General features: G+C 65.7%; 434 protein-coding genes, 1 tRNA gene, 3 rRNA genes and 11 pseudogenes (2 of these 449 running past the window's edge). 253 read left to right on the top strand and 196 right to left on the bottom strand.

The window, feature by feature from the left end; translation table 11 throughout:
* From ACQP2D_RS30155 to ppc, 6 genes are all read left to right on the top strand, one after another.
* On the top strand, positions 1-49 hold the final stretch of the coding sequence (locus tag ACQP2D_RS30155; RefSeq protein WP_433679312.1) for a roadblock/LC7 domain-containing protein. 380 nt of this gene lie to the left of the window's left edge; only the last 49 of its 429 coding nucleotides appear in the window; the start codon falls outside the window, past its left edge; the stop codon is at positions 47-49.
* Positions 50-84: 35 nt separating this feature from the next.
* Positions 85-483 carry a DUF742 domain-containing protein gene (locus ACQP2D_RS30150; protein ID WP_433685803.1) on the top strand — a complete coding sequence of 133 codons (399 nt, stop codon included), beginning with the start codon at positions 85-87 and terminating at the stop codon, positions 481-483.
* Between the two features lie 28 nt (positions 484-511).
* Positions 512-1087 (top strand): GTP-binding protein, encoded by a 576-nt coding sequence (locus tag ACQP2D_RS30145; protein WP_433679311.1) that lies wholly within the window; start codon positions 512-514, stop codon positions 1085-1087.
* Between the two features lie 17 nt (positions 1088-1104).
* Positions 1105-1662 (top strand): sugar O-acetyltransferase, encoded by a 558-nt coding sequence (locus tag ACQP2D_RS30140; protein WP_433679310.1) that lies wholly within the window; start codon positions 1105-1107, stop codon positions 1660-1662.
* A gap of 284 nt (positions 1663-1946) precedes the next feature.
* Positions 1947-2366, top strand: coding sequence for a VOC family protein (locus tag ACQP2D_RS30135; RefSeq protein WP_433679309.1), 420 nt, complete (start codon positions 1947-1949; stop codon positions 2364-2366).
* Between the two features lie 277 nt (positions 2367-2643).
* Positions 2644-5475, top strand: coding sequence for a phosphoenolpyruvate carboxylase (gene ppc, locus ACQP2D_RS30130; RefSeq protein WP_433679308.1), 2832 nt, complete (start codon positions 2644-2646; stop codon positions 5473-5475).
* 66 nt (positions 5476-5541) lie between these two features.
* Here the strand turns inward: ppc and ACQP2D_RS30125 are convergent, their stop codons facing one another.
* The 5 genes from ACQP2D_RS30125 to ACQP2D_RS30105 all read right to left on the bottom strand — a co-directional run bounded on the left by ACQP2D_RS30125 (position 5542) and on the right by ACQP2D_RS30105 (position 9473).
* Positions 5542-6330 (bottom strand): SDR family oxidoreductase, encoded by a 789-nt coding sequence (locus ACQP2D_RS30125; protein ID WP_433679307.1) that lies wholly within the window; start codon positions 6328-6330, stop codon positions 5542-5544.
* A 71-nt stretch (positions 6331-6401) separates the two neighbouring features.
* On the bottom strand, positions 6402-6977 hold the full coding sequence (locus ACQP2D_RS30120) for a TetR/AcrR family transcriptional regulator (protein WP_433679306.1): 576 nt from the start codon (positions 6975-6977) through the stop codon (positions 6402-6404).
* Between the two features lie 76 nt (positions 6978-7053).
* On the bottom strand, positions 7054-7461 hold the full coding sequence (locus ACQP2D_RS30115; protein WP_433679305.1) for a RidA family protein: 408 nt from the start codon (positions 7459-7461) through the stop codon (positions 7054-7056).
* On the bottom strand, positions 7458-8240 hold the full coding sequence (locus ACQP2D_RS30110) for an IclR family transcriptional regulator (RefSeq protein WP_433679304.1): 783 nt from the start codon (positions 8238-8240) through the stop codon (positions 7458-7460). The genes ACQP2D_RS30115 and ACQP2D_RS30110 overlap by 4 nt, the downstream gene beginning before the upstream one ends.
* A gap of 147 nt (positions 8241-8387) precedes the next feature.
* Positions 8388-9473 (bottom strand): sugar kinase, encoded by a 1086-nt coding sequence (locus tag ACQP2D_RS30105; protein WP_433679303.1) that lies wholly within the window; start codon positions 9471-9473, stop codon positions 8388-8390.
* A gap of 106 nt (positions 9474-9579) precedes the next feature.
* On the opposite strand from ACQP2D_RS30105, the gene ACQP2D_RS30100 reads away from it, so the two are divergent.
* The 4 genes from ACQP2D_RS30100 to ACQP2D_RS30085 all read left to right on the top strand — a co-directional run bounded on the left by ACQP2D_RS30100 (position 9580) and on the right by ACQP2D_RS30085 (position 14671).
* Positions 9580-10872: an amino acid deaminase gene (locus ACQP2D_RS30100; protein ID WP_433679302.1), complete on the top strand. Its 1293-nt coding sequence runs from the start codon at positions 9580-9582 to the stop codon at positions 10870-10872.
* 9 nt (positions 10873-10881) lie between these two features.
* On the top strand, positions 10882-12495 hold the full coding sequence (locus ACQP2D_RS30095) for an N-acyl-D-amino-acid deacylase family protein (RefSeq protein WP_433679301.1): 1614 nt from the start codon (positions 10882-10884) through the stop codon (positions 12493-12495).
* A 23-nt stretch (positions 12496-12518) separates the two neighbouring features.
* Positions 12519-13127 carry a bifunctional 4-hydroxy-2-oxoglutarate aldolase/2-dehydro-3-deoxy-phosphogluconate aldolase gene (locus tag ACQP2D_RS30090; protein WP_433685802.1) on the top strand — a complete coding sequence of 203 codons (609 nt, stop codon included), beginning with the start codon at positions 12519-12521 and terminating at the stop codon, positions 13125-13127.
* Positions 13128-13219: 92 nt separating this feature from the next.
* Positions 13220-14671, top strand: coding sequence for a GntP family permease (locus ACQP2D_RS30085; protein WP_433679300.1), 1452 nt, complete (start codon positions 13220-13222; stop codon positions 14669-14671).
* A 243-nt stretch (positions 14672-14914) separates the two neighbouring features.
* Here the strand turns inward: ACQP2D_RS30085 and ACQP2D_RS30080 are convergent, their stop codons facing one another.
* Positions 14915-15877, bottom strand: a complete 963-nt coding sequence (locus ACQP2D_RS30080; protein ID WP_433679298.1) for a helix-turn-helix transcriptional regulator — start codon at positions 15875-15877, stop codon at positions 14915-14917.
* A 63-nt stretch (positions 15878-15940) separates the two neighbouring features.
* Here ACQP2D_RS30080 and ACQP2D_RS30075 point away from each other — a divergent pair, with 63 nt between their 5' ends.
* Positions 15941-17104: an epoxide hydrolase family protein gene (locus ACQP2D_RS30075; protein ID WP_433679297.1), complete on the top strand. Its 1164-nt coding sequence runs from the start codon at positions 15941-15943 to the stop codon at positions 17102-17104.
* 1 nt (position 17105) lies between these two features.
* On the opposite strand, the gene ACQP2D_RS30070 is transcribed toward ACQP2D_RS30075, so the two are convergent.
* On the bottom strand, positions 17106-18089 hold the full coding sequence (locus ACQP2D_RS30070; protein ID WP_433679296.1) for a helix-turn-helix transcriptional regulator: 984 nt from the start codon (positions 18087-18089) through the stop codon (positions 17106-17108).
* A gap of 64 nt (positions 18090-18153) precedes the next feature.
* On the opposite strand from ACQP2D_RS30070, the gene ACQP2D_RS30065 reads away from it, so the two are divergent.
* Entirely contained in the window at positions 18154-18645 is a 492-nt protein-coding gene (locus ACQP2D_RS30065) for a pyridoxamine 5'-phosphate oxidase family protein (RefSeq protein WP_433679295.1), read from the top strand.
* 323 nt (positions 18646-18968) lie between these two features.
* Here the strand turns inward: ACQP2D_RS30065 and ACQP2D_RS30060 are convergent, their stop codons facing one another.
* Positions 18969-19871: a LysR family transcriptional regulator gene (locus ACQP2D_RS30060; RefSeq protein WP_433679294.1), complete on the bottom strand. Its 903-nt coding sequence runs from the start codon at positions 19869-19871 to the stop codon at positions 18969-18971.
* A 111-nt stretch (positions 19872-19982) separates the two neighbouring features.
* On the opposite strand from ACQP2D_RS30060, the gene ACQP2D_RS30055 reads away from it, so the two are divergent.
* Both ACQP2D_RS30055 and ACQP2D_RS30050 read left to right on the top strand, forming a co-directional pair.
* A complete protein-coding gene (locus ACQP2D_RS30055) occupies positions 19983-20753 on the top strand; it encodes an SDR family oxidoreductase (RefSeq protein WP_433679293.1) in 771 nt (256 codons plus the stop codon).
* 244 nt (positions 20754-20997) lie between these two features.
* Positions 20998-24396 (top strand): phosphotransferase, encoded by a 3399-nt coding sequence (locus ACQP2D_RS30050; RefSeq protein WP_433679292.1) that lies wholly within the window; start codon positions 20998-21000, stop codon positions 24394-24396.
* 36 nt (positions 24397-24432) lie between these two features.
* Here ACQP2D_RS30050 and ACQP2D_RS30045 read toward each other — a convergent pair whose 3' ends face one another.
* The 5 genes from ACQP2D_RS30045 to ACQP2D_RS30025 all read right to left on the bottom strand — a co-directional run bounded on the left by ACQP2D_RS30045 (position 24433) and on the right by ACQP2D_RS30025 (position 28117).
* The gene (locus tag ACQP2D_RS30045) at positions 24433-25653 is read right to left on the bottom strand and encodes an RNA polymerase sigma factor (RefSeq protein WP_433679291.1); all 1221 of its coding nucleotides are present in this window, start codon (positions 25651-25653) and stop codon (positions 24433-24435) included.
* Position 25654: 1 nt separating this feature from the next.
* Positions 25655-25996 (bottom strand): YciI family protein, encoded by a 342-nt coding sequence (locus ACQP2D_RS30040; RefSeq protein ID WP_433679290.1) that lies wholly within the window; start codon positions 25994-25996, stop codon positions 25655-25657.
* A 9-nt stretch (positions 25997-26005) separates the two neighbouring features.
* A complete protein-coding gene (locus tag ACQP2D_RS30035; RefSeq protein WP_433679289.1) occupies positions 26006-26575 on the bottom strand; it encodes a dihydrofolate reductase family protein in 570 nt (189 codons plus the stop codon).
* Between the two features lie 100 nt (positions 26576-26675).
* Positions 26676-27455, bottom strand: coding sequence for an isocitrate lyase/PEP mutase family protein (locus tag ACQP2D_RS30030; RefSeq protein WP_433679288.1), 780 nt, complete (start codon positions 27453-27455; stop codon positions 26676-26678).
* Positions 27455-28117, bottom strand: a complete 663-nt coding sequence (locus ACQP2D_RS30025; protein WP_433679287.1) for a hypothetical protein — start codon at positions 28115-28117, stop codon at positions 27455-27457. Before ACQP2D_RS30025 ends, ACQP2D_RS30030 begins: the two co-directional genes overlap by 1 nt.
* Here ACQP2D_RS30025 and ACQP2D_RS30020 point away from each other — a divergent pair.
* The 8 genes from ACQP2D_RS30020 to ACQP2D_RS29985 all read left to right on the top strand — a co-directional run bounded on the left by ACQP2D_RS30020 (position 28116) and on the right by ACQP2D_RS29985 (position 35542).
* The gene (locus ACQP2D_RS30020) at positions 28116-28889 is read left to right on the top strand and encodes an ArsR/SmtB family transcription factor (RefSeq protein WP_433679286.1); all 774 of its coding nucleotides are present in this window, start codon (positions 28116-28118) and stop codon (positions 28887-28889) included. The genes ACQP2D_RS30025 and ACQP2D_RS30020 overlap by 2 nt on opposite strands.
* A gap of 333 nt (positions 28890-29222) precedes the next feature.
* The gene (gene argC / locus ACQP2D_RS30015; protein ID WP_433679285.1) at positions 29223-30281 is read left to right on the top strand and encodes an N-acetyl-gamma-glutamyl-phosphate reductase; all 1059 of its coding nucleotides are present in this window, start codon (positions 29223-29225) and stop codon (positions 30279-30281) included.
* Positions 30278-31495 (top strand): bifunctional glutamate N-acetyltransferase/amino-acid acetyltransferase ArgJ, encoded by a 1218-nt coding sequence (gene argJ, locus ACQP2D_RS30010; RefSeq protein WP_433679284.1) that lies wholly within the window; start codon positions 30278-30280, stop codon positions 31493-31495. The genes argC and argJ overlap by 4 nt, the downstream gene beginning before the upstream one ends.
* Complete coding sequence (gene argB, locus ACQP2D_RS30005; RefSeq protein WP_433679283.1) at positions 31492-32424, top strand: acetylglutamate kinase; 933 nt, start codon at positions 31492-31494, stop codon at positions 32422-32424. The genes argJ and argB overlap by 4 nt, the downstream gene beginning before the upstream one ends.
* Positions 32424-33638 (top strand): acetylornithine transaminase, encoded by a 1215-nt coding sequence (locus tag ACQP2D_RS30000; RefSeq protein ID WP_433679282.1) that lies wholly within the window; start codon positions 32424-32426, stop codon positions 33636-33638. Before argB ends, ACQP2D_RS30000 begins: the two co-directional genes overlap by 1 nt.
* Positions 33635-34627, top strand: a complete 993-nt coding sequence (gene argF / locus ACQP2D_RS29995) for an ornithine carbamoyltransferase (protein ID WP_433679281.1) — start codon at positions 33635-33637, stop codon at positions 34625-34627. Before ACQP2D_RS30000 ends, argF begins: the two co-directional genes overlap by 4 nt.
* 28 nt (positions 34628-34655) lie before the next feature.
* Positions 34656-35168, top strand: coding sequence for an arginine repressor (locus ACQP2D_RS29990; RefSeq protein WP_354953026.1), 513 nt, complete (start codon positions 34656-34658; stop codon positions 35166-35168).
* Positions 35169-35194: 26 nt separating this feature from the next.
* On the top strand, positions 35195-35542 hold the full coding sequence (locus tag ACQP2D_RS29985; RefSeq protein WP_433679280.1) for a hypothetical protein: 348 nt from the start codon (positions 35195-35197) through the stop codon (positions 35540-35542).
* A gap of 82 nt (positions 35543-35624) precedes the next feature.
* On the opposite strand, the gene ACQP2D_RS29980 is transcribed toward ACQP2D_RS29985, so the two are convergent.
* Complete coding sequence (locus tag ACQP2D_RS29980) at positions 35625-35777, bottom strand: hypothetical protein (protein ID WP_433679279.1); 153 nt, start codon at positions 35775-35777, stop codon at positions 35625-35627.
* A gap of 221 nt (positions 35778-35998) precedes the next feature.
* On the opposite strand from ACQP2D_RS29980, the gene ACQP2D_RS29975 reads away from it, so the two are divergent.
* From ACQP2D_RS29975 to argH, 3 genes are all read left to right on the top strand, one after another.
* A complete protein-coding gene (locus tag ACQP2D_RS29975; protein WP_433679278.1) occupies positions 35999-37201 on the top strand; it encodes an argininosuccinate synthase in 1203 nt (400 codons plus the stop codon).
* Between the two features lie 88 nt (positions 37202-37289).
* Positions 37290-38195, top strand: a complete 906-nt coding sequence (locus ACQP2D_RS29970; RefSeq protein WP_433679277.1) for a class I SAM-dependent methyltransferase — start codon at positions 37290-37292, stop codon at positions 38193-38195.
* A complete protein-coding gene (argH, locus tag ACQP2D_RS29965; RefSeq protein ID WP_433679276.1) occupies positions 38192-39613 on the top strand; it encodes an argininosuccinate lyase in 1422 nt (473 codons plus the stop codon). Before ACQP2D_RS29970 ends, argH begins: the two co-directional genes overlap by 4 nt.
* Before the next feature lie 133 nt (positions 39614-39746).
* Here the strand turns inward: argH and ACQP2D_RS29960 are convergent, their stop codons facing one another.
* Positions 39747-40406 (bottom strand): hypothetical protein, encoded by a 660-nt coding sequence (locus ACQP2D_RS29960; protein WP_433679275.1) that lies wholly within the window; start codon positions 40404-40406, stop codon positions 39747-39749.
* Between ACQP2D_RS29960 and ACQP2D_RS29955 the strand changes: the two genes are divergently transcribed.
* The 6 genes from ACQP2D_RS29955 to ACQP2D_RS29930 all read left to right on the top strand — a co-directional run bounded on the left by ACQP2D_RS29955 (position 40405) and on the right by ACQP2D_RS29930 (position 44841).
* The gene (locus tag ACQP2D_RS29955; protein ID WP_433679274.1) at positions 40405-40578 is read left to right on the top strand and encodes a hypothetical protein; all 174 of its coding nucleotides are present in this window, start codon (positions 40405-40407) and stop codon (positions 40576-40578) included. The genes ACQP2D_RS29960 and ACQP2D_RS29955 overlap by 2 nt on opposite strands.
* A complete protein-coding gene (locus ACQP2D_RS29950) occupies positions 40575-40898 on the top strand; it encodes a DMT family transporter (protein ID WP_433679273.1) in 324 nt (107 codons plus the stop codon). The genes ACQP2D_RS29955 and ACQP2D_RS29950 overlap by 4 nt, the downstream gene beginning before the upstream one ends.
* Positions 40899-40943: 45 nt before the next feature.
* A complete protein-coding gene (locus ACQP2D_RS29945) occupies positions 40944-41789 on the top strand; it encodes a DUF4253 domain-containing protein (RefSeq protein ID WP_433679272.1) in 846 nt (281 codons plus the stop codon).
* Positions 41790-41905: 116 nt separating this feature from the next.
* A complete protein-coding gene (locus ACQP2D_RS29940; protein ID WP_433679271.1) occupies positions 41906-42682 on the top strand; it encodes an ATP-binding cassette domain-containing protein in 777 nt (258 codons plus the stop codon).
* Positions 42679-43812, top strand: coding sequence for an ABC transporter permease (locus ACQP2D_RS29935; RefSeq protein WP_433679270.1), 1134 nt, complete (start codon positions 42679-42681; stop codon positions 43810-43812). Before ACQP2D_RS29940 ends, ACQP2D_RS29935 begins: the two co-directional genes overlap by 4 nt.
* Positions 43813-43866: 54 nt before the next feature.
* Positions 43867-44841 (top strand): ABC transporter substrate-binding protein, encoded by a 975-nt coding sequence (locus tag ACQP2D_RS29930; RefSeq protein ID WP_433679269.1) that lies wholly within the window; start codon positions 43867-43869, stop codon positions 44839-44841.
* A gap of 103 nt (positions 44842-44944) precedes the next feature.
* Here ACQP2D_RS29930 and ilvA read toward each other — a convergent pair whose 3' ends face one another.
* Together ilvA and ACQP2D_RS29920 are read right to left on the bottom strand one after the other, a co-directional pair.
* Positions 44945-46165 (bottom strand): threonine ammonia-lyase, encoded by a 1221-nt coding sequence (gene ilvA / locus ACQP2D_RS29925; RefSeq protein ID WP_433679268.1) that lies wholly within the window; start codon positions 46163-46165, stop codon positions 44945-44947.
* Positions 46166-46384: 219 nt separating this feature from the next.
* Positions 46385-47554, bottom strand: coding sequence for a serine hydrolase domain-containing protein (locus ACQP2D_RS29920; RefSeq protein WP_433679267.1), 1170 nt, complete (start codon positions 47552-47554; stop codon positions 46385-46387).
* A gap of 161 nt (positions 47555-47715) precedes the next feature.
* On the opposite strand from ACQP2D_RS29920, the gene ACQP2D_RS29915 reads away from it, so the two are divergent.
* The 3 genes from ACQP2D_RS29915 to ACQP2D_RS29905 all read left to right on the top strand — a co-directional run bounded on the left by ACQP2D_RS29915 (position 47716) and on the right by ACQP2D_RS29905 (position 50745).
* Positions 47716-48438, top strand: a complete 723-nt coding sequence (locus ACQP2D_RS29915; protein WP_433679266.1) for a GntR family transcriptional regulator — start codon at positions 47716-47718, stop codon at positions 48436-48438.
* A gap of 85 nt (positions 48439-48523) precedes the next feature.
* A complete protein-coding gene (locus ACQP2D_RS29910) occupies positions 48524-50011 on the top strand; it encodes an NCS1 family nucleobase:cation symporter-1 (RefSeq protein ID WP_433679265.1) in 1488 nt (495 codons plus the stop codon).
* Positions 50011-50745, top strand: a complete 735-nt coding sequence (locus tag ACQP2D_RS29905) for an aspartate/glutamate racemase family protein (RefSeq protein ID WP_433679264.1) — start codon at positions 50011-50013, stop codon at positions 50743-50745. The genes ACQP2D_RS29910 and ACQP2D_RS29905 overlap by 1 nt, the downstream gene beginning before the upstream one ends.
* A gap of 18 nt (positions 50746-50763) precedes the next feature.
* On the opposite strand, the gene ACQP2D_RS29900 is transcribed toward ACQP2D_RS29905, so the two are convergent.
* The 5 genes from ACQP2D_RS29900 to ACQP2D_RS29880 all read right to left on the bottom strand — a co-directional run bounded on the left by ACQP2D_RS29900 (position 50764) and on the right by ACQP2D_RS29880 (position 56163).
* Positions 50764-51111: a hypothetical protein gene (locus tag ACQP2D_RS29900; RefSeq protein ID WP_433679263.1), complete on the bottom strand. Its 348-nt coding sequence runs from the start codon at positions 51109-51111 to the stop codon at positions 50764-50766.
* A gap of 574 nt (positions 51112-51685) precedes the next feature.
* Positions 51686-52264, bottom strand: coding sequence for an isopentenyl-diphosphate Delta-isomerase (idi, locus tag ACQP2D_RS29895; RefSeq protein ID WP_433679262.1), 579 nt, complete (start codon positions 52262-52264; stop codon positions 51686-51688).
* Positions 52261-53133: a geranyl diphosphate 2-C-methyltransferase gene (locus tag ACQP2D_RS29890; RefSeq protein ID WP_433679261.1), complete on the bottom strand. Its 873-nt coding sequence runs from the start codon at positions 53131-53133 to the stop codon at positions 52261-52263. The genes idi and ACQP2D_RS29890 overlap by 4 nt, the downstream gene beginning before the upstream one ends.
* Before the next feature lie 27 nt (positions 53134-53160).
* Positions 53161-54741: a family 2 encapsulin nanocompartment cargo protein terpene cyclase gene (locus ACQP2D_RS29885; RefSeq protein ID WP_433679260.1), complete on the bottom strand. Its 1581-nt coding sequence runs from the start codon at positions 54739-54741 to the stop codon at positions 53161-53163.
* A 15-nt stretch (positions 54742-54756) separates the two neighbouring features.
* Positions 54757-56163, bottom strand: a complete 1407-nt coding sequence (locus ACQP2D_RS29880) for a family 2B encapsulin nanocompartment shell protein (protein WP_433679259.1) — start codon at positions 56161-56163, stop codon at positions 54757-54759.
* A gap of 562 nt (positions 56164-56725) precedes the next feature.
* On the opposite strand from ACQP2D_RS29880, the gene ACQP2D_RS29875 reads away from it, so the two are divergent.
* Together ACQP2D_RS29875 and ACQP2D_RS29870 are read left to right on the top strand one after the other, a co-directional pair.
* On the top strand, positions 56726-59719 hold the full coding sequence (locus ACQP2D_RS29875) for an acyl-CoA synthetase (protein ID WP_433679258.1): 2994 nt from the start codon (positions 56726-56728) through the stop codon (positions 59717-59719).
* Between the two features lie 147 nt (positions 59720-59866).
* The gene (locus ACQP2D_RS29870; RefSeq protein WP_433679257.1) at positions 59867-60157 is read left to right on the top strand and encodes a hypothetical protein; all 291 of its coding nucleotides are present in this window, start codon (positions 59867-59869) and stop codon (positions 60155-60157) included.
* 6 nt (positions 60158-60163) lie between these two features.
* Here the strand turns inward: ACQP2D_RS29870 and rffA are convergent, their stop codons facing one another.
* Together rffA and ACQP2D_RS29860 are read right to left on the bottom strand one after the other, a co-directional pair.
* Positions 60164-61300: a dTDP-4-amino-4,6-dideoxygalactose transaminase gene (rffA, locus tag ACQP2D_RS29865; protein ID WP_433679256.1), complete on the bottom strand. Its 1137-nt coding sequence runs from the start codon at positions 61298-61300 to the stop codon at positions 60164-60166.
* Entirely contained in the window at positions 61297-62421 is a 1125-nt protein-coding gene (locus tag ACQP2D_RS29860; protein WP_433679255.1) for a glycosyltransferase, read from the bottom strand. The genes rffA and ACQP2D_RS29860 overlap by 4 nt, the downstream gene beginning before the upstream one ends.
* Positions 62422-62614: 193 nt before the next feature.
* Between ACQP2D_RS29860 and ACQP2D_RS29855 the strand changes: the two genes are divergently transcribed.
* From ACQP2D_RS29855 to ACQP2D_RS29845, 3 genes are read left to right on the top strand one after another with little or no spacing between them, the layout of a single operon-like run.
* Entirely contained in the window at positions 62615-64870 is a 2256-nt protein-coding gene (locus ACQP2D_RS29855) for a hypothetical protein (protein WP_433679254.1), read from the top strand.
* The gene (locus ACQP2D_RS29850; RefSeq protein WP_433679253.1) at positions 64867-65412 is read left to right on the top strand and encodes a GtrA family protein; all 546 of its coding nucleotides are present in this window, start codon (positions 64867-64869) and stop codon (positions 65410-65412) included. Before ACQP2D_RS29855 ends, ACQP2D_RS29850 begins: the two co-directional genes overlap by 4 nt.
* A 21-nt stretch (positions 65413-65433) precedes the next feature.
* Entirely contained in the window at positions 65434-65667 is a 234-nt protein-coding gene (locus tag ACQP2D_RS29845) for a Trm112 family protein (RefSeq protein WP_433679252.1), read from the top strand.
* Between the two features lie 134 nt (positions 65668-65801).
* On the opposite strand, the gene ACQP2D_RS29840 is transcribed toward ACQP2D_RS29845, so the two are convergent.
* The 5 genes from ACQP2D_RS29840 to ACQP2D_RS29820 form a co-directional block, all read right to left on the bottom strand.
* Positions 65802-66428 (bottom strand): TetR family transcriptional regulator, encoded by a 627-nt coding sequence (locus tag ACQP2D_RS29840; protein WP_433679251.1) that lies wholly within the window; start codon positions 66426-66428, stop codon positions 65802-65804.
* Positions 66425-67216, bottom strand: a complete 792-nt coding sequence (locus ACQP2D_RS29835; protein ID WP_433679250.1) for an ABC transporter permease — start codon at positions 67214-67216, stop codon at positions 66425-66427. Before ACQP2D_RS29835 ends, ACQP2D_RS29840 begins: the two co-directional genes overlap by 4 nt.
* On the bottom strand, positions 67213-67944 hold the full coding sequence (locus tag ACQP2D_RS29830; protein ID WP_433679249.1) for an ABC transporter ATP-binding protein: 732 nt from the start codon (positions 67942-67944) through the stop codon (positions 67213-67215). The genes ACQP2D_RS29835 and ACQP2D_RS29830 overlap by 4 nt, the downstream gene beginning before the upstream one ends.
* 68 nt (positions 67945-68012) lie before the next feature.
* Complete coding sequence (locus tag ACQP2D_RS29825; protein ID WP_433679248.1) at positions 68013-69536, bottom strand: multicopper oxidase family protein; 1524 nt, start codon at positions 69534-69536, stop codon at positions 68013-68015.
* 72 nt (positions 69537-69608) lie between these two features.
* Complete coding sequence (locus ACQP2D_RS29820) at positions 69609-70097, bottom strand: MarR family winged helix-turn-helix transcriptional regulator (RefSeq protein WP_433679247.1); 489 nt, start codon at positions 70095-70097, stop codon at positions 69609-69611.
* 95 nt (positions 70098-70192) lie between these two features.
* Here ACQP2D_RS29820 and ACQP2D_RS29815 point away from each other — a divergent pair, with 95 nt between their 5' ends.
* The 16 genes and pseudogenes from ACQP2D_RS29815 to recN all read left to right on the top strand — a co-directional run bounded on the left by ACQP2D_RS29815 (position 70193) and on the right by recN (position 90270).
* On the top strand, positions 70193-70888 hold the full coding sequence (locus ACQP2D_RS29815; RefSeq protein WP_433679246.1) for an NAD(P)-dependent oxidoreductase: 696 nt from the start codon (positions 70193-70195) through the stop codon (positions 70886-70888).
* A 157-nt stretch (positions 70889-71045) separates the two neighbouring features.
* Positions 71046-72275 (top strand): NAD(P)/FAD-dependent oxidoreductase, encoded by a 1230-nt coding sequence (locus ACQP2D_RS29810; protein ID WP_433679245.1) that lies wholly within the window; start codon positions 71046-71048, stop codon positions 72273-72275.
* A gap of 114 nt (positions 72276-72389) precedes the next feature.
* Positions 72390-73280 carry an RNA polymerase sigma-70 factor gene (locus ACQP2D_RS29805; protein ID WP_433679243.1) on the top strand — a complete coding sequence of 297 codons (891 nt, stop codon included), beginning with the start codon at positions 72390-72392 and terminating at the stop codon, positions 73278-73280.
* Positions 73281-73366: 86 nt separating this feature from the next.
* Complete coding sequence (locus ACQP2D_RS29800) at positions 73367-74515, top strand: low temperature requirement protein A (protein WP_433679242.1); 1149 nt, start codon at positions 73367-73369, stop codon at positions 74513-74515.
* Positions 74516-74536: 21 nt separating this feature from the next.
* The gene (locus tag ACQP2D_RS29795) at positions 74537-75148 is read left to right on the top strand and encodes a DNA-3-methyladenine glycosylase (protein ID WP_433679241.1); all 612 of its coding nucleotides are present in this window, start codon (positions 74537-74539) and stop codon (positions 75146-75148) included.
* Between the two features lie 108 nt (positions 75149-75256).
* Entirely contained in the window at positions 75257-75688 is a 432-nt protein-coding gene (locus ACQP2D_RS29790; protein ID WP_433679240.1) for a DoxX family protein, read from the top strand.
* Between the two features lie 349 nt (positions 75689-76037).
* A complete protein-coding gene (gene tyrS, locus ACQP2D_RS29785; RefSeq protein ID WP_433679239.1) occupies positions 76038-77327 on the top strand; it encodes a tyrosine--tRNA ligase in 1290 nt (429 codons plus the stop codon).
* 515 nt (positions 77328-77842) lie between these two features.
* Positions 77843-79359 (top strand): 16S ribosomal RNA (locus tag ACQP2D_RS29780).
* Positions 79360-79688: 329 nt separating this feature from the next.
* A 23S ribosomal RNA gene (locus ACQP2D_RS29775) occupies positions 79689-82821 on the top strand.
* Positions 82822-82940: 119 nt separating this feature from the next.
* Positions 82941-83057 (top strand): 5S ribosomal RNA (rrf, locus tag ACQP2D_RS29770).
* The 16S, 23S and 5S rRNA genes sit together here, the layout of an rRNA operon.
* A gap of 769 nt (positions 83058-83826) precedes the next feature.
* Positions 83827-84891, top strand: a pseudogene (locus ACQP2D_RS29765) (hypothetical protein); the annotation flags it as partial.
* Between the two features lie 559 nt (positions 84892-85450).
* Positions 85451-86347, top strand: coding sequence for an HAD-IIA family hydrolase (locus ACQP2D_RS29760; RefSeq protein WP_433679238.1), 897 nt, complete (start codon positions 85451-85453; stop codon positions 86345-86347).
* 13 nt (positions 86348-86360) lie between these two features.
* Positions 86361-86705 (top strand): hypothetical protein, encoded by a 345-nt coding sequence (locus tag ACQP2D_RS29755; RefSeq protein WP_433679237.1) that lies wholly within the window; start codon positions 86361-86363, stop codon positions 86703-86705.
* A gap of 1 nt (position 86706) precedes the next feature.
* Entirely contained in the window at positions 86707-87528 is an 822-nt protein-coding gene (locus ACQP2D_RS29750; protein ID WP_433679236.1) for a TlyA family RNA methyltransferase, read from the top strand.
* Positions 87525-88523 carry an NAD kinase gene (locus tag ACQP2D_RS29745; RefSeq protein ID WP_433679235.1) on the top strand — a complete coding sequence of 333 codons (999 nt, stop codon included), beginning with the start codon at positions 87525-87527 and terminating at the stop codon, positions 88521-88523. The genes ACQP2D_RS29750 and ACQP2D_RS29745 overlap by 4 nt, the downstream gene beginning before the upstream one ends.
* Positions 88501-90270 carry a DNA repair protein RecN gene (recN, locus tag ACQP2D_RS29740; protein ID WP_433679234.1) on the top strand — a complete coding sequence of 590 codons (1770 nt, stop codon included), beginning with the start codon at positions 88501-88503 and terminating at the stop codon, positions 90268-90270. Before ACQP2D_RS29745 ends, recN begins: the two co-directional genes overlap by 23 nt.
* Positions 90271-90277: 7 nt before the next feature.
* Here recN and ACQP2D_RS29735 read toward each other — a convergent pair whose 3' ends face one another.
* A complete protein-coding gene (locus tag ACQP2D_RS29735; RefSeq protein ID WP_433679233.1) occupies positions 90278-90697 on the bottom strand; it encodes an SRPBCC family protein in 420 nt (139 codons plus the stop codon).
* A gap of 321 nt (positions 90698-91018) precedes the next feature.
* Between ACQP2D_RS29735 and steA the strand changes: the two genes are divergently transcribed.
* The 13 genes and pseudogenes from steA to ACQP2D_RS29670 all read left to right on the top strand — a co-directional run bounded on the left by steA (position 91019) and on the right by ACQP2D_RS29670 (position 105652).
* Complete coding sequence (gene steA / locus ACQP2D_RS29730; protein WP_433679232.1) at positions 91019-92233, top strand: putative cytokinetic ring protein SteA; 1215 nt, start codon at positions 91019-91021, stop codon at positions 92231-92233.
* Positions 92230-93177, top strand: a complete 948-nt coding sequence (locus ACQP2D_RS29725) for a copper transporter (RefSeq protein ID WP_433679231.1) — start codon at positions 92230-92232, stop codon at positions 93175-93177. The genes steA and ACQP2D_RS29725 overlap by 4 nt, the downstream gene beginning before the upstream one ends.
* Positions 93178-93445: 268 nt before the next feature.
* Positions 93446-95167 (top strand): CTP synthase, encoded by a 1722-nt coding sequence (locus ACQP2D_RS29720; protein WP_433679230.1) that lies wholly within the window; start codon positions 93446-93448, stop codon positions 95165-95167.
* Complete coding sequence (locus ACQP2D_RS29715) at positions 95168-95830, top strand: NUDIX domain-containing protein (RefSeq protein ID WP_433679228.1); 663 nt, start codon at positions 95168-95170, stop codon at positions 95828-95830.
* A 6-nt stretch (positions 95831-95836) separates the two neighbouring features.
* Positions 95837-96793: a site-specific tyrosine recombinase XerD gene (gene xerD / locus ACQP2D_RS29710; protein WP_433679227.1), complete on the top strand. Its 957-nt coding sequence runs from the start codon at positions 95837-95839 to the stop codon at positions 96791-96793.
* A 384-nt stretch (positions 96794-97177) separates the two neighbouring features.
* A complete protein-coding gene (locus tag ACQP2D_RS29705; protein WP_354958099.1) occupies positions 97178-98086 on the top strand; it encodes a ParA family protein in 909 nt (302 codons plus the stop codon).
* Positions 98087-98262: 176 nt separating this feature from the next.
* The gene (locus ACQP2D_RS29700; protein ID WP_433685801.1) at positions 98263-99117 is read left to right on the top strand and encodes a segregation and condensation protein A; all 855 of its coding nucleotides are present in this window, start codon (positions 98263-98265) and stop codon (positions 99115-99117) included.
* Between the two features lie 367 nt (positions 99118-99484).
* Positions 99485-100237 carry an SMC-Scp complex subunit ScpB gene (gene scpB, locus ACQP2D_RS29695; RefSeq protein WP_433685800.1) on the top strand — a complete coding sequence of 251 codons (753 nt, stop codon included), beginning with the start codon at positions 99485-99487 and terminating at the stop codon, positions 100235-100237.
* A gap of 525 nt (positions 100238-100762) precedes the next feature.
* Positions 100763-101791 (top strand): annotated as a pseudogene (locus tag ACQP2D_RS29690) (pseudouridine synthase); the annotation flags it as partial.
* A 32-nt stretch (positions 101792-101823) separates the two neighbouring features.
* Positions 101824-102534, top strand: a complete 711-nt coding sequence (gene cmk, locus ACQP2D_RS29685; RefSeq protein WP_433679226.1) for a (d)CMP kinase — start codon at positions 101824-101826, stop codon at positions 102532-102534.
* A complete protein-coding gene (der, locus tag ACQP2D_RS29680) occupies positions 102531-103946 on the top strand; it encodes a ribosome biogenesis GTPase Der (RefSeq protein ID WP_433679225.1) in 1416 nt (471 codons plus the stop codon). The genes cmk and der overlap by 4 nt, the downstream gene beginning before the upstream one ends.
* 321 nt (positions 103947-104267) lie before the next feature.
* Positions 104268-104927 carry an ECF RNA polymerase sigma factor SigK gene (sigK, locus tag ACQP2D_RS29675; RefSeq protein WP_433679224.1) on the top strand — a complete coding sequence of 220 codons (660 nt, stop codon included), beginning with the start codon at positions 104268-104270 and terminating at the stop codon, positions 104925-104927.
* Positions 104927-105652 carry an anti-sigma factor gene (locus ACQP2D_RS29670; RefSeq protein WP_433679223.1) on the top strand — a complete coding sequence of 242 codons (726 nt, stop codon included), beginning with the start codon at positions 104927-104929 and terminating at the stop codon, positions 105650-105652. The genes sigK and ACQP2D_RS29670 overlap by 1 nt, the downstream gene beginning before the upstream one ends.
* 31 nt (positions 105653-105683) lie before the next feature.
* On the opposite strand, the gene ACQP2D_RS29665 is transcribed toward ACQP2D_RS29670, so the two are convergent.
* A complete protein-coding gene (locus tag ACQP2D_RS29665; RefSeq protein WP_433679222.1) occupies positions 105684-106514 on the bottom strand; it encodes an NAD(P)H-binding protein in 831 nt (276 codons plus the stop codon).
* A gap of 81 nt (positions 106515-106595) precedes the next feature.
* Between ACQP2D_RS29665 and ACQP2D_RS29660 the strand changes: the two genes are divergently transcribed.
* The 3 genes from ACQP2D_RS29660 (at position 106596) to ACQP2D_RS29650 (ending at position 108954) form a co-directional block, all read left to right on the top strand.
* On the top strand, positions 106596-107549 hold the full coding sequence (locus ACQP2D_RS29660) for an Lrp/AsnC family transcriptional regulator (RefSeq protein ID WP_433679221.1): 954 nt from the start codon (positions 106596-106598) through the stop codon (positions 107547-107549).
* Positions 107550-107634: 85 nt separating this feature from the next.
* A complete protein-coding gene (locus tag ACQP2D_RS29655; RefSeq protein ID WP_433679220.1) occupies positions 107635-107925 on the top strand; it encodes an ArsR/SmtB family transcription factor in 291 nt (96 codons plus the stop codon).
* 21 nt (positions 107926-107946) lie between these two features.
* Complete coding sequence (locus ACQP2D_RS29650) at positions 107947-108954, top strand: LLM class flavin-dependent oxidoreductase (protein ID WP_433679219.1); 1008 nt, start codon at positions 107947-107949, stop codon at positions 108952-108954.
* Positions 108955-108961: 7 nt separating this feature from the next.
* Here ACQP2D_RS29650 and ACQP2D_RS29645 read toward each other — a convergent pair whose 3' ends face one another.
* Complete coding sequence (locus ACQP2D_RS29645) at positions 108962-109480, bottom strand: hypothetical protein (RefSeq protein ID WP_433679218.1); 519 nt, start codon at positions 109478-109480, stop codon at positions 108962-108964.
* A 137-nt stretch (positions 109481-109617) separates the two neighbouring features.
* Here ACQP2D_RS29645 and ACQP2D_RS29640 point away from each other — a divergent pair, with 137 nt between their 5' ends.
* Together ACQP2D_RS29640 and ACQP2D_RS29635 are read left to right on the top strand one after the other, a co-directional pair.
* Complete coding sequence (locus ACQP2D_RS29640; RefSeq protein ID WP_433679217.1) at positions 109618-110370, top strand: acyl-[acyl-carrier-protein] thioesterase; 753 nt, start codon at positions 109618-109620, stop codon at positions 110368-110370.
* Positions 110371-110464: 94 nt separating this feature from the next.
* A tRNA-Pro gene (locus ACQP2D_RS29635) sits at positions 110465-110538 on the top strand.
* Positions 110539-110624: 86 nt separating this feature from the next.
* Here ACQP2D_RS29635 and ACQP2D_RS29630 read toward each other — a convergent pair.
* Together ACQP2D_RS29630 and ACQP2D_RS29625 are read right to left on the bottom strand one after the other, a co-directional pair.
* A complete protein-coding gene (locus tag ACQP2D_RS29630) occupies positions 110625-111890 on the bottom strand; it encodes a hypothetical protein (RefSeq protein WP_433679216.1) in 1266 nt (421 codons plus the stop codon).
* Between the two features lie 228 nt (positions 111891-112118).
* Complete coding sequence (locus ACQP2D_RS29625) at positions 112119-112337, bottom strand: helix-turn-helix domain-containing protein (protein ID WP_433679215.1); 219 nt, start codon at positions 112335-112337, stop codon at positions 112119-112121.
* A 1713-nt stretch (positions 112338-114050) separates the two neighbouring features.
* Here ACQP2D_RS29625 and ACQP2D_RS29620 point away from each other — a divergent pair.
* A complete protein-coding gene (locus ACQP2D_RS29620; RefSeq protein ID WP_433679214.1) occupies positions 114051-114500 on the top strand; it encodes a hypothetical protein in 450 nt (149 codons plus the stop codon).
* 11 nt (positions 114501-114511) lie between these two features.
* Here the strand turns inward: ACQP2D_RS29620 and ACQP2D_RS29615 are convergent, their stop codons facing one another.
* The 3 genes from ACQP2D_RS29615 to ACQP2D_RS29605 form a co-directional block, all read right to left on the bottom strand.
* Complete coding sequence (locus ACQP2D_RS29615; RefSeq protein ID WP_433679213.1) at positions 114512-114976, bottom strand: NUDIX hydrolase; 465 nt, start codon at positions 114974-114976, stop codon at positions 114512-114514.
* Between the two features lie 21 nt (positions 114977-114997).
* Positions 114998-116626 carry a hypothetical protein gene (locus ACQP2D_RS29610; RefSeq protein ID WP_433679212.1) on the bottom strand — a complete coding sequence of 543 codons (1629 nt, stop codon included), beginning with the start codon at positions 116624-116626 and terminating at the stop codon, positions 114998-115000.
* 205 nt (positions 116627-116831) lie between these two features.
* A complete protein-coding gene (locus ACQP2D_RS29605; protein ID WP_433679211.1) occupies positions 116832-117113 on the bottom strand; it encodes a hypothetical protein in 282 nt (93 codons plus the stop codon).
* Between the two features lie 366 nt (positions 117114-117479).
* Between ACQP2D_RS29605 and ACQP2D_RS29600 the strand changes: the two genes are divergently transcribed.
* The 3 genes from ACQP2D_RS29600 to ACQP2D_RS29590 are packed head-to-tail and all read left to right on the top strand — an operon-like array spanning position 117480 to position 119064.
* Positions 117480-117680, top strand: coding sequence for a hypothetical protein (locus ACQP2D_RS29600; protein WP_433679210.1), 201 nt, complete (start codon positions 117480-117482; stop codon positions 117678-117680).
* The gene (locus tag ACQP2D_RS29595) at positions 117677-118216 is read left to right on the top strand and encodes a DUF6879 family protein (protein ID WP_433679209.1); all 540 of its coding nucleotides are present in this window, start codon (positions 117677-117679) and stop codon (positions 118214-118216) included. Before ACQP2D_RS29600 ends, ACQP2D_RS29595 begins: the two co-directional genes overlap by 4 nt.
* A complete protein-coding gene (locus ACQP2D_RS29590; protein ID WP_433679208.1) occupies positions 118213-119064 on the top strand; it encodes a helix-turn-helix domain-containing protein in 852 nt (283 codons plus the stop codon). Before ACQP2D_RS29595 ends, ACQP2D_RS29590 begins: the two co-directional genes overlap by 4 nt.
* 24 nt (positions 119065-119088) lie before the next feature.
* Here the strand turns inward: ACQP2D_RS29590 and ACQP2D_RS29585 are convergent, their stop codons facing one another.
* Positions 119089-120324, bottom strand: coding sequence for a helix-turn-helix domain-containing protein (locus ACQP2D_RS29585; RefSeq protein WP_433679207.1), 1236 nt, complete (start codon positions 120322-120324; stop codon positions 119089-119091).
* Positions 120325-120640: 316 nt separating this feature from the next.
* Between ACQP2D_RS29585 and ACQP2D_RS29580 the strand changes: the two genes are divergently transcribed.
* The 4 genes from ACQP2D_RS29580 to ACQP2D_RS29565 all read left to right on the top strand — a co-directional run bounded on the left by ACQP2D_RS29580 (position 120641) and on the right by ACQP2D_RS29565 (position 122158).
* Complete coding sequence (locus ACQP2D_RS29580) at positions 120641-120850, top strand: hypothetical protein (protein ID WP_433679206.1); 210 nt, start codon at positions 120641-120643, stop codon at positions 120848-120850.
* Between the two features lie 5 nt (positions 120851-120855).
* Positions 120856-121458, top strand: a complete 603-nt coding sequence (locus ACQP2D_RS29575; RefSeq protein WP_433679205.1) for a hypothetical protein — start codon at positions 120856-120858, stop codon at positions 121456-121458.
* A gap of 60 nt (positions 121459-121518) precedes the next feature.
* The gene (locus tag ACQP2D_RS29570) at positions 121519-121677 is read left to right on the top strand and encodes a hypothetical protein (protein WP_433679204.1); all 159 of its coding nucleotides are present in this window, start codon (positions 121519-121521) and stop codon (positions 121675-121677) included.
* Between the two features lie 205 nt (positions 121678-121882).
* Complete coding sequence (locus ACQP2D_RS29565; RefSeq protein WP_433679203.1) at positions 121883-122158, top strand: hypothetical protein; 276 nt, start codon at positions 121883-121885, stop codon at positions 122156-122158.
* A gap of 779 nt (positions 122159-122937) precedes the next feature.
* On the opposite strand, the gene ACQP2D_RS29560 is transcribed toward ACQP2D_RS29565, so the two are convergent.
* From ACQP2D_RS29560 to ACQP2D_RS29545, 4 genes are read right to left on the bottom strand one after another with little or no spacing between them, the layout of a single operon-like run.
* A complete protein-coding gene (locus tag ACQP2D_RS29560) occupies positions 122938-123390 on the bottom strand; it encodes a hypothetical protein (protein WP_433679202.1) in 453 nt (150 codons plus the stop codon).
* A 35-nt stretch (positions 123391-123425) separates the two neighbouring features.
* Entirely contained in the window at positions 123426-124748 is a 1323-nt protein-coding gene (locus ACQP2D_RS29555) for a hypothetical protein (RefSeq protein ID WP_433679201.1), read from the bottom strand.
* Positions 124749-124751: 3 nt separating this feature from the next.
* Positions 124752-125054 carry a WXG100 family type VII secretion target gene (locus ACQP2D_RS29550; RefSeq protein ID WP_433679199.1) on the bottom strand — a complete coding sequence of 101 codons (303 nt, stop codon included), beginning with the start codon at positions 125052-125054 and terminating at the stop codon, positions 124752-124754.
* Positions 125051-125395: an ESX-1 secretion-associated protein gene (locus ACQP2D_RS29545; RefSeq protein ID WP_433679198.1), complete on the bottom strand. Its 345-nt coding sequence runs from the start codon at positions 125393-125395 to the stop codon at positions 125051-125053. Before ACQP2D_RS29545 ends, ACQP2D_RS29550 begins: the two co-directional genes overlap by 4 nt.
* 820 nt (positions 125396-126215) lie before the next feature.
* On the opposite strand from ACQP2D_RS29545, the gene ACQP2D_RS29540 reads away from it, so the two are divergent.
* Together ACQP2D_RS29540 and ACQP2D_RS29535 are read left to right on the top strand one after the other, a co-directional pair.
* A complete protein-coding gene (locus ACQP2D_RS29540; RefSeq protein ID WP_433679197.1) occupies positions 126216-127451 on the top strand; it encodes an IS256 family transposase in 1236 nt (411 codons plus the stop codon).
* Positions 127452-127573: 122 nt separating this feature from the next.
* Positions 127574-128119 carry a DegT/DnrJ/EryC1/StrS family aminotransferase gene (locus ACQP2D_RS29535; RefSeq protein ID WP_433679196.1) on the top strand — a complete coding sequence of 182 codons (546 nt, stop codon included), beginning with the start codon at positions 127574-127576 and terminating at the stop codon, positions 128117-128119.
* Here the strand turns inward: ACQP2D_RS29535 and ACQP2D_RS29530 are convergent.
* Entirely contained in the window at positions 128116-129297 is a 1182-nt protein-coding gene (locus ACQP2D_RS29530) for a UDP-N-acetylglucosamine--N-acetylmuramyl-(pentapeptide) pyrophosphoryl-undecaprenol N-acetylglucosamine transferase (protein ID WP_433679195.1), read from the bottom strand. The genes ACQP2D_RS29535 and ACQP2D_RS29530 overlap by 4 nt on opposite strands.
* A 263-nt stretch (positions 129298-129560) precedes the next feature.
* On the opposite strand from ACQP2D_RS29530, the gene ACQP2D_RS29525 reads away from it, so the two are divergent.
* Positions 129561-129812, top strand: coding sequence for a hypothetical protein (locus ACQP2D_RS29525; protein ID WP_433679194.1), 252 nt, complete (start codon positions 129561-129563; stop codon positions 129810-129812).
* A gap of 509 nt (positions 129813-130321) precedes the next feature.
* Positions 130322-130816 carry an SMI1/KNR4 family protein gene (locus ACQP2D_RS29520; protein ID WP_433679193.1) on the top strand — a complete coding sequence of 165 codons (495 nt, stop codon included), beginning with the start codon at positions 130322-130324 and terminating at the stop codon, positions 130814-130816.
* 137 nt (positions 130817-130953) lie between these two features.
* Here ACQP2D_RS29520 and ACQP2D_RS29515 read toward each other — a convergent pair whose 3' ends face one another.
* From ACQP2D_RS29515 to ACQP2D_RS29505, 3 genes are all read right to left on the bottom strand, one after another.
* Positions 130954-131775, bottom strand: a complete 822-nt coding sequence (locus ACQP2D_RS29515) for a GNAT family N-acetyltransferase (RefSeq protein WP_433679192.1) — start codon at positions 131773-131775, stop codon at positions 130954-130956.
* 82 nt (positions 131776-131857) lie between these two features.
* Positions 131858-132292, bottom strand: coding sequence for a hypothetical protein (locus ACQP2D_RS29510; protein ID WP_433679191.1), 435 nt, complete (start codon positions 132290-132292; stop codon positions 131858-131860).
* 152 nt (positions 132293-132444) lie between these two features.
* Positions 132445-133407: a helix-turn-helix domain-containing protein gene (locus ACQP2D_RS29505; RefSeq protein WP_433679190.1), complete on the bottom strand. Its 963-nt coding sequence runs from the start codon at positions 133405-133407 to the stop codon at positions 132445-132447.
* Positions 133408-133601: 194 nt separating this feature from the next.
* On the opposite strand from ACQP2D_RS29505, the gene ACQP2D_RS29500 reads away from it, so the two are divergent.
* From ACQP2D_RS29500 to ACQP2D_RS29480, 5 genes and pseudogenes are all read left to right on the top strand, one after another.
* Entirely contained in the window at positions 133602-134501 is a 900-nt protein-coding gene (locus ACQP2D_RS29500) for an MBL fold metallo-hydrolase (protein WP_433679189.1), read from the top strand.
* 73 nt (positions 134502-134574) lie between these two features.
* Positions 134575-136113, top strand: coding sequence for a carboxylesterase/lipase family protein (locus ACQP2D_RS29495; RefSeq protein ID WP_433679188.1), 1539 nt, complete (start codon positions 134575-134577; stop codon positions 136111-136113).
* Positions 136029-136460 (top strand): NIPSNAP family protein, encoded by a 432-nt coding sequence (locus ACQP2D_RS29490; RefSeq protein WP_433679187.1) that lies wholly within the window; start codon positions 136029-136031, stop codon positions 136458-136460. The genes ACQP2D_RS29495 and ACQP2D_RS29490 overlap by 85 nt, the downstream gene beginning before the upstream one ends.
* Positions 136461-136962: 502 nt before the next feature.
* Positions 136963-137703: pseudogene (locus tag ACQP2D_RS29485) on the top strand (class I SAM-dependent methyltransferase); the annotation flags it as partial.
* Between the two features lie 143 nt (positions 137704-137846).
* A complete protein-coding gene (locus tag ACQP2D_RS29480; protein ID WP_433679186.1) occupies positions 137847-139373 on the top strand; it encodes a carboxylesterase/lipase family protein in 1527 nt (508 codons plus the stop codon).
* Between the two features lie 318 nt (positions 139374-139691).
* On the opposite strand, the gene ACQP2D_RS29475 is transcribed toward ACQP2D_RS29480, so the two are convergent.
* Positions 139692-140177 carry a hypothetical protein gene (locus tag ACQP2D_RS29475; protein ID WP_433679185.1) on the bottom strand — a complete coding sequence of 162 codons (486 nt, stop codon included), beginning with the start codon at positions 140175-140177 and terminating at the stop codon, positions 139692-139694.
* A gap of 232 nt (positions 140178-140409) precedes the next feature.
* Here ACQP2D_RS29475 and ACQP2D_RS29470 point away from each other — a divergent pair, with 232 nt between their 5' ends.
* On the top strand, positions 140410-141600 hold the full coding sequence (locus ACQP2D_RS29470; RefSeq protein WP_433679184.1) for a pentapeptide repeat-containing protein: 1191 nt from the start codon (positions 140410-140412) through the stop codon (positions 141598-141600).
* A 195-nt stretch (positions 141601-141795) separates the two neighbouring features.
* Positions 141796-141945 carry a hypothetical protein gene (locus ACQP2D_RS29465; protein ID WP_433679183.1) on the top strand — a complete coding sequence of 50 codons (150 nt, stop codon included), beginning with the start codon at positions 141796-141798 and terminating at the stop codon, positions 141943-141945.
* Positions 141946-141955: 10 nt separating this feature from the next.
* Here ACQP2D_RS29465 and ACQP2D_RS29460 read toward each other — a convergent pair whose 3' ends face one another.
* Positions 141956-142582, bottom strand: a complete 627-nt coding sequence (locus ACQP2D_RS29460) for an HD domain-containing protein (RefSeq protein WP_433679182.1) — start codon at positions 142580-142582, stop codon at positions 141956-141958.
* A 174-nt stretch (positions 142583-142756) separates the two neighbouring features.
* On the opposite strand from ACQP2D_RS29460, the gene ACQP2D_RS29455 reads away from it, so the two are divergent.
* Positions 142757-143677, top strand: coding sequence for an NADP-dependent oxidoreductase (locus ACQP2D_RS29455; RefSeq protein ID WP_433679181.1), 921 nt, complete (start codon positions 142757-142759; stop codon positions 143675-143677).
* 536 nt (positions 143678-144213) lie between these two features.
* On the opposite strand, the gene ACQP2D_RS29450 is transcribed toward ACQP2D_RS29455, so the two are convergent.
* Positions 144214-144738, bottom strand: a complete 525-nt coding sequence (locus ACQP2D_RS29450; protein WP_433679180.1) for a TetR family transcriptional regulator — start codon at positions 144736-144738, stop codon at positions 144214-144216.
* On the opposite strand from ACQP2D_RS29450, the gene ACQP2D_RS29445 reads away from it, so the two are divergent.
* Complete coding sequence (locus ACQP2D_RS29445; protein ID WP_433679179.1) at positions 144655-145851, top strand: DUF1295 domain-containing protein; 1197 nt, start codon at positions 144655-144657, stop codon at positions 145849-145851. The two genes, ACQP2D_RS29450 and ACQP2D_RS29445, sit on opposite strands and share 84 nt — an antisense overlap.
* 82 nt (positions 145852-145933) lie before the next feature.
* On the opposite strand, the gene ACQP2D_RS29440 is transcribed toward ACQP2D_RS29445, so the two are convergent.
* Complete coding sequence (locus ACQP2D_RS29440; protein WP_433679178.1) at positions 145934-147382, bottom strand: amidase; 1449 nt, start codon at positions 147380-147382, stop codon at positions 145934-145936.
* 448 nt (positions 147383-147830) lie between these two features.
* On the opposite strand from ACQP2D_RS29440, the gene ACQP2D_RS29435 reads away from it, so the two are divergent.
* From ACQP2D_RS29435 to ACQP2D_RS29425, 3 genes are all read left to right on the top strand, one after another.
* A complete protein-coding gene (locus ACQP2D_RS29435) occupies positions 147831-148298 on the top strand; it encodes a hypothetical protein (RefSeq protein WP_433679177.1) in 468 nt (155 codons plus the stop codon).
* A 27-nt stretch (positions 148299-148325) separates the two neighbouring features.
* A complete protein-coding gene (locus ACQP2D_RS29430) occupies positions 148326-149198 on the top strand; it encodes an alpha/beta fold hydrolase (RefSeq protein WP_433679176.1) in 873 nt (290 codons plus the stop codon).
* A gap of 90 nt (positions 149199-149288) precedes the next feature.
* Positions 149289-150167 (top strand): DUF427 domain-containing protein, encoded by an 879-nt coding sequence (locus ACQP2D_RS29425; protein ID WP_433679175.1) that lies wholly within the window; start codon positions 149289-149291, stop codon positions 150165-150167.
* A gap of 5 nt (positions 150168-150172) precedes the next feature.
* Here ACQP2D_RS29425 and ACQP2D_RS29420 read toward each other — a convergent pair whose 3' ends face one another.
* Positions 150173-150850, bottom strand: coding sequence for a TMEM175 family protein (locus ACQP2D_RS29420; RefSeq protein ID WP_433679174.1), 678 nt, complete (start codon positions 150848-150850; stop codon positions 150173-150175).
* 89 nt (positions 150851-150939) lie between these two features.
* On the opposite strand from ACQP2D_RS29420, the gene ACQP2D_RS29415 reads away from it, so the two are divergent.
* Positions 150940-152688, top strand: a complete 1749-nt coding sequence (locus ACQP2D_RS29415) for an MOSC domain-containing protein (protein ID WP_433679173.1) — start codon at positions 150940-150942, stop codon at positions 152686-152688.
* A gap of 479 nt (positions 152689-153167) precedes the next feature.
* On the opposite strand, the gene ACQP2D_RS29410 is transcribed toward ACQP2D_RS29415, so the two are convergent.
* Together ACQP2D_RS29410 and ACQP2D_RS29405 are read right to left on the bottom strand one after the other, a co-directional pair.
* Entirely contained in the window at positions 153168-154781 is a 1614-nt protein-coding gene (locus ACQP2D_RS29410) for a long-chain fatty acid--CoA ligase (protein ID WP_433679172.1), read from the bottom strand.
* 89 nt (positions 154782-154870) lie between these two features.
* On the bottom strand, positions 154871-155461 hold the full coding sequence (locus ACQP2D_RS29405) for a hypothetical protein (RefSeq protein ID WP_433679171.1): 591 nt from the start codon (positions 155459-155461) through the stop codon (positions 154871-154873).
* A gap of 305 nt (positions 155462-155766) precedes the next feature.
* Between ACQP2D_RS29405 and ACQP2D_RS29400 the strand changes: the two genes are divergently transcribed.
* The 6 genes from ACQP2D_RS29400 (at position 155767) to ACQP2D_RS29375 (ending at position 161987) form a co-directional block, all read left to right on the top strand.
* The gene (locus tag ACQP2D_RS29400; protein ID WP_433679170.1) at positions 155767-156612 is read left to right on the top strand and encodes an SDR family NAD(P)-dependent oxidoreductase; all 846 of its coding nucleotides are present in this window, start codon (positions 155767-155769) and stop codon (positions 156610-156612) included.
* Positions 156613-156820: 208 nt separating this feature from the next.
* A complete protein-coding gene (locus ACQP2D_RS29395) occupies positions 156821-157732 on the top strand; it encodes a haloalkane dehalogenase (RefSeq protein ID WP_433679169.1) in 912 nt (303 codons plus the stop codon).
* A gap of 60 nt (positions 157733-157792) precedes the next feature.
* Complete coding sequence (locus ACQP2D_RS29390; RefSeq protein ID WP_433679168.1) at positions 157793-158419, top strand: hypothetical protein; 627 nt, start codon at positions 157793-157795, stop codon at positions 158417-158419.
* 626 nt (positions 158420-159045) lie between these two features.
* Positions 159046-160347 (top strand): PucR family transcriptional regulator, encoded by a 1302-nt coding sequence (locus ACQP2D_RS29385; protein WP_433679167.1) that lies wholly within the window; start codon positions 159046-159048, stop codon positions 160345-160347.
* 187 nt (positions 160348-160534) lie between these two features.
* Positions 160535-160954, top strand: a complete 420-nt coding sequence (locus ACQP2D_RS29380; protein WP_433679166.1) for a DUF1330 domain-containing protein — start codon at positions 160535-160537, stop codon at positions 160952-160954.
* Between the two features lie 16 nt (positions 160955-160970).
* On the top strand, positions 160971-161987 hold the full coding sequence (locus ACQP2D_RS29375; RefSeq protein ID WP_433679165.1) for an MCE family protein: 1017 nt from the start codon (positions 160971-160973) through the stop codon (positions 161985-161987).
* On the opposite strand, the gene ACQP2D_RS29370 is transcribed toward ACQP2D_RS29375, so the two are convergent.
* Positions 161942-162337 carry a hypothetical protein gene (locus ACQP2D_RS29370; protein ID WP_433679164.1) on the bottom strand — a complete coding sequence of 132 codons (396 nt, stop codon included), beginning with the start codon at positions 162335-162337 and terminating at the stop codon, positions 161942-161944. The two genes, ACQP2D_RS29375 and ACQP2D_RS29370, sit on opposite strands and share 46 nt — an antisense overlap.
* A 133-nt stretch (positions 162338-162470) precedes the next feature.
* Here ACQP2D_RS29370 and ACQP2D_RS29365 point away from each other — a divergent pair, with 133 nt between their 5' ends.
* Complete coding sequence (locus ACQP2D_RS29365) at positions 162471-162854, top strand: hypothetical protein (protein WP_433679163.1); 384 nt, start codon at positions 162471-162473, stop codon at positions 162852-162854.
* Here the strand turns inward: ACQP2D_RS29365 and ACQP2D_RS29360 are convergent.
* The 5 genes and pseudogenes from ACQP2D_RS29360 to ACQP2D_RS29340 form a co-directional block, all read right to left on the bottom strand.
* Entirely contained in the window at positions 162843-163634 is a 792-nt protein-coding gene (locus tag ACQP2D_RS29360; protein ID WP_433679162.1) for a hypothetical protein, read from the bottom strand. The two genes, ACQP2D_RS29365 and ACQP2D_RS29360, sit on opposite strands and share 12 nt — an antisense overlap.
* Positions 163631-164308, bottom strand: a complete 678-nt coding sequence (locus tag ACQP2D_RS29355) for a hypothetical protein (RefSeq protein WP_433679161.1) — start codon at positions 164306-164308, stop codon at positions 163631-163633. The genes ACQP2D_RS29360 and ACQP2D_RS29355 overlap by 4 nt, the downstream gene beginning before the upstream one ends.
* A gap of 184 nt (positions 164309-164492) precedes the next feature.
* Positions 164493-166844 (bottom strand): arylsulfatase, encoded by a 2352-nt coding sequence (locus ACQP2D_RS29350; RefSeq protein WP_433679160.1) that lies wholly within the window; start codon positions 166842-166844, stop codon positions 164493-164495.
* A gap of 173 nt (positions 166845-167017) precedes the next feature.
* Entirely contained in the window at positions 167018-168325 is a 1308-nt protein-coding gene (locus ACQP2D_RS29345; protein WP_433685799.1) for an MFS transporter, read from the bottom strand.
* Between the two features lie 225 nt (positions 168326-168550).
* Positions 168551-168658, bottom strand: a pseudogene (locus ACQP2D_RS29340) (SDR family NAD(P)-dependent oxidoreductase); the annotation flags it as partial.
* 291 nt (positions 168659-168949) lie between these two features.
* Between ACQP2D_RS29340 and ACQP2D_RS29335 the strand changes: the two are divergent.
* The 3 genes from ACQP2D_RS29335 (at position 168950) to ACQP2D_RS29325 (ending at position 170225) form a co-directional block, all read left to right on the top strand.
* The gene (locus ACQP2D_RS29335; RefSeq protein WP_433679159.1) at positions 168950-169219 is read left to right on the top strand and encodes a helix-turn-helix domain-containing protein; all 270 of its coding nucleotides are present in this window, start codon (positions 168950-168952) and stop codon (positions 169217-169219) included.
* Positions 169220-169321: 102 nt separating this feature from the next.
* Complete coding sequence (locus ACQP2D_RS29330; protein WP_433679158.1) at positions 169322-169684, top strand: YidH family protein; 363 nt, start codon at positions 169322-169324, stop codon at positions 169682-169684.
* 382 nt (positions 169685-170066) lie between these two features.
* A complete protein-coding gene (locus tag ACQP2D_RS29325; RefSeq protein WP_433679157.1) occupies positions 170067-170225 on the top strand; it encodes a hypothetical protein in 159 nt (52 codons plus the stop codon).
* 35 nt (positions 170226-170260) lie between these two features.
* Here ACQP2D_RS29325 and ACQP2D_RS29320 read toward each other — a convergent pair whose 3' ends face one another.
* From ACQP2D_RS29320 to ACQP2D_RS29310, 3 genes and pseudogenes are all read right to left on the bottom strand, one after another.
* Positions 170261-170410, bottom strand: a complete 150-nt coding sequence (locus ACQP2D_RS29320; protein WP_433679156.1) for a hypothetical protein — start codon at positions 170408-170410, stop codon at positions 170261-170263.
* Positions 170411-170698: 288 nt separating this feature from the next.
* A pseudogene (locus ACQP2D_RS29315) lies at positions 170699-171079 on the bottom strand (serine hydrolase); the annotation flags it as partial.
* A gap of 480 nt (positions 171080-171559) precedes the next feature.
* Positions 171560-172300 (bottom strand): SDR family oxidoreductase, encoded by a 741-nt coding sequence (locus ACQP2D_RS29310; RefSeq protein WP_433679155.1) that lies wholly within the window; start codon positions 172298-172300, stop codon positions 171560-171562.
* Between the two features lie 26 nt (positions 172301-172326).
* Here ACQP2D_RS29310 and ACQP2D_RS29305 point away from each other — a divergent pair, with 26 nt between their 5' ends.
* Complete coding sequence (locus tag ACQP2D_RS29305) at positions 172327-172929, top strand: TetR/AcrR family transcriptional regulator (protein ID WP_433679153.1); 603 nt, start codon at positions 172327-172329, stop codon at positions 172927-172929.
* Positions 172930-173221: 292 nt separating this feature from the next.
* Here the strand turns inward: ACQP2D_RS29305 and ACQP2D_RS29300 are convergent, their stop codons facing one another.
* The 4 genes from ACQP2D_RS29300 to ACQP2D_RS29285 form a co-directional block, all read right to left on the bottom strand.
* Positions 173222-174499 (bottom strand): ATP-binding protein, encoded by a 1278-nt coding sequence (locus ACQP2D_RS29300; protein WP_433679152.1) that lies wholly within the window; start codon positions 174497-174499, stop codon positions 173222-173224.
* Positions 174500-174800: 301 nt separating this feature from the next.
* Positions 174801-175139 carry a VOC family protein gene (locus ACQP2D_RS29295; RefSeq protein WP_433679151.1) on the bottom strand — a complete coding sequence of 113 codons (339 nt, stop codon included), beginning with the start codon at positions 175137-175139 and terminating at the stop codon, positions 174801-174803.
* A 25-nt stretch (positions 175140-175164) separates the two neighbouring features.
* A complete protein-coding gene (locus ACQP2D_RS29290) occupies positions 175165-176112 on the bottom strand; it encodes a TIGR03621 family F420-dependent LLM class oxidoreductase (protein WP_433679150.1) in 948 nt (315 codons plus the stop codon).
* Positions 176109-177824: a CocE/NonD family hydrolase gene (locus tag ACQP2D_RS29285; protein ID WP_433679149.1), complete on the bottom strand. Its 1716-nt coding sequence runs from the start codon at positions 177822-177824 to the stop codon at positions 176109-176111. Before ACQP2D_RS29285 ends, ACQP2D_RS29290 begins: the two co-directional genes overlap by 4 nt.
* A gap of 250 nt (positions 177825-178074) precedes the next feature.
* On the opposite strand from ACQP2D_RS29285, the gene ACQP2D_RS29280 reads away from it, so the two are divergent.
* The 4 genes from ACQP2D_RS29280 (at position 178075) to ACQP2D_RS29265 (ending at position 184044) form a co-directional block, all read left to right on the top strand.
* Positions 178075-178746 (top strand): TetR/AcrR family transcriptional regulator, encoded by a 672-nt coding sequence (locus ACQP2D_RS29280; RefSeq protein ID WP_433679148.1) that lies wholly within the window; start codon positions 178075-178077, stop codon positions 178744-178746.
* Between the two features lie 158 nt (positions 178747-178904).
* Positions 178905-181709 carry an aminotransferase class I/II-fold pyridoxal phosphate-dependent enzyme gene (locus tag ACQP2D_RS29275; RefSeq protein ID WP_433679147.1) on the top strand — a complete coding sequence of 935 codons (2805 nt, stop codon included), beginning with the start codon at positions 178905-178907 and terminating at the stop codon, positions 181707-181709.
* A gap of 188 nt (positions 181710-181897) precedes the next feature.
* Positions 181898-182827, top strand: a complete 930-nt coding sequence (locus tag ACQP2D_RS29270; protein ID WP_433679146.1) for a LysR family transcriptional regulator — start codon at positions 181898-181900, stop codon at positions 182825-182827.
* Positions 182828-182967: 140 nt separating this feature from the next.
* Positions 182968-184044 (top strand): CHAP domain-containing protein, encoded by a 1077-nt coding sequence (locus ACQP2D_RS29265; RefSeq protein ID WP_433679145.1) that lies wholly within the window; start codon positions 182968-182970, stop codon positions 184042-184044.
* A gap of 352 nt (positions 184045-184396) precedes the next feature.
* On the opposite strand, the gene ACQP2D_RS29260 is transcribed toward ACQP2D_RS29265, so the two are convergent.
* Complete coding sequence (locus ACQP2D_RS29260) at positions 184397-185752, bottom strand: IS110 family transposase (RefSeq protein ID WP_433679144.1); 1356 nt, start codon at positions 185750-185752, stop codon at positions 184397-184399.
* Positions 185753-185844: 92 nt separating this feature from the next.
* Here ACQP2D_RS29260 and ACQP2D_RS29255 point away from each other — a divergent pair, with 92 nt between their 5' ends.
* The 3 genes from ACQP2D_RS29255 to ACQP2D_RS29245 all read left to right on the top strand — a co-directional run bounded on the left by ACQP2D_RS29255 (position 185845) and on the right by ACQP2D_RS29245 (position 189720).
* A complete protein-coding gene (locus ACQP2D_RS29255; RefSeq protein ID WP_433679143.1) occupies positions 185845-186168 on the top strand; it encodes a GYD domain-containing protein in 324 nt (107 codons plus the stop codon).
* 640 nt (positions 186169-186808) lie between these two features.
* The gene (locus ACQP2D_RS29250) at positions 186809-188263 is read left to right on the top strand and encodes an amino acid permease (RefSeq protein ID WP_433679142.1); all 1455 of its coding nucleotides are present in this window, start codon (positions 186809-186811) and stop codon (positions 188261-188263) included.
* A 32-nt stretch (positions 188264-188295) separates the two neighbouring features.
* Positions 188296-189720, top strand: coding sequence for an FAD-binding oxidoreductase (locus tag ACQP2D_RS29245; RefSeq protein WP_433679141.1), 1425 nt, complete (start codon positions 188296-188298; stop codon positions 189718-189720).
* Positions 189721-189764: 44 nt separating this feature from the next.
* On the opposite strand, the gene mgrA is transcribed toward ACQP2D_RS29245, so the two are convergent.
* Complete coding sequence (gene mgrA, locus ACQP2D_RS29240) at positions 189765-190808, bottom strand: L-glyceraldehyde 3-phosphate reductase (protein WP_433679140.1); 1044 nt, start codon at positions 190806-190808, stop codon at positions 189765-189767.
* Positions 190809-191072: 264 nt separating this feature from the next.
* Here mgrA and ACQP2D_RS29235 point away from each other — a divergent pair, with 264 nt between their 5' ends.
* The 3 genes from ACQP2D_RS29235 (at position 191073) to ACQP2D_RS29225 (ending at position 193961) form a co-directional block, all read left to right on the top strand.
* Positions 191073-192563, top strand: coding sequence for a glyceraldehyde-3-phosphate dehydrogenase (locus ACQP2D_RS29235; protein WP_433679139.1), 1491 nt, complete (start codon positions 191073-191075; stop codon positions 192561-192563).
* Positions 192564-192648: 85 nt separating this feature from the next.
* Entirely contained in the window at positions 192649-193311 is a 663-nt protein-coding gene (locus ACQP2D_RS29230; RefSeq protein ID WP_433679138.1) for a hypothetical protein, read from the top strand.
* A 326-nt stretch (positions 193312-193637) separates the two neighbouring features.
* On the top strand, positions 193638-193961 hold the full coding sequence (locus ACQP2D_RS29225; RefSeq protein WP_433679137.1) for a putative quinol monooxygenase: 324 nt from the start codon (positions 193638-193640) through the stop codon (positions 193959-193961).
* A 24-nt stretch (positions 193962-193985) separates the two neighbouring features.
* Here the strand turns inward: ACQP2D_RS29225 and ACQP2D_RS29220 are convergent, their stop codons facing one another.
* The gene (locus ACQP2D_RS29220; protein ID WP_433685798.1) at positions 193986-194702 is read right to left on the bottom strand and encodes a Zn-ribbon domain-containing OB-fold protein; all 717 of its coding nucleotides are present in this window, start codon (positions 194700-194702) and stop codon (positions 193986-193988) included.
* A 203-nt stretch (positions 194703-194905) separates the two neighbouring features.
* On the bottom strand, positions 194906-195097 hold the full coding sequence (locus ACQP2D_RS29215; protein ID WP_433685797.1) for a response regulator transcription factor: 192 nt from the start codon (positions 195095-195097) through the stop codon (positions 194906-194908).
* Between the two features lie 2500 nt (positions 195098-197597).
* On the opposite strand from ACQP2D_RS29215, the gene ACQP2D_RS29210 reads away from it, so the two are divergent.
* Complete coding sequence (locus tag ACQP2D_RS29210) at positions 197598-197825, top strand: hypothetical protein (RefSeq protein ID WP_433679136.1); 228 nt, start codon at positions 197598-197600, stop codon at positions 197823-197825.
* A gap of 29 nt (positions 197826-197854) precedes the next feature.
* On the opposite strand, the gene ACQP2D_RS29205 is transcribed toward ACQP2D_RS29210, so the two are convergent.
* On the bottom strand, positions 197855-198463 hold the full coding sequence (locus ACQP2D_RS29205) for a TetR/AcrR family transcriptional regulator (protein ID WP_433679135.1): 609 nt from the start codon (positions 198461-198463) through the stop codon (positions 197855-197857).
* A gap of 61 nt (positions 198464-198524) precedes the next feature.
* On the opposite strand from ACQP2D_RS29205, the gene ACQP2D_RS29200 reads away from it, so the two are divergent.
* Positions 198525-199901, top strand: a complete 1377-nt coding sequence (locus ACQP2D_RS29200) for a flavin monoamine oxidase family protein (RefSeq protein WP_433679134.1) — start codon at positions 198525-198527, stop codon at positions 199899-199901.
* Positions 199902-199967: 66 nt separating this feature from the next.
* On the opposite strand, the gene ACQP2D_RS29195 is transcribed toward ACQP2D_RS29200, so the two are convergent.
* From ACQP2D_RS29195 to ACQP2D_RS29185, 3 genes are all read right to left on the bottom strand, one after another.
* Positions 199968-200789: an LLM class F420-dependent oxidoreductase gene (locus ACQP2D_RS29195; RefSeq protein WP_433679133.1), complete on the bottom strand. Its 822-nt coding sequence runs from the start codon at positions 200787-200789 to the stop codon at positions 199968-199970.
* Positions 200790-201006: 217 nt separating this feature from the next.
* A complete protein-coding gene (locus ACQP2D_RS29190) occupies positions 201007-201645 on the bottom strand; it encodes a hemerythrin domain-containing protein (protein WP_433679131.1) in 639 nt (212 codons plus the stop codon).
* 135 nt (positions 201646-201780) lie between these two features.
* Positions 201781-203016, bottom strand: coding sequence for an LLM class flavin-dependent oxidoreductase (locus ACQP2D_RS29185; protein ID WP_433679130.1), 1236 nt, complete (start codon positions 203014-203016; stop codon positions 201781-201783).
* A gap of 214 nt (positions 203017-203230) precedes the next feature.
* Between ACQP2D_RS29185 and ACQP2D_RS29180 the strand changes: the two genes are divergently transcribed.
* The 3 genes from ACQP2D_RS29180 (at position 203231) to ACQP2D_RS29170 (ending at position 208852) form a co-directional block, all read left to right on the top strand.
* Positions 203231-203821 (top strand): TetR/AcrR family transcriptional regulator C-terminal ligand-binding domain-containing protein, encoded by a 591-nt coding sequence (locus tag ACQP2D_RS29180; RefSeq protein WP_433679129.1) that lies wholly within the window; start codon positions 203231-203233, stop codon positions 203819-203821.
* Positions 203822-203931: 110 nt separating this feature from the next.
* Complete coding sequence (locus ACQP2D_RS29175) at positions 203932-206970, top strand: alpha-mannosidase (RefSeq protein WP_433679128.1); 3039 nt, start codon at positions 203932-203934, stop codon at positions 206968-206970.
* A 991-nt stretch (positions 206971-207961) separates the two neighbouring features.
* Positions 207962-208852, top strand: a complete 891-nt coding sequence (locus tag ACQP2D_RS29170) for an alpha/beta hydrolase (RefSeq protein ID WP_433679127.1) — start codon at positions 207962-207964, stop codon at positions 208850-208852.
* 325 nt (positions 208853-209177) lie between these two features.
* Here ACQP2D_RS29170 and ACQP2D_RS29165 read toward each other — a convergent pair whose 3' ends face one another.
* Complete coding sequence (locus ACQP2D_RS29165) at positions 209178-209849, bottom strand: LLM class flavin-dependent oxidoreductase (RefSeq protein ID WP_433679126.1); 672 nt, start codon at positions 209847-209849, stop codon at positions 209178-209180.
* Positions 209850-210070: 221 nt separating this feature from the next.
* Between ACQP2D_RS29165 and sfnG the strand changes: the two genes are divergently transcribed.
* From sfnG to ACQP2D_RS29145, 4 genes are read left to right on the top strand one after another with little or no spacing between them, the layout of a single operon-like run.
* Positions 210071-211189 (top strand): dimethylsulfone monooxygenase SfnG, encoded by a 1119-nt coding sequence (sfnG, locus tag ACQP2D_RS29160; protein ID WP_433679125.1) that lies wholly within the window; start codon positions 210071-210073, stop codon positions 211187-211189.
* Complete coding sequence (locus ACQP2D_RS29155) at positions 211186-212394, top strand: SfnB family sulfur acquisition oxidoreductase (RefSeq protein WP_433679124.1); 1209 nt, start codon at positions 211186-211188, stop codon at positions 212392-212394. The genes sfnG and ACQP2D_RS29155 overlap by 4 nt, the downstream gene beginning before the upstream one ends.
* 24 nt (positions 212395-212418) lie before the next feature.
* Complete coding sequence (locus tag ACQP2D_RS29150; RefSeq protein ID WP_433679123.1) at positions 212419-212928, top strand: NADPH-dependent FMN reductase; 510 nt, start codon at positions 212419-212421, stop codon at positions 212926-212928.
* Positions 212921-213442 (top strand): flavin reductase family protein, encoded by a 522-nt coding sequence (locus tag ACQP2D_RS29145; protein WP_355180412.1) that lies wholly within the window; start codon positions 212921-212923, stop codon positions 213440-213442. The genes ACQP2D_RS29150 and ACQP2D_RS29145 overlap by 8 nt, the downstream gene beginning before the upstream one ends.
* Positions 213443-213718: 276 nt before the next feature.
* Here the strand turns inward: ACQP2D_RS29145 and ACQP2D_RS29140 are convergent, their stop codons facing one another.
* Positions 213719-214615, bottom strand: a complete 897-nt coding sequence (locus ACQP2D_RS29140; protein WP_433679122.1) for an aromatic prenyltransferase — start codon at positions 214613-214615, stop codon at positions 213719-213721.
* Between the two features lie 77 nt (positions 214616-214692).
* Between ACQP2D_RS29140 and ACQP2D_RS29135 the strand changes: the two genes are divergently transcribed.
* The 4 genes from ACQP2D_RS29135 (at position 214693) to ACQP2D_RS29120 (ending at position 217302) form a co-directional block, all read left to right on the top strand.
* On the top strand, positions 214693-215199 hold the full coding sequence (locus ACQP2D_RS29135; protein WP_433679121.1) for a VOC family protein: 507 nt from the start codon (positions 214693-214695) through the stop codon (positions 215197-215199).
* Positions 215200-215240: 41 nt separating this feature from the next.
* Complete coding sequence (locus tag ACQP2D_RS29130) at positions 215241-216041, top strand: MerR family transcriptional regulator (RefSeq protein ID WP_433679120.1); 801 nt, start codon at positions 215241-215243, stop codon at positions 216039-216041.
* 238 nt (positions 216042-216279) lie between these two features.
* Complete coding sequence (locus tag ACQP2D_RS29125; protein ID WP_433679119.1) at positions 216280-216939, top strand: class I SAM-dependent methyltransferase; 660 nt, start codon at positions 216280-216282, stop codon at positions 216937-216939.
* A 159-nt stretch (positions 216940-217098) separates the two neighbouring features.
* Complete coding sequence (locus ACQP2D_RS29120) at positions 217099-217302, top strand: hypothetical protein (RefSeq protein ID WP_433679118.1); 204 nt, start codon at positions 217099-217101, stop codon at positions 217300-217302.
* Positions 217303-217439: 137 nt separating this feature from the next.
* On the opposite strand, the gene ACQP2D_RS29115 is transcribed toward ACQP2D_RS29120, so the two are convergent.
* The 3 genes from ACQP2D_RS29115 to ACQP2D_RS29105 form a co-directional block, all read right to left on the bottom strand.
* Positions 217440-217970: a DUF779 domain-containing protein gene (locus ACQP2D_RS29115; protein WP_433679117.1), complete on the bottom strand. Its 531-nt coding sequence runs from the start codon at positions 217968-217970 to the stop codon at positions 217440-217442.
* The gene (gene adh / locus ACQP2D_RS29110; protein ID WP_433679116.1) at positions 217970-219493 is read right to left on the bottom strand and encodes an aldehyde dehydrogenase; all 1524 of its coding nucleotides are present in this window, start codon (positions 219491-219493) and stop codon (positions 217970-217972) included. Before adh ends, ACQP2D_RS29115 begins: the two co-directional genes overlap by 1 nt.
* Positions 219494-219574: 81 nt before the next feature.
* On the bottom strand, positions 219575-220807 hold the full coding sequence (locus ACQP2D_RS29105; protein WP_433685796.1) for a transcriptional regulator: 1233 nt from the start codon (positions 220805-220807) through the stop codon (positions 219575-219577).
* Positions 220808-221062: 255 nt separating this feature from the next.
* On the opposite strand from ACQP2D_RS29105, the gene ACQP2D_RS29100 reads away from it, so the two are divergent.
* Positions 221063-222319, top strand: a complete 1257-nt coding sequence (locus tag ACQP2D_RS29100) for a cytochrome P450 (RefSeq protein ID WP_433679115.1) — start codon at positions 221063-221065, stop codon at positions 222317-222319.
* Positions 222320-222530: 211 nt separating this feature from the next.
* Complete coding sequence (locus ACQP2D_RS29095) at positions 222531-222986, top strand: SRPBCC family protein (RefSeq protein WP_433679114.1); 456 nt, start codon at positions 222531-222533, stop codon at positions 222984-222986.
* A 136-nt stretch (positions 222987-223122) separates the two neighbouring features.
* Here ACQP2D_RS29095 and ACQP2D_RS29090 read toward each other — a convergent pair whose 3' ends face one another.
* Positions 223123-224628 (bottom strand): mannitol dehydrogenase family protein, encoded by a 1506-nt coding sequence (locus tag ACQP2D_RS29090; RefSeq protein ID WP_433679113.1) that lies wholly within the window; start codon positions 224626-224628, stop codon positions 223123-223125.
* A 100-nt stretch (positions 224629-224728) separates the two neighbouring features.
* Between ACQP2D_RS29090 and ACQP2D_RS29085 the strand changes: the two genes are divergently transcribed.
* The 6 genes from ACQP2D_RS29085 to ACQP2D_RS29060 all read left to right on the top strand — a co-directional run bounded on the left by ACQP2D_RS29085 (position 224729) and on the right by ACQP2D_RS29060 (position 233647).
* On the top strand, positions 224729-225724 hold the full coding sequence (locus tag ACQP2D_RS29085) for a sugar-binding transcriptional regulator (protein WP_433679112.1): 996 nt from the start codon (positions 224729-224731) through the stop codon (positions 225722-225724).
* Positions 225717-227090 (top strand): ABC transporter substrate-binding protein, encoded by a 1374-nt coding sequence (locus ACQP2D_RS29080; protein WP_433679110.1) that lies wholly within the window; start codon positions 225717-225719, stop codon positions 227088-227090. Before ACQP2D_RS29085 ends, ACQP2D_RS29080 begins: the two co-directional genes overlap by 8 nt.
* A gap of 14 nt (positions 227091-227104) precedes the next feature.
* Positions 227105-228052 carry a carbohydrate ABC transporter permease gene (locus ACQP2D_RS29075; RefSeq protein WP_433685795.1) on the top strand — a complete coding sequence of 316 codons (948 nt, stop codon included), beginning with the start codon at positions 227105-227107 and terminating at the stop codon, positions 228050-228052.
* Complete coding sequence (locus tag ACQP2D_RS29070) at positions 228049-228867, top strand: carbohydrate ABC transporter permease (RefSeq protein WP_433679109.1); 819 nt, start codon at positions 228049-228051, stop codon at positions 228865-228867. The genes ACQP2D_RS29075 and ACQP2D_RS29070 overlap by 4 nt, the downstream gene beginning before the upstream one ends.
* Before the next feature lie 10 nt (positions 228868-228877).
* A complete protein-coding gene (locus ACQP2D_RS29065) occupies positions 228878-229990 on the top strand; it encodes an ABC transporter ATP-binding protein (protein WP_433679108.1) in 1113 nt (370 codons plus the stop codon).
* Positions 229991-230173: 183 nt separating this feature from the next.
* Positions 230174-233647 carry a protein kinase domain-containing protein gene (locus ACQP2D_RS29060; protein WP_433679107.1) on the top strand — a complete coding sequence of 1158 codons (3474 nt, stop codon included), beginning with the start codon at positions 230174-230176 and terminating at the stop codon, positions 233645-233647.
* A gap of 20 nt (positions 233648-233667) precedes the next feature.
* Here ACQP2D_RS29060 and ACQP2D_RS29055 read toward each other — a convergent pair whose 3' ends face one another.
* Positions 233668-235800, bottom strand: a complete 2133-nt coding sequence (locus tag ACQP2D_RS29055) for a putative bifunctional diguanylate cyclase/phosphodiesterase (RefSeq protein ID WP_433679106.1) — start codon at positions 235798-235800, stop codon at positions 233668-233670.
* Positions 235801-235925: 125 nt separating this feature from the next.
* On the opposite strand from ACQP2D_RS29055, the gene ACQP2D_RS29050 reads away from it, so the two are divergent.
* Entirely contained in the window at positions 235926-236750 is an 825-nt protein-coding gene (locus ACQP2D_RS29050; RefSeq protein ID WP_433679105.1) for an SAM-dependent methyltransferase, read from the top strand.
* Here the strand turns inward: ACQP2D_RS29050 and ACQP2D_RS29045 are convergent.
* Complete coding sequence (locus tag ACQP2D_RS29045; protein WP_433679104.1) at positions 236730-237497, bottom strand: alpha/beta hydrolase family protein; 768 nt, start codon at positions 237495-237497, stop codon at positions 236730-236732. The genes ACQP2D_RS29050 and ACQP2D_RS29045 overlap by 21 nt on opposite strands.
* A gap of 37 nt (positions 237498-237534) precedes the next feature.
* A complete protein-coding gene (locus tag ACQP2D_RS29040) occupies positions 237535-237816 on the bottom strand; it encodes a YggT family protein (protein WP_433679103.1) in 282 nt (93 codons plus the stop codon).
* 112 nt (positions 237817-237928) lie between these two features.
* On the opposite strand from ACQP2D_RS29040, the gene ACQP2D_RS29035 reads away from it, so the two are divergent.
* Positions 237929-238720, top strand: a complete 792-nt coding sequence (locus tag ACQP2D_RS29035) for a transporter substrate-binding domain-containing protein (RefSeq protein WP_433679102.1) — start codon at positions 237929-237931, stop codon at positions 238718-238720.
* A gap of 7 nt (positions 238721-238727) precedes the next feature.
* Here ACQP2D_RS29035 and ACQP2D_RS29030 read toward each other — a convergent pair whose 3' ends face one another.
* A complete protein-coding gene (locus ACQP2D_RS29030) occupies positions 238728-239246 on the bottom strand; it encodes a helix-turn-helix domain-containing protein (RefSeq protein ID WP_433685794.1) in 519 nt (172 codons plus the stop codon).
* A gap of 169 nt (positions 239247-239415) precedes the next feature.
* Here ACQP2D_RS29030 and ACQP2D_RS29025 point away from each other — a divergent pair, with 169 nt between their 5' ends.
* The 4 genes from ACQP2D_RS29025 to ACQP2D_RS29010 all read left to right on the top strand — a co-directional run bounded on the left by ACQP2D_RS29025 (position 239416) and on the right by ACQP2D_RS29010 (position 244207).
* Positions 239416-240840 (top strand): MFS transporter, encoded by a 1425-nt coding sequence (locus ACQP2D_RS29025; protein WP_433679101.1) that lies wholly within the window; start codon positions 239416-239418, stop codon positions 240838-240840.
* A gap of 89 nt (positions 240841-240929) precedes the next feature.
* The gene (locus tag ACQP2D_RS29020) at positions 240930-242660 is read left to right on the top strand and encodes a DUF3556 domain-containing protein (RefSeq protein ID WP_433679100.1); all 1731 of its coding nucleotides are present in this window, start codon (positions 240930-240932) and stop codon (positions 242658-242660) included.
* Positions 242632-243435 (top strand): alpha/beta fold hydrolase, encoded by an 804-nt coding sequence (locus ACQP2D_RS29015; protein ID WP_433679099.1) that lies wholly within the window; start codon positions 242632-242634, stop codon positions 243433-243435. Before ACQP2D_RS29020 ends, ACQP2D_RS29015 begins: the two co-directional genes overlap by 29 nt.
* 226 nt (positions 243436-243661) lie before the next feature.
* Positions 243662-244207: a hypothetical protein gene (locus ACQP2D_RS29010; protein WP_433679098.1), complete on the top strand. Its 546-nt coding sequence runs from the start codon at positions 243662-243664 to the stop codon at positions 244205-244207.
* Between the two features lie 3 nt (positions 244208-244210).
* Here ACQP2D_RS29010 and ACQP2D_RS29005 read toward each other — a convergent pair whose 3' ends face one another.
* Positions 244211-244741: a CGNR zinc finger domain-containing protein gene (locus ACQP2D_RS29005; protein WP_433679097.1), complete on the bottom strand. Its 531-nt coding sequence runs from the start codon at positions 244739-244741 to the stop codon at positions 244211-244213.
* A gap of 38 nt (positions 244742-244779) precedes the next feature.
* On the opposite strand from ACQP2D_RS29005, the gene ACQP2D_RS29000 reads away from it, so the two are divergent.
* Positions 244780-245733, top strand: a complete 954-nt coding sequence (locus ACQP2D_RS29000) for an EamA family transporter (protein ID WP_433679096.1) — start codon at positions 244780-244782, stop codon at positions 245731-245733.
* 37 nt (positions 245734-245770) lie between these two features.
* Here the strand turns inward: ACQP2D_RS29000 and msrA are convergent, their stop codons facing one another.
* Both msrA and msrB read right to left on the bottom strand, forming a co-directional pair.
* Positions 245771-246286: a peptide-methionine (S)-S-oxide reductase MsrA gene (msrA, locus tag ACQP2D_RS28995; RefSeq protein WP_433679095.1), complete on the bottom strand. Its 516-nt coding sequence runs from the start codon at positions 246284-246286 to the stop codon at positions 245771-245773.
* On the bottom strand, positions 246283-246738 hold the full coding sequence (gene msrB, locus ACQP2D_RS28990) for a peptide-methionine (R)-S-oxide reductase MsrB (RefSeq protein WP_433679094.1): 456 nt from the start codon (positions 246736-246738) through the stop codon (positions 246283-246285). The genes msrA and msrB overlap by 4 nt, the downstream gene beginning before the upstream one ends.
* Before the next feature lie 414 nt (positions 246739-247152).
* Between msrB and ACQP2D_RS28985 the strand changes: the two genes are divergently transcribed.
* Positions 247153-249189 carry a M3 family metallopeptidase gene (locus ACQP2D_RS28985; RefSeq protein WP_433679093.1) on the top strand — a complete coding sequence of 679 codons (2037 nt, stop codon included), beginning with the start codon at positions 247153-247155 and terminating at the stop codon, positions 249187-249189.
* Positions 249190-249288: 99 nt separating this feature from the next.
* On the opposite strand, the gene ACQP2D_RS28980 is transcribed toward ACQP2D_RS28985, so the two are convergent.
* Together ACQP2D_RS28980 and ACQP2D_RS28975 are read right to left on the bottom strand one after the other, a co-directional pair.
* Complete coding sequence (locus tag ACQP2D_RS28980) at positions 249289-250620, bottom strand: AIM24 family protein (RefSeq protein ID WP_433679092.1); 1332 nt, start codon at positions 250618-250620, stop codon at positions 249289-249291.
* A 162-nt stretch (positions 250621-250782) separates the two neighbouring features.
* A complete protein-coding gene (locus tag ACQP2D_RS28975; RefSeq protein WP_433679091.1) occupies positions 250783-251097 on the bottom strand; it encodes a hypothetical protein in 315 nt (104 codons plus the stop codon).
* Positions 251098-251270: 173 nt separating this feature from the next.
* Between ACQP2D_RS28975 and ACQP2D_RS28970 the strand changes: the two genes are divergently transcribed.
* Complete coding sequence (locus ACQP2D_RS28970) at positions 251271-252761, top strand: alpha/beta fold hydrolase (RefSeq protein WP_433679090.1); 1491 nt, start codon at positions 251271-251273, stop codon at positions 252759-252761.
* 3 nt (positions 252762-252764) lie between these two features.
* Here the strand turns inward: ACQP2D_RS28970 and ACQP2D_RS28965 are convergent, their stop codons facing one another.
* The gene (locus ACQP2D_RS28965; protein ID WP_433679088.1) at positions 252765-254279 is read right to left on the bottom strand and encodes a putative glycoside hydrolase; all 1515 of its coding nucleotides are present in this window, start codon (positions 254277-254279) and stop codon (positions 252765-252767) included.
* Positions 254280-254493: 214 nt separating this feature from the next.
* On the opposite strand from ACQP2D_RS28965, the gene ACQP2D_RS28960 reads away from it, so the two are divergent.
* The 3 genes from ACQP2D_RS28960 (at position 254494) to ACQP2D_RS28950 (ending at position 258595) form a co-directional block, all read left to right on the top strand.
* On the top strand, positions 254494-255489 hold the full coding sequence (locus tag ACQP2D_RS28960) for a polysaccharide deacetylase family protein (RefSeq protein ID WP_433679087.1): 996 nt from the start codon (positions 254494-254496) through the stop codon (positions 255487-255489).
* Between the two features lie 17 nt (positions 255490-255506).
* Positions 255507-255731, top strand: coding sequence for a hypothetical protein (locus ACQP2D_RS28955; RefSeq protein WP_433679085.1), 225 nt, complete (start codon positions 255507-255509; stop codon positions 255729-255731).
* A gap of 311 nt (positions 255732-256042) precedes the next feature.
* Positions 256043-258595, top strand: a complete 2553-nt coding sequence (locus ACQP2D_RS28950; protein WP_433679083.1) for an MFS transporter — start codon at positions 256043-256045, stop codon at positions 258593-258595.
* A gap of 132 nt (positions 258596-258727) precedes the next feature.
* On the opposite strand, the gene ACQP2D_RS28945 is transcribed toward ACQP2D_RS28950, so the two are convergent.
* Together ACQP2D_RS28945 and ACQP2D_RS28940 are read right to left on the bottom strand one after the other, a co-directional pair.
* Complete coding sequence (locus ACQP2D_RS28945; protein WP_433679081.1) at positions 258728-258850, bottom strand: hypothetical protein; 123 nt, start codon at positions 258848-258850, stop codon at positions 258728-258730.
* Between the two features lie 52 nt (positions 258851-258902).
* A complete protein-coding gene (locus ACQP2D_RS28940; protein ID WP_433679080.1) occupies positions 258903-259826 on the bottom strand; it encodes an LLM class flavin-dependent oxidoreductase in 924 nt (307 codons plus the stop codon).
* Between the two features lie 156 nt (positions 259827-259982).
* Between ACQP2D_RS28940 and ACQP2D_RS28935 the strand changes: the two genes are divergently transcribed.
* Positions 259983-260483, top strand: coding sequence for a hypothetical protein (locus ACQP2D_RS28935; RefSeq protein ID WP_433679078.1), 501 nt, complete (start codon positions 259983-259985; stop codon positions 260481-260483).
* A gap of 107 nt (positions 260484-260590) precedes the next feature.
* Here ACQP2D_RS28935 and ACQP2D_RS28930 read toward each other — a convergent pair.
* The 10 genes and pseudogenes from ACQP2D_RS28930 to ACQP2D_RS28885 all read right to left on the bottom strand — a co-directional run.
* A pseudogene (locus ACQP2D_RS28930) lies at positions 260591-260767 on the bottom strand (aminotransferase class V-fold PLP-dependent enzyme); the annotation flags it as partial.
* A gap of 45 nt (positions 260768-260812) precedes the next feature.
* Positions 260813-262039 carry a cytochrome P450 gene (locus tag ACQP2D_RS28925; RefSeq protein ID WP_433679077.1) on the bottom strand — a complete coding sequence of 409 codons (1227 nt, stop codon included), beginning with the start codon at positions 262037-262039 and terminating at the stop codon, positions 260813-260815.
* A gap of 140 nt (positions 262040-262179) precedes the next feature.
* Positions 262180-262599 carry a MarR family winged helix-turn-helix transcriptional regulator gene (locus tag ACQP2D_RS28920; protein ID WP_433679076.1) on the bottom strand — a complete coding sequence of 140 codons (420 nt, stop codon included), beginning with the start codon at positions 262597-262599 and terminating at the stop codon, positions 262180-262182.
* The gene (locus ACQP2D_RS28915) at positions 262589-263965 is read right to left on the bottom strand and encodes an MFS transporter (RefSeq protein WP_433679074.1); all 1377 of its coding nucleotides are present in this window, start codon (positions 263963-263965) and stop codon (positions 262589-262591) included. The genes ACQP2D_RS28920 and ACQP2D_RS28915 overlap by 11 nt, the downstream gene beginning before the upstream one ends.
* A 283-nt stretch (positions 263966-264248) precedes the next feature.
* Entirely contained in the window at positions 264249-264692 is a 444-nt protein-coding gene (locus ACQP2D_RS28910; RefSeq protein ID WP_433679073.1) for a hypothetical protein, read from the bottom strand.
* Between the two features lie 553 nt (positions 264693-265245).
* Positions 265246-265578 (bottom strand): annotated as a pseudogene (locus ACQP2D_RS28905) (transglycosylase family protein); the annotation flags it as partial.
* 186 nt (positions 265579-265764) lie between these two features.
* Positions 265765-265899 (bottom strand): hypothetical protein, encoded by a 135-nt coding sequence (locus ACQP2D_RS28900; protein WP_433679072.1) that lies wholly within the window; start codon positions 265897-265899, stop codon positions 265765-265767.
* Positions 265900-266064: 165 nt separating this feature from the next.
* On the bottom strand, positions 266065-266895 hold the full coding sequence (locus ACQP2D_RS28895; RefSeq protein ID WP_433679071.1) for a MerR family transcriptional regulator: 831 nt from the start codon (positions 266893-266895) through the stop codon (positions 266065-266067).
* A gap of 40 nt (positions 266896-266935) precedes the next feature.
* Positions 266936-267829 (bottom strand): alpha/beta fold hydrolase, encoded by an 894-nt coding sequence (locus ACQP2D_RS28890; protein WP_433679069.1) that lies wholly within the window; start codon positions 267827-267829, stop codon positions 266936-266938.
* A gap of 211 nt (positions 267830-268040) precedes the next feature.
* Positions 268041-268607 carry a hypothetical protein gene (locus ACQP2D_RS28885; protein ID WP_433679068.1) on the bottom strand — a complete coding sequence of 189 codons (567 nt, stop codon included), beginning with the start codon at positions 268605-268607 and terminating at the stop codon, positions 268041-268043.
* 73 nt (positions 268608-268680) lie between these two features.
* Here ACQP2D_RS28885 and ACQP2D_RS28880 point away from each other — a divergent pair, with 73 nt between their 5' ends.
* From ACQP2D_RS28880 to ACQP2D_RS28870, 3 genes are all read left to right on the top strand, one after another.
* The gene (locus tag ACQP2D_RS28880; RefSeq protein WP_433679067.1) at positions 268681-269526 is read left to right on the top strand and encodes a helix-turn-helix domain-containing protein; all 846 of its coding nucleotides are present in this window, start codon (positions 268681-268683) and stop codon (positions 269524-269526) included.
* Positions 269527-269594: 68 nt separating this feature from the next.
* Positions 269595-269747 carry a hypothetical protein gene (locus ACQP2D_RS28875; protein WP_433679066.1) on the top strand — a complete coding sequence of 51 codons (153 nt, stop codon included), beginning with the start codon at positions 269595-269597 and terminating at the stop codon, positions 269745-269747.
* 190 nt (positions 269748-269937) lie between these two features.
* A complete protein-coding gene (locus ACQP2D_RS28870; RefSeq protein WP_433685793.1) occupies positions 269938-270144 on the top strand; it encodes a hypothetical protein in 207 nt (68 codons plus the stop codon).
* 122 nt (positions 270145-270266) lie between these two features.
* On the opposite strand, the gene ACQP2D_RS28865 is transcribed toward ACQP2D_RS28870, so the two are convergent.
* A complete protein-coding gene (locus tag ACQP2D_RS28865; RefSeq protein WP_433679065.1) occupies positions 270267-270620 on the bottom strand; it encodes a YybH family protein in 354 nt (117 codons plus the stop codon).
* 62 nt (positions 270621-270682) lie between these two features.
* Here ACQP2D_RS28865 and ACQP2D_RS28860 point away from each other — a divergent pair, with 62 nt between their 5' ends.
* Positions 270683-271657, top strand: coding sequence for a helix-turn-helix transcriptional regulator (locus tag ACQP2D_RS28860; protein WP_433679064.1), 975 nt, complete (start codon positions 270683-270685; stop codon positions 271655-271657).
* An 82-nt stretch (positions 271658-271739) separates the two neighbouring features.
* Here the strand turns inward: ACQP2D_RS28860 and ACQP2D_RS28855 are convergent, their stop codons facing one another.
* Positions 271740-272138: a GtrA family protein gene (locus ACQP2D_RS28855; protein WP_433685792.1), complete on the bottom strand. Its 399-nt coding sequence runs from the start codon at positions 272136-272138 to the stop codon at positions 271740-271742.
* 553 nt (positions 272139-272691) lie between these two features.
* Between ACQP2D_RS28855 and ACQP2D_RS28850 the strand changes: the two genes are divergently transcribed.
* Both ACQP2D_RS28850 and ACQP2D_RS28845 read left to right on the top strand, forming a co-directional pair.
* The gene (locus tag ACQP2D_RS28850; RefSeq protein WP_433679063.1) at positions 272692-272988 is read left to right on the top strand and encodes a hypothetical protein; all 297 of its coding nucleotides are present in this window, start codon (positions 272692-272694) and stop codon (positions 272986-272988) included.
* A gap of 221 nt (positions 272989-273209) precedes the next feature.
* Complete coding sequence (locus ACQP2D_RS28845) at positions 273210-273656, top strand: VOC family protein (RefSeq protein ID WP_433679062.1); 447 nt, start codon at positions 273210-273212, stop codon at positions 273654-273656.
* Here the strand turns inward: ACQP2D_RS28845 and ACQP2D_RS28840 are convergent.
* The 3 genes from ACQP2D_RS28840 to ACQP2D_RS28830 all read right to left on the bottom strand — a co-directional run bounded on the left by ACQP2D_RS28840 (position 273643) and on the right by ACQP2D_RS28830 (position 275781).
* Complete coding sequence (locus ACQP2D_RS28840; RefSeq protein ID WP_433679061.1) at positions 273643-274536, bottom strand: class I SAM-dependent methyltransferase; 894 nt, start codon at positions 274534-274536, stop codon at positions 273643-273645. The two genes, ACQP2D_RS28845 and ACQP2D_RS28840, sit on opposite strands and share 14 nt — an antisense overlap.
* Positions 274537-274809: 273 nt before the next feature.
* Positions 274810-275253 carry a hypothetical protein gene (locus ACQP2D_RS28835; protein ID WP_433679060.1) on the bottom strand — a complete coding sequence of 148 codons (444 nt, stop codon included), beginning with the start codon at positions 275251-275253 and terminating at the stop codon, positions 274810-274812.
* A gap of 111 nt (positions 275254-275364) precedes the next feature.
* A complete protein-coding gene (locus ACQP2D_RS28830) occupies positions 275365-275781 on the bottom strand; it encodes a putative quinol monooxygenase (protein ID WP_433679059.1) in 417 nt (138 codons plus the stop codon).
* A gap of 137 nt (positions 275782-275918) precedes the next feature.
* Here ACQP2D_RS28830 and ACQP2D_RS28825 point away from each other — a divergent pair, with 137 nt between their 5' ends.
* Positions 275919-278333: a protein kinase domain-containing protein gene (locus ACQP2D_RS28825; protein WP_433679058.1), complete on the top strand. Its 2415-nt coding sequence runs from the start codon at positions 275919-275921 to the stop codon at positions 278331-278333.
* A gap of 110 nt (positions 278334-278443) precedes the next feature.
* On the opposite strand, the gene ACQP2D_RS28820 is transcribed toward ACQP2D_RS28825, so the two are convergent.
* From ACQP2D_RS28820 to ACQP2D_RS28810, 3 genes are all read right to left on the bottom strand, one after another.
* Positions 278444-279079, bottom strand: coding sequence for a hypothetical protein (locus ACQP2D_RS28820; protein WP_433679057.1), 636 nt, complete (start codon positions 279077-279079; stop codon positions 278444-278446).
* A gap of 62 nt (positions 279080-279141) precedes the next feature.
* Positions 279142-279459 (bottom strand): hypothetical protein, encoded by a 318-nt coding sequence (locus tag ACQP2D_RS28815; protein ID WP_433679056.1) that lies wholly within the window; start codon positions 279457-279459, stop codon positions 279142-279144.
* A 70-nt stretch (positions 279460-279529) separates the two neighbouring features.
* Positions 279530-280207: a pentapeptide repeat-containing protein gene (locus ACQP2D_RS28810; RefSeq protein WP_433679055.1), complete on the bottom strand. Its 678-nt coding sequence runs from the start codon at positions 280205-280207 to the stop codon at positions 279530-279532.
* On the opposite strand from ACQP2D_RS28810, the gene ACQP2D_RS28805 reads away from it, so the two are divergent.
* The 5 genes from ACQP2D_RS28805 (at position 280156) to ACQP2D_RS28785 (ending at position 283983) form a co-directional block, all read left to right on the top strand.
* Positions 280156-280719 carry a hypothetical protein gene (locus ACQP2D_RS28805; RefSeq protein WP_433685979.1) on the top strand — a complete coding sequence of 188 codons (564 nt, stop codon included), beginning with the start codon at positions 280156-280158 and terminating at the stop codon, positions 280717-280719. The two genes, ACQP2D_RS28810 and ACQP2D_RS28805, sit on opposite strands and share 52 nt — an antisense overlap.
* 30 nt (positions 280720-280749) lie before the next feature.
* Positions 280750-281655 (top strand): ADP-ribosylglycohydrolase family protein, encoded by a 906-nt coding sequence (locus tag ACQP2D_RS28800; protein ID WP_433679054.1) that lies wholly within the window; start codon positions 280750-280752, stop codon positions 281653-281655.
* A gap of 296 nt (positions 281656-281951) precedes the next feature.
* Positions 281952-282602, top strand: coding sequence for a winged helix-turn-helix transcriptional regulator (locus tag ACQP2D_RS28795; protein WP_433679053.1), 651 nt, complete (start codon positions 281952-281954; stop codon positions 282600-282602).
* Positions 282603-282643: 41 nt separating this feature from the next.
* Complete coding sequence (locus ACQP2D_RS28790; protein ID WP_433679052.1) at positions 282644-283453, top strand: class I SAM-dependent methyltransferase; 810 nt, start codon at positions 282644-282646, stop codon at positions 283451-283453.
* A 392-nt stretch (positions 283454-283845) separates the two neighbouring features.
* Positions 283846-283983 carry a hypothetical protein gene (locus ACQP2D_RS28785; protein WP_433679051.1) on the top strand — a complete coding sequence of 46 codons (138 nt, stop codon included), beginning with the start codon at positions 283846-283848 and terminating at the stop codon, positions 283981-283983.
* 46 nt (positions 283984-284029) lie between these two features.
* On the opposite strand, the gene ACQP2D_RS28780 is transcribed toward ACQP2D_RS28785, so the two are convergent.
* The 4 genes from ACQP2D_RS28780 to ACQP2D_RS28765 all read right to left on the bottom strand — a co-directional run bounded on the left by ACQP2D_RS28780 (position 284030) and on the right by ACQP2D_RS28765 (position 286080).
* Complete coding sequence (locus ACQP2D_RS28780; protein ID WP_433685791.1) at positions 284030-284467, bottom strand: DUF4279 domain-containing protein; 438 nt, start codon at positions 284465-284467, stop codon at positions 284030-284032.
* A 71-nt stretch (positions 284468-284538) separates the two neighbouring features.
* Entirely contained in the window at positions 284539-285057 is a 519-nt protein-coding gene (locus ACQP2D_RS28775) for an HAD domain-containing protein (RefSeq protein ID WP_433685790.1), read from the bottom strand.
* 199 nt (positions 285058-285256) lie between these two features.
* Entirely contained in the window at positions 285257-285418 is a 162-nt protein-coding gene (locus tag ACQP2D_RS28770; protein ID WP_433679050.1) for a helix-turn-helix domain-containing protein, read from the bottom strand.
* A gap of 161 nt (positions 285419-285579) precedes the next feature.
* On the bottom strand, positions 285580-286080 hold the full coding sequence (locus ACQP2D_RS28765; RefSeq protein WP_433679049.1) for an N-acetyltransferase family protein: 501 nt from the start codon (positions 286078-286080) through the stop codon (positions 285580-285582).
* A gap of 61 nt (positions 286081-286141) precedes the next feature.
* Between ACQP2D_RS28765 and ACQP2D_RS28760 the strand changes: the two genes are divergently transcribed.
* Together ACQP2D_RS28760 and ACQP2D_RS28755 are read left to right on the top strand one after the other, a co-directional pair.
* Complete coding sequence (locus ACQP2D_RS28760; protein WP_433679048.1) at positions 286142-286786, top strand: class I SAM-dependent methyltransferase; 645 nt, start codon at positions 286142-286144, stop codon at positions 286784-286786.
* An 85-nt stretch (positions 286787-286871) separates the two neighbouring features.
* Entirely contained in the window at positions 286872-287264 is a 393-nt protein-coding gene (locus ACQP2D_RS28755; RefSeq protein WP_433679047.1) for a hemophore-related protein, read from the top strand.
* A gap of 41 nt (positions 287265-287305) precedes the next feature.
* On the opposite strand, the gene ACQP2D_RS28750 is transcribed toward ACQP2D_RS28755, so the two are convergent.
* A complete protein-coding gene (locus tag ACQP2D_RS28750) occupies positions 287306-288472 on the bottom strand; it encodes a sensor histidine kinase (protein ID WP_433679045.1) in 1167 nt (388 codons plus the stop codon).
* Positions 288469-289125 carry a response regulator transcription factor gene (locus tag ACQP2D_RS28745; protein ID WP_433679044.1) on the bottom strand — a complete coding sequence of 219 codons (657 nt, stop codon included), beginning with the start codon at positions 289123-289125 and terminating at the stop codon, positions 288469-288471. The genes ACQP2D_RS28750 and ACQP2D_RS28745 overlap by 4 nt, the downstream gene beginning before the upstream one ends.
* A gap of 150 nt (positions 289126-289275) precedes the next feature.
* Here ACQP2D_RS28745 and cqsA point away from each other — a divergent pair, with 150 nt between their 5' ends.
* Positions 289276-290514 carry an alpha-hydroxyketone-type quorum-sensing autoinducer synthase gene (cqsA, locus tag ACQP2D_RS28740; RefSeq protein ID WP_433679043.1) on the top strand — a complete coding sequence of 413 codons (1239 nt, stop codon included), beginning with the start codon at positions 289276-289278 and terminating at the stop codon, positions 290512-290514.
* A gap of 15 nt (positions 290515-290529) precedes the next feature.
* Here the strand turns inward: cqsA and ACQP2D_RS28735 are convergent, their stop codons facing one another.
* From ACQP2D_RS28735 to ACQP2D_RS28705, 7 genes and pseudogenes are all read right to left on the bottom strand, one after another.
* Positions 290530-292062, bottom strand: coding sequence for a sensor histidine kinase (locus ACQP2D_RS28735; protein WP_433679042.1), 1533 nt, complete (start codon positions 292060-292062; stop codon positions 290530-290532).
* An 89-nt stretch (positions 292063-292151) separates the two neighbouring features.
* Positions 292152-292319, bottom strand: a pseudogene (locus ACQP2D_RS28730) (response regulator); the annotation flags it as partial.
* 107 nt (positions 292320-292426) lie between these two features.
* A complete protein-coding gene (locus ACQP2D_RS28725) occupies positions 292427-294064 on the bottom strand; it encodes an NTF2-like N-terminal transpeptidase domain-containing protein (protein WP_433679041.1) in 1638 nt (545 codons plus the stop codon).
* A 271-nt stretch (positions 294065-294335) separates the two neighbouring features.
* On the bottom strand, positions 294336-294713 hold the full coding sequence (locus ACQP2D_RS28720; RefSeq protein ID WP_433679040.1) for a VOC family protein: 378 nt from the start codon (positions 294711-294713) through the stop codon (positions 294336-294338).
* Positions 294714-294812: 99 nt separating this feature from the next.
* Positions 294813-295517: a helix-turn-helix transcriptional regulator gene (locus tag ACQP2D_RS28715; RefSeq protein WP_433679039.1), complete on the bottom strand. Its 705-nt coding sequence runs from the start codon at positions 295515-295517 to the stop codon at positions 294813-294815.
* A 287-nt stretch (positions 295518-295804) separates the two neighbouring features.
* Positions 295805-296410: a hypothetical protein gene (locus ACQP2D_RS28710; RefSeq protein ID WP_433679038.1), complete on the bottom strand. Its 606-nt coding sequence runs from the start codon at positions 296408-296410 to the stop codon at positions 295805-295807.
* A 177-nt stretch (positions 296411-296587) separates the two neighbouring features.
* On the bottom strand, positions 296588-298069 hold the full coding sequence (locus tag ACQP2D_RS28705; RefSeq protein WP_433679037.1) for a PucR family transcriptional regulator: 1482 nt from the start codon (positions 298067-298069) through the stop codon (positions 296588-296590).
* A 194-nt stretch (positions 298070-298263) separates the two neighbouring features.
* Between ACQP2D_RS28705 and uraD the strand changes: the two genes are divergently transcribed.
* From uraD to ACQP2D_RS28615, 18 genes are all read left to right on the top strand, one after another.
* A complete protein-coding gene (uraD, locus tag ACQP2D_RS28700; RefSeq protein ID WP_433679036.1) occupies positions 298264-298776 on the top strand; it encodes a 2-oxo-4-hydroxy-4-carboxy-5-ureidoimidazoline decarboxylase in 513 nt (170 codons plus the stop codon).
* Complete coding sequence (gene uraH / locus ACQP2D_RS28695; protein WP_433679035.1) at positions 298773-299072, top strand: hydroxyisourate hydrolase; 300 nt, start codon at positions 298773-298775, stop codon at positions 299070-299072. The genes uraD and uraH overlap by 4 nt, the downstream gene beginning before the upstream one ends.
* 3 nt (positions 299073-299075) lie before the next feature.
* A complete protein-coding gene (pucL, locus tag ACQP2D_RS28690) occupies positions 299076-299951 on the top strand; it encodes a factor-independent urate hydroxylase (RefSeq protein WP_433679034.1) in 876 nt (291 codons plus the stop codon).
* A gap of 2 nt (positions 299952-299953) precedes the next feature.
* Positions 299954-300829 carry an FAD binding domain-containing protein gene (locus ACQP2D_RS28685; RefSeq protein ID WP_433679033.1) on the top strand — a complete coding sequence of 292 codons (876 nt, stop codon included), beginning with the start codon at positions 299954-299956 and terminating at the stop codon, positions 300827-300829.
* Positions 300829-301299, top strand: coding sequence for a (2Fe-2S)-binding protein (locus ACQP2D_RS28680; RefSeq protein ID WP_433679032.1), 471 nt, complete (start codon positions 300829-300831; stop codon positions 301297-301299). The genes ACQP2D_RS28685 and ACQP2D_RS28680 overlap by 1 nt, the downstream gene beginning before the upstream one ends.
* Positions 301296-302648 (top strand): 8-oxoguanine deaminase, encoded by a 1353-nt coding sequence (locus ACQP2D_RS28675; protein WP_433679031.1) that lies wholly within the window; start codon positions 301296-301298, stop codon positions 302646-302648. Before ACQP2D_RS28680 ends, ACQP2D_RS28675 begins: the two co-directional genes overlap by 4 nt.
* A complete protein-coding gene (locus ACQP2D_RS28670; RefSeq protein ID WP_433679030.1) occupies positions 302648-304981 on the top strand; it encodes a xanthine dehydrogenase family protein molybdopterin-binding subunit in 2334 nt (777 codons plus the stop codon). The genes ACQP2D_RS28675 and ACQP2D_RS28670 overlap by 1 nt, the downstream gene beginning before the upstream one ends.
* Positions 304982-305110: 129 nt before the next feature.
* Positions 305111-306553, top strand: coding sequence for an NCS2 family permease (locus tag ACQP2D_RS28665; RefSeq protein ID WP_433679029.1), 1443 nt, complete (start codon positions 305111-305113; stop codon positions 306551-306553).
* A gap of 4 nt (positions 306554-306557) precedes the next feature.
* Positions 306558-307625 carry an XdhC family protein gene (locus ACQP2D_RS28660; RefSeq protein ID WP_433679028.1) on the top strand — a complete coding sequence of 356 codons (1068 nt, stop codon included), beginning with the start codon at positions 306558-306560 and terminating at the stop codon, positions 307623-307625.
* Between the two features lie 189 nt (positions 307626-307814).
* Complete coding sequence (locus ACQP2D_RS28655; protein WP_433679027.1) at positions 307815-308195, top strand: allophanate hydrolase-related protein; 381 nt, start codon at positions 307815-307817, stop codon at positions 308193-308195.
* Positions 308192-308995, top strand: coding sequence for a hydroxypyruvate isomerase family protein (locus ACQP2D_RS28650; protein WP_433679026.1), 804 nt, complete (start codon positions 308192-308194; stop codon positions 308993-308995). Before ACQP2D_RS28655 ends, ACQP2D_RS28650 begins: the two co-directional genes overlap by 4 nt.
* Positions 308992-309924, top strand: a complete 933-nt coding sequence (locus ACQP2D_RS28645; protein ID WP_433679025.1) for an NAD(P)-dependent oxidoreductase — start codon at positions 308992-308994, stop codon at positions 309922-309924. The genes ACQP2D_RS28650 and ACQP2D_RS28645 overlap by 4 nt, the downstream gene beginning before the upstream one ends.
* A gap of 2 nt (positions 309925-309926) precedes the next feature.
* Positions 309927-311702 carry a glyoxylate carboligase gene (gene gcl, locus ACQP2D_RS28640; RefSeq protein WP_433679024.1) on the top strand — a complete coding sequence of 592 codons (1776 nt, stop codon included), beginning with the start codon at positions 309927-309929 and terminating at the stop codon, positions 311700-311702.
* Positions 311703-311709: 7 nt separating this feature from the next.
* Positions 311710-313020 carry a glycerate kinase gene (locus tag ACQP2D_RS28635; RefSeq protein ID WP_433679023.1) on the top strand — a complete coding sequence of 437 codons (1311 nt, stop codon included), beginning with the start codon at positions 311710-311712 and terminating at the stop codon, positions 313018-313020.
* Positions 313021-313039: 19 nt separating this feature from the next.
* Positions 313040-314419, top strand: a complete 1380-nt coding sequence (allB, locus tag ACQP2D_RS28630; RefSeq protein WP_433679022.1) for an allantoinase AllB — start codon at positions 313040-313042, stop codon at positions 314417-314419.
* Positions 314416-315582, top strand: a complete 1167-nt coding sequence (alc, locus tag ACQP2D_RS28625) for an allantoicase (protein WP_433679021.1) — start codon at positions 314416-314418, stop codon at positions 315580-315582. Before allB ends, alc begins: the two co-directional genes overlap by 4 nt.
* A 195-nt stretch (positions 315583-315777) precedes the next feature.
* Entirely contained in the window at positions 315778-315957 is a 180-nt protein-coding gene (locus tag ACQP2D_RS28620; RefSeq protein ID WP_433679020.1) for a hypothetical protein, read from the top strand.
* A gap of 90 nt (positions 315958-316047) precedes the next feature.
* Complete coding sequence (locus ACQP2D_RS28615; protein WP_433679019.1) at positions 316048-316650, top strand: TIGR03086 family metal-binding protein; 603 nt, start codon at positions 316048-316050, stop codon at positions 316648-316650.
* A gap of 30 nt (positions 316651-316680) precedes the next feature.
* On the opposite strand, the gene ACQP2D_RS28610 is transcribed toward ACQP2D_RS28615, so the two are convergent.
* On the bottom strand, positions 316681-317952 hold the full coding sequence (locus ACQP2D_RS28610; RefSeq protein WP_433679018.1) for a cytochrome P450: 1272 nt from the start codon (positions 317950-317952) through the stop codon (positions 316681-316683).
* Between the two features lie 28 nt (positions 317953-317980).
* Here ACQP2D_RS28610 and ACQP2D_RS28605 point away from each other — a divergent pair, with 28 nt between their 5' ends.
* Positions 317981-319516, top strand: a complete 1536-nt coding sequence (locus ACQP2D_RS28605; protein WP_433679017.1) for a DHA2 family efflux MFS transporter permease subunit — start codon at positions 317981-317983, stop codon at positions 319514-319516.
* Positions 319517-319558: 42 nt separating this feature from the next.
* Here the strand turns inward: ACQP2D_RS28605 and ACQP2D_RS28600 are convergent, their stop codons facing one another.
* A complete protein-coding gene (locus ACQP2D_RS28600; RefSeq protein ID WP_433679016.1) occupies positions 319559-320344 on the bottom strand; it encodes an alpha/beta fold hydrolase in 786 nt (261 codons plus the stop codon).
* 14 nt (positions 320345-320358) lie between these two features.
* A complete protein-coding gene (locus tag ACQP2D_RS28595; protein ID WP_433679015.1) occupies positions 320359-320790 on the bottom strand; it encodes a type II toxin-antitoxin system Rv0910 family toxin in 432 nt (143 codons plus the stop codon).
* 464 nt (positions 320791-321254) lie between these two features.
* Here ACQP2D_RS28595 and ACQP2D_RS28590 point away from each other — a divergent pair, with 464 nt between their 5' ends.
* From ACQP2D_RS28590 to ACQP2D_RS28565, 6 genes are read left to right on the top strand one after another with little or no spacing between them, the layout of a single operon-like run.
* Positions 321255-322685, top strand: a complete 1431-nt coding sequence (locus tag ACQP2D_RS28590) for a sensor histidine kinase (RefSeq protein WP_433679014.1) — start codon at positions 321255-321257, stop codon at positions 322683-322685.
* Positions 322685-323113, top strand: coding sequence for a roadblock/LC7 domain-containing protein (locus tag ACQP2D_RS28585; RefSeq protein ID WP_354951073.1), 429 nt, complete (start codon positions 322685-322687; stop codon positions 323111-323113). The genes ACQP2D_RS28590 and ACQP2D_RS28585 overlap by 1 nt, the downstream gene beginning before the upstream one ends.
* Positions 323110-323460, top strand: coding sequence for a DUF742 domain-containing protein (locus tag ACQP2D_RS28580; protein WP_354951071.1), 351 nt, complete (start codon positions 323110-323112; stop codon positions 323458-323460). Before ACQP2D_RS28585 ends, ACQP2D_RS28580 begins: the two co-directional genes overlap by 4 nt.
* Complete coding sequence (locus tag ACQP2D_RS28575) at positions 323435-324040, top strand: GTP-binding protein (RefSeq protein WP_433679013.1); 606 nt, start codon at positions 323435-323437, stop codon at positions 324038-324040. The genes ACQP2D_RS28580 and ACQP2D_RS28575 overlap by 26 nt, the downstream gene beginning before the upstream one ends.
* Before the next feature lie 8 nt (positions 324041-324048).
* Positions 324049-325293 carry a cytochrome P450 gene (locus tag ACQP2D_RS28570; protein ID WP_433679012.1) on the top strand — a complete coding sequence of 415 codons (1245 nt, stop codon included), beginning with the start codon at positions 324049-324051 and terminating at the stop codon, positions 325291-325293.
* Positions 325294-325303: 10 nt separating this feature from the next.
* A complete protein-coding gene (locus ACQP2D_RS28565) occupies positions 325304-326524 on the top strand; it encodes a cytochrome P450 family protein (protein ID WP_433679011.1) in 1221 nt (406 codons plus the stop codon).
* Between the two features lie 13 nt (positions 326525-326537).
* On the opposite strand, the gene ACQP2D_RS28560 is transcribed toward ACQP2D_RS28565, so the two are convergent.
* The 3 genes from ACQP2D_RS28560 to ACQP2D_RS28550 all read right to left on the bottom strand — a co-directional run bounded on the left by ACQP2D_RS28560 (position 326538) and on the right by ACQP2D_RS28550 (position 329132).
* Entirely contained in the window at positions 326538-327482 is a 945-nt protein-coding gene (locus tag ACQP2D_RS28560; RefSeq protein ID WP_433679010.1) for a hypothetical protein, read from the bottom strand.
* A gap of 59 nt (positions 327483-327541) precedes the next feature.
* Positions 327542-328168 carry a LysE family translocator gene (locus ACQP2D_RS28555; protein WP_433679009.1) on the bottom strand — a complete coding sequence of 209 codons (627 nt, stop codon included), beginning with the start codon at positions 328166-328168 and terminating at the stop codon, positions 327542-327544.
* A gap of 220 nt (positions 328169-328388) precedes the next feature.
* Positions 328389-329132, bottom strand: coding sequence for a TetR family transcriptional regulator (locus tag ACQP2D_RS28550; RefSeq protein ID WP_433679008.1), 744 nt, complete (start codon positions 329130-329132; stop codon positions 328389-328391).
* 91 nt (positions 329133-329223) lie between these two features.
* Between ACQP2D_RS28550 and ACQP2D_RS28545 the strand changes: the two genes are divergently transcribed.
* Positions 329224-330450, top strand: a complete 1227-nt coding sequence (locus ACQP2D_RS28545) for an FAD-dependent monooxygenase (protein WP_433679007.1) — start codon at positions 329224-329226, stop codon at positions 330448-330450.
* Between the two features lie 22 nt (positions 330451-330472).
* The gene (locus ACQP2D_RS28540) at positions 330473-330883 is read left to right on the top strand and encodes a VOC family protein (RefSeq protein WP_433679006.1); all 411 of its coding nucleotides are present in this window, start codon (positions 330473-330475) and stop codon (positions 330881-330883) included.
* 9 nt (positions 330884-330892) lie between these two features.
* Here ACQP2D_RS28540 and ACQP2D_RS28535 read toward each other — a convergent pair whose 3' ends face one another.
* A complete protein-coding gene (locus ACQP2D_RS28535) occupies positions 330893-331744 on the bottom strand; it encodes an alpha/beta fold hydrolase (RefSeq protein ID WP_433679005.1) in 852 nt (283 codons plus the stop codon).
* 215 nt (positions 331745-331959) lie between these two features.
* Between ACQP2D_RS28535 and ACQP2D_RS28530 the strand changes: the two genes are divergently transcribed.
* On the top strand, positions 331960-332358 hold the full coding sequence (locus ACQP2D_RS28530; RefSeq protein WP_433679004.1) for a hypothetical protein: 399 nt from the start codon (positions 331960-331962) through the stop codon (positions 332356-332358).
* Between the two features lie 2 nt (positions 332359-332360).
* Here the strand turns inward: ACQP2D_RS28530 and ACQP2D_RS28525 are convergent, their stop codons facing one another.
* The 3 genes from ACQP2D_RS28525 to ACQP2D_RS28515 are packed head-to-tail and all read right to left on the bottom strand — an operon-like array spanning position 332361 to position 335382.
* On the bottom strand, positions 332361-333575 hold the full coding sequence (locus ACQP2D_RS28525; RefSeq protein ID WP_433679003.1) for a sugar ABC transporter permease: 1215 nt from the start codon (positions 333573-333575) through the stop codon (positions 332361-332363).
* Positions 333572-334309, bottom strand: coding sequence for an ATP-binding cassette domain-containing protein (locus ACQP2D_RS28520; RefSeq protein WP_433679002.1), 738 nt, complete (start codon positions 334307-334309; stop codon positions 333572-333574). Before ACQP2D_RS28520 ends, ACQP2D_RS28525 begins: the two co-directional genes overlap by 4 nt.
* Entirely contained in the window at positions 334306-335382 is a 1077-nt protein-coding gene (locus tag ACQP2D_RS28515; protein ID WP_433679001.1) for a sugar ABC transporter substrate-binding protein, read from the bottom strand. Before ACQP2D_RS28515 ends, ACQP2D_RS28520 begins: the two co-directional genes overlap by 4 nt.
* 108 nt (positions 335383-335490) lie before the next feature.
* On the opposite strand from ACQP2D_RS28515, the gene ACQP2D_RS28510 reads away from it, so the two are divergent.
* Entirely contained in the window at positions 335491-336666 is a 1176-nt protein-coding gene (locus ACQP2D_RS28510; RefSeq protein ID WP_433679000.1) for an ROK family protein, read from the top strand.
* Between the two features lie 24 nt (positions 336667-336690).
* Here ACQP2D_RS28510 and ACQP2D_RS28505 read toward each other — a convergent pair whose 3' ends face one another.
* Together ACQP2D_RS28505 and ACQP2D_RS28500 are read right to left on the bottom strand one after the other, a co-directional pair.
* Positions 336691-336882 (bottom strand): hypothetical protein, encoded by a 192-nt coding sequence (locus ACQP2D_RS28505; protein ID WP_433678999.1) that lies wholly within the window; start codon positions 336880-336882, stop codon positions 336691-336693.
* A gap of 81 nt (positions 336883-336963) precedes the next feature.
* Positions 336964-337788: a class I SAM-dependent methyltransferase gene (locus ACQP2D_RS28500; RefSeq protein ID WP_433678998.1), complete on the bottom strand. Its 825-nt coding sequence runs from the start codon at positions 337786-337788 to the stop codon at positions 336964-336966.
* 136 nt (positions 337789-337924) lie between these two features.
* Here ACQP2D_RS28500 and ACQP2D_RS28495 point away from each other — a divergent pair, with 136 nt between their 5' ends.
* Both ACQP2D_RS28495 and ACQP2D_RS28490 read left to right on the top strand, forming a co-directional pair.
* Positions 337925-338665, top strand: a complete 741-nt coding sequence (locus tag ACQP2D_RS28495) for a PP2C family protein-serine/threonine phosphatase (protein ID WP_433678997.1) — start codon at positions 337925-337927, stop codon at positions 338663-338665.
* A gap of 40 nt (positions 338666-338705) precedes the next feature.
* Entirely contained in the window at positions 338706-339698 is a 993-nt protein-coding gene (locus tag ACQP2D_RS28490) for a quinone oxidoreductase family protein (RefSeq protein ID WP_433678996.1), read from the top strand.
* Between the two features lie 4 nt (positions 339699-339702).
* Here the strand turns inward: ACQP2D_RS28490 and ACQP2D_RS28485 are convergent, their stop codons facing one another.
* The 3 genes from ACQP2D_RS28485 to ACQP2D_RS28475 all read right to left on the bottom strand — a co-directional run bounded on the left by ACQP2D_RS28485 (position 339703) and on the right by ACQP2D_RS28475 (position 342516).
* Complete coding sequence (locus tag ACQP2D_RS28485; protein ID WP_433678995.1) at positions 339703-340425, bottom strand: alpha/beta fold hydrolase; 723 nt, start codon at positions 340423-340425, stop codon at positions 339703-339705.
* Between the two features lie 29 nt (positions 340426-340454).
* Positions 340455-341420, bottom strand: a complete 966-nt coding sequence (locus ACQP2D_RS28480) for an alpha/beta hydrolase (protein ID WP_433678994.1) — start codon at positions 341418-341420, stop codon at positions 340455-340457.
* An 85-nt stretch (positions 341421-341505) separates the two neighbouring features.
* On the bottom strand, positions 341506-342516 hold the full coding sequence (locus tag ACQP2D_RS28475; protein WP_433678993.1) for a GlxA family transcriptional regulator: 1011 nt from the start codon (positions 342514-342516) through the stop codon (positions 341506-341508).
* A gap of 79 nt (positions 342517-342595) precedes the next feature.
* On the opposite strand from ACQP2D_RS28475, the gene ACQP2D_RS28470 reads away from it, so the two are divergent.
* Positions 342596-343246 carry a TetR/AcrR family transcriptional regulator gene (locus ACQP2D_RS28470; RefSeq protein WP_433678992.1) on the top strand — a complete coding sequence of 217 codons (651 nt, stop codon included), beginning with the start codon at positions 342596-342598 and terminating at the stop codon, positions 343244-343246.
* Here the strand turns inward: ACQP2D_RS28470 and ACQP2D_RS28465 are convergent.
* Together ACQP2D_RS28465 and ACQP2D_RS28460 are read right to left on the bottom strand one after the other, a co-directional pair.
* Entirely contained in the window at positions 343193-344494 is a 1302-nt protein-coding gene (locus tag ACQP2D_RS28465; RefSeq protein ID WP_433678990.1) for a carotenoid oxygenase family protein, read from the bottom strand. The genes ACQP2D_RS28470 and ACQP2D_RS28465 overlap by 54 nt on opposite strands.
* Positions 344495-344520: 26 nt before the next feature.
* Entirely contained in the window at positions 344521-345081 is a 561-nt protein-coding gene (locus tag ACQP2D_RS28460; RefSeq protein ID WP_433678989.1) for a hypothetical protein, read from the bottom strand.
* Positions 345082-345173: 92 nt separating this feature from the next.
* Between ACQP2D_RS28460 and ACQP2D_RS28455 the strand changes: the two genes are divergently transcribed.
* Positions 345174-345692, top strand: coding sequence for a PadR family transcriptional regulator (locus tag ACQP2D_RS28455; RefSeq protein WP_433678988.1), 519 nt, complete (start codon positions 345174-345176; stop codon positions 345690-345692).
* 113 nt (positions 345693-345805) lie between these two features.
* Here the strand turns inward: ACQP2D_RS28455 and ACQP2D_RS28450 are convergent, their stop codons facing one another.
* Positions 345806-346402, bottom strand: a complete 597-nt coding sequence (locus ACQP2D_RS28450) for a TetR/AcrR family transcriptional regulator (RefSeq protein ID WP_433678987.1) — start codon at positions 346400-346402, stop codon at positions 345806-345808.
* Between the two features lie 93 nt (positions 346403-346495).
* Between ACQP2D_RS28450 and ACQP2D_RS28445 the strand changes: the two genes are divergently transcribed.
* Positions 346496-347512: a hypothetical protein gene (locus ACQP2D_RS28445; RefSeq protein ID WP_433678986.1), complete on the top strand. Its 1017-nt coding sequence runs from the start codon at positions 346496-346498 to the stop codon at positions 347510-347512.
* A 286-nt stretch (positions 347513-347798) separates the two neighbouring features.
* Complete coding sequence (ald, locus tag ACQP2D_RS28440; RefSeq protein ID WP_433678985.1) at positions 347799-348905, top strand: alanine dehydrogenase; 1107 nt, start codon at positions 347799-347801, stop codon at positions 348903-348905.
* On the opposite strand, the gene ACQP2D_RS28435 is transcribed toward ald, so the two are convergent.
* Positions 348902-349414: an Lrp/AsnC family transcriptional regulator gene (locus ACQP2D_RS28435; protein WP_433685789.1), complete on the bottom strand. Its 513-nt coding sequence runs from the start codon at positions 349412-349414 to the stop codon at positions 348902-348904. The two genes, ald and ACQP2D_RS28435, sit on opposite strands and share 4 nt — an antisense overlap.
* 278 nt (positions 349415-349692) lie before the next feature.
* Here ACQP2D_RS28435 and ACQP2D_RS28430 point away from each other — a divergent pair.
* Positions 349693-350025 (top strand): annotated as a pseudogene (locus tag ACQP2D_RS28430) (hypothetical protein); the annotation flags it as partial.
* Positions 350026-350080: 55 nt separating this feature from the next.
* Complete coding sequence (locus ACQP2D_RS28425) at positions 350081-350623, top strand: EamA family transporter (RefSeq protein WP_433678984.1); 543 nt, start codon at positions 350081-350083, stop codon at positions 350621-350623.
* Between the two features lie 258 nt (positions 350624-350881).
* On the opposite strand, the gene ACQP2D_RS28420 is transcribed toward ACQP2D_RS28425, so the two are convergent.
* From ACQP2D_RS28420 to ACQP2D_RS28390, 7 genes are all read right to left on the bottom strand, one after another.
* Positions 350882-351451 carry a DJ-1/PfpI family protein gene (locus ACQP2D_RS28420; protein WP_433678983.1) on the bottom strand — a complete coding sequence of 190 codons (570 nt, stop codon included), beginning with the start codon at positions 351449-351451 and terminating at the stop codon, positions 350882-350884.
* A 62-nt stretch (positions 351452-351513) separates the two neighbouring features.
* Positions 351514-352908, bottom strand: a complete 1395-nt coding sequence (locus tag ACQP2D_RS28415; RefSeq protein ID WP_433678982.1) for an amidase — start codon at positions 352906-352908, stop codon at positions 351514-351516.
* 206 nt (positions 352909-353114) lie between these two features.
* Complete coding sequence (gene rbsD / locus ACQP2D_RS28410) at positions 353115-353504, bottom strand: D-ribose pyranase (RefSeq protein ID WP_433678981.1); 390 nt, start codon at positions 353502-353504, stop codon at positions 353115-353117.
* 33 nt (positions 353505-353537) lie between these two features.
* On the bottom strand, positions 353538-354482 hold the full coding sequence (locus ACQP2D_RS28405) for a ribokinase (protein ID WP_433678980.1): 945 nt from the start codon (positions 354480-354482) through the stop codon (positions 353538-353540).
* Positions 354479-355249, bottom strand: a complete 771-nt coding sequence (locus tag ACQP2D_RS28400; protein ID WP_433678979.1) for an ATP-binding cassette domain-containing protein — start codon at positions 355247-355249, stop codon at positions 354479-354481. The genes ACQP2D_RS28405 and ACQP2D_RS28400 overlap by 4 nt, the downstream gene beginning before the upstream one ends.
* A 9-nt stretch (positions 355250-355258) precedes the next feature.
* Positions 355259-356227 (bottom strand): ABC transporter permease, encoded by a 969-nt coding sequence (locus tag ACQP2D_RS28395; protein WP_433678978.1) that lies wholly within the window; start codon positions 356225-356227, stop codon positions 355259-355261.
* Complete coding sequence (locus tag ACQP2D_RS28390; protein WP_433678977.1) at positions 356224-357219, bottom strand: sugar ABC transporter substrate-binding protein; 996 nt, start codon at positions 357217-357219, stop codon at positions 356224-356226. Before ACQP2D_RS28390 ends, ACQP2D_RS28395 begins: the two co-directional genes overlap by 4 nt.
* A 165-nt stretch (positions 357220-357384) precedes the next feature.
* Between ACQP2D_RS28390 and ACQP2D_RS28385 the strand changes: the two genes are divergently transcribed.
* Entirely contained in the window at positions 357385-358389 is a 1005-nt protein-coding gene (locus ACQP2D_RS28385; protein WP_433678976.1) for a LacI family DNA-binding transcriptional regulator, read from the top strand.
* Between the two features lie 632 nt (positions 358390-359021).
* Positions 359022-359177 carry a hypothetical protein gene (locus ACQP2D_RS28380; protein WP_433678975.1) on the top strand — a complete coding sequence of 52 codons (156 nt, stop codon included), beginning with the start codon at positions 359022-359024 and terminating at the stop codon, positions 359175-359177.
* 54 nt (positions 359178-359231) lie between these two features.
* On the opposite strand, the gene ACQP2D_RS28375 is transcribed toward ACQP2D_RS28380, so the two are convergent.
* On the bottom strand, positions 359232-359984 hold the full coding sequence (locus tag ACQP2D_RS28375) for a DUF4145 domain-containing protein (protein WP_433678974.1): 753 nt from the start codon (positions 359982-359984) through the stop codon (positions 359232-359234).
* Between the two features lie 235 nt (positions 359985-360219).
* Here ACQP2D_RS28375 and ACQP2D_RS28370 point away from each other — a divergent pair, with 235 nt between their 5' ends.
* Positions 360220-360672: a hypothetical protein gene (locus tag ACQP2D_RS28370; protein WP_433678973.1), complete on the top strand. Its 453-nt coding sequence runs from the start codon at positions 360220-360222 to the stop codon at positions 360670-360672.
* A complete protein-coding gene (locus ACQP2D_RS28365) occupies positions 360662-361081 on the top strand; it encodes a hypothetical protein (RefSeq protein ID WP_433678972.1) in 420 nt (139 codons plus the stop codon). The genes ACQP2D_RS28370 and ACQP2D_RS28365 overlap by 11 nt, the downstream gene beginning before the upstream one ends.
* Positions 361082-361152: 71 nt before the next feature.
* On the opposite strand, the gene ACQP2D_RS28360 is transcribed toward ACQP2D_RS28365, so the two are convergent.
* The 3 genes from ACQP2D_RS28360 to ACQP2D_RS28350 all read right to left on the bottom strand — a co-directional run bounded on the left by ACQP2D_RS28360 (position 361153) and on the right by ACQP2D_RS28350 (position 363675).
* On the bottom strand, positions 361153-362001 hold the full coding sequence (locus ACQP2D_RS28360; RefSeq protein ID WP_433678971.1) for a helix-turn-helix domain-containing protein: 849 nt from the start codon (positions 361999-362001) through the stop codon (positions 361153-361155).
* Positions 361998-362513 (bottom strand): DUF6879 family protein, encoded by a 516-nt coding sequence (locus ACQP2D_RS28355; RefSeq protein ID WP_433678970.1) that lies wholly within the window; start codon positions 362511-362513, stop codon positions 361998-362000. The genes ACQP2D_RS28360 and ACQP2D_RS28355 overlap by 4 nt, the downstream gene beginning before the upstream one ends.
* A 1033-nt stretch (positions 362514-363546) precedes the next feature.
* Positions 363547-363675: a hypothetical protein gene (locus ACQP2D_RS28350; protein WP_433678969.1), complete on the bottom strand. Its 129-nt coding sequence runs from the start codon at positions 363673-363675 to the stop codon at positions 363547-363549.
* Between the two features lie 502 nt (positions 363676-364177).
* Between ACQP2D_RS28350 and ACQP2D_RS28345 the strand changes: the two genes are divergently transcribed.
* Together ACQP2D_RS28345 and ACQP2D_RS28340 are read left to right on the top strand one after the other, a co-directional pair.
* Entirely contained in the window at positions 364178-364801 is a 624-nt protein-coding gene (locus ACQP2D_RS28345; protein WP_433678968.1) for a hypothetical protein, read from the top strand.
* Positions 364802-366040: 1239 nt separating this feature from the next.
* Positions 366041-366508, top strand: a complete 468-nt coding sequence (locus ACQP2D_RS28340) for an NUDIX hydrolase (RefSeq protein WP_433678967.1) — start codon at positions 366041-366043, stop codon at positions 366506-366508.
* A gap of 161 nt (positions 366509-366669) precedes the next feature.
* Here the strand turns inward: ACQP2D_RS28340 and ACQP2D_RS28335 are convergent, their stop codons facing one another.
* The 12 genes from ACQP2D_RS28335 to pruA all read right to left on the bottom strand — a co-directional run bounded on the left by ACQP2D_RS28335 (position 366670) and on the right by pruA (position 380212).
* The gene (locus ACQP2D_RS28335) at positions 366670-367098 is read right to left on the bottom strand and encodes a hypothetical protein (RefSeq protein WP_433678966.1); all 429 of its coding nucleotides are present in this window, start codon (positions 367096-367098) and stop codon (positions 366670-366672) included.
* A gap of 179 nt (positions 367099-367277) precedes the next feature.
* Entirely contained in the window at positions 367278-367487 is a 210-nt protein-coding gene (locus ACQP2D_RS28330; RefSeq protein WP_433685978.1) for a hypothetical protein, read from the bottom strand.
* Positions 367488-367620: 133 nt separating this feature from the next.
* On the bottom strand, positions 367621-368895 hold the full coding sequence (locus tag ACQP2D_RS28325) for an enolase C-terminal domain-like protein (RefSeq protein ID WP_433678965.1): 1275 nt from the start codon (positions 368893-368895) through the stop codon (positions 367621-367623).
* A gap of 1 nt (position 368896) precedes the next feature.
* Positions 368897-370348: an aldehyde dehydrogenase (NADP(+)) gene (locus ACQP2D_RS28320; RefSeq protein ID WP_433678964.1), complete on the bottom strand. Its 1452-nt coding sequence runs from the start codon at positions 370346-370348 to the stop codon at positions 368897-368899.
* A 118-nt stretch (positions 370349-370466) separates the two neighbouring features.
* Entirely contained in the window at positions 370467-371381 is a 915-nt protein-coding gene (kdgD, locus tag ACQP2D_RS28315; RefSeq protein WP_433678963.1) for a 5-dehydro-4-deoxyglucarate dehydratase, read from the bottom strand.
* A 10-nt stretch (positions 371382-371391) separates the two neighbouring features.
* Positions 371392-372303, bottom strand: a complete 912-nt coding sequence (locus ACQP2D_RS28310) for a LysR family transcriptional regulator (RefSeq protein ID WP_433678962.1) — start codon at positions 372301-372303, stop codon at positions 371392-371394.
* 124 nt (positions 372304-372427) lie between these two features.
* Positions 372428-373432 (bottom strand): lactonase family protein, encoded by a 1005-nt coding sequence (locus tag ACQP2D_RS28305; protein ID WP_433678961.1) that lies wholly within the window; start codon positions 373430-373432, stop codon positions 372428-372430.
* Positions 373433-373434: 2 nt separating this feature from the next.
* Positions 373435-374835, bottom strand: coding sequence for a sugar porter family MFS transporter (locus ACQP2D_RS28300; protein ID WP_433678960.1), 1401 nt, complete (start codon positions 374833-374835; stop codon positions 373435-373437).
* A gap of 117 nt (positions 374836-374952) precedes the next feature.
* Positions 374953-375753 (bottom strand): NAD-dependent epimerase/dehydratase family protein, encoded by an 801-nt coding sequence (locus tag ACQP2D_RS28295; protein ID WP_433678959.1) that lies wholly within the window; start codon positions 375751-375753, stop codon positions 374953-374955.
* Positions 375754-376010: 257 nt separating this feature from the next.
* Positions 376011-377444, bottom strand: coding sequence for an amino acid permease (locus tag ACQP2D_RS28290; RefSeq protein WP_433678958.1), 1434 nt, complete (start codon positions 377442-377444; stop codon positions 376011-376013).
* A gap of 165 nt (positions 377445-377609) precedes the next feature.
* Complete coding sequence (locus ACQP2D_RS28285; RefSeq protein ID WP_433678957.1) at positions 377610-378566, bottom strand: proline dehydrogenase family protein; 957 nt, start codon at positions 378564-378566, stop codon at positions 377610-377612.
* Positions 378566-380212, bottom strand: coding sequence for an L-glutamate gamma-semialdehyde dehydrogenase (gene pruA / locus ACQP2D_RS28280; protein WP_433678956.1), 1647 nt, complete (start codon positions 380210-380212; stop codon positions 378566-378568). The genes ACQP2D_RS28285 and pruA overlap by 1 nt, the downstream gene beginning before the upstream one ends.
* Before the next feature lie 140 nt (positions 380213-380352).
* Between pruA and ACQP2D_RS28275 the strand changes: the two are divergent.
* Positions 380353-381558 (top strand): annotated as a pseudogene (locus ACQP2D_RS28275) (PucR family transcriptional regulator); the annotation flags it as partial.
* A gap of 90 nt (positions 381559-381648) precedes the next feature.
* Positions 381649-382266, top strand: a complete 618-nt coding sequence (locus tag ACQP2D_RS28270; protein ID WP_433678955.1) for a dihydrofolate reductase family protein — start codon at positions 381649-381651, stop codon at positions 382264-382266.
* Positions 382267-382559: 293 nt separating this feature from the next.
* On the opposite strand, the gene ACQP2D_RS28265 is transcribed toward ACQP2D_RS28270, so the two are convergent.
* Positions 382560-384605: an alkyl/aryl-sulfatase gene (locus ACQP2D_RS28265; RefSeq protein ID WP_433678954.1), complete on the bottom strand. Its 2046-nt coding sequence runs from the start codon at positions 384603-384605 to the stop codon at positions 382560-382562.
* Positions 384606-384728: 123 nt separating this feature from the next.
* On the opposite strand from ACQP2D_RS28265, the gene ACQP2D_RS28260 reads away from it, so the two are divergent.
* Positions 384729-385316 (top strand): TetR/AcrR family transcriptional regulator, encoded by a 588-nt coding sequence (locus ACQP2D_RS28260; RefSeq protein WP_433678953.1) that lies wholly within the window; start codon positions 384729-384731, stop codon positions 385314-385316.
* Here the strand turns inward: ACQP2D_RS28260 and ACQP2D_RS28255 are convergent.
* On the bottom strand, positions 385313-386872 hold the full coding sequence (locus tag ACQP2D_RS28255) for an amino acid permease (RefSeq protein WP_433678952.1): 1560 nt from the start codon (positions 386870-386872) through the stop codon (positions 385313-385315). The genes ACQP2D_RS28260 and ACQP2D_RS28255 overlap by 4 nt on opposite strands.
* Positions 386873-387044: 172 nt before the next feature.
* Here ACQP2D_RS28255 and ACQP2D_RS28250 point away from each other — a divergent pair, with 172 nt between their 5' ends.
* Positions 387045-388574 (top strand): phytoene desaturase family protein, encoded by a 1530-nt coding sequence (locus ACQP2D_RS28250; RefSeq protein WP_433685788.1) that lies wholly within the window; start codon positions 387045-387047, stop codon positions 388572-388574.
* Here ACQP2D_RS28250 and ACQP2D_RS28245 read toward each other — a convergent pair whose 3' ends face one another.
* Positions 388575-388838, bottom strand: coding sequence for a glutaredoxin family protein (locus ACQP2D_RS28245; RefSeq protein WP_433678951.1), 264 nt, complete (start codon positions 388836-388838; stop codon positions 388575-388577).
* Positions 388839-389322: 484 nt separating this feature from the next.
* Between ACQP2D_RS28245 and ACQP2D_RS28240 the strand changes: the two genes are divergently transcribed.
* From ACQP2D_RS28240 to ACQP2D_RS28225, 4 genes are all read left to right on the top strand, one after another.
* A complete protein-coding gene (locus ACQP2D_RS28240; RefSeq protein ID WP_433678950.1) occupies positions 389323-390027 on the top strand; it encodes a hypothetical protein in 705 nt (234 codons plus the stop codon).
* A gap of 243 nt (positions 390028-390270) precedes the next feature.
* On the top strand, positions 390271-391176 hold the full coding sequence (locus ACQP2D_RS28235; RefSeq protein ID WP_433678949.1) for a LysR substrate-binding domain-containing protein: 906 nt from the start codon (positions 390271-390273) through the stop codon (positions 391174-391176).
* Between the two features lie 63 nt (positions 391177-391239).
* A complete protein-coding gene (gene dmpI / locus ACQP2D_RS28230) occupies positions 391240-391512 on the top strand; it encodes a 4-oxalocrotonate tautomerase DmpI (RefSeq protein WP_433678947.1) in 273 nt (90 codons plus the stop codon).
* Between the two features lie 42 nt (positions 391513-391554).
* Complete coding sequence (locus ACQP2D_RS28225) at positions 391555-392256, top strand: DUF1275 family protein (protein ID WP_433678946.1); 702 nt, start codon at positions 391555-391557, stop codon at positions 392254-392256.
* Positions 392257-392300: 44 nt separating this feature from the next.
* On the opposite strand, the gene ACQP2D_RS28220 is transcribed toward ACQP2D_RS28225, so the two are convergent.
* The 3 genes from ACQP2D_RS28220 to ACQP2D_RS28210 all read right to left on the bottom strand — a co-directional run bounded on the left by ACQP2D_RS28220 (position 392301) and on the right by ACQP2D_RS28210 (position 397699).
* Positions 392301-395336, bottom strand: a complete 3036-nt coding sequence (locus ACQP2D_RS28220) for a tetratricopeptide repeat protein (protein WP_433678945.1) — start codon at positions 395334-395336, stop codon at positions 392301-392303.
* 47 nt (positions 395337-395383) lie between these two features.
* A complete protein-coding gene (locus tag ACQP2D_RS28215) occupies positions 395384-396706 on the bottom strand; it encodes a family 1 glycosylhydrolase (protein WP_433678944.1) in 1323 nt (440 codons plus the stop codon).
* Between the two features lie 210 nt (positions 396707-396916).
* Positions 396917-397699 carry an IclR family transcriptional regulator gene (locus ACQP2D_RS28210; protein ID WP_433678943.1) on the bottom strand — a complete coding sequence of 261 codons (783 nt, stop codon included), beginning with the start codon at positions 397697-397699 and terminating at the stop codon, positions 396917-396919.
* Between the two features lie 86 nt (positions 397700-397785).
* On the opposite strand from ACQP2D_RS28210, the gene hutH reads away from it, so the two are divergent.
* From hutH to hutI, 5 genes are all read left to right on the top strand, one after another.
* A complete protein-coding gene (gene hutH, locus ACQP2D_RS28205; RefSeq protein ID WP_433678942.1) occupies positions 397786-399333 on the top strand; it encodes a histidine ammonia-lyase in 1548 nt (515 codons plus the stop codon).
* 31 nt (positions 399334-399364) lie between these two features.
* On the top strand, positions 399365-401017 hold the full coding sequence (gene hutU, locus ACQP2D_RS28200; protein ID WP_433678941.1) for a urocanate hydratase: 1653 nt from the start codon (positions 399365-399367) through the stop codon (positions 401015-401017).
* Positions 401014-402228, top strand: coding sequence for an allantoate amidohydrolase (locus ACQP2D_RS28195; RefSeq protein ID WP_433678940.1), 1215 nt, complete (start codon positions 401014-401016; stop codon positions 402226-402228). The genes hutU and ACQP2D_RS28195 overlap by 4 nt, the downstream gene beginning before the upstream one ends.
* A gap of 73 nt (positions 402229-402301) precedes the next feature.
* Positions 402302-403606 (top strand): formimidoylglutamate deiminase, encoded by a 1305-nt coding sequence (locus ACQP2D_RS28190; RefSeq protein WP_433678939.1) that lies wholly within the window; start codon positions 402302-402304, stop codon positions 403604-403606.
* 28 nt (positions 403607-403634) lie between these two features.
* Entirely contained in the window at positions 403635-404810 is a 1176-nt protein-coding gene (hutI, locus tag ACQP2D_RS28185) for an imidazolonepropionase (protein ID WP_433685787.1), read from the top strand.
* Positions 404811-404835: 25 nt separating this feature from the next.
* On the opposite strand, the gene ACQP2D_RS28180 is transcribed toward hutI, so the two are convergent.
* Entirely contained in the window at positions 404836-405525 is a 690-nt protein-coding gene (locus ACQP2D_RS28180; RefSeq protein WP_433678938.1) for a TetR/AcrR family transcriptional regulator, read from the bottom strand.
* A 205-nt stretch (positions 405526-405730) separates the two neighbouring features.
* Between ACQP2D_RS28180 and ACQP2D_RS28175 the strand changes: the two genes are divergently transcribed.
* The gene (locus tag ACQP2D_RS28175) at positions 405731-406420 is read left to right on the top strand and encodes a hemerythrin domain-containing protein (RefSeq protein ID WP_433678937.1); all 690 of its coding nucleotides are present in this window, start codon (positions 405731-405733) and stop codon (positions 406418-406420) included.
* A gap of 6 nt (positions 406421-406426) precedes the next feature.
* Here the strand turns inward: ACQP2D_RS28175 and ACQP2D_RS28170 are convergent, their stop codons facing one another.
* Entirely contained in the window at positions 406427-407539 is a 1113-nt protein-coding gene (locus ACQP2D_RS28170; protein ID WP_433678936.1) for a PQQ-dependent sugar dehydrogenase, read from the bottom strand.
* A gap of 148 nt (positions 407540-407687) precedes the next feature.
* Here ACQP2D_RS28170 and ACQP2D_RS28165 point away from each other — a divergent pair, with 148 nt between their 5' ends.
* Positions 407688-408443 (top strand): DJ-1/PfpI family protein, encoded by a 756-nt coding sequence (locus ACQP2D_RS28165; protein WP_433678935.1) that lies wholly within the window; start codon positions 407688-407690, stop codon positions 408441-408443.
* Here ACQP2D_RS28165 and ACQP2D_RS28160 read toward each other — a convergent pair.
* From ACQP2D_RS28160 to ACQP2D_RS28150, 3 genes are all read right to left on the bottom strand, one after another.
* Entirely contained in the window at positions 408440-408808 is a 369-nt protein-coding gene (locus ACQP2D_RS28160; protein WP_433678934.1) for a DUF1304 domain-containing protein, read from the bottom strand. The two genes, ACQP2D_RS28165 and ACQP2D_RS28160, sit on opposite strands and share 4 nt — an antisense overlap.
* A 93-nt stretch (positions 408809-408901) precedes the next feature.
* Positions 408902-410659, bottom strand: a complete 1758-nt coding sequence (locus ACQP2D_RS28155; RefSeq protein ID WP_433678933.1) for a protein kinase domain-containing protein — start codon at positions 410657-410659, stop codon at positions 408902-408904.
* A 131-nt stretch (positions 410660-410790) separates the two neighbouring features.
* Complete coding sequence (locus ACQP2D_RS28150) at positions 410791-411681, bottom strand: bile acid:sodium symporter family protein (RefSeq protein ID WP_433678932.1); 891 nt, start codon at positions 411679-411681, stop codon at positions 410791-410793.
* A gap of 169 nt (positions 411682-411850) precedes the next feature.
* Here ACQP2D_RS28150 and ACQP2D_RS28145 point away from each other — a divergent pair, with 169 nt between their 5' ends.
* Positions 411851-412396, top strand: coding sequence for an LppP/LprE family lipoprotein (locus ACQP2D_RS28145; RefSeq protein WP_433678931.1), 546 nt, complete (start codon positions 411851-411853; stop codon positions 412394-412396).
* Positions 412397-412412: 16 nt separating this feature from the next.
* Here ACQP2D_RS28145 and ACQP2D_RS28140 read toward each other — a convergent pair whose 3' ends face one another.
* The gene (locus ACQP2D_RS28140; RefSeq protein ID WP_433678930.1) at positions 412413-413933 is read right to left on the bottom strand and encodes an FAD-dependent monooxygenase; all 1521 of its coding nucleotides are present in this window, start codon (positions 413931-413933) and stop codon (positions 412413-412415) included.
* Positions 413934-414050: 117 nt separating this feature from the next.
* Here ACQP2D_RS28140 and ACQP2D_RS28135 point away from each other — a divergent pair, with 117 nt between their 5' ends.
* The 3 genes from ACQP2D_RS28135 to ACQP2D_RS28125 all read left to right on the top strand — a co-directional run bounded on the left by ACQP2D_RS28135 (position 414051) and on the right by ACQP2D_RS28125 (position 419557).
* Positions 414051-414782, top strand: a complete 732-nt coding sequence (locus ACQP2D_RS28135) for a TetR/AcrR family transcriptional regulator (protein ID WP_433678929.1) — start codon at positions 414051-414053, stop codon at positions 414780-414782.
* A gap of 246 nt (positions 414783-415028) precedes the next feature.
* Positions 415029-415658 (top strand): CocE/NonD family hydrolase C-terminal non-catalytic domain-containing protein, encoded by a 630-nt coding sequence (locus ACQP2D_RS28130; protein ID WP_433678928.1) that lies wholly within the window; start codon positions 415029-415031, stop codon positions 415656-415658.
* A 422-nt stretch (positions 415659-416080) separates the two neighbouring features.
* A complete protein-coding gene (locus ACQP2D_RS28125; RefSeq protein ID WP_433678927.1) occupies positions 416081-419557 on the top strand; it encodes a DNA-directed RNA polymerase subunit beta in 3477 nt (1158 codons plus the stop codon).
* Here ACQP2D_RS28125 and ACQP2D_RS28120 read toward each other — a convergent pair.
* Entirely contained in the window at positions 419552-420472 is a 921-nt protein-coding gene (locus tag ACQP2D_RS28120) for an LLM class F420-dependent oxidoreductase (protein WP_433678926.1), read from the bottom strand. The genes ACQP2D_RS28125 and ACQP2D_RS28120 overlap by 6 nt on opposite strands.
* A 66-nt stretch (positions 420473-420538) precedes the next feature.
* Here ACQP2D_RS28120 and ACQP2D_RS28115 point away from each other — a divergent pair, with 66 nt between their 5' ends.
* Positions 420539-424483, top strand: coding sequence for a hypothetical protein (locus tag ACQP2D_RS28115; RefSeq protein WP_433678925.1), 3945 nt, complete (start codon positions 420539-420541; stop codon positions 424481-424483).
* Here ACQP2D_RS28115 and ACQP2D_RS28110 read toward each other — a convergent pair whose 3' ends face one another.
* Positions 424484-425578 carry a serine hydrolase domain-containing protein gene (locus ACQP2D_RS28110; protein ID WP_433678924.1) on the bottom strand — a complete coding sequence of 365 codons (1095 nt, stop codon included), beginning with the start codon at positions 425576-425578 and terminating at the stop codon, positions 424484-424486.
* Positions 425579-425917: 339 nt separating this feature from the next.
* Here ACQP2D_RS28110 and ACQP2D_RS28105 point away from each other — a divergent pair, with 339 nt between their 5' ends.
* Both ACQP2D_RS28105 and ACQP2D_RS28100 read left to right on the top strand, forming a co-directional pair.
* A complete protein-coding gene (locus tag ACQP2D_RS28105) occupies positions 425918-426430 on the top strand; it encodes an RDD family protein (protein ID WP_433678922.1) in 513 nt (170 codons plus the stop codon).
* Between the two features lie 180 nt (positions 426431-426610).
* Positions 426611-427087 carry a gluconokinase gene (locus ACQP2D_RS28100; protein WP_433685786.1) on the top strand — a complete coding sequence of 159 codons (477 nt, stop codon included), beginning with the start codon at positions 426611-426613 and terminating at the stop codon, positions 427085-427087.
* 1 nt (position 427088) lies between these two features.
* Here ACQP2D_RS28100 and ACQP2D_RS28095 read toward each other — a convergent pair whose 3' ends face one another.
* Positions 427089-427322 carry a hypothetical protein gene (locus ACQP2D_RS28095; protein ID WP_433685977.1) on the bottom strand — a complete coding sequence of 78 codons (234 nt, stop codon included), beginning with the start codon at positions 427320-427322 and terminating at the stop codon, positions 427089-427091.
* On the opposite strand from ACQP2D_RS28095, the pseudogene ACQP2D_RS28090 reads away from it, so the two are divergent.
* Positions 427209-428024, top strand: a pseudogene (locus tag ACQP2D_RS28090) (phosphatase PAP2 family protein); the annotation flags it as partial. The gene ACQP2D_RS28095 and the pseudogene ACQP2D_RS28090 overlap by 114 nt on opposite strands.
* 17 nt (positions 428025-428041) lie before the next feature.
* Here the strand turns inward: ACQP2D_RS28090 and ACQP2D_RS28085 are convergent.
* The 3 genes from ACQP2D_RS28085 to ACQP2D_RS28075 are packed head-to-tail and all read right to left on the bottom strand — an operon-like array spanning position 428042 to position 430110.
* Positions 428042-428842, bottom strand: coding sequence for a M50 family metallopeptidase (locus ACQP2D_RS28085; protein WP_433678921.1), 801 nt, complete (start codon positions 428840-428842; stop codon positions 428042-428044).
* Positions 428843-428894: 52 nt separating this feature from the next.
* Positions 428895-429950 carry a Gfo/Idh/MocA family protein gene (locus ACQP2D_RS28080; RefSeq protein WP_433678920.1) on the bottom strand — a complete coding sequence of 352 codons (1056 nt, stop codon included), beginning with the start codon at positions 429948-429950 and terminating at the stop codon, positions 428895-428897.
* Positions 429951-429960: 10 nt separating this feature from the next.
* Entirely contained in the window at positions 429961-430110 is a 150-nt protein-coding gene (locus tag ACQP2D_RS28075) for a hypothetical protein (protein ID WP_433678919.1), read from the bottom strand.
* A 146-nt stretch (positions 430111-430256) separates the two neighbouring features.
* On the opposite strand from ACQP2D_RS28075, the gene ACQP2D_RS28070 reads away from it, so the two are divergent.
* The 3 genes from ACQP2D_RS28070 to ACQP2D_RS28060 all read left to right on the top strand — a co-directional run bounded on the left by ACQP2D_RS28070 (position 430257) and on the right by ACQP2D_RS28060 (position 431946).
* Positions 430257-430706, top strand: a complete 450-nt coding sequence (locus tag ACQP2D_RS28070; protein WP_433678918.1) for an SRPBCC family protein — start codon at positions 430257-430259, stop codon at positions 430704-430706.
* Complete coding sequence (locus ACQP2D_RS28065; protein ID WP_433678917.1) at positions 430699-431136, top strand: MarR family winged helix-turn-helix transcriptional regulator; 438 nt, start codon at positions 430699-430701, stop codon at positions 431134-431136. The genes ACQP2D_RS28070 and ACQP2D_RS28065 overlap by 8 nt, the downstream gene beginning before the upstream one ends.
* Positions 431137-431229: 93 nt before the next feature.
* The gene (locus ACQP2D_RS28060; RefSeq protein WP_433678916.1) at positions 431230-431946 is read left to right on the top strand and encodes a class I SAM-dependent methyltransferase; all 717 of its coding nucleotides are present in this window, start codon (positions 431230-431232) and stop codon (positions 431944-431946) included.
* Between the two features lie 10 nt (positions 431947-431956).
* Here ACQP2D_RS28060 and ACQP2D_RS28055 read toward each other — a convergent pair whose 3' ends face one another.
* The 3 genes from ACQP2D_RS28055 to ACQP2D_RS28045 form a co-directional block, all read right to left on the bottom strand.
* Entirely contained in the window at positions 431957-432898 is a 942-nt protein-coding gene (locus ACQP2D_RS28055; protein ID WP_433678915.1) for a tellurite resistance/C4-dicarboxylate transporter family protein, read from the bottom strand.
* A gap of 555 nt (positions 432899-433453) precedes the next feature.
* The gene (locus tag ACQP2D_RS28050; protein WP_433678914.1) at positions 433454-433654 is read right to left on the bottom strand and encodes a DUF397 domain-containing protein; all 201 of its coding nucleotides are present in this window, start codon (positions 433652-433654) and stop codon (positions 433454-433456) included.
* Positions 433651-434541 carry a helix-turn-helix domain-containing protein gene (locus ACQP2D_RS28045; protein WP_433678913.1) on the bottom strand — a complete coding sequence of 297 codons (891 nt, stop codon included), beginning with the start codon at positions 434539-434541 and terminating at the stop codon, positions 433651-433653. The genes ACQP2D_RS28050 and ACQP2D_RS28045 overlap by 4 nt, the downstream gene beginning before the upstream one ends.
* A gap of 112 nt (positions 434542-434653) precedes the next feature.
* Between ACQP2D_RS28045 and ACQP2D_RS28040 the strand changes: the two genes are divergently transcribed.
* The 4 genes from ACQP2D_RS28040 (at position 434654) to ACQP2D_RS28025 (ending at position 436656) form a co-directional block, all read left to right on the top strand.
* Entirely contained in the window at positions 434654-434926 is a 273-nt protein-coding gene (locus ACQP2D_RS28040) for a hypothetical protein (protein WP_433678912.1), read from the top strand.
* Between the two features lie 2 nt (positions 434927-434928).
* Positions 434929-435225: a hypothetical protein gene (locus ACQP2D_RS28035; protein ID WP_433678911.1), complete on the top strand. Its 297-nt coding sequence runs from the start codon at positions 434929-434931 to the stop codon at positions 435223-435225.
* A gap of 36 nt (positions 435226-435261) precedes the next feature.
* A complete protein-coding gene (locus tag ACQP2D_RS28030; RefSeq protein WP_433678910.1) occupies positions 435262-435897 on the top strand; it encodes a LysE family translocator in 636 nt (211 codons plus the stop codon).
* 189 nt (positions 435898-436086) lie between these two features.
* The gene (locus ACQP2D_RS28025; RefSeq protein WP_433678909.1) at positions 436087-436656 is read left to right on the top strand and encodes a hypothetical protein; all 570 of its coding nucleotides are present in this window, start codon (positions 436087-436089) and stop codon (positions 436654-436656) included.
* Between the two features lie 76 nt (positions 436657-436732).
* Here ACQP2D_RS28025 and ACQP2D_RS28020 read toward each other — a convergent pair whose 3' ends face one another.
* Positions 436733-437392 (bottom strand): TetR/AcrR family transcriptional regulator, encoded by a 660-nt coding sequence (locus tag ACQP2D_RS28020; RefSeq protein WP_433678908.1) that lies wholly within the window; start codon positions 437390-437392, stop codon positions 436733-436735.
* 82 nt (positions 437393-437474) lie between these two features.
* On the opposite strand from ACQP2D_RS28020, the gene ACQP2D_RS28015 reads away from it, so the two are divergent.
* The gene (locus ACQP2D_RS28015; protein ID WP_433678907.1) at positions 437475-438446 is read left to right on the top strand and encodes a zinc-binding dehydrogenase; all 972 of its coding nucleotides are present in this window, start codon (positions 437475-437477) and stop codon (positions 438444-438446) included.
* 240 nt (positions 438447-438686) lie between these two features.
* Here ACQP2D_RS28015 and ACQP2D_RS28010 read toward each other — a convergent pair whose 3' ends face one another.
* The 4 genes from ACQP2D_RS28010 to ACQP2D_RS27995 all read right to left on the bottom strand — a co-directional run bounded on the left by ACQP2D_RS28010 (position 438687) and on the right by ACQP2D_RS27995 (position 442577).
* Positions 438687-439196: a nuclear transport factor 2 family protein gene (locus tag ACQP2D_RS28010; protein ID WP_433678906.1), complete on the bottom strand. Its 510-nt coding sequence runs from the start codon at positions 439194-439196 to the stop codon at positions 438687-438689.
* A gap of 301 nt (positions 439197-439497) precedes the next feature.
* Positions 439498-439983, bottom strand: a complete 486-nt coding sequence (locus tag ACQP2D_RS28005) for a hypothetical protein (RefSeq protein WP_433678905.1) — start codon at positions 439981-439983, stop codon at positions 439498-439500.
* Between the two features lie 144 nt (positions 439984-440127).
* On the bottom strand, positions 440128-440838 hold the full coding sequence (locus ACQP2D_RS28000) for a response regulator (protein ID WP_433678904.1): 711 nt from the start codon (positions 440836-440838) through the stop codon (positions 440128-440130).
* Positions 440820-442577: an ATP-binding protein gene (locus ACQP2D_RS27995; RefSeq protein ID WP_433678903.1), complete on the bottom strand. Its 1758-nt coding sequence runs from the start codon at positions 442575-442577 to the stop codon at positions 440820-440822. The genes ACQP2D_RS28000 and ACQP2D_RS27995 overlap by 19 nt, the downstream gene beginning before the upstream one ends.
* Positions 442578-442723: 146 nt before the next feature.
* Here ACQP2D_RS27995 and ACQP2D_RS27990 point away from each other — a divergent pair, with 146 nt between their 5' ends.
* Genes ACQP2D_RS27990 through ACQP2D_RS27980 form a run of 3 tightly spaced genes read left to right on the top strand, consistent with a single transcriptional unit; the run spans position 442724 to position 445462 of the window.
* Positions 442724-443530 (top strand): ABC transporter ATP-binding protein, encoded by an 807-nt coding sequence (locus ACQP2D_RS27990; RefSeq protein ID WP_354958707.1) that lies wholly within the window; start codon positions 442724-442726, stop codon positions 443528-443530.
* A complete protein-coding gene (locus tag ACQP2D_RS27985) occupies positions 443520-444407 on the top strand; it encodes an ABC transporter permease (protein WP_433678902.1) in 888 nt (295 codons plus the stop codon). The genes ACQP2D_RS27990 and ACQP2D_RS27985 overlap by 11 nt, the downstream gene beginning before the upstream one ends.
* Positions 444368-445462 (top strand): ABC transporter substrate-binding protein, encoded by a 1095-nt coding sequence (locus tag ACQP2D_RS27980; RefSeq protein WP_433678901.1) that lies wholly within the window; start codon positions 444368-444370, stop codon positions 445460-445462. Before ACQP2D_RS27985 ends, ACQP2D_RS27980 begins: the two co-directional genes overlap by 40 nt.
* 60 nt (positions 445463-445522) lie before the next feature.
* Here ACQP2D_RS27980 and ACQP2D_RS27975 read toward each other — a convergent pair whose 3' ends face one another.
* The gene (locus tag ACQP2D_RS27975; RefSeq protein WP_433678900.1) at positions 445523-446281 is read right to left on the bottom strand and encodes a siderophore-interacting protein; all 759 of its coding nucleotides are present in this window, start codon (positions 446279-446281) and stop codon (positions 445523-445525) included.
* A 111-nt stretch (positions 446282-446392) separates the two neighbouring features.
* Here ACQP2D_RS27975 and ACQP2D_RS27970 point away from each other — a divergent pair, with 111 nt between their 5' ends.
* The 3 genes from ACQP2D_RS27970 (at position 446393) to ACQP2D_RS27960 (ending at position 449856) form a co-directional block, all read left to right on the top strand.
* Entirely contained in the window at positions 446393-447220 is an 828-nt protein-coding gene (locus ACQP2D_RS27970) for an NADPH-dependent oxidoreductase (RefSeq protein WP_433678899.1), read from the top strand.
* 153 nt (positions 447221-447373) lie between these two features.
* Complete coding sequence (locus ACQP2D_RS27965) at positions 447374-448804, top strand: amino acid permease (RefSeq protein ID WP_433678898.1); 1431 nt, start codon at positions 447374-447376, stop codon at positions 448802-448804.
* 29 nt (positions 448805-448833) lie between these two features.
* Positions 448834-449856 carry an FAD-dependent oxidoreductase gene (locus ACQP2D_RS27960; RefSeq protein ID WP_433678897.1) on the top strand — a complete coding sequence of 341 codons (1023 nt, stop codon included), beginning with the start codon at positions 448834-448836 and terminating at the stop codon, positions 449854-449856.
* A gap of 171 nt (positions 449857-450027) precedes the next feature.
* Here the strand turns inward: ACQP2D_RS27960 and ACQP2D_RS27955 are convergent, their stop codons facing one another.
* Positions 450028-450720: a helix-turn-helix transcriptional regulator gene (locus tag ACQP2D_RS27955; RefSeq protein ID WP_433678896.1), complete on the bottom strand. Its 693-nt coding sequence runs from the start codon at positions 450718-450720 to the stop codon at positions 450028-450030.
* Between the two features lie 126 nt (positions 450721-450846).
* On the opposite strand from ACQP2D_RS27955, the gene ACQP2D_RS27950 reads away from it, so the two are divergent.
* From ACQP2D_RS27950 to ACQP2D_RS27940, 3 genes are all read left to right on the top strand, one after another.
* The gene (locus tag ACQP2D_RS27950) at positions 450847-451359 is read left to right on the top strand and encodes a DUF2231 domain-containing protein (RefSeq protein ID WP_433678895.1); all 513 of its coding nucleotides are present in this window, start codon (positions 450847-450849) and stop codon (positions 451357-451359) included.
* A gap of 34 nt (positions 451360-451393) precedes the next feature.
* A complete protein-coding gene (locus ACQP2D_RS27945; protein WP_433678894.1) occupies positions 451394-451807 on the top strand; it encodes a hypothetical protein in 414 nt (137 codons plus the stop codon).
* Positions 451808-452105: 298 nt separating this feature from the next.
* Positions 452106-452759 carry a class I SAM-dependent methyltransferase gene (locus tag ACQP2D_RS27940; protein ID WP_433678893.1) on the top strand — a complete coding sequence of 218 codons (654 nt, stop codon included), beginning with the start codon at positions 452106-452108 and terminating at the stop codon, positions 452757-452759.
* Here ACQP2D_RS27940 and ACQP2D_RS27935 read toward each other — a convergent pair.
* Positions 452698-453363 (bottom strand): FAD-dependent oxidoreductase, encoded by a 666-nt coding sequence (locus tag ACQP2D_RS27935; RefSeq protein ID WP_433685785.1) that lies wholly within the window; start codon positions 453361-453363, stop codon positions 452698-452700. The two genes, ACQP2D_RS27940 and ACQP2D_RS27935, sit on opposite strands and share 62 nt — an antisense overlap.
* A 178-nt stretch (positions 453364-453541) precedes the next feature.
* On the opposite strand from ACQP2D_RS27935, the gene ACQP2D_RS27930 reads away from it, so the two are divergent.
* Together ACQP2D_RS27930 and ACQP2D_RS27925 are read left to right on the top strand one after the other, a co-directional pair.
* The gene (locus ACQP2D_RS27930; RefSeq protein WP_433678892.1) at positions 453542-453751 is read left to right on the top strand and encodes a hypothetical protein; all 210 of its coding nucleotides are present in this window, start codon (positions 453542-453544) and stop codon (positions 453749-453751) included.
* The gene (locus ACQP2D_RS27925; RefSeq protein WP_433678891.1) at positions 453748-454506 is read left to right on the top strand and encodes a hypothetical protein; all 759 of its coding nucleotides are present in this window, start codon (positions 453748-453750) and stop codon (positions 454504-454506) included. The genes ACQP2D_RS27930 and ACQP2D_RS27925 overlap by 4 nt, the downstream gene beginning before the upstream one ends.
* A 121-nt stretch (positions 454507-454627) precedes the next feature.
* On the opposite strand, the gene ACQP2D_RS27920 is transcribed toward ACQP2D_RS27925, so the two are convergent.
* Positions 454628-456040 carry an MDR family MFS transporter gene (locus tag ACQP2D_RS27920; protein WP_433678890.1) on the bottom strand — a complete coding sequence of 471 codons (1413 nt, stop codon included), beginning with the start codon at positions 456038-456040 and terminating at the stop codon, positions 454628-454630.
* Positions 456041-456519: 479 nt separating this feature from the next.
* Positions 456520-456849: the 3' portion of an LGFP repeat-containing protein gene (locus ACQP2D_RS27915; protein WP_433678889.1), read on the bottom strand. It continues 432 nt past the right edge of the window; the window shows 330 of its 762 coding nt (coding positions 433-762); the start codon falls outside the window, past its right edge — the gene reads right to left on this strand; its stop codon occupies positions 456520-456522.

Below are 456849 nucleotides of genomic sequence, written 5' to 3'. Positions count from 1 at the left end.
GCTCGACCCGGCGCTCATCTCGGAATTGCGAGAGTCGTTGCGCAGATGAGACATCCAGACCGGCCGCGGCTGCCGGACCCGCGGATGATCCCGGTGAACCAATCCTTGGGCTGGCTCGGACCGAACCGGCCGCCGCAGGATAGTCCGGATGTGCAGATCCCCGGTGATCGATTCGTGCGCCCCTTCGTCGTCACGGCGGGACGCACCATCCCACTGATCGACGGGCTGCGCATCGAAACACTGGTGCGGGCAACGCCGGCCGCGCTGTCCGCGCCGCTGCACTTCGAACAGCGCACCGTCGTTCGGCTGTGCCAGCAGCCGCATTCCATTGCCGAAATCGGGACGGCGCTGCACGTTCCGGTGGGCGTCGCGAAGGTGATCGTCAGCGATCTCGCGACTGCCGGGCATGTTTCGGTCCGGGACGCCCCCGAACTTTCCACCGCAGCCATCGAGAGGATCAGGGACCTTGTACGGGCACTCTGAATATCGGACCCCCGCGGCCGAGCGGCCCATGCCCGCCTCGGTCAAGATCGTGATCAGCGGCGGATTCGGCGTCGGCAAAACAACATTCATCGGCGCGATCTCCGAAATCGAACCGCTGGAGACCGAAGCGGCGATGACCGAGGTCGCCATCGGCGTCGACGACGCGGGTCGGCGCGAAGACAAGAGCCAGACCACCGTCGCCCTCGATTTCGGCCGCATCACCCTCGACAGCTCGCTGATCCTGTACCTGTTCGGAACCCCCGGCCAGGACCGCTTCGTATTCCTCTGGGACGACCTGGTAGACGGTGCGCTCGGCGCGGTGATCGTGGTGGACACCGGCCGGGTCGAGGACTGCTATCCGGTGTTGGACTACTTCGAAGAGCACAACACGCCATTCGTGGTGGTGGTCAACCGTTTCGAACAGGGCGACCGCTTCGAACTCGATGAGGTCCGCGAGGCACTCGAGCTCGACGAGTGGATCCCGATCATGGAATGCGATGCACGAGACCGGGAATCGGTAAAGGAGGTACTCGTCGCACTGCTGGAACAGGTGCTCGTGCAGCGCCTGTCCGCACCGCGGACGCAGGCCCGTGAGGTCGGCTGACCCGTAGCCTGGCGCTCATGGGTGAGCAGAAGGAACGGATGCTGCGTGGCGAGCTGTACCGCGACAGCGATCCGGAGCTGGTGGCCGAGCGGATCCGGGCACAGCGGTTGTGCGATGAGTTCAACCGCACCGGGCCCGAGGAGACCGAGCGGCGGGATGCGGTGCTGCGACAGCTGTTCGGCAAGCTGGGCAATGGGTCGTGGATCGTGCCCCGATTCCAGTGCGACTACGGCTATCTCATCGAAATCGGGGCCAACAGCTTCCTGAACTACGACGCGATCCTGCTGGATTGCGCACCCATTGTGATCGGCGACGACGTGTCGATCGGGCCGCGGTGCCAACTGCTGACGGCGCTGCATCCGATGGCCGATCACGAGGCGCGCAGGCAGCGCTGGGAGTCGGCGGCGCCGATTCGGATCGGGAACAATGTGTGGTTCGGCGGCGGGGTCATCGTGTGTCCCGGTGTCACGATCGGGGACGACACGGTGGTCGGTGCGGGCAGTGTCGTCACCCGGGCACTGCCGTCGCGGGTGTTCGCGGCGGGCAATCCGGCGCGGGTGCTGCGCGAGTTGTGAGCGCACTGCTCGGGTCGATGCGTCGGTCGTGTGGTGCTGCGCGAGTTGTGCGGCGCGCTCGATGCGTCGGTCGTGGTTGTGGTCGTGACGCATTCGCGGCATCGGCGGGGACGATGGACCCGCACACTAGCGAACAGGTCCAGGAATCCAGCCGCTGAGCAGGCGGTATCGGACAAGCCGGCGCGGTGCCGGCCGAAGCGGTCGAAAATCTTGTCGGCAACCCGATGAATTCGGGATGCGCTCGACGTCATTCCTGTGTACCGCTCGAACCAAGGGAGATAGCAATGAGCAACGGCAAGGATTTCGCACTGACCCATGTGTCCATCCTGGTCGGCGACCAAGACAAGGCGCTGGAGTTCTACCGGGATGTCATCGGCTTCGAGGTGCGCCAGGATATGCCGTTTCCGGGCGGTCGCTGGCTGACCGTCGGACCGGCGTCGCAGCCCGGTATCGAGTTCATCCTGGAGAACCCGGAGATGAATCCGAGCGATGCCGCGCGAGATGCCGCCAAGGGTCGGCTGGCCAGCGGTGCGCAGGGCACCCTGATCTTCACCACCGAGGCGGTCGACGACACCTTCGCCCGGCTGCGCGACGCGGGCGTCGCGGTGGACCAGGAGCCGATCACCCAGCCGTACGGCGTACGGGACTGCGGATTCCGCGACCCGTGGGGCAACCACCTGCGGTTCTCCGAGATCCTGGGCTGATCTCACTGTCCTCGCCGGTGCCGATGCGGGGTCGACATCGGCGAGCACACAGGTCAGCACCTTCGCGCGTGGCACATCGGGGCTACTCCCGAGGAGCGTGCGCCAGGCGGCCTGCTTCGGTCGCCGAACATGCGGCTGTGCACTGTGCGGAGGTGAATGTCACCGCGAAGCTCATGGCACCGCGCAGTAGGGTCGAATTCATGAGCGATCGCAGCGAGCGAGTCATGACAGGGCGCGTACGGCGCGCGCTGGAAGCGAGCGCCAGCGAGGCAAGGGCATGAACCAGGTGCGGATCGAAACGGAACAGGAAGCGACCCGGCCGCTCCGGGATGACATCCGCTTCTTGGGCGGCGTCCTCGGCGACACCATCCGTGATCACGAGGGTCCGGAGGTGTTCGATCTCATCGAGCGGGTGCGGATCGAGGCATTCCGGGTGCGGCGCGAGGAGGTCGGGCGCAGCGCGGTGGCGGAGATGCTGGACGGTGTCGATATCGCGGTGGCGCTGCCGCTGATCCGGGCGTTCAGCTATTTCGTGCTGCTGGCGAATCTGGCCGAGGATATCCAGCGCGATCGTCGGCGGGCGGCGCACGAGGCGGCGGGGGAGCCGCCGCAGGAATCCTCGCTCGCGGCGACCTATCGCAAACTCGACGCGGCGGCACTCGACGGGGCGGAGGTCGCGGATCTGCTGACCGATGCCCTGGTGTCGCCGGTGATCACCGCGCATCCGACCGAAACCCGGCGCCGGACCGTGTTCGATGTGCAGACACGGATCACCGAATTGATGCGATTGCGTCAGCGCTTTTCCGAGACCGAGCGGGAGCGGGCCGATTTCGAGCTGCGGATCCGCCGTCAGGTGCTCGCGCTGTGGCGCACGGCATTGATCCGGTTGCAGCGCCTACGGATTCAGGATGAGATCGCGGTCGGCCTGCGCTACTACGAGATCACCCTGTTCGATGTGATTCCCGCGATCAACGCCGAGGTGCGGGCGGCGCTGCGGTCGCGCTGGCCGGGTGTCGAGCTGCTGCCGCGGCCGATGCTGCGACCCGGATCGTGGATCGGCGGTGACCGGGACGGAAATCCTTATGTGACAGCCGATGTCGTGCGCACCGCCGCGCAGCAGGCCGCCGCGGTCGCCTTCGGCCGGTATCTGCACGAGCTGGTGGAGTTGGAGAAGTCGCTGGCGCAGTCGGCGCGACTGGTACCCGTCACGCCCGAAGTGGCGGCGCTCGCCGAGATCGGCTACCCGAATCCGGCGACGCATGCCGATGAGCCGTATCGGCGTGCGCTGCACGGTATCTGGTCACGGCTGGCGGCCACGGCTGAGCGCGCGCTCGGTGCGGTACCCGGCCGACCGGGCGAGCAGGGCGCGCGATCACAGGCCGTGAACGGGGCGGCGCCGGATACGGCGTGGCCGGAGGGCATTGCGGCGCAGCCGTATTCGTCACCGCAGGCGGTGCTCGACGACCTCGATGCCATCGACGCTTCGATGCGGGCGAGCGGTGACGGTCTGCTCGCCGATGACCGGCTGGCGGCTCTGCGATATGCCATCGAAACCTTCGGATTCCATCTCCAGAGTCTGGATATGCGGCAGAACTCGGAGGTGCACGAGCAGGTCGTCGCCGAGCTATTGGCCTGGGCGGGCGTGCATTCGGACTATGCGAGCCTGTCCGAACCCGAACGGGTCGAATTGCTCGCCGCGGAACTGCGGACCCGTCGGCCGTTGCTCGGTCCGCATGCGCGATTGAGCGAACTCGCCGCCAAGGAACTCGATATCGTGCGCGCCGCACGCGATGTCGTGGACACCTTCGGTACCGAAGCGGTGCCGAACTACATCATCAGCATGTGCACGTCGGTGAGCGACATGCTGGAGGCGGCGCTGCTGCTGAAGGAGGGCGGGCTGCTCGATCCGGGTGAGCCCGACGGGCCGCCGAGCTGTTCGGTGAATATCGTGCCGCTCTTCGAGACCATCGAGGATCTGGGCGCAGGGGCCGACACACTGGCCGCCGCGCTGGATGTTCCGGTGTATCGAGAGTTGGTGTCCGCCAAGGGCATGCGGCAGGAGGTCATGCTCGGATACTCCGATTCCAATAAAGACGGCGGGTATCTGGCGGCCAACTGGGCGTTGTACCGGGCGGAGTTGGATCTGATCGAGGTGGCGCGTAAGACCGGAATTCGGTTGCGGCTCTTCCATGGTCGCGGCGGTACCGTCGGCCGTGGTGGCGGGCGCAGTTATGACGCCATCCTCGCACAGCCCGCCGGTGCCGTGCAGGGTTCGTTGCGATTGACCGAGCAGGGTGAGGTCATCGCCGCCAAATACGCGGAATCCCGTGCGGCGCACCGCAATCTGGAGTCATTGATCGCGGGCACGCTGGAGTCGACGCTGCTCGATGTCGAGGGGCTCGGTGCCGACGCCGAACCGTCGTATGACCTCATGGACGATCTGGCGGCGCGGGCGCGGGCGGCGTATGCGCGTCTGGTGCACGAAACACCGGGATTCGTCGAATATTTCCGGCAGTCCACGCCGGTTGCCGAGGTCGGCGATCTCAATATCGGCAGCAGGCCCGCCTCTCGAAAACCGACGAATTCGGTCTACGATCTGCGGGCCATCCCCTGGGTGATGTCATGGAGTCAGGCCCGGGTGATGCTGCCCGGCTGGTACGGGACCGGTGCGGCACTAGAGGAATGGGTCGGCGGTGATCCGCAGCGTCTCGCCACGCTGTCCGACCTCTACCAGCGGTGGCCGTTCTTCCGCACCGTGCTGTCGAACCTGGCCCAGGTCATGGCCAAGAGCGATCTGGATATCGCCGCCCGCTACGCCGAACTCGTCGAGGATGTGGCCCTGCGCGAGCACATCTTCGGCATGATTCGCGACGAGCACGCCCGCACCATCCGCATGCACGCCGCGATCACCGGCAACGATCACCTGCTCGCCGACAACCCGTCCCTGGCGGAGTCGATCCACAACCGCTTCCCCTACCTGGAGCCGTTGAACCAGATGCAGGTGGAATTGCTGCGACGGCTGCGCGCGGGCGACGATTCCGAACTCGTCAAACGCGGCATTCTCCTGACGATGAACGGACTCGCCACCGCACTGCGAAATTCCGGCTAGCTGCGGGAGCGGTCGACCCACTTGCCTTGTGGGTCGCGGAAGATCAATGCGGCCAACGGTGTCGGCTCAGACGGTCTTGATAGTGCCGCCGTCGATCACGATGTCGGCACCGGTCAGGCTCGGCGCCGCCGGGGATGCCAGGAAGGTGACCAACGCGGCGACCTCCTCGGGTTCAGTGATGCGGCCCGACGCGATGCCGAACATTGTGGGCAGGTCGGCGAGGAAGTCTTCGTGCGTGGCGCCGTAGCTGGCGGCGAGCTTGGCGCCGAGTCCGTCCGGATCGCGCCAAATTCCGGTACCCACGGGGCCCGGGGACACGGTGTTGACGCGGACTCCTTGCGGCCCGAACTCCTCGCTGAGGCGCTTGCCGAATGCGACGAGTGCCGCCTTGGCTTCGCTGTAGCCGACCGGGCCGGTCGCGGGCACTCGGGCGTTGATCGATGCGATGTTGATGATTACGCCGCGTCGTTCGATCAGGCTCGGCAACGCCGCTCGTGCTGCCCAGACTGCGCTGAACAGATTCAAGTCGAACAGGTCTCGCCACTGCTGGTCGTCAGCGTCGAGGAACCCGCCCAGTGTCAACCGGTCCACGTCGCCGGCGCCGACGTTGTTGATCAGGATGTCGACTCCACCGGTCTCGGCGATCGCGGTCTCGATCACGGTGCGAGCACCTGTGGGAGTGGACAAGTCGGCCGGAACCGCGGTCACACCGGCTTGTTCCAAGCCATCTGTGATGGTGCGCGCGGCTCCGACAACGCGAACCCCTTCGCGCGTCAGGGCCTGGGTGATGGCAAGGCCGATTCCGCGGCTCGCGCCGGTGACTACCGCGGTCTTTCCAGCGAGTTGAAGCTCCATCTGAACCATCTTTCTTGAACTACTGGTCAAAAATACGGCCGCACCGGGCTGACGCACGGATCATCTGGTCCTCAGAGCGTGGCGAGAGCAGTGTCGATGATTCGGTACAGCACCGGCGCATCGTGGGTCATTGCCATGACCCGTAGACCTGCAAGCGTGTTCGCCAAGTACTCCGCGTAGGCACGTGGATCCAAGTCGCGCGCGACGTCGCCATCGCGCTGCCCGCGTTCGATCCTGGCTGTGAACCAGCCGATCGACTCGTCCTGCATCTTTCGGATCCGCTGCGCGATGTCGGCGTCGTGGCCCGCCAGTTCGACGGCGGTGTTGCCGATCAGGCAGCCACGTCGACGTGGCTGCGCAAGGTCGGAGTCGACCACGAATCGCAGCGAAGCGCCGATGCATTCGCATGTCGTTCCCGGACGCTCCAGCAGGTCCTTCGCGAGCTCGGTGATCTGCTGGTGGTAGAAGTCGAGGACTCGCGTGAACAACTCTCGTTTGCTCGCGAATGCGTTGTAGAGGCTGCCCTTCGCGACTCCGGTCGCTTCCGCGAGTTGAGCTGGTGACGTGCTGGCGTAGCCGTTGGTCCAGAACGTCTCCATGGCACGCGCCAACACAACGTCGTCGTCGAAGGTTCTCGGCCTGCCCACGCTCCGACCGTAGATGTTCTAGACCTGTAGGTCAAGAAAGGGGGTCGGCGACCTCTTGGCCAACAGCAGCTAGCGCCTACTCCGAGACGATCGCGAGCGCGTCGATTTCGACGAGCATTTCCGCGCGCGGGAGGCCGGTGAATACCGTTGTGCGGCTGGGCAGTACGTCGCCAGTGGTGTTGGCGGTGACGAATTCGCCGTAGGCGTCGTTCATGATGGCGAAGTCCTCGCGCTTGGTCAGGTAGACACGCAGCATCACCACATCGTCGAAGGTGGCGCCGCTGGCCTCGACGATGGCCTTGACGTTCTGCAGGGTCCGAATCGTCTGGGCGGCAACGTCATCCGGGAACAGGTAGGCGTTGGTCGCCGGGTCGACCGGGCCCTGACCCGAGACCTGGACGAACGGGCCCTTGCGCACGCCCTGGGAGAAGGTGTGGGCGGGTGCGGGGGCGTCGGTGGTGCGGACGGCGATCTTCTCGCTCATGGCTGACCTTTCGTTGCGGTCGGGTGTGTGGTGCGGACGGGAGTCCAGCCGAGTTCGCTGGAGATGGCGTCGGCCGCCGCGCGCACCCGCGGCAGTTCGGCCAGCACCTGGTCGTGGTCGAGCAGCATGTCCGGTACCGACATGGAGACCGCGGCGACCACCGTCCCTGTGCCATTGCGCACCGGGACCCCGATGCAGTTGACGAAGCTTTCGTGCTCCTCGTGATCCTCCGCATAGCCCTGTGCGGCAACGAGTTCCAGCTCCGCGAGATAGCGTTCGGGGGTGCGGATGGTGCGGTCGGTGAATTCGCGGTAGTCGATGTGCTCCGCGATCGCCCGCCACTCCGCGCGTGGCTGCGCGGCGACCAGCACCTTGCCGACCGCCGTGCAGTGCAGTGGGGCGGGGCGACCGATCCGCGAGTACATGCGCACGCTCTGGATGGCGTCGAATTTATCGATGTAGATCGCCTCGCCGGATTCGTAGGTGGCGAGGTGAATCGTCTGGCCGGTAGCGGAATTCAGCGCACTGAGATGCGGGCGCGCGAGGGTGCGGACGTCACGCTGTTCGAGTGCGCGGTTGGCGAGTTCGAAAAGCCGTGAGCCGAGGACGTATTGGTGCTGGCTGTCGTGGGTGACGAAGCGCTGTGACTCCATGGTCTGCAGCAGCCGCAGCACCGTCGACTTGTGCACGCCGAGTTCGGCCGCGAGCTGATCCAGCGACCGCGCGTCCTCACCGAGTGCGAGCAGGATGGTCAACGCACGCAACAAACTCTGACTCATGACCGTGCCCCGCTCGTCGCCGACGCTGTGTTCTCGCTTCGCTCGGCTGTGTTCATTGTTCGCTCGCTCATGACTGCGCCTCGCTGACGCTCGGCTCCGTCACGAGCGAGTGCTCGGCTGTGTTCATTGTTCGCTCGCTTCGCTCGCTCATGACGTCACATTCTCGGCTAGCACGTCTCTGCGGTAATGCACACGCCCCCAAGCGGACTCGTCCCGGTCGGCCAGGACTTCCAAGGTCCTCGGCGAAGGCAGTTCGGCCACATCGCCGGTGCCGGTGAGTGCGGCGGCGGCGCACAGATGGCCGAAGCGCAGGCGCTGTGCCAGCGGACGACCGTGCAGCAGGGCGGCGAGGTAGCCGCCCGCGAAGGCATCGCCGGCACCGATCCGCTCGGTGACCTCCAGTTCGAGGGCGGGCACTTCGACGCGGTCGGTGCCGGAGAATCCGGTGACCGAATGCTCATTGTTCTTGACCACCAGATGTCGCGGCTGCGGGAACAGTGCGCGCAAGCGGTCGGCGTCGTCCTCGCCGAAGACCGCACCGGCCTCATCGGCGCCGAGAAAGACCACATCGCAGCCGCGCACATGGTGGGCCAGTACCTCGGCGGGCTGCGCCGTGCGTCCGGCCCATAGTGCCGGACGATAGTTCAGGTCGAAGCTGACCAGCCTGCCCCGGCGTGGCAGCGCGACCAGGGCTTCGGTGAGTGACGTCGCGGATTCCGAGAGCGCGGTGGTGATTCCGGTGAAGTGCACGACATCGCAGTGTTCGAGCAGTCCGGCGGCCGCGGTGGCCGCGAGATCGGCGGCGGACAGTGCGCTGGCGGCGGAACCGGTGCGGTAGTACAGCATTCGGCTGGCGCGTTCGGCCAGATCCGTCGCCTTGCCCGAGCCGCTGCCGCGCTCTTTCACATAGACCGCAGTAGGGCGTGCGGGATCGGTGACGACCGCGGATACATCGACGCCGCGTGCCGCGAGATGTCCGGTCAGGTACCGGCCGAATCCGTCGTCGCCGACCCGCGAGATCCATGCGGCGTCCACGTCGAGCTGGGTGAGCACGGTGGCCACATTGGCCTCTGCGCCGCCCGCGGTTCGCTCGAAGTTGTCCGAGTCCTCCAGCGGACCGGGACGCGCCACCAGAACGGCGAGCCCCTCACCGACGGTCACCGCCCGTGGGCGGGGCGACGTAGTAGCCCACGTCACATCGATCTCCCTTCTGCCCTTGCGGCCACCGGCCATGCAGTGCAGAATAACCACACAAAACACGATGTGCAACAAGTGTTGCAAAATATGCAATGCATGCCGGATATGGCTCAGCGGAGGCGATTCCGCGGGAAGGAGCGACATGGCGATCGATGAGAAAGCCGTTGCCGCACTGGCGGATCGGACGCTCGGTCCCGAGCACAAGGGTCTGCCGCCCGCGGCGTGGGGCCGCACGGTCCGGGAATTCCTGGACGCCGCGCCATACCTCGATGAGTTCGAAACGCCGGTGCTGACCGTCGATCGCGCCGCCGTCGCGGCGAATGTCGCGGTCATGGCGGATTGGGCGGCGACCGCGGGGGTGCGCCTGGCACCGCATGGGAAGACCACGATGGCGCCGCAGCTGTGGGCCCAGCAGTTGGCCGCCGGGAGCTGGGGCATCACCTTCGCCACCGTGTGGCAGGTGCAGGTGGCCCGTGCGTTCGGCGTCGGGCGGATCGTGCTGGCCAACTCGCTGGTCGATCCCGTCGGATTGCGCTGGGTCGCCGAGGAATTGGCGCGCGATCCGGAGTTCGAATTCCTCTGCTGGGTCGACAGCGTCGAGACGGTCGCGCTGATGGACGAGCACCTGTCGGGTGATGTGCGCGTTCGGGTGGTCGTCGAACTCGGTGGGCCGCATGGACGTACCGGTGCGCGGACCGTCGAGCAGGGGCATGCCATCGCCGAGGCGGTCGGCAAGTCCGAGCGGCTGGCGCTGGCCGGGGTCGGCGGTTATGAGGGCGCGCTCGCCCATGATCGCACTCCGGACGGTATCGCCGCCGTACGGCATTACCTCGATGAGATCGCCCGCCTGCACCGCGAACTCGCCGCGACCGGACGCTATCCGGATCGGGCGATCGTCACCGCGGGCGGCAGCGCCTACCCGGACCTGGTCGTCGAATGCCTATCCGGACTCGTCGATGAGCAAGGCGCACAGGGCGTTCCGACCACGGTGGTGCTGCGCTCGGGTGCGTACATCATCCACGACGACGGTTTCTACGCGGGCATCTCACCGCTGGCCGCACCGCGCAGCGAACGGCCGCTGCGCTCGGCGATGCACGGGTGGGCGCGCACCGTCTCGCGACCCGAGGCGGAGCTCGCTCTCCTGGACGCGGGGAAGCGTGATCTTCCCTTCGATGAGGGGCTTCCGGTCCCGCAATTCATTGCGGGACCGGAGGGTTCACTGAATCCGGACGCACATGTCAGCGCGCTCAACGACCAGCACACCTTCCTGCGGCTGCCGGGCGGTGCGCCCACCGACCTGCCCATCGGCAGTGTGGTGCGGCTCGGTCTGTCGCATCCGTGCACCGCCTTCGACAAGTGGCGGCTGATCCCGGTCATCGATGACGCCGATGCCGAGCGGCCGCGCATTGTCGACCTCGTCCATACCTTCTTCTGACGAGCGGCCATGACGGACCTAGTGTTTCGCGATATCGACGTCATCGACGGCACGGGAGCGCCGCGCTTCCGCGCCGATGTCGCCATCGACCGGGGACGCGTCACGACGATCACGGAACCGGGCACGATCACCGTGGCGGCGCGGTTCGTCGATGCCGCGCCCGGTGCGGTACTCGCTCCCGGCTTCATCGATATGCACGCACACTCCGATCTGCATCTGCTCACCGATCCCGGCCATTTCCCGAAGATCAGCCAGGGCGTCACCACGGAGGTCATCGGACAGGACGGGCTCTCCTATGCTCCGATCGATGACGCCGCGCTATCGGTGCTGCGGCGTCAGATCGCCGGGTGGAATGGCAATCCCACCGAGCTCGACTTCTCCTGGCGCACGGTCGCGGAGTATCTGGACCGGCTGGATCAAGGCATTACACCCAATGCCGCCTACCTCGTGCCGCAGGGCACGCTGCGGCTGCTGGTCGTCGGCAGTGAACAGCGTCCGGCCAGCCCCGATGAGATACGGCGCATGCGCGAACTGCTCGCTCAGGGACTGTCCGAGGGTGCGGTCGGGATGTCGAGCGGCCTCACCTACACGCCCGGAATGTATGCCGACACCGGGGAATTGGCGGCATTGTGTGAGGTCGTCGCCGATTACGGTGGGTTCTATGCGCCGCACACCCGCTCCTATGGCAAGGGGGCGTTGGAGGCCTATGCCGAGATGATCGGCCTGGCTCGGAATACCGGGTGCGCACTGCATCTCACGCACGCGACCATGAACTTCGGCGTGAACCGCGGGCGGGCACCGGAATTCCTGGCATTGATCGATGCCGCCCGGGACGAAGGGTGCGATATCACCCTCGACACCTATCCGTATCTGCCCGGCTCGACGACCCTGTCGGCACTGCTGCCGAGTTGGGCCATGTCCGGTGGGCCGGACGCGGCGCTGGCTCGCATCGATGATCCGGCGGCGCGCGCGCGAATCGCCTTGGACGTCAATGTGAATGGTTCCGATGGCTGCCACGGTGTCACGGTCGAATGGGAGACCATTCAGATCAGTGGTGTCGCCAACCCGGAGTTGGGGGCGTGCGTCGGCCGGACGGTCGCGCAGATCGCGGCCGACCGTGATAGCGCACCGGTCGAAGTGTTCTTCGAGCTGCTGCGCCGGGATCAGTTGGCCACCACCATTCTCCAGCACGTCGGGCACGAGGAGAACGTGCGCGCGATCATGGTGCATCCGGGACATATGGGCGGCAGTGACGCACTACTCGTCGGCGATCGACCGCATCCGCGCGCGTGGGGCACCTTTCCGCGTTATCTGGGCCATTACGTCCGCGAACTCGGGGTGCTCGGGCTCGAGGACTGTGTGCACCACCTCACCGGGCGGCCCGCCGAGCGGCTGCGGCTGAGCGACCGTGGACATGTATTCACCGGATACGCCGCCGATCTCGTGCTGTTCGATCCGTCGACAATCACCGATACCGCGACGTTCGACAACCCTGAACAGCAGGCGCGCGGGATTCGGCACGTGCTGGTCAATGGGGAGTTCGCCATCGAAAACGGGGCACCCACCGGCAAACTCGCCGGGCGTGCACTGCGGATGGATGCCGCGCGGAAGGAGACATATTGAACACCGATGGCGGTCTCGGCGCCATGGAGGTCATCCGTGCCGACCGGGTGCTGAGTGTGGTTCGCGCGCCGAGGATTCCGGATCCGGCGGCCTTGGCAGATGCCCTGGCGCGCTCCGGGATTCGCACAGTGGAGCTCACCTTCACCACCGGTGATGTGCTCGACTACCTGCGGGTGGCCGCGGCAGTCGACGGTGCGGTCATCGGTGTCGGGACCGTGCTGCAGGCCGATCAGGCCAAGGCCGCGATCGACAACGGGGCGCGGTTCCTCGTCACCCCGGGCGTGCGTGCCGGGGTCGCGGCCGTCGCGGCCGAGCGCGACATCCCGGTCGTCATGGGTGCTTTCACGCCCACCGAGGTGCTCACCGCACTCGACCTCGGCGCAGCCGCGGTGAAGATATTCCCCGCCAGGGCCCTCGGCCCCGGCTACTTGAAAGACCTGCGCGGCCCCTTCCCCGATGTGGCGCTCATTCCCTCCGGGGGCGTCAATGCGGGCAATGTCGCCGAATTCCTCGCCAACGGAGTCGTGGCCGTGACCGCGGGTACCGATGTCGTGGCCCCATCCGACGTCGCCGCGGGCCGATGGTCCGAAATCGCCTCGCGCGCGGCGTCATTCGTTCGATCCATGAATTGAGAGGTACCCACAGTGAGGGAGCGCAGCGAGCGAACAATTCCACACAGCGCCCAGTGGCGTATGCCCGGGCCGGGCGTCAGCGAGGCACGGGCATGAACGCCACTGTCGACTGGCTGCGCACCACCACCCCGGGGTTGCTGGTGCTGTGCGGTCTCGCGATTGCCGTACTGCTGTACGCCATTATCAAGGTCAAGCTGGAGCCGTTCATCGCGCTGCTGCTTACCGGACTCGGTCTGGCACTGGCCGCCGGACTACCGGTGTCGAAGATCGTCGGCACGGCGATCAAGCCCGGTGATTCGCTCTTGGAGACCGGGTTCGGCGGCATCCTCGGGCATATCGCGGTCATTATCGGCCTCGGCACGGTGCTCGGCGCGATCCTCGAACGCTCCGGCGGCGCGGACGTATTGACCGGCAAGCTGTTGGGCATTTTCGGTGCCAAGGGCGCGCCGGTGGCGATGGGTCTGCTCGGGCTCATCTTCGGTATCCCGGTCTTCTTCGATATCGGCATCTTCGTGCTCGCGCCGCTGATCTATGTGGCCGCCAAGCGCGGTGGGCGGTCGCTGGTGCTGTACGCAATGCCGATGCTGGCCGGTCTGTCCATGACCCACGCCTTCCTCCCGCCGCATCCAGGACCGGTGGCACTCGGTGGCCTGCTCGGGGTGAGTCTGGGGTGGCTGATCATTATGGGATTCGTCTGCGGCATACCGGGATTCATCGCGGCCGGCCTGGTGTGGGGTACCTATATCGGAAAGCGGGTGCAGGTGGAGGTGCCCGCCGAATTCCTGATCCGACCCGATCAACCGGCCGAGGCGAAGGGCGAAGGCCCCGGCACCGCAACGGATCCCGGTTCGACGCGGACCGAGACCCGCGCGCCGTCGGTCGTGCTCATCGGTGAGATCATCGCGATTCCGCTGGTGCTCATCCTCGGCGCCACCTTCGGCACCCAATGGCTGGCCAAGGATTCGCAACTGCTGCAAGTGCTCACCTTCCTCGGTACGCCTGCCGTCGCGCTGCTGATCGCGGTACTCGTCGCCTTCTATCTCCTCGGTGTGCGGCGTGGCTCGAGTGTGCAGGAACTCAGCGCGCTCACCGCGGAATCGCTCAAGCCGGTCGGTATGTTGTTGCTGGTGGTGGGCGCGGGCGCCTTCTTCGGAAAGGTCATTTCCGCCACCGGAATCGGAACGGCGCTCGCCGACACCATGTCGGCCGCCGGGCTGCCGGTGATCGTGCTCGCCTACATCATCAGCTGTGGTCTGCGCATCGCGCAGGGCTCGGCCACCGTCGCCATTGTGACCACCGGCGGCATCGTCGCACCGGTGGTCACCGGGCACGGGTACGCACAGATGGCTATCGCGCTGATCGCCATGGCCATCGCGGCGGGCTCGATCATCCTCAGCCACGTGAACGACGGTGGTTTCTGGATCATCTCGAAGTACTTCAACCTGACAGTGAAGCAGACTCTGCAGACCTGGACGGTGCTCGAAACCGTACTTTCCGTAGTCAGTTTCGCGGTCGCGGCAGTGTTGTTCGCGATCGTCGGCTGAGCGACGCTCGGACAACCGGCGCCAGCCCGGTATGCGGACCGAATCCAATTGCCGGGCTTGGTGATTCGTGCAACAGGACGTCGTCTCCGTAGTCGGCGAGTAGCCCTGCCGCCTCGGGATCGCGGCGGTCGGTGCTGTCGCACGACGGGAGCCGGTGGTCGCGGTGCGCAACGGGGTGGTGCGACTCATGCCGACATCGGCGCAGATGAAGGCGCCCGGTGCTCGGCTGGAGCTGAGTGCGGATCATTCGAACTCGCGCAGCGCGGCTGTGCAACGGTCGGCTTGGGCGTGGATCGCGGCGACGAGTTCGGGTGGACCGCCGAGCAGTGTGAAGTCGATATCGGTCGAGGTGATCATCCAGACCAGTGCCTCGGGTGTGTCGGCACCGACGTGGAGTTGGCAGCTCTGGTCGTCCACGGCCTCGATGACGCCCATACCGGGCCAGACATTCGCGGCCGCATCCCCGGCGGACTTGTGCAGCAGGGCGATTGCTTGATACGGCCAGACGCGGGCGGACAGTCGCAGTGAAAGGTGCGCCGCGACATCGCCTTCCGGGAGTTCACGCGGGGTGAAACGCGGGCCGGTCGGGGTGTGCGGCGTCATGCGGTCCGCTCGGAAGGTGCGCCAATCGCCGCGGTCGACATCCCAGGCAACGAGGTACCAGCGCCTGCTGAAGTGCACCAAACTGTGCGGCTCCACCGAGCGGCGGGTGGTGGCGCCGCCGTGCGCGCGATAGTCGAAGCGCAGCCGCTCGTGCCGTTGACAGGCCTCGGCAATGGCCATCAAGGTATCCGGTTCGACTGTCGCATCCGCTTTCCCGACCCGGACCGTCGCGCCACGCAGGGTGCGGACCCGATGGCGCAGGCGCGGCGGCAGTACCTGCTCGAGTTTGGTCAGCGCGCGCAATGATGCCTCTTCGATGCCCGCGACGGTGCCGTCGGACGCGCTGCGCAAGCCGACCGCCACCGCGACGGCCTCCTCGTCATCGAGCAGTAGCGGCGGCAGCGCGGCCCCGGCGCCGAGCCGATAGCCCGCGGTGCCCTGGGTGGCGTGCACCGGATAGCCGAGTTCACGCAAGCGATCCACGTCGCGGCGGACCGTGCGGCTGGTGACGCCGAGCCGTTCGGCGAGTTCGGTGCCGGTCCAGTCGTGGTGGGTCTGCAGCAGGGCGAGCAGTTTGAGCAGGCGCGCCGAGGTCTCCAACACGGAATCCAGAATGCCAGAAGCTTAGGAACGATCCTGTCCTAAGCGGGTCATACCGTCGTTTTCATGAGTACCGAACACGACATCCGCCCATTCCGCATCGATATCCCGCAGGCGCAGATCGATGATCTGCGCGCCCGGCTGGCGAATACCCTGTGGCCGGACGAAATCCCCGGCGCCGATTGGGATAGGGGCGCGTCGATCTCTTATATGCGTGACCTCGCCGAGTACTGGCGCGGCGAATACGACTGGCGGGCAGTCGAAGCGCGGTTGAACCAGCTGCCGCAGTTCGTCACCGATATCGACGGACAGCAGGTGCATTTCCTGCATATCCGCTCGCCCGAACCCGATGCCATGCCGCTGGTACTGAGCCACGGCTGGCCCGGCTCCTTCATCGAATTCCTCGATGTGATCGGACCTTTGAGCGATCCGCGGGCGCACGGTGGTGATCCGGCCGATGCGTTCCATCTGGTCGTTCCGTCGCTGCCCGGATTCGCATTCTCGGCGGCCGGGCCGAAGATCGGGGACGGCTCGACCGAGCGGTTCGCGCAGGTGGTCGCGAAGCTGATGGCGCGACTCGGCTACGAGCGGTATGGCGCGCAGGGCGGCGACGCGGGGTTCTTTGTCTCGACCGAGCTGGGACGGATTGCCGCCGACCAGGTACTCGGCATCCATGTGAACGGGCCGATCACGCTGCCGTCCTGGGACGACGGTAAAGAGGTTGGGGAACCGGAGTACAGCCGGGAGGATCAGGCCAAGCTGGACACGCTCACCGGCAGCGAGAGCCACACCCGCTACGGCTATGCAATGGTGCAGGCGGGACGCCCGCAAACCCTGGCGATCGGCATGCATGATTCGCCCGCGGGGCTGCTGTCCTGGATCGTCGATATCTTCCAGCGCTGGACCAATCCCTCGCTCGAACTGCCCGATGCAGCGGTGGATCGCGATGCGCTGCTGACCAATGTCAGCCTGTATTGGTTCACCCGGACGTTCGTCTCCTCGATCAGGCTGTACGGGGAGGGTGATTCGTGGGGAATGGCATTACGGAATTCCGGTGTGCCGACAGCGGCGGCGGTATTCGCCGGTGACAATTCCATTCGTGTGATCGCCGAGCGGCAGCACAATATCGTGCGCTGGACCGAATTCGACCGGGGCGGTCACTTCGCGGCAATGGAAGCGCCGGATCTGCTGATCGACGATATGCGCGCGTTCTTCCGCTCGCTGTGCTGACTCATTCGGTAGCGGCCGTGCGCCGATAGCGCTCGGCCATGGCGAAAGCCGTTGCGGCGAGCCGGTCGCGCAGTTCGGGCGGGTCGAGGACCTCGCAGAATTCGCCGAGCGGGAGCAGGGCGCCCGCCAGGACCTCGTAGGACTCCGAGGGGATCGTCACTTCGATCCACCCCTGGGTATCGGGCGCGGTCGCGGAGGCCATTGCCTCGGCGACCGCGGCGGGCTCGTTCGTCAATCGCAGCAGCCGCACGTGCGATGCCGCGATCCGGCAGCGCGCCCGCACCCGCAGCATGGACCGGGCGAAATCGTCGGTCGATGCCGACCAATGCGCGGCGAGGTCGAAATCTTCCGGGCGCGTGAATGATTCGCCGGTCTGCTCGGCGGAGGTGATCCGGCCGACGCGATAGGAACGCGCCGCCGACTGGTCGCGGGCGATGAGATACCAGGTCCCGGCCTTCAAGACCAGGCCGAGCGGATCCAGGCGGCGTTCGACGGCGCGGTCCTTGCGCTGGTAGCGGATGTCCAGTCGCCGGTCGTGCCACAGCGCATCGGCAATCGTTGCCAGCGTTGGTGTTTCGTCGGGGCGATGGAACCAGCCTGGCGCGTCCACATGGACGCGTTCCGCGATTCGCGTTGCCCGGCCTCGCAATTCGGGTGGCAGTGCGGCGAGCACCTTGAGCTGTGCGGTGGCCAACACCGTGCCGAGTCCGAGGTCGGCCGCGGCGGTGGGCTGTCCCGCGAGCAATATCGCATCGGCCTCCTCGGTGGTGAGACCGGTCAATCGGGTCCGGTAGCCGTCGACCAACTGCACGCCGCCCGCGCGTCCCGGTTCGCTGTAGATCGGCACGCCAGCAGTCGAGAGCGCCTCGATATCGCGATAGACCGTGCGCACCGATACCTCGAGCTCGCGTGCCAGCTCCGGCCCTGTGGTCCGGCCGCGGGTCTGTAGCAGCAGCAATAGCTGCACCAGTCGACTCGCTCGCACGATTCGAGATTAGCGGTAAAAACTTGACAGAAGATGTCAGGTTTGAGTCGTACCGTCTTGTCTCATGACGACATGGAGCCAGTTCACCGAAGAAGCCCCACGCATCGCGACCGTGTTCACGCGTCGGCACAAGGCCACCGGCAATCTCTGCATGCTCGGGACCCTGCGCTCGGACGGCTTCCCGCGCATCAGCCCGGTCGAACCGCGGATTTTCGAGGGGATGCTGGTGATCGCGGGTATGCCGAATACGACCAAGTTCAAGGACCTCGCCCGCGACCCACGGTTCTGCCTGCACACCGCCACGGTCGACACCCAGGTCGGCGATGGTGACGCGAAGTTGTTCGGCACCGTCGTGGACCTTCCGGACAAGCAGGTGCACGCGCGGTTCGCGCAGCAGCTGTTCGATGAGACCGGGTTCGACATCCGCGACCAGGAGTTCGACCACTTCTATACCGCGGATCTGACCAGCGCCTCCACCGTCGAGGTCATCGATGATCACCTGGACATCACCATCTGGAAGCCGGGGCAGGGGGAGCGGGTGGTGCGCAAGCACTGAGCGGTCGACGGCGTCGGTCGTCGCCGCACTGCGTGCCGAAGCCGATCGCGAGCGCTGTGGTGTTGTCGGCGAAGTCCTGTTCGAATCTGTCTGGTTTCCGGACTCGATGGCGGCTGCCGTGACGATGTCGTCGGTGTTGGCGAACGGCCACAGCCCGGCAACGGTGACGATGCGGGCTCGGCCGATCGCTGCGCTGGCGGATTTGGTCAGGAGGGGGATGAGCTCGGCGAGGCGGTCGTCGAGTCCGAACGTTCCGTCGCGGCGATTCGGTGGCACATCGCGGAGGGCGGCTAGGGGCCTTGGTGTTGGAGGGGTGCGGCGCCTCAGTGCGGGGTGAGCTGGGTTGCGATCGATGTCGGAACCGGAATGCCGCGGCGGGTCAGGTCTGCTGTGAAGCGTTGTGCGAGTGGGTCGTTCGGGGTTGTGGTCAGAGCGACGACGGCGCGGGTGAGTCGTGGTTTCAGGCTGGCTACCGCTCCGGCGAATGTGGCGGTCAGGGCGGTGGTGGGGACCAGGGCGATGCCGAGTCCGGCGGCCGCCAGTTGTGCCGCGGTGGTGGCCTGGCGGGTGCGGGTCGCGGCGGTCAGGGTGACGCCGTGTTGGGCGGCGATCTCGTCGAGCCAGGCGGCGAGGCCGTTGTCGGGGTGGTAGTGCACGATCGGGTGTTCCGCGATCTGCGCGAAAGTCATTGTTGCGCTCGGATGTTCGGTGGCCGGCAGCGCGGCGACGATCTCTTCCTCGCCGATGGTGTCGAGATGTCCGTCCCAGTGCGTCGGTTCGGGACCGATCGCGATATCGACCCGGCCCGATGCCGCCAGTTCGGCGAGGGCGTCGGCGCTCGACAGTTCCGTCAGTGCGAGCTGGATACCCGGGTGCCGCCGATGCCAGGTGCGCAGGACCGGTGCCAACAGCCCAGCGGTCATGGTCTCCGCGCAGCCGATGCGCAGTTGTCCCTCGGTGCCCGCGGCGACGGCGCGGCCGGTCGCGACGACACGCTCGGCGGCGGCCAACGCGGCCCGTGCGTCCGCGACGATCGCGCGACCGGCCGCGGTCGGTCGTACTCCGCGCGGCAGTCGCTGCACCACCGGCGTGCCGATCTCGCGCTCCAAGGCCGCGATCTGATGCGACAGGGCGGGCTGCGACATGTGCAGGCGCGCCGCTGCTTCGGTCACCGAGCCGTAATCCAGCACGGCGACAAGGCATTCCAGGGTGCGCAGCGTTGCCATTCGGCAATTCTATCGAAACCAGAGAAAAGATTCATGTCGCGACGGGATTGTCGCGATACCGGACCACGTTCGATCTCGGTGAAAGGCAAACAACTACCGAGGAGGCAAGGCATGTCAGCTGCAATGGATGGGAAGAAGCTGCTCGTCATCGGGGGACGTTCCGGGATCGCGCAACAGATCGCCGCAGACGCCCTGATCGCGGGTGCGCACGTCGTACTCGCTGGCCGGGATCAGAAGGCCATCGATGCCGCGGTTGCCCGGATTGCGCATGACCACGCGGCCGGAGGCGCACAGGGCTCGGACGCTGCGACCATCGGCGAACGGGTGCGCGGCGCGACGGTCGACCTGACCGACGAAGATTCGATCCGCATGCTCGCCGAGCAGACCGGCGACCTGGACTACCTGGTTTCGGTAGCCGCCGCACACGCCAATGGCCCGGTCGCGCAACTGGATCGAACCGCGATCACCAGGGCATTCGACGCGAAGGTTATCGGCCCGCTCCTGCTCGCCAAACACGTCGCCCCCCAAATCCGCACTGGCGGAGCAATCCTGCTGTTCTCCGGCGTCGCCGCATGGCGCCCCACCCCCGAACGCGCGGTCATGGCCACCACCAACGGCGCCGTCGCCTTCCTCGCCGAAGCCCTAGCAGTAGAACTCGCCCCCATCCGCGTCAACGCCCTCTCCCCAGGCATCGTCGATTCCGGCGCCTGGGACAAAATGGGCCCCACCAAGGACCAGTTCTTCACGAACGTCGCCACCACCATCCCCGCCCGCCGCATAGGCCACCCATCCGACATATCAGCAGCCGCCCTCCTAACCCTGACCAACCCCTTCCTCACCGGCACCACCCTCCACATCGACGGCGGCGGCCACCTCACCTGAGTCGAAGCACCGATCCCTCTCGCTCCATTGGCATTTCGTGGTCGGGCGGCGCGACCCTCGGGCATCGCCACTCTCGTCTCAGCGGCCTGCGACCCGCATAACGCGGCACGTGGTGACGCGCCCACCGGTCACGCCACGAGCCCTGCCACCGTCTGACAGAATCGAGACAGTGCTCAATGCGAGGGGGAACGCAAAGATGGTGTTGGCCGCGCGATTTCAGCCGGGGGCTACTCGGCGTCCGTTCGTGGATCGGGAAACTGTTCTAACGACTTTCGACGAATTGCTCGCCGGCTCCGCGGACCATCCCCGGGTCCTGCTGCTCAGCGGCGTCGGAGGCATCGGCAAATCGCGGCTGGTCGCGGAGTTGCGTTCGCGGGTCGCAAAGCAGTATCCGGCGGCGGTACTGGATCTGCAGGTGCCGAGTCAGCGCCAGGCGGCCGACGGATTGGCGGTGCTGCGGACGCAGTTCGGCGCCCAGAAGGTCAAGTTCCATCGGTTCGATATCGCCTGCGCGGTACTGTGGCAGCGCCTACATCCCCATCTGCGGCTGACGTCGGAGCTGGCACTGGCCGAACACAGTGAGGTACTGACCGAAATCCTCAACGACGCCACCGGAATTCCGGTTTTCGGCACGGCGTCTCGGCTATTGGAATTGGGTGCTCGGCGCGCGATTCGCATCCACCGAATCCGCCACGACCCGATCCTGCAGGAGCTCGATCAACTGAGCCTCGGCAATCTGGAAGCCGCGGTGTCGTATCTCTTCGCGGAGGATCTGAAGGCCGCAACGGCGGGTAAGAAACCGTATGTCGTCTTCCTCGACGCATATGAAGCGCTGATGGGAGGTGTCGATCGCGAGGGCCGGGTCGCGGCCTCGGATGCGTGGCTGCGAGATGTCGTGGCACAGTTGAACACCGGGCTTGTCGTCATCGCGAGTCGGGAGCCGCTCGGGTGGGAGCGATACGATCCCGAATGGGCCACACGAGTGCATTCGTTACGGGTCGACGATCTCCCGATGGCTGCCCGATACGAACTGTTGGACTCCTCCGGTGTCGATGACGCTGAGGAGCGCGAGGCGATCGCGGTGTCGAGCGCAGGGGTCCCGTTCTATCTGCATCTGGCGATCGATGCGCGGAGTCGGATCGAGGGTGCTTCGGTAGCCGCACTGGTCTCGCCCGAAGCGATCTTGGAACGGTTTCTGCAGCACGTGCGGCCGGAGGAAGTTCGGACGCTGGAACTGCTGAGCCTGCCGCGCACATTCGATCTCGAGATATTCACCGACATCACCGGCCAATTCGGGGTTCCTGGCCATCTCACCGAGTGGAAGTCGTTGATCGCGTACTCCTTTGTCTACGCGGCGAACGACGGCGGTGACGGCGAGCGGTATCAACTACACCAGTTGATGGTCACAGCATTGCGGCACCGGCTGGATGCCGATGTGCGGTCGGTGTTGCACGCGACGCTGCACGATCTGTGGCGGACACGCTCGGACAGGCCGGGTGGTCTGGGTACGGCACTGCGCGAGGCGGGCTACCACGGTGTCCGAGCAGGGATTCTCAATGCCGCCGCTCTGCTGGAGTATGTCGACCGGATCGAAGCCGCGGGCGGAAATCAGGGGATCGAGGGGGTACTCAGCGATTTGCACAGCTTCCTACGCCAGCCGCATGACACCCTGGCAGATATGGCGGAGCTTTCCGAACTCACCCGCTGCCTCGAGGCCGAGGCAGCGGTTCTGTTGGGCGATGCGAAGCAGGCCGACCGCTTGACGCGCCACGTCGACCTGGCCCGAACCGGTCCGGTCGCGGAACGGCTCGCGCTCGCGGCGGCGAATGCGCGCCGCATACTCGGTGCGACGGACGACGCATTGTCGATCTATTCGACCGTGTGGGCTCGCGGCTCGGGGCGAACGCGATTGCATGCCGGGCAGTGGGCGGCGGATCTACATATGTGCCAGGGACGTTTTGCTCGAGCGCTGGAATTGTGCGACGAACTGGTCGCATCGGCCGGCGATGATGATCGCGACTTTCTGGGCGATGTGGCCCGGTTGCGGCATCTCACTTATCGCTTGTCATTCGATACCGACACGGCCGCAAGATATTTGGCCGAGGCGGACGCGCACTACCGAGCCGCCGGGAGCGTTGTCGGACAGGCCAATGTCGCAACCAACCTGGCCGAGCTATTGGCTTTGACCGATCCGGCGCGGGCCATTGCCGCCGCCGGTACGGCGATCTCCAAGCAGCGCGAGCTCGGGGCGCTGCACGAACTCGGAAAGGCTTACACCGCACTAGGTTTGGCCGAGCTCTCACTTGGCGATCCGGACGCGGCCGACCACGCACTGACCGATGCCTGTGAGATCTTGGAGCAGGCTGGTTACCGTTCCGGTCGGGCGCGGGCGGAGTTGTTCCGCGCCGGTGTGTTCGCGCGGCGCGGTCTGCGTGCCGAGGCCGTCGAGAGCGTCCGATGGGCAGTGGCCGAACTGGAAGCGGCGAATGTATACCCGGGATTGGTTCTGGTCGCACGGGCGGTGCTCGCCCTGTTCGGTTGGATCGAGCGCGATGTCGCCCTAGCGGCTGCGCAGGCCCGCCTGCGGACGCGACCGCCTCTACCGAGTCGGAATCTGGACTTGGGTGCACAGCAGTTGATCGCGCGGATACTGGGCATCGATGCCGATGTCTATTACCGCGAAGCGAGTGTGCGAACTGATTCGTCGGCGGGGTACTACAACCACAATGTTCGCGTCGATGGCGCCATGGGCGTGGTGAATGTACGGATCCCCGTCGACGGGGCCGATGTGATGGATCTACGGGTATGGCCCGAGGCGGCGGTGTTGCGCACCATCGAGCCGTTCGTGACCGCCGCGCCGCGCCTACGCTGGGAGTCCGCGGAACCCGCATACCAGATCCACGAGTATGTCGAGGGTGAGGTGCTGGATCGGATCGCGCCACGCGGTGCGGCCGTTCCCGTGTACGTGCCCGGCGATGTGGCGACGCTGTTTGCGGATCTGCGCCGAATCCCGCCCGAACTGCTGCCACCGAATCCGACAGGGCGAGTAGAGGATCCGGTTGTGTTCGCGCGGCAACTGTCCGACATCACCGACCGTGTGCACCGTGAGAACAGTGCGGCGTTCGGTGCGCTGTATGCCCGTCTCGGCGTGCCCGCGAGACCGCTCGACGATGTCGTCGATGCGTGGAACACACTCGAGCCGAGGCCGTTTCGGCTATTGCATGCCGATGTGCACCGGAAGAACATGATCATTCGCGACCATTCGGTCGTATTCATCGATTGGGAGCTCGCGCTGTTCGGTGACCCGTTGTACGACGTGGCTACCCATCTGCACAAGATGACCTACCTGCCGGACGAACTCGATACGTTCCTGAGCGCATGGATCGCCGCCGAGCCGGCGGCCGCGCAGGGCTCGTGGCGGCGTGACCTGCAAACCTACTTGAATCATGAGCGGGTCAAATCCGTCATTGTCGACTCGGTTCGCTATGCCAAGGTGTTGGCCGAAGAACAGGTGACAGTGGAGGCGGCGGGGGCGCTTATTGCCAGTCTGGTCGGCAAACTTGAAGCGGCGCGGGTGATCTGGAGGCAAGATGAAGTGGTCGACCCCGGGCTGGTCGAGATGGCGCTGAGGTCTTGGCGATGAGGTGCTCGTTCTTATCGTAATCCGTTGTCCGCCAGGTTAGTTCGCCGACGCGAGGTCGTTGCGTTTCCGTTGGAGGAAGGTCTTTTCGGTGGTGTTGGTGGTGTGGGTGATGGCGGTGTCGTAGGCGTGGATGGCTTCGGGGGTGCGGCCGAGGCGACGGAGGAGGTCGGCGCGGATCGCATGGTAGAGGTGGTGGTTCGGTAGGTCGATCTCGTCGAGTAGGGCGAGTGCGGTGGCTGGGCCTGCGGTCTCGGCGACGGCTACCGCTCGGTTCAGTGCTACTACCGGGCTCGGTGCTACGGCGGTCAATTGGTCGTAGAGTCGTAGGATCTGTTGCCAGTCGGTAGATTTCGTGTCGGGGGCGTCCGCGTGTACCGCGTTGATGGCCGCTTGGATCTGGTAGGGGCCGGGTTGGTTGCGGCGCAGGCACTCACGGACGAGTGCGTGGCCTTCCGCGATGAGGGTGCGATCCCAGCGGTGACGATCCTGTTCCGGCAGTGGTACCAGCGAACCGTCGGGTGCGGTGCGGGCGCGGCGACGCGATTCGGTGAGCAACATCAGTGCGAGCAGCCCGCGCGCCTCCGGCTCATCGGGCATGAGCTCGATGAGTAAGCGCCCCAGGCGGATTGCCTCGGTGCACAGGTCGGTGCGCACGAGCCGATCGCCGGAGCTGGCGGTGTGGCCCTCGGTGAAAATGAGGTAGATGACGGCGAGTACCCCGTGCAGCCGGGCGGGCAGGTCCGCATCGCGGGGGACGCGGTAGGGAATTCGGGCGTCGCGGATCTTGCCCTTGGCTCGGACGAGCCGCTGGGCCATTGTCGATTCGGAAGTGAGGAAGGCGTGGGCGATTTCGGGGGTGGTCAGCCCGCCGAGCAGTCGCAGCGTGAGTGCGACCTGAGCGTTGAGCGATAGGGCGGGGTGGCAGCAGGTGAAGATGAGGCGGAGCCGATCATCCTGCACCGCACCGGAATCGGGCAGTTCGTCATCGGCGTGCAGGAGTGCGGCCTCGGCGTGCCGGTCATCGCGAGATGCCTCGCGCCGCAAGCGATCAATGGCTCGGTTGCGTGCGGTGGTGATGATCCAACCGGGTGGGCTGGGTGGGAGTCCATCCGTCGGCCAGCGGTGCACGGCGGCGGTGAACGCGTCCTGTACCGCGTCTTCGGCGATGGTGATATCGCCGAAGACGCGGATCAGGCTGGCGACCGCGCGGCCGTAGTGTTCGGTGAACACGGCCTCGATCGTGGCGGAGGTGACCATCTCAGTGATCGGCCACCGGCCGGACTTCGACCGGCAGGGTGAGCACGGCGGCCATCTTCTTACCCCAGTACAGCGCCTCGTCCAGATCGGCCGCCTGGATGACGGTGAATCCGCCGATGTACTCCTTACTTTCGATGTAAGGGCCGTCGGTGACGAGTACATCGCTGTCCTTGGCCCGGAGCACCGTGGCGGTGCTCGGCGCATGCAGGCCCGCGGCGAAAACCCAGGCGCCCGCGGCCCGCATCTCGTCGTTGAGCGCCTGTAGATCGCGCATGATCTCGTCGAGATTGTCCGGCGGCGGCCCTTCGTCGGGCTGATAGATGGTGAGCAGGTACTGCTTCATGGCTCCTCCTCATCCCCGCTGATAGGTGGCGATCACCACGCCGGTGGTGGTCGTGACGCTGTCGACGAGCCGCAGGTCGCCGAGGTCGACCCCATCGAACAGGCGCCGCCCGCCGCCGACCACGATCGGGTGGATCAGCAACAGGTACTCGTCGACCAGATCGTGACGCATCAGTGTCTGCATCAGATCGCCACTGCCGAGCACCACGAGATCCTGCTCCACCGCGGACACCGCGGCCACGACATCATCGCCGAGCAGGGTGGAGTTCTGCCAGGGCAACGGCTCGGTCAGCGTCCGGGACGCGACGAACTTCTCGGTCTTGTTCAGCACCTCGGTGAACGGATTGTCGGTCTGCTGCGGCCAGAAGCCGTAGAAGTCCTCGTAGGTCCGTCGCCCGAGCAGCAGCGCACCGTGATGGGTCGCCATATGTTCGGCCATCGCCTTGGCTTGCACGGGATCGTTATAGCGATGCGCCCAGCCGCCGTAGCGGAACCCGTTCCGGGTGTCCTCGTCGGCCCCGCCAGGGGCCTGCATGACACCGTCCAGAGTGATGTTCTCGACCGCGGTGATCTTGCTCATGGGAGATTCCTTTCAGCTGGCCGGTCCGTTACCGGCTTCACCTCCTACACGAACGCCTCCCCGGCGAATCGACATCGCCGACAAAATCTCTTCCAACGAATTATTCCGCGCCCGTGATGGCCTGGATTTCGCGGTAGGTGGGGATGCCGGACGGGACGGCCCCGCCGTCGCGCACCGCCCGCGCGATATCGACGATCCCGGCCAGCGCCGCCCGATACAACAGCGATCCCGTGCTGATCCGCCGCACACCCAATGCCGCGAGGTCCGTGATCGACGGCCCGACCACCGAGTACAGCATGTTGATCGGCAACGGCACCGCCGCGACGATCCGGCCGATCTCCGCCGGATCCGTCACACCGGGCACGAAAACCCCATCGGCACCGGCCTGCACATACGCCTCGGCACGGGCCAGGGTCGAATCCTGTTCCAGCTGTAGCCAATACGTATCGACCCGGGCATTGACGAACAACTCGGGCACACGGGACTTGATCGCGGCGATCAACTCCGCCTGCTGCCCGGGATCGGCCAGCGCCGTATCCGCACGCCCATCCTCGAGATTCACCCCGGCAATGCCCAAAGCGCCGAGTTGCGCGACGTATTCGGCGACCGTCGCGGGATCCTCGCTGAACCCACCCTCGATATCAACGGTGACCGGCACCGGCAAACGCGCGAGTCTCGTTGCCAGCGCCAGTGTTTCATCACGGGTGACACCGGCACCGTCGGCGAGACCCGCCGCCACCGCGACGCCGAGACTGGTGGTGCCGATTGCCGCGAACCCCTCGGCGGCCAGCACCGCCGCCGAACCGAAGTCCCAAGCATTGGGCAGTACCAGCGGTTCGGCACGGTGGTGCAGGTCGTGGAAAGCCTTGGTCTTGTTCATCAGTCCCTCTCGATGATTCCGGCGGCAATGGCAAGGGCATGGTCGCGACCCGGGCACATATGCGGCCCCGTCCCGAATCCCAGGCCCGTGAGATCGACTTCGACCAACTCCCCTTCGACAACCCGCCGGGTCCGGCGCACCGGCGGATGCTCGACCATGGTGCGGGCGATGACCTCGTCCGCGGTGCCTTCGAACCGGCGCGCATTCTCCACGAGCGCTCCCGTCGCCTGACATGCTTGGATCAGCAGACCGATCCGAGCAGCAGCGTGCTCGTCGGCCACTCCGCCGCAGGCGGCCACCATCTCGGCGACGGCCCGATCGGCCTCGGCGCTGTCGGGCTGATGGGGCTGGTAATGCGCGGCGGCAATGGCGACCGCCGAAACCGAGATGTCCGGAATCCCGAGGGCGTCCGCCAGCACCCGGACATGGGGAAGCTCACCCTCGACCGTGCGGGCCCGCTCGCGCAGTACCTCGGGCGACAATCGAGCCAATTCCGCGACGACGAGCGCACGCCGCCGAGCATGGTCGACCCCATCGCAAAATCGAGCGACATCGGCGCGCAGCCAGCCGATGCCGGCAGCCTGCGTGGTCCGCGGTACCCCGGGCATCGGCGCACTGGTCAAAACCTCCCGCACCCGATCGGGCTCGGTGATCAGATTCATGCCGCGACCGTATCCCGCTGACGTTTCGGTGGCCGCCGAAATAACCCGGCGCGATCATGGTGTGGTGCAGACCCGAGGAGCCGAACTGGCCGGACTGGCCACCCTGCTGGCCGATCGCACCCGCGCCGATATGTGCCTGGCCCTGGTCGACGGCCGTGCCTGGACGGCCGGGGAACTGGCCCGACATACCGGAGTCGCGCCGTCCACCGCGACCGAGCATCTGAACCGGCTGCTCGACGGGGGTCTGCTCGTGGAGCGCCGCCAGGGCAGGCACCGGTACGTGCAGTTGGCGAGCCAGCAGGTGGCCGAGCTGTTGGAGACCATGGTCACCCACCTGGAGCCGTCGCGCCCCGAGCCGACGACGCTGCGCGCGTCCACCGCCGCCGCGGCCCTGGCCCGCGGCCGAACCTGCTACGACCACCTCGCGGGCCGACTCGGCGTCGCCATCACCGACGCGATGATCGAACACGATCTGCTCGACGACGAAGGCGGCTTCGCCCTCACCGAGGCCGGGTCGGCGTGGCTCACCGGCCCGATGGGCATCGAGGCGACGACGCTGCACGCAACGCGTCGCCCCATCGCGCGCCCCTGTCTCGACTGGACCGAACGCCGCACCCACCTCGGCGGGGCCGCCGGAGCGCAGCTGTGTCGGCGGTTGCAGGCACTGGATTGGGTACGGCGCGTCGGGACCGGCCGCGCTGTGCGCCTCACAGCACAGGGTGAAACCGGCCTGTTCGAGGCGCTCGGCATCGATCCCGCAACGGTTGCCTGACGGTGGCTGAGCGAGGGGTTCGTCCCCACGCAGCGAACCTCGGGAGCGCGCCAACACACCACCCTTGCCCGATCAGCGTGGCCGTCACCCAGGTTGCGGCGGGTGCCATTCTGATGGGGCAGGAGCCGGCCTCGACTCGGGTCGCCGCGGCGATGGTGGTCCTGCGCTCATCGCCCGCTCGGAGCGCGTGCTGAATCTCATCAATACGATTGAGGCGGGTTCTTCCCGGGTATCACTGCCGGGCGGTAACAGAACTGCCTGGTGACCGGGGCCGGCGGGGTGATGCCGCACCCCGTCCATGAATGGGCTTGCATAATCGTGCATAATCATCACATGGTTGATTCGTCGGGCAACCCGGTCTTGCGGGTTGCGGTGGCCGGTGCGAGTGGATACGCCGGTGGTGAGGTGCTGCGTCTGTTGCTTGGCCATCCGGCCTACCGCGACGGGCGCCTCGTCATCGGGGCGCTGACCGCCGGCTCGAATGCGGGCAGCACGCTGGGGGAGCTCCAGCCGCACCTGCTACCGCTGGCCGATCGGGTGCTCGCGCCGACCACGGTCGACGAGCTGGCCGGTCACGACATCGTCTTTCTGGGCCTACCCCATGGGCAGTCCGCCGCCATCGCGCAGCAGCTACCGGCATCGACGGTGATCATCGACTGCGGTGCCGACTTCCGACTGACCGAGGCGTCGGCATGGGAGAAGTACTACGGCAGCCCCCACGCGGGGAGCTGGCCGTACGGGCTGCCGGAACTGCCGGGTGGACGCGACCGGCTCCGTGGCGCGACCCGGATCGCCGTTCCCGGTTGCTACCCCACGGTCGCCAGCCTCGCGCTGGCACCGGCGATCGCGGCCGGAATCATCGAGCCGAAGGTGAATGTGGTTGCGGTGAGCGGTACTTCGGGCGCGGGCCGCAAACTCGACGTCGGCCTGCTCGGCTCGGAGGTCATGGGCTCGGCGCGGGCCTACGGCATCGCGGGCGCGCACCGGCACACCCCGGAGATCGCGCAGAATCTGAAGGCCGCCGGCGGCACCGACGTCGCCGTATCGTTCACCCCGGTGCTGGCGCCGATGCCGCGGGGCATTCTCGCGACGTGCACCGCCCCGATCAAGGTCGACGCCGAGCAGGCGCGCGCGGTCTATGAAAAGGCTTATGCCGAGGAACCATTCGTGCACCTGCTGCCGGAAGGCACACTGCCGCAGACGGGTTCGGTGCTCGGCTCCAATGCCGTCACCCTGCAGGTCGCGGTGGATGCCGACGCCGGGCTGCTGGTGGTGATCGGCGCGATCGACAACCTGAGCAAGGGCACCGCGGGCGCGGCGGTCCAATCCATGAATCTGGCGGTCGGATTCGACGAGACCGCAGGACTTTCCACCATAGGAGTGGCACCGTGACGACGTTCGACACCGAGGCCGGCAAGCTGGTCCGGACCCAGGGCGTTACCGCACCGCTCGGTTTCCGGGCGGCGGGCATCGCCGCGGGCATCAAGGCCAGCGGAAAACCCGATCTGGCACTGGTATTCAACGAGGGCCCGGAGTACGCGGCCGCTGGCGTCTTCACCCGCAACCAGGTGAAGGCCGCACCGGTGCTGTGGTCGCAGCAGGTGCTCACCAGCGGCCGGTTGCGCGCGGTGATCCTGAATTCCGGTGGGGCCAATGCCTGTACCGGTCCGGGCGGCTTCCAGGACACCCACCAGACCGCCGAGGAATTGGCCACGGCGCTGAGCAATTGGGGCACCGAAACCGGCGCGGGCGAAATCGCGGTCTGCTCAACCGGTTTGATCGGCGACCGACTGCCGATGGACAAGGTGATCCCGGCCGTCACCGAAATCGTGCACGAGATGGGCGGCGGGATGTCCGGCGGGCTCGATGCCGCACACGCCATCATGACCACCGACACCGTGCCCAAGGAAGCGGCGTTCCACCACCGCGACAAATGGAATGTCGGCGGTATGGCCAAGGGCGCTGGCATGCTCGCACCCTCGCTGGCGACCATGCTGGTGGTGCTCACCACCGACGCCGCCGCGAGCGCCGAACAGCTGGATCGCGCACTGCGCAACGCGACTCGGCTCACCTTCGATCGGCTCGACGTCGACGGCTCCTGCTCCACCAATGACACCGTGCTGTTGCTGGCCAATGGCGCCAGCGAGGTCGCGCCTTCGCAGGAGGAACTGGACGCGGCGGTGCTCGCGGTCTGCGACGATCTGGCCGCGCAGCTGATGGCCGATGCCGAGGGTGTGACCAAGCGGGTGCTGATCACCGTCGCCGGTGCGGTCTCCGAGGACGAGGCGCTGATCGCGGCGCGCGCCGTCGCCCGCGACAGTCTGGTCAAGACCGCGCTCTTCGGTTCCGACCCGAACTGGGGCCGGGTGCTCGCCGCTGTCGGCATCGCCCCGATCACCCTGGATCCGAACCGGATCTCGGTGTCGTTCAACGGAAATCCGGTCTGCGTCGATGGTGTCGGCGCGCCCGGTGCGCGCGAGGTCGATCTATCCGGCCCCGATATCGAGGTGCGGATCGAACTGAATGTCGGTGACGGCACGGCGACCGTGCGGACCACCGACCTGTCGCACGGCTATGTCGAAGAGAATTCGGCCTACAGCTCATGACCAGCGATGCGGTGCAGGAACTTTCGGCAGTGGACAAGGCACACGTCCTCGCCGACGCGCTGCCGTGGCTACAGAAGTTCCGCGACAAGATCGTAGTCGTCAAATACGGCGGCAATGCGATGATCGACGCGGACCTCAAACAGGCCTTCGCCGCCGATATGGCGTTCCTGCGCACCGTCGGGGTGCATCCGGTGGTGGTGCACGGCGGCGGACCGCAGATCAGCGCAATGCTGAAAAAGCTGGGGCTACAAGGCGAATTCCGCGGTGGCTTCCGCGTCACCACACCCGATGTGATGGATGTGGTGCGGATGGTGCTGTTCGGTCAGGTCGGCCGGGAGCTGGTCGGGCTGATCAACGCGCACGGACCGTACGCGGTCGGCATCTCCGGTGAGGACGCGCGGCTGTTCACCGCGACCCGGCGCACCGTCGATGTCGACGGCGAGGCGACCGATATCGGTCTGGTCGGCGATGTCACCGAGGTGAACGCCGATGCGGTGCTCGACCTCATCGGCGCGGGGCGCATTCCGGTGGTCTCTACCATCGCGCCGGACGCCGACGGCGTGGTGCACAACATCAATGCCGACACCGCCGCCGCAGCACTCGCCGAGGGCATCGGCGCGGAGAAGCTGGTGATATTGACCGATGTCGAGGGCCTGTATACGAACTGGCCGGACCGTTCGTCGCTCACCTCGTGCATCGATACGGCCGAATTGGCCGAGTTGCTCCCGCGTCTGGATGCGGGCATGGTGCCCAAGATGGAGGCCTGCCTGCGCGCCGTGCAGGGCGGGGTGCCGACCGCGCATGTCATCGACGGTCGGGTCCCGCATTCGGTGCTGTTGGAACTGTTCACCGGAGAAGGAATCGGAACGATGGTGACGCCCGCCCCGCTCGCCACGAGCGCGGCGGACACACTGAACGGAACGAAATGATGAGCGATACAGCAGAATTGCAACAGCGGTGGTCCGCCGCGTTGATGAAGAACTATGCGACGCCCAAGGTCGCGCTGGTACGCGGCGCGGGCGCGGTGGTCTACGACGCGGACGGCAAGCGCTACATCGACTTCCTCGGTGGCATCGCGGTCAATAGCCTCGGCCATGCCCATCCGGCGATTCTGGAAGCGGTGACCCAGCAACTCGGCACACTGGGGCACACCTCGAATATCTACGCCAACGAACCGGTCATCGAACTGGCCGAGCGCCTGCTCGCGCACTTCGGCGACGGCGAATTCGGCGACGGCCACGGCCGCGCGTTCTTCTGCAATTCCGGCACCGAGGCCAATGAGGCGGCGTTCAAGATGGCGCGGCTGACCGGGCGGCGCAAGATCGTCGCGACCGATGAGGCCTTCCACGGCCGGACCATGGGCGCGCTCGCGCTCACCGGGCAGCCCTCCAAGCGCACGCCGTTCGAGCCGATGCCGCCCGGTGTCGTCCATGTGCCCTACGGCGATGCCGCGGCCCTGGAGGCGGTCGTGGACGAGGACACCGCGGCGGTGTTCCTCGAGCCGATCATGGGGGAGAGCGGTGTTGTCGTGCCGCCCATCGACTATTTGGTGAAAGCACGCGAGATCACCGCGCGCCACGGCGCGCTGCTGGTGCTCGACGAGGTGCAGACCGGTATCGGGCGGTGCGGAAAGTTCTACGCGCACCAGGCATTCGGCATCGTGCCGGATGTGATCACCCTGGCCAAGGGGCTCGGTGGCGGGCTGCCGATCGGTGCGGTGCTGGCCACCGGACCGGCCGCCGACCTGCTGACCCCGGGTCTGCACGGCACCACCTTCGGCGGCAATGCGGTCTGTGCCGCAGCGGCTTTGGCCGTCTTGCAGACCATCGATGAGACCGATCTGCTCGCGCATGTCGAATCGGTCGGCAAGCGGCTCAGCGATGGCATCGAACTGCTCGAACATCCGCTGATCGATCATGTGCGCGGCGCCGGTCTGCTGCTCGGCATCGTGCTGACCGACGACATTTCGGCCGAGGTGGAGAATCGGGCCCGGGAGGCGGGCTATCTGGTGAATGCGCCCAAGCCCAATATCATTCGGCTCGCGCCGCCATTGGTGCTCACCGAGACCCAGTCCGACAATTTCGTCGCCGATCTGCCCGATATCCTCGACGGGGCGCACGCCGACGCCAAGGGGGCCAAATGAATACAGCATCGCAGAGCGATTCCGTGAGGGGTGGCGGTCGGGCGACGGGTGGGCCTATCCGCCACTTCCTGCGCGATGACGATGTGACGCCCGCCGAGCAGGCCGAAATCCTCGCTCTCGCAGCGGAACTGAAGAAGGATCCGTTCGCCCACCAGCCGCTGGCCGGGCCGCGCGGAGTCGGCGTGATCTTCGAGAAGAACTCCACCCGCACGCGCTTCTCCTTCGAAATGGGCATCGCTCAGCTCGGCGGGCACGCGGTGGTGGTCGACGGCCGCGACACCCAGCTCGGCCGTGAGGAGACCCTCGGCGATACCGGCAAGGTGCTCTCGCGCTATGTCGACGCGATCGTATGGCGGACCTTCGAACAGGTGCGTCTGGACGAAATGGCCGTCACCGCAACGGTTCCGGTGGTGAACGCGCTGTCCAACGAATTCCACCCGTGCCAGGTGCTCGCCGATCTACAGACCCTCGTCGAGCGCAAGGGCAGTCTGACCGGCCGCAACCTCACCTATTTCGGTGACGGCGCGAACAATATGGCGCATTCGCTGCTGCTCGGCGGCGTGACCGCGGGTTTGAACGTAACCATCGCCGCGCCAGCGGGTTTCGAGCCGCTGCCGTGGATTTTGGAGGCCGCGCGCAAGCGTGCCGCCGAGACCGGCGCCACCATCACGCTCACCGGCGATCCGGTCGCGGCTGCGGACGGCGCGGACGCCCTCGTCACCGACACCTGGACCTCCATGGGGCAGGAAAACGACGGTCTCGACCGTGTCGGCCCCTTCCGTCCCTTCCAGCTCAATGCCGAGCTGCTGGCCAAGGCCCAGCCGGATGTCGTTGTGCTGCACTGTCTTCCGGCGCACCGCGGCGAAGAGATCACCGACGACGTGATCGACGGGCCGCACAGTGTGGTGTGGGACGAGGCGGAGAATCGGCTGCACGCGCAGAAGGCGCTGCTGGTGTGGTTGCTGGCCAAGCGAGGTGAGGCGCAGTGAGCGCGAGACGCATCGGCGAGGCGTGGTCATGACCGTCCAACCCGACGCCGGTAAGTCCGCTCCCGCCATTGCCCGCACCCGAGCCGGTCGGCAGTCCCGAATCATCGAACTGCTGACCGCGCACGCGGTCCGCAGCCAAACCGAACTGGCCGCCCTGCTCGCCGCCGAAGGCATCGAAACCACCCAGGCCACCCTCTCCCGCGACCTCGATGAACTCGGCGCGGTGAAATTGCGCGCCGCCGACGGCGGTGCCGGCGTCTACGTGGTTCCCGAAGACGGCAGCCCCGTCCGCGGCGTCACCGGCGGCACCGACCGCCTCTCCAAACTCCTCGGCGATCTCCTCGTCTCCACCGACGCCAGCGGAAACATCGCCGTGCTGCGCACTCCGCCCGGCGCCGCGCACTACCTGGCCAGCGCCCTGGACCGAGCGGCCCTGCCGTTCATCGTCGGCACCATCGCCGGCGACGACACCATTGCCGTCATCGCCCGCGAACCTCTCACCGGCGCCGAACTAGCCGCCAAAATCGAGGCACTAGCCTGAGCCGCCGATGTTTTCACGGTGCTTCGGTGCGGTCCGCGGCCTGCTCGGACTTGCGATCACGTCGGCACTGCTCCCAGGCCGGAGTCGTCGATGCGGCCGGTGCGGCAGCCGTCGGATCGCATCTGGATGCGTGCGCAACGCCGGAGCTGTCCCGCGCACGGGTGTACATGGCCGTCATCGACTTCCGCACCACCGACGACCGGGTCGACACGAATCGAATCGGCATCCTGGTCGTCAGTTCCGGTGTGTACTGGTCGACACGAATTGCCCCGATCGAGCCCAAGTTGCGTGCCTCGATCGCCAACGGCGCGCCAGCCGACCGCAGCGCGGCACGAGGACCCGCGGAATCACCGAAGTGGAAGCAGCTCAGGTGATTTCGTCGAGCATGGCACAACCCTCGAGACGTGCGCATACGCGAGCCGCCAAGGATGACCGCCCGGCCGAAAGAGCTTCGGCTCAGCCGAAGGGGTATCGGCCGCCACCGCCCGGCGAATTGTGGCCGGGGGCGCCTACGTTGATGATGTCCTGGATCAAGTCGACGAGGGCGCGTCCGACGTTGAGGACCGCGTTGCCGAGAGTGCTGAATTCGCCTGCGATGAGGTGCAGCATGTCGTACATCCTTCTGCCCGCCCAGATGGTGTTGTTCTAAGGGTAGGGCACGGGGCAAGCGGGACCCGGGTGTGAATGGGCTTGCATCGTCATGCATAATCATTTGTATGACGGTGCGGGCCGCCTGACGTGCGATGGGCGCGTTCGGTGCGCGCCGCGCCCACCGCCCGCGGCTGCGGGCACGACCTGCAGACAAGCACGAAACCGAGGAGCACATAGACATGTCCGAGCGCGTCGTACTCGCCTACTCCGGTGGGCTCGATACCTCCGTTGCGATCAGCTGGATCGGCAAGGAGACCGGCGCCGAGGTCGTGGCGGTCGCCATTGATCTGGGCCAGGGCGGCGAGGATATGAACGTGGTGCGCCAGCGTGCGCTGGACTGCGGCGCGGTCGAGGCGATCGTGGTCGACGCTCGCGACGAGTTCGCCAACGAGTACTGCCTGCCGACCATCCAGGCCAACGCGATGTACATGGGCCAGTACCCGCTGGTGTCGGCGATCAGCCGCCCGCTCATCGTCAAGCATCTGGTGGAGGCCGCCAAGTTCCACGGCGCGAGCACGGTCGCGCACGGCTGCACCGGTAAGGGCAACGACCAGGTGCGTTTCGAGGTCGGCATCGGTGCGCTCGCGCCCGATCTGAATGTGATCGCGCCGGTCCGCGACTACGCCTGGACCCGGGAGAAGGCCATCGCCTTCGCCGAGGAGAACCAGCTCCCGATCAATGTCACCAAGAAGTCGCCGTTCTCGATCGACCAGAACGTGTGGGGTCGCGCGGTGGAGACCGGCTTCCTGGAGGACCTCTGGAACGCGCCGACCAAGGACGTCTACGACTACACCTCGGATCCGACGGTCAACTTCGAAGCGCCGGATGAACTCATCGTCACCTTCGACAAGGGTGTGCCGGTCGCCATCGACGGCCGCCCGGTCAGTGTGCTCGAGGCGATTGTCGAGCTGAACCACCGCGCCGGACGTCAGGGCGTCGGCCGCCTCGATATGGTCGAGGACCGCCTCGTCGGCATCAAGAGCCGCGAGATCTACGAGGCCCCCGGCGCCATCGCGCTGATCACCGCGCACCAGGCGCTCGAGAATGTCACCATCGAGCGCGAGCTGGGCCGCTATAAGCGCCAGGTCGAGCAGCGCTGGGGCGAGCTGGCCTACGACGGCCTGTGGTTCTCCCCGCTCAAGCGCGCGCTGGACGCGTTCGTCGCCGAAACCCAGCAGCACGTCACCGGCGAGATCCGGATGGTGCTGCACGGCGGTTCCGTCGTGGTCAACGGCCGCCGCTCCGAGCAGTCGCTCTACGACTTCAACCTGGCCACCTACGACGAGGGCGACACCTTCGACCAGTCGCTGGCGAAGGGCTTCGTGCAGATCCACGGCCTGTCCTCGAAGGTCGCGGCGCGTCGTGACCTGAACCAGAAGTAGCAGCGCGCACTGAGGGCGTACTGCGTCCGCCGGTGACCATTAGGCTCGAACGGGTCGGCGCAGCGGTTGCCGACCCGAAGGGAGCACTATGCGGACCGACGACGACAGCTGGGATATCGAATCGAGCGTGGGCGCCACGGCCCTCGGCGTCGCGGCAATGCGAGCCGCCGAGAGCCGCGGCCCGGACGCACTGTTCCATGACCCGTATGCCGAAGTACTGGTGACTGCCGTCGGTTCGGAATCCTGGACGCGCATCGTGCGCGGCGAGATCCCGGATCTCGAGGAGGCCGCGATAGCGTCGATGGGACCCCTTATCTCGGCCCTGATCGCACGCACCTGCTACCTCGACGACTACTGCAAGGAGGCGGCCGCCGACGGCATCCGGCAGATCGTCGTTCCCGCCGCAGGACTCGACGCCAGGGCCTATCGGCTCGAATGGCCGGTCGGCACAACGGTTTTCGAGCTGGATCTGCCGAAGGTGCTGGAGTTCAAGGAGAGCGCGCTGGCGGATTTCCCGCCCGCGGCGCAGCGCTGCGCGATCGCGGTGGATCTGCGCGAGGATTGGCCAGCGGCGTTGCGGGACAATGGCTTCGATCCGACCGCGCCGACCGCCTGGCTGATCGAAGGACTGTTGCGCTACCTCCCTGCGGACGCCCAGGACCGGCTGTTCGACAGCATCGTAGCGTTGAGCGCGCCGGGCAGTCGGGTCGCGATCTACCGCTCGACCGGTTCCGCGCCGGACGCCAAGGCGTTGCAGGAGGCGCGATCCGCCGGGGTCGACGTCACGGTCGATGTCGGCGAACTGTGGTACTCCGACGAGGGCCGCAGCGATCCGATCGACTGGTTCACCGAACACGGCTGGACGGTGTCGCGCGCCGACCCGGCCGAGGTGCTGCGCAGCCGGGGCCGGGAGGTATCCGACCTGGCCGCGGCCGGCCTGAAGACCCACATTTTGTTCAACGCCCGACGACCCGGAGGAGACAGCACACGATGACGCAGAGCGGCAGCACCAACGAAGGGGCGCTCTGGGGCGGACGTTTCGCGTCCGGACCGGCCGCGGCGATGGCCGCGCTGAGCAAGTCGACCCAGTTCGACTGGGCGCTGGCTCCCTACGATATTCGCGCGTCGAAGGCGCACGCGCGGGTGCTGCACAAGGCCGGGCTGCTGTCGGAGAGCGATCTCGCCGCCATGCTGGCCGGACTGGATCAGCTTGCGGCGGACGTGGAATCGGGCTCTTTCGTCCCGGCGGAGGCGGATGAGGATGTGCACGGCGCACTGGAGCGTGGGCTGATCGATCGGGTCGGCGCCGAACTCGGCGGGCGACTGCGGGCCGGGCGTTCGCGTAATGACCAGGTGGCCACGCTGTTTCGGATGTGGCTGCGTGATGCGGCCCGCCGGATCGCCGCCGGACTGCTCGATATCGTCGACGCGCTGGTCGCCCAGGCCGCCGCGCACCCGGACGCGGTGATGCCGGGTAAGACGCATCTGCAAGCCGCGCAGCCGGTGCTGCTCGCGCACCATCTGCTCGCGCACGCGCATCCGCTGCTGCGCGATATCGATCGGTTGCGCGACTTCGACAAGCGCGCGGCGGTCTCGCCCTACGGATCCGGCGCGCTGGCCGGTTCCTCGCTCGGACTGGATCCGGAAGCCATCGCGGCCGAACTGGATTTCCATGCCGCGGCGGCGAATTCGATCGATGCCACCTCCGCACGCGATTTCGCGGCCGAAGCGGCGTTCGTGCTCGCCATGATCGGTGTCGACCTCAGCCGGATGGCCGAAGAGGTGATCATCTGGAGCACACCGGAATTCGGCTACGTCACCCTCGCCGACGCCTGGTCCACCGGCTCGTCGATCATGCCGCAGAAGAAGAATCCGGATGTCTCCGAGCTCACCCGCGGTAAGGCCGGTCGCCTCATCGGCAACCTGACCGGACTGCTGGCGACGCTGAAAGCCCAACCGCTGGCCTATAACCGGGACCTCCAAGAGGATAAGGAGCCCCTGTTCGATTCGGTCGCCCAGTTGGAGCTGCTGCTCCCGGCGATCGCGGGCCTGGTCTCGACCCTGACCTTCCACACCGACCGCATGGCCGAACTCGCACCCGCCGGGTTCACCCTCGCTACCGATATCGCCGAATGGCTTGTCCGGCAGGGTGTTCCGTTCCGCGTCGCGCACGAGGCGGCCGGTGCGTGCGTGCGCGCCGCCGAGGGGCGGGGCGTCGGCCTCGACGAGCTGACCGATGCGGAGTTCGCCGCCGTCGATCCGGCGCTGACGCCGCAGGTTCGGGAAGTACTCACCGTGCAGGGCTCGATCGCCTCCCGCAATGCCCGTGGCGGCACCGCGGGTGTGCAGGTGGCGGCTCAGCTCGACGAGATCCGGCACACGGTCTCGGAATTGCGCGGCCTGCGCGGGTAGTCGTCGAGCCCTGGGGTCGCATCAGGGCTGGTGCCAGCGGCTCCGCTGTCGTGCGCGATTCTCGCGAGCCGGAATATCCTGCGACACACTGCGATCGGCACCTGCGCGCAGCGCGGCATGCGTCCTGAGAACTTCAACGGCCCAACAAATCCGCCACATGCGCCAGCGGTGCGGCAAGCGCCGGAATCGCATTCGGATCACGCAATTGGCCGGGGGTGTAGGTCAGCAGCTCCCGACCGGCGAGGCTCCAGTCGGGGACGGCTCCGGCGAGGTGTGCGTCGCGCAGTGGTTTGCCGACCAGCCAGCGGGCGTAGTCGGGATCGGCCGCGGCGATTCGGAATCGAGAGTCGAACCAGTCATTGCCGGTCGCGGTCGGCCTATCGCCGAATAGCGATCGGCTGAGCTTGGACATCGCCCCTCGGCGGTGTACCAAAGCCGAGGGCATTGGGCGGTCCAGCAGCACCACCACCGCGATGAAGCGGTGCGTGTGAGTGGTGGTGGAATCCGCGTTCGTTGAGGTCGTCTCGTACGAATAGTCCGCCACAGTTACCCAGCGGCCACCGAATTGCCCGGTCAGGGTCACGCCGAGGCGCTGTCGGCGGTGCCCGGGCAGGCGCGACATCCACGGTGCCCGCGAGCTCTCCGCGAAGGTCCACCCGTGCTGAGTCGCCCACTGCCACAGGCCCGCCCGGCGGGCGCGTTCGGCGCGCATCAACAACGGGATCGCCACGGCCAACAGCGTGACAACCAGCACAATCGGCGCGCCGATCAGTGCGATGACCGCTGCGTCCATGGCTCCTCCTCGTCCGACTACCGTCGCGGTGGGCGAACGCGCCGGTACCGGATCCGCCGCGCATCCGGCTACCGAAGTCTGCGTTGTCGACCTTGTCATCGAGGCACCCGAAACCTTGCGGCCACAACCGCTTGTCAGCAACCTGCCCGCCCGGTTTACGCTGCGCGAATGACCCTGCTGCTGCTCGCGCTGGCCATCGCCTCCGAGATCACCGCGACCGTATCCCTCGAGCTGTCCGAGGGTTTCACCAAACTGGTGCCCTCGATCATCGTGGTCATCGGCTACGGCTCGGCCTTCTTCTTCCTTTCCCAGGCGCTGAAACGTGGCATGCCGATCGGCGTCGCCTACGGCATCTGGTCTGCGGTCGGCGTCGCGGCCATTGCGGTCATCGGTGTGCTGTTCCTCGATGAGCGGCTCTCGTTGATCCAGGTCGGCGGCATCGCACTGGTGATTGTCGGCGTCTTGGCGCTGGAACTCGGTGGTGCGCAATGACATCCGCCCGGAACTTGTCGGGGTGTGGCTGTTGAATGGCGACTCATGAGGAGACATTTCGGGGCAGGGACCTTCACACCGGATAGGCAGGCGCAGCCCCCGGCGGTGCCGTTCGCGGGCAATGACCCGGTGGAGGCGTTGTCGGCGTACGGAATCGAGCTTCCGGCGGCGTCGGTGGTCGAGCGAACGGTGTCCGGAGCTCCGGTGTGGGTGGTATCGACCGAGCCGGGCTACCCGGCGACCGGATTGTGGGAGCAGGTGCGGGATGTGCATCCGAAGACCGGACTGTGGCCGCTGCTGACCAAGACCGATACCTGGTACCGGACCGGCCCCGAGCACGGTTGGGAGCGTTCGCGCGACCTGTCGGTTCCGGAACTCATCGCGAAGACCGACGGTGCGGACTGGCTCCGCGAACAGTATCGCGAGCTGTCGACCGAGGATGGGTCGATTCCCCGGGGCGGACCGGATTGGGCCGATCTGGATCTCGAGCTCTACGACTACGAAGGATTCGATTGGGCGGATGTCTGGAATGTCCGCGACGATTGCGAGGAGTTCGATCAACTGGCGCTGGTGCCCGCCGCGAATTCCTGGCTGGTTCCCTACGAACTGCAATGGTCGGGCGCGCTGAACCACGATATCGACGGTGCCGATCACGCGCTGGTGCTGCGGCGGTGGGCGGCGTCGGAGCGCGGAGGTGAGCTCGTCGCGCTGGAGTCCGACACCCTGTGGCTGCGTGTCGAACACGAGCCGGAGCTGAGTGAAGGCAGTGCGCTCGCACTGGCACTCGAGGGGTATCTGTACTGCGCGGATGCGGCAGAACAGGATCGCGATTCACTCGATGAACTGGCCGAGTCCATGATGCGACAGCTCTGGCGCTTCTGGTGGGACTGATCGGTCTCGTTGCGCCCTGCGCATTTTGCCGAATTCGTCCCATGAGAGGTGGCGGCGAACGTAGCATCGGCCGATGGATTGGACGCTTGCTCACCTGACTCGACGTGGGTGACGATATGGCATCGGATGCGGGCGATGTGGTCCTCGAGGCCCAGGCCCTGGTGAAACGCTACGGCAGCGTCGAGGCGTTGCGGGGAGCCAACTTTCAGGTGCGCGCCGGTGAGGTCGTCGCATTGATCGGCGACAATGGCGCGGGCAAGTCCACCCTGGTGAAATGCCTTTCCGGGGCCGAACAACCGGATTCGGGGGCAATCCTGCTCGACGGCACGGAAACCGTGCTCAGCACGCCGACCTCCGCCCGCAAACTCGGCGTCGAAACGGTGTACCAGGACCTCGCCGTCGCGCCCGATCTGGACCCGGCCGCGAATCTGTTTCTCGGCCGGGAACTGGTCCGCCGCGGAGTGGCGGGCAGACTCGGCATGCTCGACAAGAGCGCGATGCGAACCCAGGCCGTCGAACATTTCCGGCGACTCGGCGTCACCTTGCAGCGCACCGATGTGCCGATCGGCGCGCTCTCGGGCGGTCAGCGCCAGAGCGTGGCGGTGGCGCGCGCGGTGATGTGGGCCAGCAAGGTCGTCTTCATGGACGAGCCGACCGCGGCCCTCGGCGTGGTGCAGCGCGAGCGGGTGCTCGACATGATCCGCAAGGTGCGCGATCAGGGCATTGCCGTCGTGCTGATCAGCCACAATATGCCGGAGGTGCTGGCCGTGGCCGACCGGATCGAAGTGCTGCGCCTCGGTAAGCGCGTCGCTCGGTTCGTCGCTTCCGATGCCACGCTCGAGCAGCTGGTCGGCGCGATGACCGGAGCGCTGTCACATGAGGACGCCAAATGAGCGAGGCATCGCGAAGCGATTCGATGAGGGGCGGCGGTCGGGTGACGGGTGGGCGCGAGCCATCGCACAGCGATTCGACAACTGGTGGGCCCAAAGCCGCGACCGTCGAGGCCAATGGCGGCCCCGACCTGCCGGAACGCACTGTCCTGCAACGACTGCTCGGCGCGAGCACACTGTGGATCGGTGTGGTGCTCGTGGCACTGTGCGTGGTCTTCAGCGTCATCCGTCCCGATGCCTTCCCGACCCGCTTCACCCTCCAGACGCTGCTGATCGAAACCTCGGTGCTGCTGGTTCTTTCGGTCGGGATGACCTTCGTGATCATCACCTCCGGCATCGACCTCTCCGTCGGCATGGTGCTGATCTTCGCCGGAGTGCTCGGCGCGAAGACGATGGAATGGCTGAGCCCCGATGAGAACGCCACCGCGGCGGGCTGGGGGATCATTGGTCTCGGCTTCCTCATGTCCGTTGTCGGCGGCGGCATTTGGGGTCTGCTCAATGGACTTCTGGTGGCCAAGGCCAAGATTCCGCCGCTGATCGTCACACTCGGTTCATTCGGCGCGGCACTCGGTGCGGCGCAACTGATCACCGGCGGCGTCGACACCAGAACCGTCCCCGATAAACTCCGCAATTCCCTGGGTTTCGGTACATCGCTGGGCGGGGTGCCGAATCTGGTGCTGGTCGCCACCGCGGTGACGCTGCTCGCCGCGTGGGTGCTGCACACCACTCGATTCGGCCGCTACACCTACGCGATCGGTTCCAATGAGGAGGCCGCGCGGCGTTCGGGTATCGCGGTCACCCGCCACCTCGTGCTGGTCTATCTGATGACCGGATTACTGGCCGGGCTGGCCGGATTCATGAATCTGGCCTACTTCGGCACCACCACCATCGGTGGGCACGGCACCGACAATCTCGATGCCATCGCCGGTGTCGTCATCGGCGGCACCAGTCTTTTCGGTGGTATCGGCACGATTGTCGGCACGGTCATCGGTGTCTTCATTCCGTCGGTGCTGCGCAAGGGTTTCGTCATCGCGGGGGTGCCGGTGTTCTGGCAGCCGATCGCGGTGAGCGCGGTCCTGGTCGGGGCGGTGTGGTTCGACCAGCTACGCCGCCGGGCCCGGGACCGCAAGTAGAGAGGTAAGCAGTTACAACACTGCGCGATGAGAAAATAAGGCGGAGGTAGCCAGATGAGGGTGGCGAAGCGGACCGCGGTGGTGATCGGCGCGATGGCGGCGGTCGGCGCGCTGGTGGTGGGATGTAGTGGGTCGGTGAGTAATTCCGGCGGAACGGATACCAAGAAATTGGTGTTGATTCCCGGCGTCGCCGACGAACCGTTCTACATCTCCATGCAGTGCGGCGCACAGGACGAGGCGAATAAACTCGGCTACAAACTGGAGACGCAGGCGCCGACGAAATTCGACGCTGGCGCGCAGACTCCGGTGCTGACCGGTGTGGTGGCCAATAAGCCCGGCGGCATTCTGATCGCCCCGACCCATGCGACGGCGATGGCGAATCCGATCAAACAGGCCAAAGACGCCGGGATCAAAATTATCGAGGTAGATACTGCCCTGGACGACACTTCCATCGCATTGTCGTCGATCGCCTCCGATAACAAAAAGGGCGGCGAACTCGCGGCGCAGACCCTGGCCGAGCTGATCGGCGACAAGGGGCCGGTGCTGGTGATCAACACCAAGGCCGGAACCTCCACCACCGATGCGCGTGCGCAGGGGTTCGAAGATGCGGTGAAGGCCTTCCCGGGCATTACCTCGCTCGGGGTGCAGTACAACAATAACGAAGCGGCACAAGCTGCTTCGATCGTCACCGCAACCCTGGCGGCCCATCCCGACCTAGCGGGCATCTTCGCCACCAACCTGAGCTCGGCCGAGGGCGCGGCCACCGGACTGCGCAATGCGAATAAGCTCGGCCAGGTCAAACTGGTCGGCTTCGACGCGAGCCCGAAACAGGTCGAGGATCTGAAAGCCGGTACGGTACAGGCACTTATCGCCCAGGATCCGGGTGGGATCGGCGCCAAGGGCGTCGACCAGGCCGCCGCCGCGCTGGAAGGTAAGCCGGTCACCCGCAATATTCAAACCGATATGGTGGCGATCACGCAGGCCGATATGGATGCGAACTCGAAGTACTTCTACAAGCGGAAGTGCTGACGATCCACCCGGAACTGTACTGAGCGTGTACTTTTCGACGAATCCGGAAATGCCCGTCGGGTTCGCGAAAAGTGCACGTTCAGCGCGGCCGGTCGCCCTGCGCTCAGTCCTCCACGCGCACGGTGTAGCCAGAATTCTCCAATGCGGTGAGCACATCGTCACGATGGGTCGGGCCGCGCGTCTCCAAGGTCAGCGATACCTCGACCTCATCGACGGCGAGCCATCCGCCGGTCCGTGAATGCACCACATCCACGACGCTCGCGCCGGTCTTGCCGACCACCGCGAGCAGCCCGCTCAGCGCACCCGGACGATCCGAAATCGTCACGCGTACAGCGAGATAGCGGCCAGCGGCACCCAGGCCGTGTCCGATGATCCTGGTCAGCATCATGGGGTCGATATTGCCGCCGGACAGAATCGCGCACACTGGCCCCTGCAGTCCGAGTTCGTCGGGTGCACAACTCATCAGGGCTGCCACCGCCGCGGCGCCCGCTGGCTCGACGATCAGCTTCGCCCGTTCCAGGCACAGCAGCAGCGCCTTGGACAGCGCATCCTCTTCCACTGTCACCACCGCGGGCACATGCGCTGCGACATGCGCGAACGGCACCTGACCCGGCAGCCCGACCGCGATACCGTCGGCCATGGTCGACATGCGCGCCACCCGCACCGGCTTACCCGCCGCCAGCGAATCCGGCCACGCCGCCGCCTCCGCCGCCTGCACCCCCACCACTCGCACCTGCGGTGCGACATGGTGCAGTGCGATGGCGACCCCGGCCAGTAGCCCGCCACCGCCGGTCGGCACGAGCACCGTCCCGACATCCGGCATCTGCTCGATGATCTCCAAGGCCACCGTCGCCTGTCCGGCCACGATATCGGCGTGGTCGAACGGATGGATCAGCGTCGCACCGGTCCGCTCGGCGAAATCCAATGCGGCGTCCAGTGAGTCGTCGACGGTCTCACCGACCTGTCGCACCTCGGCCCCATACGCCTTGGTAGCCACCAACTTGGGCAGCGACGCACCAACCGGCATGAATACTGTCGACCGAATCCCCAGGGTGGCGGCGGCCCATGCCACCCCCTGCGCATGATTTCCGGCACTGGCCGCCACCACGCCCCGCGCCCGATCCGCCGCCGGAAGATTCGCGATCCGGAAGTACGCACCCCGCGGCTTGAACGATCCGGTCCGCTGCAAGTTCTCGCACTTCAGCCGCACCTCGGTCGCGGCGCATTCGGATAACACCCGTGACGCAACCACCGGCGTCCGGCGAATCACCGGCGCCAATGCCGCCGCGGCCGCCTCGATCCGCTCCAGTCCCAGCAACTCCATGCGCCCATGCTGCCAGCCCCCACGCCGAATGCGGGGCGACATGTCGAAATCATCCGATGATTGTGCGCAGCGGTGCTGAGGCCAAACTCTGCCTTCGTCGCTGAGCCCGATGGCCCTGTCAACGGGAGGAAGTTGCCGCATACCCCGATGGTCGCCACCTTCGGGTGCTGAGACCGGTGCCTTGCCTCTAGGAGTGGCTGCTGGGCCACGGTCCTCCAGTCACCCCGCCTTTGCAAGGTTGTGCGCAATTGTTCCGAGACGCGCCAACCGAGCATCGCCCAGCGGTGTGAGCTTCCCGCCGAGACGGTTGGTGACGAAAGCCAGCGACATCCCGGTCGCCGGATCGGCGAACGCACCGGAGCCGCCGAGCCCGAAATGGCCGAAGGCCGAGACGGGTTCGGCCTTCGAGGGCTTCATCGGAACGCCGTGGTAGCCCAGTGCCCACGGAATGCGGAAGGCGAGAACGTAATCGGGAGTGAAGACCTGACGCTGGGTGATCTGCTCGACGGTTTCCGGGCGCAACAGCTGGAAGTCCCCGAGGCGACCATCGGTCGCGAGCGCGCTGTACATCCTGGCCAGCGCACGCGCGGAGAACACGCCATTGACGCCCGGCATGACCGAATCGTGCAGGCGCGGATCCGAAACCAAATCGGCGAACCCGCGCGGGGTGGTCTCCGCGGCCGCCGCGAAACGGGTCCGGCCCATGAGTCGGGCACTGTTTTCCCAACTCATTCCGGCGACGGTCAGCCGGGGGAAGTTGGTGGCGATCCGACCGCGCTCGGCTTCCGGCACGCGGAACCAGAGTTCTTCCGCGGCAAGCGGTTCCGCGATTTCGGTGCGCAGAACCTCGGTGAAGTCCGCGCCGGTGACCCGGCGGATGAGCTCGGCGACCAGATGCCCGAAGGAAATTCCGTGATAGCCGCTGGTGTAGGTGTGGCGCGGATCGGGGGAGCAGGCGGCGAGGGCGGCGGTGACCTCGGCGTCGTCGAAGAACCGCTCCACCGGTCCCGGCAGCAGCTCACGCAACCGGTGCAGACCCGCCCGGTGCGTCAGCATTTCCCGGACCGTGATGCGCTGCTTACCCGCCGCCGCGAATTCGGGCCAGTAGGTGGCGACCGGCTCGTCGTAATCGAACAGTCCGCGCTCGGCGAGTCGGTGGGCCAGCGTCGAGACCACACCCTTTCCGGTGGAGTAGGCCATGGCCACGGTATCGGCGGCCCATGGCACGCCGGGATGCGCGAACCCGGCCCACACATCCACCACCGGTTTGCCGTGCTGGTAGACCACGAGTGCGCCGCCGCCGTCGCTGGGGCGTCGGAACAGCGTGTCGAATTCGGCGACCAGACGCACATAGCGACGATCCACCGACTGCGTTGTCGTAAGTGTCATCGGAATACCTCTGTCGTTCGACCGACTAACAGCATGGCACGGCGGTGACGGAGCCTCCTATGGTGTCGATATCCAAACACGCGACCGGTCGGTACGGTGAACGTTTCCTGACCGTCACATCCGGGACCGCGATCGCAACACGGCTCGCATAGCGTGGCCGCATGCCACCGAGACGACGATCGGCGCTGCTCGCGAGGCTAGTTGTCGATGAACCGGGCCGACCGCAAGTGATCCTCGGCGAACTCCGCCGGGTGATTCTCGATGGGGCCGTGCCGCCGTGCACCGTCATCCCGCTGCGCGAGGTCGCCGAATTGTTCGGCGTCAGCCATATCCCGGTGCGGGAGGCGCTCAAGACGCTGATCGGGGAGGGGCTGGTCACGCATCGGCCACACGGCGGGTACGCGGTTGCCCAGCTGACCCCCAATGAGCTGCGCGAAATGTATATCGTGCGCGAGACCCTCGAAACCGCCTCACTGGCGGCGGCCGCGCGCAATGCCACCGTTGCCGACCGCGCCCACCTGCTCGAGGTGAATTCGCTACTGGAACAGGCGATTCGGGACGACGACCCGGTCGCCTATCATCGCCGATCGCGCGATTTCCACGTGGCAATGACCAAACCGTCGCGCATGTTCCGGCTCCTGCACATGCTCGAGTCGGCCTGGAATGTCACCGAGCCGGTGCAGTCGATGGTGCACATCGGCCGTGCCGACCGGGTGCGCCTGCATACCGATCACGCCTTGATGCTCGACGCGTTCATGGCATGCGACGTGGATCGCCTGCTGCTCGCGGCCGAACGGCATCACCGCAGGTTGGAGACGGTCATTACGACGCTGCCCACCGATACCGGTCTGCTCGCACCGGAAGATATATCTGTCGCGCAATAGCCGGGCAATAACTGCGCAATGGCCGGGCAATGCGTGGTTTCTACCGTCGTTTCGATCACAGTTTCGCCCTCGGATGGGACACACCATGACCGAAACGCTCACCACACCGGTCGCACCCGCGGCATCGCCGGCACCCGCCTACGACCCACGACTGACCAATGCGGACCTGGCACCGCTGCGCAAGCAGACCTGGGGTTCCTACAACATCTTCGCCTTCTGGATGTCGGACGTGCACAGCGTCGGCGGCTACGTCACCGCGGGCAGCCTGTTCGCGCTCGGACTGGCCAGTTGGCAGGTGCTCACGGCGCTGCTGATCGGTATCACGATCGTCTATTTCTTCTGCAATCTGGTCGCCAAGCCGAGCCAGGTCACCGGCGTGCCGTATCCGGTCATGTGCCGCAGTGCATTCGGGGTGCTCGGCGCGAATATTCCGGCTATTATCCGCGGCTTGATCGCTGTCGCCTGGTACGGAATTCAGACCTTCCTCGCCTCGGCGGCGCTGGATGTCGTTCTGGTGAAGCTATTTCCGGGATCGGCGCCGTACGCGGTCGCGGATGACTATGGATTCCTGGGACTTTCGCTGCTCGGGTGGGGCAGCTATCTGCTGCTGTGGGGGGTGCAGGCCGGTGTGTTCTGGCGTGGCATGGAATCGATCCGGAAGTTCATCGACTTCTGCGGTCCCGCTGTGTACGTCGTGATGTTCCTGCTCTGCGGGTATTTGATCGCCAAGGCGGGCTGGAGTGCCATCGATCTGAAACTGGGCGAGGTGAAGTACACCGGTTGGGCTTCGGTACCGGTCATGCTCGGCGCGATCGCACTGGTGGTCTCGTACTTCTCCGGCCCGATGCTGAACTTCGGCGACTTCTCCCGCTACGGAAAGAGTTTCGCCGCGGTGCGGCGCGGCAATCTGCTCGGGCTGCCGGTCAACTTTCTGCTGTTCTCGCTGCTGGTCGTGATCACCGCATCGCTGACCGTCCCGGTCTACGGTGAGCTGATCACCGATCCCGTCGCGACGGTGGCGCGCATCGACAGCACCTTCGCGATCGTGCTGGGCGCGTTGACCTTCACCATCGCCACTATCGGGATCAATATCGTCGCCAACTTCATCTCCCCGGCCTTCGACTTCTCCCATGTCAGCCCGCAGCGGATCAGCTGGCGCGCGGGCGGCATGATCGCCGCGGTCGGCTCGATCCTGATCACGCCGTGGAACCTCTACAACAACCCAGAGGTCATCCATTACACCCTCGAGGTGCTCGGAGCGTTCATCGGCCCGCTGTTCGGCGTGCTCATCGCCGACTACTACCTGGTGCGCAAGCAGCGGGTAGTAATCGACGACCTGTTCACCCGGTCGGAGACCGGAACCTATTGGTACAGCAAGGGTTACAACCCCGCGGCGATCATCGCCACGGCCGTCGGCGCGATCGTCGCGGTGATCCCCGTGCTCGCCAAGGACGTCACCGGCATGTACACCGCCGCGCACTACAGCTGGTTCATCGGCTGCGGCCTCGGCTTCGTCGCGTACTACCTACTGGCTACGCGAACCCGATTGGCAGTCGAGGGGGTCGCCGCCTGATGCGCATCCGGGTCGTCAACCCGAACACCACGCGGGCGATGACCGACACGATCGAGCGGTGTGCCGAGGCCGTAGCGGGCCGAGGCACACTGCTCGACGCGGTCACCGCCGAGATGGGGCCCACCTCGATCGAGAGTCACTACGACGAAGCCCTCAGCGTCCCAGGCGTGCTGGCCGCCATTCGGCGCGGAGAGCAGGAGGGGGTCGACGGCTATGTGATCGCCTGCTTCGGCGATCCGGGCCTGGACGCGGCCCGTGAACTGGCCAGCGGCCCGGTAATCGGCATCGCGGAGGCGGCCATGCACACGGCCGGCCATCTCGGCTGCGGCTTCAGCATCGTCACCACACTGAGCCGTACCATCGGCCGCGCCACCGATCTGGTGGACCGCTATGGCATGCGGCGTCACTGCCGCGGCGTGCACGCCTGCGAAATTCCGGTGCTCGCGCTGGAGACCGATCCGGACGCCCGCAAAATCGTCACCGAGGCCTGCCGCGATGCCGTGGACGCCGACGGCTCCAACGCGATCGTGCTCGGGTGCGCGGGAATGGCGGACCTGTGCAACCACATTCGCGACGAGATCGGCGTTCCGGTGATCGACGGCGTCGCCGCCGCCACGCTCACCGTGCAGTCGCTGATCACCCTCGGCCTGCGCAAATCGGGGAGGGGAGAGTTCGCCACTCCGCCGCCCAAGCCGTATACCGGGCCGCTGTGGTCGTTCGGCTCGAACTCCTGAGTGGGGCGTGGATTTCGGTCAGGCGGCGGCTGCGCTGAGGGAGCGCATGGCGGCGTCGGGATCGTCGACGTCGACGACGAGGCGGGTGAAGCCGGGGCCGGCGAGGTCGATGAGAATGGCTTGGCCGTTGAAGGTGGTGTCCCAGAACTCTTTTCGGCCCTTACCCCGGTAGGTGCCCGCCGCGATCACGCCGGGAAAGAAGGTGCCGGGCGCGCGGACCCACGGGGGGCGCAGGTCGACCGGTGCGGTGGTGATATCGGTGATATCGGACAGATCGAAGGTCACCTGCTCGCGTAGCGCCAGCAGACGGTGCCCGCCGAGTACACGAACCGTCACCTTGTCGTCCGCGACTTCGAGTTCGACCATCGTGCACCTCACTAATTCCACAAGCTCGTACCCGATCGAGGATCCAAGTCGGACCTGGCTGCACACTGTGCCGTTCCTGTGAAATCTCGAAGGTTTTGTGCAGTGTGACAACCGCCGCATCGGGTTACGAGCGTTGAATACTTGCTGAAACATAGATATGCGCATTCACACATGAGAGCCCACGAGGGGGCAGCGGCTGCGGGCAGACCCGCACGTGTCGCTCCAAAGAAGCAGCAAAGAGGCGAGGGGACAGCTCATGCTCAGCTCGCTCTACCGCCAGCGGAGGTGACGAAGCTCGGATTGCGACCGTCGTCCGTGCTCGCACGCATGCCACGACGCGGCCGTCGCGCCAAGGCGAGCGCCGGGATCGAGTTCCGTCCTCCGCCCCACACGGCATCGGTCCAGCATCCGCACTGCCACCCGCTGGCAACCACGCGGACGGCGAGTCCCGCTGGACCGGGCAGCCACAAGCGGATCAGCACCGACTACGAGATGACGCCGGAGATGATCTGGCTGCCTCGGCCTCGGCCGCGGCCCGGCGCACCGGCATCGGCCGAGTAGCGGGACTGACTTCTCAGATAACCCGTACCGCCTCGTCCGCGATCTCGAGCACACCCAGCAGCCACGGTGTGTAGCTCTCGGGATGGTCGGCGATCGCGTCGCGTAGTGCATCCGGTTGGATCCACGCGTAGTCGGCGACTTCGGCCGGATCGGGTCGCAGCGCGGCGGTGCGCAAGAACTCCGCACTCAATTGGCCGATGAGCACGTGATCCCATTCGTGTTCTACGCGACCGGTCGCGGAATCCTCGGCGTGATACCGGAAGATGCCGACCTCGGTGAGTGCGGTGGCCAACCCCAACTCCTCGGCCAGCCGGACCGCGGCGGCCGCCGCCACCGGCTCATCCGGCGCCGGATGCCCACAGCAGGTATTGGCCCACAGCAGTGGAAACCGCGTCTTCACCGCGGCACGCTGCTGCAAGAGCACCCGCCCCGCGTCGTCGTAGAGCAGCACCGAGAACGCGCGGTGCAGCAGTCCCGGCGCGGTATGAGCCTGCGCCACCGGGCACGCACCGACCGCGCACCCGGCATCGTCGACGAGTTCGACGGGCAGGGCCTCGCGGTCGGTGATCGGCTTGGTCAGCGTTTCCGTCACCGGCCCACCTTATCGGCGGCAATGAGCAGGTACTGGAAGCTGCCCTCCTTGTAGGCGGTCAGGAACGGCTTCTCCACACCGGTCGCGAGCTCGGATTCGGTGCGCAGCTCCCAGTAGGGGATGGTGGCCGCGGTCAGATCGATCACATTGATCGGCACCAGATTGTGGTCGGCCATGGCCCGGAAATACTCGCTGCGCGGATGGATCATGCAGCCGTAGTGGGCGTCGATCCAGCTGACCGAGGACGAGCGCCCGCCGTTGACATCGTTGGAGCAGCCGGTGACGCAGACGTAGCGGCCACCCGATTCGAGCAGCCGGGAGAATTCGCCGAACAGCTCGGCGAGATCGACGTACATGGTGGTTTCGTTGGTCCAGATGCCGCGCATCGATCCGGTGTCGAAGCCGGTGTCCAGCATGTTCCGGAAGTGGAAACGCACTTTGTCCGCCACACCGCGATGCGCGGCCTGATCATTGGCGAAGCCGACCTGATATTCGGAGATGGTGACGCCGTCGACCTGACAGCCGAACCGCTGATTGGCCATGAAACTGGTACCGCCGCGGCCGGATCCGCCGTCCAGCAGTCGATCGCCCGGCCGGATATCGCCGAGGTGGTCCAGCAGCAGCGCGGCCTGCGCGGTCTCCAGCCGGTGTAGTTCCTCGACGAGCCGCTCTTCGCGGGTGTCCTCGGGCCCGGCCAGCGTCGCCTGATCGGGGTCGCCGATGCCGTAGTGGTGGTGGAAGAGTCCGTCGACCTCACCGAGTTTGACATTGACCCGGTCGTCGTTCGGGTTGTTGTTCCAGTACTCGGCAACGGCCTTCTGGTAGCTGGTGCGCAGGACGGACCCCGTGTCCGGATTGAGCATGGTCATGCCTGATCATCCTCTCGTGTTGCGTTACTACTGATTTCGTTGCGGTACTGGCTGATTCGACTCGTTGTAGCGCTTGCTCGCGGCGTGCCAGGCGCGGTTTCCGCCCATCCAGGCCCAGAGTCCGCCGAGGAATCGGCGCAGTTCGGCCGAGCCGACGGCGGCCAGCGGCCCCGCCTCCTGTTCGAACCGGTGCACCAGTTCGTCGTGGATGGCGGCCGTGCGTACCACCGCCTCGCGCCGGGAGCACCGCTCCTCCGCCGCTAGGACCGTCGGCAGGTTGAATTCCCGACCTTCCGAACGGTCTTCGCGCGCCATCGAGTACAGGTCGTTCACCATCTGACTGGCGAGCGCGGCCGTGGTGACCACCCGCCGCACCCGCGGATCGGTGTACTCGGCGGCCTGGAGTTCATATCCGCCGACCACATCGATCGGCGCCATACACGGCAGGAAACTGTGCGGTTGCCGGTTGGTGAGGTATTCCCACACCGGGGGCATGCGGTGTGAGGCCCGCCAACCGGCCTCCGCGCCGAGCGCGATGAACCATCCGCCGATCTCCGTGCGCAATCGGGCGAGCTGAGCCGGGGTCGCATACCGGGACAGATGCTCGAAGGACGTACGGAACGCGCGCAGGATCGGATCGGCCTGCATGGCCCGTTCCAGCTGTGGCGCGTAGCGCGCTGGCAGATGAACGGGATCTATTGCGGCGGCTGCCAATTCGAGCCGTGGACCGAGTTCGGTCTCGGCACTGGAGGGCGTGCCGTCGGGTGCGGTGTCATCGGCTCCCTCATCACAGTAGTAATCGTCGACCGCCCATTCGGAGACCGCGCATTTGGCGGCGGCGAGCAGCCGGTCGGGATCGTTGCTGTCCGGATGGGCGAGCATGATCAGGCGGCCGAAGTCGGCATCGCGCAGTTCATCCAGTCGTCCGGCGTAGAGGCCGATATCCCGGGCCCAGGCGATGAGTCCGTCATTGACCAGTTCGGCCAATGCCGGATCATCGCGCACCGGCGGTGGACAGTACAGCGGTGGAATCGGTGCCGCGGTGCCGTGCAGGTAGGCCGACGCGGTACCCAATCCGGTGGGGCCGAGGGGAATTCGACCCTGCGCGGATTTCTGCTCGATGGGGGCCGATCCTGTCGGCGCGGCCCCCTGCGCCGCGCCGACAGCGATCGATACGGCATCGAGCGTCACTGGCGGCGGCTGGAAACCAGCCGCCTGGATAGTAGGTGTGCATGCGGGGTCGGGTACCTCAGTAGTAGGTAATCCCGCTTCCGCAGACGTGGACGAGGGGAGTAGGAGCGCAGCCGCGCCGAGTCCGCTGGGTCCGAGGAGGCGGCGCGGAGCAGGTGTCGTAGGTTCGGTGGACCGGTCCGGTTCGGGTGAATCAGCTGCCACCACCTCGGCTTCGGCTGATTCGTTCGATACGGGTATTGCTGTGCATTCGGGTGTATCCGTGCCTTCAGGGGTAACGGCGGTCTCCGGTGGTTCCGGAGCCGCTAGCGGTAACGTCGGCGGAGCGGTGGCATCGAGGTTCGACAACAGCGCGGCAACCGCGGCGGCCACATCACTGGTGGCCGCCGGTGCCGAGACACGCGAGAGCACCGACATCGGTCACCACCCCGGTCATTCCGCCTGCCGGGCGACCAGGACGTTGTCGAGCACGCCCAGCGCGTCCGGCACCAGCACTGCCGCCGAGTAGTAGCAGCTGACCAGGTAGGAGATGATCGACTGATCGTCGATGCCTTTGAAGCGGACGTTCAGGCCGGGCTCGTATTCGTCCGGAATGCCGGTCTGGTGCAGTCCGATGACGCCCTGATCCTTCTCGCCGGTGCGCATGGCCAGGATCGAGGTGGTCTGGGTATCGCTGACCGGAATCTTGCTGCACGGGTAGATCGGGACCCCGCGCCAGGCGAAGACCCGGTGTCCGTCCACCTCGACCGGATCGGGATAGAGCCCGCGCCTACTACATTCACGACCGAAGGCGGCGATCGCCTTCGGATGTGCCAGAAAGAGTTTCGTGCTGCGTCGCATGCCGAGCAGTTCATCCATATCGTCCGGTGTCGGCGCGCCGGATTCGCTGTAGATGCGTTGCTTGAGATCGCAATTGTGCAGCAGCCCGAAATCGGGATTATTGACCAGGTCGCTCTCGCGACGCTCGTAGAGCGCCTCGATGGTGAGCCGCAGTTGCTGCTCGACCTGGTTCATCGGGTCGTTGAACAGGTCGGCGACCCGGGTGTGCACACGCAAGACGCTCTGCGCCAGGCTGAGTTCGTATTCGCGCGGGTCGGCGTCGAGGTCGACGAAGGTGCCCTGCAGCAGCGGTTCGCCCGAGTGGCCCGAGGAGATCTCGATATTCGCCTCGCCCTTGGTATTTTGCGGCCGGGCCGGTGCGGCCGCCACCCGGGATAATTGCTCGCGGAGTGCCGGGGTGGTTTCCAGGATTTCATCGAGCGTTTGCCGGGGGAGTACCAGCATGGTGGTCTGGGTGACGGTCTTGACGGTCACCGGCCAAATAGCCGACTCGTCGACAAGCGTTTCGTCACCGAAGAAATCCCCTCCGGCCAGCATCCCCAACTTGGTTTGCTCGCCGTATTCTCCGGTGCCGATTTTGCTGAGTTTTCCGTGCACGATCAGCATGACCTGATTCATCGGGTTGCCGAATTCGGCGACCACGGTGCCGGGCCCGAGGTCGCGCTGTTCGAATCGCTGGGCGAGTGCGCGCAGCGTCTCCTCGTCGTCGAAGTCCCGCAATTGCGGAAGTTCGGTGAGTTCCATCGGAATCACCCTGGCCTGCGAGCCGTCGATGACGAACTCGACCTCGCCGTTGCCAACGGTATGGGTCAGCCGGCGGTTGACTCGGTAGATACCGCCGCTGACCTGCGTCCAAGGCAGCGTGCGGGTGAGCCAGCGCGAGGTGATGCCCTGCATCTGCGGCTCGGACTTGGTGGTATGCGCGAGCTGGTGGGCGGCACCGGTGCTGAGGCTCTTGCGAACGTTGTTTTCTGTTTGGACTGGCATTTCGATGGTCATGCGTTGTCCTCACCTGAGATGGTCACCGAGACGGGCGATTGTGGTGCACTGGTAGTCGACGGCACTTCAGATTCGGTTGCTGTTCATAACAATTCGACAGGCGGCATGCCTGTCGAGGCTGAGACGACGTGGTTGCCGAGAGATGAGACGGACCGAGACATGAAAAAGGGAACCGACTCTCTCGTGCGAATTGGCTTACGCGACATTGCGTTCCGAACGGCATCGATCCTAGACCGCGAAAGATACTGTGCGCAGGGAAATTTCGAAGAACAAGCCACGAGTGTGCCGGTCTGTTTTCTGGATGGTTACGACACGAACTCGATGCGGACAACCGCAGATAACGTCCTGGGATGAATCGGGACTTCTCGGGCGTGTCTGAACGGTCGGTATTTTTCTGTGCGCCGTCTCCATACCCATCCGGCGGACATCCGGAAGATCGGGCCCCACCTGGCATGGAACCGGTCACAGCGGACACATAATGGATACACGGTGTGGGAAGCTCGTCTGAGCACATCGGGGTGTGTGATGCGGGTCACTTTGCAGGGTAGGGCCAGGAGCGATCGTGAAGTTCAATGCGAAGAGTGTGGTTGGGTCGGTGCAGCGGTTGATGGCGACGGCCCAGAACGGCCTCGAGGTCATCCGCTTCGGCGGGCTGACCCACGATGTCGAGTCGTCGCCGTTCGAGGTGGTGGAACGGCGCAGAATGTATCGGCTGCGCCATTACTTCCCCGACGATACGACGCCGGGGCGCCCGGTCGCGGTCTTGGTGCCGCCGCTGATGGTCAACGCCGATATCTGGGATGTGAACGCCGAGGACGGCGCGGTCGGCATTCTGCACCGCGGCGGAATCGACTGCTGGGTGGTCGATTTCGGTTCGCCCGCCAGTGAGGAGGGCGGCTGGGAACGGGATCTGGCCGATCACGTCCTCGCGGTCGACAGCGCCGTCGATGCGGTCTGCGATGCGACCGGCAGCAGCGTGCATCTGATGGGCTACTCCCAGGGCGGCATGTTCGCCTATCAGACCACCGCATACCGGTTCGGCAAGGGTGTCGAGAGCATCGTGACCTTCGGCAGCCCGGTCGATGTCGTCGCGGGGATGCCGTTCGGACTCCCGTACGGCATGGTCTCCGACGTCGCGGAGTTCCTGGCCGACCATGTGGTGACCCGGCTGCCGATCACCGATTCCATGGTCCGGGTCGGCTTCCAGATGCTCGATCCGGTGAAGACCGCCAAATCGCGCATCGACTTCCTGCGCCAGCTGCACGACCGGGAGGCGTTGCTGCCCAAGGAACGTCAGCGCCGATTCCTCAATAGTGACGGCTGGGTCGGCTACGCGGGTCCGGCGGCGGCCGATCTGCTCAAGCAGTTCGTGGCGCACAACCGAATGATGCTGGGTGGCTTCGTGATCCGGGATCAGCCGATTTCGCTGGCCGAACTGAAGTGCCCGATCCTCGCCTTTGTCGGCGAGGTCGACGATATCGGCCAGCCCGCCGCGGTGCGCGGCATCGTGCGGGCCGCGCCCAATGCCGAGGTCTATGAAGCCAGTTTGGTGGCAGGACATTTCGGCCTCGTCGCGGGCAGCATGGCCACCCGGCACACCTGGCCGCTGGTGCGTCAGTGGGTCGATTGGATGGACGGCGATCAGCCGCTGCCGCCGGAAATCGCGCCGATGACCGAACATGTCGCGACCAACCGGCCGAATTCGGCGGCCACCCGCGTCGTACACACCGCGGCCACCATGGTCGAGGCGGGCGCCGGTGTCGGCAAGGCGCTGGAAGGGATCGCCAACAATACCGTGCGCGGTTCCATCGAACTGGCCGGTGAGGCCGCACGGGCACTGCCGCGGCTGGCCCGGCTCGGCCTGATCCAGCCGCACACCCGAATCTCGTTGGGCCGCTTGGTCGCCGAGCAGGCGCGCCGCGCCCCGCTGCGCGATCTGTTCCTCTTCGACGATCGCGTGCATACCAATGCGGCCGTCAACGCGCGTATCGACAATGTGGTGCGCGGGCTCATTTCCGTCGGCATCCGCCCGGCCATTCGCGTCGGTGTGGTGATGGAGACCCGGCCGAGCGCGCTGGCCACCGTCGCCGCGCTCTCGCGCCTCGGCGCGGTTGCCGTACTGCTCGCCCCCGGTAGCGAACTGGACCGGGCCATCGAGCTCACCGGTATCAAGACCCTGGTCTCGGATCCGGAGAACCTGCGGTCCGCGGCGGCCACCGGCACCCGGGTGCTCGTCCTCGGCGGCGGCGATACGCGCACCCTCGATGTCCCGCTCAGCGACAAGGTGATCGACCTCGAGCAGATAGATCCCACCCAGGTGCAACTGCCCGCCTGGTACCGCCCGGACCCGGGTCTGGCGCGCGAATTGGCCTTCGTGCTCGTCACCGGGACAGGCGACCGGCTCGAGGCCAAATACATCACCAACCACCGCTGGGCGCTGTCCGCCTTCGGCACCGCTACCTCGGCCGATCTGGACCGCAAGGACACCGTCTACTGCCTTGCGCCGCTGCATCATTCGTCCGGTCTGCTGGTGAGCCTCGGTGGTGCGATCGCGGGCGGCAGCCGGATCGCGCTGGCCAGATCGCTGGATCCGACCCGGTTCGACGAGGAGGTGCACCGCTACGGCGTCACGGTGGTCACCTACACCTGGACCATGCTGCGCGACATCCTCGACGCCGAGGTCTTCAAGGCCGGGCTGCGCTCACCCACCCCGTCGGCTCCGTCGGCGGCCACCCCCATGTGGCATCCGATCCGGCTGTTCATCGGCTCGGGCATGCCCGCCGGGCTGTGGCGGCGCACCACCGAACAGTTCGCGCCCGCCCGGGTGCTGGAGTTCTACGCGTCCATCGAGGGCGATGTGGTGCTGGCCAATGTGACCGGTGTGAAGGCGGGCTGCAAGGGCCGCCCGGTACCGGGCACCGCCAGGGTGGAACTGGTCGCCTACGACCCGGTGACCGGCCAGATCCGGACCGACGCGTCCGGCTTCGCGCGCCGCTGCGCCGATAACGAGGTCGGTCTGCTGCTCGGCAAGGCGACCGAGGGTATCGATCTCTCCGACGGCGGACTGCGCGGTGTGTTCACGGCGGGCGATGCCTGGATGCCGACGGAGAACCTGTTCCGTCGCGACGGCGACGGCGACTACTGGCTGGTCGATCGCAGGGATACGGTGATCCACAGCGCCCGCGGAGCGGTATTCACCCAACCCATCGTCGATACCCTCAACGACATCACCGCCGTCGATATGGAGGTCGCCTATGGCCTGTCCGTCGGTGAGCACGCGCTGGCGGTGGCGGCGGTCAGCATCCGCAAGGGCTTCCGGCTGGAACCCAAGGATGTGACCGAGGCGGTGCAGGCCCTCGATCCGGACCAGCGCCCCGACATCGTGTACGTCGTCGGTGAGATCCCGCGCAGCTCGTCCTACCGCCCGTCCACCCGCGCGGTGCAGGCCCAGGGTCGCCCGCGGCCCGGACCCGAGACCTGGTGGTACAACCGGGAATCGGACGCCTACGAGGTGCTCACCGAGGCCGAAGCGACCGCGCTGCTCGGCAACGACTGACCGCGGCCCGGCGTCCCGGCGAAAGCCGGGACCCGGCCCATCGATTCGGCGTTCACCGCGGCGACGAACCCGCCCCGGAAGCCGCCGTCGACGCCCGCAGGTGCGTAGCGTGGATACCAAGTCCTCGACGACGACGGAGGTTTCGAGATGTCGTGGAAGGTTCGGCTGGGCGTCGGCATCCTGGCGCTGCTGGGCGCGCTGATGGTTTTCGGCTTCGTGAAGAGTCTGATCTTCTCGCTGGTGCCCTTGGTGATCCTGCTGCTGCTCGGCTACGGCGCGTTCCGGCTCTACGTCGCCAGCCGAGGTAAAGCCGAAACGACGCCGCAGCTGCCGCAAGCTACACCACCCGCAGTGCAGGCCCGGCCGGCGAAGGATGCGGCGACCAGGCTTCGCGAGATCCGCGAGGAGGCCGCCCGTCAGCAGCGCCAGCAGCAGTAGGGGCGGTTACGAGCTGTAAGCGGTGACGGCCTCGACTACGCGACCGAGCTGAGCCTCGGTCAGCATCGGCCACAGCGGCAGCCGCAGGATCGTCGAGGAGAACCGCGCGCTACGCGTGCACGGCACCGGTGTCCGCCCGTACTTCAGCCCGGCCGGGCTGGAATCCAGCGGGATGTAGTGGAACGGGGCGACGATGCCCTGCGCCGCGAGATGCCGGATGAGCCCGTCACGTGACTCTTCGCTCGGCATCTGCAGGAAGAACATGTGCGCGGTGTGTTCCCGATCCTCGGGCACCGTCATCAGTCGGGCGCCCGTCCGTTCGGCCCAGTCCGGCAGTTGTGCGGCGTAGGTGTCCCACACCCGGTGGCGCTGCGCCTGGATCGCGTCGAATTCATCGAGCTGCGCGTCGAGTACGGCCGCGTTCAGTTCACTGGGCAGATAGCTGGAGCCGATATCCTGCCAGGAGTATTTGTCGACCTGACCGCGCAGGAAGCGGGCCCGGTTGGTGCCCTTCTCCCGCATGATCTCCGCGCGACCCATCAGGATCTCGTCGGAGAGCAGCAGCGCGCCACCCTCACCGCAGTGCACATTCTTGGTGTCGTGGAAGCTCTGGGTGCCCAGCGTGCCGATGGTGCCGAGTTGGCGACCGTGCCAGGTGCCGCCGAGGCCGTGCGCATTGTCCTCGATGAGCGCGATGCCGTGCTGCTCGGTCAGCGCGAGCAGCCGCGCCATATCGGCGGCGACACCGCCGTAGTGCATGACCACGACAGCCTTGGTCCGGTCGGTGATCGCCGCGGCGACCGAATCCGGATCGATATTGCCGCTCGCCTCATCGATATCGACGAAGACGCAGGTCGCACCGCGCAGCGCCATCGAGGTGGCCGCCGAGGTGAATGCGAAGCTCGGCACGATCACTTCGTCATCGGGTCCGAGTTCGAGCAGCAGCGCGGCCAATTCCAGGGCATGCGTGCAGGAGGTGGTCAGCAGCGCGTGCGGTGCCCCGGTGATGTCCTTCAGCTTGGCCGTCGCGGACGCGGTGAACTCGCCGTCGCCGTGGCTGTGGTCCGAGCCGAGTACGGCCTCGATGTTCGCCAGCTCCCGGCTCGCGCGGAACGGCCTGCTGAAGATGATGCGCTCGTTCACTCCCCTGTGCCCTTCTCACCCGCGGCTGCCGGTACCGCGGCGGTGACTCGATGGGTCGTGTCCGGCGCCTCGATGGTAGCCGGGCGCGGAGTGGGGGAGTCCACGGTCAGATAGAGCGGCTTACCGACCAGAATGTGCAGTGCCACACCGAGGTATTCCGCGATGAGCCCGAGCGAGAACAGGATCGCGCCCGAACACAGCAGCGTGACCACGATCATCGAGGCCCAACCCTCGGGATCATTGTTGTGGCCCGCCAGCTTCTGGACGATGATCACCGCCGCCATGATCCCGCCGGCGAGCGCCAGCGTGCCGCCGAGCAGGCTGACCAGCCGCAGGCCGCGGGTCCCGCTGCACAGCACCATCTTCCAGAACAGCGAGAACAGCCGCCGATAGTTGTATCCGGACTCCTCGCGGCCCTCGGCGCGCAGCAGCACCGGCACCGAGACGGCATTGCCGACCACCCAGGTCAGGGCCACATCGAGGTAGGCGCCGTTGGCGGCGACCTCGGCGAGCTGACGACCGATATCGCCGCGGATCAGCCGGAAGCTCTCGAACCGTGTCGAATCCGGGAAGGCGAAGATGGTGGCGAGCACGATCTTCGCGCCGCGCGAGGTGAGGTTGCGCAGGAAGCCGTGCGGGCGGGTATTGGTCGGCTTGGAGTAGACCAGGTCGGCGCGTTCGGCCAGCGCCGCGTCCAGGAAGGCCGCGATGAAGGCGGGATCGTGCTGACCGTCTTCGTCCATCGTGACGATCCACTCGCCGCGCGCGGCCGCCATACCGGCGATGGTCGCGGCGTCCTGGCCGAAGTTGCGGCTCAGCCACACCGCCCTGACCTGCTCGTAGGTCTGCTCGAGCTGCTGCATGACGACATCGGAGCGGTCCGGGCCGTTGTCGTGGACCAGGATGATCTCGTCGACGATGAAGGTGGTGCCGTCGGGTGTCGTGGTCGGCTCGGCGAGCTTGTCGAGTTCGGCGACGAGCGCGGAGATGGTGTCCTCGCCCCGGTATACGGGCACGACGACGGAAACCGAGTGCCGGTGGCCGCTCTGGGACCGGACAAACGGACGCTCGCTCGATGTCCCCGGAACCGGCCGGGGCGTACGTGCGGTGGGAATCGGCATTGGCGAGATCGACTTTCGATGACGGTGCGTGCCGGTACTCGTCGCTGGTGCTGAGCCCGAGCCGTCGTGAACTCTAACATGGTGCCGACCACGCCCCTTCGGCCCGCTGATCATGTTCGGAGCCGATCGGATTCGGGCCACGGGCCAGCGGGCGATGCGAGCCAGCGGTGTTGCACTGTAGGGTCTGGAACTCGTGGTGGAAAGCAGCGTCCCTGCCCCGCGGGACGTGTACAAATGGGGCATCATTACCGCGCTCGGGGTGATCGCGGGATATGTTGCGGTACTGCTGGCCAACGTCCGGCATTTCTACACCGACGACACGGAATCGCAGTACGCCCCGCTATGGGTGATGCTCGGGCGGCAGCTGCGCGACGGACAGCTGCCCGCGCTGGTCCCTGAGCATTGGATGGCGGGCAACTACACGATCGAAGAGGCGGGTCTGCTCAATCCGCCGCAGCTGCTGATCGATCTGATCGCGCCTTCGGTCGACAACCTCGCGCTGTACGCCACCGTGGTCAAGCTGATCTTCGCGGTCATCCTCGGCCTCGGCGTGTACCGGATCTGCCTGGTCTACGGCGCGAAGCCGGCGTGGGCGGCGGTCGCGGGCGTCTCGATTCCGTTCACCGGGTGGCTGCTGTTCTTCGACGAGGCGAGTTGGTTCACCGCGTTCACCGGCACCGCGTGGATGGTGCACGCCTGGGCCTCCGGTGTCAGGTACGCGCGTGGCCGCAGCGGTCCGATTCCGACATTCGTCTTTCTGTATCTGGCCATTTCGGTGCAGTACATCTTCCCGGCCGTCGAGGCCGGGCTGATGATCGGCGCGGTGGCGGTCGGCGAACTGGTTTATCAGAAGAAGTGGCAACCCTCGGTGCGGCTGCTGACGGTGGCCGGTTTCGCGGCGCTGGCCGGGCTCGCGACCTATTTGCCGAGCATGCTCTCGGCCAAGGTGACCTGGCGCGGCACCTCCCAGATCAATAACGACCAGTTCCTGACCGTGCCCTGGTCGGAGTCGCTGAACGCCAGCCTGCCGACCACCATGCCCGCCTACAGTTCCTGGTGGGGCTATATCCAACCACTGCCGGTGGTCTACATCGCGTGGTTCCTGATTCCGGCGCTGGCGTTCGTCGATTGGGGTAAGGCGCGCGCGGGAGCGCGCGAGCTGACCGCGCCCGCGCTGGTCGCGATCATGGCGCTGATGTGGACCGCCGGACCCGGCACCATCGGCCCGCTGCGCTGGCCCGCCCGGGTGCTGCCGATGCTGGCGCTCGGACTGCTGGTGCTGGTGTGTGTGCTGCTCGGGCGCCATGCCACCTTCGCGGACTGGCGTCGGCGCGGCATCGCCGGTGCGCTGCTGCTCGGACTGCTGCTCGCGCGGACCTTCTCCGCGGATCCACACCGCATCGGCTGGCATCTGGTTTCGGTGGCCGCCGTCGCGGCGCTCGGAGCCGCTGTGGTGTGGCTCGGCCGCAACCGGGGGACGGCCGCGGCCTGCGCGCTCGCCATCGTCGCGGTGTTCCCGATCGCCTTCCTCCAGGTGAATATGGTGCAGCCGACACCGATGAGCTGGAACCTGCCGGAGAACCGCGCCGAGATGAAGCGCGCCTTCCCCAAATTCCCCGGCACCACACTGCAACTGGCCGATCGCGGGCTGATCCAGCCCAATGAGCGCACATTGCAGGGCGCGTACGGATCGCTGGTATTCGGTAACTACGCCAAGGATCTCGAGCTGACCTACGTCAGCGGCTACACCCCGAACGGGCACTTCTGGTTCGGCGACATGCTCTGCATGCGCTGGGATACCAGTGTCTGCCCGGATGCCTATCGCCGCGCATTCGCGACCGAACCGACCACCGGCCGGACCATCGTCGATCTGATGAAGGTCGACCGGGTGGTGCTGCAACGCGCGCTGTACCCCGACGCGCGCAACCAACCCGCGCCGCCCGGCTGGAAGTGGGTCGACTACCCGGGCCACGAGCGTTACATCGAGGTGCTCGAGCGCGAGAACGGGCTGCTCTCCACCCAGAACGGCCGGGTCGCCGATGCGACGGGCGTGACCGCCACCTCGGTCTCGGAATCGGATATGACCAGCCGGGTGCGGGTGAATTCGGAGAACGGCGGGCAGATCGTCTTCGCGCGGCTCGGCTGGCCGGGCTACCGGGTGACGCTGGACGGCAAGGACCTTCCGATCAAGGTGGTCGCGAAGATCTTTGTGACCGTGGATGTTCCGGCCGGGACCAAGAACGGCGACCTGGTAGTGAGCTGGCGTCCGCCGGGCTGGAAGATCGGCGGCGCGACCGCGGTGCTCGGCCTGGCCGGACTGAGTGTGCTGCAGTGGCTGTATCTGCGGAGTCGGCGGCCCGATGACGAGCCCGTCGACATGGCGACCGCGGATACGGCGCCGGCGCAACCGCCGACGGCCCAACCCGATCTGGCAGACGCGATCCGGTGACCACGGGTGCGGCGAATTCGGTGAATGCGGGCGCGGGAGATCCGGGGAGCTCGGACGCCGCGAAGGCGGTGGTCCCGCGGCCGACGGAGTCCGAGGACCCGGGACCGCTGCTGCGCATCGTCAAGCGGCAGGAGATCGCGTTCGCGGCTGTCGGCGTCGTGAATACCGCGCTGGGGATGGGGCTGACCGTCATGTGGTTGGCGATCCTCGGCGCGAGCGTGCCACCTGCCGTCGCGGTGGTCCTGGCCTATGCCATCAGCATCGTTATCGCATTCGTCTTGCATCGGACGTTGGTTTTCCGGGTGCGGGGCCACATGATCCGCGATTTCCTTCGGTTCGTCGGCGTGAATTCCGGTGGCCTGCTGATGAATATGGTGTTGCTGTCGCTGGCCGTCTCGGTGCTGCACCTGCCGAGTAAGCCGTCGGCGGTGGTGGTGATGGGACTGGTCGCGATCGCCAGCTACTTCGGTCATCGCTACATCTCGTTCCGGCGAGAGCCGGTGCCGCCGCCACCGGGCGGTTCCGGTGCGGAGCAGTTCTAGGCGCCGGGTAAGTTATCGAACATGCCGGAGGAAACCGCCTTGGACGCCACGCTGTTGAGCCTGCTCGCCTGCCCGCAGGACAAGGGTCCGCTGCTGTTGGTCCGCGATGACAAGGGCGCCACCGCGCTCTACAACCCGCGCCTGCGCCGCGCCTACCCGATCGAGAACGGCATCCCGGTGCTGCTGATCGATGAGGCCCGCGACGTCACCGACGCGGAGCACACCGCCTTCACCGGTCAGCACGCCGACGCCTGATCGGGCATGCGCCCGGTGGCACACCATTGCGGGTGCCACCGGGCATTCGCCGCACCATGTGTCGACGGCGGCGATCCGCCGTGTGGGCTCGAACTTCGCCGGATCCACCCGTCCGGTATCCGCTGAAACGTCGATCATGTTGCGGTGGTGTCGATTTCACCGGTGAGATAGCGCTGGAGCGTAGGCCCCACCGCGGCGACGAGATCGGCCGCCGGCATGGACGCCAGCGGCTCGATTTCGAGAATCTTGCGCGCGACCAGCACCCCGATCATCTGGGTGCCGACCAGAGCGACCCGGGCTCGGCCGTCATCCTCGGGCGTCGCGATTCGCACTCGCACCCGTTCGAGTACGACCTCCAGGACAAATGTCCTGGCCAGCGCTTTGTCACCGCCCGCGAGAATACTGCGTACCGCCGCGACGACCCCGGGACCGGCGGGGGAATCCCACACCGCGACCACCGAGCCGATAATGGTCTCCCCGAGCCGATCCAGCGGTGCGGCCTCGATCCGGCGCAGCGTGGCCTCCGGATCGACCGGCAGTTCCACCACCGCGGCGAACAACTGCTGTTTCGTCCCGAAGTAGTGGTGGACCAGTGCCGGATCGACCCCGGCGTCGGCGGCGACGGCACGGATCGAGGTCTTATCGAAACCGCCCTCGGCGAAGCGGGTGCGGGCGGCGGACAGGATCGCCTCGCGGGCGCCGGATTGTCCTGGCCGACGCCCGGAGCGGGTGCCGCGATCGCCGTTGGTCGCCTCGGTCACGTGGTTCGCCGCCGTAGGGTGGCCGCGCCGAGGCACAGCGCGACAACGGCGAATCCGGCGACGACCAGCAGATCCCAGAACATCTGCCCGGTGACATTCGGATGTGTCGAAACCTGTTGCAGCGCATCGACCGCGTAACTCAACGGCATCACATTGCTGATCGCCTCCAGCCAGCCCGGCAACTGTCCGCGCGGAACGAGCAGGCCACACAGGAAGATCTGCGGTGCGACCACCACCGGCATGAACTGCACGGCCTGGAATTCGGTGCGCGCGAAGGCACTTGCCAAGAGACCGAGCGCCACACCACAGATCGCGTCGACCATCGCGATCACCACCACCCAGACCGGACTGCCCGCCGAATTCAGGCCGAGCAGACCGAAGGAAACCAGACACGCCACCGCCGCCTGCGCGGCCGCGGCCAGGGAGAAAGCAGTGCCGTACCCGGCGAGGAGATCGAGCTTGGACAGTGGCGTCGTCAGCAGCCGCTCCAATGTGCCCGAGGTGCGTTCGCGCTGCATGGCGATCGCGGTGATCAGGAACATCACGATGAACGGCAGGATGCCGAGCATGCTCATGCCGACGCGGTCGAAGATCGGCACCGGGTTGAGCGGATTGGGCGGGGTGTCCTTGTAGATGAAGTACAGCAGCGTCATCAGCACGGCCGGAACCACGAGAATCATTGCGACAGTGCGGTGGTCGTTGCGCAGCTGGCGCAGGATGCGTCCGGTCGTCGCGACGTACGGGCGCAGTGTCAGCGTCCGGCGTGGGGGTACGAGGGTGGTAGTCATGCCGCACGTCCCATCGTGATCAAAGTGAGGAAGGCTTGTTCGAGGTTCTGTTCACCGGTTTCGGTGCGCAGTTCGTCGGGACTGAGTTGGGCGAGGAGTGCGCCCTCGCGCAGCAGCAGCAGTTTGTCGCAGTGCTCGGCCTCGTCCATCACATGGCTGGACACCAGGAGCGTCGTCCCGTTCGCGGCCAATTCGTGGAACTGCTTCCACAGATCGACGCGCAGAACGGGATCCAGACCCACCGTCGGCTCGTCCAGGATCAGCACCTCGGGCTGCGCGACCAGTGCGCAGGCCAGTGAGGCCCGGGTCTGCTGGCCGCCGGAGAGTTCGTCACCGCGCTGACGTGCCTGTTCGAGCAGGCCAACCGCGGCGATGGCTTCGTCGGTGTCGTCGCGGTCGCGGCCGTAGAGCGCCGCGTAGTAGGCGACGTTCTCACGGACGCTGATATCGGGGTAGATGCTCGGCGCCTGGGTCACGTAGCCGATCCGGCGCCGCAGTTCCGCCGCGCCCGCCGGAATCCCGAGCGCCGAGATCTCACCGGACTCCACGATCTGGGTGCCGACAATGCTGCGCATGAGGGTGGTCTTGCCGCATCCGGACGGTCCGAGCAGTCCGGTGATGGAGCCGCGGGGAATGGTCAACGAAATATCGTGCAGAACTTCGCGGCCCCCGCGGCGCACGCAGAGGTTGCGCACCTCTACAGCGGGAGATGAGTGCAGGTCCGTCATGAGACGCCTCAATTCATCGGGTGTTGAATTCACTGTGTGATGAATTTAGCGCGCCGCGGGCGTCGCGTCTAGTGGTGGCTTTCGTGATGCGCCGGAGTTCCGGCCGACTGTCCCGGCTCGACCACGGCAAACTGGCCCATCATGCCCTGGTCCTCATGCCAGAGCAGATGGCAGTGATACATGTACGGCGAGTTCGGATCGGCTGGTCCGTCGAACCGCATGGCGATCTTCGCTCTCGCGTTCGGCGGCAGGAAGATGGTGTCCTTCGGTCCGGTCAGCGCGTCCGGCGGCGGCGCACCGTTCAGTTCGAGGACTCGGAACTGCACATCGTGGATGTGGAAGTTGTGCGGCATCCCGTCGTTGTTGTGCACCGTCCAGGTTTCGGCCGTACCCCTGGTGACGGTGAAATCGATCCGATCCATTGCCATCGGCGTGCCGTTGATTCCGCTCAACTGCAACTCGAAGTCGCGTTCGGTCACCGAGTCGGAACCATCGGGAGTCGACGGATGTGCCAGTGCCACAGGCAATTCGGGCGAGGGTCGCAGTGTCGGTGCCGCGCGCAATTCGAGGAGATCGAAGCTGTCGTCGCCGCCCGCGAAACGCTGCGCCCAGAAGCCCAGCCCCGCATCGAGTTTCGTGCTGCGCAGCACCGTGCGTTCACCAGGTCGCACCCGGACCACGATCTCGGCGCGCTCGCCCGGCGACAACCGCACCCGGTCCAGTGCGACCGGGCGTTCCAGCAGGCCGCCGTCGGTGGCGACCAGGGAGAATCGGCGATCGTCGGCGAACCCGAAGGTGTAGATCCGCGCGGTGGACGCATTGAGCAATCGCAACCGAACGAGTTCGTCGCCGACATTCCGATACGGCGTCAGGGTGCCGTTCACCATGGTCCGGTCGCCGAGGAAGCCGATATCGCGGAACATGCCATGGGACGAATCGAGCTGGTTCCCACGGAATTTCACGTCTTGGACAATGACGGGCAGATCGTCGACACCATAGTTCTTCGGCAGCGAAAGCCCTTCGGACACCTCGTCGTCGAGCAGGAACATGCCCGCGAGCCCACGCCGGACGTGCTGTTCGGTCGCGCCGTGCGGATGTGGGTGGTACCAGAGCGTCGCTGCCGGCTGGTCCACGGTCCAGGCCGGTGTCCACGTGCCACCGGCCTGCACCATCTGATGCGGTCCGCCATCCATCGCCGCCGGAAGGTGCATGCCGTGCCAGTGCACGGTCGATGGCTCCGAAAGTTTGTTCCGGACTTCGACTTCCACCCGTTCACCGCGCCGGGCCCGCAGCGTCGGCCCGAGATAGTCGCCGTTGAACCCCCACGTCTCGGTGGTCTGCCCCGGGCGGAATTCTTTTCGCCCCGAGCGCATATCGAGTTCGAAGACGCGGGTGCCATCTTCTCGGATCCGGGACTGGGCCAACGGCGGAATCGCGAGCTCATTGCTGAAATCGGTACTGCCGACAGTGGATACGACCGCGCTGCGATACACCCACGTGACGCAGCCGCCGACCGAAAGCAGCAATACCGTCGCGAACGCCGCGACAATCAGGAGCAACCGCCGCCAGCGCGGCCGAGAAACCGAAGACACGCGACGACGGTAGGGATCGGCACTATCCGCCCACATCCGGGAGCGTCCCGATTTCGTCCCTGATTTCGGGGGTCAGTCCTCGGCGAGTTCGGCGGCCGAATCGTGCCCGGCCGCGGCGGTGCGGCGCAGGAAATCCGCGATCAGATCCAGTTCGGCCTCGGAGTAGCGATCGCACAGATCGTCCATGCGGCTGTTCATGCCCGAGAGCATGCGGTAGAGCTCCGGGTTGCGGTCCCGGGTGGCACGCACGGTGACGGCGCGGCGGTCGGTGGCTTCGGGATCGCGTTCCCGGGTGACGAAGCCCCCGCGCTGCAGGCGATCGAGCACGCCGGTCATGGTCGCCGGATGCATTCCGGCCAACCGGGCCAGGGCGCCCGGGCTGAGCGGGCCGTGCCGGTTGATCAGGTCCAGGCAGTTCCAGTCGGCGTCCTTGAGCGCCATCTTGGTGCCGAACTGCCTGTTGAGCAGCGATAACTGGATGTTCAGATCGCGCAGCGACGCCTTGACCGCATTAGCCGATTGCCGATGTCGGCGCGCTTCCGCCTTTGTTACGTCTGTCATATTGTATGACTTTCAAATTAGTTGCTATGGTTTCCATATGATACGACGCTCGGATGGCTCGGCGTCGAAGGCATACCGAACCTCAGGAGTAAGTCATGCGCATCATCGTTTTCGGAGCCAATGGCCCCACCGGGCGACTGCTGACCGAGCAGGCCCTCGCCGCAGGTCATGACGTCGTCGCGGTCACCCGTCGTCCGGATGACTTCCCGATCGAGCACGGTCGGCTCACGGTCTTCGGTGGTGATGTCCACCAACCGGATTCGGTCGATACGGCCGTTGCCGGTGCCGATGCGGTGCTGTCCGCATTGGGTGTTCCGTACAGCAAGGAGCCGATCACCACCTACTCCGAGGGGATTCGCCACATCATCGCCGCGATGCGGCGGCACGGCGTGCGCCGGATCGCGGCCGTCTCGTCGAGTGCGGTCGATCCGAAGCGCTACTCCGAGGCCGGGTTCCTGTTCAATCGGGTCCTGCAGCCCTACATCGTGCGCGTCATGGGCAAGACGCTCTATGACGACATGCGGCGGATGGAAGCGCTATTGGCGGCAACCGATCTGGAGTGGACGGTGGTGCGTCCCGGTGGGTTGTACGCGCTGCCCGCGGTCACCGATTACACGATGGTCGAGGGACATGCCGATCATCGGTACACCGCGCGCGTCGACCTGGCCGCGGCGCTGTTGCGACTGGCCGAGGACGACCTGTTCGCGCGCAAGATCGTGAGCGTGGTTACCACGACCGATAACCCGAGCCTGTTCCAGTTGGTCCGAACCGAGGCGCTCGGAAAGCATTGATCCCGGTGTTTTCGCTGGTAGAGGTCAAATCCAGCGACTTCTAAACGACGTGACGCGCATCACATCATGCGACTGTCACGTCCAGCGGAGGTGGTTTGTCCCATGGTCGTCACCAACCGAGAAACCTGTCCCGGTGACACCGACCATGGGAGCAACCATGAACACAGCATCGCGTGGCGATTCGATGAGGGGTGGCGGCAGGGTGGCGGGCGGGCCCACCACGCATCGGATCGTCGTACTCGGCGCGGGCTACACCGGCATGCTGGCCGCCATCCGGCTCGCCCGGCGGACTCGCAAACTCGATGTGCAGATCACCCTCGTCAACCCGTCGTCGCGATTCACCGAGCGGCTGCGCATGCACCAGGTCGCAGCGGGCCAGGAGCTGGCCGACAATCAGATCCCGGAGATCCTGGCGGGCTCGGGCGTCGAATTCGTCCAGGGCTGGGCGAGTTCCATCGATCCCGAGGCCCAGCGCGTCTACCTCGACGGCACCGCCACCCTGCACTACGACGAGCTGATCTACGCCCTCGGCAGCAGCACCGACACCAGCATCGTGCCCGGCGCCGCCGATCACGCCTGGACCCTGAACGATCCGCGCACCGCGCACCGTTTCTCCGAGCATCTCGCCCTGGTCGCGGCCAATGGCGGCACCGTCGCGGTCTGCGGCGGTGGTCTGACCGGTATCGAGGCGGCGGCCGAAATCGCCGAAGGCTTCCCCAGTGCGAAGGTCACGCTGATCAGCAGCACCGAACCGGGCGCGATGATGGGTGATAAGGCCCGCGCCTACCTGAACAAGGCACTCGACCGGCTCGGCGTCGTCCGCGAGATCGGCCAGGCGGTCACCAAGGTGCTGCCCGATGCGGTCGAACTCGCCGACGGCGAACTGGTCTCGGCCGATCTGACCCTGTGGACCACCGGCGTTCGGGTTTCGCCGCTGGCCACGCAGGCGGGCATCGAAACCGACGCACGCGGACAGATCGTGGTCGACTCGACCCTGCGGTCGGTCTCGCACCCCACCATCCACGCCATCGGCGACGCCGCCGCGGTGCGACAGGCTTGGGGCCAGATCCACGGCACCTGCCAGTCCGGCCTGCCGACCGCCGCCTACGCCGCCGATGCCATCGCGCGGCAGTTGAAAGGTAAGTCGGTCGAGCCGTTCCGGTTCGGCTACTTCCACCAGCCGGTCAGCCTGGGCCGCGAGGACGCGGTCATCCAGTTCACCAAGGCCGACGACACACCGGGACGGTTCTACCTGACCGGACGCGCCGCGGTGCTGTACAAGGAAAGTGTGAGCAGCAGCCCGGTACCCAGCTTCAAGCTCAGCAAGAAGATGACGGTCTCGGTCCAACTGTCCAAGGGGGGCAAGGCAACTCGCCAGACCGCATGAGGAACCGGCCCGAATCGGCCGCCCGCCACCCGTGGCGGGCGGCGGTGTCGGGTGTCATGTTCGTCTGGACATCCCGATTGCGGAATCCGGACCTGGACCAGGAGCATGAGCCCAATGGTTGACGCTACGCCCGCGCAGGATCCCTTCATCGAACACCGGCGGCTGCTCTTCTCCACCGCCTACCGGATGCTGGGCACCGTCACCGATGCCGAGGACATCCTCCAGGACGCTTGGCTGAAGTGGAACGAGACCGATCAGTCGACGGTCCAGCATCCCAAGTCCTACCTGGTTCGCACGGTCACCAACCTCTCGTTGAACCGGCTCACCTCCGCCAAGGCCAAACGCGAAACCTATGTCGGCCCATGGCTTCCCGAACCCCTGCTGACGTCACCGAATATCGCCGAGGAGACCGAATTGGCCGACACCGTCTCCACCGCGATGCTGGTGGTGCTGGAAACCCTGAATCCCGTGGAGCGTGCGGTATTCCTGCTGCGCGAGGTCTTCGGCTACAGCCACGCCGAAATCGCCGACACCCTCGACAAGCCCGAGGCCACCGTCCGCCAGATCGCGCACCGTGCCCGCTCACATGTGCAATCGCGCCGCCCGCGTTTCGATACCGATAAGGCCGAGCGCGCGCACATCACCGAGCAGTTCATGTCCGCCTGCAACGGTGGCGATCTCAATGCCCTGATGGATCTGCTCGCCCCCGATGTGACCTCCTGGTCCGATGGCGGCGGTGTGGTCACCGCGGCCCGACGTCCGCTCTACGGTCCGGACCATGTGGCCCGCTGGGTCCTCGGCGTACTCGCCAAGCCGACGGTCGCTGGCGTCGTGCTCGAACCGGCGCATATCAATGGCGAACTCGGTGCGCTCGCGCTCATCGATGGAAATCCGGTGGCGGCGTTCACCTACGACATCATCGATGGCCACATCCACAACTTGCGCTTCCAGGTCAACCCGAACAAGCTCAAGGGGCTGTACATGGGTACGGAGGTGCTGGGCTGAGACCGCCTGAACGGCTGACCGTTCGCCTCGGGCAACCCCAGCGCACTCGGCGCGCCGTACCCAGCTCACCGTTCTACGCTCGTGCCGTGAACAGCCAGACCATGCAAGCCGACGTGGACGGGGGACAGGTCCGGGTTTCCACCCTGGAGCTCTTCTTCGACCTCGTCTTCGTCTTCACCATCACCCAGTTGACCCATGTTTTCACCCACCATCCGGGGTGGGCGTCGTTGGCGCAGGTGGTGGTTCTGTTCGGGGTCATCTGGTGGATGTACAGCGGATACGTCTGGCTCACCAACGAAGTAGCGCCGAATAGTCCGCAGCGCCGCACCCTGCTGCTGATCGGCATGTTCGGATTCTTCGTGCTGGCGCTGGCCATCCCCGACGCGTTCCACGGCACCGGCCTCGCATTCGGGCTCGGCTACGTCCTGGTCAATACCGTGCACACCGTGCTGTTCTGGGTCAGCGGCGGCTTATCGGCGTCGCAGGCGATCAAGCGCATCGCGCCGTTGAACGCGCTTGCCGCAGCGCTCGTGCTCGCGGGCGGTTTCGTGCACGGATGGTCGCAGTACCTGTGCTGGGGCGCGGCATTCGCGGTGCAGGTGCTCAGCCCCTATTTGGTCGACACTCGCGATTTCATGGTGCGGGCCAGCCATTTCTGCGAGCGGAACGGGTTGGTGATCATCGTCGCCATCGGCGAGTCGGTGGTCGCGATCGGCGTCGGTCTGGCGGGGGAGAAGCTCACCGTGCCATTGGTCGCCACGGTCGCGCTCGGCCTCTGCCTGGCCTACGTGCTGTGGTGGGCGTACTTCGGTATAGATGACGACCGCGGCGAACTCGCGCTGGCCGCGGTCCCGGACCGGGAGCGCTCACGTCCCGCGGTCCTCGCCTACGGCTACGCGCTCTATCCGCTGCTCGTCGGCATCACCGTCACCGCCGCGGGCATCAGCATGACCATCGCGCACGGCAACGAACCCGCCTCCGTCGCCGCGGCATCGGCCCTGTCCGGAGGTGTCGCCCTGTATTTCTTCGGGCAATTCTGCTTCCGGCGCGCCCTGGGCCTACCGCGCCCGTGGTCGCGGCTCATCGCCGCCGCCGCGGTGGCCGCGACCATCCCGATCGGAGTCGCGTCGGTGGCATGGGCGCAGCTCGCGGTGTTGGTCGCGGTCGGCTATGCCGCGGTGATCATCGACGACCTGATCACCCTGCGCTCCGGCCAGCACAGCCGCTACGTTTGATGTCGGGAACAATGGTGAGTCGTGCGTAGTGAGGAACTCGCGGTCGAACCGCCCGCCGCGGCCCAGCGATTGCTCGGCTCGACGCTGTGGGCCGGACCGGTGGGAGTGCGGATCGTCGAGGCCGAGGCCTACGGCGGCGATCCGACCGGACCATGGCCGGATCCGGCATCGCATTCCGGTCGCGGGCGGACCAAGCGCAATGCGGTGATGTTCGGGCCCGCCGGGGTGCTGTACGTCTACCTCAGTTATGGCATGCACACGTGCGTGAACGTGACCAGCGGGCCGGACGGCACGGCGAGCGCGGTGCTCATCCGGTCCGGCGAGGTGGTCGCGGGCTTGGAGACGGCCCGGGCGCGCCGTCCCGCGGCCCGCACCGATGCCGATTTGGCAAGGGGCCCAGGCAATCTCGGCAGCGCCCTGGGAATCGCGCTGAGCGACTACGGAATTCCGCTGTTCGATCCGGCGTCGCCGATCCGGCTGGAACTCAACGGTGCGATAGACCCCGCCGAGATCGCCAGCGGCCCGCGCGTCGGCGTCAGCAGTGCGGCGGATGTGCCGTGGCGATTCTGGCTCGCATCACCTGCCGTCTCGGTCTACCGGCGTAGCCCGCGCGCACCGCTCGAGGCGATATAACACCAGGCGGCAGCCTTTTTCGGGGCAAGCGATGAGTTTTCGCCGCGGTGTCCGTCCTATCTGTTGAACGCGCTCCACCTGGCGCGACCGACCCGAAGGAAAGACACCATGACCGCCATCGCCTCCGCCGCCCCGATCACCGCCGCCGCCCACCGCCCCGGCAAGAAGACGAACATCGCGCTGTGGACCGTGCAGATCGTGCTCGCGCTGTTCCTCATCATCGCCTCCGCCGCCCCGAAGCTGTTGGGCGCACACGCGGCGGTCGAATCCTTCGACACCATCGGCTGGGGACAGTGGTTCCGCTACTTCACCGGTGTGGTCGAACTTTCCGGCGGCATCGGCCTGCTGGTGCCCCGCCTGAACGGCCCGGCAGCTGTCGGCCTGACCATCACCATGGTGTGCGCGGCGCTGACCCAGGTGTTCCTGCTCGGCGCGCCCGCCCTGGCCCCCTTCCCGCTGGTGCTGGGCGTGGCATTCGTCTGGATCGCCTGGCAGCGGCGCGACAGCATCACCGCGGTGCGCGACCTGCTGGCTCGCTGAATATCCGAACAACCCACAACGATCGGCAGACCTCGGTCTGCCGATCGTTGTCATGTTCCGATGGACTGACTGATCGTCTTCCGCAGCCACCTGGTACCAGCGTTGCAGGTCGGCACGCCGACCAGGTGCCTGCTGCGTTCGTAGCGCCGCTCCGCGATTCGGGTGCGGCGATTCATCCGCCCCGGGAGGTCGGCCGCCGGACTCGATTTCGACGCTCGCTTCGCCCAGGCGGTGTAGATCATGTTCTGCACCGAGTAGCCCCCGGAAAATCGTTCGACCTGCGCGGCGGTGCGTGGTGAGACTGAGGGGCATGCCGGTCGCGGGGACCAGTGCGGAAAGATGGGACAGCGTGAGCGGCGACATCATCGACGAACTGACCTGGCGCGGACTGATCGCGCAGTCCACCGACCTGGACGCCCTGCGCGCGGCGACGACCGCGGGCCCGCTGACCCTCTATGCCGGTTTCGACCCCACCGCGGCCAGTTTGCACGCCGGACACCTGGTCCCACTGCTCGCGCTGCGGCGCTTCCAGCGCGCCGGCCATCGCCCGATCGTGCTGGCCGGTGGCGCCACCGGCCTGATCGGCGATCCACGCGATGTCGGCGAGCGCACCATGAACTCGACCGACACCGTCGCGGAGTGGGCGGGCCGGATCCGCTCGCAGCTGGAGCGCTTCGTCGACCTCGACGACTCACCCACCGGCGCGGTCATCGCCAACAACATGGACTGGACCGGCCAGCTGTCGACCATCGACTTCCTGCGCGATGTCGGCAAGCACTTCTCGGTCAACGTCATGCTGGCCCGCGACACCGTCAAGCGCCGCCTCGACGGTGAGGGCATCTCCTACACCGAATTCAGCTACATGCTGCTGCAGGCCAACGACTACCTGCAGCTGCGCCGCAAGTACGGCTGCGAGCTGCAGGTCGGCGGCTCGGATCAGTGGGGCAACATCATCGCGGGCGTCGAACTGAACCGCCGGGTCGACGGCGCATCGGTGCATGCGCTGACCGTGCCGCTGGTCACTTCGGCCGACGGCAAGAAGTTCGGCAAGTCGACCGGTGGCGGCAGTCTGTGGCTGGACCCGGAGATGACCAGCCCCTACGCCTGGTACCAGTACTTCGTGAATACCGCCGACGCCGATGTCGTGCGCTACCTGCGTTGGTTCACCTTCCTCTCCCGCGAGGAGTTGGCCGAGCTCGAGGTGGCCACCGCCGAACGCCCGCACGCGCGGGAAGCGCAGCGCAAGTTGGCCGAGGAAATGACGAACCTGGTGCACGGCGAGGCGAATACCCGCGCCGTGCAGTTGGCGAGTCAGGCGTTGTTCGGTCGCGCCGATCTGCGTGACCTGGATGAGCCGACGCTGGGCGCGGCGCTGCGGGAAGCCGCGGTCGAGGGCACGGTCGCCGAGGTCGAGTCGGGAGCACAGCACACCATCGTCGATCTGCTGGTGGCCACCGGTCTGTCGGAAAGCCGCGGTGCGGCCCGTCGCGCGGTGAACGAAGGCGGGGCCTCGGTGAACAACGAGCGGATCTCCGACCTCGAATGGACCCCCGCCGATACCGACTACCTGCACGGACGATGGTTGGTGCTGCGCCGCGGCAAGCGGAACTTCGCCGGCGTACTGCGGGCGGGCGCATAAAGATCACGTGGCTCGGGTCACATTTGCGTGGCCCGAGCCCCTTATTCGGACGTCCGCACCGCCTCTGACCTGCGAAATGACATGCGTGTAGTGCGGATTTGACTCGGCGTTCCCCGCCGCGTAACTTTGTCCAAGTCAGAGCGACACGGACACCGACCCGGAGCCGAAAGGCCTGGGAAACGAGGTAGGACGAGGAGCGCCTGACAGCCAGCAAGACCGGATCGGACGAGTGGCTTGACTCTGCTCGGGCGATTGGCTAGGCTGGAAAAGTTGCCTCAGGAAGCCCCCGGTGAGAATCCAGGGTCAACCTGCGTGCGTCTGTTCTTTGAGAACTCAATAGTGTGTCGATGAATGTCAGTGCCAAATATTATTTTGGTTCCGGCTCCTCATACCCCCGTGTGGTGGGGCTGGACATTTAAGTCAGCAAATACTTTTGCTGGCGTTTGATTTGCTAGGTTTTCGGACTCTAGTTTAGATACTTTTGATTGCATCCTTTGGGGTGTGATTGTGAGTCTTCAACGGAGAGTTTGATCCTGGCTCAGGACGAACGCTGGCGGCGTGCTTAACACATGCAAGTCGAGCGGTAAGGCCCTTCGGGGTACACGAGCGGCGAACGGGTGAGTAACACGTGGGTGATCTGCCCTGTACTTCGGGATAAGCCTGGGAAACTGGGTCTAATACCGGATATGACCATGGGATGCATGTCTTGTGGTGGAAAGATTTATCGGTACAGGATGGGCCCGCGGCCTATCAGCTTGTTGGTGGGGTAATGGCCTACCAAGGCGACGACGGGTAGCCGACCTGAGAGGGTGACCGGCCACACTGGGACTGAGACACGGCCCAGACTCCTACGGGAGGCAGCAGTGGGGAATATTGCACAATGGGCGGAAGCCTGATGCAGCGACGCCGCGTGAGGGATGACGGCCTTCGGGTTGTAAACCTCTTTCGACAGGGACGAAGCGTAAGTGACGGTACCTGTAGAAGAAGCACCGGCCAACTACGTGCCAGCAGCCGCGGTAATACGTAGGGTGCGAGCGTTGTCCGGAATTACTGGGCGTAAAGAGCTTGTAGGCGGTTCGTCGCGTCGATCGTGAAAACCTACCGCTCAACGGTGGGCTTGCGGTCGATACGGGCGGACTAGAGTACTTCAGGGGAGACTGGAATTCCTGGTGTAGCGGTGAAATGCGCAGATATCAGGAGGAACACCGGTGGCGAAGGCGGGTCTCTGGGAAGTAACTGACGCTGAGAAGCGAAAGCGTGGGTAGCGAACAGGATTAGATACCCTGGTAGTCCACGCCGTAAACGGTGGGTACTAGGTGTGGGTTTCCTTCCACGGGATCCGTGCCGTAGCTAACGCATTAAGTACCCCGCCTGGGGAGTACGGCCGCAAGGCTAAAACTCAAAGGAATTGACGGGGGCCCGCACAAGCGGCGGAGCATGTGGATTAATTCGATGCAACGCGAAGAACCTTACCTGGGTTTGACATACACCGGAAACCTGCAGAGATGTAGGCCCCCTTGTGGTCGGTGTACAGGTGGTGCATGGCTGTCGTCAGCTCGTGTCGTGAGATGTTGGGTTAAGTCCCGCAACGAGCGCAACCCTTATCTTATGTTGCCAGCGCGTAATGGCGGGGACTCGTGAGAGACTGCCGGGGTCAACTCGGAGGAAGGTGGGGACGACGTCAAGTCATCATGCCCCTTATGTCCAGGGCTTCACACATGCTACAATGGCCGGTACAGAGGGCTGCGATACCGTGAGGTGGAGCGAATCCCTTAAAGCCGGTCTCAGTTCGGATCGGGGTCTGCAACTCGACCCCGTGAAGTTGGAGTCGCTAGTAATCGCAGATCAGCAACGCTGCGGTGAATACGTTCCCGGGCCTTGTACACACCGCCCGTCACGTCATGAAAGTCGGTAACACCCGAAGCCGGTGGCCTAACCCTTGTGGAGGGAGCCGTCGAAGGTGGGATTGGCGATTGGGACGAAGTCGTAACAAGGTAGCCGTACCGGAAGGTGCGGCTGGATCACCTCCTTTCTAAGGAGCATCTGCACTACTCGGTTCGAAGAGTCGTTCTCGGGAGTGCCAGAGCCGCTTATGTCCTCGAATGTGGGACTGCGGAGCTCATGGGTGGAACGCTGACAGGTTTCATCGCATTGGATCAATCCTCGGTGGTTGGTCGCGGTGGATATATCGACACACTGTTGGGTCCTGAAAGAACAGGCGTTCTTTCCAGGCAAGATAACGATCCGATCGGGTTTCCGGTCATACCGACTCCAGTTTTTTGGGCTGGGGTGCTGGTGTCGGAGTTGGATTCTTTCGGGTGTGTTGTTTGAGAACTGCACAGTGGACGCGAGCATCTTTGTTAGTAAGTGTTTAAGAGCGTACGGTGGATGCCTTGGCACCAGGAGCCGATGAAGGACGTAGGAGGCTGCGATAAGCCTCGGGGAGCTGTCAACCGAGCTGAGATCCGAGGATTTCCGAATGGGGAAACCCAGCACGAGTGATGTCGTGTTACCCGCATCTGAATATATAGGGTGTGTGGAGGGAACGTGGGGAAGTGAAACATCTCAGTACCCACAGGAAGAGAAAACAATTGTGATTCCGTGAGTAGTGGCGAGCGAAAGCGGATGAGGCTAAACCATGCACGTGTGATACCCGGCAGGGGTTGCGTGTGTGGGGTAGTGGGGTCATTCTTCTCAGATCTGCCGGTCTGAGCGACAGTCAGAAACCGTTGGGTTAGTTGAAGTGGTCTGGAACGGCCTGCCGTAGACGGTGATAGCCCGGTAAGTGAAAACTCAACGGCTGTTGTGGATGATGCCCGAGTAGCAGCGGGCCCGTGAAATCTGCTGTGAATCTGCCGGGACCACCCGGTAAGCCTGAATACTCCCTGGTGACCGATAGCGGACTAGTACCGTGAGGGAAAGGTGAAAAGTACCCCGGGAGGGGAGTGAAATAGTACCTGAAACCGTGCGCTTACAATCCGTCAGGGCCTGCGCCTAGTTTACTAGGGTGGGTGATGGCGTGCCTTTTGAAGAATGAGCCTGCGAGTTAGTGGCATGTGGCGAGGTTAACCCGTGTGGGGTAGCCGTAGCGAAAGCGAGTCCGAATAGGGCGTTTTGAGTCGCGTGTTCTAGACCCGAAGCGGAGTGATCTACCCATGGCCAGGGTGAAGCGACGGTAAGACGTCGTGGAGGCCCGAACCCACTTAGGTTGAAAACTGAGGGGATGAGCTGTGGGTAGGGGTGAAAGGCCAATCAAACTCCGTGATAGCTGGTTCTCCCCGAAATGCATTTAGGTGCAGCGTCACGTGTTTCACGCCGGAGGTAGAGCTACTGGATGGTCTAGGGGGCCTACAAGCTTACCGAAATCAGCCAAACTCCGAATGCCGGTGTGTGAGAGCGTGGCAGTGAGACTGCGGGGGATAAGCTTCGTAGTCGAGAGGGAAACAGCCCAGATCGCCGGCTAAGGCCCCTAAGCGTGTACTAAGTGGAAAAGGATGTGGAGTCGCGAAGACAACCAGGAGGTTGGCTTAGAAGCAGCCATCCTTGAAAGAGTGCGTAATAGCTCACTGGTCAAGTGATTCTGCGCCGACAATGTAGCGGGGCTCAAGTACACCGCCGAAGCCGCGGCATTCACACAATACATCCGCACATCTCTACGGGGGTGTGTGCAGTGGTGTGGATGGGTAGGGGAGCGTCCTACAGCCTTGGAAGCAGCAGCGTGAGCTAGTTGTGGAGGCTGTGGGAGTGAGAATGCAGGCATGAGTAGCGAAAGACGAGTGAGAAACTCGTCCGCCGAATGACCAAGGGTTCCTGGGCCAGGTTAATCCGCCCAGGGTGAGTCGGGACCTAAGGCGAGGCCGACAGGCGTAGTCGATGGACAACGGGTTGATATTCCCGTACCCGTGTATCCGCGCCCAATGGCGAATCATCTGTGCTAACCATCCAAATGTGGAGGGATCTCCTTCGGGAGACCTGAAGCGGCTGCATGGGATCCTGGGTGTAGTAGTCAAGCGATGGGGTGACGCAGGAAGGTAGCTGGGCCAGTCAGTGGTTGTACTGGTGTAAGCCTGTAGGGAGAGCGGTAGGCAAATCCGCCGTTCATATATCCTGAGAGGTGATGCGTAGCCGATTGAGGTGAATTCAGTGATCCTATGCTGCCGAGAAAAGCCTCTAGTGAGTTGGTACACGGCCCGTACCCCAAACCGACACAGGTGGTCAGGTAGAGAATACTGAGGCGATCGAGAGAACTGTGGTTAAGGAACTCGGCAAAATGCCCCCGTAACTTCGGGAGAAGGGGGACCCGGTCTGGTGATGAGATTTACTCTCGGAGCTGGGTTGGGTCGCAGAGACCAGAGAGAAGCGACTGTTTACTAAAAACACAGGTCCGTGCGAAGTCGTAAGACGATGTATACGGACTGACGCCTGCCCGGTGCCGGAAGGTTAAGAGGACCGGTTAGCGCTTCGGCGCGAAGCTGAGAATTTAAGCCCCGGTAAACGGCGGTGGTAACTATAACCATCCTAAGGTAGCGAAATTCCTTGTCGGGTAAGTTCCGACCTGCACGAATGGCGTAACGACTTCTCTGCTGTCTCAACCACAGACTCGGCGAAATTGCATTACGAGTAAAGATGCTCGTTACGCGCGGCAGGACGAAAAGACCCCGGGACCTTCACTATAGCTTGGTATTGGTGTTCGGTACGGTTTGTGTAGGATAGGTGGGAGACTGTGAAGCAGGCACGCCAGTGTTTGTGGAGTCGTCGTTGAAATACCACTCTGGTCGTATTGGACTTCTAACCTCGGACCATGATCTGGTTCAGGGACAGTGCCTGGTGGGTAGTTTAACTGGGGCGGTTGCCTCCTAAAATGTAACGGAGGCGCCCAAAGGTTCCCTCAGCCTGGTTGGCAATCAGGTGTCGAGTGCAAGTGCACAAGGGAGCTTGACTGTGAGAGTGACAGCTCGAGCAGGGACGAAAGTCGGGACTAGTGATCCGGCACCGGCAAGTGGAAGCGGTGTCGCTCAACGGATAAAAGGTACCCCGGGGATAACAGGCTGATCTTCCCCAAGAGTCCATATCGACGGGATGGTTTGGCACCTCGATGTCGGCTCGTCGCATCCTGGGGCTGGAGTAGGTCCCAAGGGTTGGGCTGTTCGCCCATTAAAGCGGCACGCGAGCTGGGTTTAGAACGTCGTGAGACAGTTCGGTCTCTATCCGCCGCGCGCGTCAGAAACTTGAGGAAGGCTGTCCCTAGTACGAGAGGACCGGGACGGACGAACCTCTGGTGTGCCAGTTGTCCTGCCAAGGGCACTGCTGGTTAGCTACGTTCGGAAGGGATAACCGCTGAAAGCATCTAAGCGGGAAGCCTGTTCCAAGATGAGGTTTCTCACCACCCTCGAGTGGTTAAGGCCCCCCACAGACCATGGGGTTGATAGGCCAGAACTGGAAGCCCGGTAACGGGTGTAGGTGACTGGTACTAATCGGCCGAGGACTTACCAACAAAGAAGCTACGCGTCCACTGTGCGGTATCTGAAACAACACACAGACACCTGCTGTTCGATGAACAAAGAGATTGTTTCTTTGTTTGTCGTGGTGGGTGTGTGGATAGTTTCATAGAGTTACGGCGGCTATAGCGGTGGGGAAACGCCCGGTCCCATTCCGAACCCGGAAGCTAAGGCCACCAGCGCCGATGGTACTGCACTCGACAGGGTGTGGGAGAGTAGGACACCGCCGGAACATCCTTCACGATAGGGGACCCAAACTTGGGTCCCCTATCGTCGTTTATGCACCTAGATCTAAGCCGTGCTCGGGGTCCGACCGCCGACACATGATTGAATTCAGGGGTTCGACAACCTCTGGCGGAACCTAGAAAGGGGCCACCGTGTCGGAACAGAACGACGGCCGGAAGTCCTTCCGGCGGGGCGGTCCCGAGCGCGGCTCCGGTCAGCGCAACGAGGGTCCCGACCGCGATCGAGGCAGTGCCTCCCGCGACGACTCCACCGACCGAGGTAGCTCCGGCGAACGCGCTGGATTCAAACGCAGCGGCGACTCGAGCCCTCGAAGCAGCTCGGGTGACCGTGGCGGTTTCAACCGCAGCGGTTCCGGCGAGCGCGGTGGCTTCAATCGTGGTGACTCCGGTGAGCGCGGCGGTTTCAACCGTGGTGATTCCAGTGACCGTAGCGGCTTCAAACGTGGCGGCACCGGCGGCTTCAGACGCGGTGACTCCGACCAACGCGGCGATTCTTCCAGTGACCGCAGCGGCTTTGCTCGCGGTGGTTCCGGTGAGCGTGGAGGATTCAAGCGTTCGGGCGACTCTGGTGAGCGCGGTGGCTTCAAGCGAAGTGGCGATTCTGGTGAGCGGGGCGGGTTCAGCCGTGGTGATGCGGGTGCTCGCGCTGGATCCCAGGACCGCGGCGGCTTCAGTCGCCGTGAAGACTCAGCTCCGCGTGGCGGTGGTTCCGGTGATCGTGGAGGCTTCAAACGCGGTGGTGATGCCGGTCCGCGAAGTGACTCCGGTGACCGTGGCTACCGTGGCGGCTCGGGGGATCGCGGTGGTTCAGGCCGTGGTGGCTCGGGCGATCGCGGCGGATTCAGCCGTGGTGATTCAGGTGATCGTGGCGGCTTCACCCGAGGTGGTTCCGGCGAGCGCGGTGGCTTCAAGCGCGGCGGCGACTCGGGACAGCGGGGCGACGCTGGTGAACGCGGCGGGTCCAAGCGGCGTGAGGATGCTGGGCAGCGCGGTGGATTCAGCCGTGGTGGTGACTCTGGTGGCCGGGGCGGTTCTGGGCAGCGTGGCGGCTGGACTCAGCGTGGCGATGACCCGCAGGACCGCCGTCGGGGCGGCGAAGGCGCACGAGCCGGGGGCGGCTCGGCGGATCGGCGTGCACCGCGGCCGGAAGAGCCGGATCTGCCCGATGACGTTCAGGCGACCGATCTCGAAGTCGAGGTGCGCCGCGATCTGCTGAGCCTGGATAAGGGCAATGCCGAAACGGTTGCCCGCCACCTCGTGATGGCGGCTCGACTGATCGATGACGACCCGCGTGTTGCTCTGGCCCACGCACGAGCCGCCCGCCAACGTGCGGGTCGCATTGCCGTGGTCCGCGAAACCGCTGGCGTCACCGCTTACCACGCGGGTGAATGGGCCGAGGCGCTTTCCGAACTACGCACGGCCCGGCGGATGTCGGGTGGTTCCGGTCTACTCGCTGTGATGGCCGACTGTGAACGCGGCCTCGGCCGCCCCGAACGTGCCATCGAATTGGGCCGCAGCGATGAGGCCCGTTCCCTGAGCGGTGATGAGGCCACCGAACTCCGCATCGTGGTCGCGGGCGCTCGCATGGATCTCGGCCAGTACGACCAGGCCGTGGTCACCCTGCAAACCTCGGAACTGGACCCGGCCCGCACGGGCTCGGCCGCCGCGCGCCTCTTCTACGCTTACGCCGACGCACTGGTCGCCGCAGGCCGCACCGCCGAGGGCCTCACCTGGTTCCTCAATGCCGCCTCCGCCGATCTCGACGGCGAAACCGACGCCGAGGAACGTGCCGAAGAACTTACCGGCGACACCGACCAATAGCTGCCCGCGAGGCAACGCCGACCGTGAGGACCAAGCTGGGGCCCGTCGACCCAGAGGTGGTCGCTTCGTAGCGGCCCAGGGCACTGGCCTCCGGGGGAGGTGGCGTGAAGGACGGTGTCGGCTCTTCGCTCGACCGGCGCGGGTTAGGTCGGGTGGGTGGACAGCAGGACCACTTCGAGCGGCACAGGGAAGGGCAGGCCGAGGGCGCAGAACGCGCGGGCGAATATAGGTCGTGCTGGAAGGGGCGGTGCTGGAGCTGACCATGGCAGCCAACGTACGATGGGGAATCGAAAGTTTGTTCGATATCGATCGGTGGGCGAGGTGGCGGCGGCGAGTTGCTCCGACGCGGTTGGCGATGTCGCGCGACGCGCTGGCGATCTGGGCGAGTGTTCGGAAAGTGCTTGGGGTGCACTGTCGGTCGATGCCCTCATTCTTCCTGTCGGCGGGCTGGCGTAGGGTTCGAATGTCTCGGTCACTGCCGAGGAACTGTGGGCCGAGCGATCGGGCGTGCCCGGGAACAATGGCAAGGTGCCGGTCGGTGACATGAAGTGAGAGTGGTGTGAAGCGGCTACGAGATCGGTATGAGGCCCTGCTGCTGGATCTGGATGGCACGCTGTATCGCGGGCCCGAAGTGATCGAGGGCGCGCCGGAGGCATTGGCGGATTCCGTTGTGCCGCAGCGACTTGTGTATGTCACGAATAACGCGAGTCGCGGTCCGGATGTGGTAGCTCGGCATTTGGCCGAATTGGGATTCGTGGCGAATACCGATGACGTCGTGACGAGTGCGCAGGCGGCGGCGCGGTTGTTGGCGGAACGGCTCGATCCCCGCGCGACCGTGTTGATCGTCGGCACCGATGACCTGGCCAAGGAAGTGGACGCGGTCGGGTTGCGCTCGATCCGGCGCTTCAATGGCGCCGCACCCGACGCTGTCGTACAAGGACATTCGCCCGAAACCGCCTGGCCGGATCTGGCCGAAGCGGCCTACGCGCTGAGCGCTGACGCACTGTGGGTTGCCGCCAATACCGATAAGACGCTGCCGAACGAGCGCGGACTCGCGCCGGGCAACGGCGCCATGGTCGCGGCATTGCGCGCCGCTTCCGGCCGTGAGCCGCTGGTGGCGGGCAAACCCTATGCGCCACTGCTCGAGGATGCCCTGGTGCGCGCCGGAACGCGCAGCGCGCTGGTGGTGGGCGACCGCCTGGATACCGATATCGAGGGCGCCAACCGTGTGGGCCTCGAATCCCTGCTGGTCCTGACCGGCGTGAGCACCCTCGACGAATTGCGCGACGCCCCCGCGGACCGGATCCCGACCTACATCTCGGACTCATTGGACGCACTGAATCACCCGCCGGTCGACACCGACCCGAGCGACGGCGCCGCCGACTTGGCAGAACGCTTACGGCGTAACCCGGGAAGAGCCGTGACGGTGCGCGCGTCGGGTTCGGAAATCCGATAGCGTTGACCCCACGATGACTACTCCGATGCCACGCCCGAACGGATCCGGTACGCCCCAGCCCCATGGCCCCGGTACCTACGGCCCCGGCTCGAACGGACCCCGCCCCGGGCCGCCGGTGCCCGGCCAGCATCTGCCGGGCGCTCAGGGACGCCAGGAGCCCGCCGACCCCGCGAAGATTCGCGCCGAGATCGACGGGTTGCTGGCCGAACTCGACGCGCGTCCGGCCTGGACCGCAGTGGCGGCGACGCCGCCGATGACCGACTCCGATTCCGGCGCCGATATCACGCGGCGCGCCCGCATCCTGGAGCAGGCACATGAGGTGCTCGTCCAGGCTCTGGCCACGGTGGACAAGATCTGAGGTGGCCAGGCGCGCGCGGGTGGACGCCGAATTGGTTCGCCGCGGGTTGGCACGATCGCGAGAACACGCGGTCGAGCTGATCGGTGCGGGCCGCGTCCTGATTGCTGGAACGGTCGCCGTGAAACCGGCGACCGCTGTCGAGGCGGGCACGCCGTTGATCGTGCGCGAGGAGCCCGACGAAGTGTCGTGGGCATCGCGCGGTGCGCACAAACTGCTGGGAGCGCTGGCGGCGTTCGAACCGCAGGGATTGACCGTCGCGGGTAAACGCTGTCTGGATGCCGGCGCGTCGACCGGGGGTTTCACCGATGTGCTGCTCTCGAAGCAGGCGCGGGAGGTCGTGGCCGTCGATGTCGGGTACGGCCAACTGATCTGGCGCCTGCAGAACGATGACCGGGTGCGGGTCTTCGACCGCACCAATGTCCGCGCCATCACCCCCGACTCCATCGGCGGCACCGTAGAACTGGTAGTCGGTGACCTGTCGTTCATCTCGCTGGCTCTGGTGCTGCCCGCGCTCGCGGCCTGCAGCGCGCCGGGCGCGGACCTGCTGCCCATGGTGAAGCCGCAGTTCGAGGTGGGTAAGGAGCGGGTAGGCTCCGGCGGTGTGGTGCGCGATCCCGCATTGCGCGCCGAAGTGGTGCGCGATGTCGCGGCGGCCGCCGCCGAGTTGGGGTTGCGCACCGCCGGGGTGGTGGCCAGCCCGCTGCCCGGTCCCTCAGGCAATGTCGAATACTTTCTGTGGCTGCGTAAGGACGGGCAGTTCGAGTACGACGGCGAGCAGGTCGCGGCTCTGGTCGAGCGTGCAGTTGAGGAGGGTCCACAGTGAACGCGCTGACACCGGTCGAATCCAGGGAGATTCTGCTGGTTTCGCATCCGGGCCGGGCGGAGATCATCGAGACCGCCCATCGCGTCGCGAAGATCTTCGCCGACGCGGGCATCGGATTGCGCGTGCTCGCGGACGAGGCGGACAGCACCCGATTCGATATCGACTGTGCGCCCAGCGCACCGGTTGCGACGGCGGTGGCGGAACCGGGCGGATATCCCGCGCGCGTGGTCGAGCACTGCCCGGACGCGGCGGTCGGTTGTGAGATGGTGCTGTCGCTCGGTGGTGACGGTACTTTCCTCCGCGCGGCCGAATTGGCCAGGCCCGCCGGGGTGCCGGTGCTGGGAATCAATCTGGGCCGCATCGGATTTCTCACCGAGGCCGAGGCCGAACATCTCGATGAGGCGTTGGCGAGTGTGGTCCGCGGCGACTATCGCCTCGAACACCGGATGACCATCGATGTCACCGTCCGGGTGGACGACGAGATCATCGAAACCGGGTGGGCGCTCAACGAAGCCAGCATCGAGAACGCCGCACGGATGGGCGTGCTCGAGGTTGTTCTCGAGGTCGACGGGCGTCCGGTCTCGCAGTTCGGCTGCGACGGCATCCTCATTTCCACACCGACCGGCTCGACCGCCTACGCGTTCTCCGCGGGCGGCCCGGTGGTGTGGCCGGAGCTCGAAGCGCTGCTGGTGATTCCGAGCAATGCGCACGCCCTGTTCGCGCGGCCGCTGGTGACCAGTCCGGAGTCCAGGATCGCGGTCGAATCCGTTGCGGCGGGCCATGATGCGATAGTTTTCCTGGACGGCAGGCGGACCCTCGCATTGCCGAAGGGCGGGCGGCTCGAGGCGGTCCGCGGCGCCGAACCGGTGCGCTGGGTGCGTTTGGATTCCGCGCCGTTCGCCGACCGGATGGTGCGCAAGTTCCAATTGCCCGTGACAGGCTGGCGTGGGCGACGGCGAACGGAGAGCACACGTGCTGACAGAGATCAGGATTGACGGCCTTGGCGTCATATCGACGGCCACCGCGCAATTCCATGCGGGTCTGACGGTTCTGACCGGTGAGACCGGCGCCGGTAAGACCATGGTGGTGACCAGCCTGCACCTGCTCAGCGGGGCGCGAGCCGATGCGGGCCGGGTCCGGTTGGGTGCGGCGCGCGCCGTGGTCGAGGGACGGTTCACCGTCGACGAGGTGAATACGACCGCGCAGAAACAAGTGCAGGAAGTACTGGAATCGGCTGCGGCCGAACGCGATGACGACGGCAGCGTCATCGCGATCCGCACCGTCGGCAGTGACGGACGCTCGCGCGCGCATCTGGGCGGGCGCGGCGTACCTGCCTCGGTGCTGGCCGATTTCACCGCTCCGCTGCTGACCGTGCACGGCCAGAACGACCAACTGCGGCTGCAGCGTCCGGATCAGCAGTTGTCCGCGCTGGACCAGTTCGCGGCCGACGCGGTCGGCCCGCTGTTGCGCAAGTACCAGGTGCAGCGGCGATCCTGGCTCGCTGCCCGCACCGAATTGCTCGAACGCACCGCGCGCAGTAGGGAACTCGCCCTGGAGGCCGACCGGCTCAAACATTCGCTGTCCGAAATCGACGCCATCGCACCGGAACCGGGTGAGGATGTGCGCATTGTCGACGAGGTGCGCAGGCTCAGCGATCTGGATTCGCTGCGCGAGGCCGCCGCGGTCGCGCACGACGCATTGGCCGGTCCCGCCGATTCGCCCGAAGATGGTTCGGGCGCACTGGAATTGCTCGGCGCCGCGCGGGCCCGCATCGAATCGGCCGATGATCCGGCGCTGACCGGACTCGGTCCGCGACTCGGTGAGGCGATTGCGGTGATCGTCGATCTGACCACCGAACTCAGCGGCTATCTCGCGGATCTGCCTTCGGACCCCGGCGCCTTGGATTCGCTGCTCACCCGGCAGGCCGAGTTGAAATCGCTGACCCGCAAGTACGCGCCGGATATCGATGGGGTGATCGCGTGGGCCGATGAGGCGCGCACGCGCCTGGGCTCGCTCGATGTCTCCGAAGAGGCCTTGGCCGCATTGGCGGTGGAGGTGGATATCGCCGCGGAACGGGTTCGCGAGGCGGCCCGCAAATTGACTGCCGCGCGCACGAAGTCGGCGGGCAAGCTCGCCTCGGCGGTGAGCGCCGAACTCGGGGGCCTCGCGATGGGCAAGGCGAAACTCGAGGTGGTGGTGCGGCCGATGCCCGCGAGTCCGCAGGACTCGGCGCCGCTGACGGTGGACGGTACGGAACTGCACGCGGGGTCGACCGGTGTCGACGAAGTAGAGTTCCGGCTCTCGGCGCATTCCGGCGCGCAGTCATTGCCATTGAGCAAGAGCGCATCCGGCGGTGAGCTCTCGCGCGTGATGCTGGCACTCGAAGTGGTGCTCGCGAGTTCGGATCACGGCGCGACCATGGTTTTCGACGAGGTCGACGCCGGTGTCGGCGGCCGGGCCGCGGTCGAGATCGGTCGTCGGCTGGCCCGGCTGGCCCGCACCCATCAGGTGATCGTGGTGACCCACCTACCGCAGGTCGCCGCCTTCGCCGACACCCATCTGGTGGTGGACAAATCCGATGACGGCAAGGGCAAGGTGAACAGCGGCGTCCGCGCCCTGACCAAGGACGAGCGCGTCATCGAACTCGCCCGCATGCTGGCCGGTCTCGACGACACCGAAACCGGCCGAGCCCATGCCGAGGAACTGCTGGAAACGGCCCGCGCCGAGCGCGCTCTCGCTTGACGGCTGTTCAGCGCAGGGCTTTTTGCGCGCCCCTGATGAACTGGTTGATGAGGTTCTTGAGGCCCAACTCGACGACCTTCGCGGGGACAGGGAGGCTGGGCTCGGACTCCATCGTGTAGGAGACCAGGGTGCCGCCGTCGGCGTCGGCGAAATTGATGGTGCCGACGTGGCGCTTTACCGGCGCGCCCTTGACGATCTTGTACTCCATCAGCTCGCCCGGGACCAACTTGGTGGTCTCCTCGACGATGCCGATTCCGCCCTTGCCGATCAGGTACTGCGCGCCGACGCCGTTCGGGACCGGGGTGCCGGGCGTCTTCAGTGTGAAGTCCACCGGAATGTACGGGTTGATACCGTCCCGCTCGGTGAAGAATTTGTAGACGACATCGCGCGGTGCCGCGATGACGACGTCAACGGTGCTGCTGGCCATACTGTCTCCTCTTCGAGATATCTGTGACCGGCAGCATACGGGTACTGTCTGAATTCGTCGTGAGCCCTGTCACACGGATCACATTGTGTCGGGCTCCGGTCGACTTCGAATCGCGGTGCCGGCTGATCTGGTGCGCGTCCGGTCTCAGGTCGGCGATGCCGTCTTCGCCGTTATGGATCGCTGATTAGTTGCCGGCTGCTCGTTAGCAGGGCGCGAGTTGGTAGCCGGAGGTGTGCCGGTTTGTTATCACAGTGACGAATGTGGTAGATGGTCGGCGCGCCTCCATCGATGATCGAGAGCTTGCGGCCATGATCTGGGCTCATGAAGATGTTGGCGTTGTTGTCCAAGAACACCGAAGCGCTACCCGGGCTAACTGGGATAGTTCGGGTTGACCGCAACACCAGGCGTTTGCTGAAGCGGGTCGGACCCGGTGATGTCGTAATACTCGATGAGCTGGATCTGGATCGGCTCACCGCCGATCGGCTGGTCGAGGCGGGCGCGGTCGCGGTGGTGAACACCTCGCCGTCGATCTCGGGCCGCTACCCCAATCTGGGGCCGGAAGTGTTGGTCGCCAACGGGATTCTGCTGCTGGACACGGTGAGTTCGGATGCGTTCAAGATCAAGGACGGCACCAAGGTCCGCATCGACGAGGGCGTCGTCTACGCCGACAAATTGGTCAAGAAGGAGCCCGAGGTTCTGGTCACGGGCATCGAACTGACCGAATCCGATATCGCCGAGCGGATGATCGAGGCCCGCAACGGCCTGGCCGATCATCTGGAGGCCTTCGCGGGCAATACGATCGAGTTCATCCGCACCGAGAGCGCGCTGCTCATCGACGGCATCGGGGTGCCGGAACTCGAGCTGGAGATGAAGCATCGCCATGTGGTCGTGGTGGCCGACGGCCCGGACCACGCGGACGATCTCAAGCGACTGAAGCCGTTCATCAAGGAGTACGTGCCGATCATGGTGGGGGTCGGTCGTGGCGCGGATACCTTGATGAAGCAGGGATACCGCCCCGATCTGATCGTCGGCGACCCGGACGAAATCACCAGCGCCACCTTGAAATGCGGCGCCGAGATGATCCTGCCCGCCGATACCGACGGCCACGCCAAGGGGCTGGAACGCATCCAGGATCTCGGCATCGGCGCGACGACATTCCCTTCGTCCGGCGCACCCGCCGATCTGGCCCTGTTGCTGGCCCACCACCATGGTGCGGCGCTGATCGTGACCGCGGGCGCCGCCGCATCGCTGGACGACTTCTTCGACCGCGGCCGCCGCGACAGCAATCCGGCGACTTTCCTGACGCGACTAAAAATCGGCACCAAACTCGTGGATGCAAAGGCCGTCGCAACGCTCTACCGAAACCGGGTATTCGGAACCGCCATCGCGATGGTCGTGCTCGCCGCACTCCTAGCGGTGATCGTGGTCATGCTCGCCTCGAATACCGGTGCCGAGGCATTGGACTGGGCCACCGACACCTGGAATCGGTTCGCGCTATGGGCCCAGGGCCAGATCGGCGCGGGAGGCAACCGATGATTTCGTTTCGGCAGCACGCGGTTTCGATCGTCGCGATCTTCCTGGCCCTCGCCCTCGGCGTGGTCCTCGGCTCGCAGACCGTGGCGGCCGACCTGCTGTCCGGACTGCGCGCGGATAAGTCGGATCTGCGCAAACAACTCGATGTGGCCACCGATCAGAACCGACGGCTCACCGACGAAATGAATGCCGCGGACCGGTTCATCGCCGATTCGGCGGGCCGCATCCTCGGCGGCACCCTCTCCGACCGCAGCGTCATTGTCTTCACGACCCCCGATGCCGAACCCGCCGATGTCGAGGCGGTGGCGAAAGATCTGGAAACCTCCGGCGCCACCGTGACCGGCCGGATCGCACTCACCGACCCGTTCGTCGATGCCGCCGAGGGCGATCGGATGCGCACCGCGATCACCAATGTCATTCCGGCGGGCGCGCAGCTGCGCACCGGACAGGTCGATCAGGGGAGTATGGGGGGCGATCTGCTCGGCTTGGTGCTGCTGCTCGACCCCGTGAACGCGCAACCGCGCAGCACCCCGCAGGAGCTGAGCCTGGCGCTGGAGACATTGCGCGGCGGCGGGTTCCTCGCCTATGGCGACACCCCGGCGCATCCCGCCAACCTCGCGGTGGTCGTCACCGGCACCGGCGCGAAGTCCAGCGAAAACGGCCAGGGCAGCAATATCGCCCGGTTCACCGGCGGGCTGCGCGGCCGCGGCGCGGGTGTGGTGCTCGCTGGTCGATCCGGTGCCGCCGACAGTCCGGGCCCCATCGCGATCATCCGCTCCGACGCCGCGCTGGCCACCGCCGTCACCACCGTCGACAATCTCGACCGCGAGATCGGGCGCGTCACCACCGTCCTCGGCCTGAGCGAACAGCTCAACGGCGGCGCGGGCCGATACGGAACCGGCACCAAGGCGACCTCCCTCACACTCAACGCCGTGCCGCAGAGCTGATCCGCGCCCTGGTTAGCCCCGAAACCGATCCGGATTCGGCCGACTCGAGCACCGCGCGCGAGATCGTCGAGCGCCGTTCACAATCCGGCTCATTTCCGAGTGGCCGCAGCGCATCCGAGGTAATCAGCGAGCCGCGAATGGTCGGAGCGAGGCGCCATCGGACCGCACACGTGGCACCGAATGCTCGGCCCGAGCCAATGCAGCGACTCGGTGGCAAACGTGCGTGGTGGGTGATCAGACCAGCATTTTCGTGTTACCGTGAAGACCCGTGGGTCATACACGGAATCAGGCGCGAACGGCCACGAAGCACATCTTCGTCAGCGGTGGTGTCGCCTCCTCATTGGGTAAGGGTCTTACCGCCTCCAGCCTCGGTCAGCTCCTGACCGCGCGCGGACTGCGGGTGACCATGCAGAAACTCGACCCGTACTTGAACGTCGATCCGGGCACCATGAATCCGTTCCAGCACGGAGAAGTGTTCGTCACCGAAGACGGCGCCGAGACCGATCTCGATGTCGGTCACTACGAGCGGTTCCTCGATCGGGACCTGTCCCGGGACGCGAATGTGACCACCGGGCAAATCTATTCGTCGGTGATCGCCAAGGAGCGGCGCGGCGAATATCTCGGTGACACGGTGCAGGTGATCCCGCATATCACCGACGAGATCAAGAGCCGCATACTCGCCATGCAGGGCCCGGATCTGCAGGGGCAGGTGCCCGATGTGGTGATCACCGAAATCGGTGGCACCGTCGGCGATATCGAATCGCAGCCCTTCCTCGAGGCGGCTCGGCAGATCCGCCACGACGTGGGCCGGGACAATGTGTTCTTCCTGCACGTATCGCTGGTGCCCTACCTCGCGCCCTCGGGTGAGCTGAAGACCAAGCCGACCCAGCACTCGGTGGCCGCGCTGCGCAATATCGGTATCCAGCCCGACGCGCTGATCCTGCGCTGCGATCGCGACGTGCCCCAAGCGCTCAAGAGCAAGATCGCGCTGATGTGCGACGTCGATGTCGACGCCTGCATCTCCACCCCGGACGCGCCGTCGATCTACGACATTCCCAAGGTGCTGCACCGCGAGGGTCTGGATGCCTATGTGGTGCGCAGGCTCGGGCTGCCGTTCCGGGACGTGGACTGGACGGTATGGGGAGATCTGCTCGACCGGGTGCATCAGCCGCGGGAGACGGTCGAGGTCGCATTGGTCGGCAAGTACGTCGATCTGCCCGATGCGTACCTGTCGGTCACCGAGGCATTGCGCGCGGGCGGGTTCGCCTCACGGGCCAAGGTGAATATCCACTGGGTGCAGTCCGACGAGTGCGAGACCCCGGCGGGCGCGCAGGCCGCTTTGCGCGATGTGGACGCGGTGCTCATTCCCGGTGGATTCGGTATTCGCGGCATCGAGGGCAAGGTCGGCGCGATCACCTACGCCCGCACCCGTGGGCTGCCATTGCTCGGGCTCTGCCTCGGCTTGCAGTGTGTGGTCATCGAGGCCGCGCGCTCGGTCGGTCTGGCCGAGGCCAATTCGGCCGAATTCGAACCGGACACACCACATCCGGTGATCTCCACCATGGCCGACCAGAAGGACATCGTGGCCGGTGCGGCCGATCTCGGTGGCACCATGCGCCTCGGCGCCTATCCGGCGACGCTGCTGAAGGGGTCGGTGGTCGCGCAGGCCTACGGCACCGAGCAGGTCTCCGAGCGCCATCGGCATCGCTACGAGGTGAACAACGCCTACCGCGACAAGATCGCCACCAGCGGGCTGAAGTTCAGCGGTACCTCGCCCGACGGGCATCTGGTCGAATTCGTCGAGCTGCCCGCGGACAAGCACCCGTTCTTTGTGGCCACCCAGGCCCATCCCGAGCTCAAGAGCCGCCCGACCCGGCCGCATCCGCTGTTCGCGGCGCTGATCTCGGCGGCGCTGAAATATAAACTGGCCGAGCGGCTTCCGGTCGATATCCCGGACGAAGAGTTCGCGAACGCAGATCAGGCATCGTAGATGAGTGATAACGGGGGAGCCCGGCCGGGCAGTCACGATTTCGAGACAGTGGCGAGCCGGACCGTGTACAGCGGCGCCATTGTCGCATTGCGGCTCGATGAGGTGGCCATGCCGGGCGGGCGGGTGGTCGAACGCGAGGTGATCGAGCACCATGCCGCGGTCGCGGTCGCGGCTATCGATGACGCCGACAATGTGGTGTTGATCAGGCAGTATCGACATCCGATCGGCGAGCGACTGCTCGAGTTGCCCGCAGGTCTGCTCGACGTACCCGATGAGGATCCGCTCGAAGCGGCCAAGCGCGAATTGGCCGAGGAGACCGGATTGGCCGCCAGGGAATGGGCGGTGCTGGTGGATGTCGCGCTCTCGCCCGGCTTCACCGATGAGGCGCTGCGGGTGTACGCCGCGCGCGGCCTGTACGAAACCGACCGGCCCGAACCGGAATTGGAGGAGGCGGATCTCGAACTGGTCCGCATGCCGGTCGACGAGGCCGTGCGGGCCGCGTTGGCCGGTGAGATCGTCAATGCCACGGCGGTTGCCGGTGTGTTCGCCCTCGCCGCCGCCAGGGCGGCCGGGACCGAACTGCGTCCCGCCGACGCACCGTGGCCGGGACAGTCGACCGCATTCCTCCGTCGCAGGGCGGCGCGGCAACAGTCCGAAGACTGACACAGGGTGCTCGCGCGCGAAGTAGACGTCTATCTCGACCATCTCGCGGTCGAGCGCGGCGCCGCGCGCAACACCCTCGGCGCCTATCGCCGCGATCTCGACCGGTATCGGGTCTTCCTGACCGGACGCGGTATTACGGCGCTCGAGCAGGTCGGTGAATCCGATGTCGCGGAATTCACCATGGTGCTGCGGGCGGGTGGGGTCGCCCACCCGCCACTGGCCGCCAGTTCGGTCGCGCGTGCGCTGATCGCGGTGCGCGGGCTGCATCGTTTCGCCGCCGCCGAGGGAATGACGAGCACCGATGTCGCACATGCGGTGAAACCGCCCGCGCCGAGCCGCCGGTTGCCGAAAGCCCTACCGTACGACCAGGTCCTGCGGTTGCTGGAGGCCGCGGGCGGCGGGCCGATCGGCGATGCCGAGGCGAATGGGGGCGGGACCGATGCCGGGCCACGCGGATTGCGCGACCGCGCACTGCTCGAGCTGTTGTACTCGACCGGTGCGCGGATCTCGGAGATGGTCGGACTCGATGTGGACGACCTGGACACCGAGGAGCGTGCGGTGGTGTTGCACGGTAAGGGCGGCAAACAGCGCATGGTCCCGATCGGCAGGCCCGCGCTCGCCGCGGTCGACGCGTACCTGGTGCGCGGCAGGCCGGCGCTCGCCGCCAATGGGAAAGGCACTGCGGGTGCGCTGTTTCTGAACGCACGCGGCGGACGGCTGTCGCGGCAGAGCGCCTGGCAGGTGCTGCAGACCGCCGCGGAGCGTGCTGGCATCGGCGCCACTGTATCCCCGCACACCCTGCGCCATTCCTTCGCAACACATCTGCTCGACGGCGGCGCCGATGTGCGTGTGGTCCAAGAACTTCTGGGACACGCCTCGGTGACCACCACGCAGATCTACACCCTCGTCACCGTGAACACCCTGCGCGAGGTCTGGGCCACCGCCCACCCGCGTGCCCGCTGATCTATGCGGTTTTGCCCGATGAATCCGGGCGCGGCGGACAAGTAAGGTGTGCGGGGCGCATCCGCGCACCGGGTATCGTCCGGGTTGATATCGGTTTCGACGGAGAACCGGATCGGCGTCAGGGGAGTGAACGCTCGCGCAGGTAAACGTGGGTGTCGCGTGTCCGAGCGTGGGTCTTGCGCTATCAAGCGGTAGCGTCTATCGAGAGCTGGACCGTACGAAAGCGAGGTCGGGCCTGATCGGCCTCGCTACGCTCGGGCAGATGATGCCGGAGTCGGGCGAAGGTAACGGGCAGGAACGTATAAGGAGCAGCGGATCGTGACGACAGCCGGTGCGGCAGAGCCGCCGATGGGTGCTGGGGCGCAGCCGCTTACGGGTGCCCGGATGGGTCCGTACTCGGAGGCCGCGGCGGAGACGCTGTGGGGCAACGGTGCCGAACCCGTCCCCGAAGACGCGACGCTCGGTCCCACCGGGCGTCCGCTGCGTATCGTGCCCGAGCCGCCGCCGGTCGAGCGGCACGGCGATGCCCTCATCGTTGCCATGTGCAATCAGAAGGGCGGCGTCGGCAAGACCACCTCGACGATCAACCTGGGCGCCGCGCTCGCGGAGTTCGGCCGCCGGGTGCTGCTGGTCGACCTGGATCCGCAGGGCGCGCTGTCGGCCGGATTGGGTGTTGCCCACCACGATCTCGACCTGACCGTGCACAACCTGCTGATCGGATCCAAGGTTTCCATCGACGAGGTCCTCATGGAGACCCGCGTCGAGAATCTGCATCTGCTGCCGAGCAATATCGATCTGTCGGCCGCGGAGATCCAGCTGGTCAACGAGGTCGGTCGGGAACAGACCCTGGGCCGTGCACTGGAACCGGTGCGCGACCGCTATGACTACATTCTCATCGACTGCCAGCCCTCGCTCGGGCTGCTGACGGTGAATGCGCTGGCCTGTTCCGATGGCGTGATCATTCCGATGGAATGCGAATACTTCTCGCTGCGCGGGCTGGCGCTGCTCAACGACACCGTGGAGAAGGTGCGCGACCGCCTCAACCAGCGGCTGAGCCTGTACGGCATCGTGGTGACCATGTTCGATGCGCGGCTACTACATTCGCGCCAGGTCATGGCGCGCGTCGTCGAGGTATTCGGCGATCTGGTGTACGACACGGCGATCGCGCGGACCGTGCGGTTTCCCGACGCCAGCGTCGCGGGTGAACCGATCACCACATGGGCACCGAAATCCGGTGGGGCCGAAGCATATCGGGCGATGGCGCGGGAAGTCATCCACCGGTCGGGCCGGTGATCGGCGGTACTGAACCGGCGCCAACGACGAATGCGAATACGCTCGGCTCGGAGTCTGGTGAGTTCGCCGATCAGGGCTCCGGCGCCGAGCGGGCCGACCATGCGGGGGTGCGTGATACCGCTGCCGCACAAGATGATCTCCCTGGTAGACCTGGAAATGAGGGGGAGTCGGCGGTAGTGCAGGGGGGTTCCGAGGCGGCATCGGCGCAGCAGTCGGGGTTTCAGCTGCGGCTGAGCAACTTTCAAGGGCCGTTCGATCTGCTGTTGAATCTGATCAGTTCGCGCAAGCTCGATGTCACCGAGGTCGCGCTGCATCAGGTGACCGACGAATTCATCGCCTACACCAAGGCTTTGACCGCGCGCATCGGACAGCAGGACACGCTGCGCGCCGACAAGATCCTGGATCAGACCACCGAATTCCTGGTCGTCGCGGCCACATTGCTCGATCTCAAGGCGGCACGGCTGCTGCCATCGGGTGAGGTGACCGACGCCGAGGATCTCGAACTCCTCGAGGCGCGCGACCTGCTGTTCGCCCGGCTGCTGCAATACCGCGCGTTCAAGCAGGTCGCCGAACTGCTCGGTGAATTGGAAGCGGTCGCGCTGCGCCGCTACCCGCGTGCGGTCGGCCTAGAGGAGCGCTTCGCCGACCTGCTGCCCGAGGTTACGCTGGGGGTGGAGGCACACGAATTCGCCGCGATCGCCGCCGCGGCCTTCCGGCCCCGACCGGCGCCCAAGGTCGGACTCGACCATCTGCACCAGCACGCCTTCTCGGTTGCCGAACAGGCCGCGCTCGTGCTCGAACAGCTCAAGCTGCGCGGACCGGGCGGCTGGACGACATTCGGCGAACTGGTCGCCGACTGTGAAGTGCCGATCCAGATCGTCGCGCGCTTCCTGGCCCTGCTGGAGCTGTACCGCGGCAAGACCATCGAGTTCGACCAACCCGACCCGCTCGGCCCGCTCTCGGTGAGCTGGACCGGCGACCCGAAGGACGAGACCGCCGACACTGTGACCATCGAGGAGGACTACGGGTGAGCGAGCGCACCATGTCACAGCGCACGACGGAACCGGGCGCTAACGAGGTGCGGTCGTGAGCGAGGAGTTCGGCGAGCGCACCCAGGACGCCGCGGCATCGGTCGAGCACAACGGTGTCGTCGCTGGCGCGGATGCGCGATCAAGTGACGTCGAGGACAGCGCGGCGATCGTGCTGGGCGAACGCTCCGAGGACGCGGCTCCCGCTGATGACGAGGCGACGAGTGCGGACGAGCCGTCGCCCCGTGGCCTCGGCGGACGAACCGACAGCACCGCACCGTCGAGTGCGCTGGGCGCAGTGCCCTCAGATGTGGAGGGGACGAGCGCGCCGTCGTCGAGCGGCCGTGGCGGACGCGCCGACGGTGATGCCCTGTCGAGTGCGCCAGGTGATGAGCCGCCCGGTGAGAGCGTCGAAGGCGGGAAATCTGCCGTTGCGGCGCGATCGGGTGAGGATGAGTCGGCTTCGGACGACACAGTGGCGGACCTCACGCCGGAGCCGCTGGACGATGACGAATTCCGATCGGCGCTGGAGGCGATGCTGCTCATCGTGGACGCTCCGGCGCCGGTAGAACTGCTGGCCGACGCGTTGCGGGACAGTCCGGCGCGGGTGGAGCGGGCACTGCTCGCGATGTCGGCGGAACTGTCCGCGCGGGCCAGTGGCATCGACCTGCGTTTCGTGGGTGACGGCTGGCGCTTCTATACTCGCAGCGAGTACGCGCCATATGTGGAACGGATGCTGCTCGACGGTGCGCGCTCGAAATTGACGCGGGCGGCATTGGAAACACTGGCGGTGGTGGCATACCGCCAACCGGTGACCCGGACCAGGGTCAGCGCGGTGCGCGGCGTGAACGTCGACGGGGTGATGCGAACCCTGCTGGCTCGCGGACTGATCGCCGAGGCCGGGGTGGACCCGGAGACGAACGGCACGCAGTACCGCACGACCGAACTGTTCCTGGAACGGATCGGACTCGCATCGCTGACCGACCTGCCACCACTGGCGCCCCTACTGCCGGGCGTCGACCTGATCGACGAGATCAACGAGAGCCTGGAGACGGACCCCCGTTACACCAGGTTGAAGAAACCCGCCGAGACCGATTTGGATCTCGGTACCGAAGAAGACTGACAGGACAACATGAATACGCCCGCTCGCCGAGATGGCACACCGGATCGTAGGAACAGAAGCGACCAGCCCCGACGGGGCGGCGCAGGCCGAAGCACACGCGACGCGCGTTCGGCACAACGGGGAGGTACGCGGCGCGGGGCCGAATGGGAAGGCTCCGCGCACGGGGGCAGTGGCTACCGGGGAGATTCGCACAGCGGCGGCGATCGCGGCTATCGCGGTTCGTCCCAGGACGACGGCTACCGTGGCTCCGCGCGCGGCTCGGACTACCGCGGTTCGTCGCAGGGCGATCAGCGCGGCGGTTACCGCGGTGCCGCGCAGGGCGATCAGCGCGGCGGGTACCGCGGTGCCGCGCAGGGCGGCGGATACGGTTCCGCGCGCGGTGGCGCCGATCGGCGTGGCTCGTCGCAGGGCGGCGGCTACCGCGGCTCGGCGCAAGGAGACAGCGGCTATCGCGGTTCCTCCCAGGACAGCGGTTACCGCGGTTCGTCGCAGGGCGGTTCGGGCTACCGCGGTTCGTCCCACGGCGGCAGCGGCGATCAGCGCGGTTCCCGCGGTGACGCCTATCGCGGTGCCGCGCAAGGCGGTTCGGCCACACGCGCCGCCGGTTCGCGCGGTTACCCATCGGGAAGCGCCGCGCAGCAGGGCACTCCATCGCGTCGTCCGGCTTCGGCCGCGATGTCCGCGCCGGTCGGCAAGAAGGCCAAGGCTCCGAAGCCGCAGAAGAAGGTCGTCGCCGCCCCGCTGCTGAGCAATGCGAAGCCCGCCAAGCGCCAGCACGTCGATCAACCCGCCGAGGGCGGCCACGAGAAGATGCCGTGGGGCGAGGGCGAGCGGCTGCAGAAGGTGCTGGCCAAGGCCGGTGTCGCCTCGCGCCGCGCGGCCGAGGAGATGATCGCCCAGGGCCGGGTCGAGGTCGACGGCGCGATCGTCACCGAACAGGGCCTGCGGATCGATCCGCAGCAAGCGGTGGTTCGCGTCGACGGCACCCGCGTCATGGTGCGCGAGGAGTTGGTGCACCTCGCGCTGAACAAGCCCAAGGGCTGGCAGTCCACCATGTCCGACGATCTGGGCCGCCCGTGTGTCGGCGATATTGTCGCCGAACGCATCGCGGCCGGTCAGCGCCTGTTCCACGTCGGTCGGCTGGACGCCGACACCGAGGGGCTGCTGCTGCTCACCAATGACGGCGATCTCGCGCATCGGCTCATGCACCCGTCGTTCCAGGTGGAGAAGACCTATCTGGCGACGGTCAATGGTGAAGTCCACAAGGGGATCGGCAAGCGCCTCAGGGACGGTGTCGAACTCGAGGATGGTCCGGCCAAGGTGGACAAGTTCCAGGTGCTGGAGATCAATGAGGGACGTTCGCTGGTCAAGATCGTGTTGCACGAAGGGCGCAAGCACATCGTGCGCCGACTGCTGGACGCGGTCGGCCATCCGGTGACCCGGCTGGTGCGCACCAATATCGGTCCGGTCGCGCTCGGCGATCAACGGCCTGGCACGCTGCGCGTGATCGGTCGCGATGAAGTCGGCAAACTCTATGAGGCGGTGTCGTTGTGAACGGTGTAGAGATTCCCGTGGAGGTCCCTGCGATGGTTGATGGCACCACGCCGCTGGTCGTTGCCATGGACGGGCCTTCGGGCACCGGCAAATCCAGCGTCTCGCGGCGACTGGCCACCCGGCTCGGTGCCAGCTACCTGGATACCGGTGCGATGTACCGCGTCGCGACCCTGCGTGTGCTGCGTGCCGGTGTCGAGCTGAGCGACGCGGCCGAGATCTGCGCCGCGGTCAAGGAGCTGCCGCTGACCATCGGCACCGATCCCAGCCGCGAGGTGATCCTGCTCGACGGTGAGGACGTCTCCTCGGAGATCCGCGGCAATGCCGTCACCAAGGCGGTGTCCGCGGTGTCGGCGGTGGCCGAGGTGCGCGATCTGTTGGTCGCGCTGCAGCGTGAAATCGCTTCCGCCGCAGCGCGAATCGTGGTCGAGGGACGCGATATCGGCACCGTTGTGCTGCCGGAGGCGGACGCCAAGATCTACCTCACCGCCTCCGCCGAGGCCCGCGCCCAGCGCCGCAACCAGCAGAACATCGCCGAAGGCCGCGGCGACGACTACGAGGCCGTGCTCGCCGACGTGCAGCGGCGCGACACCCTCGACTCCACCCGCACGGTGTCCCCACTGCGTCCGGCCGACGACGCGGTGCTGGTCGACACCAGCGAGCTGAATATGGATGAGGTCATCGACGAGCTGTATCGCGTTGTGGTGCGGCAGGTTTCGGTTGGCCGGACAGGAAGTGCACAGTGAGTGAGGACGTGCTCGCGGGCGACGGCGTCTGGAGCGACGAATCCGATTGGGAGATGGCCGATCTCGAAGCCGAGTTCGGAGATGAAGAACACCTCGCCATGCCGACCGTCGCGGTTGTCGGACGCCCGAACGTCGGCAAGTCGACCCTGGTGAACCGAATCCTCGGCCGCCGCGAGGCCGTTGTCGAGGACATTCCCGGAGTGACCCGCGACCGCATCTCCTACGAGGCGAGTTGGGCGGGTCGGCGTTTCCTGGTGCAGGACACCGGTGGCTGGGAGCCCGATGCGAAGGGCCTGCAGCAATCGGTGGCCCGCCAGGCCGAACTGGCCATGGAGACCGCCGACGCGATCCTGCTGGTGGTCGACGCCGTCGTTGGAGCGACCGCGACCGACGAGGCCGCGGTGAAGAAGCTGCGCCGCTCCAAGATCCCGGTGCTCCTGGTCGCCAATAAGGTCGACGATGAGCGCGTCGAGGCCGAAGCGGCCGCATTGTGGTCGCTGGGCCTCGGCGAACCGCGCATGGTCAGTGCCTCGCACGGCCGCGGCACCGGCGACCTGCTCGATGACGTCCTGGAAGTCCTTCCGGAGACGCCGCGCGAGGGCACCGGCGGTACCGGCCCGCGCCGGGTCTCGCTCGTCGGTAAGCCGAATGTCGGCAAGTCCAGTTTGCTCAACAAGCTCTCCGGCGACGAACGCTCGGTGGTGCACGATGTCGCGGGTACGACCGTCGACCCGGTCGACTCGCTGGTCGAGTTGGGCGGCAAGATCTGGAAGTTCGTCGACACCGCGGGGCTGCGGCGCAAGGTCTCCCATGCCAGCGGTATGGAGTTCTACGCGTCGCTGCGCACCAAGGCGGCATTGGAGGCCTCCGAGGTCGCGATCATGCTGATCGATGCCTCCGAGCCGATCACCGAACAGGACCTGCGGGTGATCAGCATGGTCGCCGATTCCGGTCGCGCACTGGTGCTCGCCTTCAATAAGTGGGATCTGGTCGACGAGGACCGCCGCCTGCAGTTGGACCGCGAAGTGGACCGTGACCTGGTCCGCGTGCCGTGGGCGCAGCGCGTAAATATTTCCGCCCATACCGGCCGCGCCGTGCAAAAGCTGGTGCCCGCCATGGAGACCGCGCTGGAATCCTGGGACAAGCGCATCCCCACCGGCCGGCTGAACAACTGGCTCAAGGAAGTCATCGCGGCGACACCGCCGCCGATGCGCGGCGGACGCCTGCCTCGTGTCCTGTTCGCCACCCAGGCGACCACCCGTCCGCCGACCTTCGTGCTCTTCACCACGGGCTTCCTGGAGGCCGGATACCGCCGCTTCCTGGAGCGCCGTCTGCGCGAGGAATTCGGCTTCGATGGATCCCCGGTCCGGATCTCGGTGCGCGTCCGCGAGAAGCGCGACCGCAAGAAATAACCGTCACACCCCGTCGACAGAACGGACGCCGCTGCGAAGCAACGGCGTCCGTTTTGGTCTCTCGCTCATGCGAAACACTGGACTTCCGCAAATCTCGAGTGAATTTCCGCACTCGGGTTTAGTTTGGTATTCGAGCAATCTGCTTCGTGAAGCGATGCGAACTCCGTTGAGTTCGAATGCCGAGGCCTGCCCTGGACCGTTCGACCGGCAGGCCATCTCCTATATGGCCCCGACCTGGTCAGGAGTCGAGTTCAGAGTGTTGCCGCAGTCGATCCATCCGATATCCGCAGTGCCCCGCCAACTACAAGGTAGGAGGTGCCCATGACTCGTGATTCGGAGTTCATCGTCATCCCCCTGCGCACCGATCCTGCCGACGGGGATTTGCCCAGCGGATACTGTCAATTACATCGGGGGGCCGAGCATGCCGAGCACAACCGGAAATTGATCGATCTGCTCGGGGCGGTGGCGGCGGGGGACCGCGACGCCTTCACCGAGTTCTACCGCGAGACCAGTCACCGTGTTTTCGGTATGGCGGTGCGCGTCCTGCGCAGCCACGCCGAGGCCGAAGAGATTGTGCAGGAGGTATATCTACAGGTGTGGTCGCAGGCCGATCGCTACGACCACGCCCTGTCCAGCCCGATGGGCTGGCTGATGACGCTGGCCCATCGGCGCGCGGTGGACCGCGTCCGACGCGAGCGCGCCGCGTCGACCCGCGACATCGTCTACGGGCACACGCATTTGGGACGTGATCATGACGTCGTCGCCGAAGCGGTCGATCAGCACCTCGATGCGGAGGCCGTACTCGGCTGCCTGCAGACCTTGACCGAGATGCAGCGGGAGGCACTGGCGTTGGCCTACTACAGCGGACGAACATATCCCGAGGTGGCCGAACAGCTGGCGGTGCCGCTGCCGACTATCAAGAGTCGGATCAGGGATGGGCTCAAACGTCTCGCACACTGTCTTTCCGGAGGTGACAATTGATGAGCGACCACGACCGACCGGCCGCGGACTTGCTCGACCTGGCTTACCCGTATGCACTGGATTCGCTCGATACGATCGAGCGCAGACGTATCGAACGCCGACTGGAGGGTGTGGACGAGGCCATTGCCGCCGAGTTCGCCACCACGGTGTACGACCTGCGAGAAGTGTTGGCCGCACTCACCGTTGTCGACGCCATGGCCCCGCCGCCAGAGCTCGAGACTTCACTGCTGCGGGTGCTCGACGAATCTCTGGGTACCGATCGCCACCCCGTCCGCCACCGCTGGCGCGGGCGGTTGGGCTGGGTGACGGCGGCCGCCGCGGTGATCATCACGCTCGGTGCGGGCGTCGCAATGGTGATGCTGCACTCCGCATCAGCCCCTGCGCGCGGCATGAGCGCTGAGTTGATGCTCGCGCAGCCCGATTTGCGGACGCGGTTGGTCCCGGTGTCCTCCGGCGGCGCACTCACGGTGCGGACCTCTGCCGGGATCTCCACCGCGATGGTGAGTTTCGACGGTGTTCCGGCACCACCGGATGGGCGCATCTATCAGGTCTGGCTGGTGTCCGCGGACGGGATACCGCATTCGGTCGCAGCGGTGGTGTCGGCCGCTGCTCCGTCGGTGCTCACCCGCTTCGATACCGTCGATACCCTGGCCATGACGGTCGAACCCGCAGGTGGTTCGGACACGCCGACCAGCACACCGATCGCGAGCCTCGGACTCGCCTGAACTCGCGTGGGTGGGTTGCCGTGCCGAGCGGTCAGCGGAAGTCGGCGCGGTGGTCGGATACCCATTCGGCCAGGGGCCGCGCCGGGCGGCCGGTGAGGTCGGCGACGGTGGAGGTGGTCCGCGGTCGCGGTGCGGCCATCATCTTGTCGTAGCCGTCGAGCAGGACCTCGACGAAGGAGTCGGGGAAGGATTTATCGGCGAGCAGCCGCTGCCGGGCCTGTTCGCGGGTGAGTTCGACCCAGCGCAGCGGTCGCCCGAGCACTTCGCCGATGACCCGCACCTGCTCGGCCTGGGTGAGCACTTCCGGTCCGGTCAAGGTGTAAGTAGCTCCGGCATGGCCGTTTTCGGTGAGTGCTCGAGCCGCTACGGCGGCCATATCGGCCTCGTGGATCAGGCTCATCGGCAGCGCGCCGTGGCTGCCGTGCACGATATCGCCGGTGCGGATCTGATCGGCCCACCAGAGGGTGTTGACGGCGAAGGTGCTCGGCCGGATCACCACCGATTCGATGCCGCAGCCGTGTACCAGCCCTTCCTGCTCCTCGAAGCTGAGATCCGGAATGCCGCCGGTGCCGAGGAACACCACGCGACGGGCGTACTCGGCGATGATGTCGAGCGCCTTCGGCAGTCGTGCGCCGGTATGCAGTGGCCACAACAGGAAGACCGCGTCGATTTCGTCGAGGCAGCCGATCAGGGTTTCGGGTTCGGACAGTTCGGCGCGTACTACCCGCACGTCGGCCGGGAAATCGGCCGTCGCCGGGTTCCGTACACCCGCGCGCACGTGGTGACCGGCAACCCGGAGTTGGGCGACGAGTTGGCTGCCGACATTTCCGCTGGCGGCGAGGACGAGGATGTTCTTGGCCATGCCACGATCGTGATGACGGGGGAGTGGGGGCTACCAGTGTTGGGGCTAATATCGCTGGAAACCGTCAGAAATGGAGGTCTGATGATGGATACCGTCGATCGTGGCCTCGTTCATGCGCTGCAAATCGACGGCCGGACGTCCTTTCGAAGCATTGCCGAAGTTCTCGGCGTCTCCGAGAACACCATCGCCCGTCGCTACCGTCAGCTCCGAAATACCTACGCGCTCAGGGTGATCGGACTGGTCGACGGCCGTCGTCTCGGCTACGTCCAATGGACGATCCGATTGCGGTGCACCCCGGACGCCGCCGGGTCGGTCGCGAAAGCCCTTGCGGTCCGCGACGATACATCCTTCGTCTATCTGCTCTCTGCGGGGACGGAGGTGTCCTGCACGGTGCAGACCCGCAGTACGCAAGAGCAGGAAACCTTACTGCTGCACAAACTTCCACGCACCAGTCGAATCGTTGCCATGTCCGCCCACCTGCTGTTGCGCGGATTCATGCTGCCCGACGGCTGGCAAGGCCTCTCCGCACTGACCCCCGACCAGGTCGACCACCTGCGTCCCGCCCCGGCAGACTCCGAAGACGGCCCCGTGCACCTCGACGAAGGCGATAAGACCCTCCTGCGCGCCCTCAGCCACGATGGCCGCACCCCCTACTCCGACCTCGCCACCGCCACCCAATGGTCCGAAACCAAGGTCCGCCGCCGCATGGACACCCTGCGTCGCAATGGAATCCTGCGCTACCAACTCGATATCCCCTCCGCCGCACTCGATTTCGGCACCGAAGCCCGGCTCTGGATCGCCACCCAACCGGCCGCCGCGGTCACTGTCGGAGAAGCCGTGGCCCGCCACCCCGAAGTTTCCTTCGCCGCACTCACCACCGGTGCCACCAACTTGGTAGCGGCGGTCAACTGCCGCGACCCGCACGACCTCGGCCGCTATCTCACCGAACGCATCGCCGAGCTATCGGGGATCACCACTGTCGAATCGGCTCCGGTCATACGTGCCGTCAAACGCGCGGGCTCCTTCGTCCTCTGATGCCCGACGTGGTCTGTGTCACGGTGCCGAGCCGTCGTCGGCGGCGTAAATTCGTTAATTAGCGAAATACCGAAGGGAGGTGGATGTGCTCGACGAGTGCAAGGCGCTGGCGAACGAGACTCGGCTGAACATCTTGGCGTGGCTCAAGGATCCCGATGCGAACTTCCCGGAACGCGGGGATACGGCCGAGCTCGGCGTGTGCGTCGGCCTCATCCAGCAGAAGGCCGGGACCTCGGCGTCCACTATTTCGGCACATCTGGCGATCCTGCAGCGCGCCGGATTCCTCCATGCCACCCGGCGCGGCCAGTGGACGTACTACCGCCGCGACGATGCCCGAATCCGGGCCTTCACCGAAGAACTCCACCGCGTTCTCTGACTTTTCGAAAGGCAGCGTCTTATGCCCACCGCACTGTCGATCCTCGACTTGGCGTCGATCGCACCCGGCCGCACCGCGCGCGACAGCTTCGATAACAGCGTCGCGCTGGCGCGGGTCGCCGAACGCAGCGGCTACCGACGCGTCTGGTACGCCGAACACCACAACATGCGCTCGATCGCGTCCAGCGCTACCAGTGTTCTCATCGGTCACGTCGCGGCGCATACCGACACCATTCGGCTCGGGGCGGGCGGCATCATGCTGCCGAACCATTCGCCACTGGTGATCGCAGAGCAGTTCGGCACCCTGGAGACGCTGTATCCCGGACGGATCGACCTCGGACTCGGCCGCGCACCGGGCAGTGACCAGAAGACCATGTTCGCGCTGCGACGGGACCCGGCATCGGCGGACTCCTTCCCCAAGGACGTACTGGAATTGCAGGGGTACCTGACGGGGAACTCACGAGTGCCCGGAGTGCAGGCCGTGCCGCGGGCGGAAGGCGTTGTGCCGCTTTATATTCTGGGTTCGTCACTGTTCGGTGCACAGCTCGCCGCCCAGCTCGGTCTGCCGTACGCCTTCGCATCGCACTTCGCGCCCGACGCGCTGCACCAGGCGGTGGCCGTCTACCGCGACAATTTCCGGCCGTCGGAGCAGTTGGCCGAGCCGTATGTGATGGCCGGCGTCAATGTATTCGCCGCCGAGGACCATGATGCGGCGGCGGAGCAGAAGGCGATCGCCTATCGTGCGCGCGCACGCGCCATGATCAGGCGAGGTGCCGCAGGTGCCGAGTTCACCGACGCGGAGATCGACGCATTCCTCGCCTCGCCCAATGGCAGCCAGCTCAGCGCGATGACCCGCTACACCGCGGTCGGCACGCCCGCCGAAGTTCGGGACTACCTGGCGGACTTCGCGGGATCCATCGGTGCGGACGAACTCATCGTCGCGCACCACGCCACCGAAATCGACGACCGACTCCGGTCCGTCGAACTCACCGGTGCGGCCATCGCCGCGGACGAGCCGGTAGTTCGTTAACCGCTTTTCACAGCTCGGCGCCGACGATCAAATTGGCGGTGATGGAGCCGTCGGCCTCCTTGTCGCCGTGGACGACGACCGCGGTGCCGACCTTCACATCCGACACGCTGGTGCCGCTCAGAATCAGTACCTGGGTTTTGGCGCTGATGTGCACATTGGTTTTCGCCCCGAGTAGCCCCGCCACGGTCACCGTCTTGCCGTCGTTGGCCGTGACCGCGCCGACGGTCAGCCCGCGGTTGACCTGAACCGCGTTCGCTGGCACGGCGGTGCTGGTGGCCACCACCGATACGCTGGGGGCCGTTGCCGAATCTCCGGATCGGCCCGACAGCAGGAAGCCGACCACCAACGTCAACGCGACCGCGAGGGTGGTTCCGGTGAGCATGCCGACATCGGGTCGGCGCGGCCTGTTCGACGGAATCGTGATGGCGGTGAGTACTACCCGGTCGACTGCCAGCTCGTTGCCACTGGACTCCCTGGCAGGCAGGCCCTCGGGCTGGTTCGACCACGGAGTGGCCGGTGGACTCATATCTTCAACGTTAAATAATCGAGAACGCCCGCCTATCACCACTGGCGGGAGCACCTCGACGCGCTGATCGCGACGCGGGCGCTCGCGACGGCGGGTCTGCGCGGACTTCGACGACCAGTACCTGGCATTATCCGTTCATGGTCATTCCCAGCGTGTTGCCGGAACGCCCCAGCACCGGAACCCCGTTCGAAACGGGCTGGCCGGTTCGCCTCGCCGACACCGACCGGGACCAACGCCTGCGTCTCGATGCCATCGCCCGCTACCTGCAGGACATCGGTTTCGAACACCTCGGCGCCGTCGAGGACGGTGACAGCCACCGCGGTTGGGTGGTCCGTCGCACCGTCATCGATATCCTCGAGCCCATCGAATTCGGCGAACACGTCACCCTGCGCCGCTGGTGCTCGGCGCTGTCCAACCGCTGGTGCAATATGCGCGTCCAAATCTGCGGCAGCAAGGGCGGATTGGTCGAAACCGAGGGATTCCTCATCCATTTCGGCACCGAATCCGGCGTCCCCGCCCGCATGAGCGACCGCTTCATGGCGCCCATGCTCGCCAGCACCACCGAACACCGCCTGCGCTGGAAAGCGACGCTCACCGACCCGCTACCCACCGGCCCCGGAATCCAGGAGCTGTCCTTCCCGCTCCGCATCGCCGATATCGACTGGTTCGACCACGTCAACAATGCCGTCTATCTCAGCGCATTGGAAGAAATCCTGGCCGCCCACACCGACCTCGTATCCGGCCCGCACCGCACCGTCATCGAATACGCGAAACCATTGCAGGCGTGGGAGCAGGTCCGCGTCCTCGGCCGCCGCGACGACACCGCCCTCCAGGTCTGGTTCGCCGTAGGCGACGAGTCCCGAGCCGCCGCCCGCGTCACCCCGCGCTGACCCACCAACCCCACCCGCCACACCGATAACCAGGCGATTCGGTGTCTCGCCCACCCCTGAGGTAATCTTTTCGAGCGCCCACCACCGGGCGCAACGGGCTGTGGCGCAGCTTGGTAGCGCACCTGACTGGGGGTCAGGTGGTCGCAGGTTCAAATCCTGTCAGCCCGACAGACGAAACCCCTTCCGACCAGCATCGGAAGGGGTTTCTGATTTCCGTGACACGCCGCGGCATTCGAACCGAGCCAGTCAAAATCTCATACTTTCGGAGCCTGCCCTCGGGCCCACGCCTCAAGCACGGCCCGGTTGTCGGGCACGGTCTCGGGCACGTCGATGTAGTGGGTCTTGGCGACCTCGCGGGTGTTGCCGAGTTGGCGGGCGGCGCGTTCGGGGTCGCCGGAGGCGTTGTCGACCGCGGTGGCCACGCCTTTGCGGAAGGTGCGTGGGGTGACCCAGGCGAAGTCGTCGCCGCGGGCGGCTCGCCAGGTGCGCCCGAAGTTGTTGGGGTTGCGTACCGAGCCGTTGCGGGCCGGGAACAGCAACCGGTCTGGGTTGGGGCGCGCGGTGACCTCGAGGTCCTTGATCGCCTCGCGGACCGCCTCGACGGTGTGTTCGGGCAACAGGATTCGCCGCCATCCGTTCTCGGACTTCGGTGCGGGTTTGCGTACCCAGCCTCCGGCACCGGCGCCTTTGACCTCGACCAGGGTGCCGGTGACATCGAGATAGGGATCGCTGGCATCGAGATCGATATCGTCCAGAAGCAGCGCGAACACCTCGTGCGGACGCATCCCGGTCCCGGTGATCACGTCCACCACCCACACCACCGTCCAATCGCGCGCAGGCCCGCTGGTGTAGGCGGGGGTGCCCGGAATGGCCTCCCCTCGTGCCCATGCCCGTACCTGGGCTCGAAACGCCGGGAGCGCGGTGTGGTCCTGTACCTTGCCGCGGGCCGGGCTCCGGCGCCGGGCGAAGGCGCCGACCCCGTCCACGGGGTTCGTTTCCAGTGCACCGTGGCGGACCGCGATCTGCATCATCGCTCGCAGAATGATCTTGTGCTGCTTGGCTTTCCGCCGCAGCCCGAGCGCGACCAGTCGTTTCAGGTGTCGGTCAATCTCCCCGGAGGTGGCCTGCCAGATCTGCATATTCCCGACCGAGTTCTCGATCTTGATTGTGGCCTTGTTGGCACGTCGGTCGGTGGAGACGAAGATCTCGCGACGATAGTCCTCGACATTGCCCTCGGTGTAGGCGTCGTCGTTGCCCAACTCGAACAGAAGTTCCGCGGCCAGATCGATCAGCTTGGTCGTTCGAGTGATCCGCCCGTAGCCGATCTGCTCGCGATGATCACGCATCGCCTCGGCCAAACGATTGCGCGCTTCGTCCGGACTTGCCCCGACGCGTTCGAGCTGCACCCGACCGGCAGCGCCGTAGTAGTACACCGTGGTGCGCCACCGCCCGTTGCGTTGCTTCTTCGGCTTGGTCGGCACCCCGAAAGTACCGACCGGCTTCGGCAACCTACCGCCCATCACACCCTTCCCGACATTCTGATTGCTACTGATTCACTGGTCCACAGCCAAGTTCTCGAAGGAATTCACATGCGCGTCATGCGTTTCGCCTCGATATCGGTCTGCGCGAGAATCTTGGGCAGAGCGATCCGCTGACAGCAAGAGCCGAAAGATAGCTGATAATTAACTATCGGTGCCAGATCTCTTACCGGAAGCATGGTGAAGCCGCGCTGTGCCGATCGTTTCGGCTCAGCCGTGCGTCCTTCGGGTGGGGCCCGTTCCGCCGCCTCGGTCGAGTTGTTCTTGTTCCCAGGCGAGCAGGTCAGTGAGCCGATACCGGCGGTACCGACCCATCCGGGCGAAGCGCGGGCCGCGACCGGCGCTGGCCCACGACGCCAGCGTCTTCAGCGGGATCTTCAACCGTTGGGAGACTTCGAGTGAACTCAGCCAGACTTCGTCACCGGACATCGCGGGCCCGATCCGTGGACGCGGCCTCAGGGGCGATGACCCCCGACTGCGAAGCGCGGTGCGGTGGGGGTTTTTGCGGCATGGGTAAGCACCTCTCTCGGATCCTTCCCAGCGCAAACGTACCCGCCCTCCATTGAACACCAAGATCGGCGGTCACCGCCAGGTCCCACTGATGTGATGGCGCTGCACGGTCCCTGGATAGCGGCGTGGCAGTCGGTCTGTTGCGTTGCGGCGCACCGACAATGGGCGGGCTGAGCGAGGTGGCGGTGTCGCTGTCATGGCGGGGGGAAGCGAACTGCTCCGACTGGTTCCGGGCGGCTAGACCATTCAACGCGAAGATGAACGCTGCCGGACCGTGCTCCGGACCGGGCGGGTGTCCCGATCCGAAGCGCCACATTCTGCATGTATCCATAGCGGCGATCCAAATGCTTGCACACGCAACTTGGAATGCGGAGGGGCAGTTCACGATCGCGGGCCCATGAAGGACTCGTCGAACGGCTGCTGATGCTGGGCCGTAATCGGGGGCCCGCCTCCACGGAGTTCCCTCCTTCTCAGGTGTCTGCCGCGCGCGTATCTGCGGCAGTGTGTGCTGAAAGACGCTCCGAGAAGCTAATTTCCTTGGTGCCACGCTCGTTCGGGTCGAGCAAGATCGGACAATCGTGGGAACACTCAGTCGTTCGGCAACATCGTCGGCAGCGAGCCGGACCTGGTCACCGTTCGCTATCTTTCCCGAACGAAACACCGTGTCGCAGTTGACTCTCGGCATAGTCGTCAAGGCAGTGGTGGGCTGAACGTGAGAGCGCCTCGGCCTGGGCTGTTCTCCTGAGCCCACTGGAAAGTCGAGCCATCGGCACGAACTGCTACCAACCTGTGTGCGTGGGGCTGCGATGAATGACGGCCGAGGTGCGCAGGACAGACCATTGCGGAACGAATACATGGGTAACTCAATTCTGACCCGATCCGCGATTCATCCCCAACCTCCATGAAACCCCAAATCCCGGATCCACGCCACCAAAAGCGGATTCGCCCGCGATTGCTGCGTGCTCGATGGCGTGGATCAAATGCTGTTCGTGGGGAACCGGGCGACAGCTGACAGGCAGTGCTGTGCGCAAGATGCGATGCGCATGATGCGACAGCGTTGAAGCACTCAGCTTTCAGGCTGCTTCCCCGCCATTCGGCCGTCCACGTCAACTACGCATGGCGAGCTGTGTCGATCCGGATGGCCGGTGTGACTTTCTTGGTCGACGGTTCGGGCATCGCTTCCTCCTCGGTTCGAGTGGCCGGTAAACGCTTGTTGCGCTTACGAGTACGGCCGCAGGACACCAACGAGGCACCGCCCTCGGTCCGCCGCCGCGCAGGGTAGACACACCAGCCGCACCGAGAGCCATTGGTTCCCGGGGAACCGCCTTCAGTTAATGACGGCAGAAGAGCACGCTCAATCGTCTGTCCGGTCGAGGAGTCGGGCGCGCGGACGCTCGACGAGACAGGATCGGCCACGGTCGGACTTCCGCCCCAATGCCCGCTTGTGGCTGCCGTTTTCGGGCATCCACCGAACCGACCGCAGAAAGGCCGCCAGCGGGCCGACTGGCGGCCGAAACGGCCAAACACAAGGGCCTACCCTGCCCGGCGGTCCGCCCAACGGCGAAGGCCACCAACGCGCTGCGATCGTCTTGCCCTCTGTTGCCGTTCCAGCCCCGGTGTTCTCATGGAGTGATGATCTTCGAGGTCACCGTCTGCGACGAGCTGCCGATCTACTGGGGCGCGGAGTATCCGCCCAATCCTGATGTCGGTCACCTCTACGTCGTGCTGTTTGACTCCGGCTGGATCAAGGTTGGCCGGACATGCTTCCCGGACCGAAGAATTCGTGAGCTCCAACGTCAGTATTCCCGATACTACGGCTGGACGTTGGTCCAGAGCTGGGAGTCATGTCTGGTCTCGAACGTCGAAGTACATCCGCGTCGACATTCTGATCTCTACATGGTCGAACGCAAACTCATCCGCTACGCGAAAGCAACGTCTGACGGCCAAGAGTTAAACCCGTTCGTCCGAGGCGTCGGGCGCGATCGCACGCGGCCAGCCGAAACCGAGGCCTTCTATGGCTGCGATTTCGGGACCGTCCGAGCGTACGCGGATGTGCTGGCTCGGTGTGAAGCAGTTCAATGATGTATAGACAGCTACAGCCTCGTGAGCTTCTGCCCCTTCTTCACCAGTTCGCCGATCTGCGTCGCCCACCGGACAGCAGTCGGTATGGTGTCGATCTTCGGTTCGAATGAATCCAGCTCGCCTACGGGCACCCAGGCGTAGTCCGAGTACTCCTCATTCAGTTCGATGTCGCCGCCGTCGTACTCGCCGTAGAAGTGCGGCAGGATCATACTGTTGCCGTCCTTCTTCTTGAAAAGGACGTTGTACGAGAGGTCTTCGGCGATCGCGATGATGGCCGCCTTGCCGATCTCCTCTTCCTTCTCGCGACGGATCGCGTCGAGGATCGTGCCGTCGGTGGTCTCCATCTTCCCGCCGATGAGGGAGTAGACGCCGTCGTAGTCGGCTTCTCCCTTGCGGCGGGCCAGCAGGACGCTGTTGGTTGCGGGGTCGATGACGACGAGCTTCTGACAGTATTGGAAGTGAGTGGTGTCGCTCATGCGGGATATCCAATTCCTTTCTTACCGTAGCTGTTTGGGCTGTGTAGTGCGGCTGCCGTCCACGTATACCGTGATCCCGCTCAAGTTTGCCTGGTAGCCAGCGAGATAGGCATCTCTGACGTCCTCGGCCGTGGAACCGGCCGGGAGGTTGATCGTCTTCGCGATGGCCTCATCGGTGTAGCGCTGCAGCGCGGCGGCCATGGCTACGTGGCCGTCCGTGCCGATGCCCTGCGCTGAGGCGAGGAGCTCCCTGACAGGCGGCGACTGTACCGCGTAGTCGCCATGGATCGACTCGCCGTACTTCGCCCACACGATTTTCTCCAGATGATCCAGGACAGCGTCATTGGCGGCGAAGGTATCGAAGTGCGGCTCCACCCCGGTGGAGGCGTCGATGACCAGGGCGCTGCGGCCAGTGGGCGGAAGCGCGATTGTCGAGACGTTACGCAGCATGCCGGTCGCGGCGATGTGTCGGGATAGGCAGCGCCAGTCGTCGGCCGCCACGGTGCCGGAGGTCAGATGCCCATACAGGTTCTCGATGTGCCCTGGGCGTACGCGGTGACGGTTGCCGACGACCATTGTGCGCATCGCGCCGCATGGCCCGCGGGTCTCGGCCAGGCGGACCGACGCCTGCTTGGAGGCGAAGTTGACGAACGACAGGATATCTGTCATCAGTTCGCGGGCCGCGTCGGAATCGTACGGCAGACCGACGATGCTCAGCGCGTCGGCGACGCCACACAGCCCGATTCCGATCTTGCGCTTCTGGTGCGAGACATACTGTGCCCGAAGCTCGTTCAGGTTCGCTTCGCTGACCGCCAGGCAGTTGTCCAGCGCGCGGGTCATCAGGGCGGTGACCTGTTCGAGCTTCGCGAAGTCAATCACCGGCCGGTCCGCGCTGTCGGTCGAGACGAACTTGCCGACGTTGAGGTAGCCGAATTGGCAGGTCTCACCAGCGATGAGTCCCACCTCCGCGCACGGTGCCGTCGTTGTGTACGCGCCCATCCCGGGAACGGGGTTGCGTCCGTTCATCCGGTCAAGGAACACCACGCCGGGATCAGCGCATACCGCCGCGGACTGGCAGAGATCATCGAACAGGCAACCCGCGTCGATCTTGCTGCCGTCATCGAGTTCGATGCGGTCGCCCCGATGGACCGCCGCCATGAACACGTCGTCCAGGTTGACCGAGATGTTGAACTTCCAGTCGGTTGGGTCGGAGGCGGCGTCGGCCTTGGCGGTGACGAACTCACGGATCTTCGGGTGCCGGACGCTCAGGATCGCCATATTGCCGACCGGGCGATCCTCCCTACCACTGGTGGCACTCTCGACCGCGACGTGATTGAGGAAACGCAACGTGGCGACGGGATCGTCGGTCGCATCGAGGTTGAATCCGGTCCCCATACCCTGCTCGTGCAGCACGAGGACTTCTTCGCGTAACCGCCGTGCTCGAGACGGGCCAACGTCCACGGTTGGCACCGTGCACGCTGTGAGCGGCCTGTCCGTATGGCGGCCCGCATTCGTCATGACCGGCGTACTCATGACGATTTCCTTGTTGTCGAAGGCACATTCGAACTCGGCGGCAAAGGTCTCGGCCTGACGCCAACCGGAGAACGAGGCCTCTTGTTTTGCGAGGCAGCGCGTCACGCGTTCGACCATGGTCGCTGGCGTCTCATCTGGGCCGATGATCCTCCCGGTTCGAAGTACATGCTCGGCCGGTGCGGACGGGTGAAAACGAGACATAACCAGCTCATTTCGATCGCGCGAACGACTTATTCGTTTCTGAGGCAGCACGCGTAGACCCCGACAGTTGTCGGGGTGCGCGCTGTGGATGCGTTATTTCGTGGGCTATTTCGGGGTGCTGCTACGCGGCGTCGGGCGGGCCAGTTGTGACCGCCAGGTCCCACTGCGTGGCCTGCCGGGTAGCGATGGCGAATTCCTCGATGCTGTTCACTACACGGCCCGGGGTCAGGTCAAGGCCAAACGAGGTGGGCTCGGTCCCGGTCACCGCAGCGATCACGGCGCGTGTCGTGGTCTGGATCGCCTTCTTCCGCTCGACCAACGTCCATCGGGCCACGGCCGGCACATGGACCACCCACCCGATATCGCAGCAGTGCACCGTGACGAGATACTGGCGCAACGTCATTCGCTCCCCTCGTTCCCGTGATGAGGGCAGCTCGGCACCAGGGATGAGCAAGCCTGTTGTGCTGTCCCGAGCGGGCTTTCACCTGATGCCGAGCGCCTGATCATCGACGGTAGAAGGCCAGCTCAACGCGCTGCCAGGCTTTTGCTCGGATTTGCTTCGGGCATGCCTGGACCATTGACCGGCCGTCCCGCGACGAGCCACGATGACGATGTTCGAGCAAATTCGCGCATCATGAGATCAAGGACGGTCGCCATGCGTTTACGATGCCTCGGTGTTGGTAGTCAGAACGGAACGTGCCCAACACTTTTCGCGTCTGATCAGGGAACGTACGTCATCCAGGGATGGCGTATCGGGCCAGACGGCTCGGTGATCGAGATCCCGCACATGCTGCTGGGCTTTCTGGAGCCGGGCACGTGCTTGGGCGCTTCGCTCACGGATACCGGGCGCGGCACGTTCACGCTCAGCGGTACCCCCGTGACGGACCTGGAAGCCCTGCAACAGATGCAGTTGCCCGGTCACGAAACGGCCATCGAAGTGCCGATCGGAAAGGAAATCCGGCCCGTATGAAGCTGATCCAGGGTGAGGACTTTGTCGACCTCTTCCGCACTGGTGCGTGGAAGCGGGCCTTCCACCTGGAAACTCAGGACGAGTACCTCGTTGCCGATGAGCACGAGCCGTTCCGCAAGTTCCTGGCCGGGGAGCCCGACGACTACGAATGGTGCCGTTCCTGGGATGACCTGATCCGCGACGTCACTGCGCGGGGCAAGCAGGTGCACCGGGTGCGGCTGGTCAGCGTGCCGCACGTGGACTACACCCGGTTCGGCCTCACCATCGCGCCGCTGAACATCGAAGCGGGCGAAGAGATCAAGTGGCTCCCGCGGCCCCTGATCGATCCGGCCGAGCTGACCAGTGATGACTACTGGTTGTTCGATGACCGCCTGGTCGTGTTTGTCACCTTCAAAGACGATGGTGACTTCGGCGGGTTCGCCGTTACCGAGGATCCGGTGATCGCCGCCCACTGCACCGCTGTTCGAGACACGGTGTGGGGCCTCGGTATCCCGCACGCTGACTACGTGGAGAGCGACTACGGTGCTGCCAAGTGACCAGCTCCAGCGTTCGTGATGCCAGAGAGGCATTAGGCTCCCGCCTTCGAGAGCTACGCAAAGACGCGGGCCTCTCTGGCGTCCAGCTGGCCGAACTGGCCGGGTGGCACTCCTCGAAAGTATCGAAGATCGAAAGCGGCAAGCAGACCCCGGCCGAGGCCGACATTCGTATCTGGTGCCGCCACTGCAAAGCCAGACAGCAGATCCCTGACCTGATCGCCACCCTGCGCAACGTCGAAGCCGCCTACGTCGAGTGGAAACGAATCGCCGGTATCCGGCGCAAGCAGCAACAACTGCACACCCTGGAATCGGACACGCGACTCACCCGCTGGTTCGAGCCGGTCATCATGCCGGGCCTACTCCAGACCCCGGATTACATGCGCGCCATGCTCACCAAAGTCGCTGCGTTCTACGGTCACGACGAACCCGTCGACGACGGCATCGCTGCCCGGCTGGAACGGCAGCACGTCCTTCGACAAGGCAACCATCGCTTCAATTTTGTTCTGGCCGAACAGGTTTTGTACACCACCGTCGGCTCCGACGAGGTGATGATCGGCCAACTCGACCATCTGCTCAGCGTGATGCGTCTGCCGAACGTAGTAGTGAGCATCATCCCGGCTATGTCCGACTACCAGGTGCCGACAACGAACTTCGCCATCTTCGACCGCAAAGTGGCCCACGTCGAAACGATCTCGGCTGAGCTGACTGTCACCCAGCCGCGGGAACTGATCCTCTACGAGCAGGTGTTCCAGACACTCCTCGGGCAAGCCGTGGTGGGTGAAGCGGCGCGGGTCTTGATCGGCAAGGCAATGGGACGGCGACAGCCGCAGTCCACGGGCGGACCGTGACCTGCCCTTGATAGCTCTGAGGGGTCAGCGGCTGGCCACCAGCCCAAGAAACTCACGAACCTCTGGCACCGCTGCGTGCGGACGAATATCCTGCACGACGCTGTCGATGGTCGACTGCAGCCGTGTCGATGTGACGCTGTTGATCTGGTCGAAGTGGTCGATCAGGATCTGGCAGCCGTCCGCGATCCCGCCGCCCTGAATCTGGTTCTCGGCCAACTTGATACGCCAGCCGACATTCTCCCGTGGCCATGACGTCGTGCCGTCGACCGCCTCTTGCAGATAGGCCGTCGCGGTGCGGTGGTCACCGATCCGCATGTACGACCAGCCGGTCATGCCGGCCAGGGCCGCTGGTGGCAGATACACCCAATCCGGATCGTGACCACGACCCGATTCGTAGGCACGGTGCGCCCGGCTGATGGCGTTCGTCATCGCGCTCGCATCGCCTGTCGCACTGTGGGCGCCCGCTTCGTAGATAGCACCCACGGCGCGCAGTCTCGGCCCACCTTCGCGACGCGCGGCGGTTTGCGCGGCATCGGCCAGGTTGACCCCGTCTCGGGGACGTGCCTCCCTAGAAGGCTTCGACGGGCCGAAGCCGCCCTGAAAGCTCTGCATGCTGGCGTTGAGTAGGGCGTGTGCCGCAGCGATGCCGTCGCCTGCGGCAGCCGCGGTCTGTGCCGCTTCCGCGTAGTAGCGCCGTGCATGGTCCAAGCGGCCCGCGTCGTAGTGAACCCATCCCGCAGCTGTCATCATCTCGGCAGCAGCACTGGTGAGCTGGCGACCGATGGCCTCGCTGTAACCGGCGGCACCCAGCAGCTGCTCGACGTACCGGACTTCATTGGCAGCGAGGCGACACAGCCGATCGCCGCCAACGAGCAGGTCGAGCTCATGAATCTGATTCGTACTGGCGTTGATCTCAGCGATATCGGCGGCACCGACATGGACGGTTCCCGTAGATGAAGCTGCTGCCGCGCCTTGTCCTGCGGCACCGACGTTCACGGCGGTTCCGGCTCCGAATGCGCTGGCTCGTAGGAAATTGCGACGATTCACGTCCGCCTCCTCGTCCGACTCCACTACCAGTATGGCAAGCGGAACGTGAAGCGCCTTGGCAATTCGCCGCAGGACCCGTACGTCGTGCACGGCGGCACCATCGTGTTCGAGCTGCGAAATAACGGGCTGGGTGTAGCCGAGGATGGCTCCCAGCTCGGTTTGAGTCATCCCGAGTGATTTCCGAACCCGGCGGATGACCTCGCCGGTTGTCATATGCATCCTGCTGTCTCCGCTCTCGAATGAACGTGCATTTGCAAGATCGGCTAAACGCTCGGGACCAGTTGCCGGTCAAGGGTTTTCGCCCCTAACGGCACCATATACGGTTTTCCGCATATTTTAGAGGTTTCGCCTATTTGCGCCGGTCAACCGCCAAAACCCCACCCTACGGTCGGGACTGCACCCGGCACCGGGACGACGCCTTCCGTCCCTCGGGCAGGCGCACCGGTCGCTGGAGAGGCTGGCAGTCCGGTGGCTACGAGCCCTCGGTGCCGGGTGCATCTCCAATCCCCTTACGAACCGAGGTCCGAACATGCACACCCTGGCCATGCACCAGACAATCGCGATGACCGAGCAGCAAACCCACTCCGCGCCTGAGATTCCGTTCAACGTCGACCAAGCCCACCTCGTCGTGCAGTTCCACATTGCGTGCCGCGCAAAGTGCTGCCCGCGCAAGGCGGCGGCGCTTCAGGTTCTCGCCGAGGCCGCCCGCCTGGTGCTGTCCACGACGCATCCGCGGTGAATGGCATGAACGCACAGCACGACCACAACACGCCAGAGGATCGCCCGTCCGGCACCAGTGACTCGGAGTCCGGTGTCGAAATCCCAGAGTGGGCACCAATTGAGCCGCTTCCGTCGAGCGAGATGGTCCTGGCTGCCATCGCGGGCATGGTGCAGGTAACGGCGACTGCCATCCTCGATCCCGCTGGAGAGTTTGTTGAATGCCAACGCCAGTACCGGTCGGCGCTCGCCGTGCTCAACCAGACGAGTGCATCTGCCGAGCAGATGAAAGAGGCTGCCGCAGTGCTTGCCTCGGCGAAGTCCGATGTCGACATGCTCATCATGGTCATCGACGAATCGGTGGCGGACCGACTGTTGCAGCGTCGAAAGGACCGGCTGCACATGCGGCCGTCGGCCCCTCCTGCCGACAGTGCGCCGAACGTCGTGGTGCACACCGAGTCGGTCGGAATGATTGCCGCCCGAATGGCCGAGTTGTGGGAGAGGTTGGTCGCGAAGGCATCCGACCTGGATGAGCTGCCGGAAGCCCACCAGCTGTGCGAGTTGTGTGCGGCCTACGACGCTTTCGCGGCCGAGATCGAATCTGGCCGGCGCCTGCCGCCAGGGTTGTGATCCACGATGCGACCAACAAACCCACCGCGCTGCATCCGGCACATCCACATCGAATCGGGCGTGTTGAAGATGGATTACAGGGCGTCGGCGAAGCAAGCGCAGGACGTGGCCGATGAACTGACTGGCAGCGGCTACTCAGGACTTGAGCTACGGGTCACGGTCGACGACAACGTGACCGATGATCTGCCCGCGCTTCCCTGCGCCGAACTCTGGGACTGACGATGTTCGCAGACTCATTTCCGCACAGAACATTTGTTCAGGCGGATGGCAAGCTGGCCGAATTCATGTGCCAGGTATCCCTCCTGGAGCTGACTCCCGAACGCGCTCGGGAGCTTCGGCACATCCACCGATTCCACCACCCGGTCGGGTGCATCGTGCATCTGGAGGCGGCTTATCTGCTGTTCGTGAGGATGGCCACTGAGCGATGGTGTCATTCGTCTGGTTCCTGTGGCCGGGTTCGGTGATCTTCACGGCGGTGCTGAGCTACCGCATTGGGGCCTACTGGAGTTCGGACGACAGTCCTGGGCGGCACCGGGCGGGCACGATGCCGAGCCAAGATGATCCGTGGGACGACGATTTCGTTGAGGACGAAGTTGATCGCCCCCTTCGGCCGTTGCCGCCCCTGCCGGTGCGTTGGTGGAGCGATGAGGACGATACGGAGGTGTTGCCGCAAATTGGGGACGAGTGGCCAGAGCCGTAATCCACTCGCATGAGAGGAACGACGGTGAAAAAGACTGATCTGCGCCTGCTGCTCGTAGATTTTGATGAGCGACGGGCGGTTCTACGCGACCGAGGACGCGAGGCAGTCCCAGCTTGCAGCGCTGGCCGTGACTTCTTCAACGCGGATGCCCCGACACTGCTCAATGATTGGATGCGGGGCCGACGCACCTATACGGAGGTACATCGGCTTCTGGAGCCGAGAACAGGCTGTTCGGCTCGGGAGTTGGACGAGCTACTGGTGAGTAGCGGGAAGTGTATGCCCGCTCAATGGGCTCATGCTGGCGTATGTGCGGAAGCTCCGCGCGGTCGGGTGACAGTGAGCTTGCTTACGGACACCATGGTCGCGGGCCGGCCGCTCCGCTAGCAGTGGCGCGGCCGAAAACTGCCTGCGAAATGCCGTGAGGGGTCCGGCCGCCGATATGGTCTATCGCCGAAGGAGTCGGCGCCGACCATTCTCGCCGGTTCGAACGTGCCCGGAAATCATTGAGAGTCTCGGTGACCTCCGGCGATCGCACCACCCTTGAGGTGCCTACGGTGCTGCCTGGAATAGCGGGAATCGTTCCGGCATAGCTGCCACATTTCGGCGCAAGCCGGGGAGCAGATCTCCGGTGAGCTGGATGTCCTCGGTGAGCGAGACGGGATTTGAACCCGTTAGTCCGGCGAATTCGCTGACTATGTGTGTTCGATCACATCGAATTCATGTCATTCGATGTGGGAAACAAGGGATAATCAGTGTGCGGCGGGGATTATTTCATCGATCTAATTTCCGCTGACGCCATCAATTGCATTCAGGGCCTCCACTACTTCGCCTTCGTAAAATCCTGTTCGATAGCGTGTTTCAAGCTCTCCCAGAGCTTGAAAAGCCGCTCTCAACAGCTTCGGATACACGGCCGCGATCGACTTGGGTAAGTATCTTACGATATCGCTCGGTGATTCGGGTTCTTCCTCGGTGACAGAGGAGCGGCCCGGCGAGGTCGGATCGTTGATTTCCTCATCGAGGATAACGAGCTTAACTCGGGTGGGAGCTGTGATCTGAGATGGCACCGATCGGGCGAGTTGTTTCAGATAATCGCCGCTCTTCGGATTCCATCCCAACTCGACCATCGGTTCTCGGGGCACATTAGCCAGCTCTAATGTCAGCTGCCGAATAACTTGGAAATTTTCTGCGCTGACGAGATGCTCTCGATAACGTCCGGGGTCCGGTGCTGACATCTTCTCCGGGTCCTTCCTGTCAATCCAAGTCATTGTCACAGGCCGTCGAAGTACTCGCGTCCGTCCTTTGGCGTGAACACGGTTCCTCCATCTCCATCCTCGATGACTACAGCACCTTTTTCCGGATCCCAATATGCCGTTCGGCCCCTGGGTAGATGCTTTACCTCCGTCGGTACCTCGCCGTCGAGGACTTTGCGAACGTACTCGGGAAGTTCCGCGGCGCCTACGCCGGGTACGTAGTGTGAGCCATCTCCCTGTGCGGCACGTCCATTTGCGTGTTCGGCGATCTTCTTCGCGATCTCTTGTGTAATCGGATCGTTCCCGCCTAGGGTTGGCGTCGCTGTAGGGCTGTTGTCGTCGATGAGGGCCTTCATGGCGATGATGGCGGCCAGTTTGGTGAGTGTGGTGGTGAGGTCGGGGATCTTGCCGAAGGCGTCGATGACGCCGACGGCGACGCTCGCAGCCAGGGTGATCTTGAGGATTTGGAAGAGCCGCTTTGTCGTGTAGAGGCCGCGAATGGTGGCGATCGTGTCCTCAACAGCGAGGGCGACACCGCCGCCGGCGGCCACGAGACTGCCGCCGAAGCTGAAGATCGCTCCGACGATGGCGCCGGTGACCAGCAGCCCGACGGCCCAGGCGAAGGTGGTCATCGCCGTCTTGATGCCTTCGCCGACTTCGACTGTCGAGCTGTGATAGTCCGCAACAGGGGCGGCGACATTGAGGGACGCGGAGGCCAGGAGATCGGCGCTGGACTTCAGTGTCCCGAAGTGTTCCTGGATCTTGGCGCGATTCTCTGCCGCATCCATATCGTCGAACAACGCGGAGATCCCGCCGATCTTGGCCGCAGCTCCGGTGATGGTCGCGTGGTTGGCGAAGGTTTTCCACGTGTCGGCGGCCTTGGAGAGTTTGTCGACGTCACCGTTGGGAAGTTTCCCGAAGGTGCTGACGATCTTCGCAGTAAGTTCGTTGAAGAACTCCTCTACGCCACCGTTGTGTTTGACGCCGTCGCCGTTGTCGTGGACGGAGGTCGGGATGGTTACCTTGTACTCGGAGACTTGGCGGAGAGTCGGTCGCTGGGGTGTGGCGTTGTCTGCGATCGCGTATTTGTAGCCATTCGCATAGAGGACGTTGCCGAAGTTGGTGAGGGCGTCGGCGAGGTGTGTGCAGGTCTGCATAGTGTCGCGTGCGTACTGGTCGTACGCTTCGCCCCATTGCTTGCACCCGGGGGCGTCCCCGGCCATGCCTGCACATTCACCCTTGACGGCGTCGTGTACCGGTTTGTCGGTGCGACGCAGCTCGGCGGCGAGGTCATGGCATTGTTTACCGGCATCGAAGTACGTCTGCCAATTGACGCGCACTAGTTATGCCCCTCGGAGCATCTTCAGGTTTTCCTCGACCGCGCTGGTGTAGCCGGTGTGCGCCTTGCGGGCTGCTTCGCTGAGATCGCGGACACCTTCGGCGAATTCCCGCGCCCCGACCGACCACTCGCGGTGGGCTTCGGAATAGGCTTGGGCGGCAACACCTTCCCAGCCAGTACCGGCCAGCGTGGCAACCTTGTCGTCGATCGTGTCGAGGTGCTCGGCGATGACGCTCGCGAGTGCGGACAGGCGGATCACGACCTCATCGAGGTGGTCCAAGTCGACCTGGAACTCCTCGGAACTCATGGCAGGTCCAAACTCGAGCTGCTCGAGTTGTACAGGACGGCGGCGTTGCTCCCGTCGAGGTTTTCGTAGGTCGAGGCTGTGACGCCGAGCTTTTCGGCCATCTCGGACAGAGCCGTGATGATCTGGCGGCCGCCGTCACGGATATCGGTCCAGCCGTCGGCGAACTCGCTCGCCAGATTGCCCTTCCATGTTCCGTTGACCAGTGATTCGACATCCTTGGCAGCAGAGTCGAGTGCCGTTCGCAATGCCGTCGATAGCTCATAGACTTGCTCCCCGACCTCACGAACCTTCTCCGGGACCACCGAGAGATTCTGGGTCGACGGCGTCCCCCCGTTGCTCATGACCGCAGCGTACTGAACGCCCGCCCGACCTGTCGAGGGACCCATTGTGCCTATCGGAGGGTGCCGACGCCGATCTTCATGGTGGGCTACAGCTTTGCGGGAAGCGTTGGGGCTCATCCAGCGTCGATTCGCCCGACCGTGTCGGCATCGCGAAGTGCACGGTGACGAAGTGGCGACACCTGGGCGACGCGATCGAGCTGGGAGACAAGTGCCGACATTATGGCGACGCTGCTGAGCCGCGCTACACCCGAGCAGCGTGCTCGGTTCATCGCTATGGTCGAGGCTGATCTCGCCGTTGATCCTTCAGTGGATTCCGTTCGCGTCCAATGGGTTCCAAGCATGTGGACAGCCGAGTCAACCTTAGTCACGGATGATTTGATCAGAGAGGGGCTAGTTTGGACCGCCGCCAAGTCGCCGAGCTCTAGTCGGCGTTGTTGTGGGCGCTCATCTTCTTGAGCCCCTGGAACGGTGGCTGCTCTCGCCCGCGTCACTGCCGTCGGAGTTGGGCTTCAGGAGGCGATTTGAGCTGGAGAACGCCGCTCGGGTGTTCCGCGAGTGCGATGACCGGTTCGGTGGAGGGCTGCGGCGCAAGGTTGTAGTTGGGCAGCTCAGTGAAGTGAACGAGCTGCTGCGTGACTCACACCCGCTGGAGATCGAGCGTCGCCTGCGAAGGACCCTGGGTCTGCTCGGTTGAGTCCAGGAAGATGGTGTACCAGCTCCCGGCTCGGCCGATGAGTGCCGAACCCCGGACATGAGGGTGGTCATCGCGTGATCCTTCAACAGACCGACCAAAGTCACTGAAGGAAGAAAACCCCACGCGATGACCGATATTCAGCGTATCGACCCGAACTCCCTGCTGTCCGACCAATTGGCCACGGCCAGCCCCGATCTGCTGCGTGGGCTGCTGTCGAGCTTCATCCAGACCCTGATGAGTGCCGAGGCCGACACGGCCTGCGGCGCCGACTACGGCGAGCGCAGCGAAGGGCGGGTCAACTCCCGCAACGGCTACCGCCACCGCGACTTCGACACCCGTGTCGGCACGATCGATATCGCGATCCCGAAACTGCGTTCGGGTAGTTACTTTCCTGAGTGGCTGCTTGAACGACGCAAGCGGGCCGAACGCGCCCTCACCAGCGTGGTCGCGACCTGTTATCTGCTCGGCGTGTCCACCCGCCGGATGGAGAAGCTCGTCGAATCACTCGGCATCACAACACTTTCCAAGTCACAGGTGTCGATGATGGCCCGCGATCTCGACGCGCAGGTCGAAGCGTTCCGCACCCGGCCGCTGGACCAAGGGCCTTACACGTTCGTCGCCGCGGACGCACTGGTGCTGAAGGTCCGCGAGAACGGGCGTGTGGTCAATGTCCACGCCCTGATCGCCACCGGCGTCAACGCCGACGGCTACCGCGAAATCCTCGGTCTCCAAGTCACCTCCGGCGAGGACGGGGCCGGATGGCTGGCGTTCTTCCGTGACCTGGTCGCCCGCGGCCTGAGCGGGGTCGCCCTCGTCACCTCCGACGCCCACGCCGGGCTGGTGGCCGCCATTGGCGCCACCTTGCCGGGTGCGTCCTGGCAGCGTTGCCGCACTCACTACACCGTGAACCTGATGAGCGTCTGCCCGAAATCGTCATGGCCGTGGGTCCGCACCCTGCTGCATTCGGTATTCGATCAAGCAGACACCGAATCGGTTGCTGCCCAATATGATCGGATGCTCGATGCCCTGGCAGAGAAGCTGCCGAAGGTCGCCGATCACCTCGACACCGCCCGCACGGACCTGCTGGCTTTCACCGCATTTCCGAAACAGATCTGGCGCCAGATCTGGTCGAACAATCCGCAGGAGCGGCTGAACAAGGAGATCCGCCGCCGCACCGACGTCGTCGGCATCTTCCCCGACCGCAGCTCGATTATCCGCCTGGTCGGGGCCGTGCTGGCCGAACAGCACGACGAGTGGATCGAGGGCCGCCGCTACCTCGGCCTCGACGTACTGGCTCGCTCACGCGGGCTCACACCCACCGACGAACAGGAGGACTCGGCACCAGCAGAACCCACCGCCTAACCGAAGCCCGGATCATGCGGTGACCACCCCAGTTACACCACACCCCGGGACTTGACCGTCTGCTCGCGGAAACCGCAGCGACATGGGACTCTGGTCGCCAGGAGAAGGCGCAGCAGTACTACATGCTCGCGATCCGCGCGGTGCGAGCCGCCGATGATCCTGCTCTGTGCGCTAACGCCATGGCTGGCATGGCTCGACAGTTGCTGTCACTGGACCACTACGGACTCGGGTGGCGCTATCACTCGAGCGCCGTGCACGCGGCGATCGGTCGCGTGCAGCTCGCGCACTTCGACGCCATCGAAATCGCACGCCGGAATTTGTGGCGTGCCTATGCACGGGAGTTGGCGCGTTTGGGTCGGGTCACGCTGGTCGATATCGATGTGGAGCGCACTGTTCCGTTCAACTGCGTCGTGCGCGTTCTCGCCGTCCGCGACTGTGTGTTCGAGATCCTGCGGGATCGCGGGGTCGGTATGGGAGTGCATTACCCGCCCAACCATTTACAGTCGGCGTTCGCGCGGTGGTCTCGACCGTTGCCGGTCACTGAATCCACGGCGCGGCAGATCATGAGCCTGCCGTTCCACCCCGCAATGACCGAGCAGGGCGTGACGCATGTCGTGTCGATGCTGGGACTGGCACTTACGGAATCGGCACCAGGCCAACACCTTTAGTCCGCTGTGGACAGGAGGAGTTGCGCGAGCTGGTCGGCTGCCTCGGGGCGGCCACGCAGCCGGGCTTTCTCGGCGATGGCCCTCCGGCGTTCGGGTTCAGCGAGCAGCGGATCCACTACCGCGCGAAGGGTTTCCGCTGACACCTCGCCGAGCAGAGCGACTGCCGCGCCAGCCTCATCGAGAGCGCGCGCGTTGTGGGCCTGCTCATTACCCGCAGCGGAGGCCAACGGCACGAGCACCGCGGCCTTACCCAACGCGGTGAGTTCGGCGATCGTGCCCGCGCCGCTGCGGGAGATCACGATATCGGCCAGCGCCAGCACATCCGGCAGTTCCGGTCCCCCGAACTCTGTGACCAGATGTCGGGGCGACAGTTCAGGGGTGAGAGCGGCGGCGTGCTGCTGTAAGTCTGCGATTGCTGAGCTGCCGCATTGGTGAATCACGTTGGCGCGGAGCAACAACCAGGGCAGAATCTCGCGTACGACATTGTTGATCTGCGCTGAACCTTGCGCGCCGCCGGTGACATAAGCCGTCGGCAGGGAGCGATCGAACCCGTGTAGTCCGAGCGCCTCGATTGCGTTGTCGGCCTTGCCTGCCTCGAGGATTTCCGACCGCACCGGGTTGCCGGTGACGACAGCGGTTGTGCGCGCTGAGCGTGGCAGGTGCGGCAAGCTCGATTCGGAGGATACCGCGACGCGGGTCGCGATACGTGCCAGCAGCCGGTTGGCCAGGCCTAAACGGACAGTCTGCTCGTGGATGACCAGCCGTCGACGGCACAACCACGACCCGACCCCCACCGGCACAGCGACATAGCCACCGGTAGCCAGCACCACATCCGGCCGAAATCTCGCCACGGCCGCGCGCGCCTGTGCGACACCAACCGGAACCCGGCACAGGTCAGTGATGTTGGCCTTGTTGACCATCTTCAGTGGGTTGCGGTCCCGCCGGATCTTGCCGGTGGCCACAGCCGTGAACGGGATTCCCTCGGCCTGTGCGACCCGGGATTCGAGGCCACCGTCCTGCCCGATCCACAACACCTCCAACTCCCGGCCCGAGGCGGATAGTTGAGAACGCAGCGCCCGGATTGTGGTGACTGCAGGGAAAACGTGACCACCGGTGCCACCACCGGCGACGATCAAACGGAGAACCCGCTGCGGACCAAACGGGAGGGCGTCTGCCATACCCAGCAGCCTAATGGCAGTCGATCCGACACTGCGTGTTGGCGAATGCCTCCGCCCGACCACCATCGCCCTGGTCGCCCATACTGCCGATTCACCCAGATAGGGGGTCGTTTTGACAGGCAACCGATGACCTCACGATCGGCGTGTCCATCGATACGGGATCATCGACCGTTCGGCCGCGGTGGGAACCGTATCGTAGTAGGGCGTCGCTTCGGCAAGAATCAGGTTGTGGACAAGGACACGCTTGGTGGACTATCGATGAGGTGCGGCGACGAGCGCAGGACAGCACCGTGGAGTTGTTGGATCCCAGCACCCCGGTATTCCTGGCGCCACTCGAACCTAGCCAAGGAGTGTCCTTGGAGGTCGATCTGATCATCGGCTTCACCGGTCTGTGTCTGGCGCGGTGCGTCGACGACGGCGAGTGGTACATGGGCCATCGGGGCGGACCAGGGGAGCCGATCTTCTGCTGGTCCAGCTACGGCACGGATCTCGGCACCGCGCTTGACGGCCTGTAGTGCAACTCCCAAGCACCAACCGGACCGCGTCAGCCTAGTTGGCAGGCAGAAGAAGTCCCTCGCTTGCGACAGAACGATGGCAATACGTCAGATCAACTGGCAACGGACATCAGCGAGGCCGAACTGCATGTCGTGGTGGTGTACTCCGCGTGCTGTCGGGTCGCGCCGTTCGCCAATCCTGACGCCGGTTGTTCGCGAGTTTCGACGGCACGTATTTGGTGGTGATGGCGAATGATGTCCTCTGTCAGTGAATTTGGACTTTGCCATCGAAGTTGGCCCATCGCGGAGTCTCTGCCGTTACGGTTGGCCCGTTCTGCTCGAGTTCCGTTGATGGGAGCGCGATTTGGTTTCGGTTCCGGTGGATTCCTGGCTCGACGATGGTGCACAAGCCGCGACCTAATCGGAACATCCTGCATCGACCACGCCACCAGATCGGTCACTGGCTGGTCCGCGAGATCTTCCGCGCCCGGACAGCGCGATCTCAATACGTTGATCCGATAGGTCCGGACATGATTGAACTGTCCGGGCTGTTCAGCCCTGACTACCCGCCTTTTGAGGCGCTTCCCGGCGACGACTTGGTCCGGTCGGTCGAGGCCGAACTGGGTCTGCGGCTCCCACCCGCCTACATCGCACTGGCCCGAACGCACAATGGCGGTTATCTGACACGTTCGGTTCATCCCGCCGACAACCCGACGACCTGGGCGGCCGACCACGTTGCAGTGACTTCACTGGCCGCCATCGGCCGCACGGCCGACTTCAGTTTGTGTGGGGAAACCGGAAGTCGATTCTGGCTTCAGGAGTGGGGATATCCCGATATCGGGATCTACTTCGCGGATTGCCCGTCGGCCGGTCACGACATGATCGCCCTCGACTACCGCAGCAGCGGAGAGCCAAGCGTGGTCCATGTCGATTCCGAAGTCGGATATCGAATCACCAAGCTCGCACCCGACTTCGCGACGTTTGTCAACGGCCTCGTCCGCGAAGCGGAGTTTAACGGCCAGTGATCGGCTACTTGACCACCGCTAACTTGGGCCAACTTCAGTGGCGGAAGCCAAATTCGCTCTGCCACTCCCATTGGCCCACCCCAGGCCCAGCTGCGCTGGCATAGGAAGGAAATTTCGACAGCAGTGTTTTGTGTGGGTCAGTGGCGGGTGTAGAGCAGGGTGCGCGGGCCGGGCTGGTAGCCGATGGCTTGGTAAAGGCGCGCTGGAACCGGGTATGCCTGATCACCACGGGGCAGGATCACCGCGTGGGTTGCCCCGAGGGACCGGAATGCGTGCAGCAGGGCGATATTGACTGCTTTGGCCAAGCCCTTGCCGCGGAACGCGGGGGCGCAGGAGACCGGTTCGACCAAACCCACCCGGTTGAGATCGTCGTACCAGCCCAATGCCGAAGCCACCCACCCGCCGTCGGGCGCGACGACGACAAGGTCCGTCGGTGCCCTGTAGGGGTAGGTGGCCATGACATTTCGGTAGCTGTCAGCGGTGACGCGGGAACCGAAGTCGGACCATCCCGCGCGGTGGGCGGCGGCACGCCGCCCGGCATCGTCCTCGGCGACGGGGGTGATCACGAACCCGTCCGGCAGCAGCGACAGTGCCGGCAGCTCGGACAGGTCACGGGTGTGCCGTCGGAAGAACGGTCCGGTGTCCTGCACCGTGTAACCACGTTCGGATAATGCCGCGCGTTCGTGACGGTCGGTCTCCATTACCAAGCAAGACAGTGTGGGGCCCGGGGCCACCGTTTCGAACCAGCCCAACAGTTGCGGCAACAGGCTGGTCGCTGCGGGGTCGACGAGGAGTTCCAAATGACCGGGCAGTTCCACCCACGCCCAGGCCAGCACCACGCCGTTTTCCTGCCAGAGCGCCACGCGAAACGCTGACTCCGCGTCGGGGATCGAGTGCCAGTCCCACGCGATGTCTCCGATGTGGAACCGACGCTCGGGTGACCAGGCACGCTGCGCCAACGATTGCAGGCGAACGAGATACTCAGGCTCTTCGCAATCGCGTCGCGTGGCCATGATGTCCCTTTGCTCGTGCCGGTTTGGTTCATCCTCGAACCAATTTCGATACACGGCAACCCATTTCAGCCGCGGCTGGAGGAAGTGAATGGGAGGTTCGCAGAAGCTGCCTGAACAGCCGGGGGTGAGGCGGAATCTCCATCCATTCAATCTGCAGGCCGGGCCAGAACGGCAAATCCCACACCGCATACCGAGCCTCGCGGTCGCCGTGGTGTTCGCTCCGCTCTGAAGCCGGTGCACCCCAAGCTGTTACGTACTCAGCGATCGACCTGAAGTCGTTCGTCGCATCAGCGAACCACCACCGCTTCTCGGCGACCGCAGCGTCGGCGCGGGTCGCACCGACCCGATCGAGCAGATTCGCGGCCTGAGCAGGAGCGCTCTTGCACATCGCGTGAAGCATCGACAATTGGAAGTCATACAGCGTTGGCGCTCGTGGCGTCGGTGTCGAAGTGTTGTCGGGCACCGGGACAACAATGCTCCCAATGTTGCCGTCCCGCTGATCGGAGACTAAGCCGCCGAGGCTGGCGCAACCAGCACACCGAACCCAAACGCCACTTCGCCGTCAAGTCCGAATCCGGCCCAACCGATTTCCTGCCCTGCGTTGCTTAGTCAGTTCTAGCCCCAGTCCGGTGGTTCCAATTCGGCGTGTGGGTGGAATGTGGCCGCGGTGGGCGCAGAGTGCCGATTGTCGGCAAGGCGTGTGGGCGGCTCGGCCGGTTGAGCCAAATGGGTCAGGATGGCCAGTGCTGATGCCGACGGGGAATCGAGGGGGGCTGTGCAGGTGACGAGGGTCTGGTCGGGGTGTTCGACCGACCTCAGTGTTTGTTGGGTGATAGTGAGGTCCCCGATCAGCGGGTGGTGCAGCCGGTAGTGGGCGGTCGCGCATGCCTGGACCCTGTGGTCGTTCCAGAGGGTGCCGAATTCCGGGCTGGCCATGGTGAGGCTGCCGATCAACGACGCCAGTGCTGGGTCCTCGGGGTGGGCGCCTGCGATAAGCCGCAGGTTGCCGACGACTGCGCGGGCCTTGCGCGGCCAATCGGCATAGAGCGCGCGGGTGTCGGGGTCGAGGAACACCATCCGGGTCATATTCGGTCTGCGACCAGGGACCGCCGGGCAGTCGGGGTCGAGATTCGCGGCGAGCAGGGCGTGGCCCAAAGGATTCCAGGCGAGCACATCGCTGCGGCGACCCAGCACGAGCGCAGGCACCCATGGCATGGCGTTGAGCAGCTCGAGCAGGGCCGGGTCAGCGTGCTCGATGGGTGCCGTGCGCGTGAGGCGGCGGCGGCCTGCGGACTCGGCCAGTGCGTGCAGGTGTCGTCGTTCGGTGGCGGTCAACGCGAGTGCGGCGGCGATAGCGTCGAGGACCTCCGGGGAGGCATTGCGGGATTGGCCTTGTTCGAGCCGGGCGTAGTAGGACGGGCTGACCCCTGCCAGCAGGGTCAACTCCTCGCGGCGCAGTCCCGGAACACGGCGGCGCTCGCCGTAGGGCGTGAGCCCCACCTGCTCGGGTCGCACCCTGGCCCGGCACGCCTTGAGGAACGCCCCAAGCTGTCCGGACTGGTCTTCGCGGTCGCTCATCACGTCATTGTCGCTGCCGGATACAGAGTTGTCCTGACCCTGCCGGGGTGTGTGTACACCGTTGACGCACCCGCGCCAGCGGCACCTTCGCAGGGTGTGGTTACCGCCGTCGGGCACTTGAAAACTCGGTGGCACGGCCCACGGGCCGTCCGGCACCCGCTCACGGCGTCGGGAACACGCAGCGAAGGAACCTGATGAATGAGATTGTGCTCGGTGATGTCACCGTGTTGCGGGTCGAGGAAATGCACGGGCCGGTGGGCATGACGCCCGACCAGTTCTTCCCCGGCTCACCCGACCAGCATTGGGACGAGCAGCGGCCGATGCTGGTTCCAGATCACCTGAACCCGGTCGACAACATCGTTCAGGTCGCGATGCAGACCTGGGCGCTGCGCAGCGAAGGCCGGATCATCTTGGTGGACACCGGCATCGGCAACGACAAGACCCGTCCGGCGGTCGAAGCCTGGGACCACCTCGACCTGAGGTATTTGACCAATCTCGCCGCGGCAGGCATCGCGCCCGAGGACGTGAACCTGGTGATCAACACCCACCTACATGTCGATCACGTCGGCTGGAACACCCGCCTCGTGGACGGGCAGTGGGTGCCGACATTCCCCAACGCCACCTACCTGATGCCCCGTGCGGACTACGAGCACTGGAATCCGGCCAACAACCCGAACATCACGGGCGGTGTCAACGAGAACGTGTTCGAGGACAGCATCGCACCGGTCTACGCCGCAGGCCAGGTGCAGCTATGGGAGGCCGAATACGTCGTGGACGCGAATCTCACGTTGCGGGCGGCACCGGGGCATACTCCCGGTTCGAGCGTGCTGGTATTGGCGTCGGGCAGCGACAAAGCACTGTTCGCGGGAGACCTGGTGCATACGCCCCTGCAGATCGCTCACCCCGAACACAACAGCTGCTTCTGCGAGGACCCCGCCGCCGCGAGGGCGACCCGACTTCGGCTGCTGGGTTGGGCGGCCGACCACACCGCGTTGGTGTTGCCCGCGCACTTCAGCGGACACAGCGCCCTCGAAATCGTCCGCGACTCCAGCGCGTTCGCGATCAAGAACTGGGCTCCGCTGCCCGCCTACTGACCGAAGTCGCGCCGCCCTGCACCCGCGTGGGGCGGCGCTGTACCCCTCACACGCTACCCAGATCGAGGCGCTCATGACGGCTTCACAACCCGCCGATTCACAACCCGTAGATGTCGTGCGCGACGTGGAAAGCGGCCGGCTCCGCGGCACTGCGTACCCGACCCACACCGTGTTCTACTCCATCCCCTACGCCGCTGCGCCGGTCGGGATCGGCCGTTTTCAGGCGCCAGCTCCCGTTCGGCCGTGGCTGGGTGTGCGTGCGGCCACCGCGCCGGGGCCGACCGCTCCGCAGCTACCGCGCGGGCGTTTCGGATCACTGGATATCTCGGCGTATTTCGACCCCGGGTGGCGGGTCGGACCCGACTACCTGACTGTCAACATCTGGTCCCCCCGCGATGTGGCCGGCGGCGCTCCGGTGCTGGTGTTCTTGCACGGCGGTGCGTTCGTCGCTGGGTCGTCGCACTCGCCGATGCTCGACGGCTCCCGATTCGCACAGCAGGGCGTCGTGGTTGTCACGGTGAACTACCGCCTGGGCATTGCCGGGTTCCTCGACATCCCCGGCGCCCGCCCGAATCGGGGCCTCGCCGATGTCGTTGCCGCGTTGGCGTGGGTCAACCGCAACGTCACCGCCTTCGGCGGCGACCCCGCCCGGGTGACCCTGGCCGGTCAGTCCGCCGGGGCGATGCTCACCGCCGCCGCGATCGCCGCACCCGAGGCTGCCGGCCTGTTCGCACGTGCCGTGATGCAAAGCGGAAGCGGCAGAGCAGCATTCAGCCGCGAACAGGCCGCGATCGTGCGTGATGCCGCCGCAGCGACGCTCGGGGTAGCAGCGACACTCGACGGATTCGCCGACCTGACAGATCAGCAGCTCATCGATGCCGTGCCGAAGCTCACCGGTCTCGACCTCGGCACCGCGACGGTCCGTGACCCGCTGCAACGGATTACACCGCTGGGTGTGGTCCTCGACGACCAGCCCGTCACCACCGTGGCCCACGCAGCGGGCCAACCTGTCGACCTGCTGATCGGCCACAACACCGACGAAGGAAATCTGTATCTGTTGCCCAACGGCGTCGCGGCGGCGACAACCCTGCAACAGCTGACCGAGGCCGCCGAGTACGCCGACCCCGACCCGGACCGGCTGCTGTCGGCCTACAGGAGGCTGCATCCCACGGCCACACCGGGCAGGCTGCGCTCGATCATCCTGGGGGACGCGGTGTTCGGGGCCGGTAGCCGAGCCATGGCCGACAGTCACTCGGCGGCGGGCAAACGCACCTACGCCTATGCGTTCGGCTGGCGCTCGCCCGCACTTGCCAGGCAACTCGGCGCCACCCACATCGTCGAGCTGCCCTTCGTCTTCGACAACCTGCTGCCCACCTTCCAGAGCGCGGACGGGCTACTCGGCACGCCCGCGCCTGCCCCGCTGGCCGCCCGAGTACATCGTGCCTGGGTCGACTTCGTCACCTTCGGTACACCCGGCTGGCCCGAATACCGCCCCGACCGGCGCACCACGCAGCTCATCAACGACGAATGGGCCGTTGTCGACGACCCGTTCGCCGCCGAACGCGACGCCTGGACCCACACCCACCACACCCGAACAGGAAACACCCTCTGATGTTCTACGAAATTCGGCGATACCAGGTACAACCGGGCCGCCGTGACGAATGGGTCCGATACATGGCCGAAGCGATCATCCCGTTCCAAGTATCGAAGGGAGTCTCGGTCACCGCCACGTTCATCACCGACGACGACCCCGACGGATACGTGTGGATCCGCCGATTCGACGACGAGGCGCAGCGCATCGCGCTCAATGCCGCCGTGTATGACAGCGAACGCTGGACCAGCCAACTCGGCCTACAATGCGAACAGTTCCTCATCCCCGAGCAAGCGACGCTGACCAGGGTGATCCCGGTCAGCGACGCCGGGCTAGCCGGGATTGAAAAGGCGATGGGCCTGGGCTGACACCACCCTCCTGTTTTCCGTCCGGGATCAGGTGTTTCCAGGCGAGTTTCGACACCATCCCGGCTCTCAGGGGCAAGCGGGTTCGGGCTGAAGATTCAGCGTCGGCTGATCCGCCGCAGCAGGGGCGTGGCGGGTGCTGTGATGCCGTGCTCGCGGCGACGTGCGAGATGCGGTAATTGTCGGTGCCGGTCTCGATGATCTTCCCGCCGAAGGTCAGCAGCAGCACCTCGATCACGGCGCGGATGCCGTGCCCCCGCGGCACTCCGCCCAGGGCCGGAACCCGTTGACTGTCCCTCGAAGAACGCTTACGCACTGACATGCCGCTGGGCCCGTGGTCAGCCGTGCGAGATGCGCTGCGGCACAGGACATCCGCTCGTAGCCGAATTTCGTGCGATTGCGACTCCAGGAGGCTGCACACGCTGTGGACGGTTAGGCTGGTCTTGAACTGGGGGATTCAGGTGAGTGACCTTTTGCGGGTACGGCGTGGCACTATGCGCGGTATCGGCCCGGCTATCCGTCCGAGTTTCTCGACGAGATCGTTCGCAGCTTCCAGCTCGACGGCAGCGGGCGGCTGCTCGACTTAGGCTGCGGCACAGGTCAATTGACCGTCCCACTGTCCAAGCATGTCCGTGAGGCAGTCGGTGTGGATCCCGAGCCTCAGATGCTGATCGAGGCTGCTGCGTACGCTGACTCGGTCGGCGTCACGAACGTGACGTGGGTCAAAGGCAGTTCAGCGGAACTTCCGCAGGGCGCGGATCGATTCGACCTGGTCGCTATGGGCCGCTCATTCCATTGGATGAACCGGGAGTATGTGCTGCGCGCCTTGCACGACTTGGTCGAAGACGACGGTGGTTTGGTGATCGCCAACGACAGCTGTCTCGTGCGCCCGGCCACCGGCTGGCAGCAGGTCATCGAGGAGATCCGAAACCGCGGCGCAGCAATGCGCTCGGCCTACCCGGCATTATCGTGCGATCAATTGTGTTGCCCGGGTCCCTTGGTTCAGTCTCCGCACCGGCGCCTATTCGCGCTCGTCCGCCCACAACGGAGCGATCCCCAGCTCCTCCATGATCTCGAGCCTGTCGCCGAAATCTTCTACATCGGGTGTGATCGCCGCGAACCACTTCGAAACGCCGGACTCCCCTTCCACGCGCTCTCTCGGTCGACGACATCCCAAACCGGCGGATCACCCGTCTTAGAGAGCGTTGACCTCGTCGTAGTAGGGGTTCAGGGTGATGTCGCGTGACAGGGTCGTGTGGCCGGCCAGGCGGAGCCGTAACGGAAGAAAAGCTGTTCGGTGCGGCGAGATGTGAAGTGGCCCTAAATGGTTTGCGCCGGATCTTGCGCGCGGGGATGCTCGGCCGAACAGCCGTAGAGAGGAAAAGCGATATGGCCGCATCCAGCAAGCCGTCGGAGTCCGAGCCGGAGGTCCGCACGGCGGCCGGTGTGCTGCGCGGTGGCAGGGAGGCGGGGCTGGCGGTCTTCCGCGGCATCCCGTTCGCCGAGCCGCCGGTCGGCCACCTGCGTTTCGCCGCGCCACGGCCGGTGCGCGGCTGGGATGGGGTGCGACCCGCCGTCGCCTACGGCCCGCCGCCTCCGCAGTCCGCCGTGCTCGCGGTGTCTCAGGGCACCGCCGCCGGCGACGACTGGCTGACGGTCAATGTCTGGACACCAGAACCGGATCCGGCCTCCGAACTCCCGGTGATGGTGTGGTTTCCCGGCGGTGGTTATGCGATGGGCAACGCTGGCCTGCCGGAATACGACGCCGGGCACCTGGCCGCGATCGGAACCGTGGTCGTGACCCTCAACTACCGTCTCGGCATCGAGGGGTTCGCCCAGATCGAGGGCGCCCCTGCCAACCGTGGACTGCTCGACCAGGTCGCGGCCCTGGAGTGGGTGCGGGACAACATTCGGGTGTTCGGCGGCGACCCTGACCGGGTGACGGTCTTCGGACAGTCGGCGGGTGCCGGATCGGTCGCCGCGCTGCTCGCGATGCCGCGCGCCGCCGGGCTCCTCCGCCGGGCGATCGCACAGAGTGTGCCGGGGACCTTCTTCTCTCCCGAGCTGGCCGCCGACCTCACCGCGGCCTTCGCCGCCGAGCTTGGGGTGGCGCCCACGGTGTCGGGGCTGTCGGCGGTGGCCCCGGACCTACTACCCGCCGCTGGCGACGCGGTCTTCGCCAAGATGGACCAGTGGCGGGAGCGGTGGGGGCAGATCACCCACCGGCCGATTCCGTACGCGCCGGTTGTGGACGGTGACGTGCTGCCCACGACCCCCTGGCGGGCGTTGGCCGATGGCACCGCCCGAGACGTCGAGCTTCTCGTCGGGCACACGCGGGACGAGCACCGGTTGTTCAGCCTGATCGACGGTGTGCTCGGCCAGGTCACGCGCGAGCAGACCGAGACCGCGCTGCACGTTCTCGCCGCCGGGCCGGACGGTGCGCGCCGGTATCGGGAGGCGTTCCCGGCCGCTGTCGATGAGGAGCTGTACGAGCTGGTCAACGCCGACTGGTTGTTCCGCATGCCGAGCGTCCGGCTCGCCGACGCGCAGATCGCCGGTGGCGGCCGGGCCCACCTCTACGAGCTGACCTGGACTGCCCCGGGCATGGGCGGCGCTCTCGGCGCCTGCCACGGGCTGGACGTGCCGCTCGTCTTCGGCAACCTGGGCAGTGGGCAGACCGCCATGCTGATCGGCGACCCGCCCTCGCAAGAGGCGGCGGAGCTGTCGGCGCGAATCCGCGGGGCGTGGACGTCATTCGCCGCGCACGGCGACCCGGGCTGGCCCGCGTACGACGCCGATCACCGCCTTGCCCAGATCTTCGACACGGCGTCGACGGTCATCGCCTACCCGGAGGAGGCCTCGCGGCTGCTGTGGCAAGATTTCACCTTCCCGGCGCTGCCGCTGCTCGCGCGGTGAAAGTAGTTGCGCTCGGCCAAGATCGACGTTGGAGTGAAGGTCGCGGCTCCCGCCAGATGGGCTGCTCCAGCTTTGATGGTCGGTCCTGGGCGCTGATGTCGCTTGCACCTCGAGTGCTACCAATTCGCCCGGCAGGCACGTGGAGGGCTCGGCTCCTGGGGAGCAGTGCCTCGATGTGGGTAGCGCCGCTCGGAGCCTGGCGGAAAATGAGCGCTCATGCCACTGGGCGGGCGATCTGAGCAGTGAGATCCACTGCGGCGCAGACCGTCTGATGATGCCTCGGGACGCAAGTTCCCTGGTAACAGACCTGACCTCATGTCACATGGACGTCAAGATCGCACTCCTGCCGTGGCGGCTTCGTGCTGGTCTTGCCGAAACCATCACGCCAGTCGGACACAAGCTGCTCGTGGTGGCCGGAACAGCACAATGGCCCCCGGGGTGAGCCGGAGGCCAAGGGCGGCAAACGGATTCGGTGTCCGCGGCGTGCCGCCAGCAACTTCGGATGGTGGTGACGGCGCGTCGAACCTGGTGCAGGATCCGGCAGGTGAGGTCTCTGCCGACCGCTTTGAGGGCGATCGAGATCAAGGTGGCGGTGAGCGCCTGCTCGTGGTGGCCGGTCAGAGCCCAGTACAGGGCGATCCAGTCCAGGATGGTGGCCAGGGCGTGGAGCGCGCCGCGCAGGACCCCGCCGTGGCGGGTGATGTAGGCCTGGCTCTGTCGGGCGAGGGCGCGGCGCAGTGCGCCGAGTCCGGTGTGGGCCGCGCGGATTGCGCGCCGCAGGATGGTGGTAGCGGGGTGTGTCACGAGGATTCAATTTCATTCCTGCCGCATTCCGGAAGTCCCGAAATGTATTGCAGGACAAGCGCATCAGTGAAAACGCACTGTTCTGAAGGTGATGAACCGGGGCTAGTTATCCCCGCTGATGAGCCCTGCGCGCGCTCGCGGGTGTTCGAGAGGTTCACCGCAGCGCAGACCGCTTCGGCGGAAATGTTCGGAGTACCGGGCGCGGCGGCGCGGCCTCGATCAGAATCGAGCGATGTTCGGGTGGGTGAGCGCCAGTAGGGTGGCGTTGACCGTTGTCGCTGGGGTTGGCGGCGTCGTCGCACTCGTGATCGCATACCGACGTCAACGCGATCTCGAACAGAGCCGGTTCGTGGAACGCTTCGGTGCCGCGGCCGGTCAGTTGGGCGCGACCGATGTCGCAGTCCGTATCGCCGGGGTATACGCGATGGCTGGCGTCGCCGACGAAGCCGACGATGTACGTCGCCAACAGTGCATTGACGTGCTATGCGGTTACCTGCGCCTGCCGTATGACGCCGAGCACGGCGGCAGCGGAAGGACCAAGGTCGTAATCAAGGTGCCCCGCGTCGACCACGGGCAAGATTGCGGCGAGATCGAAGAACACATCGAGTACCGTCAGAACGACCGTGAAGTCCGTAAGACCATCGTCCGCGTCATCGCTGACCATCTACAGCCAGAAGCCGAACATAGCTGGTCGGCAAGCAATTTCGACTTCCGCACCGCTTACCTCGAAGACGCCGACTTCAGCGGTGTGAACTTCTCCGGCACCGCTCGGTTCGACGGCTCGACGTTCGACAGCGACGCCAGATTCGACGGTGCGACGTTCGGTGGCGACGCCAGATTCGGAAAGGCCAACTTCGGCGGCGACGCCAGATTCGGAAAGGCCGAATTCAGAGGCACCGCCTGGTTCGGTAAGGCTGCGTTCGGCGGCGACGCCGGGTTTAGCGCGGTGATATTCGGGGGCGACGCCGATTTCGGCCAGGCCACGCTCGGAGGCGACGCCCGGTTCGGTGGGGCGGAGTTCAGCGGTGACGCCTGGTTCGGCAGGGCCACGTTCGGTGGCACCGCCTGGTTCGACGAGTCGACGTTCGGCGGCGAAGCTGGGTTCGGCCAGGCCATATTTGGTGGCACTGCTTGGTTCGGTGGGGCGGCGTTCGGCGGCTACGCACGGTTCGGCGAGGCGGCGTTCGGCGGCTACGCACGGTTCGACAGCGCGACGTTCGGCAGCGACGCCGGGTTTGACAATGTTGCATTCGAGGGCCGGACCAGTTTCGTGGCCACCGACTTCGGGTCAGAGCGAATCACATTCACCGAGCCTCGGCAGTGGGGCCCGCCTTCACCGGAATTCGATTGGGGTGAAGACGGAGTTGGGAAGCCGGTGAATGTCGAACCGCAGGATTGGCCACCAGCCCTAGCTGCATCGTGAAGGCGACAGCCATGAGCATCCCGCTACGAACTCGCGATACCTCTATAGCTGTCAAGCTGCGTGGGTGTGGTGGCTGGATTCGGTTGGCCCAGTGCGTCGTTCGTCCCGAGTCATCGTTCGCCAGCACCGGCACCGCACCGGTCGAGATCGCCAGTGCCGACGATTTCCTCAACCACTACAACCACGAACGCCCGTATGTCGGAATCGGCCACCAACCCATCGATCACCCAGGTTCCGCTGCAAACCTATCGCCTGACCGGTACCGGGATCGCAGTCCCTCCCGCCACACCCCTCGGGCCGCAACAACTCGCCTTCGAAATCACCGTCGTGGAACCGACGTCCTGACAGAGCACAGCTAGTTTTCGTCGGGCGTGTGCTCGGAATCGGCGTCGAGGGGGTTCGCGGCCATCCTGGTGGCGAGGCCGGACTGCATTGCTCGTGCGGCGGAGCTGCCGGTCTTCCGGTCGGCCTGAGCCTGGAAGCAGGCAAGGAACTCGTCGGCGAGCCCGAGCCGGGGGTACTGCTGGAGTACTTCAGCACGGAAGGCGGGGCTGAAGTCGTCGATGTTCTTCCCCACGATGTCCAATGTCGCCGCCCGCCACAGCAAGTGAGCTTCAGGATCATCGGCCATGTCCACGTCAGGCCACATATGCTTGACGATGACTTCGCCGAGGCGTTCGCGGCGCTCGCTCGGCCAACCGGCGCCGGCGGCGAACACCCGGGCGACATGGCCGCCGGCCTCTTCGAAGGAGACGGTGTGGCTGTCGAACTCCGGCACCAGGCTGATGTCGTGGAACATCGCAGCCGCGAACAGCAGTTCGGCGTCGTGTCGGATGTGCTGCTGCCTGCCGTAGGCAGCCGCCCAGACGTAGACGCGGCGCGAGTGGTTCAGCAAGGCGGCGGAATGATAAGCGGAGGCGACTTTCAAGGCAGCCGATGAGGCGGCCGTGTCAGGAATCACGAGGTCGTCCGAAGCGACCATGATTCGACAGTACGCCGTGGAAGGCCCGTGCCGCTGGTCCGTTCCGACGCCACGATCGTGGGCCATTCACTGCTGAAGGCGGCACATCGACTACACCTCCAAGTGGCCCACCGACGGCGGGCCCGAGTGCGTACCGTCAGCCCAACCAGTGCATCGACTACCGGAAGGACCTTCATGCGAGCCATCACAGTCCGGGACCGCGAAGCTGGCCTCGGCGGATTGACCCTGACCGATCTGCCCTACCCGCACGCCGCGGAGAACGACGTCATCGTGCAAGTCCACGCCGCCGGCTTCACCCGCGGCGAGCTGGACTGGCCAGGGACGTGGACCGACCGCGCGGGCCGCGACCGCACCCCAAGCGTCCCCGGCCACGAACTATCAGGTGTAATCGTCGATCTCGGCTACGGCACCACTGGTCTCACGGTGGGGCAGCACGTCTTCGGACTGACCGACTGGGCCCGCAACGGTTCGCTCGCGGAGTACACCGCCGTGGAAGCCCGCAACCTGGCCCCGCTCCCCGCCGACGTCGACCACGTCGCCGCAGCCGCTCTACCGATATCCGGTCTGACGGCTTGGCAGGCCCTGTTCGACCACGCTCACCTGAAAACTGGCCAAACCGTCCTCATCCACGGAGTCGGTGGTGCCGTTGGCTCCGTCGCCGCACAACTGGCCCGCGAGGCAGGAGGCCGCATCATCGGCACTGGCCGAGCCTCCGACCGGGACGCGGCTCGCGACCTCGGCGTCCACAAGTTCGTCGACCTGGACGGCGAACTCCTGGAGGACGTCGGCGAGGTCGACGTAGTACTCGATGTGATCGGCGGCGACATCCGCGACCGCTCCACCAGGCTATTACGCCCCGGCGGCACCCTCGTCACCATCGCCGGTCCACCCACCATCCACCCCCACGATGGCCGAGCCATCTTCTTCGTCGTTGAACCCAACGGCGAGCAACTTGCCCATTTGGCGTCCCGCCTCCACGATGGCCGGCTTATCCCCCTCGTCAACACCGTCCGCCCCCTAGCCGACGCCCCCGCTGCCTTCAGCCCTGACGGACACACCCGCGGCAGAACGATCATCAAGGTGACCACGGACTGACGCTCGCCGGTCCCGCTCGACGGGACACGGGTACAGCTACGAGCACACCGAACTCGGCAGCCTGATCCAAGTCGACATCAAGAAACTCGGCGGGATCCCAACTGGCGGCGGCTGGTGGGCACACGGCCGCGGCATCACGAAAGCCCTGGCCTCCAAGCGAACCGGACCCGGCACCAGCCGCGTTGGCCACACCTACCTACACGCCGCGCTCGACGACTATTCACGACTGGCCTACACGAAGTCCTCGACGACGAGAAGGCCGTCACTGGCGCGGACTGGTGGCTACCCGCAGCAGGATTCTTCGCCCGCGACGTCGCAGATCAGCAAAGCTGCACGCGGACAAGGCATATGGTGTCGCCGAACTGCACCTGTGGGTCCGCCGACGCGGATGGCCGTGCGCATCGCCGGCAAGGGCATCCACTTCTGCGCCTTCCTGACACCGGCCGCCACACGGCATGTGTTTTGTGTCAAGATCTCGGCAGGATCTTGCCCCTGAGAATGCTTGCGCTCTTCCACGCGATGCGCGCGGAATCCGCCTACGGTGGCGACGGGAGTGAGGCTGTCAGCCGGTCGCGGAGTGTGGGCCAGTCCAGGTGGGCCTGTTCGGCTCCGGGTACCGCCAGGAGTGCGGTGCCGCGCAGTGTGGCGAGAGTGGTGAGCAACCATTCGTGGAAGCCGTCTCGCGCCGCAACTTCAGGAACAAGCTCACCAGCCAGATCGCTGACGGCGGTAGTCGCGAGGTTCGCCATCATGGCCGCAACGTCGGCGACATCCACATCGTTGTGGGCGACGGCGTACAGCTCGAGCAGCGCACGGCTTATCGGCAGGTTGTGGACCTCCCACAGCAAGTCGAGCAGTGCCTCGAACCGCCCGGCGCCCGGCGGCAACGGGCCGACCTCGGCCTGTACATCGGCCACGTAGCGCTCGACGATGCGCTCGAGAGCGGCCTTCACCAACGCGGCCTTCGTCGGGTAGTAGTGCTGCATCGCGCCCTGGCTGACGCCGGCACGAGCGGCTACCGCTGCAGCGCTCAACGCGACGAACCCCTGCTCGACAAGCATCGATACCGTCGCCCTGAGCAGCCGATCCTGGGTCTCTGCTCGTCGTTCGGCTTGGCTTCGCCGTGGCTTCGTCTGGACTCTGGTCACAATCCGAAGGCTAGTTCACCACTTGCAAGTTACCAACTTATATCTTACCGTTTGCGCATGCCGTACCCATCGAGCAATGCGCGAGGACTAGCGAAGCGCGCGCTCCCATCCCTGGCTTCCCTGGTCGTCCTCGGCGCCATGCTCGCCGAGTCAGCGCTGCGGGATTTCCTGCTGGTGAACCTCGGAGTCCAGTTCGTCATCTTTGTGGGCGCTGCCTGCATCCCGGGGTGGCGCACTCTCCGGATGTCCTATGTCGACATCGCGTGGCCCTGGGGACTTTTTGCCCTGGGCGTCCTGACGCTCGCGATGAGTGACAGATCTCTGCTCGCCATCGCTGTGGCCGTCGTCTTTCTGGTGATGGGCGGACGCATGGGTATCGCTGCGCTCGTCCTTTGGCGCCACGGCGAACTCGACCATGAGCTGCCGCGCTACCGGTTCCAGCGAAAGCGGTGGGCAAAGGCCACCCTGGGCAGCGAGCGGCTCGACCTCGTAGCCGAGATCCTGGTCCAGGCAATCTCGAACGTCACCGTCATGGCCGTACCGGCAGCGCTGGTGATCGCGATCGACGGTGCCGGAATGAGCGCGGTCGCAGCGGCAGGCATCATCGTGTGGGCGGTGTCGTGGGTGCTGGAGTCGGTCGCCGACTTTCAGAAGATCCGTTTCGTCCGGTCGATGTCGACGACGAATAGGCGGGGGCATTGCGATGTCGGACTCTGGAACTACAGCCGACACCCCAACTACTTCTTCCAGTGGATGCAGTGGAACGCGATCATCGTCCTGTGCTTGCCGGTGCTGCGCCGAGCATTCGACGAATTCGCACCCGTCGCGGCGATCGGCGCCGGCCTCGGACTGTTCGCGCTGTCGGCGATCATGTACTGGTGTCTCGTGTTCTACACCGGCGCTGTCCCGGCCGAGTACTACAGCGCGCAGAAGAGGCCGGGCTACCGCGACTACCAGGCACGGACCAACCGATTCATGCCCGGGTTCAGTCGCCACAAGCCATCCGCCAGCCACACCGTGAGCTGAGGCGCCAACTTTCGGCTCGGCAGTGGCGTGACTCGGCGCCCAGATCTGTTTCGGTCCTGGCTCGTGCAAGTCGGTGCGCGCACTACGGTGCCTGGAAGCCGCCGATCTTCTGCTCGAGCAGTTCGGCCAGCCGCAGCGGGGTGCGGTCCTCGAACATAGGACCGATGAGCTGCACTCCCACCGGCAGCCCCTCGGGGGACCGGCCAGCGGGTATGGCGGTGGCCGGCAAGCCGGGCATGGTGGCCATACCGGCCCAGACGAGCTGGTCGAAGTACGGGTACTCGACGCCGTCGATGTCGATGTGCCGGTTCTCCAGACCTCCGTTGTGGTCGTGCGGGAAGGCGGGAGTGGGCGTGATGGGGCAGATCACGGCATCGAACTCGGCGAAGAGCTGTCGCCAGCCGTGGCGGTGGAGTTCGCGACGGTTGTTGGCCTCGACCCAGTCGCGGTGGCTGAGGACCATGCCGCGCAGCCGGGCCGCATCGAGACTCCGGTCGTCCGCGCTCAGGGCGGCGGCGTGGGTTTGCAGCTGTTCGTACACGTCGACGGAAAGACTTGCGGCGGCGTTCGACAGCATCAGCAGCATGTAGAGCGTCGCCGCTTCGGTCGGATCGGGCAGCAGCGGACTGTGCCGTTCGACGCGGGCGCCCTCGTCGACGAGCGCCTCGGCGACCCGGTTCACACCCGCCCGCACCGCCGATCCGGTCGGAATGAGCGGATGGTCCTCGATGATCAGGACACGGAAGTCGGCCAGCCGCTCGTGGCGTGCGGGCGGCAGTGCGACGTCGTAGGCGACGCCGCGGGTCAGCGGGTCCGGTCCGGCCATGACGTCGAGCAGGAGGGTCAGGTCGCGGGCGGTGCGCGCCATCGGGCCGACGACGGCGAGGTCGAGGTCGGTCGGCAGTGCCGGGGCGGGCGGCGCGACCATGCCGCGGGTCGGCGCCAGCCCGAGTGTCGGCTTGTGTGCGTAGATGCCGCAGAAATGTGCGGGGGTGCGCAGCGAACCGGCGAGGTCGGAGCCGATGGACAGCGCGCCGAATCCGCACGCCAGGGCCGCCGCCGAACCGCCGGACGACCCGCCTGACGTGCGGCCGTGATCCCACGGATTGTTGGTGGTGCCGTAGATCTCGTTGAAGCTCTGGATATCTCGCAGCATCAACGGCACATTGGTCTTACCCAGCAGCACCGCGCCGGCCGCCTTCAACCGCGACACCTGTATCGCGTCCTCGGCCGGGACATAGTTCGCGTGCTGCGGCATGCCCCAGGTCGTGGGCAGCCCGGCGATGTTGTAGGACTCTTTGACCGTCACCGGAATACCCAGCAGTGGCCGGTCCTCGCCGCGGCCGCGCGCCTGATCGGCATCGTGCGCGGTGGCCCGCGCATTATCGAAGTTAGGCTCACAGATCGCGTTGATCGCCTTATCGTCGCGCTCGATACGGGCGATCGCCTCGTCGGTCAGTTCCACCGATGTCACCTCACCGGCCCGCAACGCCGCCAACAATTCTTCTGCCGACTTAAGGTTCCATTCCATGAATCCGACGTTATTGGCCTGCCGCAGAGGACATAAAATGCTGGTTCGCGCAACGGGAAGGCCGAACGGGCCGCCTTCACCGGCAATGTCACGCACTCGATCCGTCATCAGAGGTGGCCCGCCCCAGGTCATGGTGTTGGCAGTGGGCTAATGCCATTGGCACAGGCCATGAAATGCCGTTTCGCACAATGGGATAGATATCTCAGTACTCGTCATGTTCCTCTCGGGGCTCAAAGATAGTTGATTCGGTCGATGCTCGGCGGCAGGTACCGATTGGCAGACGGTGGCCCGTATCCGAATAGCTGAATGGCGAAAGGTGTGGTGTCGTCGTCGCGGGGTAGGCAATCGATCGAGAGCCGGCATCTCACCGTCACCTGTCATCGCGGTGACGGTGCCGGGTAAGTGCTTCATGCTCGAAGGAGATTCTCGCCGAAGCAAAGGAGCTGATATGTCCACCATCCATTTCACGGAGACGACGACCTCGACGCCCGAGCAGTTCGTTTCGGCGCTGACCGACTTCGGGCCGGGGCGCTCGAAGGTGTTCGGCAACAGCACCGATGAATATCTCGAGGTCCACGCCCAGGGCCGTACCGAGGCCGATGTCACCGAGGGCTCGCGCGGTATCTGGGAACGCCTGCACTACGACTGGTCGGATCCCGATCACGTCGTGATGACGACCACCGATTCCAATGTGTGGGGCGGCCACTCGGGGCATACGTACAGCTTTGCTCGTCGGCCCGACGGGAAGACCGATATGGATGTTGTGGTGGTGCGTGAGGGCAAGAACCTCAGGGGCCGGGTGCTCGGCGTGGTGGTCGGGACGGTTGGCAAGCGGGTGTTGAGGCAGGCGCTGGAAAAGAGCGTCAAGGCCGTCGAGGCTCGCAACCGCGGCACCGGAACCGCGCAACGCCCGTGACCTCGTAGTGCGTAAAGGGGGTCAGAGGTGACCGCTGTTCATCACCGTTTCGCGACGGTGCAAGGCCAGAGGCTGTTCTATCGGGAGGCCGGCCCCGCCGACGCCCCGGCGATCGTGCTGCTGCACGGCTTCCCGACCAGCTCCTTCATGTTCCGCAACCTTATCCCCGCGCTGGCTGACCAGTACCGTGTGATCGCACCCGATCACCTCGGGTTCGGACTGTCCGCCGCTCCCTCCATCGACGAGTTCGACTACACCTTCGACGCCTTGGCCGGGTTGACCGCCGGGCTGCTCGAACAGCTGCATGTGACGCGCTACGCGATCTACGTGCAGGACTACGGCGCGCCGATCGGTTGGCGCCTTGCGTTGGCTGACCCGCAGGCCATCACCGCGATCATTACGCAGAACGGCAACGGCTACGACGCCGGCTTCGTGGATAGCTTCTGGAGCACCGTCTGGGATTACCAGCGCGCGCAGACGCCGGAGACCGAGGCCAATATCCGCACCGCGCTGACCCTGGAGACCACGAGGTGGCAGTACCTTACCGGCGTCGCCGACCAGAGCCTGGTCAGCCCGGATACCTGGCAGCACGACTTCGCGTTGCTGTCGCGGCCGGGCAACGACGCCATTCAGCTTGCGCTGTTCCGCGACTATGCGACCAACCCGCCGATGTATCCGGCGCTGCACGAGTATCTGCGCCGCTGCCACCCGCCGCTGCTGGCCGTGTGGGGCAAAGGAGACGAGATCTTCGGCCCGGAAGGCGCCCGCGCGTTCGCCGCGGATGTACCGGACGCTGAAATCCACCTGCTCGGCGGCGGGCACTTTCTACTCGAGAGTGCCGGCGACGATGTCGCCGAACTGATCCGCGACTTCATGAGCCGCGTAACCGCCACTCACTGACCTATGCCGACAGAAGACACCTGAGCCCGATAACGCGCGAATTCGCCTCAGCGAGCACATCGTCACCTCGACCGCGGAAGGAGAAAGGCAATGGGTTTGGCATGGCAGCAAGGACCGTTGTCGACCAGGTCGGTAGGGCAGTTCCTGGTGGCCGAGCCGCTGCCGGAACGGCTGTTGTTCGCCGAACCGCTCCGCAGACGGATGCGTGTGCAATTCGACGGGCAGTGGATCGCCGATAGCGAGGACGTCGTCCTGCTGCACGAGCCGGGCCGCTACCCGGTCGCGTTCTTCCCGCGCGCCGATATTCGCGAGGGTGTCCTGGCGCCGGAGACGCACACGACGACACATCGCGACCTGGGAACGACGACGTGGTTCAGCGTGCACACCGCGGACAATCAGGCACAGCGAGCCGCCTGGCAGTACACCGACCTCCCGGCCTACGCCACCGTGCTGCGAGACCGCGTCGCCTTCGCTTGGCGGTTGATGGACGCCTTCTACGAAGAAGACGACCGCATCGTCGGCCACGCGGCCGACCTTTACCACCGCATCGACATGCGCCGGACCTCACGGCACCTGGTCGTCCGCGACGGTGATCGGGTCGTCGCCGAGACCCGACGGCCGGTCGCGCTCTACGAATCGGGCTTCGCGCCCCGCTGGTACGTCCCCCGCGACGATATCGACGACTCTGCCCTGACCCCGGTGCAGGGCCAGACGTTTTGCCCCTACAAGGGCCTGGCCAGCTACTACGACATCGGGGAGCACAAGCGTGCCGCATGGTCGTACCTGGAGGCATGGCCCGAGGTTGCCGCGGTGTCCGGGTGGGTATCGTTCGAACCCGACATCGTCGATGTGTACCTCGACGGTAGGAAGCTCGTCCTCGAACCGGGCCAAGTCGTCATACCGCATGGCATCGACCGAGGTCTCGACCCCGACGAGCTGCGCCAGCGGAGTCGGGTCCAGCCTCGGTAGCCTTGTCACGGCTGCCCGCCCCGGTCGCGCCGTCGCTTCGCTCTGGCGGTCTCGCCCGATATGGGCAGCCAGTAGAACGGAATGAATGCCGCGATCACGGCCAAGCCGAGAACTGGAAGCAGGACACCCAGCAGGATTCCGCTGGCGATCCAGGCGAGGGCGAGCCGGAATCGCCACGCGATGGCTCGCGCGCCAGCGGGACCAATCGTCGCGGCGAGGAGTCGGCGATTTCGACGTGCGTACTCCCAAATGATATTGAACAGAATGGCTGCCAATTCGAAGGTGAGGCCGTGGAACACGACCGCCGTGCGCTGACCGTGCCCATCGTGGAAGGCGTGGGCCAAAACGGAGGCGGCGAATGGCAAGAACGCAATGTCCATCAAGAGCACGGTGTTCAGAAACAGCACCACCCGGTCGACACGACGGATGTGGTCGAACATGACGTGATGATTGACCCATATCTGCCCGATCAACATGAATGTGATGACGTAGGCCAGATAGGACGGCCAGAGGGTGGCGAGGCCGTGGAGCAGGTTCTGGGTATCTTCCGGTACCCGGATCTCCAGGACCAGCAGAGTGACGGCGATGGCAATGACGGCATCGCTGAACGCCACGACTCGCGCGGGATCGCGCTCGGCGCCGAAGGCTGTCGAGCTCGTCTGCTCGCCGACGGGTTCTGCCATTGCCCCAGTGTGCGGTACTGAACGCCGCCGGAAGGGTACGGTCGACAACATCGCCGATGCCGCGCTGTGGCAGGAGGGAGGCGAGCGGGATGCCACAGCTGTTATCACTCAACATCGGGCTACCGAAGGACGTGCCGTGGCATGGCCGGACCGTCCACACCGGCATCTTCAAATACCCCGTCGCTGGGCCGCTGATGGTCCGCAAGCTCAACATCGACGGGGACGGCCAAGGCGATCTCGTAGGTCACGGCGGCGAAATACGCGCCGTACTCGTCTACCAACGTCAGTCCTACGACTTCTGGCGGCATTACCTCGGACGTGACGACCTCGAATACGGCCGGTTCGGTGAGAACTTCACCGTCGACGGCCTACCGGACGACGAAGTCAACATCGGCGACCGCTATCGCATCGGTGACGCCGAATTCGAGGTCACCCAACCTCGCGTCACCTGTTTCCGGGTCGGTATGCGCTTGGGCGAACCCGAGATGCCCGCGCTGCTCGTCGCGCATCACCGGCCCGGCTTCTATTTCCGGGTCATCACCGAAGGCCACGTCCGAGCCGGTGACGAGATCGTGCGTACCCGCCTGGGTCGGCACCGAATGAGTGTCGCCACGATCGACGCGCTGCTCTACCTGCCCGATCGCGACATCGACCAACTCCGCAAAGCGGTCGACATCCCCGCACTCAGCCAGGGCTGGCAGGCATCGTTTCACGACCTGCTCGACGCGGCGACCAGATCACCCGCCACCACACCACTGCCTGGTACCGAACCCGTCGGTTGGCCCGGCTTCCGGCCACTGCGTGTCTCCCGCGTGGTACCTGAGAACGCAGCCGTGACATCGATCTACCTGGAGACCGAGGATCACCGCCCGCTGCCCCGGCCGCAACCCGGCCAGTACCTCACCCTTCGTCTGCCCGACGCAGCCCAACCTGCACCGGTACGCAATTACTCGCTGTCTGCGGCTCCATCCGACCGTGAGTACCGAATCAGCGTCAAACGTGAGGCGCACGGCGTTGTGAGTACCTACCTTCACACGCGCCTCCGGGCCGGCGCAGTGCTCGAAATCGCCTCCCCACGAGGCGACTTCGTCCTGCCGGAGGGCAACGACACCAGCCCCGTGATCCTGCTGTCCGCCGGAATCGGAGTGACCCCGGTCCTGGCGATGCTGCACACACTCGCCGCTGCCCGCAGCACGCGCGATATCTGGTGGGTGCACGCTGCGCGCTCAGCTGCCGAGCACACCTTCGCCGACGAGGCCCATCAACTTCTGGGCTCTCTCATCCACGGCCATGAGCATGTTTTCTATACCCGCGAAAGCTCTGCGGCGAACCTGGCCCCGACGGTCACATCAGGTCGCCTCGACTACGACGCCTTGGCCGCGCTTCACCTGCCCACGGCCGCGACCGTTTACCTGTGCGGCCCCGATGCGTTCATGACTGCCATGCGCGAGGCGCTCACGAAACTCGGCCTGGATGCCACCAGCATCCGCACCGAGTTGTTCGGGTCACGGCCGGCGATCAATCCCGGCCTCACCGGTGTCACTCGCGAAGCCCCGCATCGACCGCCCGGGCCCCTGGGCACCGGGCCTCGAATCGCCTTTACCCGAAGCGGACTCACGGTGCCATGGAGCGACGACTATGGCACTGTCCTCGAATTCGCCGAAGCCTGCGACATACCCACCCAATGGTCCTGCCGCACCGGCGTCTGCCACACCTGCCAGACGCCGATTCTCGCCGGTACGGTCCGATACGAACCCCGGCCGCTGGAACCCCCAGCACTGGGCACCGTGCTCGTCTGCTGCTCACAACCAGAGACGGACCTCATCCTGGATCTCTAGTGGGGAGTGTCCGATCAGGTTTCCGGATCACCGGGCCAGCCCACGGTCACCGGAACATACCGGCGTCCTCGTTTCACGGCGCGGCCCCGGCGCTGAGCGTCGGATTCATCAGTGGACACTAGGCCGCTGCGAGGTCAGCGGCTCGCGATGGGGGTGTCGAGTCGATCTGCGCCGCACTGTCCGAGCTCGGCGTCGAAATCGCCCCGCCAACGTATTACCAATACCGCCAACGTGTTCCGAACCCGCGCGAGGAACGACACGAGAGACTCGAGTTCGAAATCCGCCGGGCGCATGCGGACAACTTCGGCGTCTACGAGGCAGACGACTGATCGGCATTGGCACCGAGCAGGTAGGGCCCTCGAAACTTTCGGTGGCTGCCGGCGATCCTTTTCGACCGTGATGGGGGCGGGAGTGGTGATCTCCCGCCCCAACGCGGTACGGCTGGTCCGACGACTTTCGGCCGCCGGTAGGTTTGCAGGTCACGGCCGATCGGCAGCCGAAAACCTTTCGCGCAAAGCGATTTTCTTGAACTTTCCAGTGGCCGTCCGGGGAATCGCGGGAATGAACTCGAATCGTTCGGGCAGCTGCCAGCGGGCGAATTCTGCCGCCAGATGTTCGCGCAACTGGTCTGGACCCGTCGTCGCACCGTCGCGCAGGGCGACGACCGCCAACGGGCGCTCGCCCCACCGCGAGTCGGGAATGGCGATCACCGCCGCCTCCGCCACCGCCGGGTGCGCCATCAGGTGATTCTCCAGGTCCACTGAGGAGATCCACTCGCCACCGGATTTCACCAGGTCCTTGGCCCGGTCGCAGATCCAGATGCAGCCACGGTGGTCTATGCGGACGATGTCCCCGGTACGGAACCAGCCATCTGGTGTGAAACTGTCCGTTCCCTTGCCGTTGTGATATTCGGCGGCCACCCACGGTCCGCGTACTTCCAGTTCACCCATGGCGCGGTCGTCCCACTCGATGAACTCACCGGTATCGCTACGTGCGCGAATGTCGAAGAACGGCATAGCGACTCCCTGCCGGGCCCGGAACTTGTATTGCTCATCCGTGCTGCTCTCCTGGAGGTCTGCGGGCAGACGGCTGACGGCGCCCAGCGGCGCGGTCTCGGTCATTCCCCACGCCTGGACGACCGTGAGGCCGTGGCGGTCGTATCCCTCGAGCATGCTGCGCGGCACCGCGGCACCGCCGACGATCAGCCGGTCCAGGCGGCTGAGGTCCCAGCGTTGCGGTTCGGCGTCGAGCGCGTCGAGCATCGCCATCCACACGGTCGGGACTCCCGCCGTCATGGTGACCCGTTCGGCGGCGAGCAGATCGAGCACGCTGGCCGAGTCCAGCCGCGATCCGGGCAGTACCAGCCCCGCCCCGAGCAGAGCGGCCGCATAGGGCAGACCCCAGGCGTTGGCGTGGAACATGGGCACGACCGGCAGCAGTGTGTCCCGTGCCGATACGCCCAGCGCATCGGGGAGTGCCGCGGCCAGCGAATGGAGCACCAGCGCCCGATGCGAATACACCACCCCTTTCGGTCGGCCCGTGGTGCCGGACGTGTAACACATTGCGGCGGCGCGTCGCTCGTCGAGAATCGGCCACACCATCGGCTCCGCGGCGCCGATCAAAGTCTCGTAGTCGAGCATTCCGTCGGGCGCCGGATCATCGCGGGTAATGGAGATGATGTGCTCGAACGGATGCGCGTGGCGGAAGCTCTCGAACACCTCGAGTAGGGATTCGTCGACCACGATCACCCGGTCCTGGGCGTCTTCCACGATGAAGGCGAGTTCATCGGAATGCAGCCTGGGGTTGAGGGTGTGTACGACCGCCCCCATTGCGGGAACCGCGAAGTACAGCTCCAAGTGCTCGGCCTGATTCCACAACAGCGTCGCGACCCGGTCGCCGTCGCGGACTCCGAGCTCTGCCAAGGCCGAGGCCAGCTGGCGCGCGCGGACGGCGCACGCGCCGAGCGTGGTCCGCTCAACTCTGCCGTCGGGGCAGCGTGAGACGACCTTCGCTGTGTCGTGGAAGCGCTCGGCGCGTTCCACCACCGCGGTCAGCGACAGCGGATAGTCATCCATGGTCAGTCCATTGATCACGTACAACTCCTGAATGATCTGGGCGCGACAGGCCACCTCGGAACGCCCGCGGACGCGATGACATCTTCGGGTGGCTCGATCGTCTGCGTTCAGAATGTGCGGGCGGGCAGCGGCTTGATCAGCGGGGCCAGCAGGATTGCGGACTGCTCAACCGTGAGCACCTCCGACGGGTCGAGTTCGATGATCTCGCGCACGGATTCGTCGATCTCCCACACGTCCTCCCCGACCAGACGGCCTTGGTCGTCGTAGGGCCAGATCATGTGCTCGACGTTCTTGACGAGATAGGTAGCGGCCGGGTCCACGTCCGCGCCGGCCTCGGCGAGAATGACGCCGGGTGTCTGCTGATAGATCGCCGCGGTCGAGCAGATCGTGTTGTCGCCGACCGCGAGCTTTTCGTCGTCGACGTAGAAGATGCACTGTCCGGTGCCGGCCCATTCGTTGTAGACGGCCTGCACGGCTTCGGCCCCGTCCAAGACGGTATTGATGCCGAACACGTTGAAGTGGTAGACGGGGTGCGCGACGGTCATCGCCGGGTCGAAGATCTCTTGCCAGCGGCCGGCCATCTCCAGGTAGCGGTGCCGGTTGTAGGCGTGCAGCAGGTACAGGTGGCGCGGGTTGTCGGTGATCTCGATCAGCCGCTCCACAGCGAGGTTGGTCTTGGTGATGTCGAACCGGCTCATATCGCGGTTCCTTCCTGCCACCGATTCGCGGCGTAATGCGAAGGTCTGCGGGCCGCAGGACATCTGCGTGCGACCTCCGAATAGAACGTGGCCGATCGGCCACGACACGCCACACTAGGAGACGCAGTTCACAATCTTCTCGTTGCGGGACAACAATCTTCCCGAAATCAATTGTGCTCGCATCACATCTGCAACCGGCTGGCCGGCAATTCCAAAATACGAACTGTGGCCAGCTGACAATGGAAGACGAAAATACTGGAGTGAGCGCACGAGCCACCATTACGACAGCGCTCTAACTTACGACCATGCTCACATCTCGATCCAGAATTTCGACGTCCAACCTCAACGACCACGTCGTAGTCATCACCGGCGCCGGCAGCGGTATCGGTCGCGAACTCGCGCTGCTGTGCGCCGCCCGGGGCGCCGACCTCGCCCTGTGTGACATCAATGAGACCGGTCTGGCCGAAACCGCCGATGTGGCGCGCAGTGCCGGGCGCGACGTCGTGACCGCCCGCGTCGACGTGTCCGACGCCGCGCAGATGACCGCATTCGCCGACGCGACCCTCGGCCATTTCGAGGGCGTCGACGTGATCGTCAACAACGCGGGCGTCGGACTCATCGGCGGGTTCCTCGACACCACTGTCGAGGACTGGGAATGGTTGGTCTCGATCAATCTGATGGGTGTCGTCCACGGCTGCAGTGCGTTCATTCCCGCCATGATCGAGCGAGGCCACGGCGGTCATGTCGTCAACCTCGCGTCGGCGGCCGGCCTGCTCGCAAACCCACAACTGTCCGCGTACAGCGCCACGAAGTTCGCCGTCCTCGGCCTATCCGAGGCATTGCGAACCGAACTCGCGCCGGAAAGGATCGGCGTCACCGCCATCTGTCCCGGTGTTATCAACACCGCGATTACCCAGACCAGTCCAATTCGAGGCGAGAACATCGACGGGCGACGCGAAAACCTCGCGGCGACCTACAAGAAGCGCGGCTACACCCCCGAACGTGTCGCCCGCAATATCCTCCGCGCAGTCGATCGCGACCGGGCGGTCGCCCCGATCGCCGCCGAGGCCCACCTCATGTACGTGCTGTCGCGAGCCACTCCGCCGTTGGCCCGCTGGATTTCCGGCAAACTCGCCGCCGTGGCCAAATGATGCGGAAGGAAATTGAGCTGCCCGGTGATGTCACCCGATCCGCCGGCTTGTCGCGCGGGCACAACCTTGGCACCGAACTTTGGCGTAGAGCGCCGAGACAATCGGTGTGCGGCCACCTAACTTCGGGTCCGCGGCCAACAGCCGCCGTAAAACAGAAGTAAGGAGATTCGATGCATACCGTGGATAAACTCGCCGGTCAGGTTCGGCCGTGCTGACGCTGCGCACTCCCGAGGAGCGGTTCACTGAACTGCCCGACTTTCCCTACGCTCCTCGGTATTGCGAGGTCGACGACACCGAGGGCGGATCGCTGCGGATGGCGTGGGTCGAGGCCGGGCCCGAGGACGCAGACCCGATCCTGATGCTGCACGGCGAGCCGTCGTGGTCGTTTCTGTACCGGCGGATGATCCCGATCCTGGCCGCGGCCGGCCATCGGGTCATCTGCCCCGATCTGGTCGGCTTCGGTCGTTCCGACAAACCGACCCGCCGCGAAGATCACACCTACGCCCGGCATGTCGAATGGGTGCGCGCGCTCGCCTTCGACGCATTGGACCTGAATAACGTCACCCTGGTCGGCCAGGACTGGGGCGGGCTGATCGGGTTGCGGCTGGCCGCCGAACATCCTCAACTGTTTTCGCACATCGTGGTCGCCAACACCGGTCTGCCGGCCGGTGACTTCCCGATGCCCGAGATCTGGTGGCAGTTCCGGGAAGCCATCCAGAGCCAACCGACGATCGATGTCGGCGGATTCATCCAGTGGGGTTGCACTCAGGTGATGAGCGACGCGGTACGCGCCGGATACGACGCACCGTTCCCCGACGACAGCTACTGTGCCGGCCCGCGGGTGATGCCCGGCCTGGTGCCCACCTCGCCCGATGACCCGGCCGCGCCGGCCAACCGGGCGGCCTGGGCGGCGCTGTGTCAGAGCACGACACCGATGTTGGTGGCGTTCAGCGACTCCGATCCGATCACCGGCCCGATGGGGGGCGTCCTGCAAACCGAGATGCGTGGCGCTCAGGGCATCGAACATCCGGTCATCCGCGGTGCGGGCCATTTCCTGCAGGAGGACTCCGGTGAGGAACTCGCCAGGCACATCGTCGACTTCTTGGCGAAATCAGCCTGACCCACGATTTCTTTCATGAGTCGAACAACAAACAATTATCCGGCACAAAGGAATCAATAAATGAGCCGTTTCGATATCACCCAGACCAACATCGCCGTGGAGCGACTGATCGAGACCACCGAGAACCCCCGCCACCTCTATCTTCTACACGCCTATAACCGGCACCGTTATCTGGAGATGGCGGGCCGCTTCGAAGAGATCTTCGCGCCCGATATGACGGTGGCGGAGCCCGTCTACCACTTCAATTTGTTCGGCATGAACACCACGCTCGCTGGGGCCGAGGCCGTCAAGGGGGTTTATCGGGAGTGGACCGGCACGGCGCAGTGCGTCTTCTACACCGGTGGCGACGAGAAATTGGCGGTCAGCGACACCATGATCGTCTCGTCGGCCACGCTGTACCAGCAGACACCGGGAAGCGTCCTCGTGGACGCGGGCGTTCCGGTCGACCCCGACGCCACCTATTTGATGAAAACCCGGGAGCATATGATCTGGCCCTACGACGATGAGGGCCGCTTGGTCGGCGAGGACGTCTGGGAATACGACGAGTCGCTGCGCGAAGTCATCCCGCTCGACCCGAGTGAGGTTCTCACCGTCGAGCAGTCCGGCAGACTGCTCTCCCCGCTCATCAAGCCGCTCCCGGCCTTCAATCCCTTCACCGGCCGAACACAACAACCGGTCGCGTCGTAACCGAGGTCCATCGTCACTGTCGGTCTTGGCGGGTAACGGGTGGCCGAGCTGCCCTACCGGGCATGATCGCGGTCCGACATTGTTGACCACTACGTCCACGCCATGCTCAGCTGTGGTGGCGTTGGGCAGGGGTGGGTTCCCCCGAATGGTGGAGTGGGGGTTGAGCGGCTGGAGCAGCCGCTGAGAGTGACTTCACTGATCATGCCGATCGGGGAAGACGGCGCTTACTGTTGTACCAGAGCATCCATTTGTCAACTGCCGCAACGAGTTCGGCCTTCGTGGCGTAAAGGTGTCGGTAGCTGTGCTCGTGTCCATAAGGTCGACAACAGTGATTCGGCGCCGGCGCTGTCCCAGCAGATCCCGGTGGCGCCCATCGACCGGTGCAAGCCATGCGGGTGGCTGGCCTGGCCCATCGCCGCAGCGGTGTATCGACCGGATCGGTCGGAATGCAGGGTCACCCCCGTGGCCGTGGCCACTGCGAGCGGCCACGGCCACGTCGAGGTTGTCGGTGACCAGCTCGGCGAGCATGTGGGCGGCCGCCGACCATCCAGCGCTCGTTTGGAATGCTCGTCCCGGATCGCGCGCAGATTGTCGTGGCGCGACAAAGGTGACTATATTCGGCCGTCATGGAGGTCGAATGGCCGCCGGCGCGTGAGCCATCTGCGCAACGGGTCTGGCGGGAGGTGTTGCGGCCGATGGGTGCGCAGATGCGCGCCTCCGCCGGTGACCTCGCGCAACGGTCGGTTGCCCGGATGCAGACCGAGTTGCCGGAACTGTTCGCAGATCCGCAGAACGTCCAAGAGAACCTGGTCAGCACGGAGGCGAGCCTGCGGCAGCTGGCTCAGATCATCGAACTCGCCGGCGACCCGCGGGGGGTCGAGTTACCGCCGTCAACCCTGGCCATCGCACGGTCGGCGGTGCATCGACAGGTCGCACTCGCGGATTTGATGCGGCTGTACCGGCTGGCTCAGGAGCGGGTGTGGCAGTGGATGTTCGCACATATTGTCGACAAGGCGTCGGACGCGTCCGATCAGGCGGTAGCCCTGGATCTGGCCACGGGGTGGCTGTTCGCCTACGTCGATGAGGCGATGGTCCGAGCCGAGAGAGCGTATGAGATCGAGCGCGAAGCCTGGCTGCGCAGCGCCGCCGCGGTCCGCGCGGCCGCGGTCGAGGAGATTCTGGCCGACCGCGAGCGCAATGCACAGCGGGCATCGAAACGACTGCGCTACGACGTGAATCGGCGCCACGTCGGCGCCATCGCCTGGGTCGAGCAGGCTTCCGACGGCGGCGAAGCCCAGGCAGCGCTGGGCGAGGCTCTCGCGGGACTCGCCCAGACGCTGGGTGCCGAGAGCACCCTCATCCATTCCCTGGGCTCGCTTGCGGTCGCGAGCTGGATTAGCCGCAGGGACGCCTTCAGCTCCGACGACCTCGATGCCGTCGGTCGTGGCAAACAGGTGCCGGGTGTGGTGCCCGGCGTCAGGATCGCGGTGGGCGAGGCGGGCAAAGGCCTGGAGGGCTTTCGCCGCACGCACCTCGAAGCAGACCACGCGCGGCGGGTCGCGTCGCTGGTGGGGCCGCGCGGGGCAGCGATCACTTGCTACCGCAGCGTCGCCGTTGCGGCGCTCGGCACCGCCGACCGCGATCACGCACTGTCGTTCATCACCCGGGTGCTCGGGCCACTGGCCGCCGACGACGAGGTCACCTATCGGCTGGCGATGACGCTATCGGTGTATCTCGACGAAAACCGCAGCCGCAGTCGTGCTGCCGAGCGGCTCATGGTTCATCCCAACACGGTCAGCTACCGAGTCCACCAGGCCGAGGCCCTGCTCGGACACAGCGTCGCCACCGACTCCTTGGACATTCAGGTCGCGCTGGCGATGCTCCCCGCTCGACCCGGCCTCGCGCGTCCCCGTCCCGACGAACTGTGACGTGAGCACAACGAGCGCGGCGGACGTTGTGGCCTGGCGCCGAGAGAATGTGACCTACCTCTCTTAACGTTGCTCGGCAGCGGGCCGCTCGGCTCCGCAGCGCACCCAATGGAGGGCCATCATGCAGTCCGTGCAACAACTCGACGTGAACTACCCGCGCGATCTGAGCAGCTGGGAGGCCTGAGCGATGAGTGCCATCGAACCGAACCCGGTCCAGAGCGCAGCCCTCATGGCGGCCGCGGCCGACAACAACGACCCGGTCGTGATGATCAACCTGTTGAAGTTCAACGAGAACGACGGTGCGGCTACTTACCAGCAATACGCCGAGGCCGTTCAGCCCCATCTCGACGCCGTCGACGCCACTGTTCTGTATGCGGGGGACGCCAGCCACGTCGTAGCCGGCGACATCGACAAGGCGTGGTGGGACGCGATCGTCGTCGTTCGGTACCCCTCACGGGCCGCGTTCGTCACCATGGTGACCAGCCAGGACTACCAGCAAAAGGCCCACCCCTACCGGGCGGCAGCGCTGGAGAGCACACCGGCACCACAGTTTACGGTCCGGTTCGGGCACCTGAAGACCTGCTCGGCAACCCGTTCGCCGCACTGATCTACGGACTCACCCGATGAACGCCCGCGACTCCGGAATCAAGCTCCTGATCTTCCTGACGATCACCTCGATCATCACCGCCATGCTCGTCGTGGTCGTCGGTGACCTGCGTTTCGTCCCCACACGCAGCTACCGCGCGCTGTTCACCTCGGCCTCGGGCATGAAATCCGGTGACGATGTGAAGCTCGCCGGTGTCCCGGTCGGCAAGGTGAAGTCGATGGCATTCGCGCACGACAAGCTGATCGAGGTCGCGTTCACCGTCTCCCATGACATCGACGTGCTCCAGAGTTCCACCGTCGCAATCAAATACAAGAACCTCATCGGCGACCGCTACCTCGAGGTCACCGTCGAGCCGGACGGTTCCGGGATCCGATCCGAGCACGATCCGATTCCGGCGGCGCAAACCAAACCTGCCCTCGACATCGACAGCCTCGTCAACGGGTTCAAACCCCTGCTGCAAGGCCTCGACCCGGACCAGACCAACAAATTGTCCGGGTCGCTGATCGCCGTGCTCAACGGCCAGGAGCAGAACATCGCCGCACTCGTGGAACAGATAGGCACACTGGGCAATTCGCTGGCGGACCGCGACCAGGTCATCGGCGAGCCCATTGCGAGCCTCGATACCGCGTTGGGTGCGATCCACCAGACCGGTGATCGATTCGACAAACTGGTCGTCAACCTGCAGTCGCTGGTCAGCGGCCTCGACAACGACCGCGCCACCCTGACCGCGGGCCTGGAGCGGATCGACGCGGGTACGGCCGCAGTCGCGCAGCTTCTCACCGACAACCGGCCCGCCATTGCCGGTGACATCACCCAATTGCAGCAGTTGGCCGGCAATCTCAACGCAGATTCGGGCACGCTGTCGCTGCTGCTGTCCAAGCTGCCCACGACGTACCCGCTGATTACTCGCGTCGGTAGTTACGGAAGTTTCGTGAACTGGTTCGTCTGTGGACTCGCGATTCGCTACCCGGCGATCGGCGGCGGCCATCAGGACACGCCGATGTTCACCGCGCCCGCCGAAAGGTGCAGGTGACAGCCATGAAACCGTTCTCGGAACGCAACCCCGTCCGGATGTGTCTCATCGGAACCGGTGCCGTCCTTGCGCTGCTCGTCTTGGCATTTCGACTCGTCGCATCCGGTCAGCGCCGACACCCACGCGGTGAACCAGAACCTCACCGCACTGGTGGTCTCCTGATCGAGGAACAGCAACAGCGTGACCTTGCCGGGATCGGCCGCTACCAAGGACGTGCCGACGACCTTTGCCCGAGTGATGATCGAATCACGGTGTGCCGCAGGCACGATGACTCGCGAGCTGAGCTGAGCGAAATCCGCCCGAAATGCGCCGGTGAGATTGTCTGTGGCGGAGGCGAATTCACTGTCCATCGTGTTGAAGTCATAGGACAGCACCCGAGGGATACGCGACTCCGCGGAATCCTTGGCCGCCCGCCCGGCATCAACCGTGGCATCCGTCCGGGCAAGGGTACGCGGGACAGGCCCGCGCGCAACCGTATCATCGGTGACTGTCTCCTCCCGATGGCTGCTCGGTCAGAGTCCAGGACTGGAGGATGTGACCACCCCGGTGCTGCTGCGGTACTCGGCCGCCTGCCGGGAGGCCCGGTTGCCGGGGCGGCCAGGGCCGACCGTGGTGGATCCGTGGGGTCGGCTGGACGGGTATGTGCCGGCGACGATCAACCGGCGTCTGGTGGCGGTGTCGGGGATGTTCGCTTTCCGGGAGATGCTGGATCCGACACTGCCGAACCCGGTGCCGAAAGGGTGTGAGGTGCATCGGGTTACCGACAACCCACCGGCGTATGCGGTAGCTGCACCGCCTGCGGTCGACCATTCATCGGCATCAGCCCCGGCGATGGTCCGCCGGGGCTGGATGTCGTCAGCGTGCTGAACCGGAGGACGACCCGCTGCGGATGCCGCTTGCCGACCCGCTCGGTAGCCGCAGGTTGGCGTCGGGGACGACGACGCCATCCGGTGTGGTCACCGAGTCACGGTCGGCGTAAGGACTCTGTCCGGGCGCTGACTGAAGTGTCGAGAGGTACTTCCACAGGCCGCCGGCCAGCGCGACGCCGCCGCCGGCCAGCGTGCCGGCCACCCCGCCCGCGGCGGCGAAAGCCAGTGCGGCCGCGGGGATGGTGGCGACGCAGGCGGGCCCGACGACGAGGCACGATGCGGCGCCGATCGCAGCGCCGACCACGGCGCCGACCACGGTCCCCACCACTGTTCCGAGCAGGGGGCCGCGGGTGAGCGAGTCGGCCAGTTCGGTCAGAGCGCGCTGATCCTCCAACGGTGACGCGACGGTTCGCGGCGCAAGCTCGACATGGCTCACATCGGGTTGCAGTGTCAGGGTGCGCCCGTCGTCGGAGATCGACTCCGCGAGGGGATGAACCGCACCGTCGATCGAATAGACCATCGGCAGCGAATCCAGCACTTGACCTGTGGAGTCGCGCAGTTCGACCTGTTGACGACTCTCCGCGACAGCGAAGTGGGCGTTGTCGACCGTGGTCAGCACACGGTCGCCCACGACCTCGATGCGGTAGTGCACCGATGGCGACGCCGGTGCATCGGCGATTGCGGGTGGTGCGGCGATCCCCGAAGCGACGACGGCCGTCAGGACACCCACCCAACACGCGCGCTGCGAGACCAGGCGCCGATCGTTTCGCGCGATCATCGCGTCGCTCCTGGTGTGGCGGAGGGGGATTCCGCATGAGGCTGCAGGTCCGGGGCGTACTTGCTGGTTCCCGGCGGGGCGTTGAGTGTGGTGAGGTACTGGTACAGCGCGATCGCCGCCGTCGGACCGCCGCCGACGACGAGGCCCGCCATCCCGCCGACGCCTCCGGCGAGGGCGACGATGGGCAGGACGGCGACAACACATCCCAGGCTCAACACCAGACAGGACGCGCCTGCGAGCGCGACGCCGACGCCCACGCCGAGAACCGCTCCGACGGCCGTGCCGAGCAGGCTTCCCACCGACGTGCCGATGCTGACGGCATTGATGAGGTCGTTCATCGCGAGCTGGTTCTCGACTGGTGACGCCACAGGTTTCAATTCGTCGCGTCGAATCGCGGCGACATCCGGGGTCAACGTGAGAGTACGACCGTCGGGTGCGATCTGGTGCCGGACCGGTAGCGTTTGATCGTCGATTCGGACCCGCAACGGCAGCGAGTCCAGGACGCGTCCCGCATTATCGAGGACCGAGACCGCGCTGCCATCGTCCGACAGCGCGAAGGTCCCGTTCTCGAGGATGGTGACCACCGATTGGTCGGTTGTCAGTTGTGCCCGGTACGACACCGCGGGGGAGATGTCGGTCGGCGCGGCTGTCGCGGTCGCTCCTGTCAGCACCATGCCGGCGACTGTCGCGGCCCCGAGGGCTGACCATCGAATTCTCATTGTTCTTCCTCACCTTGGATCGAAGTGGTCCACAAAGGCGGGCGCCGCGGCGGTTGTCACCGCGCCGCCCGCTGCCTCTGTGGGGGTGGATCTGATGGACGAGTGCGAACGCGCACCCGTGACGTTCAGCGCACGACGACTACTGCCGGGCCATGGCCGCGCGCATTTCGCTTGCGGCATCGGTGATCGGGGTGCCGGAGATGTCGACGGTCACGCTGTGCAAGGTGCCCGTGAATCGGAACGGCGCGCGGTACTCGGACGTCACCACCGACCCCGGGTTGGCGCCGCAGCGCAGGCCGCCCGGGTTGAAGATGATCGGTGTGGTGACCGGGAAATCGGCTTGGCCGACAAGGCGGTCGTCGAGGTACAACAACGCACGGCCAGGCGCGCCCTTGCCCTGCATGAAGTCCGGGAGTCCGGTGGGTTGGAACTCGAAGCCGAGCTGGTGGCGCCCGGCCGGAATCGCTTCCTCGGAGGACACGGTGAACCAGGACCGGCGCACATAGTTGTGCACGTAGTGCAGTCGGCCGTGCTGCAGGTAGAACGACCAACCACCGGTATAGCCGCCCTCGCACAGCAGCACTCCCTCCGCCCCGTCGGTGGGGATGGTCACCTCGGCGGTGATGCTGTGCGGCCGGTTGAACAGTCGGGGTGCGACCGCTGCGGGCAGCATCTGGGTGTCGGGCCGGAGGGTGTATCGGGTGCGGTTCTCGGTGAGCTGAGGTCGCTCGTCCAACAGCCGGGCCATCGCCCTGCCGTCGATGGGAAGGACCTGGTACTTGTCGGCCTCGGCGTACCACAGCCGGATCAGCTCGGCGAGCTTGTCGGGGTGTTGGGCGGCCACATTGTGGTTCTCGGCGAAGTCCTCGGCCACGTGGTACAGCTCCCAGTGTCCGGCATCGAGGTCCGCGAGGTCCTTGGCCATGATCGGAGTGCCGAATGGTCGCTCGGATTCGGCGAAAGACGGCCCCGGCCAAGGGCATACCGCGCGCCAGCCGTCGTGATCGATCGCGCGGTGGCCGAGCATCTCGAAGTACTGGGTGTGGCGGCCGGTCGGCGCGGCGGGATCATCGAGGGTGTGGGCGAAGCTGACGCCGTGCAGCGGGGTTTGTGCCACACCATTGATCGATTCCGGCGGCTCGATGTCGAGCAGGTCGAGCAGGGTGGGCATGATGTCGATCAAATGTGCGTACTGGGTGCGCACCTCGCCGCGAGACACGATGCCGCGCGGCCAGTGGATCAGGAACGGGTCGCTGGTGCCGCCGCGGTAGGTCTCACGCTTCCACCGCCGGAACGGGGTGTTGCCGGCCCAGGTCCAACCCCAGGGATAGTGGTTGAAGGTGTCAGGGCCGCCGAGTTCGTCGATGTCCCTGAGGCTGTCTTCCAGCGGCTCCTGGGCGTTGTTGAAGAACTGCAGCTCGTTGGTCGTGCCGGTGACACCGCCCTCCGCGCTGGCGCCATTGTCGGAAACCACCGCGACGATTGTGTTGTCGAATTCGCCGATCTCCTTCAGGAAGTCCAGCACGCGGCCGATGTGGTGGTCGGTGTGGGTGAGGAACCCGGCGTACACCTCCATCATTCGGGCTGCCAGTCGGCGCGCGTCGGGACTCAGTGAGTTCCAGTCCGGCACGTCGGGATCCCGTTCGGACAGCTCGGCATCGGCGGGGATGATGCCAAGTTGCTTCTGCCGGTCGAACACCATTTCCCGATAGGCTTCCCAGCCCTCGTCGAATCGGCCCTGGTATCGGTCGGCCCACTCCCTGGGCACATGGTGTGGAGCATGGGCGGCGGCGGGACAGAAGTAGAGGAAGAACGGCTTATCCGGTGCGGCCTGTTTGGCGTCGGCGACGAACTGGATTGCCTTGTCCGCCAAGTCTTCGCTCAGGTGGTAGCCCTCTTCGGGAGTGCGTTCCGGCTCGATCTGGTGGTTGTCGTAGACCAGATCCGGGTACCACTGACTGGTGTCGCCGCCGAGGAAGCCATAGAAGCGTTCGAAGCCGCGTCCCAGCGGCCAGCGGTTGTAGGGGCCGGCGGGCGATTCTTGGTCGGCGGGCGTCAGGTGCCACTTGCCGACCGCGTACGTGTTGTAACCGCGCGCTAGCAGCATCTCCGAGAGAAACCCATTGGAGAACGGGATGTTCCCGTCGTATCCGGGGTAGCCGGTGGAGAACTCGGTGACCGCCGCCATCCCGTTGGCGTGATGATTGCGTCCGGTAATGATGCACGAGCGCGACGGTGAACACAGCGCGGTGGTGTGCATATTGCTGTAGAGCAGGCCATCGGCGGCCAGCGCATCGAGGCGGGGCGTGGCGATCGGGCTGCCGTAACACCCCAATTGTCCGTAGCCGACGTCGTCGAAGACGATCAGCAGCACGTTCGGTGCGCCCGCGGCGGCACGGATCGGCTTCGGCCAGGCGGGACTGGATTGGTCGATGGTGGGTCCGACCGTTCCTGGAAAGGCTGTGCCCGGGGTGTACTCGTTCAATGCCATGCATTGCTCCTCTGCTCAGCGCTGACGAAAGCGCTGTCTATATAGGGTCTTTGCGCGATGAGCGCGTCAGTCGGGAAGGACTGCGGGTGGGGGGTCGCCAATGGGCCAGGGGGCAGACCATGTGTTGTCTTTCGGCCGGACCGGGTGCTGACGATCCGTGCGACTGTCCGGCGTCAGTTCCCGTCGGCTGCGACCGCGCTCTCGGGGTCGGCACGTTCATCGGACCGTTCGAGGGAGCCGCTCGTCGACTCCCCGAGAGACGCCATGACCATGGCGAGGATGAACATGAGGGCAGCGATGAAGTAGAAGACCGCGGGGATTCCCCAATGATCCAGAATCGCTGTGATGGCGAAGGCGCCGAGGATGTTGCCGATCCGGGCCGACGCGCTGGCCCAGCCCGAGCCGATCGATCGGAAGCGGGTGGGGAAGATCTCGGCCGAATACGTTTGGGTGAGCGGTACGACCAGCTGGAACAGGACCTGGAGCACGCAACCGATTCCCAGGACGTAGGCGGTGGAGTTTCCCGCGGTGAACAGCAACGCGACCATGCCCAACACTGCGCCGACGACGGCGAGGGAATACTTGCGCTGCCAGCGATCGGTAACAACGGTGCTCGAGAAGAATCCCAGTACGCCGACGGTGGTGACGACCGCGGTGATCAGTGTCGATTGACCGAGGTCATACCCCTGCAGTTTCAGTAGCGTCGACAGCCACCCAGTGAACCCGAAGTAGGCGACCACACCGAGAATCCATAGCGCGCAGGCGACCACGAATCGTTTGCCGTATCCCTCCCGGAAAAGTGTGCGAATTCCGCTGCCGCGATTTTCTGTCGACGTGGGGGTCGCAATCGGGGCGGGTGCAGATGCAGGCAGGGGCGTGATCGTGTGTCCGGCTGCGCGTACCGCTTCCTCGATGCCGGTCATTGTCGAATCGGCGCGGGCCAGGTTCCCACGGGACTCGAGCCAGCGCGGTGACTCCGGTAGCTGCCGATGGAAGGGACCCACCAGCAACAGCCCTAGCCCACCGACGACGTACAGTGCGCGCCATCCCCATTCGAAGTTGGGTATCAGGGCGAATGCGAGCCACGCGAGCAACGTCGGACCGATTCCGGCGATAGTGATCACCCAAGCGATGGCGCGGCCACGCACCCGGCCGGGGACGAGCTCTGCCAGCAGGACCGCACCGACCACCGTCATCCCTTGATACCCGATTCCGATGAGGAACCTCAGGATCACGAACAACTCGGGTGTCGAGGCTGCGGCGTTGAGCAACGACGGTGCGGAGAACATCACCAGGCAGGCGACGAGTGCCGGTTTGCGGCCGAACCGCCCGGCCGCCCATCCACCGGCAAACGCTCCGACGAACGCACCGATGCCGGTGGCGGCGGTAATGGCGCCGATATCACGCACTGAGAATCCAAGGTGCTCGATCAGTGCCGGCGCGCTGAACGCGAACGAATAGAGGTCGATGAGCTCGAACATGAAAGCGCCGATCATCAGGGCACAGACCATGTGATGCCAGCGAGATATGGGTAGACGTTCGAGCCGATCGGATACTGAAACCCGTAAGGGCGGAGGGGAAACTGATGTCACTGCACGCTCACTCGGCGACGGCGGCGAACTTCGCCGCGACCCACCGGGCCACCAGAGGGGTTGGGCAGGGACAGCGCGTACATGATGTCGGCTTCCGCGGCGACCGGGGCAGATCGTGGTGACCGCGATTCCGTGCGGCTCGAGTTCCACGCCCAGTGCCTGCGAGAGACCGCGGACAGCGAATGTGGTTGCGCGGTAAGCAGAGAGTCGGGGGTTGACCACCGTGTCAACGCCACCGAAATCGTCGTTGGTGGTTCGGCGAACGTGGCCAGGACCTGGGCGGACAGGTCCGAGGCTGTGGTTCGCGGCGGTAACGTGATCATGGTCACAAGCTAGCGTTGGCGTGTTGGGGAGCGCTTGTGAGCGCGCGCCAACGTGTGCGTGACTCGTTGTGATCGCACGACAAACGTGGGTAGATTCACCCGGCACGGGAAGCGAGTGACCGCCGACTCAGGAACCATCAGCAGTACTGGGGCATGGCTCGTCGAGGACGAGACCACCTAGCGGTTGGCGATGACGCTGGCGGTGTATCTCAACGAGAATTTCGGTCGCATCCGCGGCGCTGAACGGCTCACCGTCCATCCCGACACCGTCACCGATCGGGTTCGTCACGCCGAAGTGCTCCTTGGTCGGAGCATCGGCACCGAGACGCTGGAGCTGCGAGTCGCACTGGGGCTGCTGCCCGCGTTGCCCAGCCTGACGCAGTGGAATTGTGACGCGGCGACAATCGGTGCATCGAACATTGGTGCGGAGCGCCGTGAGAATGGGATCTGGGTCTCCTAATGTGGCCCGACGTGGCAGCGGCCGATCGGTCCGCAGCGACCCGCGCAACAAGGAGCCTTCCGTGCAGACCCAGCAACCCAGCCACACTGTGAGGATGTGATCGTGGCAGATACGCCTCCCGTCGAACCTGATTCGCGACCGGATGAGCGCTTCACACTCGCCAGTGAGCGGACCTTTCTGGCCTGGATTCGAACCTCGCTCGGTCTACTCGCCGGTGGGATCGCAATGGTGCACCTGGTCCCCGAATTCAGCACTGGGTCGACACGAACCCTGCTCGGTACCGTGATGATCCTCCTTGCGGTCGCCGCGCCGATAGCCGGCTTGCGCCGGTGGCTGCAGGTGCGGCAAGCACTGGAATCCGGCGCCGACATGCCCGATGCGCGTGACCTGTGGGTTCTCGCCATCGGCAGCACCGCTGTTGCGGTCTTCGCCGGCGTCGTCACCGTCGCCGGCGCTCTACACTGATCGGCCGCGTCCGGGCGCGAGCGCTCTCCGGCGCCTGGGTTGTGGATCAGGAAACAGGTATGCGGAGTAGGTAGTTCTCCCGTCGCTGATCGTGCTCGAGGAAAGAAGGCTGCAGGCGACAGGCCAGGAATTCTCTCGAGGACACTCATGAATCCACAGAATCGACAGCGTGCAGTTCACGATGCGAGCCCTTCGTCGGCGAAGCGGCCACAGCCACTACGTGTGCGGGCACAGGAGGCGAGCCCGACACTCTTGGACGCGCTGGCGTCGGCGTGGCACGTCGACGACGCGCCCCGACAGCACCGGTCCATTGCTGACATCTGTCGGGGGAGCGGGGTCCCCCGCGCACGGTGATGTGCACTTGCGGATCTGGCTGGGCGGAATGGGCTTCGACTATCGAGCCGCTGTCGCCGCGGCAGACAACCTGATCCGCGATTGGCAGCAAAAGCGCTGGTGCGCAATCGAATTGATCCTCTATACCGTCGAGGACTGCCCGCCCGCAACCCGCCTGCCGAACGAACGATTGTTTCTCGGCCCGTGACCGTGCGGGCGAAATGCGTCTGACAGCTGAAAGATTCAGAGTTCGGACTGCTCGACGGCCCACGCCGCGATCTGGGTACGCGAGGTGAAGCCCAGTTTGGTCAGGATATGTTCCGCTCGTCGGCCGAGCTCCTTGCGGCTGTTCCGGGCGCATTCCGCACGATAGACGAGCAATTTGCGAAACATGTATGCGGAGCTGCAGGCAACCTGGCCCAACGAGTCGGCGGCACCCATCAAGACAGCTGCGCGCCAGGCCTGGTGCCGTTCGTCGGCGGGTTGCGCAGCGGGGAACCGGTCGCGGAGATCGCGTCGGCGACAGGCGAGTAGGCCGCGATCAAGTCGGTCTCGACCCGGCTGGGAATGACCGTCGAGACCCTGCGGAAAGGGATCCGGCAGGACGCGGTCGGCGCGGGTCCGGCCGAGGGGTGTCGACCGAGTGGTTGCGGTGGGTGGTGATCGGTCGCAATTGTCGGGTCAGGCGACCGCGCAGATGATACCGGCCGCTGCGGTGGAAAACTGGTCGTTGGTCTGGTCGGTGTTGACACTGAGGGTTGCCGCGGTGCCGTTGGGGGTGGCGATCGCCAGGGTGCTGAAGCCGGGAATGCCGCCGGAGTGCCCCCAGACCTCCTTCGCTTCCGTCCCGCAAGGCATCTGGAATCGGATCAGGCCGAGGCCGTAGGTCATCTCTGTGCCGGGCGACATCGGCATGGTTTGTTCCATCTGCGCGAGTTGTGTTGCCGGAAGCAGTTTTCCGGTCACCAGTGCGGTGAAGAACCGGTTCAGGTCGGCGCCGGTGGAGATGATCGCGCCGGCAGCGCCGGCCCACGCCGCCTCCGAGTCGGTGGCGTCGACCCATCCGCCAGCGCGTCGGAGACCTGTGCCGGCAGTGGCGCGGCCGTACTCGGTTTCGCTGTGCTACCGCCGCAGCCGGCCGTGGTCAGCAGTGCTGCGGCGACGATGGCGTACCGGCCGCGCCGCCGAAATATGCTCGCGCCCACGCTGTTACCTCTCTCCACCAAGCGACCAAGGTCATTTCGATGTGACAGCTACGACGGTAGAGACGAGGTGTACCCATGCCTATCCGGTAATCCCCGGAATTCCCCCTACCCCCACGGTCGTACCTCCCCGGTTTCGCAGTAGCCCGTAGGCGGTAGGGAAGGCCGCGGCTTCGGTCCGGTTCAGTTCCACGCTCGGGGTTGGATCCCGACGGTCTGTTGCAGCGCCGGACCGCGGGGGTTGTCGCGGCTATCGGTGAACATCGACGTCGATCTGCGCGGCCGAGATCGGTTGGTATCGGCGAAATCTGACGTCTTTCTATGCCGATGAGCGGGTCACTCAGCCCTGCCGAGTCGGTCGAATGGTCAGATCGCCGATTTCGACGTCATCGGGTTGGTCGATCGCGAATGCGATCGCTCGGGCCACCGCGGTGGGGTCGATACCGAGATCGGCCATGTTCTGCATGGCTTGCTCGCGTACGGCCGGATCGTCGACGGCGTTGTCGATGAGCTCGGTGCGAACATAGCCGGGGGAGATCGAGGTCGTCCGCAGGACTCCGTCGGTGCTCTCCTGCCGCAGGCCCTCCAGGAGGGTGCGCACCGCGTTCTTGGTGCCGGCGTACACCGCCTGGGCGGGGACGATCTTCAGGCCGGAGGTCGAGACGACGGTGACGAGGTGGCCGCTGCCCTGACGGCGGAACACCGGCAGGGCCGCGGCGATCCCGTGCAGGATCCCTTTGACGTTCACGTCGATCATTGCCGACCAGCCCGCGACGTCCAGTTCGGCGACGGGACTGATCCTGCTGATCCCGGCGTTGCCCACCAACACGTCCAGACGGCCGAAGCGCTCGACGGCGGAGTCGACGAGCGAGTGGAGGTCTTCGGGACGGGTGACGTCCACGCGCGCGGCGGCCGCCTCGCCGCCGACGGCTTCGATTTCGGCAACCAGCCGGTCCAGCCGGTCGGTGCGGCGGGCGCCGAGGACGACCGCCGCACCGAGTGCGGCGAGGTGATGAGCTGTTGCTTCGCCGATTCCGCTGCTGGCGCCGGTGATGGCGACGACCTTGCCGTGGATGGTCATGAGGATCCTCCGCTTATAGTGGACACATGTCCGGTTACCCTGCCGACCTTAGCGGACACATGTCCGATTCTGTCAAGAGCGACGGAACGCGGCGCGCGGACGCGCAGCGCAACCGCGAACGAATCCTTCGCGTGGCACGCGATCTCGTGCGCGAGCCGGGAGAGCTGAAGCTCAACGCGGTCGCGAAGGCCTGCGGCATCGGCCAGGGCACGCTGTATCGGCACTTCCCGACACGTGAGGACCTCCTCGCCGAGGTGTACCGCCATGAGGTGGACGAGTTGGTCGCCGCAGCTTCGCGCCTGCTGGCGACGCACGAGCCGCTGGATGCGTTGGCGGCGTGGTTCGACCGGGTGGCCGCATACGCCCGGGTCAAGCGCGACGTGTTCGCCGCCGTCGAGGCAGCGACCTGGCATGACCTCGCCGCACACAGCCTCGGCCCGATCGGTGAAGCGGTGGAGTTACTGCTGGCTGCCGGTCGCTCGGCCGGCAGCGTCCGCGCAGACGCCGAGGCCCGCGACGTCATCGTGCTCATCAGCTGGCTCTCGCGGCTCGACGACGCCGAACTCGACGCGCGAGGGCCGCGGTTGCTGTCGATCCTCGTCGACGGGCTCCGCGCACACCGCCCCTGAGACGAATACGCCGAGTTGCGGCCGGGTACCAACATCCTCACCGCTGCTGGTCGCGCTGACCGAACCGGCCAGCGCGGAGCACGGTCGTCGTGACGCCGAGGCCGACGAGGGTTCGCAGCTGCGCGAGGTCGTGCACGTCCTGTTCACCGATGTCGCGTCTTCGTGCTCCCGGGCGATTTCGGCATGGACGAATCCGGCGAGGACATCGTCGATCGGGCGATCGCGCGGCGCGGACTCGCCCCGGACTCGGTGCCGGTGAGTTTCCGGTTTCCGTTCGACGAGACGGCGGGTCTCAGAGTCTGGTGTAGTTCGCTTGGTCGTGTTCGAACGCCGTCAGGATGTCCGGTGTCAAAGTCAGGCGGGTGTTGGCAATGGCGGTGAGGTAGTCCTCGAGGTTGGCGGGTTCGTTCATTCCGTCGCGCATCGCGCGTTCGAACGCCGATTGCGCACCGGCGCGGGCGGCGTACTCGATGTCGGCGGGGGTGAAGTGGGCTGTACTGCGCACCAGATGGTCGAGGTCGATGTTCTCGGCGGCGGGGCCGAGGTAGCGCTGCCAGATCGCTTCGCGGGCGGGTTCGTCGGGTGGACCGACCGGTATCACGTAGTCGAAGCGGCCCGGCCGCAGGAATGCCGAGTCCAGCGAACGAACCGAGTTGGTGGCGCAGATGAGCAGGCGGCTGTAATCCTCCCGGAATGCCGGAATCAGCTTGAGCAGTTCGTTCGTTACTCCATGCGCCGGGCTGGTCGCCGTCCCCTCGCGGGCGCCCGCGATCTCCTCCACCTCGTCGATGAACAACAGAAGTTCGTCGAGTTCGGCCAGGTCCGCGAACACCTCACGCAAGGACGCCGCGAGCCCGCCGCGTGCCGTCGCGGCCAACCGGGACGGGAACAACTCGACGAACGGCCACCCCAGTCTCGAGGCCACCGCTTTCGCGAAACTGGTCTTTCCGGTGCCCGGCGGTCCGAACAAAATCACGCTCTTGGGTGGCTTGACCCGATAATGCTCCGCGACATCCGGGTTCGCCAACGGCAACACGATCCGTCGTTCGATGACGTCTTTCTCCCGGTCCATCCCTGCCATCGACTGCCACAACCCGGGTGGCAGCAGCCGACCACCCAGCTCGGTCAGCAAAGAAGATTGCGCGGGAGCCAACGGTTCCAGCAGTTCGTAGTAGACCAAACCCGTCTTGCGCAGATATCCGGAATTCTCGAACGCGACCGACCCGGTGGCATCCTGCGGGAGGAGCGTGCAGATCCGCCGCACCCCATTCGACCGCAGCCGCCGCTCCAGCTCGGTCAGCAGCGCACTACCGATACCGCGCCGCCGCCACTGTGTACCCAGCGCCACCAGCAGGACCCAGGCACGCTCGTTCTGTATCTGGGCGACCGCCATTCCGACGATTTCTTCGCCGACCTCGGCCACCACCGCCGGCTGCCCTGCTCGCGCGGACGCCAGCACCTCCGCCAACGCGAACACCGGCTGCTCGCCGATCGCGCGGCTCTGTTCCCAGATCTGGATTGCCTGATCCAGATCATCGTCACGAAATTCACGCAGTCGCCATACCGGCATGCGCACCTCGAACTGCCATGGGAGGGTGGGCCAACTGAGACGCTCTTTCAGTAAACACCCACAGAGGGCGTGAGCAAGCCGCGGCGCAAACCTCGGGCAAATGCGATGAGCGAGACATCCATCGCAGGAACCACGATGTCGCCCGTCGGGCTGGCCGGTCTCGTCCAGACCGCGCTGCCGCTCGATTGACGAACGCAGCGCCGCGGCGAATAGCAACGCCGGCGCCAAGCCCGGCTACCGGCGCCGAGCCACCCACTCAACTGAATGCCGTTGCAATGCCAAGGCCGTGGGTAGGTCGAGGCTAAGTCAGCTCGATCCACTCGATGACGGCGCCGTGAGCGTATGTCACCGTGGCTTGGCGGCGGCCGTCCGCTTCCTGGATGCCCCGCTCGCTGCTGCCTCCGAGCGCCAGTGCGGCATCCAGGTCGTCGACGACGATCGCCGCCTGTGCGCCACGGACCTTATCGAGCTCTTCGGCGGCGCCTGCTATGACCAGGGCCGACCCCACCACGGCGACCTGCAGGTCGTATATCGGGTGCCGGTACTCGAGTTCGCGGCGGCCGTAGACGGCCTCGAACAGCGCCATCGCCGACGGGAGATCGTCGACGTAGAACCGGGTGAGCGTGCGAAATACCTGCATATCCAGTCCTTTCCCGATGCTCGCGTCAGCGCCCCGTGAGACGCTCGACCACGGGTGCGAAAGCCTGCATGGCAGATTGATCACTGTCCTGTATGACGATGTAGGACAGGCCGTACATCGTCCGACGTTCTTCCAGCTGGTCGCAGATCTCGTCGACGGTTCCGGCCAAGGTGACGGGTGCGTCCAGAATGTCCTCGGGGGAGAGGTCGACCAGGGGAGCGATCGATTCGGCGAAGCCCTTGCGGTCCGGGCCCACGTACACCAGGTTCACGAGCACTTGCAGTTCGAGGTCCCCGAAACGTGGCCCGGCCGCGTCGCGAATCCACTCGAGGCGCTCCAGGTAGTGGTGGCGGACGGCTGTCGCCGCCGTCTCGGCGCCCACCACGCCGCTCGACAGCTTCGCCGCGACACCGATGATGTCGGCGTGCTGAGCGGCGAGCGTCAGCACACGTCGCCCACCTCCCCCGATGATGAGTGGCGGGCCACCGGGTGTGTGCGGCCGGGGCGTGCAGACCGCTTGCCGGAGCTGGTAATTGCTGCCTGTGAAGCTGAAGGAGTCCTCGGACCACAGCCCGCGGAGGATCTCGACCGCCTCGCCCAGCCTGGCAATGCGGACTCCCGGAGGGTCCATCGCCAGGCCGGCCTGCTCGTAGTCGGCTGTCATCCAGCCTGCGCCGATCCCGAGCTCGACCCGACCTTCGCTGAGCAGGTCCAAAGCGGCGATCTCTCGGGCGAGCACCAGCGGGTGCCGGAAGTCGTTGTCGATCACCAGCGTCCCGACCTTCAGCGTCGTCGTCGCTTCGGCCGCAACCGTCAGCGGCACCAGCGGAGACCAGGCATCGTGGAAGTGGTCGGGCAGGAAGAGGCTCGAATATCCGAGATCCTCCGCCCGGCAGGCGAGCGACCGCCATCCGGCCGCGTCGGGTGCGTGGCGCTGCTGGGTGCCGAAACGGAATGGGTGCTCGATGGTCATGATCGCTCCGGGATGACGGGTAGCAGGACGTGGCTCGGGTACTGGCCCCCGAGGTGCAGAGTGGTTCTCCCGCCGTATATCGACGAAGGCCGGTCGGTCGGGTCGTCGTGGTCGAGCGGTCCGGGTCCGTCGGCCCCGGGCGGGCGGTAGTCGGTGCCGGCAACGGTGAGTGCCAGCCGGTATCCCGCAGGCGCGACGAAGCTCGTCGGTTGGATCTCGATGTCGAGGCGGTATACCTCGCCGGGAACGAGCGGTTGTATTTCGTCATGGGTGTGGAACGGTCGATACGGTAGCGAGCGCTCCTCGTCGAGCTTGCGGTGCGATGCGCGCAGCCACCCCAGCCCGATCGGCACCCGCACGTGATGGGCACCCTCGAAGGTCACCTCGGTCCCATCGCCGTCGAAGGCGCGCAGCGCCACGAACAGATCAGCGTCCGACGTCGTCGAGCTGACCCAAAGGACCAGGGCGACAGGCCCGGTGATCTCGACGTCGGATCCGAGCAAGTTCGTCATGAACGTCAGCGACTCCGTCAGCGCGTCGAAGCTCACCCGCCCCGGCTGGGCGTCCGCCGAGCCGGGTTCGAGGCCGAGCCGGCCGTCGGCGGTGAGGGGCGCGGCCGTCCAGACCGTCCGCGGGATCGGCCAGGCTGCTTCGGCCCGGCGCTCGCTTGATTCAGGCCGTCGGATGAGGAGCTGGACGGGAGGCTCGGCATCCCAGCCGTTGTCGACGTCGCGGAGGAAGTGGTCGAAGAACCGCTGCTGGAGCTCGACGCCATGGGAGAGGTAGAAGTCGTGGAAATGCACGCCCGAGTGCGTGAAGAGCCACTTCTGGCGCGAGCCGGCTCGAACGAAGCCCTCGATGTTGCCGCGCAGATGCAGCCCGGCACCGCCCCAGTTCGCCGCGGACAAGAGCGGCACCTCGATACGGCCGAGGTCGGGTGTCCGCTCCCAGTAATACGGGCCGTCGAGCGGCCGGAACAGGGCGCTCGACGCGATCGGTGCCCGGTTGAGTTCGAGCCGCGCCCGGCTGAGCGGAGGACCCGTCGTGGGCTCGTCGCCGAACCGGTCGCGGTACGGCGTGTCGCCGTTGCCGTGCTGGTTCACCATGATCTGGTTGATCCACCACGTCACCGGATAGCGGTTCGAGAGGATCCCGCCCGGATGACTGGTGTCGCGATAGAGGTCGCAGGAGCCCTCCCACGGGATCATGGCGACCAGGTGGGGCGGCCGCAACGCGGCGACCTGCCATTGGTTGGCGGCCATGTACGACACACCGATCAGTCCCACACGCCCCGACGACCACTCCTGCGTCCCCGCCCACTCGATGACGTCGACGTAGTCGTTGGTCTCCCTCGGCGAGTAGGGGTCGTAGTAGCCGGGTGACTTGCCCTGGCCCCGGACATCGACGGTCACGACCACATACCCACGCGGCACCCAGCGCTCAGGGTCGACAAACTCCCAGGCGATCAGACGACCGGACGATCCGTTCTCGACGACCTCGGGATGGCGTTGAACGAAGTCGGCCCACTCGGCGGCGTAGGCAGCACCGATCCACGGATCCTTCCCGTACGGCCCTTGGGCGACGACGACCGGGTACCGACCAGGTTCGTCCGGGCGGAATACATCCGCGCGAACGCTTGCGCCGTCATGCAGGGGGATCTGGATGTCGTGCTCGAACCGGATCCCGGATGGCACGGCGTCAACGCTCGGCATGGCCGGTGTTCTCCTTCGTCATCCGGGTCCGGAAGGCGGTCCTCGAGAGCCGCATACCCGAAAAGCTTGGTACCTCGTGACCTGTTTTTGTCATGCCTCTGTCCGATCTAATGCAACTTCATGTTGCAATAAGGCTATCAACCTCGTCCCGTAATGGCAACAAAATGTTGCGTTTGCGGCCACGGTGGCAGATCTAACCGCGTGGCCGACGATTTCGCTGCAACAATCTGTTGCGTTAACGTTGTTGCGCGTGAGCACGGACCAGCCCTACGACGCCGTACGCAAGCGGCCGGGAGGCCGCAGCGCTCGGATACGGGCCGCGACGCTGCACGCCGCACTCGAGGAGCTCGCCGAGGTCGGCTACGCCGCGTTCTCCCTCGATGCGGTAGCCCGTCGCGCCGGCGTCCACAAGACCACGCTCTATCGCCGCTGGGGGACGCCGGACGATCTGCTCTTGGAAGCGATGATCGAGGCTGCGCAGGAATCGGTGCCGATCCCTGACCTGGGTGCGCTCCGCAGTGACCTGCTGGCCTACCTCGAGGCGATCGTGGAGAACCTGCGGTCACCGCTGGTCGACGCGGCCGCTCGGGCTTTTGCCGCGGAGGCGCCGCGCAACCCCCGACTCGCCGAAACGGGACGGCGGTTCTGGGCGAGGAGGTTCGCCCTGGCCCGGCCGATCACAGAGCGGGCGATCGAACGAGGTGAGCTTCCCGAGTCGACCGATCCAGACCAGATCATCGAGCTCCTCCTCGGGCCGGTGTACCTACGGCTCCTGGTCACCAACGACGTCCTCGACCGTTCGTTCGTCGAGAACACCGTCAACTTCGTCGTGGCCGGAGCCGGCGCCGCGAAGAGAGAGCGTATCGGGGACATAACACCGGTCGACGAGAGTGGCAGCGATACCTCGGCGACGGCACCCTGAGCCTCTGACGAGCTGCAAACGGCCGCTCCCGGCCGACTTCGTGCAGCTAGGAATTTGCTCGGTGGCGGGGCAGAATATTTGCAGGGATGAATGTTCCAGGTGACCTTTCGTATTCGACAGATCACTTCGCCCACTGATCGGGGGGCGGGACTGACGACATGCATCGAGACGGACAGCGCCCGAAAGGGCTCAGTGTTTCCGCGCTGGCGGCGGTAGCGAACCCGTCGTACTCGCGAATCGACACATGGAATCTGCTCGATGACGCGTGCCGTCGGCTCGCCGATGTCAACCGGGCCGGGCTGGACACCACCCACGAAGTCGCCCGGGTGCGTCGCCTCCTCGATCGTCTCAGCGCCTACGAGCGGTACTGGCTGTACCCAGGCGCGGCCGGACTGGCGGAGTTTCGCGGATTTGTCGCCGATCTCGCAACGGCGCGGCTCACCGAGGAGGTGTCGCTGGCCGTACGCCTGCTGTCCGAGTACGGCGATGGTGCTGCCGTGTTCGACACCTCCGTGCCGTTGGCCGATCAGGAACTCGTGGCGCGGGCCAAACGGCAGCAGTTCGTCACCGTCCTGCTCGGCGACGATTCCCCGCCCGAGGCCCCCGAGAGTCTGGCGGAGAGCCTGCGGGCGCTTCGCGACCCGTCCGACGATGTGCGGTTCGAGCTGCTCGTCGTGTCGAGCATCGAGGACGCGATCACCGCCGTCGCGTTGAACGGCGAGATCCAGGCCGCGATCATCCGGCATGACCTGCCGCTTCGCTCCCGCGACCGGGTGCCGTTGATGACCACGTTGCTCGGCGCCAACGACGACGTGGTCGTGACCGACCGCACCCAGAACTGGGTCGAATGTGGCGAGTGGATCAGGCAGTTGCGGCCGCATATCGACCTGTATCTGCTCACCGACGAGTCGATCGCCGCGGAGACCGAAGACGAGCCGAACGTCTATGACCGCACGTTCTATCGGCTCAACGATGTCACCGACCTGTACAGCACGGTGCTCGCCGGCTTCCGGAGCCGGTTCGCCACACCGTTCTTCGACGCCCTGCGTGCCTATGCGGCCGCGCCGGTCGGCCAATTCCACGCCCTTCCCGTCGCGCGTGGCGCCAGCATCTTCAACTCCAAGTCGCTGCAGGATATGGGCGAATTCTATGGCCGCAACATCTTCATGGCCGAGACGTCGTCCACCTCCGGCGGGCTGGACTCGCTGCTGGACCCACACGGCACGATCAGGACGGCGATGGACAAAGCCGCGAAGACATGGTGTGCCGATCAGACGTACTTCGTCACCAACGGAACATCCACCGCGAACAAGATTGTCGTGCAGGCCCTGACCCGGCCGGGCGACATCGTTCTGATCGACCGCAATTGCCACAAGTCGCACCACTACGGCCTAGTGCTGGCCGGGGCGTACCCGATGTACCTGGATGCCTACCCGCTCGAGCCGTTCGCGATCTACGGAGCCGTGTCCCTGCACACCATCAAGAAGGCGCTGCTCGACCTCGAGGCGGCCGGACAACTGGACCGAGTGCGCATGCTGTTGCTCACCAACTGCACTTTCGACGGCATCGTCTACAACCCCCGGCGCGTGATGGAGGAGGTCCTGGCGATCAAGCCGGACATTTGCTTCCTGTGGGACGAGGCGTGGTACGCGTTCGCGACCGCGGTGCCGTGGGCACGGCAGCGGACCGCGATGGTGGCCGCCGAGCAACTCGAATCGACATTGTCCTCGCCCGGGTACGCCGAGGAATATCGCACGTGGCGTGCGTCGATGCAGGGCATCGACCGCGCCGAGTGGAGCAACCGCCGGCTGCTTCCCGACCCCGGGCGCGCGCGGGTACGCGTATATGCGACGCATTCCACCCACAAGTCGCTGTCGGCGCTTCGGCAGGCGTCGATGATCCATGTTCGCGATCAGGATTTCAAAGCCCTCGTTCGAGAGTCGTTCGGTGAGGCGTTTTTGACCCACACCTCGACCTCGCCCAACCAGCAACTCCTGGCGTCGTTGGACCTGGCGCGTCGGCAGGTCGATATCGAGGGCTTCCAGCTGGTTCGCAATGTCTACGACATGGCGCTGGTCTTCCGTCACCGCGTCCGCAAAGACCGGCTGATCGGCAAGTGGTTCCGCATCCTCGATGAGGCCGACCTGGTGCCCGACGAGTTCCGGCCTTCCGAAGTGAGCTCGTACCGGCAGGTCAGGCAGGGTGGTTTGGCAGAGTGGAACGAGGCGTGGCGCTCCGATCAGTTCGTGCTCGACCCGACTCGGGTCACGCTGTTCATCGGCAAGACCGGCATGAACGGGTTCGAGTTCCGCGAGAAGATCCTGATGGACCGGTTCGGTATCCAGATCAACAAGACCTCGATCAACAGCGTGCTATTGATCTTCACGATCGGCGTCACCTGGTCGAGCGTGCACTACCTGCTCGACGTGCTGCGTCGGGTGGCCACCGACTTCGAGCGCAGCCGGAGCGCGGCCGGTAAAGCCGATCAGGCCCTGCAGCAGCGCCGGGTCGACGAGATCACCAAGGATCTGCCGGCACTGCCCGACTTCAGCGAGTTCGACAGCGTGTTCCGTCCCTCCGCCGCCAGCTCGTTCGGCGACATGCGTTCGGCCTTCTACGCCGGGTATGAGGAGTCGGACCGCGAACACGTGCTGCTCGGCGACGCCGGGCGACGGCTCGCCAAGGGCAAGACCCTGGTGTCCACCACCTTCGTCGTCCCGTATCCGCCCGGCTTCCCGGTGCTGGTCCCAGGTCAGGTGCTCTCGACCGAGATCCTGTATTTCCTGGCCGAACTCGACGTCAAGGAAATTCACGGATACAACCCCGACCTCGGGTTGTCGGTCTTCACCGAGGACGCGCTCGCGCGGCTGGCCGCGGCCCGGCTCGCAATTGCCGCGGCGTCCGACGGTGCGCCGGAGGCAGCTCCGGCGCTAGCAAGCCACAACCGGGTAGGGATCTCCTGAGCTGTCCAGCAGCCTGTCCCGGGGGAAGCCCTGGAGGTTTCTGGGGCAGGGACCGGTGGAGCAGAGTCCTATGACCGGCACCGGCGCAGTGACCGATGTTGTGGAACGACATGACCGATGTTGTGAAACGATCGGCTTCCTATAGTTGATCCTTCCAGGAATCGGCCATAGGCGTGTTGGAGTGCGGTGTGGAGCTGCGGGACATCGAGATCTTCTTGACGTTGGCCGAGGAGCTGCATTTCCGCCGCACCGCGGAACGCTTGCACATCACCCAGGCCCGGGTCAGCCAGTCGATCAAGAAGCAGGAGCGCCGTATCGGCGGGCTGCTGTTCGACCGTTCGACGCGAGTTGTGCGGCTCACGCCGCTCGGCGAACAGCTGCACCGGGAGCTCCGTGCCGGGTACCGGCAGATCATGGACGGTGTCGAGAGTGTGTCCGCCGTAGCGCGCGGTATGGCGGGTGTGCTGACGCTGGGAAGTATGGGGCCACATCCATCGGTGCTGGTCGACGCCATCGAGCTGTTTCAAGCCCGGCATGTGGCAGTCGAACTGCACCATCGTGAGATCCAGCCACCGGCGCCACTGGAACTGCTGCGGTCCGGTGAGGTCGACGTCGCGCTGGTGTGGCTGCCGGTGCGTGAGCCCGACCTCACGGTCGGGCCGGTCGCCCACACCTCGTCGGTGATGTTGATGGTCGACGCCGGCCACCGGTATGCCGCGCGGGAGTCGGTCTGTCTGGAAGACCTCGGCGAGTGCGTCATTGTTGCGGGACGGTCGATTCCGCCCTATATGGAGGAAGTGCTCAACCCTTTCCACACGCCGACGGGTCGACCGATCGCACGCGGACCCGCGGTCTCCACTTGGCACGAACTTCTCAATACGGTGGCCGCCGGACGGGTCGTGGCCGCCGTCGCCGCAGAGGCCGAGCGCTTCTACCCGTGGCCCAGCTTGGCCTTCGTTCCGATCCGCGACGCGCCGAGCTGCCGGTGGGCGCTGGTGTGGCGCACCGCCGCCGAAAACCCGCTGATCCGCGCCTTTTCCCAGGCGGTCGTCGACACCGGCGATGGTGCGCGGCAGGACGTTTCGGCGCGCGCCGGATCGCCGACAAGCGTGGAGTAATAGGTCTCGCTCGCATGCGGGCGAAACTGTTCCCAAATCTGGGGATGGATGATACTCGAATCGCGTATGTCCCTGGCGCGTAGAGGATTACGGATGGCGCTGTTCGTGAGTCCACAGCTGAGCGATGATCGGGGGCTGTGATGAGTCCGACCGTTGATCACTATCGGATCATCCCGTCACTGACTGTTCCCGATTATGCATCGGACACGCTCAAAGGCATCGTCAGTGCCACTCACACGGCGGTTCAGGCCAACGTCGACAACTTGGGCGCGGGCACGCCGTCCAGAGCTCCGAAATTCGTGAAACTGCTGCAGGACAAGCACCTTATCGACGATCAGAATCAGTCGATCGCGACGACCAGCCACAACGAAACTGTCTCGGCGCTGAAGGACATCAAAGCCTCGATGGAAGACAACGACCAAGGCGTCGACAGCTCGACTTACGGAACCTACTCCGTGGCGGGCGACACATACGACGACATCGAGAAAGCGGTCAAGCAACTCCAAGGCACCATTAACGACGCAAAGAAGACGTTCGAACCGCTCACCGATACTGCAGGCAAACAGTACTGGCCGGAATCGGTGGAGGGTCCACTGCGGACCGCATGCGCCTCCACCGCCGCAACGGTGGAGCAGCGGATGCTCGACGCCGCGACCGATATCCAGCGGCATGCCGACCACATCAACAACTCCGCACCCGAAAATCCGACGAGCAGCTACTACGGCGGGACCACGACGGCCTTGACGACCGCGTGGTCCGGTCACAGCTATGTGCCGCCCGCCGATGCGAGCACCATCGACAAGATCAAGGGATTCGCCGAGAACGAACTCGGCGTCGCCGAAATCGGAACCAACCACGTGAACCGGCCGTACAACATCGACGCCGCATGGTGCGCGTCCTTCGCCACCTGGGTCTGGAAAAAGTCCGGTATCAACGTGGGCTGGAGCAACCCGAACTATGTGCCCAGCGTCTGGTCCGACGCCGCGGGCAACGGCTGGGCCGACAGCAACATGAGTAGCGCCCGCCCCGGCGACCTCGTCGTCTTCGCTGGTCAAAACCATATTGGTGTGGTGGTGGCCCGCAACGGCAACACCATCACCACCATCGAAGGTAACTCCGGCGACGCCGTACGTCAGCACACCTACAACATCTCCAGCGGAAACTTCACCGGCGTCGTGCACCCGCCTGCCACTTCGAAGACCGCCGTCGCGGTGTAGCCGGTAGACCCGTTACGGCATCACCACTGTCACGTTGCTGCATCATTGCTACGACGCTGCTCCTACGTTGCCGCCCGACGGTCGGCGAGACCGTATGGTCGGTCTCGCCGAGATCATTCTGCGAGAAGGAGGCGACTGGAAATCAGCGTAAGTCGTTTCGTGTCAAGCGGTTCGGTCGGTGCCCTCATCCGTCGTGGTCCCTGCATAGCGGTGATGGGGTTGAGCCCAGCAGCGTGTAATCGGGTTGAGGTGACGACGGGCGGGGCTGCCCATGATTTCCGGCGAGATCACGCAGTGTCTCTATGCCGAGTGGGGCTCGCCCCGACCGGCCGCTCGATGGCCGCTCAATTGGTCAGGCGGCCACCGGGATTGGGGTGTCGGTTGGTTGTGTGCCGTGGGTGGCGGTGTGTGGATCCCAGCGTCGGCCGGTGGTGATGACGGCATGCAGGTGTCGCAGGATGGCGGCGGCGATGGCGGCTTGGGCTTGGGTGGGGCTGAGTTTGTTGTCGTCGCGGCTGGTCAGGTGCCGGTAGCGGGCGGCATAGACAGGGTTGGCGCGTTGGGCGCCCCAGACCGCCCGCCAAGCGGCTAGGCGCAGGCTGGGCCGGCCTTGGCCGGTGAGTTTGGTTCGTCCGGTGAACGTGCCCGAGAGTTTCTCCCGGGGTGCCAGTCCGGCGTGTTTGACCAGAGCGCGGGCGGTGGTGAACCGGGTGGGGTCACCGGTTTGGGCCAGGATCGCGGCAGCACCGACCGCGGAGAGTCCGGTGATGGAGGTGACCAGGTCGGTGAGTCGAAGTTCGTTGAGCACGGCTGTCATTCGGTCCTCGGTGTCGGTGAGGCGGCGTTGGTTTTCGATCCAGTCGCCCAGCAGCAGCTGCACTCGTTCCAGTGCGCCGCGCCGGTGCGCGACCACCCCGGCCTGGTCGTCGAGCGCGTTGAACACGTTGCGCGCGATCCGCAGCGAGGGTTTCTGACCTCCCCGGCGTGTGATCTCGCGGCGGACGGCCTGCTCGAGGCGGGTCATGCCGAGGCGGCGGGTGCGGGACAGATCGCCGCCGTCGCGATCGCAGATCACGCTCAACGTCGCGACCCAGGTGCGAGATCGGAACGGTTGGCGCGCGGTGTCCAGCGCGGCGGGCCACACGCATTCCAGTAATGCGCGCAGCTGCTGGATTTGGCTGACCATCTCCACCAGCAACTGCTCACGTCGCGCACCGAGATGCCGCAACCGGCCCCACGTTTCATCCACTGGTTCGGGGACATAGCAGCGCAACTGCGCGGTCAGCCGGGCGATCAGCACCGCGTCTTTTTCATCGGTTTTGTCGCAGGTGAGGTCCTCGGCGCGGCGTGACCAGGAGGTCATCGACGGTTGGACGCACACGAACGCCATGCTGCGGTCGGCGGCCAGCTGGCCCAGTACTCGCCACCGGTGTCCGGTCGGTTCGCACGCCACCGTCACACCGGTGAAACCCGCCGTGACCGCCCGCTGACCTGCCCAGTCCAACGCGGCACCCAGATCCCAAGCGCGGCATCGGAATGTTTTGCGCGCCAACACTTTCGAGTCGTGATCGGTCACCACGACCATCTGTTTGCGATCAGCCAGATCGATCCCGACGATAGCGTTATCGACCGGGACCAGCGCCCGCAACCGCGCCAAACGTGCGTTTCGGTTGCGATCACCCCGCGACAAGCCACTACTGTTACCCACGAACGTCTTCCTCCTGCGATGGGACACCAAGCCCGACAAGCGCATCAGGAAGGCGTTCCTATCCCGCGGACCGACACGCAGAACGTCTTTCTATGCCGAAGTATCTGTGGCGGGTCGGCTATTCACCGGAGGGGGCGCGCGGTGTGCTCGCGCAGGGCGGCAGCGCCCGCCGAGCGGCCATCACCGAAATGGTCGAGAGTGTGGGCGGCCATGTGGACGTCTGCTATTTCGCCTTCGGTGAGGATGATCTGTTCGTCATCGGTGATGTGCCGGACGAGGTTTCGGCCGCGGCACTCGCCATTCGCACCGCCGCTTCCGGTGCCGCGATATCGCACACCGTGGCGCTGCTGACCCCTGAGCAGGTCGATGAAGCCGTCGCTCGGGATGTCACCTATCAGCCGCCTGTCGAGGCTTAGTCTGCTCGCGCCCGGCGCATCCTGAGCCCCGGCCGTAGGGGCCGAGACGGCGGGGATTTCTGTTTCGTCGTCCTCATTCCCGACTCGCTGGTAGAGAAACCGGCACGTCCATCCGCACACCAGTAGCAAACGCCGAACACTGGTCGCTCGACCCAGGTCCCCCGGTTGGTTCTCGGACCAGTGGGGCGGTATCGGCGCAGCTGGTCGGTGAGGTCGTCGCCGATCAATGAGGTGCGCAAGCAGGCGACGAACCGGGTTGTCCGGTGTCAGGTCACTCGGCAGCTGGCGAGTTCGATTCCGGCACAGCTGATTCGGTGGAAGATCGCATCGGGTTCGGCTGCCGGACTGTCGGCGTCGGATCGGTCGCGTTCGGTGGGACGCGGTGTAGCGCGATCGCTAGGTCCAGGTCGGATGTCGTTGTGTGGCAGTGTCGTGTGCGATCCTGCCGTAGGGGTAGCGCTGTGCATGCGGCGTTTCCCGTTGGGGGCTAGCGATTTCGGTGGGCCAGCGGCGTAGCTGGTCCAATCTCATTGCGCCGGAAGGTCGTTCACCTGCACAAATTCACACCCCTATTGATTGTGCCAATATTCGACGGTACATTGATTGGCGATTCATTCCCGTCACCGGAGGAGACCAACCGATGGCGACAGTTCGTCCCGATCCTGAGGTGTCGGCGCCGGCGGATGCGCTGCATGTCGAGGACGCGGGCTATCACAAGGCGTTGCGCCCGCGCCAGCTGCAGATGATCGCGATCGGCGGCGCGATCGGAACCGGACTGTTCCTGGGTGCGGGTGGTCGGTTGCACACTGCCGGTCCCGGGCTGTTCCTGGTGTACGCGGTCTGTGGCATCTTCGTGTTCTTCATCCTGCGGGCGCTGGGCGAGCTGGTGTTGCATCGTCCGTCCTCCGGATCGTTCGTTTCCTACGCGCGTGAGTTCTATGGCGAGAAGCTGGCTTTCGCGGTCGGGTGGATGTACTTCTTCCACTGGTGCATGAGCGGGATCGTGGACATCACCGCCATCGCCACGTACGTCCATTACTGGGGGACGTTCCACGCAGTTCCCCAGTGGTTCATCGCGTTCATCGCCTTGGCGGTGGTTGTCGCGATCAACTTGGTATCGGTGCGCTGGTTCGGTGAGCTGGAGTTCTGGGCGGCGTTGATCAAGGTGGTCGCGTTGGTCGCATTCCTGATCATCGGAACCGTCTTCCTCACCGGTAGATTCACCATCCAAGGTCAGTCCACCGGATTCGGCGTGCTCACCGACCACGGCGGGTTGTTCCCGACCGGTTTGTTGCCGCTGGTCACAGTCACCACCGGTGTCGTATTCGCTTACTCCGCAGTGGAATTGGTCGGTACGGCGGCGGGCGAGGCGGAGAATCCGGAAAAGATCATGCCGCGGGCCATCAACTCGGTCATCGCCCGCATCGCGCTGTTCTACGTCGGTTCGCTGGTGCTGCTCGGCCTGCTGCTGCCCTATACCGCCTTCAAGGCCGGTGAGAGTCCGTTCGTCACCTTCTTCGCGAAACTCGGTGTGGGGGGCGCTGACTCGGTCATGAACCTGGTGGTGCTGACCGCGGCCTTCTCCAGCCTGAATGCGGGTCTGTACTCCACCGGCCGCATCCTGCGCTCGATGTCGATGAACGGCAGCGCGCCCGAGGCGGCCGCGCGGATGTCCAGTGGTGGTGTGCCCTATGTCGGCATCCTCGCTACCGGTGCCATCGCACTGACAGGCGTCGGATTGAACGCGGTGGTGCCCGAGCATGCCTACGAGATCGTGCTCAATATGTCCGCGCTCGGCACCATCTCCGCCTGGGCGGCGATCATCCTGTGCCAGTTGAAACTGTGGCATTGGTGGCGCAAGGGCTGGGCCGAGCGTCCGTCTTTCCGGTTGATCGGTGCGCCGTATACGAGTATCGCGACGCTGGTATTCCTCGCCGGAGTGGTCGCTTTGATGGCGTCCAGTGACGACAGCGTGCAACGTGGCGCGGTGATCGCCGCGGGGGTGATCATGGTGCCAGCCTTGGTCGGCGGATGGTTCCTGACCCGCGGCCGAGTACTCGCCATCGTGCAGGCACGCAACCACGATTCCCGATAGCACTGCTCGGCACGGCTGAAAGGACCCGACGGATGAGTCCCGAGGCGACGGCACGTTTTGTCCGCGCACTGTCCGACATCGTCGGCAAGGCCCACGTTTTCACCGATCCCGATATGACCGCTCGCTATGTCATCGACTGGACCGGCCGCTGGCACGGTGGCACCACCGCGGTGGTGCGTCCTGGCCGCACCGAAGAAGTAGTCGGGGTCATGCGACTGTGCCGCGAGTTCGGAATCGGGGTCGTCGCCCAAGGCGGCAATACCGGACTGGTGGGTGGTTCCATCCCGATGCACGGCGAGATCGTCTTGAGCTCGGAACGTCTCGACGCGATCGAGGCAGTCGATCCGATCGCCCGCACACTCGCGGCCGGTGCGGGCACCACCGTCGCCGAGGCGCAAACGGCCGCACAGCGGGTGGGCCTGACTTTCGGTGTCGACCTCGCCTCCCGCGACTCCGCCACGCTGGGCGGAATCGTGGCGACGAATGCGGGCGGCGTCCGCGTGATCAAATACGGTGACACCCGCGCCCAGTTGCTGGGTATCGAGGCCGTGACGTCGGATGGCAGTGTGCTCACCCGGTGGAAGAACTTCACCAAGGACAATGTGGGCTACCACCTGCCGGGGCTACTCGCGGGATCGGAGGGCACGCTGGCGGTCATCACCAAGGTCCTGATGAAGCTGCATGTACCGCCGACACGCACCGAGGTGATGCTGGCCGGAGTCGAAACCATCGAATCGGCACTGGCTCTGACGGATGCGCTCCGACGGGCGGGGCTCACCATCGAAGCAGCGGAACTCATGACCGATGACGGGATGACGCTGGTCCTACAGCACCGAAAACTCCGACATCCCCTCGGCGACAGCGCGCCTTATTATCTGCTCGTAGAGGCATCCGGATCGCCGGACGTCGCCACGGTGCTGCTCGAAACACTCGAGCAGGCAGGCGATCTCGTCGTGGACGCGACGCTCGAGCACGGCGATCGACTCTGGGAATTCCGGGAAAGCCATACCGAATCCGTCAACGCCGCCTCCGTGACTCCTCCGGTCAAACTGGATGTCGCCACGCCGGTCGCGGAGTTGGAGTCCTTCATAGGTGTTCTCCGTCGCGAGATCGACTCGGTATTTCCGTCCGTCCGGCTGATCGTGTTCGGTCATCTCGCCGACGGCAATGTGCATGTAAATCTGCTCGATGCGGATCCCGCAGTCGCCCAGCGGATTACCGAGTTCGTATTCGAGTTGGTCGTGGCCCACAACGGAAGTATCAGCGCGGAGCACGGAGTGGGCCGTTCGAAAGCCCCATGGATCCATCTCGGCAGATCCGCGGTCGATATCGACCTGATGAAAGCGATTCGGCACGGCGTGGACCCCGCGCACATACTCAACCCCCATATCCTGCCGGCGAACAGTGCGCCGCCGACTGCCGTCGCTCGCTCTTCGGCTCGAATTCCGCCGCGATAATCTCGAGGTTCGGCGACGCGAAAAGTGTCGTGGTACAAACCTGTTCAGAGGGTTCCCCGGCGCGCCGACTGCCACAGATCGACTTCGCCGTCGTTGTCGAGAAGGGCATCGATGTCGGCGAGTTCGGCGGCGTCGAAATCGAGATTGTCCAGCGCGGCGATGTTCTGATCGAGTTGGTCGGTGGTGGACGCGCCGATGACCAGCGAGGTCACGCGGTCGTCGCGCAACGCCCAGGACAGGGCCATCTGTGCCAGCGTTTGTCCGCGCCGATCCGCGATCGTGTTCAGCTTGCGTAACCGCTCGATCATGTCCGGGGTGAGCAATTCGGTCTGGAACGACTTACCTTGTGTGGCACGCGATTTCGCCGGAATGTCGTCGAGGTACTTCGAGGTGAGCATGCCCTGTGCGAGCGCGGTGAACCCGATGACGCCGAACCCTTCCGCTGCGGCGGCGTCGAGCAGCCCTTCGGTCTCGATCCAACGATTGAGCATCGAGTAGGACGGCTGGTGGATCAGTAGCGGTGTGCCGAGCTCGCGCAACATCGTCGCCATCGCGACGGAATCCTTCGCGGTGTACGACGAGATTCCCACGTACAGCGCTTTCCCCTGACGGACAGCGGTATTCAGTGCCGCCGCGGTTTCCTCGAGTGGGGTCGTCGGGTCGAATCGGTGCGAGTAGAAGATGTCGACGTAGTCGAGCCCGAGTCGGGTCAGCGACTGATCAAGGGAGGCAAGCAGGTATTTGCGCGACCCGCCACCTTGCCCGTACGGCCCGGGCCACATGTCCCATCCCGCTTTGGTGGAGATGACCAGTTCGTCACGATACCGCGCGAGATCCTCGCTCAGGATTCGTCCGGCGTTGATCTCGGCGGACCCGTACGGAGGTCCGTAGTTGTTGGCCAGGTCGAAATGAGTGATGCCGAGGTCGAAGGCGTGCAGGGCGATCTCGCGCTGGACGAGATAGGGACGATCGTCGCCGAAGTTGTGCCAGAAGCCGAGCGAGAGCAGCGGTAGATCCAGGCCGGACCTGCCTGAGCGGCGGTATCGCATTGCACTGTCGTACCTGGTGGGCTCGGGAATGTATGTCATTCGGACCTCCTCATCACCGTGTCGGCTGTCCCATGGTGCCTCAACGGTGATCAGCGTCGACTTGCGGTTCGAGGCGCACACGACTCGTTGATGAGGGGACTTCGAACGAGACTTGTTGGTATTGCCGGATCTTCACGTAATCGGTTGTTGCGTGATCGGCGTCACTATCAGGCGATCTCACCGGTGGGGATCCGGCCTCGGTGATATCGCAACCCTCATTAGCATGGATGCGGCGAATAGATCGAGGAAATCCGAGGACGTGTGTTGACTACCGAACAACTTGACCGCTGGAACGCTCAGGAAGCCGCCGCGGAGGCGATGATTCCCATCATCGGCACGTTGTATCGGGCGAAGGGCGTGACGATCCTGCTGCACAGTCGGCCGCTGGTGAACAAGTCGGTGATCAGCATCCTGCGGACGCACCGCTTCGCGCGGCAGATCGAGGGCGAAGAGCTGTCGGTGGACGAGACCCTGCCCTTCTTGCAGGTGCTCGGGGAGCTGGATCTGGGACCCTGCAAGATCGATCTCGGTCAGTTGGTGATGGCCTATCGCGCCGACGACCGCGGACTGTCGATCAGCGAGTTCACCGCGGCGGTCCTGGCCGAGGTGACAAACGGCAACAAGGCTCGGTCACCGGAGCCGCGGGATGTGGTCCTCTATGGCTTCGGCCGCATCGGTCGTCTGGTCACGCGCCTGCTCATCGAGAAGGCCGGATCCGGCAATGGGCTGAACCTGCGTGCCGTTGTGGTGCGCAAAGGCGGCGAGGACGATCTGACCAAGCGTGCGTCGCTGCTGCGCAGGGATTCGGTGCACGGCCATTTCAACGGCACGATCAAGGTCGATACCGACAATGACACGATCACCGCGAACGGGAACGTGATCAAGTTCATCTACAGCGATGATCCGACGGCGATCGACTACACCGAGTACGGGATCGACGACGCGATCCTGATCGACAACACCGGTAAGTGGCGTGATCGTGACGGTCTGTCGCAGCATCTGCGCCCCGGCATCGCGAAGGTTGTGCTCACCGCACCCGGCAAGGGTGACGTTCCGAATATCGTGCACGGCGTCAACCACCGCAGCCTGGACCTGTCGCAGCAGATCTTCTCGTGCGCCTCGTGCACGACCAATGCGATCGTGCCGCCGCTCAAGGCCATGGATGACGAGTACGGCATCATCCGCGGTCACGTGGAGACGGTGCACTCGTTCACCAACGACCAGAACCTGCTGGACAACTATCACAAGGCGGACCGTCGCGGCCGGTCCGCGCCGTTCAATCTCGTGCTCACCGAGACCGGCGCCGCGTCCGCGGTCGCGAAGGCGATGCCGGACTTCAAGGCCAGGATCACCGGCAACTCGATTCGTGTTCCCACCCCGGACGTTTCGGTCGCGATTCTGAATCTGCAGCTCGAGCGCGAGACGACGAAGGCCGATGTGCTCGCGTACCTGCGTCAGGTTTCGCTCGCCGGGCCGTTGAGCCGAAACCTCGATTACACCGCCGCCACGGACGTGGTTTCCAGCGATTTCATCGGATCGCGCGCGGCGTCGATCATCGACGCCAATGCCACGATCGTCGAGGGCGACACCGCGATTCTGTACGTCTGGTACGACAACGAATTCGGCTACTCGTGCCAGGTGGTGCGGACGGTGCAGTACATCTCGGGCATCGAGTATCCGACCTACCCGCAGGTCGGTGCGCAGTTGGACCGCGCCGCCGACGCTCGCGTGCTGACCACGACCGACGCGGGGTAACTCGCGCGGCCGCATGACCGGCCGAGATATCCAGTGGGATGCACGGTGCTCCGATCGTGTCGGTGGGTGGCGCTAGTCTGCTGACATGGTCGGACCGGATTCGGCGGTGCGCCGACTGACGCGCGATGCGGGAAAGCTGCTGCAGCCGTACGGCTTCCATGGCTCGGAGGCTACGTGGGTTCGGGTCGTGCCGGGTGGTGTTGCCTCGGTCGGCCGCACCCGGACTCTGCGCACCTGGACCGACGGGCAGCAGGTACTCAGATTCGGGCTGAGTCTGAGCGCGACACCCACCGCCTGGTGGGAATTCCGTAACTGGCGCAACGCGCAGCTGGGGCTTCCACACACCCCGCTCGAGCAGGCGACCGGCCCCGGCCTGATCAACGACCATGGCATGCCGGACGATCTGACCGCGTTGTGGTCCCTGCACCTCGACCCGACACAACCGGGTCGGGCGTTGCAGGCGGACGTCGATGCCATCCGCGCCGAGTTGCCCCGGCGCGTGCATGCCTATGCGCGCCGGGCGCTGCGGCTGCTGGAGCCGGATCGCTATCTCGACGAACTGTTGGCCGCCTCGGACCCGCGGATCGCGACCTGGGAAGCGATCGTCGTCCTGCTCGCCGACCGCGGACCGGGACCGCAACTCGACGACGCATTGATCCAACTCCGGACCTGCCTTGCTGAGCAGGGCGAGTCGGCCTACGCAGAGGACGTCATCGCTTACGCACGCCGCCGCGCTGCTCTGGTCTGAGCAGCTACCGGGCGCGGCGACCTTGCTTCTGGTCCACTCGGCTACGCCGCGACATATTCGATGTCTGCGCGATCGACCCGCTGCAGTCACCTGGACGGTCCTGCACAGCGCCGCATCCATCGCAGCACCGCTGCTCGATCGTGGAAGAGATCATGGTGGCCCCGGGCTCGATCGTTCCGGTTTCGCTGCTCTGGGCGAGGGCCGTGCGTTCAGCCCTGCAACACCTACTGACTGTCCGACAATGGGATGTCGGCAACGATCACCGCCCGACATCGGCGGGAGTCGGGCCATGTCGCGGCAGCCCGACCTACCACAGGAGGCAGGCAATGATCTTCATCGTCGTGAAATTCAAGACCAAGCCCGAATGGACCGATCGCTGGCTCGAACTCGTCGCACCGTTCACCGCGGCGACCCGTGCCGAGGAGGGCAACCTCTGGTTCGACTGGTCCCGCAGTGTCGACGACCCGACCGAATTCCTTCTCGTAGAAGCCTTTCGAGACCAGGCCGCGGGCGCGGCCCATGTCGGCAGTCCCTACTTCAAGACCGCGATGAACGAACTGCCGCAGGCACTCGCATCGACTCCCCAGATCATCAGCCAGACCATCGACGCCACCGGCTGGTCCGAAATGGGGGAGATGACCGTCGAATAGCTGTTGCGCGCGGAGCCTGTTCGATCAGGCGCAACGGGCGGGGACTGCGGTCGGCCTCATCTGCCATGCCTGTGCCAGGGCATCCCGCAAATAATGCTTCAGCCCGCGCACCTCGACGCTATCGGTCTGTTGCGGGTGCAGCGCCTCGTCCACCATGTGCAGGAATCGCTGACGGGTCACACCAAAGGTCACGAGCAGTTCGGCGGCCGTCGCGCCGCCGAACGGCGCCCATCGGATCGCGAAGCTGATCAGGGAATTCGCGGTCGCGTCGAGGGCCTTCGCGCCCGCCATGAGTTCGCACTGGCCAAGCGATGTCCGCACCCACCGCGCGTCGTAGCAATGCTGGACTTCGCGATGCGTGTTCGAAGCACTTGCGCGCCGTGACGTGGGACGAACGCCACCATCCGAATCGGTTGCCGCGGGGCACACGGCGAACACCGGAAAGCGATCCACCCGGGGACGCGGTTCGAATCGCACCCGGACCGGCAGATCCGAAGCCGGCACGGCGTCACCTTCGATCGTCGCGTACACCCACGGACCCTCGTCGAGTTCCACGATGGCGATCATCAATGGCACCACCTGGGCGTTCGGACGGCTCACACGACGGTGTACGAGCCGCGACGACACGATCGAACCGAGGCCTGACGAAGGCGACCACTCGAGATCCCAGGACCGACACGACGAACATTCGGCGGTCAGCGGCGCGAACAACTTGTCGCAGCGCCCACAACGTCGGATCATCATGGTCGTTGCGGCCCCCGTGGGGTTGTCTTTGTGGTCGGACATGGGAAAACCTCGGTGTGATTGCGATGCATGCGTCCCACCAAGCGTCTCCTTCTCGATGCCCGAGCACGACCGTAGAACTACCAGGGATATACCTATTTTCTGCCGAGCGCTCCTACGTACAGACCACTTCGACAGCCGTCGCGTGCCCGGGTCGAGTGCTATCGCGCTCGGTGTGAACGCGCGGTCCAAGCGGCGATCTGCGTCCGCGACGAGTAGCCGAGTTTGCAGAGGATGTTTTCCAGGTGACGGTCGACGGTGCGCGGTGACAACACCAGCCGTTCGGCGATCTGCCGGTTGCTGAGCCCCTGTGCGACGAGTTCGGCCACCTGCCGCTCGCGCGCCGTGAGCATGGTGTCCTCCTGCTCGTCCGGCTCCTGGCGGTCCGTCTGGGGTCCAGCGCGTAGTGGATCGCCTCGGCGTGGTCCAGTGCCGCGCCACGCGCTCTTTCCGCGCGCTGTTCTGCCTGCCGCAGCGACCGGGTGAGGGTGTGCTCGCAGGCCGAGTGCTGTGCTCCCAGATGGGGTCCGAATGCCGCGATCGAGGTGCCGATGCGCCGCCACACCGATCCGACCGCTCCCATCAGCCGCGCCGCTGGCCGGTATTCGCCGCGGGCGGCGGCGATCCAGGCCAGCAACTCCATCATCAGCGCCGCGCCCACATGGTCATTGAATTCGCGCTGGATCTCCAGGGCGGCACGAGTCGATTCGGTCGCACTGTCGTATTCGCCGCGGATGTACTGGCCGTAGCCGAGGGCCCAGAGTGAATACGATTTCGTCCACCGCTCACCCCGTTGGTCGGCCAACTCGATGCCCCGGCGGGCCGTCGCACCCGCGCTGCGGTCACCGGCGTGCGCTTGTGTCATGGCGAGTTGGAACAGGGTCATGCCGACCACGTCATCGTCGTCCGAGTAATTCTCGACGGTCTGCTCGAAGGCCGCGACGGCCGGTGCGAGATGCCCGGGGAACAACTCCGCCGTACCGCGAAAACAGCTCACGCAACCCAGCGCGTGGCGGTCGCCGACCACCGCCGCACCCGTCGCGCATTCGTCGAGGGCCTCGGTGGCCGCTTCGAGATCGCCGAGCAGCAGCCGCACCCACCCCGACACCCACAGCGCGGAGACCCGCTCCGGACCGGACCGGTCGGCGGCACGCAGCGCCAGATCGGTCCACCGCCGTCCCTCGCCGAGGAACCCGTCGGCGCACCAGTGATAGCGCAGGGCGGTGACCAGCGCCAGCGCCGCACGGGAGGCGGATGGTGTGCTCGTCGCCCAGTCCAGGGCCGTTCGGAGATTGTCGTGCTCGGCGCGCAACTCGGCCAGACCGGCCGCTTGGCCGGGTCCGTTCCATGCACCGGCGATCCGCTCGGCCAGCGCGAGATAGTGCTCGCAATGCCGCTTGCACAGCGCGCCGGTCTCGTCTCGCTCGGTGAGCCGATGCCACCCGTATTCACGGATCGTTTCCAGCATCCGATACCGCGGCGGGCCGCTGGTCAGTACGGGCGCCAGGATCGACTGCGCGACCAGATGGTCGATCAGGTCCAGCATGCGGTCACGCGGCAGGCCGGGACCAGCGCATACGCCCTCGGCCGCGGCGAGGGTGAATCCGCCGGCGAACACCGACAGCCGTGCCCACAGCAGCTGTTCGGCCGGTAGGCACAGCTCGTAGCTCCAGTCGATCAGGGCCCGCAGCGTCCGCTGCCGCGGTACCGCGGTCCGGGTCGAGCCTGCCAACAGCACGAACCGGTCTTCGAGTCGGTCCAGGACCGCAGGCAGCGACAATGACCGCAGTCTGGACGCGGCGAGTATGGCGAGCGGAATCCCGTCCAGACGCTCGCAGACCCGCACCACCACATCCACATCACGTTCGGTCAGGGTCAGGTCCGGGCGCACCGCCCGAGCCCGCTCCACCAGCATGGTCGGCGCGTCGTAGGCGACCAGCGCCCCCAGCGTGACCGGATCGTGCGGGCTCGGCATCGACAGCGGTGGGACCGTGTACACATGCTCACCCGCGACGCCCAACAGCTCGCGGCTGGTGGTCAGAATCCGCAGTCCGGCACAGGACCGCAGCAGCAGGTTGCACAGCGCCCCGCACGCATCCACCAGATGCTCGCAGTTGTCCAGCACGACCAATGCCTGCAACTCGGCGAGGTGCTCGACGAGCTGCTCCTCGATGGTCCGGTTCGATACGTCCACAATTGCCAGGCTGGTCAGCACCGCCGGCGCCACCAGATCGGCATCGCCGACGCCGGACAGGTCCACCAGCCACACCCCGTCGGGAAACGAGCGGCCGGACGCGGTGGCGACCTCGCTGGCGAGCCGGGTCTTTCCGACACCGCCAACGCCGGTGAGCGTGACCAACCGTGCCGTCGCGAGCAACTCCCGGACCTCGCGGATCTCTCGTTGCCGTCCGACGAAACTGGTCACCGCGAATGGCAGGTTACCGACCACGCGAGTGGGCTTACGTCGCCCCATGCGCCCCAATCTAGCCGTGCCAGGGGCTTCACGAGGGCCTGGTCCGGGAAGGCCGTTCCCCAGGCGATTGCTGCTCGATCGCCCTCGGCGCGGATGCGGTGTGTACCCCGTGTGCGTCGCCGAGCGTTGCCCATGGGGTATCCGAATCGGACTCAATGTCCCTGATCTGCGGATATGGGTGCCGAAGTGGGTGCTTTTACCCATGTCCGCACGGGTCGGATCTGTGAAGCTCGTGCAATCAGTTGTGAGCAGGAGGTCGACCATGACATCTCACCGGGCGTGCCCAGTCGATGAGAGTCGCCACAGATACGAGCCACGTCGCCGACGATGGGGGGTCGGCGATGGATGACGTATGTCGAACCGAGGTCGACGGACTGTGCGTGACGTGGCGATTGATTCAGAATCAGCTGATCTCGATCGTCGGCGTGCACAACGCATGCGACGCCTCGCCCGCTCTCTCCTTCGGCCCCGCCGCCTATCCGGATCTCGCGCAAGCACGAGAACTCCATCCGGGACTGACCAAGGTGTGGGACGCGGTGCGCCACGACTTCTGGACCAAACTCATTCCGCCACGTGCGAGTAGCGGCAGACAAAGGCAATGGGCGTGACAGTCGCTCACGCCGTCACGTGAGCACGTTCACGTATCCTTCGGCGACTTGCCGGTGGCCAACCCGCCCATGAGGTCGTGGACGAGGCTGGCTGCCTGGGTGTGTGCCTGCTGCGGATCGTCGGTCTGCGCGATTGTCAGCGACAGTTCGGTCAGGGCGCCGTAGAAGGCGCTGGCGATCAGTTCGGCGGGATGTGGCTGGATCAGCGCGGCGTCCAGCAGATTCCGTACCGCTTCGAGAACCAAGCCGCCGAGGTGCTGTTGGTCCAGTTCGCGCCAGCGCTGCCAGCCGAGGGCGATCGGGCCCTGCTGGAGTACGACATGTCGAAAGTCTTGTTCGGCGCAGACCTCGAGAAACTCCGCGACGCCGCGGTCGACACGGTCGAAGGGGTCCGAGACCGATTCGATCGCGGTCCTGATGCGTTGCGCCGCTTGCCGTTCGAGTTCCTCGAATATCGCTTCGAACAGTCCGCGCTTGCCGTCGAAGTGGTGATACAGCGCGCCGCGGGTGAGGCCCGCGCCGCGTACCAGTTCCTCTGCCGAGATGCCCGCGTAATCGCGGGTCGCGAACAGGCTCAGGGCGGTATCGAGCAGCGTCCGGCGGGTGTTTTCCGCGTACTTATCGCGCAACGCCTCCATACGTCATGAATATCACATACAGTGTGTATGTCAGATACATGATGTATGAGAGCGGGTTGTGATGGACAGGTCAGTGGATGTCGTTGTCATCGGGGCCGGGATCGCGGGTCTGGTGGCCGCCCGTGACCTGGTGCGAAGCGGGGCCGAGGTGCTGGTGCTCGAGGCGCGCGACCGGGTCGGCGGGCGGCTGCTGAACGATGTGCTGCCCGGCGGTGCCCCCATCGAGGTGGGTGGGCAATGGGTCGGGCCCGGGCAGCATCACGTGCAGGCCCTGCTCGAGGAGCTGGGACTGCGCACCTTTCCCACCTACACCGCAGGTCGTCACATCGCTGAAGTGGGTACGGCCCGTTCGGAGTACAGCGGTCGGATCCCCACATTGAACCCGCTGGCGCTGGCCGATATCGCGCAGATCCAGTGGCGGCTGGACCGCGTGGCACGTCGGGTCGCGGCAGCGGAGCCGTGGCGAGCCGACCAGGCCAAGGATCTGGATGCGCAGACTTTTGCCACCTGGCTACGACGCACCGCCCATACCGGCGACGGTCGGTCGTTCTTCCAGCTGATCACCGAGGCCGTGTTCGCCGCCGAGCCGGAGGATATGTCCGCGCTGTGGACCGCCTTCTACGTCGGCGCTGCCGGTGGCGTCGACGCGTTGATCAATGTCGCGGGCGGTGCGCAGCAGGACCGCGTTGTCGGCGGTTCGCAACGCATCGCATTGGCCTTGGCCGAGGAACTCGGTGACCGTGTCGTACTCGGAACTGTGGTGACCGAAATCGAATGGGACGCTTCGGGTGTGCGGGTCGTCGCGGGCGGCACGACAGTGCGCGCCCACCGTGCAGTGGTCGCGGTGCCGCCGCCGCTGGTCGCGCGGATTCGTTTCACCCCGGATCTGCCCGGTGATCGTGGCCAGCTCGTGCAGCGGATGCCGATGGGCAGAGTGATCAAGGTCAACGTCGCATACGACGAGCCCTTTTGGCGCACAGCGGGTTTGAGCGGTCAAGCCAACAGCGATCACCGCCCGCTGGGCACCGCCTTCGATAACACCCCGCCCGAGGGTGCACCCGGTGTGCTCGTCGGCTTTCTCGAAGGACGGCACGCCGACAGCGCAGCGCGCCTGGACCTCGCCGATCGCCGCGCCCAGGTGATCGATGACCTCGTCGGCTACTTCGGGCCGCAGGCCCGCAACCCCATCGCCTACATCGAACGTGACTGGGCCGCCGAGGAATTCACCCGTGGCTGTTACGGCGCTTTCACCGCGCCCGGGACCCTGACCCGCTTCGGTCCGGCCCTGCGCGCACCCGTCGGTCCGCTGCACTGGGCAGGCGCCGAAACCGCTACCCGGTGGGTCGGATATATGGACGGAGCCGCCGAATCCGGCCACCGGGTCGCTCGCGAAATCACCCCGGCCCTCGTTCGCGGCAGCGCCCAGCGAGTTCGGTAACCGGCCACGACTCCGGCGGTCGGCGGCGAGATCGAACGATCTCGAGCCGCCGTCACGCGGAGAGCCTCAGGTCAGGTAGCGGTCCGCGGCTTTCGTGATTTCGTCGAGGGCGTGCAGTGTTTCCTGTTCCGGGAGGGTCGGCACGCTGAGGATCAATCGTTGTACCCCGGCCTCGGCGTAGCTGTCGAGCAGGGCCGGATCGGCCGCGGCGAATGCGATGGTGACCGGCAGGTCGTGTCCGTCGAGTTGGGCCAGTTGGGCCGGGATCGCGGCGGGATCGGCCACTGCGGTGGGGATCCAGCCGACACCGTGGCGGATCGCGCGTTCGGCCGCCGATTCGCCGCCGCCGATGAAGATCGGCGGGTGCGGTTGCTGTACAGGTTTCGGCCAGGCGTACATCGGGTCGAAATCGATGAAGCGGCCGTGGTATTCGGCGAGGTCCTCGGTCCAGATCTTGCGGATGGCCTCGAGTTGCTCGTCGAGCAGCGCGCTGCGGGTGCGGGGGTCGGTGCCGTGATCGGCCATTTCCTCGCGATTCCAGCCGATGCCGACGCCGAATACGAAGCGTCCGTGGGAGATTCGGTCGAGCGTGGCGACTTGTTTGGCGGTGTGGATGACGTCGCGCTGGATCAGCAGGGTGACCCCGGTTCCGAGGATCAACCGCTCGGTGACGGCTGCGACGGCGCCGAGGGTGACGAACGGATCCAGCGCGCGGTAGTACTCCCGCGGCAACTCGCCTCCGCCCGGGGCGGGGGATTTCCGACTCGCTGGGATATGCGAATGTTCGGGCAGGAACAGCGACTCGAAGCCCCGATCCTCCAGTGCCACACCAAGTTTCGGACCGCTGATACCCTCGTCGGTAACGAAGGTGGTGATGCCTATCTTCATGAACACTATGCTGAAACCCTCACATGTATGTGAGGGTCAACCGAGCCGTCTGTGAGGTGGAGCACAGGTGCGTGTCGGAGAGCTGTCCGCGCAAACCAGACGCCTATCGGCTGCTGCGATACTACGAGGAAAGGCTCATCATCTCGCACTGCTTTTAGCTAGAGATCGAACCGTGTGGCCCCGGCGACTGCCGGGGGCGCACGGTTGAATCTCTAGCTCAGCGGCGAGTCGACGGTTCGCGACGCCATGGTGACTTGCGTCGATAGCGTGGTTCCCAGATCACCTGGTAGACAAGCCGCAGTGGGGGCGGGACGAGGTCGAGGACCTTGTCCTTCGTGGCTTGCGACGTGTCATCGAGCAGCCACGGGAAGAACCAACCCGCGCCGTTCACGCCGATGCGGCGGCGCTGGTCATCGCCGAATGCCTGCCACTCCCGGCTCGTGAGGATCTCCTGCACGAGCGGCAATGCCGCCGCCTCTTCGTGGTCGAGATGTCCGGTCAGCACGGTCGCGAGTTCATCGAACAGCGGAACCAGACGCGAGCTGGCGCCTTGGGCCAGGTTATCGTCGATCTCGCGCAGCACCGGGTCGAGTCGGGAGTGCTCATCGGCCATTCCGACAAGCAGGTCGGTTTCGTTGCTCCGATCCAGCAGCTTGGCCCGCATCGGCGGCCACAGCATCTCGTCCTCGGCCGTGTGATGAATGGTCAGGTATCGGCTGAACGTCGCCCAGCCGGCGCGCAGTGCGGTGCGCGCGGCCGGATCGTCACCCTGCGCTGCTGCCGCCTGCATGCGAGCCAAATCGCGACGGAAAGCGTTGTGCACCACCAACATCATCGTGATATCGGGACGGTCCATAAGAGGTTTCCTTTTCGTATCGGGACCCATGCAACTGGGTCCGCTGGTTGCTTCCATCGGCAATCGGCGTCGTTCCGGCGTCCGGCTGAAGGCCGGATCCGTCCAGCTCAGGCCACTGCCAGCCGGGGTATTTGGTCAGCGGAACGCCGCCATGACTTCCTTGGCGTAGGTGCTCAGCTGGTACCGGTGAATGTCACCGCGCTCGTCGTCGGGAAGTGACTGGCCCCAGGTCTCATAAATCAACCAGTCCAACGCACCGCCACCGTAGACACTTGCCACCTCCGCGATCTGGTCGCGGACTTGGTCGGCGGTGCCGCACAGCAGTTGACCGCTCTCGATCATCCGTTGTGTCAACGCCCGTGCATCACCGAGATCGAAGGGACGGTTCGGGTCGTCAGCGGCGGTGCGGAACACCTCGGTAAAGCCGAATTTCTGGAAGAAGTTGTGATACCAGAACCCGTAGGTTCGGGCAGCGTAGTCGAATGCTTCCTCGAAGGTCTCGCCGAAAGCGATCTTCACCAAGATGCCGAAGTTCTGGCCGAGATGCAGATCGTGGCCGGCCTCACGCGCAGTGTCGCGGTAGAGTTCGGCAATCTCGCGAGCCCGTTCACGGTTTCCCGATGCCAGAACGAGGGTGCGTCCATGTCGAGCGGAGTCGATGGCAGTCTGCGGTGAGAACGTATTCGGGATAAAGACCGTGGGGCGATGCAGCGGCTTCGGGATGACGCCGATCTCGCGGACGGTACCGTCTGCGTCGACCTCGCCAGAACCACCATAAGCGCGCGTCCAGTCCGCAAGCGCCCAATCGCGGATGCCGTCGGCAGGAAACGGCGCCTGGTAGAACTCGCCTCGGTGGTTGAACGAATCCTGTGTCCATGCCTTCTCGACAACTGACAGGTATTCATCAAATCGGGCCCGATTGCGCTGATCGGACGCGGGGTTCAAGGCGACAATGTTCTCCGACTGGGTCAATGTCTGCATCCAGCGGGTCTGATAACCCCGAGCGAACTGAACTCCAGCCAAACGACCCGGGAACATGTGCGTAAACAGCGCCAAGTCCTCAGCCACCCTGATCGGGTCGTGCGACGTCACCACGATCGACATGGGCATGAACTGAATCTTCGAGGTCACCGCAGCCAATTTGGCGTAGACCAGAAGGGGATTGGGCATCGATTCACCCCCTTCGGTCTGCAGGTGATGTTCGGTGCTGCCGAAACCATCGAAGCCGAGCTCGTCAGCCAGCCGTGCGGTGTCTTCGTACTTCCGCAGCATCTGCTGGTAGAGCTCGACATCACGGGCAACCGGGCGGCGATACCTGCGTTCCTCGGCCGTTACCGGGACGGCTGCGGTGCTCATCAGCAAGGTTTTCAAGAGTCCTCCTACACAGGGGAATACAGCGAGGCCTGAATCGCTACCTCGATCTATGGAACATTTTGCCCCATAGATATGGGACAGTATGTACCACAGTGTGGTTTGGTGCAAGATGCTCCACAAGTAATGTGCCGGTCCCTGCGCAGGAGGATTGATGAGCGACGCCCAACCTCGGACGAGCGCGGCCGCGCCGGATCGAGGTCCAGACCCCAGAGTGACGAGGAGCCGTCAGGCCGCCCTGTCCGCCGTACAAGAGCTCCTCGCTGAGGAAGGCTGGACCGGCGTCACCCACGTCGCCGTCGCAGCCCGCAGTGGTATCGGCCGAACCACGCTGTATCGGCACTGGCCCGACGTGGCATCGCTCATCCATGACGCGATCGTGCAGCGGATCGGCCAGGTACGGACCGCGCGGACCGGAGATCTGCGGGCCGATCTGATCAGCGAGCTGAATGGATTGCGACGATTACTCCACGATCCGGCAAGTGAACGCACGATGCGCGCGGTGCTGGAACGAGCGCCATTCGACCCCGCATTCGCCTCGCTCAAAGAAACCCTCTACCGATCCGGCTCTGCGGGGTTTCGAGCGATTCTGGAGGCTGCCACGAGAAGCGGTGAACTCCAACCGGATACCGATATCGCCATGGCCATCGATCAGCTGGCGGGACCTCTGATCTACCGGCGATTATTCGTCGGACTGGACATCGAGGAGAAGTACGCTGAAGCAATCGTCGACAGCGTCTTACGGCTACACGCGAGCCCGATCAGTGGCGCACCCCATCGAGGACACCGTCGAAAAGATAGCTGAGCCCCCGGCCGGTGCAGCGCAGTATGGCCGATGTGCCGGAGAAATGGTCGCACTGTCGGAGAATGGTTGCGGTTCGTTGATCACGCCCCGGTTCGATGGGAGCCAGCGTTATGCACGATGACCGTCGGTTGGTCGAGAATCGCCTCGGGCGGGTGCTAGCGGAGCGGATCACTCCGGCGATCTATCCGGAGACGGTGCCGCTGAAGGCGTCCATCTGGGTCGCGCCGGGTGAGCCGGTGCCGGTCACCGAGGGCTTGGCCGCGCCCCGGACGCCTATCGAATCCGGCGCCAGATGGGGCGCACCGTGGGGAACCAGTTGGCTCACGGTCGAGGCGACGGTGCCCGACGCGTGGGCGGGTAGGACCGTCGAGGCGATCATCGATCTCGGTTTCGACCAGAATATGACGGGTTTCCAGTGCGAGGGCCTGGTCTACCGGTCGGATGGATCGCCGGTCAAGGGTTTGCACCCGCGTAACCAGTGGGTGCGTGTGGCGTCCCCGGCGGTCGGCGGCGAGCACGTGGTGTTGCACGTCGAGGCGGCTTCGAACCCGATCATTCCCTTCTCGCCGACCCTGCTCGGCGACAAGTCCACCGCCGGTGCCGAGCCGCAGTATCGGCTGGGTCGGCTGGACCTGGCGGTCTTCGACGAAGAGGTCTGGTTGCTGGTCCAGGATCTGGAGGTGCTCGGCGAGCTGATGCACGAGATGCCCGAGGATCCCGCCCGCCGCTATGACATCGTGCGGGCGATCGAGCGCGCGCTCGACGCCGTCGATCTGCAGGACGTGAACTCCACGGCGGCTGCGGCGCGCGCGTGTTTGGTCGACGTGCTGGCCGCGCCTGCGGTGGCGTCCGCGCACAAGATCTCCGCGGTCGGGCACGCGCACATCGACACGGCATGGCTGTGGCCGCTGCGCGAGACGGTGCGCAAGGTGGCGCGCACCACCGCGAATATGACCGCATTGCTGGCCGAGGAGCCCGAGTTCATCTTTGCGATGTCGCAAGCCGCGCAATACGACTTCATCAAGCGGCACCGACCCGAGGTCTACGCCAGGGTCAAGAGCGCGGTGTCGCAGGGACGGTTCGTGCCGACGGGCGGCATGTGGGTCGAATCGGATACGAATATGCCGGGCTCGGAAGCGATGGCGCGGCAGTTCGTGCACGGTAAGCGGTTCTTCCTGGAGGAGTTCGGTGTCGAGAGCCAGGAGGCTTGGCTGCCCGATACGTTCGGATTCGCCGCCGGGCTGCCGCAGATCCTCAGGGCCGCCGGGTGCAAATGGCTACTGACGCAAAAGATCTCATGGAGCCAGAGCAACCAGTTTCCGCACCACAGCTTCCTGTGGGAGGGCATCGACGGAAGCCGGATCTTCACCCATTTCCCGCCGGTCGACACGTACAACTGCTCGATGCAGGGCCGCGAGATCGCGCACGCCGCAAGGAATTTCAAGGATAAGGGCCGCGCATCGATGTCACTGGCACCGACCGGCTGGGGCGACGGCGGCGGCGGGACGACGCGGGAGATGGTCGCCAAGGCCGCCAGGATGCGAAACCTGGAGGGCTCGCCGAAGGTGGTGTGGGACAAGCCCGCCGACTTCTTCGCCAAGGCCGAGGCCGAATATCGGAACCCACCGGTGTGGGTGGGGGAGTTGTACCTGGAGTTGCACCGCGGCACGCTGACCAGTCAGGCCAAGACCAAGCAGGGTAACCGGCGCAGCGAGCACCTGCTGCGGGAGGCCGAGCTGTGGGCCGCGACGGCGGCGGTGCGCAAAAACCGCGAATACCCCTATGCGGCACTGGACCGGATCTGGAAGACGGTGCTGCTGCACCAGTTTCACGACATTCTGCCGGGCTCGTCCATCGCATGGGTGCACCGAGAGGCGGCTCAGACGTACGCGGCGGTGGCCGAGGAGTTGACGACGATCATCGAACGGGCCCAATGGGTGCTCGGCGGTGCGCGGACGGGACCGAATACCTTCAACCCGGCGCCGCACACCTGGCGATCGGTCTCGGCCGGTGGGGCGGCGGCCGTGGCGGCGGCGGGGCACCCGTGCTCGGTGGCCGAGCGCGCGGGTGGCGGGTTCGTCCTCGACAACGGGCTGTTGCGGGTCGAAGTGGATGCGCACGGCCTCATCGTGTCGGTATTCGACCTCGAGGCGCAACGCGAGACGCTCGCGCCGGGTTCGGTCGCGAACCTGCTGCAGCTACACCCGGACTTCCCGAACGCATGGGACGCGTGGGATGTCGATCTCTTCTACCGAAACCAGGCTACCGACCTCGCCGAAGCGGATTTCGTTGCGGCAGAAACGGATTCGCAGGGATCGGCAATGGTGCTGGTCGGCCGCTCGTTCGGGTCTTCCAAGGTCGAGCAGTCCCTCGTGTTACGAGCGGGTGCGCACGGCCTGGACGTCAATACCAACGTCGACTGGCATGAGACCGAGAAATTCCTCAAACTGGCTTTTCCGCTGGACATCCACGCCGACCGCTATGCCTCCGAGACCCAGTTCGGGCATCTGTTCCGGCCTACCCACACCAACACCAGTTGGGAATATGCGAAGTTCGAGGCCGGTAACCACCGGTTCGTCCATTTCGCCGAGCCGGGGTGGGGTGTGGCGCTCGTCAACGACTCCACCTACGGACACGACGTCACCCGCACGGTCCGAGCCGATGGCGGGACGACGACAACACTGCGGGTTTCGCTCCTGCGGGCACCGCGCTTTCCCGATCCGGAAACCGACCACGGTGCACACCACTTCCGGCATTCGCTGATCCCGGGCGCTTCGATCGGGGACGCGGTGTGTGCGGGCTACCGGATCAACCTCACGTCGTCGCGGCCGGGTGTCGCCGAAGCCGTCGAACCGCTGTTCATTATCGACAATGACGCCGTGGTGACCAGCGCTGTCAAACTCGCCGACGACGGCAGCGGCGATGTCGTGCTGCGCGTCTATGAGGCGCACGGTGGTCGGGCCTCGGCGCTGGTGGCCGTCGGCTTCGGATTCGCCGGGTTCCAGGTCTGCGATCTGTTGGAGCGGCCGCTGCCGGGGGACACCCCAGCGAGCCCGGAGGGCACGGGAGTTCGTTTGCGGCTGTGGCCATTTCAGCTCGTCACGCTGCGGTTCGCCCGTTCCCACGATCGAACATCGTCGGAGATCTGAGCTGCTGCGGCGGGCATCGGTCCAGTTCGTTCATATCCAGAGCCGCTGACAAGGCATGGGCCGTAGCGCTTCGCGCATATCGTGATCGATTTGAATTGTCGCCAGTCTCAGTGCATACATTGCTTTCGCGAAAGTGTGCGCCGCGATGGAGTCGGCCCAGTAGTGCATCGGCGGCCAACCCGGAAATCGGACCGTGACATGGCATGGCGTTGCATTACCTTGGCTGGCCGCCTCGGTCGACTCAGGACTGCCCTGCATTGCCATTGTCTCAGCGACCGAGCCGCGGCATCTGCTCGAGATAGCGGTATTCGCCTGTTCGCGCTTCGGGATGCGGTGTGGACCGCGCAATCGCGCTGGTCATCGCGGTTCTCCAGTCGGCCCCGCCTACGGGCCACTTGGCTTCGAAATCGGGCGTAGGGGCCAAGTACATCGTTTTCGACGACCGTACAGCTAGGAACAAGAAGTCCAAAGATCGATCGAGGTCACACCGATATTTTTGTACCTTCCTCCAATTTGACCTACGAACCTTCCTGTTCACCGACGGCTCCGGCCCGGGTCTGACCGTTGATTCGCGGATCGTCCAAAAATGGAATAGACGTACGCGCGGGCGCGATGGAATCTCGGTATCGCGCAGCCAGTTCGCTGCGATTCAAGTTGATTATTGAACCGCTGCTCGACGACGCCATCGTATCTCGGTCACCGCCCGGCGGCCTTTTACACCGCGAGCCGGCGGCGGGGATGACTGATCTCCGATCGCACGCGGCCGATATCGATGCCGCACGACCAGTTGCGCCATGCGTTCTGGATCGGACGGCTGTGACCATGAATGCCGAGGTGTGGTCGAGGTGTCGAACGACTCGGGCATCCTCTGTCCCGGCCGAACTCGACTGCGGCCGAGTGGCTGTCGAGTTGTGGTCGAGGACGAACCTTCGACATCCGATCACCCAGGCCGTACTTTGAGTACAGAGACGATGTAACGGGAGGTATCGCGATGCGTGTCGATGTCGAATTCGCCAGTGGCGCAGTGACATTGCGAGGGTGGCTCTACCGGCCCGAGCAGGCGTCGGGTCTCGCGCCGCTGGTGGTGATGACGCACGGCTTCGCGGGTGTGAAGGAGTGGGTTGCGCCGTTCGCCGAGGTGTTCAGCGCTGCCGGTTTGGCCTGTCTCGTGTACGACCACCCCGGATTCGGGACCTCCGATGGTGAACCGCGCTACGAGGTCGACCCCACCGCGCAGATCGAGGGTTACCGTGATGCGATCACTTTCGCCCAGACGCTGGACGGTATCGATCCGGAACGGATCGGTATTTGGGGAACCAGTTTCGCGGGCGGCCATGTCCTGGTCGTCGCGGCGACCGACCGGCGGGTGCGCGCCGTTGTATCGCAGGTGCCACTTACCAACGGCTGGGCCAACTTTCGCAGTTTGGTGCCGTCCATCATGCTGCCCACCGTCCATGCGGCCATTGCCGCCGACCGTCTGGCCCGGGCGGCCGGGAAACCGTACGAGACGATCAAGGCGGCCTCCGATGATCCGACCGAACTCGTCGCCATGCCCGGTATCGAGGTCTACAACTGGTTGATGGCCAATGGCCCGCAGGTTCCCACCTGGCGCAATGAGGTCACCCTGTCGAGCGTCGACAAGTTCCAGTCCTACGCCCCAGAAGCGTTCCTACGCCGCGTATCTCCGACGCCACTGCTGATGGTGATCGCCGATCAGGACACCCTGACCCCCACCGATATCGCCCTGCAGAGTTACGCCGAGGCGCTCGAGCCCAAACAACTGGCGCTGATCCCCGGCCCCCACTTCGCCGTGTACGAGGAGCAGTTCGACCGAGCATCCGGCGTCGCCCGCGACTTCCTGCTCGCCAACCTCGGTCGATAGCGCCTGCATTCGATCGACATCCCGTCACGGTGCTGCGGCGACGGCTTTCTCGACGTCGAAGGCCGCGCCCAAGCCTTCGAGCTAGCGGCTGAGCAGATTGTGTTCCTCCGCGCGGCGCAATTCGGTGGGGATGGAATGCATCCTTCTCGGCAGGCGATGTGACTCGAGCAGTTCGGTCAGCGCGTTCAACACATCCGCGCGACGTCGGCGTCTCGAGCCGACGGGCCGCGCCGTTGTGGAGGCATCTATCGAACCCCGATGCGATACTTTCGCCACTACCGCGGGCTCAGATCATCCGGAGCACGGCCGATCGGCGCGGGGCCGATCAGTTCGTCGCAGTTGCGAAAGGTGTTGCTACGGGCGCTGATTCGGTTCGATTCGGGTGCGCCCATAGATTGCGTCGTTCGAGGATCGGCAGTACACCCTCGCCGAACCAGTAGGCCTCTTCGATATGCGGGTAGCCGGAGAGGATGAAATGGGTGATGCCGAGGTCGGCGTATTCGATCAGGCGGTCGGCGACCTCGTCATGGGAGCCGACCAGCGCCGTGCCCGCGCCGCCGCGCACCAGGCCGACACCGGCCCATAGGTTCGGCGCGATTTCGAGCCGGTCGGTGCGGCCGCCGTGCAGGTCGAGCATTCGGCGCTGGCCTTCGGATTCGCTGCGCGCCAGGCTGGTCTGCACGCGTTCGATTTCGGCGGCGTCGAGGCCGGACAGCAGGCGATCGGCCACGGCCCACGCCTCTGCCGAGGTGTCGCGGGTGATCACGTGAATGCGCAAACCGTAGCTGAGCGCGGTGGTGAGCCAGGCGTCCTCGCACCAGGCGCCGGTCGGGGTGAGCACCGCCTCGAAGCCGTTGTCCTCAGCCGGCGCGCCGATCTGGTTGAGGTAGCGCGGTGATGCGGGGCGGTCACCGGACATCGAGGTGCCGTGGCCACCGGCGATCAGCCCGCGGGAATCGCCGTAGGTGGGCAGAAACCAATGGAACGACAGTGACATCGGCAGCTGCTCCTCGCGGGTTCGGTTGCCGTTTCGGGCACGGATGACCGGCGATGCTGCCAGCGTCGCCGGGGCATGTCACCGGTTGAAATCGGCGTGGTTATTTCCGCCGCTGCCCCCGATCGCTACACCCATCCGATCCCACAGATTCAAACCCTCCTGCCGTTCGGCTTCCGGTGCTGGAGTGGAAGAAGCGCGCGCCGAGACCGAATGGAGCAAGCATGACCACAGAGCAGATCGCCGATCGGATCCGGTTCGCCTACTGGGTGCCGAATGTCAGCGGCGGACTGGTCACCAGCGATATCGAGCAGCGCACCGGTTGGGACTTCGAATACAACAAGAAGCTCGCGCGGACCGCGGAGAACAACGGCTTCGACTACGCACTGTCGCAGGTGCGCTACACCGCGTCTTATGGCGCGGAGTACCAGCACGAGTCCACGTCGTTCAGTCTCGCGCTGCTCGGCGCGACCGAGCGGCTGAAGGTGATCGCCGCGGTCCATCCCGGGCTCTGGCATCCGGCCGTACTGGCCAAATTCGGTGCCACCGCTGACCATCTGTCCAACGGTCGCTTCGCCATCAATGTCGTATCCGGCTGGTTCGCAGGGGAATTCACCGCGCTCGGTGAGCCGTGGCTGGAACACGATGAACGCTACCGACGCAGCGCCGAATTCCTCGAGGTGATCCGCAAGCTCTGGACCGAGGACAATGTGAACTACGGCGGTGACTTCTACCGCATCCGCGATTTCACGCTGAAGCCCAAGCCGCTGAACACCCCTGAGCGGCCGAATCCCGAACTGTTCCAAGGCGGCAACTCGACGGCGGCACGCCGCAACGGTGGCCGCTATGCCGACTGGTACTTCTCCAACGGCAAGGACTTCGACGGTGTCACCGAGCAACTGGACGATCTGCGCGGTATCGCGCGGGCGAACCGACGTGAGGTCGAATTCGGGTTGAACGGGTTCATTATCGCCCGCGATACCGAGAAAGAGGCGCACGACACCCTGCGCGAAATCATCGAGAAGGCGAATAGGCCCGCGGTGGAGGGTTTCCGGGACGCGGTGCAACAGGCCGGTGCGTCGACCAGGGACCGCAAGGGAATGTGGGCGGATTCGACATTCGAAGATCTCGTGCAGTACAACGACGGATTCCGCACCGAGCTCATCGGTACGCCCGAACAGGTCGCCGAACGCATCGTGGCCTACCGGGAACTCGGTGTGGACCTGATCCTCGCCGGGTTCCTGCACTTCCAGGAGGAGGTCGAGTACTTCGGTGCGAAGGTGCTGCCGCTGGTCCGGGAACTGGAGGCCGCGCGTACGCCCGCCGGGGTCGGGCACCGATGACCGCGATCGCCGCCGACCGCATCGAATCCGCAACACAGGCGTATTCTGTTGCTGCGCAATTGGCGTCGGAGTTCGTCGCCGGGGCCGCGGCACGTGATCTCGGGCGAGAGTTGCCATTCGCCGAGGTGGATCGACTCGCGGCGAGTGGGTTGCTCGCGATCACGGTGCCCGCGGCGTTCGGGGGAGCGGATCTGCCGCCGAGCGCGGTCGCGGAGGTGGTACGAGTGCTGGCGGCCGCCGACCCGAATATCGCGCAGATTCCGCACAGCCACTTCGTTTATCTGAACCTATTGCGGTTGGCGGGTTCCGGGGATCAGCAGTTGCGCTATTTCGGTCAGGTGCTGGCCGGTGCCCGGATCGCGAATGCGCAGTCCGAGCGTGGCGGTGCCACCGTTGCCGATATCGCCACTACGGTCCGCCCGCTTCGTGACCGGGTCCGCATCGATGGCATCAAGTTCTACTGTACGGGTTCACTTTTCGCGGATCTGCTCGCGGTGCTCACCCGGCTCGATGATCCCGAGCAGCGCAGCGGCCTGGCACCGGGGGAGTACATAGCCTATCTACCGGCCGATACCCCTGGTGTGCGGATCATCGACGACTGGAACGGCATCGGGCAGCGTACGACCGGCAGCGGGACCATCGAATTCGAGAATGTCGTCGTCGAGCGGGATCAGTTGATCGCTCGTTCGGCGGCGGTGGACGCGCCGACCGGATACGGTGCCTACGCGCAATTGCTGCACGCCGCGATCGACACCGGTATCGCCCGTGGTGCGCTCACCGCGGCAACGGAATTCGTGCGGACATCGAGTCGTCCATGGTTCGAGTCGGGCGTTGCCAGGGCCGTGGACGATCCGCTGCTGATCCAGCGCTTCGGTGAGTTGTCCGTCGCGGTGAGTGCCGCCGAGGCCACGCTGACCACCGCCGGTGTGGCCGTCGACGCCGCGGTCGGAGCAGCCGAATCCGTCGCTCCGGCATCGCTGGCCGTCGCCACCGCGAAGGTGCTCGCCGATCGTGCGGCCAACGAGGTCTCGGCCGCGCTGTTCGAGGTGGGCGGAACACGCAGTGCCACTGCGGATCTGAACCTGCATCACTACTGGCGCAATGCCCGCACGCACACCCTGCACGATCCGGTGCGGTGGAAGTTTCAGCACATCGGCAGGGCATTGCTGCACGACACCGCGCCACCGCTGCACGGTGTGATCTGAGCTGAGCGAGAAGAGGATACGGAAGTGTCAGTTACCGTCGTTGTCGGCAATCCGAAGCCCGCCTCCCGTACGCTGACCGCGGCAACGCTGGTCGCCGAGGGCTTGCGCCCGGACGTGGCACCGGAGGTGATCGATCTGGTCTCCTTCGGCGCTGGCCTGCTGTCCTGGGGTGACCCGGATGTCGCCGCCGCTGTGCGCACGGTGGCCGCGTCGGATCTGGTGGTCTTCGCCAGTCCGACCTTCAAGGCCACCTACACCGGACTTTTGAAGCTGTTCCTCGAACAGTTCGAAGGCGGTACCGGCCTGGCCGATGTCGTGGCGGTGCCGCTCATGCTCGGCGCGGGCCCGACCCACACCCTCGCGCCGGACCTGTTGCTCAAGCCGGTGCTGGTCGAGCTCGGCGCGACGACCGCATTGCCCGGTCTCTACCTATCGGACCGGACATTTCAGGAAGACGGCGCCATCGAGCGCTACACCACCCGCTGGCGGCCCGTCGCCGCGGCACTGAGTTCGAAGGCAGCAGACCATGTATGAGCTGTTCGAGTTTCCGTCCGATGGCGCCGGACTGCGTCGCGTATTCGCCAGCTTTCCCAGCGGGGTTGTCGCGGTGTGCGCCGAAATCGAAGGCACACCACACGGTTTGGCGGTGAGTACCTTCGTCCCTGTCTCGCTGGATCCGCCACTGGTGTCGTTCTGTGTGCAGAACAGTTCGGCGACCTGGCCGAAGCTGGATACCGCCACGCACCTCGGTCTGAGCCTGCTCGGCACCGATCAGGAGGATGCGGCTCGGGCACTGAGCAACCGCAACGGCAACCGCTTCCATAATGTGGATGTGCAACGCGGCGCGGCCGATGCGATCTTCATCGAGGGCGCGACGGCGTGGATCGAGGGCGCGGTCGAAGCCCGCATACCGGCGGGCGACCACACGGTGGTCATCCTGCGGATCAACCGCCTCGCGGCCCGGGCCGACGCCGAGCCGCTGATCTTCCACGGCAGCAAATTCCGCAGCCTGCACCCACACCGCGAGATCACCGAGATCGCCAGCTGAAGTTAGGGTCGGATGCTCGTCGCAGCACTTCGGATGATCTCGCGGACGGTGTCAGGGTGTGCTGAGCTGGTCCCCCTGCATGCGCGGATCTTCGTTTCCGAAATCGTCCATGAGGGGTGAAGAATTCGCCCGTCGCGGCGAAGGGGAGAAACCCCTGTTGTGGTTGAACAGGGGAGGTACGGCAACGGCACTGGTCCGAGGGGATCGGAACAGCCGTGGAGGGGATCTATGGCAACCACATGGTTGCGTCAATGTGGTCGTTGACGCAATGGAGCGCTAGGTGCGGCTGGGGGCGGTTCCGCCGGGGAAGGTGGCTTGGCGGGCGCCGGCGTATTCGGCCTGGATCTTGTAGTAGTGAGTGTCCGGGCCGTAGGCGGCGTAGAAGACGAATCCCCGGGTGTCGGGGTCGGCGAATGGCGCTCCCTCGACGAAACGGTTCAGGACCGGGTCGAGGTGGGTCGGGAAGCTCGACGGGTCGCAGCGCACCGGGAAGCAAATCCGTTGCATGCGTGGGGATGTCCAGGAAAACGTGCGGTAGAGGTTGAAGGTGCGTCCCAGGAGTTCCAGTTCGGCGTCGTCGGCCGGGGCGAAGTCGAGTTCGGCCAGAATTCCGGCGATATCCGCGGGAGCGAGGGTGCCCGGCGCGAAGACATTCGAGTAGAGATTCATCGTGCGTGCGTCGAAATCGACTGCCAGTATGCCGATTTGGCCGCCATATCGGGTCAGGTGCTCAGCGTTGGCGCGTGCCGAGTCGGGGATCCCGGAGAATCCGAGAATCCGTTCCACCTCGAGTAGTTCGGGGAAGACCAGCCAGATCTTCTGCACACCGCCGGCGAGTGCGAGATCGACACCTGAGCGGACCGGCACCGCGGCCGATATCTCGGCGAGCAACTGCTCCATCGGATGTCCGTTGTAGGTGAGAAGTCCTGCGTTGCACAGCCTTTCGATCAGATCGGTGGGAGCGCCCGGATGCATCACCCGAGCGTTGACCTCGCGTTCGGGCACCGGATGTGTCGTCGTGCGCACACCGACGACGGAATTGGTCCACAGGTCGGCGAGTGCGTCCAGCACCGGGTCCACGACCGCCGGGTCATAGCGGGCCTCGGCTAGGCGCGCGTACTCCTGTAGGTCTCTCCGGAGCCGATCGAGCGTGAGTGTGGCGGATGCGATCATGGCCTTCATCGTCCCGCAAATCGCGGGCTGACGTAGCGGTTTGACCCTGACGCTACGTCAGGCTCGACGATATCGCGGTGAGTGAAACCTACCCCGCATTCGATATCAGTCCGGTTCCCGTGCCCGCCCTCGACGCCGTGGCTCCGGAGCCTTTCCGCGGCATCTACGGGATGCCGATGTTCGTCACCGTGCCGACTCCCGATCTGGCTGCGTCGGTGGACTTCTGGGTTCGCGGACTCGGATTCTTCGACCTGTTCACCATCCCCGGGCGCCTGACGCACCTGCGGCGCTGGGCATTCCAGGATGTCCTGCTCGTGACGAACGAGCACCTGGCCGAGCCGACGGCGCTGAGCGTGAGCTTCTCGTGTGTGCTGAGTCAGCTCGACGAGATCGCGGCGGCGTGTGAGCGGGTGTTGCCCGGTTGTACGACGGGGCCGCGGATGATGCCGTGGAACTCGGTGGAACTGGAGATCCGCACACCGGACAACGCCCGGGTGATCATGACGGCGGCGCGGCCCTACGACCCGAACAGCGCCGAGGCCGCGCACCTGAGGTCCATCGGAATCGAAGGGCCGGGGAAATGAGGTCGGCGGCATCGCCCGGCGCGAATGTCAGACTGGACGATGTGAATCTCGATGACGCCGCTGGTCTCACCGTCGGTGCCGCCGCATCCCGGGCGGGCGTCACGATCCGGACGCTGCACCATTGGGATGCCATTGGGCTGGTCTGCCCGTCCGAGCGCACGGACGCCGGATACCGGCTCTATACGAACGCGGACCTCTCTCGGATCCAACGGGTGCTCACCTATCGCGAGCTGGGCCTACCTCTCGAGGACATCAAATCGCTGCTGGACGAACCGGCCATCGATGCGACGGCATCGCTGCGTACGCAGCGCGATTCGCTGCGCGAGCGCGCTGCCCGCCTGCACCAGATGGCGGACGCCATGGACCGCCTGATCGAGGCCAGGAAGTCCGGGATCCTGCTCTCGGCCGACGAGCAGATCGAGATCTTCGGCGGGCACTGGCAACCCGGCTGGGCCGCGCAAGCACGCGACCGCTGGGGTGACACCGACCAGTGGGCTCAGTACGCCGAACGCGCCGCGGGCAGAACCGCCGAACACTGGCAGCAGATCGCCGTCGGCGTCGAGGCATTGAACGCGGATCTGGCCGCCGCTCATCGCGCCGGAGTGCGCCCCGGAAGCGATCGGGCCAACGCCTTGGCCGAGCGGCACCGCGCATCGATCGACGCCTACTTCGACTGCACCCACTCGATGCACGTCTGCATAGCCCGGAAATACACCGCCGACCCGGAATTCGCCGCTTTCTACGATGCCATCGAGCCCGGACTGACCACCTGGCTCCGCGCCATCATCGATGCCAATGCCCGCACCAACGGGGTCATCCCGGAATCGGCGACCTGGGTCTGACACCGGCTGAGCAGGCGCGCGACACGCGAGTACCTGGGCGGGTCGGGCGGCCGTGGACCATTGTCGAAGCCGCGCCTGGTGGCGGCGACGTCCGCGGCGACGTCGGGGGCTACCCACCATCGGGAGCTGCCCACCGTCTCGAAAGCGGCGGCGAGTGCCCGGCTTCGCAATAGTCGAGACCCGTCGATTGGTGTGCCACGATGAGATGACAGGGCCGGTCATAGGGAGGTGACGACGTTTGTCGGAGCAATCGGGTACCCGCGCCGATGGTCCGTTCGGTGGTCGGCATCCGACCAGTCACGAACGGATGACCGGATTGCCGTGGGATGCGTCGTATCACGACGGCCCTGCGCCTTGGGATATCGACCGGCCGCAGCCAGCGATAGTGCGTGTGGCATCCGCAGGCGGATTCGCCGGCGCGGTGCTCGATGCGGGTTGCGGGTCCGGCGAGAACGCTTTGTACGTCGCCTCGCTCGGCTTGTCGGTGCTGGGGGTCGACGTCGCGGAGACGGCACTGGTGATCGCCCGGGACAAGGCCGAGAACCGTGGGATCGAGGTCGAGTTCGCGGTGGCCGATGCGTTCCAGCTGGAGCGTTTGCGGCGCAGGTTCGACACAGTTCTGGACTGCGGGCTGTTCCACACCTTCGACGGGGACGAGCGAGCACGGTACGTGGCGAGTCTGGCGGCGGTGACCGAGCACGGTGGAACGCTGTATGTGTTGTGCTTCAGTGACATCGGCCCCGATACCGGCCCGCACCCCGTCGGTCGGGACGAGCTGACTGCGGCATTCGACTCCGGCGCTGGATGGCAGGTCGCCGCCATCGAACCGGACCGGATTCAGACGCGGTTCCACGATGACGGTGCACCGGCCTGGCTCGCGACCATCGAACGGATCTAGCCGCTGGACCGGTCGACTCGGTGCGCGATCCGTTCCGTCACTGACTTATTGGCAATCCATGAAGCAAGGATCCGCTTGCGTCGATGTTGCTGGAGCGGCTGCACGCGAGCCAGCAAACTGTGGCGAAACAGTCGGCGGCGGTGGCGCGATCTGCTGAATATGGCCACCGACACCATGAACCTCGCCGAGCGACGTCAAGCGATCCGACGACTGGTCGCGCTCTGCCACCTAGTGGATCGGCTGGTGGAGCTAGCCGAGATCGAATCGTCCGAAGCTTTGATCGCACATGCTCACACCACGCGCCGGGTCCTGCAGGATCTGGTGCTCGATCTGGTCGCCGTCAACCGGCGTTCTCAGATCTGAGCCGGAATGGTCGGTGCCGCACTGGAATCCGGCTCTGTCGCGTTCCGATTCCCATCGAGGTGAGCGCGCTGACCGCAGCGGAGGAGGCGAACGGTTTGCTGGACGCGCCGTACCCGCCACCGATGCGCTGAGGATGGTCAGCAACCACGACCGGGCACCGGGCAGGCATCGGCCGCCTCGGCGACCACCTGTGGCTCGCTCGATCCCGCCGGGCGCTCACCGCGCTCCCAGCCAGCACCGGTCACGGGCTCGGTCCGGGCCAGCACAACCAGCTCGGACTCATCGAAAACCCTTCCGCGACTGAGGAATCGGAACCCCTCGGGCGATTCCAAACTGAATCCGGAGCCGCGGCCCGGCACCACATCGAGGATGAGCTGGGTGTGCTGCCACGCCGCGAACTGCGGACCCGAAATCCACACCGGCGCACAGTCATCCGGCTCCGGCTCGGTCTCGGGCAGCTCAGCGGCCCGCAGGCGCAGATCGAGCAGGCCGAGCAGCACATCGCGATCGCCGACCACGAATTCGCCTGCGGGGTAACACATCGGCGCCGAACCGTCGCAGCAGCCACCGGACTGGTGCAGCATCAGCGGCCCGTGCCGCCCGCGGAGGCGACGGAGCAGATCCATCGCCGCCGCGGTGGCGCGCACGCGCCGGGGGAGGTCGGCCATCAGAAGAAGCCTTGCGCCTTCGATGCGTAACCGACCAGCAGGTTCTTCGTCTGCTGGTAGTGGTCGAGCATCATGCGGTGGTTCTCGCGTCCGATGCCGGACTGCTTGTAGCCGCCGAATGCGGCGTGCGCGGGGTACTGGTGGTAGGTGTTGGTCCACACCCGACCGGCCTGGATATCACGCCCGGCCCGGTAGGCGACCGCGCCGTCGCGCGACCATACGCCAGCGCCGAGTCCGTAGAGCGTGTCGTTGGCGATCTTGATGGCATCGTCGTAGTCGGAGAACGAGGTCACCGAGACGACCGGTCCGAAGATCTCCTCCTGGAAGATCCGCATCGAATTGTTGCCCGCGAAAACCGTCGGCTGTACGTAGTAGCCGCCCGCCAGATCGCCGCCGAGGTCGGCGCGCTCGCCGCCGGTGAGCAGGGTGGCGCCCTCGCCCTTGCCGATCTCGATGTAGGACAGGATCTTTTCGAACTGATCGTTGCTGGCCTGCGCGCCGATCATGGTGTCGGTATCGAGCGGATCGCCCTGCCGCACGGCCTTGGTCCGCACCACGGCCGCGGCCAGGAATTCGTCGTAGATATCGGCCTGGATGAGCGCGCGCGACGGGCAGGTGCAGACCTCGCCCTGGTTGAGCGCGAACATGGTGAAACCTTCCAGGGCCTTGTCCTGGTAGTCGTCATTCGCGGCGAGGACGTCGGAGAAGAAGATATTGGGGCTCTTGCCGCCGAGTTCCAGGGTGACCGGAATCAGATTCTGCGAGGCGTACTGCATGATCAGGCGGCCGGTGGTGGTCTCGCCGGTGAACGCGATCTTCTTGATCCGCGGGCTGGAGGCCAGCGGCTTGCCCGCTTCGACGCCGAAACCATTGACGATATTGACCACACCGGGCGGCAGCAGATCACCGATGAGGCCGATCAGGAACAGGATCGAGGCCGGAGTCTGCTCGGCGGGCTTGAGTACCACGGCATTACCGGCGGCGAGTGCGGGCGCGAGCTTCCAGGTGGCCATCAGGATCGGGAAGTTCCACGGAATGATCTGGCCGACAACGCCGAGCGGTTCGTGGAAGTGGTAGGCGACGGTATCGGCATCGATCTCCGACAGTGAACCCTCCTGGGCGCGGATCGCACCGGCGAAGTAGCGGAAGTGATCGATGGCCAGGGGGATATCGGCGGCCAGGGTTTCGCGGATCGGCTTGCCGTTGTCCCAGGTCTCCGCCAGGGCGATGGCATCGAGGTTTTCTTCGATCCGGTCGGCGATCTGATTGAGGATGACGGCGCGCTCGGCGACCGAGGTCTTACCCCATGCGGGTGCGGCGGCGTGCGCGGCATCGAGGGCGAGTTCGATGTCCTCGGCGGTGCCGCGCGCGACCTCGCAGAACGTTCGACCCGTGATCGGAGTGGGATTTTCGAAGTACTGCCCCTTGACGGGCGCGACCCATTCGCCGCCGATCCAGTTGTCGTAGCGGGCCTGGAACGACATGGCGGCGTCGGGTGTTCCTGGGCGGGCGAAGACGGTCATCGAATCTCCTCGATCTGCTGATTCAGGTGTGATCCGGAACACTATGAGTGTCCATGTTGCAGCACGGTTGCAGCAAACTGGTCAGTTGCCCAATTTGCGATCGAGCAGTCGCAACTGCGCCTCTACCTGGGCATACATCGAGGACCGGCGGTCGAGCGAGGACAGATAGGCGGTCCACGCCGCAATGTCGTCGCGGCCGTCGACCGAACCGGTCCAGCGGGCCAGCAGGCGACGGTCGCCCGCCGTCAACAGGGCGGCGCGCAGGCGGCCGCGCAACTCGGCGCGCAGTTCATCGATACCGGGTGCGAGTGAGCGGGGCAGGATCGGACCCGGATAGGCGCGCACTGCCGCCGACGTGTCGCCGCGGGCGAGTGCGCGTCGAACCTCGGCGACGTCGGTATCCAGATCCAGCAGCAGCCGATAGGGACGGGAGCCGAGTCCGTTGGCGCCCAGCATCTTTCGCACGCGCGACATTTCCGCCCGCACCGTCACCGGATCCAGCTCCGATTCGTCGAGCAGCATGGCGAGGTGGTCGGCGCTGAGGCCCTCGGGATATTCGGCCAGCAGCAAGAGGATTTCGGCATGCCGCTGCGACAGCCGGATCGGCTCGCCGCCGCGGGTCAGCGTCGGCCGGTTCGAGCCGAGCACCTGCAGGCGGGCCGCCGGGGGAGCGAGCGGTTGCGGCGAATCGAGCATGAGCAGCCGCAGTTCGGATTCCGCGGCCAGCACCGTCGCCCGGATCAGCGACAACACCTCCGGCGCTGCGACTCTCGGACCGCCGGTGATATCGATGGCGCCGATGATCCGGCCGTCGCGCGGATCGTGTACGGGCGCGGCCGAACAACTCCATTCGTGCACCACCCGGCTGAAATGTTCGGCCCCGAAAATCTGCACATGATGATCGAGGGCCAGTGCGGTGCCCGGCGCATTGGTGCCGACCCGCTCCTCACTCCAATCGGCGCCCTCCACGAAATTCATTGCCAGCGCCCGATCTTTGACCTTCGAATCGCCCTCGACCCAGAGCAACCGGCCCCCGGCATCGCTGATCGCGACCAGCAGTCCGGCCTCGGCGGCGTCTTCGACCAGCAACTTCCGCACTATCGGCCGGATCAGCGCGGTGGGATGGTTGGCCCGATAGCGCTGCAGTTCCAGATCGCCGATGCCCACCGCATCGCCGAGACCGTCCGGGTCTACACCGCTCTTGCGGCTGCGCCGCCAGGAATCCAGGACCACCGGACGCACCGAATCACCGTCGGGGCGCACGGTCGGCAGACGGTCGACGCCTTCGAGGAAACAGCGGTGCGCCGACGACATCCGCAGTGCCAACTGCGTGAGGTCGTCATCCGGTCGAACGGCCACCCAGGGATTGCCGTGCGCTGCTGTGCTCAATCGGTTTCCTTCGTATCTGCCCATAACCACTGTAATGCCGGTCACATATGGCATGGCCAGGGATGGGACTAAGGCGTGCGACGCAGTGGCGCGATCCACGTACGCTGACCGTTGCTCTGCGCGGGCCGCATCGATGCGCGCCCGGCTCACTGTTCTGCTCATCAACTGGAGTTACGTCACTTGACCACGCCAGAGTCGGCAACGCACACCCGTACCTACCCGGTCGCACACGGTTCACCGATCGATACCGATGGTCCCCGAATCGCGCTGTACTCAGAGGAATTCGCCGCGGATCCGCACGCCGCCTACCGCGATATGCGCAGTAGATACGGATCTCTGGTGCCGGTGGAACTGTCGCCGGGTGTGCCGGCCACCCTGGTGATCGGTTACTACACGGCGCTGCGCATCCTCAATGATCCCGATCATTTTCCGGCCGATTCACGGACCTGGCAGAAGAGCATTCCCGAAGACTGTCCGATTCGGCCGATGCTCGAATGGCGTCCGGCCGCGATTCGCAGCAGCGGCCTCGAGCACACTCGCTACCGCGAGGCGACCGTTGCCGGCGTCGTCGAAATCGACCTGTTCGCTTTGCATTCCACGGTGGAGCAGATCGCCGTTCCGCTGATCAACTCCTTCTGCGAGGTCGGCACGGCGGATCTGATCAGCCAGTACGCCTTCCCGCTATCCTTCGCGGTGATCAATGCGATGCTCGGTTGCCCACCGGAAATCGGTCAGCGCGCCGCCGCCGGTATGGCCGCGCTGATCGAGGGCGTGGATGCCGCAGCGGGCAATAAGATGGTCGCCGATGCCATGTTCGACCTGATCTGTCTCAAACGCGAAGAGCCGGGCGACGATATCGTCTCGCGGCTGCTGGCCCATCCGGCGCAGCTCGATGACGGTGAGATGATCCACCAGGTGCTCAGCTTCTATGGCGCGGGCATCGAACCGACTCAGAATCTGATCGTCAATACGTTGCGGTTGATGGTGACCGATACCCGATTCGCCGGTGGCATTCTCGGCGGGAGCCTGTCCACCCGCGATGCGTTGGACGAGGTGCTGTTCACCGACCCGCCCCTGTCGAACTACTGCGTCACCTTCCCGAAGCAGCCGATCCTGATCGATGGCGCCTGGCTGCCCGCACACCAGCCGGTGGTCATCAGCATGACCGGCTGCAATAACGATCCCGCGATCAATACCGGGGTGTACACCGACAATCGCTCACATTTGGCTTGGAGCGCAGGTCCGCACGCCTGCCCGGCCCGATCGGTCGCATCACTGATCGTCCAGGACGCGATCGATCAACTACTCGACGCACTTCCGGACATGCGCCTCGCCGTCCCCGTCGAGGCCCTGACCTGGCGCCCGGGCCCATTCCAGCGCGCCCTCGTTGCCCTCCCCATCAGTTTTTCCAAGTCCCCTCCGCTGCAAATCCTTTGAATCCGTAACCCGGCGTAGTGGCTTCGGCCGCTGCGCCGGGGCAGCGCTGCGCCGCACGCAGATACCGCTCAGCGTAGAGCTGATAGCGGAACGGTCCGCGGTGAGCCGGGGCAGCGGCCGCTGATGTCCGTCGGCGAAGGGGCGATTGCCCCGGTTCGATATCGCCGCATATGGCTGGCGTCAGCCAGGGGTCGGATGCTTCGATCGGAGCATGACCGATGACACCGAAATCCCGCGCATTGTCAGTGCCCGTCGCGATATCGCCGCCGGGGTGGAGCAGATCTTCGAGTTGATCGCCGATCCGTCGCAACAGCCGCGCTGGGATGGCAATGACAACCTGGCGCAGGCAGCGGCGGGGCAGCGTGTGCGGGAGGTGGGCGAGATGTTTCAGATGACGACCACCAAGGGGTCGGTTCGGGAGAACCATGTGGTGGAGTTCGAGGAGGGACGTCGTATTGCCTGGCTGCCCGCGGAACCGGAGCAGCAGCCCCCGGGGCACCTGTGGCGCTGGGAGCTCGAACCGCTGGATCCGGCACATACCCGCGTCACACACACCTACGACTGGTCGCGTTTGACCGACGAGAATCGGTTTCCCCGTGCTCGGGCGACCACCGCTGACAAACTTGGCGCATCGCTCGATCGACTCGCGGAGCTCGCCGAGAACTAGCCCGGTAACGCCCTGGGCCGGAGGATAATTCGCACACCGTAGCAGGGGCGCAACGCCGAACGGAAGAAACGCCGACCGGCGGTGAGATCGAGGGCCGGGGCGCCACCGCGGGCCGGACTGCCGACATGAGAACGCGTCATCCCCGCTGGCTGTCCGATCGCATCAGCTCGACTAGGGTGGCGCGGGATCCTTTGGTGTGCAGTGCGTTCAGGACCGCGGTATAGGCATCGACGAAGCGTGGCTCATCGATCAGGTCGCCGAATATCGAGCGATCGGTGAGGAATGCGGTGGGATCGTCGCGCTGGCGACGGGCCAGCGGTATCAGGCGCTCGCGCAGCGCGTCGACCACCTCGATCGGCGCGCCGTCTTCGTCGACCCCCTCGGCGTAGCGTGCCCAGCTGGCCACCACCGTTGCGGCACAGGTGATCTCGCCGCCCGTGGCGAGCTGCCGCCGGACCACCGGCAGCAGCCACTTGGGGATCCGATCCGAGGATTCGGCGCACAGCCTGGCGATGGTATCGCCGATCGCGGGGTTGGCGAAGCGCTCGATCAGGGTGCGCTTGTATCGATCCAGGTCGACCCCGGGCACCGGGTACAGGGTCGGCGTCGCTTCGTGGTCCATGTAGCGCATCAGGAATTGCTGGAAGACCGGATCCTGCGCCGCCTCGTGGACGAGCCGGTAGCCGCTCAGATATCCGAGATAGGCCAGCGCCTGGTGGCTCGCGTTCAGCAGACGCAGTTTCATCAGCTCATAGGGCGCGACGTCGCTGACGAGTTGCACGCCGACCTCGTCGAGCGCCGGTCGGCCGAGTGAGAACGAATCCTCGATCACCCATTGGGTGAACGGTTCGGTCACCACCGGCCAGCGATCGGTCACGCCGTAGCGCCGCGCGAGCTCCGCCGATGTCCCCGGCGGGGTGACCGGGGTGATGCGGTCCACCATCGAATTCGGGAATCGCACCGTGTGCTCGACCCAGTCGCCCAGTGCGGGATCGCGCAGCCGTGCGAAGGCGGCGAATGTGCGGCGCGCGACGTGGCCGTTGCCCTCGATATTGTCGCAGGACAGCACGGTGAACGGTGCGATGCCGCGCGCGCGACGCCGCCTCAGCCCCTCGGTGATGAGCCCGAATACGGTGGCGGGCAACGCATTCGGAGTAAGATCGGCGCGGATCTCCGGATTGTCGGCGATGAATTCGCCGGTGGTCGCGGCGACGTTGTAGCCGCCCTCGGTAATGGTGAGTGAGACGATCCGGGTCGCCGGGGCGGCCAGCTTCTCGATGACGGCCTCTGGGTCGTCCGGGGCGTAGAGATATTCGATGATGGAGCCGACCACGCGGGTCGTCCGGGTGCCGTCGGCTGCGACGACAGACAGTGTGTACAGGCCGTCCTGTGCCGCGAGCACATCGCGCATGCGCCGATCTTCCTGCCGCACCCCGACCCCGCAGATTCCCCAGTCGCGCGCTCCACCGCGCCGCAGCAACTCGTCGAGATAGCTCGCCTGATGCGCCCGATGGAATCCGCCGACGCCGAAATGCACTATGCCACTGGTGATTCGGGAGCGGTCGTAATTCGGTGCCGACAGGTCTGCAGATAGATCGCCGACGGTCGCGGCACGCAATGTGATGGATGTGGCCTCGCTCATGACAACCCCTCGACTGTTGTGTACGTCACATTCCGATGGTAACCTCTGTGAGCAATAGATCACATGCTGAGCAGATGATCAGCGTCAATGAGGAGCTCGCGTGGCCACCGAACCATCCCGGCCCGGCACGGCGGACGATGTCCGGCTCGCATTGCGGGCCGCGCAGCTCTATCACCTGGAAGGTGCGACGCAGGCCGAAATCGCGGCCAAGCTGGGTGTTTCGCGGCCGACCGCCGGGCGGCTCATCGCCCGTGCGCGAGCGCAGGGACTGGTGCGCATCGAAATCAGCGTTCCCGATGACCTGCGCTCATCCGTGCACACCGATATCGAAAGCGAGATCGAGGCGGCATTCGGGCTCACCGAGGCGGTGGTGCTCGGGGATATTCCGGACGGCTCGCCCTCGGGCCTGCAGCCCCTGGCCCGCGCCGCGGTCGGCGTGCTGACCCGGCGGCTGCAGCCGACGCATACGCTCGGATTCACCTGGGGTCCGGAGACGATCGCCGTCGCGCACGAATTGCGCACCAAATCCGCGCATTGCGCGCGCGTCGTCCAGCTCGACGGGTCGATGACCTCATTCGACTACCAGACCGGCGTGGACTACACGCTGGGCCGATGCGCGATGCAACTGCAGGCGACACCGGTTCGCCTGCACGCCCCGCTGTACGCCGATCCGGCGACGGTCACCGCGTTGGAACAGGATTCGGTGCTCGGGCGCGCGATAGCGCTCGGTCGCACCGCCGATGTGATGATGTTCGGCGTCGGACCGGTCTCCACCGCCACCACCCTGTTCGAGGGCAGCTATCTCGACACCGCGATCCTCGACGAACTGCGCGGGCTCGGGGCGGTCGGCGAGATCGGCGGTCGGTTCTTCCACGCCGATGGCAGCGATATCGCGGGTTCGCTTGCGCAGCGGACGGTTTCGGTCGGCCTCGACGCCATCCGGCGGTGCCCCGCCACGGTGCTGATCTCCGGTGGACCGGTGAAACACGAAGCGGTTCTCGGTGCGTTGCGCGGAGGGCTGGCCAAGATCCTCGTCACCGACATCGAGTGCGCGCGGTGGCTGTTGGAAAGGAAGGAGGGCCTGTCCGATGCCTAGACCGAGCCCTGTGAGCGGGCGATTAACGAAATCCGCAGTGGCGCTGGCTGTTACGGCACTACTCGGGGTGTCCGGTTGCGCGGGGGCCGGGTCGTTCACCTCCGGTGGCCGGGACACCGTCACCATCGCCATGGTCTCCAATTCGCAGATGCGCGATGCCATCGCGCTCTCCGGTGAGTTCGAGCGCGAAAATCCGGGCACCAAACTCAAATTCGTCTCCCTGTCGGAGAATGAGGCCCGCGCCAAGATCACCGCATCGGTCGCGACGGGCGGTGGTGAATTCGACGTCGTCATGATCAGCAATTACGAGACGCCGCAGTGGGCCGCGAACGGGTGGTTGGTCGATCTGTCGAGCCACGCGCGCCGGACCCCGGGCTACGACGAACAGGATTTCATTCCGTCGCTGCGAAAGTCGCTGTCCTACAACGGGGATATGTACTCGGTGCCGTTCTACGGCGAATCGTCGTTCCTGATGTACCGCAAGGATCTGTTCGAGCAGGCCGGGCTGACCATGCCCGCCGAACCGACCTGGGAGCAGGTCGCGCAGGCCGCGGCGAAACTCGACGATCCGGCCAGCGGTCGCTCCGGTATCTGCTTGCGCGGCAAACCCGGCTGGGGAGAATCGCTCGCCCCGCTGAACACGGTCATCAATACCTTCGGCGGCCGCTGGTTCGACGAGAACTGGCATGCCCAGCTGACCAGCCCGGAGGTGGTCGCGGCCGTCGAGTTCTATATCGGCCTGGTCCGCGCGCACGGCGAACCCGGCGCGGCCACCAGTGGATTCGGTGAATGCGCGACACAGCTGTCCCAGGGCAATACCGCGATGTGGTACGACGCGACCTCGGCCGTCGGTGTGCTCGAGGATCCGGCGTCGAGCAAGGTGGTCGGCAAGATCGGCTATGTGCTCGCGCCGACGGTGCGCAAACCCGATTCCGGTTGGCTCTATACCTGGTCGCTCGGCATTCCGAAATCCAGCGACAAACCCGACGCCGCATGGAAATTCATCTCCTGGATGACCGGCAAACCCTATATCCAGATGGTCGGCCAGCGGCTCGGCTGGTCACATGTGCCACCCGGCAGTCGCCAATCCACCTACGAGATTCCCGAGTACAAGGCGGCTTCGAAGGCCTATGGGCCGCTGACGCTGGCGGCGATGTCGGGTGTCGACCCGGAACATCCGACCGTGCAACCGGTGCCGTACACCGGCATCCAGTTCATCACCATTCCGGAGTTCCAGGATCTGGGAACCCGGGTGAGCCAGCAGATCAGCGCCGCGGTCGCGGGCCGGATCAGCGTGCGCGCCGCACTCGACCAAGCACAGCAGTATGCCGAGACCGTCGGCAGGTCGTATCGAGGGAATCAGTAGTCATGTCCGAAACAATCACTGCCCCTGCGGCATCGGCGCCCGCCGGATTCCCGCCCGTCGCCGAGCGATCGCACCGGTTCTCGCGCGCCGAGGCCTGGCGACGGCGCGGACCGCTACTGCCCGCGCTGATCTTCCTGATCGTCGTCACTCAGGTGCCGTTCGTCTTCACGCTCTACTACTCGACGCAGTCCTGGAATCTGGTCCGGCCCGGATCGCGGCACTTCACCGGATTGCAGAACTACGCGGATGTCTTCCGCGACAGTCAGTTCCGCCAGGTCGCGCTCAATACCGTGATCCTGATCGTCGGTACCGTCATCATCTCGGTGGTGCTGGGGTTGCTGCTGGCATTGCTACTGGATCGCGCCTTTTTCGGCCGCGGTGTGGTGCGCACCCTGCTGATCACCCCGTTCCTCGTGACGCCCGTTGCGGCTGCATTGATCTGGAAGACGACGATGCTCGATCCGGTCTTCGGGCTGGTCAATTTCGTATTGAAACCCTTCGGCGCCGGTCAGACCGATTGGGTGAGCAAATATCCGCTGCCCGCGGTGATGGCGGATCTGGTCTGGCAGTGGACGCCGTTCATGATGCTGCTGATCCTGGCCGGGCTGCAATCGATGCCCCGCGACATCGTGGAGGCCGCCAGGGTCGACGGCGCGAATTCCTTCGCGGTCTTCCGGGAACTCACGCTGCCGCACCTGCGCCGGTTCATCGAACTCGGTGCGGTACTGGGTGCGATCTATCTGGTCAACACCTTCGACTCGGTGTACATGATGACCTCGGGCGGACCCGGCATCGCCAGTTCCAATCTGCCGTTCTATATCTACCAGCGCGCATTCCTCGGCTTCGATATCGGCCAGGCCGCCGCGATGGGTGTGGTCACCGTCATCGCCACCACCGTGATCGCCACCTTCGCGCTGCGACTGCTGTTCAAGACATTCACCGGGAAGGAGGCGGCGGCATGAACGCTCGCAAACGGTCCGGCCTGATCTGGGGTGTGCTCGCCTGGGCGGTCGGCATCGGCATGTTCTTCCCGGTGCTGTGGATGGTGCTGACGGCGTTCAAACAGGAGGGCGACGCCTATACCGACCCGCCGAAGCTCTTGTTCACCCCCACGCTGGACCAGTTCTCCGCCGTACTCGACAGCGGCATCGGCACCAGCCTGTTGAACTCCACCTTCGCGACCGCGGTGTCCACGGCGCTGGTTCTGGCACTGGGCATTCCGGCCGCCTTCGCACTGTCGCTGCGGCCGGTGCGCAAGACCCGCGACGCGCTGTTCTTCTTCATCGGCACCAAGATGCTGCCGGTCGTCGCGGCGATCGTGCCGTTGTATGTGATCGTCGGCGATATCGGACTGCTCGACAATATCTGGGCGCTCGTCATCCTCTATACCGCGATGAATCTGCCGATCGCGGTGTGGATGATGCGCTCGTTCTTCCTGGAGGTGCCCGGCGAACTGCTCGAGGCCGCGAGCATGGACGGCGCCAGCCTGGTGACCTCGATGCGCGAGGTGATCTTGCCGCTGGTCGCACCCGGTATCGCGGCCACCGCGCTGATCTGCGTCATCTTCTCCTGGAACGAATTCTTCTTCGCCGTGAATCTCACCGCGGTGCAGGCCCAGACCATGCCGGTGTTCCTGGTCGGATTCATCACCGGCGAGGGCCTGTACTGGGCGCGGTTGTCCGCGGCCGCCGTACTCGCCGCGCTGCCCGTCGTCCTCGCCGGTTGGCTCGCGCAGAACAAGCTGGTGCGCGGGCTGTCCTTCGGCGCCATCAAGTAAGGAAAAGTCAATGGCCACAATCCGTTACGACTCGGCATCCTGCGTCTACCCGGGCGCCGATACGCTCGCGGTCGATGCGCTGGATCTGGATATCGCCGACGGCGAATTCATTGTCCTGGTCGGACCTTCGGGCTCGGGCAAGTCGACCGCCCTGCGCATGCTCGCCGGGCTGGAGGAGATCGACGCCGGAACGATCCGCATCGACGGCGCCGATATGGTCGGTGTGCCATCGAAGGACCGCGATATCGCCATGGTGTTCCAGAACTACGCGCTCTACCCGAACAAGACCGTCGGGGAGAATATGGGTTTCGCGCTGAAGATGATGAAGGTGCCGTTGGCCGAACGCAAGAAGCGCGTCACCGATGCCGCCGAATTGCTGGGCCTGACACCCTATCTCGATCGCAAGCCCGCCAAACTGTCCGGCGGACAACGTCAGCGGGTCGCGATGGGCCGTGCCATTGTGCGCGAGCCGCGGGTGTTCTGCATGGACGAGCCGCTGAGCAACCTCGACGCCAAGCTGCGCGTACAGACCCGCACCCAGATCGCCGCCCTGCAGCGCCGCTTGGGCACCACCACCGTCTACGTCACCCATGACCAAGTCGAGGCCATGACCATGGGCGATCGCGTCGCGGTGCTGCGCGATGGCAAGCTGCAGCAGTTCAGCACTCCGGCCGAACTCTACGATCGGCCCGCCAATGCGTTCGTCGCCGGATTCATCGGCTCGCCATCGATGAATCTGTGCACCGTGCCGGTCGTGGCAGACGGCGTCCGCGTCGCCGGTACCACCGTCGAATTGCCGCGCACACAACTGGCCCGTCTCGCCGAGGCCGGACTCGACACCGTGACCATCGGCATCCGGCCCGAGCAGCTCGAACTGCGCCGCGACGGAACCGGTTTCGGCGTCACCGTCGAGCTGATCGAAGAGCTCGGCAGCGAATCATATGTCCACGCCCGCGTCCCCGACTCCCCGCTCACCGGTCTCGACAGTGAGCAGCTCGCCTTCGTGGCGCGCTCCGCCGACCGGGCGCCCGCCGCGCTGGGCGAATCGGTGACGATGCGGGTGCGCGACACCGCCTCGGTGCACCTGTTCCACCCCGTGCACGGAATCCGGATCGCGGGTTGAGGGCGTTGTTCGCCGACGAATAGCCCCGATCGCGGTGGCCGAATGTTTCGGCGCAATGACATTCGGCGCTCCGGATCGCGTGCGCCGCCGGGAGTTGCGTCACCATCTCGGACGAGCTCGCGCACAATCGTGGCGACGGGAATATCCTCGAAGTAACTGGTTGATTGTTGTATCGAGGTCGTCGTGGCGCACATCGATCCGCTTTCCACGCAACGCGACCTGACCTCAGGGTTCGCGGCGGAATTGGACGCTGCCGGGTTCACCGATGCCGTCGAGATCGGACGCGGCGGTTTCGGGGTGGTGTACCGGTGCGCCCAGCCCGCCCTCGATCGCACGGTGGCCATCAAGGTGCTCACCGCCGATCTGGAGTCGGAGAATCTCGAACGATTCGTCCGCGAACAGCTCGCCATGGGCAAGCTCTCGGGACATCCGAATATCGTCGGCGTCTTCGAGGTGGGCTCCACCGCGACCGGACGGCCCTACATCGTGATGCCCTATCACTCGCACGGTTCGCTGGACGCCCGCATCCAGGAGCACGGCCCGGTCGGCTGGCAGGAGGCGCTGCATATCGGGGTGAGGATCGCGGGTGCGCTGGAAACCGCGCATCGACGCGGCATGCTGCACCGCGATGTGAAACCCGGAAATATCCTGCTGACCGAATATGGTGAGCCGCAGTTGGCCGATTTCGGCATTGCCCGGCTGGTCGGTGGTTTCGAGACGACCGCGGGCACCATCACCGGTTCACCCGCCTTCACCGCACCCGAGGTGCTGCAGGGACATGTCCCGGATGTGACCGCCGACATCTACAGCCTGGCCTCGACCCTGTTCTGCGCGAGCACCGGCCACGCGGTCTTCGAACGGCGCAGCGGCGAACAGTTGGTCGCGCAGTTCCTCCGCATCACCAAGCATCCGATTCCCGACCTCGGCGATGCGGGTCTGCCCGCCGATGTGACCGCAGCGATCGAAGCCGCGATGTCCCGCGAACGCGACGAACGGCCCACCAGCGCCGCCGAATTCGGTGAACAACTGCGCGAGATCCAGGAACGGCACGGGCTGCCGCCCGACGAGATGCCGATCCCGCTGCCCGCCCCCGAACCCGTCGGACACCGCCCGACACCCACACCGCCCGCGACCGGTCGCCGCCGCACTTCCGCAATGCGCACGACCATCACTCCGCCCGTGCCGGCCACGCGTTTGCGACCACCGGTGGCCAACCGCCCGCTGGTCGACCGGCAGCGGCTCATCGCACTGCTGCACCAGGGACGCAACCACAGACTCGCGGTCATCCACGGCCCCACCGGATTCGGCAAGACCACCCTCGCCGCGCAATGGTGCCAGGCGCTGAGCGCCGAAGACGTGGCGGTGGCGTGGCTGACCGTCGACAATGACGACAACAACGTGGTCTGGTTCCTGTCCCACCTGATCGAAGCCATTCGCGCCGAACGGCCGTCGCTGGCGCGCGAACTCGGCGAACTGCTCGAAGAGCACGGCGACGAATGCGAACGCTACGTGCTGACCTCGCTGATCAACGATATCGACCGGCGCGGTGAACAACTCGTCGTCGTCATCGACGACTGGCACCGCGCCACCGATCCCGCGACCGCCCGCGCGCTGCGCTATCTGATCGAGGGCTGCAGTCCGACACTGCATGTGGTGATCACCAGCCGCAGCCAGACCGGGCTGCCGATGAGTTCGATGCGGGCCCGCGACGAGCTGGTCGAAATCGGTCCTGACGCACTGCGTTTCGATGTCGAGGAGGCGTACACCTTCCTGGTGGAGCTGGGCAGGTTGGAGCTGGATCGCGGTGATGTCGAGGATCTCACCGAATCCACCGAGGGCTGGGTGGCGGCACTGCAATTGGCGGCATTGTCGTTGCGCGGCAGCGATGATCCCGGCGAGCTGATCAGCCATCTGACCGGACGTCACCATGCCATCAGTGAATTCCTGGTCGAGAACGTGCTGGACACCCTGGAACCCGGCATGCTCGACTTCATGGTGGCGACCTCGATCACGCCCCGGATCTGCGGCGAACTCGCCTCGGTGCTCACCGGCGTAGCGGATGGGCAGGCCATGCTGGAGCAGATCGAACTCCAGGATCTGTTCCTGCGCAAGCTCGATGACGGCAACTGGTTCCGATACCACCACCTGTTCCAGGATTTCCTGCAGCAGCGGCTGGAACGTGATCGGCCCGAACGGATCACCGAACTGCACCGGACGGCCTCGCGGTGGTTGGCCGAGCATCGGCATGTCAGCGAGGCGGTCGATCACGCGCTGCTCGCCGAGGATGAGCAGCGCGCCATCGAGATCGTCGAACGCGACGGTATGTCGCTGCTCGAGTACGGACAGTTCGCCACCCTCATCGGTCTGGTCAACAAACTGCCCGCCAAAATCATCGAAACCCATCCCCGGCTGCAATTGGATCTGGCGTGGGCGAATATCCTGCTGCACCGTGCCGGTCCGGCCGAACGCGCGCTGCGGCTGGCCGAATCGAATGTGGACAGTGGTGAACTCGACGAGGAGACAGCGGCGCGACTGCGTGCCGAGGCCGGTGTGGTGCGTGCGGTGGTGCAGGTGCGCGCGGATGTGCTCGCCGGTATCGGCGATATGCTGGCACCCTGCTTCTTCCGCGCCGAAGAACTGTCACCGTATGTGGTGGCGATCGGGGCGAATGTCGCGACCTTCGCCGCTGGCTATCGCTACGACTTCGACGAGGCGTTGCGCATTCAGGAGTGGTCCGCGCCGTATATGCGGCAGAACAAGGGTTTCTACAACAACGTCAACGGTTTGTGCTTTCTCGGACTCGCCGCGAGCCTGCAGCTCGATATCACCAGGGCGGAGCAATACTTCCGCAGGGCGATGAAGGTGGCCAGACAATCCGGCGGCAGTCACTCCTACGGCGCGCGGCTGGCCGGCTCCCTGCTGGGCGAATTGCTTTATGAGCGTGGGGAAGTCGCGGAGGCCGAACGGCTACTCGATGAGGGATACAAACTGGGTCCCGAGGCGGGCGTTGTCGATTTCAAGTTGGCGCGCTACGTCGTCGGGGCCCGCATCAAAGCGTTGCGGGGGGATCGCGCGGCCGCCATTCGCAGGTTGAACGAGGGTGCCCGCGTTGCCCGTGCGATGTCGTTGCCGCGATTGGGTGCGGAGGTGGAGAACGAGCGGCTGCGGCTCGGGCTGCCGCCGCATCCGGAATTCGGCCCGCTGCCCGTTGTCGACTATCGGAGTCGCCGCAAGCCGGTGGACCCGATCGACGAATTCACCGTACTGTACGAGGAATTCACCGCGATCCGGCTGCTGCTCACCGCGGCATCGCCGGAAAGGACCGAACTCGCGTGTACCTGGGCGCGCGAATGGGTCGACCTGCTCGAATCGGTCGAGCGTCCGAGGGAACTGCTGAAGGCGCGTCGATTGCTGATCGCCTGCCTGGCCGCCGCGGGCCGCGCCGATGCGGCCAAGACCCTGCTGGTGACGGTGGCCGCCCAGTGTGCCGAACTCGGATCGGTCCGCTATCTGCTCGACGGGGGACCATACGTCGTGGCCACGATCGCCGCGGTGCACGAGGATCAGCTCGCTGGCCGCTGGCGTTCCGAATGGCCGGACGTACCAAGCGAATTCCTACTCGCGTTGGTCAATGCCCATGCGGCCCAAACAATCTGACGCGATAGTCGTCGGAGCGACTACTCGCCCATGGTGACACGGGTCGCGGCGAGCAGATCGGTGACCCGATGGGCGGGCATCGGGCGGTGGAACAGCCAGCCCTGCGCGGTATCGCAGCCGAGTGCGGCGAGTCGGTCGGCCTGATACCGCGTTTCGACACATTCGGCGGTCAAGGTGTAGCCGAGGGCGTGGGTGAGTTCGATGATCGATTCGAGTACCAGCAGATCGGTGGCACCGGGGGATTCGGGGGTGCGGATGCAGCGGATGAACGGGCCGGCGAGTTTGACGACATCGAGTGGGAGTTGGCCGAGGTAGGCGAGATTGGAGTAGCCGGTGCCGAAATCGTCTATGGCGATATGGATTCCGGCTTCGGCGAGGGTGCGCAGTGCCTGCAGCGGCCGGCCGGTGGTGTGCATGAACGCGCGCTCGGTCAGTTCCAGTTGTAGTCGATCCGGCGCTATCCCGGTCTCCGCGATGACCCGCTGTACCCGGTCCAGCCAGGTCGGATCGGCCACCTCGGCGGCGGAGACATTGACGCTGACGATCGGCGTGTGCTCGTGAAAGCGGGTGTGCCAGTCGCGGCTGTCGTGACACGCGCGCTCGAGTACCTGCGCGCCGAGCGCGCCGATATGGCCGTTGTCCTCGGCGAGGTCGACGAATTGCGCCGGGGTGAGCACGCCCAGTTCGGGATGTCGCCAGCGCACCAGGGCCTCGACCGCCACCATCCGTTGGTCGCCCAGGGCGACGATGGGCTGGTAGTCGAGGAAGAGTTCGTCGCGCGCCAAGGCGGCGGGCATGGCGGCCGAGAGTTCGGCGCGGGTGTGCTCGCGACGGCCGCGGTCGGCGTCGAAGATCGCGTACCGCCCGCGGCCCGCGGCCTTGGCCCAGTACATCGTGGTGTCGGCGGCCTGCAGGAGTTCATCGGCGCTGCGGTGGTCGGCACGTCCGGCCATCACCCCGACGCTCGCGCTGACGTTCAGGTGGTGGCCCTGGATATCGAACGGCTTGGCGAAGGCGTCGAGCATGGTCTGCGCGACCTCGGCCGTCCGGTCGGAGGCGTTGGCCTGCGGGACCAGGATGACGAATTCATCGCCGCCCATGCGGGCGACGAGCTGGCCGGGACGGGCCCGGGCGCGCAGGCGGGCCGCGGCCTGGATGAGCAGTTCGTCGCCGACCGCGTGTCCGAAGGTGTCGTTGACGAGTTTGAAATGGTCGAGGTCGATGTAGCAGAGGCCGAAGGCGGCGGCGGGGTCGGCAAAGGCGGCGGTGAGCGCGTCGATGAACTTCGACCGGTTCGGCAGACCGGTCAGCTGGTCGTGGTGGGCGCGGTAGTGCAGGCGTTCGCGCAGTGCGTGCCATTCGGAGATGTCTTCCACCAGCACGAGCGTGTACTGGGGCCGACCGCGTTCGTCGCGGATGAGCGAGACATTGAGATTGGTCCAGACCGTCCTGCCGTCGCGATGCCGGTAGGCCTTCTCGACCTGGACGTTATCGTGTTCGCCGCGCAGCAGTGCCAGATAGAGCTCCCACATATCCGGATCGTCTTCCGGATGCGTCAGATCGGTGACCGCGAGTTCGCACATCTGCTCGGGTTCGTAGCCGAGCATGCTGGCGAACGCGGTATTGACCTCGAGGATCCGGCCGCTCATATCCGAGAGCCCGGTGCCGATCCCGGCCTGGGTGAATACCGCTCGCAGCCGCGCGTCGCTGGCGCGCAGCTGTTCGGTGACGGCGCGCCGAGCGGCGATCTCGGCGGTGCGCACGCTCTCCTGTTCGGCCAGCAGCCAGGCCCGGAATGCGCGGATATACCCATTCGCGAAGGCGCCGAGCAACTGCGCCAAGCGCTCGGCGGCGATGGTGCCCGCCTCGGTGAAATAGGCGCTCAACACGGCGAGGCTGCGTCCGAGCACCTCGTCGCCGACGAAATGCGATCGGGCCAGCTCCGCCCCCAGTTCGGCGACCTGTTCGGTTGGTTCGTCGGGTTCGGCGGCGTTTTCGAACCCCCGGGCCAGCCGGGTCAACAACATACGCGCCTCGGCCGCACTCATCGGCACCACATGATCGCGGTGCCCATCACTGAGCGCGGCTGTCCAGCGGGCGGTCAGATCGGCGCTCGGGCCGTCTCCTGAACCGGGCCCGGCTTCCCAACCCATGTCGCCCGATCTTACCGGCCGGGGAGCACCCGTGAAGCCGGGCGGTGCATCAATGGCCGGTATACGATGGCGGCGAATCGCTGGTGTGCGGGGCGACCGAAATATGGGCGGTACGAGAGGTTTTCATGACCAGACCGAGTTGGGCTCCCGAGGGTATCGATCTGGATCGGCCGAGTGCGTCGCGGGTCTACGACTACTTCGTCGGCGGTATGCACAATTTCGAGATCGATCGGCAGTTGGCGCGCCAGATCGAGGCGTTCACGCCGAATGTCGCCGAGACCATGCGGGCGAATCGGGATCTGCTGCGCCGGTGCGTGCGCTTCCTCGTCGACGCCGGGATCAACCAGTTCCTCGATATCGGATCCGGGATTCCGACGGTCGGCAATGTGCACGAGGTCGCGCAGGGGCGTGACCCGTCGGCGCGGGTGGTCTATGTCGATATCGACCCGGTCGCGGTCGCGCACAGTCACGCCATTCTCGACGGCGATCCGCGCACCGCGGTCATCCAGGCCGATGTCGGCCAGCCCGATGTCATCCTGGCCGATCCGCAGGTGCGCAAGCTGATCGACTTCGACGAGCCGGTCGCGGTACTGCTGCTCGGTGTGCTGCACTTCGTCGGCGACGATGCCGATCCGCGGGGTTGTGTGGCCGCGCTGCGGGATGCGGTCGCAGCCGGCAGCTACCTGGCGATCACCCATGCCACCTCCGATGGACAACCCACCGAGGTTCTGGAGGCGCAGAAACTCTCCGGCCGCACTTCGACCGAAATCGTGTTGCGCGCCAAGGACGAGATCGCCGCGTACTTCGACGGCTGGTCGCTGGTGGAACCCGGTCTGGTGCAGCTGCCGCTGTGGCGGCCCGACAATCCCGACGATATCGCTGACGCGCCCGAGCAATCCGGCGCCTACGGCGGTGTCGCCCGCAAGAACTCAGTCGAGGCAGCGCCGTAGCGCCGCAACCACGAAAGGCCATGCGGCGGAAGCGGGATCGATGAGTTCGAAGTGCCCGATGTCCGCCAGTTCGACGAGTTCCGCGCCGGATTTCGCGCAATATTCACGGGCCATCTCGATCGGCAGGCGCTGGTCCTGATCGCCGTGTACGACGACGACCGGGATATCGGTGGTGCCGAGCAGCGCCGGATCGGTCGCGGCGTAGCGCTCGGGCAATTCGTCCAGTCCGCCACCGAGCAAATCGGCCACCGCACCCTGGCCATTGCCCCGGTGATAGGCGTCGATCAGATTCGCCGCCGGGGCCAAGGCGACGACACCGGCGACTCGCGGTGCGGTCTCGGCGCGCCAGCTCGCGCCGCACGGGAGGTGATGCCGTAATGCCGCCCAGAGGGCCAGATGGCCGCCCGCCGAATGTCCGACGTACGCAATGCGGCCCTCATCGATTCGGCCCGGACGGGCATCCTCGACCGATCCGGGCAGCTCATCGAGCGCCCGCGCGACATCGTCGAATGTGCCCGGCCAGCCGCCGCCATCGCCGACGCGGCGGTATTCGATACTCGCGACCACATATCCGAGCGCGGCGAGCGCCTCCGCCTCCGGGCGGGCATGCTTCCGGTCGATGGCCGCACGCCAGAATCCGCCGTGCAGAACGAATACCAGGGGTGCCGGATCGTTGGTGGTGGGCAGGTACAGATCGGCCAGCTGGTCGGGGTGGGAGCCGTAGGCGATGGTGGCGTCGATGGTCATGAGGTCCATCAAACGCCTCGACGGCCGGGGCTACCGGCTACAGGCTGAAGGCGATGGCACGCAGGACCAGCGCGACGATGAAGACCACGGTGAAGGCCAGGTCGATCGACAGCCCACCCAGACGGATCGGCTGCAGATACCGGCGGACCGGCGCGATCACCGGTTCGGTCCAGGTGTGGCTCAGCTCGCGGGCACGGTTCACCCAGCTGGGGTGGTTGCCATTGGCCAGCACCCCGATCCAATCGAATACCAGCCGGGCGAGCAGCAGCAGGACGAATAGCGTCAGGGCTAACCCGAGCAAAGTTCCGATAAAGTGCATGTCGAACTCCTTCGTGGTTGGCCAGCTACCAGTATCAACGTGCGAGACCGACTGGGAAGTGTCCCAATTCGTCGGGTTCTCAGCCGACTATCAGGTCGGTTAGCCTGTCCCGATGCGCCGACCGCTCCGATATCTGCCGATAGCCGTTCTGTTGACCGTGAGCTGGCTGCTCGCCACCGGGCCCATCGCGACGGCGCAGGAGGCGTCCCGATTGTTCACCGTGCAACAGTCGGGCGTGCTGCGGGTGTGCACTACCGGTGACTACCCGCCCTACACCCTGCGCGAAGACGACGGCACCTATCGCGGTGTCGACATCGCGCTCGCCACCGACCTCGCTGCCACCCTTCATGTTGTCCCGCAATGGATTCCGACCACCTGGTCCACCCTGACCGACGATTTCCTCGCGCACTGCGATATCGCCGTCGGCGGCATCTCCGATACTGCGGCCCGCCGCCGGGTCGCCGATTTCTCCATTGCCACATCCATCGACGGCAAGACTCCGGTCACCCGGCGCGCCGATGCCGATTCCTACGCGACCATCGAGCAGATCAACCGCCCCGAGGTCCGGGTCATCGTCAATCGCGGTGGCACCAACGAGGCCTTCGCCCGCGCCAATTTCCCCGCGGCCCAACTCACCATCTGGCCCGATAACCTCACCATTTACGACCAGATCGAACAGCGCAATGCCGATGTGTTCGTGACCGATTCGGTCGAGGGGCGCTATCGCCAACGTACCCACATCACCCTCCAGGTCCTGCACCCCGACGCCCCCTTCGACTCGGCCCCGAAGGCGTACCTCCTGCCGCAGGGCGACACCCTCTTCAACGCCGTCGTCAACACCTGGCTCGAGTCCGAAATCCGCAGTGGCAGAAGCAATCAGCTGCTGACCGACTGGATCGGCTGATACCGGGCTAGGCGTGCGCCGGCGGCACCGGCCGGCGAGCACGCACCCGCAACTTCGCGCCCTGCGGTCCGAAGAGATGCAGGATCTCGACCGTCCGGTCATCGGCGGGACCGAACCAGTGCGGCTCGTTGGTGTCGAACTCGGCGACCTCACCCGGGCGCAGCACGATATCGCTATCGCCGAGGATCAGCCGTAACTCACCCGCGAGCACATAGAGCCATTCGTATCCGGCATGGGTGACGAGCTTCGGTGGTCGCGGTGCAATGACCTGTTTGAAAACCTGCAGGCGGCCGGGATATTGGGTCAGCGGCACGACAACGCTGCCGCTGCGACGGTGTCGGCGCGGCACCAGATGGACGCGGGGATCGCCGGTGGCCGGTGCGGCGATGAGCTGGTCGAGTGCGACGCGGTGTGCCTTGGCGAGTGGCAGCAGTAACTCGAGGGTCGGGCGTCGCTTACCCGATTCGAGGCGAGACAGCGCGGTCACCGAAATGCCGGTCACCGCGGACAGGGCCTCGAGAGTCATGCCGCGATCGCGGCGCAGCGCGCGCAGCCGCGGGCCAATGGCGTCGAGTAGCTGAGCGAGGTCGTCGTCCACTCGACCATTTTGCGGTTTCCGCAAATTAACTGCCAGTTCGACGATTGCTGCCGCGATCATCGGGTGCCCGATTCCGAATCGTCGACCGGAGATGACCATGCGTATGAACGCCTCACGCCAGCCCATCAGAGCGCGCAGGCGCTGGACCGTGCTGGCCGTATGCTGCCTGAGCCTGTTCCTGGTCGGGCTCGACACGACGATCGTCAATATCGCGCTGCCCTCGATCGGATCCGGATTACGCGTGGGGACACGCGATTTGGAGTGGACGGTGGACGCCTACACCCTCATGCTGGCGGGTCTGCTGATCTCCTCGGGGGCGATCGCCGATCGTTTCGGACGACGACGAGTGTTCCAATTCGGACTGGTCGTCTTCGGTGTGGCCTCGGCAGCGTGTGCGGTGGCACCGTCCATCGGTGTGCTCATCGCGGCTCGCGTTGTCCAGGGCATCGGTGGTTCGATGCTCAGCCCGGTGGCGCTCGCGATCGTGATCAATGCGATCACCGAGCCCAAGGAACGGGCGCGGGCGATCGGGGTGTGGGCGGCGATCTTCGGGCTGAGCATGGCCGTCGGGCCCACGCTGGGTGGTGCGCTCATCGCGGCTCTCGGTTGGCGATCCGTATTCTGGATCAATGTGCCGGTCGTCCTGGTGGCCCTGGTACTGACCACGGTATTCGTACCGGAATCTCGTGCGGTGCAGCCGCGTCGGCTCGACGGTCCCGGCCAGCTGCTGCTGATCGCCGTTGTCGGCGGGTCGGTGGCGGTGCTCATCGAAGGGCCGCGGCTCGGGTGGGGGTCCGGTGCGGCGTTGGTCGGATACAGCTGCGTGGTGGCGGCGACGGTCGGTTTCGTGTGGTCCGAGTCGCGGCGGCACGAGCCGCTGATGGATCTGCACCTGTTCCGGCGGGTCCAGTTCACTGCGGCTGTCGTCGGTGCGGTGGTGCTGTTCGTCGCGTTCAGCGTGACGTTGCTGCTGAATACCCTCTATCTGCAGCATGCGCGCGGCATGAGCGCGGTCGCGGCCGGTGTGGTCACCTTGCCGCTGGCAGTTGCCGCCACCGTCTGCGCGCCGTTGTCGGGAGTTCTCGTCGGGCGGGTCGGTCCGCGGCTGCCGCTGCTGTTGGCGGGTGGCTTCATCACCGTCGGTGGTCTCTGCCTGGTACGCCTCGATGACCACACCAGCCTTGCGCTACTACTGCTGGCCTACTTCCTGATCGGTGTCGGCTTCGGCTTCGCGAACGCGCCGATCACCAATACCGCGGTGAGCGGTCTGCCCGCCGACCGGGCGGGTGTCGCGGGTGGGATCACCTCCTCCGCAAGGCAATTCGGTGCGGCACTCGGTATCGCCATCGCCGGCGGCATTGTCACCGGCGTAGCGGATAGCGCGCTCGCGCACGCGTCCCGACAGGGGTGGATTGTGGTCGCGGTGTGTGGGTTGCTCGTCGTCGGTGTCGGGAGGGTGTCGGCTCGGCGCGCCGATGTGCGAACGCCGCCGAAGGTCTCGGTCGCCGGGACATCCGATTGACAGCACATGGTCTAGCTGCCAACGTATCGAAGGACATCGGGGTCCTGATTCGGCTTGGTGCCTCGGTGTCGGCGAATCGGAGAGTGCTGATGGGGTTTTTCCAACCCGACCTGCCCGTGGTCGATATGGCGGAGTGGAGCAAGGGCACTCGCGCCGAGCGGATCCGCCCGATGGCCCGGCACTGGGCCGAGGTGGGGTTCGGGACGCCGGTCGTGCTGCACCTGTTCTACGTCGGCAAGATCTGTCTCTACATCCTCGGTGGCTGGCTGATCGCCCTGTGTACCAAGGGGATCGACGGATTCACCAGTGTCGGTGACTGGTGGTCCGAGCCGATCGTCTTCGAAAAGGTGGTGTTGTACACACTGCTGTTCGAGGTGATCGGGCTCGGTTGCGGCTTCGGTCCGCTGAACAATAGGTACTTTCCGCCGCTGGGATCGATATTGTATTGGTTGCGGCCCAGGACCATTCGGCTTCCGCCGTGGCCGTCGGTGGTTCCGCTGACCAAGGGGACCGGCCGCGCTCCGGTGGATATCGTGCTGTACGCGGCATTGCTGGTAATGACCGCGGTCGCATTGTTCTCCGATGGCACCGGTCCGGTACCGGAATTGGATACGACCGTCGGGCTGTTGCCGGTGTGGCAGATCGCGGCGATTCTCGCGCTACTGGCAGTGATCGGGCTGCGCGACAAGGTAATTTTCCTGGCAGCGCGCGGCGAGGTCTATGCGACGCTGGCGGTCACCTTTCTCTTCGCCGCCGATATGGTCGTCGCGGCGAAGTTGGTCTTCGTGGTGATCTGGATGGGTGCGGCGACCTCGAAGCTGAACAAACACTTTCCGTTCGTGGTCTCGACGATGATGTCGAATAGTGCGGTATTCCGGCGAAAGTCGCTCAAGCGCAAGTTCTTCGAGAATTTTCCCGATGACCTGCGGCCGGGACGTCTGTCGCGCATCTTCGCCCACGGCGGCACGGCCGTCGAGATGGGCATTCCGCTGGTCCTGTTCTTCTCCCACGGTGGCTGGTTGACCGCGGTCGCCGCATTCATGATGGTGTGCTTCCACCTGGCGATCCTGACGGCCATTCCGATGGGTGTGCCGCTGGAGTGGAATGTCTTCATGATCTTCGGTGTGCTGGTGTTGTTCGTCGCGCACGCCGATCTCGGTCTCGGCAGTCCGGCGCACCCGGTGCCGGTGCTGCTGCTGTTCCTGGTGATCGCTGGCATCGTGATCGCCGGAAACCTCTTCCCGCACCGGATTTCGTTCCTGCCCGGTATGCGCTACTACGCGGGCAACTGGGACACCACGATGTGGTGCATCAAGCCCTCGGCCGCCGAGAAGATCAACCAGGGCATTGTCGCGATCGCCAGCATGCCGCAGGCCCAATTGGAACGGGTCTACGGCAAGGACCGAGCAGCGATCCCGATGTTCATGGGCTACGCCTTCCGCGCCATGAACACCCACGGCCGGGCGTTGTTCACCCTGGTCCACCGCGCCATGCCAGCGGGCCGCGAGGACGAATACACCATCACCGACGGCGAACGCATCTGCAGCACCGCGGTCGGGTGGAACTTCGGCGACGGCCATATGCACAACGAGCAACTCATCGCCGCCATGCACGAACGCTGCCACTTCGCCCCCGGCGAGGTCCGCGTCGTCCTCCTCGACGCCCAACCCATCCACAAACAAACCCAGTCCTACCGCCTCGTCGACGCCGCCACCGGCGAATTCGAACGCGGTACTGTGAATGTCGCCGATATGGTGACCCGCCAACCCTGGGCCGACGACGTCCCCGTCCATGTCCTGGAAGGCTCCGATGAGCGGTGAGCCGCTGGTCTTGTTGCACGGTGTAACGATGTCGGCGCGGGTGTGGGATCCGTTGATACCGCCGCTGTCTGCGCGGTATCGAGTGCTCGCGCCGACGGCATTGGGGCATCGTGGTGGGGCGGTGGTGACGCGGCGACCGGCACGGATCGGCGACTTTGTCGACGAGGTCGAACGGCTGATGGATGAAAATCGTTGGGGCACAGCACATTTGGTCGGGAATTCGCTCGGTGGGTGGACCGCCGTCGAACTTGCTCGGCGCGGCCGGGCCCGCAGCGTGTGTGCGTTCTCACCGGCCGGATTCTGGGAGGCAGGCGGAACCGGCCATGCGAATTCCTCCGCCACGATCGCGCGCAATGCCACCTTCGCGCGCCTGACTCGACCGCTCGCACCGCTGGGACTCCGTGCCCCGCTGGTACGGCGGATGGCGTTCCGTGTCATCGCCGAGCGAGGTGACCGACTCGACCCGGCCACGGCGCGGGGCATCGTCGCCGACCTGCTCGCCTGCACGGTCACCGATGATCTGCTCAACACCGCCGACCAGATCGCCGACTTCGCCCCACTACCATGCCCGATCACCGTGGCCTGGTCCCAGTCCGACCGAGTATTCCCGCCGACGGTCAATGGCGCGATCGCCAAGCAGCGCCTTCCGGATGCCACATTCGAGATCCTCCCCGGCGTCGGCCACGTCCCCATGATCGACAACCCCGATCTGGTCCTACAAACAATCCTGACCTGCACCACTGCCGCGGGTCCGGACCACCAGACCCCGGTCTGACGATCCCCGCAGGGCACCGCGCTCACCCCGTCCACCACCATCCGCCGATCAGTCCCCGGGCGGGCAACCCCCGTACCCGATCGTCGAGAATGCGCTGGTGCGGCGATCTCACCTCCGCGACGGCGGTGACACAGTTGGCGGCTGTCCGCGGCGCGGCGGTAGGCCGCATATATGTTCGTAGGTGCCGGTCGACGAGAGAGGGCGAGGTGCGATGCACTGGGATCAGATGAGTGCCACGCCCGATGATCTGCTCGAGCGGGCGACGCGGGGGCGGCGCAGTGCCGGGCAGCTCGGGGTGCTCGCGTCGATAGTCGAGGCGGCGGACGGTCCGTGGCTCGGTGCGCTGGATGCCGACGGGCGGGGTGCGGCGGAGCTGAGGATGCATCTGGCCGGGCGGTATCGGCTCACGGCGGTGGTGACCAGTGCCGGGAAGTTCGACCTCGTGCAGATGAACTCCGCCCCGGGCGTCGAGCGGGTGCTTTCGTCGAAGCCATCGGTCCGGCGCGGGTGGGATTCCGAGGAGCCCATGCCGAAGCAGCCCGAGTGGCTCGACTACGTCGTGGAGTGGGTCGAGTCGGCGAGTTCGGAGGTCGATCGTCGCGCCGTCGTCGAGTGGCGGTTACAGGGTGCCGACCGGAAGTTGGCGGCCATGCACGACACGGTCGAGCATTTGCGCGCCAGCCTGCGGGAACGCGAACAACTGCGCGATGAACTGGCCGCCGAGGTCGCGGCGCTGCGCACCGAGCTGGAAACCCTCACCAGGGGTGAATGAGCGTCATCTCTTCCTGGCGCGATAGGCGGCGACGGCATTGCGGTTGCCGCACGCGGTGCTGCAGTAGCGACGGGATCGGTTGCGGGACAGATCCAGCACGATGCCGTCGCAGTCGTCATCGGCGCAGCGGGACAGGCGGCTGAGCTCGTCCGAGCGGACCAGATCGATCATGGCCATCGCGGTTTCGACGGCGATGCGGACCGGCAGCGCGGCCTGCGGCGGCACCGCGTGGATGTGGTAGTCGACATCGCCGTGCCGGACCAGTTGCGGCAGGGCTCGATGCTGCGTCAGGGTTTCGTTGATCAGCCGCACCGTCGTATCGCGATCGCTGGTCAGCATCCGGCGTAGGGGCGCGCGGATGGCCCGTACGGCAGCCAGCTCCGCGGCATCGCCGGAGTGCACGCCGGTGTAGGCGTGTTTGACGAAAAACTCGGCGAGCTGGTCGATTTCGGTCAGCGTATCCGGTTCCTCCGCCGAATTCACCAGCTCGACCGCGGCGACCAGCGCCGCTTCGGTGTCATGAGCAAAGACCATGTTGACATATTACGCGACCGATCCTAGCGTCATTAGCCATGGCAACTATGACTCATGACAGAGCCGGGCGGCGGCTGAGATCCGGACTGATCCTCGCGGTGCTGTCCGCATCCTCGTTCGGGCTGTCCGGACCGCTGGCCCGTGGCTTGATGAACGCGGGCTGGAGTTCGGCGTCGGTGGTGGCGGTGCGGGTGCTGGTGGCCGCGGCGGTGCTGGTGCCGTTCGCGGTGCTGCGCCTGCGCGGTGACTGGGAGCTGTTGCGCCGCAACGCATCCCTGATCGTCGCGTATGGCATGCTCGCCGTGGCCGGTACCCAGCTGGCCTATTTCAACGCCGTCGCGCATATGCAGGTCGGGGCGGCACTGCTCATCGAATACACCGCGCCGGTCGCCGTGGTGGGCTGGCTGTGGCTGCGCCATCGCCAACGTCCCGGTACCACAACGGTTTTCGGTGCATTACTGGGCATGACCGGCCTGGTGCTCGTCATCGATCTGCGCTCGGGTCCGAGTGCGAGCGGGGTGGGCGTCGGGTGGGCGCTGGCCGCGATGGCCGGAGCCGCCGCTTATTTCGTGCTCTCCGCCCATGGTGATGGCACGCTATCGGGCACGGTGCTCGCGGCGGGTGGCCTGCTCGTCGGCGGACTCGCCCTGCTGGCGGCGGGCGCGGTCGGCATCGTCCCCCTGCACGCCAGCACCGATCCCGTGGTCTTCCAACACTTCACCGTCTCCTGGTGGCTTCCGGTGCTGGCGCTGGGCACGGTGACCGCCGCCATCGCCTATGTCACCGGCATCGCCGCCACCCGCCTGCTCGGCTCCCGCCTGGCCTCGTTCGTCGCCCTCTTCGAAGTTCTCGCCGCGCTGGCCTTCGCCTGGACTTTGCTCGGCGAGACCCCGCGTCCCGTCCAGTTGCTGGGCGGTGCGCTCATCCTCATCGGAGTCGTCATCGTCCGCCAGGGTGAATCCGACCCCGATACCGCGGTAGTCGACAGGTGAACGCCCCCGGCGGGCAGCCGCCGAGGGCGATACGGAACTACTGAGCGGCGCTCTCGCGCTTCGGCAGCTTCCAACCCGCCCGCGGGAAGTGGCAGGTGTAGCCGTCCGGGTAGCGCTCCAGGTAATCCTGGTGCTCGGGCTCGGCCTCCCAGAACGCACTCGCCGGGGTTACCTCGGTGACCACCGGGCCCGGCCACAGTCCCGATGCCTCGACGTCGGCGATGGTGTCCAGCGCGATCCGCTTCTGCTCGTCATCGAGATAGAAGATCGCCGAACGGTAGCTGGTACCGATATCGTTGCCCTGGCGGTCCTTCGTCGTCGGATCGTGGATCTGGAAGAAGAACTCCAGCAGCGCCCGGTAGTCCGTCACCGCCGGGTCGTAGACGATTTCGATGGCCTCGGCATGCCCCGGGTGATTGCGATAGGTGGGGCGGTCGTTGCGCCCGCCGGTGTAGCCGACGCGGGTGGACAGCACTCCCGGCTGCCTACGGATCAGATCCTGCATGCCCCAGAAGCATCCGCCCGCGAGAATCGCCTTCCGCGTGTCGCTCACGCGTCCTCCTTCGTGAAAAGAGTTCGGTACTGCCCATAACCTTCCGCCTCGAGATCGTCGAGGTGGATGAACCGCAGCGCCGCCGAATTGATGCAGTAGCGCAGCCCGCCCGCCGCGCGCGGCCCATCGGTGAACACATGCCCGAGATGGCTGTCACCGTGCGCCGAACGCACCTCGGTGCGGATCATCAGATGACTGAGGTCCCGCTTCTCGACCACATTCTCGGCATCGATCGGCTTGGTGAAACTCGGCCACCCGCTGCCACTGTCGAACTTGTCGACCGAGGCGAACAACGGCTCACCGGACACCACGTCCACGTAGATACCCGGCTCGTGATTGTCCCAGTATTCGCCGGTGAATGCCCGCTCGGTCCCGTTCGCCTGCGTGACCTGGTACTGCTCAGGCGACAGCGCGGCGATCGCCGCAGGATTCCGGTTGTATTCCCGTGCCACATGACCTCCTCATATCGGCCCCACGTACAACGGGCGTCCAGGCTCGGAAAGTCCCCACCCGGCCGCGCGTCACACTTTGGTCATAAATCCGGCCGTGAGTGGTTCGAACTGCCATTTTCCGCAGCTCTGATCATCGTTCCATTATCGCCGGATGTGCGGTGGCGAGCCGACCGATCCTGTCGTCGGGTCGGGGACGGCGGCTGGATCGGGAGGCGTTCTCGACGCGGTCGAAGCCATCGACACGACGCGCTGGTCTCACCGCAGAGCAGAACATTCGGGATCGCCTGATCGCGCGCCGTGGCCTCGGGGCTGGTTCGGAGGGCTTGCAAGGGTGGCGGTCGGCACCGCGGTATGGCGTCCCGATTCGGCGTGAACAGTAGCCACCGCGACACGGTCGCGGCATAGGGTTCAGTCATGACGAGCAACCCGTTCTTCGAGCTCAGTGCGCTGCCGTATGAACTTCCGCCGTTCGCCGAGATCGGTGAGGAGCACTATCTGCCGGCGTTCGAACGGGGAATGGCGGAGCAATTGGCCGAGGTGGCCGCCGTCACCTCGGTCGATGAGGCACCGACGTTCGCGAATACGATGGTGGCACTGGAACGTTCGGGGGCCGTGCTGACCCGGGTGTCCAACGTGTTCTTCAATATTGTCGGCTCCGATTCCACGGCGGGGACCGATGCGATCGAGGCCGAGGTGTCGCCGCGCTTGGCGGCGCATTGGGATGCGATCTATCTCGATCCCGCGCTCTTCGCACGCGTCGATGACCTCTATCGGCGCAAGGACGAGCTGGGATTGGATCCCGAGGATGCGAGGCTGTTGGAGCGGTACCACATTCGGTTCGTGCGGGCCGGGGCGCGCCTGGATGCGGCGGGACAGGCGCGGCTGCGCGAGCTGAATGCGGAACTCGCCACGGCGGCAACGGAATTCGGTCAGAACATTCTTGCGGCCACCAACGGTGCGACGGTGCTGGTCGAGCATGCCGAGGAGTTGGCGGGGCTGGGACCGGCGGCGGTCGCGGCGGCCGCCGAGAATGCGCGGTCGCTGGGGCAGGACGGGGCGTGGGCACTGCGTCTGCAGAACGTTTCCAATCAACCCGTTTTGGCCGAGTTGGCCGATCGGGCGTTGCGGCGACGGGTGATGGCGGCCTCGCTGGGGCGTGGACTGGACGACAACGGCCCGCTCGCGGTGCGGATGGCCGCGCTGCGGGCCGAGCGGGCGGCATTGCTCGGGTATTCCGACCACGCGGCGTATGTGGTCGCGGATCAGACCGCGAAAACCGCCGCGGCGGTGGAGGAAATGCTGGGGCGGCTGGTGTCGCCCGCGGTGGCCAATGCCGAGCGGGAGGCGACCGAACTCGCGGAGACGATGCGGACCAGCGGCGACGACGGTGAGCTCGAATCCTGGGATTGGCAGTTCTGGTCGGAGCAGGTTCGGGCCGAGCGGTTTTCGGTGGACATGGAGGCGTTGCGTCCCTATTTCGAACTCGAGCGGGTCTTGCGCGATGGCGTATTCTTCGCCGCCGAGCAGGTTTACGGGATCACCGTCCGTGAGCGCGAGGATCTGGTCGGGTACCACCCGGAGGTCCGGATCTTCGAGGTGTTCGATGCGGACGGCACCGCACTCGGGCTGTTCCTCGGCGACTTCTTCGCGCGGCCGTCCAAGCGCGGCGGGGCCTGGATGAACGAATTGGTCGGTCAGTCAGGGCTTTTGGGGACACGACCGGTGGTGGTCAACAACCTCAATATCGTCAAGCCACCCGCGGGCGAACCAGCGCTGCTCACCTGGGACAACGTCCGGACGCTGTTCCATGAGTTCGGGCACGCGCTGCACGGCCTGTTCTCCGATGTGCGGTATCCGTTCTTCGCCGGAACCGCAGTGCCGCGAGATTTCGTCGAATTCCCCTCGCAGGTGAACGAGATGTGGATGTCGCGACCGGATGTGCTGGCCAACTACGCCAGGCATATCGAAACCGGCGAACCGATGCCCGCCGAACTCGTCGAACGCATGACGGCCGCCGAGCGATTCGGCAAGGGCTTCAAAACCGTCGAATACCTCGGCGCGACGCTGCTGGACTGGGCCTGGCACCGCATACCCACACCCGAGGCGCTGGCCGGGACCGATGCCGAGACCTTCGAGGAGGAGGCACTGCGCAAAGCAGGGCTGGCCATCGATGCGATCCCACCGCGATACCGCACCGGATACTTCCAGCACATCTTCTCCGGCGGCTATGCGGCGGGCTACTACTCGTACATCTGGAGCGAGGTCCTCGACGCCGACACCGTCGAATGGTTCAACGGAGGCGACGCATCGACCCGCGAAAAAGGCGAACTGTTCCGCCGCGAACTGCTCTCCCGTGGCGGCTCGGTAGACCCCATCGAGGCCTTCGAATCCTTCCGCGGCCGCACCCCTGAAATCGCCCCTCTTCTCATCCGCCGCGGCCTGCTCGACTGACCGGCGTCCTCGCGTGCCACACGTGGCGAATTCCGACGCGGCGTGCGGATGCGGAGCGCTGGAACCGGCTGTGGTGCAGTCGGTTCCAGCGCCGGTCGGTTATCCGAACAAGCCGCCGAGGACGCCGCCGCTTTGACCGGCCTCCTGGCCGCCGCCGGTGCCGCCGATGAGACCGCCGGGGGGCAGTTCGGAGGGCTGGACGATGACGAAGCCGCGGCCGGAGAAGGACAGGGTCAGGCCCTCGCCGGTGCTGCGGCCGATGAGGCGGCCGAGGCCGAAGGAGTCGTTGCGTTTGATGCCGGTGGACAGGCTCGACGACCAGGCGACGGCGGCTTGCGGGTCGGCGTAGGTGGGCTGGTCGACATTGAGTACGACCGGCGAGCCGTGGGTGGTGATGGCGATGCGGCCGCGCCCGGTGAAGACGCAGTTGAAGAAGCCCGCGTTGCTGGCGAAACCGGCTGCGCCCTGCACCCTTTGGATGTTGTAGGACAGCGACGTGTCGAAGGCGAGCACATTCGCGCCATTGATGGTCAGACCGTCGGTGCCGTCGAGGTCGACGGTGTGTACATCGGCGGCGGCATTGGCCAGGAACAGATCGCCGCGGCCTGAGACCTGCATCAGCGGTACACCCTCACCGGTGAGGCGCTGCTGGATGGCGCGGCCGATACCGCCCGAACCGAGCGCCTTGAAGTGCAGGTCACCCTGGTAGGCGACCATCGATCCGGCCCGCGCCATGGTCTCCCCATTGACGGCGACCTTGATCATTTTGCCGCCCTGCTTCTGGATGCCGATGCCGTTTACTTCGGCGTGGGTCGGATTGAACAGTTCGCTCTGCATCGGCAGCGCTCCTTGCTGAGGTGAAGACATCGGTGAGGGCGGCGGCACCGCGCCGGGCGGGGGATAGGCGGGCGGCGCGGAATACCCGGCCACGGGCTGCGTCGGTGCAGGTGGCGGCATGGTGGGCGCGGGCGGCGTCTCGGGTTCATCGTCGATATTCACACCGAACGCGGTCGCGATCCCGGCCAGCCCATTGTCATAGCCCTGCCCGACGGCGCGCACCTTCCAGGCGCCGCCGCGCCGGTAGATCTCCACGCACACCACGGCGGTCTCGGTGCTGAGCCCGGTCATCGGGAAGGTCAGTGTCCCGGTATCGGATCCGATCGTCGCGGTCAGCGAACTCGCGCCCGCGAAGGTCGGCGGGCCGCTGCCGTCGAGGCTGGCCGTGACCACGACCTTGTCGACATTTGCGGGCAGCGCGGAGGTCACCACATCCACCATGTCGCCCGCCCCGCGCCCATGTCGGTAGGTGACACCGGGTCCGACCGGCTGATTGAAGAAGACGAAGTCGGCATCGGAGCGGACCCGCCCGTCGGCCCCGAGCAGCAGCGCCGAGACATCGACCGGTGCGGCACACGTGACGGTTACGGTCATCCGATCGCCGGGCGCGGGTCGATTCTCCCCGCGAGCGAGTGCGGTCACGGCGGACCGCCCCGGTCGATATGTCCGAGTGGCATGCGATTCACGGGATCAAGTGTGTCCCGAGTCCGGTCCGCGCGCCACTATCCCCGGCGCGTTCGGTGATGTATGTCGTGGTCACCGCCGCTGCGGTCGGTAGCCCTTCAGGTCCGGCCATGGCGGCCTGCGCAGCACCGCGAGTGTGGCGATGACCGCGGCCAGCAGGCCGATCAGCTCACCGAGCAGCGTGATTCGCGTCGCATCGACCGCGGGCGTCCACCCGACCTGCCCGTCGTGAACGACGAATACGCCGACCGGGTGTGTGCCGCGCAGTAGGCTGCCGGTCCGGGTGACGGTGATGACGGTCGCGCCATCGGAAGTCTCGTATGGTTGACCGTAGACGAGCACATCATCCGCGATCGCCGGACGTCGACTCAGCTGGTTTCGAAGCATTTATTCCACCCCTTCGTTCTGGAACCGGCTGCTGCACAAACCCCTTGGAGTATCGACGGGACGGCAGGAGGTGGCAAGCCGCGGCACGGTGTATGGCCAGCTGTGGGGCTAGGGGAGGAGGTCGGATGTGGTACCAAGTTGCGGGATCGAGGGTGAGAGGCGAGTGGGTTCGGGTGGCGAGGTTTGTGCGGTGGTTGGTGCTGGTGGCGGTCGGGGCCGCGCTGATCATCGTGCCGGGGGCGCAGGTCGACCCGGCCGTGCGGTTCGCGCACCAGCGGCTGCACTGGAAGTCGTGCGGTATCGAGGATCTGGACAAGGCGGGGGCCGAATGCGCCGATGTGCTCGTACCGCTGGACTATCTGCGGCCCTACGATCGCACGCTGAAGGTGGCGATCTCCCGGGTCAAGGCCACCGATCCGGGCCAGCGCCAGGGGATCCTGCTCGCCAACCCGGGCGGCCCGGGCGCCTCGGGTTTGGACAGTGTGGATCTGCTCGGTGACGTGCTATTACCGCAGGTGCGGGCGCGTTTCGATCTGATCGGCATGGATCCGCGCGGTGTCGGCGAGTCCGGACGAACTCCGCGCTGCGGGTGGCCCGTCGGCGAAATGATCCATTCCGCGGGTCTGGATCCGGCGGGCTTCGCGCGCGAAACCGCATTGGCGGCGAATATGGCCGCCAGCTGTGTTGCCGACGATCCGGTGAAAGTTCGCCAGCTCACCACCCGCAATACCGCCCGCGATATGGATATCATCCGCGCCGTCTTGGGCGAACCGAAGATCAGCTACTTCGGCGTCTCCTACGGCACCTATCTCGGCGCGGTATTCACCCAGATGTTCCCGGAGCGCAGCGACCGGATCGTGCTGGACAGCGCGATCGATCCGGACCGGTATTGGGAGGGCCTCGTGCGGGACTGGGGCGCCTCGGATGAGCGAGCGCTCGATGACTGGTCGAATTGGGTTGCGGGACAGGACGATACCTATCACTTCGGCACTACCCCGGCCGACGTGCGTGCCACGCTGGCGGAGCTCATGGCCGCGGCCGCCCGGCAGCCGATCGTGATCGACGATTTCCCGATCGATGATCATTGGCTGCCGTTTCTCTTGCACAACATGGTGACCGACTTCCGGCGCAACCAAGCGCTGGCCGAGACGATTCGGGAGATCGCGGACGCGGTGGGCGGTCCGCCCGTGGCGGCGCGAGCACCGCGGCTGCACATCGTGCTGCAGGCATTGCGATCCGAGGAGAACTCCGTACTGGCCCAGATCGCCTGCGGCGATGCCGCGGCGCCGACCGATCCGGCCTGGTACTCGAGAAATATCGAAGCCAGCCGCGCCAGCCAACCGATCTTCGGGGCGCTCGCAAACAATATCCAGCCGTGCGCGTACTGGCCGAGACCCGTTGAACCCGCCACCACCGTTCGCAATTCGGTTCCCGTGCTCATCCTGCAGGCGACCGGGGACGCCAGGACCCCGTATGACCACGGTGCTCGGCTACATCAGCAGCTGTCCGGATCGCGCCTGGTCACACTGCAAGATGTCCGCATCCACATGACATTCCGGCCCGACCTGAGTGCCTGCGTGAACAATGCGATCAATAGCTACTACGTCACGGGTGTCCTGCCACCCGCCGATATCACCTGCCACGCCGATCGAACAACCGAATAGGCATCAACCCGGCACCACCGCCCACGAGTGATACGTCGACGCCGCATTCCACAGGAAGAAGCTATGGGTTCCGGCGGCCGCCGCGGCATCGATCTGGGCCTTGACCTCGCCGTCACCGTAATTCACCCCCAGGCTGAAATCCTGCAGCCACGGAATGACCTCGGCCCCGGTGCCTTTGGTCTGCTCGAAGAAGTCGGCCAATGACCGGAACACGATGTCATACGGCTGCGAGTTGGGATTGCCGACACCGTACTCACCCGGATTCCAGTGCGAGGGATAGAGCATCGGCGCCACATAGTCCACGTACCGAGCGATCGACGGAATGTCCTGTGCGATCTCATCCGGCCGGGTCGCGGCGATTCCGAATACCGCGGCGCCGAGGTCGGCGCCCTTATCGCGCACCGGATTCCGGCTCTCGTGCAGGAACTCCGCGATGGATGCGCTCGGGGTTTCGGTCAACCCTGGGAACTGCATCTGCGACAGCGGACCGTCCGGTCGCCGGACATAGTCGTACATAATGCCGTCGAATCCCAGCTCGGCCGCCTCGCTCGCGAGATCGATATTGTATTTGCGGATTTCGGGATCGGCGAAGTTGGTGAACGCGATCGCACCGTACTTACTGGCATACGGTTGGCCGGACGGGTTCTGGATGACCCAGTCCGGATGTCCTTCGCGCCAGGCCCATCCGGCCAGGGTCGGGTCGCGGAATGCGACGATCCGTCCGACCACGCGCAGATTCATCTCGTGCAGTTGCCGCAGTGCGGCGCGCACATCGTAGATCCCGGCGGCGGCGCCCGCTTGCCGTGCCAGCGGCACCTGCGAGTCGTAGCCGATGATCCCGTCCTCGTCCTTGATATCGAGCTGAACGGTGTCGATGCGTCCCGCGCGTGCCATATCGAGCACGGGTTCACGCAAGCCCTCGTAGGCCCATCCGTACGCGGTCATATGTACGGCTTTGACCCTGGGCATGTCGACCGATGTCGTAATGGCCTGCGTCGCCTTATTTCCCGCGGCGTCGACCGCGACCACTTCGCCGCCGACCGGCGCGCGGGGCAGTGTGATCTCGAACGAACCGTCCGCGGCCGGCGTCACCGACTGGGCGCCGACCGAAACCCGCACCGCACCGGATTCCTTGCCGCGCACCGTGATCGGCTGACGATACGAGGCGGCCTTGCCCGGCTGGGTCAGTTCGAGTTTCGGCGCTTCGGCATCCACGGTGAAGGTCGCGGTGGCCCCCGGACCGGTGCTCAACAGGCCGAGTATGCCCCCGCGCGGGATCTCGGCGGTGAACCTGTGGTCGCCGTCGGTGAGGTGTCCCGGGCGGTACACCACGGTGTCACCCTCGACGGTGCCGGGCACCGCTGTCCCGTCGAGTTCGAGTCGCATGGCATGAGGGTCGTGGCCGTGCGTGTCCACCCGCAATGCGAGACCGGCCAGTGCATTCGCGTTCACCACCCCATCCGGTAGTCCGGACAGTGCCAAACCCGCGGGTTCGGCCCGATTGGCGCCGATGATCACGGATGCGATGAGAATTGATAAAGCCGCGGTAACCGCTATTGCCGCCAGCCGCCATCGTCCGGTAATTCGGACCAATTTGTCCAACGCGCACACCAACTTTCATCTGTCGCTATCGCCTAACTATCTACCTCAGACAGCGCTCGTGGGCGCACATATTCCGATTCGCAACCGAGATTCCCTGCCGCCGCGTACCGTTCCAACGGTGGTGCGACGCGTGGCTATCGGAGCTCGGGTTGTCCTGTCCGCCTTGATATTCGCGACCGTCACCGCATGTGGTTCGGCGGCCGATCCCGTCCCCGCGGCCGTCGAAATCGCCTCCGCTCCGGCGACGACACCGGTGCCCGACCCAGCTGCCGTGGGTGCCAATGAGCTCGGACTCGTGCCGATCCTCATGTATCACCAGGTGACACCGGCACCGGCGGGCGAATACGACCAGACGCCCGAGAAGTTCCGCGCCGAACTCGAACGGCTGTACCGCGAGAACTATCGCCCGGTGACCGTCGCCGACTACATCGCCGGTCGCATCGATATCCCCGCGGGCACCCACCCGGTGGTGCTCACCTTCGACGACTCCACCGTCACACAGCTCCGCTTCGCCGAGGACGGAAAGGTGGCCCCCGACACGGCCATCGGAATTCTGGAGGACTTCCGCGTGCGTCATCCGGACTTCGCGCCCACCGCGACGTGCTATGTCAACAATGACCCGTTCGCCGATGACGGCCGCGCACTGCCCTGGCTGGCCGCGCACGGCTACGAAATCGGCGCCCACACCGCGAACCACGCCAACCTCGCCGGTCTGGACAGCACCGGCGTCCAACGGGAACTCGCCGCGAACGTGCGCGCGATCGAATCCGCGGTGCCCGGCTATCGCGTGCGCACCATGGCGCTACCGCTCGGCATCTTCCCGCGTGAGCGCGGCCTCGCCACCACGGGCGGCTGGGACGGTGAGCCCTACACCTTCGAGGCCGTGCTGCTGGTCGGCGCCGAACCAGCGCCGTCTCCCTTCGGCCGGGTCGATCCCGCCGGTATCCCGCGCATCCGATCCGGCAGGAATGAGGTCGACTTCGCCGCGGCCTACTGGCTCGATCGCCTCGACCGGCATCCGGACCAGCGCTTCACCTCCGACGGCAACCCGAACAAGATCTCGGTCCCCAAACAGCTTGCCGATGAACTGGATCCGCGCTGGCGCGACCGGTTCAATCCCTATTGACAAACATAGATGCAAGTATGCTGAGAGTTTGCGGGACCAGTCCCGGGTATGTCGTCGGCACTCTGGAGATGTTCGGCGCCACGCTCGGCGAAACCACGCATGTGATCGCCGATGCCGCGGAGCTGGCCGAACTCCCGGCCGACAGCTCGCTCGCCGAGGACACCATGCCGGGGCTGACCGATGGGTGGGCCTGCTCAGTGTCGAGCAGATCTGAGATCCGTCGAATCACGCCGAGCCGGTGATGATCTTCGGCTGCGACCGAGCTGTGGCCGGCGATCCGGTGCAGTGTCGCCGGGATCCGCTGAGCCGCTGAGGGGTTCGAGGATCGACTATCCGATTCGGTGATGGCTCGGTGTCGGTCGTCCGGCAACCGATCACCAGCCCGTTTCGAGCTGCGTGACCCTATGTATATTAGCCACCGCAACGAGTTACAGGGGATCAGCGAGTGGGGGCAGATCGCTTGTGGCGCAGTATGCCAATTCGCTCGACCGGCTCGACTCAGTTTTCGAGAGAACTTCTACCACGGATAGCCGATCAGAACTAGGGCTCAAATATGACGAATGCGACCACCCAGGCACCGGCAGCGCCGCCGGACCTGGATGCCGGTGAGGGCACGTCACTGTCGCACCGGCAGATCCTGACCATCCTGTCCGGTCTGTTGCTCGGCATGTTCCTCGCCGCGCTGGATCAGAACATCGTGAGCGTCGCCATTGTGCGGATCGCCAACAGCCTGGACGGATTCGATGAGCAGGCCTGGGCGACCACGGCATATCTGATCACCGCGACGATCACCACGCCGCTCTACGGCAAACTGGCCGATATCTACGGCCGAAAGCCGTTCTACCTCACCGCGATCGGGCTGTTCGTCCTCGGCTCGGTGGCCTGTACGTTCGCCACCTCGATGTACGAACTCGCCGGATGCCGCGCCTTCCAGGGACTCGGTGCCGGCGGGCTGATGTCGCTGGCCTTCACCATCATCGGCGATATCGTGCCCGCCCGGGAGCGGGTGCGCTACCAGGGCTATTTCATGATGGTCTTCGGTGGCGCCACCGTGCTCGGGCCGGTGTTGGGCGGCTTCTTCTCCAACTATGACCAGCTGTGGGGTGTCGAGGGCTGGCGCTGGGTGTTCCTGGTCAATGTGCCGATCGGTGTGCTCGCGCTCGGTGTGGTCGCCAAGGTGCTCAATGTGCCGCATCAGCGTCAGCAGCACCGCATCGACTGGTTCGGCGCGGTCGCATTGACCATCTGCGTGGTGCCGCTGCTGATCGTCGCCGAACAGGGCCGGGACTGGGGATGGGGTTCGCAGCGCGCGCTCGTCTGCTACGGGATCGGTGCGGCCGGGTTGCTGCTGTTCGTGCTCGTCGAATTCCTGATGAAGGACGCGGCGCTGATTCCGTTGCGGCTGTTCAAGAATTCGACCTTCAGCGTGACCATCGCGGGTGGGTTCATCGTCGGTGTCGCGATGTTCGGCGCGATCGTGATGGTGCCGCAGTACTTCCAGGTGGTGCGCGGATATTCACCGACCAAATCGGGTCTGCTGATGCTGCCGCTCGTGGTCGGCATCATGTTCGGGTCGCAGGTCGCCGGGCTGATCACCAAATTGACCGGGCGCTACAAGGTCCTGCCGGTGATCGGAACCTTCGTCATCGCGGTCGGGTCGGCCCTGTACGGCCAGGTGCACTACGACAGCCCGCTATGGCAGCCGCTGGTCTACGGCGGTGTCATCGGGTTCGGCCTCGGTGGCTGCATGCAGACGCTGATCATCGCGGCGCAGAATGCCGGCCCGCGTTCGGATATGGGTGTTTCGACCGCATCGGCGACCTTCTTCCGGCAGATGGGCGGCACCCTGGGCGTCGCGGTATTCCTGACCATTCTGTTCAATCTGTTGCCGCACCGGATCATCGATGCGTTCGGCGGAGCGTTGCCTGCGGGGTTCGATGCCACGCAGCTGAGCACCATGCAGAGCAATACCAGTGGGATCGCGGCGCTGCCGGACGAACTGAAGGTGCCCATCCTGATCGGGTTCACCGATGCCATGCACGGCGTCTTCTATGTCGCGTCGGGTGTGGCACTGCTGGCGTGTCTGGTGCTGATGTTCATGAAAGAGATTCCGCTGCAGGACAATCCGGTGCCCACACCGGAGCCGATCACCTTGGATGCCGAACCCGGCTGGGCCGAGGCACAGGTCTGGGAGGGGGCCGCGGAGGTGATCTCCGAGCCCGAACCCGTGCTTGCGGGTGCGCTCAGCAGACATGTTTCGGTGGAGCACGACGGCAACGGCGTGTATGTGGCCGCGGTGGTGCCGCAGTCGTTTTCGGGCGGTGAATACGAAGGTGGCACGATCGGCGGCCGGATCCGGCGTGCGGACGGCAGACCGGTGTCGGGGGCGGTGCTGACCCTGATCGACCAGCGCGGCAAACAGGTGTCGCGCGCGACCGGCGATGCCGACGGCGGCTACCTCATCGGTGCGCCCGCGGCGGGCAACTATGTCTTGATCGCCTCGGCGACCGGACATCGACCGGAGGCGGTCAGCGTGGCCGTCGGACAACGATCGCAGCTGCTGGACCTGACCCTCACCGGTTCCGGTGAATTGTCGGGCGTGGTCCGCTCGGCCGGTCGCGGCACTCCACTATCCGGTGCCGCCGTCACCCTGACCGATATGCACGGCGAGGTCGTCGGGGCCGCCATTACCGCGGGCGATGGCGCCTACGCCTGTCACGGCGTCGTCTCGGGCACCTACACCCTGGTGGCCGTCGCCGAGCACATGCGCCCGAGCGCGACCACACTCACCGTGCCCGACAGTGGTCTGCTGCACCACGATATCGATATGGCATCGATGGCCGTGCTGGCCGGATCGGCCTGGGCCGACGGCGACCGAGCCGTTCCGGATGTCCAGATCACCGTCCTCGACGCGGCCGGAGATCTGACCGCCACCGCCCGCACCGACGCCAATGGCCGATACCTGGTCACCGACCTGGCCGAGGGCCAGTACACGGTCATCGCCCGCGGCTATCCACCGATCCGCAGCCGAGTGACGGTCTCCGGCGGCGAAGTCGCCCACGACGTCCGTCTCGCCTACGAGCCCGACGACGCGGAGAACGTCTAGTCCCGCGCCCCCGCCAGCCGCACGATGCTGCGCATCAGGTCGAGGTTGTCGACGGCGGTCAGATGCGTCAGCGGCGGGCGGGTAGGTCGAGTTCGCGCAGGCCGTCGAGGAGTGCGCTGTGGGCGGCCCACGTTACGCCAGCGGCTCGTCCAGTAGGGCGGTCAGGGCACGAATCTCCTTGGCGGCGTTGCGGTTTGTGAAGTCGGCTTCGTACCGGACCGCATCGCTGGGGTCGGAGCGGACCGATTCGACCAATCGCCTCCGGCGCGGGCGCGTGGGTGAGATAGGTGCGCAGTCGGTCCGGGTGCTATCGGTCGACGTGCGGCAGCACCTCCGCGGCGATCCGCTCCAGCTGCGCGGCCTCGTCGAAAAGCGGGTTGATCAGGATCATTTCGGCACCGGCCGCGGCCACCTCGCGCAGACCTTGCACGCAGTCCTTCGGCGTTCCGTGCACCGCGACCGGCAGCAGGGTCTTACCGAATTCGCCGTAGAAATCGATCAGGGTGGCCGCCATGCGCTGCTCGGCCCGCACGGGGTCGTCGTCCACCGCGAGGTAGACGCGCTTGGCGATGCGGAAATCCGCTGGGGCGCCGGAGGTCTCGGCGAGCCTTTCGCGCACGAACCGCACCTGCTCGGCGAACTTCGCCGTCGTGGTCGAGCCCGCGCCGAAGAATCCGTTGCCGTGCCGGACCGCGCGCCGTAACGCGGCGGGCGTGCTGCCGCCGAACCACAGTGGGGGATAGGGCTTCTGGAACGGTTTGGGTTCCATGGTGGCGTCCGACAGCTGCCAGAACTCGCCGTCGATATCGATCCGAGGCTGGGTCCAGAGCGCCTTCATGACCCGCAGGTGTTCGTTGAAGCGGGTGACCAGGTTGTCGGCGGGGTCGACGTCGAAGGCGGAGAACATCCGGTTGCGGCCGCCGATGCCGACGCCGATCTCCAGCCGTCCGCGGGTGAGCTGGTCCAGGGTGCTGATGCGCTTGGCCAGGTGGACCGGGTTGTGCAGCGGCGTCACGAATACCGCGCAACCGAAGCGCAGGCGCTGGTTGAGGGCGGCGGCGAAGGTCAGCAGTTCGATCGGACTCAGATTGGGTGCCGAGCCGAGTAACTGCTCGGTCGTCCACGCGCTGTCGAAGCCGAGCGCTTCGGCTCGGTCCAGATATGCCCGCAGGTCGTCCGGTTGGAAGGTGCCGTCGGGGATCAGCTGCGGGACCGAGATGGCGTATCGCATCATCCGAGCCTAGTTCGTGTCCTCACCACCTGGCCGGGCGATCTTGATAGAGACTTGAACATGCCGGTAACTCGACTGTAACCGCCCGGCGAGCCGAAACACCGCCCGTGTGGATAATTATCCGAAAGTCGTTATCCCAGAGAGGAAATCACCGCCGTGCGGCAGATCTGCAGAGCCGTCTTCCTGGACGCTGACCACGAGTTGATCGGGTATTTGGAACCCAAGGTCGGGTTCATGAAACAGGCCTGGATCGGCGACGATTTCATCCAGGGGGTGGAACGCCTGTTGACGGTGCCGACCCGCGTGGTGTGGGCCGGCCCGCAGCCCCATCCGCAGGACATACCGACCGATGAGAACCTGTACGACAAGGCCGCCTCCGTCGCCCCGCTCGTGGCGCCGCGATTCGGCTTTATCGGCCGCTACATCCTCAACCACGACAAACGCACCTATGTGGACAAGGCGGCGGTGCTGGGCGGCGACGACCGTGAGCGCATCCACCCGCTGCCGATGCTGACCGCCGACGGCACCGGCTGCGAGGGCGGCCGCACCGGCGGTGCTGCCGCGCTGGTCGGTGCGTGGGCGGGGGACCGGATCTCGCTGAGCGCCACCGTGCCCACCGGATTCGAGCCGCTGAAGTACGACCTCGTGCCGAACTAGCCTATGGTCGACTACGGTCGACCATATCCGCTCGACGCGTGGCACGGAGGCATCTATGCGGGTGCGTTACCGCCTTTATGAACCCACACTGGTCACGCCGCGCTGACTCATCCTCGCCCGCGCGCCAACCGGGTGAGCTCGATGATCATCCGGTCGATTTCCTCGCAGGTGTTGTAGAACGCGAAGGACGACCGCACGGTCGCTTCCAGACCGAAGCGCCGCAGGATCGGCTGCGCGCACTAGTGTCCGGCGCGCACCGCGATACCCTTCTCGTTCAATGCCTTTCGGGCTGCTCGAATACGTAACCAGACTTAGCGGAGGGGTAGTTCTCAGTCGAATTCGACTTCCCAGCGCTTGATTCCATTGAGCCAACCGGAGCGCAGATGTTCGGGCTCGGCGACCTGGCGCAGATTGGGCATGGTGTCGGCGATCGCGTTGAACATCAGGTCGATCTCGAGGCGAGCCAGATTCGCGCCGAGGCAGTAGTGCGTGCCCGCGCCACCGAAGCCGACATGCGGGTTGGGATCGCGCAGGATATCGAAGTCGAAGGGATTCGCGAAGGCGTCCTCGTCGAAATTCGCTGAGCTGTAGAACAATCCGACGCGTTGGCCCTTGCGGATCAACTGTCCGCCGAGTTCGACATCGCGGGTCGCGGTCCGCTGGAATACCGAGACGGGCGTGGCCCATCGGACGATCTCATCCGGTGCGGTGCGCGGGCGCAGCTCCTTGTAGAGCTCCCATTGGTCCGGATGATCGACAAAGGCTTTCATACCGTGCGTGATCGAGTTGCGGGTGGTTTCGTTCCCCGCCACCGACAGCAGAATCACGAAGAACGCGAACTCGTCCGAACCCAGATGTTCGCCGTCGATATCGGCGTTCACCAATTTCGTCACGATATCGTCGGCCGGGCAGGCGCGCCGCTGCTCGGCCATGGTCCAGGCGTAGCCCGTCAATTCGAGCTGTGCCGTCGTCGCGTCGCTCGCGTACTCGGGATCATCGGCCCCGATCATCTGGTTCGACCAGGTGAACAGCTTCTTGCGGTCCTGCTGGGGCACCCCGAGGAGTTCGGCGATGGCCTGCAGCGGCAATTCGCACGCGACCTGCTCCACGAAATCACCGCTGCCGGACTTCTTGGCATCGTGCACAATTCGGGTGGCGCGCTCGGTGAGTGCGGCACGCAGGCCCTCTACCGCCCGCGGCGTGAAGCCCTTGGAAACGATGCGTCGGTTCTTGGTGTGCACCGGCGGGTCCATATTGAGCAATATCAGCCGCTGCATATCGATCTGCTCGCGGGTGATGTCGGACTGGTAGCGGATGATCGCGCTGTTCTCGGTCGAGGAGAAGATCTCCGGATGTTTCGAAATCTCCTTGATATCTTCAAGTTTTGTGACCGCCCAGTAGCCGCCGTCATCGAAACCGCTGGATCGGTCGTGTTGGACGCACCACCAGACCGGAGCGGTCCTGCGCAGCTCCGCGAATTCCTCGGTTGGCCTGCGTTTCGCCCACAGATCCGGATCGGTGAGATCGAATCCGGCGGGAATCGACGGCGTGGCCATGGCCACCTCCCAGAGGTAGAACGCGTTCTACACTCGATTGAAGCACAGTGCGTTGCCGTGCAGAGGTGAAACGCCTATGCGTCCCCGATGTGACGCGCGTTCGCGGCGAGGTTGTCGCAGCTCGGAGACGGTTTCGGCGGTCAGTGCTCCAGCTTGCGCAGGAGCGCGTGCAGCGTGCGCAGGTCGTCGGGGGAGAGGGCGGCGACCGCGGATGGTGCGGGATCGGGGGTGGCCATGGCCTCGGTGAGGATGGTCCGACCGGCGGCGGTGATGGAGACCTGTTTGCGCCTGCGGTTGGTCGGGTCGATCTCGCGCACCACCAGTCCGAGTTCGTCGAGGTTATTGACCGCGACCGTGGTCGCTGGCGCATCCATGCCGGTGGCCTGCGCGATCTGATTGAGCGTGAGCGGTCCGGGACGCAGGCGGCGCAGGATGCGAATCCGGCTGAACGGCAAGCCCGTTCGTTCGGTGACCGCGCGCTTCCACGAGTCGCGGGTATCCATCACCAGGTGGGTGAGTTGTGCCCACACCACATCGGCGGTGGGTGCGTCATCCGGCATGCGCGGGGACCCTCTCTTCCACTATCGGGGCGACGCGATCACGGGACCGGGCGGCCCATCGGGTATTCGCGACTATGCCGAGTATGGCGATCCCCGCGGTGAACACCGCAATCAGCCACCACAGACCGGCCCCGGTCAATGCGCCGCACAGTGCGACACCGATGCTCACGCCCACCTGTCTGCTGGTCGAGGCGACCGCCGCCGCGGCGCCCGCGCGATCCAGCGGCATCCCACTGACCGCCGACGTCGTGATCGGCGCGTTGACCATGCCGAAGCCGACGCCGAAGATCGCGAAGACGGTCACCAGCTGCCAGATCGGTGTGGTGGCGTCGAGCCGGGTGAGCAGTACGGCGGCAATGGTCATTGCGGTGCCCGCCGCGAGCAGCGAGGGTTTGGTCCCGTAGCGGCCGACCAGACGGCCGGACAGCGGCGAGAAGATCAGCGTCGCGACCGCCATCGCCAGATACAGCAGGCCGGTGTGTACCGCCGAATAACCGCGCACGCCTTGCAGATACAGCGAGCAGGTGAACAGGAACGCGCCAAGTGCCGCGAAGGCGAAGATCGCGGTCACCGTGGCCGAAGCGAACGGCACGCTCCGGAAGAATCGCAGGTCGATGAACGGATCGGTGCGCCGCGATTCCTGCCACAGGAAGGCCGCGGAGGCCACCGCCGATACCGCGAACACCACCGGCAACTGCTCGATCAACCCGAAGACCAGCGTGAACAGAAATGCGATCGCGAGCAGTTGGCCGATCGGATCGAGCCCGCGCACCGTGGCGGACTTCGATTCCGGCACGAATAGAGTCGTCAACACCAGCGCGAGCGCGCAGATCGGCAGATTGATCCAGAACACCGACTGCCACCCGAGTGAATCGATCAGCACACCGCCGACCATCGGACCCAGCGCCATCGAAATGCCGACCACCGCACCCCAAATGCCCACCGCGCGAGCGCGTTCCATCCGCCCGGTGAATACCTGCGTAATGATCGACATCGCCACCGGATTGAGCATGGACCCGCCGACGGCCTGCAAAAACCTCGCCCCGATCAGGGTTTCGATCGTCGGCGCGAGGCTGCACGCCAGCGATCCGAGGGCGAAGACCGTCAGTCCGATGCGGAACACCCGACGCCGCCCGAACCGATCGGCGGTCGCCCCCGCGAGCATCAGCAGGCTGGCGAGCGTGAGCGAGTAGATATCGATGATCCATTGCAACCGAGTCAGTGGCGCGTTCAGATCCGCCCGAATCGCGGGTACCGCCACATTCACGATGGTCGAGTCCATCGACACGATCAGCAGGCTCAGGCAGCACGTCGCCAGGACCAGCATCTTTCGGCGCGGCGTCAGCTCATCAACAGTTGTGTTCACACAATGATTGTGTAGTTACAACTGTTCCGAATGCAAGGATTTGGCCGGGGATGTGATCCGCGGAACATGGGTTCGGTTGCGTTATCCGAGAATGATGAGCGGGGGTTTCCCGACCTACCCGTCCGGTTCGGCCTGCTCAGCCTCGGTTGGGGCGGTCAGCCGCGCCCGGGCGGCTGGTCCTTCCGCAACGAATTCCGTCCCGGCCACGGTGACAGCAGCGGGCAACTGATCGTTTCGGATCCGTTCGGCGCACACGGATCGGCCTGCCTGGGCCTCGCCCGATTCAGATCCAGACGAATTCCCAAGATTGTTTGATCCAGCTGACCACCTGGACTGCGAACAGCGCGAGGCCGCCGCACCAGGCGAGCCAGTACCAAGCCGGGTGCAGATAGGGGATCGACCAGAGCAGTCCGACCGCGGGGATGAGGGGAACGATGAGGGTGAAAGCTGCTCGCATCGGAAGTCGGCTGATCGAATCCTGGTAGAGCCTCGTCCGCAAGTGCTGCTCCCAGCCGAAGAGCCGATTGTCCCCGGCTTGCTCGACGATGATCGGCCGGAGTTGATCGTTGATGTAGTCGCCCATGTAACGGGCATGATTGGCGTAGGTCTGGTACAGCATGCCCAGTGCGACCGAAAGGTACGGAATCACCAACAGCAACTGCGGCGCGACCCGCTGCGAAAGCACAAACGCGGCAACCGCCGTATTGGCGGAGATGTTCAGACTCATTACAGCGCGCTGACCGCGCCCGATCTCATCCAGCTCACCACGCAGAGCATTGAATTCCGCTAGCGCACAATCGATTACCAGTCTCGACTGCTCCGAGTCCGGTGGCCGCTCGCTCATCATTCCCCCTCCCGCGCCGGACATAATCAGCCCCGCAACGGTGAAACGAGCATACCCGTGTTCCGTCCCTGACGCCGTCCCGATTCCCCGGGATGGTGCGGTGCGCCACCGCGGCGACAACCTCACCGGCGATTGGTGTGGCGAAACGAGAGCATCACGGTGGACCTCACCCGAACGCCCCCGTGGCCGACGACGATGATCTTCCTCGTCACCTCATCACGGCCACCGCCGCACAGCGATCCGAAATGCATTCTGCCGCTCGATCGATGGCATCGGTCGTCCCATTATGCCGACCGAGGTTTGATGGGGAACGACGAGCTGGCTTGCCATGCAACGGAATTGCACGCCTGAATCCGATAATGCCAAGTGTCACTGAGGGTGGCCGCTGTCCCCACTGAACGGTGTGCCTACGGTCGCTACCGTGAGGTGTTCACCGCAGTGCGGCTGAACAACCTGCCCAAGGGCCCCAACCCTGAGCGGCGAGTACCTGCTCGGCGATGGCGATCTGCTGTTCACGGGTGGCTTTGTCGGCAGTCGGCGCATACACGGTACCGCCATACGCGGCCCAAGTGCCCGGCGAGAACTGGAGGCCGCCCTGAAACCCATTGCCGGTGTTGATATTCCAATTACCACCCGACTCGCATGCGGCCAGGTTCTCCCATTCCTCATCAGAGGCGGCGGAAGCTTGCCCAATGGATGCGATGCCGGCCCCGCCGATTATCACGCCAGTAGCGACGATCTTCTTGAGTGGGGTGCCCAAAGCGCTCATATCGCAGTTCCTTTCGAGTCAGCAAACCTGAAAAGGTGTCCAAGCATGAAAGGTGATCACTGGATCTTCGGCCGTTCGAGTGTGTGCTGGACGCCGTGAGCTGATGTGGCAGTCCCGCGGTATCGTGTCCACTTCGCAATACAACTGATGCCATGTCTCAACCAACTGGCAGGCATCGGCGGATTGCTACACCAACTCGACCTCGTTGAATCCGACCGTCAGGCTGTGCCGCCGCTCCCGCAGCACACCTTCTTCGCGGTGGACAAGGCCTTCGCCGACATCGATGCGCAACCTGGCGCGACGGCGGTCGACTTCCCGCACTACCCTGCTGAACGGCCCGCCCGGAAATCGACGACATCGCCTGGCCCGTTTTCGGTAACCCCCACGCCGCCAGAGTAATTCAAGTCAACGACCTTCGATCGCCGGGCGAACAGCGAGAGTACGAGTCGGAAAAGCGAATCCGGGCGGGACGCACCCGGGCTACCGTCAGTGACGGTCTTCGAGTGTCGCCGCTTCCGAGCGCCCCGGGAATCCGTCGAGCGGTTGCGGCGCAGCGGTTTCGACGGCCTCGCGGACCATGGAGCTGTCGGGCCCGGCGGTTCGGCGCCGTTCGGCGCGGTGGGTGAGCGCATCGACGATGCGTTGCCATGCCGGTGATGCCTCGGAGATCCGGGAGATGATCAGGTTCAGGTAATCTGGCTGGCCGCTGTCTCGTTCGTATTCGATCTCCCAGGCGTCCAAGTCGTCGATGAGTCGGTCCAGGCGTGGATCGTGCGGATCCCAGTCGACTGATTGATCACAGGCGAGAATCAGGCGCGTCGTCTCGGGGTCGTCGAAGCCGGCGTTCTTTTCCCGCACTCGCTGCGGTACGGCGCGCGGATCCAGTGCCTGCATCAGGATCCATGAGTCGCGCTCGAGTCGGACCCGCCGTTCGCTGATCCCGAGACTGCGCATCCGGTTCAGGACGGCGACCACCTCAGGGGGCAGGACAAGGCTTTCGCCGCTGGCCAATTCAGCGATCCGGCGGCGGTATTCGGCGAGCTGGTCGATCTTGCGCTGCAATTCGGCGTCGATGTCGGTGATGGCCGAGGCGAATTCGGTCGGCTGCGCATGCAGCAGCGCGTCGATACGGGCCAGCGGAACACCGGCATCGGCGAGAGTCCTGATCCGGATGAGATCCACCGCCGCCTGTGCGCTGTAGCGGCGGTAGCCGGAGGCATCGCGCTCGGGCTCGGGCAAGAGGCCGACGTGGTGATAGTGGCGAACGGTGCGCACGGTCACCCCGGCGGTCGCCGCGAGTTGGCTGATCGTGAGCACCGTCCTCCTCTGGTCTTCGTGAAACGTGATCGTGCCGAGTCTAGGGGCGAGCCGCCCGGTCGACGACGTCGCGGATCGCCTGGACCACGGCATCGGGGCGGTCGAAGCAGAGCCGGTGGTGGAGGGTGTCGGACAGGATGCGTTGTTCCCCGTGCGAGACCGTGCGCACCAGGGCCGCGTCCATCCTCGTCTTGGCGTCGTTCATCTCGTGCGACTGCTGGGTGGGGTCGGTGCCCACCACGGTGAGAGCGACCAGCGGGACGTCAGGGATGCTCGGTCCGGCGCGCAGTTCGGTGGCGATATCGGTCAGCATGGTGCGCTCGGCGATGCCGGCGCGCATCCATTCGTCGCTCACCTTCGCCTCGATCAGCGGATCCCGCACGTGTGCTGGGTAGTCCGCGAGCAATGTGGTGCGCATCTCGCGCAGGGCAGAGCGCATCTGTTCGAGCTGATCCAGACCAGGCGCCATCCGCTCGGCCGCCGCCAGACTCGCCGTGGGCGGCATGAAGTCGTCCCAGTCGCGGTGCAGGCCGTCCAACCAGACCAAGCCAGCCACCTCCTGCGGGTACAACTGCGCGAACCGATGCGCGTAGAAGCCGCCGAGCGAGTGGGCCGCCAGAACGTATGGGCCGGCGATGTTCTGGGCGCGCAGCAGCTCGTGCAGTTCCGTGGCGATGACGGCGGCGGTGCGCGGCAGCGGGAGGGGATCGCTGTAGCCCGTGCCGCCGCGGTCGTACACGACAGCAGTGGTGAATTGCGAAACCCCTTGCTGGACACCGAAATAGTCCAGACCGACCGCACTGGCACCCGGCAAGAACACGACGGCGGGCCCGCCGCTGCCCGACCGATGCACGAAAATGCGGCGGCCGTCGATCTCCTGGAACCCTCCGACCGGCGGAGCGAGCCGAGCCGAGGAAGTGCTGTTGTTCGTCATGCGACAAGGCTCCAACCCTGACGCAGGGTCAAGGTCAACCTCTGCCGCATTCCGTACTGTCCGAACCTGGCCGGGCCGCACTGATCCGGACGCACTTCCATGCTGATTTCGGGAAGCCGAGGACATCAACGCCCTCATCAGGCTGCTCGGGGTCTCTCGGTCGTCGATAGCGCGTTCCTGGGGCGCAGTTGGAATGGGCGGAGGTGGGCGCCTACTTCATCAGGCTCAGCAGGCCGAGGTTCGGTTCGAGCGCGCCGTCCTGACCGAGGGCCAGGAAGTCCGCCTCTACGGCCGAGCGGGTGAGTTTGCCCGCGCGCACCGCGCGGTAGCGCACATAGGACCAGAGGAAGACATCGAGGTTGTCGAAGCGGGTGCCGCCTTCGAGTACCTCCTCTTCGTGGAACCACACGGCCACTTGGCCGTTGGTGAGCACGACGTAGAGATTGCCGCCGCCGTCGGCGCCGATGGAGTAGACGTCGTCGTCGGTGAGCTCGGTCGTGTAGTCCGAATCGCGTATGCCGCAGTCGTTTACGGCGAAGTCGAATCCATAGGACCAGGAGAAGATGTCGAGGAACTGTGGAAGTTGGCCCGAGCGCACCCGTCGGTCGAATGCGGCCAGCGCCGCTGCGTCCGCGGGAGCCAGGCGCGCGAGAAACGGTGCCACTGAACGGGTTTGCTCCGGTACATGGACGGGCGTGGCATCGGGAAACCAACGCACCAGATCGGCGTCGAGGCCGCGATCGGTGTAGCCGACCAGGTCGGCGAGGGTGAGCGTCACGGCGGGGATTGTAGTGGCACCTCAGGACAAGTAGCCGCGATCGTGCTGTCCGGGTGGCTCGTACCATGGTGGCGTGCCTGTCGAGCCCGTTCGTGTCGCTGGGGCCGTGCTGGATATCGCGGTCCCGGCATGGTCGGGTCGCGTGGCGGGGGTCAGCATGGCCGGGTTCCGCGGTCGAGCGAATAGCCTGGTCGACCTGCAGTTGGTCCCGTACCCGGCGCTGATGATGTTCATCGACTTCGGCGACGTGTTGCTCGTCGATGACGCCAGCGGTGCGCGGACGCAGGGCAGCGGCGTTGTCGGCCTGGGCCCCGGCAGCGTTCGAGGATATGGGCGAGATGTCGACCTGCTGCAGATTCGGCTGTCGCCGGTGGTCGCCCACGCGGTCCTGGGCACCGCGTCGGAGTTCGGTGGGACGGTAGTCGCCCTCGAGGAGCTCTGGGGGAGCGACACCGTGCGAATCCAAGAGCGACTACACGCCACCCGGTCGTGGGACGACCGATTCGCGATCGCGCAGACCGCACTCGCTCGACGATACGAGGCGGGCCGGGCGGTCCACCCGGAAGTCGACTATGCGTGGCGGCGAATCGTAATGAGCCGTGGGCGGATTCGGGTCGAGCGGCTGGCGGCCGAGGTCGGGTGGAGCCGCAAGCGATTGTGGTCCCGATTCCGGGCCCAGATCGGTCTGACGCCCAAACGGGCCGCGCAGCTGGTCCGTTTCGACTACGCGGCGCACCGGCTCGCCGGGGGACACAGCGCCGCTCTGGTATCGGCGGAAAGCGGCTATGTCGACCAGTCCCACCTCCATCGCGATGCCATGACCTTTGCCGGGCTGACGCCGACGGCGCTGGCGGTCGCGCCCTGGCTCACGGTCGACCCCGTCGCGTGGGCCGCCCCGGAGTACGCACCCACGGCGTGACCCGAGCCGATGCGTTCGGCCGACGTCGCTGCCCGCGGCGCCAACCGTCGAAACGGCAACATTTTGCCGTGATCATTGCCGCCATCATCGCTGCGCTCATCGCGCTGACAGTGCGCAATATCGCTACCGGAGCCTGCATCGGTGCCGTCGTGACCGGCTTGCTCACGCTCGGACTGGCCCGGCGGTCGACTGGCCATCGCCGATCTGTTGTCCAGGAATAGACACCCACTCGGCGCAACCCGTCTAAGTCGTCGTTCTCGCCTACGCATTTGGCTCGGCAGCCCGCGACGCTCTTGCCTCCCCATGCCACACGGTGTTCGCCGCACTCCCGCGGCTTTCCATGAGTCAGTCGGGGTGCGGGCAGGGGCGCATCGAGTGGAAAAGGCGCAGAATGGAAACAGAAAGGTCGTCATGCGAGCGATACAGGGCCTGCTCAATTTGCTGTTGGGAATCGTGACGGCCGTGCTCGGCACGGTAGTCGGGTTGCTCGCGGCCGTGGTGTGGCTCCTCGGTGCGGTGTTGTGCGCGACGATCCTCCTGATTCCGCTGGGGCTTCCCGTCATCAAGCTCGGTAGCCGTCTGTTCGGCCTTGCACGCCAGCTGATGCATCTCCCCTGACGCACCTCCCCGTCTCAGCGCGGCTCGCAGGTAGCTCGACCAAGCCGTCGGCGTCTACGACGAAGCCGCGCAGTGCCGTTGCGCGGCGGTGGGCTCGGTCGCGCCGGCCCACCGCCGCTCCGCTACGGCACGAGTGTCGGCTGGTCCGCGGCCCACAGCCACGACCCGTCCGGCTGGCGGCGGGCGATCTCGACGGTCATCTCGCCGGTGGACAGCGTGGACGCTGTCAGTGCCAAGTCGCCGCTGACCAGCGCCGGATGCTGCCTACCCGGAGAGAGCACCGGCGCTGCCGCGACGAACTGCTCGTATACCTTGCGGATCTCCGCATGTCCGGTCGCAAGATTGCCCGGCGGAAACGCCAGTACGGCGTCCGGCTCGTACAACGCCACCAGTCCGTCGACGTCGCCGGCGTTGGCGCGCTCGATGAAGTACCTGCCCAGGTCGTTCGGTTCAGTGGCCACTTTCTTGTTCGTCATACTGATAAGGCTCCCAACAAATCACGACATCCTGTGTCGTGTATTTCTGCGAAGGTTTCCGTATGCGCGCCGACCGGTTGGTCTCGCTGGTGCTGCTGTTGCGCCGGCACGGTCGGCTGTCCGCAGCCGCGCTGGCCCGCGAGTTGGAGGTGTCCACCCGCACCGTGCTGCGCGACATCGAGGCGCTGTCCGCAGCCGGCGTACCGGTCTACGCCGAACGCGGCAGGCACGGCGGTTTCGCATTGTTGCCCGGTTTCCAGACCGAGCTCACCGGACTGAATCACGACGAGGCACTCGCCCTGCTGGTCGCCGGATCACGGCGCGGTGCACAGGCATTCGGCCTCGGCTCGGCGCTCGCTTCGGCCATGCGCAAGGTGATCGACGCGCTACCCGAAAGCTATCGGGCCACCGCGACCGGCGCGGCCCAGCGATTGCTCATCGACCCGGAGACCGACCTCCTCTCGCGCCGGGTGGTCACCGAAGAGGTGCCCGACACCGTAGTGACCGAGGTCCGGCGCGCGGTGTTCGCCGGACACAAGCTGCGCATCCACTACGCGGCTGCGGACCAGACCCCGAAGTGGCGCACGGTGGACCCGATCGGCTTGGTCACCGTTCGCGACCAGGGCTATTTGCTGGCCACGAGGTCCGGCGCGGACCGCACCTACCGGCTGTCCCGGATCGTGGCCGCCGAGGCACTGTCCGAACCCGCACAGCGACCGGACCGGGTCGATCTGGACCGGGCCTGGCAGGAACGCGGCACGCAGTTCCGCACCGGCGGCGACCAAGTCACCGCGCTGGTACGGGTGCACCCGGCCCGGCGGGAGGAACTGGTGGGCACCGCCCTGGCCGTCCGCGCCGAAGAAGCCGACGCAGACGGCTGGCTCCGGCTGGAGGTGACCTTCCAAGATCCGACACACGCCGAATGGGCGCTGTGGCAACTCGCCACGAACGCGGAAGCCCTTGCCCCACAATGGTTGCGCACCTCCCTGCGCGACCGTGCCACCGCGATCGCCGCCGGCTACGGAGTGCCATCCTGAGAGTTGTCGCCTTCCGCGGACCGCCGCCGAAGCCGACAAGAACCGGCCCGGGCTCGCCGAAGTACATCCGGAAGTGCCGCTTTCAGAAGACGAAGCCGCGCAGTGCCAGGAAGCGCAGACCGCCGACCGCCGCCATGGTGGCGATCACGGCGCTCGCCTGTGCGAGCTCGCCCAGGCCTGGTGCCCAGAACTCGAGACCGGCCAGCGCCGCCGTGCTGATCAGCAGGCCGATCAGTGCCAGCCCGCCGCCTTCCCACTGTGCGGTGAACCAGCCGACCCGCCCGGCCGCGCGGAAGGTGAGTTGCCGGTGCAGTTCGTTCGCGATCACCGTGCTGACGATCGAGCCGGCGATATTGGCGACCAGCGTGCCGATCCCGTTCATAGCCATGAACAGCAGGCCATAGGCAATGTTGCTGGAGCCGCCGACCAGGGCGAAGCGGATCAGCTGGGCGAAGGCGTGATCACCGCGCAGATACCGCATCACGCGGGCGAGTCGGTCGAGCCATTCTGTGTGCAGCACCGGGTAGGGCAGAGCACCGATAGTCACATCGATGCCATCGAGGATCGTCTTGTCCCCGTACGCCTTTCGCGGCCCGGAAGCGGCAATTGCGGTGCTGTTCACGTGAATACTGTCGCCAGCCCGGCTGATACCGGCCTGACGCCGACCTGACACGCGACGGACACGGTGTTCGGCCTGGTCACAGCCGATAGGAGATGACGAACAGACACCGGTCGGTGTTACACGGGAGCATCGGCAGCGATGAGGCCCGACAGGGCAAGGGCCAACTCTTGTCGAGCGCGTTCAACGCACGATGCCGCTGGGCGCGCCGTCAGCGAACGTCCGCTTCTGAGCGGATGGTCGTGCCGTTGGCCTTGTCCCCGAGCGGTGGCAGCATCGCCGGTATCGTGGCGCAACTCGGCCGCGCCACCGGCGGCTCTGGTGCCGTTCCTGCAGGTCAGGGCGCATCGCAACCGTCGCAATGGATTTAACGGGGAATTGGCGGTGTCTCGAACGGGCATGCCAAGCTGGCGGGGTGAAGGCGGAGGCGGCGGAGATACTCGACATCCTCGATCAGGTCATGGCGATCGTGCAGGCAGGGCCGCAGGATCTGAGCTGGCAGTCTCGGTATGCGGATGAGGCGGAGCTGGTTGGCGATCTCACCGATCATTCCGAGCTGATTCGGCGGGATGACACGAGTCGGTTGCCCGATCTGAAGTTTCTGTTCCTCGTGACCAGCCCGCTGTGCGAGATCGCTGCCAGCAGTGGGTGGTTGGAAACCTACACCGCGCTCGGGAACCGGTTCGATCGGTTGTACGAGCGGTTGGCGTGATGCCAGCCCTGGACTGCTCGGACCAACCGCGACCGGTACGGTAGCGCCCCGTCCAGAGGCGAGTTGGTGTCGCCGAAATCGTCCGCGCCGCAACGCAATATCGGTACCGGCCCGTCGGCGACGGCGACGAATGGTGATTCCATGTCGAGAAACCCGCATCGGCTTCGTCCACCAGGCGACGGGCTACGACAGGCGCAGCCCACGACAACGGGAGAGCACCAATGACGATCCAACGCATGGAGAACGTGGGCATTGTGGTCGATGACCTCGACGCTGCTACCGCGTTCTTTGTCGAACTCGGCATGGAGCTGGAGGGCAGGGAACCAGTCGAGGGACGTTGGGCGGACCGTGTCGTCGGGCTCGACGCCATCCGAGTCGACGTCGCCATGATGCGCACCCCGGATGGCCACGGCCGACTCGAGCTGATGAAGTTCCGTACGCCGACGGTGGTCAGCGCCGAGCCGAAGAACGCACCGGCGAACACGCTGGGCATACGCCGCATCATGTTCGCCGTCCAAGACATCGAGGACGTCATCGCCCGCCTGCGTACCCACGGCGCCGAACTCATCGGCGGGCTGGAGCAGTACGAGGACACCCACCGGCTCTGTTACCTCCGCGGCCCCGAAGGCATCATCGTCGCACTGGCCGAACAGCTCAGGACGGCTTGATGGCTGTCAGGTATTGGGTGCTGTCGAACATTTGCGACAGCGGCTCGGGGACCGTTGCCAGGGGACGGTCGTAGCGTGTGGCGAGTTCCCGCAGGTGCAGGCTCGAGGTGATCCAGCCGTGGGCGGTGAGCATTTCGGCCGGATCGGTGCGATCGTCGGTGTAGAACAGCGACGCCAGGTCGACCTTGCCGAACGGGGTGTCCTTCAAGAGTTCCGACTCCTGATCGGCGATACGGCTGATATCGACGCTGTTGTCGATGGTCTCCACCGCCACTCTGCTACCGGGTGCCGAAAGCCGACCGATCCTCGCGAACAAGGCATCCTGTGCGGCGCCTGGCAGATATGGCAGCAACCCTTCTGCCGACCATGCGGTGGGCGAGGTCGGATCGAAGCCTGCCGCGACGAGTGCCGCGGGCCAGTCGTCGCGCAGATCAACGGCCACCTCGCGCCGGTCCGACCTCGGCTCGGCGCCGGATTCGATGAGCACCTGCCTTTTGAACTCCAGGACTTTGGGCTGGTCGATCTCGAACACGACCTCGCCACTCGGCCAATCCAGCCGGTAGGCCCTGGCATCGAGCCCGGCGGCCAGGATCACTGCCTGGGTCACTCCGGCCGCCGCCGCGGACAGGAAGAAATCGTCAAAGAACTTACTGCGATATCCGATGAACCCGGAGGTGAACGGGATCTGCGACCACAACGTCGGATCGGTGATCAGTCGGTTCATGTCCGAATCGCTGGATGCCACCACGAATGGGGCGGCGTAGTAGTCATGGACAAGGGCGTCGGGCCGTTTCGTCTCGATCGCGCGCGCGGCCGCGACGCCGAGCGCGGTCATGCCGACGCTGCTCACAATGTCCCAGGTATCGCCTTCGGTACGCATAATGCTGTCCTCGGAGTGTCCTGAAGGCCATGGCCGACAAGTCGGAATCCGGGGTTGCGCTCGAGCGAGTAAGGGGGAAGCCCTCTTGTCGGCGTGGCGAACATGCTGCTGTCGATGGGTAGAGCTAGTTATGAACTTGATCATACGACCGAGTGGACTGCGGCGTGGATACCTGGACGCAGCCGCCTCTGGGTCGACCTCCGAGTCCCCACAGCCGACCCGAACTGCGGCCTGCTCGCGTTCCCCAGTTGGCGGCCCGCACCCGGCGCGCGGCTAGGGCACCAGCAGATACCACTCCGCGAACGGGCCCTGGATCGGCCACGTGTCGGCCATGATCTTGGCCGGACCCATGCCCACCCATAGGTCCACGGTCACGGTGTCGCCCGGCGTCGCATCGGTGTGCACATACACCTCTTGTGCCCGCGCACCCGCTGAGCCCACCCAGCCCAGCATCACGTGATTGCCGCACGGCCCGCGCTGATAGCCCAGTGGTGTCACGTGCGCCAGCACGTGGCCGGGCAGACGCGGCGCGGCCTCCACCGCCACGGCGATCGCACCGGTACAGAAATTCGCATCGCCGAAGGTGTAGAGCGTGGTGCCGATCGGCGCCCATTGCGGTAGCGGATCCGCCTGCGCCGGCGTCGCCGGTATTGCGCACATCAACGCACCGATCCCGGCCGACACCACGAACCCCGCTGCCGCTCGCCGCACTGTCATCAGTCGATGTCCTTCCCGCGTAACGACATTCGCGGCCGTACTGCTCGCTCCGGCAATATGGCCCGAACGGATCCCGCGACATCACAGCGGCGTGTAGCGGAAGTCGTTCCGTCAGTTAGCGTATCGAACAAGCTCGGCCGCGTGGGACCGTTCGAGCGTTCTCGCAACCGCCGGGACTGTTGCGATCATCTCGCCGAGATCCCTTGGCCCGTATCCGTTCTGCCCGATACCGGTGGCCCGACGGGCACGACACTGCGCAACGTGGTCGGGTGATTGATCTGGGACGCGGTCAATCGGGCTGACCGGCGGGACGTGAGGCAGCGCCAGATGTCTGTCGAGCTCGGCTTTCGATCGGCATACCTCGTAGAAGACGAACGTGTCCGGGTCGTTCTTGTCCTCGTGGAAGTGGTACTCGAGTGCGCCGTCCTCGGCCCGAGTCGGTGCGACCAACGACAGCAGCAGTTCCCGGAGTTCGGCGGCGCGCTCCGGTTTGGGTCGGGCGAAACCGACCAAGGCATAGAGCGTCATGCACGGTTCTCACGCCCCCCGTGTGCGTTGCTGATGGTTCTCGGCATCTCTCGGAGGATGATGGTGTCAGATGTGGTGGTTGCGTCCGGCTGACCCTCCTACCGACGAGTGCGTGGTACGGCTCGATAGGTGCAGATATGGGCTACAGTTTCGACTTCGGAAATGGGTTCGGGCGACCAACGGCCGGGATCGAATTCGGCGCGGTGGCCGCTTTCGCTGACGCGTGGGAAGCCGACGACCAGCCGCCGGCTATCGCCGACTACCTGTCCGGTGCACGCCTGGATGCGCTGATCGAACTGATCCGGATCGACCTGCGGTTTCGGTGGCTGCGCCCGCCTGCGGGGACCCGCCCCGACGAACCCGTCGCCGCACCCAGGCACAAGCGGCTGCGCGAATACTGTTCCGAATTTCCCGAACTGACGCCGGAGCAACTTCCGGTCAGCCTGGTGTACGAAGAGTTCGTGATCCGGGGCCAGTGTGGCGAGCAGGTGGATCCGCGCGACTACCTGCGGGAATATCCCGAGCATGCGGCACAGCTGCGCGAGCTGTTCAACGCCGGCGACGAGGATGAGAGCACCCGGCGAGGCAGCCAAGAACGTACTGTCGCGGCGTCCGCCGACTCGATCACCTCATCGGGGGATGCGACCCGCACTGCAACCGGCCTCCTCACCACCGCACAGGACACCACCGGGACCGGCCTGGACCGCATCGCAATCGGTGCTCGAATCGACGATTTCGACCTGCTCACGGTGCTGGGCCGCGGTGCATTCGCGCGGGTTTTCCTGGCCCGGCAGCGGTCGCTGCAGCGGCTGGTGGCGGTGAAGATCTCCGCCGACCGCGGCACCGAACCGCAGACACTGGCACAGCTCGACCACGACTACATAGTTCGGGTCTTCGATCAGCGGCTGCTGGACGAGCCGCGCCTGGATAACGAGCCGAACGGGCATCGGCTGCGGATGCTGTACATGCAATTCCTGCCCGGCGGCACCCTGCTGAACGTGTTGCGCAGGTTGCGGGCCACTGCGCCGAACCAGCGCACCGGACAGCTACTACTGGACGCGGTCGACGCCGCGATGGCGGAGAAGGGCGAGATCCGACCGACCGATTCCAGCGTGCGCGCGGAGATCGCGGCGCTGTCATGGCCGGAGACCGTCGCGTGGCTGGGGCGCCGACTCGCCGAGGCGCTGGCCTACGCGGACGCGCGCGGCGTGCTACACCGCGACGTCAAACCGGCCAATGTGCTGCTCACCGCCGAGGCCGTGCCGAAGCTCGCCGATTTCAACGTCAGTTTCAGCCGCGACCTGGTCGGCACCAACCCGGTCGCCTATTTCGGCGGCTCGGTGTCGTACATGTCGCCGGAACAGTTGGAGGCATGCCACCCCAGCTACGACCGATCGCCCGACGACCTCGACACCCGCGCGGACATCTACTCGCTCGGCGTTGTGCTGTGGGAGCTGCTCACCGGCGCCAAGCCGTTCGACGACGCCACTGCGGGGGAACACGGCGGTGTCGCCACGTGGGCGGCCATGTTGAAGCGCCGTCGCGCCGGGGTGGATACGCGGGCACTCGCGCGGATTCCGCCCGACTGTCCTGCGGCACTGCGCCGGGTGCTGCTGATGTGCCTGGAGCCCGAGCGGGACCAGCGGTGGGCCGGTGGCACGGAACTGGCCCAGCAGCTGGAAGTGTGCCTGGACGAGCGCGCCCGCGACCTCGTCGACCCGCCGCCGTCCAGTTGGCGGCTGCGACTACAGCCGTTGCTGCTGCCGGTGCTGGTGCTGGCCATATGTATCCCGAATGCGCTCGCATCGGCGTACAACGTCGAGCACAATCGGACGCTGATCATCGAACGGGTGAGCCCTTCGGCACAGCACGCGTGGTGGATCGCCGCAGTCCTGGTGAACACCGTGTTCTTCCCCTTGGGAATCGCGTTAGTGCTGTACATGTCGCGGTATCTGCTCATTGTCTCGTACGGCATGCGCCGGGGCCGGGAATACGACCCGCGGGTGCTGGCGCGGGCTCGATCGGATGCCCTGCGGTTCGGCGATCGTGCTGTGCTGGTGTCGTTTTCGCTGTGGGGCCTGGCGGCGATCATCTTCCCGTTCGTGATGCACTTCACGACCAAAGAGCTCACCGGGGAGGTGCTGCTGCACTTCCTGGGCGGAGTGCTGGTCTGCGGTGCGATCGCAGTGGCCTACCCGTTCTTCCTGGCGACGTTCTACATGGTGCGCTATATCTACCCGCGGTTCCTCCCGCGCGGCGACATCACCGCGGTCGATGCGCTGCACCTGCGCAGACTCGATCGCCGCTGCACCGCATATCTGACGGTGGCGGCGTCGGTGCCACTGCTGGCGATTGCTGGCGTGACTTTGCTACCGCCGGACGACATTCCGTTGGTGCTCGTGGCCGTGCGGGTGTTGTGCGTCGGCGCGATCGTTGCATTCATCGTCGTCTATATGCTGTTCCGGGCGATCGAGGCCGATCTGGGGGCGCTGCGGCGTGTGGTGGATCCCGTTGGTGGACAGCGGGAGCCGAATGCTGCCGGTCGACTATGAACGCACAAGCACTGCCCGGACGGGATACCGCCGGAGTGCTGTGTACTACTGACTATCGCCGCCACCCAGCAACATCCACTGCTGTTGCTGATCGGTCGCGAGTCGCCAGGTCAGAGTACGGGTGACTTGACCACTGGGCACGGGGTGGTCAGCACGGCGGAATCGGTGGTGAGTCCGGAGGTGATGAGCGCGGCGCCGACGAGGTTGAGAACGTGGGTGTCGGTGATGTCGGATCGGATATCGCCGGTGGCGGCGCGGCGTGCGAATTCCTCGGCCGCTGCTCGTGCATCGGAGATGTGTGGGTCCGTTGCCGTGCGATCCTTGGCACCCGCCGATACGAACGCCTCCCAGATCAGTACATCGAGTGAGCCGTCGAACAGATCTTCCGCGTTCACGCCGCCGCGTATCGGGCGGTCGAGGACTCGGGCGAGCCGGTGCAAGACGTAGGTGGCCTGTTGAACGCCGAATGCGAGTGCGATGGTTCCCGCGCCGGCGCACCAGGGACGCCCTGCCTCACCGACTCGCTGTCGTCCGAGTCCGCTTGCTGCGGGAGGGTTCGGGATGAACAGGGGCGCTTCGAATCCGAGTGCCACCGACCGGCCTGCCCGGAGGTCGGTCGCGAGAGATGTGACGAGATCGTCCAAGTCGCGGCCGCCGCTGGCGTCGACTCCGGCGATGCGCCACCAGCCGACATTCGCCAGCTTGCCGACATCGACCGCGGCGACAACCAAATTCTCCGATGGCATGTCAGCACCATAGTTCGACCGCCTTCGGCTCGGCCGGACCGATGCAGTGGCAGAGCCTGATGTCAGGTGGTCAGGATGTGACACTCCAACTCTCGCCATGCGCCACCGCCGGACGAACCGAGCCCATAGTGCGACCACGTCGGCAGCCCGAAGACATCTGCTGTCGAGCGGATGTTCTCCGGAAGTAACTCCAGATCCGTTACCGCGACTCTTTTGACGAAAACGTGGTGGCCGGCGATATCGAGCAGCCACGTCGTACCCCCGATGCCCGCTCCGAGGGGTGCGGCCGAATTCAATAGGGCGGTCAGGCGCTGGTCGGTCAGCGAAGCCAGTGCGGTGGAGATCTCGCTGTGGCGGTGTCGTCGCGTCGAGTAGAACATGTCGGAAGGTGCCCGCGGTGCGGAATAGCCCTTACGGTGTGCAGATTCGTGCAGCGTGCATCGCCTCGGTTCACTCTTGCGGCACTGCCCCGGTGGGGCGTGGTGCGGGTGGCCAGTTCTGCGGTTCTATGTTGGGCGGTTTGGCGGCGACATTGTCGTCCCACCCGAACTTCGGCGCGGGTGGGCCCCACTGCCTAGGGGATCGGAAAGAGACATCTGCCGTTCCGAAATCGGTGCGTGAGAAGTTGGTGTCGGAGGTGAACGTCGCGTGTTCGAACCAGGTTGGGCCGGAAAGTCTCACGCTCCCGAACCGGGTTGGGCCGGAAAACTCCGCGTCCTCGAACTTGGCGCTGCTGGTGAACGTCGCGTCTCGGAATTCGGCGGGGCCGGAGAACGTCGCTTCCCGGAATTCTGCGGTGCCGGAGAATGTCGCGCCCTCGAACTTGGCGGTGCTGGTGAACGCCGCGCCCCTGAATCCGGCGGCGCCAGCGAACGTCACCTCCCTGAACCTGGCCGCGCCGGTGAACGTAGCGTGCTCGAACCCTGCCGTGGCAGTGAATGTCGTGTGCTCGAACCCGGCTGTGCCGGCGAATGTCGTGTGCTCGAATCTTGCGGTGCCGGTGAAAATTCGCCGCGATCTCGTCCTCGGTCGACACGGGGAATGACCGTCACGAGTTTCGTGCGACCGCTGCTGCCGTGGTCGGGGTCGTACGGCAGGCGCAGGTAGCCGTACAGGACGTCGATGCACTGCTGGCGGCGCAGGCCATCGGATTCGTCGGCGACACCGGCCATCGCGTATGCACCGGCGATGCGGACTGCGACATCGGTCGCGCCGAGTTGCGCGGCGGCGGCGCCGAAGCGTTCCACGAAACGGCTCTGCTCGAGGTCACGTTGGCGGCGGTAGGCGATCACCAAGGCGACCACACCGCCGACTCCGGCGACGACGGTCAGCGAGACGGGGGTGATGTCGATCGGCGCGGCCTTGGTGTCGCTGGTCGGGGTGATCAGTCTCAGGAACCCGTAGGCGACGAGGGCTACGACCAGACCGGCGCCGAGCGCGGAGAGGACCGCGGTAGCAACCCGATCCGGACCGCGCGGCGGCCGATCGCCGCCCTGTTGGCCTTACCCATTCGCGCGCGCAGCGCAGTCGTCTTCGTATGTGCCTGCGCGCCAATGGCGCCCACCCACCCGAGCATTGTTCGATTCTGGCCGACGCAGCCGTGCTCCGCACCACAACGCTCTCGCCGAGTGTTGCGATAGCTGGTTGCGGTTGGCATCATTGGCCACCGTATGCCGTTGGTTTCCGATTCCGCGTACGACAGCCTCGAGGGGTTGTCCGTTGGTGATGCGCTGGGTGCGCAGTTCTTCGTGCCCGGCCGGTCGGTAGCTGATCTACTCGCTGGACGACCGCCAGCGGCTCCGTGGCAGTGGACCGACGACACCGAGATGGCCTGTTCGGTGTACTCGGAAGTCCACAGCCGCGGCGGCGTCGACCGTGATGCGCTCGCGGCCGCATTCGCCCATCGCTGCGAACCGTATCGTGGCTACGGCGGCGGCACAGTCGTTGTGCTGCACGAGATTCGCGACGGGCGCCCCTGGGACGAAGCGGCCGGAGCTGCTTTCGATGGGCGCGGATCGTGGGGAAACGGAGCCGCGATGCGGGTCGCCCCGCTCGGGGCGTACTTCGCTGGAAATCTGCGTCGAGCGGCAGCGCAGGCCGCGCTGTCCGCCGAGGTCACCCATCGGCACCCGGAAGCGATCGTGGGTGCCATGGTGGTCGCCGCCGCGGCGAGCCACGCTGCGGCGACGCGCGGAAAATGTTGTGTACCAAGTGAATTGCTGCACGCAGTCGAGCCATATCTGGTCGATGGTCGGACCGCGGACGGTATCCGGCGAGCTCGGAAGCTACTGGGCCGATCGGTAGCCGAAGCAGCTTACGAACTCGGCAACGGTGCACAGGTCAGCGCCCAGGACACGGTGCCGTTCACACTGTGGGCAGCGGCTAGCTTCCTCGATGACTATCCAGCTGCCGTCACCGCATGCATCGAGGCCGGTGGGGATGTGGACACGACGGCCGCGATCGTCGGTGGAATCGTGGCAGCACACACCGGCGTCGGAAATCGAGGCACGACGCGCGGAATACCGGAACAGTGGCTGTCGGCGCGTGAGCCCCTGCCCGCATGGGCGACATCCTGATGCCGATCGGCGAACGCACAGTACCCGCATATCGGTTGTCCGCAGGTCAGGGTTCGTTTGCGGCACGCAGAACTCGTTGACCCACGGATCTCGCGGACCCGGAAGTCGTAGCCGCGCACCTGCTGGTGGTCTCGCCCGGCTGTGCCGAACACTTCGTGATGACGCACCTCGGCCTCCTCATCGTCGGTCTCGATGTCGATGTGCTGCGGGCCTGTTGAATGCGCCGAAGTCGAGATAGTAGAAATTTTCAACTTATAAGTTGCTTTTATCTACCTGCGGCGCGATACGATGGTGGTATGCGGAGTTACGACCAGTACTGTTCGATCGCCAAGGCGCTCGACGTCGTGGGGGACCGGTGGACGCTGCTGATCATTCGCGAGCTTCTGCTGCAGGGTTCGTGCCGCTTCACCGACTTGAAGAACGGGCTGCCCGGCGTCGCCGCCAACCTGTTGTCGACCCGGCTGCGGGAGCTCGAGCAAGCCGAACTGATCCGCCGTGAGGATGCGCCGCCGCCCGTAGCGACCACTCTCTACCGGCTCACCGAGACCGGTCTGGCGCTGGAGCCCGCGCTGAAGGCCTTGGGGCTGTGGGGTCTTCGCTATATGACCACCATGCGGCCCGAGGATGCTTTCCTGGCGCAATGGCTCGCCTACGCCCCGGCGTGGTTCGTCGCCGACGTCGATCCAGCAGCGCCGTCGGCGGTCATCCAGCTCAGCTCGGGCGGTACGCATGCCGTCGTCGAGGTCGGCGCGGGCCGGGTCGATTCGCGCATCGGTGAGGTCACCGATCCCGATCTCGTCCTCGATGGACCCCCGCCTGCGGTGCTCGGAGTGCTCACGGGCGTGATCGATATCGAGCAGGCCACGCAGCTCGGGCTGAGTACCCGTGGTCGCCGCGACGTGCTCACCCGTCTCCGCCCCGTCGGCAGGGAAACGGGTCATCCGTGAATTGCCCGGCGCAGGCGCCGGAACAACAAGAAAGAACGGATATGACAAATACGCAAATCCCGGCCCAATACGCGACCGGCATGTCCCGGATCAATATCGAGCGGGCCCTCGTCGCGGCCGGAAAGGACCCCGACCGGCTCGAGGCCGCCGATCTAGCGCTGCTCGAGGACTACCACGCCAGCGGACGCATCGCGACCCATCAGCTCGCGGAATTGCTCGACCTGACAGCCACGACCGAGGTGCTCGATGCCGGCACCGGAATCGGCGGCACCGCCCGGTATCTCACGGCCCGCTTCGGCTGCCGAGTCACCGGCGTCGATATGGTCGCCGAATACTGCGACACGGCGCGATGGCTCAATCGCCTCGTGGGCCTGGACGATCGGATCGTCATCCGCCAGGCCGACGTAACCGAACTTCCCTTCGCCGCTTCCGCTTTCGAGGTGGTATTCAGCCAGCACGTCCAGATGAACGTGCCCGACAAGGATCGGCTCTACCGTGAGGCACGCAGGGTCACCGCCGACGGCGGCCGCCTCGCCGTGTGGGACATCGTCGCCGGTGACGGCGGTGCGCTGGACTATCCGCTGCCCTGGGCGGACGGGCCCGAGCACAGTCACCTGGCCACTCCGGAGGAACTGCGTGCGGCGATCGAGTCGGCCGGCTTCGCCGTCGAGCGCTGGGCGGACCTCACCGCGGCAACAGTGACAACAATGCGCACCGTGCTGGCGATGCCGCCCAGCCCGCTCGGACTGCACGCATTCGTGCCGAACTTCCGCCCCAGAGCCGAGCACCTCACCGACGCACTGGCCGATGGACGCCTGAGGGCCGTTCAGGCTGTCGCCAGGGCGAAGTAACGACCACGATCCGCGCTCGAGCCGGAGCCGCCGACCGGTTGAGAGACATACCGATTTGGACCGTTTCGACGAAAGAAAAGTTCCGATCGTGGCCAGTATCCTCACCCGCATGAGGAGATGAGGTAGTCCATTCGGCCGGAAGGTATTCCGGCGAAGAATCGGAATCGGGTGAAAGTAGTTGTACTGCATCGAGTTCGGGCCGGATGAGCGGGTTCGGTCGCGACCTGTTCTGGTTACTGTTGGCGCCTCAGTGCAGCGCAAGAGCGGTTCCGCCGTTGTGAAAATGCTTGGTACGAGGCCGATCTGACCGATCCGGGGCGTATTGATCCGTCTGTTTACGACCGGAAGCGCCACCCGGATGCCGTGGCCTGGTTCAATCCGCTGCCACCCATATGAACGCGCGCGTCGGTGGCTATCCGGCCATCCTGGACAGCCACGGTGTCGGCTGGATCCGCCTGGACTGCGATAGCCCGGGCACAATCGTCTATGAGGATCCCCACCAGGTCATAGCCGAGCCCGTATTCCGTTGACGTGGCGTCACTGGATCAGAATCGGTGACCCGAGTCGTGATTTGACCTATCCCTCATCATCATCATCGGTCGAGTCGTATTCGTCGACGTCGAGCTCGGTCCTGGTCGACACCAGGAAGTCCAGCACCGATAGCGGTAGATGCCATCCCAGCGGGCGAGGCCGCTGCTGCGCCTGATCCCACGCAATGCCATCAGGCGCGGCCTCGACACCATCCGGATCACCGAAATGACGCACGACCTGCATCACCGGGCTGACCTCGTCGTCGGAGCACAGCGAGACCAGCACGGCACGAACGGTTTCCAACCGATCCACCAAATACTGGATCTGGTCGTCGACGCTCTCATCGCTGCGGCGGAGGATCTGCCACGCATGGAAGCGCGGAAGGACACGTTCGGGGGACCGGCTGCCCATGACGAGCACCCTGTCCGGCTCCAGCCCTAGCCGCGCGGTCATCTCCGCAGCAGACAATGAGGTGCTCCGCACCGAGAAACAGCAATACTGGCTGATCTTCACGGCGCAGATCCCACCACACACGCGACAGACCCACGACTCGATTACCTGTCCGCGGAGGCATCAATCCATTCGACGACGGCGGCGAAATCATTGCGCTGCAGTCCCATTCGAGGGTCAACGCGATGCAAAAGGGCTCGACCACTGTGATGCGCTGACACCCATTCCCGGTCGCCGTTACCGATCTCGTCGTCGATCCAGATGAATGATCGTCCCGCCGCCCATTCGATCAATGTTCGGGTCTTCCAATGCAGCCCGAACCATTCGTCGACGGGATCGTCCGGTCGCTCAGGCCAGTCCACCACCGCCAGCGTCGGCAAGCCCAGCGCTGGACCCACCGAATGGTTGGCCTCATGCATCCAGGTCGTTGCCCACACCAACTCGCAGGCAAGGGTCGACAGCAGCGGCCCGAGTCCGGGATCGAGACGCGCCAGAAGCGGATTGGCTCCATCCTGCCTGGCCTGAAGGGGCGATGAATCCGACTCATGCCCAGGTGCCCCGCCGAACGGGATCAACGGTCCATCGACGTCGAGGAACAGCAGAGGACGATGCAGCCTATCCATCACCATCGCAGGCTAGACCCAGGACTTCGCCGACGAACCATCCAGCCTCGGGCGAAACTCGCCAGAAATACTGAGACCTGATGAAGGATGGTGTCTCGATCAATCTGGCCGATCCACAGGTCAATGGATCTGGCGCTGGCCAGATTCATTGAGACAGGACAGCCCGAGTCGGATTCGTGTAGGGCGCGGTTCCCTGGTGTCAGGAGGTTCGGAACGCCCGGCGGTATGCGCCCGGGGTTGTGCCGACCTGAGCGCGAAAGCGGCGACGGAGGTTGACCGCCGAGGTGATGCCGACGCGGGCCGCGATGGCTTCGACCGGTAGGTCTGTCTGTTCCAGCAAGGTGCGTGCCGTTGCAGGCATGCACCCCGAGATCCTGGCCCAGGAGGGCTACACCTCTGTTTCCGTCGATGCATCCCCTGTCCGTGAGCTTTTTCCAGGGATCCGCGTCCGCCCGAGGGGTGTGATCCGCCGAGATAGGTTGTGTACCAGGCGAACCCGGGATGGTCGCGAGGTGGTGTGATTCAGTCCTCCGGCAATCCGGCGAGCTGTTTGACATAGCGATGGGCAGGAACGGGGACCGGGCCGTCGGGGCCAGGGGCCTGGTGGGTGAACAGGCCCTCGTCGGTCCAGCCGTTGCGGGTGTAGAAGGCGCGGGCGCGGGCATTGCCCGGGACTACGGCCAGCCAGGCCCGCGGCTGGCCGCTGCCGGATATGCGCTGTTCGGCGGCGGCGAGTAGGGCCGGTGCGGTGCCGGTGCCGCGGTGGCGGCGGGATAAATAGACCTGATCGATTTCGTCGTCGAGAACCATGATGAAACCGGCCACTTCGTTATCGATGATCGCGACGGTGGTGTCGGCGATCCGTTGGGTGGCCCGGGGTGCGAACGACTCCTGCGGGCGGACGGCGATGAGTTCGTCGGGGACATTGCCCAGGTGGGCGTCGCGCCAGCCCTCGTACCAGATCGCCGCGATGGCTTCGGCATCGTCGGGGCGGGCCGGGCGCAGCTGCGGGGAGTCGGTCATCTGGGCAATGTAGCGCGGTGGGCATTGACATGAACCCGGGTTGAGGTTGAACGGTGGAGGCATGAATCGACCTCCTGAGTTCTGGAATTCTGTTTATGAGGATGGATCCGCGCCATGGGTGATCGGGGAGCCGCAGCCCGCGGTGCTCGAGTTGATCGAGCAGGGGTGGATTCGGGGTGCGGTGCTCGATGTCGGGTGCGGGGCCGGTGAGCACACCATCAGGCTGACCGAACTCGGCCATGACGTGCTAGGGGTGGATCATTCGCCGAGTGCGATCGCGTATGCCAGGGCCAACGCGCGCGAGCACGGGGTGGTCGCGCGGTTCGAGGTGGCCGATGCGCTGGAACTCGGGGATGAGCCCCGCTACGACACCATTCTCGACAGTGCGCTGTTCCATGTCTTCGCCTTCGACAATGGCGATCCGACCGATTACGTCCGCAGTCTGCGCCGGGTTCTGCAGCCCGGCGGTCTTGTCCATATCCTCGCGCTCTCCGATGCCGAACCGGGCTTCGGCCCGCGCATCGGCCGCACCGCGATCTCCGAAGCCTTCGGCGCGGGCTGGGAATTGGAAGAACTGCGGCCCGCCCGATATCGCGGACGTGTCAGCGGGGCGGTCGTCGACGCCGCGGAACTCGGCCTCACCCCGGGCAGCCTTGTCGATGAGGCGGCCTGGCTGGCCCGAGTGCGCCGTCAAGATCTTTCCTAGCGCTGTCCAAACACCCGGCCTGGTGGACTGTCATCGGATCACGCCAAGGCCGTGATCCGATCGCCAATGGAAAGGGTCACTCGTAATGACATTCACCCGTACCGGAATCATGCGAACCGCCGTCGCGCTCGGTGGTCTGCTGGCGGCGGGCGCGCTACTGGTTCCCGCGACGGCTTCGGCGCAGCCGGGTGTCGGCGGCGGACTGATCGAGACGACATGCACCTTCGCCCAGGTGGACGCGGCCATTCACGCCCAGGCGCCCGAGCTGGCCGAACGCCTGGACAGCCATCCCGAACGCAAGGCGAAGTTGCAGGAATTCCTCGCGCTGCCGGTCGACCAGCGCAAGCAGCGCGCTCAGCAGTGGCTCGACAACCACCCGAATGCGCGGAACAAGATCGAGGAGAAGCGCAACTCGCCCGAGGGCCAGCAGAAGATCGACAAGCTGCGCGAACTCGCGAACAGCTGCCACAACTACTGACCCGAGCGCGGGCGGCGCTACCCGGCGCGCCGCCCGCCCGATCAGTTCGGCAGGGTGACGGTGACGATCAGCCCGCCCTCGGGTCGCGCGGCCGCCCGGACATCGCCGCCGTGCGCATGCGCGACCGATCGCACGATCGACAGACCGAGTCCGGCACCGCGACTGTTCGGTGCGTGGTCGGATTCGGCGATCCGATCGCCGGTGGCCAGGCGACGGAACGGTTCGAAGAGGCCCTCCACCTCGAAGGCCGGTACCGCCGGGCCGGAATTCTCCACCACCAGTCGGCCTTTCCCTTCGACGCTCACCGATCTGATTGCTACCCAACCATTTTCGCTGACGTTATAGCGAATCGCGTTGTCCACCAGGTTCTGCGCCAGACGTTCCAGCAGTACCGGATCGCCGGAAACCGGAGTCGCCGCGAGATCGGTTCGGATCTCGATACCGGCCCGCGCAGCGGCATCGCCGGCGACGATGACCACCCGGCGGGCCACCTCGGCCAGGTCGACCCGGCTGCGCTCGATCAGCCGTTCCTCGCTGCTCGCGAGCACCAGGAGTCCGTCGATCAGCTGTTCATGCCGATGATTGACCTCCAGCAGCGTTGCTCCGAGGCGCCGCGTCGACTCCGGCGCGTCCGGATCATCGAGTGCCACCTCGATCAGTGTGCGATTGATGGTCAATGGGGTGCGCAGTTCGTGCGAGGCATTGGCGACGAAGCGCCGCTGACCGTCGAAGGCGCGATCCAACCGCTCCAGCATGGCGTCGAAAGTGTCGGCCAGATCCTTGATTTCGTCATCGGGTCCGGTCAGCGCGATCCGCTCGTGCAGGCTGCGATCGGCCACCCGGCGCGCGGTCGCGGTGATCTGCTGCAGCGGATGCAATGCCCGCCCGGCCAGTAGCCAACCCAGCCCACCGGCCGCGATCCCGATCGCGCCGAGCGAGACCAGCGACCAGACCAGCATCGCCTCCAGGGTGTCGCGGCGTTCCTTGGCCGCCTGCGCGGTCAGTGCCTGGTACAACTCCTCGGACACGATCGGGCGGTTGCGCTTGGCCAGGTACTCGCGCACAAGTATCTGGGCGCCCATTCCGTGGCGCCGCCCCAGCGACCGATCGAGATAGAAGTACATCAGCGCGACCAGGATCGCCCCGGCGATGAAGAACGCACCCGCGTACAGCAGAGTCAGCCGCAGTCGAATGGTGCGACCTCTCATCGGATGCGGTACCCCACGCCTGCCTCGGTCTCGATCACCGGCGGATCGCCCAACTTCCGGCGCACCATCATGATCGTGTACCGCACCACCCCCGTGAACGGATCGATGTTCTCGTCCCATGCCTTCTCCAATAACTGCTCTGCCGACACCACCCCGCCGTCGGCACGCAACAATTCGGCGAGCACGGCGAACTCCTTGCGCGACAACGAGATCGGCTCGCCATCGCGGGTGACCGCCAGCCGATGCGGGTCGAGTCGAATGCCGGCGCGTTCGAGTACCAGCGGCGTCGCGGGTCGGGACCGCCGCCCCAACGCCTGAATCCGCGCGACCAGTTCGGCGAAGGCGAACGGTTTGGTCAGATAGTCGTCGGCGCCGAGTCCGAGCCCGGCGACCCGCTCGGCCACCGCCGTCGCGGCCGTCAGCATCAGAATCCTGGCATCGCTGCCGGCCTCCGTCAGCGAGATGCAGACGGTATCGCCGGATACCGTCGGCAGATCGCGATCCAAAACGACCACGTCGTAGTCGTTCACACCGAGTCGCTCCAGCGCATCGGCTCCGTCGTACACCACATCGACCGCCATCGCATGCCGTCGCAGCCCATCGGCTATCGCATCGGCCAGCAACCGCTCGTCCTCGACCACCAGTACCCGCACCCGACAATCGTGCCTGTTGATGCTGTTGGGTCGCTGTGAGTGCGACATGCGCTGATCAACTTGGCGATTTCGGTGCATGTGCCGTTGGGGAATGATTCAATCGGCTCGGTGTGTGCTCTGTAGTAGCTGATAGCAGTGAAAGGAGTTCAAATGACCTTGTCGGTCGCCGACCGCATATTCGTTCGCGTCAGTCGATTCCATACGGATCGGATCGCTGCCGCTTGGGGCGGACGGCATTTGCTGCACGGTCGCAAACCCGTACCGGGCGATGTCGTGCTGACCAGCAGCGACTATCTCGCTCTTGCCCACGAACCGCATATCATCGGCGCTATGTGCGCGGCGCTGCAGAACTGGGGCGGTGCGGCGCCGCCGTCCGGTGTCTTCGTGCACGGCGCCGACCATCCGCAGATCGTGCTGGAAATGGCGCTTGCCGAACATATGCGGGCGGCCGCCGGAATTCTGTGCCAATCCGGCTGGGATGCCACCGCCGGGTTGATGCAGTCGATCGCCGATCCGCACACTCCGGTCTATGTCGATCACATCGCGCACATGTCGCTGTGGCATGGTGCGAAAACGGCTGGTGCGCCGGTGTATTCGTTCCGACACAATTTTCCGGGCCATCTGCGCGACGAGATACGCAAATACGGTCCCGGCATCATCGCGGTGGACTCGATCTACAGCACCAATGGCAGTCGCTGTCCGCTGACCCAGATCTGTGACGTGGCCGACGAGACCGGCAGCGTGCTGGTCGTCGACGAATCGCATTCGCTCGGTACCGACGGGCCCTACGGTGCCGGCACGGTGGTCGCGCTCGGCCTCGCGGAGCGGGTGCCGTTCCGAATCGCGAGCCTCGCGGCGGCTTTCGCCGGACGCGCGGGATTCATCGCCGCGAACAATATCGATTTCGTCGACTACTTCAAGATGGAGTCCGATCCGTCGGTCTTCTCCGCGACGCTGCTGCCGCACGATATCGCGGGCCTGGCCGCGACGCTCGATGTCGTTCGCGTCGACGATTGGCGGCGGATCCGGCTGCGCGAGATCTCCGCCGTCGTCCGCCGTGCCCTGATGGCACTGGAGTTCGATCTGGAGGGTTCGGCCAGCCATATCGTCGCACTGCGGACCGGCCCGGATCAGCGCACCATCGCCATCCGCGACTTCCTGGAGGCACGTGGCATTTTCGGCGCGGTCTTCTGCTGGCCCGCCACCGCGCCCGAACGCAGCCTCATCCGGTTCTCGCTGCACGCCGGGCTGACCGATATGCAGGTGGACCGACTCATCCAGGTCTGTGCCGAGGTCCGCAACACCTTCGGTGCCATAGCGCCGTATCGTCCCGAACTGCCGAGGCCCGCATCGGCTCCGGCGCAGCCGTCGCTGGTGCCGACCTCGTGAGACCGTGCTGCGGTGCTATATCCGACCAGCTTCGGCGGATACTGCCGTCGGCCGGATATCGCGCGGCAGGATCATCGTGAAGGTCGCGCCGCGGCCCGGTTCGCTGTGCACGCTCACCCGGCCGCCGTGTGCCACGACGAGGGCCTGCACGATCGATAGGCCCAAACCCGTTCCGCCGCTGGTTCTGGTGCGGGAGTCGTCGGTGCGGTAGAACCGTTCGAATACTCGGGCGGCGGCCTCCGGTGTCAGGCCGGGGCCGGTGTCGATGACGTCGATGCGCACCGTGTCGGCGGCTGGGGTGAGCCGCACGGTGATCGCCGCGGTGGCCGGAGTGTGGGCGAGGGCATTGCCGAGCAGATTCGCCAACACCTGACGCAATCGCGCCTCATCGCCGGTTACGTCCATGGTGCCGACGCCGGGGCGGATGTCCAGGGTGATCGGGCGTTTCGGGTCGCTCTGCTGCCGCGCCGCCATGGCCTGTGCGTTGTGCACCGCATCGCCCGCGAGCGCGAGCAGATCCACCGGACTGCGGTCGAGTGGGCGTTTGGCATCCAACCGGGCGAGCATCAGCAGATCCTCGACCAGCAGGCCCATCCGCTCGGCCTCACCCTCGATGCGGCCGACGACCATGTGGGCGTCGGTGCTCGCGCCCTGGCGGTAGAGCTCGGCGAAACCGCGAATCGTGGTGAGCGGGGTACGCAATTCGTGGCTGGCGTCGGCGATGAACTGACGCATCCGGCGTTCCGAACGCCGGGCGTCCTCCTCCGATGCCTCGGTGGCTGCCACGCCGTGCTGGATCTGCGCGAGCATCGCGTTCAACGACCGTGCGAGCCGATCGACCTCGGTGTCGACATCGCGCACCGGGACGCGCCGGTGCAGGTCGCCGCCCGCGATCGCGGCCGCGGTCTCTTCGACCGTGCGCAGCGGGCGCAGGCTGCGTCGGACCACGAAATAGCCGACGACGCCGAGGGCGAGCAGGGCGGCCGCGCCGATGCCGAGTTCGAAGTAGATCAACCGCGATACCGTCTCCTGGTTATCGGTGAGCGGCAGCGCGATGGTAGTCGAGCCGAATTGGTTACTGGTGGTCAGCACGCGCCACTGCACTGAGGAGTCGTCGGTCGAGCCGACGGTTATCGGGACCGCTGCCGCGTGCCCTGCTACATCCGGCGTCGTATCGGTGCCGGCGATCGTCCCGGGAGTCCCCGAATAGAGCTGTCCCTCAGCGCCTTTGCGCAATTCGTAGAAGCGGCGGGGTTGATCGATGAACGGCCGGGGAACCGGCCGGGTGTCCGCCATATCGGCCGGAATCCATGACATCGCACCGTCATTCGTGACGATCTGGCGCATCGGGCGCGGCTCCGCCCACGACCGAGCAGCATCGTAGAGCTGCTCATCGGTCCGCGCGGTCAGCGATCGGCTCAGCGCGGAGGTCACCGCGAAGCCCGTTGCCAGCAGCACCAGGGCGGCCAGGAAGACCAGGGCGACAACGAGCCCCACCCGCAGCGGAATGGCCGATACCCGCCGGGCCAGCGCCTCGCGCAGCCTCATGTCCGGCTCGGCTGGGGTTCGCGCAGCACGTAACCGACGCTGCGCAGCGTATGGATGAGTTTCGGCTCGGTGGTATCGACCTTGCGCCGCATCAGTGCGTCCGGCCGCAGCCGGCGCGCCTTGTCAAGCCCGTCGGTCCCGCTGGTCGCCGTCGCCACCTCGAACCCCTGAAATCGCAGACTCACCGCAAGGAGTTCGACAATCATCGGCTCATCGTCGACGACGAGAACGCGCGCTTGCGGATCGACTCTGCTCATTAGCTCAGCGTCGCGCGACCAGCGTTGCCGAAGCTCAGGACCAGCTGGGGGTTTCCTGTGAGCTGCCCCGGAGCCCGGTTCGGTCGCGCCGTTCGCCGAGAGTTGTGCTACTGGGGCTGGGGCTCGGGGTGCAGTATGCGTGCGGCCGCCTGGATCAGGGTGGCGCGACTGTCCGGATCCTCGACATGGATCGCAAAGGCCAGCTCACCCGTATTCGCCAGCAGCCAGCCCTGTCCGCCCGTGATGGTGACATATCCGGAGCCGCCGAGCATCGGACGCAGCTGGTCGAGCACCTCGGCCGGTAGCGGTGCCGATTCCACCGAAGCCTTGGCCGGGCGTCCGATTTCGATCATCGGCGGGTTGATGCGCCCGCTGGCGATGGTGGCCGCGACGATCGCCATGCCGTATGGACTGGCCTGGATCTCGCTGGCCTGACTTCCGCGCCGGACCTGCTCGGTGCCCGGTGTCGGGATCCGTGACGTCACCTTGTCCAAGCCCGGCAGCTCGAAATCGACGCCGATGCCGAGCATGCGGGCGGCCTTGGTGACCTCATCCACGGAAACGTCCTGTGGTGCCTTGCGCGCGATTCTCGCGGCGGCCGTGCGCAGCAATTCGGTAGTGCCGCCGATCGGGGCGAGTCCGGTGAAGGCCGATCCGTTCGCGCTGACCGCGTTGTTCTCTGCGGCGGCGACAATGGCTCCGGTCGCGGAGTTGATGACGACGGCGGTCGTCGGGTTCCCGACATAGTTCACCGCGTCCTGGGCGGCGCTCTGCCAGTGTGGATCCAGTGTCGCGGACACGTCCGGACCCGGTGTGCCCGGCTGTCCGGTGAGGTAGCCGATCGGGCGGCCGTCCCGGCCGGACAGCTGAACCGCCCAGCCCGCGCACCTGTCCCGGTTGTCCTGCCACACCACGCGCAATGCGTCGAGCATCGGCGACTGCACCCGGCGGTCGGCGGCGATCAGCCGGGGCTGGGCCTTGGTCACTACTCCGGGTATCGGCGCGATGTCCGGTTCCAGGACCGCGAAATCGGACTCCCGCAGATTGACCGCGGCGACCGGCTTGCCCTGCGCGGCGGCCAGTTGCTCGCGCAAGGACGGTCCGGTGATCAGTGGGGCGATCGGCTCGATGGCCTTGGCCAAGGCGTCGGTGGTGGTGATCGGATCGGTGATGTGGGCCGGATCGAGCTTGACCGCATCGATGATCTGCTCGGTCATCAGGGGCTGGCCGCGGCTGTCCTTCACGATGGGGGGCGGAGGTGCGTATGCACGGACCAGTTGAACCGTGCGGGTGTTGTCCAGGTGCGGCACAACGATGGCGGGATCCCAGGAGATCCGCCAGCCCGTCGCCAATTTCCGCACCGTGCCCTGGGACTCATAGCTCCAGTTCCGATCCTGCCCGAACGCCCATGCGCCATGCAGGGTGAAGATCGCCTGCCCGGTATCCAAGACGATGAATTGGACCAACTGGAAGTCCGGCGTCCCGGGGCTCAGTCCCTCGAACATCTCCCGTAATGACACGACGGCATTGTTGGGCTGGGAGGTCAGATTCGCGGCATTGTCCGCTTTCCGTTCGTTCAGCAGTTCGGTGAACTCTTCGACCGCGGCCCTGGCATCGTCGGGGTACTTGGCGAATGAATAGGCACATCCGCTGATCCCCAGCGCGAGCACCACGGCGGCCAGCGCACTGAGCAGGCGACCGCACCTCATCGGTGGCGGTCCGGTGTTGAGGTTGCCATCGGCCACCATCGCGAACCTCGATTCTCGCGAGATCAAGCGTGCGATTTCAACGGCCAGATAATGGCCACCCGGATCCGGTAACTCCCTGGAGGTCAAGTGATTCGACAGTAACGGGGTGGCCGTGGACGTTTCAGCGCTTCGATCCGATAGCTGCCAAAAAGCTATGGAGTCGAAACGCATCGCCGTGGCGATTCGACGTTTCGCGGGCCGGGTGATGATGCGGGCATGCGCCGAAGGGGCGGAGGATGGCAGCTCCGCCCCTTCGGCTATTGCCGGATTACGACTGCGTAGGCGGGCTGAAGACGCCGAAGTCGTTGCCGGAGGTGTCCTGGATGTGGGCGAAGATCAGCCCGTCCTTGCTGGTAACCGGTGCGACCGAGACCTTTCCGCCCAGTCGTTCGGCGGCGGCGACCGTGGCCGCCACGTCCTGCACGAGCACGAAGAAGGTGGCGTGATTGTCCGAGGCGTCGGCGGTGTGCGCGATGCCGCCGCTCGGGCTCTCGCTGGCGGGATAGCTGACGTGGTCGTAGGCGTCGACATTGGGGTCTGCGTCGAAGGTCCACCCGAACAGGTCGCCGTAGAACTTCTTCACCTCGTCGGGCTTATCGCTGCCGACCTGGAACCAGGCCACCGTGTTGAAGGGGGGAGTGCTCACTTATCGTCTCCTCGGGATCGGTGATCGTTGTCTTGCCCGACCACGATCACCCGACCGCGCGACAACCCCCTGTCGGTGTTTCCCGCGATATGTCGCCGTTCACAGCGCGACGGTGCGCAGCTGGAGATCGTCGGGGATATCGGAGCCGGTGCCGTCGAGGGGGCGCTGCGCTGTCGGCAGATCGGTCATTGTCACCGCGCCGATGCGGTCCAGCCGGAAACAGCGGGACTCCTCGCGCAGCCGACACCAGGCGATGAGATACCAGCCATTGGAGCCGCTGAGGAATGCGGTCGGCTCGACCTCGCGTTCACTGTGCGCGCCGAAGCGATCCGCATAGCTGATCCGCAGCACCCGGCCCGCTTCGATCGACTGCGCGATAACCGACGGGATCGCTTGGGCGGGTGGCGCGTCCACCGGCTCCATCAGCCGAATCCGCGCGGCCAGCGCGCGGGCGGCGGCGGCATTCCGATCCGACATCACCGCGAGAATCTTGCGCAAGGCGCTCTGCCCGGCCTGCTCGAACGGCATCGCCTCACTGCGCGCCAACGCGACGGCGAGCGCGACCGCCTCGGCCGGGGTGAAGTTGAGCGGCGGCAGCGACATGCTCTTCTCCAGCGCATAACCACCGCGCCTGCCGACGTCGGCGTAGATCGGAATGCTCGCCTGCTGTAGGGCCGCGATATCGCGTTCGATCGTGCGCACGCTCACCTCGTACCGTTGCGCCAATTCACGTGCGGTCCGCACGCGCGGCGCCACCGCCCGCAACTCCTCGACGATCGCGTAGAGCCGATCCGTACGGTTCACGCCGCCACCGTAGCGCCCACCACTGACAGCAAGATGTCGCGTTGGTGCGCGGTTGGTCGCCTGTTGGACACCGTCCCGACTCTTTGTGCGCCCCACCGCGTCCGAAGCCCGACATCGATATCGATATCGATGGGACGTTTTCCGACGACTCGAGTTTGCCTCCGGGGCAACACATTTGGGTATCGTTTGGGGTGATCACGGCGGCTGTCGCATATCTGGTGACCACCGCGCGCAGTGCGGCGTGTGCGAGGGTGCCACCAGATATGCGACAGCGGCTGATGGATCGGCTATCGCCGGGAGACGAGCATGGGCTCGTGCAGGTCGAAGAATTCGACCTCGCCCATGAGTTCGCTCTCCTCTTCGAACAGCGACCGCAGATCGTCGGGGATCTCCAGCTTTTCGTGCGCGCGGGCTTCGGCTTCGGAGGTGAAGTACACGGCCTCGACATACCCGTCGTCGCCGTAGGTCGCCAGGGTGCCGCCGAGGATCTCCGGGCGCAATTGCTGGATGCGATCGGTGCCCTGCGAGAGGAGTTCGCGCATGCGGCGCTGATCGGAGGTGTGGCCCTCCATGATCTGTACGAAACCGGCCTGGTCGGAGCCGCCGCCCAGCCACTGCGTCACTTCGGGGCAGTCCATGAAGGTGACCGGACCCTCGAAGCACTGTTCGGTTTCGGCCCACCACGCACCCTGCTCCGGACGAGCGCTATTGCGTCGCGCCGCTTCCTCGGATTCGAATCGCGCCAAGGCGATGAACGTCCCGTCGTTGCACAACCCGCTGGTCGTGCCGAGGTAGCCGGTGGCGCCCGGTTGCAATTCCTCGTTCCACCGATCCATACATCGACGTAGTCGATCGGCATCTGCGACCTTGCCTTGAATGACTTGGATGAACATCGAGTCCTCCTCGTGCGGAGGGATCACTCCGCTGTGTCGCGGGGGTGACGCGTCGTGGTCCACCGAGGGCAATGGGACCGCACGGCCCGCGAACGCGGCCACCGCACAGCTAATGGTTCGCCGCCGCGCAGCCGAACGCAAGAGCGGAGCCGGGACGGCAAACGGATCGGTGGCGGCTCAGCGCAGGGCGAGGGCAAGGAAGAAGTCGACGCGATCTTCGAGGCGGGACAGGTCTCGGCCGGTCAGTTCCTCGATGCGTTGGATTCGGTAGCGCAGGGTGTTCACGTGGACATGTAGTAGCTCAGCGCATTTGGTCCAGGAGCCGGAGACCTGGAGGAAGGTTTCCAGGGTGTGGACCAGGTCGGCGCGGTTGTCTTGGTCGTAGCTGCTGAGCGGGTCCAGCAAACGCAGGCGGAACATGCGGCGGACCTCATCGGGGACGCTGGCCAACAGCAGCATATGGGTGGCCAGTTCATCGTGGCCGACGACGCTGATGGGTTGGTGACGGCCTTCGGCGAGGCGGCGGGCGTAGCGGGCTTCTTCGACCGCGCCGCGCAGGCCTTCGCCGTCGACAATGCCACTGACGCCGATCGATAGGCGGGCGCGGTGTAGGCCGGGCTCCAAAGAGGTTACGGCGCGGTGGATTTCGGTGATGATGGCGCCGTTGGGGTCGGCGGGGATCAATGCGATGGCCTCACCGTCCACCACACCCGCGGCCGGCCTTTTGCCGTAGAGGATTTCGCGGAGCAGAACGCGTAATTCGCCGGGGCGCAAGGCATCCGCCTCGGCTCCGGCGGCCACGGCGATATAGGTCTCGGCGGGGCCGAGGCCGGTCAGCTCGAGGCGGGAGATGATTTCGGCCGGTTTGGCGTCGGAGACGATGAGTTCGATGAGTTCCTGGGCCAGGCGGCCTTCGGCGCTCTGCCGGTCGTCGAGGCGGGCGCGTTCGAGCGAGACGACGGCGGCGAGTTCGCCGGTCAGCGTGCGGCGTTCTTCCGGCCAGTCCTTGCAGTCGCCCTCGAAGACCATGAACCAGTCGGCCGCGCGGGAGGTGCTGTGCTCGTCGACCGCGAACAGTGAGTAGCGGGCCTTATCGTGAACCAGCACATGGGGCAGGCGGCGCGCGTTCAAGAAGGCGGCTGTGACCTCGACCGGCGGCGGCGATACCGGCCCGGCGACCACGCGTCCGGTCGAGGAGACCACCCAGCACCGCATCCCCAGATCGCGTTCGATCAGCTCCAGCACCGATCCGAGGCCGGTACCCGAGACCAGCTGGCGGTGGCGGTCGAGGATCGCGGTCAGATCGGCGGCCCGCCCGGTGGACAGATTGCGGGTCAGCGTCTCGGTGACCTGGGCGAACGCGACGTCCTCGCGCACACGGAACAGCGGAACGCGGTGCCGCCGACAGGCCTCGACGACATCGGGCGGCGCCCCGCCGTAGCGGGCGTCGCCCGCGGCGAGTCCAGCGACTCCGGCCCGGGCCAGCGCGCGCACGAAGATCTCGCTGTCCTCAGGTTCGATCCGCCACTGCAGGCCGGTCAGCACCAGCTCGCCACCGGCGAGGTAGCGGCTCGGATCGAGCATGTCGGTGGTCACGACCCAGCGCACGAAACGGTCGAGTTCGTCCTCGCCGGTGACGAGCTCGAGACCGAGATCCATGGTGAGAAGTGATCTAAGTCGCACAGCGCCGAGGCTAACAGCCGATTCTGAGGCCGCCCGTAGACGCTTTGGATATTCGCACAAAACGGCCCGTGTGAACTGACGCACACTTCAGATTTCTGGGTCCTAGCAGCGCTGATGAACGGCGGGTGTACTTACTCCCGTCGCAGAACAAGCTCGAAATGGGAGATCGGATGTCAGGTGAGATCGGATGGCTCAACGCGCTGCCACCGGATCAGGCCGAGGCGGAATTGCTGACCTGCTGTGCCTCGCATGTCTGGGCGCAGAAGGTGGCGTCGCACCGGCCCTACGTGGACAGCACGAGCCTGATGGCCGCCGCCGTCGCCGGGGTGCGGGAGCTGAGCTGGCCGGATATCGAGCAGGCGCTGTCGGCGCATCCGCGCATCGGCGACCGCGCGAAGGCGGGCACGCACGAGCGCGAGGCGAGGTGGTCCGCCGGTGAGCAGTCGGGGACCGCCGATGCCGACCGGCAGGTCCTCGCCGATATCGCGGCCGGCAACCTGGCCTATGAGCAGCGGTTCGGACATGTCTTCCTGATCCGCGCCGCCGGCCGCTCGGCCGAGCAGATCCGCGCCGAACTGCGCAGGCGCTTGGCGAATACCGCCGAGGGGGAACGCATCGCCACCCAACGCGAACTCGCCGATATCACCCGGCTGCGGATCCGAAAGCTGTTGGAGGACAAGTGAGTCTGTCCACCCATGTGCTGGACGCGGCATCCGGCCGCCCGGCCCCAGGGTTGGCGGTGCGGCTGGAAAAGGCCGACGGCACCGTGCTCGCCGAGCGTCGCACCGACGTCGACGGGCGCGTCAAGGATCTGCCCGCCCCCGACATCGGTGCGCACCGGCTGATTTTCGATACCGGTGGCCTCAGCCCGTTCTACCCGTTGGTGACCATCGACTTCCGTGTCGCCGACCCAGCCGAGCACTACCACGTGCCGCTGCTGCTCAGTCCCTACTCCTACTCGACCTACCGAGGTAGCTGAACAATGTCGATCAAGCTCGGGCCGAATAGATACGGCAAAGCGGAAAACCGGGTCGTCCGGGTGACGAAAACCGGTGGCATCCACGAGATCCGGGATCTGAACGTCGGTGTGGCGTTATCCGGTGCCATGGACGAGGTCCACCTGACCGGTGACAACGCGACGGTGCTGCCGACCGACACCCAGAAGAACACGGTCTTCGCCTTCGCCAAGGAGCACGGCATCGCCTCGCCCGAGGCGTTCGGTCTGCTGCTGGCACGGCATTTCGTCGATTCGCAGCCGCCCATCCAGCACGCGCGGGTCTCCCTGGAGGAGTACGCCTGGGAGCGCATCGTGGTGGGCCCCGGCGACAAGCAGCATTCGTTCGTGCGCTCCGGCCAGGAGACCCGCACCGCACGCGTGCACTACGACGGCGAAAACGCCTGGGTGGTCTCGGGTTTGACGGGTCTGGTGGTGCTCAATTCCACCGGCTCGGAATTCCACGGCTACATCAAGGACGAGTACACCACGCTGCAGGAGGCCTACGACCGGGTGCTGGCCACCGAGGTCAATGCGGAGTGGCGTTTCGCGAGCGAACCGGGTGATTGGGACAAGGCCTACCGCGAGGTCCGCGGCGCGCTGCTCGAGGCATTCGCCGACACCTACAGCTACTCGCTGCAGCAGACCCTCTACGCCATGGGCGACCGGGTGATCAGCGCGGTCCCCGAGGTCTGCGAGGTGCGGCTGTCGCTGCCCAATAAGCACCACTTCGTGGTGGATCTGTCGGGCTTCGGACTGGAGAACGACAACGAGGTGTTCTTCGCCGCCGATCGGCCCTATGGCCTGATCGAAGGCACCGTGCTCAGCGAGGACGCCCCCGCGCCCGGACCGGCCTGGGCGTGACGATGGATTTCCTACGACCCGATACCTGGGCCGAGGCGCTGGCGCTGAAGGCCGCGAATCCGGAGGCCAAACCCATCCAGGGCGGCACCGATGTCATGGTCGAACTCAATTTCGACCACGGCCGCCCGGCGGCACTGCTCGACCTGAACCGCTGTCGCGATCTGTTCGACTATTCGACCGAGGCCAACGGCCAGATCCGGATCGGTGCCGGCGTCCCGTACGTGCGCATCATCAACCGGCTCGGTCGGCAGCTGCCCGGCCTGGCACAGGCCTCGCGCACGGTCGGTTCGCCGCAGATCCGCAACCGCGGCACGGTCGGCGGCAATCTCGGCGGCGCGTCTCCGGCCGGGGACGCCCATCCCGCGCTACTGGCGGCCAATGCGGTGATCGAGGTGGAATCCGCCGCGCGCGGTACCCGGCTGATCCCGATCGACGACTTCTACGTGTGGGTGAAGAAGAACGCACTGGAGCCCGACGAATTGATCCGCGCCATCTGGATCGAGCCCGCCACCGGACCGCAGTACTTCTCCAAGGTCGGCACCCGCAATGCCATGGTGATCGCGGTCTGCGCGTTCTCGATCGCGCTGCACCCCGATACCCGCACGGTCGGCACCGGCATCGGTTCCGCCGGACCCACCCCGCTGCGGGCGGGCCCGGCCGAGGAGTTCCTGGCCGCCACCCTCGACTGGGATGACCCGTCCCCGTTGTCTTTCGAGGTCGTTCGCGAATTCGGCGAACTGGTCTCGGCCGCCGCCAAGCCGATCGATGACGTGCGCGGCACCGCGGAATACCGCAAACATGCCCTGACGGTGCTGGCCCGCCGCACCCTGTCCTGGGCGTGGACGGACTACCTGGCAGAAAGAGGGAGGGCAGCCTGATGCGTGTGACCTTCGACGTCAACGGCTCGCGAGAGAACGTCGACGATGTGTGGGAGGGCGAGAGCCTCCTCTATATGCTGCGCGAGCGGATGGGCCTGCCCGGCTCCAAGAACGCCTGCGAGCAAGGTGAATGCGGTTCGTGCACCGTCTATTTGGACGGCACCCCGGTGTGTTCCTGTCTGGTGGCCGCGGGGCAGGTGCAGGATCGCTCGGTGCGTACGGTCGAGGGCCTTGCCAAAGGAGCGAAACTCGATCCGATGCAGGAGGCATTCGTCGAGGCCGGTGCGGTCCAGTGTGGTTTCTGCACACCGGGACTGATCGTGCAGGCGCACGACCTCATCGAACGCAATCCCAATCCCTCCGATGTGGAGATCCGCGAGGCGCTCGCCGGAAACCTGTGTCGTTGTACGGGATACGAGAAGATCCTCGACGCGGTGCGATTGGCCGCGGCACGTAAGGCGGGCAAATGAGTACGCCCAGGACTGTCATCGAGAATGCATATATCGCGCCGGTCGTCGGCGAGGAGATCGCGTCCGGATATGTCGTCATCGCCAATGGCCGTATCGAATCACTCGGCGCCGGTCCCGCGCCGAGCGTGCCGGATGCCGAAAGAATCGACGGCACAGGCTGTTTGGTTACCCCCGGTCTGGTCAACACCCACCACCACCTGTACCAGTGGGCGAGCCAGGGCCTGTTCCAGGATTCGACCCTGTTCGAATGGCTGACCGGTCTCTACCGCACCTGGGCGCGCATGGACGCGGACGTCGTCTACGGCTCGGCCTCCGCTGGTCTGGGTTGGCTGGCGCTGACCGGCTGCACCACCAGCAGCGATCACCACTACATCTTCCCGAAGGGGCGCGGCGACCTGTTCGAGGCCGAGGTGCGCGCGGCCAGCGAGATCGGCCTGCGCTTCCACCCGTGCCGCGGTTCGATGGACCGTGGGCAGAAGGACGGCGGCCTGCCGCCGGACGAGGTGGTCGAGAGTCGTGACGAAATCCTCGCCCACACCGCCGAAGTCATCGACAAATACCACGATCCGTCGTTCGATTCGATGCTGCGCGTCGCGGTCGCGCCCTGCTCACCGTTCTCGGTGAGCGAGGGTCTGATGGTCGATTCCGCCACCCTCGCGCGCGCCAAAGGCGTTCGGCTGCATACCCATCTCGCCGAGACGCTCGACGAGGAAGAGCACTGCATCGAGCAGATGGGCTGCACCCCGGTCGAATATATGGAAAAGCTCGGTTGGCTCGGTGAGGACGTCTGGTTCGCCCACGCCGTGCACCTGCACGATGCCGATATCCGTCGCTTCGCCGAAACCGGCAGCGGTTCCGCGCACTGCCCGAGCTCCAATGCCCGGCTCGGTGCGGGTATCGCCCGAGTCAGCGATCTGGTGGCCGCCGGTGCGCCGGTGGGCCTCGGCGTCGACGGCGCGGCCTCGAGCGAACTCACCTCGATGGCCGGAGAAATGCGTCAGGCCATGCTGTTCCAGCGCGCGGTCAATGGGCCGACCGCCTTCACCGCGCGCCAGGCGCTCGAGATCGGCACCCTCGGCGGCGCCCGTAATCTCGGCCGCCACAACGAGATCGGCAGTCTCGAACCCGGCAAGCTCGCCGATCTGGCCGTTTGGCGGGTCGACGGTTTCCGTTCGGCGATCGAAGATCCGGTCTGCTCCTTGGTTTTCGGGCCGACACCCCCGCTGGTCCGGCTGCTCGTCGGCGGACGCACCGTCGTGGCGAACGACGAATTGCGCACCGTCGCACAGGATGTGGTCGGTCGGGCAGGAGTCGCGGCCCGGAAACGGCTGATGCGACAGGAGGCATGATGACCATCCCACGGACCACCCGCTTCCCAGGTGAGGTCGCCGCGCCGGGCAAGGGCGGCATCGGCGAGAGCCCGCTGCGCCCCGACGGCACGCTGAAGGTCAGAGGCGAGTTCGCCTATTCCTCCGATCTGTGGATCGACGGCATGCTGTGGGGCGCGACCCTGCGCAGCCCGCATCCGCGCGCGATTATCCGCAGTATCGATATCGCGCCGGCACTGGCCATGACCGGTGTGCACGCCGTGCTCACCCATGAGGATGTGCCCGGCCGCAAGGTGTACGGCCTCGACCACACCTGGGATCAGCCGGTCCTGGCCATCGGCGAGGTGCGCCACCACGGTGAACCCATCGCCCTGGTCGCCGCCGACCACCCCGAGATCGCCCGGCGCGCACTGGCCGCCATCGACATCGATTGGGAGGTACTGGAACCCATTACCGATCCGATGGCGGTGATCTCGGCGCCGAAGCGGCTCGCGGTGCAGGAGCGCGGCGGTATCGCGCGCCACCAGCCGGTGCGCGTCGGCGATATCACCGTGGGCCGCGCACTGGCCACCGTGGTGGTCGCCGAGGAATTCGAGGTCGGCATTCAGGACCAGGCGTTCCTCGGCCCCGAATCCGGCTTGGTGATTCCGGCCGAGGATGGCGGGCTCGACTTCTACGTCGCCACCCAGTGGATGCACAATGATCTGTCCCAGATCGGCCCGTGCCTCGGCCTGGCCGACGACCAGATCCGGATGACCATGGCAGGTGTCGGCGGAGCCTTCGGTGGCCGTGAGGACCTGTCCATGCAGATCCACGCGGGCATGCTGGCCATGCACACCGGCAAGCCCATCAAGATGGTGTACAACCGCGAGGAGTCGTTCTTCGGGCACGTACACCGGCACCCGGCGAAGATGCTCTACGAATACGGTGCCAATGCCGCCGGAAAGCTCACCTACGCAAAAGTTGTCATCGTCCTCGACGGGGGCGCGTACACCTCGGCGACACTGAATGTCACCGGTAACGCATCCTCGCTCGCGGTCGGCCCGTACGAGATCCCGCATATCGAGATCGACGCCTATGGTGTCTACACCAACAATCCGCCGTGTGGTGCGATGCGTGGATTCGGTGCGGTGCAAGCATGTTTCGCACACGAGTCGATGATGGACAAGGTCGCCGAGGCGCTGGATCTCGATCCGGTGCGGGTGCGCCAGATCAATGCCGTGTCCCAGGGCTCGAAGTTGGCGACCGGTCAGGTGCTGCATGCGCCGACGCCGATGGCCGAGATGCTGGAGCAACTGCGGAATATGCCGATGCCTGCGGATCTGGATGCTTCGGATATCCGGAATCTGCCCGGTGGTGCGTCGCAGACGACGCATGGTGAGGGGGTGGTGCGTGGTGTCGGCTACGGCGTCGGCATCAAGAACATCTGCTTCTCCGAGGCCTTCGACGACTACTCGACCGCGCGGGTGCGGCTGGAAGTCATTGCGGGAGAACCGGTTGCGCTGGTGCACACGGCCGCCGCCGAGGTCGGCCAGGGACTGGTGACGGTCGAGGCGCAGATCACGCGCACCGAACTCGGTATCGAACGAGTCACCATTGCCCCGGCCGATAACCAGGTCGGCGACTCCGGTTCGTCATCCGCCTCCCGACAGACCTATATGACCGGCGGCGCGGTGAAGGCGGCGTGTGAAGCCGTCCGTCAACGCGTACTCGCTCTGGCGCAGGCCAAGTTCGGGCCCTCGCTCGGGCTGCGGCTGGTCGGTGGCAAGGTGGTTTCGAGCCGGGGGGAGGTGCTCGCGGCGATCGTCGATGTCCTGGACGAGGGGGTTATCGAAGAGACCCGCGAGTACCACCACCGCCCGACCACGGGCATGGATCCCGTTACGGGACAAGGCAATAGCCACACCCAGCTGGCGCTGTGCGTACACCGCGCCGTGGTGGATGTGGACACAGACCTCGGCCTGGTGAAGGTCGTCTCCCTGGACGCGGTCCAGGACGTGGGCAAGATCATGAACCGCCTGTCCCTGGAGGGCCAGATCCACGGCGGCTCCGTCCAGGGGCTCGGCCTGGCGGTCATGGAGGAAATTCAGGTCAAAGACGGCAAGGTGCGCAACCCGTCCTTCACCGACTACCTGATCCCGACGATTCTCGATACGCCGTCACAGCGGCTGGAGATTCTCGAAAATGCCGATCCGCACGCCCCCTACGGGCTGCGCGGCGCCGGAGAGCCGCCCACGCTCTCCTCTACCCCCGCGATTGCCGCCGCGATCCGTGACGCGTGCCGATCACGGGGTGGAAACGTGCACATCAACCGAGTGCCGGTGCGACCGGAAGACATCATCCGGAGCAGTTGATCAACAGGGGCGGCCGGGACCAACCAACCGTTGGACCGGAGGGACCCCACAACAGCAGTACCCGAACCGTGCGGTCTGGATGAAGAGTCCCTACCGTAGGTCGGCTACGGCCCCGAGGAGGGCACGCCAATGACCCAGATACAGACCAAGCCCAGCACACCAGAGCCGGTAGCAGGAAGGTCTGCGCTCGACCGGTTCTTCCGGCTGAGCGAACGACGAACCACCGTTTCCCGCGAAATCCGTGGCGGCATCACGACTTTCGTCGCCATGGCCTACGTCATCCTCTTGGTGCCGCTGATTCTCGGCGGCGTCGCGGATGTCAACGGTGACAAGCTGAGCATCGCTCAACTCACCACGGCCACCGCGTTCTCCGCGGGGCTGAGCACCATCCTGATGGGTGTCGCGGGCAATGTGCCGTTGGCACTCGCCGCGGGTCTCGGCGTGGTTCCGGTGGTCGCCTTCCAGGCCGCACCACATATGACCTGGCCGCAGACCATGGGTTTGGTCGTATTGATGGGCGTGATCATCGTGATCCTGGCCGCGACCGGGCTGCGGACCATGATCATCAACGCCATTCCGCTCGGTCTCAAGAACGCCATCGGCGTCGGGATCGGCATGTTCATCGCCATGATCGGGCTGGTCTCGGCCGGGGTGGTCGGACACGGCGCGCAGACCGGTCCGCCGGTCACCCTCGGGGCGGGTGGTCATCTATCCGGTTGGCCCGTAGTGGTTTTCGCGGTCGGCCTGCTGGTCATGCTGGCGCTGTTCATCCGCAAGGTGCCCGGTGCGATTCTGATCAGCATCGCCCTCGCGACGGTACTCGCCATCATTGTCAACGCGGCGGCCGAGATCGACCCGCAGACCTGGGGTCCGGTGGTGCCGGAGAAGCCGAAGGGTTTCTTCGCCGCACCCGATTTCGGCTTGGCACTGCATATCGACCTGTTCGGCGGATTCGCCGAGGCGGGTGGGCTGGTCGCCGGGGTCGTGCTGTTCACCCTGGTGCTGACCGGGTTCTTCGATGCCATGGGCACGGTTTTCGGCGTCTGCGACGAGGCCGGGCTGCTCGATGAGAAGGGCACCATGCCCGGCATCGGCAAGGTCCTGACCATCGACGGTGTCGCCCAGATCATCGGCGGTGTCAGCGGCGGCGCGGGCAATACCGTGTACGTCGAATCCGCGACGGGTGTCGGTGAGGGCGCCCGTACCGGTCTGACCAGCCTGGTGACCGGTGGATTGTTCTGCCTCGCGGTATTCTTCACCCCGCTCGCCGCGGTGGTGCCGATCCAGGCCGCCGCGCCGGCGCTGGTGATCGTCGGTGCGCTGATGATGACCCAGGCCCGCAAGATCGACTGGAACGATCTGGAGGTGGCCGTACCCGCCTTCCTGACGATCGTGCTCATGCCGTTCACCTACTCGATCACCAACGGTGTCGGCGCCGGCCTCATCGCCTATGTGGTGATCAAGGCGGCGCGCGGCAAATTCCGTGAAATCCATTGGCTGATCGGGGTGGTGAGCCTCGTCTTCGCCGGTTACTTCGGCATCTCGGCCATCGAACTACTCCTGGGCGGATAGCACCATGCGCGACCTTACGGCAGAACTTCGGAAATGGCATGCGGCGGACAAGGATTACGCCGTCGCCACCGTCATCGGCGTCACCGGCAGTGCCCCGCGGCCAGCCGGTGCGGCGCTGGCGGTCGACGCCGACGGCCTTGTCATCGGAAGCATCTCCGGTGGCTGTGTCGAAGGCGCGGTGTACGAGCTCTGCCGTGAGGTCCTGCGCACCGGGCAGCCGGTGCGCGAAACCTTCGGATACAGCGATGATGACGCCTTCGCCGTCGGATTGACCTGCGGCGGCGAACTCGAGGTCTTCGTCCAGCCGATCACCGCGGTCGAGCGGGTCGCCATCGAGGCGATTCTGCGCACCGATGAGCCGGTCGCGCTGGTACGGAATCTGAAAACCGGTGCGGCCATGGCGGTCGGCTCCTGGTGGACCGTCGGCGCCGCCTTCGACGGGCCGGTCGTGGTCGAGGCCAGGGCGATGCTCGACACCGGTGTCACCGGTAAGCGCGAGATCGGCTGTGGTGCAGACGAAGTCACGGTCTTCGTGGAATCCTACGTACCGCCGCCGCGCATGATCGTCTTCGGCGCCATAGATTTCGCGGCCGCCGTCACTCGGATCGGGCGCTTTCTCGGATATCACGTCACCGTCTGCGACGCCCGTCCGGTCTTCGCTACCCGTGCGCGTTTTCCGGACGCCGACGAGATCGTCGTGCAGTGGCCGGACCGCTATCTCGCACGCACACAGGTCGATTCGCGCACCGTGCTGTGTGTGCTCACCCATGACGCCAAATTCGATATCCCGCTGCTCCAGGTGGCGCTGCGACTGCCGGTGGCCTATGTGGGTGCGATGGGCTCCCGGCGCACCCACGAGGACCGCATGGCCCGACTGCGCGCTGCCGGTATGACGGAATCCGAACTGGCCCAATTGCATTCACCCATCGGTCTGGATCTGGGTGCGCGCACCGCGGAGGAGACGGCGGTATCCATCGCCGCCGAGATCGTCGCGGTCCGCCGCGGCGGTTCGGCCCAACCGCTCACCGCCACCGGCGGACCGATCCACCGGGACCTGCTCCCGGTCTGGTGAGCCGCGCACCCCGCGGTGCATCCGTACACCCGCTACGCGGGGTGCGCGGTTTCGGGCGCCCAGACTGCGGCTGGAGCATCCTACGAAATCGGCTCCGGGATATTCGATCGGCTTCGTGCTCATTACCGCTGTTCCGACAGTGCGGTCGGCCAACATAATTGACGAAATTGCGAACAAAGGAACCGCTGAATGCCGTTGATATTTCTGAATGGTTCCGCCATGCGTGGCGGACCGCTCAATCATCTGCTGGACGGTGCGCCTTTCGCGGGGGAAGCGAAAACCGCACCGCGCTATCGTTTCTATTCGGTCGGCAACCGATTCCCGGGTCTGGACCCCGCCGCCGATGGCGGCGAGTCGATCTCCGGCGAACTCTTCGACGTGCCGATGGAGGTGCTGCGGCAGCGGCTGCTACCAGCCGAACCGCCCGAACTCGAACTCGGCGCGATCGAACTCGACGACGGCCGTTCGGTCCTGTCGATGCTGCTGCGCCGCCCGCCCACCTCATATCCAGAGCTGATCGACATCACCGCCATCGGCAGCTGGCGGAAATACCGTGAAGGAGCTGAATGACCAAGCAGGCCGGAGGCCCGGCGTTCCCGAAATTCGACGTCAATTGTTCGATCCTGTTCACCGATCTCCCGTTGCTCGAACGACCCGCCGCGGCAAAGCGAGCCGGATTCGAGGCGGTCGAATTCTGGTGGCCGTTCGGGGAGGATCCGACGCCGGGTGATAAGCAGATCGACGCATTCGTCGGCGCGATCCGCGATGCCGGTGTGGAATTGGTCGGGTTGAACTTCATCGACCTGATTCCGGCGGGCGGACGCGGTCTGGTCTCCATTCCGAGCGAGGTCACCAGGTTCCGCGACAATATCGATGTCGCCGTCGGCATCGCCGAGGCGACCGGCTGCCGTGCGCTGAACGCCCTGTACGGCAATCGGGTCGAGGGCGAGAGTCCGGAGAAGCAGGACGAGCTCGCCCTGGAGAACCTGCGTCTGGCCGCGCGGGCGGCGGAGGCCATCGGTGCCACCGTGCTGCTCGAGGCGCTGAATTCCTTTGAGTCACCGAACTATCCGATCGTCAGCGCCGCGCACGCCGTCCAGATCATCGAGCAGACCGGCGCGCCCAATGTGCGCTTCCTCTGCGACCTCTACCACCTCGCGCGGATGGATGAGGGGCTGCATGCGGTAATTCGCACGCACGCGCCGCATATCGGCCATGTGCAGATCGCCGACGATCCGGGCCGCGGCCGACCCGGCACCGGTGAACTCGACTTCGCCGGGCTGTTCGAAACCCTCGCCGACAGCGGCTACGACGGCTGGATCGGCCTCGAATACAAAGACCCCGAACTGAATTGGGAGTGGATCAAATGACTGCAGCATCGCGTAGCGATTCCGTGCGGGGCGGCGACCGGGCGACGGATGGGCGCAAGATCGGTTTTATCGGCCTGGGGATCATGGGCAGCCCGATGGCGGGCCATCTGGTCAAGGCCGGACACGAGGTGACCGGCTACGATATCGGCCCCACCGGTTTGCAGAAGCTGAAGGCGGCGGGTGGTTCGACCGCCTCCGGTGTCGCGGAAGCGGTGCGGGGTTGCGACATCGTCATCACGATGCTGCCCCAGGACGAGCACGTCGAGGCGGTCTTCGCCGATGTCCTGGTGCACGCCGCACCCGGCACGCTCTACATCGACTTCTCCACCATCACGCCGAAGACCGCGCGCTGGACCGCGGAGGAGGGCGCCAAGAGGAGCCTGCGCGTGCTCGACGCCCCGGTCTCCGGCGGTGAGCCCGGTGCGATCAATGCCGCGCTGTCGATCATGGTCGGCGGTGCCGAGGCCGACTTCGCCGCGGCCACCCCGATTTTCGAGGCGGTCGGCAAGACCTTCGCGCTGGTCGGCCCGAACGGCGCCGGTCAGGTGGTCAAGGCCGCCAACCAGCTCGTCGTCGGCGGCACCTACGCGCTGGTGGCCGAGGCGATCCTGCTGATGGAGAATCTGGGCGCCGATGCCGAGAAGGGGCTGGATGTGCTGGCCGGTGGACTCGCCGGCAGCAAGATCCTCGAACTCAAGCGCGCGTCCATGCTGAAGCGGGACTTCAAGCCCGGCTTCCGTATCGACCTGCACCACAAGGATATGGGCATCATCCTGCAGGCCGCCCGCGACGCCGAGGTGTCGATCCCGATGGGCGCGCTCACCGCGCAGCTGATCGCCGCCGCCCGCGCCATGGGCCACGGTTCGCTGGACCACTCCGGTCTGCTGAAGGTCGCCGAGGCGCTGTCGGGGCGGGGCGGGGAGAACTGACCATGGCACGCATGCGCACCGTGGACGCCGCGGTTCTGATTCTCGAAAAGGAAGGTGCGACACAGGCATTCGGTCTGCCCGGTGCCGCGATCAATCCCTTCTACAGCGCCATGCGCGCGCACGGCGGTATCAAGCATGTGCTGGCCCGCCACGTCGAGGCGGCCTCGCATATGGCCGAGGGCTACACCCGCGCCACGCCCGGCAATATCGGTGTCTGCATCGGGACCTCGGGTCCGGCGGGCACCGATATGATCACCGGCCTGTATTCGGCCAGTGCGGATTCCATTCCGATCCTGTGCATCACCGGTCAGGCGCCGGTGGCCAAACTGCACAAGGAGGATTTCCAGGCCGTCGATATCGCCTCGATCGCCGCGCCGGTGAGCAAGTGGGCCGTCACGGTGCTCGAGCCCGCGCAGGTGCCGGGCACCTTCCAGAAGGCGTTCCGGTTGATGCGCGAGGGACGTCCCGGTCCGGTGCTGATCGATCTGCCGGTCGATGTGCAGCTCGCCGAAATCGAATTCGATATCGAGACTTACGAGCCGCTGCAGGTGCACCGTCCGGCCGCGACGCGGGCACAGGCGGTCAAGGCCATCGAGATGTTGAATGCCGCGCAACGCCCGCTCATCGTCGCGGGCGGCGGCATCGTGAATGCCGACGCCGCGGCACTGCTGGTCGAATTCGCCGAACTGACCGGTGTTCCGGTGGTGCCGACCCTGATGGGCTGGGGCGCGATTCCCGATGACCACGCACTGCACGCCGGCATGGTCGGTCTGCAGACCTCGCACCGGTACGGCAATGCCACCCTGCTGGAATCCGATTTCGTACTCGGCATCGGAAACCGTTGGGCCAACCGGCACACCGGCGGTGTGGACACCTACACCAAGGACCGCACCTTCGTCCACGTCGATATCGAGCCGACCCAGATCGGTCGCGTCTTCGCACCGGATTTCGGCATCACCTCCGATGCGGGCGCCGCGCTGCGGATCTTCATCGAGGTCGCGCGGGAACTCGCCGCGGCCGGGCGGCTGCCCGATCGCGGTGTGTGGGCCGAGCAGTGCCGCAACCGGAAACAGGTCGGGCTGCGCAAGACGCACTTCGACGATATGCCGATCAAACCGCAGCGGGTGTACGAGGAGATGAACAAGGCGTTCGGACCCGATGTGCGCTACGTCAGCACCATCGGCCTCTCGCAGATCCAGGCGGCGCAGCTGCTGCACGTCTACCGGCCGCGGCACTGGATCAACGCGGGTCAGGCCGGGCCGCTCGGCTGGACCGTGCCCGCGGCCATCGGTGTCGCCACCGCTGATCCCGAATCCACCGTGGTGGCGCTGTCGGGTGACTACGACTTCCAGTTCCTGATCGAGGAATTGGCGGTCGGCGCGCAGTTCAATATCCCGTATATCCATGTCGTGGTGAACAACTCGTACCTGGGCCTGATCCGTCAGGCACAGCGGGCCTTCGATATGGACTATTACGTGCAGCTGGCCTTCGACAATATCAACAGCCCGGAGCTGGCCGGCTACGGCGTCGATCATGTCAAGGTCGCGGAAGGCTTGGGCTGCAAGGCGATTCGGGTATTCGATCCGGCTTGGATCGGTCCCGCACTGGATGAGGCGAAGAAGCTCGTCGCCGAATTCCGGGTGCCGGTGGTCGTCGAGGTCATTCTCGAACGCGTCACGAATGTGTCGATGGGACTCGAGATCGACAAGATCGTCGAATTCGAGGAACTGGCCCAGTCCGCCGCCGATGTGCCCACCGCGACCGCACAGCTGGACTGAGCGCCCCATGACTCGAGTCCTGATCGCGTCCGACAAATTCAAGGGGTCATTGACCGCCGCGCAGGTCGGTGCCGCGGTCCGCACCGGCATCCACCGCATCCGGCCCGATGCCGAGGTGTCGGTGATACCGATCGCGGACGGCGGGGACGGCACCGTCGCCGCCGCCTTGGCCGCCGGATACGAGGCGGTGCTGGTGACCGCGCCCGGACCCACCGGCGAACCGGTGTGCACGGCCTATGCCCGGCGCGGCGATATCGCCGTGGTGGAGTTGGCGGATGTATCCGGGCTGGTGCGACTGCCGGGCGGTGAGTTCGCGCCGATGACCGCGACCAGCCGGGGCACCGGCGAGGTCATCGCCGCGGCGATCGCGGCCGGATGCCGCCGGGTGGTGCTCGGCATCGGCGGGAGTGCGGGCACCGATGGCGGTGCCGGGCTGCTGCGGGCGCTCGGTGCGCGGCTGCTCGACGCCGACGGGGCCGAAATCGGTGACGGTGGTGCGGCCTTGGCGCGGCTGCACACGATCGACCTTGCGACGGTGCGGGAACGGCTGGCCGGGGTCGAAGTCACCGTCGCCTGCGATGTCGACAATCCGCTCACCGGTCCGCGCGGTGCGGCCGCGGTCTACGGTCCGCAAAAGGGCGCCGATGGTGACCAAGTGGCGGCGCTGGATGCCGCGCTCACGCATTGGGCCGACTGTGTCGCGGCCGCAACCGGCACCGATCTGCGTGATCGTGCGGGGGCCGGTGCGGCGGGCGGGGTCGGGTTCGCCGCCGTCACTGTGCTCGATGCTCGCCTGCGTCCCGGGATCGAATTGGTCCTGGAGCTGGTCGGTTTCGGTGAACGGGTGGCCGGTGCGGATCTGGTGGTGACCGGGGAGGGCATGCTCGACGAGCAGACCCTGTACGGCAAGGCACCGGCTGGTGTCGCTGCCGCCGCGCGGTCCTCGGGTGTGTCGGTAGTCGCCGTGTGTGGCCGGAATACACTGCCCACCAGGCGATTGCGTGAATCGGGTTTCTCCGCCGCATACGCCCTTGCCGATATCGAACCGGATATCGCGCGCTGTTTCGCGGAGGGTGAACTGCTGCTCGAGCGGCTGGGTATGCGGATTGCCGCCGAACATCTGCCGCCGGATCCGACGACCGAGCGGCCATCTGCCGGGCGCCGGTCGCCGAACCAAGTGGCTACAGACCATGCCGCCGAGCCGCGACCCGAGGCGTCCACTGCGCAGCGCACGGTGGCGGACCTGGCCGATGACATCGTCGCGGCCGCCTCCCACAACGGTGGCAGCGCGCGGACATTCGACGGGAGATTCCGATGAACAACGACAGAGTCGCGTGATGCGGAAAAACTCGGAGATCAAGACGATTTCACCGGTCCCCGCACACCTGGACCTGGTGATCCGTGCACAGCGGATCATTGGGACGGCGGGGGAGACCGGCGGCTCGGTCGGCGTGCGCGACGGCCGGATCGTGGCGATCGAGCCGCTGGACTCCACCCTGGCCGCCAAATCGGTAGTCGAACTGGCCGCGGACGAGGTGCTGCTGCCCGGTGTCGTGGACGCGCATGTGCACGTCAACGATCCGGGGCGCACCGAATGGGAGGGCTTCCCGAGCGCGACCAGGGCGGCCGCCGCCGGCGGTGTCACCACCATTATCGATATGCCGCTCAACAGCATTCCGCCGACCTGCGATCTCGCCGCACTCGAGGTGAAGCGCAAGACCGCGCGGGATCGGGTGTACGTCGATGTCGGGTTCTGGGGTGGGGCGATTCCGGGGAATGTGGCGGATCTGCGACCACTGCGGGATGCCGGTGTATTCGGCTTCAAATGCTTTCTGCTGCACTCCGGCGTCGACGAATTCCCGGCACTGGACGCCACCGGGCTGGAGCTGGCGATGCGCGAGATCCGATCGTTCGACGGACTGCTCATCGTGCATGCCGAGGACGCGCACACGATCGAGCGCGCACCGATTCCGCAGGGGGACAAGTACTCCGGATTCCTGCGTTCGCGCCCGCGCGGTGCGGAGAACCTGGCCGTCGCCCAGGTGATCGAATTGGCCCGCTGGACCGGCTGCCGCGTGCATATTCTGCACATATCGAGTTCGGATGTGCTGCCGATGATCGCCTCGGCCCGCCGCGATGGCGTCCGGATCACCGCCGAAACCTGTCCGCACTACCTGTCCTTCGCGGCCGAGGAAATCCCGGACGGGGCAACACAATTCAAATGCTGCCCGCCGATCCGCGAGAGCGGCAACCGCGAGCTGCTCTGGGCAGGGTTGCGCGATGGCACCATCGACATGGTGGTCTCGGACCACTCACCATCGACCGCGGACCTGAAATGCTTCGACACCGGTGACTTCGCCCGCGCGTGGGGCGGGATCTCCTCACTGCAGCTGGGACTTTCGGCGGTGTGGACCGAGGCGCGACAGCGCGGGTTCACCCTGGTCGATCTCGCCCGCTGGATGAGCCGAGCACCCGCCCGATACGCCGGTCTGCGCCGCAAGGGTGCCATCGAGGTCGGCTACGACGCGGACTTCTGCGTCTTCGCACCCGATGACGCCTTCGTTGTCGACGCACAGCGCCTGCACCACAAGAACGCCGTCACGCCGTACGCGGCCCGCCCACTGGCGGGTGCGGTGCGCGGTACCTGGTTGCGCGGCAACCGAATCGATATCGACGATGAGCCGCAGGGGCGGCTCCTGGCCCGAGGAGAAACATGACCGATCCAACCGCCCCCGCCTTCACCCGACTGCCGGATCTCGCCTCCCGCGAACTCGCGGGCAGTGTGGTCTACGCCAACGATGAACTGTTCGCCGAGCGGGAGAACCTGATCCGGCCCGGCCGTGCGGTATTCAGCACCGAGGACTTCGGCCACAAGGGCAAGACCTATGACGGCTGGGAGACCCGCCGTCGTCGCGAGACCGGCAACGACTATGCGCTGATCCGGCTCGGTGTGCCCGGCCGGGTGCACGGTGTCGTCATCGATACCGCCTGGTTCATCGGCAACTATCCGCCCTTCGCCTCGGTCGAGGCGACGAGTGTGGAGGGCCAGCCGTCCCCTGCCGAACTGCGGCAGGCCGACTGGGTGACCTTGGTCGCGAAGTCCGAAATCGAGGGCAATACCGATAACTTCTTCGAAGTGACCGACGAGCGTCGCTTCACCCACGTGCGGCTCTCGATCTACCCGGACGGCGGCGTCGCCCGCTTCCGTGTGCACGGCACCGCGCTGCCGGATCCCCGTTTCCTCAGTGGCACAGTCGATCTGGCCGCACTCGAACACGGCGGCCAGGTCGTCGACTGCTCGAATATGTTCTTCTCCGCGCCGACCAATATCCTGCTGCCCGGCCGGTCACGGCAGATGGACGAGGGCTGGGAGGGGGCGCGCCGCCGCGACTCCGGCAACGATCACGTCACTGTGCGGCTCGGCGCGCGGGGGGCGGTGCGGCGTGTGGAGATCGATACCTCGAATTACGTTGGCAATGCACCGGGTTGGGCGGTGCTGCGCGGTGCGGACGCCGCGGCCGGCGCGGATCTCGACGATCCGTCGAGCTGGACCGAATTGCTGCCGCGGACCCGGCTGCAGCCCGATGCCCGCCACTTCTTCCGGATCGGTGCGGGCGAGCCGGTCACCCATGCGCGGCTCGATGTCTACCCCGACGGCGGCGTGGCCCGACTCCGAGTCCACGGTGAGATCGACCCGGCCACTTTGGTCGCCGATACTGTCGCCTGGCTCGACGCCCTCCCGGAACCGCACGCCCTTCAGGTGCTCACCACCGATGCCGGGCTGTCCCACGACGATGCGAGGAAACTGCTCGCGCAACGCCCCTTTGCGAGTCCCGACGCAGTTCCGTCGGCCGTGATCGACGCGCTCCTCGCACCGTAGTCGCGACCGGGAGTGGCCGGAGCGCCCATTCCTGAGCCGAATCCACAGGTGACATCGGCACAGGAATGGGCGCTGAGCCCGAAGCGGTCCGGACCGGCCCGACCACCTGGACAAGCCCGAGCACCCGGACCATGGCGTGGTCCGAAATCCGCTGGCGATCGGGGCCGACCTGATCTAGCGTTCGCCGCATGGTGCGTGACCACCTATGCCGTTCCCGCGCTCGTTGTCGTGATGTCGTGGATCGCGCTCGACGAAGTACCCGGCCCGCTGACCATCGTCGGTGATGTCCTGTGCCTGGCCGGTGTGGCGATTATCCGGTCCCGCCCACGCGTCCCCGCACCGATCGATCCCGAGGCGGCCGAAACTGCCGCGTGATCGCAGTCGACGGCGGAAGCTCAAATAACCCAGCCCCCGCAACCGTGTTCCGTCACGTGGGCGGTGGTTGCGGGGGCAGAATCGACAGTCGTGGACACTTCTGATCCCACCGTTGACCTGATGGACCGCGCGCTGACGCAGATGGGCGAGGTCATCGCGGCGATTCGCCCGGAGCAGGCGACGCTGCCGACGCCCTGTACGGACTGGGATGTGCAGGCGCTCGCGCGCCACGTCATCGGGCAGGACCTGCCGAATTTCCTGGTCTCCGTGCGCGGCGAGATGGTCGATTGGGCGGCCCCGCCCGAGGAACTCGGACCGGACTGGGCGGCGCAGTTCCGCGCCGCGGCCGCACCGGTGCTCGATACCTGGCGCTCCGCCGATCTGGACCGCCCGGTCTCGAGGCCCGGCGGCCGGGCAGCCCCGATGCGCAGTCGAGCCGATCAGCAGCTGACCGAATTGGCCATGCATGCCTGGGATCTGGTCCGCGCGACCGGCCAGGACCGGGAACTGGATCCGCAAATCGCCGAACACGGCCTGGCCTGGTCGCACACCATGCTGCGCCCCGAATTCCGCGGTCCCGATAAGGCCTTCGGCCTCGAGGTGCCCGTCCCCGCGGACGCGCCCGCATACGAACGGCTCGCCGGTTGGTTCGGCCGCGATCCCGAGTGGAAGTCGCCCGGCGCGGCGGGTTGAGCGCCGCGACCGGTGCATAGCCGCGCGGGGCTATCGGGCCAGCACAACCGGCAGCGCGACCGGGCCGCGGTGCCGAAATCCGGAGCGCCACTGGATACTCTGCGCATCGCATGCGAGGGTCGCGGTGGCGCGGGCGATGAACAGCCGATCGAGTACGGCTGACGTGATGGTGCGAACCAAGGCGGTGCCGAGGCAGGAGTGCACGCCATGGCCGAGGCCGAGGTGGGGGTTGTCGACCCGGGCGAGGTCGAGTTCGGCCGGGTCGTCGAAGATCTCGGGGTCGTGATTGGCCGAGGCTATGCAGAGCAGCACGGTCTGACCGGAACCGATGGTGTGGCCCGCGATGTCGAGGTCGGTGGTCGCGAACCGGGGACCCGACACCACCTGCGGCGACAGATAACGCAGCAGTTCCTCCACCGCGGTACGGGTATCGGACGCACCGCGCAGCACATCCACCTGGTCGGGATGGGTGAGTAGGGCCAACGCGGATCCCGCGACCAGATCGACCAGCACTTCGTACCAGACGAACAGCAGATAGAAGATCATCCCGGCGAGTTCGTACGCACTGGGTGAACCGGTTTCGTCGCTCGATGCGACGAGTCGCCCGAGTACGTTGTCGCCCTTCGTGTTTCGTGCCCGATCGATGGTCGCGAGGACGATATCGCGCATGGTGGTGAGTGTGTCGCGGGCACGCGGTGGCGTGGCACTGGGCAGCAATGTCGAATGCGCCCAGCGGAGCAGGGCGTCGCGTTCCGGTGCGGCCAGTCCCAAGAGCTCGCCGAGCACGGCCGCGGGCAGCGGCACCGCGAACCGTTCGACGAGGTCGATCTGCACACCGGTTTCGACAGCACCCAGGCAGGCCTCGACCAATTCCGGCGCCGTCCGTGCCCAGTCCGCGAGCCGCCGCGGTGACAGCTCGGCGGTGACGGACCGGCGCAGCCGCGCGTGGTCATCCGGTTCGCTCTCGAGAAATGCGGCATCCAACGGTGGCGGCACCACGAACCCGCGGTAGTCCGTTCCCCCGGCATAGCGAGGCTGAGTGGAGAGCCGATGGTCGAACAGCCCGGCCCGAACATCGGCGAATCGCGTCACCAACCACGCGGGCGGCCCATCCGGGGTGCGCACCCGATGCACCCCACCGTCCGCACGCAGTCGACGCAGCGTCGGCCATGGCTGCGCGGCGAACCGCGCGTCGAAGATCTCCAAGGTCACGCCGCCATCATCCTGGTTGTTCCGCGCGGATACGCCGGTCCAGCGGTGTCGAACCCCGGGTGTGGTGAAGATCTCTGAATCGCTGGTCATTTGGCCGAGGAGGTGCGAGGCTTAAGCGGTGACACATCCTCCGGATACAGCGTCGGTGGGGGCGGATCCCGCGACCGACAAGCTCGATCTCGCGGTCTTCAAGGTGGCGGGGGTGGTCGTGCTCGGCGCGATCATGTCCATCCTCGACATCACCGTGGTGACCGTCGCGATCCCGAAGTTCCAGAACGAATTCCACACCACCACCGCGATCGCGGCCTGGTCGATGACCGGCTACACGCTGGCCCTGGCCAGCGTCATTCCGCTCACCGGATGGGCGGCGGACCGATTCGGCACCAAGCGGTTGTACATGCTCGCGCTGACACTGTTCGTGCTCGGCTCGGTGCTGTGCAGCCAGGCCTGGAGTATGGAATCGCTCATCGCCTTCCGTGTGGTCCAGGGCCTGGGCGGTGGCATGCTGATGCCGCTCGGCATGACGATCATGACCCATGCGGCGGGCCCGCAGCGGATCGGACGGGTGATGGCGGTGCTCGGTGTGCCGATGCTGCTCGGTCCGATCGGCGGTCCGATCCTGGGCGGCTGGCTGATCGATAGCCACGGCTGGAAGTGGATCTTCCTGATCAACGTTCCGGTCGGCGTCCTCGCCCTGATCCTGGCCTTCGTCGTATTCCCCACGGACAAGCCGGAACCGTCGGAATCCTTCGATTTCCTCGGCATGCTGCTGGCCTCGCCCGGTTTGGCGCTGTTCCTGTTCGGTGTTTCGTCGATTCCGGGTGAGGGCACGGTCATCGCGGCCAAGGTGCTCATACCCGCCGCCATCGGCCTGGTGCTCATGGTGCTGTTCGTGCTGCACGCGCTGCGTATCGAACATCCGCTGATCGATTTGCATCTGTTCCGCAACCGGTCGCTGACCTTCGCGGTGCTCACCATGGTGCTGTTCGCGACCGCGTTCTTCGGCGCCGGTCTGCTGCTGCCGACCTACCTGCAGCAGGTGCGCGGTGAGACGGCCATGGCGGCCGGTCTGCTGATGGCGCCGCAGGGCCTCGGCGCGATGTTGACCATGCCGATCGCGGGCCGACTCGTCGACAAGATCGGTCCCGGCAAGATCGTGATGACCGGCCTCTCGCTGATCTCGCTCGGCGCGGTGTTCTTCGTGCAACTGAAGGCGGATACGTCGTATCCGTTCATGCTCGGCGCATTGTTCGTCATGGGACTCGGCATGGGCTGCACCATGATGCCGATCATGACCGCGGCGATCCAGACGCTGACCCACCAGCAGGTGGCCCGCGGTTCGACGCTGATGAACATCATCAACCAGTCGGCCGGATCGATCGGCACCGCGACGATGTCGGTGGTGCTGAGCAGCCTGCTGAACCGGCAAACATTCGCCAAACCCGCGATCGCGTCGAATTACGATCCATCGATCGCGGCCCACCTGCCGCCGGGTGCGGTCGATACGGGATTGAGCCAGGCCGCGTCGGCATTCAGCCACACCTACATCGTGGCGCTGGTAATCATCGTGCTGACGCTGATTCCCGCGTCGTTCCTACCGCGCACCAAGCCGAAGGCGGATGCGGCAGCGGAGGCAGCGGCACTGGTTCATTAGCCGTGGGCTCCGAGTTCGCCTGGGCGTCAGGCGAACTCGGAGCTACTGCTGGGCCGCGCGCAGAAACTCCAGCACGAGGGGGCTTGCGGTGTCGCGGAATTCGTCGAAATAGGCGTGCCGCGCGCCCGGGATCAATGCGAGCCGAGCGCCCGGGATGCGCTCCACCAACAGCGGCGCGTTCGCCGCGGGATTGAACCGGTCGTCGGTCCCGTGCACGACCAGTGTGGGAACCGCGATATCCGGCAGCACATCCCATGCGTCGTGCCTATTGCTCGCGTAGAGATGCCTGCGTTTGGCGTAGGCGGGCATCTCCGGATCGCCGAGGGTATTGAACGGGCCGGATGCGCTCGCCAGATACCTGGGCGTGTACATCAGTTCCAGCAGCGCCTGCCGTACCGCCGCCGAATCGACCCCGGCCAGCGACTTTCGGACCTCGGCGCCACGTTCCACCGCGTGCCGACCACCCGGCGAAGTGCAGCCGAGCACCAGCGTATGGACCCGATCCGGAAATCGCGCGGCCAGCCACTGCGCGACCCGCCCGCCCATCGACGTTCCGTATACCGCAACCCTGTCCATGCCGAGATCGTCGAGCACCGCGATGGCATCCTCGGCGAATCCCATGGTGCTGTACCGGATATCCGGCTTATCGCTGTCACCGGTGCCGCGATAGTCCAGCGAGACGGTGCGATACGCGGTCTCGAAATCCGTGCGGATCCCGTCCCACCAGTGGTGGTTGTTCGACTGTCCGCCGAGCAAGAGCAGCGGCGAGCCGACACCGGCGGTCTGATACGCGATCCGCGCGCCATCCGCGGCCTTGGCATGCGGCACGGTCCGGACTCCCTTCAGCCGTAGAGTGCGACGAACCGCTCCAGCGAGCGCTCGATATCACCCTTGAGCGCACGGGCGACGCCGGAACCGATCGGCCCGAACAGCGGCGCGCCGCCCAGGTCGATATCGACGGTGACTTGCGAGCCCGCGCCCTTCGGGTCGACGAGCAGTTCGAGCTTGAACTTGGTGCCGCCCTTGCCCGCGCCGCTCAATGCCAGTCGCCGCGGCGGTTCGGCGGCCTTGACGGTCCAGGTCACCCGATTGCGCAACCCCTTGACCGAGGCGACGCCGATGAGCTCGGTGCCTACGGTGAGTTCGGCGGGCACCTCGTTGCGCCACGCCTCGTGCATGGTGAGCCACTTGTCGAGCTCGTTCAAATTGGAGGTATGCGACCAGGCCTCCTGCGGGGCGATCGGCACATCGACGGACACCTTCAGCTTTGCCATGCGCGCATGGTATCCGGTACCCGCGGTTCGCCATACGCGGGCACACGCGATATCGGCGATAGCGTTCGGCTACCACGGCGTCGGTGCGGCGCGCCGCGTGGACGAAATTCGTGCAGGCCAAGTGATCCGCACGGGCGGCGTGTGAAATGCCCGGGGGCGCTGGCAGTTCGAGGAATCGAAATGTGGTTTTCGGATCGAGAGAGACTTCGCTGCGATGCTGCTACTGTGGGCGGGTCGTCGGGTGCTGGGCAGTCGGCTCGGCTCGATCCGTTCGGTCGGTGATTCCCCGGAATCACTTGCCCTGTGGGCACTCTGGGGCGGTACTGGTGCGCGTGCGGTCGTGGCCGCAAAGTGCTCCGGTACGCCGACGTGGCCGCATTCGACGAGTGTTATTCCTGGTCGGCGTCGCGAGAAAGGCGAAACAAACCGCTGTGACACCGGCTGTCGCAACGACGAGAGAGCTGATGAATCAAGATATCGCCGTGGTGCTTTCATGGATCCTCGCCCCCGCTCTCATTATTGCCGTGGCGGCGGCGGTGTATATAGCGCAATACGCGAAACAACAACGGACCAGAGCCGAGACTCTCAGTAGAGAGAGCCGCGCGCACGAGGAGATCCTCGAGCACTTCGCCGGTAAGACTCTTCCGGCGATGTCCGAGGCGGTGCGCCGGTTCGAGGCGCCGGTGTCGGCGATCGAGGTGCCGACCGGGCTGGAGAATTCCCGCTTCGCCCAGTGCCTGCAGTGGATCTCCGAGCGCTTCGCCGATGATCTACGGGTCGTGCAGTCCGAGACGCACGAGCAGGTCGTCCGCGAGGCCGATGACAAGGCCCAGCAGGTGGTCCAGACGACCCAGGAAGCCACCCGTGCCGAGGTGGAGTCCGCCTCGCGGGCGGCGACCAGTGCGGCGGTGCGCTCCTTCGGTACCTCCGTGGTCAGCCTCGGCGCCGATGTCAGTCAGGTGGTGAGCGCCGCGCTGCGCGAGCACCGCGATGACGAGGTCTACGCCACCCTCACCCGCATCGACCACACCGTGCAGCAGATGCTGCGGCAGGCCCAGTCGTATGTGATCGTCTGTGGTGGTCTGCCGGGTCGGCGCTGGCCCGCGCAGTCGCTCACCGATGTCGTCGGTGGTGCGATCGGCCGTGTTCGCGACTACCTGCGGGTGCGCCCTGCCCAACTCGACCGCATCGTGATCAGCCGTGCGGTGGAGCCGCTGGTGCACACCTTGGCGACCCTGCTCGACAACGCGCTGCGCTACTCCCCGCCAACGTCTTTCGTCGATGTGAGCTTCCAGGAGGGCCACCACGGCGTCACCGTCATCATCGACGACGCCGGTGTGCGGATGAACGCCGAGCAGATGGAAGAGGCCAGGCAGGTGCTCGCCAACGAGCGCCCGATCGACATCCACCAGCTCGGTCCGTCACCGCGCGTCGGCTTCCCCGGCATCGCGGCACTGGCGCGGCGCTACGGGTTCACCGTCTACATCGATGGCCCGAACATCTACGGCGGCATGCGGGCGATGGTCTACATCCCCGAGGCGTTGCTCGTCACCGCGCCCAGGACCGTCGCCGAACCGGCCGCGCCCGCTGTCGCGCCCGCGCCGGCCCCGGTGGCGAGCGCCGACGAGAAGCCCTTCGAACTGTCCCCGGTTCCGGTCTTGGCCGGGGTGAGCGAACAACCCGCCGAGAACGAGGAATTCGCTGTGCACGAGATCACGAGTGGTGGCCTACCCAAACGTCGCCGGAGAGCGGTGGCACCGGTACCGGCCGCCAATGCGGGCACCGAATCCGACGCGGGACAGGCTCGCCCGGAGATCGCCTCCGCATGGCAGATGGGTTCCAAGAGCGGCCGTGAGGCTGCTGCCTCCGATAACAGCGAAGGGATGTCATCCTGATGAGCACACCGGTGACCGACAGCAGCAATAGGCTGGGTTGGCTACTCGAGGATCTCAGCAATGTGCCCGGTGTTCGGTTCGCGGTGCTGCTGTCCGACGACGGACTGCGGATCGCGCACTCCGACGGTGTTACCAAGGACGACGCCGAGCGTTTCGCCGCGGCCGCTTCGGGTCTGCGTTCGCTGGGTAAGGCGCTCGGCGAGTTCTGCGGCGGTGTCGATAACGGCGTGCGGCAGAACATGACCGAGTACGACCAAGGCATGATCCTCATTACCGCCGCGGGGGACGGTGCGCTGCTCGGTGTTTCGACGACGCCGGAAACCGATATCGGCTTGGTCGCGCACCGTATGAACGAACTCGCCGGGCGGGTCGGGCACGAGTTAGGCGCCCAGCCGCGTGGGAGAGTTGAGGGTGGCTTGTCCTCATGACCAGGTCCCGGCGAGACCCCGACCTGGTCCGGGCCTATGTGCGCACCGGGGGACGAATCCGTCCCAGTCGTGAGCTGGACCTGGTCACCCTCGTCGTCGCCGCCAAGGACCCGGCACCTGGCGCGACACCCGACGCGCGCCAAGTGCTGAACCTCTGCAGCCGTCGCAGCGCGCTGTCCATTGCGGAAATCGCCGCATATCTAGACCTGCCGCCGTCCGTGGTGAAGATCGTCGTTGCCGATCTGCTGGACAGCGAACATCTGGCCACTCCTACCCCGGCCGAAACCATGCCGGAGATCACCCTGCTCGAGGAGGTACTCAATGGGCTCCGTGCTCTCCCGGCCTGAGCGCAATGTCGACTACGTGCCGGAGACCGTGACGCGGTCGGTAAAGCTCCTGGTAGCAGGCAATTTCGGCGTTGGCAAAACGACGTTCGTGAACAGCGTCTCCGAGATCCGGCCGCTGCGCACCGAGGAGACGATCACCGAGGCAAGTGTCGGCGTCGACGATATGGCCGGACTGCCCGGCAAAACCGAGACCACCGTGGCCATGGACTTCGGGCGCATCACGCTGAATCCGACACTCGCGCTGTACCTGTTCGGTACGCCGGGGCAGCGGCGCTTCGTCCCGCTCTGGGAGGAGTTGGCCCGCGGTGCGCTCGGCGCGCTTGTCCTGGTGGACACCCGGCGCATCGAGAAGGCCGATGAGGTGCTCTCGGTCCTGGAGGAGCGCGGTGTGGCGTATTCGGTGGCGGTCAACCAGTTCGAGGGCGCCAAGCGGTATCCGCTCGAGGAGATCCGCGATGCGCTGGATCTCGCACCGGATACCCCGCTGACCTCACTCGACGCTCGGGAGCGCAGTACCTGCCTGCGCTCGCTGATCACTCTTGTCGAATTCCTATTCCATCGGCAGGAATCCCGGAGATAGTCATCGCATTGCAGCCTGATCGAACCCACCCCCGCCCGGTCGCCCTCGGGTCGCCGATCGATTCCGATGGCCCGCGGGTGGCGCTCTATTCCGAGGAGTTCGCCGCCGATCCGCACCGGGCATACCGCGAAATGCGCCGCCAGTACGGATCATTGGTGCCGGTGGACCTATCGCCCGGTGTGCCGGCCACTTTGGTGATCGGTTATCACACCGCCGTGCGAATACTCAATGATCCAGACCACTTTCCGGCCGATCCGCGCACCTGGCAGCAGCATATTCCCGGCGAATGTCCGGTCCTGCCGATGCTGGAGTGGCGCCCGAATGCGCTGCGCAGTGCGGGATTGGAGCATTTGCGATATCGGCAGGCGAATGTCGCGAGCCTCGGCGAGGTCGATCTGCACGCCATGCACGCCATCGTCGAAGAGGCCGCCGTCCCGCTGATCAATGCCTTCTGCGGCGACGGTGCTGCGGATCTGATCAGCCAGTACGCATTTCCGCTCACCTTCCAGGTGCTCAATGTGATGCTCGGCTGCCCGGCGGAGATCGGCCAGCAGGTCGCCAGCGGGATGGCGGCGATCTTCGAGGGGGTGAATGCCGATAAGGGCAATGCGATGCTCACCGACGCGCTGTTCGATCTCGTCACCCTCAAACGCACGACCCCGGGCGACGATGTCACCTCGCGTCTGCTCGCACATTCCGCCGAGCTCACGGATGTGGAGATGATCCACCAGCTCGTCACCCTCTACGGCGCGGGCATCGAACCACAGCAGAATCTGATCACCAATACGCTGCTGCTGATGATGACCGACGACCGGTTCGCGGGCAACGTGCACGGCGGCAGCATGTCGACCCGCGACGCACTCGACGAAGTGTTGTTCACCGACCCGCCGATGGCGAACTACTGCGTCTCCTACCCCAGACAGCCGATCCTGATCGACGATGTCTGGCTACCCGCGCAGCAACCGGTCGTCATCAGCATGTCCGGGTGCAATAATGACCCAGCCATCGGGGTGAGCGAATTCGGGCCCAACCGTTCGCATCTGGCTTGGAGCGTGGGACCGCACGCCTGCCCGGCGCGGTCGGTCGCCTATCTGGTCGTCCAGGACGCCATCGACCAACTGCTCGACGCACTTCCCGAAATGCGTTTGGCGACAACGCCCGAAGAACTCACCTGGCGGCCGGGGCCTTTCCATCGGGCCCTGGTATCCCTACCTGTCACTTTCCCCAAATCCCCTCCGCTAGCCATGCTTTAAGGAGATTTCTGTGGATCAACACCCTATTACCCTGGATCCGGCGGGAACCGATATCCAGGGCGAATCGGCGCGCCTGCGCGAGCGCGGGCCGGTGGCGCTGGTGGAACTGCCCGGCGGTGTGCGGGCCCGGTCGATAACGGATGCGGGGCTGCTGAAGAAGTTGCTGGTCGATCCGCGGGTGTCGAAGGACGCGAGCCAACATTGGCCGGCATTCATCAATGGCGAGATTCCGCAGGACTGGCCGCTTTTCCTGTGGGTCGCGGTCAACAATATGTTCACCGCGTACGGTGCGGACCACAAGCGGCTGCGCAAGCTGGTCGCGCCCGCGTTCACCCACCGACGCACCGAGGCGATGCGCGGGCAGATCGAGCGGATCACCGAGGAACTGCTCGCCGGACTCGCGACGATACCCGCGGGCGAATCGGTCGATCTGCGTGAGGCTTTCGCATATCCGCTGCCGATTCAGGTCATCTCGGAATTGATGGGCGTGCCCGAAGAACTCAATCCGGGCCTGCGCACATGCGTCGACGGTATTTTCGACACCTCGCTCGGTCCGGAGCAGTCGCAGGCCAACTACATGGAGATGTATCGCATTCTCGGTGAATTGGTGGCGTATCGGCGCGACAATCCCGGCGACGATATGACCAGTCTGCTGATCTCGCATCGCGACGAGGACGACGGATCACAGCTCACCGAGCAGGAGTTGATCGATACGTTGCTGCTCGTCATCAGTGCCGGGCATGAGACCACGGTCAACCTGCTCGACCAGGCGATCTTCGCGCTGCTGACCAATCCGGAGCAGCGTGCCGCCGTGGTCGAGGAGCGGGCGACCTGGGCCGATGTGGTCGAGGAGGCATTGCGGGTGGAGGCGCCGGTAGCGCATCTTCCGCTGCGGTTCGCGGTCGATGACCTCGAGGTCGACGGAGTGCATATCGCCAAGGGGGAGCCGATTCTCGCCTCGTACGCGGCCGCCAACCGTGATCCGAAGGTTCACGGTGACACCGCCGATCTGTTCGATGTGGCCCGAGACAATAAGGAGCACTTGGCTTTCGGGTACGGTGCGCACCATTGTCTCGGTGCGCCGCTGGCTCGGCTCGAGGCGCTGGTGTCGTTGCCCGCGATCTTTTCACGGTTTCCGAATATGCGGCTGGCGGCGGATCGGTCCGAGTTGGGCAGCGTGGTCAGCTTCATCTCCAATGGGCACGCCAGGCTGCCGGTGACGTTGACGTAGTCACCGGTACGAGTCACCGCAAGGCGTCGAGGCGGCCCTGCTTTCGGGCCTGGGCCAGTCCTCGGCGGGCCATGAAGCCATTGGCCAGCAACAGCAGTGTCTTGTTCGGTGGTGCGATGAATCCGGATCGAGTGTGCGGGGCGTAGGTCGCGTCGGTGCTGTCGACTTCGATCCAGCCGGTGTGCTGGCGGCATTCGAGCCCGACGAGTTGTGGGCGATAGGTATGCGCGAGCAGACCCGCGCGGCGACCGCCCTGGGCGACTCCGGTGGGGACCGTGAGGCTTATGCCCGCCGAACTCGAAGCGCCGACCTGCACCGGGAGCACGGCCGGATAGCCGTCGGACTGGCGATAGGCGAGCAGACAATGCGGCAGTTTCGCGGCGCTCGCCGCGGCCTTGGCGCTGTCCACCCGTGGGCCGGTGCCTTTCGCGGGCGGCTGCTGGGCATCTGCGGCATCGGGTAGCGGTTCGCCGTATACCTCCGGTTCGCCGGTCGCGTCCGGGTTCGGCCATGCGATGATCCGGGTGACCGTGACCGTCACCAGTACGCGGTCGGTGTAATACGCACTGAGCCAGCGATCCCAGAATCGTCCGCGTCGCGGTGCGCCCAGATACGGCGTGGCCTGCTCACCGATCCGGTCCAGGGCGGCCTGATCGGGCTCGGCGTCGAAGGTCGCCAGACCCTGCACCACGACGAAGCGTTGGTTGGCCGGATCGCCCAACCCGTGTTCACGCGCGTGATACGCCAACGCCACCTTCGGTTCCCGTTTCATCCGATCCAGCTTGCGGCCGAATCCGAGTGAGGTCGTGAACCCGACCGTCCCCGACTCCCGATCCCGCAACCCGATCGGTGACACCGCGGTCACCACCGCCCCACCCGCCGGAGTGATGTAGGCCAATCCAGCGGTGAGGTCACCACGCAGGACATCGTCGATATCATCCGGCCACGTAACTGCCATGGCGGCAGATTAGTCGCCCGATCCGTGGCTCATGGGGCTTATGCGCAACTGGCCCGGCTTCAGTTGCTCTGCACGGCGATTCGGATGCCGAGGGCGACCATGAACGTGCCCATGGTGGCGTCGATCGCGCGGCGGACGGAGCGGCGACCCAGCACGTGGCGCAGTGCGCCGACTCCGACTGCGAGCAGCGAGAACCAGGCCAGGCAGACGGTTGCCGTCACAATGCCCAACTCGAGGGTGTCCAGTGTGCTGGGCTCGGCGGGCAGGAACTGCGGCAGCAAGGCGATGAAGAAGACCGCCACCTTGGGGTTCAGCAGATTGCACAGCAGTCCCTGGCGGAATGCGTGAACCGTGCCATGCGATTTCAACTCCGGCATCTCGACCGGATAGTCCCCCCGCCGCGCGGCCAACAGCGCCCGCAACCCGAGCACCGCCAGATACCCAGCACCGACGAGCTCGAGCACGGTAAATATCACCGCCGATGCGGCCAACACCCCCGCGACTCCCACTGCCGTCACCATCGACCACACGAACACCCCCAACGCGATCCCCACCGCACTGGCAACCCCCACCCGCCGCCCCGAAACCGCCGCATTGCGCGTCACGATCACAAAATCCGGCCCCGGCGACATCGCCCCCACCAGCATCACCCCACCGAGCGCCAGCACCTGCGCAGTCGACATCATCCCGCCAGTCTAGGAACCCGGCGCCGGATGCGTAGCCCGTCCGACTGTGCCGGTCGGCTGAGCAGACCGGGGCGCCGCCCGATCGACTGATCGTTTGCGCTCCATGAGGTCGGACGGACCGTCGTGCCAGGGTCTACTGGACCCGGCGTGTCTCGCCTGAGCCGGCGTGGCTCGACCTACCCCAACATCTCGAGGTCTTGTCTCGAAATTATTCTCATAATTAGTTGTGCTTACCGAGGTGGCGGTAGAGGGTGGCGCGGGATATGGCGAATTCGGCGGCGATTTCGTCGATGGGGCGGCCGGAATCGCGCATGTGGCGGGCGGATTCGACCATTTCGGTGGTCATTGCGCCTGGGCGGCCGCGGCGGATCGGGTGGGCGGGGGAGTCCGGGATCGGTGGAGGTCGGTGGGCGGGGGCGTGATGGGTGGCCGGGGCGCCGAGTAGGCGCCGGGCGCCATCGAGGACGGCCGCGCGGAGCTCGCCGGTCGGGCGGTCGGCAAAGATGACCACGGGGTCGCTGAGTGCCGCGTAGACCTGCGCGGCACGGACTCTGGTGGTGAAATCGGCTTCGGGTCCGGCGATCAGGTCCTGCGCGGACAGTGCGATGGTCCGCAATCGCGCGAAGGTCGCCTCATCATTGGATAGCGCCTGGTCCTGCATCTGCATTCGCAACAGCCGGCCGTGTGCGAGCCATACGTCGAGCAGTCCTTCCACCACCGCCCAGCATCGCGTCCGCGCATCGCGCTGGTGGCCCGCCGCTTCGAGCACTGCCTCGCTGTCGACCAGCAGGGGCTCCACGAGTGCGGCGACGATATCGCTCTTACTCGGGAAGTGATACAGCACTGCGGTTTTCGTCAGCCCGACGCGCTCGGCGATTTCGCGCACGGAGACCGCGTGGTATCCGCGCGCGGCGAACAGGTCCAGCGCGGACACCAGGATGCGGACACGCGAATCGTCGGCCATGGCGACCGATCCTACCCCCTTGACTGACCAGCGGTCAGCGCCGTATGGTCACTGACCAACGGTCAGTTGATTTCGAGACAGGGAGTGGACAGTGCGGAACGAGCGGATTTTGATCTCGGGTGCGAGCATCGCCGGGCAGTCACTGGCGTATTGGCTTGCGCGACACGGCTTCCGGCCGACAGTCGTCGAACGGGCAGCCAGCCTGCGGGTTGGCGGCCAAGGGGTGGATGTGCGCGATCAGGCGATCGAGGTCGCCGAGCGCATGGGCATCATGTCGCAGATCCGGTCGGCCGCCGCCGACGTCACCGGCATGCAGTTCGTGAACGTCACCGGCGATGCGATCGCCCGCGTGGATATGCAGAAGATCAAGGACAAGTACGACAGCGCCGAGGTGGAGATCATGCGCGGCGATCTCGTCCGGATCCTGCACGACAGCAATACCGGCGTGGAATACCTTTTCGGTGATTCGATCCAGGCGCTCGACCAGGACGACGACGGTGTCACCGTCACCTTCGAGCACGGCACGCGACGGCGGTTCGACCTGGTCATCGGTGCGGACGGCCTGCATTCGACCGTCCGGCGGCTGGCCTTCGGCCCCGAGCGGGATTTCGTCCGCCATCTGGACCACTACTTCGCCTTCGGCAATGCCGATGCGACCCTCGGACCCGACCGCTGGGTCACCGTGTACAACACACCGGGTGCGATGGCCGGAATCTACCGTTCCGGAAATCACGCACAGGCCAAGGCCTACTTCATGTTTCGCAGCCCACTGCTCGACCTCGATCCGCGTGATGCGGCGGCCGCCCGCGCGGTACTGGCCGACCGGTTCGGCAACGAATCCGCGTGGAACGTGCCAGCACTGCTCGATGGTGCACTGGCCGATCCCGAGTTGTATTTCGACTCGCTCGGCCAGGTCCATATGACGTCCTGGTCGACCGGACGTATCGCCCTGGTCGGTGACGCCGCCTATTGCGCTTCACCCGCCTCCGGAGCCGGTGCCGAACTGGCCCTCGTCGGTGCGTACCGGCTCGCCGGTGCCCTCGCCGCCGTGAACGGCGATCACCCTCGAGGCTTTCACGACTACGAGCAGAGCCATCGGGCACTGGTCGACCGCAAACAGCAAATCGGACCGAATCTTCGGCTCATGGTGCCCAAGACCCGCCCGGGTATGGCGATTCGCAACGCCCTCACTCGGCTGTCCGTACTGGAATCCATGGCGGGTATGGAACGCATCATGGCACCGAAGACGAGCGACCCGCTGCCGGATTACCCACGGACACAGCCTCTTTCACCCAGCACGACAGGCTGCTCGCGATAGAACCGGCGTAGGGTGCCCGAGTATGGGGTTCTCAGTCGAGCGATTCGACCACATTGTTATCAACTGTGCCGATGTCGAGGCGACCGCGGCGTGGTACGCGCAGGTCCTCGGCATGCGGGTGGCGAAGTTCGGTCCGACCGGCCGGACCGCGCTGTCCTTCGGCAATCAGAAGATCAACCTGCGACCGGTCGGCGCCCTCGCGCACGACCCGAATTGGGTGACGGCTCGCACCGAAGCGGCGGGGTCGCAGGATCTGTGCTTCATCACCCAGGCCTCGCCGCAGCAGGTGCGAGATCATTTGCTGGACTGCGGAGTTGAGATCACCAGCGGTCCGGTCACCAAATCCGGTGCGCTCGGTGAGATGATCTCGCACTACTGCCGCGACCTGGATGGCAACCTGGTCGAGATCGCGGTCTACCCGGCGGACGACTGAGGCCGCGACTCAGCGGCGCAGAAATTCCAGGGTGGCGCGTTCGAATGCCGCCTTGGCCTCGATCATGACCCAGTGTCCGCTGTTCGGAAAGACGTGCAGTTCCGCATTGGGGATCAGCCGCATCGGCACGAGCGCCATATCCGGCGGGCTCACGCGGTCGTCGAGACCCCAGGTCAGCAGCGTCGGGCACTGCACCTTGTGCAGCATCGACCAATACGGCGGAGTGTTCGAGTTCGCCAGGAACTTCTGCTGCATGGCCCAGGCCGCCGAGCCGTACATCATCGCGGCAGTCTTCTGGGTATCCGGATGCTGCGCGGCCTCCCAGCGTTCCTCGATGATCTCATCGGTGATCACCGCGGGGTCGTAGACCATGCTCCGCAACCAGCGCAGCAGCTTGTCCCGGTCGGGTTTGTCGGCGAATTCCTGCAGCAGCCGAATCCCCTCACTCGGGCTCGAGCTGAAGATATTCGGGCCGATACCGCCGATGGTGACCAGCTTGCTGACCCGCTGCGGATGCTGGATCGCCAGGTTGGCCGCGACCACGCCACCCATCGAGTTGCCGACCATGGCCGCCGATTCGATGCCGAGTCCCTCCATGAACCGCAGCACCGCCGCGCCCGCGGTGAGCACGGGATGCCCGTCCACCGCATCGCTCACGCCGAATCCCGGAAATTCGAGAATGTAGCAGTGGAAGTGCTCGGCGAAGACCGCGAGGTTGCCACGATAATTGCGCCACCCGTTCACACCGATCCCGGACCCGTGCAACAGCAAGAGCGGCGGTCCATCGCCCGCCTCGTGGTAGCGCAGCACCCCCTGATCGGTGCTGAGTTCCCGCTTCGTGCCTTCGTATGTCACGTCCATGAGATCACGTTAGAACACGTTCTAGATTGTGCAAAGCATGGGAACGGGCGGACGAGCGTAAAGCCGGGGCGGAGGCACCGCAATAGAAACCAACCGCCTGGTACATAATCGCGAAACGCTGGGCGATTCGCGCATATCGTCGGCCGCTATGGGGTAACGATCAGTGCAACCCGCTGGCAACTCGCACCCCGGCACCGCACCATGAGGACCGAATCATGAGCCACCGAAAGATCACGATCGCCACGCTGTTCGGCGCCGCCGCCGTCACACTGACGGGCGTCGCGCCGAACGCGAGTGCCGCCGTGACCCGGATGGGCGTCATGCCGGATTCGAACTACGGCATGGCGACCAACTACGGCACCGACTGTGCGGCCACCGCCGAGGCCTATGTCGATAATGCGGCCGAGCCGGTTTCGTTCTACGACAACGGCGCACTGCTCGGTGTGGTCCGCCCGCTCGGCGGCATCGCCCTGTTCACCTGGTATCCCAAGAGCACCGGCCCGCATACGCTGAGCGCCCTCCAGGCCCCGGACGTCACGCCCATCGCGACGGTGGACGTCCGAGTCGGCACCGGCGTGCACGTCGGCTTCGCCTGCCTGGTCTTCGGCAGCTGAACTCAGCGGGTCCCTTCGGCTCCGCGCCGGGCCACCGAATCGATGGCGACCGATACGGCCAGCACGGTGCCGGTGACCATGAAACGCACCGACGAGTCGACGTTCAGCAGCAGCATGCCGTTCGTAATCGATTGGATGACAAGGATTCCCAGTAGCGCCGCATAGGCGCGCCCGCGTCCGCCGAAGAGGCTGGTGCCGCCGATGACCGCCGCCGCGATGGCATTGAGCAGAATATCGCTGCCGCCCGAACTCTGGTTGACGGCCACCAGGCGAGACGCCGCGAGTATGCCGCCGACCGTCGCGAGCGCGGAACAGCCGATGAATGCGGCAATGCGCACCCACGTCACATTGATTCCGGCGCGCCGCGCGGCCTCGGCATTGCCGCCGACGGCGTAAATACGCCGACCGAAGACGGTGCGCCGCAGCACCAGATCGACGGCCAGTACCAGTCCGCCGAAGATCACCAGGGTCAGCGGCACACCGCGATCGGAATTCAGCACCACCACGGTGGCGGCCAGCAGCAGTGCCAGCGCACCAGACCGCGCCGCGATCCAACCCGGAGCCGATACCGCCAGCTCGGCGCGGGCCCGTTGCCGCCGAGTGAGCCCACTCGCGACCAGGTGCCCGCCCGCGAGCAGTGCCACGAGCAGCCATGCCAGCCACGGCGGCAGCCAGGTATCACTGATCGTCGCGATCCCGCGATCGAACGGCAGATTGACGGTCCCTTGCTTGCCGAGCAGATACAGCATCAGTCCCTGCCAGCCGATCAATCCGGCCAGCGTCACCACGAACGACGGCATGCTCAGCTGGGTCCGCATCACCCCGTGCAGCAGCCCGATCGCCGCCCCGACCGCGAGTGCCGCGAGCGCCGCGACCACCGGATTCCAGCCATGGTGCACATATAGTTGCGTCATCACCACGGCCGTCAGCCCGCTGACCGATCCGGCGGACAGGTCGATCTCGCCGAGCAGCAGCACCAGTACGATGCCGAGTGCGATGGTGCCGGTCGCGGCCATCTGCAAGGCGAGGTTGGTGAGATTCTCCGCGGACAGGAAGTGCGCGTTGAGCCGGTTGAACACCACCGCGATGATGACGAGTCCGACCGCGACCGGGAAGGAGCCGACATCACCGCGGCGCAGTCGGTCCGCCGCCGCATCGGCCCATCCGCGCAGCGGATTTCCTTGCAGTGCAGGTTGTTTCATGGCGAGCTCACTCATCGAACGGCCCCTGTGATCGCGGCGACGATGGCCTCTTGACTGGCCTGCGCGGTCTCGAACTCGCCGGAATTGCGGCCCAGACGCAAGACGACGACGCGATCGCTGACGGTCCGAACATCGACCAGATTGTGCGATATCAGCAGCACCGCGAGGCCGTGCTCGCGCAGGCGGCCGATCAGCGCGAGCACCTGCGCGGTCTGTTCGACGCCGAGCGCCGCGGTCGGTTCGTCGAGGATCACCATCTTGGGCTGCCCGAGCAGCGCTCTGGCGATCGCGACCGACTGCCGCTGCCCACCCGAGAGCGCGGACACCGGGGCCCGCACATCCTTGATCTTCACATCCAGCGACCGCAGCAGATCCCGCGCGCCGCGCTCCATCGCGATTTCGGAGAGCACACTCAAAGTTCTTGTCTCCGTGCCGAGATGGAGATTGGCGACCACATCGAGGTTGTCGCACAGTGCGAGATCCTGGAATACCGTGGTGATCCCGAGCGCCTGCGCATCCTGGGGCCGGGTGATCCGAACCGGGGCCCCGGCGAAGGTGATCTCCCCCTCATCGGCGACGATTGCCCCGGAGATCACCTTCACCAGCGTCGATTTGCCCGCGCCGTTATCGCCGACGAGCGCGACCACTTCACCGGCCCGCACCTCGAGATCGGCACCGGCCAATGCCTGTACCGCACCATAGCGCTTGACGATGCCGCGTGCGGCCAGAACCGTTGTTGCCGTACTCATTTGAGTCCCGCGGCCTGGCATGCCGCCGCGACGTCGGGCGTGCAGATCTCGGCGACGGAGTAGAGGCCGTCCTTGACGATGGTGTCCTTCAGGTTGTCCTTGCTCACCGCGATCGCGTCCAGCAGGAACGATGGGACCTTCGCCGAGCCGTTATCGGTTGTCGCTGGGGCCGGGGGCTTTTCGCCCTTGCCCAACGCGACCGCGAGTTCGGCCGCCTGTTCGGCTTGGGCACGGTAGTTGAGATAGATGGTCATCGTCTGCTCGCCGGTCAGGATCCGCTGTACCGCGGTGAGTTCGCCGTCCTGACCGGTCAGCGGCGGCAGCGTCGCATAGCCCGCCCGCTTCAGGGCCGCGATCACACCGCTGGCCATACCGTCATTGGCCGAGTAGACACCGACGATGGCATCCTTGCCGAGTGCGGTGATCGCCTGTTCCATCTCCTGCTGCGCCTTGTCCGGCGACCAGTCGGGAGTGTCGAATTCCCTGGCGACCTTCACCTTTCCATCCAGTGCCTGGTGTGCGCCCTGTTTGTAGTCGCCCGCACTCGGATCGGTCGGCGCACCGTTGATCATCACCACCTGCCCCTTGTCGGCGGTGCCGCGCTTGGTCAGCTCGGCCAGCAGAGCCTCACCCTGCACCCGGCCGACTTTCACATTGTCGAAGGAGACGTAGTACTCGTAGCCGATGCCGGAGATCAGCCGGTCGTAGGCGATCACCGGGATCTTCTTCTGCTTGGCCTGATTGACCTGTGGCGCAACGGCATCGGCGTTCACCGCGTCGAGCACGATGACATCGGCGCCCTGGGTGAGCGCGGATTCGAACTGGCCCTGCTGCTTGGCCGCATCCTGATCGGCATTGAAGTAGAGCACCCGGCAACTCGCGCACAGCTGTTCGGTCTTCGCTTCGAACAGCGGCCGGTCGAAGGCCTCGTAGCGGGTGGTCTTGGATTCCGGGAGCAGGAGCGCGATCGTCGGGTTGTCGCCGCCCGACTTCGCATCGACGGTGCCGGAGCTACAGCCCGCCGCCAGGACGAATGCGGCTGCCGCCGCGGTGATGAGCAGAATTCGACGCATGAGAATCACCGTGCCGAGAGGGAATTGAAAGGTGCGCCCGGTTGAGCGTTGATAAGAAAGGTAGTTTACTAATCACGGGGTGTCCAGTGGTTACACGGAGGAGGATCAGTGAGTAGGGTCGGCAATCCCCAATTGCTGCGCACAATGAACGAGCGGCTGCTGCTCGACCACCTCCGGCTGCACGGACCGTCCTCGCGCGGCGAGCTGGCCAAGGCGAGCGGACTGTCCAAACCCACGGTCTCGGCGGCGCTTTCGGGCCTGGAGGAGGCCGGATTGGTGCGGCTCGTCGGCTCGCTGAGCGGTCGGCCGGGTCCGACGACGGCAATCTACGACGTGAATGTGCGAGCCGGTGTGGTGGCCGGGGTCGATATCGGCCGCCACTGGGTCCGGCTCGCGATCGCCGATCTGCGCGGTGAATTCATCGCCCGCCGCGATATCCGCAATTCGGCCCGCTCGGCCGTCGACTTGGTGCGCCGGGTCCGCACGCTGGCGCACAAGGTCGCCGATGACGCCGGAATGGATTGGGCGGCAGTGGATTACGCGGTGATCGGCAGTCCGGGTGTGCTCAACGCCGACACCGGTCGGCTCGACTACGTCCCGAATCTGCCCGGTTGGGGCCGGTCCGGACTCGTCGGACAGTTGCGCGATGCGCTCGAAGTCGAATCGGCGATCGAGAACGACATCAATCTCGCGGCCGTCGGGGAGCTCACCTACGGCGCGGGTGTGGGCGTGCGCAACTTCGTGCTGGTCTCGATCGGCACCGGCGTCGGCATGGGCATCGTGATCAATGGCGAGCTCTACGTCGGCAGCACCGGCGCCGCCGGCGAGGTCTCGTTCCTACCCGCCACCGAGGTCGACTCGGCACCCGATGACACCCGCCACCGCGGGATGACCGAAACGGTGGCCGCCGCGGGCGGCGTCACCCGTACCGCGCGGCAGGCCGGGCTGAGTCCGGCCTCGGCGAAGGACATCTTCGCGGCGGCCGCGGCGGGTGAGGTACGGGCGCGCTCGGTGGTCGAGGCCGAGGGGCGCCGGATCGGTGCGCTCATCACCGCGGTCGCGGCGATTCTGGACCCGGAACTCGTCGTGCTCGGCGGCGGTATCGGCCACAATGTCGACCTGCTCGGCGACTCGATCGCCCGGCGCATGGCCGAACTCGGGCCGCTGCGTCCGCGCATTGTCGCCAGCACGCTCGGCGATGACGGTGTGCTCAGCGGTGCGGTCTCGCGCGCGCTCGATATCGCGCGGGACCGGCTCTTCGATCGGCGCGCGCAGGGCGGGTGATGTGGGAGATGGCCTCGGGGGCGATCACAGCACCCCGATGGCCTTCAGTAGTAGCAGGGTCAGGCCTGTGGTACCGGCGAAGGCTACGCCGCCGTCGCGGATCACGATGCCCGCGGGCGACCCGCTGACCTTGGACAGGATTCCGGATATCACCGCGACGATGATGCCGACGAGCACGGCGACGACAACGAACAAAACCCGAACGGTAGTGGACACTCGACGCTCCCTCGATGTGGATCGTCGCAGTGTAAATTTCGCAGTGGCTATCGTGTAGCAAAGCGGTGGGATACGGCATGGCTAGGCCGGTTTGGTGGCCGCCAATCCGTACAGCAACGGGAGAATCGGGTCGGTGGGCGGTAGTCGGAACCAGTCGTTGTCGGTTCGGATCATGCGGGACCAGCGCGGCCACGGCAACATCTCGGTTTCGGTGAGATCGGTGATCCGCAGACCGGCGCCGATCAGGGCGCTGATCACCTCGCCGAGACCGTGGCGCCATTCGTAGGCCGTGGTGTCGGTGGTCAGTGCCGGACCGTCGGTGTAGGTGTGGTCGCTGTCGCGGCGTTGTGCGCCCCGGCCCGCGAGGTAATCATCGTGCAGGACAAGCGAATCCGGATCGACGTGGGCCGGCGGGGTGGGGCCGAGTGCGTGCAGCAGCGGGTGGAATTCGACGAGATAGACCAGCCCGCCCGGGCGAAGTAGTTCGGCGAGTACGTTCGCCCACCCGGCCAGATCGGGCAGGTAGCACAGCGCGCCCTTGCCGGTGTAGACGATGTCGAATTGCCGGTGCCCCACCGCATTCGGCGCGTCGTACACATCGGCGCAGACGTACTCGACGGTGTTCGCCGCGAGTTCGCGGGCGTGCCGGATGGATGCGGGGGAGAAGTCGAGACCGACCGCGCGCGCCCCGCGTTTGGCGAATTCGACCGTTTCGGTGCCGAGATGGCACTGTAGATGCAGTACGTCGCGGTCGCGCACGTCGCCGAGGATGTCCCATTCGAAGGGGGCGAACCAATACGACGAATCGTGATCGCGATAGAACCCGCTGGACGCGTGGATCGGGGCGCGCGCGTCCCAATTACCCCGATTCACCAGCAGCGGATCCAGGCCTTCATCGATACTCACCGCGCCATCGTATTGCGATTCACAGGAATCCCTTGGGAAATTTTGGCACGCTACTTGGAGTAGCGCGGTTCACTGAATTAACGACAGGTGTGCGGATCGGCAGCATGGGGCAGGTCCAGCCCGAGGAGGACAGACCTTGCAGACAACCGCTTCGATCGCGATCGTCCGGCCCGAGAGCCCACGGCCCGGCGGCATCACCCCCGGTGGAGTGAGCAGGAGGGGGCGGCGTTCACTCAATGCCGACGCCTACGCCACCTATACCGACCCGATCGTCGGCCGCGCCGCCTTCGTCGTGGCCGACGGTATCGGTGACAACCTACTCGCGGCTCGGGCCGCACGCACGGCCGCCTCGGTCGCCGCCAGAATGGGGGCGCGCGGCGGTGCAGTGGCCGGCGTGTTCGCGGCCCAGCAGGAATTGCTGCGCCAGTTCCCGGAGCAGCAGGCCGACTGTGTGCTCGTGGTCGCGGTGCTGCCGGCCGCCGGACGACCCGACGGACCGTGCGATATCGCGTGGGTCGGCGACACTCGCGCCTACCGCTGGAACGGCCGGGTGCTGCACCAGATCACCACCGACCACACCGTCGCCGAATTCATGCGCGCGAAGGGCATCGCCCCGTCGGGGCGGATGGACCATCTCGTAACCACCTCGGCGCGTACCGTACGCCCGGCCGCCATCGGGCGCGCTTGCACCGGATCCAGCCGGGGCCGACTGCTCTTGAGCACCGACGGCGTGCACAAGCGACTCGACATGGTCGAGATCAAAACAATGCTCGCCGCCGACGGGAGCTCGGGCAGCATCGCGGAAGCGTTGGTGAACAGCGCATTACAGGCCGGGAGCACCGACAATACGACCGCACTCGTGGTGGACTGCCGGTAGCCGCCTTTCCTGCTAGAACTGATTCGACACAGTGTGCCGAGTGGAGTTTGGGGTTATGCGGGCGATTCAGATCAGTGAACTGGGCGGACCTGAGGTGTTGCGTGCGGTGGAGCTCGATGCTCCGGATCCGGGGCCCGGTGAGGTCGCGATCGATATCGCGTACGTCGGGGTGAACTTCGCCGATCTGCAGGCGCGTTCGGTGGGATATCGGGTCACGGAGCTGCCGTTCGTGCCGGGACTGGAGCTCTCGGGGCGGGTGCGCGCGCTCGGCGCGGGTGTGGACGGGCTGGCCGTGGGGCAGTCGGTGGCGGCGATCACCGAGGGCGGCGCGTACGCCGAGGTCGCCGTGGTGCACGCCGCGACGGTGTTCCCGGTGCCCGACGGTGTCGACTTGCGCACGGCCGCAACGCTTCCCACGGTATTGCCGACCGCCTATGCGCTGGTGAACACCATCGGCAAACTGCAGCCGGGGGAGACCGTCCTGGTGCAGGCCGCTGCGGGTGGAGTGGGCACCGTGGTGGGCCAGGTGGCCAAGCTCGCGGGCGCGGGCGCGGTGTACGGCGTGGTCTCCAGCGAGGCCAAGGCTGAATACGCGCGCAAGCTCGGCTACGACGATGCCTTCTTGGCCGAGACCTTCACCGCGGACGTGCAGGAGGCGACCAATGGCCGCGGTGTCGATATCGTGCTCGATCCGGTCGGCGGCCAGACCTTGCGGCGCGGTCTGGAATCCCTGGCCATGTTCGGTCGGCTGATCTCCTACGGCAATGCCAGTGGTGAGCCGGGCTGGCAGATCGGCCAGCCCGAGCTCTACCCACGCGGACTGTCGATCTCCGGCTTCTCGATTCTCGGACTCACCGCCGATGCGCCGAAGGTGTTGCGCGAGATCGCCGATCGCGCCTTCCGTCTGGTCACGACGGGGCAGGTGGAGCTGCCGATCACCGCGGAGTTCCCGCTGGCCGAAGCCGCCGAGGCGCACCGCCTGATGGGCGGGCGCACCTCGACCGGCAAGCTGGTCCTCGCGGTGAACGGCTGACGGGTCAGCTCTGCACCGCCGCCAGGATCAGTTCGCTCACCGCCTCGGGCACCGATACGGCGACCGCGTGCGAGGCCGCGACCTCGATTGTGCGCGCGCCCGCCCGTTCGGCCATGAACCGCTGGGCCTCGATCGGGATGTTCTTGTCCGCGGTGGCCAGCAGTGCGAATGACGGAACCGACCGCCACGGTGTCGCGGTCGCCGGTTCCTCGAGTGCGGTGAGCGCGACCGGCCGCTGCGTCACGGCCATCAGTCGCGCGGTCGGCGCGGGCACATCGGCGGCGAACTGCTGGTGGAACTCCTCCTGGTCAATGGCCAGTTCGGTGCCCGCGCTGCCGTCGGGCAGCGGATATGACGCCGGCCTTGTGGTCGGCCCCAAGGTCGAGCCGGGGAACTTGTCGGTCAGCTCGAGCGCGCTCTCGCCGCGGTCGGGAATGAACGCGGCGATATAGACCAGTGCCTTGATATTCGGATTCGACTCCGCCGCCACGGTGATCACACTGCCGCCGTAGGAGTGGCCGACCAGCACGATCGGTCCCTCGATACCGCGCAGCACGGCGGCCACGTAGGCGGCGTCACTGTCGAGGCCGCGCAACGGGTTCGCGGCGGCGACAACGGAAAGTCCTTGCCGCAGTAGCTGTTCGACGACCGCGTTCCAACTGGACGAGTCGGCGAAGGCACCGTGCACCAAGACGACGGTCGGTGCAGCAGATTCGGCGGTGCTCAAGAGTGGATTTCCTTCGGGTCGGGGGTGGATCACGCGGTGTAAAGCGCTGCCTTCAGCACGGAGACGGCTTGTGCGACAGCGGCTTTGGCGGCATGGGTGTCGTGCAGGGCGTTGACCATCACGAAATCGTGGATGATCGCCCCGTAGCGCACCTGCGTGACGGGTACTCCCGCCGCGCGCAGCTTGCCCGCGAACGCTTCGCCCTCGTCCCGGAGCACATCGGCCTCGCCGGTGATGACCAGTGCCGGGGGCAGCCCGGCCAACTGCTCGGTGCTGGCCCGCAACGGCGAGGCGGTGATCTGCGCGCGGTCCTCTTCGCTGGTGGTGTACTGATCCCAGAACCAGCGCATACCTTCGCGCGTCAGGAAGTAGCCCTCGGCGAACTTCTGGTAGGAACCGGTATCGAAATTGGCGTCGGTCACCGGGTAGAACAGCACCTGCTGGCGGAATGAGACATCGCCGCGCTCTTTCGCCATGAGGGTCAGCGCGATGGCCATATTGCCGCCGACCGAATCGCCCGCGATGGCGATCCGCGATGAGTCCAGACCGTGCGCTGCACCGGAGGTGGTGACCCATTGCGCGACTCGGTAGGACTGCTCGTTCGCGACCGGGTAGCGCACCTCTGGCGAACGGTCGTATTCGGGAAATACGACGGCCGCGTCCACCCCGACGGCCAGGTCGCGCACCAGGCGGTCGTGGGTGTGCGCGTCGCCGAATACCCACCCCGCGCCGTGGGTGTAGATGATCACCGGGAGCACGCCGGTCGAGCCCTTCGGCTTGACGATGCGCACCCGTACCGAGCCGGTTGGTCCGCCCTCGACGGTGATCCACTCCTCATCGATTTCCGGCTTCGCGATGGGGCTGTCCTGCACACCGTCGACGGCCTTGCGCCCCTCTTCCGGGCTGAGCTGGTAGAGGAACGGCGGCTCGGAGGTCGCGTCGACGAACTCCTGCGCCGCCTGCTCCAGCGAGATACGGAGGGGGTTTCCTGCCATCATCGTGCCTTTCTGTGTGGGTGCGTTCAGTCTTCGGCAGCGGCGGACCGGTCCGCCCCGCTGTGCGGGCCACAAATCCCCCTGATCAGGACGCGGCCGTGACGTCCTCCAGCAGCGCGGTCGAACCCGTCGAGCGGAAGCGCTGCTGATACTTGCTCGGCGAAATACCAAGGCGCGCAATGAATGCACGGCGCATGGCTTCGCTGCTGCCGTACCCGGCGGCCATTGCCGCCTCGGTCACACTGTACCCGGCGTGCAGCTTGTCCCGGGCCAGACCGAACCGAATGAAGGCGACGTATTCGGCGGGCGAGCTCTCCAATTCGGCGCGGAACAACCGCGTCAAATGCCGTGGGCTGACCCGGGCGTGCGTGGCGAGGGTCTGGACGGTATGCGGATGGCTGGGATCGGCACAGATCAGATCCGCGACCGTGCGTACCAGCGGGCTGCGCGGCACCGGAGCGCGCAGCGCCGCCGAGAACTGCGATTGACCGCCCGCCCGTTGCATGTAGATGACCAGCAACTGGGCGACCGACCGGGCGATATCGGCGCCGTGGTCGGCTTCGACCAGCGCCAGCGCGAGATCCATCCCGGCCGCCACACCCGCGGAGCTGTAGAGGTTTCCGTCGCGCACGAAGATGGCATCCGGCTCGACCTGGGCCTTCGGGAATTGGCGCGCCAGATCCTTCGCGAATTTCCAGTGCGTCGTCGCGCTCCTGCCATCGAGGCGTCCGAGATACGCCAACACGAACGCACCGCTGCAGATGGATGCCAGGCGGCGGGTGTTGGCGGCCAGCTGACGGGCGGCGGTCAATACCTCGGGGGTCACGAACTTCGCCGGTGGCAGTTCGCTACCGGGGATCACCACGGTGTCGAAGCGCCCGGCGTCCGCGGCGGCGCACGCCACGGCGACGCGGGCGCCGATGGAGGTCTGCACATCCCGGCCGTCGGCGGAGACCAGTACCACCTCGTAATCGCACCCAGCCTGATTCGCCTCCACGAAAACCTCTGCGGGCCCTACGAAGTCGAGCATCTTCACACCATCGAAGAGCAGAATGCCCACCCGTCGGCGGGATGGAATCGTTGAGTTGGAGGACATATCCACCATTATTATGGAGTCATGCCTCCAGAATCAAGCGGGGTGCGCGATCTCTCGTCCGCGTTGGTAGCGTGAGCGAATGGGACGTTCGCGACGGTTCGATGAATCGGACCTGCTCGATGCCGCGACGGAGCTGTTCTGGGCGAAGGGGTTCGACAGCACTTCGATCGAGGATGTGTCGGCGGTGACCGGTGTCGGAAACGGCAGCATCTACGCCGCCTACGGCAGCAAGAAGGGGCTGTTCCTGGCCGCGTTCGAGCGCTATTGCGAACACCGCGCGCAGTTCGTCCGCGACGTGATCCGGTCCGCGCCCGGATCCGCCCGCAGCGCGGTCCGGTCGCTGCTGCGGGCGATCATCGATGACTGCGCCTCCCAACCGGACCGGCGGGGGTGCCTGATGCTCAACAGCATCGCGCAGCTCGGGACGCGAATGCCCGAGGTGGTCGCGATCAGTACGCGCTGCACCGACGCGATGGAGGACGGTGTCGCCGCGCGCCTGCGCACGGCGATGCTGCTCGGCGGCGATGAGCGCGATCTCTCCGCGCTCAGCGCCAATATCGTGGTGGTGGCCCAGGGGTTGATCCAACTCAGTCGGCTGGACATTCCGGCGGCCCGGCTGCGCGATATCGCCGACGTCTCCTGTGACGCGCTGCCGTCCGCCTGGGCCGATGCGCCGCTAGCGGTCGGCGAGCCAGTTTCCGTGGAAGCCGTAGGGCACTCGGCTGGGTAGGTGAATGGTGGCGACCGGTGTGGCGGCCAGCTCGGTGGCGTCCAGGATGACGAGGTCGCTACGGTCGGTATCGGCGTTGTAGACGTAGGTCATGAGATAGCCGTCGCCGCCGGGGTGTTCGTTCGCGGGTGCGAAGGCGGCCTCGGCGGGGATGCGGCCGGGGCCGAATTCGTGGGCGGTGCTGGTGCCGGTATGCAGGTCGTAGCGGATCAGTGCGCCGCTGTCGCCGAATACGGTGGCGTGGCCGAAGCGGGTGTCCAGCCCGGTGAGCCGGTCGTCGACGCGCGGGAATTCGGCGTCGCGGTCGTCGAGCTGTTCCTCGGCGACGGTGCCGGTGGTCAGATCGATGGTCCAGCGCCAGAGCGTGGCGCGCTCGTCGTCGTGCGAATCCTGGCGCCACAGAGTGGGATAGCGCATCACGTGCAGCACGATCCGGCCCGGCTCGTCGTGTGCGTTGAGTGTGTGGAAGACATAGCACGGTTCGATCGGGAACCACCGGACCGCGCCGTGCGGGTCATCGCGGCGCAGTACCCCGAGCCTGGCCGGGTAGTCCGCACGCCACCGAAAGGGCATGCCCGCACCGGATTGCGCCGTCTCGAGATCGAAAACCACTGGCAGGTCCATGAATACGACATGGTCGGCAGTCAGGTTGAAGTCGTGGTGCATGGTCGCGGCCGGCACCTCGATGGGGCGGCTGAGCAGCAGATTGCCCGCGGCGTCGGCGCGGTGGTAGGTCAGATAGGGCTCAGCGACGTCGTAGCCGAAGAAGTGCAATTCGCCGGTGGTCGGGCAGGTCTTCGGATGCGCGGTCATGGCGGTGCGCAGTGTGCCGTCGAAATCGTAGGGGCCGACGGTGTCCAGCTCGCGGGTCAATTCGTAGGGATATGAGGATTCGACCAGTGCCAGAGTGCGTCCGGCGTGCCGGATGACGTGGGTATTGGCAAGTCCTGCCGTCAGATCGAGAGTGCCGTCGGCATCGCGGACCTGTGCGCCGTCGGTGAAGGTGGAGGTGCGGACCCACCGATTGCGATAGGACACCGCACGTCCGCGCTCGAGCCGTACGCCGTGCACCATGCCATCGCCGAGGAACCAGTGCGCGGAGGCGGCGGCATGCGGATTCGGGCCATTGCGCAGATACCAGCCGGTCAATTCAGCGGGAATCGTTCCGGTGACGGGCAATTCGTAGGCGGTGAGCTCTTCGGTGACGGGGGCGTAGTTGCCGGTGAGGTGTGGAACCGAGGTGGTCATGATAAGTGCCGATCTGGTGGGGGATTTCAGGATGCGGACTCGTTGAACGCGTTCGCCTTCGCCTGGATGTGGGCGACGTAGCGGATGGTGAAGATCACCGGGAGGACGAAGGCCAACACCTGCGCGGTGGTGCGCAGACCCGAGGAGGAGTGCGCGAGCGCGGTCAGCGCAATGCAGCCGATGACGAAACTCGCGGTCCATACCGAGGTGATGACATAGCTGGTGCGGATGAAGGCGGGGTGATCCCAAAGCTCCTGCGGCGTGGTCTGTTTGGCGATCGGCAGCGTGAACGGCACGCGCACGGCCAGTGACGCGCCCGCGACCAGGGCGAGCACGCCCGAGGACAGTGCGGGGGTGTAGGGGTGCAGTGCGCTGTCCGGATCGGCGAAGGCGAGCACGGTCAGCGCCGCGAAGAAGGCGACGGAACCGATGTCGATGATCAGGGCTTCGATGTGTTGACCCGCCCGGATCTGCTGGGCGATGCCGAGGACCGAAACGCCGAAGGCCGCCAGCGCGGCCCACTGCCAGTACTGCGACGGGATCACTGCGAAGACGATCCAGGGGGCGAAGGTGCGCAGGTACGACATTTCGAAGGCTCCTCGGTGACATTCCAGTTTTGACATGTCCAAATTAGAGTCTGCTCTATCGACATGTCAATAGTGGAAGGTAGGGTGATGGCATGAGTCTTCGGTATGCGCTGCTCGGACTGTTATCCGATCGCCCGGCCAGCGGCTATGACCTGGTGCAGCGCTTCAAGGTGTCGCTGGCCAATGTCTGGCCCGCTACGCAGAGCCAGATCTATACCGAGCTCACCAAGCTCGCTGACGCGGGTGCGATCGCCGTGTCGGATGAGGGTCCGCGCGGCCGCAAGGAGTACACGATCACCGACGCGGGCCTGGCGGATCTGCGCGAGTGGCTCACCACGACCAAGCCGAAACGGTCGGCCCGCAATGAAACGCTGCTGCGCGTCTTCTTTCTCGGTGTGGTTCCCCCCGCCTACGCCCGCGACTATCTGTCCGATATAGAAACCGCGAGCACGAAGGACGCGGCCGAACTGGCCGCACTCGAGGCATCTATCGACTGGGACGATGACGACCTGTCCGTCTACGGCCGCATCGCGATGGAGTGGGGCAAGCGCTTCCATGCGATGAAGCGGGAGTGGGCCGAGTGGGCGCTGACCCAGATACCGGAGCGCTAGTGCGTTGACCATGAACGTTCGCCGGTCGGACTGCTGTCCGGGTCGGCTCGAGCGTTCTCGGCGTTCGTTGTGGAGCGACCCCGTCTCTCGACTCGGTTGTGTCGGAACAGCTTTCAGGAATCGTAGCCGCGCATCAGCGGTAGGTACACCCTGTCCACGATGTCGACCAGGACCTCGTCGGGCACGGTGGGCACGCCGCGCGTGACGAATTCATTGCGCAGCAGGTCGATAGGGACCGCGGCGACGCGCGGATGACGTGCGGTCGCAGGCGCCTGCCCGCGTGCGATGGCCCGGTCGAGGATGGTGAGCCAAGGCCCCGCTCCAGCGTCCCCGGCTTGTTCGCGTAACTGGGCGAGCCGCCCCGGTTCGTGCGCGAGCTCGGCGAGGAGGCTGCGCAGGATCTCGCCGAGCGGGGAGGCGAGGTGAGAGTTGGCGCGCCGCAATAACTCCAGGGCGTCCGTGCGCAGGTCGCCGGTATCGGGAAGGTCGAGTGCCGTGGCGGTCAGCTGTTTGTAGGCGGCGATCCCGAGGGCTACCCGATTGGGCCAGCGGCGGTAGATGGCGTTCTTGTTGGTGCCCGCGCGTTTGGCGACGGTGTCCATGGTCATGCCCGGGTAGCCGGATTCCAGGAGTTCGTCCACGGCCGCGCGCAGGATGGCCTGTTCGAGTTCGACGCCGCGGCGGCGGGGCGGTCGCTTGCTGTCGGTCATAACGGTACTGAGCGTACCTTGCGATGGTGCGGTAGGCCTCGCTATGGTTCAAATTAAGGTACTTAACGTACCTTAACGACCGAGGAGGGACAGATGCGCGCCATCGGAGTGTGCTACGACACCGGCTTCATCAATCGCGGCAACAGCACGCACGAACCGTTCGATCCGGACGCGGTGCTGCGGGATATGCGAGCGATCCATGACGATCTGCACTGTGACGCCGTGCGTATCACCGGCGGCTACGTGCAGCGTTTGAAGCAGGCGGCCGCGCTGGCCGCGGACGTCGGTCTGGAGGTATGGATCTGCCCGTTCGTCAACGGCGTCACCCAGGACGAACTGCTCGAACTGGTCGCGGATATCGCGGAGTTCGCCGAACGCCTGCGGATTCAGGGTGCGAATGTGGTGCTGGCCGTCGGCTCCGAGCTGAGCCTGTTCGTGGACGGCTTCTTCCCCGGCGACGATTTCGAGCAGCGGGCCGCCGCTCTGGCCACCCCCGCGGGCCAGGCGGCCATGGCGGAAGTGTCGACCCGATTCAACGAATTCCTCGGCCGCGCGGCCGAGATCGCACGAGCCCGCTTCCGCGGCACGCTCACTTACTGCTGCCTGCCCTTCGAACGGGTGAACTGGGAACTGTTCGATATCCTCGCCACCGATGCCGGATACCGTTCGGCCGCGCTGGCAGGCCGGTACCCGGACCTCATGCGCACCTACGTCGCCGAGGGCGCGAAACTCGGAAAACCAGTGGCCATCACCGAATTCGGCTGCGTCACCTACCGCGGCGCGGCCGACAAGGCTGATCGCGGCGCGGATATCCTGCAATGGGACCCGCACACCGCCACCCCGCTGCGCCTCGACGGTGTATACGAGCGCGACGAGCAGGCCCAGGCCGCCCACCTGCTCGAAATGCTGGACATCCTGGACGAAGTCGGCATCGAGACCGCCTTCTGGTACTGCTTCGCCCGGCCTGACCTCATCCACCGCGACAATCCGACCCTGGACCTCGACCTGGCCAGCGGCGGGCTCGTGAAGGTCTTCGACAGTGTCGACGGCGCGGCCAAGACCTGGGAACCGAAGCTGGCCTTCTCGGCGTTGGCGAACCGGGTCCGCTGACCGGCCTCGGCCTCCAGTCTTCGGTCCGCCATTGGATCAACTCGCACCACCCCGCCCTAGGTGCCACCGAACCGGGCGAACGTTGGTAGCCGACGTGCCGGCCGAATATGTTTCGGATGGGCTGGTCGGAGAGTTCGGAAATCTGAATATCAGGATGGTTCTTCGTTTGATCTGAGAACTATCTTCACTGATATGGATCTGATCTTGCAGGATCTTCATACTCACACTGAGGTGATCGAACAGGTCACATGTCGCCAATCCGTCGGATCGACGTACAGGAGTCTTGATGAAGATCGGAATTCCCCGCGAGGTCAAAAACCACGAGTACCGGGTCGCGTGTACACCAGCGGGAGCGCACGAGCTGGTCGCGCGCGGGCACGAGGTGTACATCGAGGCCGGGGCGGGGCAGGGGTCGGCCTTCGAGGATATGGCCTACGCGGCCGTCGGGGCGCGGGTGCTGGACAGCGCCGATGAAGTCTGGGCTACCGCGGATATGGTGCTCAAGGTGAAAGAGCCGGTGGCCGAGGAATACTCGCGGATGCGTGCGGGGCAGCTGCTGTTCACCTACCTGCATCTGGCGGCGTCCAAGGAATGCACCGATGCGCTGCTGAACTCGGGCATCACCTCGATCGCCTACGAGACCGTGACCGGCAAGGACGGATCGCTGCCGCTGCTCGCGCCGATGAGTGAGGTCGCGGGACGGCTGGCGCCGCAGGCGGGTGCGTATCACCTGATGCGCAGCGGCGGTGGCCGCGGTGTGCTGATGGGTGGTGTGCCCGGTGCGCGTCCGGCCAAGGTGGTCGTGCTCGGCGGTGGTGTTTCGGGCAGCAATGCGATCGCCGTCGCGGTCGGTATGCACGCGGAGGTGACCGTGCTCGACCTGAACATCGCGCGCCTGCGCGCCCTGGACGAGCAGTACCGGGGGCAGGTGCGCACCATCATCTCCAATAGCTTCGAGGTGGAGAGCCTGGTCCGCGAGGCCGATCTGGTGATCGGCGCAGTGCTGGTGCCCGGTGCGAAGGCGCCCACCCTGGTCTCCAATGACCTTGTCGCGCAGATGAAGCCGGGTTCGGTACTGGTCGACATCGCCATCGATCAGGGCGGCTGCTTCGAGGACTCGCGCCCGACCACCCATGCCGAGCCGACCTACCGGGTGCACAATTCGGTCTTCTACTGCGTTGCCAATATGCCCGGCGCGGTGCCGTATACATCGACCGTCGCGCTCACCAATGCCACACTGCCGTATGCGATTTCGCTGGCCGAGCACGGCTGGCGCGATGCGGTCGCCGCGGATCGGGGGTTGGCCGCCGGTCTGAGTACGCACCGCGGCCAGCTGCTGTCCGAATCCGTTGCGGCCGCGCATAATTACGCGGCCGAAACGCTCGCCGCCTAGGGAATCGGACGGGTTCTGGGCCGCACATGCTCGAAGATGAGGATCGTCTCGGTCGAGGCGACGGCGGGATGTGCGCTCAGATGTTCCAATACGAAGACCCGTAGTCCCTCGGAGTCGGCCGTGGCGACATGGATCAGATAGTCGTCGGCGCCCGCGATGAAGTAGACGTTGAGCACCTCGTCGAGATCGGCCAGTTGTTCGCCGAATTCGGCGAGGTGCGGACGTGCGTTGGCGTGTACCCGGACCGCGATCATGGCCTGCAGATTCCGGCCGAGTGCGGCCGGGTCGATATCGGCGTGGAATCCGCGGATCACGCCGCGTTCCACCAGTGACCGCACCCGCCCCAGACACGTCGAGGGTGCGATGCCCGCGACATCGGCGAGCGCGCTATTGGTCATCCGCCCGTCGCGTGCGAGCTGATCGAGCAGGATCCGGTCGATATCGTCGAGCGCAACGGCGGGTCGAGGCGGATTCCGGACAGCGGCGGCCGGACCTATCGGTGAATCGATCTTCCTCACGGGCCCAACCCTATCGAAGATCCTTCGACGTAGGACAGGCCCGGAAACATATCTTCGGCGATCATGCACCTGTGTGAGCCCGATCCGGCCGTGGCGATAGGATCTGCGCGTGGACATCTACTGGCACGCTGTTACGCCGCCGCCGTGCGCCTGATCGGGCGCACCTGCTGAATCTTTGAACTCGCGGTCCCGGCTGACTCTGTAGGCAGCCTCGGGGGTTGTGTCGTGCGCCCGTTTCGAATCCCTGTCGAATTCGATGACGGAAGTGCATGGCCTTGTCTGATTCCAAATCTGTTGTGGTAGTTGAGCGTTCGGGTGTTCGGGCGCGATCGCCGTTGAGTGGGCCGGTGCCCATCCTGGTCGCGGCGGTGTTGTGGGGGACCACCGGGACCACCAGTTCGCTGGCGCCCGCGGGTGCGCCCGCGGCGGCGATCGGGTCGGCCGGGTTGGTGCTCGGCGGGCTGTTGTTGTATTTGTCCGCTGGCGCTACGCGTTTGGTGTGCACGCGCGGCGAGTGGTGGCTGGTTGTCGTCGGTGCGCTGGCGGTGGCGGGGTATCCGGTCACCTTCTATCCGGCCGTTGCGCGCACGGGGGTGGCCGTTGCCACGGTGATCGCGCTCGGCAGCGCGCCGGTTTTCGCGGGGCTATTGGCCTGGGTTGCAGGGCAGGCCGAGCGGACGCTGGGTCGGTGCCACCGCGGCGGCGGTGCTCGGCTGTGCGGTGCTCGTACTCGGTCCCGAACTGACGGGTGCGAGCGCGCCCGTGGACCCGCTCGGCATCGTGCTCGCCGCCTTCGGGGGACTCACCTACGCCGTCTACTCGCTCATCGGTGGCCGGCTCATCGCACACGGTCATTCATCGAATGCGGTGCTGGGCACGATGTTCGGCATCGCCGGGGTGCTGGTGCTGCCGGTCGTGTTGGGCGCCGACACAACGTGGTTGCATTCGGGGCGCGGCATCGCGGTGGCGGCGCATCTCGCGGTGTTCACCACGTGCGTCGCCTATCGCCTGTTCGGCTATGGGCTGCGGCATACGACTGCGCAGGTCGCGACGACATTGACGCTGGCCGAGCCCGCCGTGGCGGCGGTGCTCGGAGTGGCCGTCGTCGGTGAGCGATTGCCGATCGTGTCGTGGTGCGGGCTGGCCGTGCTGGCACTCGGGCTCGCATTCCTGACACTCGGCGGGCGCGACCGGCGCTGACGGGTGCCCGACGCCGCCGTTTCGCGCTACCGATTCCCTTGGGCCAGTGCGGATTCGGCGGCGTCGAGCACCTTACCGAAGGCATACAGGATCACCGGTTTCGCGAGCACGCGGGTGAACCATGCGGCGGCCAAGGGCAGGCGCGCTTCGGCGGTGGTGGTCCTCTCGCCACGGACTCGGCGGAGACCCTGTGTCTACTACACGCGATAGTAGTGCGGAGTGGCGCTTCGCGCCAGGCCTCGGCGAACAGCGCGGGCGCTACTCGGCTGGTGCGGGCGCTTTGGCGCGTAGCACCTCTATGAATGCCCGCATCCACAGCGGGTGGTCGGGCCAGGCCCGGCCCGTCACGATATTGCCGTCGACATGGGCGGGGCTGTCCTCCCATTGCGCGCCAACGGCATTCAGGTCGGGCGCCAATGCCGGGTAGGCACTCGACGAGCGGCCCTCGAGTGCGCCGACGGCGATGAGGATCAACGGACCGTGGCACAGCGCCGCGATCGGTTTGTCCTCGTCGACGAAATGCTGGACGACTCTGCGGCATTCCGCATTGCCACGCAGATATTCCGGGGCGCGCCCGCCCGGCAGCACCAGTGCCGCGTATCGGCTCGGGTCCACATCGGCCAGCGCGATATCGGCGGGCCAGGTGTGCCCGGCCTTCTCGGTATAGGTATCGAAGCCGTCGACGAAATCGTGCACGACGAACTGCAACTTCTTGACGGTGGGGGCGGCCACGTGGACCTCGTACCCCTCCTCGAGCAGCCGCTGGTACGGGTACATGACTTCCAGGTCTTCGGCCGCGTCTCCGGTGATCAGCAACACGCTTGTCACGGCACATCACCTCCGGGGCGAATTTTATCGGCCATCGCCCCTGCGCCCAGGGGCTTTCGCGTTTAAACCGGGCGCGGATGCGGCCGGGCCTGTTCGAGTTGCGCGGCCACCGACAGGATCGTCGGCTCGCCATTGGCCGGTCCGACCAACTGCACCGCCAGCGGGAGGCCGTCGGTCGCGACGCCCGCTGGCAGCGAGGCGGCCGGATGTCCGGTCGCATTCCACAGTCCGGTGTAGGCGACCATGGGAACCGAGGCGAGCTGTGCCCGGATGGAATTCGCACCGTCGAGGACGCCGACCCGGGGCGGGCGGTGCGCGATGGTCGGGGTCAGCAGCAGATCGCACTGGTCGAAGATGCGATCGGCCTTGCGGGCCGCCGTCTCGCCGCGGCGTATGGCCCACTCGACGACCGGCTGCCGCGCCCACGCACCGAGTACCGCGGTCTGGCGGGTGCGGCGTTCGAGCCGTTCCGGATGGTCGATGAACGGGAACTCGGCGCGCACACCGCCGTAGAACTGTGGGTAGAAGGCGAAGGTGAAGTCGGGGTAGCGCGGGTTGACCTCGATGACCGTATGGCCGAGTTGGGTGAGGAGTTCGGCGGTGTCGTGTACCGCGCGCACATGTTCCGGATCGGGTCGGGCCAGCATCGTCGGCGATTTCGTGCTGTAGCCGATGCGCAGTCCGGTGAGGGTGCGCCGCGTCGCCTCCTCGAACGACAGCACCGGATCGGGGGCCCGGAACCGGTCGACCGGCGTGCTGCCACGGATCACGTCGTAGACGATCGCGGAATCCTGGACGCCGCGCGTCAGCGGGCCGAGCACGCCGAGCGCCCACCACAGATGTGGGTATGGTGCGGTCGGCACCCGTCCGCGCTGGGTTTTGAGGCCGAAGAGCCCGCAGCAGGCCGACGGGATCCGGATCGAGCCGCCGCCGTCACCGCCGAGTGCGACCGGCACCAGACCGGCCGCCACCGCGGCGGCGGAGCCGCCACTGGAGCCGCCGGCCGAACGGGTCCGATCCCACGGATTGAGGGTCAGTCCGTAGGTGCTGGATTCGGTGTAGGGCCATTGACCGAATTCCGGCATGGTGGTCTTGCCGACAATGACCGCGCCCGCCGCCCGCAAGCGCCGAACCACTTCGGCATCGGCGGTCGCCGGGATGGTGTTGGCGCGAGTGCCGAAGGTGGTCACGGCCCCCGCGACGTCGATTTCGTCCTTCACCGCGATCGGGATGCCGTGTAACGGCCCGAGGTCTGCGCCCGCGGCGCGCGCCTGATCCCGTTCGATGGCTTCGGCGATGGCCTGTTCGTGCAGCACCGTGGTGAAGGCGTTGAGGTCGCCCGCCTGTTCGATCCCGTCGAGGGTCGCTTCGATCAGTTCGCGGGCCGATAGCGCACCTTGTTCGAGCAGGTCGCGCTGTTCCCGCACACCCGAGGCGACGACCTCACGAAGGTCCATCTCTACCGCTCCTCCCGACCCACGTGCCGTGTTGTTCCGAGCGAGCTGCGAGCAGCCGCCCGACAGGCGTGACCTGCGGAATCAGTCATTGATCCGAGCACCCGACAGTAGTTAGCCAACCGACCATTCCGCAATCGATACGCGGGTCGCAGCCGCCCGGTTCAATATCGCCGGTATCAATTCTCCGCCGATGCGCAGCGGCAGCGCTACAGCCACGGCACCCCGGCCCGGAGCAGCACATTGGCGTAGGGCCGGGCCTCGCCGGTGCGCACCACGAACCGGCAGGCCCCGATGCGCTGTTTGAAGTCGTCGTGGTCGATCAACTCCGCGTTCAGGCGGTGGCTGAGCAGCGTCGCGGCGTCCGGATTCCGCTCCGCGACGTCGCGGCTGCCCCAGGCGGCCTCGATGGTGACTTCGTCGAGGATCAGGTCGAGGATGGGCTCGAACCGGGGGAATCCGTAGCTGATGCCCAGGTCGATGACCGGCACGCCGACAGGTGTCGGCAGACCGGAGTCGCTGACGGCGAAGAGGTCGGTGTGGCGCAATGCCGTGAGCGCCGAGAGCAATTCGGCGTGTATGAGTCCGCTGGTGCGCAAGGTTTCGAATCCTTCTCGAAGGGGGTGCCCGGGTCAGACGAGTGGTCGGGCCGCGGGGATGGTCGCGAGCGCGGTGCCGATCTGGTCCGCGGTGGGGTAGGAGGCGTGGGTTCCCGGTGCCTGCACGGCGAGCGCCCCGGCCGCGGTGGCATAGGCCACGGCGGCGCCCAGTTGTCTACCCTCGGCGAGTGCGGTGGCCAGTGCACCGACGAAGGCGTCGCCCGCACCGGTCGAGTCCACCGAATTCACCGGTGGCGCAGGCTGATATCCGCCGGCGACCGGTGCCGGCACATCGCAGCGGTGGGCCCAGACCGAGCCGGCGGCGCCCAGGGTGGCGACGACGGACGCCACCCCGCGCAGACACAGCGAGCGGGCCAGGTGGAACGCCTGCTCGGGTGTCCGTGCGGTGGTCCCGGTCAATGCCGAGAGTTCGGATTCGTTGACGACCAGCGGATGGCAGCGCAGCAGCAGTTCATCCGGCAGCGCCGTCGCCGGTGCGGCGTTGAGGACGAACCGGCGGGCGTGCCGCGCCGCCCAGGCGACCACGCGCGGCGGCACCTCCAACTGTGCGACAACGACATCCGCCGACCGCAGCAGTTCGGCCTCGTCCATGGCGTCGAGTTCGGGGTCGGCTTCCCAACGGAAGTTGGCACCGGAGTCGACCACGATCTGGTTCTCGCCGTCGGCGACGGTGATATAGGCCGTGCCGGTCCGCGCGTCCTCGACCTCGCGGAGAGCGGACAGTCCAACACCATAGTCGCGCAACGATTTCCGTAGCTCGGGATCGGCATCGCGGCCGATCCTGGCAATGAATTCGACGCTGCCACCGGATCGGGCCGCCGCGACGGCCTGATTGGAACCCTTGCCGCCCAAGTTGGTTCGTGAGCGCAGTGCCAGCACGGTTTCGCCCGGGTGGGGCAGCCGTTCCACCTCGCACACGATGTCCTGGTTGACCGATCCGAGGACGACTACCGTCACGACTCGGCTCCGGTCTCGGTGACCTCCAGATTGCCGGGTGCGGCGCCGGTGATCAGCGCGACCATCCGGTCGCCGTCCACCTCGTCGATCCGGTGTGCGGCAACGGATCTGCCGCGCCGCAGCACCACGACGTTATCGCAGATCCGCATGACCTGTGCCAGGTCGTGGCTGATGATCAGGACGGTGATGCCGCGCTCGCGCAGGCCGCGCACCAGCTTCTCGACCGCCGCGGTCTCCCGCACGCCGAGCGCGGCGGTCGGCTCGTCCATGATCACCATGGATTTGCCCCAGGCCACCGCGCGGGCGATGGCGATGCTCTGGCGTTGGCCGCCGCTCATCCTGCGCACGGTGGTACGCACCGAGGGCACATCGACATCCAGGTCGCGCAGGATCTCGCCGCTGCGGGCGATCATCGCCCTGCGGTTGACGATGCCGAGCGGATACACCAACTCCCGGTTGAGAAATAGGTTCTGCCACACCGCGAGATCGTCGATGAGGGCGAGATCCTGATACACGGTCTCGATGCCCATCTTGCGCGCGTCCTCGGGCGAACGCAGACGCACCGGCTCGCCCTTGAACAGGATGTGCCCGGTATCCGGCGTCTGCACGCCGGTGAGGCAGCGCACCAAGGTCGACTTTCCCGCGCCGTTATCGCCGACCAGAGCGGTGACCTCACCCTCCGGAATCGTCAGCGAGACTCCGGCGAGCGCGCGGACCGAATCGAACGATTTGGTGAGTTCGCGCGCCTCGAGTAGTGGAATCGTCATGTTCTGGACCTACTTTCGGAACCGGGCGATCCCGGCGGCCAGCAGCAGCACCGCGCCGACGGCGACCGGCTGGTAGTACTGCGAGATGCCGAGAATGGTGAACCCGTTGATCAGCGAGGTGAACAGCACCGCACCGCAGACGGTACCGAGCACCGACGCCTTGCCGCCCGACAGCGACGAACCGCCGAGCACCACCGCGGCGATCGAGCTCAGCAGATAGGTGGTTTGCAGTGACGGATCCGCGCCGCCATTGCGGGCGACCAGCATGACACCGGCTATGCCGCACAGCAATCCGGACATGGCATAGGCGAACAGCCGGATCCGGTTCACCGAGATACCGGTGTCGCGCGCGGCCTCGAGTCGCCCGCCGGTGGCGAGCAGGTGGGTGCCGATCCGGGTGCGGAAGATGATCCCGGCCACCACGAGCGCCGCCACCAGTGCCAGCAGCCAGAACCAGCGCACCGGTCCGATGCCGTCGAGTGCGAGCCGTTGCAGGAAGTGGGAACTCACGGCCTCGGTATTGCCGTGCGTCAGCAGCAGCGTGATGCCGTTGAGCACACTCAGCATGCCGAGCGTGACCACGAAGTCGGTCATATGCAGTCGGCCGATGAGCACACCGTTGACGACGCCGACTGCCAGCCCGCTGAGGATCGCCCCCGCGATGGCGACCGCCATCGGGTAGCCGTGGCTGGCCAGGTAGCCCAGAACGGCTGCCGCCCAAGGGAGATTGGCGCCGACCGACAGATCGATACCGCCCACGGTGATCGCGAACTGCTGGCCGAGCGCCAGCACCGTCAGGATCGTCGAGGCGACCAGCAGGTCGCCGATATTGTCCGCCGTCAGGAAGTCCGGGGTGGCGATGAAGAACGCCACCCACAGCACGACCAGGGCCAGCGGTGCCGCGAATTCGGCGACCTTGGCGAGGATTTCCGTACGCCCCTCACGCGCACGGAGCTCGGCGGGTGCCTGGGCTGTCACTTGTTCAGCAGCCCTTCCACTGGGTTGTCGAATGCGACGATCGGACGCGGGAACGCGGAGATCTGCTGATCGACATTGTCCTTGCCGATGAAGGCGATGGGGGAGACCACGCGTTCGGGCAACGCCTTGCCCTGGTGCCGCGCCAGGCAGCTCTGGACCGCGAGTTGTCCTTCCGCATACGGGTATTGGGTCACCGTGCCGGTCAGAGTGCCCGCCTTCACCGCGTCGAGTGCGGCCTGGATGCCGTCGACGGAGATCACCTTGATCTGGCCGGTCTTGCCCGCGTTCTTGATCGCCTGCGCGGCGCCGAGGCCCATGGTGTCGTTGGCGGCGAAGATGCCGGTGATCTCCGGGTGCGCCTTGAGGATCGCCTCGGTGACCTGCAGACCCTTGTCTTGTTCGTAGTCGGCGGGCGCCTTCTGGACGATGTCCAGCTTGCCGGTGACGGCATCGGTGAAGCCCTTATCGCGATTGATGCCGTTCTGCTCGCCCGCGATGCCCTGCAGGATGGCGACCTTCCCGGTGCCGCCGAGCGCGTCGAGCATCCGCTGACCGGCGATCCGGCCCGCATCGAGATTGTCCGAACCGATGAAGCTCGCATAGGACACCCCGGCCTGCTCGGAGGCCTTCGCGTCGATCTGGGTGTCGAGGTTGAGGATCGGAATATTCTTGCGCGCCACCGGCGTCAGCGGCGTGATCACATTCGTGGCGTTGACCGGCACCACGCCGAAGCAGTCATAGCCCCGCGCGGCCAGCGTGGAGATCTGGGCGTTCTCACCGTCGGCGTCCGTCTCGGACTGCCCGGCCTGCACCGTGACCTTCACCCCGAGCCGCTGCCCCTCCGCGAGGGCGCCGTCGCGCAGGGCCGCCCAGTAGGGGTTGGTGAAGTTCCGGGTGACGATCGCGATCTTGAAATCGCCGTCACCCGCGTCCTGGCCACCGCGACCGCAGGCAGCGGCGGCGAGCGCGCCGATGAGGACAAGCGGCGCCATTGCACGCCTGAATCGAGCATTCATCGTGAGTTCGACCTATCCGTCTCAGGTATCAACTCGTGTTGATCAACGCGAGTTGATGAGTAGTGTGTGACCCGAGTCACCGGCTGTCAAGTAGTTGTGCGGAGTGCTTGGATGGACGGTCGGAGCGAGGAGAGGTTTCGGATGGCAGTCACACGAGCCGACGTGGCGCGGCTGGCGGGTACGTCACCGGCGCTGGTGAGCTATGTGCTCAATGGGGGCCCGCGGCAGGTCGCGCCCGCGACGAAGGCGCGCATCGAGGCCGCCATCGCCCAACTCGGCTACCGGCCCAATATGTCCGCGCGCAGCCTGCGCATGAACCGCGGGCATGCGCTGGGCATGGTGATCCCCGACGGGGCCAACCCGTTCTTCGCCGAACTGTCCGCGGTCATCGAGGCGGCCGCCTTCGCGCGGGGGTATCCGCTGTTCGTCGGCAATGCCGCCGGGGACCAGGAACGCGAACGCGCCTACGTGCGCACCTTCATCGATCGCAGAGTCGAAGGGCTGCTCGCGATTTCGTCGTCGTGGGAGACCGGTGTCGCCGACGCCTGCGAGGAGGCCGGAATGGTGCTCGTCGCGCTGGACCGTGTCATCGATCCGGCGCGCTGCGCGCATGTGATGTGCGATTCGGTCGCGGGCGCGGAGCAGGCCGTTGCGCATCTCATCGAGCATGGACACCGGGATATCGCCTGCCTCAGCGGCCCACACGTGTCCACCGCCGAGGACCGCGTACAGGGCTACCGCAATGCGCTCGCGGCCGCCGGACTCGCCGAAGGACGCATCGTGCGAACGGATTTCGGCGGCGCCGCCGGCTACCGTGCACTCGCCGAACTGATGGCCGACGCGCGCCGCCCCACCGCGGTTTTCGTGACCAGCGACCTCCAGGCGATGGGTATGCTGCGCGCGGCCTACGATGCCGGACTGCGGGTACCCGACGACCTCGCCGTGGTCGCCTTCGACGGCATCGAATACTCCCGCTATACACGGCCCGGCCTGACGACCATGGTGCAGCCCACTCGGCGCATGGGTGAGACCGCGGTCGATCTGCTGCTCCAACAGATCGAGGACCACACCGTCCGGCCGGGGGTGGTGAATCTCGAGGCGGTGCTGCACACCCGAGGTTCGTGCGGGTGCCCTGACGAGTTCTGAAGCCTTGTGCTTGCCCGCCTTGCCTGCGGAATCTCTGGCGTCAACGTCGGAATTGTTGTCCGCCGCTGTTGTACGGTTCAGGCGTTGTCTGACGCACGCGAGGCTGCAGAGTGTGAGGCTCGGGAGCGCAAGGAGGCTCAGGAGGCATTTAGAAAGAGGCCGGGAACGAGCACCGCCCACAACCTGCGAGAAGTGCTGTCCAACAAGGTGTAAGGCTGTGGCTCCGTGACGCCGCGCACGGGGCCACGTTCGCAGGGGAACGCCAACGCGCGTGACAAGGCCCAATAGACCCGGAGTGCTCGACTGCCCCCGTGACACTCCGCCCATAGCCCGTGACGGGTTTGTTTCCCCTTGCCTGTCACGGGGCTTCGCCGTATCTACAGGAGGAACAGATATGGAAGCCACAGCCGCACGCGCTGATTGGTTCGACGTCAGGAAGCGCCGCGCGGAAGCCCTTCGGCTGCGCGAAAGCGGGTTGGGTGTGGACGAGATACGAGAGGTAATGGGCTACAAAGGCAATCGCCTTGTTCGGAGTGACATCCGCAAGGCACGGGAACCCGTGCGACCGAAGCCCTCGCCACGCCCACGCATTCGGGAGGATGACGGGTTGCCGGTAGACGTGCTGACGTCTCGTGACCGAGCGACGCGACGGCATGATCGCGCAACGTGCGAAAGAGCGTCACGAGCGTCTTGAGGGCCTGCTACGCGCGTCCGGGTTGAGCGTGTCGCAAATGTCGGCGCAGCAGCTCGGTTCGCGTGTCTGGTCGCTGGAGCAGTACGACGGTTAGATCCCGAGGTTGCGCTGGGAGGCCATGCGGAACCATCAAGGCTGCGAGGCAGCATCATTCGGGCCTCACTAACCCCTTGTTGAGATTGATCTGAGCCGCGTGCTCTCGGATCGCATTGTCGTCTCGCGGGTAGATCTCGTGGAGTGCGACCTCGATCATCTCTGCGGTCTTGAGAGCTTCCCGAGTGGTTATCTTTCTGGGATCATGAACACCGCTGTTGCCGACCCATTTCGTAGCCTCCAGTAGTGCGCCAGGGCTCGGCATGGTCTTTTTGAAGTCTTTCAGGCGCGAATCCAGGGAGATCCAGCCCCCCTTCTGCGTCACCTTGGCAATGTTGTGGTCGTCCATCACGCGCTCGACTGCCGAACGCAACGCGCCTACAGCGGCCTGGGAATCCATCCACACCAGCGTCGATGCCCGTCGGATCTCGTCAGCCACGGGCTGTGGCACGGTGGCAGTGAGTTCGATGATCTGCGGTGCAGGCAGAAGCGTACGGACAGTCACAATGGCCCACAGGTCGAGAAAGTTCTCGCCGTCTCGAATGAGCAGCTCCCACCCGGTTTCGTAGGTTCCGCCTACGAGTATCCAAGCGCCGCAACGGCCGCGATTGCAGATCAAGTGTCCATGAAAGCATCCCTGCGGCGCGGTGGGGTCACCGTCGTAGGGGTCTGGGTCTTCCTCGGTTGTGTGGTCCTCGTAGATGAATTTGCCGACGTTGAGTGCGCCTTCTTCACAGGTCGGGCATGTCAGCGCGGGCCAGTCGCGCTCGCTGAAAGGTTCTGCCAGTTTCCGGATTTGCGCGCGCATGCCACCTGTCGTTTCACGTTCGAGTACCTGCTGCTGCCGATGCGGCGGACCGTCGGAGGCGTCGGCACAAGGAATGATCGCACGAGCTGCGCAGCGGTCAGTACCTGATCACTGATCAGATGAGCGGTGCTCGGTTGCACGTCGGAACAGGTGTGTGCAGGGTATGCGTGCGTGTCGGGTGTGGCCCGTACACTCTCGCGCTGTGTAGAAGTGGATAGGGGCCCACTGGAAGACAGTGATCGGCACCCTGCTGACGGTGGCAGCGATCGCGATCATTTTGGTGCTCGCGGTCCTCAGCGGTGCGGAGAAGCCGCCGACACGCTCCACCAACCTGTTGCTCGGTGTGGTTGCGGCTTCGTTCCAGGTCGCGGCCGGCTGGCTGTTTAGCGGGGTCGGGAAGGCGGATCCATCTCATGCTGAGGCGTCGGCTCGACGTCTAGTCACACTCGGTAGTCGGGTCGCAGGAGCGAGAGCGCTCGCTGAGCAGACATTTGACCGAGACAACCCGAAGCCGACACAGGCAGAGTTGAGGGTCGTCATCGGAAATCTGAGCGTCCACCTCAGCTACATAGAGAACGCTGTTGTTGACGGCGTAGACGACTGGCGCCTGGTTCATGGAGTTGCAGTTGAGCGCGCCCTTCAGCGGGCCTTGGAGCAAGCGAGAGGACAAGAAGAGAATGGCGATTGAGGACCCGATTGAAGGCCAGATCGTTGCTGTACTCGGCAATCGGGAGGTCATCATCGACAGAGGGCGGGAGCATGGTGTTGAGATCGGAATGCGGTTTGTAATCCTCGCTGAGCCGCAAGAGGTTGAACTCCCGGATTCGGATTTGACGATCACGGTGGAGCAGGCAAAGACGACCGTGAAAGTTGTTCGATTTGAGGGAGATACCGCGTCGGTGGCGCAGACGTTTCGTACAATTGCGGGGTCACCGGGACTAGCAGCGCTAGCTCAGCAGAGCGTATTCGCGCCGAATCCGGATCGCCCCGAGACCTTTTCGTATGACAAGGAGGATCGGGGTATCGACCCAGTTGACAAGACTGTTCGGCGCGGGGACGCCATACGGCAGGTCAGCGGTGACGAGTACTTCGATTAGCAAGCAGCATTCGTTGGTGTGTAGTCGTCTCATGTGCGGTGAGATGCAGATTTCGATACTGCACGTCGGAACTATGTGTATGGGTCATGATCGGACCGCAGATCGGCCATAGCCGCAGCGATCATCGCCCGCGCGTCCTGCCCGTGGATGGCTTGATCCTTGAGCCGGTGGAAAGCCTTGTCGTACAACGCTATCTCGCTGGGCTGGGTGATCGTCAGCTCAGCCGAGATGGTCTCGACCTGGACCATGCGGCTGTCGAACATGATGAAGTTGTTCACGGGCGTTCGATAGTCGGCTTTCGTCGGCACTATGCCCAGCACGACGCGAGGCAGAGACATCGCCGTGAGCAAGCGGTCAAGCTGCTCAAGCATCAAATCCGCGGTGCCTACGCGGGTGTGGAGAACCTGTTCTGCGAGGATGAAGTAGAAGCGGTGATTTCCTCGGTACAGCACTTGCTGACGTTCGAGGCGCGCGCCGAGGCTGGATTCAATGTCACTCTCTGGCTCGTCGTAGAAGTCGAGCACCATTCGGAGAATCGCCTCAGCGTAGGGCGGGGTCTGCAATAGGCCGGGTACGACGACGGGCTCGTACCATCGCATGAGGTTGGTCTTGGCCTCGGCGGCTACGGATTGTTTCTGCCTGTGCGGCAACCGCATTCGACGCCATTCGAGATACGAGGCTTCGACGTTGCGCAGGTTGGCGACGAGGTCGGGCAACTGGTCGTCGGTTCGGGTGTGGATGCACCAAGCCTGGAGGTCTGCGTCGGTCGGCGTCTGTTTCCCGTACTCGATTCGTGAAACCTTGGAACTGTGCCAACCGGCAAGCTCGGAGAGTTGCCTACCGGTCAGCCCAGCATCCTTGCGGAGGTTGCGCAGGCGCTCACCGAACGCCTCGCGTGCTTCCTTCGCGGTGGTAGTCACTTGACGTAGTCAGCATGAGGGACGGCTTTGTCCCACACCCGATTCCATGCCGCTCGCGCGTGGTCGACTAGCACCGGGTCGTGGGTGATGGCCCAGCCGGCATACCGCCCTGACGGCTCGAAGATGGTAAACGCAAGCGCCCGGTCGTCGAGAAGCCAGAAGTCATCAGTGGTCAGCTCGGACGGGTCGATCTGGTGGCGCGGATGGTATCGGATGTCCTCGCCCGCAGCGATGTTGCGGTGCGCGACGACCATGCTCCACCGCACATAGTCGGTGTGTGGCTCGGTCACGACGCGGGCACGCCGCACAATCCGGCCGGTGCTGGTGACTTCATGGATCAGGCCGTCCCACTCATCGCACCAGGCGTAGTCATCGGGTTCTCCCGCAAGGAACTTGCGGAACGGTTCGGCCTCCTCCGGTGTGCTGTACGAGTCTTGCAGTTCCAGGTGGTAGGCGCTGTGCTCGCAGGCGCGCAGGAGGTTGTCGATTTCCTCACCTTGAAGGAATTGCATCGGGTCGGATCTCCTGTGCTACGGGAACTTCTACGCTGGTCTCGTGGTCGGGGGTGTTCATCTGAGCGAGCGCATCGGGGTCGGTGACTGGCTTACCGCTGAGGATGAAGGTCCCGTGACCTGTGTCCCGGAGCAGTACACCTAGGCACGTCCCCGGCTCGAGGAACGCGAGTAGCGGGTGTGGAATCTCCACGTGGTCATCGTGTCCGGGCACCTTCCAACCTTGCACGACGTAAGTCCGACTGTCCGTGAGGAACAGCGTTGGACTGCCACCGTGGTTCGTGTTCTTGCCGAGGAACCTTAAGAGCATGGGTCTGCCTCCCGTTGAGACGTTGCGCCTGTTTGTGCACACCCATAAATCGTCGGATCCCAGGTGCAACCAGTCAACAAAAAGCTGCTGCTCGCGCAAACTCTAACAAACTCGTTCAGATTTGCGTGCTCAGGTTCTTAGGTTCGTCTGCAATGGGCCGGGTGAGGTGTCCACGTCCTTCACCCGGCTCAGAGCCAAACGAAAGGGCTTGGCGTGCAAGACGATCAGTGCCACGTGCGCATCGTGTTCGGACCTCTCGTGTTCGACTACAGCGCGGCGAGGCAAGCAGCGATTCTGTACGCGAAGGATGTAGGGGAATGGCTCGGCGTTCCCGTGCTGATAGACGACGAGGTTCGAGATGGCATGCCGCCCTTGCCTTGTGAGTCGTTATGGTCGTGATCGTCTTCAGCTTCGCCGTTGCCGCGGCATTCGCGCTCGGGTTCAGGCTGGGCCGCCATCGCTCCACACCGCGCCCGCCAGGACGACACAGCCGCGAGTACTTCACCACATCCGCCGCAACAACGCTCGAACTTCCGGCGGTCCGATCCCTTCCGCGCCGTCCCGTAACGAATAAGAGGAGACCATGATCCGCCGACCCGCGCTCGTCGCACTCGCCATCGCCCTGACTGGCTGCGCCGCGACCGACGAATCCACCGCCGCATCTACCACGATGACACAACCACCCGTCACGACGACACGGCCCGCCGTCACCACACCGGCCCCTCAGCCGACCACGGCACCCGCTACCGCGCCGATTCCGCCCGGATGCCAACCGGCACCAGCCGATACGGTGGCGACGATCTCGGCTGCGTTCTCCGACCCGTCGAACACGCTGGCCGATACGTACGTCATCACTGCTCCGGGCGGGCTCGCGTACATCGGTGCGAACATCATGCAGGGCACGACGAAGGTATCCAGCGCGGACGTATGGGTCACTCGCGGCGGGTCGTTGTATTCGCTGTCCGGGGATGCTCGGCGACGGACCACGCTGCCGGACGGGCGAAAGGTGTTGAGCGCCAGCGCTGGTGACGACTACGGCACGAAGGTTCAGGACTGTGTCAAAACGGCCGAACGGGCTCGCAACCGATCTGGGGGACGTTGACCGACCACACCCCCCGCGAATAGAGCCGTCTAGTTTCGATACTGGGCGGCTCTCACCGTTTCGGGGGGGGCGGGTGTGGGCATGACATCACGCGACGCACGACGTGATGCCCTACCGTATCCGTCTCTGATTCGTCTCCAGAGCGACTGGCACGTGCCCGCTCGAGTGATCGTGTGGTGACGATTCGCCAGGACCGTACGGACGCACTGAAGGTAGCTCAGTGTTGTCGGTGGGCTGTGGGACACTCCGCGCATGACCTTTCTGGGGGTTCCCACACCGCTGTGGGGCGGCGTCATCGGTAGCAGCCTGACCTACGCTGCCACGTATCTCCGTGAGCGTCGCAAGCTGGACGATGCATATCGAGCGCCGCAGCGAGACGTCATCGGGAAGATTGTTGCCGCATCGCATGAGCTCAAGGTTTGCGCGAGTGACATGGTCGATCAAGCTGGTCTGACCGGACGGCAGACGAGCATGGATGCCGCGCTGGCTAGCATTCGCGCATTCGAGCGCGCGATCCTCGGTCTTGAGGACGCATTCGCAGTCGGCAAGATCACGGTCGTCGATGCCGCTTGCTACGAGCAGATGCAGGTCGCCTATAACGAATACTCACAACTGCGGCGACGGACGAACTTCGCGGAGATGGTCCAGAATCCGGTACAGAGCTTTACGAACTTCATCATCGAGCTGAACAAGTACTCGGACATTCTCGATGGTGAAGTGGTGAAGCTCGTCAACATCAGCAAGGACAGGCTGTCACCGACGCAGACGCGCAAGAACAAGAAGGCCGTCACCGCAGCCCAGGAGCGGCTGATGACGAAGTACGGCGAATCGGTTAAACCACCACAAAGCCCTACACCGGAAACGGCGCAGGGCTGAGAGGTTCGCGAGGTTACTTCGCGTCGTCGGTGGGTGTGGGTTCGGTAGCCTTTGTGGCTTCTGCCTCGGCCTTGGCAGCCATTCGCGGCGGCGCGTTCCTTAAGCCACTTGGCGAACCGGGGCTTCATCGGGCCGACGTCCTTCGCGGTGAACGAGTAGCGAGCGCCAGCCCCGACAGCCTGGTAGTCGTCCGACGCACGCAGGACCACACGCAGCGTCTTCGGGTCAGTGCCGAGCGCTTCGGCAACCTGCTTGGTGGTCAGGGCCTCGGTGGCGGGCTTCGTGGTGGTCTTCTTCGCGGCGGGCGTGGTCATCGTGGTCTCCTTCGTCGGTGTCGCCTTGATGGCGTGCGACGGCAACGTAAGGAACGACGGGAGCGCGTGTCAGGCGCGACGACTGGACTCCGTGGCAAGCTGTGACCTTCGCGCCGACGACTGGCGCTGTGGGCGTAGGAGTGTGTCACGCAGTGTGACACCGAACGTCGCATGACGACGCGATATGTCGGGAGACGAAAGATGCCTCTCACCTGCGCAGAAGCGCGAATATCCGGTACTACGCGATGTCACGCAGGACGCTACTCGGCTTTCTCGTAATGAAAACGTCGGGGGTTCGATTCCCTCGAGCGGCTCCATCAAGAAACCCCCTGAAGTGGTTTTCACGACGGGGGCCTCTTTGTCTGAAATCGCTCGTTCGTTCGGTGTGGTCACATTGTGTGCAGAAATGTCATCCCGCTCGGCGAGGTACCACCCGCCGAGACGACGCTGGAGCTGCCACCGGTCACGGATCATGCACCGTGCCCACCCGTGAGGCAGCGAAATCGTCCGCCTGGTTTGAATTCTGGTCGGCTCGAACGGTTTTGGGGCCTATCGGTGTATGGCGGGACCACGCAAGCTGCCATGGGGTCGACTGCGCAACGGCCCATGTTGTCGATGACCGGGGTTACGTGGGAACGGATGGAAGTGGCTCCGTGTTGTCGGTGGTGCGTGGGACCCTCCGCTCATGACCACCCTCCCGTGTTCACTATCCTTTCGTCCGACTCGCCTGGGGTATGAGTAGGTGCCCGGTGTGTCACACATGCCGGATGACGGTCCGACACCAGGGAGCACGGAAAGGTAGATCTACCTGCACAGGAGGGAGTAGGGGAGCAACGCCGAATTACCGAGCACGGTTCTCAGGTTGCTCGTGGTGAAGTTCGTTCGATCTGTTCGACGCCGAGAAAGCAGACGGGATTTTCACTTCATGACAGATGCAGTAACGAAGCAAGCTCACGGCTCGGATACCCAGCGGCACAAAGTCACTGGCGATGTTCACCTCGTGCTGCGCCGCGGCAATGAAGTCCTCTTCGGCCAGCGCCAGAACACTGGCTTCGAGGATGGAGCCTGGCACCTGCCATCGGGTCATCTCGAAGCCGACGAATCGGTGATCGCTGCACTCATCCGTGAGGCGGAGGAAGAAATCGGGATCAACATCAAGCCCGAAGAAGTCCAGTTTGCTCACATCATGCACAACTCGTCATGCGGTGGCCGGATGGCGATCTTCTTCACTGTGCGTAGCTGGCTGCGCGAGCCTGAAAATCGCGAACCGGAGAAATGCACTGAGCTGCAATGGTTCTCGGCCACTGAACTGCCCGAGCACATGATCGACTACTGCCGCGTGGCCATACGGCACATCGCCAACGGGCACCCGTTCTCAACCTACGGCTGGTAATCATGAGCCGCCCCTCCGGGCACAGCGGTGCCTCAGCTACTTGACGCTGGCGGAACTTTGGACACTTGATGCTGCCAAGACACAGCAATTATCTCGGCTTGACGGGACTTTCCCGTTCACACCGACGGCCGCGAGGCCGTCGGTGTGGAGCGAGGGCTCGGTTACCCGCAGTGCACTCCGAATTCCTGCCAGAGGTCGTCCTTGATGCGGCCGCCCCAGTCGATGCACTTGCCTTCCGCCTCGACCTTCGCATACGCGTAGTCGGTGAAGACGCGGTCGTCGTTTATGACCACCTGGGAGTGGTCCTTCGACTGCCGCACAGCGGCACCCATCGAGATCGGCTCGCCCGGCTTGTCCCGCACGGTGACCACGCAGTTGGTCCGACCGTCGTAGGTGAGAAAGACTGTGCCGCCCTTCAACTCGTGTGAGTCGATCACCTTGAAGCCTTCACCGCACTGGCCGCCATATGTTGCCGCGGACGCAGTTGCCGGGAGGAATACCGCCATCCCGGCAGTGATCCCGATTGCGGCCGCACACACGGCGATCGGCCTTTTGGCGTTGATCAAGGTCGAACCCTTTCGTCTTTTCATGTGACATCTAGCGTTCGGCTTTTACCCCGCACGCTCGGCACCCAAACTCGGGCACCCCTTGCCGCTGCCACGCCGAACCCACGGCGGCAGTTGATGACCGGGCATTTGCTGCCTTCCGACATCGAGCGCTACCTCGGCCGTCCGTGGCCGACTCCCGCAGTCGGATCGTTCGGGAAACGTCAGATCGCGGTCCCCACGTCCTGGGCGACCAGGTTGTCGAGGGCTCGCCCTGCGACGGCGGCGATGGTCATCGATGGGTTGCACGCCCCGGCGTTGCCCGGCAGGAGTGCGCCGTCGAGGACGTAGAGGCTGACTCGGGCCCGCAACTCCATCTCGATCTGTTCCGGGCTGCGCCCATTGGACTCGGGCACGAACCGCTGCACCAGCATGAACATCACCAGTGCAATGCCTGATGGAAGCGGTGGTCGACGGCCGGTGCTGATGACAACTACGGCCTGTCGCCACAGTCGCTTTCTGGTTATGCCGTCTGCGGTTCGGCCACGATCGGGGCCACCACGCGGGTCAATATTTGGGCGAGCTCGGCGTCCGATAGGTCGGGTCCACCAGGCGCATGGCGGCGATGTCGTCGCGGTTGTGCCACTGCGGCATGGCGTTCCAGCGGTGGTGCAGGCGCGCGAGCGCGTCCGGATCGAGCTCGACGCCGAGACCGGGGGCGTCGGAGACGGTGACCGCGCCGTCGCTGATGACGATCGGGTCGACGATCACATCCTCTGGCTGCCATGGGTAGTGGGTATCGCAGGCGTAATCGAGGTCGATGACGGTGGCGGCCACCTGGGTCATGGCGGCGAGGCTGATGCCGAGATGGCTGTTGGAGTGCATCGAGATGCCCTTTTTGTATGCCCGGCATACTGCGGCAAGATCGCGGGTGGCCAGCAGACCGCCCCAGAAATGATGGTCGGACAGCACGATCTGCACCGCGTCACGGTCGAATGCCGGTTTCACCTCATCGAGTGCGGTCACGATCATATTCGTGGCCAATGGGATTCCGGTGCGGCGATGCACCTCGGCCATATCGTCGACCGTGGCGGTCGGATCCTCGAGGTATTCCACGACACCGCTCAGCTCCGCCGCGACGTGCAGTGCCGTCTTCAGCGACCAGCCGCCGTTCGGGTCCAAACGCAAAGGCGAGTTCGGGAATTCGGTGGCCAGCGCTCGGATCGCGGCGATCTCCTCATCCGGCGGCATGACCCCGCCTTTGAGCTTGAACGACCGGAAACCACCGTGGGCGACAAACTTTTGTGCCTGAGCGACCACGCCCGCCGGATCCACTGCCGCACCCCACTCGTCCGTGGCTTCCGGAGCCAAGGGATGCTCTGCCCACTTGTAGAACAGGTAGCCCGAATACTCGACGCGGTCACGCACCTTGCCCCCGAGCAGGACATGTACCGGCACCGCCAAGTGGCGTCCCAGCGCGTCCAGTGCGGCGACCTCGAAGGCGGACACCACGCTCAGCCGCACCTTGTCCGTGGTCAGCGCGCCGCGCAGGCCACTGGCCGCGGGCGCGGAATCCAGCAGGGCGCTCGTACCCTGTCCGAGCCCGGTGATCGCGGTGATCGCGCCGACCGGCATGCCGATCAGTGCGCGTGCCAATTCGGTCGCGCGCTCCAGATAGACTTTGTCACCGTAGGTTTCGCCGAGGCCGACCGCGCCACTGGCGGTGACGACCTCGACGATCAGCCGTGGCGTATACGGCTGATGGACACCCGACAGATTCAACAGCGGGGGATCGGAGATCAGGATCGGGGTCAATCGGACATCGGTGATGACGGGTGTCATATCAGTCTCGCTTTCCGTCGACGCGGCGCGGCAGCCCCCAGGGATTGGCTTCGCGCAGGGCGGGTGGGAGCAGGCTGTCCGGGAAGCCCTGCCAGGCGATCGGCCGCAGGAAGCGGGCGATGGCGGCGGTTCCCACCGAGGTCGTGGTCGGCGCGGTCGTCGCGGGGTAGGGACCGCCGTGCTGCTGGGCCCAGCTCACCGTGACACCGGTGGGCCAGTCGTTCCACAGCAGGCGACCGGCGAGCCCGCTGAGGGCGGGCAGCAATGGGCGCACGTCGTCGACTTCGGTGTCCTCCGCGATGATGGTCGCGGTGAGACCCGGTTCGAGTTGGCGCAGAACTTGTTCCAGTTCAATGGCATTCGCGTATTCGACAACCAATGCCGCCGGACCGAAGCATTCCGCCTGCAGGGCATCTCCCGCGGCCAGGAAGTCGGTGGCGGACACGCTCAGCAAGGTGGGGGCGAGCAGGTCGGCGTCGATAGCGGGTGCCGAAATCGCGGTGACGGAGGGGTATTCGCGCAGGATCGTCACCCGCGATCGGAAGCCGTTGACGATGTGCTCGTTGAGCAAGCGCTGTCCCGGCACGGCGGCGACCGCGGCGGCCAGCGCGTCGGTGAGCCCATGGCCCGACGGCAGCAGCAGCACACCGGGTTTGGTGCAGAACTGTCCCGCGCCGAGGGTGAACGATCCGACGAAACCCTCGACGATCCGCTGTCCGCGTGCACGTACCGCATCCGGCATGACCACCACCGGATTGACGCTGCCGAGTTCGCCGTAGAACGGGATCGGGCGTGGCCGTGACGATGCGATATCGAACAGCGCCCGGCCACCCGCCAGTGAACCGGTGAACGACGCGGCGGCGATATCCGGATGACGCAGTGCGGCAATGCCCGCCTCGACACCGTGGATGACCGCGAAGGCACCCGCCGGGGCACTGGCCGCGCTCAATGCGTCGCGCACGATCTCGCCGGTCCGCTCGGACAGCCGTGGGTGGCCCGGATGTGCCTTCAGGACAACGGGACATCCCGCGGCCAGCGCCGAGGCGCTGTCGCCGCCCGCGACGCTGAACGCGAACGGGAAGTTGCTCGCGGCGAAGACGAGCGCCGGTCCGATGGGGACCAGGCTGCGCCGAATATCGGGCCGCGGCCCCATCGGCCAGCTCGGATCGGCGTGATCCACGGTGCCGGCGAGGAATTCGCCATCGGCGAGCACTTCGGCGAACAGGCGCAACTGAAAGGTGGTGCGGGTCAATTCACCACGTAGGCGAGGTGTTTCGGGCAGATGTGTTTCCGCTGCGGCGAGGGGGACGAGTTCATCGGCCGCGCCATCCAGGGCATCCGCGATCCGGCTGAGCCACTGTGCCCGTTCAGTGGGTGTGGTGTCGGCGAGGCGACCGGCGGCCTGCTTCGCCGCGGTCATCATTCGCTGTAGTTCGTCAGGGGTGGTGTCCATAACGGCTCCTGAAGCTAGTGGGTTACGCACGCAGGTCCGGGCGCGCGCTCGGTCGCTGATGGTTACGCCGAGGCGCAACGGTGACCCCGGGTGATCCGGTCGAGGATGGCCGCGCTGTTCATAAAATTGTGGCGATCAGGGCGATCAGTTCGGCGAGTTCGGGCTCGGTGAGGTCGGTCAGCGGTGGCCGGACCGGTCCGGCGGGGCGTCCGATGGCCGTCAGCCCGGCCTTGACGATCGACACCGCGTACCCGGGTCCACGGTCGCGGATATCCAGGTAGGGGACAACGAATTCGCGCAGCCGGCGGTAGACCTCGTCGCGGTCGCGGGTCCGCACCGCGCGATAGAAGTCGAGTGCGAACTGCGGCACGAAGTTGAAGATCGCGGAAGAGTATGTGGTGACACCCATTTCGGTGTAGGGCAGGGCGAAGGTCTCAGCTGTCGGTAGCCCGCCGATATAGGTGAGACGGTCGCCGAGCCGGGCGTAGATCCGGGTCATCGTCTCGATATTGCCGACACCGTCCTTGAACCCCACCAGATTCGGGCAGCGCTCGGTCATCCGCGCCAAGGTCACGTCATTGCAGGTGGCATTTGCGCGGCTGTAGAAGATGACGCCCAGCGAGGTGGCCGCGCAGACGGCGGCGACATGTTCGACCAGCCCGTCCGGCCCCGCCTCGGTCAGATATGGCGGCATCAGCAAAATGCCCTCGGCCCCGGCGGCTTCGGCCGAGCGGGCCTGTTCGATCGCCGCCGCCGTGCCCGCGGTGGCCGGTGCGATCACCGGGATCCGGCCGCCGGTCTCGGCGACCGCGGCCCGCACCACCTGATCGATCTCGGGTGGTGTCAGGGAGAAGCCCTCGCCCGTCCCGCCCGCCGCGAATAGACCCGCCACCTCGTATTGGGCCAGCCAGGCAATGTGTTTGCGGTAGGCGGCCTCGTCGAAGGCCAGCGCGGCGTCGAAATGCGTGACCGGGAAGGACAGTAGCCCGCGGCCCAGCGCGGGGCCCAATTCGTCGGCGGACAGATGTGACATGTGGTTCCTCTCAGTGAGCCGGCGGCAGCGAATCGAGCAGTTCGATCACTCGGTGCAGTGCCGGATTGGCGCAGTCGCGCCGCCAGACCGCGTGCAGGACAACGGATTCCTCGACGCCGTCGAGCGGCCGGAACCGCACGCCGTCGGGATGCAGATGGGTGGACGTTTCGGGGACCAGGGCCAGGCCGCGTCCGGCGGCCACCAGCGCGAGCATGGTGTGCACCTGGGTCAATTCATGGGTCGCGGTGTAGGGCACGGCGGCGAGGATGCCGGAGACCAGATCGGCGAAATAGCGAGCCGGACCGGGCGCGTAGACCAGCAGCGTCTCGCCGCCCAGTTCTTCGATCGCGATCGGATCGTCCGCGGCCAGCCTGTGCTGTTCCGGCACGGCCAGCATCAATCCCTCGGAATGCACCAGCCGCGAATCGAATTCGGTGCGGTCGAAGGGCGGGCGGGCGAGTGCGAGATCGAGGCTGCCGCTGCGCAGGTTCTCGAATTGATCCGAACTCACCATCTCGCGCAAAACCACCTCGACGCCGTCCAGCCCGGCCTCGATGTGGTTGAGGCTCGCCTCGATTTGATTGAGGAAGGGCCCGAGGAAGCCGAATCCCGAGGCGGCCGTGAAACCGATGCGCACTGTGCCGGCCCCGCCCGCGGCGACGAGGCGGGCGGTGCCGGGTGCGGCGCTGGCCAGGGCCAGGAGGCGGCGCGCCTCGGTCAGGAAGACCTCCCCGGCCGGGGTCAGCTGGACCTGCCGCTGGGTGCGGTCGAAGAGTTCGACACCGATATCGCGTTCCAGTTTCTGGATCTGGCGGCTCAGCGGCGGCTGCGTCATCCGCAGGCGCTCGGCCGCCCGGCGGAAATTGCCCTCCTCGGCCACCGTGACGAAGCCGCGGACCTGCTCCAGCGACAGTGTCGACATCGTTCTCCTCCTGCGTTGCGGCGTGCACTCCGCCTCGCCCGCAGATCGCCGTATCCGCAGGCTATGGCCCATTGCTGATACTCGTCCAACGCTAATTCGGCATCAACCGATACCCGAAAGGTATTCATCGCAGGGCGATGATTTCGACCCAGTTGGGGTCGCGGCCGACGCCGAGCCGATGCCGTGGGGTGAGCGAGCCGGTCTCGGAATCGATGGCGTAGCTGGTGACGGCATGGGACTGCTGACCGGCGGCCACCAGGAATCGCCCACTCGGATCGATGGCGAATCCGCGTGGTCGGGCCTCGGTGGGTGTGTGTCCGAGTGGTTCGAGGAGCCCGGTCGCCGGGACGATACGGAATCCGGTGAGCGTGTTCGAAGTCCGTTCGGCCACATAGAGATAGCGGCCGTTCGAGGTGAGGCGCAGTTCCGATGTCCACGGTGGGCCCGCCGTGGACGGCATCACCGTGGCCGAGGCGACGAATGTGAGTGTGCCCGTGACGGATTCGAATCGGTAGGTGTTCACCGTGCCGTCCAGCTCGTTGGTGCCGTAGACGGTCGATCCGTCGGGATGGAATACCAGATGTCGCGGACCGGCTCCGGGTGCGGTCTCGACCAGTGGCGGCCGATTCGGTATGAGCCGCCCGGCTTCGGCGTCGAAGCGGAACTGCAGGATCACATCGCCGCCGAGCGCCGCCGCGAACAGATACCGGTTGGACGGATCGGTCACAATCGAATGAGCATGCGGCGGTGTCGATTTCACCTCGACGGGCGGTGCGACACCGCCGCCGGATGTGATCGGATTGATGGCGATCCTATTGCCCGAATACGAGGCGCTGAGTAGATATCGTCCGCTTCGATCCGTCGAAAGGTACGCCATATTGTCCGGCAGCGGGGCGGTCGACAGCGGTGTCAGCCGCCCCGTTGCCGGATCTGTGGCGAATACTGCCACCGCGAAGGGTGCCGAACGCAGCGATGCGTAGAGGTACCGGTGGTCCGGGCTCATCGCCAAGGGCATCACCGCGCCGTTCACCGGCTGCGATTCGACGGGTGTCAGCGCACCGTCGTCGTCGAGTCGCAGCACGGAGATCTCGCGACTGTCGGCATTCGAAACATAAACGGCGTAGGCCATATTCACGCCGTCTCGGCGGACTTACCGCTGACTCGCGCCCGCAGCTCCATTTCGATCTGTTCCAGGCTGCGTCCATTGGTCTCCGGGACGAATCGCTGTACCAGCATGAACATCACCACGCTGACCCCGGCGAAGATCCAGGCCGAATAGCCGAGTCCGAGGTGGTCGTTCATCACCGGGAACAGGAAGGTGATGGCGAAGGTCGAACTCCACAGCACCACACTGCCGACACCCATGCCGACCCCGCGTACCCGCAGCGGGAAGATCTCCGCCATCATCACCCAGACCACCGCGCCCCAACCCAATTCGTAGCCCGCGAGGTAGACATTGAGCAGGATCAATGTCGTGATCCCGGTGACGGTGTGGTTGTGCACGCCGAGCACGATGGCGCCGAGCAGGAACAATGACGAGGCCATACAAACATTGCCGAGCAATAGCAATGGCTTTCGACCCCAGCGGTCGACAACGAAGATCACCCAGGCCGTGAACGCCACCTTGATCGCGCCGAGCACAATGGAAGCCAGCAGGGATGTCGAATTTCCGAAGCCGAGATCCTTGAACATGGTCGGTGCGTAGACATTCACGGCATTGACACCCGAGAACTGTTGCCCGATAGCGAGAATTAGTGCCACGACCAGCGCCGGTCGCGCCCAAGGCGCCAGCAGATCGCGCAGCCGCCCCTGCTGCTGCTCATCCAGTCGGATGACCGAGCGGATACTGCTCATCTCGGATTCGATCTCGTCGGCGCGATGCGTGCCAGCCAGCACGGCGCGCGCCTCGGTCTCCCGCTCGGCGTGCACCAGCCAGCGCGGCGTCTCGGGCAATACCGACATGCCCGCCAGCAGCGCCACCGCCGGAATCGCGGCGACCGCGAACATCATCCGCCAGTTACCGGATCCCGACAGCGCCCAGTCCACGATGTAGGCGATCAGGATGCCGGAGACGATCATCAGCTGGTTCAATGTCGACAATGCGCCGCGTGCCCTGGTCGGGGCGAGTTCGGACAGATATGTCGGCACGGTCGCCGACGAACACCCCACCGCGATGCCGGTAATGAATCTGGCCACCACCAGCACGGCGACATTGGGCGCCAGCGCACAGCCCAGCGCGCCGATCCCGAAGACCGCGGCGGCGATCATAATGGTGCGTCGCCGCCCGAGTCGATCGGTGATCCGCCCGGCAATGGCCGCGCCGATCACCGCACCGGCGGCCAGGCAGCCGCCGATCACCCCCTGTGTCACCGAGGACAGCTGCCAGGACTTCTTGATGAACAGCAACACCCCGGAGATGACGCCGAGGTCGTAGCCGAACAGGATGCCGCCGAGGGCCCCGAAGAAATAGAGAAATTTGACATTGGCGGCGAGCCCCGATTTCGGTGCGGTCGTCGTTGACTTGAATTGCATTGTGCTGCGCTTCTTTCGCGATGGAGCAAAGTGCCATCAGCGTCACATGCCGCTGCTGTGAAATTCGCCAGAAATGCGATTCCGTCTGGGTATCGCGTGATGCGTTCTGTGTGGCGTTCAGAGCGGATTCGGTTTTCCCAGTGGGGTTTCCACGAAAGGTCCGCCGATCAGCCAAGGGCCCCGATTGGCGGCGGAGGAAATATCGGCGGCGAACTGTTCGGCGTCGTCTTCGCTGCGGTAGCCGAGTTCCTCGGCCTCGCGCAGGGAAACGACCGCGCGGGTATTGGCCGATACGCCCCAGATCACCCGGTAGCCCGGTCGTTCGGCGGCCAGGCAGGCCTCGAACAGGCGCGCACAGTCGTTGGGGGACAACCACATCGACAGTCCGCGGGCATCCTGCGGGCGCTCGAAACACGAACCGATCCGAATGCAGATCACATCCATGCCGAAGCGGGAGTGATAGAGACTGCCCAGCGCCTCCACCGCCACCTTGCTGACGCCGTAATAGGTATCGGGCAGGGGCGCGGCGTCGCCGGGAATGGGGTCGGGGCCGACGGCGTGGAAACCGACGGCGTGATTGCTCGACGCGAGGACGACCCGCGGCACTCCGGCCTGCCGTGCTGCTTCGAGTACGGTGTGCGTGCCGTCGATATTGACGGCGAGTACGTTGTCCCAGCTGTCTTCTCGGCTGATTCCGCCGAGATGGATGATCGCGTCCACGTCCCGGCACGCTGCGGCCATGGCGGTGGGATCGGTGAGCGATCCCACGACGATCTCGACCCGTTCGCCGGATGTCGGCGCGGGGAGTTCGGTCAGGTCCAGTAGCCGCAGTACGCGATCGGGGCGTCGCAGGCGCGGGCGCATCAGCGTGCCGATGCCGCCGCCCGCGCCGGTTATGAGAATTCGGTGATCATTCATGCGGCATCGGTCTCGCTCGCGCAGTCGAAAATGCCAGTAGAGCCGTTGTTTTCGCACATGGTGTCCTCCTGTGGACCGAGCGGAGTGTGGGGTGCGTCACTCGCCGCTCGAACGTGTCAGAAGGTTATGGCGCTGAAATGATGCCTGTCCAACACCGTTTCTGTATCGACCGATGCTGTCAGGGCATCGGTTGCGGGGCTGCGCGAACGCGAGTTGGGCGAGTGGCCAATTGTCCACTCGCCCAACCGGATTCGCGCCTACTTCGCCAGCGTGACGTCCGCCTCGCCGCGTTCCAGCTTGGAGTGCATCCGCGAGTATCCGAAGTACACCGCGAGTCCGATCACCAGCCACACCGCGAACCGCAGCCAGGTCTCCCACGGCAGCGACCAGATCAGGTAGACCGAGAAGCCGATACCGATCAGCGGCACCACCGGCATCAGCGGCAGTTTGAACGCGCGCGGTTGGTCGGGCCGGGTGCGGCGCAGCACCATCACCGCGACCGAGACCACGATGAAGGCCATCAGAATGCCGATATTGGTCAGTTCGGCGACCACGGTGATATCGAGCAGACCGGCCATCGCCGCGGATCCGATGCCCACGATCCAGGTCACCCGGGTCGGCACCTTGCGGACCGGATGGGTCTTGGCGAACCACTCGGGCAGCAGTCCGTCGCGGCTCATGGCGAACCAGACGCGGGTCACCCCGAGCATGAAGGTGAGCACCACGGTGACGATGCCGACAATGGCGCCGATCGCGATGATATTCGCGACGCCGGGCATGCCCACCGATTCGAAGGCGGTGGAGAAGCCGCTCGTCGGGCTGATCTCGGTGTACTTCTGCATACCGGTCAGCACCAGCGTGGCCAGTACATACAGCACCATCGCGATGGCCAGCGAGTAGATGATCGCCTTGGGCAGATGCTTCTTGCCGTCGGTCGACTCCTCGGCGGCGGTGCTCATCGCGTCGTAGCCGAAGACGGCGAAGAAGACGGTGGCCGCACCGGTCCAGACCGCGCCGGCGCCGAAGGGGAAGTACGGGGTGTAGTTGGAGCTGTCGATATGGAAGACGCCGAGCACGATGATCAGCACGACCAGCGCGACCTTGATCCCCACCGCGACGGTTTCGAAGCGGCCGACGCTCTTGATACCGCGCGATAGCAGCCAGGCCGTGCCCAGACAGAACAGCACCGCGAATACGTCGATGACATGGCCGTCACCGGTGCCGTGCGCACCCATCATCCAATCGGGCAGCGTGATGTCGATCTGCCCGAGCAGGAATTTGAAGTATCCGGAGACACCGATCGCGACGACCGCCGCCACCGCGACATATTCGAGCAGCAGATCCCAGCCGATGAACCAGCCCGCGATCTCGCCGAGGGAGACATAGCCGTAGGTGTAGGCGGATCCGGCCTTCGGGATCATCCCGGCGAATTCGGCGTAGCACAGCGCCGCGCAGGCGCTGGCGACACCGGCGATCAGGAATGAGATGAGCACCGACGGACCCGTGACGGAGTGCGCGACCGAACCGGCGAGGGCGAAGATGCCCGCGCCGATGATGCCGCCGACGCCGATCGCCGTGAGCTGCCACAAGCCGAGTGATCGCTTCAGCTGCTCGTCGGCGGGTGTCTCCTCCTCGACCTGCCCGAGGGGTTTGCGGCGCAACATCTGGCTGCGCAACTCCGCGAGGGACATGGATCTTCCTTTCGTCCTCTGCGATACGCGACGGTGCAGTAACGCAGATCACATTCTGAGCAGCACTCAGCTAATCCGACCACGAATGCGCTGTGATCGGCGAATTGGATAAATAAAGTTCGGCGGTCTTGTCCGACTGCACAGACAAGACCGCCGAACGCAGGTTCAGTGCTGGCTGCCGGGGCGCAGCGAGCGCAGGAAGAACGCCATATTGGCGGGGCGTTCGGCGAGGCGGCGCATGAAGTAGCCGTACCACTGATCGCCGTAGGGCACGTAGACCCGGACATGATGTTCGGCCTCGACCAGGCGGCGCTGTTCGGCGTCGCGGATGCCGTAGAGCATCTGGAATTCGAAATCGTCGGACTTGCGCGCGGTGGCCGTCGCGAAGACGCCCGCGGCCTCGATGAGCGCCGGATCGTGGGTGGCGACCATCGGATAGCCGTCACCCTTCATCAGGATCCGCAGACAGTCCAGATAGGACTGGTCGACCTCGGCCCGGCTCTGGTAGGCCACCGACGCGGGTTCGCGATATGCGCCCTTGCACAGGCGAATTCGCGAGCCCGGACCGGAGAACTCCCGGCAGTCGGCCTCGGTGCGCCGCAGATAGGCCTGCAGCACGGTGCCGAGCGAGGGGAAGTCGGCACGCAGTTCCCGCACGATCGACAGCGTCGAATCGGTGGTGGTGTGGTCCTCGGCGTCGATGGTCACCAGCACGCCCGCATCCGCAGCGGCCGTGCAGATCTGGTGGGCGTGCGCGCGGGCGATCGCGTGACCGTCCTTGGGCAGGGCCTGCCCGAGCGCCGAGAGCTTGAGCGAAACCTCCAGCGGCCCAACGGATCCGGTGCCCGAAGCGCGCAGCAGCGAGAGCAGCGCCAGATAGTGCGACACCGTATTGCGCGCCTGCTCGATATCGGTGGTGTCCTCGCCGAGATAGTCGACGGTGATGTAGCGACCGGAATTCAGCAGAGTTTCGACGGCCGCCACCGCATTCGGCTCGGCCGCCCCCGCGACGAAGCGGTCCACCAGCTTCTTGGTGGTCGACATCCGCGTGACGGTGCGCTCGAGCCGTGGCGACCGCGAGGCCGCGAGCATGGCGGGGCGTAGCAGACCGGAGATGGCCATCAGTTCTCCTCGGGTGCCTGGTGCGGATAGGTGTGTTCGGTCGGTGGGACGAAGGTCTCCTTGATGGTGCGCGCGGAGGTCCAGCGCAGCAGGTTCTGCGGCGAGCCCGCCTTGTCATTGGTGCCCGATGCGCGGGATCCGCCGAAGGGCTGCTGGCCGACGACCGCGCCGGTGGGTTTGTCATTGATGTAGAAGTTGCCCGCCGCGAACCGCAGCCGCTCGGTCGCCGCGGCGACGGCGGTGCGGTCATCGGCGATGATCGCCCCGGTCAGGCCGTAGGCCGAACCGCCGTCGACCAGTTCGAGCACCGATTCGAAGGATCCGGCGGCCGCATCGTCGTAGACGTGGATCGACAGTATCGGGCCGAAGTATTCGGTGCTGAACGCCTCGTCGGTGGGATCGTCGCCGAGCAGGATGGTCGGATCGACGAAGTAGCCGACGGTGTCGTCGGTATGTCCGCCCGTTGCGATGGTCAGGCCCGAGGTGGCCTTGGCCCTGGCGATGGCATCGGCATTGCGGTCGAAGGCACGCTGATCGATGACTGCGCCGCCGAAGTGCGCGAAGTCGGTGATATCGCCGTAGCTCAGCGTGTCGACCCTATCGATGAGGTCGCGGCCCATCTTGGCCCATACCGACTTCGGGATGAAGGCGCGCGAGGCGGCCGAGCACTTTTGGCCCTGGTAGTCGAAGGCGCCGCGGATCAGCGCCGTGGTCAGCACATTCGGATCCGCGGAACTGTGCGCCAGGACGAAATCCTTGCCGCCGGTCTCACCGACCAGTCGCGGATAGGTGTGGTAGTCGCCGATATTCGCCGCGACCGCCCGCCACAGATGCTGGAAGGTCCCCGTGGAGCCGGTGAAGTGGATGCCGGCCAGCCGCCGGTCGGCCAGCGCGACATCGGAGATCTTCGGTCCCGCGCCGTGCACCATATTGATGACACCGGGCGGCAGACCCGCGGTCTCCAGCAATTTCATCGTCCAATAGGCCGCCACCGCCTGGGTGGGCGACGGCTTCCACAGCACGGTATTGCCCATCAGAGCGGGCGCGGTCGGCAGATTGCCCGCGATCGCGGTGAAATTGAACGGAGTGATCGCGTAGATGAAGCCCTCGAGCGGGCGGTATTCGACCCGGTTCCACACACCCGGGGTCGAGATCGGCTGGTCGGCCATGATCTGCCGGGCGAAGTGCACATTGAAGCGCCAGAAATCGACCAGTTCGCACGGCGCGTCGATCTCGGCCTGGTACGCGGTCTTGGACTGTCCCAACATGGTCGCGGCGGCAATGGTTTCGCGCCACGGCCCGGCCAGCAGATCCGCGGCCCGCAGGAAGATCGCGGCGCGATCCTCGAACGACAGCGCCCGCCAGCCGGGCGCCGCGGCGGCTGCGGCCGTAATCGCGTCCTGCACATCGCGGGCCTCGGCCGTGGTGAGGGTGCCGAGTACGGCGCCGTGGTTGTGCGGCTGCACGACGTCGATGGTCTTGCCCGAGGTGCGCCGATGTTCGCCGCCGATGACGTGGTGGATCTCGGTCGGCGTGGCGGCGAGTTCGGTCAGTTTCGCCCGCAGGCGGGCGCGTTCGGCGCTGCCCGGGGTGAAGCTGCCGACCGGCTCGTTGACAGGCCGGGGCGTGGACACGATGGCATCCATGAGTCCTCCTTGCTGGTATATGAGGGTAAGCCGAAGTCAACACGGCAAAACTGCCCGCAGAATCGGTCAAGCGGACAAAGATGGGATGACCGTATTGGCGAGTCGTATGAAAGTGGGCAGTGGTCGTGGCTAGGAAAGGTGAGCTGGTGGCCGCGGACCTCGACCTGTTCGGATTGGCGCATATGGTGGCCCAGAATGCGGGCGGGATGGTCTCCATCGAGGACCCGCAATCGCATGTGCTGGCGTATTCGGCATCGGATCAGACGGCCGACCAACTGCGAGTGCTCTCGATCCTCGGCCGCGAAGGCCCGCGCGACTATCTGCGGGTGCTGCGCGAGTGGGGTGTGTTCGATCGGCTGCGCGGGACCGACGAGGTCATCGATATCCCGGCGCACGAGGAACTCGATATCAAGCGCCGTCTGGTAGTGAGCATCCGCGCGCACGCCGAGGGGAGTGCGCCGCGGGTGCTCGGCTCGATCTGGCTGCAACAGGGGGACCGGCCGTTCAAACCGGATGCGGCGGAAATCCTGCGCGGCGCGTCAGCCATCGCCGCCCGACTGATATCGCGCAGTCTGGATGCGCCGACCGGCGAGGCACTGCTGATCCAGCGGCTGTTCGGCACCGGCGGCGGCACCGCCGATGTGCCGACCGTCGCGAATGCGCTGAACCTGCCGCTGACCGGTCCGGCCGCGGTGGTCGGATTCGCGTCGACACCCGGTGCGAACGCGCCGTCGCCCGCGACGCTCGGCAATATGCTTCGCCTGCGCGCCAGCTCGTTTCGCGGCGATTCGGTGACCACCGTGCTCGAGAACCGGGTCTATGTGCTGCTGCCGCAGTACCGATCCGCGGACGCCGTGACCGCGTGGACGCGCCAGCTGGTCGACCAGCTCGAAGCCAAGCGCGCGCTCGAATTGCGCGCCGCCATCGCCTGTCCCGTTCCGGATCTGGCTCATGTCGCCGGTGCGCGCGCCGAGGTGGACCGGGTGCTCGACAGTACCGCCGCGACCTACCCGAAGAACCGGGTGACCACGCTGGCGCAATCGCGCACCGCGGTGCTGCTCGGCGAAATCCTCGATCTCGTCGGCGACCGGCCGCATCTGCACGATCCGCGCCTGTACAAGCTGCTGGACTACGACCGGAAGCATTCGGCGAATCTGCGCGAGAGCGTCGAGACCTATCTGCGCGAACACGGCGACGTGCGCAATGCCGCGACGGCCCTGCAGGTGCATCCGAACACGCTGCGCTACCGGATCCGCCGCGTCGAGGAGATCATCGGGATGGACCTCACCGATCCCGCCGACCGCCTATTGCTCGAACTCCAACTCGCACTGCACCGCCGTCGATAGCCCGACCAGGTGGTGCGCGGCGAGCGATGACTATCCGAGCTCCGGTCCGTCTGATCTGGTGACGCAGTAATTACCGACCAAGGAGATCCGATGCGGAAAATCACCGCGGGACTGTTCATCGCACTCGACGGCGTCGTCGAGAACCCGCAGGACTGGCACTTCCCGTATTTCAACGACGAGATGGCCACGGCGGTCGACCGTCAGCTCGGCGCGGCGGACACGCTGCTGTTGGGGCGCAAGACCTATGACGGCTTCGCCGCGGCGTGGCCGGAGCGGGAACTCGCGGGCGATGTGGACGCCGAAATGGCCAAGAAGCTCGGCGACGCGCGCAAGATCGTGGTCTCGCATCAGGATCTCACCTTCACCTGGCGCAATTCCGAGGTGCTGAAGGGTGATCTGGTGGCGGCCGTCGCGGCGCTGAAGAACGAGCCGGGCGAGGCGCCCATCGGTATCAGCGGTTCGGTGTCCGTGGTCCGCCAGCTGCTCGAGGTCGGCCTACTCGACGAACTGCATTTGCTGGTGCACCCGATCGCGGTGCGCAAGGGTCTGCGACTGTTCGAGGAGACCGACTCCGCACTTCCGCTGCAACTGCTTTCCTCCGACACCTTCAAAACCGGTGTCGTACATCTGGTCTACGCCAAGGCGGCGGCCGAAGGCACCGAGGGATATGAATACGCGAAACAGTTCCTGGGCCAAGAGGACGACTAAGACGGCGAATGGCACATGGTCTCGGGACCATGTGCCATTCGGGCATCAATGACCACGCACAGTTTTCGAAGCACCCGGCGGTGCGGCGAGCTTGTCGATCTGTTCCCGGGCGTCCGCCACAACCGGCGATACGGTCGGCCTCGGCGCTGGCGGCGGTAGCAGTCCATATTGTGCTGCCCCCCAAGGACCATCGATCATCGGGTCGTACTGGGAGCCCATCCGTGGGATTCTCGCACAACCCGCTCAATCCTTTCGGCCCTCGACTCCCCAGGCGTGGGCGGCGCACTCGCTGTTCACGGCGTGACGATCGCGAAGTTCGGATCGGGCCGGTCGAACAGGCCGTTGAGTTTCTGGAGGGCGGCGATATTGCCGTCGACCTTGATCTCGCCTTTGATGATCGCGTCCGCGACGCTGCCGCCCGCGAGCATGGCGCTGGCGAATGTGGCGCGGGTCAGCGTGAGGGTGGCGTCGGGGGCGGGCAGACCGTCATCGCGGGTGCGGGCGTAGTGGATCAGCACGCCATTGCGCAATTCGACACGCTGCGTGCGATTTTCGGCATCGGTGAAGCGCCAGTCGGTGGTGGCCTTGACGTCCCAGGCCTTGGGGCCGTTGACGAACAGCGAGATGGCGTCGAAGGCCTGGTCGATGGTCAGTGCCGCCAGCATGCCCTGCGCGTTGGCCTTGGTGGGGGTGCCGAACGGTCCGTTGCGCAGTTCGTAGGCGCCGCTGAGGTAGAAGTTGCGCCAGGTGGCGTTTTCCGCCCCGTACGCGAGTTGTTCGAAGACGCTGGCCTGTAGGTGTTTTGCCTTGGTGTTATTCGGATCGGCGAAGATCACGTAGTTCACCAGTTGCGTGGCCCACCGGTAATCGCCAGCGTCATAAGCCTTTTGCGCCTTCTTCAGTACCTCCTTCGCGCCGCCCATGGCATCGACGTGTCGCTTGGCCGATTCGACCGGCGGATGTTCCCACAGATGTGCCGGATTGCCGTCGAACCAGCCCATATAGCGCTGGTAGATGGCCTTGACGTTATGGCTGACCGACCCGTAATAGCCATGGGTCGACCACTCCTTCGTGATCGCGGGCGGCAGCTGCAGCATTTCGGCGATCTCGCTGCCGACATAGCCCTGGTTCAGCAGACGCAGCGTCTGATCGTTGAGGTAGGCGTACAGATCCCGTTGTACCGCAAGGAATTCCACGATCCGGTCGGTGCCCCAGACCGGCCAGTGGTGCGAGGAGAAGACCAGATCGGCATTGTGGCCGTACAGGTTGATCGACTCGGTGAGATAGCGCGACCACACATGCGGGTCGCGCACCAGCGCGCCGCGCAGCGTGACGATATTGTGCAGCGTGTGGGTGGCGTTCTCGGCCATACACAGCATGCGGCGGTCCGGAAAATAGAAGTTCATCTCCGAGGGCGCCTCGGTGCCCGGCGTCAGCTGGAACACCATGCGCACACCGTCGATGATCTCCTCTTGGCCGGAGTGCGTGATATCGACGGTCGGGTCGATGAGTGTCGTGGTGCCGATCGAGGTGGTCTGGCCCAGGCCCGCACCTACCTGCCCCTTGGGGCCGCGGGGGAGGGCCGCGCCGTACATATAGGCCGCACGCCGGGACATCGCGGTGCCCGCGTAGATATTCTCTGCAACCGCGTGTTCGAGGAAGCCGGACGGCGCGAGCACCGGACAGCGGCCCGCCGCGACATCCTCTCGGGTGGTGACACCGAGCGCGCCGCCGAAGTGGTCGACATGCGAATGCGAGTAGATGAGACCGGTGACCGGGCGATTGCCGCGATGGGCGCGGTAGAGCGCGAGTCCCGCCGCCGCGGTCTCGGTCGAGATCAGCGGATCGATGACCACTACGCCGGCATTGCCTTCGATCAGCGTCATATTCGACAGGTCGAGACCGCGGATCTGATAGCAGCCCGGTGCGATTTCGTACAGGCCATGTTTGACCGTCAACTGGGACTGCCGCCACAAGCTCGGATTCACCGACAGTGGACAGGCGTCGCGGAGGAAGGCGTAGGAGTCGGTGTCCCACACCACCTTTCCGCTGGCGTCCTTGATCACGCCGGGCTCGAGCGAGGCGATCCAGCCGCGGTCGGCATCGGCGAAATCGGTGGTGTCGGAGAAGGGCAGCGTCGCGGCGACCCGCTTATTGGCATCGGCGATGTGATCGCTCGGATCGGTGGGTGCGCTGGCGGGGTTCACCTCATCGGAGTCGCCGCACGCCGTGAGACCGACGCCGACGCCAGCCACCGCGAGTGCCGCCGCTCCGACTCCGAATACCCCGCGGCGCGACACCCGTGGTGTCCGGTTGCCGTCGTTGTCCTGCTCGACCATCGCTTCTCCTGTCCGTCCTCGGCGACCCACCGTAGCCGCTATTGCAGTGCGACTGCAATAGAGTGTTGGCCTGGGTGCCATACCAGCGGGTGCCCGGTGCGGTCGCTGTGATCGGATGCGGATATGAATGAGAGCAGTGCGGGCGCCCGACGCAGGCGCAATCCGGAACAGACGCGCGCCGCGATCATCGCCGCCCTGCTCGCGGCGATTCAGGACGGCGAACTCGACCCGACCGGTAAGCGCATAGCGGCCAGGGCCGGGGTCTCCGAGCGCAGCGTCTTCGTGCACTTTCCCGGACGCGACGATCTGCGGGTCGCGGTGGTCGAGGTGCAATCGGAACGGGTCGAGGCATTGATCGCGACGCCGGATCCGCGACTGCCGCTGGCCGAGCGCATCGATGCGGTGGTCCGCCAGAGCGAGGCGATCTTCGCGCTGCAGCGCAATCCCCGGCTGCTCGGGCTGCTCGAATCACATACCGTACCCGGTGTGGACGCGCGAATGCGGTTGACCGACAGACGTATTCGCGATGCGCTGGCCCGTACGTTCGCATCGGAACTGACCGGCGACGGCGGCGTCGACGAGGAACTGGTCGATCTCGTCGACGCCGCCGTCGGCTGGCCCACCCGGCACCACCTCGTCGAACGCCGCGGCCGTTCCCAGGCCGAGGCGTCCGCGGCTATCCGCAGGACCCTGTTCGCGCTACTCGGTTAAGCGTTGGCGGGGGCCTCGGCCTCCGGTTCCGGCGGGGCCTGCTCGATCGTGCGCTTGGGTCCGGTGAACCAGTGCTTGGCCGATACCGCCCACCAGATGCCGATCGCGCCGACCACGCCGACCAGGGTGATCGGTGCGTAATTGACGGTGTTCCAGGTGAATTCGCTGTTCCACGGGTAGCCGCGGTCATCGGTCGGCAAGATGAACAGCACACTGATCAGCACGATCCAGACCAGGGCGATCACACCAACCGGTCGATACCAGGGGCCGAGTTGCCAAGGGCCGGTACGGAATCGGCTGCCGTGCAGCTGGCGCAGCAGAATCGGGATGCCATAGGCGATATAGAGGCCGATGGTGGCGACCGAGGTGGCCGCCGCGTAGGCGGTCGGCGCATTCGCCGCGGGCACCAGCATCGACGGGATCAGCAGCACGAACGAGAAGAACGAGATGAACAGCACGGCGTGCACCGGTACCTTGCGGGCCGAAAGTCGCGACCAGTAGGCCGATCCCGGTACCGCGCCGTCGCGGGAGAACGCGAACAGCATGCGCGAGGCCGAGGTGACCGAGGCGTAACCGCAGAACAGCTGGGCGATCGCGGCGATGATCAGCAGCAGACCCGACCAGAACGAATTCAGCGAGTTCTCCAGGATATAGATCACCGGGTAGCCGCTGTTCTTGTCCGGATCCAATGCGTCATCGAGATTCGGAATGGCGAAGGTCACCGCCATGATGAGCAGATATCCGGCAACGGCGGAGACGACGATGGTATTGATGATGCCCTTCGCCGCCGTGCGCGCGGCGTCGTGGGTCTCCTCGGACATATGCGCCGACGCGTCATATCCGGTGAAAGTGTATTGCGCGTGCAGCAATCCGAGCAGGAAGCTGAACGCCACGCCGCCGAAGCCGACCGCGCTGTTGTCGACGGTTTCGGTGAAGACGAACCCGACGCTCTGATGGTGGCTCGCGCCGAAACCGAGCACGATCACGAAGATCGCCACGCCGCCGACATGCCACCAGGCCGAGATGTTGTTGATGACCGCGGACAGATGCGGGCCGATCGCATTGAGCACGGCGTGCAGGATCAGGATCGCGGTGAACACGAGAAAGATTGCGGTGCGGTCGGTTCCGATATCGATGCCGATGACGTTCAGCACCGCGGTGGTGAAGATCGCCGCGCCGTAGTCGATGGCGGCGGTCACCGCGATCTGGCCGATCAGGTTGAACCACCCGGTGAACCAGCCCCAGACCGGACCGCCCAACTCCGATGCCCACCAGTACAGACCACCGGAAGTCGGGTAGGCGGAGGCCAATTCGGCCATTGCCAGCCCGACGAACAACACCATCACCGACACCAGCGGCCAGCCCCAGGCCATGGTGATCGGACCGCCATTGGCCAGCCCGATGCCATAGCTGGCCAGACCGCCGGTCAGGATCGAGACGATGGTGAAACTGATGGCGAAGTTGGAGAATCCCGACCAGGACCTGGCCAGTTCCTGTTTGTAGCCGAGTTCGGCGAGGCGACGTTCGTCGTCGGATGGTGCGTTGGCTTCGGTCATGATCGCTCCCGGGTGAAAACGCCGCCCTCATACAGCGTTTGCCAGAAGCTAAGTGTGAAGTGAGTGCTGGTCAATCGTAGGGAAAATATGGAAACCCGACTGTAATTTCCCCGCAATCGCCCGCCGTCGCCGCAATCTCCGGAATACGTGATAGGCAGGACAGATGAAACCGATGCGCTCCTCCTATGACGTGGTGGTGGTCGGCGGTGGCCATAACGGGTTGGTGGCCGCCGCGTATCTGGCGCGGGCCGGGCGGTCGGTGCTGGTGCTGGAGCGGCAGGATCACACCGGTGGGGCCGCGGTCTCGGAGCGGGTGTTCCCGGGTGTCGATGCGCGATTGTCGCGGTATTCGTATCTGGTGAGCCTGCTGCCGCGCCAGATCGTCGAGGAGTTGGGTCTGCGATTCGCGACGCGGCGACGACGGATCTCGTCGTATACGCCGGTCGGGGACGGCGGGTTATTGGTCGACACCGCTTCCGAGGCTCGGACCAGGGACAGTTTCGTGCGGCTCACCGGATCCGATCGTGATTTCCGGGCGTGGCAGCAGTTCTACAGCGCGACCGGCAGGCTTGCGCAACGCGTGTTCCCGACGCTGACCGAACCGTTGCCGTCGCGGTCGTCGCTCGAGCGGGTGGTCGACGATGCCGACACCTGGGCGGCACTGTTCGAGCGGCCGCTGGGGGAGACGGTCGAGTCGACCTTCACCGATGACACCGTGCGCGGTGTCGTGCTCACCGACGCGCTCATCGGGACCTTCACCCACGCGCACGACCCGAGCCTGCGGCAGAACCGCTGCTTCCTCTACCACGTGATCGGCGGCGGCACCGGCGACTGGGATGTGCCGATCGGCGGTATGGGCGCGCTCACCGACGCGCTCGCCGACGCGGCCCGCACCGCCGGGGCGGAACTGGTCACCGGCAGCGAGGTGACCGAGGTCGAATCCGATGATGTCACGGCGGAAGTGCGCTATCGGGACGGCGTGGTCGGCGCGCGGCATGTGCTGGTCAGTGCGGCACCACACGAGCTCACGCGGTTGCTGGGCATCCCGGGGGAGCCGAAACCCGAAGGCTCGCAACTGAAAGTGAACATGGTGCTGCGGCGGCTACCCCGGCTCCGTGACATCGCGACCGATCCGCGCGAGGCCTTCGCCGGAACATTCCATATCGCCGAATCGTATTCGCAACTGGAACAGGCCTATCGCGAGGCCGACGCCGGACGGATCCCCGCCGCCCCGCCGTCGGAAATCTACTGCCACACCCTGACCGATCCCTCGATCCTCGCGCCCGACTCCCGCATGCATACCCTCACACTGTTCGGATTGCACACTCCGGCACGGCTTTTCGAATCGGACCCGGAGGCGGCGAAGACAATGGCGGTGAAAGCCGCACTCGCTCAACTGGATGCGGTACTCGCCGAACCTCTCGCCGACTGCCTCGCCGTGGACGAGTACGGCGGCCCCTGTATCGAAGCGAAATCGCCACTCGACCTCGAGCGTGAGGTCGGCCTGCCCGGTGGCCACATCTTCCATCGAGACCTGGCCTTCCCGTACCGCACCGACGAGACCGATACCCCCGCCGCTCGCTGGGGCGTGGCGACCGATGTGCCGAATGTCTTCCTCTGCGGTGCGGGCGCCGTACGCGGCGGCGGAGTCAGCGGTATCCCCGGTCACAACGCCGCCATGGCGGTCCTCGAAACGCGCTGACTACGGCGCCGTCAAGACCGCCCGGATCTCGTCGACGCTCGGATTCACCAGCGACTGCCCGCGCACGATGACCGTCGGCGTCACCTCGTCCCCACCGGTGATCGCCCGAACCGCGGCGGCCGCTTCCGGATCCTTGATGGGGATGGTCCGAAACGGAATACCGGCCCGGCGCAGCCCGATGCCGAGCCGAATGCAGTACGGGCAGAATGTGCGCCAGTAAATGGTGATCGGTTCGGTGGTTTCGGTTCGATCGGATCTGGGCACGGGTTCCCTCCCCTGAGCGGTATCGGATGGACGTAATCGACCTTACGGCTCTGGGCCTGCCCACCGGGTGAACTCGCCGCAGGTCACGCCGATGCGGGCCGAATTGTCGGTCGGGAGTGCGCTGTCCGCGTCCTGTATGTGTGCAGCACCACTATGAAATCCAACGATGCCGATTCTGCATAACTGTCCACATTGGGGCACCTGAAATCGGATGTTCTGTGGTGGCTTTCGTCGGGGGATTCGTGTTCGTCCATGATGGATCTCGGTTGCGGCGTTCAGGGTTCCCGCGTTCGGTGCCTAATACTCGGTGGCGGCTCGTGCCGCGCGGTGGCGGCTCGAATTGTCATGCGAGTCACATCAAGATCGACATCCAATAAGTCATTGGCAATTGGTGAGCAAACGTTAACGATTGGGTCACGTCCAGTTCTCATACAGCGGTTTCGATGGGCTCGCTTCCCTGAGTCGACCCTGTGAGGAACCAAATATGTTGATGAGGAAATTCGCCGCGACCTCGGCGCTACTGATCGCGGCGCTCGGTGCCACGGCCGGAACCGTTTATGCCGCACCGGAGTCCGACAGCGGTGCCGTGAACTACTCGGCCACCGCCACCCCGACCTCGACCATCATCAAGACCGAGGCCGGTTCGCTGGTCGACGAGGACGGCGTCTTCAAGATCAAGGCCGCTGACGGCACCACTCTTGCGGGCACCGAATTGTCCTTCCGGGTGGACGACTTCGTCTTTCCGATCGCCGCGGATATCCGGGATCACACCGCGACGCTGACCCCGCAGTTCGATATGGCGCACGCGGCTTACAAGCCGGTCGCGCTGCCCTTCGAGGACAAGGCCCCCTGGAAGTCCGAATACGACCGTGAGCAGGCCGCCTTCAACCGCATGAAGGACACCATCGCCATGGGCGCCACCATCGGCACCCTGGTCGGCGGACTCGGCGGCGGCGCCATCGGCTGCGTCCTCGGCGGTATCGCCGGTGCGACCGTAGCCTCGGCCACCATCGTCGGTCTGTTCGGTGCGTTCATCCCGGCCGCGGCCATCGGCTGCATCGGCGGCATCGTCGCCATCGGCGCTCTGGGCACCGTAGCCGGACAACTGTTCGTCACCGCCCCGGTCGCCATCGCCGCCGCAGTCCAGTACTTCACCACCATCAACCAGCCGTTCAACGCACCGAAGTAATTTCGGCACAGCAATGGCGGCGCCCGGATAACCACCGGGCACCCGGCTCAGAGCGGGCACCCCGTACACGGGGGTGCCCGCTCTGCTGATTTCCCAGTCGAGCCTCCACGGGAATCCGGGGAACAGGCGGTCGAGGAATGGCGGTCATCGACCTTGGCGCGATGCGCGCTGATCACCGGTTGGACTCCGGCGGGCTAGCATGCTCAGGCTGTTCCGGAGAGCGCATCTGAAGGAGTCCGTGCCATGGAGTTGCGCCAGTTGCGTTATTTCGTCACCGTGGCGGAGGAATTGCACTTCGGGCGGGCGGCTGAGCGGCTGCATATTGCCCAGCCTGCGGTGAGTCAGCAGGTGCGGCGGCTGGAGCGCGAACTGAAGGTCCAGTTGCTGGATCGGTCGCCGCGGCGGGTGCGGCTGACGGAGGCCGGGCTGCGGTTTTTGCCCGCGGCGCGGAGTGTGTTGAGTGCGGCCGATCAGGCGCGGGCATCGGTGGCCGATCTGGCCGGTGCGCGGGCGGAGGTGTTCCGGCTGGGCACGGTCACTGGGCTGGGTGCGCGGCTGGACACCATCCTGGATGCCTTTGCCGAGCGCCTTCCGCAGGTGCGAATCGAGTTGGTCACCCTTCCGGTGCGTGAGCGATTGGCGCAGGTTGCCGACGGTCGACTCGATGCCGCCTTCGTGCGCTCGCCCGCCCTCGAGGACACTGCCGACCTGGAATATCTGCACGCGTGGGACGACCGACTCGTCGCGGCGCTGCCCGCCCGGCACCCGCTGGCCGCACAGGAGTCGGTGCGATTGGCCGATTTGGCGTCGGTGCCACTGCGGCTGACCGAACGGCGCAATCACCCGGCGCTGGTGGATCTGGTGTTGATGTCTTGTCAGCGTGCGGGTTTCGAGCCGGTGCCCGCGCCGACCGCGACCACCCTGCAGGACAATTTGGCCGCGATCGGCACCGCCGCGGCCATGTGGACGGTGATCTACGCCGCCAATGCCGACCAGGTGCACAACCCCAGGGTGGTCTTCCGGCCGTTCGCGGACGGTGGCATGAGCCTGCCGATCGCCGTGGCCCTGCGCGCGGGCACCGACGCGCCCGGTTCGGAGCTGCTGCGTGCGCTCCTACCCGCCGAAAGCGCATGCGACCTCGGACAATAAGGACTCGTTATGGCTGCGTGAACGAACTGACCCTTGGTCGATGATCTTCGTTCGGGTGAACTGATGACAGGCCGCCGAACCGGGCGGAAACCCATAGCGGAATGCCCGGATGCGGTCTGTCCCAACCCTTTTCAGCGAGGAGATGCAGTCATGCCCATCGTCACCGTGCAGCAGGGCCCGCGCACCATCGAACTCAAGCGGGATCTGGTCCGCCGGATCACCGACGCCTTCGTCGACGCGTACCAGATCCCTGCCGAGACCGTGCAGGTCTGGATCCACGAGACGCCCGCCGACAGCTGGGGTGCGGCCGGGCAGCTGACCGCCGATAGAAAATAGCCGGTCGAGGGACATCGATGCCCGGCCGATACCGTCGCGGTTATGCCGATGAAGCATGAACGTCCGCGGTGGTTGCCGGTCGGGCCGACGGTGCTGGTCTTGTTGTCGGCCGGAGCGGGCGCGACGGATGGGTTGGTATTCACCGAACTGGGCAAGGTGTTCGCCAGCGTCCTGACCGGCAACTTGGTATTGCTCGGTGCGGCCGTCGGCATGTCCGGCATCGAACTGACGCCGCCGCTGGTGGTTCTCGCCAGCTATTTCGTCGGTGTCGCGGCGGCGGCGCGCTGGTGTCGCGCCATGCCTTCGGGCCCGCTGCGCATCGCGCGTCTGCGTCACTGCCTCGCGGGCGAGGCGGCATTGGTGGTCGTGGTGGCCGCTGTCGCCGTATTCGCCGGTGCGGTCGATGTGGTTCGCCTGCTGCTGCTCGGCGCGGCCGCGCTCGCAATGGGTGTCCAGTCGGCCGCGGTCCTCATCATCGATCGCCGATCACCCACGACCTACATGACCAGCACCTTCACCGGTCTCGTCAGCGATCTTGTCGCCGACCGCCGCATCGAACCGCTCGCCGTCGCTCGTATCGCCGCCGTGGTATTCGGCGCCGCCGTCGCGGTCGCACTCTATTCCGTCAGTGCCCATTGGGGTTTCGTCATCCCCGCCGCCCTGATCGCGGCGGCGGCCGGTCTCGCATATACCCACTGGTGGCTTGATGGGGCGCTACCGGTTTCATCGACGTCGGACGAATAGGTGACGTTGCGTCGATGCCGGGATTCGGTGACGGCAGGGCTGAATCAGTGGCTCGGATTCGATTCGGACGAATCCGGACCGAGTTGCTGTTGCAGGAATAGGATCCGGTTCCTGGTAGTACGGGTGTCCGGATGATCCGAGCCGAGGATGCGCTCTTGGTCGGCGAGCAGTTGCTCGTTCTCGGTGCGGGCTCGGTTCATGTTCTGGCCGCCGCGATTAGCCGCGATATTGCTTCGGGTGGTGAGCGTATCGACATGGTCGGCGCCCAGAATGCGCTCACGGTCGATAGCCAGCTGCTCGAACTCGGCGATGGCACGGTCGAAGTCGCCGGACTCGCCATGCCAGTAGGCGATGCTGTGGCGGGTCGCGAGAGTGTTGGGATCGTCGGGGCCGAGGATGCGCAACTGGTCGGCCAGGAGGCGTTCGAGTTCGGCTATTGCTCGGGGGATTTCACCGTTTTCGCCGTGCCAGTAGGCGATGCTGTGGCGGGTGTTCAGGGTGTCGGGGTGGTCCGGGCCCAGCACGGAAGTCTGATCGTGCAGAATCCGTTCGTATTCGGCTGCGGCTCTCGCGGGTTCGTCGCTTTCGCTGGACCAGTAGATGAGGCTATAGCGGGTGTTGAGGGTATCCGGGTGGTCGGCGCCGAGGACGCGGACTTGATCGGTGAGTAGCTGCTCCAGCTCGGCGACGGCTCGCGCGATGGCGCGTGCGGCGGTGTCGTCGAGACCGACCAGGCTCCTCGGGTTGTGCGCTGCCTCGGCGACGTCGTGCCGACCGCGCACGTTGGTGAGGTTGAGGCGAGTGGTCAATGTGCGCGGATCATCGGGGCCGAGTACGCGCAATTCGTCGGTCAGAACCGCGTCGAGTTCCGCGACGGCTCTACGCATATCGCCGCTTCGGCCACGCCAGAAGGCGAGTTGGTGGCGGACGAACAGCGTGCCGGGATGATCGGGACCACACGCCTCGGTAAAGGAAGGGAGCCACGCGGCGTACATGTCGCGGTTGGTCGCTGGGCGCACCGTTTCCAGGCCGAGGAGCAATTCTTTGGCAGAATCAGCATCGCCGTATTCGAGATAGTGCCGGGTGCCGGACCCACGGATGTACTCGGTCACCTGCTGGGAGATCTGGGTTCCGTTCGCGACCGCCGATTCGATCGCGATCCCGATCGCCGCCGCAATCGCGCCGTTTGCCTCGGCGCTCTCCCAGCCGAGCCGCTCGGCCTCGGCCGCTAGCGTCGGAAGCAGCGCAGCGTGCGTGATTCCGAGAGACTCCCGCGCGGTACCGGCCCGACTTCGAGTGACCAGCACGCCCAGTTCGACGACGAGGTCACGGATCAGAGTGGCATCCGATCCGGAGACAATGAATTGTGCCAGGGCGGATTCGAGCAATTCCATCGGCAGCACCGGTCCGGCCCCGGCCGCGACCAGAATGGCGAGCAATGGCCCGAGCGCCACGGCGATATCGGGATCCACGGCGCGCGAGGCGCCATGAACTCGATACAGGACAAGGGTTTCGAGCCCGACTCCGGCGGCGATTTCCTCGTCGGTAATGCTGGAGTGGACCTCGATGAGCAGCCGGGCCAGTAGCCACCCGCCCGTGACGGCACGCGAATGACCGAAGGTTGGTGTTTCCGCAGAAAAGCTGGTGGGAGTTTCCGCGAGCAAAGCATCGATCCAGCGCACCCACAACTGTGGATCGGTCGGTTCGAGCTGGTGCCGAGTGGATTCGAGCACCATGGCGGCGATGTCCTCGGCGCTCGGTGGCAGGAGTTCGATGCGGTGCAGATGCGCGAGCTCCGGCAACTCCGCGACGCCCGTACCGGCACGCACGCCGAGAATCACACGCACATGGGTGAATTCGTCGACGCGGGTCAGCTCAGCGACATGCCGGACGAGGTGTTCCCGGGTTCCGGCCTCGAGTTGGTCCATGCCGTCGAAGACGATGGTGATCCGGCGACCGGGTGCCCGGAGCCGAGCCAGCGGCCGCTGTACCTCGATATCGAACACGTCGAGTTCGGATTCGTCGACGACGTGGGCGGCATCGCGAAATCCGGGCACTCGGTGCGACAGCTGCGCGGACAGCTCGACGGTCACCGACTCGAGCGAGCTGCCGACAGTGAGAAATACTGCCGCGGTGACATATTCGGGTGCGATCGCAAGCCCGTCCACCAAACTCGGTCGAATGAGCATCGCCATCAGCGTGGACTTCCCGGACCCGGCCGGGCCGACGACCGCACGGAGACGGTGGCCACCGGTCTCGACGATCTCGGCGAGACGCTCACGGATGACATCGGTGAGCAACAGCCGACGGGTGAGCTGATCGACGAATCCGGCTGCGGGACGGCCGGTTATCGCGTCGCGCCGCCGAGCGGCATTGGGCACCAGCCAGAGACCGGGATCACCGCCCGCCGTGGTCGACAATGCGCCGGAGGTGAACGAAAGATGTTGCGGTTGTTGGCGTTGACAAGTATTGCCGATGGGCTCGACCAGATCGGATGGCAGCAGATTCTCACCGCGCAGCGGCAGGCCGCCGGTGAAGGTCTCGACCATGGTCCGGGTGAAGCAGCCCGCGTAGGCGGGGCCTTCGCCGGCGGCGACGAGGAGTTCCATCCGTCCGGACGAGCGGGTGAGCAGATCGGTCCAGCGGCGGGCCGCACCCTGCACACCCTCCCCGCTCTCGCAGGCGTCGATCAGCACGATCAGACCGTCGAGCATGGATCCGTTGAGTAGTTCTCGAATGCCCTGGGTGAGGTGGAATGCGGTGCGCGAGTTGGGGAATACCGGCGGTGAGTCACGCGCGAGCAGGAAGAAGTCCTCACCGGCGGTCGCCACGCCGTGCCCGACGAAGCCGATCAACAGGGTCGCCCGCTGCTCCGAGGCGGCAGCGAAGGCATCGTTCACCGCCTCGGTCAACTCGTCCGCAGTCGGGTCCAGCACCGGCCCCCGGTGTGCGGTGGCGGGTTGCCAGCCGCCCGCGGCACTGAGATTCGCGTAGAGCTCGGTGGCCAGTTCACCCGGAAAGCCGAGTCGGGGCAGCGCGGCGCACTCGGACCCCACCACCAGCGCCAACCTGCCACCCATGGACGAAACATAGCGGAGTCGGGCCGAAACCGTCGGCGAGTCTGCGGCTAGGGAACGCTGACGGTTTCGTCGCAGCTGTCGGGTGGGTCGACCAGTCCGCATTCGACAGGTGCGCGGGTCGGGCGGTAATCGGCGGGCACACCGCCGGACCGGATGATGCCGCGATAGGTGTCGACCGCGTCCGTGGGTCGGCGGGTCAGGGTGGGGTCGGTACGCACATCGACGGTGTAGAGGCCGAAACGTGGTGTGTAGCTGCCCCATTCGTAGTTGTCGGTGAGGCTCCAATAGTTGTAGCCGACGACATTGATGCCATCGGCCTTGGCGCGCTGGAGCCAGTAGACGGTGTCGCGCAGGTGGTCGGAGCGGGTGTAGCCGTCGGTGCGCGGCTTACCGTCCTCGGTGGGCATGCCGTTCTCCACGACATACAGTGGGCGATCGGGAAATAGCCTCGCGTAGTGGCGCAATGCGTAGTAGATGCCTTCGGTGTGAATGGGCAGTTCCCAGATCGGCGGACCCTCGTTCGAACCGCCCTGCACCGCTTTGCTCGTCTCCGGCACCGGCGCGAAATAGTAGTCGACGCCGATGAAATCGAGCTTATCCGCGATCCGGTCCACGATCGGTTGATTCACCTCGGTCTCGGCACCGGCGACATAGCCGAGATTGCTGGTGACCTGCGCGTCGGGCATCTTGTTGTGAATGGTGTCGTAGATCGCATTGTGCGCCTGGGTGATTCGGTCCAACATCGCGGGCGCCTCATCGGGGTTGATCGCGCCGATACGCAATTCCGTGCCGATATAGGCGGCCGGCTCGTTGAAGGTGATCCACAGCGGATTGCGAGAGGCATAGCGGTTCACCACTTTTCGCATATTGGCCAGCCAATCCTCGACCATGCCGGGATTGCGCCAGCCGCCGCGATCGGCGGCCCAGCCGGGATACACCCAGTGGTCCAGGGTGAGCATCGGCCGCATACCGGCGGCGAGAATGCGCGCGATCACATTGTCGTAGAAGCCGAATGCCGCCTCGTTCCAGGTATCGGGTTGCGGCTGCACGCGCGCCCATTCTATGCCGATCCGGTACACCCGCACGCCGAGGCGGGCGGCCAGGTTGATATCGGAGATGTAGCGCCGGTAGAAGTCGACCGAATTCTCGTAGTCATCCCCGGCCTTGCCGGAATCGATGTAGCGGCTCCAATTGCTGTCGGGCGCGTGGCCCTCGGATTGGAAGCCGGATGATGCTACGCCCCAGAGGAATTCGCGGCCGAACGGTGCGATGGAGGCCTGCGCGCTCGGCATGGCGACACCGGACAGCAGCAGTGCGGTCGCGATCATGGCGAGTGCGACGAGGGCGCGTCGGCGCATCGGTGTTCGCATCGAGCTCCTGTCCCCATCCGGCACTGGTCGGTCGCGCGTCACCGGCGCAGCGCCGCCCCGGCCGATGATCTGTCAGCGTAACCATCGGATAGCTGAATCACGGGCTGCGCGCCGGTGTGTCGCGAATGCGGCCGAAAGTGCATGGAGAAGACGGGTGAAATGTCGAATCGTGATGATTGCTTTCTGTTAGCTTGCGGACAGGGCCGATCCTCAGCTCACCCGTCCACCGATGCGCCGGGTGAGATCGTCTGCGGTGGAGCGCACCTGGGCGGCGAGATCGGCCCAGTCGGCGGCGCAGGGAATTCGCTCGCAGTGGTGTCGCAATGTCACGCTGATGGCCGCGATCGGCCGATGGTCGTGATCGAAGGTCGGATAGGCGACCGAGGCGAATCCGGCGGTGACATGTCCGTCCTCGCTCGCCCAGCCGCGCCGGCGCTCGGCGGCCAGAATGCCGCGCAGCGCGGCGAGGCTGGTCGGCCCGCGGTCGGTGCGGCGCACGAAGGCCGCCGCCGACGGGAACAGCGCCCGCACATGGGCGGCGGGCAGATGCGCCAGGATCGCCCGGCCCGATGCGGTGAGCTGCGCGGGCAACCGCACGCCGACATCGGTCACCAGCGTCTCCGGGCGCGGCGGCCGTTCCTTGATCAGATACAGCAATTCGTTGCCGTGCAGAACCCCGAGGTGCGCATTGTGCCCGACCCGCACGGCCAGCTCGCGCAGCAACGGCCCGGCCACCCGCTCCAGCGGGTCGTGGCGCAGGTAGGCCGAACCCAATTCGAAGGCGGCGATGCCGAGGCCGTAGCGCCGCTCGGCGGGCAGCCGGGTGACGAAGCGAGCCTGCTCCAACTCCGCGAGCAGGTGATATGTGGTGGAGCGGGGGATGTCCAGCTCGCGCGCGATAGTGGACGCGGCGATCGGCCCCGCCCTGGTCGCCATCAGCTGCAGCACGGCGAGGCCGCGCCGAAGTGCCGGTATATCGCTGCTCGTACCCATGCCTCTTCCTGCGATTGTCTCGGATACCAGACAGAACCTGGCCCAGCCTCATTCTCCACCCGCCTTCGTGGCGGTGGAATGGGCCTATGCCGGAAACCACGCAGTTACCGCCCGTGGAGTTGGACGGGCCGCTGACCGTCGAACGAATCGTGGCCGTGGCCCGCCACGGCGCCGGGGTGCGATTCAGCGCGGCCGCCGAGAAGCGGCTGACCTCCGCGCGTGAGCATGTCGACGCGCTGGCCGCGGGGACGGTCCCGACCTACGGCGTGTCCACCGGCTTCGGCGCGCTGGCCACCCGGCACATTCCGCCGGAGAGCCGGGCCGCGCTACAGCGGTCGCTGATCCGCTCGCATGCCGCCGGTGCCGGTGCTGCGGTCGAAACCGAGGTGGTGCGCGCCATGATGGTGTTGCGGCTGCGCACGCTGGCCACCGGACATACCGGAGTCCGGCCCGAGACGGCGATCACATTGGCCGCGTTGATCAATGCGGGCATCACGCCGGTGGTGCACGAATTCGGCTCGCTCGGCTGCTCCGGAGATCTCGCGCCATTGGCCGCGGTCGCGCTGGCGCTGATGGGAGAGGGCGAGGTCACCGACGCGTCCGGCAAGCTGATCCCGGCGACAGATGCCTTGCACGCCAAGGGGATCGAGCCGTTGACGCTCGCCGAGAAGGAGGGCCTCGCGCTCACCAACGGCACCGACGGCATGCTCGGCATGCTGGCACTCGCGATCAACGATCTGGGCGAACTGCTCGACGTCGCCGATATCACCGCCGCCATGAGCGTGGAGGCACTGCTCGGCACCGACCGGGTCTTCGCCGACGATCTGCAGGCGCTGCGTCCACATCCGGGCCAGGCGCTCTCGGCGCGTCGCATGGCGGCCGCGCTGGCGGGCTCGGATATCGTTGCCAGCCACCGCGGTCCGGACTGCAACCGGGTGCAGGACGCGTATTCGTTGCGCTGCGCACCGCAGGTGCACGGTGCCGCCCGCGACACCCTCGCCCACGCCCGAACGGTCGCCGATCGGGAAATGGCCTCGGCGATCGACAATCCCGTGGTGCTCGCCGACGGCAGGCTCGAGTCCAACGGCAACTTCCACGGTGCGCCGGTGGCGTATGTTCTCGATTTCCTGGCCATTCCGGTCGCCGATGTCGCGAGTATGGCCGAGCGACGCACCGACCGAATGCTGGATGTCGCACGCTCACACGGCCTTCCGGCCTTCCTGGCCGCCGATCCGGGTGTCGATTCGGGCCATATGATCGCCCAGTACACGCAGGCGGGCATTGTCAGCGAGCTCAAGCGCCTCGCCATGCCCGCCTCGGTGGATTCGATCCCGAGCAGCGCGATGCAGGAAGACCATGTGTCGATGGGCTGGTCGGCCGCCCGCAAACTGCGCAGGGCCATCCACGGGCTCGGCACCGTGCTCGCCGTCGAATACCTCACGGCCGCACGGGCCTTGGACCTGCGGGCCCCACTGCGGCCCGGCCCGGCCACTGCGGCGGCCCTCGCGCTGCTGCGCACCAAGGTCGACGGTCCGGGACCGGACCGGCACCTGGCACCGGAGATCGCCGCCGCGGCCGAACTCATCCGCTCCGGTGAGCTGCTGGCCGCCGTCGCGCCACACCTCGGCTCCTGATGGGCCTTTCGCTGATATGGAGGGAAATTTGATGACACGAACGATTCGGGCGGCACACGGGTCGCGGCTGACGGCCAAGAATTGGCAGGCCGAGGCCGCCATGCGGATGCTGCACAACAACCTCGATCCGGAAGTGGCCGAGCGGCCGCAGGATCTGGTGGTGTACGGCGGCACCGGTAAGGCCGCGCGCGATTGGGCCAGCTTCGACGCGATCACGCGCACGCTCACCACGCTCGAGGCCGATGAGACCCTGTTGGTGCAATCGGGTAAGCCGGTCGGCGTCTTCCGGACGCACGAGTGGGCGCCGCGCGTACTGATCGCCAATTCGAATCTCGTTGGCGATTGGGCGAATTGGCCGGAATTCCGCAGGCTCGAATCGCTCGGGCTCACCATGTACGGGCAGATGACCGCCGGGTCGTGGATCTACATCGGCACCCAGGGCATTCTGCAGGGCACCTACGAGACGTTCGCGGCGGTGGCGGATAAGCGTTTCGGCGGCACCCTCGCCGGAACCCTCACCCTGACAGCGGGATTGGGTGGTATGGGCGGTGCGCAGCCATTGGCCGTCACCATGAACGGCGGGGTGGCGCTGGTCGTCGAATGTGATCCGGCGCGCGCCGCGCGCCGGGTGCACGACCGCTATCTCGATGAGATCGCCACCGATTTCGACGATGCGGTACGCCGGGTCTCGAAGGCGCGCAAGGAACGAAAGGCGTTGTCGGTCGGGCTGATCGGCAATGCGTCCGAGGTCCTGCCGCGACTGCTCGCGGCCGGTGTCGAGGTCGATATCGTCACCGACCAGACCTCGGCGCACGATCCGCTGGCGTATCTGCCGCGCGGGGTCGCGCTCGAGGACTGGGCCGACTACGCGGCCAAGAAGCCCGACGAATTCACCGACCGCGCCCGCGAATCCATGGCCGATCACGTCGATGCCATGCTCGGCTTCCTCGACCGCGGCGCCGAGGTCTTCGACTACGGCAATTCGCTGCGTGGGGAGGCGCAGCTCGGTGGCTGTGAACGGGCCTTCGACTTCCCCGGATTCGTACCGGCCTACATTCGCCCGCTGTTCTGCGAAGGCAAGGGACCATTCCGCTGGGCGGCGCTGTCCGGCGATCCGGCCGATATCGCCGCGACCGACCGTGCGATGCTGGAACTGTTCCCCGAGAACGAATCCCTGCGCCGCTGGATCACCATGGCCGGGGAACGCGTGGCCTTCCAAGGTCTTCCGGCCCGCATCTGCTGGCTCGGCTACGGCGAGCGGCATCTGGCCGGTCTGCGCTTCAACGAGATGGTCGCCAGCGGTGAACTGCAGGCGCCGGTGGTCATCGGCCGCGACCACCTCGACTCCGGCAGCGTCGCCTCGCCGTATCGCGAAACCGAGGCAATGGCCGACGGCTCGGACGCGATCGCCGACTGGCCGCTGCTCAACGCGATGGTCAATACCGCCTCCGGCGCCAGCTGGGTCTCGATCCACCACGGCGGCGGCGTCGGCATGGGCCGTTCCATCCACGCCGGACAGGTGTGCGTCGCCGATGGAACGGTATTGGCCGGACAGAAGATCGAGCGTGTACTCACCAATGACCCTGGTATGGGCGTGATTCGACATGTGGACGCCGGCTACGACCGTGCCAGTGCGGTCGCCGAGGAGCGCGGCGTGCGAATCCCCATGCGGGACAACCAGTGACGGCCGTGGGCCGCGGTGCGAACGGCCTGCTCGCCGAAATCGCCGACGTGGGCCGGGATTCGCGACGCGGCGGATACTCCCGGCATGTCTACGACCGCGCCGAACTGCAATTGCGGGACTGGTTCACCGACCAGGCGGCCCGGCGCGGCCTGGACGTGACCACCGACCGCAACGGGAACATCTGGGCATGGTGGGGCATTCCGGGTGCCGCGGCGGTCGTCACCGGGAGCCATCTGGACTCGGTGCCCGGTGGCGGTGCGTTCGACGGCCCGCTCGGCGTGACGAGCGCACTCGCCGCCGTGGATATCCTGCGCGCCAAGGGTTTCGCACCCGCGAAACCGCTCGCGCTATTGGTATTCGCGGAGGAGGAAGGCGGGCGCTTCGGGGTGCCGTGCCTGGGCTCTCGGCTGCTGACCGGTGCCATTGACGCCGACCGCGCCCGGGGACTGCGCGACGCCGCCGGGATCACCTTCGCCGAGGCCGCGGCCGAGGCGGGGCATGATCCGCGGCGATTCGGTGCGGATCCCGATGCGCTGGCGAATATCGGCTGCTTCGTCGAATTGCATGTCGAACAGGGGCGCGGGCTGATCGATCTGGACAGCCCGGTCGCCACCGGCAGCAGCATCATCGCGCACGGGCGCTATCGGTTCTCCTTCAGCGGACAGGGCAATCACGCGGGGGCGACCCGCATGCCCGATCGGCACGATCCGATGCTGCCCGCGGCCGCGGTGATCGCGGCCGCTCGCCGCGTTGCCGCCGCCACCGACGATGCCAGGGCCACTGTCGGCAAGCTGATACCGACACCGGGTGGCACCAATGTCATTGCCTCGACGGTGGATCTCTGGCTGGACGCGCGCGTTGCCGGAGGCGGACGCACGGCCGCGCTGGTCGAGGATATCGCCGGAGTCGCCCGGGAGGCCGCGGCCGCCGAGGGCTGCGCTGTCACCGTGACCGAGGAATCGTATTCCGACGATGTCGTTTTCGACGACGCGCTGCGCGGCCGCATGGACGGCGTGCTGGGCGGTGTCCCCGCGCTGCCCACCGGTGCCGGGCACGATGCGGGCATTCTGGCGGCACATGTGCCCTCGGGCATGCTCTACGTGCGCAATCCGACCGGGATCAGCCATGCGCCGCAGGAGCACTCCGAACCCGCGGATGTGGATTTCGGCGCGGCGAGCCTCGCTCGCGTGCTCGAGGACTTGGCGACATGAGCGTGGTCTGCGAGGCGCGCATGCGCGGGCATTCGGATGGCCGCCTGAATCCGATGCGCGGGGGTGCGATCCGATGAGCAGCTATTGGGCCGAATTCGCTTGGCTGCCGGACGGATTGGCGGAACGGGTGACCATCGATGTCACCGGATCGTCGATCCGTTCGGTGGTACCGGGAACCGAGCCGAGCGGAAAGGTGTTGCACGGGTTGACCGTCCCCGGTTTCGCGAATGCGCATTCGCACGCCTTCCACCGGGCTTTGCGCGGCCGTACCCACCACGGCCGCGGCTCGTTCTGGACCTGGCGGGAACGGATGTACGCCATCGCGGACCGGCTCGATCCGGATTCCTATTACCGGCTCGCGCGCGGGGTGTACGCGGAGATGGTGCTCGCCGGATACACCAGCGTCGGTGAGTTCCACTACCTGCATCACGCGCCGGGTGGGGTGCCGTACCGCGATCCGAATGCCATGAGTACCGCACTGGCCGCGGCCGCTGCGGACGCCGGAATTCGGCTCACCCTTCTCGACACCTGTTACCTCACCGGTGGATTCGGCCATATGCCGGACGAACACCAGCGCCGCTTCAGTGACGGTGATGCGATGGCATGGGCCGAGCGCGCCGCGGCGTTCCAGCCGGAATCGGAGCTGGTGCGCACCGGTGTGGCCGCGCACTCGGTGCGCGCGGTGCCGCCGCGGGCGCTGGCGGTGGTCGCCGAAAAAGCCGGCGGCCGGCCGGTGCACGTCCACCTGTCCGAACAGCCCGCGGAGAACAGCGATTGCCTCGCCGCACACGGGCGGACGCCGACCGCACTGCTGGCCGAGGCCGGGTTGCTCGGGCCGGATACGGTGGCCGTGCACGCCACGCACGTCAGCGCCGCCGATATCGGTCTACTCGCCGAAGCACGGGCGCGGGCCTGTTTCTGCCCGACCACCGAACGCGATCTCGGCGACGGCATCGGACCCGCCCGCGAACTCCTCGATGCCGGAGTTCGCCTGTGTCTCGGCAGCGACAGCCATGCCGTCGTCGACGGCTTCGAGGAATGGCGCGCGCTGGAATTGAACGAACGTCTCGCCGCACGCGCTCGCGGACGCTTCGATATGGCGCAGTTGTTCACCGCGGCCACCGATCACGCGTCGATCGGCTGGCCGGAGGTCGGACGCATCGAGGCCGGTGCCGCAGCGGATCTGGTCACCGTCGAGCTCGACTCCATCCGAACCGCGGGCGCCGAACCCGCCGCCGCGCTCTTCGCGGCCACGGCAAGCGATATCCGCGAGGTGTTGGTGGCCGGGCGAGAGGTGGTCTCGGACGGCCGCCATCTGCTGATGGCGCAACCCGAAATCACACTGCGTGACGAGATCCAGGCCCTGTATGCACCGTGAGTCATTGTCCACCGACGGAAAGGAAACCGTGTCCACCCTCATCACGGGAATCGGTGAACTCACCACCAACGCACCGGACGGCCCGCTGCACAATGCCGCCGTGGTGATCGACGGCGAGCACTTCGGCTGGATCGGTCCGGCCGCCGCCGCGCCCGCCGCCGATCGCAAGGTCGATATCGGCGGCCGCGCGGCGCTGCCGGGCTGGGTGGACAGTCACACCCACCTGGTCTTCGCCGGTGACCGCACCGCCGAATTCGAGGCCAGAATGGCCGGTCAGCCCTATCGGGCCGGTGGCATCGCGACCACCGTCGCCGCCACCAGAAGTGCCTCGGACGAACAGCTTTCGGCCAATCTGCGGCGGCATGTCACCGAGGCCTACCGGCAGGGCACGACCTGCCTGGAGACCAAGACCGGATACGGCCTGAGCGTGCTCGATGAGGAGCGTGCGGCCCGCATCGCCGCCGCCACCGTCGATGAGGTGACCTATCTCGGTGCGCATCTGGTCCCGCCCGATGCCGATGCGCAATCCTATGTCGACCTGGTCTGCGGTCCGATGCTCGATGCGGTCGCACCACATGTGCGCTGGGCCGATGTCTTCTGCGAGACCGGCGCTTTCGATGCGGATCAGTCCGATCGCGTGCTGCGCGCCGCCGCCGCACGCGGTCTCGGACTGCGCGTCCACGGCAACCAGCTGGGCACCGGCCCCGGCGTGCAGTTGGCGGTCCGCCATGGTGCCGCCAGCGTCGACCACTGCACCCACCTCACCGACGCCGATATCGAGGCACTCGCCGCCTCGGACACTGTCGCCACCGTGCTGCCCGCCTGCGATCTGTCCACCCGCCAGCCGCTCGCCCCTGCCCGCGCACTGCTCGACGCGGGCGCGACCGTCGCGCTTGCCACCAATGCCAATCCGGGCAGCTCCTACACCACCTCGATGGCCTACTGCGTGGCCACCGCCGTACTCCAAATGGGTCTGTCGGTGGCCGAAGCGGTATACGCGGCGACAGCGGCGGGCGCGAAGGCCCTGCGCCGCGATGACGTCGGTGTCATTCGGGTCGGTGCGCGCGCCGATCTCCAGGTGCTCGATGCGCCGTCGGCCACGCACCTGGCCTACCGGCCCGGCGTCCCGCTCACGTGCGCGGTGTGGCGGCTCGGCGCGCGGGTCCCGGCTGCCGTTGCCGAATTGCCGGATATCGCAGGGTGATTCGCATCGAGCCGAGGGTTCGGTCCTACCTTTTTCCGTCCAGCGACCGCAGCGCCGAATCCACGAGCGTGCTGGCGGTGCGGGCACAGACATCCACGGCCGCATCGGGCGTGAGCCCGCGCACATCGATCAGCACGATGAACGCCTCCCAGCCGACCACCACGGCAATGCTCGAAACGAGATCGTCGAACTGCCGCTGGGCGATTCGCTCACGCAGGGGTTCGAGCGCCCACTCGATCCAGCGCACCCGGTGCATCCCGGGGCGCGGTGCGTCCGCTGCCGGCGGGTCGGCGGACAGCTTCACCAGCCGCCGACCCATCGGTAGTAGTTCGCTGGTCTCGGCTCCCATCGCCCGCACCAGTTCGGCGATGCGCACGCGCGGGTCTACGGAGTGGATATGTGCCAGCGCCGCATCGGTATTCGCGCTGAGCAGCGCGATGGTCGCATCGAGCATCAGCTGGTCGAGGGTGGGGAAGTGCAGGTAGACGGTGCGCCGGGAGACCTCGGCCGCGGCGGCGATGTCATTGACCGACGGTTCGATGCCGCGGCGCAACAGGGACATGGAGGCGTCGACGATGGCCTTGCGGGTGCGTCGGCGTTGGGCGACGCGGCCGGAGGTGAGTTGGGCGGTTTCGTCGACCTGAGCGGTATCGCTGAGCCGAGTGGTATCACTGAGCTGGGTGGAATCGCTGACACGGGCTCGGGGCTCGGTCATTCGCTGCTGGTCCTCCATTGTCATCTCGACAGGGCGCACTGTCATCTTGACGGGGCGCGCTCGGCCAAACCTATACTAGGTTGCATTTATTGCACTGGAGTGCATTTAGGTTCGGGAGGAACTAAATGACCATCGGGGATCTTGGATTTGCGCTGCCCGCGTTCGTCGTCGGCACGGGTTCGTTACCGTCGCGGGAGCAGATGTTATGAGCCGCCGTGCGGCGCGGGCACCGGGCTGCGATACCCACGATATGGTGCTGGTGCACCGGGTCTTCCGTCGCGAATTCGGTTTGCTGGCAGACATTGTCGAGGTCACCTCGCCCAATGATGTCGAGCAGGTGGCGCGGATCAGTGAACATGCTCGCGAGATGCTCACCGCCCTGCACCACCACCATGGGTGCGAGGATGAGCTGGTGTGGCCGAGATTGCGTTCGGCGCAGGTGGATTCGGCGCTGGTCGAATGCATGGCCGCCCAGCACGACGAGATCGACTCGGCAATGCGGCGTGTCGATGCCGAACTGGCCGAATGGGAACACCAGGGCGGAACCGAGACAGTGGATCTGCTCGTCGACGACCTGCGCCGACTCCATGCGGTGCTGACCGAACATCTTCGCCTGGAAGAGGATTCGGTACTGCCGATCGTTGCCGAGACACTGACCGAGTCGCAATGGGCCGAATTCGGCAAGGTCGATCTGGCGTCCCTGCCGAAGGGGCGGGCGCTGATCTTCCTCGGTCATATCGCAGAGGAGGCCGACGAGCGCGAATGGGCGGAATTCCTGAGCCGCGTCCCGGTTCCGATCCGGTTGCTGTACCGCCTGTTCGGCCGTCGCGGCCATGCCAGGGAGACCGCGTTGCTGCGCCGAGATCTGGCCTCGATCGGCAAGGTCGTGAAATAGCGCGGCTCACCGGGCCGGGAAGCGGATGATGCGATCATCACCGGCACGGACGTCACCGCGGCCGTCCGTGTTGGAGGTGGTCAACCACAGGGCGCCATCGGGGGCGATCGCCACCGTGCGCAGGCGACCGAGATCGGGTATGCGGGCCTGCGGCGTGCCGAGTGTGCCGTCGTGCAAGGGGACCGTCCACAGTCGTTCGCCGCGCAGCGCCGCGACGTAGAGGGTGTCGCCGGAGATGGCGATGCCCGACGGCGAAGCTTCGGCGGGCTTCCAAACGATCTGGGGGTCGGTGAATCCGCGATCGACGCCGCCCATACCCTCGACGGCGGGCCAGCCGTAGTTGCGGCCCGGTTCGATCAGATTGATTTCATCGAAGGCGTTCTGGCCGAATTCGGCGGCGAAGAGTCGGCCCGCGGAATCCCAGGCCAGACCCTGTACATTGCGGTGGCCCAGGCTGTAGACCGGCGAGCCGGGCGTCGGATTGCCCGGTGCCGCAGCGCCATCGGGTGTCAGGCGCAGGATCTTGCCATTGGGGCTGGCCGGGTCCTGAGCTCTACCGCCGTTCCCCGCATCACCGGTTCCGACGTAGAGCATGCCGTCGGGCCCGAAGGCGATCCGGCCGCCGTCGTGATTATTGGCCTTCGCGATGCCGTCGAAAATGACCTCCGGTTGTCCGTCGAGTCGCAACCGCACGATCCGGTTATCGTCAGCGGCGGTGAAATAGGCATAGACATAACGTGTTTCGGCAAAGTCACGGCCAACCGCGAGCCCGAGCAGACCACCCTCGCCGCGCGCGACGACACCGGGCACCTCGTACACCGGCTCCGGCGCCCGCCCGGGACGCACGCGCAGAATCCGCCCGGTATCCCGCTCCGCGACCAGCGCGTCACCATCGGGCAGGAACGCCAGCCCCCACGGCACGTCGATATCGCTGACGATCTCCTCTCCCGCATCCAGATCCGGCACACCCGATGGTGCACTCGGCGCGGTGCTGGTGACCACGGCCGTCGCCCGATCGGGCTGTGCTTCGGGACCGCTTGCACAGCCCGCGACGACGGCCACCACGAACAATGCGGCGACGGCTGTCCGTCGACGCGCAACTGAACCTGTGATCCCCATGCGTCTGCCTCCGATATGCGTTTGCGGTCGGTCACCGGCGGGGTGCACATCGATCTTGCCCGGTCCCCGCTCACCGATGTCGAGATGGGGCCCCGAGGCAGCGCGCTAGGCTCGACGCTGGGCCAGCCGCTGTGGGAGGGAAAGATCAATGCAGATCGCCATCGTCGTCTATCCGGGCATGACCGCGCTCGACGTGATCGGGCCCTATGAGGTGCTTCGACTACTGCCCGGCGCGCGGCTGCGATTCGTCTGGCACGAGCCGGGTCCGATCACCACCGACAGCGGCGTCCTAATGCTCGGCGCTACGCACTCCTTCGATGAGACACCATCTCCCGATATCGTCCTCATCGGCGGTTCGGGCCCGGCGACGGCGACCACGGCCGCCGACGAACGACTACTCGCCTGGCTGCGGCAGGTGCACGAGACCTCGACCTGGACCACATCGGTGTGTACCGGCTCGGTGGTCCTCGCCGCCGCCGGGATCCTGAAAGACAAGCCAGCGACATCGCACTGGGCCGGGCTGTCGGCGTTGAAGGCGCTCGGCGCGCAGCCACGCGGCGCGGAGCGGATCGTGCGCGACGGCAAGATCGTGACCGCCGCGGGTGTCTCGGCCGGTATCGATCTCGGCTTGTGGCTAGCGGGGGAGATCGCGGGCAAGGAGGCGGCCGAGGCGATCCAGTTGATGATCGAATACGATCCGCAGCCGCCCTTCGACAGCGGGCATATGAGCAAGGCGAGTTCGGCCGCGCGGCGCAAGGTCACCGCGATGGTGGGTCGCGAGGGCGCCGATCTGCTCACCGCCGATCCGCGCGCCGTCGTCCGGGAGGCGAGCGCCATCGCCAAACTGTCGTGGACCACGGCGATCGACCGCGCCCGCGCCCGTCGTCGACTGGGCAGGCGTTAGTTACTGCCTGCCACCAGCACAGCCGCCAGGGCGATCGCGCCGGGCAGGGCCTGTACGAACAGGATTCGACGGCTCGCGGTCGCCGCACCATAGATCCCGGCGACGACAACGCAGGCGGTGAAGAAGATCATCGCGGCGAATCCGACCGGGTCCGACGCGATAATGCCCCAGATCAGCCCGGCCGCCAGGAAACCGTTGTAGAGGCCCTGGTTAGCGGCCAATACCTTGGTCTGCTCGGCGAATTCGGCGGTGCTGCCGAAGGCCGCGCGCACCCTCGGCGTCGTCCACAGGAACATCTCCATGACGAGGATGTAGATGTGCAGCAACGCCACCAGGCCGACGAGCACCTCGGCTACCACGCGCATGAGCTGATCCCTTCACGGAGAGTTTGTCGTCCACAGGATGATCGATCGCGGACCGGTGCGTCGGAAGGCGCGCCAAGGCGATCCCGTCGGCCACTAGCTCTTGTGCAGGGTCCCGGTGACATTTCCGAGGATCCCGCTGAAGCCGCCGCTGAAGCTGTAGCTCACCGAACCGTCCGATTGCAGGACGACCTTCGAGACCGACCCTTCATCCATACAGCCGCTCGCACCGCCGGACAGCCGCGCCACGAAAGAGATCTCGCTATCGGAGACATTGGTCAGTCGTTCGGCGCGTTCACAGCGACTACCCGAGGCCTGGCCGGTATTCGACGAACTCGCGATCTCTTCGCCGACATTCCCGGCACGGATGGTCAGCTCGATATCGAAGGTGGCGAGCGCATCCCTGGCCGTCCCGGTCCATTTGCCGACGAAGGCTTTCGGCACCGATGTGCCCGCAGTCGAGGTGCTCGAGACCTCCGTGGTCGAGGGGGTCGCACTGGTGGTCGCATCGGAGGTGGTGCTGACCGTCGCGGAACGATTCGCGACAGCGGAATCGGAGGATTTGCCTTTGAGCTGTGTGCCGATGACGAAGGCGCCGACCGCGACCACGACACCGACCACAACGGCGGCGACGATCAGCGCGGTACGGCGACCGTGACGCTTCGGTTGCGCAGCGGGGTGATTCGGATGCTGGCCGGGCGGCTGCGGCCCGACAGTGTAGGCGGGTTGCGGCCCGGACCGGTCGTAGGCCGGAGGGTAGGGCGCGTACACATTCGATCCACCCGTCCGACCGGCATGCCAAGCCACCGTTTCGGCGGCCCCGCCCTGCCCCGTCCGCACGGGTCCGGAATTCGTCGGCTGTGCCGGTGTGTGCGGCCCCGAATTCGATTGCGGCACAGGCCGGAACAGCGTCGGCGCCGACCGCGACGGGTCCTGCGCGGGTTGCCCGAACCCGACCTGCGGCATCTCGACCGACTCCAGATCGAGCAGCGCCACCGCCCGCCTGCTCACCTCCTCGAGCACCGGCGCGGGCAGCCAGCCGCCGCGTTCCGGAACACCGAGTTCGGCCAGCTGATCCAATAGCTGCTGCGGTGTCGGACGCGCGGCGACATCCTTGTTCAGACATGCCGCGATCAGCGGGCGCAAACGCTGCGGCACCGCCGCCAAGCGCGGCTCCTCGTACACCACCCGATATAGCATCTGCACCGTCTCGCCGGAGCCGAACGGTCCCTGCCCGGTCGCCGCGTAGACGAGGACGCCGCCGAGTGCGAAGACATCGCCCTCGGGTCCCATCGCCGGGCCGACCACCTGTTCCGGACACATGAATCCCGGTGAGCCGATGACATTCCCGGTGGTCGTGAGCGCGCTGTCCTCGGCGGCCCTGGCGATACCGAAGTCGATCACCTTGGGCCCGTCCACGGCCAGTAGCACATTCGACGGTTTCAGATCGCGATGCACGATTCCGGCACCGTGGACGGCGATCAATGCCTCGGCCAGTCCGTGCGCCAGCACCAGCAGCGTCTTCTCGCTGAATGTGCCGAACTGCTCGACCGCGTCGGTCAACGAGAACCCGGCGACATATCCGGTCGCCAGCCATGGCGGCGTCGCGTCCACATCCGCGTCGAGCACCTGCGCGGTGAATTTACCGCCGACTCGCCGCGCCGCGGTGACCTCGCGCCGGAATCGCTCCCGGTACTCGTCGCCGATCAGATCCGGCCGGATCACCTTCACCGCGACCGTGCGGCCACCCGCGCTGCGCCCGAGGTACACCCGCCCCATCCCGCCCGCGCCGAGCAGGCCGAGCAGCCGGTAATCCCCGATCCGCGTTGGATCGTCTGTGCCGAGCGGTCGCATCGCGAAATGGGGTCCTCTCACATGACGTCGAACAGGCAAAGGCTACTCATGGCCGCGCGCGGTGTCCGCACGCACCGAGCCTCGACCACGTTATCGAGCGGCGGTAGCCCCCACGTTTCGCGGCGCGCGATCTAGCCGTGCGCGGCCGGAACCGGCGCCGGAGCGTCCCGCCGCACCTGCCGTGCCAGCAGATACGCGGCGATGACGGCCGGAATGTTCATCAGCACCCCGTACACCGCGGGCGGCACCGCCATCTGCGAATCGTGCAGCACGCTCGAGGCGACCGCGATGGCCAAGGCGCCGTTGTGGATGCCGATCTCCATTGCCGAGGCGATCGCCTGATCGGCCTGCACCTGGAATACCCGCGGCACGGTGTAGCCGATGATGAAGCTCAGCGTCGAGAGCAGCAGGCTGAGGGTGGCGAGTTTGCCGATGTTCTGGGTCAGCGTGTGGAACTCGCGCCCGACCGCCGCCACCACGACCAGAGCGAGCACCACCGCCGAGACGATCTTGACGTTCTTGCGCATCCGGTCCGCCCATGCGGTGAACCGGCGATGCACCCACATCCCGAGCGCGACCGGAACCAGCACGATCGCGAAGACCTGGATGAACTTGTCCGGCCGCAGCCCGATCGTGGCATCGTCCGCCATGAACAGGGTGAAGGCCAGCGTGACCACCAGCGGCAGGGTGAAGACCGCGAGAATCGAATTGATCGCGGTCAGCGTGATATTCAACGCCACATTGCCGCCGGCGATATGGCTGAACAGATTCGCCGACGGACCGCCGGGGGATGCGACGAGCAACATCACTCCCACGGCCAGCGCACCCTCGAGTCGGAACAGGTAGACCAGGCCGAGGCAGATGGCGGGCAGCACCACCATCTGACACACCAGCGCGATCACCGCCGCCTTGGGATAGCGCAGCACCCGCGCGAAGTCGTCGACGGTCAAGGTCAACCCGAGTCCGAACATCACCAGCGCCAGGGCCAGCGGTAGGAACACGGCGAAAATCGTTGAACCCATTCAGATCTCCTCATCAGGACTCGGTCGGGTACCGACGTTATCGACTCACCGGCGCCGCGGCGACCCCAGCCATGGGAGCCCGGCCAGGGCGGACCGCCGGATTCGACGATGCGATGATGTGTGCGCTGCGCGATCGAGACACTCGTCGGACCTGAAGGGCTTTCCCTGGATGCAGACCTATCGGCTCGTATTGCTCACCCTCGGTACCGGACTCGCCGGAGTGGCCGCCTGCGGATCGGGCGATAGCGGCTCCGCGACCGTCTCCGGCGCGACCACTCCGGTCGCCACCGCATCGACTGCCGCGCCGACGGCGAAATGCGGGCCGGACCTGGCCGCACCGGTGATCCAGTCCGCGATCGCGACCCTGCCCGCGGAGCCGATTACGAAGGCGCCGTGGTCCAGCGATCCGGCCAGTTTCGTAGGCACATTCGATCCGTGCGTCACGCTGTCGGCCGTGATCATCACGGTGCGGGGTGCGACGGGCAGCTCACCGGAGCAGGTGCTGCTGTTCCACCGGGGTAACTTCGTCGGGACGGCGACGCGCGACAGTCACGGGTTCACCGCCTTGGATCCGGGCCGGACGACCGATGACACCGTCGGCGTGACCTACAAGGCGCCCGGCAGCTGCAATGCCTGTCCGGACGGCACCATTACCCCGGTCCAATTCCATTGGGATGGAAAGCAAGTCCAGACGATCGGCACACCACCGAAATAGTCGTTCCGGCCGCCGGTCACGTTCGGCGGAATATGCGGTCCACGGCGGTATTCAGCTCGGCGGCTGGATCGTCGGGCAGGGTCGGCATGCGCCAGGCGATGATTTGATCGGGACGCACGAGCAGCGCGCCGTCACGGGAGAGGCCAACGGTGTCGGTCCAATCCTGGTCCAGCTCATGGACTTCCAGCGGCAGTTGCTCGGCGGCGGCTTTCCAGGCGGTGCCATCGGGTCCGGTGAGCAGGACGCAGGCCGTATCGACGAGGTCGAGCGTGGAGCGACCGTCGGAGAGCCAGTGATGGGGTACGCGGGTGCCGGGTTGGCCGGTCAGATCGAGGTGGGCCATGGTGTTCGCGCTGCCGTCATCGATGACCGCGCCCGAGCGATAGCGGTTGCCGAGGATCAAGGCGATCGGGTCGGCGAGCGGTGTGGCGTCCCTGGATTCACGATTCATGGTGCGCAAGTTGGCGGTTCGGATGCTCGACTGGTCGGCGATATACCAGCCGACCGGGCGGCGTTCCTCGTGATAGGTATCCAGCAAGGCCGGGTCTTCGCCGCGCAGGACGGCCGCCAGCTTCCAGGCGAGGTTGTGCGCGTCCTCGATGCCGGTATTGGCACCGGCGGCGGCGAAGGGCGGCATGACGTGGGCGGCGTCACCGGCCAGGAAGATTCGGTCCGCCCGGTAGCGCTCGGCAACGAACATCCCCGGCTCCCACGGCAATACGCTCAGCACATCGATGCCGATATCGGGAACGCCGATGGCCGTCCGCAATACGCTCGGCCATTCCTCGACGGGACGGTCGATGCCATCAGTGGTGGTGAAGATCCATCGGTGTGACCCATCGATCGAGGCGAAAGCCCCGGGTGCGTCGGTGTTCTCGATCTGGCAGAGGTTGAATTCGCGTCCGCGCACCAACTCCGACAGATCGGCGCGAAAGTAGACATTGACGGCCCGCCCGAGCGTGCCGCGACCCTCACGCGGGATGCCGAGCCGTTCGCGGATCGGGCTCGACGCGCCGTCGGACGCGATCAGATAGTCCGCGCGCAGCCGTTCGACCGTGCCATCGGCGGCGCGGATCGTGGCCACGATGGCGTCGGATTCGGTTGTGAAGTCGGTGAGTTCGACGCCGAACCGCACGTCGCAGCCGCGGGCGACGGCGATGCGGCGCAGCACCGGCTCCAGCAGATCCTGGGCGCACAGGCAGGCGGTGGCCGGGGTGATGGTCGACCAGTCGGGGACACCGCCGGGCAGTGTGAAGGGGATGCGGGTGGCCTGCGCGAGCGTCGGTCCGGCCGCGAAGTGCTGGTACTCCGCGAGGTCGCGGGCGGCCTCCAGGACTTCGTCGGCAATGCCGAGCTGGCGGAACAGCTCCATGGTGCGGATATTGATGCGCCGGGCCTTGGGCTGCGGTGAAGTGGTCGGCCTGCGCTCGACCAGCACCGTTGCCACGCCCTGCTGGCGCAGGAACAGTGCGGCCGAGAGCCCGACCAGCCCGCCGCCGACAATCAGAATACGAGGTGCGTGTACGTTGTACATCATGTGTACTTTGTACACGAATGGTTGAATGCCCGGCAAGGAGGTGGCGATGAGCGAGCGACCGATCAATGCAGCCGAGCCCGGGGTCATGCCGGAGCCGAGCGTCAGCGAGGCGCGGGCATGACCGAGGAGTCCTCACCGCCCGGACCGCTGATCTGGTCGCTGCCGGAACCGCCGGGGCGACCGACCACGACATTGAGCCGGGCGAACATCCTGCGCGCGGCGCTGACGGTGGCCGATGCCGAGGGCGCCCGCGCGCTGACCATGCGCCGGATCGCCACGGCGGTCGGTGCGTCGACGCCGATGTCGCTGTACCGCTACGTCGGCAGCAAGGATGGCCTGGTCGACCTGATGATCGATGCCGTCTACGGTGAGATTCCACTGCCCGCAAAGCCGACGGGGCCGTGGCGCACGGCGCTCGAAGAACTCGCGCTGGCGACCTGGTCGGTGATCCAGCGTCACCTCTGGTTCGGCGAACTCGTGCACACCCGCCCGCCGCTCGGGCCGAATGCGCTGCGCTACTTCGACTTCCGCTTCGCGCTACTCGAGCCGCTGCACCTCACCGCCGACGATATGACGCTGATCACCGCTGCCGTCGACGGCCACCTCATCGGCGCCGCACTGCAACTCGCCGAAGAGAACCGCATGCGCGCCCGTTCCGGCCTGCACACCGACGATGAACTGGCCGCCGCCGCACAACCCATCCTGGCGCCGATCCTCGCCGACGGCCGCCACCCCGCCTTCGCCCGCTGGTTCGCCGCCCGCACCACCACCGGCGGCACCGACCCCGTCCAATGGACCCTGACCTGCCTGCTCGACGGCATCGCGGACCGCATGGGCTTGCCGAAATAGCCGCTGGCTCGATCCGACGAACCGAGCCGACCGCGCCTGACCGAACATTCGCCAGCTGGTTGCTATGATCCTCAGCGCGTCAATCGAAGCGACCCTGTCCGCACGCTGGCGTCGTACTCGAGGCCATGTCTATCGGCCCGTCGACGCTACGAATGCGGTGGTGAACACGCCGCTGCCGACGATCGTGAACCTCACCCCCTATACGAAACTCCCCGAGGGTGTTCCACTGCCCGTGGGGACGATGCTATGCCGCGCGATCGCCTCGAGCTGCCGGTGCCGCCCGGAGTGTCCACCGTATGCTCGCGCGATGCCGCCCAGGGGTCGGCCGGAATCTTCTCGCCCTTGGATGTCTGCGCCAAGGATTCCCGTGTCGCCGAGGGCAATGCGCTGACCTTCACCAGCAGGGCGATGACCGAGCCGACGGCGATCTTCGGTCCGATCAATGTGCATCTCAATGCGATTCGCGATGCGACCGACGGATATTGGAGCGTCACCGTGAACGATGTCGCCCCCGATGGCACCTCGACTGTGCTGAGCACCGGACAGCTCCCGGCATCGATTCGCGCGGTGGACGAGGCAAGAGTGTGCGCTCGGCGAGCGGCGATTACACCGCACCGTTCAATCCGATCACCCTGGACAGCCTGCTGCCCGTCGAGCCGGGAAACCCGGTCACGCTGGATATTGCGGTCATCCCGACCCAGGCCGCGCTGGCACCCCGAGCACCGGCTGCGGGTCGACGTCTTCACCGCGAACCCGCCGAAGGCCTTGGCTTTCCGGCCGATGCTCAACGCCACCGAATTCAAAACGCAATATCTGCGATTCGATCCGGACACCCCGAGCTTCATCAACCTGCCGACGAACCGGCCCATCGGCTGACCCGCGATCCGGACGGTCATCGGAACGCGCCCAGGGGGTCGCGGTCTCCTCCGGCCAGCAGAACTCGAAACCTGGATCGGCAGTTGGGATTTCGAATTGGTCGAAATGTCCGGCGAGACTTGACTCGAACGGGATGGCGGAGTTATTCTATAAACGGGAAGCAATTCGGCGGGGCTTTGTCATGGGCTGAGAAATTTAGATTTCGCACTCGACATTCAGTGGGTACGAGTGTAATTTTGGACGTTGCGCTGGTTGCCTCCCGTCCACCTCATGAACCAATCGTTGTAAACATCATCCGTTGCGGGTGGTGTTTCCTCGTGTGGTGCGCGAGTTTCGTTCGGGTACGCATCCGGGGCGAAATTCGTCAGTGGACAAGCGATGGCCGCGGGTTGCCGCGATCCGCGTGAGGGGAAGGACGCACCTTGTCAGTATCGAGCCGGACGGTCGCCGACAAAGACCAGGTAGTTGCCGGTGTGCCCGGCGCGCCGAAGCGGATTTCCTTCGCCAAGATCCGGGAACCGCTCGAAGTGCCCGGCCTGCTGGATGTGCAAATCGATTCGTTCGCATGGTTGATCGGTTCCCCGGAATGGAAGGCCAGCGCCGCCGCTCGCGGCGAGCAGCGGATACCGACCGGCGGACTGGACGAAATTCTCGAGGAGCTCTCGCCGATCGAGGACTTCTCCGGGTCGATGTCCCTGTCTTTCTCGGATCCTCGTTTCGAGGAGGTCAAGGCCTCCATCGACGAGTGCAAAGACAAGGACATGACCTACGCGGCGCCGTTGTTCGTCACCGCTGAGTTCATCAACAACAACACCGGTGAGATCAAGAGCCAGACGGTCTTCATGGGTGATTTCCCGATGATGACCGAAAAGGGCACGTTCATCATCAACGGCACCGAGCGCGTCGTGGTGTCGCAGTTGGTGCGTTCGCCGGGTGTGTACTTCGACCACAGCGTCGACAAGGGCACCGAGAAGGATCTGCACAGCGTGCGCGTCATCCCGTCGCGCGGCGCGTGGCTGGAGTTCGATGTCGATAAGCGAGATACCGTCGGTGTGCGCATCGACCGCAAGCGCCGCCAGCCCGTGACGGTCTTCCTCAAGGCACTCGGCTGGAGCACCGAACAGATCACCCAGCGTTTCGGCTTCTCCGAGATCATGATGTCGACCCTGGAGAAGGACAATACGGTCGGCACCGATGACGCACTGCTCGATATCTTCCGCAAGCTGCGTCCGGGCGAGCCGCCGACCAAGGAGTCGGCACAGGCGCTATTGGAGAACCTGTTCTTCAAGGACAAGCGCTACGACTTGGCGCGCGTCGGTCGCTACAAGATGAACAAGAAGCTCGGCATCGACTCCGGTACGGCGCTGGTGCTGTCCGAGGAAGATCTCGTCGCGATCATCGAGTACCTGGTCCGCCTGCACGCGGGCGATAAGACCATGACGGCGCCCGGCGGCGTTGAAGTCCCGGTCGAGGTCGACGATATCGACCACTTCGGCAACCGACGTACGCGTGCCGTCGGCGAGCTGATCCAGAATCAGATCCGGGTCGGCTTCTCGCGTATGGAGCGGGTGGTCCGCGAGCGGATGACCACTCAGGATGTCGAGGCGATCACGCCGCAGACCCTGATCAATATCCGCCCGGTCACCGCGGCGATCCGGGAGTTCTTCGGAACCTCGCAGCTGTCGCAGTTCATGGACCAGAACAACCCGCTGTCGGGCTTGACACACAAGCGTCGTCTTTCGGCGCTGGGTCCGGGTGGTCTGTCCCGTGAGCGCGCCAGCCTCGAACTGCGCGATGTGCACCACAGCCACTACGGCCGGATGTGCCCGATCGAGACCCCGGAAGGTCCGAATATCGGCCTGATCGGCTATCTGTCGGTGTACGCGCGAGTCAACCCGTTCGGTTTCATCGAAACGCCGTACCGCAAGGTGGTCGACGGCGTGGTCACCGATGAGGTCGAGTACCTGACCGCCGATGAGGAGGAACGGTATGTGCGTGCACAGGCCAACTCGCAACTCGCCGCGGACGGGCACTTCCTGGAGGACAAGATCCTGGCACGACGCCACGGCGAAGATATCGAATTCGTCCCCCCGGACGAGGTCGACTACATGGATGTCTCACCGCGCCAGATGGTTTCGGTCGCGACCGCGATGATTCCGTTCCTCGAGCACGACGACGCCAACCGCGCTCTCATGGGTGCGAATATGCAGCGGCAGGCCGTTCCGCTGATCCGTTCCGAGGCCCCGATCGTGGGTACCGGGATGGAGTTGCGTGCGGCCGTCGATGCGGGCGATGTGGTCGTCAGCGCGAAAGCCGGTGTGGTCGAGGAGGTTTCGGCCGATTACATCACCGTGATGGCCGATGACGGCAGCCGCAAGAGCTACCGGTTGCGCAAATTCGCCCGCTCGAACCAGGGCAACTGCGTCAATCAGCGCCCGATCGTCGATGAGGGGCAAGCCGTGGCGGCCGGTCAGGTCCTGGCCGACGGGCCCTGTACCGATAACGGTGAGATGGCCCTCGGCAAGAACCTGCTCGTGGCGATCATGCCGTGGGAAGGCCACAACTACGAGGACGCGATCATCCTGTCGCAGCGCCTCGTCGAGGAAGATGTGCTCACCTCGATCCACATCGAGGAGCACGAAACCGACGCCCGCGACACCAAACTCGGTGCGGAGGAGATCACCCGCGACATCCCCAATATCTCCGACGAGGTGCTCGCCGATCTCGACGAGCGCGGCATCGTCAGGGTCGGTGCCGAGGTCCGCCACGGCGATATCCTGGTCGGCAAGGTCACCCCGAAGGGTGAGACCGAGCTGACTCCGGAGGAGCGGCTGCTGCGCGCGATCTTCGGTGAGAAGGCGCGCGAGGTGCGCGACACCTCGCTGAAGGTGCCGCACGGTCAAGCGGGCAAGGTCATCGGCATCCGGGTGTTCTCGCGCGAGGACGACGATGATCTGCCTCCCGGTGTCAACGAGCTGGTGCGCGTGTACGTGGCCCAACAGCGCAAGATTCAGGACGGCGATAAGCTCGCCGGTCGCCACGGCAACAAGGGTGTTATCGGCAAGATCCTCCCGACCGAGGACATGCCGTTCATGCCGGATGGCACCCCGGTGGACATCATCCTGAACACCCACGGTGTGCCGCGCCGAATGAACATCGGCCAGATCTTGGAGACCCACCTCGGGTGGATCGGCAAGGCGGGCTGGGAAATTCAGGGCACACCCGAGTGGGCGGCGTCACTACCCGACGAGATGTGGGCGGCCCCGGCGAACAGCAATATCGCGACACCGGTATTCGACGGTGCCCGTGAAGAGGAACTGACCGGTCTGCTCGGCTGCACCCTGCCCAACCGCGACGGCGAGGTCATGGTCGGTGCGGACGGGAAGTCGACGCTGTTCGACGGCCGTTCCGGGGAGCCGTTCCCGTACCCGGTCGCGGTGGGCTACATGTACATCCTGAAGCTGCACCACCTGGTCGACGACAAGATCCACGCCCGTTCGACCGGTCCGTACTCGATGATCACCCAGCAACCGCTCGGTGGTAAGGCGCAGTTCGGTGGTCAGCGCTTCGGTGAAATGGAGTGCTGGGCCATGCAGGCCTACGGCGCGGCCTACACGCTGCAGGAACTGCTCACCATCAAATCCGACGATATCGCTGGCCGCGTCAAGGTGTACGAGGCGATCGTCAAGGGCGAGAACATTCCGGAGCCGGGCATCCCGGAATCGTTCAAGGTGCTCCTCAAGGAACTCCAGTCACTGTGCCTCAATGTCGAGGTGCTCTCCGCCGAGGGCGCCGCGATCGAAATGCGCGACGCCGAAGACGATGAGATCGATCGGGCGGCCGCGAATCTGGGAATCAACCTGTCCCGCACCGAATCCGCCACGGTGGACGATCTATAGCTGTGACATCACCTCGGCCGCAATGAGTTCCAGATGGGCCAGGTCGTCGAGGTCGAGGATCTGGAGGTAGATGCGGGAGGCGCCGATCTCGGCGTAGCGGGCGATCTTGTCGACCACCTCGGCAGGGGAGCCCGCGAGCCCGTTGGTCTTCAGTTCGTCGACCTCGCGGCCGATGGCGGCGGCGCGGCGGGCCACCTCGGCGTCGGAAGCGCCGACACAGGCCACCAGGGCATTGGAATAGCTCAGATCGTCGGGGCGGCGGCCGCGGGCGGCGACGGCGGCGCGGACGCGGTCGAATTGGCGGGCGCTGTCCTCGACGGAGCCGAAGGGCATATTGAATTCGGTTGCGTAGGTGGCCGCCAGGCGCGGGGTACGGGTGGCGCCGTGCCCGCCGAGCAGGATCGGCACCGGATCCTGCACCGGCTTCGGCAGCGCGGGGGAGTCGGTGAGCTGGTAGTGCTTGCCGTCGAAGGTGAATTTGTCGCCGACTTTGCTCGCCCACAGTCCGGTGATGATCGCGAGCTGTTCTTCGAACCTGGCGAATTTATCGTCGGGGAACGGGATGCCATAGGCGGTGTGTTCATCGGCGAACCAGCCGCTGCCGAGGCCGAGTTCGACTCGGCCGCCCGACATTTGATCGACCTGGGCGACCTGGATGGCCAACGGTCCGGGCAGCCGGAAGGTGGCGGCGCTGACCAGGGTGCCGAGCCGGATGCGCTTGGTCTCTCTGGCCAGTCCGGCCAGCGTGATCCAGGCGTCGGTCGGGCCGGGCAGCCCGTCGGCGCCGCCCATGGCCAGATAGTGGTCGGAGCGGAAGAATGCGTCGAATCCCAGGTCCTCGGTGGCCTTGGCGACGGTGAGCAGCGTGTCGTAACTGGCACCCTGCTGTGGTTCGGTGAAGATGCGTAGCTCCATGCCTACCATGGTGCCCGAAATTGATCTTGTGCATCGGTTCGTGCGGATGCCACCTATCATTGGCCCGTGGGTGGCGCGGTCGAATCGGAATCCGAGCTACGGAAGGCATCGCCGAGGACGGTATTCGCCCAGCGCCTGATGCGCCTGTTCGAGGCCGCGGGCAATCCGAAGCTGCGGCAGGTGGCCAGTGCGGCCGAGGCGCGGATGAAGGCAACGCGCGGACCGGCCAAGGGAAGTGCGGCATCGCTGCAGCGGATCAGTGACTGGCGCTCGGGCCGCAATGTGCCCGCGCAGTTCGAGACGCTGCTGCCGATTCTGCTGACGCTGATCGATCTGAGCAAGAAGTCGGCCACGCCGGTGGACCGTGTGCTGGTGGATCTGCCGGAGTGGCGGCGGCTGTGGCATGCGGCCGTCACCTGGAAACCGGAGACCGATCCGGCCAGTGCGGTCTGCCCTTATCGTGGGCTTACCGCCTATCAATCCGATGACGCCGCCCGGTTTTTCGGCCGCGGCCGGGCCACCACCGAATTCACCGAGTTGATGCTGAGCACGCTCGACGCGGCGACCGGTGGCGGCATTGTCGCCCTCGTCGGCGCGTCGGGCGCGGGCAAATCCTCGTTGCTGCACGCGGGCGTGATCCCGGCGGTCCGCAAGCTCGAAAAGGATTGGCAGATCACGACTCTCACTCCTGGCGCGCGACCACGGGCCGCGCTGGCCGAGGCAGTGGGGGATACCTGGGCGATCGGCAAATACGGTGTGCTGATCGTGGACCAGTTCGAAGAGCTGTTCACCGCCTGCCAGGACGAGCAGGAACGCGAGGATTTCCTGACCGAGCTGGCGGCACTCGCCGGTGCATATGAAAAGCGTTGGGTGACAGTAGTTCTGGCCGTCCGGGCCGATTTCTACGCACCATGCCTGGACTATCCGATCCTCGAGGACGTGCTGAACAATCGCGGCTACGTACTCGGTCCGATGCGCCTGAGCGAACTGTCCGAGGCCATTACCGGCCCGGCCGCAGCGGCAGGCCTCGAACTCGAACCCGGATCGGTCGAGTTGGTGGTCACCGAACTGTGCGGTCTCGGCGATCATCAGAACCGGCGCAGCTACGATCCCGGCGCGCTGCCGCTGCTCTCCCATGTCATGGCGGCGACCTGGGAACATCGAGAACGACTTCGCCTGACCGTGGCCGGATACCGCAAGGCGGGCGGCGTCACGGGGTCGGTCGCCGCGACCGCCGAACAGGCCTGGGCCGAACTCACCGTCGCCCAGCAGATCGAGGCCAAGCCGCTGCTGCTGAGCCTGGTCAGCGTCGGACCCGATGGCCACGACACCCGGCGTCGCGCGGCCCGCGCCGAATTGCTCACCCGGGCAGTGGATGCCGAGGCCGCCGATGCGGTGCTGGAGACGCTGGTCCGCGCCAGGCTGGTCACCTCCGATGCCGACAGCGCCTACTTCACCCACGAAATCGTGCTGCGGGCCTGGCCCCGCCTGCGGGCCTGGATCGAGGAGGACCGCGTCGGCTATCTGGTGCGCCAACGGCTGGAAGCCGATGCGGCGGACTGGGTTTCCTCGGGGAGCGATCCGGCGCTGCTGTATCGCGGCACCCGGCTGGCGACGGCGCAGGAAGCGGCGGACCGGCATCAGGCCACCGAGACCGTGACCGAATTCCTCACCGCCGCACAGACTTCCCGCACCATATCGCGACGCTGGGCCGCCGCGACCCGCACGGTGCTCGCACTGCTCGGCGTCGGCGTGCTGGTGCTGGGCATCGCCGCCTACGGCCAGGTCAGGTTAAAGGACGAACAGCAGGACAATGCCCTGCTGTCGGCGCTGCTGACCGAGTCGGAGAGTCTGCGCAGCACCGACCCGACCTTGTCGGCCCAACTCGACCTGGTCGCCCATCGCCTCAAACCCGACGACCCGGAGGTGAATTCGCGGCTGCTGAGCACGCAGAATCTGCCGCTGGCAACGCCGCTGACCGGCCACACGGGCACGGTCAACCAAGTCGCGTACCAGCCGGGCGGCGCACTGCTGGCCTCGGCGGGCGAGGACGGCACGGTCCGGCTCTGGGATCTCGCCGACCGCGCGCATCCGCAGCCGATGGGTACGCCGCTGAATTGCGATGGCGCGGCGATTTCGGTGACGTTCAGCCCGGACGGAAAACTCCTGGCAGCGGCCTGCGGCTACGCATTACAGCTCTGGAGTGTCGAAGACCCGCGGCATCCGGTCCCGGTGGCGCGCCCGACCGGCGGCGGGGTGACCCAGGTGGTCTTCGGCCCCAGCGGACGGATGCTGGCGGCGGCCGACAGCAATCGCACCGTCACGCTGTGGAATCTGCAGGATCCGGCGGCGCCGACGAAAATCGATGCGCCACTGCAGATTCCACAGCAGATCCGATCGATGGCATTCCAGCCCGGTGGATTCTGGCTCGCCGTCGCCTACGACGACGCGATCCAATTGCTGACCATCGGGGGCGCCCCGAAGCCGCTGGGTGCGCCGATTTCGATACCGGCGCGGCCGGTGCGAGCGGTGGCGGTCGGCCCCGATGGTGTCACCCTGGCAGTCGGTAGTGGTGGTGACTCGGCGTGGTCGGAGAACCGCGGCGATGCCACCGTCGGACTGTGGGATCTCGCCGATCCGCTGCGGCCGGTCCTTCGCACTTCGCTGCTGGCGGCCACCAAATCGGCGGTGCGATCGCTGGCATTCAGTCCGGACGGGGACACCCTGGCGACCGGCAATCGCACCGGCGTGACGGTCTGGAATATCGCCGACCGCGCCGCCGCGACGCCGCTGGGTGCACCGCTGCTGGCATCGTCGTCGCCATGCCCCGAGGTCAGTTCCATGGTGGTCTGTCAGGACGCGCAGAACTCGCTGGCCTTCGGTCCGGACGGGCATACCGTCACGGCTGCCGGAGCGCTCGGCGTGGTCCGGCTCTGGTCGCTGGCACCAGCCGTCCTCGGCGGAGGGTTCGGGTGGCTGCCGGTGCCGCCCGCGTTCAGCGCCGCGGGCACCATGGTGACCGGCGCGATCAATGGCCGGACCGAGCTGTGGGACGTCCGTGACCGCGCGACCCTGCGCAAACTCGCCGATCTCGGCCCCGGCCCCACCGAGTTGTACGCGGCCGGCGCCTCGCTGAGCCGCGACGGGCGCACGGTGGCCGCGACCGTCGGGACGCCGCCTCGGGTCCTGCTGCACGATGTCAGCGCTGTCGCCCACGCGCGGACGATAGCGGAGCTGCCCGGCGTCTTCGCCGCGATGTTCAGTCCGACCGGTCGCTATCTGTGGACCATCGCCGCGGACGCCACCTGGTCGTTCCAGGTGTGGGATCTGGTCGACCCCGCGCATCCGGTCCCGCTCGGTAACCGGATGCCGCTGTCCACCGGGGGGTGGGGCGCGTTCGCCATGTACGGTGCGCGGGACGAGCTGATGGCGACAATGGCCTCGGATCGCGCGGTTTCCGGCCAGACCCGGTATGCGATCCGGCTCTGGGATCTGTCGAATCCGGCCGAACCGCGCGTGGTCAGCGAGCTGCCGAGCGAATCGGCCAAACCGTTCGGCTGGATCGGCATGACACCCGACGGTAAGACCCTCGTCAGCCTCGCCGCCGACACCCTGCAGGTCTGGGATATCACCGAGCCCGCCAGGGTACGCAAACTCGGCGAGCCCATCGCCACCCACGGTTTGAACGTGCTGTCGGTCGACTTCAGCCCGGACAGTGCGACGATGGCGACCTCGAGTGCGGATTCGACGGTGCGCCTGTGGGATTTCACCGACCGCGGACACCCGAAACCGCTCGGCCACTCCATCACCCTGCCGAGCACCACGACGTGGCAGTTGGCCTTCGATCCGGCGGGACGCTATCTGGTCGGCACCGGCAATGGCGTGATGAGCATGTGGGATCTGGATCCGCAGCACGCGATCGCGCGCATCTGCGATATCGGCCGCGCGGTGCTGACCCGCGAGGTGTGGCAGGCGCATGTGCCGCGGATGGCCTATCGACCGCCCTGCTGATCAGAGTGCGCAGAAGGTTCGCAGGGCGGCATCGTCGAGAATTCGCGCGCCGCGCGTGTCGTCGGCGAGCAGGTGGAATTCGTTCTCGGTGAGCAGCACGATGCGGCTGCCGTCCTCGCTGGCGATGATCCGGTTGTCGTAGCCGAGCACCCGGCCGATGTAGGCCCAGGCCGGACCGCAGGACGCCTGCACGTGCATGATGCCGAGTCCGTAGCCGTTGCCGCTGTGCTCTGTCGGCACGGTCGTGGTGAGTTCGGCCTGCTGTGCGGGTGGCAGTAGGCGGCCGGAGAACAGGGCGCGGGCGAAGGTGGCGAAATCGTCGAGGGTGGAGACCATCGCGCCCGCCGCACCGTAGATCTGTGGGTCGGCGACCGAGATATCGCGTTGCCAGGTGTAGCCGTGCAGCCAGTTGCCGTGCAGATTCGGGTCGGTGACGGGAAAGGTGGTGTCGCGCAACTGTAGTGGTTCGATAATGCGTTCGCGCACTTCATCGGCCGGGTGCCTGCCGGTGACGGCGGTGCTGACCATGCCGGCGAGGACATAGTTGGTATTGGCGTAGGAGAACCGCTCACCCGGTGCTCCGGCCCGGCCCCGCTGCATCGCGATATCGACAAGTGACTGCGGCGAGTGAGCCTGTGGCGGATCGAACCCGGCGAAGTAGGGCAGCGAGATCCGGGGATCGTCGGCGTACTCCGGCAGCCCCGAGGTGTGATTGAGCAGTTGACGTACGGTGATGCCCGCACTGTCGGGTACCGCGCCGGGAATCCATCGGTCGATGGGGTCGTCGAGGGAGAGTCGATGTTCGGCTTCCAGCTGCAGCAGCACCACTGCCACAAATGCTTTCGTGAAGCTGCCGATGCGGAACCGCGCGGTCGGGTCGGCGGGGGTCCGGGTGGACAGCTCGCCGTAGCCGGCGTGCACGTAGCGCGTTTCGGAACCACTGCGGACCAATCCGATGACGCCCGGCAATCCGGTCGCGACGGCAGCGTCGGCACCCGCCTGCAAGATATCGACCGGCTCCTCGGCCACCGCGGTGGCTGGCATTGCCACAACGATGAGCCCAGCGGCGACCAGCGTCCTGACCGAAGTCGTCACCGAATTCCCCTCCCACGGCATCCCGGCCTGTTCCGAGGCATCAAGTTACCGCAACCCGGCGGGTCTGACATACCTGCATTCCGGTCCGGAATTCCTGCGTGAGCCCGTGAACTGCGCATATACGACACTCGGCGAGCCGATCGGTCGCTGCGTGCCCGGCTCGACGCATAGCGTTCGGTCGTCGGTTTGCTCCGGCGAACCATCCGGAAATCGAGGTCCGGAATGGCGAGCGGGAATGGGAATCAGGTCGGCCGGGCCATGTGGAGGGGAGTTCGGCGGGCAGACTCCCGTTCCCGCCGCAGGCCCCGGATCGCCACCAATCACACCGAAGGGGAATCTTTGAGCACGCCCGGCACCGCTTACCTCACCATTCCCTCCGGTCGATATCGGCTCGCGGGCATGGGATCCCGGCTGGGCGCCCGGCTCATCGACGCCGTCATCGTCGGCATTCCGATCGCCATCGTCGCCGCGGTCGTCATCGTGAGCGCGGACTCATCGAGCGAATTCGCCGCCGAGACCGAATCCGGACTCGGCGTTGGCACCGCTGTGCTCGTCGTGCTGCTCGGCTTGATCGCCAACATCGCCTACGAGGTCGGGCTGACCGCGACCCAGGGCGCGACCTTCGGCAAGAAGGCGCTCGGCATCCGTGTCGTGCGTGCCGATACCGCGGCCGCGCCGGGGGAAGGCATCGGTGGTGCGGCCGCATGCACCCGCTGGGCCACCCTCGTGCTGCCGAGTGTGGTGTGCGGCGTCTGGGGCGTGCTCTGTGCGCTATCGCCGTGCTTCGACAAGCTCGCCCGTCAGGGCTGGCACGACAAGGCCGCGAAAACCTTTGTCCTCGTGGCGTCCTAGCGCGCGAGCCGTGAGTTTGCTGCCTACCGCTAGGGTCGAAAGCCCGAGGAGTCGTCGGCGCGTGCCCGGCCGAATGACTGCGGAGGTCCAATGCGGGCAGCATCGCGCAGCGATTCGATGAGAGGCGGTGGCCGGGTGACGGGTGAGCCCGAACGGTCGGCAGTGCCGGTCATCGTCGTGATGGGTGTCTCCGGATGCGGAAAGTCCACGGTCGGTGCACTGTTGGCCGAGACGCTGCACATCGAATACGCCGAGGGTGACGACTTCCATCCGGCCGCCAATATCGCGAAGATGGCGGCCGGGGTGCCGCTGACGGATTCCGATCGCGCGCCGTGGCTCGATATCGTGGCGGCCTGGCTGGGGGAGCGGCAGCAGCGCGGCGGCGTGGTCAGCTGCTCGGCGCTCGAGCGGAGTTACCGTGATCGGCTGCGCGCGGCGGCGCCGGGGGCGTTCTTCGTCCATCTGGCCGCATCGCGTGCGGAACTGGCCCGGCGGATGGATGAGCGCCGCGGCCATTTCATGCCATCGACGCTGCTCGATTCGCAGCTCGCGGCCTTGCAGCCATTGGCTTGCGACGAACTCGGCGTCACTGTCGATGCGACGAAGGATCCCGCCGAACTGGTCCGCGAAGCGGTCACGGCATGGGAGTCGAACTAGCTCAGGTCCGGTCGGAGTGTGTTCGGGTGCGCCCGACGCGCGTTGCGGCCAGCCAGGTGATACCGATGATGATCAGCGGGGTGATCAGCAGCAGCGGTACCGTCGCCGCACCCGCGATCGGATGCAGCCAGCCCGCGACGGTATCGCATATGGCGTCGATCAGCGCACGAGCCAACTCCGCCACTGGAGAGTGCTCGTCCGGCCCGGTGCTGGCATGGTCCGGCCATCGATTCACGGCCAACACCCTACGACATCGGAGCGGCGTGTCCAGCATTTCCGCAGGAGAACACTCAGCAACTTCTCAGCGTCGATCTGCAATCGTGTTGGTATGACGAACCGCCACGTGCCACCGCTCCCCGTTCCGGTCTGGGGTATCGCAGTGCTGGCCGCGGTGGTCGTCGGCATCACCGTCAGCGTCCTCGGCCACGACGGTGTCACCGCGATCGACCGGCCGGGAACCGATTGGATCGTCGAGCACCGTGCCGCGGTGGTGACGCCGGTCGCGATCGGGATCAGCGACCTGGGCGGCACGCTGCCGATGACGGCGTTGGCGGTGGTTCTGTGTCTCGGGCTGGCCTGGCGTCGGCGGTGGGCGGAGGCGGTGCTGGTCGGTGTCGCGACCGGGGGCGCCGGAGTGCTCGTCGTGGTCGGCAAGCACCTGATCGGCCGCAGCCGCCCGCCCGCGGCCGACCATCTCGTCACCGAGACCAATCAGGCTTTTCCGTCCGGACACAGTCTCGGTTCGATCGTGGTGATCGGAGTCCTTGTCGCGGTGGTACTTTCGCGACCGCATCGCCCGGCCACCCGCCGGATCACGGTCACTGTCGCGGCGGTATTCGTTGGGGCCGTCGGCCTTTCCCGATGGTATCTGGGCGTGCACTGGCCCACCGATATTCTGGGCGCCTGGTGTGCGGGCGCGCTGTGGCTCGCGCTGTGCCTCGCGGCCTACCGGATCTATCGGCCCGACAAGGCCGGTGTCGTGCAGGTGGCGTCGGAGACATTGGGAATGCACACGCCCGCGGCCTCGGACAGCAGCAGCGCACCGCCGACCAGTGCGGCGACGGCAACCGCGCCGAAGACGAACACCCAGAGCAATCCGGGGAGATGAGTGAGCCGGGCGAGCTGATCGGCGTCGGAATCCGCGCCCTGCGGCATATTCCAGCGCCGGACCCGGCCACGTTGCAGTTCGATGACCGGCCGGGTGCCCGCGAGCAGCAGGAACCACGCGCCGAGGTAGGCGAAACCCGCTTGCACCGTATCGGTTCCGAACCAGGACACGGCGAAGACGATGGCGCCCAAGCCGAATACCGTCAGCAGTCCGTAGACGTTGCGCACCTTGATCAGCACGGCGGCGAGCAGGGCGATCGCGGTCCACAGCATCAGTGTGATGCGGTTGGCGCCCAGGAGTGCGGCGAAGCCGAGACCGAGCAGCGGTGGCGACGGATAGCCCGCCATCGCGGTGAGAATCATGCCGAGGCCATAGGGTTTTCCGCTCGATACGGTCAGGCCGGAGGTATCGGAATGCAGGGTGATGCTGTTGAGCCGGCGACCGGTCAGCAGCGCGGTGAGCGCGTGCCCACCCTCGTGCGCGATGGTGACCACATTGCGGGTGACCCGCCACAGCGGGCTGTATCCGACCAGAATCAACGCCGCTGCCGCTGTCGCGAGAACCAACCACCACGGTGGTGCTGCCTGGGTTGTGGTGAGCCGGTCCGCGATGGAGGCGCCGTGCTCGACGAATTCCGCTGTTTGCACCGCCGCACCTTATCCGGCCGTGGCGAGCTTCGCTGTGTGGTCGTTGAGCGGCTCAGTTGGTGACCGTCTCGCCGCGGCTCGCCGATAGCCGGGCGGCGTCGAGCAGTCGCAAGGTGGTGACGGCATCGCGCGGGTCGACCGGGACTGGTGCGCCGTCGAGGATCGCGGCGGCCATGCCGGAGTAGAACGCGGGGTAGTCGCCCGCGAGCGTCGGGACGGGTTCGACGGCCGGTTCGGCGCCCAGCACGCCCCATCGTTCGGGTTCGACAGTGCCCCAAGCTCGGTCACCGTCGTCGGGTCGGCGGCCCGAACGCAGCGCCTCCTCTTGCGGGTCCAATCCATAAGTGACGTAACCGGATTCGGAACCGAGCACCCGAAAACGCGGCCCCAACCGCGGTGTTACCGCGCTCATCCATAAGTGTGACCGCACGCCCGAGGTGTGGGTGAGTGCGACGAAGGCGTCGTCGTCGGTCTGGATGCCGGGCCGTCGCCGATCCAACTCGCCGTATGCCGAGCGCACCGGACCGAACAGCGTCACCGCCTGGTCGATCAGATGACTGCCGAGGTCGAACAGGAGTCCGGCGCCCTCATCGGCGGAACCGACCTCACGCCAGCCGCCCTTCGGCACCGGCCGCCACCGCTCGAACCGGGATTCGAACCGGCGCACATCGCCGAGCCGTCCGTCCGCGATCAGCCGCCGCACCGTCAGGAAGTCGCCGTCCCACCGCCGATTCTGGAATACCGATAGCGCGACGCCGGCGCGCTCGGCCCGCGCGATCAGATCCTCGCCCTCGGCCACGCTCACCGCGAACGGTTTGTCGACGACCACCGGCAACCCGGCGTCCAACACCTGCCGCGCCAGCGGCGCATGCGTCCGATTGGGCGTCGCGACGACCACCAGATCGATATCGGCGATATCGGCGAACAAGGCCTCCGGATTCGGCACCACCCGCACCCCGGGATGTTCGCGCCGCGCCTGCTCGGTCCGTTCCGGCGATGCCGTGACCACCGCCGTCACCCGCATGCGCGGCTGCGCGGCGATCAGCGGCGCATGGAAAACCGATCCGGCCAAACCGTATCCGACGATGGCGACCTGCAGGCTGCTCATCGCTGCGACGCTACGGGGTTCCGGTGGTAGTGACCCGGTAGGGGTGCAGCAGGGCGGCGATGAGCCGCCGCGCGGTGACGACGGCGTGGTCGGCGTCGCCTTCGGCGAGGCCTTGCACATGCGGCGCGAGTGCGAGATGGGGCAGAACGAGCAGCGCCATCGACAGCAGTGCGTGGGTATAGGCGTCCGGCCAGCGGCAAGTCGCCGGATCTGACAGCCGCGAACCTCTTGACTTGTTGTTGCGACAACAGATACTGTTGTTGCAACAACAAATTGCCGCTGTCGGCGGGATAAGGGAGTGTTCCGATGTATGTGATTCACGAAGAAGCCGTTGTCGCCGGAGGGATCGAGGAGATCTGGCAGGCGGCCACCGACGTCGCCAACTGGCCGTCCTGGGATCCGCACGAGGAGCAGGCTCGGATCGGTGGGCCGTTCGCGCCGGGCACGACCGGCTGGGTGAAACCCAAAGGCGCGCCGGCTGGTCCGTTCACTATCACCGCGGTCGAGTCGGGGCGTTCGTGGACCAGCGAGGCCGGAATTCCGTTCGGCAAGATTCGCGGCCACTACACCTATGAACCGCTCGGCGATGGAACGGTGCGGGTCGGGAAGCGGATGGAGGTGCACGGTCCGTTCCGGCCGATCTTCCGGTTGATCTGGGAGCGTGGCATTCGCGCCGATATGCATCTGACCATCGCGGCGCTGGAAGTCGAGGCGCGACGGCTGGCGGGTGCGGCGCAGGAGCCCGAGCGTGGCTGAACCGCGCGGCCCGCTGATGAGCCCCGGGTTCTGGCTGCACCACGCCGCGCTGGAGTGGCGCGCCACCGTGGAACGCAACCTGCGCCCGCTCGGCCTCACGCTGACGCAGTTCAATTTGCTCGCCTCCGCGGGCTGGCTCGGCAGACAGGGCGAGCTGCCGACTCAGCAGCAGGTCGTGGATATGGCGGGCGCGGACCGGATGATGGGCTCGCGGGTCGTCCGCGTCCTGGAAGATCGCGCCCTGCTCGTGCGCCGCCCGGATCTCGATGACGCAAGAATCCTGCGCATCGAGGTAACCGCCGAGGGGCGCGATCTCGCCAGTCGAGCCATCCGAATCGTCGTCGACACCGACCTACAGGTGTTCGGGCCCGATAGTGACGCTCTACGCGACCAGCTCAGATCGATTGCCGCCCGGCGCGGTGGGAGATGACGTGACATGGAAACGGAGACTCCACCTCCGTTTTCGGCTAGCATTACCTGTGTCGAGTTCCCCGTAGTTCTCATCGAGGTTAGGGGCGAGTTCATGACCGAAAGTGATGCAGTATCGCAGTTCGATCCGACAAAAATTGATTTCGAACAGGCTTATCGGGATAAGACGGTCGTCGAAGGCGTGCCGATGGGCCGGTTGCCGTGGGATATCGGCAGACCGCAACCGCTGCTGGTGGAATTCGAGCATGCGGGCCGCATTACCGGGCAGGTCCTCGATATCGGCTGCGGGCCGGGGGATAACGCCATCTATCTGGCGAGCCTGGGCTATCGGGTGGCCGGCCTGGATTCCTCGCCCACCGCGATCGAGGACGCCCGCGCCCGTGCCGCGGCCCGCGATGTGGCCGTAACCTTCTCCATCGCCGATGCGACCCGGCTCGACGGCTATGACGCTCGGTTCGACACGGTGGTCAGCAGTGCGCTGTTCCATTGCCTCGCACCCGAACAGCGCCGAGATCATGTCGCCGCGCTGCATCGCGTCATGCGCCCCGGTGCTCGGCTCATCCAATTCTGTTTCGCGGACCGGGGACACAGCGAGGTGTACGCACCGCACCAGATCGGTGAGGCAGATCTGCGCGCCAGTTTCGCACCACCGGGTTGGTCGCTGACTACGCTGCGCACCGATCGGATGGTGGCGATCATGCCACCTGGTCCGGTGCAAGATATGTTGACCGAGCGCGGAGTTGAGCTCGAGACCAACGAGATGGGGGCGCTGTTGCTGCCGGTCTGGGTACTGGAGGCCGAGCGAATCTGATCGGGGTCGATTACGCGGACCGATGGGATTCGAATGTCCTTCGGTCCGCGAGCAATACGCCGAATGTCAGCACCCACGCCCCAACCGCCACCACCATCAGCAGTTGGCCGAGCGTGCGCAGCGCGGACATATCGGCGGCCGTACCGACGGCGAGCGAGGCGACAGCGGTCATGCCGAGCGGGAAGACCGTGGCCCAGCGCCGGATATCGTATTCGGGTCGTGGGCGGATCACCTCGGCGACCATCAGGATCGTGTAGCCGAACAGGTTGAGGCCCAAGACGATCAGCGCCACCACCCGCAGCACCTGATGCGGGAGGCCGGTCCACTGGTGTGCGGCAACGAGTTCGGCGGCGGCCAGCGCCGAGATCGCCAACGCGCCGGTGGCCACCCATTGATCGCCCGCGCCGATCCACACCTGCCGAATTTCGAAGTGGGCGAACGCCGCGGCGTACAGCAGCAGGCCCACCCCGAAGAGCGCCAGAGCCGCCCACGCGAGCCAATCGCCGACATCGGCCAGCGCCAGCCTTCCGGCCAGAACGGCCAGTCCCTGTGTCGAAACGCAGACCAGGAATGCCGCGCCCGGCATCCGCCGATTCCAATGCCGCACCACCGCGAACAACAGTCCGGGCCACAGCACCGCCGCCACCGCGAGGAGCGCGCAGGCCGCAATCTGCCAGCCCACCAGCGACAACCGGGTGCCGAGCACCGTCGTCGCCGCGACGGCGGTCAATGCGGGCGGCGTATCGGCCTCGGCCTCCCATTGCTGCCGATGCAGAAGCAGCCGCGTGCCGAAGTCGACCGCGAGCAGCACCCAGACCGCCGCCGCGAGCGCGAACACCAGCCACGAGACCACCTCGAATCCGGTGAGATGCAGCCCCACCGACACGATTCCGGTCGCCATGACGAATGAGCCCGCCACCGGCGGTAGCTCCTGCCACCATCGCTGTGCCACCCGGATATCACAACTCGAGAGTCGATCTTGGTCAAGCAACTCGATAGCAACGCGATTTCGGCGGGGCGATTCCGCGATTCGATGCCGGTGATTTTTGATGGAGCCCGATAGTCGTGCGCACCGTCCGAAGTTGGGCGGCAGGATCTATGGCTCAACCCGATGCTCTGCTATTGCTAACCAGCAGATTATTTCACCGCGCGGTTATCGCCCCGACCTGCACATCGTGCAGTACGTCGGCGGCCGGAAGGGCGACACCTTTTGTCGCGACAGCTATCCGCGACATTCGCGGCGTCTTGCTGCGAATGTACCGGGACGCCGATCAGCGCACCGGTGATCCGATTACCGCATCGGCTGAGGCCGATCCGATGCAGCGCGGGGAATATCAGCAAGCCAGGGGCAAATGCACTCTGGTGCGGGCGAATTGGGATGGCGAGAGTTGCCCGACTTCCTGCCCGTGGTCCTCGAATTCGTCACCGCCACAGGCAATCGCCGTCCGCTACTCAACCATCGGCCCGGTTCGGAATGGCTGCGGCTGGGAGCATCGGCTGATGCGGGTCAGTCGAACTCTCCGGCGCGGATACCGGCCGTGAAGGCGTCCCATTCGGCGGGGGTGAACACCAGTGCTGGTCCGCTGGGGTTCTTGGAGTCTCGGACGCCGACCATGCCCCCGTCGAGGTGCGCCGCCTCCACACAATCTCCGCTGGGTTGGCTTGCGGCGCTCTTGAACCACTTCGCGCCCGACAAATCGCTGGTCACGCGGCATACTCCTCTGCGATCTCCCGCACCAGTCTCCTAGTGTCGGCTTCACTCAACGCTACCTGGCGAAGGTCGGCGACTACCGCTCGATGGCGGTCGATCACGTCATCGTCTTCCAGGAACAACGATCCCGTGAACCCTTCCACGAACACCACGGGTGGTTCTGTCATGCGGCTGGCGCTCAGCGGTGGGAACTCGAACAGCGTGAACGACTGGACCACCAGCCCTGGGTGTCCTCCGACACCGAACGGGATCACTCGAATCGATACGTTCGGCAAGCTTCCGACTTCGACAAGGTGCTGTAACTGCTCAGCCATCACTGCACGCCCGCCGACCTGATGCCGAAGTGCTGATTCCGACAGCATCACATCCAGCGAGAATCCGGTGTCCTCGGTCAGCCTGTGTTGCCGACGGGCAGTCAACTCCAGGCGTCGCTCCACATCGACGGCTGACATGGCCGGATCGTTTGTTTCGACAAGCCACCGACGGTATGTCGGAGCTTGCAGCAGACCAGGCAGCAACGTGAGCTGGAAGGACACCAGGCGGTTGCACGCCTGTTCCAGATTCATGAAGTGATCGAAATGGCTGTTCACGACATCCGCGTAGGCGCGCCACCAGCCGCCGGAGGGATCACCCTTGGCCGCTTTGACCTCCTGGAGCAGACCTATCACTTCGGTACGAGAGTCCTCGTCGGCACGGTAGAAGTCCAAGAGCGCGTTCACATTCGGGGTGCTGATCCTGACCGATTGACCGTCCTCCAACCGGCCGATGGTCTGCTTGGACGTGTCGATGGACAAACCCGCTGCCAGTTGGCTCTTTCCGGCCCCGGTTCGAAGATCACGGAGTTTTCGCCCGAGCGCGCGACGCGGGAGCGTGGACCCTGCCATGTGCCTAGCCTCGCTATCTGGTTCGGCCCGTACTGGACCGCTCCGTAGTGGACCGTGCTATGCCGCGCCGCGCTGTAGTGGCCCGGCCCGTAATGGACGTCCAGTGTATTTGATGGAAAGGCCGAATTGGACCGTCCAGCTGAACATTTCAGAGGTCTACTGGTGGCACGAAAGTCCACGACCAGGGGAGGTGAGGAAGGTGTACTTCCTTCCGCCGACGAACCACGAACGCGTGCCGATCATGACCATCGCCTACGCGCACGCGACCATGCAAGCTCACCTGGATTGTCCGCTATCCGCATGTCCGGTCAAGGCTCAGGCCAAGGCACGGCTGGTCGAAAGTGGAAAGATGGTGCCCGCCAACGTTCCGCACTTCGGGATATGACCATGACCGACAACGAGATTCGCGATATCGAGATCAGTGTCCTGCGAGACGTCATCGATGCCGTGGACGCACGACTGGGTGAGCTGCAGTCCAGCGGATGCAAAATCACGGCGTCCCGCAGCACCGTCCACGCGCGTGTCCTCTACGCCGTGATCGCCAGCGCCCGCGAAACCGGCCACTACGGTGCCGGAATGCTCGCCAAAGCCCCACTGCTGGATGTGATCCTGACCGGTGCCGAGGGAACCGACTGGGACAAAGCGGTTTTCGCCGTCCTGATGGACCTTCCGACCCACAATTGACGATCTCTGCGTGCGGGTAGAGGTAGGCTCCGATGAATGGTGCCCATCTCTCACCTGGCCGCCTTCGTCCTCGCGGCGCTGATCATTATCGTGATTCCCGGTCCGAATGTGCTTTTCGCGATCGGGCGGGCCTTGGCGCACGGCCGCCGCACGGCATTGCAGTCGGTGCTGGGTGTCACGGTGGGTGCGGCGGTGCCGTTGGTCGCGGTGGCGATGGGCCTGGGTGTGGTGCTCGCGGCATCGGCCGTCCTGCTGACGATCGTCAAGATTATCGGCGCGTGCTACCTGATCTACCTGGGCGTCATGGCGATTCGCGAACGGAAGAGCCTGCGGGCGGCACTGCATTCGCAGACCCCGGACACCGATCCACGCCGTATGTTCCGCCAAGGCGTAGTCGTCGGCGCAACGAATCCGAAGACGATCGTCTTCTTCGCTGCCGTACTGCCCCAGTTCGCCGAACCGTCAGCGGGCCCACTGCCATTGCAGCTATTGGCCCTCGGCGCGATAGCCCTCGGCATCCAAATCCTCTCGGACGGAACCTGGGCCATGATCGCGGGCACCGCCCGAGCCTGGTTCGTGCGCTCACCCCGCCGTCTCGAATCCATCGGCACAACAGGCGGTTTGATGATCATCGGTGTCGGCGCGAGCGTAGCCCTGAGCGGCACCAACTGAATTGGTCGGCACTGTTCTGCGTCAACCTCTTGGCAGGATCTGGCTGGTCACAAGGTGTACGCCCGGTAGGTAGATCACCTGCGACCGCTCGATAATGCCGATGAGCGTTCGTTCGATCAGAGTTGGTTCGACCTGCGTCGAGTGCGACATTTGACTACGAATTCTGCTGTACTGCACTAAGATTCAGCCATGCTCAGTCAAGTACTGGCAACGCTTGCGGGGGTGGCTGTCGGTGGGGCCCTGGCATTCATCGCGACCTACGCCAACGAACGAGCCAAGTGGTCTCGCAGCCATGCGGTGCGGTGGGATGAGCGCAGGCTGGCGGCGTACGTGGAGTACTCGAACTGCATTATCCGCATGCATGTGCTCGCCCGTCGAATTGCGGTATCCCGCAATCTCTCTGTCGACGTCGAGCCACTTTCGGCCGACCAAGGCATGCCACTGCTCGTCGAAGCGGAGGCCGAACGCAGTCTGCGATGGCAAGCGGTACTGCTGCTGGGAGGTTCACGGGCGACTGACGTCGGCCACCAGCTCAATCAATGTTCCTGGGTTCTGGAGTGGTTCGCCCGCGGCAAGCTCACTGACACCGACGACTGGGAGTTGGCGACAGCGGAGGCGCATCGACTGCGCCGTGAGTTCATCGCCGAAGCCCGTAGGGACATGGGCGTCGGTCCGTCGGATTCGGCGGCTCTCGCCCGGGCCACCGTCTGGACGCCGGAGTCGGTCCTCGAACCGCTACGAAGCCGAGCGACTCCATAGGGCTGAACTCTGTTCAGCCGCGTCCCCTTGAACGCGCGCTAAGTAGCCGATGACATGGCGGTGAGGTGCCTCGTGGTCACCCTGGGTCTGGTCTGTTGGTTTTGTGTCGGGGTACCGAGACCGCGGGCATCAATCGTGGTACCGGCGGCAGTGGTGAGGACGCGGGGGAAGCCTGGAACGCTTGGATCATGAGGGCGGCGAAGCGTCGGGAGGCCGCGATGCGTGCTGCCGGTGTGCTCGCGTGGATGCCGTTGTTGGCCATGATCATGAGGATGAGGTCGTCCAGCACTATGTCGGGGCGCAGGCGCCCGGTGTCCTTGGCGCGGCGGATCAATTCGGCGGCACCGGTCAGCGAGGACGTGCGGATCGCAGCGAAATCCAGCGCGTGCGGGTAGGCGGACATGAAGGCCGCGGTGAAGCCGTGGTCATGTGCTTGCAGCTCGCAGAGCTTCTCGATCGCGAGGCAGAAGCCGTGCCAGGGATCCGGGTCGGCGAGCCCCTCGTCCACGATGGACCGGCAGGCCAGCATCTGATCGGTGAACGCCTCGGCGACCAGCATCTCCTTGGTCGGGAAATGGCGGTAGAGGGTCGCGGGCCCGACCCCGGCACGCCGGGCGATCTCCCGCAGCGGTACATCCAGGCCGGCGCTGACAAATACCGTGCGGGCCGCCTCGAGGATGCGTTCGCGATTGTCACGCGCGTCCGAACGCTGTGCCTGAGGCAAATGAGCAGTCACCTCTCTCACTTTAGCTAAACGGACGGCCCCGTCCGTTACGGTCCGCTGGTTGGTTCCAGTCGAGAAGAACATGGAGAAACCGGTGAAAGCAGTGATGGTCCCAGCGTTCGGAGGTCCCGAGGTGCTCGCTGTGGTCGACCTCCCCGACCCGCATCCGGCCGTCGGGCAGGTGTCGATCAGGACCGAGGCGATCGGCGTCGGCGGTCTCGACGCCCTGATGCGAAGCGGCGCGCTGGCCACGTACGGCGCCATACCCGGTCGCGTCCTCGGCAGCGAGGTCGCGGGGACCGTGACCGAGGTCGGCGACGGCGTCGACGCCGGCTGGGTCGGCCGACGCGTATGGGCGCTCACCGGTGAGAGCGGCGGCTATGCCGAACAGGCCACCGCATCGGCCGAGACGCTCGTCCCTCTCCCGGCCGACCTGTCGACCGTCGACGCAGTGACGCTCGGCAGCTCGGCAATTGTGGCCCACTTCGCCCTGCGCCATGCCCATTTCGCTCGCGGTGAGTCGGTGCTGGTGCGCGGTGCGGCCGGTGGTATCGGGGTCATGGCGGTCCAGCTCGCGGCTCGCGGCGGCGCCGGCGCGGTGGCGGTCACCACCTCGTCGGCCGAGCGTGGCGCTCGTCTGCGCAAGCTGGGTGCGACCCACGTGCTCGACCGGCTCGGCCGAGGTGCACAGGACGCTCCCGCGGGCTACGACCTCATCCTCGACATCGTCGCCGGTGCGGATCTGCCTTCGTTCTTCGCCAGGCTCGAGCCGAACGGTCGCATGGTGGCCGTCGGCGCGATGGCAGGCACGCCACCGGCGGACTTCGGTATGGAGATGGTCGCGGCGTTCCGGAAGTCGCTGTCGTTCGCGACCTTCAGTGCCGACACCGTGCCCGCACCCGAGCGATGGGCCGCGACCGCCGAACTGTTCGCTGCCGCAGGTCGTGGCGAGCTGGAAGCAGTTGTGCACGAGGTGCTTTCCCTGGATCAGGCTGTTGTGGCGCACCAGAAAATGGAAGCCGGCGAGGTGTTCGGCAGAATCGTGCTCGTACCATCGGCGCGATAGACGACACCGCAAGCCTCGTGGCCGTCGGTGCGCATCGACGCGGCAATCTTGCGATGCCCCATGCCCGCAACTCCTGGGCGTACTTCGCCGCGATCGGCTCGAACCGTTCCACCTTCGGCGACGACCACGGACCATGCTGCGGATCGCCGTCGCGGAGCCGAGCCAGCCGCCGCCGATAGGTGCGTTCGGGAATGTTGGCCAGCCGAGCGAACCTCGAAACCGGCAGTCCCGCTGCAGCTCTCAGGGCTTCGAGGTCAGCGAAGGGACCTGATCCACCAACGGGGCATCGACGCCATCGTGATGGTGCTCGATCGCGTGGCCGTCGAAGGCCTGTGTCACGGCGAGGCTGTCCTCGTAGACATGGTGTCGGATGATGAGACCGTTTTCGACAGTGAGGTGCAGGGCGAAACGGGAACGATAGGCGCGACCGGTGCTGCGGGCAGTTTGGCGAATTTCGCCTAGAACCACCGCATCTGGGCCATCGATCAAGATGCGTTCGATCACGGTGTCGACATGTTCGGGGATGTGGTGGCGGGCGATCTCGCGATAGTGCTCGGCGGCGTCGGCGCGTGTGGAGCGGTACTGAATCCACGGGGTCGAGGGGCGACCGTGCTCGTTGTCCGGCCAGTTCAGTTTCCAGTCGCTGACCGGGGCGTACATCGCTGCGGTGGCGTCGGGATCGCCCACGCCGATTCGGCGCAGCAACTCCTCGACAACAGTGCGGGTAGTGCTGGTCGCGAAATCACTCATGGCTGCCATCCTGACCACACTGACCTACCTTGTCGATTACCTCCGGGGTATTACTGTTCGCCGCAGATTTGTCCTTGGTGGGACAGGCGAATGCTCGCACATCGGAGCCATGAGGGTGCATTGAAGCGGTGCTGCCGGGAGCATGCAGCTACTGCGCTGTACGGCCATGCGCAACCTGGGCTTGACGGTCTATAGGAGCACCAGGACCCGAACGCGCGCCGATTCGGCAACAGCTCGGTTGTGTGATCGTGGCGAAAGGGGTGTGCGGTCGCCCATCACAGCCCGGAGCGGGCGGAGGTATCTATGCGCGGTTGGTGGTGTTCCAGAAGCCGATCCAGAGTGCGCCCCACCAGCAGGCCTGGGAGATCAGCAGGGTGAGTGCGCCTCGGGTGATGAGAGCACGGTCGAGGACGCCGCCTAGGGCCGCGATGCGGTCGGTGAAGGCGGATGCCTGGAGGCCGTTCAGTGTCAGGACAACGACCAGGGCCATTTTGGTTTGCGTGGTGTGGTTGGCGATATTCGGTTCCAGCAGGACGCCGCTGGCGACCAGGCCGATGACGCCGAGCCAGATCGGCAGTTGCAGGCGATCGGCGACGGTGAGCATCTCGCGCAGCGACGTGCGCCGCAGCACCCAGGCGATCGCGAAGTAGTCCACGGCGAGCACCGCGCCGAATCCGAGGACCAGCGATGCGAGATGGATGAGCAATGCCGCGTGGTGCAGTGCTGGCGCGCAATGCAATTGGGTCGACAACCAGATCGCCGTGCCGAGCGCGACACAGGTTGCCATTGTCCGGACCGCCGAACCGCGCCGAGTCTGACCGCGTACACCTGCTACAGCCGTCATCGGCGCTGCCTGAACTCACGGCCCCGCATTTGTCGATCCCTTACTCACACCCGTCGCCTACCAGATTAAGGTTAGGCAGACCTAATGCTAGCGCGTCCGATTTCGGCCGGGATCGGCAGGTTGTCGGCGCGACGCGGCGGAGTACTCCTGTTCCGGGCGGCCGGTGGTGCCGTAGCGCAGGCGCATCTGGACGCTGCCCGCGGCGACGAGGGTGGCCAGATAGCGCTGGGCGGTGGCGCGCGAAATGCCGATGGCGGTGGCCACCTCGGCGGCCGAGAGGGGCGCCGTCGCTTCGAGGATGGTGTTCAGGACAAGGTCTTTGGTCGGCGACGCGATGGCGGCAGCGGCGGCGGCGGTGGGTGCCGAGGTCGGGCGCAGTGCCTGCAGGGCGGCCTCGATGCCCGCGTTATCGACCTGCGGTGCGGCCAGCGTGCGACGGTAGCGCGCGTATCCGGCCAGGCGGGCGGCGAGCATCGTATGTGGAAAGGGTTTGACGAGGTAGGCGAGCGCGCCAGCAGCGAATGCCGCTCGGACAGTGCTGCTTTCGGTGGCCGCGGACAGCATCATCGCATCGCAGTGCAGTTCGCGCACGAAGTCGACACCGGAACCGTCGGGCAGGTAGACATCGACCAGCGCCAAGTCGATCGCGGTGGCGGCGTTGATTTCTCGTGCGGCGGCGAGTGTATTGGCGGTGCCTCCGACCGTGAAACCCGCGATGGATTCGACGATTCCGGCGTGCAGGTTGGCCACCCGGAAGTCGTCGTCGACCACCAGTACGGTCAGATCTGTTGCGGCCATGGCATCTCGCTGTCTACCAGTACTCCGGGGATTCGGGCGATGAATTCGGCGCCGGTCAGCGGCGGCGATCCGCCGCGCGCACTGGCAAGGCGCACATCGCCGCCGTGCGCGCGAGCGATCTGGCGGATCAGCGCGAGACCGACACCGCGCCCGCCGGGCACACCGTGGTCCTCGCGGGTCGAGGTGCCCTCGGTGAACAGCGTGTCGATCAGCTCCGGTGCGACACCGTCGCCGCTGTCCGCGACCGCGATGTGCAGCGTCGAATCCTCCTGCACCAGTTCGACTTCCACCTGTTTGATGGGATTGTCGGCGACCCGCGCGGCCTCGATGGCATTGTCCAGCAGATTGCCGAGCACCGTGGTGACATCGACGGGTTCGGCGAGATTGCCGTCCACCCAGGTGTTGGGGCCGAGTACGAGTTCGACGCCGCTCTCCCGCGAATGCGCCGCCTTCGCCGCGAGGAATGCCTGCAGATACGCATCGTGGATCGCATCGATACCGGGTGTCGCCGCGCCGAGCGGTCCGGCACCGATCAGCTCATCGATGACGTGCGACGCCTCCTCGGTGCGTCCGCCGTGCAGCAGCCCGCTGAGCAGGTGCATCTTATTGGAGAACTCGTGACGCTGGGCGCGCAGCACGGTACTCATCGACTGCACCGCGTCGAGCTGGCGGGTCAGCGCCTCGACATCGGTGCGATCGCGCACGGTGAGCACAGCGCCGAGATCGCGGCCTTCACGGGTGACCGGGCGGGCCGCGACGACCACGATATGCGAGCCGATGGTGGCTGGCGTCGGTTGCTCGTCGAGCGCGCGGAAGACCTCCAGCACCCGTGGCGTCAAACCGATCTCGTCGACCGGCCTGCCGATATCCGCACTGATTCCGAGCAGCCGCCGCGCCTCGTCATTGACAAACGTTGTGCGCCAGGCGGAATCGACGGCGAGCACACCACGGCCGATGCCGTGCAATACCGCCGCCTGTCCTTGGACGAGCCCGGCCAGTTCGGCGGGTTCGAGCCCGAGTGTCAACCCGCCCCAGCGTCGGGCCAGCAGCGCCGACCCGGCGATGCCGACCACCAGCGCCGCGGCGATCAGGAACGCGGCGGTGCGCAGATCAGCGAGCAATTGCCCGCGAATCGCGGTGGTGGAGATGCCGACACTCACCGCGCCGACAATGAGATTCGAATCGGGCCGCACGACAGGAACTTTCGCGCGGACCGAGGGGCCGAGGGTGCCGCGTTCCTCGCTGATCGCCTCCCGGCCCGCGAGTGCCTCCGACGGATCGGTGCTCACATGCTCGGTCAGCCGTGCCTGGTCCGGATGTGCGAGCCGGATTCCGGCATCATCGGTGATCACCACGAACAGCGCGCCCGTCCGCTCCGTCGTATCGATCGCGATCCGCTCCAACGGCCCGGCGGCGAGCTGATCGTGCTGCTCGGGCGTCACCGTGCCGGGTGCGTATCGGGCAACCTCCGCGCGCACCACCGGATCGGCCGCGATGGTCCGCGCGATGGCCAGCGCACGCTGCCCGTACTGATCATTGAGCCGCCGATCGCTGACATAGCCGAAGATCGCGAACGCGACGCCGAGGGTCAGCGTGACGATCACGATCTGGAGCAGCAGCACCTGGGTGCGCAACCGGAAGGGCCTGCCCGCGCGTCGCTGGCGCTCGGCTCCGGCATCCGCGCGGCGCTGCTTCGCGCGCTGCGTTCCCTCCGGCCGCCCGGTGCCTGCTCTGGCCATTTCCGCAGCATAAACCACTCGGATACCGGTGAGCAGAATGCGCACAACCTTCGAATCGGCGCTTTGCCCCTCTTGTGCGCACAACCCTCGGACTGTGACCCGGCCCACGTAGATTCGCTCTACCTGATCCGCTAGGAGCAAGAACAATGACCGAACCACTCATCGAGCTGCGGAGCGCGACGAAGCGCTTCCCCGGTACGGGCGGCGGCATTCACACCGCCGTGCGCAACCTCGACCTCGCGGTCCAGCCAGGCGAATTCGTCGCCGTGGTCGGCCCGACCGGTTGCGGAAAGTCGACGACGCTATCGCTGGTCTCCGGGCTGGAACCGGCCTCGGCCGGGCGGACGCTGGTGCGCGGCAAGGATGTCCACGGCATTCCGGACGGCATCGGCTACATGTTCCAGCAGGACGCGGTGCTGCCGTGGAAGAGCGTGATCGATAACGTCGCCCTCGGCCCGCGCCTGCGCGGCAAGTCCAAGGCCGAATCACGGGAGCAGGCCCGGGGTTGGGTGCGCAAGGTCGGTCTCGCCGGTTTCGAGAGCTACTACCCGCATCAGCTCTCCGGCGGCATGCGCAAGCGCGTCGCGCTGGCGCAGACGCTGGTCAACGATCCGGAGATCCTGCTCATGGATGAGCCGTTCAGCGCGCTGGACGTGCAGACCAGGCAGCTGATGCAGGACGAACTGCTGCGCGTCTGGGCGGGTACCGGCGCGGCTGTCATCTTCGTGACCCACGATCTGGAGGAGGCGATCGTGCTCGCTGACCGGGTCATCGTCATGACCGCGAGCCCGGCCACGGTCTGCGGCAACTTCCCGGTCTCGCTGGAACGTCCGCGCAATGTCGAGGAGGTCCGGCTCACCAACGAATTCCGGGACATCTACAAGGAAATCTGGGAAACGCTGCGCGATCAGGTCGAGGCAGCCCGAGGCAAGGGAGCCTCCCGTGTCGCATGATGTGCTCGACGACGTGGCGAAGTCCGCGCCCGAGGTCGAAATCGAATCCGAGGAGCAGATTCTCGCGCGCGTGCGGACCAAGGCCCGGCGCAACCGGCTGCGCACCTGGGGCCTGCGGGCCGCACTGGTCGCGCTGTGGCTGGGTGCCTGGGAGCTGACCGCGACGGTGTGGATCGACCCGTTCTTCTACTCCAAGCCCTCGCTGATCTGGGACCGCCTGGTCGAATGGTTCACCGAGGGAACACAATTCGGCTCGATCTGGCTGCAGATGTACACCACCGTGCAGGAAGCGGTGCTCGGCTTCGTCATCGGCGCGGTGGCCGGTGTCGTGCTCGGCACGCTGCTCGGCCGCAGCAGGTACTGGGCCGAGGTGCTCGCGCCGTTCATCAAGGCGCTCAATGCCGTTCCGCGCATCGTGCTGGCGTCGCTGTTCATCATCTGGTTCGGTCTCGGGCTCAGCTCGAAGGTCGCGACGGTCGTCGTGCTGGTGTTCTTCGCGGTATTCTTCAATGCCTTCACCGGTGCGCGCGAGGTCGACGGCAATGTCATCAATAACGCCCGCATACTCGGCGCGAGCAAGCGTCAGGTGCTGAGCTCGATCGTGCTGCCCAGTGCGACCACCTGGATCCTGTCCAGCCTGCACACCGCCTTCGGCTTCGCGCTGATCGGTGCGGTGGTCGGTGAATATGCCGGTGCCAGTAAGGGTTTGGGTCTGCTCATCAGCAATGCCCAGGGCACCTTCGATTCGGCGGGCATCTACGCGGGCATGATCATCATCACCGTTATCGCGCTGCTCGCCGAATGGGCGATCGGTGTCGCGGAGGGCCGATTGCTGAAATGGCGTCCATCGCAGGCGACCTCGAATCACGGGATCTGATCATGCGCTACGTCAAACATCTGGCGGTCATCGTCGGGGTCATCGCGGCGCTGCTGCTGGCGACCGGTTGCCGGGATTCGCGGACCATTCCGATGGCGAACGGGCGGCCCCAGATCACCATTATGGTCGGTGGTCTGGAGAAGGTGATCTACCTGCCCGCCATGCTGACCCAGCGCCTCGGCTTCTTCGAGCAGAACGATATCGACGTCAAACTGCTCGGCGAACAGTCCGGCGCCAGTGCCGAAACCGCGCTGCTGACCGGCGATGTGCAGGCTGTGGTCGGGTTCTACGACCACACCATCGACCTGCAGGCCAAGGAGCAGTGCCTGACCTCGGTGGTCCAGTTCGCCGATGTGCCCGGCGAGGCCGAGCTGGTCTCCAAGGCGGATTCCGACAGCATCAAGTCGGTGGCGGATCTGCGCGGGAAGAACTTGGGCGTGACATCGCTGGGTTCCTCGACGGACTTCCTCACCCAGGCGCTCACCGGGCAGGAGGGGATGTCCACCGCCGACTACACGCGCGTGAAAGTCGGTGCGGGCCAGACCTTTATCGCGGGCATGAACCACAACGGCATCGATGCCGGGATGACCACCGACCCGACGGTCGCCACCATGGTGAACTCCGGGGAGGCGAAGATCCTGGTCGATATGCGCACCGAGGAGGGCACGCGCGCCGCATTGGGCGGGCTGTACCCGGCGTCGTCGCTGTACATGCGGTGCGACACCGTTAACGCGCATCCGGATATCGTGCAGAAGATCGCGACCGCGTTCGTGCAGACGCTGCGGTGGATCAAGACGCACTCGCCGCAGGAGATCGCCGATAAGATGCCGCCGCAGTACGCGAGCGGGGGCAAGGACCTCTACGTCCAGTCCATCCGCGATTCGATCGGCATGTTCAATGGCACCGGGTTGATGAAACCCGAAGGCGCTCAGAATGTGCTGAACGTACTCGGCGAGTACTCGAAGAATGTGCGGCCGGTCAAGGACCGCATCGATCTGTCGAAGACCTACACGACGAAGTTCGTGGAGGAGGCGCTACGCGCGAATCAGCAGTAGCGACACCACGGAATCCCATGGCGATCGGCGAACATCCGATCGGCCATGGGATTTCGGTCGTTATGGGGTATCCGCGGTTTCGCGGGCCTTGAACTCGGCCTTCCACTCGCGGAAGCCCTCCTCGGTCCGGCCACGCCGCCAGTAGCCGGAGATCGAGGCCGCCCACTCCGCCGATACGCCGCGATCGCGCCGGATATAGCGGCGCAGATTCTGCATGACTGCGCTGGCCTCGCCGTGGATGAAGACCTGCACCTGTCCGTCGCGCCACGGCGCGGCCTTTACGACCTCGGCCAGCACCGCACCGGGCTCCCGCTCGCCGCGATGTAACCAGGTCAACTCGACGCCGGGCGGCTTGTCGAGCTTCAGCTCGTCCTCGGGCCCGGCCACCTCGACGAACGCCTGCCCGACCGTATCCGGGCGCATGCTCTCCAATGCGGTCGCGATGGCGGGCAGCGCCGCCTCGTCGCCCGCCAGCAGATGCCAGTCAGCATCGGCACGCGGCGCATAGGCACCGCCGGGGCCGAAGCAATCGATGGTCGCGCCCGGTTGCACCGAAGCGGCCCACGGTCCGGCAATGCCCTCATCGCCGTGGTAGACGAAGTCCACGGTCAGTTCGCCAGCGGCCGCATCGACCGAGCGCACGGTGTAGGTACGCAGCACGTCGATCCCCTCGCGCGGGAATATGAACTTCACATACGAATCGGTGAATTCGCTCGGCCGGAAGGCCGCGAATCCCGGTCCGCCGAAATACACCCGGATCAGATGCGGTGTCAGTCGCTCCGTGCGCTGCACCGTCAGGGTGGTGCGGGGTCGTGCCAAGGTAACCTCCACTAATCGCAAATTAGGCTTGCCTTACCAACCGTACCCGGTTCGGCTCACGCTGAGGGTTACCGCAGACGCGCGAGCCGTGGATATCACAGGATTACCGGCATGACCCAGACCGTGCCGAGCGCCGTCCACACCATCCAGCAGCGGTATCGGGATCCGAATCCGACCGAGCCTGCGCAATGGAATCCGGTGCTGCAGGTCCTGCACGAGCACCGCTCGGTGCGCCGCTACCTCGCCGACGACGTCTCCGACGACACCCTGCGCCTGCTGATCTCGGCCGCCCAATCCGCGCCGACCTCCTCCAATCTGCAGGTATGGAGCGTTATCGCGGTGCGCGATCCGGCGCGCAAGGCACGCCTGGCCGCACTGGCCGGTGGGCAGGCGCATATCGAACAGGCCCCGGTACTGCTGGTGTGGACCGCCGACTTCGCCAGGCTCCGCCAACTCGCCGACGATCACGAGGCGCCGCTGGCCGGCGCCGACTACCTGGAATCGAGCTATGTCGGTTTCATCGACGCCGCCCTGGCCGCGCAGAACGCCGTCGTCGCCGCGGAATCCCTCGGCCTCGGTACCGTCTACATCGGCGCCATCCGCAACAAACCGGAAGAGGTCGCCGCGGAACTGAAACTGCCCGAGCAGGTCTTCGCCGTCTTCGGCCTTGTTGTCGGGCATCCCGATCCGACCGAGGACGCGCGCATCAAACCGCGCCTGCCGCAACCGGCGGTCCTGCACCGGGAAACCTACGATCTGCCGACCCAGCGCGCCCACGTCGCCGCCTACGAAACTCGAATCGCCGCCTTCTACGCCGAACAAGAGCTGTCGCATTCCTGGACCGAACGCGTGCTGGCCCGACTGGCCTCCGCCGCCAGCCTCAACGGCCGCCACCGCCTTCGCGAATCACTGGCGAATCACGGCTTCCACCTGCACTGAAGCTCGATTCGATAGGCCGGCCGCCGCACGGTATCGCCATGGATGCGAACGCCGTGCGCGGCAGATTTCGGGGTGCGCGCGGGGCCGGTGTGGCGGCCGGTACCGTGGCGGGTTGATCGATCTCGAGCACCACCGGGAAGGACTGCACCATAGATGACAGCCTCGGACCGTCAGCTACGAGCTGATGCGGCGCCCACCGACTCCGCCGGATCCGGCGAGGAGGGTTACTCCCGGGGGCTGAGCCCACGGACCATCCAGATGATCGCGATCGGCGGTGCCATCGGCACCGGCCTGTTCTACGGTGCGGGCGGGGCGATCGAACAGGCCGGGCCCGCGCTGATCCTGGCCTACCTGGTGGCGGGCCTGGCCATTTTCGTGATCATGCGGGCACTGGGGGAGTTGCTGAGCTACCGGCCGGTCTCGGGCAGTTTCGCCGAGTACGCGCACGAATTCCTCGGACGTTTCGCGGGATTCGTCACCGGCTGGTCCTACTGGGCGGTGTGGGTGGCCACCTGCATGGCCGAGATCACCGTCGCCGGGAAGTATGTGCAGTACTGGTTCGATATCGAACCGTGGATCACCGCGCTGGTGGTGCTTGCGCTGATGTTCGGCGCCAACCTGATCTCGGTGCGACTGTTCGGTGAGGGCGAGTTCTGGTTCTCCGCCATCAAGGTCACTGCGATCGTCGCGATGATCCTGATCGGCATCGGGGTGTTGACGATCGGCTTCGGCCATGCCACTAACCCGACGGTCACCAATCTGTGGGCCGACGGCGGTGTATTCCCGAACGGGTTCGGACAATCGCTGCTGGTGCTGCAGATCGTGCTGTTCGCCTATGTCGGTGTCGAACTGGTCGGCGTGACGGCGGGGGAGGCGCGGGAGCCGCGCAAGACCCTGCGCAAGGCGATCAATACGCTGCCGTTCCGTATCGGCCTGTTCTACGTCGGCGCCCTCGTGGTGATCATGTCGGTCGCCAGCTGGCGCAACTTCCACGCGGGCAAGAGCCCGTTCGTGGAGGTGTTCCAGCAGATCGGCATTCCGGGCGCCGCGGGCATCATCAACTTCGTACTGCTCACCGCCGCGCTGTCCTCGTGCAATTCGGGTATCTACTCCACCGGACGGATGCTGCGCACCCTGTCGCTACACGGGGAGGCGCCCGCGCGGCTCAACAAGCTCAGTTCGCGTGCCGTGCCGTATGTCGGCATTACCGCCTCGGCGGCCGCGATGGTCATCGGCGTGATCGTCAATGTGATCTCGCCGGACAAGGCGTTCAACTACATCACCTCGGTCTCCACCATCGGCATCATCTTCGTCTGGGGCGTGATCCTGGTGTGCCACTTGATCTATCGCGCCAAGGTCGGCCGCGGCGAACTGCCCGCCAGCGATTACCGCCTGCCCGGCGCGCCGATCACCACGTGGCTGGCGCTGGCTTTCCTGGGATTGGTTGTCGTCCTGTTGTTTTGGACCGAGGGTGGGCGCACCGCGATTATTGTCGGTGTGGTCTGGGGTGTGCTGGTCTGCGGCGGCTTCGTGCTGATGACCACACTGGGCAAAGGACGGGATATCACCGCACCTGTGGCCTAGCACCCGCCGGAGAGCGGCTGAGGAGGCGCATGGTCACCATCATCGGCGGCGGTATCGCAGGTACGATACTGGCCGGAGCCCTTGCGCGCGAGGGACTTCCGGTCACCGTGTACGAAAGACGATCCGCGGTCGGTGCCGGTGCGTTCCTGACTCTCGACAGCCGGGCGCACGCGGCGATGGGCGAGCTAGGTGTCGACGTCGAGGAGCTATCCGCCGCCTCGCAGGAGGTGCGCGCGCTCGGTGTGCACGGTGTCGGCGGGTATCGCGCGCTGCCCGGCGACGGTCGGCGGCTCTACTTCCGACCGGATCTGATGCGGGTGCTCACCGACTTCGCCCACGGCACGGCGGCGCGGTTCCATTACGACCGGCCACTGACCGACCTGGATAGCGCGAGTGGAACGCTGTGGGTCGCAGGCGAATCGGTGACACCGGACGGGCCGGTGATCGCCGCCGACGGTGTCGATTCGCTCGTCCGTGCCCGCCTCGAACCCGATCGACCGGCGGTCTATGCGGGGCAGGTGGTCATCTACGGCGTCACCACCACCGCTATCACCCTGCCCACCGAACCGTCGGTATTGCACTTCCACCGCGCCGGCAATGCGCGGCCGACCGACGCCTTCGGACATCAGTGGAACGATGAGACGGCGGTGTGGTTCGCTCGAATCCGGCGTCCGCCGATTCCGGTGGCGGACATCGGCTTTCACCCCGTCGATGCGTGGTCCGACCAGATCCACGCGGCGCTGCCGGGCATTCCCGGGCTGATCGACGCGTTGCTGGCGGTCACCGACACTGTGCACGTCACGAACGCGCGCGATGTGCCGCTCACCGATCCCCGCCCGCCCCGCGACGACGTAATCCTGTGTGGCGACGCCGATCACGCCATCACACCCGCCGCGGGTGTCGGTGCCCGGGATGCCATCGAAGACGCCACAGCCCTCTATCGCGCACTCGTCGCGGGGACATCGATAGCGGAGGCCATGACCACTCGCCGCCGCGACATTCTCACCGAGCGCGCGGAAGTCGCCGAAGCCTTCCGGCGCGGACGTTTCTGAATCCGCATGCGAGATTGCCTGTTGACGAACTGACTTCGCGTTTCAGGGCTGGTTTCTGTGAGTCCGTGCAGTGGCGACTCCAGCACTCCAGCTGCGCCCCGGCGGATTCCGGCAGCTGCGCGTCAGCAGCATGCACGGCGGCTGGTCGCGACTGCGAATCGCCGGTGTGGCTCAGGTTGTCGCGCGCACCTCGACGCAGCATTCCCCGACCTGTGGTGCGAGTACCGCTTGCACGCTGTCGGCGCCGAGACCGGTGAGTATGCCGGAGCAGAAGGCGTGGTTGAGACCGCACACCAGATCGGGCGCCGCGCTCGCCAACGGATGGAAAGGACAGTTGCGCAACCGCACGCAGGTCGACGCTTCGCGACTGGGTTCGAAGCCGTGCTCGGCGAGCATGCCCAGCACCAGGGTCAAAGCGCGCTCGGCGCCCAGTCGACCGGGCCTGACCCGTTCCCGCTCGGCGCCACCGAGTTCCTCGCCGCGCTGCTGTGCGACGCGCACCGCCGCCTCGCGCGCGGTTTCGCCGTCGCGCTCGCCCAGCACAGCGCCCATCAGGATCTCGGCCAGCACCTCGTACCGGCGTTCGGGAATGCTCACCCGGATATCGGCATCGGTGGGCTCGTACACCTTCGGGGTGCGCCCGACGCGGCGAATGCCGCTGGGCGCCTCATACCGAGCACGCAGCAGTCCGGCGTCGACCAGCTTGTCCAGATGGAACGCGGCCAGCTTGCGGGAGATCCCCACCTCGGCGGCGGCCTCGTCACGGGTGACGGGCTGACGCGCGCGCCGGATGAACCAGTACATCCCGCGCCGTAGCTCGTCATCGAGAACCGCGACGGCACCGATCGCCGCTTCGTTGGTCACTCGACCACAATAACGTCTATCAGAACAGGTGAAAACACACATACGTGTCGTTCACCTGCGCAGGGTTGACCTCTGCGATAATTACGCCAATAATTTTTGGCATTATTAGACCGTGCGGAGGGCGCGATGAGCAGCGAGCGACAACAGGCCAAGCGGCCGGTGAGCGCGGTGCTGGCCGGGCCGTACGGGCACCCGTTCCACCCGATCCTGGTAACTGTCCCGATCGGGGCGTGGATCGCGAGCCTGGTATTCGACCTCGCCTCCCATGTGGTCGAGGACCCGGCGTTCCTGGCCGAGGGCGCGCAGTGGCTGATCGCCATCGGCGTACTGGGCGCGTTGGCCGCCGCGTCGGTCGGCTTCCTGGACCTGCTGGGGATCCCGACCGGCACCCCCGCTTTCCGCACCGGTCTGGTCCACATGAGCCTGAATTTGGCCGTAACCGCTGCCTTCGCCGCCGGTTTCCTGTGGCGGCGAGCCATCGACGACCACCACGGCCCAGTGTCGGCCGGGCCATTGGCGCTGTCGGTGGTGAGTGTGGCCGTGCTGGCGGTCTCCGGCTATCTCGGCGGAAAGCTGGCCTACCACTACGGCGTCCGCGTGGCCGACGAAACCACCCAGGCCGCCGGATTCCGGCACTGAACATCCTTCGATCCGTACTTCTGAGGAGCGCATGATGGGCATCGCGGCACTGATCACCTGGTTATTGACCGCCGTCGGCGGGTTCGTCCTGCTCGGCACGTGGATCGCCAAAGGCGGAGCCCGGCAACCGAGCACCACGCACTTGCCGGCACCGGTGGTGTTCGGTCATTTCCTGCTCGCCGTCGCCGGGCTCGTCGTCTGGATCGTGTATCTGGTCGTCGACTCCACCGCGCTGGCCTGGATCGCATTCGCGCTACTGGTGCCGGTCGCCCTGCTCGGATTCACCATGCTGGCACGATGGCTTCCGGTCTACCGCGCCCGCACCAGCATGGCACCGGATCCCCCGGCCGAACGGCACTTTCCCGTCGCGGTCGTCGGCGGGCACGGTGTGTTCGCTGTGGTCACCGTTGTGCTGGTGTTCCTGACCGCGCTCGGCGTCGGGAGCTAGTCCGTACCAGGCTGATGTCGAACCTCACCTCGCAGCCACGAGCACCGCCGAACCGGGCACGGCCCCGCGTCCGGCGGGGGTAAGGAATGACCAGCATTTGGTCAGGAGGTGATGGAAGTGATGATGTCACCGATGCTGATGCAGATCATGGACATGGTGCGGAACCTGTGGAACATGGTGTTCCCGAACATGCCCATGTAGTGACATCGACCGGAGCGACTGGGCAGACAACACCGTGCCGACCGATTGCGCGGAAGCTCTGTCCAGTCGGGTCGAGAGTCCGTGCGAGACTGGGCTGATGGCCTTGAATCGAGATGCGGATGCCAGCAGGCTGGCCGCGGAATCGCTCGCTGAGGACGACCCGACAGGTTGGTTCGAGCGGCTCTATGCGGAAGCGGCCAGCGGGGTCGCCATTGTGCCGTGGGATCGGGATCAGCCGAATCCGATATTGGTGGAGTGGGCCGAGCGGCGCGAATTGGACGGTGCCGGACGGGCATTGGTGATCGGCTGCGGGTACGGCCAGGATGCGGAGTACATTGCGCGGCTCGGATTCGCGACGACCGCCTTCGATATCTCGCCGACCGCGATCGGCGAAGTGCGCCAAAGGTTTCCGGACTCGCCGGTGACCTATGCCGTGGCCGATCTGCTGGATCCGCCTGCGGTCTGGCAGGGTGCGTTCGATCTGGTGGTCGAGGCAATTACGGTGCAGTCGATGCCGGTGTCGGTGCGTGACACCGCGATTGCCAATATCCGGCGGACCGTGGCACCGGGTGGACAGCTGATCGTAATCTCCGGATTCCGGTCGGAGGGTGAGGAAGTGAGCGGGCCGCCGTGGCCGCTCACGCCGTCGGAGATCGATTCCTTTGGCGCCGATGGACTTCGGGCAGCGGCTATCGAGTTCGACCCGCAGACGCAACGGTGGCGCGCCGAGTTTCGCCGAGCAGAGCGGTGATCTCGGCGGCGGCGCGTTCGCCCGAACGGATGGCTCCGTCCATATAACCCATCCAGATCGTCGCGGTTTCGGCTCCGGCCCAATGGATTCGGCCGACCGGCGCACGCAGGGCCGGGCCGTATTCGGTCCAGGTGTTGGGTGGGGTGAAGGCTCCGTAGCAGCCGCGGGTCCACTCGTCGGCGGACCAGTCCTTCTCGATGTAGTCAATGGGCGTGGCCGCGTCGGGGCGGTGGCGTAGACGGCCATCGTCTTGATGACCGAACCGTTCGGCATGCGCTGGGTGAGCTGGTCGCGGTCGGCGGGCAGTGCGGGGGAGTAGACGAGCCGACCCGCCAGTGCCGGACTCATCGCCACAATGACGGGTCGGCAGCCCCAATTCGTCGATAAGCGCCAGCACCCGGTCCTGTCCGGGACCGACCCACTGCCCACCGACCTCGACGATCTTGCCATCGCCGATCGGATGGTTCAGCGTGCGGCCACCGACCCGGTCACGCGCCTCGACCACCACCACCTCGAGGCGATCTCGATGCAACTGCCTGGCCGCCGCCAACCCGGCCAGGCCAGCGCCGATCACCGCGACATCGACCGTGCGTTCGAGACCCATGGCGATCACCCGATCCACCGTGACCGACGACTCGGTCGTGTGATCCGACGTTATGACCGGCAAACCCCGCCGTCGATGCCCCCGAACGCGACGCCCCGACGACTGGCTTCTTGCATTGCGGCGCGAATCGTCCCACTGTGATCATGACCGCGAATGCGATACCCCTACGGAGGTAACGATGACAGAGCAGACGCTTGCGGAACTGATACCCGGTGACCTACCTCCGGGTATCGCTGCCCTCGACCCGCAGGTCCAGGCCGAACTCGCCCAGGCGATCGAGGACGCGCGCTGGCGCCAAGCCGGTGAACTCAGGGACGGGGCCCGCGGAATGCTGGACGTCCTGCCGCGCTTGCTGCGCGGCGTGGTGAAGAAGGCGGCCGGACTGTGACGGATCCGAGGCCTTCCGCGCAATTGCTGAAACTCGCACGGACACTGGGTGTTCCGGTCGAACAACTCGCCGATCTCGCCGAGGTGCCCGATCAGGACCTCCGCGAATTCCGCCACCAGGTCACCGATCTGTACGTCGAGGGGCAGGAGGACGGATTGCATCGGGTGGCCCAGGCATCCAAGGTGATTCCGACCCCGATCACCGCGAAGATGGTGGCACGCAGCCGCGGAGCGCTGCTCGCGGCCCGGATGTCGGTCGTGCTCGATCCCGCGCACGCCGTCGACGTCGCCAAGCGTCTGCCGGTCGACTTCCTCGCCGATGTCTCCGCACAGCTCGATCCACGCCATTCGGCGGCCATTATCGGTAGCCTACCCAAGGCGACCGTTGTCGCGGTCGGCAAAGAGCTTGCCGCACGCGAGGATTGGATCACCCTCGGCGATCTCATGGCCTCGATCTCGGATGCGGCGGTCCGGGCCACCGAGGCGGCCCTCGACGGCAACGCATTGGTCCGCGCGGCCTTTCTCGTCGACGACGTCGCGCACCTCGAACGCGTCGCCAACGTGACTTCTCGGGAGAAACTGACCGAAATGCTACGGGCCGCCGCCGACCATGATCTATGGTCGGAATTCCGCAGCACGCTGCGGGTTCTCTCCGACACGTCGGTCGAAGCCGTCCGCGCTGCCGCCGAAGAACTGCCCGCCGATCAGCGCGAGCGCGCACTGGCCGAAATCGCCGAAAGCCGTTCTACCTCGTAACGGCCATGATGCCGACCATTTGCGCGCCCGGATGTCGGGCGGGTAGCCGCGCCCTCGACGAAGGGCAAGGCGATGGAATCTGCGCCGGGCCTCGCCCGCGACTTGTGGGTGCATGCCTGGGCTAAGCGGTATTCGCGCCCCGGCGCGGCATCGTCGCGGACGCGATCACCATGACCAGGGCCATCGCGGCGACCGCGAGGAAGACCAGATGCACCGCCGAGGACAGCAGTGCCGGAGCCGGATGGTCGGTGTCGCCGACGCGCGAGTTCACGATCGCGCCGAATACCGCGACACCGACCGCACTGCCCAATGACCGGGCGAACATATTCGCCGAGGTGACCACGCCGCGCTCGGACCACTCCGCCGTGGTCTGCGCCGCGATCAGCGTGGGCGTGGCGACCAGGCCCATGCCGCTGCCGATCACGAAACAGGATGCGGCGATCTGGATCAGCGTGGAATTCTCATCGATCAGCAGCGTGGTCGCGGCGCCGAAGGTGGCGAGCGTGCTGCCGATCAGCGCGGTCGCGCGAAATCCGACACGCAGGTACACCTTCCCGGCCTGCGAGGCGGCCAGCGGCCACCCGAGGGTGAGCGCGCCGACGGTCAGACCGGCGATCAGTGCCCCGGTGCCGAGTACACCCTGGGTGAAAGTCGGTACATACGAGGTCAATCCGAGCAGAATCGCACCGACGAGCACCGAGACCAGACTGCTGGCGATAATGACCCGCCGTGTGAATACCCACAGCGGCAGAATCGGATTCGCGGCACGTCGCTCTACCAGCGCGAACAGCATCAGCACGAGCGCGCCGCCGCCGAAGATGGCGATACTGGTCGGCGATGCCCACGCCCACGCCTGCCCGCCCTCGAGCAAGCCGAGTATCAGCGCCCCCGCGCCGACGGTCAGCAGTGCCGCACCGAGATAGTCGATGCGTTGTTCGCGCCGTGACGTGGTTTCGTCGAAGCTGCGCACCAGCATCCAACCGGCCAGCGCGGCCAGCGGGATATTGATCAGGAAGATCCACCGCCAGCTGAGGTACTCGGCGAACACCCCGCCCAGCAGCGGCCCGACCACCGCCGAAATCGCCCACACACTGGCCAGATAGCCCTGCACCCTGGCCCGCTCGGTCAACGTGTACAGATCGCCCGCGATGGTCATGGTCATCGGCATGATGGCGCCCGCGCCGATACCCTGCACGGCGCGGAAGATGATGAGCCCCAACATGCTCGTCGCCACACCACACAGCAGTGAACCGAGCGCGAAGACCGCGATCCCGAACAGGATCACCGGCTTACGTCCGACGGTATCGGCAATCTTGCCGTACACCGGAACCGTAACCGCTTGCGTCAGTAGATAAATCGAGAACAGCCAGGGGAATTGCGAGAAGCCGCCGAGATTGTCGGTGATGGTCAGCACCGCCGTGGCGATGATCGTGGAATCCAGCGCGACCAGCCCCGTCGCCAGCATCAGCGAACCAAGAATGGCGCCCCGATCCGATCGCAAACCGATAGCCGATTCCACTGCCTCGGTTGCCACCGACGGACCCCTCTCGTTCGCTTCACTAACCACTCCGAAGCAACGTATCCCGGCCCCAGCTATTCCCGCACGGAAATATTTCGGCTGTGCTCGGTCGGGCGGCCGTGCGGGCGGGGCGAACCCGCTGCTGCCAGAGTGGCGGGATGGCCGTTCGTGGTGATGTCACCGCGGGGTGCGGGCGTAGCCGAAGCCAAATGGTGCAGGGGCACTACCGAATCGGGCCGTTCGTATGGTCGCGTCTGCTCACGAGCCTTCGACGCCGCGCCCTCCATCCGGTTCGGAGTTCGCGGACATCGGCTGGCGCAGTAGTGCACTATCGGCGATCGTCTCGTGACCAGGCATTTCCAGGGTGCCCGGGGGTCGGGACCGTCGACGCGCTTCGTGAGCCTGTGCTACGAGCGAAATTCTGACCGGATCCGTCCGAGTCGATGAAATGCGGTGTGGCGCAATGTGCGCGCCACACCGCATTGTCCCAGGTCCTAAGGTTCCCAGGTGATCCGACCGCCCTGGAAGTCCTGCGCCTTGCCGCCTTCGTAGTCGTATTCTTCGCCCGTCGGGAGACCGTAGCGTCCGGCTTCCCCGCCATTGGAGACCCACAGGTCGCGGATGGCGCCCCAGACGACATGCGCTCCGGTACGCGCGGACCAGTAGATCGCGCCACCGGGGAACAGGTTGTAGCGCCCATTGTTCTTCTGGGTGGCCGCCTCATCGGTGAGCGGGAACCCGAGCGCGCCGCTCTCCCAGCCGTAGGCCCCCCACTTATCGCGGATCGCGCCGCCGATCTGGTGTGCGGCGGTGCCGAGGGACCA

The sequence above is a fragment of the Nocardia sp. CA-119907 genome, from assembly GCF_050955995.1.
In the GTDB taxonomy this organism is placed as follows: Bacteria; Actinomycetota; Actinomycetes; order Mycobacteriales; family Mycobacteriaceae; genus Nocardia.
The sequence above is the reverse complement of the archived record's forward strand: the minus strand, read 5'-3'. Positions and strand labels throughout refer to the sequence as shown.

Coding starts and splice junctions, on each gene's coding strand:
- ACQP2D_RS30150 (WP_433685803.1), top strand. CDS start 85: ATGATCCCGGTGAACCAATCCTTGGGCTGGCTCGGACCGAACCGGCCG.
- ACQP2D_RS30145 (WP_433679311.1), top strand. CDS start 512: ATGCCCGCCTCGGTCAAGATCGTGATCAGCGGCGGATTCGGCGTCGGC.
- ACQP2D_RS30140 (WP_433679310.1), top strand. CDS start 1,105: ATGGGTGAGCAGAAGGAACGGATGCTGCGTGGCGAGCTGTACCGCGAC.
- ACQP2D_RS30135 (WP_433679309.1), top strand. CDS start 1,947: ATGAGCAACGGCAAGGATTTCGCACTGACCCATGTGTCCATCCTGGTC.
- ppc (WP_433679308.1), top strand. CDS start 2,644: ATGAACCAGGTGCGGATCGAAACGGAACAGGAAGCGACCCGGCCGCTC.
- ACQP2D_RS30125 (WP_433679307.1), bottom strand. CDS start 6,330: ATGGAGCTTCAACTCGCTGGAAAGACCGCGGTAGTCACCGGCGCGAGC.
- ACQP2D_RS30115 (WP_433679305.1), bottom strand. CDS start 7,461: ATGAGCGAGAAGATCGCCGTCCGCACCACCGACGCCCCCGCACCCGCC.
- ACQP2D_RS30110 (WP_433679304.1), bottom strand. CDS start 8,240: ATGAGTCAGAGTTTGTTGCGTGCGTTGACCATCCTGCTCGCACTCGGT.
- ACQP2D_RS30105 (WP_433679303.1), bottom strand. CDS start 9,473: ATGGCCGGTGGCCGCAAGGGCAGAAGGGAGATCGATGTGACGTGGGCT.
- ACQP2D_RS30100 (WP_433679302.1), top strand. CDS start 9,580: ATGGCGATCGATGAGAAAGCCGTTGCCGCACTGGCGGATCGGACGCTC.
- ACQP2D_RS30095 (WP_433679301.1), top strand. CDS start 10,882: ATGACGGACCTAGTGTTTCGCGATATCGACGTCATCGACGGCACGGGA.
- ACQP2D_RS30090 (WP_433685802.1), top strand. CDS start 12,519: ATGGAGGTCATCCGTGCCGACCGGGTGCTGAGTGTGGTTCGCGCGCCG.
- ACQP2D_RS30085 (WP_433679300.1), top strand. CDS start 13,220: ATGAACGCCACTGTCGACTGGCTGCGCACCACCACCCCGGGGTTGCTG.
- ACQP2D_RS30075 (WP_433679297.1), top strand. CDS start 15,941: ATGAGTACCGAACACGACATCCGCCCATTCCGCATCGATATCCCGCAG.
- ACQP2D_RS30065 (WP_433679295.1), top strand. CDS start 18,154: ATGACGACATGGAGCCAGTTCACCGAAGAAGCCCCACGCATCGCGACC.
- ACQP2D_RS30060 (WP_433679294.1), bottom strand. CDS start 19,871: ATGGCAACGCTGCGCACCCTGGAATGCCTTGTCGCCGTGCTGGATTAC.
- ACQP2D_RS30055 (WP_433679293.1), top strand. CDS start 19,983: ATGTCAGCTGCAATGGATGGGAAGAAGCTGCTCGTCATCGGGGGACGT.
- ACQP2D_RS30045 (WP_433679291.1), bottom strand. CDS start 25,653: ATGGTCACCTCCGCCACGATCGAGGCCGTGTTCACCGAACACTACGGC.
- ACQP2D_RS30040 (WP_433679290.1), bottom strand. CDS start 25,996: ATGAAGCAGTACCTGCTCACCATCTATCAGCCCGACGAAGGGCCGCCG.
- ACQP2D_RS30035 (WP_433679289.1), bottom strand. CDS start 26,575: ATGAGCAAGATCACCGCGGTCGAGAACATCACTCTGGACGGTGTCATG.
- ACQP2D_RS30030 (WP_433679288.1), bottom strand. CDS start 27,455: ATGAACAAGACCAAGGCTTTCCACGACCTGCACCACCGTGCCGAACCG.
- ACQP2D_RS30020 (WP_433679286.1), top strand. CDS start 28,116: ATGCCGCGACCGTATCCCGCTGACGTTTCGGTGGCCGCCGAAATAACC.
- ACQP2D_RS30025 (WP_433679287.1), bottom strand. CDS start 28,117: ATGAATCTGATCACCGAGCCCGATCGGGTGCGGGAGGTTTTGACCAGT.
- argC (WP_433679285.1), top strand. CDS start 29,223: ATGGTTGATTCGTCGGGCAACCCGGTCTTGCGGGTTGCGGTGGCCGGT.
- argB (WP_433679283.1), top strand. CDS start 31,492: ATGACCAGCGATGCGGTGCAGGAACTTTCGGCAGTGGACAAGGCACAC.
- ACQP2D_RS30000 (WP_433679282.1), top strand. CDS start 32,424: ATGAGCGATACAGCAGAATTGCAACAGCGGTGGTCCGCCGCGTTGATG.
- argF (WP_433679281.1), top strand. CDS start 33,635: ATGAATACAGCATCGCAGAGCGATTCCGTGAGGGGTGGCGGTCGGGCG.
- ACQP2D_RS29990 (WP_354953026.1), top strand. CDS start 34,656: ATGACCGTCCAACCCGACGCCGGTAAGTCCGCTCCCGCCATTGCCCGC.
- ACQP2D_RS29980 (WP_433679279.1), bottom strand. CDS start 35,777: ATGCTGCACCTCATCGCAGGCGAATTCAGCACTCTCGGCAACGCGGTC.
- ACQP2D_RS29975 (WP_433679278.1), top strand. CDS start 35,999: ATGTCCGAGCGCGTCGTACTCGCCTACTCCGGTGGGCTCGATACCTCC.
- ACQP2D_RS29970 (WP_433679277.1), top strand. CDS start 37,290: ATGCGGACCGACGACGACAGCTGGGATATCGAATCGAGCGTGGGCGCC.
- argH (WP_433679276.1), top strand. CDS start 38,192: ATGACGCAGAGCGGCAGCACCAACGAAGGGGCGCTCTGGGGCGGACGT.
- ACQP2D_RS29955 (WP_433679274.1), top strand. CDS start 40,405: ATGGCTCCTCCTCGTCCGACTACCGTCGCGGTGGGCGAACGCGCCGGT.
- ACQP2D_RS29960 (WP_433679275.1), bottom strand. CDS start 40,406: ATGGACGCAGCGGTCATCGCACTGATCGGCGCGCCGATTGTGCTGGTT.
- ACQP2D_RS29950 (WP_433679273.1), top strand. CDS start 40,575: ATGACCCTGCTGCTGCTCGCGCTGGCCATCGCCTCCGAGATCACCGCG.
- ACQP2D_RS29945 (WP_433679272.1), top strand. CDS start 40,944: ATGAGGAGACATTTCGGGGCAGGGACCTTCACACCGGATAGGCAGGCG.
- ACQP2D_RS29940 (WP_433679271.1), top strand. CDS start 41,906: ATGGCATCGGATGCGGGCGATGTGGTCCTCGAGGCCCAGGCCCTGGTG.
- ACQP2D_RS29935 (WP_433679270.1), top strand. CDS start 42,679: ATGAGCGAGGCATCGCGAAGCGATTCGATGAGGGGCGGCGGTCGGGTG.
- ACQP2D_RS29930 (WP_433679269.1), top strand. CDS start 43,867: ATGAGGGTGGCGAAGCGGACCGCGGTGGTGATCGGCGCGATGGCGGCG.
- ilvA (WP_433679268.1), bottom strand. CDS start 46,165: ATGGAGTTGCTGGGACTGGAGCGGATCGAGGCGGCCGCGGCGGCATTG.
- ACQP2D_RS29920 (WP_433679267.1), bottom strand. CDS start 47,554: ATGACACTTACGACAACGCAGTCGGTGGATCGTCGCTATGTGCGTCTG.
- ACQP2D_RS29915 (WP_433679266.1), top strand. CDS start 47,716: ATGCCACCGAGACGACGATCGGCGCTGCTCGCGAGGCTAGTTGTCGAT.
- ACQP2D_RS29910 (WP_433679265.1), top strand. CDS start 48,524: ATGACCGAAACGCTCACCACACCGGTCGCACCCGCGGCATCGCCGGCA.
- ACQP2D_RS29905 (WP_433679264.1), top strand. CDS start 50,011: ATGCGCATCCGGGTCGTCAACCCGAACACCACGCGGGCGATGACCGAC.
- ACQP2D_RS29900 (WP_433679263.1), bottom strand. CDS start 51,111: ATGGTCGAACTCGAAGTCGCGGACGACAAGGTGACGGTTCGTGTACTC.
- ACQP2D_RS29890 (WP_433679261.1), bottom strand. CDS start 53,133: ATGACCATGCTCAATCCGGACACGGGGTCCGTCCTGCGCACCAGCTAC.
- ACQP2D_RS29885 (WP_433679260.1), bottom strand. CDS start 54,741: ATGTCGGTGCTCTCGCGTGTCTCGGCACCGGCGGCCACCAGTGATGTG.
- ACQP2D_RS29880 (WP_433679259.1), bottom strand. CDS start 56,163: ATGACCATCGAAATGCCAGTCCAAACAGAAAACAACGTTCGCAAGAGC.
- ACQP2D_RS29870 (WP_433679257.1), top strand. CDS start 59,867: ATGTCGTGGAAGGTTCGGCTGGGCGTCGGCATCCTGGCGCTGCTGGGC.
- ACQP2D_RS29860 (WP_433679255.1), bottom strand. CDS start 62,421: ATGCCGATTCCCACCGCACGTACGCCCCGGCCGGTTCCGGGGACATCG.
- ACQP2D_RS29845 (WP_433679252.1), top strand. CDS start 65,434: ATGCCGGAGGAAACCGCCTTGGACGCCACGCTGTTGAGCCTGCTCGCC.
- ACQP2D_RS29835 (WP_433679250.1), bottom strand. CDS start 67,216: ATGACTACCACCCTCGTACCCCCACGCCGGACGCTGACACTGCGCCCG.
- ACQP2D_RS29830 (WP_433679249.1), bottom strand. CDS start 67,944: ATGACGGACCTGCACTCATCTCCCGCTGTAGAGGTGCGCAACCTCTGC.
- ACQP2D_RS29820 (WP_433679247.1), bottom strand. CDS start 70,097: ATGACAGACGTAACAAAGGCGGAAGCGCGCCGACATCGGCAATCGGCT.
- ACQP2D_RS29815 (WP_433679246.1), top strand. CDS start 70,193: ATGCGCATCATCGTTTTCGGAGCCAATGGCCCCACCGGGCGACTGCTG.
- ACQP2D_RS29810 (WP_433679245.1), top strand. CDS start 71,046: ATGAACACAGCATCGCGTGGCGATTCGATGAGGGGTGGCGGCAGGGTG.
- ACQP2D_RS29805 (WP_433679243.1), top strand. CDS start 72,390: ATGGTTGACGCTACGCCCGCGCAGGATCCCTTCATCGAACACCGGCGG.
- ACQP2D_RS29790 (WP_433679240.1), top strand. CDS start 75,257: ATGACCGCCATCGCCTCCGCCGCCCCGATCACCGCCGCCGCCCACCGC.
- ACQP2D_RS29755 (WP_433679237.1), top strand. CDS start 86,361: ATGACTACTCCGATGCCACGCCCGAACGGATCCGGTACGCCCCAGCCC.
- ACQP2D_RS29735 (WP_433679233.1), bottom strand. CDS start 90,697: ATGGCCAGCAGCACCGTTGACGTCGTCATCGCGGCACCGCGCGATGTC.
- steA (WP_433679232.1), top strand. CDS start 91,019: ATGAAGATGTTGGCGTTGTTGTCCAAGAACACCGAAGCGCTACCCGGG.
- ACQP2D_RS29725 (WP_433679231.1), top strand. CDS start 92,230: ATGATTTCGTTTCGGCAGCACGCGGTTTCGATCGTCGCGATCTTCCTG.
- ACQP2D_RS29715 (WP_433679228.1), top strand. CDS start 95,168: ATGAGTGATAACGGGGGAGCCCGGCCGGGCAGTCACGATTTCGAGACA.
- ACQP2D_RS29705 (WP_354958099.1), top strand. CDS start 97,178: ATGGGTCCGTACTCGGAGGCCGCGGCGGAGACGCTGTGGGGCAACGGT.
- cmk (WP_433679226.1), top strand. CDS start 101,824: ATGGTTGATGGCACCACGCCGCTGGTCGTTGCCATGGACGGGCCTTCG.
- sigK (WP_433679224.1), top strand. CDS start 104,268: ATGACTCGTGATTCGGAGTTCATCGTCATCCCCCTGCGCACCGATCCT.
- ACQP2D_RS29670 (WP_433679223.1), top strand. CDS start 104,927: ATGAGCGACCACGACCGACCGGCCGCGGACTTGCTCGACCTGGCTTAC.
- ACQP2D_RS29665 (WP_433679222.1), bottom strand. CDS start 106,514: ATGGCCAAGAACATCCTCGTCCTCGCCGCCAGCGGAAATGTCGGCAGC.
- ACQP2D_RS29660 (WP_433679221.1), top strand. CDS start 106,596: ATGATGGATACCGTCGATCGTGGCCTCGTTCATGCGCTGCAAATCGAC.
- ACQP2D_RS29650 (WP_433679219.1), top strand. CDS start 107,947: ATGCCCACCGCACTGTCGATCCTCGACTTGGCGTCGATCGCACCCGGC.
- ACQP2D_RS29645 (WP_433679218.1), bottom strand. CDS start 109,480: ATGAGTCCACCGGCCACTCCGTGGTCGAACCAGCCCGAGGGCCTGCCT.
- ACQP2D_RS29640 (WP_433679217.1), top strand. CDS start 109,618: ATGGTCATTCCCAGCGTGTTGCCGGAACGCCCCAGCACCGGAACCCCG.
- ACQP2D_RS29630 (WP_433679216.1), bottom strand. CDS start 111,890: ATGGGCGGTAGGTTGCCGAAGCCGGTCGGTACTTTCGGGGTGCCGACC.
- ACQP2D_RS29625 (WP_433679215.1), bottom strand. CDS start 112,337: ATGTCCGGTGACGAAGTCTGGCTGAGTTCACTCGAAGTCTCCCAACGG.
- ACQP2D_RS29620 (WP_433679214.1), top strand. CDS start 114,051: ATGATCTTCGAGGTCACCGTCTGCGACGAGCTGCCGATCTACTGGGGC.
- ACQP2D_RS29615 (WP_433679213.1), bottom strand. CDS start 114,976: ATGAGCGACACCACTCACTTCCAATACTGTCAGAAGCTCGTCGTCATC.
- ACQP2D_RS29610 (WP_433679212.1), bottom strand. CDS start 116,626: ATGGTCGAACGCGTGACGCGCTGCCTCGCAAAACAAGAGGCCTCGTTC.
- ACQP2D_RS29605 (WP_433679211.1), bottom strand. CDS start 117,113: ATGACGTTGCGCCAGTATCTCGTCACGGTGCACTGCTGCGATATCGGG.
- ACQP2D_RS29595 (WP_433679209.1), top strand. CDS start 117,677: ATGAAGCTGATCCAGGGTGAGGACTTTGTCGACCTCTTCCGCACTGGT.
- ACQP2D_RS29585 (WP_433679207.1), bottom strand. CDS start 120,324: ATGACAACCGGCGAGGTCATCCGCCGGGTTCGGAAATCACTCGGGATG.
- ACQP2D_RS29580 (WP_433679206.1), top strand. CDS start 120,641: ATGCACACCCTGGCCATGCACCAGACAATCGCGATGACCGAGCAGCAA.
- ACQP2D_RS29575 (WP_433679205.1), top strand. CDS start 120,856: ATGAACGCACAGCACGACCACAACACGCCAGAGGATCGCCCGTCCGGC.
- ACQP2D_RS29565 (WP_433679203.1), top strand. CDS start 121,883: ATGGTGTCATTCGTCTGGTTCCTGTGGCCGGGTTCGGTGATCTTCACG.
- ACQP2D_RS29560 (WP_433679202.1), bottom strand. CDS start 123,390: ATGTCAGCACCGGACCCCGGACGTTATCGAGAGCATCTCGTCAGCGCA.
- ACQP2D_RS29550 (WP_433679199.1), bottom strand. CDS start 125,054: ATGAGTTCCGAGGAGTTCCAGGTCGACTTGGACCACCTCGATGAGGTC.
- ACQP2D_RS29545 (WP_433679198.1), bottom strand. CDS start 125,395: ATGAGCAACGGGGGGACGCCGTCGACCCAGAATCTCTCGGTGGTCCCG.
- ACQP2D_RS29540 (WP_433679197.1), top strand. CDS start 126,216: ATGACCGATATTCAGCGTATCGACCCGAACTCCCTGCTGTCCGACCAA.
- ACQP2D_RS29535 (WP_433679196.1), top strand. CDS start 127,574: ATGCTCGCGATCCGCGCGGTGCGAGCCGCCGATGATCCTGCTCTGTGC.
- ACQP2D_RS29530 (WP_433679195.1), bottom strand. CDS start 129,297: ATGGCAGACGCCCTCCCGTTTGGTCCGCAGCGGGTTCTCCGTTTGATC.
- ACQP2D_RS29520 (WP_433679193.1), top strand. CDS start 130,322: ATGATTGAACTGTCCGGGCTGTTCAGCCCTGACTACCCGCCTTTTGAG.
- ACQP2D_RS29505 (WP_433679190.1), bottom strand. CDS start 133,407: ATGAGCGACCGCGAAGACCAGTCCGGACAGCTTGGGGCGTTCCTCAAG.
- ACQP2D_RS29500 (WP_433679189.1), top strand. CDS start 133,602: ATGAATGAGATTGTGCTCGGTGATGTCACCGTGTTGCGGGTCGAGGAA.
- ACQP2D_RS29495 (WP_433679188.1), top strand. CDS start 134,575: ATGACGGCTTCACAACCCGCCGATTCACAACCCGTAGATGTCGTGCGC.
- ACQP2D_RS29490 (WP_433679187.1), top strand. CDS start 136,029: ATGGGCCGTTGTCGACGACCCGTTCGCCGCCGAACGCGACGCCTGGAC.
- ACQP2D_RS29480 (WP_433679186.1), top strand. CDS start 137,847: ATGGCCGCATCCAGCAAGCCGTCGGAGTCCGAGCCGGAGGTCCGCACG.
- ACQP2D_RS29470 (WP_433679184.1), top strand. CDS start 140,410: ATGTTCGGGTGGGTGAGCGCCAGTAGGGTGGCGTTGACCGTTGTCGCT.
- ACQP2D_RS29465 (WP_433679183.1), top strand. CDS start 141,796: ATGTCGGAATCGGCCACCAACCCATCGATCACCCAGGTTCCGCTGCAA.
- ACQP2D_RS29460 (WP_433679182.1), bottom strand. CDS start 142,582: ATGGTCGCTTCGGACGACCTCGTGATTCCTGACACGGCCGCCTCATCG.
- ACQP2D_RS29455 (WP_433679181.1), top strand. CDS start 142,757: ATGCGAGCCATCACAGTCCGGGACCGCGAAGCTGGCCTCGGCGGATTG.
- ACQP2D_RS29450 (WP_433679180.1), bottom strand. CDS start 144,738: ATGCTTGTCGAGCAGGGGTTCGTCGCGTTGAGCGCTGCAGCGGTAGCC.
- ACQP2D_RS29440 (WP_433679178.1), bottom strand. CDS start 147,382: ATGGAATGGAACCTTAAGTCGGCAGAAGAATTGTTGGCGGCGTTGCGG.
- ACQP2D_RS29435 (WP_433679177.1), top strand. CDS start 147,831: ATGTCCACCATCCATTTCACGGAGACGACGACCTCGACGCCCGAGCAG.
- ACQP2D_RS29425 (WP_433679175.1), top strand. CDS start 149,289: ATGGGTTTGGCATGGCAGCAAGGACCGTTGTCGACCAGGTCGGTAGGG.
- ACQP2D_RS29420 (WP_433679174.1), bottom strand. CDS start 150,850: ATGGCAGAACCCGTCGGCGAGCAGACGAGCTCGACAGCCTTCGGCGCC.
- ACQP2D_RS29415 (WP_433679173.1), top strand. CDS start 150,940: ATGCCACAGCTGTTATCACTCAACATCGGGCTACCGAAGGACGTGCCG.
- ACQP2D_RS29405 (WP_433679171.1), bottom strand. CDS start 155,461: ATGAGCCGGTTCGACATCACCAAGACCAACCTCGCTGTGGAGCGGCTG.
- ACQP2D_RS29400 (WP_433679170.1), top strand. CDS start 155,767: ATGCTCACATCTCGATCCAGAATTTCGACGTCCAACCTCAACGACCAC.
- ACQP2D_RS29390 (WP_433679168.1), top strand. CDS start 157,793: ATGAGCCGTTTCGATATCACCCAGACCAACATCGCCGTGGAGCGACTG.
- ACQP2D_RS29385 (WP_433679167.1), top strand. CDS start 159,046: ATGGAGGTCGAATGGCCGCCGGCGCGTGAGCCATCTGCGCAACGGGTC.
- ACQP2D_RS29380 (WP_433679166.1), top strand. CDS start 160,535: ATGAGTGCCATCGAACCGAACCCGGTCCAGAGCGCAGCCCTCATGGCG.
- ACQP2D_RS29375 (WP_433679165.1), top strand. CDS start 160,971: ATGAACGCCCGCGACTCCGGAATCAAGCTCCTGATCTTCCTGACGATC.
- ACQP2D_RS29370 (WP_433679164.1), bottom strand. CDS start 162,337: ATGGACAGTGAATTCGCCTCCGCCACAGACAATCTCACCGGCGCATTT.
- ACQP2D_RS29360 (WP_433679162.1), bottom strand. CDS start 163,634: ATGATCGCGCGAAACGATCGGCGCCTGGTCTCGCAGCGCGCGTGTTGG.
- ACQP2D_RS29355 (WP_433679161.1), bottom strand. CDS start 164,308: ATGGTGCTGACAGGAGCGACCGCGACAGCCGCGCCGACCGACATCTCC.
- ACQP2D_RS29350 (WP_433679160.1), bottom strand. CDS start 166,844: ATGGCATTGAACGAGTACACCCCGGGCACAGCCTTTCCAGGAACGGTC.
- ACQP2D_RS29345 (WP_433685799.1), bottom strand. CDS start 168,325: ATGTTCGAGCTCATCGACCTCTATTCGTTCGCGTTCAGCGCGCCGGCA.
- ACQP2D_RS29335 (WP_433679159.1), top strand. CDS start 168,950: ATGACGCTGGCGGTGTATCTCAACGAGAATTTCGGTCGCATCCGCGGC.
- ACQP2D_RS29325 (WP_433679157.1), top strand. CDS start 170,067: ATGGGCTTCGACTATCGAGCCGCTGTCGCCGCGGCAGACAACCTGATC.
- ACQP2D_RS29320 (WP_433679156.1), bottom strand. CDS start 170,410: ATGTTTCGCAAATTGCTCGTCTATCGTGCGGAATGCGCCCGGAACAGC.
- ACQP2D_RS29310 (WP_433679155.1), bottom strand. CDS start 172,300: ATGACCATCCACGGCAAGGTCGTCGCCATCACCGGCGCCAGCAGCGGA.
- ACQP2D_RS29305 (WP_433679153.1), top strand. CDS start 172,327: ATGTCCGGTTACCCTGCCGACCTTAGCGGACACATGTCCGATTCTGTC.
- ACQP2D_RS29300 (WP_433679152.1), bottom strand. CDS start 174,499: ATGCCGGTATGGCGACTGCGTGAATTTCGTGACGATGATCTGGATCAG.
- ACQP2D_RS29295 (WP_433679151.1), bottom strand. CDS start 175,139: ATGCAGGTATTTCGCACGCTCACCCGGTTCTACGTCGACGATCTCCCG.
- ACQP2D_RS29290 (WP_433679150.1), bottom strand. CDS start 176,112: ATGACCATCGAGCACCCATTCCGTTTCGGCACCCAGCAGCGCCACGCA.
- ACQP2D_RS29285 (WP_433679149.1), bottom strand. CDS start 177,824: ATGCCGAGCGTTGACGCCGTGCCATCCGGGATCCGGTTCGAGCACGAC.
- ACQP2D_RS29275 (WP_433679147.1), top strand. CDS start 178,905: ATGCATCGAGACGGACAGCGCCCGAAAGGGCTCAGTGTTTCCGCGCTG.
- ACQP2D_RS29265 (WP_433679145.1), top strand. CDS start 182,968: ATGAGTCCGACCGTTGATCACTATCGGATCATCCCGTCACTGACTGTT.
- ACQP2D_RS29255 (WP_433679143.1), top strand. CDS start 185,845: ATGCCGAAGTATCTGTGGCGGGTCGGCTATTCACCGGAGGGGGCGCGC.
- ACQP2D_RS29250 (WP_433679142.1), top strand. CDS start 186,809: ATGGCGACAGTTCGTCCCGATCCTGAGGTGTCGGCGCCGGCGGATGCG.
- ACQP2D_RS29245 (WP_433679141.1), top strand. CDS start 188,296: ATGAGTCCCGAGGCGACGGCACGTTTTGTCCGCGCACTGTCCGACATC.
- mgrA (WP_433679140.1), bottom strand. CDS start 190,808: ATGACATACATTCCCGAGCCCACCAGGTACGACAGTGCAATGCGATAC.
- ACQP2D_RS29230 (WP_433679138.1), top strand. CDS start 192,649: ATGGTCGGACCGGATTCGGCGGTGCGCCGACTGACGCGCGATGCGGGA.
- ACQP2D_RS29225 (WP_433679137.1), top strand. CDS start 193,638: ATGATCTTCATCGTCGTGAAATTCAAGACCAAGCCCGAATGGACCGAT.
- ACQP2D_RS29220 (WP_433685798.1), bottom strand. CDS start 194,702: ATGATCCGACGTTGTGGGCGCTGCGACAAGTTGTTCGCGCCGCTGACC.
- ACQP2D_RS29215 (WP_433685797.1), bottom strand. CDS start 195,097: ATGCTCACGGCGCGCGAGCGGCAGGTGGCCGAACTCGTCGCACAGGGG.
- ACQP2D_RS29205 (WP_433679135.1), bottom strand. CDS start 198,463: ATGGAGGCGTTGCGCGATAAGTACGCGGAAAACACCCGCCGGACGCTG.
- ACQP2D_RS29200 (WP_433679134.1), top strand. CDS start 198,525: ATGGACAGGTCAGTGGATGTCGTTGTCATCGGGGCCGGGATCGCGGGT.
- ACQP2D_RS29195 (WP_433679133.1), bottom strand. CDS start 200,789: ATGAAGATAGGCATCACCACCTTCGTTACCGACGAGGGTATCAGCGGT.
- ACQP2D_RS29190 (WP_433679131.1), bottom strand. CDS start 201,645: ATGGACCGTCCCGATATCACGATGATGTTGGTGGTGCACAACGCTTTC.
- ACQP2D_RS29175 (WP_433679128.1), top strand. CDS start 203,932: ATGCACGATGACCGTCGGTTGGTCGAGAATCGCCTCGGGCGGGTGCTA.
- ACQP2D_RS29170 (WP_433679127.1), top strand. CDS start 207,962: ATGCGTGTCGATGTCGAATTCGCCAGTGGCGCAGTGACATTGCGAGGG.
- ACQP2D_RS29165 (WP_433679126.1), bottom strand. CDS start 209,849: ATGTCACTGTCGTTCCATTGGTTTCTGCCCACCTACGGCGATTCCCGC.
- sfnG (WP_433679125.1), top strand. CDS start 210,071: ATGACCACAGAGCAGATCGCCGATCGGATCCGGTTCGCCTACTGGGTG.
- ACQP2D_RS29155 (WP_433679124.1), top strand. CDS start 211,186: ATGACCGCGATCGCCGCCGACCGCATCGAATCCGCAACACAGGCGTAT.
- ACQP2D_RS29145 (WP_355180412.1), top strand. CDS start 212,921: ATGTATGAGCTGTTCGAGTTTCCGTCCGATGGCGCCGGACTGCGTCGC.
- ACQP2D_RS29140 (WP_433679122.1), bottom strand. CDS start 214,615: ATGATCGCATCCGCCACACTCACGCTCGATCGGCTCCGGAGAGACCTA.
- ACQP2D_RS29120 (WP_433679118.1), top strand. CDS start 217,099: ATGGCCACCGACACCATGAACCTCGCCGAGCGACGTCAAGCGATCCGA.
- ACQP2D_RS29115 (WP_433679117.1), bottom strand. CDS start 217,970: ATGGCCGACCTCCCCCGGCGCGTGCGCGCCACCGCGGCGGCGATGGAT.
- adh (WP_433679116.1), bottom strand. CDS start 219,493: ATGACCGTCTTCGCCCGCCCAGGAACACCCGACGCCGCCATGTCGTTC.
- ACQP2D_RS29105 (WP_433685796.1), bottom strand. CDS start 220,807: ATGTCGTCGGCGCACCGCTGTTTCCTCGAAGGCGTCGACCGTCTGCCG.
- ACQP2D_RS29095 (WP_433679114.1), top strand. CDS start 222,531: ATGACCGATGACACCGAAATCCCGCGCATTGTCAGTGCCCGTCGCGAT.
- ACQP2D_RS29090 (WP_433679113.1), bottom strand. CDS start 224,628: ATGAGCGAGGCCACATCCATCACATTGCGTGCCGCGACCGTCGGCGAT.
- ACQP2D_RS29080 (WP_433679110.1), top strand. CDS start 225,717: ATGCCTAGACCGAGCCCTGTGAGCGGGCGATTAACGAAATCCGCAGTG.
- ACQP2D_RS29070 (WP_433679109.1), top strand. CDS start 228,049: ATGAACGCTCGCAAACGGTCCGGCCTGATCTGGGGTGTGCTCGCCTGG.
- ACQP2D_RS29065 (WP_433679108.1), top strand. CDS start 228,878: ATGGCCACAATCCGTTACGACTCGGCATCCTGCGTCTACCCGGGCGCC.
- ACQP2D_RS29055 (WP_433679106.1), bottom strand. CDS start 235,800: ATGGGTTGGGAAGCCGGGCCCGGTTCAGGAGACGGCCCGAGCGCCGAT.
- ACQP2D_RS29050 (WP_433679105.1), top strand. CDS start 235,926: ATGACCAGACCGAGTTGGGCTCCCGAGGGTATCGATCTGGATCGGCCG.
- ACQP2D_RS29045 (WP_433679104.1), bottom strand. CDS start 237,497: ATGACCATCGACGCCACCATCGCCTACGGCTCCCACCCCGACCAGCTG.
- ACQP2D_RS29040 (WP_433679103.1), bottom strand. CDS start 237,816: ATGCACTTTATCGGAACTTTGCTCGGGTTAGCCCTGACGCTATTCGTC.
- ACQP2D_RS29035 (WP_433679102.1), top strand. CDS start 237,929: ATGCGCCGACCGCTCCGATATCTGCCGATAGCCGTTCTGTTGACCGTG.
- ACQP2D_RS29030 (WP_433685794.1), bottom strand. CDS start 239,246: ATGACTCTCGAGGCCCTGTCCGCGGTGACCGGCATTTCGGTGACCGCG.
- ACQP2D_RS29025 (WP_433679101.1), top strand. CDS start 239,416: ATGCGTATGAACGCCTCACGCCAGCCCATCAGAGCGCGCAGGCGCTGG.
- ACQP2D_RS29020 (WP_433679100.1), top strand. CDS start 240,930: ATGGGGTTTTTCCAACCCGACCTGCCCGTGGTCGATATGGCGGAGTGG.
- ACQP2D_RS29015 (WP_433679099.1), top strand. CDS start 242,632: ATGTCCTGGAAGGCTCCGATGAGCGGTGAGCCGCTGGTCTTGTTGCAC.
- ACQP2D_RS29010 (WP_433679098.1), top strand. CDS start 243,662: ATGAGTGCCACGCCCGATGATCTGCTCGAGCGGGCGACGCGGGGGCGG.
- ACQP2D_RS29005 (WP_433679097.1), bottom strand. CDS start 244,741: ATGGTCTTTGCTCATGACACCGAAGCGGCGCTGGTCGCCGCGGTCGAG.
- ACQP2D_RS29000 (WP_433679096.1), top strand. CDS start 244,780: ATGGCAACTATGACTCATGACAGAGCCGGGCGGCGGCTGAGATCCGGA.
- ACQP2D_RS28985 (WP_433679093.1), top strand. CDS start 247,153: ATGACGAGCAACCCGTTCTTCGAGCTCAGTGCGCTGCCGTATGAACTT.
- ACQP2D_RS28980 (WP_433679092.1), bottom strand. CDS start 250,620: ATGACCGTAACCGTCACGTGTGCCGCACCGGTCGATGTCTCGGCGCTG.
- ACQP2D_RS28975 (WP_433679091.1), bottom strand. CDS start 251,097: ATGCTTCGAAACCAGCTGAGTCGACGTCCGGCGATCGCGGATGATGTG.
- ACQP2D_RS28955 (WP_433679085.1), top strand. CDS start 255,507: ATGCTGAGAGTTTGCGGGACCAGTCCCGGGTATGTCGTCGGCACTCTG.
- ACQP2D_RS28950 (WP_433679083.1), top strand. CDS start 256,043: ATGACGAATGCGACCACCCAGGCACCGGCAGCGCCGCCGGACCTGGAT.
- ACQP2D_RS28940 (WP_433679080.1), bottom strand. CDS start 259,826: ATGCGATACGCCATCTCGGTCCCGCAGCTGATCCCCGACGGCACCTTC.
- ACQP2D_RS28925 (WP_433679077.1), bottom strand. CDS start 262,039: ATGGCCACGCCGTCGATTCCCGCCGGATTCGATCTCACCGATCCGGAT.
- ACQP2D_RS28920 (WP_433679076.1), bottom strand. CDS start 262,599: ATGCCGGATGACGCACCCACCGCCGATGTGGTGTGGGCACAACTCACC.
- ACQP2D_RS28910 (WP_433679073.1), bottom strand. CDS start 264,692: ATGAGTCTGAACATCTCCGCCAATACGGCGGTTGCCGCGTTTGTGCTT.
- ACQP2D_RS28890 (WP_433679069.1), bottom strand. CDS start 267,829: ATGACGAACAACAGCACTTCCTCGGCTCGGCTCGCTCCGCCGGTCGGA.
- ACQP2D_RS28870 (WP_433685793.1), top strand. CDS start 269,938: ATGCGAGCGATACAGGGCCTGCTCAATTTGCTGTTGGGAATCGTGACG.
- ACQP2D_RS28865 (WP_433679065.1), bottom strand. CDS start 270,620: ATGACGAACAAGAAAGTGGCCACTGAACCGAACGACCTGGGCAGGTAC.
- ACQP2D_RS28860 (WP_433679064.1), top strand. CDS start 270,683: ATGCGCGCCGACCGGTTGGTCTCGCTGGTGCTGCTGTTGCGCCGGCAC.
- ACQP2D_RS28855 (WP_433685792.1), bottom strand. CDS start 272,138: ATGCGGTATCTGCGCGGTGATCACGCCTTCGCCCAGCTGATCCGCTTC.
- ACQP2D_RS28845 (WP_433679062.1), top strand. CDS start 273,210: ATGACGATCCAACGCATGGAGAACGTGGGCATTGTGGTCGATGACCTC.
- ACQP2D_RS28840 (WP_433679061.1), bottom strand. CDS start 274,536: ATGCGTACCGAAGGCGATACCTGGGACATTGTGAGCAGCGTCGGCATG.
- ACQP2D_RS28835 (WP_433679060.1), bottom strand. CDS start 275,253: ATGACAGTGCGGCGAGCGGCAGCGGGGTTCGTGGTGTCGGCCGGGATC.
- ACQP2D_RS28830 (WP_433679059.1), bottom strand. CDS start 275,781: ATGACGCTCTATGCCTTGGTCGGTTTCGCCCGACCCAAACCGGAGCGC.
- ACQP2D_RS28825 (WP_433679058.1), top strand. CDS start 275,919: ATGGGCTACAGTTTCGACTTCGGAAATGGGTTCGGGCGACCAACGGCC.
- ACQP2D_RS28820 (WP_433679057.1), bottom strand. CDS start 279,079: ATGCCATCGGAGAATTTGGTTGTCGCCGCGGTCGATGTCGGCAAGCTG.
- ACQP2D_RS28815 (WP_433679056.1), bottom strand. CDS start 279,459: ATGTTCTACTCGACGCGACGACACCGCCACAGCGAGATCTCCACCGCA.
- ACQP2D_RS28800 (WP_433679054.1), top strand. CDS start 280,750: ATGCCGTTGGTTTCCGATTCCGCGTACGACAGCCTCGAGGGGTTGTCC.
- ACQP2D_RS28795 (WP_433679053.1), top strand. CDS start 281,952: ATGCGGAGTTACGACCAGTACTGTTCGATCGCCAAGGCGCTCGACGTC.
- ACQP2D_RS28790 (WP_433679052.1), top strand. CDS start 282,644: ATGACAAATACGCAAATCCCGGCCCAATACGCGACCGGCATGTCCCGG.
- ACQP2D_RS28785 (WP_433679051.1), top strand. CDS start 283,846: ATGAACGCGCGCGTCGGTGGCTATCCGGCCATCCTGGACAGCCACGGT.
- ACQP2D_RS28775 (WP_433685790.1), bottom strand. CDS start 285,057: ATGGATAGGCTGCATCGTCCTCTGCTGTTCCTCGACGTCGATGGACCG.
- ACQP2D_RS28770 (WP_433679050.1), bottom strand. CDS start 285,418: ATGCCTGCAACGGCACGCACCTTGCTGGAACAGACAGACCTACCGGTC.
- ACQP2D_RS28765 (WP_433679049.1), bottom strand. CDS start 286,080: ATGACCGACTCCCCGCAGCTGCGCCCGGCCCGCCCCGACGATGCCGAA.
- ACQP2D_RS28760 (WP_433679048.1), top strand. CDS start 286,142: ATGAATCGACCTCCTGAGTTCTGGAATTCTGTTTATGAGGATGGATCC.
- ACQP2D_RS28755 (WP_433679047.1), top strand. CDS start 286,872: ATGACATTCACCCGTACCGGAATCATGCGAACCGCCGTCGCGCTCGGT.
- ACQP2D_RS28750 (WP_433679045.1), bottom strand. CDS start 288,472: ATGAGAGGTCGCACCATTCGACTGCGGCTGACTCTGCTGTACGCGGGT.
- cqsA (WP_433679043.1), top strand. CDS start 289,276: ATGACCTTGTCGGTCGCCGACCGCATATTCGTTCGCGTCAGTCGATTC.
- ACQP2D_RS28735 (WP_433679042.1), bottom strand. CDS start 292,062: ATGAGGCTGCGCGAGGCGCTGGCCCGGCGGGTATCGGCCATTCCGCTG.
- ACQP2D_RS28710 (WP_433679038.1), bottom strand. CDS start 296,410: ATGTTCATCCAAGTCATTCAAGGCAAGGTCGCAGATGCCGATCGACTA.
- ACQP2D_RS28705 (WP_433679037.1), bottom strand. CDS start 298,069: ATGGATCTCGGTCTCGAGCTCGTCACCGGCGAGGACGAACTCGACCGT.
- uraD (WP_433679036.1), top strand. CDS start 298,264: ATGTCAGGTGAGATCGGATGGCTCAACGCGCTGCCACCGGATCAGGCC.
- pucL (WP_433679034.1), top strand. CDS start 299,076: ATGTCGATCAAGCTCGGGCCGAATAGATACGGCAAAGCGGAAAACCGG.
- ACQP2D_RS28685 (WP_433679033.1), top strand. CDS start 299,954: ATGGATTTCCTACGACCCGATACCTGGGCCGAGGCGCTGGCGCTGAAG.
- ACQP2D_RS28680 (WP_433679032.1), top strand. CDS start 300,829: ATGCGTGTGACCTTCGACGTCAACGGCTCGCGAGAGAACGTCGACGAT.
- ACQP2D_RS28675 (WP_433679031.1), top strand. CDS start 301,296: ATGAGTACGCCCAGGACTGTCATCGAGAATGCATATATCGCGCCGGTC.
- ACQP2D_RS28670 (WP_433679030.1), top strand. CDS start 302,648: ATGACCATCCCACGGACCACCCGCTTCCCAGGTGAGGTCGCCGCGCCG.
- ACQP2D_RS28665 (WP_433679029.1), top strand. CDS start 305,111: ATGACCCAGATACAGACCAAGCCCAGCACACCAGAGCCGGTAGCAGGA.
- ACQP2D_RS28660 (WP_433679028.1), top strand. CDS start 306,558: ATGCGCGACCTTACGGCAGAACTTCGGAAATGGCATGCGGCGGACAAG.
- ACQP2D_RS28655 (WP_433679027.1), top strand. CDS start 307,815: ATGCCGTTGATATTTCTGAATGGTTCCGCCATGCGTGGCGGACCGCTC.
- ACQP2D_RS28650 (WP_433679026.1), top strand. CDS start 308,192: ATGACCAAGCAGGCCGGAGGCCCGGCGTTCCCGAAATTCGACGTCAAT.
- ACQP2D_RS28645 (WP_433679025.1), top strand. CDS start 308,992: ATGACTGCAGCATCGCGTAGCGATTCCGTGCGGGGCGGCGACCGGGCG.
- gcl (WP_433679024.1), top strand. CDS start 309,927: ATGGCACGCATGCGCACCGTGGACGCCGCGGTTCTGATTCTCGAAAAG.
- ACQP2D_RS28635 (WP_433679023.1), top strand. CDS start 311,710: ATGACTCGAGTCCTGATCGCGTCCGACAAATTCAAGGGGTCATTGACC.
- allB (WP_433679022.1), top strand. CDS start 313,040: ATGCGGAAAAACTCGGAGATCAAGACGATTTCACCGGTCCCCGCACAC.
- alc (WP_433679021.1), top strand. CDS start 314,416: ATGACCGATCCAACCGCCCCCGCCTTCACCCGACTGCCGGATCTCGCC.
- ACQP2D_RS28610 (WP_433679018.1), bottom strand. CDS start 317,952: ATGACCAGCGATTCAGAGATCTTCACCACACCCGGGGTTCGACACCGC.
- ACQP2D_RS28595 (WP_433679015.1), bottom strand. CDS start 320,790: ATGGCAAAGCTGAAGGTGTCCGTCGATGTGCCGATCGCCCCGCAGGAG.
- ACQP2D_RS28590 (WP_433679014.1), top strand. CDS start 321,255: ATGAATCAAGATATCGCCGTGGTGCTTTCATGGATCCTCGCCCCCGCT.
- ACQP2D_RS28585 (WP_354951073.1), top strand. CDS start 322,685: ATGAGCACACCGGTGACCGACAGCAGCAATAGGCTGGGTTGGCTACTC.
- ACQP2D_RS28580 (WP_354951071.1), top strand. CDS start 323,110: ATGACCAGGTCCCGGCGAGACCCCGACCTGGTCCGGGCCTATGTGCGC.
- ACQP2D_RS28575 (WP_433679013.1), top strand. CDS start 323,435: ATGGGCTCCGTGCTCTCCCGGCCTGAGCGCAATGTCGACTACGTGCCG.
- ACQP2D_RS28560 (WP_433679010.1), bottom strand. CDS start 327,482: ATGGCAGTTACGTGGCCGGATGATATCGACGATGTCCTGCGTGGTGAC.
- ACQP2D_RS28555 (WP_433679009.1), bottom strand. CDS start 328,168: ATGATGTCGACTGCGCAGGTGCTGGCGCTCGGTGGGGTGATGCTGGTG.
- ACQP2D_RS28550 (WP_433679008.1), bottom strand. CDS start 329,132: ATGGCCGACGATTCGCGTGTCCGCATCCTGGTGTCCGCGCTGGACCTG.
- ACQP2D_RS28540 (WP_433679006.1), top strand. CDS start 330,473: ATGGGGTTCTCAGTCGAGCGATTCGACCACATTGTTATCAACTGTGCC.
- ACQP2D_RS28535 (WP_433679005.1), bottom strand. CDS start 331,744: ATGGACGTGACATACGAAGGCACGAAGCGGGAACTCAGCACCGATCAG.
- ACQP2D_RS28530 (WP_433679004.1), top strand. CDS start 331,960: ATGAGCCACCGAAAGATCACGATCGCCACGCTGTTCGGCGCCGCCGCC.
- ACQP2D_RS28525 (WP_433679003.1), bottom strand. CDS start 333,575: ATGAGTGAGCTCGCCATGAAACAACCTGCACTGCAAGGAAATCCGCTG.
- ACQP2D_RS28520 (WP_433679002.1), bottom strand. CDS start 334,309: ATGAGTACGGCAACAACGGTTCTGGCCGCACGCGGCATCGTCAAGCGC.
- ACQP2D_RS28515 (WP_433679001.1), bottom strand. CDS start 335,382: ATGCGTCGAATTCTGCTCATCACCGCGGCGGCAGCCGCATTCGTCCTG.
- ACQP2D_RS28480 (WP_433678994.1), bottom strand. CDS start 341,420: ATGGCAGGAAACCCCCTCCGTATCTCGCTGGAGCAGGCGGCGCAGGAG.
- ACQP2D_RS28475 (WP_433678993.1), bottom strand. CDS start 342,516: ATGTCCTCCAACTCAACGATTCCATCCCGCCGACGGGTGGGCATTCTG.
- ACQP2D_RS28470 (WP_433678992.1), top strand. CDS start 342,596: ATGGGACGTTCGCGACGGTTCGATGAATCGGACCTGCTCGATGCCGCG.
- ACQP2D_RS28465 (WP_433678990.1), bottom strand. CDS start 344,494: ATGACCACCTCGGTTCCACACCTCACCGGCAACTACGCCCCCGTCACC.
- ACQP2D_RS28460 (WP_433678989.1), bottom strand. CDS start 345,081: ATGTCGTACCTGCGCACCTTCGCCCCCTGGATCGTCTTCGCAGTGATC.
- ACQP2D_RS28455 (WP_433678988.1), top strand. CDS start 345,174: ATGAGTCTTCGGTATGCGCTGCTCGGACTGTTATCCGATCGCCCGGCC.
- ACQP2D_RS28450 (WP_433678987.1), bottom strand. CDS start 346,402: ATGACCGACAGCAAGCGACCGCCCCGCCGCCGCGGCGTCGAACTCGAA.
- ACQP2D_RS28445 (WP_433678986.1), top strand. CDS start 346,496: ATGCGCGCCATCGGAGTGTGCTACGACACCGGCTTCATCAATCGCGGC.
- ald (WP_433678985.1), top strand. CDS start 347,799: ATGAAGATCGGAATTCCCCGCGAGGTCAAAAACCACGAGTACCGGGTC.
- ACQP2D_RS28415 (WP_433678982.1), bottom strand. CDS start 352,908: ATGGACCTTCGTGAGGTCGTCGCCTCGGGTGTGCGGGAACAGCGCGAC.
- ACQP2D_RS28400 (WP_433678979.1), bottom strand. CDS start 355,249: ATGACGATTCCACTACTCGAGGCGCGCGAACTCACCAAATCGTTCGAT.
- ACQP2D_RS28390 (WP_433678977.1), bottom strand. CDS start 357,219: ATGGCGCCGCTTGTCCTCATCGGCGCGCTCGCCGCCGCTGCCTGCGGT.
- ACQP2D_RS28385 (WP_433678976.1), top strand. CDS start 357,385: ATGGCAGTCACACGAGCCGACGTGGCGCGGCTGGCGGGTACGTCACCG.
- ACQP2D_RS28375 (WP_433678974.1), bottom strand. CDS start 359,984: ATGCGCGCGCAAATCCGGAAACTGGCAGAACCTTTCAGCGAGCGCGAC.
- ACQP2D_RS28365 (WP_433678972.1), top strand. CDS start 360,662: ATGGCGATTGAGGACCCGATTGAAGGCCAGATCGTTGCTGTACTCGGC.
- ACQP2D_RS28355 (WP_433678970.1), bottom strand. CDS start 362,513: ATGCAATTCCTTCAAGGTGAGGAAATCGACAACCTCCTGCGCGCCTGC.
- ACQP2D_RS28350 (WP_433678969.1), bottom strand. CDS start 363,675: ATGACGTACGTATCGGCCAGCGTGTTCGACGGGTCGGAGAACGCAGCC.
- ACQP2D_RS28345 (WP_433678968.1), top strand. CDS start 364,178: ATGACCTTTCTGGGGGTTCCCACACCGCTGTGGGGCGGCGTCATCGGT.
- ACQP2D_RS28340 (WP_433678967.1), top strand. CDS start 366,041: ATGACAGATGCAGTAACGAAGCAAGCTCACGGCTCGGATACCCAGCGG.
- ACQP2D_RS28335 (WP_433678966.1), bottom strand. CDS start 367,098: ATGAAAAGACGAAAGGGTTCGACCTTGATCAACGCCAAAAGGCCGATC.
- ACQP2D_RS28330 (WP_433685978.1), bottom strand. CDS start 367,487: ATGCTGGTGCAGCGGTTCGTGCCCGAGTCCAATGGGCGCAGCCCGGAA.
- ACQP2D_RS28325 (WP_433678965.1), bottom strand. CDS start 368,895: ATGACACCCGTCATCACCGATGTCCGATTGACCCCGATCCTGATCTCC.
- ACQP2D_RS28320 (WP_433678964.1), bottom strand. CDS start 370,348: ATGGACACCACCCCTGACGAACTACAGCGAATGATGACCGCGGCGAAG.
- kdgD (WP_433678963.1), bottom strand. CDS start 371,381: ATGTCACATCTGTCCGCCGACGAATTGGGCCCCGCGCTGGGCCGCGGG.
- ACQP2D_RS28310 (WP_433678962.1), bottom strand. CDS start 372,303: ATGTCGACACTGTCGCTGGAGCAGGTCCGCGGCTTCGTCACGGTGGCC.
- ACQP2D_RS28305 (WP_433678961.1), bottom strand. CDS start 373,432: ATGGCCTACGCCGTTTATGTTTCGAATGCCGACAGTCGCGAGATCTCC.
- ACQP2D_RS28300 (WP_433678960.1), bottom strand. CDS start 374,835: ATGCAATTCAAGTCAACGACGACCGCACCGAAATCGGGGCTCGCCGCC.
- ACQP2D_RS28295 (WP_433678959.1), bottom strand. CDS start 375,753: ATGAATGATCACCGAATTCTCATAACCGGCGCGGGCGGCGGCATCGGC.
- ACQP2D_RS28290 (WP_433678958.1), bottom strand. CDS start 377,444: ATGTCCCTCGCGGAGTTGCGCAGCCAGATGTTGCGCCGCAAACCCCTC.
- ACQP2D_RS28285 (WP_433678957.1), bottom strand. CDS start 378,566: ATGGCCATCTCCGGTCTGCTACGCCCCGCCATGCTCGCGGCCTCGCGG.
- pruA (WP_433678956.1), bottom strand. CDS start 380,212: ATGGATGCCATCGTGTCCACGCCCCGGCCTGTCAACGAGCCGGTCGGC.
- ACQP2D_RS28270 (WP_433678955.1), top strand. CDS start 381,649: ATGCGGAAAATCACCGCGGGACTGTTCATCGCACTCGACGGCGTCGTC.
- ACQP2D_RS28265 (WP_433678954.1), bottom strand. CDS start 384,605: ATGGTCGAGCAGGACAACGACGGCAACCGGACACCACGGGTGTCGCGC.
- ACQP2D_RS28260 (WP_433678953.1), top strand. CDS start 384,729: ATGAATGAGAGCAGTGCGGGCGCCCGACGCAGGCGCAATCCGGAACAG.
- ACQP2D_RS28255 (WP_433678952.1), bottom strand. CDS start 386,872: ATGACCGAAGCCAACGCACCATCCGACGACGAACGTCGCCTCGCCGAA.
- ACQP2D_RS28250 (WP_433685788.1), top strand. CDS start 387,045: ATGCGCTCCTCCTATGACGTGGTGGTGGTCGGCGGTGGCCATAACGGG.
- ACQP2D_RS28240 (WP_433678950.1), top strand. CDS start 389,323: ATGTTGATGAGGAAATTCGCCGCGACCTCGGCGCTACTGATCGCGGCG.
- ACQP2D_RS28235 (WP_433678949.1), top strand. CDS start 390,271: ATGGAGTTGCGCCAGTTGCGTTATTTCGTCACCGTGGCGGAGGAATTG.
- dmpI (WP_433678947.1), top strand. CDS start 391,240: ATGACAGGCCGCCGAACCGGGCGGAAACCCATAGCGGAATGCCCGGAT.
- ACQP2D_RS28225 (WP_433678946.1), top strand. CDS start 391,555: ATGCCGATGAAGCATGAACGTCCGCGGTGGTTGCCGGTCGGGCCGACG.
- ACQP2D_RS28220 (WP_433678945.1), bottom strand. CDS start 395,336: ATGGGTGGCAGGTTGGCGCTGGTGGTGGGGTCCGAGTGCGCCGCGCTG.
- ACQP2D_RS28215 (WP_433678944.1), bottom strand. CDS start 396,706: ATGCGAACACCGATGCGCCGACGCGCCCTCGTCGCACTCGCCATGATC.
- ACQP2D_RS28210 (WP_433678943.1), bottom strand. CDS start 397,699: ATGGGTACGAGCAGCGATATACCGGCACTTCGGCGCGGCCTCGCCGTG.
- hutH (WP_433678942.1), top strand. CDS start 397,786: ATGCCGGAAACCACGCAGTTACCGCCCGTGGAGTTGGACGGGCCGCTG.
- hutU (WP_433678941.1), top strand. CDS start 399,365: ATGACACGAACGATTCGGGCGGCACACGGGTCGCGGCTGACGGCCAAG.
- ACQP2D_RS28190 (WP_433678939.1), top strand. CDS start 402,302: ATGAGCAGCTATTGGGCCGAATTCGCTTGGCTGCCGGACGGATTGGCG.
- ACQP2D_RS28180 (WP_433678938.1), bottom strand. CDS start 405,525: ATGACCGAGCCCCGAGCCCGTGTCAGCGATTCCACCCAGCTCAGTGAT.
- ACQP2D_RS28175 (WP_433678937.1), top strand. CDS start 405,731: ATGAGCCGCCGTGCGGCGCGGGCACCGGGCTGCGATACCCACGATATG.
- ACQP2D_RS28170 (WP_433678936.1), bottom strand. CDS start 407,539: ATGGGGATCACAGGTTCAGTTGCGCGTCGACGGACAGCCGTCGCCGCA.
- ACQP2D_RS28165 (WP_433678935.1), top strand. CDS start 407,688: ATGCAGATCGCCATCGTCGTCTATCCGGGCATGACCGCGCTCGACGTG.
- ACQP2D_RS28160 (WP_433678934.1), bottom strand. CDS start 408,808: ATGCGCGTGGTAGCCGAGGTGCTCGTCGGCCTGGTGGCGTTGCTGCAC.
- ACQP2D_RS28155 (WP_433678933.1), bottom strand. CDS start 410,659: ATGCGACCGCTCGGCACAGACGATCCAACGCGGATCGGGGATTACCGG.
- ACQP2D_RS28150 (WP_433678932.1), bottom strand. CDS start 411,681: ATGGGTTCAACGATTTTCGCCGTGTTCCTACCGCTGGCCCTGGCGCTG.
- ACQP2D_RS28145 (WP_433678931.1), top strand. CDS start 411,851: ATGCAGACCTATCGGCTCGTATTGCTCACCCTCGGTACCGGACTCGCC.
- ACQP2D_RS28140 (WP_433678930.1), bottom strand. CDS start 413,933: ATGATGTACAACGTACACGCACCTCGTATTCTGATTGTCGGCGGCGGG.
- ACQP2D_RS28135 (WP_433678929.1), top strand. CDS start 414,051: ATGACCGAGGAGTCCTCACCGCCCGGACCGCTGATCTGGTCGCTGCCG.
- ACQP2D_RS28130 (WP_433678928.1), top strand. CDS start 415,029: ATGCCGCGCGATCGCCTCGAGCTGCCGGTGCCGCCCGGAGTGTCCACC.
- ACQP2D_RS28120 (WP_433678926.1), bottom strand. CDS start 420,472: ATGGAGCTACGCATCTTCACCGAACCACAGCAGGGTGCCAGTTACGAC.
- ACQP2D_RS28100 (WP_433685786.1), top strand. CDS start 426,611: ATGGGTGTCTCCGGATGCGGAAAGTCCACGGTCGGTGCACTGTTGGCC.
- ACQP2D_RS28080 (WP_433678920.1), bottom strand. CDS start 429,950: ATGAGCAGCCTGCAGGTCGCCATCGTCGGATACGGTTTGGCCGGATCG.
- ACQP2D_RS28075 (WP_433678919.1), bottom strand. CDS start 430,110: ATGGCGCTGCTCGTTCTGCCCCATCTCGCACTCGCGCCGCATGTGCAA.
- ACQP2D_RS28070 (WP_433678918.1), top strand. CDS start 430,257: ATGTATGTGATTCACGAAGAAGCCGTTGTCGCCGGAGGGATCGAGGAG.
- ACQP2D_RS28060 (WP_433678916.1), top strand. CDS start 431,230: ATGACCGAAAGTGATGCAGTATCGCAGTTCGATCCGACAAAAATTGAT.
- ACQP2D_RS28045 (WP_433678913.1), bottom strand. CDS start 434,541: ATGGCAGGGTCCACGCTCCCGCGTCGCGCGCTCGGGCGAAAACTCCGT.
- ACQP2D_RS28040 (WP_433678912.1), top strand. CDS start 434,654: ATGGAAAGGCCGAATTGGACCGTCCAGCTGAACATTTCAGAGGTCTAC.
- ACQP2D_RS28035 (WP_433678911.1), top strand. CDS start 434,929: ATGACCGACAACGAGATTCGCGATATCGAGATCAGTGTCCTGCGAGAC.
- ACQP2D_RS28030 (WP_433678910.1), top strand. CDS start 435,262: ATGGTGCCCATCTCTCACCTGGCCGCCTTCGTCCTCGCGGCGCTGATC.
- ACQP2D_RS28025 (WP_433678909.1), top strand. CDS start 436,087: ATGCTCAGTCAAGTACTGGCAACGCTTGCGGGGGTGGCTGTCGGTGGG.
- ACQP2D_RS28010 (WP_433678906.1), bottom strand. CDS start 439,196: ATGAGTGATTTCGCGACCAGCACTACCCGCACTGTTGTCGAGGAGTTG.
- ACQP2D_RS28005 (WP_433678905.1), bottom strand. CDS start 439,983: ATGGCAACCTGTGTCGCGCTCGGCACGGCGATCTGGTTGTCGACCCAA.
- ACQP2D_RS28000 (WP_433678904.1), bottom strand. CDS start 440,838: ATGGCCGCAACAGATCTGACCGTACTGGTGGTCGACGACGACTTCCGG.
- ACQP2D_RS27995 (WP_433678903.1), bottom strand. CDS start 442,577: ATGGCCAGAGCAGGCACCGGGCGGCCGGAGGGAACGCAGCGCGCGAAG.
- ACQP2D_RS27990 (WP_354958707.1), top strand. CDS start 442,724: ATGACCGAACCACTCATCGAGCTGCGGAGCGCGACGAAGCGCTTCCCC.
- ACQP2D_RS27980 (WP_433678901.1), top strand. CDS start 444,368: ATGGCGTCCATCGCAGGCGACCTCGAATCACGGGATCTGATCATGCGC.
- ACQP2D_RS27970 (WP_433678899.1), top strand. CDS start 446,393: ATGACCCAGACCGTGCCGAGCGCCGTCCACACCATCCAGCAGCGGTAT.
- ACQP2D_RS27965 (WP_433678898.1), top strand. CDS start 447,374: ATGACAGCCTCGGACCGTCAGCTACGAGCTGATGCGGCGCCCACCGAC.
- ACQP2D_RS27960 (WP_433678897.1), top strand. CDS start 448,834: ATGGTCACCATCATCGGCGGCGGTATCGCAGGTACGATACTGGCCGGA.
- ACQP2D_RS27950 (WP_433678895.1), top strand. CDS start 450,847: ATGAGCAGCGAGCGACAACAGGCCAAGCGGCCGGTGAGCGCGGTGCTG.
- ACQP2D_RS27945 (WP_433678894.1), top strand. CDS start 451,394: ATGGGCATCGCGGCACTGATCACCTGGTTATTGACCGCCGTCGGCGGG.
- ACQP2D_RS27940 (WP_433678893.1), top strand. CDS start 452,106: ATGGCCTTGAATCGAGATGCGGATGCCAGCAGGCTGGCCGCGGAATCG.
- ACQP2D_RS27935 (WP_433685785.1), bottom strand. CDS start 453,363: ATGGGTCTCGAACGCACGGTCGATGTCGCGGTGATCGGCGCTGGCCTG.
- ACQP2D_RS27930 (WP_433678892.1), top strand. CDS start 453,542: ATGACAGAGCAGACGCTTGCGGAACTGATACCCGGTGACCTACCTCCG.